390 protein-coding genes, 18 tRNA genes and 7 pseudogenes (2 of these 415 running past the window's edge) are annotated in these 461,373 nt (G+C 60.9%); 169 read left to right on the top strand and 246 right to left on the bottom strand.

The genetic code is table 11. From position 1 onward, the window contains the following. On the top strand, positions 1-297 hold the 3' portion of the coding sequence (locus ACNQP3_RS08675; protein WP_060515332.1) for a PilZ domain-containing protein. 3 nt of this gene lie to the left of the window's left edge; 297 of the gene's 300 nt are visible here — the last part of the coding sequence; its start codon lies beyond the left edge, outside the window; the stop codon is at positions 295-297. 34 nt (positions 298-331) lie between these two features. Here ACNQP3_RS08675 and ACNQP3_RS08670 read toward each other — a convergent pair whose 3' ends face one another. Then, the gene (locus tag ACNQP3_RS08670) at positions 332-1,039 is read right to left on the bottom strand and encodes a VacJ family lipoprotein (RefSeq protein WP_012271369.1); all 708 of its coding nucleotides are present in this window, start codon (positions 1,037-1,039) and stop codon (positions 332-334) included. A gap of 200 nt (positions 1,040-1,239) precedes the next feature. On the opposite strand from ACNQP3_RS08670, the gene ACNQP3_RS08665 reads away from it, so the two are divergent. Together ACNQP3_RS08665 and ACNQP3_RS08660 are read left to right on the top strand one after the other, a co-directional pair. Then, positions 1,240-1,803, top strand: coding sequence for a hypothetical protein (locus ACNQP3_RS08665; protein WP_012271368.1), 564 nt, complete (start codon positions 1,240-1,242; stop codon positions 1,801-1,803). Between the two features lie 122 nt (positions 1,804-1,925). Continuing rightward, positions 1,926-2,189, top strand: coding sequence for a DUF4404 family protein (locus tag ACNQP3_RS08660; protein WP_019471256.1), 264 nt, complete (start codon positions 1,926-1,928; stop codon positions 2,187-2,189). A gap of 39 nt (positions 2,190-2,228) precedes the next feature. Here ACNQP3_RS08660 and queF read toward each other — a convergent pair whose 3' ends face one another. Both queF and ACNQP3_RS08650 read right to left on the bottom strand, forming a co-directional pair. Next, positions 2,229-3,059: an NADPH-dependent 7-cyano-7-deazaguanine reductase QueF gene (gene queF / locus ACNQP3_RS08655; RefSeq protein WP_060515333.1), complete on the bottom strand. Its 831-nt coding sequence runs from the start codon at positions 3,057-3,059 to the stop codon at positions 2,229-2,231. 68 nt (positions 3,060-3,127) lie between these two features. Then, positions 3,128-3,655, bottom strand: coding sequence for a cupredoxin domain-containing protein (locus ACNQP3_RS08650; RefSeq protein ID WP_264316934.1), 528 nt, complete (start codon positions 3,653-3,655; stop codon positions 3,128-3,130). Positions 3,656-3,836: 181 nt separating this feature from the next. Between ACNQP3_RS08650 and cinR the strand changes: the two genes are divergently transcribed. Next, complete coding sequence (gene cinR / locus ACNQP3_RS08645) at positions 3,837-4,517, top strand: two-component system response regulator CinR (protein ID WP_012271364.1); 681 nt, start codon at positions 3,837-3,839, stop codon at positions 4,515-4,517. Next, the gene (locus tag ACNQP3_RS08640) at positions 4,514-5,866 is read left to right on the top strand and encodes a heavy metal sensor histidine kinase (RefSeq protein WP_264316933.1); all 1,353 of its coding nucleotides are present in this window, start codon (positions 4,514-4,516) and stop codon (positions 5,864-5,866) included. Before cinR ends, ACNQP3_RS08640 begins: the two co-directional genes overlap by 4 nt. Positions 5,867-5,906: 40 nt before the next feature. On the opposite strand, the gene ACNQP3_RS08635 is transcribed toward ACNQP3_RS08640, so the two are convergent. From ACNQP3_RS08635 to ACNQP3_RS08625, 3 genes are all read right to left on the bottom strand, one after another. Then, positions 5,907-7,148, bottom strand: a complete 1,242-nt coding sequence (locus ACNQP3_RS08635) for a lipoprotein-releasing ABC transporter permease subunit (protein ID WP_060515335.1) — start codon at positions 7,146-7,148, stop codon at positions 5,907-5,909. 61 nt (positions 7,149-7,209) lie between these two features. After that, entirely contained in the window at positions 7,210-7,893 is a 684-nt protein-coding gene (gene lolD, locus ACNQP3_RS08630) for a lipoprotein-releasing ABC transporter ATP-binding protein LolD (RefSeq protein WP_171577286.1), read from the bottom strand. Positions 7,894-7,900: 7 nt separating this feature from the next. Beyond that, positions 7,901-9,151, bottom strand: coding sequence for a lipoprotein-releasing ABC transporter permease subunit (locus tag ACNQP3_RS08625; protein ID WP_012271360.1), 1,251 nt, complete (start codon positions 9,149-9,151; stop codon positions 7,901-7,903). Positions 9,152-9,244: 93 nt separating this feature from the next. On the opposite strand from ACNQP3_RS08625, the gene ACNQP3_RS08620 reads away from it, so the two are divergent. Both ACNQP3_RS08620 and ACNQP3_RS08615 read left to right on the top strand, forming a co-directional pair. Next, on the top strand, positions 9,245-9,829 hold the full coding sequence (locus tag ACNQP3_RS08620; protein ID WP_012271359.1) for a PilZ domain-containing protein: 585 nt from the start codon (positions 9,245-9,247) through the stop codon (positions 9,827-9,829). A gap of 31 nt (positions 9,830-9,860) precedes the next feature. Then, entirely contained in the window at positions 9,861-10,577 is a 717-nt protein-coding gene (locus ACNQP3_RS08615; protein ID WP_012271358.1) for a glycerophosphodiester phosphodiesterase, read from the top strand. A gap of 48 nt (positions 10,578-10,625) precedes the next feature. Here the strand turns inward: ACNQP3_RS08615 and sthA are convergent, their stop codons facing one another. The 3 genes from sthA to ACNQP3_RS08600 all read right to left on the bottom strand — a co-directional run bounded on the left by sthA (position 10,626) and on the right by ACNQP3_RS08600 (position 14,844). Then, a complete protein-coding gene (gene sthA / locus ACNQP3_RS08610) occupies positions 10,626-12,020 on the bottom strand; it encodes a Si-specific NAD(P)(+) transhydrogenase (RefSeq protein WP_012271357.1) in 1,395 nt (464 codons plus the stop codon). A gap of 186 nt (positions 12,021-12,206) precedes the next feature. Further along, positions 12,207-13,223 carry an FAD:protein FMN transferase gene (locus tag ACNQP3_RS08605; protein ID WP_264316932.1) on the bottom strand — a complete coding sequence of 339 codons (1,017 nt, stop codon included), beginning with the start codon at positions 13,221-13,223 and terminating at the stop codon, positions 12,207-12,209. A 157-nt stretch (positions 13,224-13,380) separates the two neighbouring features. After that, a complete protein-coding gene (locus tag ACNQP3_RS08600) occupies positions 13,381-14,844 on the bottom strand; it encodes a glyceraldehyde-3-phosphate dehydrogenase (protein ID WP_012271355.1) in 1,464 nt (487 codons plus the stop codon). 167 nt (positions 14,845-15,011) lie between these two features. Between ACNQP3_RS08600 and mfd the strand changes: the two genes are divergently transcribed. From mfd to ACNQP3_RS08585, 3 genes are read left to right on the top strand one after another with little or no spacing between them, the layout of a single operon-like run. Continuing rightward, positions 15,012-18,461, top strand: a complete 3,450-nt coding sequence (mfd, locus tag ACNQP3_RS08595; RefSeq protein ID WP_060494072.1) for a transcription-repair coupling factor — start codon at positions 15,012-15,014, stop codon at positions 18,459-18,461. Between the two features lie 9 nt (positions 18,462-18,470). Continuing rightward, entirely contained in the window at positions 18,471-19,043 is a 573-nt protein-coding gene (locus ACNQP3_RS08590; RefSeq protein ID WP_012271353.1) for a CsiV family protein, read from the top strand. Between the two features lies 1 nt (position 19,044). Next, positions 19,045-22,362 (top strand): DEAD/DEAH box helicase, encoded by a 3,318-nt coding sequence (locus tag ACNQP3_RS08585; RefSeq protein WP_264316931.1) that lies wholly within the window; start codon positions 19,045-19,047, stop codon positions 22,360-22,362. 64 nt (positions 22,363-22,426) lie between these two features. Here the strand turns inward: ACNQP3_RS08585 and nagZ are convergent, their stop codons facing one another. Genes nagZ through ACNQP3_RS08570 form a run of 3 tightly spaced genes read right to left on the bottom strand, consistent with a single transcriptional unit; the run spans position 22,427 to position 24,721 of the window. Beyond that, positions 22,427-23,425: a beta-N-acetylhexosaminidase gene (gene nagZ / locus ACNQP3_RS08580; RefSeq protein WP_179028070.1), complete on the bottom strand. Its 999-nt coding sequence runs from the start codon at positions 23,423-23,425 to the stop codon at positions 22,427-22,429. Positions 23,426-23,433: 8 nt separating this feature from the next. Then, a complete protein-coding gene (locus ACNQP3_RS08575; RefSeq protein ID WP_012271350.1) occupies positions 23,434-23,973 on the bottom strand; it encodes a L,D-transpeptidase in 540 nt (179 codons plus the stop codon). A gap of 40 nt (positions 23,974-24,013) precedes the next feature. Beyond that, a complete protein-coding gene (locus ACNQP3_RS08570) occupies positions 24,014-24,721 on the bottom strand; it encodes a TetR/AcrR family transcriptional regulator (protein WP_012271349.1) in 708 nt (235 codons plus the stop codon). Positions 24,722-24,936: 215 nt separating this feature from the next. On the opposite strand from ACNQP3_RS08570, the gene lexA reads away from it, so the two are divergent. Together lexA and sulA are read left to right on the top strand one after the other, a co-directional pair. Next, positions 24,937-25,545 carry a transcriptional repressor LexA gene (gene lexA / locus ACNQP3_RS08565; RefSeq protein WP_012271348.1) on the top strand — a complete coding sequence of 203 codons (609 nt, stop codon included), beginning with the start codon at positions 24,937-24,939 and terminating at the stop codon, positions 25,543-25,545. A 13-nt stretch (positions 25,546-25,558) separates the two neighbouring features. Then, positions 25,559-26,035: an SOS-induced cell division inhibitor SulA gene (gene sulA, locus ACNQP3_RS08560; protein WP_012271347.1), complete on the top strand. Its 477-nt coding sequence runs from the start codon at positions 25,559-25,561 to the stop codon at positions 26,033-26,035. 50 nt (positions 26,036-26,085) lie between these two features. Here the strand turns inward: sulA and ACNQP3_RS08555 are convergent, their stop codons facing one another. The 7 genes from ACNQP3_RS08555 to ACNQP3_RS08525 form a co-directional block, all read right to left on the bottom strand. Next, positions 26,086-26,319, bottom strand: a complete 234-nt coding sequence (locus tag ACNQP3_RS08555; RefSeq protein WP_003248777.1) for a hypothetical protein — start codon at positions 26,317-26,319, stop codon at positions 26,086-26,088. Between the two features lie 50 nt (positions 26,320-26,369). Continuing rightward, positions 26,370-26,885: a DUF6586 family protein gene (locus ACNQP3_RS08550; protein WP_012271346.1), complete on the bottom strand. Its 516-nt coding sequence runs from the start codon at positions 26,883-26,885 to the stop codon at positions 26,370-26,372. A 91-nt stretch (positions 26,886-26,976) separates the two neighbouring features. Beyond that, entirely contained in the window at positions 26,977-29,586 is a 2,610-nt protein-coding gene (gene topA, locus ACNQP3_RS08545) for a type I DNA topoisomerase (RefSeq protein ID WP_012271345.1), read from the bottom strand. A gap of 100 nt (positions 29,587-29,686) precedes the next feature. Then, positions 29,687-29,938, bottom strand: a complete 252-nt coding sequence (locus ACNQP3_RS08540; RefSeq protein ID WP_012271344.1) for a DUF1653 domain-containing protein — start codon at positions 29,936-29,938, stop codon at positions 29,687-29,689. 77 nt (positions 29,939-30,015) lie between these two features. Further along, entirely contained in the window at positions 30,016-31,191 is a 1,176-nt protein-coding gene (fadA, locus tag ACNQP3_RS08535) for an acetyl-CoA C-acyltransferase FadA (protein WP_012271343.1), read from the bottom strand. A 31-nt stretch (positions 31,192-31,222) separates the two neighbouring features. Then, positions 31,223-33,370, bottom strand: a complete 2,148-nt coding sequence (fadB, locus tag ACNQP3_RS08530) for a fatty acid oxidation complex subunit alpha FadB (RefSeq protein WP_060515337.1) — start codon at positions 33,368-33,370, stop codon at positions 31,223-31,225. Positions 33,371-33,901: 531 nt separating this feature from the next. Then, positions 33,902-34,339: a hypothetical protein gene (locus ACNQP3_RS08525; RefSeq protein ID WP_012271341.1), complete on the bottom strand. Its 438-nt coding sequence runs from the start codon at positions 34,337-34,339 to the stop codon at positions 33,902-33,904. A 110-nt stretch (positions 34,340-34,449) separates the two neighbouring features. Here ACNQP3_RS08525 and ACNQP3_RS08520 point away from each other — a divergent pair, with 110 nt between their 5' ends. Then, positions 34,450-34,890: a universal stress protein gene (locus ACNQP3_RS08520; RefSeq protein WP_012271340.1), complete on the top strand. Its 441-nt coding sequence runs from the start codon at positions 34,450-34,452 to the stop codon at positions 34,888-34,890. A gap of 63 nt (positions 34,891-34,953) precedes the next feature. Here the strand turns inward: ACNQP3_RS08520 and ACNQP3_RS08515 are convergent, their stop codons facing one another. Then, positions 34,954-36,882 carry an ATP-binding cassette domain-containing protein gene (locus tag ACNQP3_RS08515; protein WP_012271339.1) on the bottom strand — a complete coding sequence of 643 codons (1,929 nt, stop codon included), beginning with the start codon at positions 36,880-36,882 and terminating at the stop codon, positions 34,954-34,956. A 221-nt stretch (positions 36,883-37,103) separates the two neighbouring features. Here ACNQP3_RS08515 and ACNQP3_RS08510 point away from each other — a divergent pair, with 221 nt between their 5' ends. Further along, positions 37,104-39,029 carry a transglycosylase SLT domain-containing protein gene (locus tag ACNQP3_RS08510; RefSeq protein ID WP_012271338.1) on the top strand — a complete coding sequence of 642 codons (1,926 nt, stop codon included), beginning with the start codon at positions 37,104-37,106 and terminating at the stop codon, positions 39,027-39,029. Positions 39,030-39,110: 81 nt separating this feature from the next. Here the strand turns inward: ACNQP3_RS08510 and ACNQP3_RS08505 are convergent, their stop codons facing one another. Both ACNQP3_RS08505 and ACNQP3_RS08500 read right to left on the bottom strand, forming a co-directional pair. Further along, positions 39,111-39,914, bottom strand: a complete 804-nt coding sequence (locus tag ACNQP3_RS08505; RefSeq protein ID WP_012271337.1) for an MOSC domain-containing protein — start codon at positions 39,912-39,914, stop codon at positions 39,111-39,113. Positions 39,915-39,969: 55 nt separating this feature from the next. Beyond that, on the bottom strand, positions 39,970-40,905 hold the full coding sequence (locus tag ACNQP3_RS08500) for a chemotaxis protein CheV (protein WP_012271336.1): 936 nt from the start codon (positions 40,903-40,905) through the stop codon (positions 39,970-39,972). 350 nt (positions 40,906-41,255) lie between these two features. Here ACNQP3_RS08500 and ACNQP3_RS08495 point away from each other — a divergent pair, with 350 nt between their 5' ends. The 3 genes from ACNQP3_RS08495 to ACNQP3_RS08485 all read left to right on the top strand — a co-directional run bounded on the left by ACNQP3_RS08495 (position 41,256) and on the right by ACNQP3_RS08485 (position 43,676). Beyond that, positions 41,256-41,765, top strand: coding sequence for a hypothetical protein (locus ACNQP3_RS08495; RefSeq protein ID WP_041166667.1), 510 nt, complete (start codon positions 41,256-41,258; stop codon positions 41,763-41,765). Between the two features lie 365 nt (positions 41,766-42,130). Continuing rightward, entirely contained in the window at positions 42,131-43,027 is an 897-nt protein-coding gene (locus ACNQP3_RS08490) for a sensor histidine kinase (RefSeq protein WP_012271334.1), read from the top strand. Next, positions 43,017-43,676 (top strand): response regulator, encoded by a 660-nt coding sequence (locus ACNQP3_RS08485; protein ID WP_012271333.1) that lies wholly within the window; start codon positions 43,017-43,019, stop codon positions 43,674-43,676. Before ACNQP3_RS08490 ends, ACNQP3_RS08485 begins: the two co-directional genes overlap by 11 nt. On the opposite strand, the gene yegS is transcribed toward ACNQP3_RS08485, so the two are convergent. Further along, positions 43,660-44,547, bottom strand: coding sequence for a lipid kinase YegS (gene yegS / locus ACNQP3_RS08480; protein WP_060494077.1), 888 nt, complete (start codon positions 44,545-44,547; stop codon positions 43,660-43,662). The two genes, ACNQP3_RS08485 and yegS, sit on opposite strands and share 17 nt — an antisense overlap. A 230-nt stretch (positions 44,548-44,777) precedes the next feature. On the opposite strand from yegS, the gene ACNQP3_RS08475 reads away from it, so the two are divergent. After that, positions 44,778-46,025, top strand: a complete 1,248-nt coding sequence (locus tag ACNQP3_RS08475) for a glycosyltransferase family 4 protein (RefSeq protein WP_012271331.1) — start codon at positions 44,778-44,780, stop codon at positions 46,023-46,025. On the opposite strand, the gene glp is transcribed toward ACNQP3_RS08475, so the two are convergent. Together glp and moaB are read right to left on the bottom strand one after the other, a co-directional pair. Continuing rightward, the gene (glp, locus tag ACNQP3_RS08470; protein ID WP_060494078.1) at positions 46,014-47,240 is read right to left on the bottom strand and encodes a gephyrin-like molybdotransferase Glp; all 1,227 of its coding nucleotides are present in this window, start codon (positions 47,238-47,240) and stop codon (positions 46,014-46,016) included. The genes ACNQP3_RS08475 and glp overlap by 12 nt on opposite strands. Further along, a complete protein-coding gene (moaB, locus tag ACNQP3_RS08465; protein ID WP_060515774.1) occupies positions 47,224-47,763 on the bottom strand; it encodes a molybdenum cofactor biosynthesis protein B in 540 nt (179 codons plus the stop codon). Before moaB ends, glp begins: the two co-directional genes overlap by 17 nt. Positions 47,764-47,950: 187 nt before the next feature. Between moaB and ACNQP3_RS08460 the strand changes: the two genes are divergently transcribed. Together ACNQP3_RS08460 and ACNQP3_RS08455 are read left to right on the top strand one after the other, a co-directional pair. Beyond that, entirely contained in the window at positions 47,951-48,172 is a 222-nt protein-coding gene (locus ACNQP3_RS08460) for a YgdI/YgdR family lipoprotein (RefSeq protein ID WP_012271328.1), read from the top strand. A gap of 80 nt (positions 48,173-48,252) precedes the next feature. After that, positions 48,253-48,329 (top strand) — tRNA-Pro (locus ACNQP3_RS08455). Positions 48,330-48,385: 56 nt separating this feature from the next. On the opposite strand, the gene mqo is transcribed toward ACNQP3_RS08455, so the two are convergent. From mqo to ACNQP3_RS08435, 4 genes and pseudogenes are all read right to left on the bottom strand, one after another. Beyond that, positions 48,386-49,966, bottom strand: coding sequence for a malate dehydrogenase (quinone) (gene mqo, locus ACNQP3_RS08450; RefSeq protein ID WP_069943105.1), 1,581 nt, complete (start codon positions 49,964-49,966; stop codon positions 48,386-48,388). A gap of 184 nt (positions 49,967-50,150) precedes the next feature. Next, positions 50,151-50,855 carry a methyl-accepting chemotaxis protein gene (locus ACNQP3_RS08445; protein WP_375774421.1) on the bottom strand — a complete coding sequence of 235 codons (705 nt, stop codon included), beginning with the start codon at positions 50,853-50,855 and terminating at the stop codon, positions 50,151-50,153. Between the two features lie 228 nt (positions 50,856-51,083). Continuing rightward, positions 51,084-51,194, bottom strand: a pseudogene (locus tag ACNQP3_RS08440) (hypothetical protein); the annotation flags it as partial. Positions 51,195-51,937: 743 nt separating this feature from the next. After that, on the bottom strand, positions 51,938-53,701 hold the full coding sequence (locus ACNQP3_RS08435; RefSeq protein ID WP_264316929.1) for an ABC transporter transmembrane domain-containing protein: 1,764 nt from the start codon (positions 53,699-53,701) through the stop codon (positions 51,938-51,940). A 209-nt stretch (positions 53,702-53,910) separates the two neighbouring features. On the opposite strand from ACNQP3_RS08435, the gene ACNQP3_RS08430 reads away from it, so the two are divergent. After that, complete coding sequence (locus tag ACNQP3_RS08430) at positions 53,911-54,084, top strand: PA1571 family protein (protein ID WP_176729473.1); 174 nt, start codon at positions 53,911-53,913, stop codon at positions 54,082-54,084. 59 nt (positions 54,085-54,143) lie between these two features. Here the strand turns inward: ACNQP3_RS08430 and pdxB are convergent, their stop codons facing one another. The 3 genes from pdxB to rlmM form a co-directional block, all read right to left on the bottom strand. After that, positions 54,144-55,286: a 4-phosphoerythronate dehydrogenase PdxB gene (gene pdxB / locus ACNQP3_RS08425; protein WP_012271323.1), complete on the bottom strand. Its 1,143-nt coding sequence runs from the start codon at positions 55,284-55,286 to the stop codon at positions 54,144-54,146. Positions 55,287-55,346: 60 nt separating this feature from the next. After that, positions 55,347-55,589: a sulfurtransferase TusA gene (gene tusA / locus ACNQP3_RS08420; RefSeq protein ID WP_012271322.1), complete on the bottom strand. Its 243-nt coding sequence runs from the start codon at positions 55,587-55,589 to the stop codon at positions 55,347-55,349. 830 nt (positions 55,590-56,419) lie between these two features. Further along, the gene (gene rlmM / locus ACNQP3_RS08415; RefSeq protein WP_012271321.1) at positions 56,420-57,484 is read right to left on the bottom strand and encodes a 23S rRNA (cytidine(2498)-2'-O)-methyltransferase RlmM; all 1,065 of its coding nucleotides are present in this window, start codon (positions 57,482-57,484) and stop codon (positions 56,420-56,422) included. Positions 57,485-57,708: 224 nt separating this feature from the next. On the opposite strand from rlmM, the gene acnA reads away from it, so the two are divergent. Both acnA and ACNQP3_RS08405 read left to right on the top strand, forming a co-directional pair. Further along, positions 57,709-60,450, top strand: coding sequence for an aconitate hydratase AcnA (gene acnA / locus ACNQP3_RS08410; RefSeq protein ID WP_264316928.1), 2,742 nt, complete (start codon positions 57,709-57,711; stop codon positions 60,448-60,450). A 161-nt stretch (positions 60,451-60,611) separates the two neighbouring features. Further along, positions 60,612-62,177 (top strand): methyl-accepting chemotaxis protein, encoded by a 1,566-nt coding sequence (locus ACNQP3_RS08405; RefSeq protein ID WP_012271319.1) that lies wholly within the window; start codon positions 60,612-60,614, stop codon positions 62,175-62,177. Between the two features lie 87 nt (positions 62,178-62,264). Here the strand turns inward: ACNQP3_RS08405 and ACNQP3_RS08400 are convergent, their stop codons facing one another. The 5 genes from ACNQP3_RS08400 to ACNQP3_RS08380 form a co-directional block, all read right to left on the bottom strand. After that, a complete protein-coding gene (locus ACNQP3_RS08400) occupies positions 62,265-63,149 on the bottom strand; it encodes a pseudouridine synthase (protein WP_060515649.1) in 885 nt (294 codons plus the stop codon). A gap of 51 nt (positions 63,150-63,200) precedes the next feature. Then, the gene (locus ACNQP3_RS08395; RefSeq protein WP_012271317.1) at positions 63,201-63,509 is read right to left on the bottom strand and encodes a hypothetical protein; all 309 of its coding nucleotides are present in this window, start codon (positions 63,507-63,509) and stop codon (positions 63,201-63,203) included. Between the two features lie 65 nt (positions 63,510-63,574). Then, positions 63,575-64,006: a D-Ala-D-Ala carboxypeptidase family metallohydrolase gene (locus tag ACNQP3_RS08390; protein ID WP_264316927.1), complete on the bottom strand. Its 432-nt coding sequence runs from the start codon at positions 64,004-64,006 to the stop codon at positions 63,575-63,577. 107 nt (positions 64,007-64,113) lie between these two features. Then, positions 64,114-64,353, bottom strand: a complete 240-nt coding sequence (locus tag ACNQP3_RS08385; protein ID WP_012271315.1) for a glutaredoxin family protein — start codon at positions 64,351-64,353, stop codon at positions 64,114-64,116. Between the two features lie 73 nt (positions 64,354-64,426). Beyond that, on the bottom strand, positions 64,427-65,635 hold the full coding sequence (locus tag ACNQP3_RS08380; RefSeq protein WP_012271314.1) for an ammonium transporter: 1,209 nt from the start codon (positions 65,633-65,635) through the stop codon (positions 64,427-64,429). Positions 65,636-65,948: 313 nt separating this feature from the next. On the opposite strand from ACNQP3_RS08380, the gene ACNQP3_RS08375 reads away from it, so the two are divergent. From ACNQP3_RS08375 to dacB, 8 genes are all read left to right on the top strand, one after another. Continuing rightward, positions 65,949-66,263 (top strand): DUF883 family protein, encoded by a 315-nt coding sequence (locus ACNQP3_RS08375; protein ID WP_012271313.1) that lies wholly within the window; start codon positions 65,949-65,951, stop codon positions 66,261-66,263. A gap of 9 nt (positions 66,264-66,272) precedes the next feature. Next, positions 66,273-66,647: a phage holin family protein gene (locus ACNQP3_RS08370; RefSeq protein ID WP_012271312.1), complete on the top strand. Its 375-nt coding sequence runs from the start codon at positions 66,273-66,275 to the stop codon at positions 66,645-66,647. After that, positions 66,644-66,973 carry a hypothetical protein gene (locus ACNQP3_RS08365; protein WP_012271311.1) on the top strand — a complete coding sequence of 110 codons (330 nt, stop codon included), beginning with the start codon at positions 66,644-66,646 and terminating at the stop codon, positions 66,971-66,973. The genes ACNQP3_RS08370 and ACNQP3_RS08365 overlap by 4 nt, the downstream gene beginning before the upstream one ends. 81 nt (positions 66,974-67,054) lie before the next feature. Continuing rightward, entirely contained in the window at positions 67,055-68,386 is a 1,332-nt protein-coding gene (locus ACNQP3_RS08360) for a deoxyguanosinetriphosphate triphosphohydrolase (protein ID WP_041166433.1), read from the top strand. 283 nt (positions 68,387-68,669) lie between these two features. Next, positions 68,670-69,287 carry a response regulator transcription factor gene (locus ACNQP3_RS08355; protein WP_012271309.1) on the top strand — a complete coding sequence of 206 codons (618 nt, stop codon included), beginning with the start codon at positions 68,670-68,672 and terminating at the stop codon, positions 69,285-69,287. Between the two features lie 8 nt (positions 69,288-69,295). Further along, on the top strand, positions 69,296-72,928 hold the full coding sequence (locus ACNQP3_RS08350) for a transporter substrate-binding domain-containing protein (protein WP_069943376.1): 3,633 nt from the start codon (positions 69,296-69,298) through the stop codon (positions 72,926-72,928). A 41-nt stretch (positions 72,929-72,969) separates the two neighbouring features. Further along, a complete protein-coding gene (locus ACNQP3_RS08345; RefSeq protein ID WP_003248695.1) occupies positions 72,970-73,314 on the top strand; it encodes a YggL family protein in 345 nt (114 codons plus the stop codon). Positions 73,315-73,513: 199 nt separating this feature from the next. After that, a complete protein-coding gene (gene dacB, locus ACNQP3_RS08340; RefSeq protein WP_012271279.1) occupies positions 73,514-74,971 on the top strand; it encodes a D-alanyl-D-alanine carboxypeptidase/D-alanyl-D-alanine-endopeptidase in 1,458 nt (485 codons plus the stop codon). A 69-nt stretch (positions 74,972-75,040) separates the two neighbouring features. On the opposite strand, the gene ACNQP3_RS08335 is transcribed toward dacB, so the two are convergent. Together ACNQP3_RS08335 and rlmKL are read right to left on the bottom strand one after the other, a co-directional pair. Next, on the bottom strand, positions 75,041-77,431 hold the full coding sequence (locus ACNQP3_RS08335; RefSeq protein ID WP_069943374.1) for a diguanylate cyclase: 2,391 nt from the start codon (positions 77,429-77,431) through the stop codon (positions 75,041-75,043). Positions 77,432-77,525: 94 nt separating this feature from the next. Then, positions 77,526-79,718 (bottom strand): bifunctional 23S rRNA (guanine(2069)-N(7))-methyltransferase RlmK/23S rRNA (guanine(2445)-N(2))-methyltransferase RlmL, encoded by a 2,193-nt coding sequence (rlmKL, locus tag ACNQP3_RS08330; RefSeq protein ID WP_012271277.1) that lies wholly within the window; start codon positions 79,716-79,718, stop codon positions 77,526-77,528. A 561-nt stretch (positions 79,719-80,279) separates the two neighbouring features. On the opposite strand from rlmKL, the gene rmf reads away from it, so the two are divergent. Further along, complete coding sequence (rmf, locus tag ACNQP3_RS08325) at positions 80,280-80,495, top strand: ribosome modulation factor (protein ID WP_003248687.1); 216 nt, start codon at positions 80,280-80,282, stop codon at positions 80,493-80,495. Between the two features lie 96 nt (positions 80,496-80,591). On the opposite strand, the gene ACNQP3_RS08320 is transcribed toward rmf, so the two are convergent. Next, positions 80,592-81,617 (bottom strand): quinone-dependent dihydroorotate dehydrogenase, encoded by a 1,026-nt coding sequence (locus ACNQP3_RS08320; RefSeq protein ID WP_012271276.1) that lies wholly within the window; start codon positions 81,615-81,617, stop codon positions 80,592-80,594. A gap of 137 nt (positions 81,618-81,754) precedes the next feature. Here ACNQP3_RS08320 and ACNQP3_RS08315 point away from each other — a divergent pair, with 137 nt between their 5' ends. The 5 genes from ACNQP3_RS08315 (at position 81,755) to cobA (ending at position 87,410) form a co-directional block, all read left to right on the top strand. Next, positions 81,755-82,969 carry a CmpA/NrtA family ABC transporter substrate-binding protein gene (locus tag ACNQP3_RS08315; RefSeq protein ID WP_264316926.1) on the top strand — a complete coding sequence of 405 codons (1,215 nt, stop codon included), beginning with the start codon at positions 81,755-81,757 and terminating at the stop codon, positions 82,967-82,969. An 11-nt stretch (positions 82,970-82,980) separates the two neighbouring features. After that, complete coding sequence (locus ACNQP3_RS08310) at positions 82,981-83,556, top strand: ANTAR domain-containing response regulator (RefSeq protein ID WP_012271274.1); 576 nt, start codon at positions 82,981-82,983, stop codon at positions 83,554-83,556. A 203-nt stretch (positions 83,557-83,759) separates the two neighbouring features. Beyond that, positions 83,760-84,971: a nitrate/nitrite transporter gene (locus ACNQP3_RS08305; RefSeq protein WP_179027251.1), complete on the top strand. Its 1,212-nt coding sequence runs from the start codon at positions 83,760-83,762 to the stop codon at positions 84,969-84,971. A 1-nt stretch (position 84,972) separates the two neighbouring features. Then, the gene (locus ACNQP3_RS08300; RefSeq protein WP_069943371.1) at positions 84,973-86,643 is read left to right on the top strand and encodes a bifunctional protein-serine/threonine kinase/phosphatase; all 1,671 of its coding nucleotides are present in this window, start codon (positions 84,973-84,975) and stop codon (positions 86,641-86,643) included. A 26-nt stretch (positions 86,644-86,669) separates the two neighbouring features. After that, positions 86,670-87,410 carry a uroporphyrinogen-III C-methyltransferase gene (cobA, locus tag ACNQP3_RS08295; protein ID WP_060493285.1) on the top strand — a complete coding sequence of 247 codons (741 nt, stop codon included), beginning with the start codon at positions 86,670-86,672 and terminating at the stop codon, positions 87,408-87,410. Between the two features lie 96 nt (positions 87,411-87,506). Here the strand turns inward: cobA and ACNQP3_RS08290 are convergent, their stop codons facing one another. From ACNQP3_RS08290 to ppsA, 8 genes are all read right to left on the bottom strand, one after another. Then, the gene (locus ACNQP3_RS08290; protein WP_012271270.1) at positions 87,507-88,541 is read right to left on the bottom strand and encodes an OmpA family protein; all 1,035 of its coding nucleotides are present in this window, start codon (positions 88,539-88,541) and stop codon (positions 87,507-87,509) included. A gap of 111 nt (positions 88,542-88,652) precedes the next feature. Next, positions 88,653-89,219 (bottom strand): RNA polymerase sigma factor SigX, encoded by a 567-nt coding sequence (gene sigX / locus ACNQP3_RS08285; RefSeq protein ID WP_003248665.1) that lies wholly within the window; start codon positions 89,217-89,219, stop codon positions 88,653-88,655. Between the two features lie 114 nt (positions 89,220-89,333). After that, positions 89,334-90,158 carry a mechanosensitive ion channel family protein gene (locus ACNQP3_RS08280; RefSeq protein WP_004376138.1) on the bottom strand — a complete coding sequence of 275 codons (825 nt, stop codon included), beginning with the start codon at positions 90,156-90,158 and terminating at the stop codon, positions 89,334-89,336. Between the two features lie 2 nt (positions 90,159-90,160). Next, positions 90,161-90,433 (bottom strand): hypothetical protein, encoded by a 273-nt coding sequence (locus ACNQP3_RS08275; RefSeq protein ID WP_012271268.1) that lies wholly within the window; start codon positions 90,431-90,433, stop codon positions 90,161-90,163. 87 nt (positions 90,434-90,520) lie between these two features. Continuing rightward, positions 90,521-91,516: a zinc transporter ZntB gene (locus tag ACNQP3_RS08270; protein WP_012271267.1), complete on the bottom strand. Its 996-nt coding sequence runs from the start codon at positions 91,514-91,516 to the stop codon at positions 90,521-90,523. Positions 91,517-91,543: 27 nt separating this feature from the next. Further along, entirely contained in the window at positions 91,544-92,035 is a 492-nt protein-coding gene (rraA, locus tag ACNQP3_RS08265; protein WP_060515644.1) for a ribonuclease E activity regulator RraA, read from the bottom strand. A gap of 157 nt (positions 92,036-92,192) precedes the next feature. Next, complete coding sequence (locus ACNQP3_RS08260) at positions 92,193-93,185, bottom strand: alpha/beta fold hydrolase (RefSeq protein WP_223296400.1); 993 nt, start codon at positions 93,183-93,185, stop codon at positions 92,193-92,195. A 102-nt stretch (positions 93,186-93,287) separates the two neighbouring features. After that, entirely contained in the window at positions 93,288-95,663 is a 2,376-nt protein-coding gene (gene ppsA, locus ACNQP3_RS08255; protein WP_012271264.1) for a phosphoenolpyruvate synthase, read from the bottom strand. 191 nt (positions 95,664-95,854) lie between these two features. Here ppsA and ACNQP3_RS08250 point away from each other — a divergent pair, with 191 nt between their 5' ends. Beyond that, positions 95,855-96,673: a pyruvate, water dikinase regulatory protein gene (locus ACNQP3_RS08250; protein ID WP_012271263.1), complete on the top strand. Its 819-nt coding sequence runs from the start codon at positions 95,855-95,857 to the stop codon at positions 96,671-96,673. A 165-nt stretch (positions 96,674-96,838) separates the two neighbouring features. Here the strand turns inward: ACNQP3_RS08250 and ACNQP3_RS08245 are convergent, their stop codons facing one another. Beyond that, positions 96,839-101,704, bottom strand: a complete 4,866-nt coding sequence (locus ACNQP3_RS08245; RefSeq protein WP_264316925.1) for an NAD-glutamate dehydrogenase — start codon at positions 101,702-101,704, stop codon at positions 96,839-96,841. A 273-nt stretch (positions 101,705-101,977) separates the two neighbouring features. Between ACNQP3_RS08245 and ACNQP3_RS08240 the strand changes: the two genes are divergently transcribed. Beyond that, complete coding sequence (locus ACNQP3_RS08240; RefSeq protein WP_060493287.1) at positions 101,978-102,331, top strand: hypothetical protein; 354 nt, start codon at positions 101,978-101,980, stop codon at positions 102,329-102,331. Between the two features lie 8 nt (positions 102,332-102,339). Here ACNQP3_RS08240 and ACNQP3_RS08235 read toward each other — a convergent pair whose 3' ends face one another. Next, a complete protein-coding gene (locus tag ACNQP3_RS08235) occupies positions 102,340-103,245 on the bottom strand; it encodes a LysR family transcriptional regulator (RefSeq protein ID WP_264316924.1) in 906 nt (301 codons plus the stop codon). A 123-nt stretch (positions 103,246-103,368) separates the two neighbouring features. Here ACNQP3_RS08235 and lysA point away from each other — a divergent pair, with 123 nt between their 5' ends. From lysA to ACNQP3_RS08215, 4 genes are all read left to right on the top strand, one after another. Beyond that, positions 103,369-104,601 carry a diaminopimelate decarboxylase gene (gene lysA, locus ACNQP3_RS08230; protein WP_060515655.1) on the top strand — a complete coding sequence of 411 codons (1,233 nt, stop codon included), beginning with the start codon at positions 103,369-103,371 and terminating at the stop codon, positions 104,599-104,601. Positions 104,602-104,709: 108 nt separating this feature from the next. After that, positions 104,710-105,210 (top strand): sigma-70 family RNA polymerase sigma factor, encoded by a 501-nt coding sequence (locus tag ACNQP3_RS08225; protein WP_264316923.1) that lies wholly within the window; start codon positions 104,710-104,712, stop codon positions 105,208-105,210. A 4-nt stretch (positions 105,211-105,214) separates the two neighbouring features. Next, entirely contained in the window at positions 105,215-106,150 is a 936-nt protein-coding gene (locus tag ACNQP3_RS08220; protein ID WP_012271257.1) for a FecR domain-containing protein, read from the top strand. 110 nt (positions 106,151-106,260) lie between these two features. Further along, positions 106,261-108,747, top strand: a complete 2,487-nt coding sequence (locus ACNQP3_RS08215; RefSeq protein WP_264316922.1) for a TonB-dependent siderophore receptor — start codon at positions 106,261-106,263, stop codon at positions 108,745-108,747. Here ACNQP3_RS08215 and ACNQP3_RS08210 read toward each other — a convergent pair. Then, entirely contained in the window at positions 108,744-109,673 is a 930-nt protein-coding gene (locus tag ACNQP3_RS08210; RefSeq protein ID WP_171577270.1) for a LysR substrate-binding domain-containing protein, read from the bottom strand. The genes ACNQP3_RS08215 and ACNQP3_RS08210 overlap by 4 nt on opposite strands. A 258-nt stretch (positions 109,674-109,931) precedes the next feature. Between ACNQP3_RS08210 and ACNQP3_RS08205 the strand changes: the two genes are divergently transcribed. Continuing rightward, a complete protein-coding gene (locus tag ACNQP3_RS08205; protein ID WP_264316921.1) occupies positions 109,932-110,375 on the top strand; it encodes an acetyltransferase in 444 nt (147 codons plus the stop codon). Between the two features lie 100 nt (positions 110,376-110,475). Continuing rightward, positions 110,476-111,213 (top strand): GntR family transcriptional regulator, encoded by a 738-nt coding sequence (locus ACNQP3_RS08200; RefSeq protein ID WP_012271253.1) that lies wholly within the window; start codon positions 110,476-110,478, stop codon positions 111,211-111,213. A 24-nt stretch (positions 111,214-111,237) separates the two neighbouring features. Here ACNQP3_RS08200 and ACNQP3_RS08195 read toward each other — a convergent pair whose 3' ends face one another. Both ACNQP3_RS08195 and ACNQP3_RS08190 read right to left on the bottom strand, forming a co-directional pair. Continuing rightward, positions 111,238-114,318: a MexW/MexI family multidrug efflux RND transporter permease subunit gene (locus ACNQP3_RS08195; protein WP_264316920.1), complete on the bottom strand. Its 3,081-nt coding sequence runs from the start codon at positions 114,316-114,318 to the stop codon at positions 111,238-111,240. Continuing rightward, positions 114,315-115,412 carry an efflux RND transporter periplasmic adaptor subunit gene (locus tag ACNQP3_RS08190; RefSeq protein ID WP_264316919.1) on the bottom strand — a complete coding sequence of 366 codons (1,098 nt, stop codon included), beginning with the start codon at positions 115,410-115,412 and terminating at the stop codon, positions 114,315-114,317. The genes ACNQP3_RS08195 and ACNQP3_RS08190 overlap by 4 nt, the downstream gene beginning before the upstream one ends. Positions 115,413-115,496: 84 nt before the next feature. On the opposite strand from ACNQP3_RS08190, the gene soxR reads away from it, so the two are divergent. Both soxR and ACNQP3_RS08180 read left to right on the top strand, forming a co-directional pair. Next, the gene (gene soxR, locus ACNQP3_RS08185; RefSeq protein WP_012271250.1) at positions 115,497-115,952 is read left to right on the top strand and encodes a redox-sensitive transcriptional activator SoxR; all 456 of its coding nucleotides are present in this window, start codon (positions 115,497-115,499) and stop codon (positions 115,950-115,952) included. A gap of 259 nt (positions 115,953-116,211) precedes the next feature. After that, on the top strand, positions 116,212-116,460 hold the full coding sequence (locus ACNQP3_RS08180; RefSeq protein WP_012271249.1) for a CsbD family protein: 249 nt from the start codon (positions 116,212-116,214) through the stop codon (positions 116,458-116,460). 52 nt (positions 116,461-116,512) lie between these two features. Here the strand turns inward: ACNQP3_RS08180 and ACNQP3_RS08175 are convergent, their stop codons facing one another. The 4 genes from ACNQP3_RS08175 to ACNQP3_RS08160 all read right to left on the bottom strand — a co-directional run bounded on the left by ACNQP3_RS08175 (position 116,513) and on the right by ACNQP3_RS08160 (position 121,731). Beyond that, on the bottom strand, positions 116,513-117,766 hold the full coding sequence (locus ACNQP3_RS08175) for an OprD family porin (RefSeq protein ID WP_069943366.1): 1,254 nt from the start codon (positions 117,764-117,766) through the stop codon (positions 116,513-116,515). Positions 117,767-117,833: 67 nt separating this feature from the next. Then, on the bottom strand, positions 117,834-119,138 hold the full coding sequence (locus ACNQP3_RS08170) for a CitMHS family transporter (RefSeq protein ID WP_264316918.1): 1,305 nt from the start codon (positions 119,136-119,138) through the stop codon (positions 117,834-117,836). Positions 119,139-119,261: 123 nt separating this feature from the next. Then, positions 119,262-120,578, bottom strand: a complete 1,317-nt coding sequence (locus ACNQP3_RS08165; RefSeq protein ID WP_012271246.1) for a dicarboxylate/amino acid:cation symporter — start codon at positions 120,576-120,578, stop codon at positions 119,262-119,264. A gap of 73 nt (positions 120,579-120,651) precedes the next feature. Beyond that, complete coding sequence (locus ACNQP3_RS08160) at positions 120,652-121,731, bottom strand: 4-oxalomesaconate tautomerase (protein WP_081337058.1); 1,080 nt, start codon at positions 121,729-121,731, stop codon at positions 120,652-120,654. 147 nt (positions 121,732-121,878) lie between these two features. Here ACNQP3_RS08160 and ACNQP3_RS08155 point away from each other — a divergent pair, with 147 nt between their 5' ends. After that, positions 121,879-122,772 (top strand): LysR family transcriptional regulator, encoded by an 894-nt coding sequence (locus tag ACNQP3_RS08155; protein WP_012271244.1) that lies wholly within the window; start codon positions 121,879-121,881, stop codon positions 122,770-122,772. A gap of 103 nt (positions 122,773-122,875) precedes the next feature. On the opposite strand, the gene ACNQP3_RS08150 is transcribed toward ACNQP3_RS08155, so the two are convergent. Continuing rightward, positions 122,876-123,172, bottom strand: coding sequence for a DUF3144 domain-containing protein (locus ACNQP3_RS08150; RefSeq protein WP_012271243.1), 297 nt, complete (start codon positions 123,170-123,172; stop codon positions 122,876-122,878). Positions 123,173-123,568: 396 nt separating this feature from the next. On the opposite strand from ACNQP3_RS08150, the gene mtlD reads away from it, so the two are divergent. Then, entirely contained in the window at positions 123,569-125,713 is a 2,145-nt protein-coding gene (mtlD, locus tag ACNQP3_RS08145; protein WP_012271242.1) for a bifunctional mannitol-1-phosphate dehydrogenase/phosphatase, read from the top strand. A gap of 102 nt (positions 125,714-125,815) precedes the next feature. Here mtlD and ACNQP3_RS08140 read toward each other — a convergent pair whose 3' ends face one another. Further along, on the bottom strand, positions 125,816-126,289 hold the full coding sequence (locus ACNQP3_RS08140) for a GNAT family N-acetyltransferase (protein ID WP_264316917.1): 474 nt from the start codon (positions 126,287-126,289) through the stop codon (positions 125,816-125,818). A gap of 183 nt (positions 126,290-126,472) precedes the next feature. Between ACNQP3_RS08140 and ACNQP3_RS08135 the strand changes: the two genes are divergently transcribed. From ACNQP3_RS08135 to ACNQP3_RS08120, 4 genes are all read left to right on the top strand, one after another. Next, positions 126,473-127,255 carry an aldolase gene (locus ACNQP3_RS08135; protein WP_012271240.1) on the top strand — a complete coding sequence of 261 codons (783 nt, stop codon included), beginning with the start codon at positions 126,473-126,475 and terminating at the stop codon, positions 127,253-127,255. Positions 127,256-127,299: 44 nt separating this feature from the next. Then, positions 127,300-128,187: a dihydrodipicolinate synthase family protein gene (locus tag ACNQP3_RS08130; protein ID WP_012271239.1), complete on the top strand. Its 888-nt coding sequence runs from the start codon at positions 127,300-127,302 to the stop codon at positions 128,185-128,187. A 76-nt stretch (positions 128,188-128,263) separates the two neighbouring features. After that, positions 128,264-129,478 carry a benzoate/H(+) symporter BenE family transporter gene (locus ACNQP3_RS08125; RefSeq protein WP_069943364.1) on the top strand — a complete coding sequence of 405 codons (1,215 nt, stop codon included), beginning with the start codon at positions 128,264-128,266 and terminating at the stop codon, positions 129,476-129,478. Positions 129,479-129,536: 58 nt separating this feature from the next. After that, positions 129,537-130,754 carry an MFS transporter gene (locus ACNQP3_RS08120; RefSeq protein ID WP_012271237.1) on the top strand — a complete coding sequence of 406 codons (1,218 nt, stop codon included), beginning with the start codon at positions 129,537-129,539 and terminating at the stop codon, positions 130,752-130,754. 29 nt (positions 130,755-130,783) lie between these two features. Here the strand turns inward: ACNQP3_RS08120 and ACNQP3_RS08115 are convergent, their stop codons facing one another. Next, complete coding sequence (locus ACNQP3_RS08115) at positions 130,784-132,094, bottom strand: T6SS phospholipase effector Tle1-like catalytic domain-containing protein (protein WP_264316916.1); 1,311 nt, start codon at positions 132,092-132,094, stop codon at positions 130,784-130,786. Positions 132,095-132,321: 227 nt separating this feature from the next. On the opposite strand from ACNQP3_RS08115, the gene ACNQP3_RS08110 reads away from it, so the two are divergent. The 9 genes from ACNQP3_RS08110 (at position 132,322) to ACNQP3_RS08070 (ending at position 144,731) form a co-directional block, all read left to right on the top strand. Next, complete coding sequence (locus ACNQP3_RS08110; RefSeq protein ID WP_012271235.1) at positions 132,322-133,281, top strand: AAA family ATPase; 960 nt, start codon at positions 132,322-132,324, stop codon at positions 133,279-133,281. Positions 133,282-133,285: 4 nt separating this feature from the next. Beyond that, positions 133,286-134,230, top strand: a complete 945-nt coding sequence (locus ACNQP3_RS08105; protein ID WP_012271234.1) for a DUF58 domain-containing protein — start codon at positions 133,286-133,288, stop codon at positions 134,228-134,230. After that, on the top strand, positions 134,227-134,721 hold the full coding sequence (locus ACNQP3_RS08100) for a DUF4381 domain-containing protein (protein WP_060493345.1): 495 nt from the start codon (positions 134,227-134,229) through the stop codon (positions 134,719-134,721). Before ACNQP3_RS08105 ends, ACNQP3_RS08100 begins: the two co-directional genes overlap by 4 nt. Further along, the gene (locus tag ACNQP3_RS08095; protein WP_060493346.1) at positions 134,714-135,790 is read left to right on the top strand and encodes a vWA domain-containing protein; all 1,077 of its coding nucleotides are present in this window, start codon (positions 134,714-134,716) and stop codon (positions 135,788-135,790) included. The genes ACNQP3_RS08100 and ACNQP3_RS08095 overlap by 8 nt, the downstream gene beginning before the upstream one ends. Further along, on the top strand, positions 135,787-137,505 hold the full coding sequence (locus tag ACNQP3_RS08090) for a vWA domain-containing protein (protein WP_060493347.1): 1,719 nt from the start codon (positions 135,787-135,789) through the stop codon (positions 137,503-137,505). Before ACNQP3_RS08095 ends, ACNQP3_RS08090 begins: the two co-directional genes overlap by 4 nt. Further along, positions 137,502-139,136: a BatD family protein gene (locus ACNQP3_RS08085; RefSeq protein ID WP_264316915.1), complete on the top strand. Its 1,635-nt coding sequence runs from the start codon at positions 137,502-137,504 to the stop codon at positions 139,134-139,136. The genes ACNQP3_RS08090 and ACNQP3_RS08085 overlap by 4 nt, the downstream gene beginning before the upstream one ends. Positions 139,137-139,261: 125 nt before the next feature. Beyond that, positions 139,262-140,500 (top strand): exonuclease SbcCD subunit D C-terminal domain-containing protein, encoded by a 1,239-nt coding sequence (locus ACNQP3_RS08080; RefSeq protein WP_012271228.1) that lies wholly within the window; start codon positions 139,262-139,264, stop codon positions 140,498-140,500. Continuing rightward, positions 140,497-144,141: an SbcC/MukB-like Walker B domain-containing protein gene (locus tag ACNQP3_RS08075; RefSeq protein ID WP_264316914.1), complete on the top strand. Its 3,645-nt coding sequence runs from the start codon at positions 140,497-140,499 to the stop codon at positions 144,139-144,141. The genes ACNQP3_RS08080 and ACNQP3_RS08075 overlap by 4 nt, the downstream gene beginning before the upstream one ends. Beyond that, complete coding sequence (locus tag ACNQP3_RS08070; protein ID WP_264316913.1) at positions 144,138-144,731, top strand: glutathione S-transferase; 594 nt, start codon at positions 144,138-144,140, stop codon at positions 144,729-144,731. The genes ACNQP3_RS08075 and ACNQP3_RS08070 overlap by 4 nt, the downstream gene beginning before the upstream one ends. A 132-nt stretch (positions 144,732-144,863) precedes the next feature. Here ACNQP3_RS08070 and ACNQP3_RS08065 read toward each other — a convergent pair whose 3' ends face one another. The 13 genes and pseudogenes from ACNQP3_RS08065 to ACNQP3_RS08005 all read right to left on the bottom strand — a co-directional run bounded on the left by ACNQP3_RS08065 (position 144,864) and on the right by ACNQP3_RS08005 (position 157,462). Further along, entirely contained in the window at positions 144,864-145,043 is a 180-nt protein-coding gene (locus ACNQP3_RS08065; protein ID WP_012271225.1) for a hypothetical protein, read from the bottom strand. A 122-nt stretch (positions 145,044-145,165) separates the two neighbouring features. Next, the gene (locus ACNQP3_RS08060; protein ID WP_226343015.1) at positions 145,166-146,296 is read right to left on the bottom strand and encodes a lactonase family protein; all 1,131 of its coding nucleotides are present in this window, start codon (positions 146,294-146,296) and stop codon (positions 145,166-145,168) included. After that, positions 146,262-146,552 carry a DUF5629 family protein gene (locus ACNQP3_RS08055; RefSeq protein WP_060493366.1) on the bottom strand — a complete coding sequence of 97 codons (291 nt, stop codon included), beginning with the start codon at positions 146,550-146,552 and terminating at the stop codon, positions 146,262-146,264. Before ACNQP3_RS08055 ends, ACNQP3_RS08060 begins: the two co-directional genes overlap by 35 nt. Before the next feature lie 63 nt (positions 146,553-146,615). Next, positions 146,616-147,542, bottom strand: a pseudogene (locus ACNQP3_RS08050) (efflux RND transporter permease subunit); the annotation flags it as partial. Beyond that, the gene (locus ACNQP3_RS08045) at positions 147,543-148,262 is read right to left on the bottom strand and encodes an autoinducer binding domain-containing protein (protein ID WP_243567400.1); all 720 of its coding nucleotides are present in this window, start codon (positions 148,260-148,262) and stop codon (positions 147,543-147,545) included. Continuing rightward, positions 148,260-149,711, bottom strand: a pseudogene (locus ACNQP3_RS08040) (efflux RND transporter permease subunit); the annotation flags it as partial. The gene ACNQP3_RS08045 and the pseudogene ACNQP3_RS08040, both read right to left, overlap by 3 nt. Positions 149,712-149,731: 20 nt before the next feature. Further along, the gene (locus ACNQP3_RS08035; protein WP_179027237.1) at positions 149,732-150,760 is read right to left on the bottom strand and encodes a WD40/YVTN/BNR-like repeat-containing protein; all 1,029 of its coding nucleotides are present in this window, start codon (positions 150,758-150,760) and stop codon (positions 149,732-149,734) included. A gap of 184 nt (positions 150,761-150,944) precedes the next feature. Further along, positions 150,945-153,602, bottom strand: coding sequence for an aminopeptidase N (gene pepN / locus ACNQP3_RS08030; protein WP_060493353.1), 2,658 nt, complete (start codon positions 153,600-153,602; stop codon positions 150,945-150,947). A 13-nt stretch (positions 153,603-153,615) separates the two neighbouring features. Continuing rightward, positions 153,616-154,446 (bottom strand): DUF2797 domain-containing protein, encoded by an 831-nt coding sequence (locus tag ACNQP3_RS08025; protein ID WP_264316912.1) that lies wholly within the window; start codon positions 154,444-154,446, stop codon positions 153,616-153,618. Further along, on the bottom strand, positions 154,443-154,703 hold the full coding sequence (locus ACNQP3_RS08020; RefSeq protein ID WP_003260154.1) for a YeaC family protein: 261 nt from the start codon (positions 154,701-154,703) through the stop codon (positions 154,443-154,445). Before ACNQP3_RS08020 ends, ACNQP3_RS08025 begins: the two co-directional genes overlap by 4 nt. Positions 154,704-154,716: 13 nt before the next feature. Beyond that, on the bottom strand, positions 154,717-155,604 hold the full coding sequence (locus ACNQP3_RS08015) for a rhomboid family intramembrane serine protease (protein ID WP_060515090.1): 888 nt from the start codon (positions 155,602-155,604) through the stop codon (positions 154,717-154,719). Next, the gene (locus ACNQP3_RS08010) at positions 155,601-156,572 is read right to left on the bottom strand and encodes a metallophosphoesterase (RefSeq protein ID WP_012271217.1); all 972 of its coding nucleotides are present in this window, start codon (positions 156,570-156,572) and stop codon (positions 155,601-155,603) included. The genes ACNQP3_RS08015 and ACNQP3_RS08010 overlap by 4 nt, the downstream gene beginning before the upstream one ends. Next, on the bottom strand, positions 156,572-157,462 hold the full coding sequence (locus tag ACNQP3_RS08005) for an NAD(+) kinase (RefSeq protein ID WP_012271216.1): 891 nt from the start codon (positions 157,460-157,462) through the stop codon (positions 156,572-156,574). The genes ACNQP3_RS08010 and ACNQP3_RS08005 overlap by 1 nt, the downstream gene beginning before the upstream one ends. Between ACNQP3_RS08005 and ACNQP3_RS08000 the strand changes: the two genes are divergently transcribed. Both ACNQP3_RS08000 and ACNQP3_RS07995 read left to right on the top strand, forming a co-directional pair. Beyond that, positions 157,461-158,483, top strand: coding sequence for a DUF1853 family protein (locus tag ACNQP3_RS08000; protein WP_060493356.1), 1,023 nt, complete (start codon positions 157,461-157,463; stop codon positions 158,481-158,483). The two genes, ACNQP3_RS08005 and ACNQP3_RS08000, sit on opposite strands and share 2 nt — an antisense overlap. A gap of 136 nt (positions 158,484-158,619) precedes the next feature. After that, positions 158,620-159,165 carry a cytochrome b gene (locus ACNQP3_RS07995; RefSeq protein ID WP_012271214.1) on the top strand — a complete coding sequence of 182 codons (546 nt, stop codon included), beginning with the start codon at positions 158,620-158,622 and terminating at the stop codon, positions 159,163-159,165. On the opposite strand, the gene ACNQP3_RS07990 is transcribed toward ACNQP3_RS07995, so the two are convergent. Next, positions 159,156-160,049, bottom strand: coding sequence for a 1-aminocyclopropane-1-carboxylate deaminase/D-cysteine desulfhydrase (locus tag ACNQP3_RS07990; protein ID WP_264316911.1), 894 nt, complete (start codon positions 160,047-160,049; stop codon positions 159,156-159,158). The two genes, ACNQP3_RS07995 and ACNQP3_RS07990, sit on opposite strands and share 10 nt — an antisense overlap. A gap of 96 nt (positions 160,050-160,145) precedes the next feature. Further along, the gene (locus tag ACNQP3_RS07985) at positions 160,146-162,182 is read right to left on the bottom strand and encodes an NADPH-dependent 2,4-dienoyl-CoA reductase (protein ID WP_012271212.1); all 2,037 of its coding nucleotides are present in this window, start codon (positions 162,180-162,182) and stop codon (positions 160,146-160,148) included. A gap of 192 nt (positions 162,183-162,374) precedes the next feature. Here ACNQP3_RS07985 and ACNQP3_RS07980 point away from each other — a divergent pair, with 192 nt between their 5' ends. The 9 genes from ACNQP3_RS07980 (at position 162,375) to ACNQP3_RS07940 (ending at position 173,413) form a co-directional block, all read left to right on the top strand. Then, positions 162,375-163,493, top strand: coding sequence for a nitrilase-related carbon-nitrogen hydrolase (locus tag ACNQP3_RS07980; protein ID WP_012271211.1), 1,119 nt, complete (start codon positions 162,375-162,377; stop codon positions 163,491-163,493). 4 nt (positions 163,494-163,497) lie between these two features. Next, entirely contained in the window at positions 163,498-164,538 is a 1,041-nt protein-coding gene (locus ACNQP3_RS07975) for an AraC family transcriptional regulator (protein ID WP_012271210.1), read from the top strand. A gap of 279 nt (positions 164,539-164,817) precedes the next feature. Continuing rightward, positions 164,818-165,963 carry a tyrosine-type recombinase/integrase gene (locus ACNQP3_RS07970; RefSeq protein ID WP_173880894.1) on the top strand — a complete coding sequence of 382 codons (1,146 nt, stop codon included), beginning with the start codon at positions 164,818-164,820 and terminating at the stop codon, positions 165,961-165,963. Beyond that, positions 165,963-167,642 carry a hypothetical protein gene (locus ACNQP3_RS07965; RefSeq protein ID WP_173880896.1) on the top strand — a complete coding sequence of 560 codons (1,680 nt, stop codon included), beginning with the start codon at positions 165,963-165,965 and terminating at the stop codon, positions 167,640-167,642. Before ACNQP3_RS07970 ends, ACNQP3_RS07965 begins: the two co-directional genes overlap by 1 nt. Continuing rightward, on the top strand, positions 167,639-169,483 hold the full coding sequence (locus ACNQP3_RS07960; protein ID WP_173880898.1) for an integrase: 1,845 nt from the start codon (positions 167,639-167,641) through the stop codon (positions 169,481-169,483). The genes ACNQP3_RS07965 and ACNQP3_RS07960 overlap by 4 nt, the downstream gene beginning before the upstream one ends. After that, positions 169,480-169,896: a TetR family transcriptional regulator gene (locus ACNQP3_RS07955; protein WP_173880900.1), complete on the top strand. Its 417-nt coding sequence runs from the start codon at positions 169,480-169,482 to the stop codon at positions 169,894-169,896. The genes ACNQP3_RS07960 and ACNQP3_RS07955 overlap by 4 nt, the downstream gene beginning before the upstream one ends. An 876-nt stretch (positions 169,897-170,772) precedes the next feature. Further along, positions 170,773-171,888, top strand: a complete 1,116-nt coding sequence (locus ACNQP3_RS07950; RefSeq protein WP_173880902.1) for an alcohol dehydrogenase catalytic domain-containing protein — start codon at positions 170,773-170,775, stop codon at positions 171,886-171,888. Between the two features lie 45 nt (positions 171,889-171,933). Continuing rightward, on the top strand, positions 171,934-172,473 hold the full coding sequence (locus tag ACNQP3_RS07945; protein ID WP_173880903.1) for a cupin domain-containing protein: 540 nt from the start codon (positions 171,934-171,936) through the stop codon (positions 172,471-172,473). 22 nt (positions 172,474-172,495) lie between these two features. Then, on the top strand, positions 172,496-173,413 hold the full coding sequence (locus tag ACNQP3_RS07940) for a SphA family protein (protein WP_232891669.1): 918 nt from the start codon (positions 172,496-172,498) through the stop codon (positions 173,411-173,413). On the opposite strand, the gene ACNQP3_RS07935 is transcribed toward ACNQP3_RS07940, so the two are convergent. Continuing rightward, positions 173,408-174,073 carry a GntR family transcriptional regulator gene (locus tag ACNQP3_RS07935; RefSeq protein WP_039591843.1) on the bottom strand — a complete coding sequence of 222 codons (666 nt, stop codon included), beginning with the start codon at positions 174,071-174,073 and terminating at the stop codon, positions 173,408-173,410. The genes ACNQP3_RS07940 and ACNQP3_RS07935 overlap by 6 nt on opposite strands. 325 nt (positions 174,074-174,398) lie before the next feature. On the opposite strand from ACNQP3_RS07935, the gene mhpB reads away from it, so the two are divergent. From mhpB to tnpC, 8 genes are all read left to right on the top strand, one after another. After that, positions 174,399-175,343, top strand: a complete 945-nt coding sequence (gene mhpB / locus ACNQP3_RS07930) for a 3-carboxyethylcatechol 2,3-dioxygenase (protein ID WP_135198400.1) — start codon at positions 174,399-174,401, stop codon at positions 175,341-175,343. Between the two features lie 22 nt (positions 175,344-175,365). Next, positions 175,366-176,223, top strand: coding sequence for an alpha/beta fold hydrolase (locus tag ACNQP3_RS07925; protein WP_173880905.1), 858 nt, complete (start codon positions 175,366-175,368; stop codon positions 176,221-176,223). 11 nt (positions 176,224-176,234) lie between these two features. Continuing rightward, the gene (gene mhpD / locus ACNQP3_RS07920; RefSeq protein WP_173880907.1) at positions 176,235-177,029 is read left to right on the top strand and encodes a 2-keto-4-pentenoate hydratase; all 795 of its coding nucleotides are present in this window, start codon (positions 176,235-176,237) and stop codon (positions 177,027-177,029) included. Positions 177,030-177,042: 13 nt separating this feature from the next. Further along, complete coding sequence (locus tag ACNQP3_RS07915) at positions 177,043-177,981, top strand: acetaldehyde dehydrogenase (acetylating) (RefSeq protein ID WP_135198484.1); 939 nt, start codon at positions 177,043-177,045, stop codon at positions 177,979-177,981. 11 nt (positions 177,982-177,992) lie between these two features. Then, positions 177,993-179,003, top strand: coding sequence for a 4-hydroxy-2-oxovalerate aldolase (gene mhpE, locus ACNQP3_RS07910; RefSeq protein WP_173880909.1), 1,011 nt, complete (start codon positions 177,993-177,995; stop codon positions 179,001-179,003). 403 nt (positions 179,004-179,406) lie between these two features. Further along, positions 179,407-179,739: an IS66-like element accessory protein TnpA gene (gene tnpA, locus ACNQP3_RS07905; RefSeq protein WP_009684096.1), complete on the top strand. Its 333-nt coding sequence runs from the start codon at positions 179,407-179,409 to the stop codon at positions 179,737-179,739. Next, positions 179,736-180,071, top strand: a complete 336-nt coding sequence (gene tnpB, locus ACNQP3_RS07900; protein ID WP_009684097.1) for an IS66 family insertion sequence element accessory protein TnpB — start codon at positions 179,736-179,738, stop codon at positions 180,069-180,071. The genes tnpA and tnpB overlap by 4 nt, the downstream gene beginning before the upstream one ends. A 61-nt stretch (positions 180,072-180,132) precedes the next feature. Further along, complete coding sequence (tnpC, locus tag ACNQP3_RS07895) at positions 180,133-181,668, top strand: IS66 family transposase (protein ID WP_009684098.1); 1,536 nt, start codon at positions 180,133-180,135, stop codon at positions 181,666-181,668. 33 nt (positions 181,669-181,701) lie between these two features. Here tnpC and ACNQP3_RS07890 read toward each other — a convergent pair whose 3' ends face one another. The 3 genes from ACNQP3_RS07890 to ACNQP3_RS07880 form a co-directional block, all read right to left on the bottom strand. Further along, complete coding sequence (locus tag ACNQP3_RS07890; RefSeq protein ID WP_009684099.1) at positions 181,702-182,235, bottom strand: NUDIX hydrolase; 534 nt, start codon at positions 182,233-182,235, stop codon at positions 181,702-181,704. Between the two features lie 92 nt (positions 182,236-182,327). Continuing rightward, complete coding sequence (locus tag ACNQP3_RS07885; protein ID WP_264316680.1) at positions 182,328-183,179, bottom strand: universal stress protein; 852 nt, start codon at positions 183,177-183,179, stop codon at positions 182,328-182,330. 11 nt (positions 183,180-183,190) lie between these two features. Further along, entirely contained in the window at positions 183,191-184,678 is a 1,488-nt protein-coding gene (locus ACNQP3_RS07880) for a SulP family inorganic anion transporter (RefSeq protein WP_009684101.1), read from the bottom strand. Positions 184,679-185,142: 464 nt separating this feature from the next. Between ACNQP3_RS07880 and mhpT the strand changes: the two genes are divergently transcribed. From mhpT to ACNQP3_RS07855, 5 genes are all read left to right on the top strand, one after another. Next, positions 185,143-186,294 (top strand): 3-(3-hydroxy-phenyl)propionate transporter MhpT, encoded by a 1,152-nt coding sequence (gene mhpT / locus ACNQP3_RS07875; RefSeq protein WP_413470056.1) that lies wholly within the window; start codon positions 185,143-185,145, stop codon positions 186,292-186,294. A gap of 41 nt (positions 186,295-186,335) precedes the next feature. Further along, positions 186,336-187,604 (top strand): OprD family porin, encoded by a 1,269-nt coding sequence (locus ACNQP3_RS07870; RefSeq protein ID WP_135198396.1) that lies wholly within the window; start codon positions 186,336-186,338, stop codon positions 187,602-187,604. A gap of 62 nt (positions 187,605-187,666) precedes the next feature. Continuing rightward, positions 187,667-188,908 carry an MFS transporter gene (locus ACNQP3_RS07865; RefSeq protein WP_135198395.1) on the top strand — a complete coding sequence of 414 codons (1,242 nt, stop codon included), beginning with the start codon at positions 187,667-187,669 and terminating at the stop codon, positions 188,906-188,908. A gap of 373 nt (positions 188,909-189,281) precedes the next feature. After that, the gene (locus ACNQP3_RS07860; protein WP_173880911.1) at positions 189,282-191,030 is read left to right on the top strand and encodes an FAD-dependent oxidoreductase; all 1,749 of its coding nucleotides are present in this window, start codon (positions 189,282-189,284) and stop codon (positions 191,028-191,030) included. A 194-nt stretch (positions 191,031-191,224) separates the two neighbouring features. Continuing rightward, positions 191,225-192,868 carry an acetolactate synthase large subunit gene (locus ACNQP3_RS07855; protein ID WP_173880913.1) on the top strand — a complete coding sequence of 548 codons (1,644 nt, stop codon included), beginning with the start codon at positions 191,225-191,227 and terminating at the stop codon, positions 192,866-192,868. Positions 192,869-192,886: 18 nt separating this feature from the next. On the opposite strand, the gene ACNQP3_RS07850 is transcribed toward ACNQP3_RS07855, so the two are convergent. Both ACNQP3_RS07850 and ACNQP3_RS07845 read right to left on the bottom strand, forming a co-directional pair. Continuing rightward, the gene (locus ACNQP3_RS07850) at positions 192,887-193,384 is read right to left on the bottom strand and encodes a TetR family transcriptional regulator (protein ID WP_416469514.1); all 498 of its coding nucleotides are present in this window, start codon (positions 193,382-193,384) and stop codon (positions 192,887-192,889) included. A gap of 118 nt (positions 193,385-193,502) precedes the next feature. Beyond that, a complete protein-coding gene (locus tag ACNQP3_RS07845) occupies positions 193,503-194,222 on the bottom strand; it encodes an autoinducer binding domain-containing protein (RefSeq protein WP_011659109.1) in 720 nt (239 codons plus the stop codon). 73 nt (positions 194,223-194,295) lie between these two features. Between ACNQP3_RS07845 and ACNQP3_RS07840 the strand changes: the two genes are divergently transcribed. Both ACNQP3_RS07840 and ACNQP3_RS07835 read left to right on the top strand, forming a co-directional pair. Next, positions 194,296-194,739, top strand: coding sequence for a DUF4902 domain-containing protein (locus tag ACNQP3_RS07840; protein WP_006762267.1), 444 nt, complete (start codon positions 194,296-194,298; stop codon positions 194,737-194,739). A 207-nt stretch (positions 194,740-194,946) separates the two neighbouring features. Next, on the top strand, positions 194,947-195,555 hold the full coding sequence (locus tag ACNQP3_RS07835) for an acyl-homoserine-lactone synthase (protein WP_126225651.1): 609 nt from the start codon (positions 194,947-194,949) through the stop codon (positions 195,553-195,555). A 26-nt stretch (positions 195,556-195,581) separates the two neighbouring features. Here ACNQP3_RS07835 and ACNQP3_RS07830 read toward each other — a convergent pair. Beyond that, positions 195,582-195,728 (bottom strand): annotated as a pseudogene (locus ACNQP3_RS07830) (TetR family transcriptional regulator); the annotation flags it as partial. 5 nt (positions 195,729-195,733) lie between these two features. Continuing rightward, positions 195,734-196,513 (bottom strand): solvent efflux transporter transcriptional repressor SrpS, encoded by a 780-nt coding sequence (gene srpS, locus ACNQP3_RS07825; protein ID WP_173880917.1) that lies wholly within the window; start codon positions 196,511-196,513, stop codon positions 195,734-195,736. Positions 196,514-196,740: 227 nt separating this feature from the next. Here srpS and srpA point away from each other — a divergent pair, with 227 nt between their 5' ends. Genes srpA through ACNQP3_RS07800 form a run of 5 tightly spaced genes read left to right on the top strand, consistent with a single transcriptional unit; the run spans position 196,741 to position 203,170 of the window. Further along, positions 196,741-197,889, top strand: a complete 1,149-nt coding sequence (srpA, locus tag ACNQP3_RS07820) for a solvent efflux RND transporter periplasmic adaptor subunit SrpA (protein WP_148299951.1) — start codon at positions 196,741-196,743, stop codon at positions 197,887-197,889. Between the two features lie 13 nt (positions 197,890-197,902). After that, the gene (srpB, locus tag ACNQP3_RS07815; protein ID WP_173880919.1) at positions 197,903-201,052 is read left to right on the top strand and encodes a solvent efflux RND transporter permease subunit SrpB; all 3,150 of its coding nucleotides are present in this window, start codon (positions 197,903-197,905) and stop codon (positions 201,050-201,052) included. Next, on the top strand, positions 201,042-202,454 hold the full coding sequence (gene srpC, locus ACNQP3_RS07810; RefSeq protein WP_173880921.1) for a solvent efflux RND transporter outer membrane subunit SrpC: 1,413 nt from the start codon (positions 201,042-201,044) through the stop codon (positions 202,452-202,454). Before srpB ends, srpC begins: the two co-directional genes overlap by 11 nt. A gap of 52 nt (positions 202,455-202,506) precedes the next feature. Next, on the top strand, positions 202,507-202,890 hold the full coding sequence (locus ACNQP3_RS07805) for an antibiotic biosynthesis monooxygenase (RefSeq protein WP_173880923.1): 384 nt from the start codon (positions 202,507-202,509) through the stop codon (positions 202,888-202,890). Continuing rightward, the gene (locus ACNQP3_RS07800) at positions 202,877-203,170 is read left to right on the top strand and encodes a LysR family transcriptional regulator (protein ID WP_135198386.1); all 294 of its coding nucleotides are present in this window, start codon (positions 202,877-202,879) and stop codon (positions 203,168-203,170) included. The genes ACNQP3_RS07805 and ACNQP3_RS07800 overlap by 14 nt, the downstream gene beginning before the upstream one ends. Before the next feature lie 419 nt (positions 203,171-203,589). Here the strand turns inward: ACNQP3_RS07800 and ACNQP3_RS07795 are convergent, their stop codons facing one another. The 3 genes from ACNQP3_RS07795 to ACNQP3_RS07785 form a co-directional block, all read right to left on the bottom strand. After that, complete coding sequence (locus ACNQP3_RS07795; protein WP_135198385.1) at positions 203,590-204,594, bottom strand: AraC family transcriptional regulator; 1,005 nt, start codon at positions 204,592-204,594, stop codon at positions 203,590-203,592. Between the two features lie 104 nt (positions 204,595-204,698). Beyond that, a complete protein-coding gene (locus ACNQP3_RS07790; RefSeq protein WP_173880925.1) occupies positions 204,699-205,808 on the bottom strand; it encodes an alcohol dehydrogenase catalytic domain-containing protein in 1,110 nt (369 codons plus the stop codon). A 151-nt stretch (positions 205,809-205,959) separates the two neighbouring features. Next, positions 205,960-206,895: a LysR family transcriptional regulator gene (locus tag ACNQP3_RS07785; protein WP_173880928.1), complete on the bottom strand. Its 936-nt coding sequence runs from the start codon at positions 206,893-206,895 to the stop codon at positions 205,960-205,962. 101 nt (positions 206,896-206,996) lie between these two features. On the opposite strand from ACNQP3_RS07785, the gene ACNQP3_RS07780 reads away from it, so the two are divergent. The 3 genes and pseudogenes from ACNQP3_RS07780 to ACNQP3_RS07770 form a co-directional block, all read left to right on the top strand. Continuing rightward, positions 206,997-207,761 carry an SDR family oxidoreductase gene (locus ACNQP3_RS07780; RefSeq protein ID WP_135198382.1) on the top strand — a complete coding sequence of 255 codons (765 nt, stop codon included), beginning with the start codon at positions 206,997-206,999 and terminating at the stop codon, positions 207,759-207,761. A gap of 15 nt (positions 207,762-207,776) precedes the next feature. Next, complete coding sequence (locus ACNQP3_RS07775; protein ID WP_238546575.1) at positions 207,777-208,226, top strand: lipocalin-like domain-containing protein; 450 nt, start codon at positions 207,777-207,779, stop codon at positions 208,224-208,226. A gap of 406 nt (positions 208,227-208,632) precedes the next feature. Then, positions 208,633-209,138, top strand: a pseudogene (locus tag ACNQP3_RS07770) (transposase); the annotation flags it as partial. Between the two features lie 204 nt (positions 209,139-209,342). On the opposite strand, the gene ACNQP3_RS07765 reads toward ACNQP3_RS07770, so the two are convergent. The 3 genes from ACNQP3_RS07765 to ACNQP3_RS07755 all read right to left on the bottom strand — a co-directional run bounded on the left by ACNQP3_RS07765 (position 209,343) and on the right by ACNQP3_RS07755 (position 214,640). Next, a complete protein-coding gene (locus tag ACNQP3_RS07765) occupies positions 209,343-211,676 on the bottom strand; it encodes a KAP family P-loop NTPase fold protein (RefSeq protein ID WP_173880930.1) in 2,334 nt (777 codons plus the stop codon). Between the two features lie 410 nt (positions 211,677-212,086). After that, positions 212,087-213,799 carry a hypothetical protein gene (locus ACNQP3_RS07760; RefSeq protein ID WP_173880932.1) on the bottom strand — a complete coding sequence of 571 codons (1,713 nt, stop codon included), beginning with the start codon at positions 213,797-213,799 and terminating at the stop codon, positions 212,087-212,089. Between the two features lie 28 nt (positions 213,800-213,827). Next, positions 213,828-214,640, bottom strand: a complete 813-nt coding sequence (locus tag ACNQP3_RS07755; protein ID WP_232891689.1) for an abortive infection family protein — start codon at positions 214,638-214,640, stop codon at positions 213,828-213,830. Positions 214,641-214,874: 234 nt separating this feature from the next. Here ACNQP3_RS07755 and ACNQP3_RS07750 point away from each other — a divergent pair, with 234 nt between their 5' ends. Next, a complete protein-coding gene (locus ACNQP3_RS07750; protein WP_173880936.1) occupies positions 214,875-215,780 on the top strand; it encodes a hypothetical protein in 906 nt (301 codons plus the stop codon). 154 nt (positions 215,781-215,934) lie between these two features. Here ACNQP3_RS07750 and ACNQP3_RS07745 read toward each other — a convergent pair whose 3' ends face one another. Beyond that, a complete protein-coding gene (locus ACNQP3_RS07745; RefSeq protein ID WP_173880938.1) occupies positions 215,935-216,339 on the bottom strand; it encodes a hypothetical protein in 405 nt (134 codons plus the stop codon). Positions 216,340-216,531: 192 nt separating this feature from the next. Here ACNQP3_RS07745 and ACNQP3_RS07740 point away from each other — a divergent pair, with 192 nt between their 5' ends. After that, positions 216,532-217,089 (top strand): hypothetical protein, encoded by a 558-nt coding sequence (locus ACNQP3_RS07740; protein ID WP_173880940.1) that lies wholly within the window; start codon positions 216,532-216,534, stop codon positions 217,087-217,089. Between the two features lie 445 nt (positions 217,090-217,534). Here ACNQP3_RS07740 and ACNQP3_RS07735 read toward each other — a convergent pair whose 3' ends face one another. Then, positions 217,535-217,885: a hypothetical protein gene (locus ACNQP3_RS07735; protein ID WP_173880942.1), complete on the bottom strand. Its 351-nt coding sequence runs from the start codon at positions 217,883-217,885 to the stop codon at positions 217,535-217,537. 161 nt (positions 217,886-218,046) lie between these two features. Here ACNQP3_RS07735 and ACNQP3_RS07730 point away from each other — a divergent pair, with 161 nt between their 5' ends. Further along, complete coding sequence (locus ACNQP3_RS07730; RefSeq protein WP_173880943.1) at positions 218,047-218,343, top strand: helix-turn-helix domain-containing protein; 297 nt, start codon at positions 218,047-218,049, stop codon at positions 218,341-218,343. A 294-nt stretch (positions 218,344-218,637) separates the two neighbouring features. On the opposite strand, the gene ACNQP3_RS07725 is transcribed toward ACNQP3_RS07730, so the two are convergent. From ACNQP3_RS07725 to leuC, 26 genes are all read right to left on the bottom strand, one after another. Next, positions 218,638-219,450: a DUF2242 domain-containing protein gene (locus tag ACNQP3_RS07725; protein WP_012271209.1), complete on the bottom strand. Its 813-nt coding sequence runs from the start codon at positions 219,448-219,450 to the stop codon at positions 218,638-218,640. 201 nt (positions 219,451-219,651) lie between these two features. Continuing rightward, a tRNA-Asp gene (locus ACNQP3_RS07720) sits at positions 219,652-219,728 on the bottom strand. A gap of 141 nt (positions 219,729-219,869) precedes the next feature. Beyond that, a tRNA-Asp gene (locus tag ACNQP3_RS07715) sits at positions 219,870-219,946 on the bottom strand. 99 nt (positions 219,947-220,045) lie between these two features. Next, a tRNA-Asp gene (locus ACNQP3_RS07710) sits at positions 220,046-220,122 on the bottom strand. A 65-nt stretch (positions 220,123-220,187) separates the two neighbouring features. Further along, a tRNA-Val gene (locus tag ACNQP3_RS07705) sits at positions 220,188-220,263 on the bottom strand. 128 nt (positions 220,264-220,391) lie between these two features. Then, a complete protein-coding gene (locus tag ACNQP3_RS07700) occupies positions 220,392-221,165 on the bottom strand; it encodes an SDR family oxidoreductase (protein ID WP_012271208.1) in 774 nt (257 codons plus the stop codon). Then, positions 221,162-222,373, bottom strand: a complete 1,212-nt coding sequence (locus ACNQP3_RS07695; protein WP_012271207.1) for an O-succinylhomoserine sulfhydrylase — start codon at positions 222,371-222,373, stop codon at positions 221,162-221,164. Before ACNQP3_RS07695 ends, ACNQP3_RS07700 begins: the two co-directional genes overlap by 4 nt. A 16-nt stretch (positions 222,374-222,389) precedes the next feature. Beyond that, entirely contained in the window at positions 222,390-223,895 is a 1,506-nt protein-coding gene (gene purF, locus ACNQP3_RS07690) for an amidophosphoribosyltransferase (protein ID WP_012271206.1), read from the bottom strand. 42 nt (positions 223,896-223,937) lie between these two features. Then, positions 223,938-224,495, bottom strand: coding sequence for a CvpA family protein (locus ACNQP3_RS07685; RefSeq protein ID WP_012271205.1), 558 nt, complete (start codon positions 224,493-224,495; stop codon positions 223,938-223,940). Between the two features lie 191 nt (positions 224,496-224,686). Continuing rightward, complete coding sequence (locus ACNQP3_RS07680) at positions 224,687-225,337, bottom strand: SPOR domain-containing protein (protein ID WP_060515085.1); 651 nt, start codon at positions 225,335-225,337, stop codon at positions 224,687-224,689. Further along, entirely contained in the window at positions 225,321-226,628 is a 1,308-nt protein-coding gene (gene folC / locus ACNQP3_RS07675) for a bifunctional tetrahydrofolate synthase/dihydrofolate synthase (RefSeq protein ID WP_060515084.1), read from the bottom strand. Before folC ends, ACNQP3_RS07680 begins: the two co-directional genes overlap by 17 nt. Beyond that, positions 226,628-227,521 carry an acetyl-CoA carboxylase, carboxyltransferase subunit beta gene (gene accD, locus ACNQP3_RS07670; protein ID WP_012271202.1) on the bottom strand — a complete coding sequence of 298 codons (894 nt, stop codon included), beginning with the start codon at positions 227,519-227,521 and terminating at the stop codon, positions 226,628-226,630. Before accD ends, folC begins: the two co-directional genes overlap by 1 nt. 222 nt (positions 227,522-227,743) lie before the next feature. Beyond that, positions 227,744-228,364: a phosphoribosylanthranilate isomerase gene (locus ACNQP3_RS07665; RefSeq protein ID WP_069943353.1), complete on the bottom strand. Its 621-nt coding sequence runs from the start codon at positions 228,362-228,364 to the stop codon at positions 227,744-227,746. A 61-nt stretch (positions 228,365-228,425) separates the two neighbouring features. Then, positions 228,426-229,286, bottom strand: a complete 861-nt coding sequence (gene truA, locus ACNQP3_RS07660) for a tRNA pseudouridine(38-40) synthase TruA (RefSeq protein WP_264316909.1) — start codon at positions 229,284-229,286, stop codon at positions 228,426-228,428. 130 nt (positions 229,287-229,416) lie between these two features. After that, a complete protein-coding gene (locus ACNQP3_RS07655) occupies positions 229,417-232,155 on the bottom strand; it encodes a FimV/HubP family polar landmark protein (RefSeq protein WP_264316908.1) in 2,739 nt (912 codons plus the stop codon). A 71-nt stretch (positions 232,156-232,226) separates the two neighbouring features. Further along, on the bottom strand, positions 232,227-233,231 hold the full coding sequence (locus ACNQP3_RS07650; RefSeq protein ID WP_060493361.1) for an aspartate-semialdehyde dehydrogenase: 1,005 nt from the start codon (positions 233,229-233,231) through the stop codon (positions 232,227-232,229). A gap of 83 nt (positions 233,232-233,314) precedes the next feature. Continuing rightward, on the bottom strand, positions 233,315-234,787 hold the full coding sequence (locus ACNQP3_RS07645; protein WP_264316907.1) for a surface lipoprotein assembly modifier: 1,473 nt from the start codon (positions 234,785-234,787) through the stop codon (positions 233,315-233,317). A gap of 91 nt (positions 234,788-234,878) precedes the next feature. Beyond that, positions 234,879-235,637 (bottom strand): Slam-dependent surface lipoprotein, encoded by a 759-nt coding sequence (locus tag ACNQP3_RS07640; protein WP_041166420.1) that lies wholly within the window; start codon positions 235,635-235,637, stop codon positions 234,879-234,881. A gap of 87 nt (positions 235,638-235,724) precedes the next feature. Continuing rightward, entirely contained in the window at positions 235,725-238,862 is a 3,138-nt protein-coding gene (locus ACNQP3_RS07635) for a TonB-dependent receptor domain-containing protein (protein WP_264316906.1), read from the bottom strand. 109 nt (positions 238,863-238,971) lie between these two features. Beyond that, positions 238,972-239,970, bottom strand: coding sequence for a FecR family protein (locus tag ACNQP3_RS07630; RefSeq protein WP_264316905.1), 999 nt, complete (start codon positions 239,968-239,970; stop codon positions 238,972-238,974). 60 nt (positions 239,971-240,030) lie between these two features. Continuing rightward, the gene (locus ACNQP3_RS07625) at positions 240,031-240,522 is read right to left on the bottom strand and encodes an RNA polymerase sigma factor (protein WP_012271193.1); all 492 of its coding nucleotides are present in this window, start codon (positions 240,520-240,522) and stop codon (positions 240,031-240,033) included. A 210-nt stretch (positions 240,523-240,732) separates the two neighbouring features. After that, the gene (asd, locus tag ACNQP3_RS07620) at positions 240,733-241,845 is read right to left on the bottom strand and encodes an aspartate-semialdehyde dehydrogenase (protein ID WP_012271192.1); all 1,113 of its coding nucleotides are present in this window, start codon (positions 241,843-241,845) and stop codon (positions 240,733-240,735) included. 63 nt (positions 241,846-241,908) lie between these two features. Beyond that, a complete protein-coding gene (gene leuB, locus ACNQP3_RS07615) occupies positions 241,909-242,991 on the bottom strand; it encodes a 3-isopropylmalate dehydrogenase (protein WP_012271191.1) in 1,083 nt (360 codons plus the stop codon). A 54-nt stretch (positions 242,992-243,045) separates the two neighbouring features. Then, entirely contained in the window at positions 243,046-243,810 is a 765-nt protein-coding gene (locus ACNQP3_RS07610) for a class I SAM-dependent methyltransferase (protein WP_060493364.1), read from the bottom strand. A 90-nt stretch (positions 243,811-243,900) separates the two neighbouring features. Continuing rightward, positions 243,901-244,545: a 3-isopropylmalate dehydratase small subunit gene (gene leuD, locus ACNQP3_RS07605; protein WP_012271189.1), complete on the bottom strand. Its 645-nt coding sequence runs from the start codon at positions 244,543-244,545 to the stop codon at positions 243,901-243,903. Further along, complete coding sequence (gene leuC / locus ACNQP3_RS07600) at positions 244,542-245,975, bottom strand: 3-isopropylmalate dehydratase large subunit (RefSeq protein WP_264316904.1); 1,434 nt, start codon at positions 245,973-245,975, stop codon at positions 244,542-244,544. Before leuC ends, leuD begins: the two co-directional genes overlap by 4 nt. Positions 245,976-246,106: 131 nt before the next feature. Between leuC and ACNQP3_RS07595 the strand changes: the two genes are divergently transcribed. Continuing rightward, the gene (locus ACNQP3_RS07595; protein WP_012271187.1) at positions 246,107-246,985 is read left to right on the top strand and encodes a LysR family transcriptional regulator; all 879 of its coding nucleotides are present in this window, start codon (positions 246,107-246,109) and stop codon (positions 246,983-246,985) included. Positions 246,986-247,047: 62 nt separating this feature from the next. Beyond that, complete coding sequence (locus ACNQP3_RS07590; protein ID WP_012271186.1) at positions 247,048-250,344, top strand: PAS domain S-box protein; 3,297 nt, start codon at positions 247,048-247,050, stop codon at positions 250,342-250,344. A gap of 57 nt (positions 250,345-250,401) precedes the next feature. Here the strand turns inward: ACNQP3_RS07590 and ACNQP3_RS07585 are convergent, their stop codons facing one another. The 5 genes from ACNQP3_RS07585 to ACNQP3_RS07565 form a co-directional block, all read right to left on the bottom strand. Then, on the bottom strand, positions 250,402-250,845 hold the full coding sequence (locus ACNQP3_RS07585; RefSeq protein ID WP_012271185.1) for an Hsp20 family protein: 444 nt from the start codon (positions 250,843-250,845) through the stop codon (positions 250,402-250,404). A gap of 172 nt (positions 250,846-251,017) precedes the next feature. Next, entirely contained in the window at positions 251,018-251,989 is a 972-nt protein-coding gene (locus ACNQP3_RS07580; protein ID WP_060494531.1) for a tRNA dihydrouridine synthase, read from the bottom strand. 51 nt (positions 251,990-252,040) lie between these two features. Further along, entirely contained in the window at positions 252,041-252,475 is a 435-nt protein-coding gene (locus tag ACNQP3_RS07575; protein ID WP_012271183.1) for an acyl-CoA thioesterase, read from the bottom strand. A 108-nt stretch (positions 252,476-252,583) separates the two neighbouring features. Next, a complete protein-coding gene (locus ACNQP3_RS07570) occupies positions 252,584-253,417 on the bottom strand; it encodes an alpha/beta fold hydrolase (RefSeq protein ID WP_012271182.1) in 834 nt (277 codons plus the stop codon). Positions 253,418-253,432: 15 nt separating this feature from the next. Next, positions 253,433-253,972: a TetR/AcrR family transcriptional regulator gene (locus ACNQP3_RS07565; RefSeq protein ID WP_060515096.1), complete on the bottom strand. Its 540-nt coding sequence runs from the start codon at positions 253,970-253,972 to the stop codon at positions 253,433-253,435. A 219-nt stretch (positions 253,973-254,191) separates the two neighbouring features. Between ACNQP3_RS07565 and ACNQP3_RS07560 the strand changes: the two genes are divergently transcribed. After that, positions 254,192-255,738 (top strand): IS3 family transposase gene (locus tag ACNQP3_RS07560; RefSeq protein WP_264316681.1). Its coding sequence is split into 2 segments (ribosomal slippage): positions 254,192-254,678 and positions 254,678-255,738, totalling 1,548 coding nucleotides; the frame shifts between segments, so codons are not numbered across the junction. A 65-nt stretch (positions 255,739-255,803) separates the two neighbouring features. Here the strand turns inward: ACNQP3_RS07560 and ACNQP3_RS07555 are convergent. The 7 genes from ACNQP3_RS07555 to gltX all read right to left on the bottom strand — a co-directional run bounded on the left by ACNQP3_RS07555 (position 255,804) and on the right by gltX (position 258,293). Continuing rightward, positions 255,804-255,879 (bottom strand) — tRNA-Glu (locus ACNQP3_RS07555). 42 nt (positions 255,880-255,921) lie between these two features. Then, positions 255,922-255,997, bottom strand: a tRNA-Ala gene (locus tag ACNQP3_RS07550). Positions 255,998-256,059: 62 nt separating this feature from the next. Next, positions 256,060-256,135, bottom strand: a tRNA-Glu gene (locus ACNQP3_RS07545). A gap of 42 nt (positions 256,136-256,177) precedes the next feature. Further along, positions 256,178-256,253: transfer RNA gene (locus ACNQP3_RS07540), tRNA-Ala, on the bottom strand. A 53-nt stretch (positions 256,254-256,306) separates the two neighbouring features. After that, positions 256,307-256,382, bottom strand: a tRNA-Glu gene (locus ACNQP3_RS07535). Positions 256,383-256,454: 72 nt separating this feature from the next. Next, a tRNA-Ala gene (locus tag ACNQP3_RS07530) sits at positions 256,455-256,530 on the bottom strand. Positions 256,531-256,811: 281 nt separating this feature from the next. Continuing rightward, on the bottom strand, positions 256,812-258,293 hold the full coding sequence (gene gltX, locus ACNQP3_RS07525; RefSeq protein ID WP_012271180.1) for a glutamate--tRNA ligase: 1,482 nt from the start codon (positions 258,291-258,293) through the stop codon (positions 256,812-256,814). 143 nt (positions 258,294-258,436) lie between these two features. Here gltX and ACNQP3_RS07520 point away from each other — a divergent pair, with 143 nt between their 5' ends. Then, a complete protein-coding gene (locus ACNQP3_RS07520; RefSeq protein WP_012271179.1) occupies positions 258,437-259,492 on the top strand; it encodes an HlyD family secretion protein in 1,056 nt (351 codons plus the stop codon). A gap of 49 nt (positions 259,493-259,541) precedes the next feature. After that, on the top strand, positions 259,542-261,032 hold the full coding sequence (locus tag ACNQP3_RS07515; protein WP_264317284.1) for an MDR family MFS transporter: 1,491 nt from the start codon (positions 259,542-259,544) through the stop codon (positions 261,030-261,032). Positions 261,033-261,103: 71 nt separating this feature from the next. Here ACNQP3_RS07515 and uvrB read toward each other — a convergent pair whose 3' ends face one another. Further along, entirely contained in the window at positions 261,104-263,119 is a 2,016-nt protein-coding gene (gene uvrB / locus ACNQP3_RS07510) for an excinuclease ABC subunit UvrB (RefSeq protein WP_264316903.1), read from the bottom strand. 287 nt (positions 263,120-263,406) lie between these two features. On the opposite strand from uvrB, the gene ACNQP3_RS07505 reads away from it, so the two are divergent. Then, complete coding sequence (locus ACNQP3_RS07505; RefSeq protein ID WP_012271176.1) at positions 263,407-264,603, top strand: amino acid aminotransferase; 1,197 nt, start codon at positions 263,407-263,409, stop codon at positions 264,601-264,603. Positions 264,604-264,665: 62 nt separating this feature from the next. Then, positions 264,666-264,741: transfer RNA gene (locus ACNQP3_RS07500), tRNA-Asn, on the top strand. A gap of 58 nt (positions 264,742-264,799) precedes the next feature. Here the strand turns inward: ACNQP3_RS07500 and ACNQP3_RS07495 are convergent. From ACNQP3_RS07495 to ACNQP3_RS07415, 17 genes are all read right to left on the bottom strand, one after another. Then, positions 264,800-265,201, bottom strand: coding sequence for a cupin domain-containing protein (locus ACNQP3_RS07495; protein WP_264316902.1), 402 nt, complete (start codon positions 265,199-265,201; stop codon positions 264,800-264,802). Positions 265,202-265,336: 135 nt separating this feature from the next. After that, on the bottom strand, positions 265,337-265,897 hold the full coding sequence (locus ACNQP3_RS07490) for a DUF1285 domain-containing protein (protein ID WP_012271174.1): 561 nt from the start codon (positions 265,895-265,897) through the stop codon (positions 265,337-265,339). A gap of 10 nt (positions 265,898-265,907) precedes the next feature. Further along, positions 265,908-266,513: a DUF4823 domain-containing protein gene (locus tag ACNQP3_RS07485; protein ID WP_012271173.1), complete on the bottom strand. Its 606-nt coding sequence runs from the start codon at positions 266,511-266,513 to the stop codon at positions 265,908-265,910. 66 nt (positions 266,514-266,579) lie between these two features. After that, positions 266,580-267,548, bottom strand: a complete 969-nt coding sequence (locus ACNQP3_RS07480) for a GTP 3',8-cyclase MoaA (RefSeq protein WP_012271172.1) — start codon at positions 267,546-267,548, stop codon at positions 266,580-266,582. A 110-nt stretch (positions 267,549-267,658) separates the two neighbouring features. Next, positions 267,659-268,294, bottom strand: coding sequence for a TetR/AcrR family transcriptional regulator (locus ACNQP3_RS07475; protein ID WP_012271171.1), 636 nt, complete (start codon positions 268,292-268,294; stop codon positions 267,659-267,661). 1,120 nt (positions 268,295-269,414) lie between these two features. Beyond that, entirely contained in the window at positions 269,415-270,197 is a 783-nt protein-coding gene (locus tag ACNQP3_RS07470) for a TatD family hydrolase (RefSeq protein WP_012271169.1), read from the bottom strand. A gap of 30 nt (positions 270,198-270,227) precedes the next feature. Continuing rightward, positions 270,228-271,214 carry a DNA polymerase III subunit delta' gene (locus ACNQP3_RS07465; protein ID WP_012271168.1) on the bottom strand — a complete coding sequence of 329 codons (987 nt, stop codon included), beginning with the start codon at positions 271,212-271,214 and terminating at the stop codon, positions 270,228-270,230. Further along, positions 271,207-271,839, bottom strand: a complete 633-nt coding sequence (gene tmk / locus ACNQP3_RS07460; protein WP_012271167.1) for a dTMP kinase — start codon at positions 271,837-271,839, stop codon at positions 271,207-271,209. The genes ACNQP3_RS07465 and tmk overlap by 8 nt, the downstream gene beginning before the upstream one ends. A gap of 9 nt (positions 271,840-271,848) precedes the next feature. After that, positions 271,849-273,051, bottom strand: a complete 1,203-nt coding sequence (gene mltG, locus ACNQP3_RS07455; protein WP_012271166.1) for an endolytic transglycosylase MltG — start codon at positions 273,049-273,051, stop codon at positions 271,849-271,851. Between the two features lie 4 nt (positions 273,052-273,055). Continuing rightward, positions 273,056-273,871, bottom strand: coding sequence for an aminodeoxychorismate lyase (gene pabC, locus ACNQP3_RS07450; RefSeq protein WP_012271165.1), 816 nt, complete (start codon positions 273,869-273,871; stop codon positions 273,056-273,058). Then, the gene (gene fabF / locus ACNQP3_RS07445; protein WP_012271164.1) at positions 273,871-275,115 is read right to left on the bottom strand and encodes a beta-ketoacyl-ACP synthase II; all 1,245 of its coding nucleotides are present in this window, start codon (positions 275,113-275,115) and stop codon (positions 273,871-273,873) included. The genes pabC and fabF overlap by 1 nt, the downstream gene beginning before the upstream one ends. Before the next feature lie 189 nt (positions 275,116-275,304). Then, complete coding sequence (gene acpP, locus ACNQP3_RS07440) at positions 275,305-275,541, bottom strand: acyl carrier protein (RefSeq protein WP_012271163.1); 237 nt, start codon at positions 275,539-275,541, stop codon at positions 275,305-275,307. Between the two features lie 203 nt (positions 275,542-275,744). After that, the gene (fabG, locus tag ACNQP3_RS07435) at positions 275,745-276,485 is read right to left on the bottom strand and encodes a 3-oxoacyl-ACP reductase FabG (protein ID WP_012271162.1); all 741 of its coding nucleotides are present in this window, start codon (positions 276,483-276,485) and stop codon (positions 275,745-275,747) included. Between the two features lie 15 nt (positions 276,486-276,500). After that, positions 276,501-277,439: an ACP S-malonyltransferase gene (fabD, locus tag ACNQP3_RS07430; RefSeq protein WP_012271161.1), complete on the bottom strand. Its 939-nt coding sequence runs from the start codon at positions 277,437-277,439 to the stop codon at positions 276,501-276,503. A 127-nt stretch (positions 277,440-277,566) separates the two neighbouring features. Next, a complete protein-coding gene (gene plsX / locus ACNQP3_RS07425) occupies positions 277,567-278,577 on the bottom strand; it encodes a phosphate acyltransferase PlsX (protein ID WP_012271160.1) in 1,011 nt (336 codons plus the stop codon). Between the two features lie 3 nt (positions 278,578-278,580). Beyond that, positions 278,581-278,763 (bottom strand): 50S ribosomal protein L32, encoded by a 183-nt coding sequence (rpmF, locus tag ACNQP3_RS07420; RefSeq protein ID WP_003247154.1) that lies wholly within the window; start codon positions 278,761-278,763, stop codon positions 278,581-278,583. Between the two features lie 13 nt (positions 278,764-278,776). Beyond that, the gene (locus tag ACNQP3_RS07415) at positions 278,777-279,304 is read right to left on the bottom strand and encodes a YceD family protein (protein ID WP_012271159.1); all 528 of its coding nucleotides are present in this window, start codon (positions 279,302-279,304) and stop codon (positions 278,777-278,779) included. Positions 279,305-279,400: 96 nt separating this feature from the next. Here ACNQP3_RS07415 and ACNQP3_RS07410 point away from each other — a divergent pair, with 96 nt between their 5' ends. Then, on the top strand, positions 279,401-279,979 hold the full coding sequence (locus ACNQP3_RS07410; protein WP_060493581.1) for a Maf family protein: 579 nt from the start codon (positions 279,401-279,403) through the stop codon (positions 279,977-279,979). A 42-nt stretch (positions 279,980-280,021) separates the two neighbouring features. On the opposite strand, the gene ACNQP3_RS07405 is transcribed toward ACNQP3_RS07410, so the two are convergent. The 3 genes from ACNQP3_RS07405 to rluC are packed head-to-tail and all read right to left on the bottom strand — an operon-like array spanning position 280,022 to position 282,652. Beyond that, positions 280,022-281,011, bottom strand: a complete 990-nt coding sequence (locus tag ACNQP3_RS07405) for a S49 family peptidase (RefSeq protein ID WP_012271157.1) — start codon at positions 281,009-281,011, stop codon at positions 280,022-280,024. Between the two features lie 6 nt (positions 281,012-281,017). After that, entirely contained in the window at positions 281,018-281,692 is a 675-nt protein-coding gene (locus ACNQP3_RS07400; protein WP_179027429.1) for an HAD family hydrolase, read from the bottom strand. A gap of 3 nt (positions 281,693-281,695) precedes the next feature. Beyond that, on the bottom strand, positions 281,696-282,652 hold the full coding sequence (rluC, locus tag ACNQP3_RS07395) for a 23S rRNA pseudouridine(955/2504/2580) synthase RluC (RefSeq protein ID WP_060493582.1): 957 nt from the start codon (positions 282,650-282,652) through the stop codon (positions 281,696-281,698). 796 nt (positions 282,653-283,448) lie between these two features. On the opposite strand from rluC, the gene rne reads away from it, so the two are divergent. Then, a complete protein-coding gene (rne, locus tag ACNQP3_RS07390; RefSeq protein ID WP_264316901.1) occupies positions 283,449-286,709 on the top strand; it encodes a ribonuclease E in 3,261 nt (1,086 codons plus the stop codon). Positions 286,710-286,814: 105 nt separating this feature from the next. Here the strand turns inward: rne and murB are convergent, their stop codons facing one another. The 8 genes from murB to ACNQP3_RS07350 all read right to left on the bottom strand — a co-directional run bounded on the left by murB (position 286,815) and on the right by ACNQP3_RS07350 (position 293,637). Next, the gene (murB, locus tag ACNQP3_RS07385; RefSeq protein ID WP_012271153.1) at positions 286,815-287,834 is read right to left on the bottom strand and encodes a UDP-N-acetylmuramate dehydrogenase; all 1,020 of its coding nucleotides are present in this window, start codon (positions 287,832-287,834) and stop codon (positions 286,815-286,817) included. Then, positions 287,831-288,295 carry a low molecular weight protein-tyrosine-phosphatase gene (locus ACNQP3_RS07380; RefSeq protein ID WP_060493584.1) on the bottom strand — a complete coding sequence of 155 codons (465 nt, stop codon included), beginning with the start codon at positions 288,293-288,295 and terminating at the stop codon, positions 287,831-287,833. Before ACNQP3_RS07380 ends, murB begins: the two co-directional genes overlap by 4 nt. Next, the gene (kdsB, locus tag ACNQP3_RS07375; protein WP_060515140.1) at positions 288,295-289,059 is read right to left on the bottom strand and encodes a 3-deoxy-manno-octulosonate cytidylyltransferase; all 765 of its coding nucleotides are present in this window, start codon (positions 289,057-289,059) and stop codon (positions 288,295-288,297) included. Before kdsB ends, ACNQP3_RS07380 begins: the two co-directional genes overlap by 1 nt. Beyond that, complete coding sequence (locus tag ACNQP3_RS07370) at positions 289,056-289,241, bottom strand: Trm112 family protein (protein ID WP_003247142.1); 186 nt, start codon at positions 289,239-289,241, stop codon at positions 289,056-289,058. The genes kdsB and ACNQP3_RS07370 overlap by 4 nt, the downstream gene beginning before the upstream one ends. A 44-nt stretch (positions 289,242-289,285) precedes the next feature. Then, positions 289,286-290,287 (bottom strand): tetraacyldisaccharide 4'-kinase, encoded by a 1,002-nt coding sequence (gene lpxK / locus ACNQP3_RS07365; protein WP_264316900.1) that lies wholly within the window; start codon positions 290,285-290,287, stop codon positions 289,286-289,288. Continuing rightward, positions 290,287-290,721, bottom strand: a complete 435-nt coding sequence (locus ACNQP3_RS07360; protein ID WP_012271149.1) for an ExbD/TolR family protein — start codon at positions 290,719-290,721, stop codon at positions 290,287-290,289. Before ACNQP3_RS07360 ends, lpxK begins: the two co-directional genes overlap by 1 nt. Beyond that, positions 290,718-291,353: a MotA/TolQ/ExbB proton channel family protein gene (locus ACNQP3_RS07355; RefSeq protein WP_016391244.1), complete on the bottom strand. Its 636-nt coding sequence runs from the start codon at positions 291,351-291,353 to the stop codon at positions 290,718-290,720. Before ACNQP3_RS07355 ends, ACNQP3_RS07360 begins: the two co-directional genes overlap by 4 nt. Before the next feature lie 67 nt (positions 291,354-291,420). Continuing rightward, entirely contained in the window at positions 291,421-293,637 is a 2,217-nt protein-coding gene (locus tag ACNQP3_RS07350) for a DNA internalization-related competence protein ComEC/Rec2 (RefSeq protein WP_264316899.1), read from the bottom strand. A gap of 142 nt (positions 293,638-293,779) precedes the next feature. Between ACNQP3_RS07350 and ACNQP3_RS07345 the strand changes: the two genes are divergently transcribed. Then, positions 293,780-294,418 carry a DUF2062 domain-containing protein gene (locus ACNQP3_RS07345; RefSeq protein WP_141729025.1) on the top strand — a complete coding sequence of 213 codons (639 nt, stop codon included), beginning with the start codon at positions 293,780-293,782 and terminating at the stop codon, positions 294,416-294,418. Here ACNQP3_RS07345 and ACNQP3_RS07340 read toward each other — a convergent pair. The 3 genes from ACNQP3_RS07340 to ACNQP3_RS07330 all read right to left on the bottom strand — a co-directional run bounded on the left by ACNQP3_RS07340 (position 294,302) and on the right by ACNQP3_RS07330 (position 296,767). Then, on the bottom strand, positions 294,302-295,081 hold the full coding sequence (locus tag ACNQP3_RS07340; protein WP_012271145.1) for an ABC transporter permease: 780 nt from the start codon (positions 295,079-295,081) through the stop codon (positions 294,302-294,304). The genes ACNQP3_RS07345 and ACNQP3_RS07340 overlap by 117 nt on opposite strands. Further along, a complete protein-coding gene (locus ACNQP3_RS07335; RefSeq protein ID WP_012271144.1) occupies positions 295,078-296,010 on the bottom strand; it encodes an ABC transporter ATP-binding protein in 933 nt (310 codons plus the stop codon). The genes ACNQP3_RS07340 and ACNQP3_RS07335 overlap by 4 nt, the downstream gene beginning before the upstream one ends. A gap of 133 nt (positions 296,011-296,143) precedes the next feature. Further along, the gene (locus tag ACNQP3_RS07330) at positions 296,144-296,767 is read right to left on the bottom strand and encodes a glutathione S-transferase (RefSeq protein ID WP_012271143.1); all 624 of its coding nucleotides are present in this window, start codon (positions 296,765-296,767) and stop codon (positions 296,144-296,146) included. A 202-nt stretch (positions 296,768-296,969) separates the two neighbouring features. On the opposite strand from ACNQP3_RS07330, the gene ACNQP3_RS07325 reads away from it, so the two are divergent. From ACNQP3_RS07325 to ACNQP3_RS07310, 4 genes are all read left to right on the top strand, one after another. Beyond that, complete coding sequence (locus ACNQP3_RS07325) at positions 296,970-299,417, top strand: acyl-CoA dehydrogenase (RefSeq protein ID WP_264316898.1); 2,448 nt, start codon at positions 296,970-296,972, stop codon at positions 299,415-299,417. A 79-nt stretch (positions 299,418-299,496) separates the two neighbouring features. After that, a complete protein-coding gene (locus tag ACNQP3_RS07320) occupies positions 299,497-299,907 on the top strand; it encodes a PA2817 family protein (RefSeq protein ID WP_012271141.1) in 411 nt (136 codons plus the stop codon). Between the two features lie 218 nt (positions 299,908-300,125). Beyond that, positions 300,126-300,602, top strand: a complete 477-nt coding sequence (locus ACNQP3_RS07315; RefSeq protein ID WP_012271140.1) for a fimbrial protein — start codon at positions 300,126-300,128, stop codon at positions 300,600-300,602. A 59-nt stretch (positions 300,603-300,661) separates the two neighbouring features. Continuing rightward, positions 300,662-301,396, top strand: a complete 735-nt coding sequence (locus tag ACNQP3_RS07310) for a molecular chaperone (RefSeq protein ID WP_012271139.1) — start codon at positions 300,662-300,664, stop codon at positions 301,394-301,396. A 9-nt stretch (positions 301,397-301,405) separates the two neighbouring features. Here ACNQP3_RS07310 and ACNQP3_RS07305 read toward each other — a convergent pair whose 3' ends face one another. From ACNQP3_RS07305 to ACNQP3_RS07290, 4 genes are all read right to left on the bottom strand, one after another. Next, on the bottom strand, positions 301,406-302,869 hold the full coding sequence (locus ACNQP3_RS07305; RefSeq protein WP_012271138.1) for a hypothetical protein: 1,464 nt from the start codon (positions 302,867-302,869) through the stop codon (positions 301,406-301,408). 49 nt (positions 302,870-302,918) lie between these two features. Beyond that, entirely contained in the window at positions 302,919-305,120 is a 2,202-nt protein-coding gene (locus tag ACNQP3_RS07300; RefSeq protein ID WP_264316897.1) for an autotransporter outer membrane beta-barrel domain-containing protein, read from the bottom strand. Positions 305,121-305,267: 147 nt separating this feature from the next. Then, positions 305,268-307,295, bottom strand: a complete 2,028-nt coding sequence (locus tag ACNQP3_RS07295; RefSeq protein ID WP_264316896.1) for a hypothetical protein — start codon at positions 307,293-307,295, stop codon at positions 305,268-305,270. Between the two features lie 188 nt (positions 307,296-307,483). Continuing rightward, positions 307,484-310,990, bottom strand: a complete 3,507-nt coding sequence (locus ACNQP3_RS07290; protein WP_416469513.1) for a sugar-binding protein — start codon at positions 310,988-310,990, stop codon at positions 307,484-307,486. Between the two features lie 329 nt (positions 310,991-311,319). Here ACNQP3_RS07290 and ACNQP3_RS07285 point away from each other — a divergent pair, with 329 nt between their 5' ends. Continuing rightward, positions 311,320-312,045: an autoinducer binding domain-containing protein gene (locus ACNQP3_RS07285; protein ID WP_038635113.1), complete on the top strand. Its 726-nt coding sequence runs from the start codon at positions 311,320-311,322 to the stop codon at positions 312,043-312,045. A 31-nt stretch (positions 312,046-312,076) separates the two neighbouring features. On the opposite strand, the gene ACNQP3_RS07280 is transcribed toward ACNQP3_RS07285, so the two are convergent. The 4 genes from ACNQP3_RS07280 to ACNQP3_RS07265 all read right to left on the bottom strand — a co-directional run bounded on the left by ACNQP3_RS07280 (position 312,077) and on the right by ACNQP3_RS07265 (position 318,167). Further along, positions 312,077-312,667 carry an acyl-homoserine-lactone synthase gene (locus ACNQP3_RS07280; RefSeq protein ID WP_038635110.1) on the bottom strand — a complete coding sequence of 197 codons (591 nt, stop codon included), beginning with the start codon at positions 312,665-312,667 and terminating at the stop codon, positions 312,077-312,079. Positions 312,668-312,679: 12 nt separating this feature from the next. Next, a complete protein-coding gene (locus ACNQP3_RS07275) occupies positions 312,680-313,213 on the bottom strand; it encodes a hypothetical protein (protein ID WP_416469512.1) in 534 nt (177 codons plus the stop codon). 27 nt (positions 313,214-313,240) lie between these two features. Beyond that, positions 313,241-316,228: a hypothetical protein gene (locus tag ACNQP3_RS07270; RefSeq protein WP_141729026.1), complete on the bottom strand. Its 2,988-nt coding sequence runs from the start codon at positions 316,226-316,228 to the stop codon at positions 313,241-313,243. A gap of 127 nt (positions 316,229-316,355) precedes the next feature. Further along, complete coding sequence (locus ACNQP3_RS07265; protein ID WP_264316894.1) at positions 316,356-318,167, bottom strand: hypothetical protein; 1,812 nt, start codon at positions 318,165-318,167, stop codon at positions 316,356-316,358. Between the two features lie 252 nt (positions 318,168-318,419). On the opposite strand from ACNQP3_RS07265, the gene ACNQP3_RS07260 reads away from it, so the two are divergent. From ACNQP3_RS07260 to ACNQP3_RS07245, 4 genes are all read left to right on the top strand, one after another. Continuing rightward, a complete protein-coding gene (locus ACNQP3_RS07260) occupies positions 318,420-319,655 on the top strand; it encodes a hypothetical protein (RefSeq protein ID WP_264316893.1) in 1,236 nt (411 codons plus the stop codon). Beyond that, positions 319,652-324,721, top strand: a complete 5,070-nt coding sequence (locus ACNQP3_RS07255; RefSeq protein ID WP_264316892.1) for an RHS repeat-associated core domain-containing protein — start codon at positions 319,652-319,654, stop codon at positions 324,719-324,721. The genes ACNQP3_RS07260 and ACNQP3_RS07255 overlap by 4 nt, the downstream gene beginning before the upstream one ends. 259 nt (positions 324,722-324,980) lie before the next feature. Next, positions 324,981-327,506: a fimbria/pilus outer membrane usher protein gene (locus ACNQP3_RS07250; protein WP_264316891.1), complete on the top strand. Its 2,526-nt coding sequence runs from the start codon at positions 324,981-324,983 to the stop codon at positions 327,504-327,506. Further along, entirely contained in the window at positions 327,503-328,585 is a 1,083-nt protein-coding gene (locus tag ACNQP3_RS07245; RefSeq protein WP_012271130.1) for a fimbrial protein, read from the top strand. Before ACNQP3_RS07250 ends, ACNQP3_RS07245 begins: the two co-directional genes overlap by 4 nt. A gap of 108 nt (positions 328,586-328,693) precedes the next feature. Here the strand turns inward: ACNQP3_RS07245 and ACNQP3_RS07240 are convergent. From ACNQP3_RS07240 to ACNQP3_RS07220, 5 genes are all read right to left on the bottom strand, one after another. Further along, positions 328,694-328,769: transfer RNA gene (locus ACNQP3_RS07240), tRNA-Gly, on the bottom strand. A gap of 84 nt (positions 328,770-328,853) precedes the next feature. Continuing rightward, positions 328,854-328,929: transfer RNA gene (locus ACNQP3_RS07235), tRNA-Gly, on the bottom strand. 3 nt (positions 328,930-328,932) lie between these two features. Next, positions 328,933-329,008, bottom strand: a tRNA-Glu gene (locus ACNQP3_RS07230). 91 nt (positions 329,009-329,099) lie between these two features. Further along, positions 329,100-329,175, bottom strand: a tRNA-Gly gene (locus ACNQP3_RS07225). 2 nt (positions 329,176-329,177) lie between these two features. After that, positions 329,178-329,253: transfer RNA gene (locus tag ACNQP3_RS07220), tRNA-Glu, on the bottom strand. Positions 329,254-329,586: 333 nt separating this feature from the next. Between ACNQP3_RS07220 and ACNQP3_RS07215 the strand changes: the two genes are divergently transcribed. After that, entirely contained in the window at positions 329,587-330,354 is a 768-nt protein-coding gene (locus tag ACNQP3_RS07215) for a hypothetical protein (RefSeq protein WP_060494484.1), read from the top strand. Between the two features lie 158 nt (positions 330,355-330,512). On the opposite strand, the gene ACNQP3_RS07210 is transcribed toward ACNQP3_RS07215, so the two are convergent. Then, positions 330,513-330,995 carry a GAF domain-containing protein gene (locus tag ACNQP3_RS07210; protein ID WP_060494485.1) on the bottom strand — a complete coding sequence of 161 codons (483 nt, stop codon included), beginning with the start codon at positions 330,993-330,995 and terminating at the stop codon, positions 330,513-330,515. Next, positions 330,996-331,883 (bottom strand): ATP-binding protein, encoded by an 888-nt coding sequence (locus ACNQP3_RS07205; protein WP_060494486.1) that lies wholly within the window; start codon positions 331,881-331,883, stop codon positions 330,996-330,998. A 76-nt stretch (positions 331,884-331,959) separates the two neighbouring features. On the opposite strand from ACNQP3_RS07205, the gene ACNQP3_RS07200 reads away from it, so the two are divergent. Beyond that, the gene (locus tag ACNQP3_RS07200; protein ID WP_012271126.1) at positions 331,960-334,317 is read left to right on the top strand and encodes a hybrid sensor histidine kinase/response regulator; all 2,358 of its coding nucleotides are present in this window, start codon (positions 331,960-331,962) and stop codon (positions 334,315-334,317) included. Here ACNQP3_RS07200 and ACNQP3_RS07195 read toward each other — a convergent pair. Next, positions 334,307-334,795: a glutathione peroxidase gene (locus ACNQP3_RS07195; RefSeq protein WP_060494487.1), complete on the bottom strand. Its 489-nt coding sequence runs from the start codon at positions 334,793-334,795 to the stop codon at positions 334,307-334,309. The two genes, ACNQP3_RS07200 and ACNQP3_RS07195, sit on opposite strands and share 11 nt — an antisense overlap. A gap of 13 nt (positions 334,796-334,808) precedes the next feature. Next, complete coding sequence (msrB, locus tag ACNQP3_RS07190; RefSeq protein ID WP_060494488.1) at positions 334,809-335,204, bottom strand: peptide-methionine (R)-S-oxide reductase MsrB; 396 nt, start codon at positions 335,202-335,204, stop codon at positions 334,809-334,811. Between the two features lie 167 nt (positions 335,205-335,371). On the opposite strand from msrB, the gene ACNQP3_RS07185 reads away from it, so the two are divergent. After that, positions 335,372-336,583, top strand: coding sequence for a pyridoxal phosphate-dependent aminotransferase (locus ACNQP3_RS07185; RefSeq protein WP_012313392.1), 1,212 nt, complete (start codon positions 335,372-335,374; stop codon positions 336,581-336,583). 228 nt (positions 336,584-336,811) lie between these two features. Next, positions 336,812-337,699, top strand: a complete 888-nt coding sequence (htpX, locus tag ACNQP3_RS07180) for a protease HtpX (protein ID WP_012271122.1) — start codon at positions 336,812-336,814, stop codon at positions 337,697-337,699. Between the two features lie 54 nt (positions 337,700-337,753). Here the strand turns inward: htpX and ACNQP3_RS07175 are convergent, their stop codons facing one another. Further along, the gene (locus tag ACNQP3_RS07175; RefSeq protein WP_060494489.1) at positions 337,754-338,404 is read right to left on the bottom strand and encodes a thiopurine S-methyltransferase; all 651 of its coding nucleotides are present in this window, start codon (positions 338,402-338,404) and stop codon (positions 337,754-337,756) included. Between the two features lie 101 nt (positions 338,405-338,505). On the opposite strand from ACNQP3_RS07175, the gene ACNQP3_RS07170 reads away from it, so the two are divergent. Next, positions 338,506-339,273 carry a DODA-type extradiol aromatic ring-opening family dioxygenase gene (locus ACNQP3_RS07170; protein WP_179028103.1) on the top strand — a complete coding sequence of 256 codons (768 nt, stop codon included), beginning with the start codon at positions 338,506-338,508 and terminating at the stop codon, positions 339,271-339,273. Between the two features lie 85 nt (positions 339,274-339,358). On the opposite strand, the gene ACNQP3_RS07165 is transcribed toward ACNQP3_RS07170, so the two are convergent. Next, positions 339,359-341,032, bottom strand: a complete 1,674-nt coding sequence (locus ACNQP3_RS07165) for a DEAD/DEAH box helicase (protein WP_264316890.1) — start codon at positions 341,030-341,032, stop codon at positions 339,359-339,361. Between the two features lie 465 nt (positions 341,033-341,497). Continuing rightward, entirely contained in the window at positions 341,498-342,253 is a 756-nt protein-coding gene (locus ACNQP3_RS07160) for a spermidine synthase (protein WP_264316889.1), read from the bottom strand. Between the two features lie 116 nt (positions 342,254-342,369). On the opposite strand from ACNQP3_RS07160, the gene ACNQP3_RS07155 reads away from it, so the two are divergent. Next, positions 342,370-343,716: a class II 3-deoxy-7-phosphoheptulonate synthase gene (locus tag ACNQP3_RS07155; protein ID WP_012271117.1), complete on the top strand. Its 1,347-nt coding sequence runs from the start codon at positions 342,370-342,372 to the stop codon at positions 343,714-343,716. On the opposite strand, the gene ACNQP3_RS07150 is transcribed toward ACNQP3_RS07155, so the two are convergent. Then, complete coding sequence (locus ACNQP3_RS07150; RefSeq protein WP_060514365.1) at positions 343,697-344,914, bottom strand: winged helix-turn-helix domain-containing protein; 1,218 nt, start codon at positions 344,912-344,914, stop codon at positions 343,697-343,699. The two genes, ACNQP3_RS07155 and ACNQP3_RS07150, sit on opposite strands and share 20 nt — an antisense overlap. An 83-nt stretch (positions 344,915-344,997) precedes the next feature. Next, complete coding sequence (locus ACNQP3_RS07145; RefSeq protein WP_264316888.1) at positions 344,998-345,216, bottom strand: DUF1127 domain-containing protein; 219 nt, start codon at positions 345,214-345,216, stop codon at positions 344,998-345,000. 97 nt (positions 345,217-345,313) lie between these two features. On the opposite strand from ACNQP3_RS07145, the gene ACNQP3_RS07140 reads away from it, so the two are divergent. After that, positions 345,314-346,165, top strand: coding sequence for a LysR substrate-binding domain-containing protein (locus ACNQP3_RS07140; RefSeq protein ID WP_012271114.1), 852 nt, complete (start codon positions 345,314-345,316; stop codon positions 346,163-346,165). Between the two features lie 31 nt (positions 346,166-346,196). On the opposite strand, the gene ACNQP3_RS07135 is transcribed toward ACNQP3_RS07140, so the two are convergent. Beyond that, positions 346,197-346,946: a sulfite exporter TauE/SafE family protein gene (locus tag ACNQP3_RS07135; protein WP_041166652.1), complete on the bottom strand. Its 750-nt coding sequence runs from the start codon at positions 346,944-346,946 to the stop codon at positions 346,197-346,199. A gap of 113 nt (positions 346,947-347,059) precedes the next feature. On the opposite strand from ACNQP3_RS07135, the gene ACNQP3_RS07130 reads away from it, so the two are divergent. The 3 genes from ACNQP3_RS07130 (at position 347,060) to ACNQP3_RS07120 (ending at position 349,096) form a co-directional block, all read left to right on the top strand. After that, positions 347,060-348,013: a LysR family transcriptional regulator gene (locus ACNQP3_RS07130; protein ID WP_012271112.1), complete on the top strand. Its 954-nt coding sequence runs from the start codon at positions 347,060-347,062 to the stop codon at positions 348,011-348,013. 58 nt (positions 348,014-348,071) lie between these two features. Beyond that, positions 348,072-348,527, top strand: a complete 456-nt coding sequence (locus ACNQP3_RS07125; RefSeq protein WP_060494340.1) for a MarR family winged helix-turn-helix transcriptional regulator — start codon at positions 348,072-348,074, stop codon at positions 348,525-348,527. Positions 348,528-348,667: 140 nt separating this feature from the next. Further along, complete coding sequence (locus tag ACNQP3_RS07120; RefSeq protein ID WP_060494341.1) at positions 348,668-349,096, top strand: organic hydroperoxide resistance protein; 429 nt, start codon at positions 348,668-348,670, stop codon at positions 349,094-349,096. A 57-nt stretch (positions 349,097-349,153) separates the two neighbouring features. Here ACNQP3_RS07120 and efp read toward each other — a convergent pair whose 3' ends face one another. Both efp and earP read right to left on the bottom strand, forming a co-directional pair. Then, positions 349,154-349,723, bottom strand: coding sequence for an elongation factor P (gene efp / locus ACNQP3_RS07115; RefSeq protein WP_012271109.1), 570 nt, complete (start codon positions 349,721-349,723; stop codon positions 349,154-349,156). A 48-nt stretch (positions 349,724-349,771) separates the two neighbouring features. Next, positions 349,772-350,905 carry an elongation factor P maturation arginine rhamnosyltransferase EarP gene (gene earP, locus ACNQP3_RS07110; RefSeq protein WP_060494342.1) on the bottom strand — a complete coding sequence of 378 codons (1,134 nt, stop codon included), beginning with the start codon at positions 350,903-350,905 and terminating at the stop codon, positions 349,772-349,774. A 129-nt stretch (positions 350,906-351,034) separates the two neighbouring features. Here earP and ACNQP3_RS07105 point away from each other — a divergent pair, with 129 nt between their 5' ends. Then, a complete protein-coding gene (locus ACNQP3_RS07105) occupies positions 351,035-351,433 on the top strand; it encodes a hypothetical protein (protein WP_060494343.1) in 399 nt (132 codons plus the stop codon). 2 nt (positions 351,434-351,435) lie between these two features. After that, a complete protein-coding gene (locus ACNQP3_RS07100; RefSeq protein ID WP_012271106.1) occupies positions 351,436-351,906 on the top strand; it encodes a GreA/GreB family elongation factor in 471 nt (156 codons plus the stop codon). Between the two features lie 71 nt (positions 351,907-351,977). On the opposite strand, the gene ACNQP3_RS07095 is transcribed toward ACNQP3_RS07100, so the two are convergent. Further along, on the bottom strand, positions 351,978-352,916 hold the full coding sequence (locus tag ACNQP3_RS07095; RefSeq protein ID WP_264316887.1) for a LysR family transcriptional regulator: 939 nt from the start codon (positions 352,914-352,916) through the stop codon (positions 351,978-351,980). Positions 352,917-353,034: 118 nt separating this feature from the next. Between ACNQP3_RS07095 and ACNQP3_RS07090 the strand changes: the two genes are divergently transcribed. After that, on the top strand, positions 353,035-353,784 hold the full coding sequence (locus tag ACNQP3_RS07090) for a 3-oxoacyl-ACP reductase family protein (RefSeq protein WP_012271104.1): 750 nt from the start codon (positions 353,035-353,037) through the stop codon (positions 353,782-353,784). Between the two features lie 40 nt (positions 353,785-353,824). On the opposite strand, the gene ACNQP3_RS07085 is transcribed toward ACNQP3_RS07090, so the two are convergent. Continuing rightward, positions 353,825-354,709, bottom strand: a complete 885-nt coding sequence (locus ACNQP3_RS07085; protein WP_060494346.1) for a LysR family transcriptional regulator — start codon at positions 354,707-354,709, stop codon at positions 353,825-353,827. A gap of 105 nt (positions 354,710-354,814) precedes the next feature. Here ACNQP3_RS07085 and ACNQP3_RS07080 point away from each other — a divergent pair, with 105 nt between their 5' ends. The 3 genes from ACNQP3_RS07080 to ACNQP3_RS07070 all read left to right on the top strand — a co-directional run bounded on the left by ACNQP3_RS07080 (position 354,815) and on the right by ACNQP3_RS07070 (position 358,716). Beyond that, complete coding sequence (locus ACNQP3_RS07080; protein ID WP_012271102.1) at positions 354,815-356,002, top strand: MFS transporter; 1,188 nt, start codon at positions 354,815-354,817, stop codon at positions 356,000-356,002. Between the two features lie 124 nt (positions 356,003-356,126). After that, on the top strand, positions 356,127-356,507 hold the full coding sequence (locus tag ACNQP3_RS07075) for a hypothetical protein (RefSeq protein ID WP_012271101.1): 381 nt from the start codon (positions 356,127-356,129) through the stop codon (positions 356,505-356,507). Positions 356,508-356,583: 76 nt separating this feature from the next. Next, a complete protein-coding gene (locus ACNQP3_RS07070; protein WP_264316886.1) occupies positions 356,584-358,716 on the top strand; it encodes a TonB-dependent siderophore receptor in 2,133 nt (710 codons plus the stop codon). A gap of 148 nt (positions 358,717-358,864) precedes the next feature. Here the strand turns inward: ACNQP3_RS07070 and ACNQP3_RS07065 are convergent. Further along, positions 358,865-358,954, bottom strand: a tRNA-Ser gene (locus ACNQP3_RS07065). Between the two features lie 198 nt (positions 358,955-359,152). Here ACNQP3_RS07065 and ACNQP3_RS07060 point away from each other — a divergent pair. The 3 genes from ACNQP3_RS07060 (at position 359,153) to ACNQP3_RS07050 (ending at position 361,707) form a co-directional block, all read left to right on the top strand. Further along, a complete protein-coding gene (locus ACNQP3_RS07060) occupies positions 359,153-359,842 on the top strand; it encodes a crotonase/enoyl-CoA hydratase family protein (RefSeq protein ID WP_012271099.1) in 690 nt (229 codons plus the stop codon). A 111-nt stretch (positions 359,843-359,953) separates the two neighbouring features. Further along, positions 359,954-360,667 (top strand): lysophospholipid acyltransferase family protein, encoded by a 714-nt coding sequence (locus ACNQP3_RS07055; protein ID WP_012271098.1) that lies wholly within the window; start codon positions 359,954-359,956, stop codon positions 360,665-360,667. A gap of 68 nt (positions 360,668-360,735) precedes the next feature. After that, complete coding sequence (locus ACNQP3_RS07050; RefSeq protein WP_012271097.1) at positions 360,736-361,707, top strand: magnesium and cobalt transport protein CorA; 972 nt, start codon at positions 360,736-360,738, stop codon at positions 361,705-361,707. A gap of 33 nt (positions 361,708-361,740) precedes the next feature. Here the strand turns inward: ACNQP3_RS07050 and ACNQP3_RS07045 are convergent, their stop codons facing one another. Next, on the bottom strand, positions 361,741-362,472 hold the full coding sequence (locus ACNQP3_RS07045) for an amidotransferase (RefSeq protein ID WP_060494348.1): 732 nt from the start codon (positions 362,470-362,472) through the stop codon (positions 361,741-361,743). Between the two features lie 528 nt (positions 362,473-363,000). Here ACNQP3_RS07045 and ACNQP3_RS07040 point away from each other — a divergent pair. Further along, a complete protein-coding gene (locus tag ACNQP3_RS07040; RefSeq protein WP_060514319.1) occupies positions 363,001-363,801 on the top strand; it encodes a cytochrome c in 801 nt (266 codons plus the stop codon). A 54-nt stretch (positions 363,802-363,855) separates the two neighbouring features. Here the strand turns inward: ACNQP3_RS07040 and ACNQP3_RS07035 are convergent, their stop codons facing one another. The 4 genes from ACNQP3_RS07035 to ACNQP3_RS07020 form a co-directional block, all read right to left on the bottom strand. After that, on the bottom strand, positions 363,856-364,188 hold the full coding sequence (locus tag ACNQP3_RS07035; protein WP_012271094.1) for a ribonuclease E inhibitor RraB: 333 nt from the start codon (positions 364,186-364,188) through the stop codon (positions 363,856-363,858). A 176-nt stretch (positions 364,189-364,364) separates the two neighbouring features. Beyond that, entirely contained in the window at positions 364,365-364,601 is a 237-nt protein-coding gene (locus tag ACNQP3_RS07030) for a hypothetical protein (RefSeq protein WP_060494576.1), read from the bottom strand. 124 nt (positions 364,602-364,725) lie between these two features. Next, positions 364,726-366,783, bottom strand: a complete 2,058-nt coding sequence (locus tag ACNQP3_RS07025) for an LTA synthase family protein (RefSeq protein WP_060494577.1) — start codon at positions 366,781-366,783, stop codon at positions 364,726-364,728. Between the two features lie 165 nt (positions 366,784-366,948). After that, positions 366,949-367,140 (bottom strand): PLDc N-terminal domain-containing protein, encoded by a 192-nt coding sequence (locus ACNQP3_RS07020; protein WP_264316885.1) that lies wholly within the window; start codon positions 367,138-367,140, stop codon positions 366,949-366,951. 126 nt (positions 367,141-367,266) lie between these two features. Between ACNQP3_RS07020 and ACNQP3_RS07015 the strand changes: the two genes are divergently transcribed. After that, a complete protein-coding gene (locus ACNQP3_RS07015; protein WP_012271090.1) occupies positions 367,267-368,205 on the top strand; it encodes a ZIP family metal transporter in 939 nt (312 codons plus the stop codon). 149 nt (positions 368,206-368,354) lie between these two features. Here ACNQP3_RS07015 and ACNQP3_RS07010 read toward each other — a convergent pair whose 3' ends face one another. Both ACNQP3_RS07010 and ACNQP3_RS07005 read right to left on the bottom strand, forming a co-directional pair. Continuing rightward, entirely contained in the window at positions 368,355-368,885 is a 531-nt protein-coding gene (locus ACNQP3_RS07010) for a hypothetical protein (RefSeq protein WP_264316884.1), read from the bottom strand. Between the two features lie 60 nt (positions 368,886-368,945). Then, positions 368,946-369,470 carry an ankyrin repeat domain-containing protein gene (locus ACNQP3_RS07005; protein ID WP_012271088.1) on the bottom strand — a complete coding sequence of 175 codons (525 nt, stop codon included), beginning with the start codon at positions 369,468-369,470 and terminating at the stop codon, positions 368,946-368,948. Between the two features lie 266 nt (positions 369,471-369,736). Between ACNQP3_RS07005 and ACNQP3_RS07000 the strand changes: the two genes are divergently transcribed. Then, positions 369,737-370,009: a DUF3509 domain-containing protein gene (locus ACNQP3_RS07000; protein ID WP_012271087.1), complete on the top strand. Its 273-nt coding sequence runs from the start codon at positions 369,737-369,739 to the stop codon at positions 370,007-370,009. A 61-nt stretch (positions 370,010-370,070) separates the two neighbouring features. On the opposite strand, the gene ACNQP3_RS06995 is transcribed toward ACNQP3_RS07000, so the two are convergent. From ACNQP3_RS06995 to aroC, 3 genes are all read right to left on the bottom strand, one after another. Further along, a complete protein-coding gene (locus tag ACNQP3_RS06995) occupies positions 370,071-370,607 on the bottom strand; it encodes an oxidase (RefSeq protein ID WP_012271086.1) in 537 nt (178 codons plus the stop codon). Then, positions 370,607-371,761: an MFS transporter gene (locus ACNQP3_RS06990; protein WP_012271085.1), complete on the bottom strand. Its 1,155-nt coding sequence runs from the start codon at positions 371,759-371,761 to the stop codon at positions 370,607-370,609. Before ACNQP3_RS06990 ends, ACNQP3_RS06995 begins: the two co-directional genes overlap by 1 nt. Before the next feature lie 74 nt (positions 371,762-371,835). Next, positions 371,836-372,927 (bottom strand): chorismate synthase, encoded by a 1,092-nt coding sequence (gene aroC / locus ACNQP3_RS06985; protein WP_012271084.1) that lies wholly within the window; start codon positions 372,925-372,927, stop codon positions 371,836-371,838. A 130-nt stretch (positions 372,928-373,057) separates the two neighbouring features. Here aroC and ACNQP3_RS06980 point away from each other — a divergent pair, with 130 nt between their 5' ends. Both ACNQP3_RS06980 and ACNQP3_RS06975 read left to right on the top strand, forming a co-directional pair. After that, a complete protein-coding gene (locus ACNQP3_RS06980; protein WP_060494580.1) occupies positions 373,058-374,020 on the top strand; it encodes an alpha/beta hydrolase in 963 nt (320 codons plus the stop codon). Positions 374,021-374,085: 65 nt separating this feature from the next. Beyond that, positions 374,086-374,868, top strand: coding sequence for a hypothetical protein (locus ACNQP3_RS06975; protein WP_012271082.1), 783 nt, complete (start codon positions 374,086-374,088; stop codon positions 374,866-374,868). Between the two features lie 150 nt (positions 374,869-375,018). Here the strand turns inward: ACNQP3_RS06975 and prmB are convergent, their stop codons facing one another. Further along, positions 375,019-375,927, bottom strand: a complete 909-nt coding sequence (gene prmB, locus ACNQP3_RS06970) for a 50S ribosomal protein L3 N(5)-glutamine methyltransferase (protein ID WP_012271081.1) — start codon at positions 375,925-375,927, stop codon at positions 375,019-375,021. A gap of 179 nt (positions 375,928-376,106) precedes the next feature. On the opposite strand from prmB, the gene ACNQP3_RS06965 reads away from it, so the two are divergent. The 5 genes from ACNQP3_RS06965 (at position 376,107) to ACNQP3_RS06945 (ending at position 378,816) form a co-directional block, all read left to right on the top strand. Continuing rightward, positions 376,107-376,697, top strand: a complete 591-nt coding sequence (locus ACNQP3_RS06965; protein ID WP_012271080.1) for a cysteine hydrolase family protein — start codon at positions 376,107-376,109, stop codon at positions 376,695-376,697. An 85-nt stretch (positions 376,698-376,782) separates the two neighbouring features. Next, positions 376,783-377,103: a hypothetical protein gene (locus ACNQP3_RS06960; protein WP_012271079.1), complete on the top strand. Its 321-nt coding sequence runs from the start codon at positions 376,783-376,785 to the stop codon at positions 377,101-377,103. Between the two features lie 105 nt (positions 377,104-377,208). After that, positions 377,209-377,769 carry a Smr/MutS family protein gene (locus ACNQP3_RS06955; protein WP_012271078.1) on the top strand — a complete coding sequence of 187 codons (561 nt, stop codon included), beginning with the start codon at positions 377,209-377,211 and terminating at the stop codon, positions 377,767-377,769. Positions 377,770-377,839: 70 nt separating this feature from the next. Then, the gene (gene folE, locus ACNQP3_RS06950) at positions 377,840-378,385 is read left to right on the top strand and encodes a GTP cyclohydrolase I FolE (protein WP_012271077.1); all 546 of its coding nucleotides are present in this window, start codon (positions 377,840-377,842) and stop codon (positions 378,383-378,385) included. 59 nt (positions 378,386-378,444) lie between these two features. After that, positions 378,445-378,816, top strand: a complete 372-nt coding sequence (locus tag ACNQP3_RS06945; RefSeq protein ID WP_264316883.1) for a glutaredoxin family protein — start codon at positions 378,445-378,447, stop codon at positions 378,814-378,816. A 69-nt stretch (positions 378,817-378,885) separates the two neighbouring features. On the opposite strand, the gene ACNQP3_RS06940 is transcribed toward ACNQP3_RS06945, so the two are convergent. After that, positions 378,886-379,488 carry a glutathione S-transferase family protein gene (locus ACNQP3_RS06940; protein ID WP_012271075.1) on the bottom strand — a complete coding sequence of 201 codons (603 nt, stop codon included), beginning with the start codon at positions 379,486-379,488 and terminating at the stop codon, positions 378,886-378,888. Positions 379,489-379,633: 145 nt separating this feature from the next. On the opposite strand from ACNQP3_RS06940, the gene ACNQP3_RS06935 reads away from it, so the two are divergent. Beyond that, positions 379,634-380,824: a benzoate/H(+) symporter BenE family transporter gene (locus tag ACNQP3_RS06935; RefSeq protein WP_012271074.1), complete on the top strand. Its 1,191-nt coding sequence runs from the start codon at positions 379,634-379,636 to the stop codon at positions 380,822-380,824. 113 nt (positions 380,825-380,937) lie between these two features. Here the strand turns inward: ACNQP3_RS06935 and ACNQP3_RS06930 are convergent, their stop codons facing one another. The 3 genes and pseudogenes from ACNQP3_RS06930 to ACNQP3_RS06920 all read right to left on the bottom strand — a co-directional run bounded on the left by ACNQP3_RS06930 (position 380,938) and on the right by ACNQP3_RS06920 (position 383,891). Further along, a complete protein-coding gene (locus ACNQP3_RS06930; RefSeq protein ID WP_413470055.1) occupies positions 380,938-381,642 on the bottom strand; it encodes a methyl-accepting chemotaxis protein in 705 nt (234 codons plus the stop codon). 204 nt (positions 381,643-381,846) lie between these two features. Continuing rightward, positions 381,847-381,939, bottom strand: a pseudogene (locus tag ACNQP3_RS06925) (hypothetical protein); the annotation flags it as partial. A 1,190-nt stretch (positions 381,940-383,129) separates the two neighbouring features. Then, the gene (locus tag ACNQP3_RS06920; RefSeq protein WP_264316881.1) at positions 383,130-383,891 is read right to left on the bottom strand and encodes an SDR family oxidoreductase; all 762 of its coding nucleotides are present in this window, start codon (positions 383,889-383,891) and stop codon (positions 383,130-383,132) included. 177 nt (positions 383,892-384,068) lie between these two features. Between ACNQP3_RS06920 and ACNQP3_RS06915 the strand changes: the two genes are divergently transcribed. Then, a complete protein-coding gene (locus ACNQP3_RS06915; RefSeq protein ID WP_060492563.1) occupies positions 384,069-385,070 on the top strand; it encodes an NADP-dependent oxidoreductase in 1,002 nt (333 codons plus the stop codon). A gap of 164 nt (positions 385,071-385,234) precedes the next feature. Continuing rightward, positions 385,235-386,260 carry an acyltransferase gene (locus ACNQP3_RS06910; protein ID WP_060514313.1) on the top strand — a complete coding sequence of 342 codons (1,026 nt, stop codon included), beginning with the start codon at positions 385,235-385,237 and terminating at the stop codon, positions 386,258-386,260. A gap of 101 nt (positions 386,261-386,361) precedes the next feature. On the opposite strand, the gene pyrF is transcribed toward ACNQP3_RS06910, so the two are convergent. Then, positions 386,362-387,063, bottom strand: coding sequence for an orotidine-5'-phosphate decarboxylase (gene pyrF / locus ACNQP3_RS06905; RefSeq protein ID WP_060492565.1), 702 nt, complete (start codon positions 387,061-387,063; stop codon positions 386,362-386,364). A gap of 181 nt (positions 387,064-387,244) precedes the next feature. Here pyrF and ACNQP3_RS06900 point away from each other — a divergent pair, with 181 nt between their 5' ends. Continuing rightward, complete coding sequence (locus ACNQP3_RS06900) at positions 387,245-387,412, top strand: DUF2897 family protein (RefSeq protein ID WP_012271069.1); 168 nt, start codon at positions 387,245-387,247, stop codon at positions 387,410-387,412. 131 nt (positions 387,413-387,543) lie between these two features. Next, on the top strand, positions 387,544-388,524 hold the full coding sequence (locus tag ACNQP3_RS06895; protein WP_014003920.1) for an IS5-like element ISPa41 family transposase: 981 nt from the start codon (positions 387,544-387,546) through the stop codon (positions 388,522-388,524). 309 nt (positions 388,525-388,833) lie between these two features. On the opposite strand, the gene ACNQP3_RS06890 is transcribed toward ACNQP3_RS06895, so the two are convergent. Then, entirely contained in the window at positions 388,834-389,169 is a 336-nt protein-coding gene (locus ACNQP3_RS06890; protein ID WP_012271068.1) for a ComEA family DNA-binding protein, read from the bottom strand. Between the two features lie 685 nt (positions 389,170-389,854). Between ACNQP3_RS06890 and wecB the strand changes: the two genes are divergently transcribed. The 9 genes from wecB to ACNQP3_RS06845 all read left to right on the top strand — a co-directional run bounded on the left by wecB (position 389,855) and on the right by ACNQP3_RS06845 (position 403,218). Further along, entirely contained in the window at positions 389,855-390,997 is a 1,143-nt protein-coding gene (gene wecB / locus ACNQP3_RS06885; protein WP_069942122.1) for a non-hydrolyzing UDP-N-acetylglucosamine 2-epimerase, read from the top strand. Then, positions 390,994-392,256: a UDP-N-acetyl-D-mannosamine dehydrogenase gene (gene wecC / locus ACNQP3_RS06880; protein ID WP_069942123.1), complete on the top strand. Its 1,263-nt coding sequence runs from the start codon at positions 390,994-390,996 to the stop codon at positions 392,254-392,256. Before wecB ends, wecC begins: the two co-directional genes overlap by 4 nt. A 168-nt stretch (positions 392,257-392,424) precedes the next feature. After that, the gene (locus tag ACNQP3_RS06875) at positions 392,425-393,660 is read left to right on the top strand and encodes a glycosyltransferase family 4 protein (protein ID WP_071984770.1); all 1,236 of its coding nucleotides are present in this window, start codon (positions 392,425-392,427) and stop codon (positions 393,658-393,660) included. Further along, a complete protein-coding gene (locus ACNQP3_RS06870) occupies positions 393,657-394,904 on the top strand; it encodes a glycosyltransferase family 4 protein (protein ID WP_071892069.1) in 1,248 nt (415 codons plus the stop codon). The genes ACNQP3_RS06875 and ACNQP3_RS06870 overlap by 4 nt, the downstream gene beginning before the upstream one ends. A 132-nt stretch (positions 394,905-395,036) precedes the next feature. Further along, complete coding sequence (locus ACNQP3_RS06865; protein ID WP_081336895.1) at positions 395,037-397,130, top strand: CgeB family protein; 2,094 nt, start codon at positions 395,037-395,039, stop codon at positions 397,128-397,130. Further along, positions 397,127-399,289 carry a glycosyltransferase family protein gene (locus tag ACNQP3_RS06860; protein ID WP_231118575.1) on the top strand — a complete coding sequence of 721 codons (2,163 nt, stop codon included), beginning with the start codon at positions 397,127-397,129 and terminating at the stop codon, positions 399,287-399,289. Before ACNQP3_RS06865 ends, ACNQP3_RS06860 begins: the two co-directional genes overlap by 4 nt. 17 nt (positions 399,290-399,306) lie before the next feature. After that, positions 399,307-400,899: a heparinase II/III family protein gene (locus tag ACNQP3_RS06855; protein ID WP_264316880.1), complete on the top strand. Its 1,593-nt coding sequence runs from the start codon at positions 399,307-399,309 to the stop codon at positions 400,897-400,899. Between the two features lie 49 nt (positions 400,900-400,948). Continuing rightward, on the top strand, positions 400,949-401,386 hold the full coding sequence (locus ACNQP3_RS06850; protein ID WP_141729031.1) for a hypothetical protein: 438 nt from the start codon (positions 400,949-400,951) through the stop codon (positions 401,384-401,386). A 74-nt stretch (positions 401,387-401,460) separates the two neighbouring features. After that, positions 401,461-403,218, top strand: coding sequence for a hypothetical protein (locus ACNQP3_RS06845; protein WP_141729032.1), 1,758 nt, complete (start codon positions 401,461-401,463; stop codon positions 403,216-403,218). Between the two features lie 47 nt (positions 403,219-403,265). On the opposite strand, the gene ACNQP3_RS06840 is transcribed toward ACNQP3_RS06845, so the two are convergent. After that, positions 403,266-404,765 carry a heparinase II/III domain-containing protein gene (locus tag ACNQP3_RS06840; RefSeq protein ID WP_081336897.1) on the bottom strand — a complete coding sequence of 500 codons (1,500 nt, stop codon included), beginning with the start codon at positions 404,763-404,765 and terminating at the stop codon, positions 403,266-403,268. Positions 404,766-404,916: 151 nt separating this feature from the next. Continuing rightward, positions 404,917-406,005 carry an acyltransferase family protein gene (locus ACNQP3_RS06835; RefSeq protein WP_069942128.1) on the bottom strand — a complete coding sequence of 363 codons (1,089 nt, stop codon included), beginning with the start codon at positions 406,003-406,005 and terminating at the stop codon, positions 404,917-404,919. Positions 406,006-406,391: 386 nt separating this feature from the next. Here ACNQP3_RS06835 and ACNQP3_RS06830 point away from each other — a divergent pair. After that, positions 406,392-407,208, top strand: a pseudogene (locus ACNQP3_RS06830) (IS5 family transposase). A 127-nt stretch (positions 407,209-407,335) separates the two neighbouring features. Here the strand turns inward: ACNQP3_RS06830 and rfbA are convergent. The 28 genes from rfbA to mtnA form a co-directional block, all read right to left on the bottom strand. Beyond that, positions 407,336-408,217, bottom strand: coding sequence for a glucose-1-phosphate thymidylyltransferase RfbA (gene rfbA / locus ACNQP3_RS06825; protein WP_060514368.1), 882 nt, complete (start codon positions 408,215-408,217; stop codon positions 407,336-407,338). A gap of 5 nt (positions 408,218-408,222) precedes the next feature. Further along, positions 408,223-409,119, bottom strand: a complete 897-nt coding sequence (gene rfbD, locus ACNQP3_RS06820) for a dTDP-4-dehydrorhamnose reductase (RefSeq protein ID WP_069942129.1) — start codon at positions 409,117-409,119, stop codon at positions 408,223-408,225. Beyond that, positions 409,116-410,186: a dTDP-glucose 4,6-dehydratase gene (gene rfbB, locus ACNQP3_RS06815; protein ID WP_060514303.1), complete on the bottom strand. Its 1,071-nt coding sequence runs from the start codon at positions 410,184-410,186 to the stop codon at positions 409,116-409,118. The genes rfbD and rfbB overlap by 4 nt, the downstream gene beginning before the upstream one ends. A 102-nt stretch (positions 410,187-410,288) precedes the next feature. Continuing rightward, positions 410,289-412,286, bottom strand: a complete 1,998-nt coding sequence (locus ACNQP3_RS06810; RefSeq protein ID WP_071892061.1) for a polysaccharide biosynthesis protein — start codon at positions 412,284-412,286, stop codon at positions 410,289-410,291. Positions 412,287-412,344: 58 nt separating this feature from the next. After that, a complete protein-coding gene (locus ACNQP3_RS06805; protein ID WP_071892058.1) occupies positions 412,345-413,358 on the bottom strand; it encodes an MraY family glycosyltransferase in 1,014 nt (337 codons plus the stop codon). After that, a complete protein-coding gene (locus ACNQP3_RS06800; protein ID WP_071892054.1) occupies positions 413,355-414,326 on the bottom strand; it encodes a UDP-glucose 4-epimerase family protein in 972 nt (323 codons plus the stop codon). The genes ACNQP3_RS06805 and ACNQP3_RS06800 overlap by 4 nt, the downstream gene beginning before the upstream one ends. Next, complete coding sequence (locus tag ACNQP3_RS06795; protein WP_071892051.1) at positions 414,326-415,426, bottom strand: DUF1972 domain-containing protein; 1,101 nt, start codon at positions 415,424-415,426, stop codon at positions 414,326-414,328. The genes ACNQP3_RS06800 and ACNQP3_RS06795 overlap by 1 nt, the downstream gene beginning before the upstream one ends. Further along, on the bottom strand, positions 415,416-416,507 hold the full coding sequence (locus ACNQP3_RS06790; protein ID WP_060514298.1) for a glycosyltransferase family 4 protein: 1,092 nt from the start codon (positions 416,505-416,507) through the stop codon (positions 415,416-415,418). The genes ACNQP3_RS06795 and ACNQP3_RS06790 overlap by 11 nt, the downstream gene beginning before the upstream one ends. After that, the gene (locus tag ACNQP3_RS06785) at positions 416,504-417,211 is read right to left on the bottom strand and encodes an acyltransferase (protein ID WP_060514297.1); all 708 of its coding nucleotides are present in this window, start codon (positions 417,209-417,211) and stop codon (positions 416,504-416,506) included. Before ACNQP3_RS06785 ends, ACNQP3_RS06790 begins: the two co-directional genes overlap by 4 nt. Beyond that, a complete protein-coding gene (locus tag ACNQP3_RS06780) occupies positions 417,208-418,056 on the bottom strand; it encodes a hypothetical protein (RefSeq protein ID WP_060514296.1) in 849 nt (282 codons plus the stop codon). The genes ACNQP3_RS06785 and ACNQP3_RS06780 overlap by 4 nt, the downstream gene beginning before the upstream one ends. Further along, positions 418,016-419,281 carry a hypothetical protein gene (locus ACNQP3_RS06775; RefSeq protein WP_183593937.1) on the bottom strand — a complete coding sequence of 422 codons (1,266 nt, stop codon included), beginning with the start codon at positions 419,279-419,281 and terminating at the stop codon, positions 418,016-418,018. Before ACNQP3_RS06775 ends, ACNQP3_RS06780 begins: the two co-directional genes overlap by 41 nt. Positions 419,282-419,283: 2 nt before the next feature. Further along, entirely contained in the window at positions 419,284-420,720 is a 1,437-nt protein-coding gene (locus ACNQP3_RS06770; protein WP_177335347.1) for a group 1 glycosyl transferase, read from the bottom strand. Positions 420,721-420,723: 3 nt separating this feature from the next. Continuing rightward, positions 420,724-421,995 (bottom strand): O-antigen translocase, encoded by a 1,272-nt coding sequence (locus ACNQP3_RS06765; RefSeq protein ID WP_060514294.1) that lies wholly within the window; start codon positions 421,993-421,995, stop codon positions 420,724-420,726. A 3-nt stretch (positions 421,996-421,998) separates the two neighbouring features. Next, positions 421,999-423,111, bottom strand: coding sequence for a DegT/DnrJ/EryC1/StrS family aminotransferase (locus tag ACNQP3_RS06760; protein WP_071892044.1), 1,113 nt, complete (start codon positions 423,109-423,111; stop codon positions 421,999-422,001). Continuing rightward, complete coding sequence (locus tag ACNQP3_RS06755; protein ID WP_071892041.1) at positions 423,104-423,571, bottom strand: acyltransferase; 468 nt, start codon at positions 423,569-423,571, stop codon at positions 423,104-423,106. Before ACNQP3_RS06755 ends, ACNQP3_RS06760 begins: the two co-directional genes overlap by 8 nt. Next, complete coding sequence (gene rfbC, locus ACNQP3_RS06750; RefSeq protein ID WP_060514542.1) at positions 423,564-424,538, bottom strand: dTDP-4-dehydrorhamnose 3,5-epimerase; 975 nt, start codon at positions 424,536-424,538, stop codon at positions 423,564-423,566. Before rfbC ends, ACNQP3_RS06755 begins: the two co-directional genes overlap by 8 nt. Before the next feature lie 75 nt (positions 424,539-424,613). Next, on the bottom strand, positions 424,614-425,675 hold the full coding sequence (locus ACNQP3_RS06745; RefSeq protein ID WP_060514541.1) for an LPS O-antigen chain length determinant protein WzzB: 1,062 nt from the start codon (positions 425,673-425,675) through the stop codon (positions 424,614-424,616). 242 nt (positions 425,676-425,917) lie between these two features. After that, on the bottom strand, positions 425,918-427,351 hold the full coding sequence (locus ACNQP3_RS06740) for an MBL fold metallo-hydrolase RNA specificity domain-containing protein (RefSeq protein WP_071892038.1): 1,434 nt from the start codon (positions 427,349-427,351) through the stop codon (positions 425,918-425,920). Positions 427,352-427,453: 102 nt separating this feature from the next. After that, entirely contained in the window at positions 427,454-427,717 is a 264-nt protein-coding gene (locus ACNQP3_RS06735) for a lipopolysaccharide assembly protein LapA domain-containing protein (RefSeq protein ID WP_012271042.1), read from the bottom strand. A 19-nt stretch (positions 427,718-427,736) separates the two neighbouring features. Continuing rightward, a complete protein-coding gene (gene ihfB / locus ACNQP3_RS06730; RefSeq protein ID WP_003252675.1) occupies positions 427,737-428,033 on the bottom strand; it encodes an integration host factor subunit beta in 297 nt (98 codons plus the stop codon). A 192-nt stretch (positions 428,034-428,225) separates the two neighbouring features. Then, on the bottom strand, positions 428,226-429,284 hold the full coding sequence (locus ACNQP3_RS06725) for an acyltransferase family protein (protein WP_177335356.1): 1,059 nt from the start codon (positions 429,282-429,284) through the stop codon (positions 428,226-428,228). 92 nt (positions 429,285-429,376) lie between these two features. Continuing rightward, positions 429,377-431,053, bottom strand: coding sequence for a 30S ribosomal protein S1 (gene rpsA / locus ACNQP3_RS06720; RefSeq protein ID WP_003252673.1), 1,677 nt, complete (start codon positions 431,051-431,053; stop codon positions 429,377-429,379). Between the two features lie 124 nt (positions 431,054-431,177). Next, entirely contained in the window at positions 431,178-431,864 is a 687-nt protein-coding gene (gene cmk / locus ACNQP3_RS06715) for a (d)CMP kinase (RefSeq protein WP_071892034.1), read from the bottom strand. Then, entirely contained in the window at positions 431,861-434,068 is a 2,208-nt protein-coding gene (locus ACNQP3_RS06710) for a bifunctional prephenate dehydrogenase/3-phosphoshikimate 1-carboxyvinyltransferase (RefSeq protein ID WP_231118580.1), read from the bottom strand. Before ACNQP3_RS06710 ends, cmk begins: the two co-directional genes overlap by 4 nt. Before the next feature lie 193 nt (positions 434,069-434,261). After that, positions 434,262-435,356: a prephenate dehydratase gene (gene pheA, locus ACNQP3_RS06705; RefSeq protein WP_012271038.1), complete on the bottom strand. Its 1,095-nt coding sequence runs from the start codon at positions 435,354-435,356 to the stop codon at positions 434,262-434,264. Then, the gene (serC, locus tag ACNQP3_RS06700; RefSeq protein WP_069942250.1) at positions 435,356-436,441 is read right to left on the bottom strand and encodes a 3-phosphoserine/phosphohydroxythreonine transaminase; all 1,086 of its coding nucleotides are present in this window, start codon (positions 436,439-436,441) and stop codon (positions 435,356-435,358) included. Before serC ends, pheA begins: the two co-directional genes overlap by 1 nt. A 98-nt stretch (positions 436,442-436,539) precedes the next feature. Beyond that, the gene (gyrA, locus tag ACNQP3_RS06695; RefSeq protein ID WP_012271036.1) at positions 436,540-439,305 is read right to left on the bottom strand and encodes a DNA gyrase subunit A; all 2,766 of its coding nucleotides are present in this window, start codon (positions 439,303-439,305) and stop codon (positions 436,540-436,542) included. 286 nt (positions 439,306-439,591) lie between these two features. After that, on the bottom strand, positions 439,592-440,668 hold the full coding sequence (gene mtnA, locus ACNQP3_RS06690) for an S-methyl-5-thioribose-1-phosphate isomerase (protein WP_012271035.1): 1,077 nt from the start codon (positions 440,666-440,668) through the stop codon (positions 439,592-439,594). Positions 440,669-440,778: 110 nt separating this feature from the next. On the opposite strand from mtnA, the gene ubiG reads away from it, so the two are divergent. The 3 genes from ubiG to ACNQP3_RS06675 are packed head-to-tail and all read left to right on the top strand — an operon-like array spanning position 440,779 to position 442,913. Then, positions 440,779-441,477, top strand: a complete 699-nt coding sequence (gene ubiG, locus ACNQP3_RS06685) for a bifunctional 2-polyprenyl-6-hydroxyphenol methylase/3-demethylubiquinol 3-O-methyltransferase UbiG (RefSeq protein ID WP_012271034.1) — start codon at positions 440,779-440,781, stop codon at positions 441,475-441,477. A gap of 2 nt (positions 441,478-441,479) precedes the next feature. Continuing rightward, entirely contained in the window at positions 441,480-442,151 is a 672-nt protein-coding gene (gene mupP, locus ACNQP3_RS06680) for an N-acetylmuramic acid 6-phosphate phosphatase MupP (protein ID WP_012271033.1), read from the top strand. Positions 442,152-442,172: 21 nt separating this feature from the next. Next, entirely contained in the window at positions 442,173-442,913 is a 741-nt protein-coding gene (locus ACNQP3_RS06675; protein ID WP_012271032.1) for a YciK family oxidoreductase, read from the top strand. Positions 442,914-443,035: 122 nt separating this feature from the next. Here the strand turns inward: ACNQP3_RS06675 and ACNQP3_RS06670 are convergent, their stop codons facing one another. The 7 genes from ACNQP3_RS06670 to ACNQP3_RS06640 all read right to left on the bottom strand — a co-directional run bounded on the left by ACNQP3_RS06670 (position 443,036) and on the right by ACNQP3_RS06640 (position 450,767). Further along, complete coding sequence (locus ACNQP3_RS06670) at positions 443,036-443,821, bottom strand: TenA family transcriptional regulator (RefSeq protein ID WP_012271031.1); 786 nt, start codon at positions 443,819-443,821, stop codon at positions 443,036-443,038. A gap of 30 nt (positions 443,822-443,851) precedes the next feature. Beyond that, positions 443,852-446,308, bottom strand: coding sequence for an EAL domain-containing protein (locus ACNQP3_RS06665; protein WP_264316879.1), 2,457 nt, complete (start codon positions 446,306-446,308; stop codon positions 443,852-443,854). A 124-nt stretch (positions 446,309-446,432) separates the two neighbouring features. Then, positions 446,433-448,265 (bottom strand): ABC transporter ATP-binding protein, encoded by a 1,833-nt coding sequence (locus ACNQP3_RS06660; protein WP_012271029.1) that lies wholly within the window; start codon positions 448,263-448,265, stop codon positions 446,433-446,435. Further along, a complete protein-coding gene (locus ACNQP3_RS06655; protein ID WP_012271028.1) occupies positions 448,258-448,890 on the bottom strand; it encodes a DsbA family protein in 633 nt (210 codons plus the stop codon). The genes ACNQP3_RS06660 and ACNQP3_RS06655 overlap by 8 nt, the downstream gene beginning before the upstream one ends. Before the next feature lie 3 nt (positions 448,891-448,893). Then, positions 448,894-449,826: a rhodanese-related sulfurtransferase gene (locus ACNQP3_RS06650; RefSeq protein WP_012271027.1), complete on the bottom strand. Its 933-nt coding sequence runs from the start codon at positions 449,824-449,826 to the stop codon at positions 448,894-448,896. A 109-nt stretch (positions 449,827-449,935) separates the two neighbouring features. Continuing rightward, positions 449,936-450,232: a BolA family protein gene (locus tag ACNQP3_RS06645; RefSeq protein WP_012271026.1), complete on the bottom strand. Its 297-nt coding sequence runs from the start codon at positions 450,230-450,232 to the stop codon at positions 449,936-449,938. Positions 450,233-450,242: 10 nt separating this feature from the next. Continuing rightward, complete coding sequence (locus ACNQP3_RS06640) at positions 450,243-450,767, bottom strand: DUF2059 domain-containing protein (RefSeq protein WP_003252642.1); 525 nt, start codon at positions 450,765-450,767, stop codon at positions 450,243-450,245. A gap of 154 nt (positions 450,768-450,921) precedes the next feature. Here ACNQP3_RS06640 and ACNQP3_RS06635 point away from each other — a divergent pair, with 154 nt between their 5' ends. Further along, positions 450,922-452,316, top strand: a complete 1,395-nt coding sequence (locus tag ACNQP3_RS06635) for a class II fumarate hydratase (protein ID WP_012271025.1) — start codon at positions 450,922-450,924, stop codon at positions 452,314-452,316. A gap of 45 nt (positions 452,317-452,361) precedes the next feature. Here the strand turns inward: ACNQP3_RS06635 and ACNQP3_RS06630 are convergent, their stop codons facing one another. Together ACNQP3_RS06630 and pap are read right to left on the bottom strand one after the other, a co-directional pair. Then, positions 452,362-453,324, bottom strand: a complete 963-nt coding sequence (locus ACNQP3_RS06630; protein WP_012271024.1) for a DMT family transporter — start codon at positions 453,322-453,324, stop codon at positions 452,362-452,364. 193 nt (positions 453,325-453,517) lie between these two features. Then, positions 453,518-455,011: a polyphosphate:AMP phosphotransferase gene (gene pap / locus ACNQP3_RS06625; RefSeq protein WP_012271023.1), complete on the bottom strand. Its 1,494-nt coding sequence runs from the start codon at positions 455,009-455,011 to the stop codon at positions 453,518-453,520. Positions 455,012-455,147: 136 nt separating this feature from the next. On the opposite strand from pap, the gene mnmC reads away from it, so the two are divergent. After that, complete coding sequence (gene mnmC / locus ACNQP3_RS06620; protein WP_012271022.1) at positions 455,148-457,112, top strand: bifunctional tRNA (5-methylaminomethyl-2-thiouridine)(34)-methyltransferase MnmD/FAD-dependent 5-carboxymethylaminomethyl-2-thiouridine(34) oxidoreductase MnmC; 1,965 nt, start codon at positions 455,148-455,150, stop codon at positions 457,110-457,112. A gap of 143 nt (positions 457,113-457,255) precedes the next feature. Further along, a complete protein-coding gene (locus tag ACNQP3_RS06615; RefSeq protein ID WP_012271021.1) occupies positions 457,256-459,043 on the top strand; it encodes an N-acetylglutaminylglutamine amidotransferase in 1,788 nt (595 codons plus the stop codon). 18 nt (positions 459,044-459,061) lie between these two features. Here the strand turns inward: ACNQP3_RS06615 and ACNQP3_RS06610 are convergent, their stop codons facing one another. Continuing rightward, positions 459,062-459,811 carry a helix-turn-helix transcriptional regulator gene (locus ACNQP3_RS06610; RefSeq protein ID WP_006119203.1) on the bottom strand — a complete coding sequence of 250 codons (750 nt, stop codon included), beginning with the start codon at positions 459,809-459,811 and terminating at the stop codon, positions 459,062-459,064. A gap of 281 nt (positions 459,812-460,092) precedes the next feature. Between ACNQP3_RS06610 and ngg the strand changes: the two genes are divergently transcribed. Next, on the top strand, positions 460,093-461,373 hold the 5' portion of the coding sequence (ngg, locus tag ACNQP3_RS06605) for an N-acetylglutaminylglutamine synthetase (protein ID WP_416470122.1). 459 nt of this gene lie beyond the right edge of the window; the window shows 1,281 of its 1,740 coding nt (coding positions 1-1,281); the start codon lies at positions 460,093-460,095; the stop codon falls past the right edge of the window.

Below are 461,373 nucleotides of genomic sequence, written 5' to 3'. Positions count from 1 at the left end.
CCCCACACGCCCTCCAGCCACAGCGAGAAACGCGACTTCATTCGCATGCGTATCGATACCGAAGTCAGCCTTTTGCACGAAGGCCTGGTAATTGCGGCGGTGTGCCTGGACCTGTCCAGCGGCGGCATGCAGGTACAGGCGCCGCAGCGCTTTGCGGTGGGGGATCGGATCGAGGTACGGATCGACTCCGACCACCCGGCGCTCAAGGGGCTGCATGCCAGCACCGAAGTGGTATGGATTGCCGACCAGCCGGGCGGGCAACAAAAGTTCGGGTTGCGGATTCTGGCCATGCATTGAACCTGGAGCCGCACAGCGGCCCCAAGCTCACCGATTAGAAGTCGTCTTCGACCTCGCCATCCTTGACCTTGAACTCGCGGTTCTGCAGGTAAGCATTGCGAATGAAGATGTACTTGTCACCCTGAATCAGCTTCTCGGCCGAGAGCAGGCTGGCGCGGGTGTCGATCACGTCCAGGGCGAAGATCGAGTTGCGCGTCGGCACGTGGTCGATGTAGCGGTAGGGTTCGGTGTAGGTGTCCGGGTACTTGGCCACACCGTCACGCACGGTGCTTGGGCCCAGCAGCGGAATGACCACGTACGGGCCGCTTGGCACGCCCCAGTAGCCCAGTGTCTGGCCGAAGTCTTCGTCGCTGCGCTGCAGGCCCATCTTGGTACCCACATCGAAGAAGCCACCCAGGCCAAAGGTGGTGTTGACGATCAACCGCGCAGTATCCACGCCCGCCGCGTGGGGCTTGAGCTGCAGCAGGTTGTTGGCCAGGTTGGTCACGTCGCCCAGGTTGCGGAAGATGTTGTGAATGCCATCTTCAAGAAACTGCGGGGTGACAGCCTGGTAGCCCTTGGCCAATGGCTTGAGGGCATAAGTGTCGACCGTATCGTTGAAGCGAAAGATCGGGCGGTTGACCGCTTCCCAGGGATCTTCCTCGGTGGCGGCCTGGGTAGCTGCCACGGGCGCCAGCAGCATGCTGGCGCAGACACAGGCCTGGGTGACTCGTTCGATCACACTGGCACCGATCCTACGCATAGATGTTTCTCCATCGAATTTCTCGGCCGCAAGCGCGACAGGCGCGCTGCTATCAAGGCGGCAGTATAGAGGCTTGCGGGCTGATAAACAGCTTTACACATTTTTGCTCAATATTTTGTGAACAACTGTTGCGCAATGACCGATGTCACAGTGCGGTAACAATCAGCGCATAGCCTGCGGACTATTTGGGGGAAGTTGCCATGGACGCTGCACCCGCCTTCACTGCTGTGCTGTTCGGCTTGCGCGGCTGCCTGGTGCAGGCCACCAATGGCGCACCCTCGCCCGCCCCCGGCGCTCTGGCCACCCTCGCCAGCCTGCGCCAGCGCCAGGTGCCCTGCATCTGGCTGGATGACCTCAATAGCACGCAAAGCAAGCGCCTGGCCCATGTGTTGCCCGCCTGGCTGCCAGGGCATTCGGTCAACGGCGTGCGCTGGCCGGCGCCAAACGCCTGCTGGCAGGCGCTGATGACCCTGGACAGCGAACGCCTGGACGGCTGCGTGCTGGTGAGTGGTGACCCGCGCTTGCTGCAGTCAGGCTTGAACGCGGGGCTATGGACGGTTGGCCTGGCAGCCTGCAGCCCGTTCTGTGACCGAGGCTCCGAGCAATGGCAAGGCATGACCCCAAAGGAACAGGACCAGGCCCGCGGCAAGGCCACGCTGGAGCTGTTCAGCCTGGGCGTGCATTCGGTGATCGACCACCTGGAAGCGCTGGACACCTGCCTGCAGGACATCGCCCAGCGCCGGCGCAAGGGTGAAAAACCCTGATACAGCACCTTTGACGCGGATCATGCAAATTGGCGACAGGTGGATTACGCTGAAGACAGGCCAGAACCTTTGCCGCTTCGCTGAGGTCCATGGCTTGCCAAGCCCTTGATGGAGAAATGCCAATGCCTGCCCGCGAATTGCAAGAGCGCCTGAACAGCTTGCGCGAGCAACTGGACCGCAACGTACCGCTTTCGGAAGACGAACTGGCCGCGTTGCACGAAGAAGCGCGCCAGATCGAGGCGCAACTGAAACTCGAAGAAGCCACGCCCGACAATAACCTGGTGGACGGGGTGAACCTGGCGATCGAGCGCTTCGAGGCCGACCACCCTGACCTCACCGCTACCTTGCGCAGCATCGCCAACTCGCTGCACAGCATGGGTATCTGAAGTAGCGGGGCCGCAAAGCGGCCCCCGCATTCCTTGAACTTACTGCCGAACCAAACGCTTGTTATCCGGTTTGATTACCCCGGTACTGCGGTACGGGTTGATGTCCAGCCCACCGCGGCGCACATAGCGCGCATACACCGTCAAATGCTCTGGCTGCAGCAGGTTCTTCAAGTCCAGGTAAATTCGCTCCACGCATTGTTCGTGGAAGTCGGCATGCTGGCGGAAGCTGACCAGGTAAGTCAGTAGGCTGGCGTGGTCCAGCGCCCTGCCCTTGTACTCGACCACCACGCTGCCCCAGTCCGGCTGGCCAGTGACCGGGCAATTGGACTTGAGCAGGTGGCTGTGCAGGGTTTCTTCCACCACCTGCGCCGGGTTGCAGCGCAGCAGCTCTGGCTGCGGCTGCTCGTAGTTGCTGATGGCCACGTCCAATGCATCGATGCACTGCCCCGGCAACGCTACCACCCCCTGGGCTTCAACTTCGGCCAAGGTGCGCACCTTCACGCCCACAGGCTTGCCGGCAGCGGCGGACAGGTCTTTCTCCAGGCATGCCTGCAACTCGCCCAGCGAGGCGAACACTGTCTGGTTCAGTGAGTTGAGGTACAGCTTGAACGACTTGGACTCGATGATGTTCGGCGAATCGGCCGGGATGGCGAACTCGCCGATCGCCACCACAGGCTTGCCCGAAGGCAGCAGCCAGCTCAGCTCGAAACAGTTCCAGTAATCCACGCCTTGCCAGGGCAAGGTCTGTGCAGTGACGCCCAGCTCGGCCCACTTGGCAGTACGCGGGATCGGGAACAGCTGCTCCGGGGAGTAGGTGGCGATGTATTCGCTGGATTTGCCCAGCGGGGAGTGTTCGGCAGCGGGATGCATGGAAACTGACCTACAGGTTCGAAATTGCCCTTAGTCTACCGGTTTTGCACCCCGCCTTGCAGGGCCAGTCACTCGATGGTCAATGCCCCGACCATGCCGGCCTGGTAATGCCCCGGCACGTTGCAGGCAAACTCGATGGGTGCCGACTTACGGAAGGTCCAGGTCAGCTCGGCGCGCTGGCCGGGCATTACCAGCACGGTGTTGCCACCACCGTGGCCATGGCCACCGCCGTGACCCATCATTTGCCCGTGGTTCGCCATCTGACCGTGGTCCATGCCTTCGTGGTTCATGGCCTCGGTGAACATCTTGCCTTGCATGGCGACCATTTCCTTCTGGTGTTCGGCATGCATGGCCTTGTCGCCCAGGTTGAACTCGTGTGGCAGCTTGCCCTCGTTGACCAGCACGAAACGCACGGTCTCGCCGGCTTTTACCTGCAGGCTCTTAGGCTCGAAAGCAACGTCCTTGAGCACCACGTTGACCGTGCGGGTGGCCTTGGCCGCTGCAGCCGGCTCGCCAAAGGCGAAGGTTTGCGCCTCGTCGGCAAAGGTCGGCAGGCTGGCCAGGGCAAGGGTGGCGGCAATGAACAGGCGCTTCATGATGACTCCGGGAATACACAACGAGAGAGTGCCACCTTAGTCAGGGGCGACTGGCAGCTACCTGACGGGAAGATTACAACTTTGTCAGCTTGGGCGAGCCGGCGCATCGTCACGTATCATTTCAGCCACCGCATCGCCCGCTCCCACAGGGTAGGCACAACCTTCAGATTATGGACAGTGCATGAAACTGCTGATCGTCGAAGACCAGGCCCGCACCGGCCAGTACCTGAGCCAGGGCCTGAGCGAGGCCGGCTTTGCCACCGAGTTGGCCACCGATGGCGAGACCGGGCAGTTCCTCGCCCTGACCGGCGACCACGACCTGCTGATCCTCGACGTGATGCTGCCCGGGCGCGACGGCTGGCAAATCCTTCAGGCCGTGCGCCAGGCTGGCCTGGATACACCCGTGCTGTTCCTGACCGCCCGCGACGCCGTCGAGGACCGCGTGCATGGCTTGGAGCTGGGCGCCGATGATTACCTGGTCAAGCCGTTCGCCTTTTCCGAACTGCTGGCCCGGGTACGCAGCCTGCTGCGCCGGGGCGCCAGCCCAAGCCAGGACACCACCCTGAGCCTGGCCGACCTGCGCCTGGACCTGATCCGCCGCCGCGCCGAACGCGCAGGCACCCGTATCGACCTGACCGCCAAGGAGTTCTGCCTGCTCGAACTGCTGCTGCGCCGCCAGGGTGAGGTGTTGCCAAAATCGCTGATCGCCTCGCAGGTGTGGGACATGAACTTCGACAGCGATACCAATGTGATCGAAGTGGCAATCCGCCGCCTGCGCCTGAAAATCGACGACCCGCACCCCAACAAGCTGATCCACACAGTGCGCGGCATGGGCTACGTACTCGAAGAACGCACTGAATGATGCGCCGGGTATCCCTGGGCAGCCGGCTGGCGCTGCTGTTCGCCGCCTGCACCGCCACCGTATCGCTGGGCGCCGGCCTGCTCTTCAGCCGGGCCAGCGAGCAGCACTTCGTCGAACTCGACCAACAACTGCTGGACTCGCGCCTGTCGCTGTTCCGTACACAACTGGCCGGCGTCAGCACGCCGGATGAGCTGCAGGCGCGCCTGCCCGCGCTGCGCGACGAATTGAGCCACCAGGCCGACCTGGCCCTGCGCATCAGCGGCAGCGACGGCGCCACGTGGTTCGAAAGCCGCAGCGGGCTACCGCAGGCACCGCTGCCCGCCGGGCTGGCCACCTTGCACGCGCAAGGCACCGACTACCGCAGCCTGGCTGTACACCTGGCGCAGGGCGCCGCGCAGTCGCCGCAACTGACCCTGTACCTCGACATCACCCACCACCAGCATTTTCTGCAGGGCATGCAGCGGCTGATCTGGCTGACTGTCGGCCTATCGGCGCTGGCCACTGCGCTGCTCGGCGCCTGGGCCGCCCGCAGCGGCCTGCGCCCACTGCGGCAGATGGGCCAAGTGGCCGCCAGCGTGTCAGCCCGTTCGCTCACCACCCGCCTGCCGCTGGCGCAGATGCCCGAAGAGCTGGCCGAGTTGGCCGGCAGGATGAACGCGATGCTGCAGCGCCTGGACGATGCCTTCCAACGCCTGTCAGCGTTTTCAGCCGACATCGCCCACGAACTGCGTACACCGCTTTCCAACCTGCTGACCCACACCCAGGTCACCCTCACCCGCCCACGTAGCCTCGAGGAATACCGCGAAGCGCTGCATGGCAACCTGGAAGAGCTGCAATGGATGGCGCAGATGATCAACGACATGCTGTTCCTGGCCAAGGCCGACCACGGCCTGCTGGTACCGGGGCAAGCGCCTTTGGCGCTGCATGACGAAGTGGATGCACTGCTGGAGTACTACGCGCCACTGGCCGAGGACAGCGGCGTACGGATGCTGCGCGAAGGCGAGGCGATGCTGCAGGGCGACCGGCATATGCTGCGCCGGGCGCTGTCCAACCTGCTGGACAATGCCTTGCGCTTTACCCCGGCGGGAGGGCAGATAAAGGTGACGCTGGAACCGGGAGCGAAAATCAGTGTGGCCAATACCGGGCAGGCTATCGAGCCGACTGCGTTACCGCGACTGTTCGACCGCTTCTACCGAGTGGACCAGGCGCGGCGGGAAGGCAGCAGTGAGCATGCGGGGTTGGGCTTGGCGATTACCCGGTCGATCGTGCAGGCCCATGGCGGGTGCATTCGGGCAGAGTGCGGGGATGGGTGGACGCGGTTTGTGATCGAGTTCACTGAAGGCCGGTGAAATTGGGGCTGCTTTGCAGCCCCATAATTTCAGGCAAGCATCAAACCGCCAGACCGATCGCCGGCTGCACCTGCGACGCCCGGTAAGCCGGGTAAATGGTCGCCAGGAAGCTCATCACCAGGCCAGCCGTGCAAATCATGGCCACATCACCCCATTGCAATTGCGACGGCAAGCTGCTGACGAAGTACACATCCGAGGTAAAGATGTGCTGCCCGCTCACCCGCTCCAGCCAACCAACGATTTGACTGACATTGAACGCCGCAATCACGCCCAGCACGCCGCCGATCAGCGTCCCGACAACACCAATCAGGCTGCCCTGAACCATGAACGTGCCCATGATCTGCGCTGGCGTGGCGCCCAAGGTACGCAGGATGGCAATGTCCGGCCCCTTGTCGTTCACCACCATCACCAGGGTGGCGATGATATTGAACGCCGCCACCGCGATGATCATCATCAGCAGCAGGCCGATCATGGTCTTCTCCATTTTCATGGCGCTGAACAGGCTGCCCTGGGTGTGCGACCAGTCATCGGCGCGGTAGGCGTCGCCGAGCCCTGCAGCAATTGCCTTGGACACCTGCGGCGCGGCATACAGGTCATGCAGCTTCAGGCGCACGCCCTGCACCTGGCCAGGCGCCCAGCGTTGCATCTCGGCAGCATCAGCCACATGGATATAGGCCTGCGAACCATCCAGCTCGGCACCGACCTTGAAGATCCCGACCACCGTCAGGCGCTGCATGCGCGGGGTAATGCCACCCGGCTCCTTGCTGATTTCCGGCACGATCAAGGTCAGTTTGTCGCCAGTGTTCAGACGAAAACGCCGCGCCGTCAGCTCACCGATGACCACACCGAACTCACCTGGCTGCAGGTCTTGCAAGCGGCCCTGCACGATGTGCTGGCCAACGATCGAGACCTTGCCCTCCTCGGCCGGGTCGATACCACCCACCTGAATCGGCTGCATCGCACCTTTATACGACAGCATGCCTTCCATCTCGGTAATCGGCGCCACCGCCATCACCGCCGGGTTCTGCATGGCAGCGTCGGCCACCTTGTGCCAATCGTCCAATGGCTGCACGCCAAGGATGGCGGCATGCGGCACCAACCCGAGAATGCGCGAGCTCATTTCGCGCTGAAAGCCGTTCATCACCGACAGCACCACGATCATCGCCAGCACGCCCAGCGACAGGCCGATCATCGACGTCATCGAGATGAACGAGATGAAGTGGTTGCGACGCTTGGCTCGGGTGTAGCGCGCGCCGATAAAAATGGGCAAGGGTCTGAACATGTACGAAATCACCCAATGAAAACAGGAAAACGGGGCGGCACCAGCCACCCCGAGCAGTCGATCAGATCGCCACCAGATGGCCGTCGTCGAGCTTCAATACACGGTCCATCTGCCGCGCCAGGTTGAGGTCATGGGTAACCACCAGGAATGCCGTGCGCGAGGCGCTGGACAGCTCCTGCATCAGTTCCTGAATGCCCTGAGCGGTATGGTGGTCGAGGTTGCCGGTCGGCTCGTCGAGCATCACCAGGCCAGGGCGGTTGACCAGCGCTCGGGCAATCGCCACGCGCTGGCGCTCGCCACCGGACAGCTCGGCCGGTTTGTGGTTCAAACGGTGGCCCAGGCCTACGCGCTTGAGCAGCGCCTCGGCACGCTCACGGGCCTCGGGGATGGGCGTGCGGCCGATCAGCAGCGGCATGCACACGTTCTCGATGGCGGTGAACTCTGGCAGCAGGTGGTGAAACTGATAGACAAAGCCCAACTCACGGTTGCGCAGCAGGCCACGGGCACGCTCGCCTAGCGCGGACAGCTCTTCGCCCGCCAGCCACACGCTGCCTTGGGTCGGCCGATCGAGGCCACCCAGCAGGTTGAGCAAGGTGCTCTTGCCAGAGCCCGAGCTGCCGACGATGGCGATACGCTCACCGGCGTGCAGCTCCAGGTTGAGGCCGGACAGCACCTGCACCGACTCCGGGCCCTCGTCGTAGGACTTGCCCAGGTTGCGGCAACTCAGAACGGCTTTATCACTCATGCGCGACTCACTCATAACGTAGCGCCTCTGCAGGCTGGGTGCGGGCCGCACGCCAGGCCGGGTACAGGGTGGCGAAGAAACTCAGGACCAGCGCCGCACCGCAGACCATGTACACGTCCTGGGCCTGGATCTGCGACGGCAGGTAATCGATGAAGTACACGTCGGCGTTGAGGAACTTGTGCCCGATCAGTTTCTCGATGCCGGCGATCGCCGCGCTCACGTTCAGCGCGGCGACGATCCCGACCACGGCGCCGATCAGGGTACCGATCACCCCGATCACCGTGCCCTGGACCATGAAGATGAGCATGATCTGCCCAGGCGTGGCGCCCAGGGTGCGCAGGATGGCGATGTCGCCGCGCTTGTCGTTGACCACCATCACCAGGGTGGAAATGATGTTGAACGCCGCCACCGCCACGATCAGCAGCAACAATAGGCCGATCATGGCCTTTTCCATGCGGATCGCCTGGTACAGGTTGCCGTGGGTACGGGTCCAGTCACGGCTGTAGAACTCCTGGTCGCCCAGCTGCTGGGCAATGCTCCAGGCGACGCGCGGCGCCTGGAACAGGTCGTCGAACTTCAGGCGCAGGCCCTGTACCTGGTCGGGCTTCCAGCGGTGCAGACGGGACAGGTCGCTGATGTTGGTCAAGCCCAGGTAGCCGTCGATTTCGCCCGCGCCAACATGGAAGGTACCCACCACGGTGAAGCGCTTCATGCGCGGGAACATGCCGGCGGGAGTCACGCTGACTTCCGGGGCGACGAAGGTGAGCTTGTCGCCGATGGCCACGCCCAGCTTGGCCGCGGCCTTGTCGCCGATCATGATGCCCCACTCGCCCGGCGCCAGCTGGTCCAGGCGGCCTTGCAAGACGAAGTTGTCGATGATCGACACCTCGCGCTCGCGAGCCGGGTCGATGCCGTTGAGCAGCACCTTCTGCACCTTGCCATCATGGGTCAGCAAGCCCTGCATCTGGGTGAACGGCGCAACCGCCACCACCTGCGGATTCTGCTTTACTTGTTGGGCAAGGGCCGGCCAGTCGGCAATGGGCTGGCCGCTCTCCAGCGTGGCATGGGGGATCATGCCCAACACGCGGGTGCGCATCTCGTGGTCGAAACCGTTCATCACCGACAGCACCACGATCATCACCACCACGCCCAGGGCGAGGCCGATCATCGAGGTCAGGGAAATGAACGAGACGAAGTGATTACGGCGTTTGGCACGGGTATAACGCGTACCGATGAATGCGAAAAGAGGTCTGAACATGTCGGGGCTTGTTCGGATGAAAGGGAACGTCCTTGTGGCGAGGCGCCTACGGCGGCTTTACACTCGGACCACCGCCGCTACCTTGGGTTCGCCATGACGACATTAGACGAAGAAGATCGCCGCGAATACTACCGCATCGAAGATCGGATCGCACTTCAAATAAGCCCCCTCAGCGCGGCCGAAGCCCTTGACCCAGATGTGTTGCAAGATGATTCCCCGCTGTTCAACCTGCTCAGCGAGCTGCACCTGTCCGACTTCGAGTCGCAGCACCTGTTGCGCCAGCTGAGCGACAAGGACCGCACCCTTGCCGCCTTCCTGCGGGCGCAGAACAAGCGCCTCGACCTGCTCAGCGCGGTGGTTGCGCAAACCCTGCTGGGTGAAGTCGGCCAGCCGTTGCCGGTGGTCATTTCCGAAGGCGGCATCGAGTTCACCCAGGCCACGCAGATTGCCCCCGGCACTCGGGTCAAAGTGAAAATGGTGCTGATGCCACGCGCCCATGGCCTGCTGCTGCGCGGCAAGGTCACCCATTGCGACCCGCGCCCGGAGGGCGGCTTCGAGGTCGGCACCGAATTCATCGACATGACCGACGCCCAACGGCAATTGCTGGCCCGTTATATCCTGCAGCGCCAGCAACAGCAGCGGCGCCAGCAACTGGGGCAGAACGACCCTGCCTCCTGAGCCCATTTCTCTCTGATTTGAAGGAACGAACGTGACCCTGATCTACGGCCATCGCGGCGCCAAGGGCGAAGCGCCCGAGAATACCCTGAAGAGCTTTCAGCAATGCCTGGCCCATGGCGTGACCCGCTGCGAGCTGGACCTGCACCTGTCAGCCGACAACGAGCTAATGGTCATCCACGACGCCACCCTCAAGCGCACCACTGGGCGGCGCGGCAAAGTGGTCGAACACCCGGCCGCCGACCTGATCAAGATCGATGCCCGCAAAGGCGGCCCGGGCCATGTGCAACCCTGCCCGATTCCGAAACTGGAAGAACTGTTCGAAAAATGCCCGTTCGATCACTGGCAGCTGGAAGTAAAAAGTGCCTCGCGTACCCGTGCCGCCACCACCGTGCTGGCGATTCGCGAACTGGCCCAGGCGTATGGCCTGCTGGACAAGGTCACCATCACCTCCAGCTCACGTGAAGTACTGGGCGCTGCCCTGGAACTGGTGCCGGACGTGAAGCGCGGGCTGGTGGCCGAATACGCCTGGCTCGACCCCCTGAAGGTGGCACAGAACTATGGCTGCGAGCTGCTGGCATTGAACTGGACACTGTGCACCCCCGAGCGCCTGCTCAAAGCACAGGGCCAGGGTTTGCACGTGTCGGTATGGACAGTCAACGAGCCGGCACTGATGCGCCGGCTTGCTGACTTTGGTGTGGACAGCCTGATTACAGACTTTCCCGGTTTGGCCAAGACCACCCTCGGGTAGGGTTGAAATCGGTCTCTCCGACCGGCTCAGGCCACCGGTCGGAGCCGCTCAAAAAAGCCGGTTCAGGCCGTCGTAGGCTGCTACCCGATAGGCTTCGGCCATGGTCGGGTAGTTGAAGGTGGTGTTGACGAAGTACTTCAGGTTGTTGTGCTCACCCGGCTGGTTCATGATCGCCTGGCCGATGTGGACAATTTCCGAGGCCTGGTAGCCGAAGCAGTGCACGCCGAGGATTTCCAGGGTTTCGCGGTGGAACAGGATCTTCAGCATGCCCTGCGGTTCGCCGGCAATCTGCGCACGCGCCATGCCTTTGAAGAACGCCTTGCCCACTTCGTATGGCACCTTGGCCTGGGTCAGCTCTTGCTCGTTCTTGCCGATCGAGCTGATTTCCGGAATGGTATAGATACCGGTCGGCACGTCGTTGACGAAGCGCCAGCTGCCATTGTCGACGATGCTGCCAGCGGCCGAGCGGCCCTGGTCATGGGCGGCACTGGCCAGGCTTGGCCAGCCAATCACGTCACCGGCACCGTAGATGTTCGGCACGGTGGTTCGGTAGGCCTCGTCGACCTCGATCTGGCCGCGGCTGTTGACCTTGATGCCGATGTTTTCCAAGCCCAGCTTGTCGGTGTTGCCGGTACGACCGTTGCACCACAGCAAGGCGTCGGCCTTGATCTTCTTGCCCGACTTCAGGTGCAGGATCACCCCGTTGTCCAGGCCTTCGACGCGCTCGTACTCTTCGTTGTGGCGCACGGTGATGTTGTTGTTGCTGAAGTGGTAGCTCAGCGCCTGGGAAATTTCCGAATCGAGGAAGCTCAGCAGCTGGCCACGGTTGTCGACCAATTCCACCAATACACCCAGGCCACTGAAGATCGACGCGTATTCACAACCGATCACACCGGCACCGTAAACGATCAACTTGCGTGGGGTGTGGCTGAGGCTGAGGATGGTGTCGCTGTCGTAAACGCGCGGGTGGTGGAAGTCGATGTCGGCCGGGCGGTAGGGGCGCGAGCCGGTGGCAATGATGATGTGCTTGGCGTTGAGTTTCTCGACCACACCGTTCGGGCACACCACTTCCACGGTTTGCTCGTCGGCGAAGCTGCCGGTGCCGAAGAACACGTCGACGCGGTTACGGGCGTAGTAGCCGGTGCGCGATGCAACTTGCTTGGAAATCACCTTTTCGGCGCTTTTCAGCACGTCCGGGAACGAGAACCAGCGCGGCTCGCCGATAGCACGGAACATCGGGTTGGTGTTGAACTGCATGATCTGCCGCACCGAGTGACGCAGTGCCTTGGACGGGATGGTACCCAGGTGCGTGCAGTTGCCACCGACCTGGCGACGGTCATCGACCATTGCCACCTTGCGCCCTGCTTTGGCGGCGTTCATTGCCGCGCCTTCACCGGCCGGGCCGGAACCCAGCACCACTACGTCGTAGTTGTAGACAGCCATGCGTACTCCTTCAGAACTGGCCCGCAAGCCACGGTCGCTCGCGGGGCGCGATCATGCCGCCGGGGCGTCATGAGAAAATTCGGGTGCAGTCTAATCAAGCGTGAACGCCGCGCACATTAACCCTTGGTCGCGTCGTAGGCCAATTTCGCCCGCACTACATATGGTTCACCCATTCCCTGGCGGCAATCATCCCTGCTTGTGCTTTCGCTCGCCTTTCACCGCCCGTTCGAACGCGGGCGTAGCTCGGGAGACGAAGCCACCCTCGGCTCGAGTCACCAATACCGCGGCCAAGCCATGCGCCACGGCAAAATCCCAGCCACGCTCAGGGCCAAGGATCAACAGCAGCGTCGAATAGCCGTCGGCCTGCAGCGCCGAGGCGCTCAGCACTGTAACGGCCGCCAGGTCATGCTCGACCGGGCGCCCCAGGCGGGCATCGAAGGTGTGCGAATAGCGCCGGCCATTCTGCTCGAAATAGTGCCGATAGTCACCCGAGGTCGATACTGAAAGGCCATTGACCGGGATGATCTGGCGGGCGATCTGGCGGTCTTCGCGGGGCAGCTCCAGGGCAATGCGCCAGGGGCTGCCATCGGGCTTGCGGCCGACCGCCTTCAATTCGCCGGTAGCCTCGGCGACGAAGCTGGCCACGCCCATGGCCTGAAGGCGTGCGGCGATCAGGTCGACAGCGTGGCCGGCGGCGATGCTGTTGAAGTCGAGCTGTACCGGGGCATCCTTGCACAGAGACTGGCCTTTGACGTGCAGGTGCTGGTAACCCACGCGCAGGCGTACCTGGGCCAGGGTTTGCGGGTCGGGCACCTGCTCGTGGCGGGCCTGGGGGCCAAAGCCCCACAGGTCGAGTAGCGGCTCGACGGTGAGGTCGAAGGCGCCTTCGCTCTGCTCGGCCAGCTGCTGGCCAAGGGCTACCAGTTCGAGCATGTCGGGCGGCAGGGCCAGGCACTGATTGGCCGGTAACTGGTTGAAAAGGCTGACGACGGAGTCACCGCGATAGGTCGAATAGTGCTGGTCGATGTCGCTCAGGATGGCTTCGACCGCTGCCTGCACCTGGGCCGGCGCCGGGCCGCCGGGCTCGCGGACGTATTGGATGCTGTAGCTGCTGCCCATGGTCGGGCCGCCCAGGCGCTCCAGGGTGGGGCCTTGGTTGCAGGCGGTGACCAGCAGGAAGATGAACAGTAAGGCTGTGCGCAAAAATTCGGTTCCTGGGTGCTTGGCTTGAGTTTTGTGGTGTGGCACATATCGAGCGCCGCGCGGGCGGCGCCCGATCTCACAGGCGCCACACAACTTACTCCAGGCAAAAAAAACGGGAACCCGAAGGTTCCCGTTTTTTCATTGCCTTACAAGCGAATCAGCGTGGAAACGCTGGCGGGTTCACACCGGCCATGTCTTCCATCACACGAACCACCTGGCAGCTGTAACCGAATTCGTTGTCGTACCAAACGTACAGGACAACGCGGTTGTCGTTGGCGATGGTCGCCTCTGCGTCAACCACACCGGCGTGGCGCGAGCCCACGAAGTCGGTCGAAACCACTTCCTGCGAGGCCACGTAGTCGATCTGCTTGTGCAGTTCCGAGTGCATGGCGGTCTGGCGCAGGTACTCGTTGATCTCGTCGCGAGTCGTGGCCTTTTCCAGGTTCAGGTTCAGGATGGCCATCGAAACGTTCGGCGTCGGTACGCGAATGGCATTGCCGGTCAGCTTGCCCTTCAGCACTGGCAGAGCCTTGGCAGCAGCGGTGGCGGCGCCGGTTTCGGTGATGACCATGTTCAGCGGCGCGGCACGGCCACGGCGGCTGCCCTTGTGGAAGTTGTCGATCAGGTTCTGGTCGTTGGTGAACGAGTGAACGGTTTCGACGTGGCCGTTGACGATGCCGTACTGGTCGTTGATGGCCTTGAGCACCGGCACGATGGCGTTGGTGGTGCACGAAGCAGCCGAGATGATCTTGTCATCGGCAGCGATGTCACCGTGGTTGATGCCATGCACGATGTTCTTCAGCGCGCCCTTGCCAGGTGCGGTGAGGATCACGCGGGCAGCGCCCGGGCAGGCCAGGTGCTGGCCCAGGCCGTCGGCATCACGCCATACGCCGGTGTTGTCGACGATCAGCGCGTTGTCGATGCCGTACTGGGTGTAGTCGACTTCGCTCGGGCTCTTGGCGTAGATAACCTGGATCAGGTTGCCGTTGGCGGTGATGGTGTTGTTGGCTTCATCGATGGTGATGGTGCCATCGAACGGGCCGTGCACCGAGTCACGGCGCAGCAGGCTGGCACGCTTGACCAGGTCGTTCTCGGCGCCTTTGCGCACGACGATGGCACGCAGGCGCAGGCCGTCGCCGCCACCGGTCTTCTCGATCAGGATGCGCGCCAGCAGGCGGCCGATGCGGCCGAAGCCGTACAGCACGACGTCGGTGCCTTTGCGCGCCGAAGCGTTCTGCTGGCCAACCACGTCGGCCAGCTCTTCACGGACGAACTGCTCGGCAGTGCGGCCATTGCCTTCCTGCTTGAACTTGTTGGCCAGCTTGCCCAGGTCGACCGAAGCGGCGCCCAGTTTCAGCTCGCTCATGGCTTTGAGCAGGGGGAATGTCTCGTGGACGGACAGTTCGGTTTCGTCGGTTTGACGATGACGCGCAAAGCGGTGCGCCTTGAGGATCGAGATAACCGAACGGTTGATCAGGCTACGGCCATAAATCGAGCTCACCACGTTGTTGTTGCGGTAGAGCTGACCGATAAGCGGGATCATCGCTTCAGCCAGAGCTTCACGATCAATCCACTCACCAAGACACTGGTCGGGCTTCTGAGTCACGGGAACCTTCCACATGTAGGGACAGAAAAAAGGGGCTACATTATGACGCCCCAACGCAGAACCGGCAATGAGCGCCTGTCGCAGTGACGCAAGCCAGCGTTCACGCCCTTTCGAGCCTGACAGCCGGCACCGTCACCGGTACAATCGGTCTCTTTGCCGCAACGCTTGGAGTGCAATCTCCCGTGTCAGTTCTGCGCCTTCCGCACATGTCGGCCACGGCCGGCAAACAAACCTGGGGCAACCTGCCCGGTGCCGCCCTCAGCCTTGCCATCGCCGAGGCCGCCACCAGCGCTGGCCGCTTCACCCTGCTGCTGACAGCCGACAGCCAGGCCGCCGACCGTCTGGAGCAGGAGCTGCGCTTCTTCGCCCCGGACCTGCCGGTGCTGCCGTTCCCCGATTGGGAAACCCTGCCCTACGACCTGTTCTCGCCGCACCAGGACATCATTTCCCAGCGCATCGCCAGCCTGTACCGCCTGCCGGAACTGAGCCACGGCATCCTCGTGGTGCCGATCACCACCGCCCTGCACCGCCTGGCACCCACGCGCTTCCTGCTGGGCAGCAGCCTGGTGCTGGATGTGGGCCAGACCATCGATGTGGAACAGATGCGCACGCGCCTGGAGGCCAGCGGCTATCGCTGCGTCGACACCGTCTACGAGCATGGCGAGTTCGCCGTGCGCGGCGCGCTGATCGACCTGTTCCCGATGGGCAGCAAGCTGCCCTACCGCATCGACCTGTTCGATGACGAGATCGAGACGCTGCGCACCTTCGACCCCGAGACCCAACGCTCGATCGACAAGGTGGATTCGGTACGCCTGCTGCCGGCGCGTGAATTCCCGATGCAGAAAGAGGAAGTGACCCGCTTCAAGGCACGCTTTCGCGAGCGCTTCGATGTCGATTTCCGCCGCAGCGCGATCTTCCAGGACCTGGCCAGCGGCATTATTCCCGCTGGCATCGAGTACTACCTGCCGCTGTTCTTCGAAGAAACTTCGACCCTGTTCGACTACCTGCCGGCCGACACCCAGGTGTTCTCGCTGCCTGGCGTGGAACAGGCCGCCGAACACTTCTGGAACGACGTGCGTGGGCGCTATGAAGACCGCCGTGGCGACCTCAGCCGGCCGCTGCTGCCACCGGCCGAACTGTTCCTGCCGGTGGAGGACTGCTTCGCCCAGCTCAAACAATGGCCTCGGGTGGTGGTCAGCAGCGAAGACCTCGACCCAGGTGTGGGTCGCGAACGCTTTCCGGCACGCGCGCTACCCAACCTGGCCATCGAAGCCAAGGCCAACCAGCCGCTGGCCGAGCTGGCCAACTTCCTCGACCAGTTCCCCGGCCGCGTGCTGTTCACCGCCGAATCGGCGGGGCGCCGTGAAGTGCTGCTGGAGCTGCTCGAGCGGCTGAAGCTGCGCCCGCATACCGTCGACGGCTGGGACGACTTCGTTACCGGCAGCGAGCGCCTGGCAATCACCATCGCGCCGCTGGACGACGGCCTGCTGCTGGACGACCCAGGCCTGGCCCTGGTCGCCGAAAGCCCGCTGTTCGGCCAGCGGGTGATGCAACGCCGGCGCCGTGACAAACGTGGCGAAACCGCCAACGATGCAGTCATCAAGAACCTCACCGAGCTGCGCGAAGGCGCACCGGTGGTGCACATCGACCATGGCGTTGGTCGCTACCTGGGCCTGGCCACGCTGGAAATCGACGGCCAGGCCGCCGAATTTCTCACCTTGGAATACGCCGAGAACGCCAAGCTGTACGTGCCAGTGGCCAACCTGCACCTGATCGCCCGCTACACCGGCAGCGACGATGCGTTGGCACCGCTGCACCGGCTGGGCTCGGAGGCCTGGCAGAAAGCCAAGCGAAAAGCCGCCGAACAGGTGCGCGACGTGGCCGCCGAGCTGCTCGACATCTATGCCCGTCGCGCCGCACGCAAGGGCTATGCATTTGCCGACCCGTCAGCCGACTACGCCACCTTCAGCGCTGGCTTCCCGTTCGAGGAAACCCCGGACCAACAGGCCGCCATCGAAGCCGTGCGTGCCGACATGCTGGCGCCCAAGCCGATGGACCGCCTGGTCTGCGGCGATGTGGGCTTCGGCAAGACCGAAGTGGCCATGCGCGCGGCATTCATCGCCGTGCACAGCGGCCGCCAGGTGGCCGTACTGGTGCCCACCACCCTTTTGGCCCAGCAGCACTACAACAGCTTCCGCGACCGCTTCGCCGACTGGCCGGTGACGGTGGAGGTGATGAGCCGCTTCAAGTCGGCCAAGGAAGTGGCCGCCGCTGCCGCCGACCTTGCCGAAGGCAAGATCGACATTCTCATCGGCACCCACAAGCTGCTGCAGGACGATGTGCGCTTCAAGGACCTGGGCCTGGCCATCATCGACGAAGAACACCGCTTTGGCGTGCGCCAGAAGGAACAGCTCAAGGCCCTGCGCAGCGAGGTCGACATTCTCACCCTGACCGCCACGCCGATTCCGCGCACGCTGAACATGGCTGTGGCGGGCATGCGCGACCTGTCCATCATCGCCACGCCGCCGGCGCGCCGCCTGTCCGTGCGCACCTTCGTCATGGAGCAGAACAAGAGCACGGTGAAGGAAGCGCTGCTGCGTGAGTTGCTGCGCGGCGGCCAGGTTTACTACCTGCACAACGATGTGAAAACCATCGAAAAATGCGCCGCCGACCTCGCCGAGCTGGTGCCCGAGGCACGCATCGGCATTGGCCATGGGCAAATGCGCGAACGCGAGCTGGAACAGGTGATGAGCGACTTCTACCACAAGCGCTTCAACGTGCTGGTAGCCTCGACCATCATCGAAACCGGCATCGACGTGCCAAGCGCCAACACCATCGTCATCGAACGTGCCGACAAGTTCGGCCTGGCCCAGTTGCACCAGCTGCGCGGCCGAGTTGGCCGTAGCCACCACCAGGCCTACGCCTACCTGCTCACGCCGACCCGGCAGAAGGTCAGTGCCGACGCCGAAAAGCGCCTGGAAGCCATCGCCAACACCCAGGACCTGGGCGCGGGCTTTGTGCTGGCCACCAACGACCTGGAAATCCGCGGTGCCGGCGAGCTGCTGGGCGAAGGCCAGAGCGGGCAGATCCAGGCCGTGGGCTTCACCCTGTACATGGAAATGCTCGAGCGCGCGGTCAAGGCAATCCGTAAAGGCACCCAGCCAAACCTTGAACAACCACTGGGCGGCGGCCCGGAGATCAACCTGCGCTTGCCGGCGCTGATCCCCGAGGACTACCTGCCCGACGTGCATGCGCGGCTGATCCTGTACAAACGCATCGCCTCGGCGGCCGACGAGGAAGGCCTCAAGGACCTGCAGGTCGAGATGATCGACCGCTTCGGCTTGCTGCCCGAGCCAACCAAGAACCTGATGCGCCTGACCTCGCTCAAGCTGCACGCGGAAAAGCTCGGCATCAAGAAAGTCGATGCCGGCCCCAACGGCGGCAAGCTCGAGTTCGAAGCCGAAACCCCGGTCGACCCGCTGACCCTGATCAAGCTGATCCAGGGCCAGCCCAAACGATACAAGTTCGAAGGTGCTACCCAGTTCCGTTTCCTGGTGCCGATGGAACGCCCCGACGAACGCTTCAATACCCTGGAGGCGCTGTTCGAGCGCCTGACCCCACAGCCTGCCTAAGGAAGACCCATGCGTGCCATCCGTTGCCTGACCTTGCTGCTGGCGCTGTTCGCCCCAGCTGCCTTCGCCGAAGGCCTGTATCAGGTAGAAATGATTCTGGTGCGGCAGAACAGCGTGCCCGCCTTCACCAGCCCGTTCGCCCCCGAAGACTGGAGCGCCGGCGCCCCGCGCCTGGCAAAAGACGCCGAACGCCGCCTGGCGCTGGAAGACGAAGCCACCCGCCTGGAAGCCACCGCCGACTACACCGTGCTGCTGCACAAGGCCTGGCAACAGCAAGTAGGCAGCGAGCCCAGCCGCATCGCGCTGGGCGAAGGCGCCGAGCGGTTCGGCCACTTCCCTATCGAGGGCAACCTCAGCGTCGCTGAAGGCCGCTTCATCGCGGTCGAGGCCAACTTCTGGGTCAACCAGCTGGACAGCAACGGCAACGTACTGCAAAGCGAGCAGTTCAAGCAGAGCAACAGCAACGTCAAGGGCGGCCAGCTGACCTTCCTCGACGGTGGGCACCTGGCGGTGCTGCTGAAGGTGACACCGCCGGGCACGCCGAAAATGCCGGTGATGGACCCGGAGATGATGGAGCAGTGATGTGAGCGATGGCGATGCGCAGCAACTGCTGAGGGCCTATCCGGGGTGGGTCGACTTCATCGAAGCCGGCACGATGGCACGAGGCCGCAGCTATGCTGCGCAAGAGCGAGCACGCATCCTGTCGCTGCACGGCGCAACGATCGAAGCCATCTGCAAGGGCTCCACAGGCGAGACCTACCAGCAGAACATCCGGCTGGTCGTTAACTACGGGGACCTGCGGGTATTTGGGCGCTGCAGCTGCCCAGTTGGGCTCAACTGCAAACACTGCGTCGCGGCGCTGCTGCAATTGCAGGACGGCCTCGACGCCGCAGGCCCCCATGAACAATCCGCCCTGTCGCTGCCACCGGACCTCAACCTGTGGGTGCAAACCCTTGAGTCCCCCTCCCAACCTGCATCGCCTCAAGGGCCAGCACGCAAAGGCCCGGCAATCTATTACCGCATTCACGTGGATCACGGCGTCTGGCGACTCGAGCCGATCAAGGGCACCCGACAGGCAGACGACACCTTGAAGATCGGTCGCATCACATCGATGCCCGAAATGCTCTACTACACACCTCGCTACGTCACAGAAGACGATGCGCGGCTTTTGCGCCTGATTGATTCGCGCAGCGAAACCACTACGCCCATGGCGCAACTGGAAGGCAAGCAGGGCGGGGAGCTCTACAGCTATGCCCTGGCCACCGGTCGCCTGCTATTTGAGGACGACTTGGCGCCACTGTCCCCTGGGCCGGAGCTGCATGCCGAGTTTCGCTGGGTCAGGCTGGACAATGGCAGCTACCGTGGCGCCTGGTACCACGATGATCACCAGCAGTTGCGGGCAGTGCCCATCGAGCCCATGCACTATGTCGACCGACAGCGGCATTTGACCGGCAAACTGCGCCACGACCTCGACCCCTTCATTGCCAGCCAGCTTGCGCGCGCGCCCATCGTGCCGGAGCATCTGGTCATCCCCTTGAGTCACCGATTGAACGCCTTGAACCGTCACGTCCCCACGCCCACTGCCGTGAGCACCGAACATATCGAAGACATCACGCCAAACGGGCGACTGACGCTGGGCAGCCTCGAATTCAGCGCCTACATGCCCAAGACCGGCCGTATGCAGCGACAACTGCAACACCGTGCCGCGCTGGCATTCGACTACGACGACCTGCGTACCAGCGGTAACGACGAAAAGCCGCTGACCCGCCTGGTCGGCAACACCAGCCAGCGCATCCGCCGCCAGCCGCAAGCCGAACAGGCCCTGCGCAAGGTGTTACGCGACCTGGGCTTCAAGGCCGCCACCCGGCAGAGCAAGGCGCTGCCCGACAGCGCCGGCGAAATGTTCCAGCTACCCGACGACGAGGCCTGGCTGCGTTTCGCCCGCGAAGGCCTGCCGCGCTTGCGCCAAGCCGGTTGGAACATAGACGTCCAGCGCGACTTCGCCTTCAACCTGCAGGAGGTGGACGACTGGTATGCGAGCATCGACGAGGCGCCCGGCCATGAATGGTTCGACCTGGAGCTTGGCATTGTGGTCGATGGCCAGCGTCACAGCCTGCTGCCGATCGTGTTGCAACTGCTACGCAGCAGCCCAGAGCTGCTGCGCCCCAGCGAACTGGCCCGGCGCAGTGACGACGAGCACCTGCTGATCGACCTCAACCGTGGTCGCCTGGACAGCCCGGCCCTGCGCGTCGCCCTCCCGTATGGCCGCGTCAAAGCGGTCATGGCCACCCTGGGCGAGCTCTACCTGCACGAACACACAACCGGCCCGTCCCTGCGCATGGAACGTGCCGACGCCGCGCGCCTGAACGAAATCGAAGGCCTGCCCCTGCAATGGGAAGGCGGCGAGCACGTTCGCGACCTGGGCCGGCGCCTGCGCGATGCCCGTGATTTGCAGGTTGAACCACCGACAGGGCTGCAGGCCAGCATGCGCCCCTACCAGCAACAAGGCCTGAACTGGTTGCAGGCCCTTCGCGAGATGGGCACCGGTGGCATCCTGGGCGACGACATGGGCCTGGGCAAGACCCTGCAGGCCTTGGCCCACTTGCTGCTGGAGAAAGAATCCGGGCGCTTGAGTACACCGGCACTGGCGGTCATGCCCACCAGCCTGATACCCAACTGGCTCGACGAAGCCCAGCGCTTCGCCCCCGATCTGCGCGTACTGGCACTGCATGGGCCGGGGCGCAGCAAGCATTTTGCCACGCTGCATGAGTACGATCTGGTCCTGACCACCTACGCCCTGATGCCACGCGACCTCGAACACCTGCGCACGCAGGCCTGGCACGTCCTGGTACTGGACGAGGCGCAGAACATCAAGAGCAGCACCAGCAAGGCCGCCCTCGCCGTCTGCGAGCTACAGGCCGGCCAGCGCCTGTGCCTGACCGGTACGCCGATGGAAAACAACCTGGGCGAGCTGTGGTCGATCTTCCACTTCTTGATGCCCGGCTGGCTGGGCGACCTCAAACGCTTCAACCAGGACTACCGCACGCCGATCGAGCGCCACGGCGACAGCGAGCGCATGGCCCACCTGGCCAGCCGCATCCGCCCGTTCCTGCTGCGCCGCACCAAGGAACAGGTGGCCACCGAACTGCCGGCCAAGACCGAGATGGTGCACTGGGTCGAACTCAGCGACGCCCAGCGCGATACCTACGAGGCCGTGCGCGTGGCCATGGACCAGAAGGTCCGCGACGAAATTGCCCGCAATGGCGCCGCACGCAGCCAGATCGTCATCCTCGACGCGCTGCTCAAGCTGCGCCAGGTATGCTGCGACCTGCGCCTGGTCAAGGGCGTGGAAAGCAAAGGCAACCAGGCCGACAAGGGCAAGCTGGGTGCACTGCTGGAAATGCTCGAAGAGCTGCTCAGCGAAGGCCGCCGCGTGCTGTTGTTCTCGCAGTTCACCTCGATGCTGGCGCTGATCGAACAGGAGCTGGAAAAGCGCAAGATCCGCTACAGCTTGCTGACCGGCGACACGCGCGACCGTCGCACACCCGTGCGGCAGTTTCAGCAGGGTGACAGCGAAGTGTTCCTGATCAGCCTCAAGGCGGGGGGCGTGGGCTTGAACCTGACAGCTGCGGACACCGTGATCCACTTCGACCCCTGGTGGAACCCGGCCAGCGAAAACCAGGCCACCGACCGCGCCTACCGCATTGGCCAGGACAAGCCGGTGTTCGTGTTCAAGCTGATTACCCGGGGGACGGTGGAAGAGAAGATTCAGCTGTTGCAGCAGGAAAAGGCGGCGCTGGCGGCCAGCTTGCTGGACGGCGGCCAAGCCGGGCAGTGGCGGCTTGGCGACGAAGAAATCGAGGCACTGTTTGCGCCGCTGCCTGGAAAGCGCGGGCGTTGAGGCCGCACCTTCTGCTGCCTGTACCGGCCTCTTCGCGAGCGTGCCCGCGAAGAGGCCAGCGCGATCAATCGACCAGCTGAGCGTCCTTCAGCGCACCCAATGCCTCCAGCCAGCGCGGCTGCTGACGGTAATCGGTCCGCGCAAACCCTTGCCCGCGCATGCGCGCAATCCGCGGCGACGGCTTGACCTTCATGCGCTGTGCCGCACTCAGCGCCAGCTCTGCCGCCGCCCGGTCATTGCATACCAGGCCCATGTCACAGCCGGCGCTTAACGCCGCCTCGATACGACTGGCCGCGTCCCCCACCACATGCGCACCGGCCATCGACAGATCATCGCTGAAAATCACCCCGTCAAAGCCCAGCTCACCACGCAGGATGTCCTGCAGCCAACGCCGCGAGAAGCCAGCTGGCTGGTTATCGACCTGCGGGTAGATGACATGCGCCGGCATCACTGCCGCCAACTGCCCGCTCAGGCGGGTGAACGGCACCAGGTCGGCCTGGCGCAGTTGCTCCAGGCTGCGCTCATCGGTAGGGATCGCCACATGCGAGTCCGCCTCGGCCCAGCCGTGCCCAGGGAAGTGCTTGCCACAGGCCGCCATGCCGGCCGCATTCATACCACGAATGAACGCCCCGGCCAGTTGCGTGGCACGCAGCGGGTCACCCTCGAAAGCTCGGCTGCCAACCACGGCACTACGCTGGTGATCCAGGTCGAGCACAGGGGCAAAACTGAGGTCCAGGCCAACCGCCAATACCTCGGTCGCCATTAGCCAGCCACACTGCTCTGCCAGGTAATCGGCATTGTCATTGTCGGCCAGCGCGCGCATGGCTGGCAGCCGCACAAAGCCCTGGCGCAGGCGCTGTACGCGGCCACCTTCCTGGTCCACCGCCAGGATCAGCTCGGGGCGAATAGCGCGGATCGACGCGCACAACTCGCGCACCTGACGCGGGCTGTCGATGTTGCGGGCAAAGATGATCAGGCCAGCCACTTCGGGCTGACGCAACAGGTGACGGTCTTCGGCGGTCAGCCATTTACCGGCGATATCCACCATCAGGGAGCCTTGCAGGCTGACGGTCATGGGTAATCCTTCATTGAAAACTTCAGAGACGCCCACTGGGGGCAGGCGGCTTGCTCGATACGTACCGGGCAATGGGCCGGCACCCGCTCGAACAGGCTTAGCAAGTCGGTGTTGCGCAGGCGTATGCAGCCATGGGACAACGCTATGCCCATGGGTTCCGTGTCAGGGGTGCCGTGCAGGTAGATATAGCGGCGAAACGTATCGACCGCGCCCAGGCGGTTGACACCGGGTTCACAGCCGCTGAGCCAGAGGATGCGAGTGAGGATCCAGTCGCGATCTGGATTTTTCGCATGCAACTCCGGCGACCACACCTCTCCAGCCCAGCGCCGCCCGACCAATACCGCATTCAGCGGCAGCCCCGCGCCAATCTTCGCCCGCACCTGATGCATGCCACGCGGCGTGCAGCCTGAACCATTGCGCTCACCGGCACCGTTGCGCGCCGTGGAAACCGGCACACGCACGCGCAGCTGGCCACGGGCAAAACCGTACAGGCATTGATCAGCAAGGGAGATGTGCAGCAGATCGAGATCGGGCATGAGCGCTAGCTTAGCCGAAGCGCCCTGCCTCGCCCAGCCTTCAGGCCTTGGCTGTGGCGCTACTGATCTTGGTGCGCGGGCGCAACTGCGCAGTGGCCATGGCATCGTCGGTGACACCGCTGTCGGCGCGCATGCCTGCAGCCAGGAACGGCACCATCAGGCGCATCACCTGCTCGATCGAGGTGTTGATACCAAAGTCGGTCTCGGCAATCGCCCGCAGGGCCTTGATACCGGACATGCTGAAGGCCGCAGCACCAAGCATGAAGTGGACGCGCCAGAACAGCTCCAGTGGCGGAATGCGTGGCGCAGCCTCGTTGACCAGCAGCATGTAGCGGCGAAACACCTTGCCGTACATGTCTTCCAGATAACGCCGCAGGTGGCCCTGGCTCTGGCTGAACGCCAGGCCCAGCAGGCGCATGAAGATCGACAGGTCGTTGTTGCTGCGCGGCTGCACGGCCAACGCCTGCTCTACCAGCATTTCCAGCAGTTCTTCGAGGGTCGGCTTGTGCTCCGGCTTGGCCTGGCGCCGCTCCAGCTCACGCTCGAGGCTGGTGCAGAACGGGCCGAGGAAGCGCGAGAACACCGCCTGAATCAGTGCCTTCTTGGAGCCGAAGTGATAGTTGACGGCCGCCAGGTTGACCCCGGCCTTGCTGGTAATCAGCCGCAACGAGGTTTCGGCGAACCCCCTTTCCGCGAACAGCTGCTCGGCAGCATCGAGAATGCGTTCAACGGTTTCCGATTGGGCCATGACTACTCCGACTACTCCGCCAGACAAACAAGTGTTTGAAACATACGTTTCAGCCCTGCTTCTGTCAAGGCTCGGTGACCGGGCGGTCGCCATTTAAAAGTGCCAGACGCCCGGCTGCAAGCGCCACCTGTACTGTTTATTGCGCCTTTTGGCTTGCAGCGCATCCAGTACTGTATATAATCCCAGTCACTGTACAAAAAGACAGAGCGCTCACCATGTTGAAACTGACGCCACGCCAAGCCGAAATTCTCGCGTTCATCAAGCGCTGCCTGGAAGACAACGGCTTCCCGCCGACCCGCGCCGAAATCGCTCAGGAGCTGGGTTTCAAATCGCCCAACGCCGCCGAGGAGCACCTCAAGGCCCTCGCCCGCAAGGGCGCGATCGAAATGACGCCAGGCGCCTCGCGCGGCATCCGCATTCCTGGCCTGGAAACCAAAGCCGAAGAAAGCGGCCTGCCGATCATCGGCCGGGTTGCTGCTGGCGCGCCGATTCTTGCCGAACAGCACATCGAGCAATCCTGCAACATCAACCCTGCCTTCTTCCACCCCCAGGCCGACTATTTGCTGCGCGTACACGGCATGAGCATGAAGGACGTCGGCATCTTCGATGGCGACCTGCTGGCGGTACACACCTGCCGCGAAGCGCGTAACGGCCAAATCGTGGTAGCGCGCATCGGCGACGAAGTCACCGTCAAGCGCTTCAAGCGCGAAGGCAGCAAGGTCTGGCTGCTTGCCGAAAACCCCGAATTCGCCCCCATCGAAGTCGACCTGAAAGAACAGGAGCTGGTGATCGAGGGCTTGAGCGTCGGCGTCATTCGCCGCTGATCCAGGAGGCGTCATGCAGCAGTTCATTCACGCACCCGAGCAAGCCCAGTTGCCCCTGTTCGAAGCATTCCTCGCCCAACCCGTGCTACCTGGCCTGAAAGCCAGTGAACTGGCACGCAAGAGCAGCCAGCCGGACCTCTTCAGCGAATTGTCGCTACGCGGTGCCCCAGAGCACTGCCAAAGCCTGCTGGCACCCGTCCTGCGCGAGCTGAGCGAAGAAGATGAGGCCCGCTGGCTGACCCTGATCGCTCCGCCATCGAGCCTGACACAGGCCTGGTTACGCGATGCCGGGCTCAACCGTGAACGTATTCTGCTGCTGCAACCCCGCAGCAATCAAAGCCCACTGCAACTGGCCTGCGAAGCTTTGCGCCTTGGCCTCAGTCACACCGTGGTCAGCTGGCTGGGCAACGTCAACGCCACCTCACGCCAGCAACTTCTGCGCGCAGCCAGCACCGGAAACGCACAAAGCCTGAACATCCGCCTCGGCTGATGTCCAGGCTTTGCCTGGTAATTCAAAAAGCTTGATACGCCGCTGCACCCTCAGTGCAGCACGCGCGGCCCTTCATCACGCTCGAGCTCGCCATCCATCAGGCGACCGGCCATCTGCACGCCCACACTGAGCATGGCCTTGGCCACTTCCACATGCTGCCCCTGCAGGAACACCTTGGCGTCTTCCGAGAAATCCAGGGTTACCAGAGAGCCCTCATCCTCGGCGCGACGCAGTTCGATGCGGCCATCAGGCAACTCGACAATTTCCAGAAAAGACGTAGACATAGATGGCAGTTCTCCGCGAAAGGCCGTTATTGTACCAGCCGCTGCGGCTATCAGCACTCACTCAACGCGTCGCGGAAACGTCTCACCAAGCCCTTGAGGTTGTTGCGCCAGCTTTCCAACTCGGCACGCGACAGCGCTGCAGGCTCAGGTTCATCGAGATTGACCGCTTGAATCAGGGGTTGGGTAACGTCGGTTTTCGGCGCTTTCCTGGCGACCGGTGGTCGGAACAAATCGGCATAAGCACCGAGCATTTGCGCCAGCCACGTTTCACGCTGGCGAGCCAATTCCAGCAACTCTGCCACTTCCGGAATGGCGATGCCGCTCAGGGCGTCGTCAGCCAAGGCTTGCTCGACCCCTGCAACCACCGGCAAGCGGTAGAAGCCACCAATTTCATGGCACAGCCCCAGCAGCGCACCATACAGATGGAACAGCGCCGACTCGCGCTCGGCCTGGACCAGGCCCTGGGCATTCATGGCCTGGCTTTGTTCGGCCTTGGCCATGGATTCCAGGGCGAGACCGGCAAAAAACAGTTTCTGATTGGTGCGGGTATAGAGTTCCTGGGCCATTTCAGTGTGCTCCCATGAGGCTGCAAGGCGGATAGCTGCATCATAAATGATTGGGGCCGCGAAGAGCGGCCCCAATTACAACGCCAAACGATCAGCGCTTGTCTTCAACCTTCCACGCATTACCGTCGTAGAACGCCTTCCAGCCGGTCGGCTTGCCATCGACCTCGGACTGCACGTACTGCTCCTTGGTCTTGCGGCTGTAGCGAATTACCGCCGGGCGGCCATCTGGGTCTTTCTGCGGCGCATCGCACAGGAAGTGGTACTTCGGGTCGATCTCATGCTTGTGCGGCACGATCTCGAGCACCAGCGGCGCGCGGGTTTCGCGGTTTTTAGGGAACTGGCTGGCAGCCAGGAACAACCCCGAAGCACCGTCGCGCAGCACATAGGTGTCGTCGACCTTCTCGCACTTGAGCTCCGGCATGTCCACCTTGTCCATCTTCGGTGGTGCCGCCTCGCCACTCTTGAGCAGCTTACGGGTGTTCTTGCATGCCGGGTTGGTGCAGCCGAAGAACTTGCCGAAACGACCGGTCTTCAATTGCATCTCGCTGCCGCACTTGTCGCACTCCAGGCTAGGCCCTTCGTAACCCTTGATGCGGTAGCTGCCCTCTTCGATCTCATAGCCAACGCAATCGGGGTTGTTACCGCAGATGTGCAGCTTGTGCTTCTCATCCAGCAGGTAAGCGTCCATCGCCGTGGCGCAGATCGGGCAACGGTGCTTGCCCAGCAGCACGCGCGACTCCGATTCGCCCTCGTCATCAGCGGCAATTTCGTCGCCCGGCACCAGGTTGACGGTGGCCTTGCAGCGCTCTTTTGGCGGCAAGGTGTAACCCGAGCAACCCAGGAACACACCGGTGGACGCGGTGCGGATCATCATTGGCCGGCCACATTCCTTGCACGGAATGTTGGTCATGGTCGGCTGGTTGGCGCGCATGCCGTCTTCGCTGGACTCGGCAGTCTGCAGCTTCTTGCTGAAGTCGCCGTAGAACTCGTCGAGCACGTTCTTCCAGTCACGCTCGCCCTGGGCCACGTCGTCGAGGTTCTCTTCCATGTCGGCGGTAAAGCCATAGTCCATCAGGTTGGAGAAGCTCTCCGACAGGCGCTCGGTGACGATATCGCCCATCTTCTCGGAGTAGAAGCGGCGGTTGTGCAGGGTCACATAGCCACGGTCCTGAATGGTGGAAATGATCGCCGCGTAGGTCGATGGGCGGCCGATGCCGCGCTTTTCCATTTCCTTGACCAGGCTGGCTTCGGTGAAGCGCGCCGGTGGCTTGGTGAAGTGCTGGCTCGGGTCGATCTGGATCAGCTTTAGCGCTTCACCCTGAACCATTTCTGGCAGCACGTCGTCTTCGCCCGGCTTGCTCTGCTGTGGCAGCACACGGGTGTAACCGTCGAACTTGAGGATACGACCCTTGGCACGCAGCTCGAAATCACCGGCAGCCACGGTAACGCTGGTGGACAGGTACTGCGCAGGCGGCATCTGGCATGCCAGGAACTGGCGCCAGATCAGCTCGTACAGGCGCTCGGCGTCACGCTCCATGCCACTGAGCTTGGTCGGGTGGGTATTCACGTCAGAAGGACGAATCGCTTCGTGCGCCTCCTGGGCGCCTTCCTTGCTGCCGTATACCAGCGGCGCTTCCGGCAGGTACTGCTTGCCGAATTCACGCTCGATGTAGCTGCGCGCCATGTCCAGGGCATCAGCCGACAGGTTGGTCGAGTCGGTACGCATGTAAGTGATGTAGCCGGCTTCGTACAAGCGCTGGGCCATCATCATGGTTTTCTTTACCCCAAAGCCCAGGCGGTTACTGGCTGCCTGCTGCAGGGTCGAAGTAATGAACGGCGCCGACGGTTTGCTGCTGGTCGGGCGATCTTCACGCTTGACCACGCTGTAGCTGGAAGCCTTCAGCTTCTCTAGCGCAGCCATGGCCTGGGCTTCGTTCAGCGGCTTGAAGGCCTCGCCCTTCTCGCGCGCCACCTCAAAACGCACCTTGGCGTTCTTCGCGGTGCCGAGGTCGGCGTGGATCTCCCAGTACTCTTCCGGGATGAACGCGCGGATTTCACGCTCGCGCTCCACCACCAGCTTGACCGCTACCGACTGCACACGGCCAGCGGACAGGCCACGGGCAATCTTGGCCCACAGCAGTGGCGAGACCATGTAACCGACCACGCGGTCAAGGAAGCGCCGCGCCTGCTGGGCGTTGACCCGGTCGATGTCCAGCTCGCCCGGCTGCGAGAAGGCCTCCTGAATGGCCTTCTTGGTAATTTCGTTGAACACCACGCGCTTGTAGCGGGTGTCGTCGCCGCCGATGGCCTCGCGCAGGTGCCAGGCAATGGCTTCCCCCTCGCGATCCAAGTCGGTTGCGAGATAGATGGTGTCGGCATCCTTGGCCAGGCGGCGCAGTTCTTCGATCACCTTTTCCTTGCCAGGCAGGATTTCGTACTTCGCCTTCCAGCCATGGTCGGGGTCGACACCCATGCGCGCTACCAGCTGGCGACGAGCTTTTTCTTTCGGCGAAAGGGCCGGAGCCTCACCCGCGGCCTTGCCACGCTTGGCGGCCGGCTCTTTGCTCGCGCTGGCCGAACCGCTGGTGGGGAGGTCTCGGATATGGCCGATACTCGACTTCACCACGTACTGGTTGCCCAGGTACTTGTTGATGGTCTTGGCCTTGGCCGGGGATTCCACAATGACCAGCGATTTGCCCATGGATCGGAGTATTCCTGAATCTGAAGATGAAAAACGCGTCAGGTGCCAGACGCGGCACCGCTATATATAGTGGCAAAAGTGTGAGGTCAAGCTCGGACGATCACTCGTGCGACTTGCCCAGCAACCCAGGCAGCCCTTCTTCGGCCTTGACCAAAGCAAAGCGTGGCACCTGCTCGCCGTCAACCTCGACGCACTCCTGGAACATCGAAAGGGGGCGCACCCAGAAGCTGTAATCACCATACAGGCATTGGTAGAACACCATCCACTCTTCGCTTTCGGAGTGCCGCGCAACACTGAAGACACGGTACTCAGGCCCTTTGTAATGCCGGTATACGCCTGGTTGTATCTGCATGTTGCACACCCTCTTGAATAAAACCTGAAAAAAACAAAACCGGGGCACATGGCCCCGGCTGCTGTCCTGCTACGCGATCAGACGCGTTCGAAGACAGTGGTGATACCTTGCCCCAGGCCGACGCACATGGTCGCCACCCCCAGCGTACCGCCATTTTGCTTCATGACGTTGAGCAGGGTGCCGGAAATCCGCGCCCCGGAGCAACCGAACGGGTGGCCCAAGGCAATCGCGCCGCCGTGCAGGTTAACCTTCTCATCCATCTTGTCGAGCACTTTCAAGTCTTTCAGCACTGGCAGGGCCTGTGCAGCGAAGGCTTCGTTGAGCTCGATGAAGTCGATGTCGGCCATGGTCAGGCCGGCACGCTTGAGGGCTTTCTGGGTCGAAGGCACCGGGCCGTAGCCCATGATCGCCGGATCGACACCGGCCACCGCCATCGAACGGATCACTGCCAATGGCTGGATCCCCAGGTCCATGGCACGCTGGCCGGACATGACGATCATGCACGATGCGCCATCAGTGATCTGCGACGAGGTACCGGCCGTGACAGTCCCCCCTTTCGGGTTGAACGCCGGCTTGAGCGACGCCAGGCCTTCGAGGGTGGTTTCCGGGCGAATGGTTTCGTCGAAATCGAACACCTTCAGGAAGCCGTTCTCGTCATAGCCCTGCATCGGGATGATCTCGTCCTTGAACTTGCCTTCGACCGTGGCCTTGTGGGCCAACTGGTGCGAACGCACGCCGAACAGGTCCTGCTGCTCACGGGTGATGCCATGCATCTTGCCGAGCATTTCTGCAGTCAGGCCCATCATCCCGGAAGCCTTGGCGGCATGCAAGGACAGGTGCGGGTTGGGATCGACGCCGTGCATCATGCTGACGTGCCCCATGTGCTCCACGCCACCGACCACGAACACATCACCGTTACCGGTCATGATCGCCTGGGCGGCAGTGTGCAGCGCGCTCATCGACGAACCGCAAAGACGGCTGACGGTCTGGGCCGCAGAGGTGTGCGGGATCTGGGTCATCAGCGACGCCATGCGGGCGATGTTCCAGCCCTGTTCCAGGGTCTGGTTGACGCAGCCCCAGATCACGTCCTCGACTTCTTTCGGGTCAACCTTGCCGTTGCGTTCCAGCAACTTGCTGATCAGGTGCGCCGACATGTCTTCGGCGCGGGTATTACGGTGCATGCCACCCTTGGAGCGGCCCATTGGCGTGCGACCGAAGTCGACAATCACCACGTCTCTTGGATTCAGGCTCATATCAAATCTCTCGCTCTAGCTCGTTGACCGCTCAGTTGAAGAAGCGCTGGCCGTTCTTGGCCATTTCACGCAGCTTGGCGGTCGGGTGGTACAGCGGCCCCAGATCGGCATACTGATCGGCCAGGGCGACGAATTCGGCAACACCGATCGAGTCGATGTAACGCAGCGCACCACCGCGGAAGGGAGGGAAACCAATGCCGTAGACCAGGCCCATATCGGCTTCGGCAGCGGTTTCGACGATGCCGTCCTCCAGGCAGCGCACGGTCTCCAGGCACAGCGGGACCATCATCCAGTTGATGATGTCTTCGTCGGTGACTTCACGCTGCTCGAACACGATCGGCTTGAGCACATCGAGCACGGTGGCGTCGAAGACCTTCTTCGGCTTGCCGCGCTTGTCGGTTTCGTAGGCGTAGAAGCCTTTACCATTCTTCTGGCCCAGGCGGTTGGCCTCGTACAGCGCATCGACGGCCGAGCGGCGCTCGTCCTTCATGCGGTCCGGGAAACCTTCGGCCATTACGTCGCGACCATGGTGGCCGGTGTCGATACCGACCACGTCCATCAGGTAGGCCGGGCCCATCGGCCAGCCGAACTTTTCCATTACCTTGTCGATGCGCACGAAGTCGACACCGGCACTGACCAGCTTGGCGAAGCCGCCGAAGTAAGGGAACAGCACGCGGTTGACCAAAAAGCCCGGGCAGTCGTTGACCACGATCGGGTTCTTGCCCATTTTCTTGGCGTAGGCCACGGTGGTGGCAACCGCCACTTCACTGGACTTCTCGCCACGAATCACTTCCACCAGCGGCATCATGTGCACCGGGTTGAAGAAGTGCATGCCGACGAAGTTTTCCGGGCGCTTGAGCGCCTTGGCCAGCAGGTTGATGGAAATGGTCGAAGTGTTGGAGGCGAGGATCGCATCGTCCTTCACCTGGCCTTCCACTTCCGCCAGTACCGCTTGCTTGACCTTCGGGTTCTCGACCACGGCCTCGACGACGATGTCGACATTGGCGAAATCGCCATAGGACAGGGTCGGGCGAATGGCGTTGAGTGCCTCGGCCATCTTGGCCGGGGTCAGGCGGCCCTTCTCGACGCGGTTGCCGAGCAGCTTGGAGGCCTCGTTCAGGCCCAGCTGGATGGCTTCCTCGCGGATGTCCTTCATCAGGATCGGGGTGCCCTTGACCGCCGACTGGTAGGCAATGCCGCCACCCATGATGCCGGCGCCGAGCACGGCGGCCTGCTTCACGTCATGGGCGATTTCGTCATGCGCCTTGGCCTTGCGCTTGAGCTCCTGGTCGTTGAGGAACAGGCCGATCAGGCTCTCGGCGACCGAAGTCTTGGCCAGCTTGGCAAAGCCTGCGGCTTCGACTTCCAGCGCTTTGTCGCGACCGAAGTTGGCGGCTTTCTGAATGGACTTGATGGCTTCGACCGGGGCTGGGTAGTTCGGCCCGGCCTGGCCGGCGACAAAGCCCTTGGCGGTCTCGAAGGCCATCATCTGCTCGATGGCGTTGAGCTTGAGTTTCTCCAGCTTTGGCTGGCGCTTGGCCTTGTAATCCAGCTCGCCACTGATGGCGCGCTTGATCAGGTCGAGAGCACCGGCCAGCAGCAGCTCAGGGGCGACCACGGCGTCAACGGCCCCCACTTTCAGGGCGTCCTCGGCACGGTTTTCCTTGCCGGCGGCGATCCACTCGATGGCGTTGTCCGAGCCGATCAGGCGTGGCAGACGCACGGTGCCGCCGAAGCCAGGGTAGATACCCAGCTTGACTTCTGGCAGGCCGATCTTGGCGCTGCTGGACATGACCCGGTAGTCGGCTGCCAGGCACATTTCCAGGCCGCCGCCCAGGGCGATGCCGTTGATGGCGGCAACGGTGGGCACTTCGAGGTCTTCGAAGGCGTTGAAGATGCGGTTGGCTTCCAGGTTGCCGGCGACCAGTTCGGCCTCGGGCAGCTTGAAGTTGTCGACGAACTCGGTGATGTCGGCGCCGACGATGAACACGTCCTTGCCACTGCTGACGATCACGCCCTTGACCGAGGCGTCGGCCTGGATGGCTTCGACGGCCTGGCGCAGCTCGTTCAGGGTCAGGCGGTTGAACTTGTTGACGGACTCACCCTTGAGGTCGAACTTGAGCTCGACGATGCCACTTTCAAGAGCCTTAACCGTGATGGCTTTACCTTCGTAAATCATCAACTGATCTCCACGATATGGAAGCTGAACTGTACACGCCGATCGCTGCAGCAAAAGCAGGCCTAGCTGCCCTGCCCCAGGCACACCCGTCAGCGCGCTAGTCGGAAGTATGGCTTGGCGTCATGACATACAAACGCTCAATTCATACGCCCGTTTGATTTGGGTGTGCACACATTCTCCGAAAAGATCGGCGTTGTCAAATGCTCACGAGCACGGGGAAAACGCGACTTTCCAGTCATTTTGTATCGGATGGGTACAAAACATGATGACAGTGATCGCCGAGCATTCATGTCAGCGATTGACCACACGCGCTGGCAGTGTGCTGCAACTTTCGGCTTGCGTGGCAAGCGCGGGCGGCTACACTGGCACTTGCTTGAATGAATACCCGGCCTGCCTGGCCTTTTCTGCGCAGCAGAACGCAAAGCGGCGACTTGGCACCCCACCCCTTCAGGGTTCTGCCAAGCCGCCGCTTTGTCGTTTGAGAACAGGTTTATCGCGCGTGACGCCTACCCTGCGGGAGCAAGGCAGGACTCAGGCCAGGGTTTCGAGGGCGTAGGCAACATCCTGCAATACAGCCGTATCGCCCCGTTCGGTCCAGTACAAGGCAATCATCCGCGCATCGGCCTCGACCTTGTAGACGCTCGCCGGCAGGCGCGCCAACGCCTCCATGAAGCGCGGGTCTTCGCAGGGTTCGCGCCACTGGTTCCACCACACCCCCGGGCTGACCTGCCAGAAGCTAAAGCTGTCCTCATGCCCACGGCGCCTGGCCCGGTGGTACTGCGGGCAAGGGCTTGGCGGCTCCTTTTCCAGCCAGTGCGGCCACTGCTGCGGCGCCAGTTGCATGGCCAGGCCCATGCGCCGCGCCTCCAGGCGCAGCTTCATCTGCTCGCTCTGCTTGCGCGAGCTGCGCAGCCAGGAAAGCGGGCTGAGAATCAGCGCAAGGATTGACACCACCAGCAATACCGTCATATCAGTACATCCCATAAAGCGTTGCAAATGAGCTGGTTAGCCATTTTTCACGGTAGACCCGCCCGAAAGCGACCATACTTCTTCTATCGCGATTGTCAGGAGTACCGCTCATGTCCTACGAACATCTTCTGGTTGCCGTCGACCTGACCGAAGAATGCGACCCGGTGATCAAGCGCGCCATGGCGCTGGCCGCGCCTTCGAACGCCAAGGTTTCGCTGGTGCACATCGTCGAGCCGATGGCCATGGCATTTGGCGGTGACGTGCCGATGGACCTGTCGCAACTGCAACAGCAGCAGTTCGACCAGGCCAAAGAGCGCATGGACCGCCTGTTCAATAAATACCCGGACATCAAGCGCGGCGACTCCCACTTGACCTACGGCCAACCGCGCCAGGAAATCCACCAGCTGGCCAAGGACCAGAACTGCGACCTGATCGTGGTCGGCAGCCATGGCCGTCATGGTCTGGCGCTGCTGCTGGGCTCCACGGCCAATGACGTGCTGCATGGCGCGCCGTGTGATGTGCTGGCGGTACGCCTGCTGAAGAAAGAATGACTTAACCAGATCTGGCCTCTTCGCGGGCTTGCCCGCAAGGAGGCCAGATCTGGCTGACGCCGATCAGCCTTCCAGCTCAGCCCAGCGCTCTACCAACGCATCCAGCTCACCTTGCAGCTTCTCGATGTTGGCCAGCACTGCCGAGGTTTCCGCGATCGGCCGCTGGTAGAAGCCCGCCGCATTCACTTCTTCCTGAGCCTCAGCCATGCGCTGTTCAACTTCGTCGATCTGCCCTGGCAGCATCTCCAGCTCACGCTGCAGCTTGTAGCTGAGTTTCTTTTTCGAAGCCTCTTCCACCACTGGTGCCGCAACGGGCGCGGGCTTGGCCTCGACCTTCTCCACAACCGCGCTGTTGAGTGCGGACTTGCCACCTTTGCTCTCGGTCACGCCCAGCAGTTTCGGCGAGCCGCCCTGACGAATCCAGTCCTCGTAACCACCCACATACTCACGCACCTTGCCCTCGCCTTCGAACACCAGGGTGCTGGTGACGACGTTGTCGAGGAAGGCCCGGTCGTGGCTGACCATCAGCACGGTGCCCTTGTAGTTGGACAGCACCTCTTCGAGCAGCTCGAGGGTTTCCACATCCAGATCGTTGGTCGGTTCGTCGAGTACCAGCAGGTTGGCCGGCTTGCTGAACAGCTTGGCCAGCAGCAGCCGCGCACGCTCACCACCCGACAGCGCCTTGACCGGCGTGCGCGCACGCTGGGGGCTGAACAGGAAATCGCCAAGGTAGCTCAGCACGTGGCGGTTCTGACCATCGATCTCGATGAAATCGCGGCCTTCGGCCAGGTTGTCGATCACGGTCTTTTCCAGGTCGAGCTGGTGGCGCATCTGGTCGAAATAGGCCACCTCAAGCTTGGTACCGCGCTCCACTTTGCCCGCGGTGGGCTCAAGGTCGCCCAGCATCATCTTGAGCAACGTGGTCTTGCCGGTACCATTCGCGCCCAGTAGACCGATACGATCCTGGCGTTGCAGGACCATGGAGAAATCCTTGACCAGCAGGGGACCGTCCTTGTGATGGAAGCTGACATTTTCCAGCACCATCACCTGCTTGCCGGATTTGTCCGCTGCTTCGATCTGGATGTTGGCCTTGCCCTGGCGCTCACGGCGCTCGCCACGCTCCACACGCAACGCCTTCAGTGCACGCACGCGGCCTTCGTTACGGGTACGCCGGGCCTTGATACCCTGGCGAATCCACACTTCTTCCTGGGCCAGGCGCTTGTCGAACAGCGCGTTGGCGGTTTCTTCGGCGGCCAATGCGGCCTCCTTGTGCACCAGGAAGCTGGCGTAGTCGCCGTTCCAGTCGATCAGGCCGCCGCGATCCAGCTCAAGGATACGGGTGGCCAGGTTCTGCAGGAAGGAACGGTCGTGGGTAATGAACAGCACCGCGCCGTTGAAGCCGCGCAGGGCCTCTTCAAGCCAGGCGATGGCGCCGATATCCAGGTGGTTGGTTGGCTCATCGAGCAGCAGCAGGTCGGGCTCGGACACCAGAGCCTGAGCCAGCAGCACACGGCGGCGCCAGCCACCGGACAACTCGGCCAGGGTCTTGTCGGCCGGCAGCTGCAAGCGGCTCAGGGTGCTTTCCACCACCTGCTGCAGGCGCCAGCCGTCACGGGCTTCCAGCTCGTGCTGAACGTGCATGAGTTTTTCCAGGTCTTCGTCGCCCTGGATGTTCATGCTCAGGTGATGGAACTGCGCCAGCAACTCGCCCACACCGTCCAGGCCAGCGGCAACCACGTCGAACACCGTGCGCTCGTCGGCCACCGGCAGCTCCTGAGGCAGCTCGCCGATCTTCAGGCCAGGGGCACGCCAGATTTCACCGTCATCGCCCTTCTGCTCGCCCTTGACCAGGCGCAGCATGCTCGACTTGCCGGTGCCGTTGCGGCCGATGATGCACACCCGCTCGCCACGAGCGATCTGCCAGGACACTTTGTCCAGCAGCGGCATGGCGCCGAATGCGAGGGACACATCGCTGAATTTGAGCAGGGTCATGTTGGTCTCCATAAATCGGGCGCGCATTCTACCTGACTTGGGCCTCGACGGCACCCGCCAGCCCCACCGGCGAGCGACAGGTGACATCTGGTCGTACTTAATATCCCGATACAAGCACAGTGCTTTCACCCGCCGCCGGCAAACGGCTAAGCTAAGGCAATAGCTTTCAACAGTGCTGGCTCCGCCGTCACTTCCCCATGGTTCAACTGCCCGGACGTATCATGCGCAGCCGCCTGTTACATATTGCATCCTGCCTGCTGCTTACCGCCGCCACCTGCGCGGCGCAGGCCACCGACCTGACCCTGCAACGCCAGTATTATGACGAGGCCAAGCGTGCGCTGGCCAAAGGCGACAAAGGCCCATACCTGCGCTATGCCCAGGCCCTGAGCGACTACCCGCTGACGCCCTACCTGGCCTACGACGAGCTCACCGCCCGCCTGAAAAGCGCCAGCAACCAGGAGATCGAAGGTTTTCTCGCCAAGCATGGCGACCTGCCCCAGGCCAACTGGATGAAGCTGCGTTGGTTGCGCTGGCTGGCCGAGCGCGGCGAGTGGGACACCTTCGTCAAGTACTACGACCCCAAGCTCAACTTCACCGAACTGGACTGCCTCAACGGCCAGTACCAGCTCAGCCACGGCCTGCGCGCCGAAGGCTACGCCACCGCCGATAAGCTGTGGAACGTCGGCAAGTCGCAACCCGCTGCCTGCGACACACTGTTCGGCATGTGGGCAGCCGAAGGCCAGCTGACCGAGGCCAAGCGCTGGGAACGCACCAAACTGGCGGCCCAAGCACGCAACTATGGCCTGGCTAACAACCTGGTCAAAACCCTGACTACCCTCGGCCCGCAGGGGAGCCTGCTGGTCGACGTGGCGCAGAAGCCCGAGCTGCTCAACCAGCCGTCACGCTTCACCCCGGTCAACGAAGCGATGTCCGACGTGGTCAGCCTCGGCCTTCGTCGCCTGGCCCGGCAGGACCCGGAGCGAGCCATGGCGCTACTCGACGACTACGCCCAGCGCATGCACTTCTCCCGCGACGAAAAGGTGGCCATCGCCCGCGAAATCGGCCTGACCCTGGCGCGTCGTTACGACCCGCGCGCGCTCGACCTCATGACCCGCTACGACCCCGAGCTGCGCGACAACACCGTCAGCGAATGGCGCCTGCGCCTGCTGCTGCGCCTGGGCCGCTGGGAAGACGCCTACGAGTTGACCAAACGCCTGCCCCAGGACCTGGCCAGCAGCAGCCGCTGGAAGTACTGGCAGGCTCGCAGCCTGGAGCTGGCACAGCCAAACAACCCGCAGATTCCACTGCTGTACAAGACCGTGGCGCGTGAACGCGACTTCTATGGTTTCCTGGCCGCCGACCGGGCACAGACGCCTTACCAACTGAACAACAAGCCACTGCCGCTGAGCCCGCAACTGGTCAAAAAGGTGCGCAATACGCCCGGCATTCAACGCGCACTGGAATTCCACGCCCGTGGCCAGATCGTCGAAGGCCGCCGCGAGTGGTACCACGTCAGCCGTCACTTCACCCGCGACGAAATGGTTGCCCAGGCACGCCTGGGCTATGAGCTGCGCTGGTATTTCCCGGCTATCCGTACCATCAGTCAGGCGCAGTACTGGGACGACCTGGACATCCGCTTCCCGATGGCCCACCGCGACACCCTGGTACGCGAGGCCAAAGTTCGCGGCCTGCATTCGAGCTGGGTATTCGCCATCACCCGCCAGGAAAGCGCCTTCATGGAAGACGCACGCTCACCGGTGGGCGCCAGCGGCCTGATGCAACTGATGCCGGCCACCGCCAAAGAGACCGCGCGCAAGTTCAGCATCCCGCTGGCATCACCCGCGCAAGTGCTGAACCCAGACAAGAACATCCAGCTGGGTGCGGCCTACCTGAGCCAGGTACACAGCCAATTCAACGGCAATCGAGTGCTGGCTTCGGCGGCCTACAACGCCGGCCCCGGGCGCGTGCGTCAGTGGCTCAAAGGCGCCAAGCACCTGAGTTTCGATGTATGGGTGGAGTCGATCCCGTTCGACGAAACACGCCAGTATGTGCAGAACGTGCTGTCGTATTCGGTGATCTACGGGCAGAAGCTGAATTCGCCACAGCCGCTGGTGGATTGGCATGAGCGGTATTTCGACGACATGTAAGGGTTGCAGAGCCTGTACAGCCCTTGCAGGAGCGGCCTGGTGTCGCGCCTACTAGGGCCAGTGCTGGCGCTGGCAACACGGCTATTCCAGAACCTCTACCTGCATCCCTACCTCTAACCGCCCACTGCCATCCACCGCCAGGTTTTGCCCGAACAGCACATCCCCCTCCTTCTCGCGAAAGGTTTTGAGCGTCGCCATCGGCTCACGGTCGGCACTGCGCTCCCCGGTAGCCGGATCGATGGTGGTGAAAATGCACCGCACACTGGGCTTGAGCACGCGAAATTCCAGGCTGCCTATACGAATTCGCTTCCAACCATCCTCGGCAAACGGCGCTGCCCCCTGCACCACCAGGTTGGGGCGAAAGCGCAGCATCTCCATGGGCCGGCCGATGCGCCGGTTGAGCTCGTCCAGCGAGCCCTGACCAATCAACAGCAACGGGAAGCCATCCGGAAACGCCGCCCGATCACTGTTGAAGCCATAACCATTGGGCAGGTAACGCGCACGCGGCTCCGGGCAATGCACCAGGCGTACGGCTTTACCCAGCAACTCGCTCAGCCAGGCCGCCGCGGCATCGCCGGCGTCCGGCACACGCAGGGTATCGCGCCAGATGGTCACGCCGCGCAGGGCGTCATCCGCAGGCGGCACAGGCACCTGCAACAGATCCTGCCCAGGGGCCTGTAGCAGCAACTGACCGCTGTCGTCTTCGCGCGCGTCGATCTGGCCAAGTTGTGGCCAGGCACGCTGGGTCAGGAAGCGTCCGTTTTCCTCCTCGACCACCATCCAGCGGCGGTCGCCTTGCACGCCCAGCAACCCCACGGCTGCGGTCTGCAGGCTTTGCGCCCGCCCCGACTTCACCGGGTATCGATACAACTCACTTAGAAACATCCCTGCTGCCTCGCGTCATGCCAAAAGCCAAGCTTATACTTGGCCGGCTCAACGTTCACGCAGTGGCGCTATCCAGCAACAGGCGTTGCTTGACCACGTCGACCAAGCGATCAGGCTGGAACTTGGAAAGGAAGTTGTCGCAGCCCACCTTCTTCACCATGGATTCGTTGAAGCTGCCCGACAGCGAGGTATGCAGCACCACATAAAGGGGCCGCAGGCGCGCATCGCTGCGGATCTCGGTGGTTAGCCGGTAGCCATCCATTTCCGGCATTTCGGCATCGGTAAACACCATCAGCAGCTTCTCGCACACGTCCTCGCCAGCATCCGCCCAGCCCTTGAGCATGCGCAGCGCCTTCAGACCATCACTGGCCACGTGCAGCTTCATGCCCAACTGGGACAAGGTATCGCGCAACTGCGCCAGGGCCACACTGGAGTCATCCACCAGCAACACCTCGCGGCCACGGGCCCGGGCCAGCACCGGGTCGGCGAGTTTATCGCCAGAGACCCGAGCGTTGTATGGCACGATTTCAGCCAGCACCTTCTCCACGTCGATCACTTCGACCAGTTTTTCGTCGACCTTGGTGATGGCGGTCAGATAATGCTGGCGGCCGGCGCTAGTCGGCGGCGGCATGATCGACTCCCAGTTCATGTTGACGATGCGGTCGACACCGCCCACCAGGAAAGCCTGCACCGAGCGGTTGTATTCGGTGACGATGATCGTGCTGTCCGGCCCCGGTTGCAGCGGGCGCATGCCAATCGCCTGGGACAGGTCGATCACCGGCAGGGTTTGCCCGCGCAGGTTCACCACACCGCAGACGAAGGCATGGCGCTGGGGCATCAGTGTGAGCTTGGGCAGTTGCAGCACTTCCTGCACCTTGAACACGTTGATCGCGAACAACTGGCGACCGGCCAGGCGAAACATCAGAATTTCCAGGCGGTTCTCACCCACCAATTGCGTGCGTTGGTCTACCGTGTCGAGAATGCCAGCCATTGGAAAGCCCCCAGGCTCAAGTCGAAAAAAGTGAAATCATCTACCCTGTATCGGCGGCTCCACACACACCTTGACCCCTGCGGGAAAATGCTGCGAAGGCAATTGATATCACCATGCCATCATGCTTTACTGCGGGCATCCAGCGCAAATCAAGGCTTCGGCAAAAGTTCCCCACCCTAGCCTCGCATCAGGGAAACCCTTAGCAGCAATCGGGTGCAACCTGATGTTCGCGATATCCTTTAGCCATTAATGTGACGCCATTCTCATTGCATGAATGGAGTCAGGCTTTTGCTAGCTATCGTTTTGGCGTGCCCGCCCCCCGCGCCTCATCCACGCGCGGGGACCTGATGATGGACACTGCCTTATCGTTCGATGACGCCCTGCAGGGCTTCCTGCTGGATGCCCAAGTGCTGCTGACCCAGGCCCAGGAGTGCCTGCAGCATCTGGAGCTGATCGACAATGACCTGGACGCCTGTCGCTGCCTGGAAAACGCCCTCGACAGCCTCGCCCGACAGGCCACACGCCTGGGCCTGCGTGAAGTCGCCCACTACACCACTGCCCTGCAACAGTTGCTCGCCCCGGCCTGCCACGGTGCTTGCCTGCAACGTGCCGCCCTACCTGCGATAGGGGCCTGCCTGACCCTGCTGGCCTGGCAGCTGGAGCTGGTAGATACCCGGACCGGGCGGTTGAACCTGGACATCGGCGAGCAGCTGGTGCTACTGGGCGAGTTGGCCAAGGTCGTGCAACAGCCCTTTGCGCCAGCCTGCGCATTTTGCAATGAGCAAGGCAGCGAGTGCATTCACCCGCACAGCCACATGGCAGCCGGCACGCACCCCAGCCGCTCTACCTCCACGTATTGACTTTGCATGAAGTGCAACTAAGGCTGCTTGTTCAAGTACCACCATGGTCGAACTTGAAAAGTGCTTCAAGTTTTTCAGTGTCACGTTGAAACTTGACCGCGCTAGTTGCAGCACAAGTGCACAGTGAGTGACTAAAGGGTGGCACTTTGCTACCCGAAACTGCCCGACCAGCAGGCGTTTCAAAGCGTTACCCAGCCGCGACCGATGCAATGCGAAGTGGTAATATGCGCCCCCACAAACGCTTGCTACCGGAAGCAAGGTTGCAAGATCACGTGTTTAAAAAAATATCGAAAGTACTGCGCCAAAGCCTCTGACCAGCATTGTGCAAGGCCTCCATCAGCAAGACTTCAGTGGCTTCCCTATCTATGTTCCCACGCTTGAAGACTTCTCTGCGTTGCTGCCCCCGCGCTGCCCTGCTGCGTTGGACGACGGTCGGGCTGTGCGTGGCCTCGCTGCTTGCCAACCTGGCGCTGTACCTGACCCATCAGGCAATCCCGCCCAGCCTGCTGATGCTGCAGCTGGTCGCCACGCTGGGCGCCGCTGTGCAACTGGGCCTGGGCGCCAGGTCGATCAGCCTGCGTCCGGCCGAGCTGGCCGAGCGCATGCTCAAGGTGCAGGAAGATGAGCGTCAGCACCTGGGCCGGGAACTGCACGACGACATCGGCCAACTGCTCACCGCCGCCAAGCTGCAATTGCAGTGGTTGCAGCGGCGCATGCCCGACGAGTTGCAGAACCACTGCGACGCCCTGCGCAGCACGCTGGATGACACCTTGGGCAACGTCCGGGATGTATCTGCCCTGCTCAACCCGCGGCAGTTGGCCAGCCTGGGCCTGGAAGCCAGCCTGCGTGCGCACCTGGTACGTACCTTGGCCAGCAGCGGGGTGCACTGGAGCCTGGCGTGCAACCAGCGACTGGGCGGCATCGACGAGACGGTAGCCATGGCAGTGTTCCGTATCACCCAGGAGGCGGTGACCAACATGCTGCGTCACGCCCAGGCGCACAACCTGGTCATTCGCCTGCAGCGCACTCCAGAGGGGCTTACTTTGTCGATCCACGACGATGGCTGTGGTTTCGTACCCGCCCGCCACCCGGCCGAGGCCGGCCAGCGCGGCCTGGCCGGCATGCAGGAGCGGGTAACCGCGCTGCAGGGTAGGCTCGACATTACCAGCCAACTTGGCCTGGGCACGCAGATCGAGGCGATGTTCCCGTGGCCTCCGCGCACCCAGCAGCGCGCCAGGAGTACGCCCGCCCATGACCTGTAGGCTGCTGCTGGTAGACGACCACTCATTGATCCGCGCCGGGGTACGTGCGTTGGTCTGCGATATCCCCGGCTATGATGTGATCGGCGAAGCCGATGATGGCAGCCAGTTGCTCGAACAGGTTCGCACACTGGCCCCAGACATCGTCCTGCTGGACATCTCGATGCGTTCGACCAGCGGCCTGGACGCTCTCACCCAGCTGCGGGCCAGCGGCAGCACGTGCAAGGTGCTGATCCTGTCGATGCACACCGACCCGGACCTGATCATGCGGGCCCTGGAAAGCGGCGCCCACGGCTATCTGCTCAAGGACACCAGCGCCACCGAGCTGGAACAGGCCCTGAGCGCCGTGCGCAACGGCGAGCGTTACCTCAGCCCGGCCATTGCCCACACCGTCATCAACCAGGCGCTGCGCCACACCAAGCAAGGCAAGCAAAGCGCTGGCGAGCGGCACAACCTGACGGCACGGCAACTGGAGATTCTGCGCCTGATCGTGCGCGGCAAGTCCACCCGGGAAATTGCTACAGGCCTGGGCCTGTCGATCAAGACCATTGAAACCCACCGTTCGCAAATCATGAAGCGCCTGCAAATTCACGACGTAGCGGGCCTGGTGCTGTTCGCCGTGCGCGAGAAAATCATCAGCCTGGACGACTGAGCAATGGCGACCCGGCCGGCAGGTGCAGGCGCAACGCCGCAGGCCTGGCCTGAAAGCGCAGGTTGGCAGCCTGCAAGGGCTCGCCATCGAGGTTGATGTCCAGCCCTTGCGCGCTCTTGATCTCGACCCACGGCAACCTGGCCCGAATGAACAGGCCGTCACCGGCCAACAAGTCACGTAGCGCCCCTACCACTTCCTGTGGCGCAGGCAGGATGGCGATATCAAGCAGACCGTCGTTGATGATGGCCTCAGGGCATAGCACCTGCCCGCCCCCCGCCTGACGGCCATTGCCGATACCCAGCGCCAATAAGTCCCCTTGCCAGTGGAAGTCCGGGCCCTGCAACTCCACCGAAGCCGCCTGCAGCTCACTGAAGCGCGACAACCCGGTGAACAGGTAGGCGGCAGCGCCCAACACCTTCTTGAGGTCTTCCGAGGTATTGGCGGTGACCTGGCTGCCAAAGCCGCCAGTGGCCATGTTGAGGAACAGCTGGTCACCAGCCTGCCCCAGGTCTATGGGTTGTGGCGCGACATTCAACAAAGCCAGCGCCGAGGCTGGCACCTGGGGGATGCCAGCGGCCTTGGCAAAATCGTTGGCCGTACCCAATGGCAACAAGGCCAGGCTGGCGCTGGTGGCGGCCAACCCCATGGCCTCGGCCACATCGCGTAATGTGCCATCACCGCCACCGGCGACGATATGGCTGTAACCCGCAGCCAGTGCTTCAGCGACCAACCGCTGGGCGTCGCCCGCTTCCCAAGTGACTCGTACATCCAGCACCCAGCCACTATCGCGCAGCTCGCGCACGGCGCTGCGGACCTCTTCGTTCATCGCCTGCTTGCCGTGCAGCACCAGCATTGCCTTGCGCCCTTGCATGTGCGCGTCTCCGTAAAATGGGCCAACCCAGATCTCGACCACTGGCACGCCCGGATCGTTGCATACCCTGGCAAAGAATCGTGCAGGCCGGTCATTTTTCCCACGCCTGGGAATGCCCGGCTATGCTCAGCAGATACACCTTTTGCCATGGACGCGCCCGGCAGTGGCTCCCCCACTGCTGCCAATGGGCGCGTTTTGCTATCTGCAACCTTTCACGAGGATTCCGGGTAATGCGCATTCTCTGGACACTGCCTTACTTGCCCTGGCCGACCACCAGCGGCTGCAAGACCCGGCAATACCACTTGCTGCGCGCACTGGCTCAACGCGGCCACCGGATCACCCTGCTGGTGCAGTCGAAAATCCCCCTCAGCGATGGCGCTCGTGATGCCCTGGAACCACTGCTCGAACGCCTGATCGTTTTGCCCCGCCGCCCGCTGCACAGCCCGCTGAACCTGCTGGCTTCACCCATCATCGACTACCCCATGCGAGCCATCATCAATGGCCTTTCCTCTTGCCTGCGGCACCGCTTCGAGCAGTTGCTGGACGAGCCCTGGGACGTCATCCAGATCGAGCACAGCTACAGCTTCCAGCCGTTCGAAAAAGCCCTGCAGGCCCGAGGGCTGCCCTACATGCTCAGCGAGCACACCTTGGAGTCGGTTATGGGCGGCGCTTGCCACGACCGCCTGCCGCTGTGGCTACGCCCGCTCAACGCCTTCGACCGCTGGCGCTATCGGCGCTGGGAACATCGCGTACTGCGCCAGCCCACCGAGCTGGTGGCGGTCAGCACCCACGATGCCGAACTGATTGGCCAGATCAGCGGGCGCCCAGTGAACGTGGTGGTCAATGGTGTGGATTGTGATTTTTACCAGCAGGTACAACCTGCGCTGCACAGCCAACGCCTGTTGTTCGTCGGCAACTTCGAATATGGCGCCAACCTGGAGGCCATCGAATGGGCGCTGGAAGACATCATGCCGCAGGTATGGATGAGCAACCCAGCGGTGCGCCTGGCAATTGCCGGGCATGCAATGCCCGCCAACTGGAAATTGCACTGGAACGACCCGCGCATCGAGTGGTTGGGCTACCGACCCGACCTGCGTGAACTGCAGCGGCGCTCCGCGCTGTTTTTCGCGCCACTGCGCTATGCCGGTGGCTCGAAGGTGAAAATCCTCGAAGCGATGGCCGCCGGCCTGCCAGTAATCACCACCGGCAAGGGCGTTTCAGGCCTGAGCGCGAACAATGGCGAGCATTACCTGGGCAGCGACGACGGTGACCAACTGGCGCTGCTGATCACCCAGCTGCTCAACCAGCCCTGGCGCATGAGCCAGTTGAGCGCGGCCGGGCGCCAGTTCGCCCGCCAGCGCCACGACTGGAGCGTGGCCGCCCAGCAACTGGAGAATGTGCACATGCGCCTGACCCAGGTGGCCCCGGCCGAGGCCGCGCCGCTGGCCAATGCCTGGCTGGGTCGCTCAGCCAAGTAACTCGCTGAAGGGGATGAACGGCACGCTGTCACCGCGCTTTGGCGTGCTGCCCTCACGCACCTCTACCAAGCCCTCGGCCCAGGCCGCGCTACGCAGCACACCCGAGCTCTGGTTCTTGTAGATGCGCACCTGGCCCTGCTCGATGCGCGCACGCAGGTATTCGCGGCGCGTCCCAGGCTTGGGCCAGTCAAAGCCCGCTGGCATATCGAAGCGCAATGGCGTGACGTCGGCCACACCCTGGCGGCGCAGCAGGTAGGGCCGGGTCAGCAGGCCAAAGGTGACCAGCGTCGAGGCCGGGTTACCTGGCAGGCCGATCACCGGCACGCCCTGGAAGTGGCCAAACGTCAGCGGCTTGCCCGGCTTGATCGCCAGCTTCCACAGCGCCAGCTCGCCAGCTTCGCGCAGGGCAGCACCAAGGTAGTCGGCCTCGCCCACCGAGACACCGCCGGTGGACAGGATCAGGTCTACGCCCCCCAGCTCGGCCAGGCAGGTGCGGGTACGGGCCAGGTCATCTGGCAGGATGCCGGCGTCGACCACTTCGCAGCCCAGTCGCTGCAGCCAGCTGACCAGCAACCTGCGGTTGCTGTTGTAGATTTGCCCAGGCCCCAGCGGTAGGCCGGGCTCGACCAGTTCGTCGCCGGTAGACAGCACCGCCACTTTCACCTTGCGCACTAGATCCAGGCGGCCATACCCCAGGGTCGCCGCCAGGCCCAGCTCGATCGGCCCGAGGCGGGTACCGGCGCTCATTACCTGTTCGCCCTTGCGGGTTTCCTGGCCCTGAGGGCGTATGTTCTGTTCGGTTTGCAACGCTTCGAGAAAACGCACCCGGCCATCTTCGAGCACTTCGGTGTTTTCCTGCATCTCGACGCAGTCGGCCCCTTCCGGCACCGGTGCACCGGTGAAGATCCGCGCGCAGGTGCCCGGTTGCAGCGGCTGTGGCGCATGGCCGGCGAAAATACGCTGGCTGACCGGCAGCGGCTGGCCCTGCCAGTCGGCTTTACGCAAGGCATAACCGTCCATGGCGCTGTTCGGCCAGGGCGGCAGGTCGAGCGACGCCACCAGGTCGGTGGCCAACACACGGCCTTCGGCTTCGGCCAGCGGCAAGTTCTCGGTGTCGCGGATCGGTGCCGCCTCGGCCAATGCCAGCAGCTGCTCCAGGGCCTGTTCCACCGGCATCAGCGGCCGGGCCTGGCTGAGCTCAGCCACGGCTGTCACAGGCCGCTGCCTGCTTCAGATGCGCCACGAAGTTGCACGGGCGATGACGGGCATCGAGCTGCTCGGCAAGGATGCCATCCCAGCCGGTGCGCACCGCATTGGTCGAGCCCGGCAGACAGCACACCAGGGTGCCGTTGGCCAGCCCGGCCAACGCACGCGACTGCACGGTGGAGGTGCCAATGTCGGCCACGGAGATCTGCCGGAACAGCTCGCCAAAGCCGTCCACCTGCTTGTCCAACAGGCAGGCCACCGCCTCGGGGGTGCTGTCGCGGCCGGTAAAACCGGTCCCCCCGGTAATCAACACCACTTGCACGCTGTCGTCGGCGATCCAGGTGGCGACCTGGGCGCGGATCTTGTACAGGTCGTCCTTGAGCAGCACGCGCTCGGCCAGGCGATGGCCGGCGGCGCTCAGGCGGTCGACGAACATTTGCCCAGAGCTGTCGGTTTCGAAGGTACGGGTGTCGCTGACCGTGAGCACGGCGATGTTCAACGCCACGAAGGGGGTATCTGCCTTGGCTTTCATGGGGGTCCGTCACAACAAGATGAGATGGCCGCAGTTATATCACAGCGCACCTTTTCCGGCGTTGCGCCCATCGCCCTTGCCCTGGGTCAAGGGGACGAAATCGTCGCTATGCTGCACTGGGAGTGAACTTGCACTAACGTCCTGCGTCATAAATGTCATCTAGCACCATCGCACTTGGAGAAACACGATGATCAAACGGACCCTCCCCGCCTTCCTGCTCGCCCTGGGCCTGGGCGCCCTCGCCGGCTGTGCATCGCCGACTGTCATTACCCTTAACGATGGTCGCGAAATCCAGGCCACCGACACGCCGAAGTTCGACGAAGACTCCGGTTTCTACGAATTCGAGCAGCTGGACGGCAAGCGCACGCGCCTGAACAAGGACCAGATCCGCACCGTCAAAGAGCTCTGATCAAGCCCCCGTTTTGGCAATGGCCCTTTAAACAACAAGGGCTTGCTGGCGAAAACGGGATACAGTAGGATTTTGTTCATCGGAGTGTAGCGCAGCCAGGTAGCGCGTCTCGTTCGGGACGAGAAGGCCGCAGGTTCGAATCCTGTCTCTCCGACCAGGTTCTGCTAAAAAAGCCCGCCTTGCGCGGGCTTTTTGTTGTGCGCGAGAACGACGTCAGTGCGCGGCTTGGGCTTCAGCTTCTACGGGCATATGCAACAACTGCAAGCGCTCGCTGCTCCACGCGCGGGTCTGGTTGGTCAGCGCCAGGTCGTTGTTCAGCTTCTGGCCGTAGCTCGGCACGATTTCCTTGAGCCTGGCCTGCCAGGCAGGCGACTGGATGCGGTCCTTGAAGGTCTTTTCCAGCACGGTCAGCATGATCGGCGCGGCGGTCGAGGCGCCAGGCGAAGCGCCCAACAGCGCGGCGATACTGCCGTCCTGCGCCGCCACCACTTCGGTACCGAACTGCAGCACACCACCCAGTACCGGGTCCTTCTTGATCACCTGCACCCGCTGGCCAGCCTGCAGCAGCTTCCAGTCTTCGTTCTTGGCGTTGGGGAAGTACTCGCGCAGCGCGTTCATGCGGTCATCGAAGCTGAGCATCAATTGCCCCATCAGGTAGGTGCTGAGGTCGATGTTGTCGATACCGGCATTGAGCATGGGCAACACGTTGTGGCTGTTCAGCGAGGCGAACATGTCCAGCAGCGAACCGTGCTTGAGGTACTTGGTGGAGAACGTGGCGAACGGGCCGAACAACAGCACCTGTTTGCCATCGATCATCCGCGTGTCCAGGTGCGGCACCGACATGGGTGGAGCGCCAACCGAAGCCTTGCCGTACAGTTTGGCCTGGTGACGCGCGACCAGGTCAGGGTTATCGGTCATCAGGAACTGGCCCCCCACCGGGAAGCCCGCATAGCCTTCGGCCTCGGGGATGCCCGACTTCTGCAACAACTTCAGTGCGCCGCCACCGGCACCAATGAAGACGAAGCGGGCATTGACAGCCTTCTCCTTGCCGCCGTTGGCCAGGTCGGCCACGACTACATGCCAGGTGCCATCGTCGTTACGTACGATGTCACGCACTTCATGACGCACATTCAGCGACACGTTGGGGTTGCGAGTCATTGCAGCGAACAGCTGGCGGGTGATTTCGCCGAAGTTCACGTCGGTGCCGATGGCCATGCGCGTGGCGGCGATCTTCTGCCCCGGGTCACGGCCTTCCATGACCAGCGGCGCCCATTGGCGAATCTGCTCGTGGTCCTCGGAGATTTCCATGCCGCGGAATAGCGAGCTGTGTTGCAGGGCATCGACGCGCTTGTGCAAGAAGGCAATGTTCTCGTCTCCCCAGACGAAACTCATGTGCGGCACATTGTTGATGAACGATCTTGGGTTGTTCAGCACGCCCTGCTCGACCTGGTAGGCCCAGAACTGCTTGGACACCTCGAACTGCTCGTTCACCCCCACGGCCTTGCTGATGTCGATGCTGCCATCCTTGCCGACGCTGGTGTAGTTCAGCTCGCAGAATGCAGAGTGACCGGTGCCGGCGTTGTTCCAGGCGTTGGAGCTTTCTTCGGCGACCTGGTCCATGCGCTCGTAGACGTCGACCTTCCAGGACGGTTCCAGCTCGGTGAGGTAAGTGCCCAGGCTGGCACTCATGATGCCGCCACCGATCAACAGCACGTCGACGGTTTTCTCAGGTTCGGCAGGTTTGGAGCAGCCGATGACGCCCAGGCAGAGGAACGTCAGCAGAAATTTCTTCATTGATGTTATCCAGTTGTTGTGTGCACGCGCGCCGCTTGGAGCAGGGAATGTGCCAACTGGGGTTGGGCTAACAAATATGGGGTAAAACGAAGGGTCGCATGGCGGCAACCCGCCACAGGGCAATGGTTTTAGCGGTCTGGTGGCGGATTTCCCCCAGGGGCCGAGTGACGGCCCCTTTTCAAGGTCAGGCGCTCAGGCGCGAGGTGACTTCGCCCAGTTGCCCCGACAAACCATGCAGGCGATGCCCCGCCTGCTCGGTATGGTGCACCGCTTCCTGGTTGGCCGTGGCAATGCGGGTAATCTCGATCAGGTTGCGCGAGATATCGTCGGCTACGCTGGTCTGCTCTTCAGCTGCCGTGGCGATCTGCCGGTTCATGTCGCGTATCGCCTCCACAGCCTGGGTGATACGTTGCAGCATCTGCCCGGCCTGCTCGACCTGTTCAGCCCCTTCCTGGCTTCGCTGCTGGCCGCTTTCGATGGCCTTCACCGCCTCCACCGCCCCAGACTGTACCGCTTCGATGATCTGGTTGATTTCGGCAATCGACGCCGCCGTGCGCTGGGCCAGGCTGCGCACCTCATCGGCGACCACCGCAAAGCCGCGCCCGGCTTCACCAGCACGGGCCGCCTCGATGGCCGCGTTGAGCGCCAGCAGGTTGGTTTGCTCGGCAATGCCACGAATCACTTCCAGCACTTTGCCAATGCGCGTGCTGTCATGCTCCAGATCGCGGATCACCGACGCCGTGCCAGCGATTTCACGGTTGACCACACCGATGATGTCGATGGTCTGCTGCATCACCTGCTCGCCCGCCTGGGCGCTGTGGTCGGCGTCATCCGCTGCACGGGCTGCCTCGGCGGCGTGGCGAGCCACCTCCTGTGCGGTGGCGGACATCTCGTGCATGGCCGTCGCCACCTGGTCGGTACGCTGGAACTGGTCATGAGTACCGCGAGCCATGTCGCCGGCAATACTGCGCAACTGGCCACTGGCGCCTTCCAGCTCCTGCGCGTTGTCCTGCAACCGGCCAACCGTGTCGGCCAGGAAATCGCGCAGGGTGTTGGCCGCCCGCGCCAGCCGCCCCAGTTCGTCCTCACGGCGGCTGTCGACCCGGGCGGCAAAGCGGCCTTGGCTGAGTTGCGCAACATACTCGATCAACTGGCGGATCGGCTCGATCAGGCTGCGATTGACCAACCACAGGCTAAGCAGCCCCACCAGCACCGCAGAAGCCAGCATCACCAGCAGGCCCAGCCATACCGTGCGCTCGGCGCTGGCGCTGATGCTCATCGCACGCTGGCGGGCATCGGCACGCAGTTGCTCGACCAGTTGGCTCATCTGCTCACTGGCGGCGCGATCCACGCCCTTCACCGCCTGGTCGCCTGCTACCGGGTCGCCACCTGCGGCAAGGAAGGCCTGCCGCCCCTGCGCATAGGCCTGGCCCAGCTGGCGGTGGCTGTCGCGCAATTGCTGTAGTGGCTCCTTGAGCCTGGCGTCGCTGCTGTCGATTAGTTGCCCGAGCAATTGTTGCACCTGCTGCTCGCGGGCCTGGAACTGCTGCCAGTACTTGTCCATCTCTGCCGGTTGGCGCCCGCGCAGCAGCACGTTCTTCCATTCCTGCACCTGGATCTTGAACTGCAGGTTGGCTTCGTCAATCAATTGCGAGGCCCGCAGCGGCCCGTCCACCAGCTCGGCGTAGCCACGCACGCTGGACGACAGAAACTGGAAACACACCAGGGCGATCAGCAGCATCGCCACCACGCTGCCGCCGAGCAGCGAGAGAATTTGCACTCTGAGGGATTTACGCAACATCGAGGGTCTCGGAACCAGAGGGGTAGGCTGAGGCCGCTGTACAGCCCCATTACTGGCAGGCCAAAAAAAGGCTGCCATCAAGCAATGGCAGCCAGGTCAAGCACTTACGCAACAGTTGAGGCAGATACTCTCAGGCAATTACTACAAAAATATTACAAAGCCGCGACAAGCTAACCGGTGGTGAACTGCAGCGCTGCCAGCCGCGCATACAGCGGGCTTTCCTCGATCAACTGACGGTGAGTGCCCACCGCCACTACCCGACCCTTGTCGATGACCGCGATGCGCTCGGCATGCTGCACCGTGGCCAGACGATGGGCGATCACCAGCGTGGTGCGCCCAGCCATCAGGCTGGGCAGCGCTTGCTGGATCAAGTGTTCGCTTTGCGCGTCAAGGGCACTGGTGGCTTCGTCCAGCAACAGGATCGGCGCATCGACCAGCAATGCCCGGGCAATCGCCAGGCGCTGACGCTGCCCGCCGGAAAGCCCTATGCCGCCTTCCCCTAGCGGTGTCTGGTAGCCCTGCGGCAGTTGTTGGATAAACGCGTCGGCGTGGGCACCGCGAGCTGCGGCTTCGACTTCAGCCAAGGTTGCCTCGGGCCGGCCATAACGGATGTTGGCCTCCACCGTGCCACGGAACAGCGACGGGTTTTGCGCCACCAGGGCGAACTGCCGGCGCAGTTGGTCAGGATCGAATTCGGTAAGCGCCTGGCCATCGAGCAGAATGCGCCCTTGCTGGGGGTCGTAGAAGCGCAGCAACAAATCGAACAGGGTCGACTTGCCTGCCCCCGAGGGGCCGACCAGCGCTACGGTCTGCCCGGGCTCGATGGCCAGGCTCAGGCCGTCCACTGCCGCCACCGTGGGCCGTGACGGGTAGGCGAACACCACCTGCTGCAGCTCGATACGCCCGCTGGCCCGCTGCTGTGGTTGCGCCTGTACCACGGCGGGCGGCAGGATCGCACTGTGCGCCGCCAACAGTTCGGCAATGCGCTCGGCCGCACCTGCGGCGCGCTGCAGCTCGCCAATCACTTCGCTGAGCGTACCGAAAGCGCTGCCGACGATCAGGCTGTAGAACACGAATGCAGCCAGTTCGCCTGCGGAAATACGCCCGGCGATCACATCCATGCCCCCGACCCACAGCATCACACCCACCGCCCCCAGCACCAGCACGATCACCAAGGTGATCAGCCAGGCACGCTGAGCAATTCGCTTGCGGGCCACAGTAAACGCCGCTTCGACTGTGCCGGCGAACAGTTCGCGGTCGTGCGCCTGGTGGTTGTAGGCCTGCACAGTCTTGATCTGCCCAAGCGTCTCGGCCACGTAGCTGCCTACATCGGCGACCCGGTCCTGGCTTTGCCGTGACAGGCTGCGCACCCGACGGCCGAACAGCAGAATCGGTGCCAGCACCAGCGGCAGGGCCACCACCACGATGCTGGTGAGCTTGGGGTTGGTGATGAACAGCAACACCACGCCGCCAATGACCATCAGCGCGTTGCGCAGGAACATCGACAGCGATGAACCGATGACCGATTGCAGCAGGGTGGTGTCCGCTGTCAGCCGTGACTGGATCTCGGAGCTGCGGTTGTCTTCGAAAAAACCTGGGTGCAGACCGATCAGGTGGTCGAACACGGCACGACGGATATCGGCCACGCAGCGCTCACCAATCCACGACACCAGGTAGAAACGGCTGAAGGTGCCCACTGCCAGGGCCAGCACCAGCACCAGGAATAGCCCGATGGTCTGGTTGAGCTGGTGCACGGAGCGCGTCATGAAGCCCTGGTCCACCAGCAAGCGGATACCCTGGCCCATGGACAACGTAATGGCGGCGGTAACCACCAAGGCCAGCAAGGCCAGCAGCACTTGCCGACGATAGGGGCGTACGAACTGCCAGGCCAGGCGCAAGGCACGGCGTTGACGTGGGGAAACCGATTCGGGCATGGCGACGACCACAATGCTGGGGAAACCGCAGACTACCATTCATCCCGAGCGGGGGAATGGCTTCAGGGTGCTATAACGCATTGGTCTAAGCAGATGATGGAGCTTTCACAGGGTTTCTGTTGGACTGTTGCTGCCGTGACACAGAAGCTGTCACAGGCCAGTCACGGCACAAGGCTACCCTGAGCTCGAACCTGAAGAGGAGACAGTGCATGAGCTTGCAGCATGGCAGTGACAACCAGAAGCCCCAGACCACTCAGCAATCACAGGTATGCGGTTCGATCATCGACGCCAAGGGACGTGAAGTGCCCATCACCGAGCAGATGATCCAGCAGGCCTGCAAGGCCCTGGAAGAAAGCCGGGTCGAGCGCGTACGCAAAGGTTGATCGGCGAATTTTTTGCAACCCGGCGCTTGCGCCGGGTTTTTATTGCTCGGCAAGGTCGCTTAGACCAACGCCCCACCCAAGGCACTGACCAGCTGCGCCAACTGCGGCGACTCCCCGCGCAAGCGCACTGCCAGCCCCTCGATTTCGCGCCGTGGCGGATAGTGCTTGCGCAACTGGTCGAACGCCGCTCGCTGTAACTGCGGGTCATCGCTCAGGCTACGACGGAAATCGGCATCGTCGCGGCGCGGGTCGTACACGGCGCGGCACAGGGTGGCCAGCGCCCAGGCCGGGTCGGTACTGGCATCCAGTTCGACCTGCGCCAGTGCTGGCCGGGGCAACAGGTCGGCCAGTTGCACCTGCTCGTCTACTCCCAGGAAGCGGCAAAGCGCCTGGTAGATCTGTGCCGTGCCACGTTGGCGACCATCGAGGCTGTAGCCGGCAATGTGTGGCGAAGCCAGGGTGCACAGGTCGGCCAGCTGCAAGTCGACCTGCGGTTCACCTTCCCACACATCCAGCACCGCATGCACGTCTTCGCGGTCCAGCAGCAGCTCGCGCAGGGCGATGTTGTCCACCACCGGGCCACGGCTGGCATTGACCAACCAGGCCCCAGGGCGCAACTGTGCCAGCTGCGCCGGCCCCAGCAGGTGCCAGGTGGGGTGTTCGCCGCCGCGCTGCAATGGGGTGTGCAGGCTGATCACATCACACTGCTGCACAATGGTTTCGAGGCTGACGTAGTCTCCACCCTCGGCGGCTTGGCGCAACGGGTCGCAGACCAGCACCTTCCAGCCCAGCCCGTGCAGTACCCGCACCAGGCGCCCCCCCACCTCTCCCGCGCCCACAACGCCGTAGACGCGTTCGGCCAGCGCTACGCCATCCAGCTCGGCCAGGGTCAGCAAACTGCCCAGCACGTAATCGACCACGCCCCGGGCATTGCAGCCCGGCGCGCTGCTCCAGGAGATACTGGCTTGGGCAAAGTAGTCCAGGTCCAGGTGATCGGTGCCGATAGTGCACGTGCCGACAAAGCGTACACGGCTGCCTTCGAGCAGTTGGCGGTCGACTTTGGTCACCGAGCGCACCAGCAGGATATCGGCGTCCTTGACGCTGGCGGCATCGAGGCTTCGGCCGGGGTAGCGGCGAATTTCACCGAAACCCTGGAAGAAGGCATCGAGCAGCGGGATGTTCTCGTCGGCAACTATCAGCATGGCGCTCTCCTGTCTGGGGAACGCAGTGTAGGCGGTACGCCGGGCTTGATCCAGAGCGATTCAGTCGGCTTTTTTGCGGATCCAGTACAGGAACGTGCCGGCGTCTTCTTGCTGCTGTAGCAGCTCATGGCCGAGGAAGTTGCAGAACTTGGGAATGTCGCGGCGTGTCGACGGGTCGGTGGCGATGACCTTGAGCAGGCCGCCGGCGGCCAGGTTACGCACGTGCTGGTGCAGCATCATCACAGGTTCCGGGCAGTTCAGGCCGGTGGCATCGAGGACGGCGTCGGGGGTGAAATCGGTCATGGGGGGCTCCGAAAATGATCGTTATTGTCGCGCATAGCGCGACGCGGTCCAAGCACCGCTTACGAATCGCGCTACGCGCCCGCTCTCCCTCGCCTCGCTCTTGATCTTGATCTTGATCTTGATCTTGATCTTGATCTTCGCGACTTCAGGAGGCCGAACGCAGGCCTTGCGGAGGGAGGTGACGGGCATGGATGCCCGTCAAGCGCTGGGCCCCAGGATGGGGCCTGCAGCGCGGTCCTCCCGGGAGCAAGGCCGGAGTGAGGGAACCCCGGAGCGCAGCGTAGGGGCCGGATGATGGGAGCGCAGCGTTTTTTGGTTACTTTTTGTCGCGTTTGACAAAAAGTGACTCGCCGTAAGGGCGAAAGGGTGAGTCAGTGTCGCCATCGCAAACGGACTGTTCGCTGAGTCAAAACAGTCAAAACTGCCTTGCTTCTTGCTTCTTGGATGTGGGCCTTCACACCGAGTAAACATTCATTCACTCAGGTGGCGCAAAGTCACCTTTCCGCCCTTACGGCGGGTCCCTTTTTGTCGTGGCAAAAAGGAACCAAAAACCGTCCGCTCCCATCATCCGGCCCCTGCGCTGCGCTCCGGGGTCCCCTCGCTCCGGGCTTGCTCCCGGGAGGACCGCGCTGCAGGCCCCATCCTGGGGCCCAGCGCTTGACGGGCATCCATGCCCGTCACCTCCCTCCGCAAGCCCTGCGCTCGGCCTCCTGAAGTCGCAACCTGCGTCGCCTGGACTATCGCGCGCTTAGAAGCAAAAGCCGAAGCAAGAGCAAAGAGCAAAGAGCAAAGAGCAAAGAGCAAAGAGCAAAGAGCTAGGCGCGCTGTGCTTAGCGCGGTTTCAAATCAAGCCGACGCAGGTGACAAGTCACTTCCTCCCGGTCGTGATACAGCTGCTTGCAAGCAATCGACACCCGAATTTTGCGTGCCTTGAACGTCGCCTCCATGCGGTCGAGCAGCCGCCGTACTTCGGCATAGCGCTGCTTCATCGGCAATTTCAAGTTGACCACCGCCTCGCGACACAGTCCCTCCCCCAGCCAGGTCTCGATCAGTGAGGTAGTACGCGCCGGCTTCTCGACGATGTCGCACACCATCCAGTCCACCGGCTGCTTCGGCTGCCAGGTGAACCCATCAGCCATCAGGTGCTGAACCAGCCCAGTATCCATCAGGCTTTCGGCCATCGGCCCGTTGTCGATCGCCGTCACCAACATGCCACGGCGCACCAGCTGATAGGTCCATCCCCCCGGCGAGGCCCCCAGGTCGACGCCGGTCATGTCATCACCCAGGCGCTGTTCCCACTGCTCACGCGGGATGAACTGATGCCAGGCTTCTTCCAGCTTGAGGGTCGAACGGCTAGGCGCCTCGCGGGGGAACTTCAGGCGCGGAATCCCCATGGGCCACAACGCGCTGTTGTTGGCTGGGGCAACACCGACAAAGACCCGCCGGCCACTGATGAAGCTGAGCAGCAAGCGCGGCCGACTGGCATCGTCGACCAGCCGGCCGGCCTTCTCCAGCGCCTTGCGCAACGGCACTTCGAACTTGCGGCAGAAGGTGGACAATTCCTTGCCTTCATTGCTGTCCAGCACCTCCAGCCACAGGCTGCCGAACACCGGGAAATCGGCCAGCTGCGACAGCAGCACACTGATGCGGTCAGTTTCCGGCAACTCGACAAAACCACCACGGGCCCACTGCCGCGGGAAAATCAGCTGGTTGAAGCGCAGCTCCCCCATCAACCGCTCGGCACCGCCCTCCTCGCTGCAGACAAACTCGGCGCTGGCACTTTGCGGCTTGCTTTTGGCATAGCCGGAAACACCCAGGCGGGCGGCATGTTCGCTGATTTCGGCGCAAACCTCACCCTCGAAACCGGGCCGGCAATGCATGAACAGGGTATTCATTTCTCACTCCACTACGGCTGGCGCACCACAGGCGCCGGCAGGGCGGCGATGATAAAGGAAGTTCGGAACCTGCGACATGCCCCGCCGGTCCAGAAAAGGGTCAGTTAGGCGAAACCGGTCTAACCTGACCATTCAGCCAGGTCCGTGCCGTGCGGACCGATATAGAGCGGTGCTACCGGCAAACCGTGAGTAGTTGCCGGGCACCGGTGCAGAAGGAGTTGGCAATGCCCTCGCTCGATAGCCTGAACACGCTCAAGCCCCTCAAGGTCGGTGACCAGACCTACCACTACTTTAGCCTCACCGAGGCCGCCCGCCAGCTGGGTGACCTGCAGCGCCTGCCCATGTCGCTGAAGGTGCTGCTGGAAAACCTGCTGCGCTGGGAGGACGGCCATACCGTCACCGGCGACGACCTGCGCGCCCTCGCCCAGTGGCTGGGCGAGCGGCGTTCCGACCGCGAAATCCAGTACCGCCCGGCGCGGGTGCTGATGCAGGACTTCACTGGTGTACCGGCCGTGGTCGACTTGGCCGCCATGCGCGCCGCCATGGCCAAGGCCGGTGGTGACCCACAACGGATCAACCCGCTGTCTCCGGTAGACCTGGTGATCGACCACTCGGTGATGGTCGACCGCTACGGCACGCCGCAAGCCTTCAGCGAAAACGTCGACATCGAAATGCAGCGCAATGGTGAGCGCTACGCCTTCCTGCGCTGGGGCCAGAGCGCCTTCGACAATTTCCGCGTGGTGCCACCGGGCACCGGCATCTGCCACCAGGTCAACCTGGAGTACCTGGGCCGCACAGTGTGGACCCGTGAGGCCGACGGCCGCACCTATGCCTTCCCCGACACCCTGGTCGGCACCGACTCGCACACCACCATGATCAACGGCTTGGGCGTGCTCGGCTGGGGGGTCGGTGGCATCGAGGCGGAGGCCGCCATGCTCGGCCAGCCGGTGTCGATGCTGATCCCCGAAGTCATCGGCTTCAAGCTGACCGGCAAGCTGCGCGAAGGCATCACTGCCACCGACCTGGTGCTGACGGTGACGCAGATGCTGCGCAAGAAGGGCGTGGTGGGCAAATTTGTCGAGTTCTACGGCGACGGCCTGGCTGAATTGCCCCTGGCCGACCGCGCGACCATTGCCAACATGGCCCCGGAATACGGCGCTACCTGTGGTTTCTTCCCGGTCGACCAGGTCACCCTGGACTACCTGCGCCTGTCGGGCCGCCCCGAAGCGACCGTACAGTTGGTCGAGCAGTACTGCAAGGCTCAAGGCATGTGGCGCTTGCCCGGCCAGGAGCCGTTGTTCAGCGACACGCTGGCACTGGACATGCACGAGGTCGAAGCCAGCCTGGCCGGGCCGAAACGGCCACAGGACCGCGTGGCACTGGGCCAGGTCAGCCAGGCCTTCGACCATTTCATCGAGCTGCAACCCAAACCACTGGCCAAAGAAGTTGGCCGCCTGGAAAGCGAAGGCGGCGGCGGTGTGGCAGTGGGCAACGCCGACCAGGCCGGTGAGATCGACTACAGCCATCAGGGCCAGACTCACACCCTGCGCGATGGCGCCGTGGTGATTGCCGCAATCACCTCGTGCACCAACACGTCGAACCCCAGCGTGATGATGGCTGCCGGGTTGGTGGCGAAAAAAGCGCTGGAAAAAGGCCTGCAACGCAAGCCCTGGGTCAAGAGCTCGCTGGCGCCGGGCTCCAAGGTTGTCACCGACTACTTCAAGGCAGCCGGGCTCACGCCTTACCTCGACCAGCTTGGTTTCGACCTGGTCGGTTATGGCTGCACCACCTGCATCGGCAACTCCGGCCCGCTGGACGAAGCGATCGAGAAGGCCATCGGCAGCGCCGACCTCACCGTGGCCTCGGTGCTATCGGGCAACCGCAATTTCGAGGGCCGCGTGCACCCCCTGGTCAAGACCAACTGGCTGGCTTCGCCGCCGCTGGTCGTGGCCTATGCGCTGGCCGGTAGCGTACGCATGGACCTCACCCGTGATCCGCTGGGCACCGGCAAAGACGGCCAACCTGTGTACCTGCGCGATATCTGGCCCAGCCAGCAGGAAATTGCCGAAGCAGTGGCCAAGGTCGACACGGCAATGTTCCACAAGGAATACGCCGAAGTGTTCGCAGGTGATGCGCAGTGGCAGGCCATCGAGGTGCCACAGGCCGCCACCTACGTGTGGCAGGCTGACTCCACCTACATCCAGCACCCGCCGTTCTTCGACGGCATCGGCGGGCCGCCACCAGCCATCGCCGACATCCACGGCGCGCGGGTGCTGGCACTGCTGGGCGACTCGATGACCACCGACCACATCTCCCCCGCTGGCAACATCAAGGCCGACAGCCCGGCCGGGCGCTACCTGCGCGAACAAGGCGTAGAACCACGCGACTTCAACTCCTACGGCTCGCGGCGTGGCAACCACGAGGTGATGATGCGTGGCACCTTCGCCAACATCCGTATCCGCAACGAAATGCTGGGGGGGGAAGAAGGCGGCAACACCTTGCACGTGCCCACTGGCGAGAAGTTGTCGATCTATGATGCGGCCATGCGTTACCAGCAGGAAGGCACCCCGCTGGTGGTGATCGCCGGCCAGGAATACGGCACCGGCTCGAGCCGCGACTGGGCAGCCAAGGGTACCAACCTGCTGGGTGTCAAAGCCGTGCTCGCAGAAAGCTTCGAGCGTATTCATCGCTCCAACCTGGTCGGCATGGGCGTGCTGCCTCTGCAATTCAAGGCCGGGAACGACCGCAAGCAGCTGGGGCTCACCGGCAAGGAGCAAATCGATGTGCTGGGTTTGAACGGCGCGCAGATTCGCCCGGGCATGAGCTTGCCCTTGCGCATCACCCGCGAGGATGGCCAGCAGGAACAGATCGACGTGTTGTGCCGGATCGATACCCTGAATGAAGTGGAGTATTTCAGGGCCGGGGGCATTCTGCATTATGTGTTGCGTCAGCTGATTGCTGGCTGAGGTGCCTGGCTGAAGATATGCAGCGCCTGTGAAATCGAGCGCCGCCCGCGCGGCGCTCGATTTCACAGGCGCCATAGCTCCAACGACGCTCCATTAAATAATCATTCAATAAAACCAGCCGCTTGCCGATAACCGTCCAAAGCCCTGCGGACTATCAACCCATGCGTAACAACCAGCCGATTACCCAGAGAGAACGGACTTTCCCTGCCCAGCAGCGGTTGATCTCCACCACCAACGCCAAGGGCGTGATCACCTACTGCAACGATGCCTTCATCGAAATCAGCGGTTTCACCCGCGAAGAGCTGACGGGCGCGCCGCACAACCTGGTACGCCACCCCGACGTGCCGGCTGCAGTGTTTGCCCACATGTGGCAAACCCTCAAGCAGGGCCAGCCATGGATGGGTATCGTCAAGAACCGCTGCAAGTCTGGCGACCATTACTGGGTCAACGCCTACGTCACACCCATCTTCGATAACAACCAAGTTGTCGGCTTCGAGTCGGTGCGAGTCAAACCCACCGCCGAGCAGATCCGTCGCGCCGAAGGCCTGTACCAGCGCATCAACCAGGGCAAGCCGGCCGTACCTCGCAGGGACAAGTGGCTGCCAGTGCTGCAGGACTGGCTGCCGTTCATCCTCATCAGCCAGGTAGGCTTCCTGATCGGCAACTGGCTGGGCCATTCCTGGGGCTTTGCCCTGGCTGCCGGGCTATCCGTGCCCTTGGGCCTGCTCGGCCTGAGCTGGCAGCAACGCGGCCTCAAGCGCCTGTTGCGTCTGGCCGAACAGACCACTTCCGACCCGCTGATCGCACAGATGTACACCGACAGCCGTGGCGTGCAGGCGCGCCTGGAAATGGCCATGCTCAGCCAGGATGCCCGCATGAAAACCTGCCTGACCCGCCTGCAGGACAGTGCCGAGCACCTCAGCGACCAGGCGCGTCAGTCCGATGCCCTGGCGCACAAGAGCTCCTCGGGGCTGGAACGCCAGCGAGTGGAGACCGAGCAGGTTGCCGCTGCGGTAAACCAGATGGCCGCCACCACTCAGGAAGTAGCCAACCACGTGCAGCGTACTGCCGACGCCACCCAGGAAGCCAACCGCCTGACCAGCCAGGGCCGGCAGATTGCCGGGGAAACCCGCGAGGCCATTGAACGCCTGTCGGCGGCGGTGGGCGAAACCGGCCAGACGGTGACGCAACTGGCCAAGGACAGCGATGAAATTGGTGGCGTGGTCGACGTGATCAAGGGTATCGCCGACCAGACCAACCTGCTGGCGCTGAATGCGGCCATCGAAGCGGCGCGTGCCGGTGAAATGGGCCGCGGCTTTGCCGTGGTAGCCGATGAAGTGCGCCAGCTGGCCCAGCGCACCGCCGAATCCACCGGGCAGATCCACGGCCTGATCGCCAAGTTGCAACAAACCGCCAGCAATGCCGTGCTGACCATGGAAACCGGCCACCGCCAGGCGCAGGAAGGTGTCGACCGGGTGATGCAGGCTGACGAAGCATTGGTGGGGATCAGCGAAGCGGTGGCCAACATCACCGACATGGCCACCCAGATTGCCGCAGCGACCGAGGAGCAGACCGCAGTGGCTGACGAAATCAGCCGCAACATCAGCACCATTGCCGAACTGGCCGACCAGACCGCCGAGCAGGCGCAGCACTCGGCACTGCTTAGCGAGGAACTGACCAGCACGGCAGGGAGCCAGTATTCGTTGGTGGAGCGGTTCAACCGCTGATTGCAGCAGGCTTGCGCCGTCCCTGTAGGAACGCCCTTTCGCGACACAAGGCTGCCTGCAGGGACCGCGTAAGCCCGGCTTGCTGCATTACCAGTCCAACTGCAAGCGGCTTTCGAAAAAGCGCTCTTCGCCGCTTAGCGGGTCGTCGAAACGCAAGCTGTGCGCCAACAGTTTCAGCGGTCGCTGATAGTCATCTTCTTCGTTGCGCAACTGCGGATAGAAAGGGTCGTTGCTGATCCCCGCCCCCAACGCTGCCATGTGCACGCGTAGCTGATGGGTCTTGCCTGTCACTGGCGACAAGCCATAGCGCCACAGCTCACCGTTCTTTTCCAGCACTTGGGCCAGGGTTTCACTGTTGGCCTCGCCCTCAACTTCGTGCATGCGAAAAAACGGCTCGCCATGCACCAGGCGGCTTTTGTGCACAAGTGGAAATGCATGCTGCGGCAGGGCAGCGGCAATGGCCTGGTAGCGCTTGTCGATACGCCGCTCGGGGAACAGTCGCTGGTAGGCGCTGCGGCTTTGCGGGTTGGCGGAAAACAGCACAAGCCCTGCGGTGTGCCGGTCAATGCGGTGCAACGGCACCAAATGTGGGTTGCCCAGACGACGGATCAGTCGGCGCAGCAAGGTCTGCTCGACGTACTCACCCGTCGGCGTCACCGGTAGGAAATGCGGTTTGTCGGCCACCACCAAGTGCTCGTCCACATGCAGCACCACCTCCTGCACCGGGATTGGCCGTTCGTTCGGCACTTCGCGGAAGTAGTGCAAACGCATGCCACGCTTGTAAGGCAGCTCGGCGGAAACCGCCTGCCCCTCGGCATTCAACACCCGGCCACGGGCAAAGCGGTCAAGCCACTGGGCGCGGTCGATGGCCTTGAAATGGTCACACAAGCAATCGAGCACTGTCGCCCAATTACCGGGTGGCAGGCACACCGTGCTGGCTTGCTGGCGGGCGGGGTCGAAAGGCGTGGTCATGGCAAGGCTCGTAACGTTCACGGCCGCGCATTATCGCCCAAGCCCGCGCCCTCAACCAGCCTCGGCCACTGCCTCGCTGCGTTCCTTCAGCCAGCGCAGCACCTGCACAGGTTCCCAGCGGCCAGGGTCATAGAGGGCATAGAGCAACCCCTGGTAGCCCACCACATCCAGCCCACGGTGGTAACCGGCACGCTGGAACAAGGCCTCGATCTCGGCGAAGCAGGTATTGAAGTGGACCTTGCCGAACGGCGTGCGGTCGTCGGTCACCAGGCCTTCGAGGCGCAGTTCCAGAACGGCGTCGGCCACCCGCTCCACGGGCATGCGGTTGACGCTGTACTTGAGTTGCTCGACGTTGAGCATGGCTTCACCTCAATACTGTATTTATATACAGCATACGAACATACCCTTGCTGCCGTCAATGCGCTTCATTGCAGCCCCGCCAGGTAGCCGCTCCCTTTGCGTATGGTCAGCACCTGTCTACGCGGCGTGTCTCGCGTCACTGACAGATGCACCCACTTGTCGAATTCCAGAATGAGTTGATCGAAGGGCACGCCACTTTCGCTGATCCGCCGCACGGTCTCACGCGGGCTGACCTCGACCACCGTGAAGTCCGCCGCCAGCCCTTGCACATGCTGGCTGCTCACGGCACCGCCGATCAGCCGGTTGACCTTTTCACTGCGATAGCCGCTGCTGACAATGATGGGCGCGTCGAACAGTGCACGTACCTGTTCCAGCGCACAGCACAGCAACAGCAGGTTGGCCCTGGCTTCAGGGGGTGGGGTGTTATCGAATCCGTCCCTGGCGGCGAGCTGGGAAACGGTCATTTCATCGAAGGTGAAATGGGGAGTGATCAACATGGCGAGCGATTCCGATGATGGAGAAGGTCTGGGCGCCAGTGCGCCGGAACCTGATCATCAGCTCGCTTCACAGACCATGGAGCAGGGTTGCAACTCCTCTGCGGCCTTCATTGCCCAAGAAAGGCCACCACCTGTTCGGCATCGAACGGCCAGTGCAACTCGGCGCTGTTGTCGCAGCGCCGCAGCACCGGAATGATCAAGCCATAGCGCTCGAACAAGGACTCGCTCTCGGCGATGTCGACCAGTTCCACCAGCAGGCCGTGATCGACGAAAGGCATCAGCACAGCCTCGGCCACTTCGCACAGGTGGCAGCCGAGGGTGCCGAACAGTTGGCATTCAGGCAGCATGGAGCAGATCCCGGTTTGGCATGCAGAGAAACCTATTCTAGGTCTGTCGCGCCCGTCATGCACCTGACCTGGCTCAATCCTGGCTGGTGGCGCCAATACGGTGCAACGACAAGTCCGCGCCCTGGAACTCCTGCTCATGGCTCAAGCGCAGGCCGTGCAGCGCACGAATTGCCCCGTACACGGCAAAGCCACCGACCAAGGCCACCAGCACGCCCATCAGGCTGCCCAGCAGTTGGCTGACCAGGCTGACACCCCCCATGCCGCCCAACGCCACCTGGCCGAAGATGCCGCAGGCAATGCCACCCCACACACCGCACAAGCCGTGCAATGGCCACACGCCGAGTACGTCGTCGATCTTCCAGCGGTTCTGCGCTGCGGTGAAGGTCCAGACGAACAGCGCACCCGCCACCAGGCCCGTGGCCAGTGCGCCAATCGGGTGCATCAGGTCGGAGCCGGCGCAAATTGCCACCAGCCCGGCCAGCGGCCCGTTGTGCAGGAAGCCCGGGTCGTTGCGCCCGGCCAGCAGGGCCGACAGTGTGCCGCCGACCATGGCCATCAGCGAGTTGATCGCCACCAGGCCGCTGACACCCTGCAAGGTCTGGGCGCTCATGACGTTGAAGCCGAACCAGCCGATGATCAGGATCCACGAGCCCAGTGCCAGGAAAGGAATGCTCGACGGCGCAAACGCCACCAGCCGCCCATCGCGGTAGCGCCCACGGCGCGCACCCAGCAACAGCACCGCCGCCAGCGCCAGCCAGCCGCCCATGGCATGCACCACCACAGAGCCGGCAAAGTCATGGAACGGCGCGCCGAAGCGTGCTTGCAGCCAGGCCTGCACGCCCAGGTTACCGTTCCATACCACACCCTCGAAGAACGGGTAGACGAACGCCACGATCAACGCCGTGGCACACAGCTGCGGAACGAAGCGCGCCCGCTCGGCGATACCACCCGAGATGATCGCCGGGATCGCCGCCGCGAAGGTGAGCAGGAAGAAGCACTTGACCAGCGCATAGCCATGGTCGGCAGCCAGGGTCGCCGCTGGCTGGAGGAAGTTGACCCCATAAGCGATCCAGTAGCCTATAAAGAAGTACACCAGCGCTGAAATGGCAAAGTCGCTGAGGATCTTCGACAAGGCGTTGACCTGGTTCTTGTGGCGCACCGTGCCCACTTCGAGGAACGCGAAGCCGGCATGCATGGCCAGCACCAGAATGGCGCCCATGAGTATGAACAGGGTGTTGGAACCGTGGACCAGGGAGTCCATCGCGCTGTGCATGTTTTCCATGAAATAGGCAGACCTGCTGAAAAGGCACCAGGACAGTTCAAGAACCTGCATCCCTGCACCGAATCGGTGCCAGCCCCCTGCCCTGCTTCGGTGAGCCGGGCGAAGCCTGCGTGGTTTTTTCTTGGGTTTGTCGTGGATTGGGTTAAGGTTTATCGGTATTCGCTGCGTATGGCGCCCTGAAACGGCGCAAAACCCGCCAGAGGCGCCCCGCAACGTGGCAAAGGCTTAGCAAGGCCCATACCAGCACCGGCACTTGAACCTTCCACGCGTGCTGTTACTCGAACTACCAACACTCATCGACAGGGAGAGACCCATGGCCAGCAAATCGGCAAAGACTGCACAAGAGATATTGATGGCTGACTTCCAGGCCTTGGTGCGCGACACCGAGAAGCTGCTGGCGGACACCGCCAACCTGGCCGGAGACCAGGCCGACGAATTGCGCGAACAGATTCACGACCGTCTGGCCCAGGCCCGCGAAACCCTGCAACTGACCCAGGACTCGGTGCGTGATCGCGGCCAGGCGGCGCTGGGCAGCGCCGAGCAGTACGTACAGGAAAACCCGTGGCAGGCGATCGGCATCGCGGCCGGCGTCGGCCTGTTGATCGGCCTGCTGGCCAACCGGCGCTAAGGGGTTCCCATGGAGAATGAAGCCAACGCTTCCGGCGCCTCGGGCAGGCGCCTGGGCGCGGCCGCGCTGGGACTGCTGCACAGCCACATCGAGCTGTTCGGCATCGAGCTGCAGGAGCAGAAAGGCCGGACCTTGCGCCTGCTGCTGTTCGCCGGGCTGGGCCTGGTGTTCGCCCTGCTGCTGCTGACCGCACTGTCCGGGCTGCTGCTGGTGCTGCTGTGGGACAGCTATCGACTGGCCGGGATCATCGGCCTGTGCGTGTTCTATGGCATTGCTGCGCTGTACTGCGGTGTACGCCTTAAGGCGGCGGTGTTCGACGAGTCATCGCCCTTCGGCGCCACCCTCGAAGAACTTGCCAAGGACCGGGAGCGCCTGTTGCCATGAGCCTGCCAGAACTGCCGAACACGCGTAACCCGCGAGAACTGCGCAAGGCGCTGTTGCGCCTGCGCATGGAGATGCACCGCCAGGAAATTCGCCACGAGTCCGGGCAGTTGCTTGAGCCGCTGCGCCGCGTACGCGGCATGGGCAGCTCGCTGCAAGATGGCCTGGGAATCAAGCATGCGCCCCTGTGGGGCATCGGCGCCGTGGTAGCGCTGGGCTTCCTCACGGGTAAAGGCGTGCGCAGCGGCAACCTGACGCGCCTGGTACGGTTGGGCACCAGCCTGCTGCCGCTGGTACGCCTGTACCTGCAAGGCAACCGCCGCCCCTGAACACGCGCGCAGCCTGCAGGAGCTGCCTTGTGCTGCCCCTACAGGCTATGCTGCTGGCTTCGAACGACCGGAGACCGCGCCTTGGACTGGCACACCCTGCTTACCCGCGAACGCCTGGGCAAAGCCCTGTACAGCGCCGATGAACTCGGGCGCAGCCCCTTCCACAAAGACCACGACCGCATCATCTTCTCTGGTGCCTTTCGCCGCCTCGGGCGCAAGACCCAGGTGCACCCGGTTTCCAGCAACGACCATATCCACACGCGCCTGACCCATTCGCTGGAAGTCAGCTGCGTGGGTCGCTCGCTGGGCATGCGCGTCGGCGAAACCCTGCGCGACAGCCTGCCGGACTGGTGCGCCCCCAGTGACCTGGGGATGATCGTGCAGTCGGCCTGCCTGGCCCACGACATCGGCAACCCGCCCTTCGGCCACTCCGGCGAAGACGCCATTCGCCACTGGTTCCAGCAGGCCGCCGGGCGTGGCTGGCTGGACGACATGAGCGACGACGAGCGAGCCGACTTCCTCAACTTCGAAGGCAACGCCCAAGGCTTTCGCGTGCTCACCCAACTGGAGTATCACCAGTTCGACGGGGGCACCCGGCTGACCTATGCCACCCTCGGCACCTACCTCAAGTACCCCTGGAGCGCCCGCCATGCCGACGCCCTGGGCTACAAGAAGCACAAGTTCGGCAGCTACCAGAGCGAACTACCCCTGCTCGAGCAGATAGCCCGCAAGCTCGGCCTGCCCCAACTGGAGCACCAGCGCTGGGCGCGCCACCCACTGGTTTACCTGATGGAAGCTGCCGATGACATCTGTTACGCGCTGATCGACCTGGAAGACGGCCTGGAAATGGAGCTGCTGCAATACGCCGAAGTCGAAGCGCTGTTGCTCGACCTGGTCGGCGAAGACCTGCCGGAAACCTACCGCCAGCTCGGCCCGCGCGACTCCCGCAGACGCAAGCTGGCAATCCTGCGCGGCAAGGCCATCGAACACCTGACCAACGCCGCCGCCCACGCCTTCGTCGAACAGCAGCAGGCGTTGCTGGCCGGGCGACTGCCGGGTGACCTGGTCGAGCATATGCACGGCCCGGCCAAGCGCTGCGTGCTGCAGGCCAAGGACATGGCACGCAACAAAATCTTCCAGGACAAGCGTAAGACCCTGCACGAAATCGGCGCCTACACCACCCTGGAAATACTGCTGAACACCTTCTGCGGTGCGGCACTCGAACAGCACGGAGGGCGCACGCCATCGTTCAAGAGCCGCCGGGTGCTGGACCTGATCGGCAACAACGCACCAGACCCGCACGCCTCGTTGCACAGCGCCTTCCTGCGCATGATCGACTTTATCGCCGGCATGACCGACAGCTACGCCAGTGAAATGGCGCGGGAAATGACCGGGCGCTCCAGCCCGACCTGAACCACGTCGGTGCAGCCTGGGCTCGGCCCAGCGCTGCTCCGCGTGTTGCAGGAAACTTCCTACGCATGCTGGCTGAAAACTAAACACCACGTATAAATATCAATGAAAAGTTACTAAGTGCGCTTTGACATTGCGTTAAGCATGCCTATTTCGTAGCCCGTTTTGTTTTATCTTGTAAGCCATTTCCCATATGGCGCTAACAGCCCTTCCTCCCATGCCAGACGACTTCCAACTGCGATAAGGTGCCACCTGTCACCGTCAATCGACCGCAGGGAAGTTGAACATGCACTCCATATTTATTGTTGACGACCACCCGGTCATCCGCCTGGCCGTCCGTATGCTGCTGGAAAACCAGAACTACAAAATTGTCGGCGAGTCGGACAATGGCGTAGACGCCATGCAGATGATCCGCGAGAGCAACCCCGATCTGGTCATCCTCGACATCAGCATTCCCAAGCTAGACGGCCTGGAGGTGCTTTCCCGGTTTCAGTCCATGGCCCTGCCCTTGAAGGTGCTGGTATTGACTGCACAATCCCCGGCATTGTTTGCCGTACGCTGCATGCACTCGGGTGCCGCAGGTTACGTGTGCAAGCAGGAAGACCTGAGTGAACTGCTCAGTGCTATCAAAGCCGTACTGGCCGGTTATAACTATTTCCCCAGCCAGGCCATTAAGCACAACCAGGTGATCGATACCGACTTGCAACTTTTTCGCCAGGTAAATGACCGTGAATTGATGGTACTGCAACTTTTCGCTCAAGGCCGCAGCAACAAGGAAATTGCCAAGGGCATGTTTCTCAGCAGCAAGACCGTCAGCACCTACAAGAAGCGCCTCATGCACAAGCTACAGGTCAACACGCTGGTCGACTTGATCGAAATGGCCAAGCGCAATGCGCTGGTCTGAGAGTGGTCATGACCTGCGCGCTCGCCCGCCTGTTGCTCGCGCTGCTGCTGTTCAGCGGTGGGACACAGGCTGCCCATCTTGAAGCCTCGTCCTTTACGTTGCTGGCACGCACATCGTCCGCCCCGGCTCAGCCCCGGCTCACGACCGAACAACGGCAATGGCTGGAAGGTCGTCAGGAACTGGTGCTGGGTACCTCGGCCCCCGACTATCCGCCGTTTGACATCACCAGTGGCGGCCATGATTACCAGGGCCTGACCGCCGACTACGCCAGCCTGATCGGCAAAGCCCTGCAGTTGCCGGTACGGGTGCTGCGCTTCTCCAGCCGACAGGCTGCGGTAGAGGCGCTCAGAAACGGCGATATCGACCTGCTGGGCAGTGCCAATGGGTACGAGGCGGACAATGACGCCCTGGCGCTGTCACACCCCTATGCCATCGATCAACCGGTACTGGTAACGCGTGAAGACGAAAACTGGGCGCTGGACCTGGACCTGACCGGCATGCGCCTGGGCATGCTCTACCACTACCTGCCCAGACAGGAAGTGCTCAGCGCCTACCCCAAGGCAGAGCTGCTGGCCTTTGGTTCTTCCAGCCAGGCATTGAACGCCGTGGCGTTCGGCCAGGCCGACGTGTTCATCGGTGACACCATCTCCACGCACTACCTGCTCAACCGCGGCCACCTGCCACGTCTGCGCATGGCCAACTTCAGCAAGCATGAGGCCATCGGCTTCGGCTTTGCCCTGCGCCAGCAGGATACCCTGCTGTTGGAACTGGTGAACGCCGTCCTCGACAACCAGCCCCCAGCCCTGCGCGCCAGCATCTTCAAACGCTGGAGCGCCGGCAGCGACCTGCTGTTGACCGACCGCAACCTGCAGTTGAGCGAAAGCGAGGAACAATGGTTGCAGGATCACCCGGTGATGCGTGTGGTCATCGACGACACAGCTGCCCCGCTATCCTATTTCGACGACGCGGGGCATTTTCGCGGCATCACCGCCGACCTGCTGGAGCTCATTCGCCTGCGCACTGGTTTGCGTTTCGAAGTACAGCGCGCCAGCGGCATCGCCGACATGATCGCTCGCCTGAAGGATGGCCGGGCGGATGTGATTGCTGCATTGGCTACCACGGAGGTGGGCGAGGACAACCTCCAACTAAGCCGTCCCTACCTGGAAAGCACCTATGTGCTGGTCAGTTGCAAGGACAATCCGGCCTTCAATTCGCTGGATCAACTGCAAGGTCATCGCATCGCCATCGCCCGCTACAGCGCCATGGACGCCATGCTGTCGCGGCACTATCCGCAGGTCGGCTGGGTCGAGACCGAAAGCGCGTTCTACTCGATGGCGTTACTCAACAGCGGTGCCGTAGATGCGGTGATCACCACCCTGATAGATGCTAACCACGCCTTGGCCAGCAACCCCGAACTGGTGATCCGCACCTCGATCGGTAGCGAACCGGCCAATTTCGCGATGGCCACCACTGCCCAGTCACCTGCGTTGGTGTCGATCCTCGACAAGGCCCTGCTGAGCATCTCACCGGAGGAGCTGGGGGTAATCAACAACCGCTGGAGCGGCTTTGGCCGACATGAAGATAACAACGTCAGGGACTATAGCCAGCTTGCCCTGCAGGTGGTGCTGGGCACGGCCCTGCTTCTGCTGCTGGCCTTGCTCTGGAACGCTCGCCTGCGCCTGCAGATTCGCCAGCGTCAGCATGCCGAGCGTGCGCTGAACGACCAGCTGGCATTCATGCGTGCCCTGCTTAACGGCACCCCCCACCCGATGTATGTGCGTGACCGCGAGGGGTGCCTGAAAAGTTGTAACTACAGCTACCTCGAAGCCGTGCAGGCCAGCTCTGATCAGGTTATCGGCAAACAGCTGGACTGCAGCCTGTTCGCCGATAGCGAGCAGACTCGGCAGATCCAGGCTGATCACCTGGAAGTCATGGCCGCGGGCTCACCGCTGATCAAGGACCGTCCACTACGGATCAAGGGTCGGGAACTGACCATCTACCACTGGATCTTGCCGTACCGCGACTCCCTGGGTGAAGTGCAGGGCATCATCGGCGGCTGGATAGACATCAGCGATCGCCGCCAACTGGTCATGGATCTGCGCCAGGCCAAGCAGCAGGCGGACGATGCCAACCGCGCCAAAAGCACGTTTCTGGCCACCATCAGCCACGAAATTCGCACCCCGATGAACGCCGTCATCGGCATGCTCGAGCTGGCAGTCAAGCGTGCCGACCAGGGCCGGGTGGACCGCAGCGCGCTGGAACTGGCACACCATTCGGCCAAGGACCTGCTGGGCCTGATCGGCGATATTCTGGATATCGTACGGATCGAGTCCGGGCACTTGTCCCTGGCCCCGGAGGCGGTCGACCTGGCGGCCTTGATCGAATCGGTGGGGCGCATTTTCGATGGCCAGGCGCGGCAAAAAGGCCTGGTCCTGGAAGTGATGATCGCGCCGGCCGCACGTTGCCACGTTCTGCTTGACCCCCTGCGCTTCAAGCAGGTGCTGTCCAACCTGGTGAGCAACGCCATCAAGTTCACCGAGCACGGCCAGGTGCGTATTTGCGTCGACCTGCTGAACGAGGGCGCTGACACGCCAGCAACGCTGGAGCTTGAAGTGCGCGACAGTGGCATCGGCATCCACGCCGACGACCTGCAGCGCCTGTTCAACCCGTTCATTCAGGCCAACCCGCACAGCCAGGGCGCCCGTGCAGGTACCGGGCTGGGCCTGGCCATCTGCCGCAACCTGTGCGACATGATGGGCGCCAACCTGTCCATCAAGAGCCTGGAAGATGTCGGCACCCAGGTGCGGCTGAAGATGCCATTGCTACGGGTCGATGGCGCCGTGCTGCCGGCACCGTTGCCCGAGCACCTCGATGTCCCCGACCCACGGCTGAACGTGCTGGTGATCGATGATCACCCGGCCAACCTGCAGCTGATGGCGCAACAGCTTGCCTACCTGGGCCTGGAACACAGCAGCGCCCGCGATGGCCGCGAGGGCCTGGCCACCTGGCGAGCGGGCGAATTCGATGTCGTGGTACTCGACTGCAACATGCCGCACATGAACGGTTACCAACTGGCGACGGCCGTGCGCACCGAAGAACGCCATGGCAAGCGGCCACGCTGCACCATCCTTGGCTACACCGCCAACGCACAGCCGGAAGTACGCCGCAAGTGCCTGAGCGCAGGCATGGACGACTGCCTGCTCAAGCCCATCAGCCTGAGCACCCTCAGCCAGCGACTGGCGGGTATTCGCCCTCGCCGCCAACACCGCCCCCGACGCAAGCTGTACCAGCTGGACGGCCTGGCCGCCGTGGTAGGGCCTGACCCACTCGAGCGCCAGCGCTTCCTGCTGGCCTTGCAGCAGAGCCTGCAGGCCGACCTCGCCAGCTTGATGATGCTGCATCCGCAACATGACAGCGGCGCGATCACCGAGCACGCCCACAAGGTGCTGAGCGCCGCGCGCATGCTGAAAGCCCCTTACCTGATGGCGGCCTGCGAAGCGCTTGAAGCCGCTGGTTTGCCCACTGCCCAGGTGCGCTTGCGGCGCCAGGCACTGGCACGGCATATGTGCCGCGTGGAACGTGCGCTGACCAAGGAGTTGGCCACAAGCACAGATACTCAGGCAGGCAGCCAAGCGTGTTAACTGGTAGACTGCGCGGCGTTATTACCTAAGAGGATTGTTTCATGGCCACAAACCGCTCCCGTCGTCTGCGCAAGAAGCTGTGTGTCGACGAGTTTCAGGAATTGGGCTTCGAGCTGAACCTGGAATTCAAGGAAGATCTGGATGACCAGGCAATCGATGCTTTCCTCGACGCGTTCCTGGAAGAAGCCATGGACGCCAACGGCCTGGATTATGTAGGCGGTGACGATTTCGGCCTGGTTTGCTCGGTCAAACGTGGCTCGGTCAGCGAAGAACAGCGTGCTGCCGTTGAAGCCTGGCTCAAAGGCCGTAGCGAACTGACCAAGATCGAAGTCAGCCCGCTGCTGGACGCCTGGTACCCGGAAAAGCCGATCAACAAGGCTGAGTGAGACTTGTCAGCTTCGTGCTGAAAGGTTGATTGCTGAAAAGGCCACCCCCCGAGGTGGCCTTTTTATTGGCGATGCTTTTCCGTCGAACGTGGCGCATCGACGCTGCGCTTGGGGCATAATGCGTATTCTTTACGTCGTGGGGCCATCATCTCTTACAGCCCCAAAGCCCTTTTCCCTCGCCGCAGGGTATTTACTCACTATGATCAAAACGCTTCGTCCCCTCTTTCTCGCCGGCTTGCTGTTGCCAATTGCCTTGCCCAGCCACGCCGCCGCCGTCAATACCACCCTGCCTGCCAAAGTGCAGCAGGCACTCAAGGCCAACAAGCTGCAGGACACTGCGCTGTCGCTGGTGATGCTGCCGCTGGACGGCCCCGGAACCCCGACCGTGTTCAATGCCGATGTTTCGGTGAACCCGGCCTCGACCATGAAACTGGTCACCACTTACGCCGCCCTCGAGCTGCTGGGCCCGACCTTTCAGTGGAAAACCGAGTTCTATACGGACGGCACCCTGAGCAACGGGGTGCTCAACGGTAACCTGTACCTCAAAGGTGGCGGGGACCCCAAACTGAACATGGAAAAGCTGTGGTTGCTGATGCGTGACCTGCGCGCCAATGGCGTGCGCACCGTCACCGGTGACCTGGTGCTGGACCGCAGCCACTTCGTGCAGCCCAACCTGCCGCAGTTCAACGACGACGGCGGCGATGAAAACAAGCCGTTCCTGGTCAAGCCCGACTCGCTGCTGGTCAACCTCAAGGCCCTGCGCTTCGTCGCCCGTAACGACGGCGGCAAAGTTACCATCGCAGTGGAACCACCGATTGCCAGCATCCGTATCGACAACCAGGTCAAGGCCGTGGCATCGAAACAGTGCACCGGTGATGTGCGCTACAACCCGGTGCCCCAGGCCGACGGCATCAGCGTGACGGTCAGCGGCCAGTTGGGTGACGGCTGCAACTCGCAGACTTACCTTTCGCTGCTCGACCACCCGACTTACGCCGCCGGTGCCGTGCGCGCGATCTGGAACGAACTGGGTGGCAGCATTCAGGGTGGCGACCGCATCGAGAATGTCCCCAAAAGCGCTCGCTTGCTGGCCCGCGCCTTCTCGCCAGACCTGGTGGAGGTGATCCGCGACATCAACAAATACAGCAACAACACCATGGCCCAGCAGCTGTTCCTGAGCCTTGGCGCGCAGTTCCGCACCGATGCCGATGGCGACGACGCCCGCGCCGCCCAGCGCGTGGTGCGCCAATGGCTGGCCAAAAAGGGTATTACCGCGCCGCACCTGGTAATGGAAAACGGCTCTGGCCTGTCGCGTGCCGAACGGGTCAGTACCCGGGAAATGGCTGCCATGCTGCAGGCTGCCTGGAAGAGCCCTTACGCTGCCGAGTTCATGAGCTCGATGCCGCTGGTGGGCATGGACGGCACCATGCGCAAGCGCTTGAAGCGCACCGCCATGACCGGTGAAGGGCACATCAAGACCGGTACGCTGAACACCGTACGGGCGATTGCCGGTTTCAGCCGCGACAGCAACGGCCATACCTGGGCGGTGGCGGCGATCCTCAACGACCCAAAACCGTGGGGCGCCTCGCAGGTGCTGGACCAGGTGTTGCTGGACCTGTATCGCCAGCCGAAGCTGGCTGGCAGCACAGCAGCCAACTGATGGGTTGGTCGGTACCGGCCCTTTCGCGGCTATAGCCGCGAAAGGGCCGGCATTGACACCTAACAGCTATCAGGCCGACTCCCCTTCCACCCGGTCCCGCCCGGCCTGCTTGGCCGCATACACCCCTGCATCGGCACGCAACAGCAAGGCATCGGCACCCTCCTCTGGTCGCCATCCCGCCACCCCAAAACTCGCGGTTACCCTGCCCACGCCCTCCACCGGCATATTGCGTACGCCTTGCCACAGCTCGAGCGCCAGCAGCCGCGCCTGCTCGGCATCGCTGCCCGGGCACAGCACCATGAATTCCTCCCCGCCCAAGCGGCAGAACACATCGGTACGCCGCAAACGTTGGCCGATGCGCTGGCACAGGCTACGCAACACCCGATCGCCGACCGCATGGCCGAAACGGTCGTTGATGCGCTTGAAGTGATCGATGTCGAGCATGATCACCGCCAGCGCCAGGCCATCGCGCTGGGCCCGCTCCAGTTCGACCTTGAGCCGCTCCTGAAAGTAACGGCGGTTGTGGATGCCGGTCAGCGAATCGGTAACCGACAGCGCCCGCAGCTCTTCTTCCACACCCTTGAGGTCGGAAATGTCCGTCAGGTAGCCATGCCACAAGGTACAGCCCTGCTCACCCACTTCCGGCGTCGCCTCACCACGCACCCAGCGCAATCCGGCCCGAGGCAGGCAGACCCGATACTCCTCGCGCCAGGGTGACAGGTGTTCGGCCGAGTAGCGCACCGAACGGCGCACACGCTCCAGGTCATCGGGGTGGATGCGCTCGAACACCACCGTGGCATCCTCGCGCAACTGCTGCAGATCAACCTCGTAGATGTCATACAGGCCCATGCTGGCATACGGGAAGCACGAATGGCCGTTGGCATCCAGGCGGTATTGGTAGATGCCGCCTGGCACCTCGGCGCTGAGCTTTTCCAGCAACCGGTCACGCGCCGCCAGCGCCTCATGCACCCGACGCCGCTCGGTGACATCAATACAGATGGCCAGGTAGCCAACCCACAAACCCTGCTCGTCGAGCATGGCGGTAACCAGCATGTTGGCCAACAGCTGGCTGCCATCGGCACGTAGCAAGGTCCACTCACCGGGCTCTGCGCCGTGCTCCTGCACCGTTTCGGCGAACATTGCCTGGCCGCCAGCAATCGGGCGACCAAAGCGCAAGCTCAACGCATGGGCACGCAGGTTCAGCTCCTCGGGCAGCACCAAATCCTCAAGGCGCAACTGCCCGATCGCTTCGCTGGCCGGGTAACCGAGCATGCGTTCAGCACCGGCATTGAAGGTGCTGATAATCCCCTTGAGGTTGGTGGCGATGATCGCCACCTGGGTTGCGGCATCCAGCACACTGCGCAGCTGATTGTGGGTGCCGCGCAACGACTGCTCGCTGACCTGCAACTCGGCAGTTCGCTGCTCGACCAAGGCCAGGGCGCGCTGACGCTGGCTGAACAGGCTATAGAGCAGCACGCTGAGCAGCAGGCTCAACAACCCGCCCAACAAACTCACCGCCAGCACCGCCGAGGAACGGTTGGCCTGCACGAACGCCTGGCTCGGCAAAATGCTCAGCTGGAAATGGTGATCGGCCAGGTGCAGCACCTGGTTGCTGGCCAGCGCCAGGGAGGCGACCGGGTTCTGCGAATCGAACATCACTTCGGGGCCTTGCAACCCAGACGGGTCGGTGATGCGCACGACCAGGTTGTCATCGGCCGCTACCGGTCGAGCGTCGCTGACCAGCTCGCGCATGCTCAGCAAGGCCATCACATAACCTGCTGCCGCGCCGTGGGGGTTGGCATCGGAAAACACCGGCGCCACCATCAGCAGGCCGCGCGCGTACGAAGGGATATCGTACATGGCCAAGGGTTCGGACACAGCCATGCTGCCAGGCCCGAGCGCCCGCGCCAGGGCTGCCTGGGGTGCCCCCTGTCCGGCAAGGTCCAGCCCATAGGGCAGCCCCGGCATTTCACCGGATTGGGTATACAGCACCGGAAAGTAATGGTCGCGCGGCGGCGCGGGGCGCCACTGGCCTTGTGCGTCCTGGTCTCGGATCACATAGCCTGGGCCCGAGTGCTCACTGGCGTGGCGCTCGAACTCGGCGCGCTGCGCGGCTTCGACGCGTGGTGCCCAAGCGTAGGCCAGGGTGCGCTGCAGCAACGGCCGGGCGTAACCGTCAAATTCGTGCGGGGTAACTTCGTTGGAAAAACTGAAGAAACGCCGCAGGCCGTCCAGGCGTTGCTCTTGTTCATCGAAGCGCTCGGCAATGCGGCTGGAGCGTTCGCTGGCCAGCAACTCGAAACGCTGGCGCAACTGCTGCTTGTAGAACGTCTGCGCGGCAAGCGCCAGGGCGGCCGTCAACAGGCCGCCCGCCACCAAGGCCACCAGTGCCACCGCCCAGGCGGACACCGCCTCTGTGCACAGGCCAAGCAACCGCGCACGCACGCCATACTTTGACATACACCCATCTCGTCACGTCAGCGTCCTGCGGATTATCTTGCCCTGCCCTCAGTTATAGCTATTGGCCATTAGCCGCGCAATGTACCTCGTCGGCTCAACGCAATTGCAGGCGCCAGGCGCGGTGGATCCGGTTGTTACGGGCAAAGTCCGGGTCCAGCGTCTGGGCGGTGATTTCCTCCACGGCATAACGTGCCATCAGATGCTCGTCCAACTGGAACTTGCGGAAGTTGTTGGAGAAATACAGCACGCCGCCCGGTGCCAGGCGGGCCATGGCCAGGTCCAGCAGTTGCACATGGTCACGCTGCACGTCGAACACGCCTTCCATGCGTTTGGAGTTGGAGAAGGTTGGCGGGTCGATGAAGATCAGGTCGTAGCTGTCGCGGTTACCTTCCAGCCAGGCCATCACATCGCTCTGCTCAAGGCGGTTGCGCTCGGAGTAGCCATTGAGCGCCAGGTTGCGCCGTGCCCAGTCCAGGTAGGTTTTCGACAAGTCGACACTGGTGGTGCTGCGCGCACCGCCCTTGGCCGCATGCACGGTGGCCGTGGCGGTGTAGCAGAACAAGTTGAGGAAGCGCTTGCCGGCCGCTTCGCGCTGAATGCGCATGCGCATCGGGCGGTGGTCGAGGAACAGCCCTGTATCGAGGTAGTCGGTAAGGTTGACCAGCAACTTGACGCCACCTTCGTTGACCTCCTGGAAACGGCCCTCGGTCGCCTGGCGCTCATACTGGCGCGTGCCGCTCTGGCGCTCGCGTCGTTTGAGCACCACACGTTGCGGCGAAATGCCCAGCGCCTGCGGGATAGCCGCCAGTGCATCGAGCAGGCGCGCCTGGGCCTTGTCCGGGTCGATCGAACGTGGCGCAGCGTACTCCTGCACATGGACCCAGTCCTGGTACAGGTCGACCGCCAGGGCATATTCGGGCATGTCGGCATCGTACAGGCGGTAGCAGTCGATCTGCTCGCGACGGGCCCACTTGCCCAGTTGCTTGAGGTTTTTCTGCAGGCGATTGGCAAACATCTGCGCCCCTTCCGACAGCCGCGCCGGCTCGCTGGCCTGCGGGGCCTGCTGGCGGACTTCGGTGCCTTCAGGCTGCGCCTCACGGCGTTCGCCAGTGACGAACTGGTCAGGCTGCACCTTGAATAGCAACAGCTTGCACGGCAAGGCGCCGTTCCAGAACGCGTATTGCTTGTGGCTGCGAATACCCATGCGCTTGCCCAGCTGCGGTGCGCCGGTGAACACCGCCGCCTCCCAGCCCATGCAAGCCTGGCGCAGGCGCTCGCCGAGGTTCTGGTAGAGGTACAGCAGGCTGGCCTCGTCACCCAGACGCTCGCCGTAGGGCGGGTTACTGATGACCAGGCCTTTCTGGTTCTGGTCCGGGCGTGGCTCGAACGTGCTGACTTCGCCCTGGTAGATCTTCACCCAGTCACCCAGGCCGGCACGCTCGACGTTGTTGCGGCCCGGCTGGATCAGCCGCGGGTCGGCCTCGTAGCCACGGATCCACAGAGGTGGCTTGGCGAGGCCAGCCTGCGCGCGGGCCTGCGCTTCGTCATGCACCTTGCGCCACAACGCCGGCACGTGGCCGAGCCAGGCACTGAAGCCCCAGCGTTCACGTTTGAGGTTGGGGGCGATGTCGGCAGCGATCATCGCCGCCTCGACCAGGAAGGTACCCACGCCGCACATTGGGTCGGCCAGTGCGCCGCCTTCGGCGGCAATGCGCGGCCAGCCGGAACGGATCAACACCGCTGCCGCCAGGTTTTCTTTCAGTGGCGCGGCGCCCTGCTGCAGGCGGTAGCCACGCTGGTGCAGGCTGTGGCCGGACAGGTCGAGGGAGAGGATGGCCTCGCCGCGGTCCAGGCGCAGGTGCACGCGCACGTCCGGGTCGATCTTTTCCACCGACGGGCGCAGGCCCTCGCGATTGCGCAGCTTGTCGACGATCGCATCCTTGACCTTCAGCGCACCGAAGTGGGTGTTGTCGATGCCCGAGCCATGGCCGCTGAATTCAACCGCCAGCGTGCCGTCAGCCGCCAGGTGGTCGGCCCAGTCGACGGCATTGACGCCATCGTAAAGGTCATCGGCGTTCTTCATGCTGAAGCGCTTGAGTACCAACAGTACCCGGTTGGCCAGGCGAGACCATACGCACAGGCGGTAGGCGGTTTCCATGTCGGCGGCGCCGCGAATGGCCGAGGTGTGCTCGCGCACCTCTTCAAGGCCAAGGCCCTTGGCCTCTTCGGCAAGCAGGCCTTCAAGGCCTTTAGGGCAGGTGAGATAAAGTTCGAAACGGTCCGACATGAGTATTCCAGAGCCTTGGGCTATTTGACTGACGAGGCAACGCATCGCCCCGCGATGTTTGCCCGCACGCCTTTCCAGCAGACGTGCGGGTGACCCTTTTTGGCACGAAAGCGTGCCGCGAAAGGCCGGGCCGCCTGACCGAGCCACGCTTGGCCAAGTGGCAAAGACAGCTTAGATCATCAGGCAGTACGAGAAATTCTGGCGATTGCCGGGCAGATGTGACCCTTCGTCGCATTTCAAATTATTTCTGTCATCCGCGAGCACCGCTGGCCAAATGACGTCATTGATCGGCAAACCCCGATCATAGCGGGCTCAACGCCAAATAAGGTTGAGTCGCATTTATTTACTTATCCTTTCACCCTCAGAAAGGTTACGTGCTTATGACAAATTGATCATTCACACCGTGACTCGCATTCGTTAGAACTGGTCTTAGGCCGCATCGCAACGAGGCGGCACCTTCAGCTCGCCACGCCGGCAGCGAGCGCAAACCGGCAGAAAGACTCTGCCCGGCCTCGGAGAGGCCGACGGGACATTACAGTCAACAAGTGAGGGCAACACCCTATGAGAAGACTTAAGCGTGATCCGTTGGAAAGAGCATATTCACGTGGCTACCAATACGGGGTCACCGGCAAATCCCGCGAACTTTGCCCGTTCAATCTTCCTTCTGTTCGCCAAGCCTGGATCAACGGCTGGCGCGAAGGTCGCGGTGATAACTGGGACGGAATGACTGGCACCGCTGGCATCCATAGACTCAACGAAAATCACGCCGTTGGCTGATCGAGGACACTGAATTCGATTTACCATGCACGCCCCATCCGGGCGGCGGGCGAAGGCCCAGGGGCCCCTTGATGGGGCCCTTTTTTTGCCTGCCGATTATACCCGTGGCATGGCGGCGATAGCGTCCACCGCCTCGCGGATCAGCGCAGGCCCCTTGTAAATGAAGCCCGAGTAGATCTGCACCAGGCTCGCCCCCGCAGCGATTTTTTCGGCGGCATGGCGGCCTTCGGTAATGCCACCGGCGGCAATGATCGGCAACTTGCCACCCAACTCGCCTGCCAGCACCTTGACGATGTGGGTACTCTTCGCCAGCACCGGCGCGCCCGACAGCCCCCCCGCTTCGCCACCATGCGGCAGCGCTTCGACACCTTCACGGCCCAGCGTGGTGTTGGTGGCGATCACCGCATCCATGCCCGACGCCATCAGCGCAGCGGCCACCAGCGCGGTTTCTTCATCACTCATGTCCGGGGCAATCTTGATTGCCAGTGGTACACGCTTGCCATGGGTGACGGCCAGTTGCTCGCGGCGCTCGGCCAAGGCATCGAGCAACTGCTTGAGCGAATCGCCAAACTGCAGGCTGCGCAGGCCCGGAGTGTTTGGCGAACTGACATTGACCGTAATGTAGCTGGCAGCCGTGTACACCTTGTCGAGGCAGATCAGGTAGTCATCGACGGCACGCTCGACTGGCGTGTCGAAGTTCTTGCCGATGTTGATGCCCAGCACCCCGTTGTAGCGCGCGGCACGTACCCGCTCTAGCAGGTGATCAACGCCCAGGTTGTTGAAGCCCATGCGGTTGATGATGGCCGTGGCTTCCGGCAAACGGAACAGCCGCGGCTTAGGGTTGCCCGGCTGCGGACGCGGGGTGACAGTGCCAATTTCGACAAACCCGAAACCCAGTTGGGCGAAACCGTCGATGGCCGCACCGTTCTTGTCCAGGCCAGCCGCCAGGCCAACCGGGTTGGCGAAGTTCAAGCCCATGACCGAAACCGGCAATGCCGCCGGTTGCTTGCACAGCATGCCGTTGAGGCCGAGACGGCCACCGGCGCCGATCAGGTCCAGGGACAAGTCGTGGGAAGTTTCCGGGGAAAGCTTGAACAGCAGCTGGCGGGCCAGGGTATACATGGGCGGGCAAGGCTCAGGGTGAGTGAGGGTGCGATTATAGCCAGCACGGGCCTGGCAGGACAGCAAATCGTGGGAGCGCTTGGCACATGGGTTGCACCAATCCACCCACAGCCTTATCAGTACTGGCGAGGACCCTTGTGAACACCGCACCCCGAGCAACGCCCCTGGCCTGGGTCAACGGCAGCGACGCGCCAGAAAAGCCCAGCCTGAACATCGGTTACATGGCCCTGACCGACTGCGCGTCGGTAGTGGTCGCCGCCACCCAGGGCTTCGCCCAGCAGCACGGCCTTACTCTCAATCTCAAGCGCCAGGGCTCGTGGGCCGGGTTACGCGACAAGCTGGTCAGCGGCGAACTGGACGCCGCGCATTGCCTGTATGGCCTGGTCTACGCCGTACACCTGGGCATCGGTGGCGTGCCCGCCTACGATATGGCCGTACTCATGGGGCTGAACCAGAACGCCCAGGCCATCAACCTGTCGCCGGCCCTGCAGCGCAAGGGTGTGACCAACCCTGAAGCGCTGGCGCGCCTGGTGCACCAGCATGGCGCACGCCTGACATTCGCCCAGACCTTCCCCACCGGCACCCATGCCATGTGGCTGTATTACTGGCTGGCCAGCCAAGGTATCCACCCACTGCGCGACGTCGACAGCGTAGTGGTGCCACCGGCGCAGATGGCTGCACACATCCAGGCCGGGCGCATTGACGGTTTCTGCGCGGGTGAACCGTGGGCCGCCGACGCTGTGGCCAAGGGCCAAGGCTTCACCTTGGCCACCAGCCAGTCGATCTGGCCGGATCACCCGGAAAAGGTCCTGGCCTGCGCGCGCGCCTTTGCCGAGCAGTACCCCAACAGTGCCCGCGCGCTGATCAAGGCGATCCTCGCGGCCAGCCGGTTCATCGAGCAAAGCCCGGAAAACCGCCGCAGCACCGCGCAACTGCTCAGTGGCAGCGCCTATCTGGATACCCCACTGGACACCATAGAACCGCGGCTGCTCGGCCACTATCAGGACGGCCTGGGCAACCATTGGCAAGACCCGCACGCCCTGCGCCTGTTCGACCAGGGTCGGGCCAACTGGCCCTACCTGTCCGACGGCATGTGGTTCATGACCCAGTTCCGCCGCTGGGGGCTGCTGCGCGAAGACCCCGACTACTTGGGCGTGGCCCGTCAGGTCCAGCAGCTGCGGCTGTACAGTGAGGCCGCGCAAAGCCTGGGCATCGCCTGCCTGGAGCTACCGATGCGCAGCAGCCTGCTGATCGACGGCACCCGCTGGGACGGCAGCGACCCCTACGGCTATGCCCGCAGTTTCAGCCTGCACGCCTTGGGCGACCAGCCCAATGCCCGTGTCGGCCTGTGAGGGAGACCAGCATGTTGCGCATCCTGCTGATCGACGACACCCAGAACAAACTCGGCCGCCTCAAGGCAGCATTGAGCGAGGCAGGCTTCGAAGTCATCGAAGCCCCAGACCTGACCATCGACCTGCCCGCCTGCGTCGAAACAGTGCGCCCGGACGTGGTGCTGATCGACACCGACTCACCCGACCGCGATGTGATGGAGCAGGTAGTACTGGTCAGCCGTGACCAGCCACGCCCCATCGTGCTGTTTACTGACGAGCACGACCCCGGAGTGATGCGTCAGGCGATACAGGCAGGGGTGAGCGCCTATATCGTAGAGGGCATCCATGCGGCGCGGCTGCAGCCGATCCTGGATGTGGCCATGGCCCGCTTCGAAAGCGACCAGGCACTGAAAGCGCAGCTGCTGGCGCGCGATCAGCAACTGGCCGAGCGCAAGCGTATCGAGCAGGCCAAGGGCTTGCTGATGAAGATGAAGGATTGCAACGAAGAGCAGGCGTACACCTTGATGCGCCGACAGGCCATGAGCCGGCAGCAGAAGCTGATCCAGGTGGCCGAACAGATCATTGCCATGCACGAGATGCTGGGGTAATGCGCCTGGCCTGAGACCTCACAGGCACTGAAAACCCATAGGCACGCCAACACTTGGCCCATCTCTTGCTGAACAAACATCACCGGTAGCCAACGGCGGTTGCCCCACTTAATTCCCGACAAAGACGTCGCTCTCCCCTCCACCCCCGTGGAGCGGGTGGCGGCGTCTTTTTCGTTCCGTTGCATTGCCGAGTGAGGTGTTCGATGAGTACCAGCTTCTGGAAATCCGGGCATGTGCCCACGCTGTTCGCCGCGTTCCTGTACTTCGACCTCAGCTTCATGGTGTGGTACCTGCTGGGCCCACTGGCGGTGCAGATTGCTGCCGACCTGCAACTGAGCGCACAACAACGGGGCCTGATGGTGGCCATGCCGATCCTGGCCGGGGCTATCCTGCGCTTTGCCATGGGCGTGCTGGTGGACCGCCTGTCACCCAAGACCGCCGGCCTGATCGGCCAGGTGGTGGTTATCGTCGCACTGGCCGCAGCCTGGCACCTGGGCGTGCACAGCTATGAACAAGCGCTGCTGCTGGGGGTGTTTCTGGGGTTCGCGGGTGCTTCGTTCGCTGTGTCGCTGCCACTGGCTTCGCAGTGGTACCCGCCACAGCACCAGGGCAAGGCCATGGGCATCGCCGGCGCCGGCAACTCTGGCACCGTGTTCGCCGCCCTGCTGGCGCCGGCGCTGGCTGCAGGCTTTGGCTGGAACAATGTGTTCGGCTTTGCGCTGATCCCGTTGACACTGGCGCTGGCGGTGTTCGCCCTGCTGGCGCGTAACGCCCCACAACGGCCCAAACCGAAAGCCATGGCCGACTACCTCAAGGCCCTGGGTGACCGAGACAGCTGGTGGTTCATGTTCTTCTACAGCGTCACCTTCGGTGGCTTCATCGGCCTGGCCAGCGCCCTGCCCGGCTATTTCAGCGACCAGTACGGCCTGAGCCCGATCACCGCCGGCTATTACACCGCAGCTTGCGTGTTCGCCGGCAGCCTGATGCGCCCGCTCGGCGGCGCGCTGGCTGACCGTTTTGGCGGCATCCGTACCCTGTTGGGTATGTACAGCGTGGCAGCTATCTGCATCGCCGCAGTTGGTTTCAACCTGCCCTCTGCCGCAGCCGCACTGATGCTGTTCGTCAGCGCCATGCTTGGCCTGGGCGCCGGCAACGGCGCGGTGTTCCAGCTGGTGCCGCAACGCTTTCGCCAGGAAATCGGTGTAATGACCGGGCTGATCGGCATGGCCGGCGGCATTGGCGGTTTCCTGCTGGCGGCCGGGCTTGGCACTATCAAGCAGCACACCGGCGACTACCAACTTGGCTTGTGGCTGTTCGCCAGCCTGGGCCTGCTGGCGTGGTTTGGCCTTCATGGCGTGAAACAGCGCTGGCGCACCACCTGGGGCTCGGCTGCAGTCACGGCAGCACGGGTCTGAGATGAGCCTGCAATTGAGCTTTGCCCAAGCCAGCGCCACTGGGCCTCGCGCGGAAAACCAGGACGCCCTGCGCCTGGTTACCCCGGCGCCAGAGCTGGCCGCCAGCAAAGGCTACCTGTTCGCCCTGGCCGATGGCGTCAGCCAATGCGCCGACGGCGGCCTGGCAGCGCGAGCCAGCCTGCAGGCGCTGGCCCTGGATTACTACGCCACTCCGGCCACCTGGAGCGTCGCCCAGGCCCTCGACCGCCTGTTGCTGGCGCAAAACCGCTGGTTGCGTGCCCAGGGCAGCGGCCAGCCATTGCTGACCACCCTTAGCGCGCTGGTGTTGCGCGGCCGGCGCTTTACCCTGGCCCACGTTGGCGACTGCCGGGTGTACCGCTGGCACGATGAGAACCTGCAGTGCCTTAGCGAAGACCATGTATGGGACCAGCCGGGCATGCAGCACGTACTCAAACGCGCGCTGGGCCTGGACCAGCACCTGCTGGTGGATTACCTGGAAGGCGAGCTGCAGCCGGGCGAGTGCTTTCTGCTGCTCAGCGACGGGGTCTGGGCCAGCCTGGGCGAGCAACACATCCAGGCCGTGCTGCGCGAGCAGCCTGATCTGCAACTGGCCGCCGACACCCTGGTTGCCAGCGCGCACCTCAATGGCAGCCAGGACAACGCCAGCGCCTTGCTGGTGCACGTCGAGCAACTGGGCCCAGCCAACCTGGGCGATACCCTGGCACAGCTGCAAGAATGGCCAGTGCCCGGCCCGCTGCGTGAAGGCCAGGTGATAGACGGCTGGAAGGTTGAAAAACTGCATGCACACAGCCGCCAGTCCCTGCTGTACCAAGTGCGCGATAGCCAGAACCAACCGTGGCTGCTCAAAACCCTGCCCGCTGCGCGCGAACAGGAAGCGGGGGCAGCGCAAGGCCTGTTGCTGGAGGAGTGGTTCCTGCGCCGCATCGCTGGCCGGCACTTCCCCGAGCTGCACGCCGCCAGCCAGCGCCAGCACCTGTACTACGTGATGCGCGAATACCCCGGCCAAAGCCTGGCGGCACTGCTGGCCGCACACGGCCCGCTGCCTTTGGCGCAATGGCTGGAGGTCGCTCGGCAACTGCTACAGGCAGTTGGCGTGCTGCACCGGCGCAACTTGCTGCACCGCGACATCAAGCCCGACAACCTGCACCTGGGCCGCGATGGCCAACTGCGCCTGCTGGACTTCGGCCTGGCCTATTGCCCGGGCCTGTCCGAAGACCCGCTGCACGAGCTGCCCGGCACGCCCTCGTACATCGCCCCGGAAGCGTTCGATGGCCTGCCACCCAGCCCGCGCCAGGACTTGTATGCAGTGGGCGTGACGCTGTACCACCTGCTGACCGGCCACTACCCGTACGGCGAGATAGAAGCCTTTCAACGCCCGCGCTTCGGCCAGCCGGTCAACGCCTCGCGCTATCGCCCCGACCTGCCGGAATGGTTGCAGCACAACCTGCAACAGGCCCTGGCGGTCGACCCTGCCCAGCGCTTCGAAACCGCCGAGCACTGGTTGCTGCTGCTCGAACGCGGCGACCGTCAGGAACTGCCCAGCCGACCACGCCCACTGCTTGAGCGCGAGCCGGTGAAAGTGTGGCGCACGCTGGCCCTGCTGTCGTTGCTGATCAATCTGATACTGCTGCTTACCCTGCTCAAGGGCTGACGCAACTTGCCGATGAGGACACCTCGATGAATGCAAAAATATGGTTGGTGGGTGCCGGCCCTGGTGACCCTGAACTGCTCACCCTCAAGGCTGTGCGAGCTTTGCAGCAAGCCGCCGTGGTCCTGATCGACGACCTGGTCAACCCAGCGGTGCTGGCGCACTGCCCGCAAGCACGGGTGATTGCCGTGGGCAAGCGCGGCGGCTGCCGCTCTACACCGCAGGCGTTCATCCAGCGCCTGATGCTGCGCCATGCGCGACAGGGCCGCTGCGTGGTGAGGCTCAAGGGCGGCGACCCCTGCATCTTTGGCCGTGGCGGTGAAGAGGCGCTGTGGTTACGCGGGCATGGCATCGAGGTAGAGCTGGTCAACGGCATTACCGCCGGCCTGGCCGGCGCAACGCAGTGCGGGATCTCCCTGACTTCGCGCGGTGTCAGCCGGGGCGTCACGCTGGTGACGGCGCATACCCAGGATGACAGCGCACTGAACTGGGCGGCATTGGCCCAGGGCGGCACGACGCTGGTGGTGTACATGGGGGTAGCGCGGCTGGAGCAGGTGCGCCAGGGCTTGCTGGATGGTGGCATGGCGCCAGGGATGCCGGTGGCGATGATCGAGAATGCTTCATTGCCGCAACAGCGAGCGCACAGGAGTGACGTGCGGAGAATGGTCGAGGATGCGCACGGGTTTGGCTTGCGCAGCCCGGCAGTGCTGGTGATTGGAGAGGTGGTTGGGGAGCAGCAGATTCTGCGACTGGACGCAATCGCGGGCTGAATGCCTGTCCCTACAGGAGCAGCCTTTGAGCCCGGATAAAACCCAGGCAAAGAAAAACCCGGCCGAGGCCGGGTTTTTCATGAAACATCAGGCCAATTACTTGGACTGAGCTTCTACCTGAGCTTCAACGCGACGGTTGATAGCACGGCCTTCTTCGGTGGCGTTGTCAGCAACCGGACGGGTTTCGCCGTAGCCAACCGAGTCAACACGGCTGGATTCTACGCCGTACTGCTGGGTCAGGACTTGCTTGACAGCGTTGGCACGACGCTCGGACAGCTTCTGGTTGTAAGCGTCTGGACCCACGGAGTCAGTGTGACCTTCAACCACGGTGGTGGTTTGTGGGTACTGCTTCATGAAGTCAGCCAGGTTTTTGATGTCGCCGTAGCTGTTTGGCTTGACGACCGACTTGTCGAAGTCGAACTTGACGTCCAGCTCAACACGAACGACTTCGGCAACAGCCGGGCAGCCGTCGGCGTCAACGGTAACGTTGGCCGGGGTGTCTGGGCACTTGTCGACGTTGTCGCAAACGCCGTCGTTGTCGGAGTCGGAGCAAACTTCAGCAACTGGAGCTGGAGCGGCTTCGGCTTGCTTCGGGCTACCGCCGAAGTTCAGGCCAACACCAACGCTTGGGGCCCACTCGGTGTCGCCCTGGTCGATGTTGTACTGAGCTTCTACGCCGGCACGGGCGTAGAACATGTCGGTGATGTACCACTTGGCGCCAGCGCCAACGTTGGCGAAGGTGGAGTGGTCACGACCGCCACGGCCGGTCTGGCCCAGCGACTGGTGCGAGAAACCAGCGGAAACGTACGGACGGATAGCGTCGTACGGGTTGTTGAAGTGGTAAACGGCGTCCAGGGCGGTGTTCGAGCCCTTGATGTTCTTGCCGTCTTCGCCACGAGCGTTGTGCACTTCGTCGTAGCCCAGACGCAGTTCAACGTCGTCGGTCAGGAAGTAACCGATCGAGCCGCCGAACAGGTTGCCGTCGTTCTTGAAGTCGCGCTGGCTGTCGAAGAATTCTTTCTTGTAGAAAACTTCGGTCTCGACGGCGCCTTGACCTTGTGCCATAGCGCCAATCGAGGTGGCGGCTACGAGCGAACCAATGGCCAAGCCCAAGGTGTTTTTCAATTTCATCCGTTAAATCCCCATCTGGTGATAGTTAAGCAGTCCCACCACAAACAAGGGGGACAACTCGACGGCAAGTCTAGCAGAACTCGCCGATCCGTTAGAGATATTTGCACGCCACTAAGTTTCATCGAGGCCAGCAAATTTCTCACGAAGCTTGTCTAGCGCGCGCTTGTAACGCATTTTCGTCGCGCTAAGACCCATGTGCATGATGTCGGCAATTTCCTGAAATTCCAATTCTGCGACAAAACGTAGCACCAGAATTTCCCGGTCAATCGGGTTCACATGCACCAACCACTTGTCCAGCCCGCCTTTTTCTTCCGGCTTCGGGGCCTTGTCTTCAGACGCCTCTTCAACAGGGTCCAGGCTCAAGGCATCCATTAACCGACGTTTACGGCGCTCCTTGCGGTACTGGGTAATGCACTCGTTGTAGGTGATGCTGTAGAGCCAGGTCTTGAACTTGGATTTACCCTCGAAGTTCTTCAGCCCATACAGCACTTTGAGCATCACCTCCTGACAGACATCGTCCGCGTCCCGGTCGTTCCCCAGATAACGCGCACAGACGTTGAACAGGGTCCGCTGGTAGCGCCGCATGAGCTCCTCATAGGCGCGGGTAACGTGGTACAGCTCCTCATGCGAACGCGCCACCAACTCTTCGTCGGTGAGCTCGCGGGGGTCATAACGCATGGGCGGCGAATGAACTTTATTCAAAACGAATCTGGCCGACAGTCAGGTCAATGTCGCCGCGCCGACCCCGTGGGTCGAATTTCGCGGCGGCATACATTAACAGCTTTTGTGCGGTTAGCGGCTATTGACACGCTGTTCAAGCAGCTCGCGGTTAGACAGTGACACCAGTTCGCCATCATCGGTCAGCAGCGTCGTCTTCACCGTACCGATCTCCTCGATATGCCCTTCGACCTCTCCAATCCGCACTTGCTGGCCTACCTGGTACAGCTCGCGCACATAAATACCGGCCAGGATCTGCCCGGCGATTTCGCGGCTGCCGAGGCCCATGGCCAGCGCAACGGCCAGACCAACGGTAATCAGCCCAATAACGATGACGTGGTTCAGCAGGTCGGTTTTCACCTCCAGCTGGCTGATGGCTACCGAGATGCTGATGATGATCACCAGGCCCTGGGTAATACGCCCAAGCCCCGCCGAGTACTCTAGGCCGATACCTTCGGCGGCGCCACGAACCAGACCGTTGGCAACCTGTGCCAGCAGCACGCCAGCCAGCAGCACCAGGGCGGCGCCGAATACCTTGGGCAGGTACAGGGCGAGCATGTCGAGGGTGGCCGAAACCCGTTCCAGGCCCAGCGACTCAGCGGCCGAGACAAGGAAGATGAGCAGCACGAACCAGTAGACGATCTTGCCGATCAAGGTCGAGATCGGCACTTGGATGCCAACCCGACCAAGCATCTTGGTGAGGCCAGTGCCGGCCATCAGGCGGTCCAGGCCAAACTTGGCCAGCAGCTTGGACAGCAGCGTGTCGAGCAGCTTGGCCACCACGAAACCGAGCAGCACCACGACCAGCGCGCCGAACAGGTTAGGGATGAAGTTCGCCACCTTGGTCCAAAGGGCGGTCATCGCGGTGACCAGGCTCTGGGTCCAGAGATCGAGTTCCATATTCAATCGGCCTTATCTGCTTTGCTGCCAGTGGCAGCGTTGCGGGAAGAGTGTCGACGCACCGGCGCGACATGCGCCGAGCCATTGTTCACGGCAATCAGCAGCGCCTGGCACCAGCGGCCAAGCAGGCTGAACAGATCGCCCGCGCCAACTTGGCGGTTGGCGGTTTTCAGCACGCGACCCAGGCAAGCGGCATCGTCCCGGTCATCCCGGTCATTGCCGGAGGGTGACGCTTTGAGCAGGTCGCGCAGGGATTCTTCAAACGGATCGTGCATAGGCACCTCGCGCAGTATCAGCAAGAGACGAGGTAGCCCGGCAATGGGTCACACATCCGATTGGGACGAATGTTTCAAAATGCACGCCTAGACCCATCGCAACCGCCGGAACAGCCACCACTGCCCCACCGCCAGCCCTAGCACAACGATGCAGGCGAACAAAAAACCCAAAGGATTATCCGCCCCGGGTATGCCGCCGACATTGATGCCCAGCAGCCCGGTGATGAAGCTCATGGGCAGGAAGATGCAGGTGATGATGCCGAAGCGGTACATGGTGCGGTTCATCCGCTCGCTACGCCGGCGGTCTTCGCTTTCCAGCACCAGCGCGGCACGCTCGCGGGTCAGTTCCAGCTCTTCGAGGTAGCGGATCAGGCTGTTGTTCAGCTCGTTCCAGTAATCGGCATCGGCATCGGCAAACCAGCTCCATTTGCTGCGCGACAACTGGGCGTAGATCTCCCTTTGTGGGGCGAGGAAGCGGCGCAAGCCGGCGGCACGGCGGCGAATTTGCTGCAGGCTGCCTTGCTCTGGAGTATACCGTTCGTCGGATTCGACCTTTTCTTCCTCCAGGTCGACCAGCTCGGACAGGTCACTGACCAGGCCCTGGACCTTTTCGGTCAGCAGTTCACCCATCAACAGCAACAGCTCAGAGGCGGATTTCGGCCCCCTGCCCTGCTCCAGCAGCTGCAGAATTTCGTCGCTGGCACGCAACGGCCGCAGGCGCAGCGAGATGACCCGCTGAGCCTCGGCGAAGATACGTACCGAAACCATGTCTTCGGGCTCTGCGCCGGGGTTCAGGTTGACCCCGCGCAGGAACAGCAACAGCTGTTCGTCCGCCATGGGCAGCAGGCGTGGCCGGGTGTTTTCTTCCAACAGCAGGTCGCAGGCAAACTCGCTCAGGCCGCTGTCATGCAACAGCCAGGTGCGGGTTTGCGGATGGCTGCGGTCCCAGTGCAGCCACAGGCTCTGCTCCGGCTGCAGCTGCAGGTCGTCCAGTTCGGTACGGGCAATCGAGCGCGCGCCGCCTCTGCCATCGAGCACCAGGGCATGCACCAGCCCCCACTGCGCGTTGTCTTCCTCGAACATCAAAGCTCCATCAGCGCGTGCGGCGCATCACTCCGGCATTTCCAGCGGGCTTGGCGATACCAGAACACCATTGTTGTCGGCATATACGTATTCGCCCGGGCGGAATGTTACCCCGGCGAAGGTCACCACCACGTTGAGGTCGCCGATACCGCGCTTGTCGGTTTTCATTGGGTGGCTGGCCAGGGCCTGCACGCCGACATCGGTCTGGATCAACACGTCGACGTCACGCACGCAACCGTAGATCACCAGGCCTTCCCAACCATTCTTGGCGGCCTTTTCGGCCAGCATGTCGCCGAGCAGTGCACGGCGCAGCGAACCACCGCCATCGACCACCAGCACCTTGCCCTTGCCGTCAAGTTCGACCTGTTCCTTGACCAGCGAGTTGTCCTCGAAGCACTTGATGGTGACGATCTGACCACCGAACGAATCGCGGCCGCCGAAATTGCTGAACATCGGCTCCAGCACTTGCACCAGGTCCGGGTAGGCGTCACACAAGTCGGGCGTTACGTAATGCTGCATGGGAAGCTCCTGTCAGTCACAACGAAAGCGGGTATCGGCCAAGGCTACACCGTGGAGGCTGTCGCAGTCATCCGGGACCGGGCAGTCATTTGTATTCATCCTGTACCGGCCTCTTCGCGGGCGCGTCCGCGAAAAGGCCGGTACAGGCAGAGCAGAGTCAGCTGGCGGGCACCGGCTCCACTGCCAAGGTGGACTCATGCACCGGCAACAGCGGGTCGCGCAACCAGCGTTCCACCAGCGGCCATACCTGCACCTGCGCGGCCTTGCTTACCAGCATGTCGACATGCCCGAAGGCATCGAAGCCTTCCTCACGCCCCAGCCGCAGGAACTGCTTGCGCTCACCACCCAACTGCTCGAACAGCTTGCGACAGGCCCATACCGGGTCCTGGAAGTCGCCCGCACCGGCCACCGCCAGCAACGGCACATCCACCTCTGCGAGCCCCGCCCACCAATCGTGCTTCTTGTCGCCAAAACGCCCGAACAGACCGTGCCAGCGCATGCTCTCCAGAGCCAGGCCTATGGGCTCGTCTTCCGGCCCACGCTTGAAGCGCGGCCCCGATATCTGCCCCCAGCGCTTGAGCAGCAGTTTCGCGCCCCAGGCCAGCGGTGGCACTTTCAGCGGCCAATAGACGCGGCTGATCTGTGTACCGAACAGTGCCACGCTGGCCACCTGCTCGGCAGCCAGGAAACCACCGCCCAAGGCGGCCGCCAGCGTGGTGCCGCCAAGAGAATGGCCCACCCAATGCGGTGCCTGGCCCGACTGTTCGCGCACGAATGCGTTGATCAGTGGCAGGTCTTCACGGGCATACGCAGCAACACTGTTGTGCTTCCAGGCCTGGTTACGCGGCGACAGGCCGTGGCCACGCATTTCCGGGATCCACACATCGAAACCGGCGCGCGCAAGGTAGGCGCCCAGACCAACCCCTTTGGGCGAATACCAGAAACGCCGATTGGAAAAACTGCCATGCAGGAGAATGACCGGCACGCCCTGAGCCTGACCTTGGTCGGCTAGCCCCAGCCGGGTGACGGCCAGTTCGACGCTGGGGTCCGGGCCGTTGCCGGCCTTGATCCGGTACACGTCTTCGCTGAGGTCGCCGCGGCGCTCGGCACTGAGCAGGGCCACGGGGAAAAGAATGCTGCTGCTTTGCATAAGGTTGCTTGGTGCACAAAAAAGGGCGGGGTCCATTGCTGGAGCTCGCCCTGGAAAAAACCAGGCGGGAGGACGCCAGACGCCCCCCCGCGTTTTACCGCATCAGGCCGCGCCCTGGCCTTCGGCCAGGAAGAACCAGGTTTCGAGTACCGAGTCCGGGTTCAGCGACACGCTTTCAATGCCCTGCTCCATCAGCCACTTGGCCAGGTCCGGGTGGTCCGATGGGCCCTGACCGCAGATGCCGATGTACTTGCCGGCCTTGTTGCACGCGGCAATGGCGTTGGCCAGCAGCTTCTTGACCGCAGGGTTACGCTCGTCGAACAGGTGGGCAATGATGCCCGAGTCGCGGTCCAGGCCCAGGGTCAGCTGGGTCAGGTCGTTGGAGCCGATCGAGAAGCCGTCGAAGTATTCCAGGAACTCTTCGGCGAGGATGGCGTTGGACGGCAGCTCGCACATCATGATCACGCGCAGGCCGTTGTCGCCGCGGGCCAGGCCGTTCTCGGCGAGCAGGTCGACAACCTGGCTGGCTTCGCCCAAGGTGCGCACGAACGGCACCATGATTTCGACGTTGGTCAGGCCCATTTCGTTGCGCACACGCTTCAGCGCACGGCACTCGAGTTCGAAGCAGTCACGGAACGATTCGCTGATGTAGCGCGAAGCACCGCGGAAGCCCAGCATCGGGTTTTCTTCTTCCGGCTCGTACAGCTTGCCGCCGATCAGGTTGGCGTACTCGTTGGACTTGAAGTCCGACAGGCGCACGATGACCTTTTTCGGGTAGAAGGCCGCCGCCAGGGTGCTGATGCCCTCGACCAGCTTCTCGACGTAGAAGCCAACCGGGTCGTTGTAGCCGGCGATGCGCTTGTCGACGCTGTCTTTCAGGTCGGCAGGCAGGCCCGCATAGTTCAGCAGCGCCTTGGGGTGCACACCGATCATGCGGTTGATGATGAATTCCAGGCGCGCCAGGCCGACACCGGCGTTGGGCAGCTGGGCGAAGTCGAATGCGCGGTCCGGGTTGCCGACGTTCATCATGATCTTGAACGGCAGCTCGGGCATGGCATCGACCGAGTTCTGCTTGATGTCGAAGCCCAGCTCACCTTCGAAGATGAAGCCGGTGTCACCTTCGGCGCAGGATACCGTCACGCCCTGGCCGTCTTTGAGTACCTGGGTGGCGTTGCCGCAACCGACTACCGCCGGAATACCCAGCTCACGGGCGATGATCGCCGCGTGGCAGGTACGGCCACCGCGGTTGGTGACGATGGCGCTGGCGCGCTTCATCACCGGCTCCCAGTCCGGGTCGGTCATGTCGGAGACCAGCACGTCGCCCGGCTGGACCTTGTCCATTTCCGATACGTCGTTGATCACACGAACCTTGCCGGCGCCGATGCGCTGACCAATGGCACGGCCTTCGACCAGCACGGTGCCTTTTTCTTTCAGCAGGTAGCGTTCCATGACGTTGGCGCTGGAGCGGCTCTTCACCGTTTCAGGGCGGGCCTGGACGATGTACAGCTTACCGTCGTCACCGTCCTTGGCCCACTCGATGTCCATCGGGCGCTGGTAGTGCTGCTCGATGATCATGGCCTGCTTGGCCAGCTCGCTGACCTCGTCATCGCTCAGGCAGAAACGTGCGCGTTCGGCACGGTCGACTTCGACGGTCTTGACCGAACGGCCGGCCTTGGCTTCTTCGCCATAGACCATCTTGATCGCCTTGCTGCCCAGGTTGCGGCGCAGGATGGCCGGGCGGCCGGCCTGCAGGGTGTTCTTGTGTACGTAGAATTCGTCAGGGTTGACTGCACCCTGCACCACGGTTTCGCCCAGGCCATAGGCGCCGGTGATGAACACCACGTCGCGGAAGCCCGATTCGGTGTCGAGGGTGAACATGACGCCAGCGGTGCCGGTTTCGGAGCGGACCATGCGCTGCACGCCGGCAGACAGGGCGACCAGTTTGTGGTCGAAGCCCTGATGCACGCGGTAGGCGATGGCGCGGTCATTGAACAGCGAAGCGAACACTTCCTTGGCCGCGCGGATCACGTTATCGACGCCGCGGATGTTCAGGAAAGTTTCCTGCTGGCCGGCAAACGAGGCGTCCGGCAGGTCTTCGGCAGTGGCCGAGGAGCGCACGGCAACGGCCATGTTGTCGTTGCCGGCGGCCATTTCGGCGAAGGCCGTACGGATTTCCGAATCCAGACGTGCCGGGAATTCGGCTTCCATGACCCACTGGCGAATCTGCGCGCCGGTTTTGGTCAGGGCGTTGATGTCATCCACGTCCAGTGCGTCGAGCGCGGCGTGAATCCTGTCGTTCAGACCACTCTGTTCGAGAAAATCGCGGTACGCCTGCGCCGTAGTGGCAAAGCCGCCCGGCACCGATACACCAGCACCGGCAAGGTTGCTGATCATCTCGCCCAGGGATGCGTTCTTGCCCCCCACATGCTCCACATCATGGACGCCGAGCTTATCGAGGGAAACTACGTACTCTACCAAGGTGATCTCTCCACTAACTGTGTTGGAAAAGCTCAAAAGGCGCCCGCCTGTCTTCTGTGACTTGGCCGGGCGTTTGTGGCCTGTACCTGGAAAATAGGCTCTGCAAATGTGGCAGAATGTCGACAGCCGCATTCGGCAAACCGAATTTATCATATCCAAGAATCTTCATCAGCTTAAGGCCCAGATCGCAAATGAAACGAACCGCGTTCTTCATCTCCGACGGCACCGGTATCACTGCCGAAACCCTGGGCCAGAGTCTGCTCGCGCAATTCGAGAGCATTCCGTTCAACAAATTCACCCGTCCCTACATCGATTCGCCAGACAAAGCGCGGACCATGGTCCAGCAAATCAACGCTGCGGCCGAGCGTGACGGGGTACGCCCGATCATCTTCGACACCATCGTCAACCAGGACATTCGCGAGATTCTGGCAACGTCGAATGGCTTCATGATCGACATCTTTTCTTCGTTTTTATCCCCACTTGAGCAAGAATTGACCGCCCATTCGTCGTATTCCGTGGGCAAATCGCACTCGATCGGCGGCAACTCAAACTACATGGAACGCATCGAGGCGGTGAATTTCGCCTTGGATAACGACGACGGTGCGCGCACCCACTACTACGACAAGGCCGACCTTATCCTGGTTGGCGTGTCTCGCTGCGGCAAAACCCCTACCTGCCTGTACATGGCCATGCAGTTCGGCATCCGCGCCGCCAATTACCCGCTGACCGAGGACGACATGGAACGCCTGCAGTTGCCGGCGGTGCTGAAAAAGCACCACAACAAGCTGTTCGGCCTGACCATCGACCCCGACCGCCTCACCGCCATCCGCCACGAGCGCAAGCCCAACAGCCGCTATTCCAGCTTTGCCCAGTGCGAATTCGAAGTGCGCGAGGTGGAGAGCCTGTTCCGCAGGGAGAACATTCCCAACATCAATTCCACGCATTTTTCGGTGGAAGAGATTTCGGCGAAGATCCTGGTCGAGAAAGGGGTGGAGCGCAGGTTCAAGTAAGCCTGCACCGGCCTCTTCGCGGGTAAACCCGCCCCCACAGGGACCTCACTGCCCTCAAGCCCTGTGATATCCCTGTGGGAGCGGGTTTACCTGCGAAAGGGCCAGCCCAGGAATACAAAAAAGCCCCGGCATCACTGCCGGGGCTTTTTCATTTCAGCCTGGTGTTCAGGACGGCACCACCGCCGCCTGCCCGCTCATGGCCAGGTCGACCAGCTCGCGGTTGGCCACCGCGTACATCGCATAGTCGGTGCCAGTGGCATTGCGCAGGTCGTCGAGCATGGCGCGCCAGCGCTCCACCATCACCCGATGCTGCTCGGCCCACAGTGCCACACGGGCGTCCATGTCTTGCGGGGCATCGGCCATCTGCAGTACCGAGATGGTGATCGCCCGCTGCTGAAGGTCGATGTCGTCGCGGAACGCCTCGCGGGCCAGCGCCTGCCAGTTGTTTTCCACCGGCAGGTTGCTGATTTCCTGCAGGTACCAGGTCAGGTCCAGCGAGCTGCCCACGGCGAAGAACGCCTTGGCCACCTGCGCCGGATCATGGCCGGTGACGTCGGCCGCTTCGATGATCGGCAGCAGGGTGTACAGGTGGCTGGTACCGGCCACCATGCGCGCCAGCAACTCCGGCACACCGGCCTCGACGAAGCCCTGATAGCGCACCATCCAGCGCTCGCGGGTCGGGCCTTCGAGCAGCTCGTCCAGCTTGAGCCCCAGTTGCGCGATCTTCGGCCCGAAGTGCGCGGTGTCGCGCCCGGCGTCCTGTTCGTTGCGGCGACTACGCAAGAACCAGCGCGTGGCACGACGCCCCAGGCGCATCAGCTCGTCCATCAGGGTGAGCTGGATTTCTGCCGGCACCTGGTAGTCCAGTGCCTCGATCTGGCGGAACCAGTGCGGCAGGTGGAAGATATCGCGCACGATCACATAGGCCCCTGCAACGTTGGCCGGGCTCATCCCGGTCGACTCCTTCAGGCGCTGGACGAAGGTGATGCCCATGTTGTTGACCAGGTCGTTGGCGATCTGGGTGCTGACGATTTCGCGCTTCAGGCGATGGCGGCGCATGGCCTCGGCGAACTTGCTGACCAACGACGGTGGGAAGGCGGTTTCCATGTCGCGGGTCAGGTAGTCGTCGTCCGGCACCAGCGACTTGAGCAGTTGCTCCTTGAGGTCGATCTTGCTGTACGAGATCAGCACCGACAGCTCGGCGCGGGTCAGGCCCTGGCCGGCGGCCAGGCGCTCGGCCAGCTGTTCTTCGGACGGCAGGAACTCGATGGCGCGGTCCAGCTTGCCACGCGATTCCAGGTCGGCCATCAGGCGCTTGTATTCGGCAATCCGCTCGCGGGCACGGCGGGCCGCCAGCGACAGCGCCTGGGTCTGCTTGTAGTTGTTGCCCAGCACCAGGCCGGCCACTTCATCGGTCATGCTACCCAGCAGCTGGTTGCGCTGCTTCTCGGTCATGTCGCCACCCTGCACCACTTCGTTGAGCAGGATCTTGATGTTGACCTCGTGGTCGGAGCAGTCCACGCCGCCGGCGTTGTCGATGAAGTCGGTATTGGTGGCGCCGCCGTTCAGGCCGAATTCGACCCGGCCAAGCTGGGTCATGCCCAAGTTGCCGCCCTCGCCCACCACCTTGCAGCGCAGTTCGTTGCCATTGACCCGCAGTGCATCGTTGGCCTTGTCGCCAACATCGGCGTGGCTTTCGCTGCTGGCCTTCACATAGGTACCGATACCGCCATTCCACAGCAGGTCCACCGGCGCCTTCAGCAGCGCGTTCAGCAGCTCGGTCGGGGTCAGGCGATCGGCTTCGATGGCGAAGCGCTCTTTCATCTGCGGGCTGATGGCGATGCTCTTGGCACTGCGCGGGAAGATCCCGCCGCCTTCGGACATGATGCTGGCGTCGTAATCGCTCCAGGCCGAACGCGGCAGGTCGAACAGGCGCTTGCGCTCAGCGAAGCTCGATGCCGGCTCAGGATTCGGGTCGATGAAGATATGCAGGTGGTTGAACGCCGCCACCAGCTGCAACTTGTCGGACATCAGCAGGCCGTTGCCGAACACATCGCCGGCCATGTCGCCCACGCCGATGACGGTGATTGGGTCTTCCTGCACGTTGATGCCGCGCTCGCGGAAGTGGCGCTGCACGCCCACCCAGGCGCCACGTGCGGTGATGCCCATCTTCTTGTGGTCGTAACCGGCCGAGCCGCCCGAGGCAAAGGCATCACCCAGCCAGAAGCCGTAGTCGATGGCGATGCCGTTGGCGATGTCGGAGAAGGTCGCGGTGCCCTTGTCGGCCGCCACCACCAGGTACGGGTCGTCATCGTCGTGACGCACCACGTTGGCCGGCGGCACCACGCCACCGTCCTTGAGGTTGTCGGTGATGTCGAGCAGGCCGGAAATGAAGATGCGGTAGCACGCCACGCCTTCGGCGGCGATCTCGTCACGGCCGCCGCCCAGCGGCAGGCGACGCGGCAGGAAGCCGCCCTTGGCGCCAACCGGCACGATCACCGAGTTCTTCACCTGCTGGGCTTTGACCAGGCCCAGCACTTCGGTGCGGAAGTCCTCTTCGCGGTCGGACCAGCGCAGGCCGCCGCGGGCGACGTTGCCAAAGCGCAGGTGCACGCCCTCTACGCGCGGTGAATAGACGAAGATCTCGAACTTGGGCACCGGTTTGGGCAGTTCGGGGATCAGTTTGGGGTTGAACTTGAAGCTGAAGTACGACTTGTTCTGGCCGTTGGCGTCCGGCTGGTAGAAGTTGGTGCGCAGGGTGGCCTTGATAAGGTCCAGGTAGCGCCGCAGGATGCGGTCTTCGTTGAGCACCTGGACATCGTCCAGCGCGGTCAGGATGGCCTGTTCCAGGCGCTGCTGCTTGTCGTCCAGGTCGTCCTGGGTGAGCTTGCGCGCCAGGTAGAAGCGGGTCTTGAACAACCGGGTCAGCTCGCGGGCGATGTCGGTGTGGTTGTTCAGGGTGCTGGCGATGTAACCCAGGTCGAAGCCCAGGCGGATCTGCTTCAGGTAACGGGCGTACGCGCGCAGCAGCGCCACGTCGCGCCACGGCAGGCCGGCAGTCAGCACCAGGCGGTTGAAGGCGTCGTTTTCGGCGTCACCGCGCACGATATGGATGAAGGCATCCTGCAGGGTGTCGTTGAGCTGCTGGATATCCAGGCTCAGGCCTTCGCTGTAGGTGAAGGCGAAGTCGTGGATCCAGTACTCGCGGCCATTGGCATGGCGCAGGCGGTAGGGGAACTCGCCAAGCACGCGCAGGCCAAGGTTTTCCAGGATCGGCAGCACATCGGACAGCGCCAGCGGGGTGTCGGCGTGGTACAGCTTGCAGTGCAGGATGCGCTCACCCACTTGGGTCAGCGGCTGGTAGAAGCTCATCGCCAGTGGCTTGCTTTCAGACAGGTTCAGCACATGCTGCAGGTCGACCACGGCCGAGTGCGCGGCGAAGCGCTCGCGGTAACCGGCCGGGAAGCCTTTGGGGAAGTCGGCGAGGATGTTGGTGCCCTGGGCTTCGCCGAAGTTCTCCACCACCAGCGCCGAGTAGTCGTCATGCCACGAGCGGCACGCCTGGACCACTTCACGCTCGAGCTGCTGCGGGTCGATGTCGATGCGGTTCTTTGGGTCGACCCGTAGAATCAGTTGCACACGGGCCAGTACCGATTCGGAGAAGAAGGTCCAGAACTCACAGTCGCTGGCCTTCAGGCGCTCCATCAGCACCTGCTGGATCTTCTGCCGCACTTCGGTGGAATAGATTTCCCTTGGTACGTAAGCCAGGCAGTAGCAGAAGCGGCCGTACGGGTCCTTGCGCAGGAACACGCGGATCTTGTTGCGCTCCTGGATCTGCACGATCGCCATGACCGTGCTGAACAGCTCATCGATTGGTGTCTGGAACAGGTCGTCGCGCGGCAGCACTTCCAGCACCTGCGCCAGTTCCTTGCCCAGGTGGGCCTTGGGATCGAAGCCCGAGCGGCGCTCGACTTCGGCCACCTTCACGCGGATGTACGGAATGGCATGCACGCTTTCGCCATACACCGAGGAGGTGTACAGGCCCATGAAGCGGTGTTCCTTGACCACCTTGCCATCGGCATCCAGCTGGCGGATCGACACGTAGTCAGGGTAGGCCGGGCGGTGTACGCGGCTGGGCAGTGCAGCCTTGGCGAACGACAGCAGCAGCGGCTCGTTGAGGTAGGCCACGGCGTAGTCTTCGATGCGCAGCTCTTCTGTCGTCAGGCCCACACGCAGGCGGCGCGGCAGGCCAAGGAACGACTGCTCGTCGTACACCATCTGGCCGCCATCGGCGTCGCCCTTGACGGTGAACTCTTCATAGCCCAGGAAGGTGAAGTGGTTATCCAGCAGCCATTCGAGGAAGGCTTTGACTTCGCCCTTTTCGTGTTGCGCTGGGCCAAAGGCGGTCTGCTCCACCTGCGCCACCACTTCACGCAGCTTGGCCTTCATCGGTTCGAAGTCGGCCACTGCCACCCGTACTTCGGCCAGCACCTGCTCGATTTCTCGGGTCAGCACCGTCAGCTCGGCGGCGTTGGCGCAGCGGTCGATCTCCAGGTACATCAGCGACTCGTGGCGCACGCCCTCGCCCTGGGTGCCCTTGGGCAGCAGTTCAAGCAGCTCGCCCTTGGCACCACGGCGCACGCTGAGCACGGTGGTCTGCAGGGTGTGGATACTGTAGCCGCGGCGGTTGAGCTCGGTGCGCACCGAGTCGACCAGGAACGGCAGGTCGTGGTGCAGCACCTCGACCACGGTATGGGTCGATTGCCAGCCGTTGCGTTCGTAATCAGGGTTGTACACGCGCACTTGCGGGTACTCGGGGTCGAAACGCTCGATGATGCGCCAGGCTGACAGGGTGCAGCCGGCCAGGTCGGAAAGCCTGCGCTGGGTGAGTTCGTCCAGAGAGATGATGCCGAAGAACTGCTCGGCGAACAGCGTCACTTGTGGCAGGGACTGTTCGCTGATGTGCTGCGCCAGGGCCGCTTGCAGTTGATGCTGGAAGTCGGCTTTGCTGGCTGCGGTGAAGAACGCCATCTGTGGTACTCCGCTTGGGCTTTGTAATAGTTGAAGCGTCGCTGCGTGCGCCGTGTACGGATCAACGATAGCCAACCCGTGGCAAGGCGGACGGTAAAACCAGGCGTTGAACGTGCGCAGGCACGCCCAGGGCTCGCCGAAGCTTAACGACTGATCGGTCATCAACGCTTGCAGCGCTGCGACAATTTCGGTCAAGGGGCGGTAACTTTACGTTTATGCCTGTACGCAAGACTGTCAGAATTCCCTTCCGTTTCCTTTGATCCGAGCCTGCTCATGCAAATCAACACCGCACTGCTGTTCGCCACCCCTTGCGATGACGAGGAAGACAACATGGCGACCCTGTGCTGCCACAGCGACAAGGGTCAGATGTTTCTGCTTACCCGCTACCCGGACGAAGACACCGTCGACCTGACCCTGGATGACGAGCCGTCGACGCTGGATGGGCTGAAAGTCACCCTGAGCGCCAAGCGCCTGCTGATCGAAGTGGCGGCCGGCGACCGGGATGCATTGAAGGGGGACGAGGTGCTGGAAATCAACCTGACCAGCGCACTGAGCGACATGGATGAAGTGAAGCAAACCCTGGAGAACATCCTGGCCGGGACCGGGACCTTCGTCTGCGAGCTCTGAGCCCGAACCTACCGCAACGCCGCCTGCATCGCCTGCGCCTGCTCCCGCAACGCCTCGCAAAACGGCTCCACCGCCGCCGAGGCCGGCCGGTGGTCCGGGCGTATCAGCATCACCTGGTACGGCACCGACACCCGTAACCTGCGGATCGGCAGCCCGCCCTGGGCCGCCTCCAGCCCGCTCAGCGGATTGATGATCGCCACCCCCAGGCCTTGCCTGACCATGGCGCACACCGACGCGGCGCTGGTGGTCTCGATGATGGTGCGGCGGTTAACCCCCGCTGCACGAAAGTGCTGGTCCAGGCGCTGGCGGTAGGTGTCCAGGCTGGCCAGGTTGATGAAATCGACCTCGTGAAAATCGCTCAGTTCCAGCTCGGTCTTGGCCTGTAACGGGTGATGCTCGGGTAACACGCACACCATGTTGGCGCTGAACAGCAATTCACCATAAGCGCCGCGCGGTATCTGCTCGACCTCGGTCAGGCCAAGGTCGTGCTGCTGGGCAACCAGCGACTCCTCCAGCAAGGGCGACTCCTGCGCCAGGATGCTCACGCTCACGCCCCGGTGCTGCTGGTGAAAGCGCTGACAGGCCTTGGGCAACAAGGTCTGTGAAAACAGCGGCAGGCAGGTGATGGCCAGCCGCCCCTGCTCGAAATTGCGGATGGCCTGGGCAAAGCGATCGATGCGTTCCAGCCCGACATAGGCACGCTCGACCTCTTCGATCAACAGCAATGCCTGGGCCGTTGCCACCAAACGCCCACCTTCGCGCTCGAACAGATTCAGCCCGGTCACCTGCTCCAGGCGCGCCAGCTCGCGACTGACAGTGGGCTGCGAGGTGAACAGCAGCCGCGCCGCGCCGGTGACACTGCCTGCGGCCATGATGGCGCGGAACACTTCGATATGGCGGACGGACAGTTTCACGGCAGCACTCGGTGGGTCGACAATGGGCATATCAAATATGAATGGCCATCAGAAAAATAGCTATTTTTCTGAATTCCTGCTTTGCCTCATGCTCGTGGCCTTTCTTATAGGAGTAGCGCCACCATGACCGCACCCTTCACCCTCCTGGCCGAAGCCGTCCGCCAGCACGGCTCGCCGCTGTGGGCGTACGACACCGGTACCATCGCCGAACGTGTCGAGCAGTTGAAGGTGTTCGACACCGTGCGCTTCGCCCAGAAAGCCAATCCCAACCTGCATGTGCTGCGCCTGATGCGCGCCCATGGCCTGGTGCTGGACGCCGTGTCGCTGGGCGAAATGGAACGGGCCTTCGCCGCAGGTGCCAGCGTGGGCGGTGACCCTGCCGGCGTGGTGCTGACCTGTGACGCACTGGACCGCCCCACCCTGGAACGCGTGGTGGCCTCGAAAATCGAAGTCAACGCCGGCTCCATCGACATGCTGCGCCAACTCGGGGAGCGCTCGCCCGGCCACCGCGTCTGGATCCGTATCAACCCAGGCTTCGGCCATGGCCACAGCCGCAAGACCAACACCGGCGGTGAAAACAGCAAGCATGGCATCTGGCACGAAGAGCTGGACGAGGCGCTGGCGTGCATCAAGGCGCACGGCCTGCACCTGGTGGGCGTGCACATGCACATTGGCTCGGGAGTGGACTACCAGCACCTGGAGCAGGTGGCTCGCTCGATGATCGAGCTGATCGGCCGCCTGGGCGTGGACATCGAAGCCTTCTCCATTGGTGGCGGGCTGTCCACCCCGTACCGCAAAACCGACAAGCCAGTCGACCTGCAACGCTATGCCCAGACCTGGGCAGTGGCGCGCAAGGAAATCGAAGCGATGCTCGGCCACCCGGTGCGCATGGAAATCGAGCCGGGGCGCTTCCTGGTGGCCGAGTCGGGCTACCTCGTGGCCGAAGTGCGTGCCGTCAAGCAAGTGGGCCGCAATACCTTCGTCATGATCGACGCCGGCTTCAACGACCTGATGCGCCCGGCGATGTACGGCGCCTACCACGGCATGACCCTGCTCGATGCCAACGGCCAGCCGGTGGACCGTCCACGGCAACCGACCGTGGTGGCCGGGCCGCTGTGCGAGTCGGGTGACGTGTTCACCCAGGATGACCAGGAACTGACCCCGCAGGAGCTGCCCCAGGCACAGGTGGGCGACCTGCTGGTGATCCACGACGCCGGTGCCTATGGCGCGTCGATGTCGTCGAACTACAACAGCCGGCCGCTGCTGCCGGAGTTTCTGATCGAGGACGGGGCACTGCGCATGATCCGTCGGCGCCAGACTGTGCAGGACCTCCTGGACTTGGAAGCGGGCTTTTAACCGCCGCATCATTGGGGGCCGCCCTGCGGCCCCAAATGCCCCCTTGCAATCGCCCTGGCTCATCGCGACAATGCGATCAATTCCTATTCATATTGCGAATTTGACGCCATGTCGACGCTCGATCATCAGGCCCTGCATCAGCTCTACAGCGAAAACAACGGCTGGCTGAAGGGCTGGCTACGCGCCCGCCTGGGCAACGCCGCCGATGCCTCCGACCTGGCGCACGATACCTTTTTGCGGGTGATGACCGCGCGCAATCAATTGCCGATCCGCGAGCCGCGCAGCTACCTCAGCGCCATCGCCCGTGCGCTGCTGATCGACAAGGTCCGCCGCCGCACCATCGAACAAGCCTATCTGCAGGCCCTGGCCTTGCGCCCGGAACCGGTGGAGGTTTCGCCAGAGGTGCGCTTGTCCATCATCGAAATGCTGGTAACCGTGGACAGCCTGCTCGACGAACTCGGCGCCAAGACCCGCGCCATCTTCCTGGCGGTGCAACTGGAAGGCCTGACCTACGGTGCTGCGGCCGAGCGCTTCGGCGTGTCGGTGACCACCGTGAAGAATCACCTGATCAAGGCCATGACCTGCTGCCTGCTGGCAGTCGAAGGCTGAGCCGATGGATCTCAAGACACTCGAAGCCGCTGCCACCTGGTATGTACAGCTCAACGACGGCGCCAACAGCGAGGCCCGCACCCAGGCCTGGCGGCAGTGGTTGCAGGCCAGCCCACAACACGCTGCCGCCTGGGCGCGAGTAGAAAAGCTGCAGCAACAGTGGGCCATGCTGCCACCACAGGCGGCGCTGTCCAGCCTCGGCGCGGCACAGGCGCAGCGGCGCGAAGTGCTGAAGGTGCTGAGCCTGTTGCTGGCGATGGGCGCAGGTGGCTGGCTGGCCGCCGAGCAGGTGCCCTATCGCTCCCTGCTGGCCCAACAACGTACCGGCAGCCGCGAACGAAGCACCCTGCAATTGGTGGATGGCTCGCAGTTGGAGCTGAACGTGGGCACCGCGCTGGACGTGCGCTATGACGCGAAAGTGCGGGCGATTCAGCTGTATCAAGGGGAAATTCTGGTCCGCCCGGTCAGCGACCTTCAGCAACGCCCATTCATCGTGCACACCGATGACGGCAGCGTGCTTGCCCGCAGTACCGAGTTCAGCATCCGCAAACTTGCGCGCCAGACCCGCGTGGGCGTGCTTCAGGGCAGCGTCGAGGTACGTCCACAGCGCCACCTTGATCGGCTGCTGCAACTGCAAGCGGGCCAACAAGTGAGTTTTGACCAGGATGACTTCGCCACCGCCCAGGCTCTACCCGCCGATTCCACGGCCTGGCTGCAGGGCATGCTGAGCGTTAACGACTGGCGGCTGGGCGACTTCATCGAAGAACTGGGGCGCTATCGGCCAGGCGTGCTGCGCTGCGCCTCCGCAATCCGGGCCATGAGTATCTCCGGAGCATTTCGCATCGATGATACCGATATCGCTTTGGCCAACCTGCCGAAAACCCTCCCTGTGAGGGTGCACTACCTCAGCCGCTATTGGGTGAGCGTGGAGCCTGCCTGAGCAGGCGCTGAAAAACCTACGCGCGAACCTTGCTGATTTCGATTCTCGTCCGTCCCTGACACAAGCCGCGACGACAGCGACTTTCTGCCATGACTCGGAAGGATCACGCAATGCCTCATCTGTACCCCACCCCTGCAACCAAACTGACCCAGGCCGTGCGCCTGGTGCTGTTCGGCATGTCCCTTGCCAGCGCGCCGTGCCTGCTGCTGATGCCTGCCCAGGCCATGGCTCAAAGCCAGACCGCCTACCATGTCCCCGCTGGCCCTTTGGGCAATGCCATAACCCAGTTTGGCGTGCAGGCGGGTGTGACCATTTCGTTCGACACCGAGCAGACCCGCAACCTGAGCAGCGCAGGCCTGGAAGGCAGCTACAGCGTCGAGGAAGGGCTGGTGCGGTTACTGAGCAATAGCGGCTTGCAGGCGCAGCGCCAGGGCAATGGCGGTTATGTGCTGGTGCCGGCAGACTACGGCACGGCCATGGAGCTGGGGCCGCTGAACATCGACTCCAATCGGCTGGATGCGACCAGCGAGGGCACCCAGTCATACACCGCCCGCGCAGTGACCATCGGCAAGGGCGTCCATACGCTGAAAGAAACCCCGCAGGCGGTCACCGTGATGACCCGCAAGATGCTTGACGACCAGAACCTGAACACCCTCGAACAGGTACTGGACAAGACCCCTGGCATCACCGTGTATGACTCGCCCATGGGCGGCAAATACTTCTACTCCCGTGGTTTCAACCTGGACGGCCAGTACCAGTACGACGGCGTGCCGCTGGACGTGGGTGGCAACTACGTGCAGGCCAACAGCTTTTCCAGCGACATGGCGTTCTACGACCGCGTCGAAATCCTCAAAGGCGCGGCCGGGATGATGAAGGGCTCCGGCTCCTCCGCTGGTGGTGTCAACTTCGTGCGCAAGCGCGGCCAGGACAAGGCCGCGACCACTGTCACCCTGTCCGCCGGCAGCTGGGACAACTATCGCGGCCAAGTCGACGTAGGCGGCCCGCTGAACGAGTCGGGCAGCGTGCGGGGCCGCGCGGTGGCAGCCCTGCAGGACCGCCAGTATTTCTATGACACGGCCAAGCGCCAGGACCAGATACTGTATGGCGCCATCGACTGGGACGTCAGCGCCGACACCACCCTGGGCTTCGGCCTGGCCTACGAGGACGTCGATGCCACACCGTGCTATGCCGGCGTGCCACGCTACGCCGATGGCAGTGACCTGAAGCTGTCGCGTTCCACCTGCCTGGGGGCCAGTTGGAACGACCTGCAAAGCCAGCGTATTACCGGCTTTGCCGACTTCAAGCACCGCTTCAACGATGACTGGACACTGAACTTCGCCTCGGTCTACACCCACAACGACCAGGACATCGAATACGCCTACTCCGAAGGCACGGTGCCGGTCGGCGCCAACACTGCCAGCATGGCCGTCCGCGCCGGTCGTTTCGACTACGACCAGGACGACTACGGCTTCGATAGCTATATCGATGGCAAGTTCGAGGCGTTCGGCCTGCAGCACGAGCTGATCATCGGCGCCAACGCCAGCCGGCAGAAAACCCATGATTACTTCGCGCTGATTCTACTGGACGGCAAGCAGAACCCGTTCAACCCCTCCCCGAACTTCCCTCGCCCGTCCAAGGACGATTACCTGGTCAACCCGACCCGTGGTGGCAGCGTACCAACCGATTCCACCACCACCCAATACGGCACCTACGCCAACCTGCGCTTGAAGCTGGCAGAGCCGCTTACCCTGGTACTGGGCGCGCGGGTCAGCTGGTACCGCAACAAGAGCGACTCCTACACCGAGTTCTACGATTACTGGGTGAACAACCGCAGTGAGGAAAACGGCCAGGTCACGCCGTTCGCCGCCGTGCTTTACGACCTGAACGACCAGTGGACCGCCTACGCCAGCTACGCCGACATCTTCCAGCCGCAGAGCGACAAGGTGAACGCCGAGCGGCAGCCACTTCAGCCCAAGACCGGTGCCAACTACGAGATTGGCATCAAGGGCGAGCTGCTTGACGGCGCGCTGAATACCTCGTTCAACCTGTTCCGCACCGTCGAGAACCACCGCGCGGAAAGCGACTACATCGAGACCTGCCCGTCAGGCGACGGGTATTGCTACACCGACAGCGGCAAGGTGCGCGCGCAGGGTTTCGAAGCCGAGATCAGCGGCTCGCCGATCGAGCGCCTGCAACTGTTGGCGGGCTACACCTACACCCAGACCAAATACCTGAAGACCATCGAAGACAGCGACCCCACCGAGCTGACGTTCACCTCCAGCTTCATTCCACGGCACATGTTCAAAGTGTGGGGTGACTACCAGCTGGGCGGTGCCCTGGAACGCTGGACCCTCGGTGCCGGTCTGAACAGCCAGAGCGAGAACTTCCGCACCACCCGCAACACCCGCGTCGAGCAGGCGGGCTACACCGTGTGGAACGGCCGCGTGCAGTATCGCCTGGACCAGAACTGGACCGTCGCCCTCAACGGCAACAACCTGTTCGACAAGAAGTACTACGCCACCATCGGTGCGCCGGGCTGGGGTAACTTCTATGGTGAGCCGCGTAACTTCATGGTGACCTTGCAGGGGGCGTTCTAAACCTGGCCACCGTCCAACGAGCGCACGCCGCCCATGTAGTGCTCCAGGCGGCTGCGCAGCCAGCGCTCGGCGGGGTCGCTGTCGGTAGTGCTCAACCAGACCATCGCCAGCTCCAGCGCCGTGGTTTCGAACGGCAACTGCTCAGCCTGCAGGTTGCCCCAACGCTCCATGCCCTGTGCGGCATAGTCCGGGCAACAGGCCAGCAGGTCGGTGCCAGCCAGAATCGCCGGCAGCGAACTGAACTGCGGCACCGACAACACCACCTTGCGTTCGCGGCCAATCTCTTTAAGCCAATCGTCTACCACACCCTGGGTGTTGGCGGTGGGCGAAACCTGAACGTGCGGGCGGGCGCAGAACTCATCCAGTGTCAGTGGCGTGGCCGACTTGTCGGCGCGCACTACCCTGCCCTGCATCGTGCGCAGTACCTTGCGCTTGGCATTGGCAGGCAGCCCCTTGGTCTGGCTGATGCCGACCGTTACATCGCCCGCTGCCAGCAAGTCGGGGATGCGCCAGTAATCCACATGCTGCACGACCACCACCACATTCGGCGCCTCGACCCGCAACGCCCGCAACAGCGGCGGCAACAGCCCGGACTCGACGTCATCGGACAAACCGATGCGGAAGGTCATCTTGCTGGTCAAGGGGTCGAAATCGTGGGTCAGGCTGAGGGCGACGGACATCGCATCCAGGGCCGGGGTGAGGTACTTGATCACCTCTTCGGCCCTGGCCGAGGGCTCCATGCGGTTACCCACACGGACCAGCAACGGGTCGTTGAACATCGCACGCAACCTGGCCAGCGCGGCGCTGACCGTGGGTTGGGCGACGAACAGCTTTTCCGCGGCACGGGTGAGGTTGCGCTCCTGCATCAGGGCTTCGAACACCACCATCAGGTTGATATCGGCTTTGCGCAGTTCGTTGCGGTTCATTGGCGCCCCCGGCCCGTTCGTGTTGTGCGGGTTCAATTCCAGCATCGACAAGCAGCCTAGTCGAGTCAAAACCTGCAGCGCACCGCCATTGCCCCACACTGCGCAATCCGGGTAATCTTCCGCACTCTTCCCTTCCGGCCTCCCCTGCCGTGCACCGCCCAGGCGTTAACTCGCGAAGCGGTCATTCATGATGCCGACCCCGCATGGCCGCCACCTGTTGGCGCGCCCATCCGCCATCAATTCACTCAGGATGACCGCATGATCATTCGCCAAGGCATCGCTGCAGACTACCCGCAGTTGCTCGACATCTGGCTGCGCGCCGTACGCGCGACGCACCACTTTCTACAACCCTGCGACATCGACGCGCTGTTGCCACAGCTGCGTGACCTGTATTTTCCGGCCGTCGAGCTGTGGGTTGCAGTAGACACCGATGACCAGCCACTGGGCTTCATCGGCTTCAATGATAACCACGTGGAAATGCTCTTCGTCGACCCCGCGCGCCACGGCCAGGGCATTGGCCGCGCACTGCTGGATTTCGGCCGCCAGTCGCGCAGCACGATGAGTGTCGATGTCAACGAGCAGAACCCGCAGGCAACAGGGTTTTACCAGCACTATGGCTTTGTCCAGACCGGCCGCTCGCCGCTGGACGGTGAAGGCCGCCCGTTCCCTTTGCTGCACATGAGCTTGCCCGCCGATCCATGACCGACACTGGGCGACCAACCTGCAGAGGGCCGGTGAAGCGTTCGAAATTCTGTCGCTGATACACTATCAAGCGATGAAGTTTGCGAGACCGAGCAAAGGTATGAACCCGACGCGCTATTCCACCGTGGCAAAGGACTTGATGGAAGGCATTGCCAGTGGCCGCTACCCGGTAGGCAGCCTGCTGCCGACCGAGTTCGAGCTGTGCGACCTTTACGAGGTGAGCCGCCATACGGTGCGCGCAGCGATCGACCAGTTGCTCAACCAGGGGCTGGTGTCGCGGCGCAAGCGCGTGGGCACTCGGGTCGAGGCCAGCAGCCCGCGCGGCGGCTATTCGCAATCGCTGGCCAGCGTGGCCGACCTTGCACACCTGGCCGAAACCCAGCAGCGGGAAATCCAGAACGTGCGCCACTTCGTCGCCGACCTGAGCGAGGCCACGCGGCTGGGGTTGGTGCCGGGGGAGCATTACTTCTGCGTGTCGAGCATTCGCGTCGACCGCCTGCACAATGCCGCACCGCTGTGCTGGACCGATGTGTATGCACAGCGCGACCATGCCGAGGTTATCGAGCTGGCGCGCGAACACCCCGACCAGCTGATTGCCGGGCTGATCGAGCAGCACTATGGCCGGTCGATCGCCGTGGTCGACCAGCAGGTGCGGGCGGTGTTGCTGACCGCTGAAATGGCCCGGGTGCTAAGGGCCGAGGCGGGTTCGCCTGGGCTGAAGATCACCCGTCATTACCGCGAGGAAAACGGTGACCTGATGGCGGTTTCCGAGACCGTGCACCCGGATGACCGCTTTACCCTGGTCACCCAGATGCGTCGCGACCGTTCGCCATCCTGATCGCGCAATCGGGGCTGCTGCGCTTCACATACCCAGAACGCGTTCAGCCTCCAGCAACTGCTGCGCCCGCCCCGTGGTCACCCGATGATCTCGCGCCAACCACCGATAGATCGTCGGCAACACGAACAAGGTAAATAACGTCCCCACCAGCATCCCGCACACAATCACCACCCCCAGCCCGAAGCGGCTATTGGCCCCGGCACCACTGGCGAACAGCAGTGGCAGCACGCCAAAGGTCATCGCCGCCGTGGTCATCAACACCGGCCGCAAGCGTATCTGCGCAGCTCGGACAATGGCGGCAGCACGATCAAGGTTGTCGCGCACCTGGATCTCGTTGGCGAACTCCACCATCAGGATGCCGTGCTTGCTGATCAGGCCGATCAGCGTCACCAGGCCAATCTGCGTGTAGATGTTCAACGTGGCCCAGCCCAGCGCCAGCGGCAGCAGTGCGCCGCAGATCGACAGTGGCACGGTCACCAGAATGATCAACGGGTCGACCAGGCTTTCGTACTGCGCTGCCAGCACCAGGTAGATCACCACCAAGGCAGCGAGAAACGCCCACATCAAGGCAAAACCCTCCTGCACATACTGGCGCGACTCCGATTGCCAATCGTGGCTGAAGCCCGGCGGCAGTTCGGTGGTGAGCTGTTCGAGAAATGCCACGGCGTTGCCCATCGACACTCCTGGCGCCGGGATCGCCTGCAGGGTACTGGCGTTCTGCTGATCGAACTGCAATAGGCGGTTGGGCGCCACCTCGATATCCAGGTGCACCACCGTAGCCAACGGCACCAGGCTGCCGTTTTCGGCGCGCACGTATTGACGATTGAGCGCCGCAGGCGTCAGGCGCTGGTCCTGAATACTCTGCGGGATCACGTCATAGGACCGCCCGAACAGGGCGAAACGGTTGAGGTACTGCTCGCCCACCAGCACCCCCAGCGACTCGCCAATGGCCTGCATGCTGATGCCCAGGCTAGCCGCCTTGGCGCGGTCGACGCGCACCTTGACCACTGGGTTGTTGTAGTCGAGGTCGCTGTCCACCACGGCAAACAGCCCGCTGTCGCGGGCGCGCTGCTTGAGCACCTCCATGGTCTGGTACAGCTCGGGGTAATCCTGGGCACTGCGCAGCACCATCTGCACCGGCAGGCCGCCACTGGAACCCGGCAGCGAAGCGACCTGGAAGGCGAAGATGCTGCTGCCTTCGATATCCGCCACTGCCTGCTGCAACTGTGCCTGCACCTGCGCGGCAGAACGCTCGCGCACCTGCCAGGCGCTGAGGTTGATGCCACCAAAACTGGCGGCCGGGCCGTCGGTGCCGTTGATGATCCAGGTGTCGGTGGTTTCGCCGATGGACTTCATCACCTCGTCCAGTTTCAGCGCAAAGTGCTCCACATATTCCAAGCTGGCATGCTGCGGCGACTTGATGGCGGTCAGCACCGCCGCCTGGTCCTCGGCCGGGGCCAGCTCACGCTGGGGCAGCAGGTACAGCCAGGGCAGGCTCAGGCACACCAGCAGCGCCACGCCGCCACTGATCCAGCGATGTGTCAGGGTGTAGGCCAGCACCCGTCCATAGGCGCCAGTCAACCCAGCGAACAACCGATCGGCCATGTTGGCCATCGCGCCATGCTGCTGTCCGGGTTGCAATAGCAACGAGCTCATTACCGGCGACAACGTCAGCGCCACGATGCCCGAAACGATCACCGCTCCCGCCAAGGTCAGGGCAAATTCGCGGAACAGCGTGCCGGTCAGCCCGCCCATCAGCCCGATCGGCGCATACACCGCCGCCAGGGTCAGGGTCATGGCGATCACCGGCCCGGCGATTTCCCGTGCCCCGATCAATGCCGCAGCGACCGGTGACCTGCCCTCTTCGATATGCCGGTGCACGTTCTCCACCACCACGATGGCATCGTCCACCACCAAGCCGATGGCCAACACCATCGCCAGCAACGTCAGCAGGTTGAGGCTGAAGCCGAACAGCAACATCAGGCCCGCGGCACCGAGCATCGACAGCGGGATGGCAACCACCGCAATCAGCACGCTGCGCAGCGAACCCAGGCACAGCCAGATCACCAGCACCACGATCAGCATCGCCTCCACCAAGGTGCGCAGTACTTCATGGATCGAAGCGTCGATGAAACGTGCGGTCTCGTAGGCCAGCGCCACATGCACACCGGGTGGCAGGGTCTGCTGAATCTGCGGCAACAGTTGGCGAATACCCTCGACGATCACCAGTGGGTTGCCGGTCGGCGTGGGGAACAGCCCCAGGTGCACGGCAGGCCTGCCATCCATGGTGGCGCTGGTCTGGGTGGCCGCCGCATTCAGCTCGACGGTGCCGACATCGCGCAGGCGTACCAAATCGGTGCCATCGTTGCGAATGATCAGCTCACGGAAGTCCTCGACCCGGGTCAGGTCGGTGTCCACCTGGATGTCGGCCAGCACGTATTGTCCGCGCACCTGGCCCGGCGTCGCCTGGTAGTTGTTGGCACGCACCGCCTGCGCCACGTCCGCTGCTGTCACCCCGCGCCCAGCCATCTGTTCACTGTCCAGCCACAGGCGCATGGCCAGGCGCTGCCCGCCAAACGACTGCACCTTGGCCACGCCGTCGATGCCAGAAAACTGCGGTTCCACCACCCGCGACAGGTAATCGCTCAGCTCCGGTATCGACAGGCTGTCGCTGGCAAAGCCCACGTAGGCTACCGCCGTGGAGTCGCCAGCCGAAAGCTCTACCACCGGGTCGTAGGCCTTTTCCGGCAGGCGATAGCGCACCTGGTTGACCTTGGCCATGGTCTCGGCCAGCGCCTGGGTCGAGTCGCGGTTGAGCACCATGCGCAACGTGATCAGACTGCGCCCCTGCTGCGAGGACGACGACAGGTAGTCGATGCCCTCGACCGACGACACCGCCTGGGTAATCGGCTGGGTCACAAAACCCTGCATCAGCTCGGCGGAGGCGCCGGGGTACTCGGTACTGATGGTAATGGTCGAGCTTTCCAGCAAGGGGTACTGGCGGATCGGCAATTTGCCCATGGCAAACAGCCCCATCAGGATGATCAGGCTGCTGACCACCAGCGCCAGCACCGGCCGGCGCACGAAGACATCGGTAAACTTCACGACTGCCGCCCTCCCTGGTTGGCCTGCAGGCTGTCCTGCGCCACGGGCTCGACCGGCATGCCGTCACTGAGCTTCAACTGGCCGGAAACCACCACCCGGTCACCGGGCGCCAGGCCGGACGTGACCTCCACCCGCCCTTGCCAGCGCTCACCGGTGGTTACCCGCACCCGGCTGACCCGAGTGCCATGCGCCGGGTCCTGGGTCGCAACGAATACCGTCTGGCCATAAGCGGTGTAGGTGATCGCGGTTTCCGGCACGGCCAGCACGGTCGACGGCTGCGCGGCATCCAGGCGCACGCCAGCGTACATGCCCGGCTGCAACTGCCCATCCGGGTTCGGCAAGGCTGCCTGCACCTGCACCAGGCGCGCCTTGCTGACCACCGGATCGACCGCCACCACCCGGGCCTGGAAGCCTTGCCCGCGCACTGCGTCCACCGTCAGTGCCAGCACTTGCCCGACGTGCACTTCGGGGGCAGCCTGCTCGCCCAAGGCAAAATTCACATGCAACTGGCTGATGTCAGCCAGGCTGACAATCGCCTCGCCGGCGCCCAGGTATTGGCCCTGATGCACCCGACGGATGCCGAGCTTGCCGGCAAACGGTGCGCGAATGGCCTTCTGCGCGATCAACGCCTCGACATGCTGCAGCTCACCACTGGCCACGTCCACGGCAGTGGCGGCGTTGTCCAGCAGCTCTTGCGACACGGCATTCATCGCCCGCAGCTTGCGGCTGCGCTGCAGCACCACTTCAGCGTTACGCAATTTTGCCCGCAACTGCACCCGCTGGGCCTGCTCCGGCGCGTCGTTGAGCTGCACCAGCAACTGCCCGGCCGTTACCGTCTGCCCCGACTCGAAGGCGATGCGGGTAATACGCCCCGCCGTCTCAGCCGCCACCTGCACCTGGTTGACCGCCTCCAGCTCCCCCGAAGCAAAGTTCTGCCGCGCCAGCTGCACCTGCTCGGCCGTGGCCAAGGCCACCTTGGTCGCCGGCCACGCCGCCGCAGCGGGTGGCGCCGAGCCGCTACCCACCAACGCATAGGCAGCGGCCAGCACACCGGCTACAGCGCCGGCCCAGGCCAATAACGTCCGTTTGTTCATGCAGAGCTCCGATCATGAGGAAAGCGGTTGCGGGGAAGATCGGGCAGGACTATAAGAGCTCAACTTAACTTGAGGTCAACACGCATGGCGGTGGACAACACGCGAATGCTCACAGTGGGTGAAGTGGCCAAACGCAGTGGCGTGGCGGTGTCTGCGCTGCATTTCTACGAAACCAAGGGGCTGATCGCCAGCGTCCGTACGGCGGGCAACCAGCGCCGCTACCCCTCACTGGTGCTGCGTACACTGGCGATTATCAAAGTGGCACAGCGCACCGGTATTCCGCTGGAGGACATCAAGCAGGCATTCAGCCGTTATGCGCCCAACAGCAAGCTTACGGCGGCGCAGTGGGGCGAGATGTCCACGGCCTGGCGCGAAGACCTTAACGCCCGGATTCGCACGCTGGAGGCGTTGCGCGACAGCCTGGACAACTGCATTGGTTGCGGTTGCCTGTCACTGGAGGACTGCCCGCTGCGTAACCCCGAGGATGTGCTGGCCAAGGAAGGTAGCGGGGCGCGAATTCTTGAGAAGAAGGCCCGCTAGCCTCGCCCTCTCAAGCCAGGTGCGATCCCTTGTAGGAGCGGCCTTGTGTCGCGATCGGGCTGCAGGGCAGCCCCGGCAATGTGTGCGTCGTTGCTGAGATCCTGGGGCCGCTTTGCGGCCCGATCGCGACACAAGGCCGCTCCTACAGGGACCGCGTGGCCTGACGGTAATAAGCAATCGTTTGGAACCATTGCGGCCTGCCAACGCCCTAAGCCTGTGCTGTTAACCCTAGCCGTTCACAGGAAGGAACTAAGCCATCATGAAACGCGAACAGATCGAAGGTGTTGCAGAGAACCTTGCAGGCAAGGCGCAGAGCGCTGTCGGCCGGCTGGTCGAAGACCCCTCGCTGGAGGCCGAAGGCGATGCGCGTCAGGCTGCAGGCCAGGTGACCAAGACCTATGGGGATGCCCTGGACACGGTGTCTTCGTTCGTCAAGGAAAAACCTATCGCCGCGCTGGCAATCACCGCCGCTGTCACACTGGTGATTTCTCGCCTACTGCGCCGTTGACCCAGGGCGCAGCAGCCGGTTCAGGGCCGGACATGTGGTCCGGCCTGCACCCTCACCAGATGGCGATATCGTAGGTAAGGTACAAGCGATTGCTGTCGCGCCCGCGGGCAAAATCCGAACGATAGATATAGTTGCGCAGCTTCACACCCAAACCTTTCAGCGGCCCGCCCTGCACCACGTAGGCAAGCTCGGCGTCACGTTCCCACTCCTTGATGCCCTCGGCACCCGAGCGGCCATTATCGCCACTCAGGTATCGCGCCATGAAGGTCAGGCCCGGCACGCCTGCTGCCGCAAAGTTGTAGGCGTAGCTTGCCATCCAGGTCTTTTCTTCTTCCTCGATGAACTTGCCGATGCCGACGTTGCTGAACGAATACACCGTCGCACCGCTGATGTAAGGCAACCCTGCCTCACCGTCGAGCACCTGGTAGCCGGCACCGAGGGTATGGCCCGAATGGGCATAGGCCATCTGCCCGCTGAACATGTCGTTGTCGATTGCGCCGCCCTGGGCGGCACCGCTGTCGCGGCTCTTGAAATAGCGCAGGTCAGTGCTCAACACACCACCCGCCAGCGGCAGTTCGTGTACCAGGCCGGCGAAGTCCTGCCGGTAGAAGTGCTCGAGCTGGCCATGGAAGTAGCTCAGGCGCAGTTGTTTGCTGACGGCATAATCGGCGCCGGCGAAGTTGAAGTCACCGGACCTGCCGCCCGCGTACCCATCCAGGTACAGGCCGGTGCTGTCCGATGAATCACGCTGTTTGAAGCGGTCCAGGTGGCCCGCTGTCAGTGTCAGCCCGTCGATATCCGTACTGGTCAGCTGGGTACCCTCGTACGTCTGCGGCAACAGCCGCGCGTCGTTGTAGACCAGCACCGGCGTTTTCGGCAGCAAGGTACCGTGCTTGACCACAGTCTGCCCGACGCGGGCCTTGGCCGTTACCCCGGCGCTGGCAAATTCGTCCGCCGCACGACCGTCGTCATGAACCGGCAGCAGCCCGGTGCCGCTGCGCCCACGGCCAGAGTCCAGCCTGACACCCACCAGCCCGAGGGCGTCCAGCCCCACGCCCAATGCGCCGGGCGTGAATCCGGATTGGTAGTCCAGCAGAAAACCCTGTGCCCACTCCACCCGCTCGCTTTTGGCGCTAGCGGCAGCACGTGCACTCATGCCGTGTTCGTCGCGGAAATTCTCGTTGAAGTAGACGTTGCGTAGTTGAAGCTTGAGCTTGCTGTCATCGACGAAACCGGCAGCGCCGGCAACAGGCAGCCAGCCGCAGAGCAGGCCACACGTGGCCCCACGGAACACAGCACGGGACATGATCGGTACTCTTGTTGTTGTTTTCAGGATGCACAAGGTGCCGGGCGCCGGGCAGCGCCCGTAACGCTCAGACGAAGAAGGACAAGGCCCCTGTGAGCAAAGCCAGTGCAGTGATCACCAGCGAGGTGAGCACGGCCCACTTGAAGGTCGCCTTCTGGAAGTCACCGATGTCGCGGTCGACCATGCCGACCAGCAGCAACGTCGACGCCACCAGCGGGCTCATCAGGTGCACCGGCTGGCCGAGCACCGAGGCGCGGGCAATTTCCAGCGGGTCGATGCCGTAAGCCGCTGCGGCGTTGGCCAGGATCGGCACCACGCCAAAGTAATAGGCGTCGTTGGACAGCACGAAGGTCAGTGGCATGCTGGTCAGCGCCACCACCAACGGGAACCAGTGGCTCCATTCTTCGGGAATCCAGTCCACCAGGGTTTGCGCCAGGGCGTCGACCATCTTGGTACCCGAGAAGATCCCGGCAAAGATACCCGCGGCGAACACCAGCAGCACCACCGTCATGGCGTTACCCGAGTGCGCCAGAATGCGCGCCTTCTGCAGTTCCAGCTGTGGGTAGTTGATCATCAGCGCGGCGACGAAGCCGATCATGAACAGGATGGCGGCATGCATCAGCCCCATTACCAGCGCAGTCATGACGGCGATGACCAGCAACAGGTTCACATAGGCCAGGCGCGGGCGCTTGTACGGGTTGTCGCCGAGGATTTCCTTGATGTAGCAGTTGCCGCCACCGGACTCCAGGGCGATGTTGCCGATGCGGCGGCGTTCGGTGCGCCCCAGCAGGAAGGCCGTGAACACCACCCAGGCCGCACCGCCAATCATGGTCGGCAGCATCGGGATGAAGTACTCGCTGGCGTCCAGCCCAAGCGCGGCAATGGCCCGCGTGGCCGGCCCGCCCCACGGGCTCAGGCCGCTCATGATGCTTAGCGACAGCATCGACACCGTGGCCAGAATCATCGGGTTCATGCCGATACGCTTGTAGAGCGGCAGCATGGCGGCACAGGTGATCATGTAGGTGGTCGTGCCATCGCCGTCCAGTGCCACCAGAAGTGACAGCAGTGCAGTGCCGATGGCGATCTTGACCGGGTCGCCATTTACCCGCTTGAGGATCTTGCGGATCAGCGGGTCGAACAGGCCGGCATCGATCATCAGGCCAAAGAACAGGATGGCAAACAGCAGCAGCGCTGCCGATGGCGCAACCATTTTCAGGCCGTCGAGCATCATCTTGCCCAGTTCGGGGGCAAAGCCGCCGATGACGGCGAACACGATCGGGACAACGGTCAGCGCAACGATAGGCGACAGGCGCTTGCTCATGATCAGGTAGGTGAAGGTCACCACCATGATCAGGCCCAGGAGTGCGAGCATGGTCTTTCTCTCTTGTTTTTATTGTGCGTGGCCGCCCGCCGGGCAGGCAGCCTCCAACCCCACTCGGCATCGCTGCGACGCTGAGTGGAATTTTGAGTCAATGTTCAGTAGTACGAAGGGCGTTCAGCCCTGGCGGTGCGGCTCGGCGGGCCAAGTGGCCTGGCCAGGCGTAGCGCAATCCGGCTGTACCGGTTGTTCACCGTTGAGTGTGCGCAGCAGCGTATCCCGCTCACAGGCATTCTCGGACAGCGAGATCACCACGGTGGCCACTGCATTGCTGGCAAGGCTGGTCAGGGCGCGGGCTTCAGACATGAAGCGGTCGACGCCGATCAGCAGCGCCAGGCCGGCCAGAGGGATGTCGTGAATCACAGTCAGGGTCGAGGCCAGGGCGACGAAACCACTGCCTGTCACCCCGGCGGCGCCTTTGGACGACAGCAACATGATCGCCAGCATGGTCAGCGTCTGCCCCAGGGTGATGTCGATGTTGCAGGCCTGGGCGATGAAGATGGCCGCCAGCGACAGGTAGATGGCTGTGCCGTCGAGGTTGAACGAGTAACCGGTTGGCAACACCAGGCCTACCACACCTTTCTTGCAGCCCAGCTTTTCGAGCTTTTCCAGCATGCGCGGCAGCACCGGCTCGGTGGACGAAGTACCCAGCACCACCAGGAATTCCTCGCGAAAATAGCGCAGCAGTTTCCACAGGCTGAAACCATGGGCACGGCAGATGCCACCCAGTACGACCAGTACGAAGAACGCACAGGCGATGTACAGCGTACCCACCAGCTTGGCCAGGGCACCGAGCGAGGTGATGCCGTACTGCCCGACGGTAAAAGCCAGCGCACCAAAGGCACCCACCGGCGCAAAGCGCATCAGGTAGCCAAAAATGCGGAACACCATGGTCGAGGCAGACTCCAGCACATCCAGCACTGGCTTGCCCTTGTCCCCCATCGACGACAGGGCGAAGCCGCTGAGCACGGCAATGAACAGCACCGGCAACACTTCACCCTTGTTGAAGGCACCGATGAAGGTATCGGGAATGATGTGCATGAAGAAGTCGACCACGCCCAGCTTGGCTGCCGACGCGGTGTACTGGCTGAGGCCTTCGGTGCTGAGGGTGGCGGGGTCGATGTTCATGCCCACACCCGGTTTGAACAGGTAAACCGCCGCCAGGCCAATCACCAGGCTCACCACCGTCAGGCCCAGGAACAACAGCAACGTCTTGCTCATCAGGCGCCCCAGCGAGCGCTTGTCGGTCATCCCGGCGATGCCGGTGACAATGGTGCAGAACACCACCGGGGCGATCATCATCTTGATCAGCTTGATGAAGGCGTCGCCCAAGGGCTTGAGCGCAACGGCCTGTTGCGCCCAGAAGTGGCCGACCAATACGCCCAGCAGGACGGCGCAAAGGATCTGGAAATACAGCGATTTGGCGAGTTTCATGGGGCATCACCATTGTTGAAATTGTGCGGATGCGCTTGGTGCATGTATGAAGCAGGCGGCATGCCGCCTTTGACTACCCTGCCAGCCTGCGCAAGGTAGGGGCGTAGACAAAGCCTGAGAAGAGCCGCCGAGCGGTTCGTACCACCGAAACCTGGGTTGTCTTGCCGTCGGCAGCACTGCGCGACAGCGCCACATCGATACCGCCGCTCGGGTGCTCCAGGCGCACGTCGGTCAACTGCCGGGCGCCCTCGCCAAGCAGGTCGCCAATTACCGTACCGGGGCTGACGCAGGCTGTCGCCAGCCCTACCGCCCCGGTGATGGCCAACGCACGGTGACAGTTGTGCGGCATGAAGTAACGCACCTGCAATGTGCCGTCGTAGCGTGGCGCAGACACCAGCACCGGCTTGGGGATTACCATGCCACTGACGTCGCCAAGGCCCATGGCCTTGCCAGCTTTCAGGCGCAGTGCTTCAAGGCGCTTGAGCAGTTTTTCATTGGCGTCGAGTTCTGCAGGGGTTTCCGATCCGGTCACCCCCAGTTGACTGGCCTGCACGACCATCATGGGCATGGCCATGTCGATGCAGGTTACCGGTACGCCATCGATCACATCCGTGGCCTTGCCGGTGGGGAACAGCTTGCCGGTCTTGCTGCCCACGGCATCGAGAAAGGTCAGGTGCACCGGGGCGGCAGTGCCCGGTACGCCATCGATTGCCGTGCGGCCTTCGTAGCGCACGATACCGCCGGGGGTTTCCACCAGCGAATTGACCAAGGTACCGGTGTTCAGGTTACGGATGCGGACCAAGGTCTTGCCATCCTGCCCTTTGACCAGGCCTTGCTCGATGGCGAACGGGCCCACGGCGCACAGCATGTTGCCGCAATTGGGCGCGGTGTCGACACGGCGCTGGGCAACCATCACCTGAACGAACAGGTAATCGACATCAGCCTCGGGGTGCAACGAAGGGCTGACGATCGCCACCTTGCTGGTTTGCGGGCTGCCGCCACCGATGCCATCGATTTCCAGCTCATGGCCAGAGCCCATCAGGTTGATCAGCAACTCGTCACGTTCGACCACATTGGCAGGCAGGTCCCAGGCGTGGAAGAACGGCCCTTTCGAGGTACCACCGCGCATGAGTACGCAAGGAATACGTTGCATGATTTTGCACTCTTGTTGATCAATGGACATCATTGATGCTGTGAGCAAAAGAGTGACAGGCCTGGATAAATCAATCCAATGCAAATATCGTAGCCATTATTGCGATTCAAACATCAATCAAACACGGCGACAGTAGCGGGTTTTCTTATGGAATATGAGCTGCAAGACATCAGATCTTTCGTGAAAATCGCCGAACTCGGCAGTTTCCACGAAGCCGCCGAAGCACTTCACCTTTCCCAGCCGGCCTTGAGCCGGCGGATCAAGAAGCTGGAGGAAGGCCTGGGCACCTCGCTACTGGAGCGCACCACCCGCCGGGTCAGCCTGACCAGCGTGGGCCGCGACTTCCTGCCCAAGGCCAGGCGCCTGCTGGATGATTTTGAAGACTCGATCCTCAGCATTCGCGAGCTGGCCGAACGCCAGACCGGCCAGGTTACCCTTGCTTGCATCCCCACCGCAGCGTTCTACTTCCTGCCGTCGGTGATCCGCGATTACAACGAGCAATACCCGAAAATCCGCATTCGCCTGCTGGACCTTAGCGCCAACGACGGGCTCGAAGCCGTGCTGCGCGGCGAGGCCGATTTCGGCATCAACATGATGAGCGGCCAGCACCCGGACATCGAGTTTGTCACACTGGTGCAAGAGCACTTTGTGCTGGCCTGCAGGCGCGACCACCCACTGGCGAACCGGGCCTCCGTTACCTGGACGGAACTGGCTGACTACCGCCTGATCGGCGTCGGCCGCCTGAGCGGCAACCGCATGCTACTGGACCACGCGTTGTCCGGGCTCAACCTGCGACCCAAATGGTTCTACGAAGTGCAACACCTGTCCACGTCGCTGGGCATGGTCGAGGCCGGGCTGGGTGTGTCCGCCATGCCCAGCCTGGCCATGCCCGACGCCGACCACCCGACGCTGGTCAGCGTGCCGCTGATCGAGCCGCAGGTTAGCCGCACGCTGGGGTTGGTATACCGGCGCGGCGCATCGTTGTCGCCTGCGGCGGAGAAGTTCGTTTCGATCTTGCTGGAGAAATGGACCAATCGCTGAGGCTTGGCCCACCCTGCCGCTGCCTCATCTGTGACCACCCACAGGTTCCCCGTTGAGTGCAGGGATACGCTATCCCTGTGGGAGCAGGCATGCCCACGCAGCCTCAGTCGTTCTTGCCCAGCATGTACTGGTCAAAATGCTCGATATGCTCGTCAAGGTTGTCCTCGAGCATCATCCGGTACTGCTCACAGAAGTACTTCAGAATCTCTTCCCGCGCGGCGCCAAGCTCGGCGCCGCTCTTGAAGCTGCGGGCGCTCATCCAGGCGCTGAAGCGGGCGGCACCGAAGGTCAGCGAGGCGCTTACCTTGCCCAGGTCTTCGAACTTTTCGATCTGCTGGTTCGCCAGTTCGATGTGCGCATCGGCACGGTCATAAAAAGCCTGGTCGGTAGCTTGGGTCATTGCGGTTCACCTTGTTGCGGGATTGGAGCGGGAGGCCAAGCCTTGCATGTCGCGGCGCATACGTGCAAGGCTGAAAAAGGATCACCCATGACGAAAAAGGACGCAAACCACCTTATGCTTGGAATCACACGTATCCATCGCTATTTGCGCCCACTGCCTGCAAAACCGACTGCAGCCAGTGGGCGTGACCTCAAGGCCAAACGCGCCGCCCGCCTCGCTTCAAAGGTTGCAAACCTCCTCTGCACTCCCCGCTCTGCCCCGCCTTATCTCTGTGTCACGCCTGAGCGTGCACCTGACAAACGCGTGCCCCCGACCTGACTGCCGACGCTGCAGTTCACACGCCGTACTCGCTTGCTACAGGCGAGATGTCCGACGCACCCACGGGGGCAACACTCGATGCTTTTCTTCCAAGGTAAACAGCTTCTCAGCGCCATCTTCGATATGGATGGCACCCTCTTCGACACCGAACGCTTGCGCTTCAAGACACTCAAGCAAGCCTCTCTTGAAATCTTCGGCAAAGCGCTGAGCGAGGACACTTTGATCGGCTCGCTGGGTTTGAGCGCGAAAAAAGCCGAGGCCCTGGCCAAGGCGCATAACGGTGAAGACTTCCCATACACCGAGATCCGCAAACGCGCGGATGAACTTGAGCTGGCGTACGTGCGCAATCACGGCGTACCGATCAAGGCCGGCCTGCTGGAGGTACTGGAACGCCTGCGCAAATCGGGCTTGACCATGGCGGTGGCCACGTCCAGTCGCCGTGCCATTGCCGAGGAATACCTGATCAACGCCAACGTGCTGAAGTACTTCGACATCACCGTCTGTGGCGATGAAGTCAGCCAGGGCAAACCCCACCCCGAGATTTTCCTGAAAGCTGCCCGCGCGCTCAATTGCGAGCCTGGCCAATGCTTCATGGTCGAAGATTCGGAGAACGGCATGCTGTCGGCCATCCGTGCTGAAGGCCAGGCGATACTGATCGAGGACATCAAACCGCCTGCCCCAGAAATCAAGGCGGCCGCGCTCAAGGCCTACCGCAGCATGACCGAGTTCCTGGCCGACTTGAGCGAGTGCGTTCCCGACCTGGGCATGCCCGAACTGAACGAAAGCTTCCCGGCCTCCATGAACCAGTTCCGCGTGGGCATTCATGGTTTCGGCGCCATCGGGGGTGGCTACCTGACGCAGGTCTTTTCCCATTGGGATGGCTACACCCGGCCTTGTGAAATCATCGCCGCGACGCGCTCGCGCATGCTGCGCGAAAGCGTCAATGCCTTCGGCCGCTACAGCGTGCGCTATGGGGCTACATCGTTCGACCAGACCATCGACAACGTGCGCATGATCGACCTGGACGATGACGACGCGGTAATCGGCATGTACACCACGGCCGAAATCATCGGCCTGAGCCTGCCCGAGCAGGCCATCCGCAACCAGGCGAAGGTGATTGCCAAAGGGCTGCTGCAACGTTTCGAACGACGTGGCCGTGAGCTTACGTTGCTGATCGTGCTTAACAAGGTGGGCGGCGCCGCGTTCGTGCGCCGCCATGTGCAAGCGGAGTTGGCCTTGCTGTGCCCGCCAGCCATCGGCAAGCAAGTGCTGGAAAAGACCCATTTCGCCGAAACGGTGGTCAGCCGCATCGTCTCCAAGCTCAGCAACGACGCACTGGTGCGGCAACTGCGCATCAAGTCGCAGATGTTCCAGAACAGCCTGGAAGACGAGCCGGCAGTTGCCACAAAGGCATCGACGCCAGTGCCTGAATACGAACGCCTGATCGGGCGCTTCAGGCCCTTTGCCCAGCCCAGCAGCGCAATGAGCCAGCTGCACCTGATCCTGTTCAACAGCGAGCCCGACATGCCGCTGTATGTAGAGCACGGCAGCGACCTGCTCGAACGCCTGCGCCAGGTGAAGACGGTGCCTGACATTGCCCAGATCCAGGTCATCAAGAACCGCCTGTGGAACGGCCCGCACGCCATCGTTGCCTGGTACGCCAGCCTGCTGGGCCATGACTCGGTAGGCCAAGGCATGGGCGACGCGCGCGTATGCGAGCTGGCCGAGCGCCTGATTCGCCAGGAAGTCGGCCCCGCACTGGTGGCGGAGTACCCGCAAATGGCAGAGGTGGTCAGCCGTTTTGCCGATACCTTCCTGGAGCGCTGTAAAACCTCGTTCAAAGACCCTTGCGCCCGGGTGGGACGCGACCCGTTGCGCAAGCTACAACGCAACGAACGCATCCTCAGCAGCATCGACCTTGCCCGCAAGCAGGGTATTGAAACCCCGGCGCTGGCCTTTGGCGCCGCCCTGGCCATTCACCATGCCCTGCGCTGCAAGGACGACAAAGCGCTGGAGGCCCAGGCCATCAGGCAGGTTTACAGGGACAACGGCGCCAGTGTCGAGGCTGTGCTTACCCATGACGTTGACTGTAATGGCAAGCGTTTTCCTGGGCTGGACCCGATCACGGACGCGCAGCTGATCAGCGCCATTTCAGACGCTTTCCGGCAGTACCCGCAAAGGGATGTAGCAAACCGACTGGACGACCTTTGCATAGGCGCTTGAACCATTGACGCCGCAGCAACGGGCTATGCCCTGTAGGTGCGGGTTCACCTGCGAAGTATCCAACGTGGCAGATGACACCGGCTTTGCCGGTGTTTTCGCGCATCAGGGCCTTATCTTTACAAAAACAAGCTCTGGGTCACCTTCGTCCAAGTTTTCAACCTGACCACTGCCGATAAAACCGCACTTTGCAAGCAGCGCCTGCATCGGCAGGTTCGACGCGTTGGTCGAGGTGAACAACTTGGTCCCAAAGGACCGGGATTCCAGCCCACGCAGAATGGCTGCGCCTACGCCACGGCGACGCGCCGAATCCCCTACCACCACCAGCGCAATGAAGTCCTGCCCGAAAAACGACTTGTCCAGTACGCCATAACCCAAGAGCACCGCAGTGTTGGCAGCGTCCGTTGCCGCCCAGCAATGGCCGCAGGCTACCGAGTAGGCAATGAATGCCCGCCGGCTTTCTTCGCGCTGCGCAATAACATCCAACGCAAAGAGTGCATCGAGGTCGGCTTCGCAAGCGAGCCGCACGTGTAAATCCAGAAACATGCTTAGACCGTATCGAGGGTTGGATCTGCTCATGGTACTCGCCTGCCACGACCGGTTCATGGTTATGAGGGCAGCAAGCTTGCGAGCATGAGGTTGCAAAGCTGTCACGCGGAGGTGTCACGCAAAGCTTGAAAATGACACAAGGTGTCATTAAGATCGCCAAGTGTCCTGAAAACACCCCTGGTCACTCAGCCTTTCATCAAGCAGGTACCGCCCATGACGACCACCATGCACACCCCCAAGGACCAGTTGGTCAAACTCGCCCAGCAGCAGATGCTGACGGCGCTGGCCGACAATACCTACACCGCCCGGCAAAAACTTGCCCTCACCTGCCGCATCCTCTTCGACGGCGGCCACGACTCTGGCCTGGCCGGGCAGATCACCGCGCGCGCCCAGGAACCTGGCACTTATTACACCCAACAACTGGGCCTGGGCTTCGACGAAATTGCCGCCTCCAACCTGCTGGTGGTGGACGAAGACCTCACCGTGCTGCAAGGCCGTGGCATGGCCAACCCGGCCAACCGCTTCCACAGTTGGCTGTACCGCGCCCGCCCCGACGTCAACTGCATCATCCACACCCACCCGCTGCACAGCGCGGCCCTGTCGATGCTGGAAGTGCCGCTGGCCATCTCGCACATGGACCTGTGCCCGTTGTTCGACGACTGCGCATTCCTCAAGGAGTGGCCCGGCGTGCCGGTGGGCAACGAGGAAGGCGAAATCATCGCGAAGGCGATTGGCGATAAGCGCGCGATCCTGCTTTCTCACCACGGTTTGCTGATTGCCGGTGGTTCGATCGAAGAAGCCTGCGTGCTCGCCCTGCTGTTCGAGCGCGCGGCAAAGATGCAACTGCTGGCCATGGGCGCCGGTGACATCCGCCCCATCCCCGAAGCACTGGGCAAAGAAGCCCACGACTGGATCTCCACCCCCAAACGTCATGGTGCCGCGTTCAGCTACTACGCGCGCCGTGCCTTGCGTGCCCATGGCGACTGCCTGGGCTGATCGAAGCTGTACTCTTTCCTCAACAACGGCAAAGGTGCCTGGTCATGTCTACTTCTGTAATTCGCGGCGTCATCGGCTACACCATCACTCCCTTCACTGCAGACGGCACACTCGACCTGGATGCCCTGGGCATGTCCATCGATAGCCTGATCGCAGGCGGTGTGCATGCCATCGCACCGCTGGGCAGCACCGGCGAAGGGGCCTACTTGTCCGACAGCGAATGGGAAACCGTGGTGCGCTTCAGCCAGGCACGCATTGCCGGGCGCGTGCCCAGCGTGGTCAGCGTGTCCGACCTGACCACCGCGCGCACCGTGCAGCGCGCCCGCCTGGCACAGGCCTGCGGCGCTACCGCTGTGATGGTGCTGCCCATCTCGTACTGGAAACTCACCGAAGCGGAAGTGATTGCCCACTACAAAGCAGTCGGCGCGGCCATCGACATCCCGATCATGCTCTACAACAACCCGGGCACCAGCGGCACCGACCTGTCGGTGGAACTGATCCTGCGCATCCTTGGCGAAGTACCCAATGTGACCATGGTCAAGGAAAGCACCGGCGACATTCAGCGCATGCACCGCCTGTTCAAAGCCACCGATGGGCAGGTGGCGTTCTACAACGGTTGCAACCCGCTCACCCTGGAAGCCCTGGTGGCCGGCGCAACGGGTTGGTGTACCGCCGCGCCCAACCTGATCCCGGCACTGAACCTGGCGCTGTGGGACGCCGTACAGCACGGTGAGCTGGCCGAAGCCCGCACGCTGTTCTACCGCCAGTACGAGCTGCTGGAGTACATCACCCGCCGTGGCCTGCCCACCACCATCAAGGCCGGCCTGAAAATGCTCGGCCAGGATGTCGGCGCGCCGCGCCTGCCCCTGCAACCGCTGGATGGACAGGGCAGCACTTACCTGAAAAGCCTGCTGGTAGCGCTGGCCAACTGACCCTCAAACCTGCCCGGCAGCCAGTCGCTGACGGGCAGCGTACTTCTGCAGCACCTGACCATTACCAGAGGCCATCATGGACGCGCCTGCACAAAGCTCTGCAACCCCGTTAAAGCTGACAGACATCCTTCACCCGGTGATAGCCGGGTTCGTTTCGGTCATCGTCAACTACGGCGGTACATTCATCCTGGTGTTCCAGGCGGCCAAAGTGGCCGGGCTGAGCCCGGAACTGACGTCATCGTGGGTCTGGGCAGTGTCGATCGGCGTCGGCCTCAGCGGCCTGGCGCTATCCTGGTACAGCCGCGAACCGATCATCACGGCCTGGTCCACGCCAGCCGCCGCGTTCCTGGTCACCGCCCTGGCCAATGTGCCTTATAGCGAGGCCGTAGGTGCGTACCTGCTGTCAGCCGCAGGCTTCGTGGTGCTGGGGCTGAGCGGGTGGTTCGAGCGCCTGGTCCGGCTCGTTCCGGGCGGCATTGCCGCCGGCCTGCTGGCGGGCATCCTGTTGCAGTTCGGCATTGGCGCCTTCGCCAGCCTGTCGGTCGACCCCGCCCTGGCCGGGCTGCTGATTGCAGCCTATGTGGCATTCAAGCGCTTCACCGCCCGTTACGCCGTGGTCGCCATTCTGTTACTGGGCCTGGGCTACCTGTTGCTACAGGGGCACGTGGGCCTGACAACCTTACGGCTGGAGTTCGCCTCACCGGTGTTCACCGCACCCACGTTCTCCGTCAATGCCGCCCTCAGCGTGGCCCTGCCACTGTTCCTGATCACCCTCACGGGGCAGTACATGCCTGGCATGCTGGTGCTGCGCAATGACGGCTTCAAGACCAGCGCCAGCCCGATCGTCGCGGTCACTGGCCTGGGTTCGTTGCTGATGGCCCCTTTCGGCTCACACGCCTTCAACATCGCCGCTATCACGGCGGCCATCTGCACCGGCAAGGAAGCCCATGAAGACCCGAGCAAGCGCTGGGTGGCGGGGATCGCTGCCGGTGTCTGCTACATCCTCGTGGGGGTGTTCGGCGTCACCCTGGCGAGTGTGTTCATGGCCCTGCCCGCCACCTTCATCACCACCCTGGCAGGCCTTGCACTACTGGGCACCATCGGCGCCAGCCTGGCCAGCGCAATGGCCGATGCCCGCTCACGCGAGGCCGCACTGATCACCTTCCTGGCAGCGGCTGCGAATATCAGCCTGCTCGGCATTGGCGGGGCCTTTTGGGGCTTGGTGATTGGCCTGCTGGCCCATGCTGCGCTGAACGGTCGCCTGCCCGGCTTCGGCGGCGCCTCCCGCTAACCGGGCTTCCACCTCCTTGCTGTGCGCCAAAGGCGCACGCCGTTCGACAGGTATCGACATGCCCCAAGCTGGCCCCAAGCTACTCACTCAAATTGCTGCCGTGCACTTCGTCAGCCATGTACACATCATGCTGATCCCGGCGCTACTGCCCGTGCTGCCTGGCCTGCTGGGGGTGGGCTTCGTCGAGCTCGGCGTAGCCCTGGCGGTGTTCAACATCGTTTCGGCCCTGGTACAGGCCCCGCTGGGTTATGCCGTCGACCACTATGGAGCGCGTAAAGTGCTCAAGGCCGGGCTGTTGCTGGGCAGCCTCAGCTTCCTGCTGCTGGCGGCCAGCCCCAGTCACGCGGTATTGCTGGTGGCAATGGCCATGGCCGGCCTGGCCAATGGCGTGTATCACCCGGCAGACTATGCACTGCTGGCCAATGGCATCGAGCCGGCACGCCTGGGGCGGTCGTTCTCTGTTCATACCTTCGCCGGCTTCCTCGGCTCGGCAGTTACGCCGGCACTTTTCCTCGGCATCGCCACCGTGTTCGGCACACCGGCAGCCCTGGCGGTGGGCGCGGTGTTCGGGGTAGCTGCGCTGCTGCTGATATCGATACCGGGCAGTGGCGTGTACCAGGCCGCCAGGCCTTGCAACAAAGAAGGCGCAGGCCTGGCGCCAACAACAGGCCGCCTGCGCGTGTTCACACCGATGATCGGCGTGCTGACGGTGTTGTTCATCCTGCTCAACCTGAGCACCAGTGCCATCGAGAAGTTTTCCGTAGCCGCCCTGATTCAGGGCCAAGGCCTGACACTGGCCTGGGCCAACACCGCACTCACCGCTTTCCTGCTGTGCAGCGCTGCCGGTGTACTGTGCGGTGGCGCCTTGGCCGACCGTACCCGGCGCCACGGTCTGGTGGCGGCGCTGGCCTTCGCACTGGCAGCGGCACTGACCGCGCTGGTGGCCCTGGGGCTGCTGCAGGGCTGGGCACTGGTGGTTGTATTGGGCGCCATTGGCCTGCTGACCGGGGTCATCGCCCCATCGCGGGACATGCTGGTCAAGGCGGCGGCGCCGCCAGGTGCCGAGGGCAAAACCTTCGGGCTGGTGTCGACCGGGTTCAACATCGGCGGCGCCCTCGGGCCGGTGGCGTTCGGCTGGATGCTCGACCAGCACCTGCCCAACGGGGTTTTCATCGCATCGGTCATGTTCATGCTGCTGACGGTGCTGCTGACGCTGGCGCAGGAGGCGTACCTGGCCAGGGCCCGCAACGCTGAACGACTGGCGCGCACCCTGTAGAAGCAGCCTTGCCCAGTCATTTCGATGGCTCAGTGTGCCGGGTTCGCATGCACCACTCGCCCGCCTGCCCCCGGCCGATTGACGAACAGCACATCCAGCACACTGTTGCGCAAGCCCTTCAGTGCATTCCAGTTCGCCGACGCATGCACGTACTTCTCGCGCAACAGCTGCTGCTCTTGCTCACTCAACCCCAGCTGGGTAACTTCTCCAAGGGCAAACGCATGCAACTTGCGGCTAATCGCCAGCAATTCATCCGGCACCCCATGTTCAGCCTGCCCGCCCAACGGCGCAAACGGCACGCCAGCCCGTACCGCCAACGCCCGCATCACGCTCAAGTACACCCGGGACAACTGCCCCGCCACCTGCCGCTCGCGGTACACCGCTGCGTACACCTGCTTTTGCGCCTCATCCGGTCGGCCGCCGGCAATCGGCTCCTCCCAGGTCGTTACTTGCGGCCTGGGTTCGCCCATATTGGCAAACGCCGAAGCCAGCAAGGCACTTGCCGTGGCATGCACGCGGCTCTGCTCGGCACGCATACCCACCGGCACACGCTGTGACTGCGGCTTGCACAGCAGTACCTGTTCCAACGTGGTTTCCGGGTACCCACCCCCTATATTCGAGTGCACGCCCGGCAGCACGATGTCGTGACCACTGCACACCAGCGGGAAGTTGTGCCGCAGCTCGTCCCCCGCCACCAGTTGCACCACCTGTCGGGCTATACCCGCAGCCAGCCCCAGGCGCAGGTTGCCATGGCGGCCGTTGGCGGGATCGAAGTCACCCTGCAACGGCGCGATGATCGCCGCTACGGTGTCGAACAGGCCGATAAAGTTGATCGAGGTTTCACACACCACCGGCAACACCCCGCCCGCGCCATCGTTCAGCAGGTTGGCCAGGTGCCGCACCGCCGCCGCTCCGCGGCTGAACCCGAACAGATCGAACTCGACCCGCTCCAGCAGTGCCTGCGGATGCGCCCGCTGCCACACCTGCAGTTGCTCGGCCATGCCCTGCAAAGCCTCGGCAACCCGCGCCTCGGCCCCCGTACGCCCACGCCCGGTGGCAGAGGCGTAGACATGGTCGGCTTCACCGGCCAGGGTGCCCACGCCCTCCACATATTGTTTCAAAAACGCCTGCGGGCCATTGGCATTGGCTGCATCTGCCGGATACAACGCATGCAAAAGGGCCACATTGCTCAAGGCATTGCCATAACTGCAGCCCTTGCTGCCCTGCTCATCCATCGCCGTGGCATTGTGCTGGTTGTTACCAGTGCCATCGAAGAACACGCCAAAACGCAGGGTGACCGGCGTTGGGGTTGGCGTGCTGCCGCTGCTCATTTTCATCATCGTGCCTTCTGCTTGCCCAAAAAGCACAAGCAGGCGCCAGCACACCGGCGCGGAACATCAGGCAATGGCCAGCCATACGTAAGACATTTCTGTAGCAGCACACCCCAGCGCGAAGATAAATTTACCCGCCGCCATTAGTCGCCGCCCCCCGGATGGATTAAAGTATCAGCCCTTGCCAGGGCAGCTGCCTTCAGCCGCCTCAGGCCCTCTACCAGGAACCGTCGCCGATGGAACACCGTGAAGCGCTGATCGCGCTGCGCACCTTTCTTTCTTCCCAGATCCTAGGCCAGGAGAAACTGGTCGAGCGGCTGTTGATCGTGCTGCTGGCCGACGGCCACATGCTGGTCGAAGGTGCCCCGGGCCTGGCCAAGACCAAAGCCATCAAAGAACTCGCCGAAGGCATCGAGGCACAGTTCCATCGCATCCAGTTCACCCCCGACCTGCTTCCGGCCGACATCACCGGCACAGAAATCTACCGCCCGGAAACCGGCAGTTTCGTGTTCCAGCAAGGGCCGATCTTCCATAACCTGGTGCTGGCCGACGAAATCAACCGTGCCCCGGCCAAGGTGCAGTCCGCGCTGCTCGAAGCCATGGCCGAGCGCCAGGTCAGCGTGGGCCGCAGCACTTACGACCTGTCGCCACTGTTCCTGGTCATGGCCACGCAGAACCCGATCGAGCAGGAAGGCACCTACCCGCTGCCCGAAGCCCAGCTCGACCGCTTCCTGATGCACGTAAAAATCGGCTTCCCCGACGCAGCGGTAGAACGGCGCATCCTGGCGCAGGCCCGTGGCGAAGCCCTGGGCGGCGAGACCAAGCCCGAGCGCCGGGTCAGCCAACAGGCCATCTTTGCCGCGCGCAAGGAAATCCTTGGCCTGTACATGGCCGATGCGGTGGAGGAATACCTGGTGCAGTTGGTCATGGCCACCCGCACCCCGGCCAAGTTCGACACGGAACTTGCCGACTGGATCGCCTACGGCGCCAGCCCGCGCGGTTCCATTTCGCTGGACCGTTGCGCGCGTGCCCACGCCTGGCTGGCCGGGCGCGACTTCGTCAGCCCCGAAGACATCCAGGCCGTGCTGTTCGACGTGCTGCGCCACCGCATCATCCTCTCGTTCGAGGCCGAGGCGGCAGGGATCGACCAGGACCGCGTGGTCCAGCGCATCCTCGACGTCGTCGCCGTTGCCTGAGCCCATGCCCACTGCGCAGCTGACCGAACCTGGCATCCGCATCGGCCTTGCCGAGCTGATCGACATGCGCCACCGCGTGCGCGAAATCCAGCTGTTTTCCAAGCCCGGCCAGCGCAGCCCGCTGGTGGGCCTGCACCATTCCAAGCTGCGTGGGCGCGGCGTGGACTTCGACCAGGTGCGCGTGTACCAGGCCGGCGATGATGTGCGCAACATCGACTGGCGGGTCACTGCACGTACCCAGGAACCGCACACCAAGCTGTTCCACGAAGAGCGCGAGCGGCCAATCTTCATCCTCGTCGAACAAAGCCAGCGGCTGTTCTTCGGTTCGGGGCTGATGTTCAAATCGGTGCTGGCGGCCCAGGCCGCCGCACTGTTCGGCTGGGCCGCGCTGGGCCACAACGACCGCATCGGCGGCCTGGTGTTCGGCGACAACGAACACCACGAAATCAAACCCCGGCGCAGCAAACAAAGCCTGCTGCAATTGCTCAATCGCCTGGCCAAGGTCAACCAGTCGCTGCACACCGAGGCCACGCCCGGGGCCGACAGCCTCGGCCTGGCCTTGCGCCGTGCCCGCGAAGTGCTGCGCCCCGGCAGCCTGGCCATCGTGATCTGCGACGAACGCTCGCTCAGCGCCCAGGTGGAACAGCACCTGGCCATGCTCTCGCGGCATTGCGACCTGCTGTTGTTGCCGGTGTCCGACCCGCTCGACCATGCCCTGCCCGCCGCCGGCCTGCTGCGCTTCGCCCAGCGCAGCGCCCAGCTGGAGCTGGACACCCTCGACGCCAACCTTCGCCAGGCCTACCGCCAACAGGCCGAAGCACGCATCGAGCGCTGGGAGGTGCTGGCGCAAAAGCTGCGGGTGATACTGATGCCACTGAGCACGCAAAGCGAAATGATCGAGCAACTGCGCGAGTACCTGAACGCCCAGCGCCCACGGAGCGCGTCATGAACCCGCTCGATCAATTGCACCCGCTGATCGCTCCGGCACCGATCAGCCTGTGGCCACCGGCACCGGGCTGGTGGCTGCTACTGGCCGTGTTACCGCTGCTGGGCTGGGGCCTGTGGCGGCTGCGTCGCTGGCGCCCGGGCAAGCGCCGCATCGTGCGCGCCGAGCAACCTCTGGACCCGGTGCGCGTGGAAGCCCTGGCCGAGCTGGCCCGCCTGCCACGCCCGTACGACGGCGCCCCGGCGGGCGCCTGGCTGCAACAGATCAACGCCCTGCTCAAGCGCCTGTGCCGCAACCACTACCCAGGCGCCAATAGCCACACGCTCAACGGCCGCCAGTGGCTGGCATTTCTCGACAACCGTTGCCCGGCCGCCGGCCTGACCCGCTGGATGGTACTGGTCGAAGGCGCCTACAAACCCGAGTGCAAACTCGACGACAAGGCCATTGCCGGGCTCAGCCAAGCCGTCGAAACCTGGATCCGCAAGCATGTTTGAACTGGCCTGGCCGTGGGTCTTCGCCCTGTTGCCGCTGCCTTGGCTGGCGCGCCTGCTGCTGCCGGCCGCCGACAGTGGCGAGCCGGTACTCAAGGTAGGCTTCCTCAGTGAACTGGAAGGCCTGGCCGGGCGCCGTGCGCGGCTTAACCTGCCAACCTGGCGCCAGCAGGCGCCGTTCGTCGTCATCTGGCTGCTGCTGCTGTGCGCTGCTGCTCGCCCGCAATGGCTGGGCGAACCGGTGCCAGTGGCCGCCAGCGGCCGCGACCTGCTGGTAGCGGTGGACGTGTCCGGGTCGATGGACTTCCCCGACATGCAGTGGAAAAACGAAGACATCAGCCGCCTCGACCTGGTCAAAGCGCTGATGGGCGATTTTCTGCAAGACCGTGAAGGCGACCGCGTGGGGCTGATCCTGTTCGGCAGCCAGGCGTACTTGCAGGCGCCGCTCACCTTCGACCGACGCACCGTGCGCACCTTCCTCGACGAAGCGCAAATCGGTATCGCCGGCAAGAACACCGCCATCGGCGACGCCATTGGCCTGGCGGTCAAACGCCTGCGCCAACGCCCGGCTCAAAGCCGAGTGCTGGTACTGATCACCGACGGTGCCAACAACGGCGGGCAGATCCACCCACTGACCGCCGCCCGCCTGGCGGCCCAGGAAGGGGTACGCATCTACACCATCGGTATCGGCGCCAACCCCGAAGCCAGTGGCACCCCCGGCCTGCTCGGTCTCAACCCGAGCCTGGACCTGGACGAAGCCGCCCTCAAGGAAATTGCCGACATCACCCACGGTGCCTACTTCCGCGCCCATGACGGCGCCGAGCTGGACGCCATCGGCGACACCCTCGACCAGCTGGAGCCGGTGGCCCAGCAACCGACCCAAGCCCGCACTGCTCAGGCCCTGTACGCCTGGCCATTGGCCCTGGCGCTGCTGCTCAGCGTGCTACTGGTAGTGGCCGTGCAGTGGCCCGACAACCTGCTGCAACGCCTGCTGCGCAAGCCGCGTTTCCTGCAGCCGCACCCCGAATGGCGCCAGCGTTTGAAGCGCCTGCGCTTGAGGAGGCGGCGATGATCGACCTATGGCCGCAATGGCTGCGTCCGCTCTGGTTGCTGGCGGTGCCCCTGCTCGGCTGGCTGCTGTACAAGCTGTGGCACCGGCGCAAACGCGCCGGGCGCTGGCAGATGATTTTGCCGCCCGCCTTCCATGGCGTATTGCTGGGCGGTGGCAGCGGCAGCACCAGCAAATTGCCGTGGATAGCCCTGGGCCTGGCCTGGGCGCTGGTGATCCTGGCCTTGCTCGGGCCCAGCTGGCAGCGCGTGGAAGAAAGCCGCCAACGGCCGGCCGACCCACTGGTGATCCTGCTCGAACTGACCCCGCAGATGCTCGCCGAAGACAGCCCGCCCAACCGCCTGGAACAGGCCCGGCGCAAAATCCTCGACCTGCTTGAACACCGCCGCGACAGCCAGACGGCGCTGGTGGTGTATGCCGGGTCCGCGCACACCCTGGTGCCGCTGTCCGACGACCTGGCCACCACCCGCAACTTGCTCGAGGCCATCGACCCATCGATCATGCCCAAACCCGGCCAACGCGCCGACCTGGCCGTGCAAAAAGGCCTGGCGCTGCTGGCCCAGAGCGGGCTCGGACAAGGCCGCCTGCTGCTGATCGCCTCGGCCCTCAGCGCGCCAGAGCGCCAGGGCATTGCCCAGGCCCTCGGCCGCCAAGGCCCAAGCCTGCTGATGCTGGGCATCGGCAGTCGAGAAGGCGCCCCCGTGCGCCAGGCCAACGGCGAATACCTCAAGGACGACCAGGGCGGCATCCTCCTGCCACGTCTGGACAGCGCCAGCCTCAAAAGCTTTATCAGCGGCACCGGCGGGCGCTACAGGCATGCCCGTATAGACGACCTCGACCTGCGCGGACTGGGCCTGTTCGACAACCCACGGGTCGGGCGCAATGACGGCCAGACCCTGCAGCTGGACAGCTGGGCCGACCAGGGTTACTGGCTGCTGATCCCATTGCTGCTGCTAGCCGCCTGTGCCGGCCGGCGCGGCTGGCTGTTCTGCCTGCCTCTGCTGCTGGCCTTGCCGCAGCCCAGCCAGGCTTTCGAATTCAACGACCTGTGGCTGCGCCCCGACCAGCAAGGCCAGCGGCTGCTGGAGCAAAATCGCCCGGCCAGCGCTGCGCGCCACTTCCAGGACTCGCAATGGCGCGGCATGGCCTTGTACCAGGCCGGCGACTATGCCGGAGCCGCCGAAGCATTTTCCCAAGGCGACACCGCAGCCGCCCACTACAATCGAGGCAATGCCCTGGCCCACAGCGGCGAACTGGAAGCCGCCCTGGACGCCTACGAGCAAGCCTTGGAGCGTCAGCCCGACCTGCAAGCCGCGCTGGACAACCAGGCACTGGTGCAACAACTGCTGCAGCAGCGTGAAGCCAAGGCCGAGGAACAACCGCCCAGCAGTGATGCCCAAGGCACACCTGGCAGCGAAACCGAAGGCAACAGCAGCTCGGCTGGCAGCCCGGCCCAAGGCACACCCGGCAACGACCAGGAAGCCAACGCCGAACAAGCTGGCGAAAGCAGCAGCAACAACCAAGCCGCACCCGGCAACCAGGCCGGGGGGGACGACAGCGTCATCCAGCCGCCACAGCGCCCGGTGTCCACCAACCTCGATACCGAACAGCGCCAGGCCCTGGAACAATGGCTGCGGGAAATCCCCGACAACCCGGCGGAGCTGCTGCGGCGCAAGTTCTGGTATGAACAGCAATTGCATCAGGAAAACCCACGATGAGTCGCTTCGGCGTCTTTCTCCTCACCCTGCTATGGGCCGTTCTGGCTCAGGCCGAACCGCTGCTGCAAGCCAGCGTCGACCGCACTCGCCTGGAGGCCGGCGAAAGCCTGGAACTGACCCTGGAAAGCCAGGACGTTACCCAGTTCGGCAAGCCCGACCTACGCGCCCTGGAAGGTGACTTCGAAGTGCGCGGCACGCGCCAGCTGAACAGCTTGCATACCCTCGACGGCGAAACCCGCGCCAGTACCCGCTGGATCATCACCCTGCTGCCACGGCGCAGCGGCAGCCTGCGCATTCCCGAGCTGCAACTGGGCCAGTCGCACAGCCAGGCCATCGAACTGCAAGTGCTGCAAGCCGATGCCAGCCGCCCGGACAGCGCCTCACAGGTGTTCATCGAGGCCACCCTCGACAGCAACGACGTCTATGTCCAGGCACAGGCCGTGCTCACCCTGCGCATCTACCACTCGGTAGCCCTGTACGACGACAGCAGCCTGACCCCGCTGCAACTGGAGAACGCCAAGGTCGAGCCACTGGGCGAATCACGCACCTATGAAAAGGAAATCAACGGCGTGCGTCACGGCGTGATCGAAACCCGCTATGCAGTGTACGCCCAGCAAAGCGGCAGCCTCGACATCCCGCCACTGACGTTCACCGCCACGGCCGCCGCCAGCAACGACGAGGCGCCACAGGCCAACGGCACCGCCCGCGCCGGCCGCCAGGTGCAGGTCAGCTCGCTGCCGTTGCGCCTCACTGTTCGGCCTATTCCGGCCGCCTGGCCCGCCGGCGTGCCGTGGCTGCCAGCGCGCAACCTGACCCTGGAAGAGCACTGGAACCCCGACCCCGGCAGCCAGAAGGTGCAAATTGGCGACTCACTGACGCGCAACATCACCTTGCGTGCCGAAGGCTTGTCCAGCACCCAACTGCCGCCGCTGCCGGCCACGGAGATCATCGGCCTGCGCCGCTACCCCGACCAGCCGCTGTTGCGCAACGAAATCAACGAACGCGGCATGACCGCCAACCGCGAAGAGCGCGAAGCCCTGGTGCCCACCCACGCCGGCACGTTGGCCTTACCGGCGCTGGAAGTGGCCTGGTGGAACACCCGCGAAGACCACTTGGAACACAGCAGTTTGCCAGCGCGCACCTTGAACGTGCAGGACAACCCGGCGCTGAGCGCCGACACCCCGGCGGGCGAAAACAGCAACGCCAGTACCCTGCTGTGGCCTTGGCAGCTAGCCACACTGCTGTTCGCCCTGACCACCGTGCTGGGCTTTGCCCTGTGGTGGCGCGCCCGCTCGCGGCCTGCGGTGCTGCGTGCCGCGCAGAACGGGCCAAGCCCGCGTACCCTGCTGGATGACCTCAAGCGCGCGTGCCAGGCCAACGACCCACAGGCCACGCGCCAGGCGCTGGATGCCTGGGCCCGGCAACAGCCGGAAACCCTGGCCGAGATGGCGGCGCGCTTCGTGCCGTTGTCGGATGCGCTGGATGGGTTGAACGGGGCGTTGTACAGCGAGAGTGGCCAATATTGGCAGGGGGAGGATTTGTGGCGGGCGATCGGGACGATTCCGCCGGCCGAGCAGGTGCTGTTGCCGGCGGGTGAGACCGGCACCTTGCCGCCGCTTTATCCCAAGTAACGCGCTGCCTGCACGATCCCTGTAGGCGCGGCCTTGTGTCGCGATTGGGCCGCACAGCGGCCCCACGCTTGGGTTACCATACCGCCCTTCCCCCGCTTGCCCGATTCGACACCAACAGGTCATCCATGCGTCTGTTTCATACCTCCGACTGGCACCTGGGCCAAAGCCTGCACGGCCAGGAACGCGACTTCGAACACGCCTGCTTCCTCGACTGGCTGCTCGGCCAGCTGCACCTGCGTCAACCCGATGCGCTGCTGATCGCCGGCGATATCTTCGACACGGTCAACCCGCCGGTCAAAGCCCAGGAACGCCTCTACGACTTCATCGTCCAGGCCCACGAGCAACAGCCCAAGCTGGACATCGTGATGATCGCCGGCAACCACGACTCGGGCTCGCGCATCGAACTGCCCGCCGCGCTCATGCGGCGCCTGCGCACCCATGCCCTGGGCCGTGTGCACTGGCTGGACGAAGGCCAGCTGGATGCCGAGCGGCTGCTGATTCCGCTGACCAACGGCCGTGGCAAGGTCGCTGCCTGGTGCCTGGCCCTGCCTTTCCTGCGCCCGGCTGAAGTGACCGGCCCGCACCTGGGTGACGACTACCTGCAAGGCATCACCCAGGTGCACCAGCAACTGATCGCCGCCGCGCAAAAAAAGCGCAAGAAAGACCAGGCGCTGATCGCCATCAGCCATGCACACATGGCCGGTGGATCCGTGTCGGAAGACTCCGAGCGCAGCCTGATCATCGGCAATGCCGAGGCGCTGCCGGCCAAGCTGTTCGACAAGGCCATCAGCTACGTTGCCCTGGGCCACCTGCACAAACCGCAGAAGGTCAACCGCGAAGAGCGTATTCGCTACAGCGGCTCGCCGATTCCGCTGTCGTTCGCCGAAATCAACTACCCACACCAGGTGCTGGAAGTGGAGCTGGACGGCGCTGGCCTGGTCAGCGTCGAACCGCGCCCGGTACCGCGCGCGGTAGCCCTGCAACGGGTGGGCCCGGCACCGTTGGGCGAGCTGCTGCAGCAACTGGCCGACCTGCCGGTGATCGACCTGCTCGAAGACCCCAACCGCCAACCCTGGCTGGAAGTGCGGGTTGTTCTGGACGAGCCGCAACCCGACCTGCGCCAGCAAATCGAAACCGCGCTGGAGGGTAAGGCGGTACGGCTGATCCGCATCAGCGCCGAATACGCTGGCCGCACCAACGCCGAAGATGACGACTTGGCCTTTGTCGAACTGGCCCAGATGACCCCGCAAGATCTGTTCAGCCGTGCCTGGGAGCAAGCCTACGGCAACCCCGCCGACGAGCAGGCGCTGGCCGACTTCGCCCTGCTGTTGCAGGACGTGCAGCAGGAAGAGGAACAGCCATGAAGATTCTCGCCATCCGCCTGAAGAACCTGGCATCGCTGGCCGGCCCGGTCGAAATTGACTTCACCGCAGAACCCTTGGCCAGCGCGGGCCTGTTCGCCATCACCGGGCCGACCGGTGCCGGCAAGAGCACCCTGCTCGACGCCTTGTGCCTGGCGTTGTTTGGCACCGTGCCACGGCTCAATGACATCGGCCGAGAGGCCAAGGTGCCGGATGCCGACGGCGAAATCCCCACGTCAGACCCCCGCAACCTGCTGCGCCGTGGCACCGGCAGCGGTTTTGCCGAGGTCGATTTCGTCGGCATCGATGGCCGCCGCTACCGTGCCCGCTGGGAAGCCAACCGCGCCCGCGACAAAGCCAACGGCAAACTGCAACTTAGCCGCCAGAGCCTCTACGATCTCGACAGCGAGCAAGTACTGGCCAGCGCCAAGAACGAGTTCAAGCCACTGGTCGAGGCCAGTCTGGGCCTGAACTTCGAGCAGTTCACCCGTGCAGTGATGCTGGCCCAGAGCGAGTTCGGCGCGTTCCTCAAGGCCGACGACAAAGAGCGCAGCGAACTGCTGGAAAAGCTCACCAACACCGCCATCTACACCCGCCTGGGCCAGCGCGCCTTCAGCAAGGCGCGTGAAGCCGGCGAGGCGCACAAAGCCCTGAATGACCGCGCCAGCCACTTGTTGCCGATGGCCGTCGAAGCCCGTACCGAGCTCGACCAACGCCTGGAGCAGGCGCAGCAACAGTTCAAGGCCGACCAAACCGGCGAGCGCCAACTTGAGCAGCAACGCAGCTGGCTGAATGAGCAACGCCAGCTGCAAGCCCAGCACGTCGAAGCCGGCACCGCACTGCAGGCCGCTGAACAGGGCTGGCAGTTGCTGGCCGAACCCCGCCTGGACTTGGTACGCCTGGAGCGCCTGGCGCCACAACGTCACCAATTTCATCGCCAACAGGCACTCAGCGCACAACTGGCGCCAGTGGCCGCGAAAATTGCCGAGCAGCAACAGCAGCAAGACGCACTGCAGGTGCGTACCCACGAGCTGGAGCAGGCGCTGAACGCTGCCCGCCAAGCGCTGGCCGATCGCCAGGCCCAGCATGGCGAAAACACCCCACGCCTGCGCCAGGCCTTTGCCGCCCAGGACAACCTGGCCCGCCTGGACCAGGAGCTGGCCACCCAGCGCAGCAGCAACCAACAGGCTGAACAGCAAGTCGCTGACGGCCAGCAGCAGCTGCAGCAGTTGGAAGACAATCAGCAGCGCAGCCTGCAGCAACTGGCACAGATCGACACCGCGCTTGCCGACAGTCAGCACCTGGCGGGCCTGACCGATGCCTGGCACGCCTACTTGCCGCAACTTAAACAGGTGATGCTGATAGGCGGCCGCCTGAGCAAAGGCCGCGACGAGCTGCCCGGCCTGCAGGCCCTGGCCAGCCAGGCCAATGCACACTTGCAGGCCGAGCGTGACGCCTACGACCTGCTGTTCCGCGAGGCCAAGGCCGAACCACAGGCCCTTGCCGAGCAGATCGACCTGCTGGGCGGCATGCTGCAGGACAACCGCAAGCAGCAGCGCGCCGTCGAGGAACTGTCGCGCCTGCACGCCCGTGAACGGGAGCTGCGCCAGCAGTTGGACGCCGCGCGCGAACGGCAGCAGCAGGCCATGCAGCAGCGCCAGCAGCTGATTACCGAGGGCACCGCCGCCAAGGCCGAGCTGGAGGCCGCCGAACAGGCGCTCACCCTCACCCGCCAGTTGCTGGAGCGCCAGCGCCTGGCACGCAACACCAGCGTCGAAGAACTGCGTGGCCAATTGCGCGACGGCGAACCCTGCCCGGTATGCGGCAGCGCCGAACACCCGTTCCATCAGCCCGAAGCGCTGCTGCAGAGCCTGGGCCGCCATGACCAGGCCGAAGAAGACGCCGCCCAGAAACAGGTCGAAAGCCTCAACAGCAAACTGGTGGAGCTTCGTACCCAGCTGGGTGTGGTCAATGCTCAACTCAAGGACTACCAGCAGCAACAGCAACACCTGAGCGAACAGCTGCAGCCAATAGTGGCCCAGGTACAGGCGCACAGCCTGTGGCCTGCCCTCGCCCCGCAGGACGACATCGCCCGTAGCACCTGGCTCGACAGCCAACTGCGGCGCCTGGACGAACACATCGGCCAGGACGAGAAGCGCCAAAAAGTCCTGCTAGCCCTACAAAAAGACGCCGCCCGCCTCAACCAGCAACTGCAGGCCGCCCACGACGCCCAGCAGCAGGCCCAGCGCCACCTGGAGCAACAGCACCAGGCCCTGGCCAACGATGAGCAGCAGTTGCAGCAAGGCCTGAGCGACCTGGCCGGGGTTCTGCCCGAGGAAGCCCTCAAGGCCCTGAACGAAGACCCGGCCAATGCCTTCCTGGCCCTTGACCAGCAAATTGCCCTGCGCCGGCAACACCTGGAACAGCGCAAGGACGAACAGGAAGAACAGCAAGCCCGCCAAACCCAGCTGGACAAACTGCGCGACCAACAACAGGCGCGCGTGCAAGGCCAGCAGCAGTTGCAACAAAAGCTGGCTACCCTCGACGAGCAACGCCAGCAAGCCCAGGCCTCGCTCGGCGAGCTGCTCGGCGAACATGCCAGCGCCGAAGCCTGGCAACAGCACATGGACACCGTGCTGGAGCAAGCCCGTGCCCTTGACGCCGACACCGCCCAGCACCTGCAGGAACTGCGCACCCAGGGCGTACAACTGGCCAGCGAGCTCAAGGCCAATGCCCAGCAGCAACAGGCGCTGACCAGCGAATGCCAGCAGTTGCAGGGCCAGATCGCCCAATGGCGCAGCGAGCACCCGGAACTGGATGACGCCGGGCTGGACCGCCTGCTGGGCATGGATGATGCCCAGGTGAATGAACTGCGCCAGCGCCTGCAAAACGCTGAAAAGGCCATCGAACAAGGCCGGGTGCTGCTGCAAGAACGTGAGCAGCGCCTGCAGCAGCACGCCGCGCAAATGACCGTGGACACCTCGGTCGAAGCCCTGGAGCAAGCCCTGACCGAGCTACGCGAGCGCCTGACCCTGCACGAGCAACAGTGCGCAGAATTGCGCGCGCTGCAGGCCGACGACCAGCGCCGGCAGCAGGCCCACCAAGCACTGGCGGCAGAAATCGATGAGGCTCGCCAGCAATGGCAACGCTGGGGTCGCCTGAATGACCTGATCGGTTCGGCTTCGGGCGACGTGTTCCGCAAGATTGCCCAAGGCTACAACCTCGACCTGCTGCTGCACCACGCCAACGCCCAGCTACGCCAGCTGGCCCGCCGCTACCGCCTCAAGCGCGGCGGCAGTGCCCTGGGCCTGCTGGTACTGGATACCGAGATGGGCGACGAACTGCGTTCGGTGCACTCGTTGTCGGGCGGGGAAACCTTCCTGGTATCGCTGGCCCTGGCCCTGGGCCTGGCGTCAATGGCCTCCAGCACCCTGCGCATCGAATCGCTGTTCATCGACGAAGGCTTCGGCAGCCTCGACCCCGAGTCGTTGCAACTTGCCATGGACGCCCTCGACGGCTTGCAGGCCCAAGGCCGCAAGGTGGCGGTGATTTCCCACGTGCAGGAAATGCACGAGCGCATCCCGGTGCAGATCCAGGTGCGGCGCCAGGGTAATGGCCTGAGTGACGTGGAGGTGTGTGGGTGATCCTCTACTCGTTCCGCCGCTGCCCCTGGGCCATGCGCGCGCGCCTGGCCCTGCGCTACGCCGGCTGCGCGGTGGAAGTACGCGAGGTGGCGATGAAGAACAAGCCGGCAGAATTGCTGGCCTTGTCGCCCAAAGGCACGGTGCCGGTGCTGGATACCGGTGCCGGAGTGCTGGAAGAGAGCCTGGACATCATGCGCTGGGCGCTGGCGCAAAATGACCCGCAGGATTGGCAACTGCAGGCAGACCCTGCGGCGGCGCAGCACGCTGAAGCCCTGATTGCGCGCAACGACACTACGTTCAAGGCGCAGGTGAACCTGTACAAGTATGCCGAGCGTTACCCGGCGTATCCCCGCGAGCATTACCGCCAACAGGCCGAAGCCTGGTTGGCGGAGCTGGAAGGCCTGCTCGAAGGCCGGCCTTACCTGCTGGCCGATCATCCGAGCCTTGCCGATGCCGCGTTGCTACCCCTGATGCGCCAGTTTGCCGGGGTCGAACCGCAGTGGTTCGCCGAGGCGGCTTATCCGCAAGTGCGGAGCTGGCTGGAGGGGTGGCTGGCTTCGGAGCTTTTTAAGTGGGTAATGGCCAAGTAATCAGCTTTCGACTTTACGCGAAGCCCTGTGGGAGCGGATTTACCCGCGAAGCAGGTCGCGCGGTGCATGGCAAGGGCTTCGCCCTTGTTCGCGGGTAAACCCGCTCCCACAGGGTACGCGTGAGGCTTGGCATCAGTGGTTGTGCTTGCCACTGAGGGCCGCATGGAAATTGGCACTCTGGCGCAGGTACTGCTCGGTGTAACTGTGGGTAGCAGAAGCCTTGCCGCTGCTGTCGGCATGGGCGTGCGCTGGCAGTACGACCGATGCGGAAATGGCGGATGCGGCAATGACCGGGAAGAGATTGAAGTTCATCTGGGCTGACCTCGACGGCGGTGGTTTGACAGTGGCCCGTTTGGGCCTTGGGTCAAACTTACGCCGCCGACGCCGAACGCAAAAATTCATTGCAGCAGTATCGATTATCACGCCGATCGATATCACTCGATGAACTTCAGGTCCGAAGGTGCTTCCTGCTTCAGTGTCTGCACCGTCTCCAGCAGCTTGCCACTGCGCGGATCGCGGCGCATCACCACGATCTGGTTGCTCTTCTGGTTGGCCACCAGCAGGAAGTTGTCACTGGGGTCCAGGGCAAACTCACGGGGATGATCACCTTCCACCGAGCGACGTTGCAGAAACGCCAACTGGCCATCGTCCTTGCCCACACTGAACACAACGATTTCGTTGGCCGTTCCGCGATTGCTCACGTACAGGAAGCGCCCATCTGCCGACAGGTGCAAGCCTCCCGCCGCCTTGGCCGCAGGGTCCTGCTGTTCGGCCAGCGGCAAGCGCTGGCGCTCGAGCAAGGCATCGTCCTTGACATCGAACATCACCACTTCGCCACTCATTTCCAGCGTCAGGTAGGCATGCCGGCCCTTGGCGTCAAACAGCAGGTGACGCGGCCCGCTACCTGGCGGCAAGTCCACCGAGGCCGGGATTGCCGGGCTCAACGGCTTGTCCACACTGGCACCGTCGTAGCGGTAGATGAACACCTTGTCTGCACCCAGGTCGCAGGCATACACATGCTGGCCATCGGGCGACAGCACCAGTGAATGCACGTGGGCACCGGCCTGACGCTCGGGGTTGACCCCACTTGCCTTGTGCCGGGCCTGTTGCACCACGGCCTTGAGCTTGCCGTCCTTGGCCACCGGGATCACCACCAGGCTGCCGCCGGGGTCGGGCTTGACCGCGTAGTTGGCCACAAACAGGTAACGCTGGTCACGGCTGAGGCTGGCGTGAGTCGGTTCGTCACCTTGGGTGGCCACCTGGTTGAGCGGCTTGATCTCACCCTTGGCACTGACGCTGAAACTACTGGCATGCCCACCCTGGGTTTCATTGACCGCGAACAGCAGGCGCTGGTCGGCCGACAGCACCAGCCATGAAGGGCTGACGCTCTTCACCACTTGTTGCGGTGTGGGGTCGATGTGGCCGGCCTTTTCATCGAACTGGTAGCGGTAGATACCCTGGCTGGCGCCATCGGTGTAGCTGCCCACCAGCAAGGTGGCGGCGTGGGCATTGATTGTCAGGCTCATCAGGCTAGCGGTCAGCAGGCTCGTCCAGGTCCGGTTCATCTTGGTCTTCATCCGGGGCGCGAAAGGCACTCATACAGACTAGCCGATGCGCGCCGTTGGCATCGTTGAGTTGCCACTCATCGCCGGTGGCAACGGCGCCGGCGACTTGCTCGGGGGTGAATGACCAGCGGCGCAGTTGGCGGCCGTCCATGCATTCGATGGTAAGGCCGGACTCATCGGCGGTGAAGTCGAAGGCGTGCAGGCCGTCGATGAGGAGCATGTCGCAGGACTGCAGGGCGTTGGCGAGGGGGGACATGGGGGTACCTGTGGAAGAAGTGGCGGCATTATAACCTGGGGCCGCAAAGCGGCCCCCTGCCATTTAATGGGCGAAAATCGACCCACCCTCCTTGCCCACCATTTTTTCAGGCTTGATGAGGAACCGCGCCAGGGCCGGCAGCAGCCAAAGCGCGCCAAACATGTTCCACAGCAGCATGAAGGTCAGCATCAAGCCCATGTCCGCCTGGAATTTGATCGCCGAGAAAATCCAGGTGCACACGCCGATGGCCAGGCACAAACCGGTGAACAACACCGCTTTACCGGTCGAACGCAGGGTCTGGTAGTACGCTTCCTGCAACGGCAAGCCGGCGCGCAGGAAGCTTTCCAGGCGGCTGTAGATGTAGATACCGTAGTCCACGCCAATTCCCACACCCAGCGCCACCACCGGCAAGGTCGCCACCTTCACCCCGATGCCCATGTAGGCCATCAGTGCGTTGCCCAACACCGACGTCAGCACCAGCGGCAGCACGATGCACAGCGTGGCAGCGAACGAGCGGAAGGTGATCAGACACATCACTGCCACGCAGATGTACACCAGGATCAGGATGGTCAACTCGGCTGACTTGATCACTTCGTTGGTCGCAGCCTCGATCCCGGCGTTGCCCGCTGCCAGCAAGAATTGCAGGCCCTCCTTGTTGTGGCTGTCGGCAAACGCCTTGGCCACGGCGGTAACCCGCTCCAGGGTTTCAGCCTTGTGGTCGTTGAGGAACACCAGCACGGGTGCCAGTGAGCAGTCGCCGTTGTACAGGCCGTCGGCACGAGCAATGGAGTTGTTGAGGATGTCCGGGTTACGCGACAGGGTTTCCCATTTCAGGCTGCCCTCGTTCATGCCCTTGATCACCTGCTTGGACACGGTCACCAGGGAAATAGCCGACTGCACGCCCGGCGTGTTCTGCATGGTCCACATCAGCTCGTCGATCGGTGCCATGGTCGAGTGGACAGAGCACTTCTCCGACGGGGTCTTGACCATTCAGAACATATCGATGAGCCCCGCCGAGACCGCCTTGACGACCGCCTGCACCTTGTTGGTCGCGCCAAGCTTCACGAGGACGTTGTTGACGTGAAAAGTCACCGTCCGCTCCGCGATGCCGAGGATCTGACCGATCTCGCATGCCGTCTTGCCTTCGGCGGTCCAGCACAGCACTTCGCGTTCCCGCGCCGTCAGCACGACGCTTGCCGCTGGCGCGAGCTTCGGCACCATGAAGCCGCTCATCAGCGAATGTGACAGGTTCGCGAGCCAGTGGGTCTGCAGCGTGAGCATGTCGATTTCGGCAGGCGTGAGGCGATCCGCATGGCGCGCGATGCTCAGCAGGCCGAACGCGCCGCGCGCGGCCCAGCTCGACTGCGCGATGCCGACCGACAACCCGGCCTCGCGCGCATCTTCCCACAACGGGCATGGCGCGACCTCGTCGACGTCCGGCCAGACGATCATGTTGGTGGTGAGCGCACCGTCGCGGACCGTCGAATCGATCTTGATGTAGTCCTGCGCCTGATAGTGCGCCATCCAGCCGTCCGGATAGGTGTCGAAGATCGCGACGGCCGATTTCGACACGGGCAGCGGCACCCGGATTCCGTAACAGCAGTATTCGAAGCCCAGGCGCTTCGAATACGCGGCGATCCGCTGGAAGAGCTGCTGCTCGTTCTCCGCGGCGCTGAATTGATGGTAGGCGTCCTGCCAGCGCAGCTCCATGATCACCAGCACGTCGGAGCTGGTCGAGTAGTTGCTGATGATGAAGTTGTTGTCCTGGTTGTAGCGTGAGTCAGGGCGCAACTCCGGCGCGCCCTGGTCGAGGTCGCCGATCTTCAGGTTCTGGCTGTACCACAGGCCACCGGCGAAGGCGACCAGTGCCAACAGCACCGAAACCGGCGCCACCTTGGCACTGGCAAAGTTCGACAACAGCCGCCAGAACGGGTGCTCGCGCGTCGCGTCCTTCTTGCTGCGCTCGATGGCCTTCTTGCTGATGCCAACGTAGGAAATGGCCACCGGCAACAGGATCAGGTTGGTGAACACGATCACCGCCACGCCAATGGAGGCGCCGATGGCCAGCTCGCGAATCACCCCGATGTCGATGATCAGCAAGGTGATGAAGCCCACCGCGTCGGCAAGGATAGCGATCATCCCCGGCAGGAACAGCTGGCGGAAGGTACGCCGTGCCGCGGTCAGGGCGTTGTCGGCGTCACTCGACTGCAAGGCAATACCGTTGATCTTCTGCACCCCATGGGAAATACCAATGGCGAAGATCAGGAACGGCACCAGCATCGAGTACGGGTCCAGGCCAAAGCCCACCGCATGCATCAGCCCCAACTGCCAGACCACCGCCACCAGGGTGGTGATGAGCACGGCGATGGTGCTGCGGATACACCAGGTGAACCAGTACAGCAGTACCCAGGTGATGGCCAGCGCGACGCCGAAGAACATCGCCACCATCACCAGGCCATCGATCAGGTCACCGACCTTCTTGGCGAAGCCGACGATGTGAATTTTCACATTGGGGTTTTGTGCCTGGAACTTGTCGCGGACCTTCTCTTCAAGCAGGTGCGAGAACTGTTGGTAGTCCAGTTTCACCTGTTTGCCTGGGTCTTGCGGGTCGGGATAGCTTTCCAGCAGCGGTACATCGACGATGCTGGACTTGAAGTTGTTGCCCACCAGGCGCCCCACCTGGCCGGACTTGAGCACGTTGTCACGCAGGGTGTCGAGGCTGTCCTGCGAGCCGTTGTAGGTGTTGGGGATTACCTCGCCACCGGAGAAGCCCTCTTCGGTGACCTCGCTCCAGCGCACACTGGGGCTCCACAGCGACTTCAGCCCGGCACGGTCGACACCGGGGATGTAGAACACTTCGTCATGGACCTGGCGCAGGGTCTCCATGTAGTCCTTGTCGAAGATATCGCCGTTCACCGCCTCCACCGAGATGCGCACGGTGTTGCCCAGGTTGGCCAGGTCGTTGCGGTGCTCCATCATCTGCTCGATGAACGGGTGCTGCAGCGGGATCATCTTCTCGAAGCTGGTGGACGGGCGAATCTGCGTGGCCTGCCAGAACAGGAAAATGCTGACCAGCACGCACAGGGCGATGACCACGGGGCGATTGTTGAAGATCAGGCGTTCAAGCAGCGTGGCCTTGTCCTGGTGATGCGGGTGCATGGTAATGCTCTCCCTGCTGGTCATCGGCTCACCCCCTCGGCGCCCTGGGCATCAGCCAGGTGTACGCCACCCTGCCCCACCAACAGCAGGCCGCCGTTGGCCAAGCCACTGACGCCGGCCAGGGCGATGCGGTCGGCACGGTTGTACACGCTGAAGGTTTGCCCATCATCGGTGCTGCGCAACACACTGCCGCCATTGCCGACCAGCACCAGGCTGCCATCATCGACAAGCGTAGCGCCTGCCAGGCCGAATTCGAGGTTACCGCGTGCGGCCTTGAGTTCGATCGGCTGCCAGCTGTCACCGAAGTCGCTGGAGCGGAACAGGTTGCCGCGCAGGCCGTAGGCCAGCAGTGTTTGCGGTTTGGCGGTACCGATCACGCCGAACAGCGAGCCCTCGTAGGGGCCCTGTACCTTGGCCCACGTCTGGCCGTTGTCGGCGGAGCGGAACATGCCGCCCTGCTCGCCGACGATGAACAGGCCGGCTTCGCGCACCCGAGCGATGCCGTTCAGGTGCAACTGGTCGGGGTTGTCCAGCCGCTCGGCCACGTCTTGCCAGTGCTGGCCACCGTCGGTGGTTTCCAGCAAGGCGCCGTAGGCCCCCACGGCAAAGCCGTGCTGGGCGTCGAGGAAGGTGACATCGAGCAAGGGGGCTTCACGGGCGAGGTCTTCGTATTGCTTGCTCCAGGTCGCGCCGCCGTCGCTGCTGGCGAGGATCTGCGCGTCATGGCCGACTGCCCAACCACGCTTGTCGTCGAGGAAGTACACCGCCGTGAGCAGTTGCCGGGTCGGTACACGGGCTTGGGTCCAGGTGCTGCCCTGGTCATCGGAGAACAGGATATGGCCACGATCACCCACCACCACCAGGCGCTTGCCAGCATGGGTGGCGCCGATCAACAGGCTTTGGCTGGCCTTGGCCGATTCGGTGGAATATTCGTCGGCCCCGGCGGCCTGGGCACTGTCGGCCCACACCCCCAATGCCAGTGCCAGCACTGCGCTGGCCGCCCATGGCCAGGCACCACGCCTGGCTGGCGCCTGTAGCTGTTCCCTCATGACTGCCCCCTGTTGTGTTCTTGTTGGTGGGTCAATGCATTGCAGGTACTGCGAAAAGCCTGATCTAGAGGCCTGCAATAGCTTGAGGGGATCGTAGCGGGGATGTTTGCGGGAATACAACGGGCGGGGTGTTATGTTTTGTTATCCGGGAATGCAGGGGGCTGCTGCGCAGCCCCCTTGGCCCTTAAGCCAGGCTCTTGCTCACAACCTCATACACATCACTGGACAGCTCACCAGAAGCGAGAATCCGCTCCAGCTCACCTTTCATCAGGGCCTGGCGCGCCTCGTCATACTTGCGCCAGCGGGTCAGCGGCGCCAGTTGGCGCGAAGCAATCTGCGGGTTCAGTGCATTCAGCTCGATCACCAGGTCCGCCAGGAAGCGATACCCCGAGCCATCGGCCGCATGGAAGTTGACCAGGTTCTGACCGGCAAAAGCACCGATCAGTGCACGCACCTTGTTCGGGTTCTTCAAGGTGAACGCCGGGTGCTGCATCAGCGCCTTGACCCGCGCCAGCCCGCCCGGCAAGGCGCTTGCCGCCTGCACGCTGAACCACTGGTCCATGACCAGCGGGTTGTCCTTGAAGTGCTCGGCAAAGGCTTCCAGCGCCTTGGCACGCTCGGCTTCGAACGGCGAGTTGACCAATACTGCCAGCGCGGTCAGGCGCTCGGTCATGTTGTCGCAGTGCTCGAACTGCTCCAGGGTCGCTTCCAGCACCTGCGGCTTGCCGCTCTGCATCAAGTACGACAGGGCGATGTTCTGCAAGCTGCGGCGGGCAAAGTGCTCGGCAGACGCCACATACTCGGTGCTGCGCGACACTTCTCGGTTGGCCTGATAGCGCGCCCACAGGGCGTCGAACAGTTGCTCGGCGATCTGCTGGCGGGCGAATTCGCGGGCGGCGTGGATGGCGTCCACATCGGCCACCTGGCTGATCTCGGTGAGGTAGGCCTCACCCGGCAGCGAGAGCATTTCGGCAACCATGGCCGGGTCCAGCGACTCGTTGCCGAGCACGGTGCCCAGGGCGGTGATCAGGCGCTGGTCGAGCTTCAGCGCTTCGCCGCGCTGATGCTGGCCGATCAGCTCCTGCAACACCTGCACCGACAACTGCTGGCCCGCTTCCCAGCGGTTGAAGCCGTCGCTGTCGTGCTGCATCAGGAACATCAGCTGGTCGCGGTCGTAGGGGAAGCTCAGCTTCACCGGGGCGCTGAAGCCACGCAGCAGCGATGGCAGCGGTTTGGCCTGGATGCGCTGGAAGGTGAAAGTCTGCTCGGCTTCGGTCACCGACAGCACGCGGCTGGTGCCCTGCGCCGTCGCTTCACCGGCCAGTTGCAGCGGCAGGTCGTTGCCTGCGGCGTCCAGCAGGCCCAGCTCCACCGGGATCACGAACGGCAGTTTTTCAGCCTTGTCCGGGGTTTGCGGGCAACTCTGGCGGAACGTCAGGCTGTAGGTCTGCGCAGCGGCGTCATAAGCTTCGCTGACCTCCAGGCGCGGGGTGCCGGCCTGGCTGTACCAGCGTTTGAACTGGGTGAAATCGACGCCGTTGGCATCCTCCATGGCCTTGATGAAGTCGTCGGTGGTCACCGCCTGGCCATCATGGCGTTCGAAGTACAGGTCGCTGCCCTTGCGGAAGCCTTCGGCACCCAGCAAGGTTCGCACCATGCGCACCACTTCGGCGCCCTTCTCGTACACGGTCAGGGTGTAGAAGTTGGAAATTTCGATGAAGCTGTCCGGGCGCACCGGGTGGGCCATGGGGCCGGCGTCTTCGGCGAACTGGTGGGTGCGCAGGTAGGCGACGTCTTCGATGCGCTTGACCGTGCGCGAGTTCATGTCGGCGCTGAACTCGGCATCGCGGAATACCGTGAAGCCTTCTTTGAGCGACAGCTGGAACCAGTCACGGCAAGTGACACGGTTGCCCGACCAGTTGTGGAAGTACTCGTGGGCGACCACGCCTTCGACGCGCTGGTGCGCGGCATCGGTGGCGGTCTCGGCACGGGCCAGCACACAGCTGGAGTTGAAGATGTTCAGGCCCTTGTTTTCCATGGCGCCCATATTGAAGTCGTTTACCGCGACGATCATGAAGATGTCCAGGTCGTATTCACGGCCATAGACTTCTTCGTCCCAACGCATGGACTTCTTCAGGCTGACCATGGCGTGGTCGCACTTGTCGATGTTCTCGGGTTCAACATAGATGCGCAGGATCACGTCACGGCCGGACTGGCGGGTGAAGGTGTCCTCTACGCACCACAGGTCGCCGGCCACCAGGGCGAACAGGTACGCCGGCTTCATGAACGGGTCTTCCCAGGTCGCCCAGTGGCGGCCGTCTTCGGCCGGCCCGCTGCCGATCGGGTTGCCGTTCGACAGCAATACCGGGTAGCGATGCTGCTCGGCGATCACCGTGGTGGTGAACGTGCTCATCACGTCCGGGCGGTCGAGGTAGTAGGTGATCTTGCGGAAGCCCTCGGCCTCGCACTGGGTGCAGAACATCTTGCCCGACTTGTACAGGCCTTCCAGCGCGGTGTTGCTCTCGGGGTGGATCTTCACGCTGGTGTCGAGGGTGAACCGCTCGGCCTTGGGGTGCAGCGTCAGGCTGTCGGCTTCAAGCTGGTAGTCGCCCGCCTGCAGTTCCAGGTCGTCCAGCGAGGCCCGCAGCAATTCCAGCTGCTGACCGTCGAGCACCAGTGGCGGCAGGCCGGCACCGCGTGCCGGGTTGCGGCGCATGACCAGTTGCGCGTGAACCAGGGTGTGGTCCTCGAACAGCTCGAAGGTCAGGTGCGTCTCGTCGATCAGGTACTCGGGCGCCTGGTAATCCTTGAGGTAGATCACTTGCGGTTGTTCGGTACGCATGTGCAGGTCCTTTTTACTGGAGCACGGCCAACTGGTAGGCCGTGTACTTGCGAATGTTGATCACACCGGTGTCGAAGATCAGGTACTGGCCCTTGATGCCCAGCAGCGTGCCTTCGGCCACCGGGTCCTTGTCGAGGTTGAAGCTGACGATCTTTTTCGGGTAGGCCTCGACCGGGTACTTCATCTGCACCACTTCGGCATCGGGCAGCGGCTGGATCGCTTGCAGGCCAAAGCGCCCCTGCAGCTCGCGCAGGCCGTCGGCGCAGGCATCGAAGATCTGCTCGCGGATGGCCGGCAGGTCGAGCACCTCGGCGTCGCCCTTGAGCAGCGCACGCCAGTTGGTGCGGTCCGGCACCTGACTGCGCAGCACGTCTTCGACCAGGCCCGACTGCTGACGAGTAGCCACGCGCATGATCGGCAGGGCCTGGCTGGCACCCTGGTCGAGCCAACGGGTGGGCAACTGGGTGGCGCGGGTGATGCCGACCTTGATCCCCGAAGAGTTGGCCAGGTAGACCACGTGGTCGGTCATGCAGAACTGTTCACCCCACGACGGTTCGCGGCAGGTGCCGGCGTCGTAGTGGCATTTTTCCGGGGCCATGATGCACACGTCGCACTGGGCCAGCTTGGTCATGCAGGGGTAGCAGTAACCCTGGCTGAAGCTGGTCTTGGTGCGCTTGCCGCAATGGCTGCAGTGAATGGCGCCGAGGTATTCCAGGCGCAGACGCTGGCCGATCAGCGGGTTGACCGGCACCTGTGTGTCATCCAGGCAGAAGCTGTACTGCACCACCGGCGCCTGCAGGCTTACCGCCATTTTGCTCAACGAGCCACGAGCGAGTTCGATCAATGTACCGAGTCCGACTTGAACAGAATGTTGGCGATCGGCGCGGACTTCGATGCGCATTCCTGCGGGCCCATGTAGCCGGTACGCTGGTCTTCAGGCAAGTTTTTCATTTCCCAGGCGATGACCGCCTGCAGCGACAGCTCTTTCTGCTCGGCAGTGAGCTTGCGGCCATCCGACCATTTGCCGATTTCCACGGCCAGTTTCAGGCTCTCGTAGATTTCCGGGGTGATGTTTTCAATCATTTGCGCGAAAGTGGACATACAGTCTCCTGATTCAAGCCGACAGTTTACGCCGGGCCAGCGCCCCACCCAAGAGCCCGGTCAGGCATCCGATGAGCAGCCCGCCGACGTGGGCGGCATTGGCGATCTGGCCAAGGCCGAGGGTGCCGACCACACCGGTCAGGCACACCACCAGCCAGATCAGCATCATCACCAGCACACCCTTGGGCAGGTTGAAGTAACGGTTGGGCGCCAGCCACTGGAACAGCCACACATGCCCGAGCAGGCCGTACAGCACGCCGGACAGGCCGCCAAACAGGCTTGGCCCGCTGGTGTAGTGCTGGGCCAGGTTGGAAACCAGGCTGAACAACAGGGTCAGGCCCAGCAGCATCCAGGGCCCTTGGCGCAGCTCGATGCGCTTGCCCAGCTCCCAGTACCACAGGCTGTTCATGGCCAGGTGCAGCACGCCGAAATGCAGCAGCATGGGCGATACCAGGCGCCACCACTGGCCTTCGTCCAGGCTTTGCGCCAGCGAGCTGAAGTACAGGTAGTCGCCCTGGACGCGGAAGTCGAGGAAAGTGAACCAGCTGATGGTGGTGAAGTTGTCACCCAGGCTGGTGAGGCCGGCGACAATGAAGCACAGCAGCAGAGTGAGGGTGGTGACCTTGCAGGCTTTGGCTTGTTCTACCAGGGAGGGTTGTGCGGGGCTATTCGCGGGCAGGCCCGCTCCCACAGGGGCCTGTGCAAGTTCGAGGTCGGCGTTGCCGTCGGGGTAGCGCTGGTACAGCTGCAGCACGTCTTGGGCCAGGGTATCGGGGGCCCAGAGGACCTGGGCATCGCCCTCCTCGCTGACCCGGTGTGGCACCTGCAGGCGCTGCAGCAGGTGAACGAAGCCGCTGAGGTCGACCGACAGCGGCAGGCGCATCACTTCGATAATGTTCATTGGTTGGCCTGTGGGCGGTCGACGTCGACCCAGACGAACTTGTGCGGGTCGATGCGGGTTTCATCATCCAGCCGGTAGGCGGCCAGCTTGCCGTAGAGCACGGCGCTGTAGTCCAGGCAGGCCAGGTTGGCGCGGATCGGCGCCGGGCGGCCGCTGCGCCAGTAATGGCCAACGAACAGCAGCGGCTCGTCTTCGTCATAGCGCAGCAAGGCGTTCTTCTGGCTGTGGCTGAGCGGGGTACTGGCCACCTCCGCGGGCAGGGCATCGGGCTGGAACACGATGTCGCCATAGGTTTGCGGGTCTTCTTCCCAGAACTTGGTGCGGAAGAACGCCCGGGTCAGGCCATCACCGCCAGTCAGGGTCAAGCCGTCCGGCAGGCGCATGTCGGTACCGCGCAACAGGCGGTTGCACACGGTGTCGGCAAAACTGCCGCTGACCGCCGAAGCCTGGATGAAGTGTTCATCGATGCGCCCGTCGGGGTATTGCTGGCGCAGCGGCTCGATCAGGCGCGGGTCCCAGCAGGCGTGCACCAGGCGGAAACGCCCAGCGTCAACGAACAGTGGCAGTTGGTAGAACCAGTTGACGAAGTCGTGCCAGTCGCCGGGGTGGTGGGCGAATTGGGTCAGGGTTTCATCGATCAGCCGGGCATGGCGTGGCGTGTGTTCACGTACATAGGCCTTGCCGCTGCCGGGCAGCGCCGGGGTCACCCAGCCCAGGGCGTTGTACTCGTGGTTGCCCATGATGCAGAACGCCTGGCCGGCTTCGACCATGTCGTGGACGATGTGCAGCGCCTCGCGGATACGCGGCCCACGGTCGACGATATCACCGAGGAACAACGCCTGGCGTCGCGGGTGGCGCCACACGCCGGCCACGCGCTTGTATCCGAGAGTGTCGAGCAGGCGTTCAAGGGTCAGCGCACAGCCGTGCACGTCACCGATGATGTCGAAACTTCGCGCCGGATCGAACATCAGTCGTCCCTGCTCCCCAGGCGGCTGCCCCACCCCAGCTTGGTGCGGCAGACCTCGTAGTAATTGTGGTCCAACGGGTGGATCAGGCGCAGTTTCTGCGGTTTCTTGCTCACCGTGATGGTGTCGCCGGGGGCGCAGGTGAAGTGGTTCTGGCCGTCACAGGACACCTGCGGGTAGATCTGCAGGTCCTTGGAGACCACGATCTTCAGCTCGCTGTTGCCATCGACCACGATCGGCCGCCCCGACAGGGTGTGCGGGTACATCGGCACGATCACGATAGCGTCGAGCTTGGGGTGCATGATCGGCCCACCGGCCGACAGCGCATAGGCGGTGGAGCCGGTGGGGGTGGCGACGATCAGGCCGTCGGCCTTTTGGCTGCAGACGAACTGGCCGTCGATGTAGATCTCGAACTCGATCATGCGCGTGGACTTGCCGGGGTGCAGCACCACGTCGTTCAGCGCATCACCCTGGCCGATGGCTTCGTGGTGGCGGCGCACCTCGGCCTGCAGCAGGAAGCGGTTTTCTACCAGGTAGTGGCCATCGAGCACCTGGGCGACCTTCTCTTCCAGCTCGTCGGGGCGGATGTCGGTGAGGAAGCCCAGGTTGCCACGGTTGATGCCCAGCACCGGAATGTTGTGCCGGGCCAGGGCACGGGCAGCGCCCAGCAGGCTGCCGTCGCCGCCGACCACGATGACCAGGTCGCAGACCTCGCCCAGCAGCTTGCGGGTGGAGGTTTGCAGGCCATGGCCAGGCAGCACTTCGGCGATGGTGTCCTCGAGGATCACGTGCAGGTGGCGATCGAGGAGGAATTTTTTCAGTCGGCGAATGGTGTCGAGCACCTGCGAGCTGCCAAGGCGACCGATGATACCGATATTGCGAAATTGCTCCATGGGGCTCCTGCGAGGCTCTGCGGCGGGTGACGATGCGCCGATTATGGGCGAAAGCACCGGGCAGCGGCAAACCGGCTATGCTCGCAGGATGACGCCATTCACCTTGCTCCAAGACCTGCCCCGACAATTGCAGCGCCCCGCCGTGCGCGATTTGGCCTGGGCCCTGCTGTCGCCGCCACTGCTCAGCGCCCCGCCCTGCCCCCAGCGCCACCCGCTGGCAGGCAGCCTGTGGGCGCAGCAGCCACAACGCCTTGAACAGTGGTTGCGCGGGCTGGATGACGACGACCGCCCGTTGCGCGAATGGCTGGCGAAACTGGGCAGCCGGCGCCTGGGGCATTACTACGAACGCCTGTGGCAATTCGCCCTGGGCCAGGCGCCGGGCATCGAACTACTGGCGGCCAACCTGGCGATTCGCGACGGCGGGCGCACCTTGGGCGAGCTGGACGTGGTACTGCGCGACGGCGACGGCGTACACCACCTGGAACTGGCGATCAAGCTGTACCTGGGCCCTGAAGGCGGCGGGCTCAACCCGCACACCTGGCTGGGCCCAGGCTGCCATGACCGGTTGGGGACCAAGCTTGCGCATCTGGCCGGGCACCAGTTGCCCATGTCCAAGGGCGCGCACAGCCGCGAGCTGTTGGCCACGCTGGGGGTTGAGCAGGTGCAGGCCCATGTATGGCTGGGCGGCTATCTGTTCTATCCGTTGCCTGGGCATGCCGAGCCACCCGCCGGGGCCAACCCGCAGCACTTGCGCGGGCGCTGGGTGCGACGGCGGGACTGGGAGATGGCAGAGGGTGAGCATTGGCAGCCGCTGCAGCGGCATGCCTGGCTGGCACCGGCGCGGGTCGAAGCAGGCGAATGCTGGACGGTGGAGCAATTTGCGGCATGGTTGCATGTGCTGGAGCGGCAAGCGCCGGCACAGTTGCTGGTGAGGTTGGAGCAGGCGGGTGATGGTGTATGGCAGGAGGTGGAGCGGGTGTTTCTGGTGGCTGACAATTGGCCATTTTTACCCGAGGCATGATGTCGCCCGTTAAAAAGGCCGGTGCAGGCAACACAATTTTCACAGACCCAGCGCAAAGATTTGTTCCCGGTAACCTTTACAGTGGTACCTGAGCGCCAGCAAGAGCGCCATTCCGACCTGATGACGAGGACCGATCATGGTTTCATCCACCCCCGCGACCCATTACGCACGCCTGTCCATCGCCCTGCATTGGCTGATGCTGGTACTGCTGGCCGCTGTCTACGCCCTTATCGAACTGCGTGGCCTGTTCCCCAAGGACAGCGCCGAACGCAACCTGATGAAGGACCTGCACTTCATGCTCGGGCTCAGCGTGTTCGTACTGGTCTGGCTGCGCCTGGCCATGCGCCTGAGCCGCCCGACCCCGCCCATCGTGCCCAAGCCGCCAGCCTGGCAAACCGGCCTTGCACACCTGATGCATTTGGCGCTTTACCTGCTGATGATCGGCCTGCCGCTGGCCGGCTGGCTGATCCTCAGCGCCGCCGACAAACCGGTGCCGTTCTTCGGCCTGGAACTGCCACACCTGATCGGCCCGAACCCGGACCAGGCCAAGTTCATCAAGGGCTGGCATGAACGTATCGGCAGCTGGGGCTACTGGCTGATCGGCCTGCACGCACTGGCCGGGCTGTACCACCACTATGTTCAGCGCGACAATACACTGTTGCGCATGCTGCCCTACAAGTAACCGCGCCGGCCCTGCAGGCCACCTGTGTGGACGAATATCAGGCGGCTGCCGGGCGTGAACAGCCCGGCAGCGACCTGATTACGCAGGGCCAGCAGGGCCTTGCCGGTGTAGAGCGCTTCGAACGGCACCCCCGTGTGTTGCTCGCACTCGGCAATGAAGGCCAGCAGTTCATCGTCGAACTTGCCGAAACCACCACGGCAGGCGTCGTGTAGCTGGTAACCAAGCGTGCCGGCCAATGCAGCTACCGTCTCCGGCACACCATGAGCCCTGGGCACGGCAAGTGCGCCATGTACCGCATGTGCCCCCGCCTCGGCCAGCACCAGGCCGGCCAAGGTAGTACCCGTTCCAGCAGCCAGCCACCAGGCGTCGTAGCCCGACCACCCCAGCGTCGCAATTTGCGCCTGCGCCTGCTGCATGATCAGCGCGCAGCCCTGCGCGCCAGCTTGCCCGCCACCGCCTTCGGGGATGCAGTGCCAGCCTGGGTAACGTGCCTGCCAGGGGCCCCAGAAACCGGGCTCGTTGCGTGCGCGGTAGCCGCCATAGCCCAACCAGTGCAGCGCCATGCCCAGCGCCTGCAGGTCACGCACGGTTGGCGTGTCCTGGGCGTGACCGCGCAGCAGGCCGACAGTGGCGAAGCCGAAGCGTTTGCCAGCGGCGGCCAGGGCGTGCAGGTGGTTGGAATGGTTACCGCCGAGGCTGATCAGCCCGGGGGCGTTATCGGCACTGGCCTGATCCAGGTGATGGCGTAGCTTGAACCACTTGTTGCCGCTGATCAGCGGGTCGATCAGGTCCAGACGCAGGATGGCGGCTTCGACCTGTGCGGTTGCCAGCCAAGGCAGATCCAGGCGTTGCAGGGGGGCTTGAGGAAGGTCGAATACAGGCATGGCCGCAGTTTACAGGGATGGACGAAGCGAAAGGTTACGCGATCCTTGTGCGAGCGGCCTTGGTCGCGAAAGGGCCGCGAAGCGGCCCCTGCCCATTCAAAGCTCAGCCGCTAATCGCGACCCCTGGTTGATCGCCCGCTTGGCGTCCAGCTCGGCCGCCACATCCGCGCCACCAATCAGGTGCACCGACTGCCCCGCCGCCACCAGCCCGTCCTGCAACTCGCGCAGCGGTTCCTGCCCGGCGCAGATCACCACGTTGTCCACCGGCAACACCTGCGGCTCGCCGTCCGCCACGCGAATGTGCAAACCGGCATCGTCGATACCCAGGTACTCGACGCTGTTGAGCATCTGCACCCGCTTGTTCTTCAACCCGGTGCGGTGAATCCAGCCGGTCGTCTTGCCCAGGCCATCACCCACCTTGGACTTCTTGCGCTGCAACAGGTAAACCTGCCGTGCCGGGGCATGCGGCTCGGCCTTGATCCCGGCCACCCCACCGCGTGCCTCAAGATGGGTATCGATGCCCCACTCTTTCCAGAATGCGTCACGGTCCTGGCTGGAGGCCACGCCCTGGTGCACCAGGTACTCGGACACATCAAAGCCAATGCCTCCCGCGCCAATCACCGCGACAGCCTTGCCCACCGGCTTGCGCTCGAGCAACACATCCAGGTAGCTGAGCACCTTGGCATGCTCCACACCCGGAATGGCTGGGGTACGCGGGGCGATACCGGTGGCCAGGATAATTTCATCAAAGCCACCCTCCACCAGTGCCTGCACATCGACGCGAGTATTCAGGCGCAGCTCCACGCCCGTGCTTTTGACCTTGTTGCGGAAGTAACGCAGCGTTTCAAAGAATTCTTCTTTGCCCGGCACCCGCTTGGCCACGTTGAACTGGCCACCGATTTCGCTGGCGGCGTCAAACAGGGTCACGGCATGGCCCCGCTCGGCCGCCACGGTGGCCGCCGCCAGGCCTGCCGGCCCGGCGCCGACCACGGCGATACGCTTCACCGCGCGCACAGGCAAGTAGTTGAGTTCGGTTTCGTGGCAGGCACGCGGGTTGACCAGGCAACTGGTCAGCTTGCCGCCAAAGGTGTGGTCCAGGCAGGCCTGGTTGCAGCCAATGCAGGTGTTGATTTCGTCGGCTCGGCCAGCGGCGGCCTTGTTGACGAAATCCGGGTCGGCGAGGAACGGTCGAGCCATCGAGACCATGTCGGCATCCCCCTCGGCCAGCACCGCCTCGGCCACTTCCGGGGTATTGATGCGGTTGGTGGTGATCAGCGGAATGTTCACCACACCGCGCAGTTTGGCGGTGACTTTGCTGAACGCCGCACGCGGCACCTTGGTGGCGATGGTCGGGATACGCGCTTCGTGCCAGCCGATGCCGGTGTTGATCAGGGTCGCACCGGCCTGCTCGATAGCCTTGGCCAGCAGCTCGATTTCGTCCCAGGTGCTGCCACCCTCGACCAGATCGAGCATCGACAGGCGGAAGATGATGATGAAGTTCGGCCCTACCGCACCACGCACCCGGCTGACGATTTCCACGGCCAGGCGCATGCGGTTTTCATAGCTGCCGCCCCAGCGATCGGTGCGGTGGTTGGTGTGGGCGGCGAGGAACTGGTTGATGAAGTAGCCTTCCGACCCCATGATCTCGACACCGTCGTAACCGGCGCGCTGGGCCAACGCCGCACAATTGACGAAGTCGGCAATCTGTTTCTCGATGCCCGCCTCGTCCAGCTCCTTGGGCTTGAACGGGTTGATCGGCGCCTGGATCGCGCTAGGCGCCACTTGCCGTGGGCTGTAGGCATAGCGCCCGGCATGCAGGATCTGCAGGCAGACCTTGCCACCGGCGGCGTGCACCGCCTCGGTGACGATGCGGTGCTTGTCAGCCTCTTCCTCGGTGCTGAGCTTGGCCGCGCCGGAATACACCCCGCCTTCATCATTGGGCGCGATGCCGCCAGTGACCATCAAGCCAACGCCACCCCGGGCGCGCTCGGCAAAGTACGCGGCCATGCGCTCGAAACCACCGGGGCGTTCTTCGAGGCCGGTGTGCATCGACCCCATCAGGGTACGGTTGCGCAAGGTGGTAAAGCCTAGGTCCAGCGGAGCAAGCAGGTGCGGGTAGCGGTCGGCGGCCATGGAAAGGTCCCCTGGTGGCGTGATCACGGTATGCGGGCACCTCACTGGTCGGCGGGGCCCGTCGTTTGTCTGTCAGCGACATTAAACAGCCGTTTGAATTGGCTCAATGATCGAAACTGACAAGTTATTGATCCTGGCATACAGCGCGACTAACCTAGGGGACCCTCACTGTCCAAGGTGCCGTACTGCTTCATGCGAAAACTCCTGGCAAGCGCCCTGGCGCTGGTGATGATCGCCGCGCTTTGCGGCTACGGTTTCTGGACTCAACAGCGCCCGGAAGGCCACTACCTGTCCGACCTGCGCATCGAGTTGGCACTCAACCATGGCGTGCCGGGCGAGCATGGCAACCTGCTCGGTGTGGAGCCGCTGCTTTACCCAGGCGACTACCAGAACCTGCAACGCCTGCACCGCAAGCTCGCCGCTTACCTGGAGCAAGCCCGAGCCCAAGGGCTGGTGGGCCCACGCACGGTGGTGGTGCTGCCAGAGCACATCGGTACCTGGTTGTGGGCGCGCGGTGAGAAAAACGAGCTGTACCAGGTCACTCAGAGCCGCGAGGCTCAACAATGGCTGGAGCTAAGCAACCCGCTGCGCTACGGCCTGGCCATGCTTGGCGCCGACGGCGACGACTGGCGTGCCGATGCGCACCTGCGCATGAAGGCCGAGCAGATGGCCGCAGACTACCAGCAACTGTTCGGCGGCCTTGCCAAGGAGTTTGGCGTCACCTTGGTGGCCGGCTCGATCGTGCTGCCCGAACCCTACGTGAAACAAGGCGTGCTGCATGCCGGCCGTGGTCCGCTGTTCAACAGCAGCGTGGTGTTTGCCGGCGACGGCTCGCTACTGGGCCAGCCCCAACGCCAGCAATACCCTGACAGTGAAATGCGTCGCTATGTCCACGACGGCCGCCAGCACCCGCTGCAAGTCGTGCAGACTCCCGCCGGGCGCCTGGGGGTACTGGTGGGCAGTGACAGCTGGTACCCGGAAAACCACCAACAACTGGCACAGCAAGCAGTACAGCTGATCGCCAACCCGGTGTTCCTGAGCGGCAAAGGCAGCTGGGAAGCGCCATGGCGTGGCAATCGCCACCAGGAGGCCACCGCTGGGCTGGCCCTGCAACGTGGCGAAGTCAGCGAGCAGAACGCCTGGCAGCGCCTGACCGAGGCAGCCGGGGCCGGCGTCAGCAGCATGAGCGTGTTCATGCGCGGGCAGTTCTGGGAACAGGCCAGCGACGGCCAGGGCTTTGCCCGCCAGTCGGGTGAACTGCTGGCGGGTACTCCTAGCCATGGCGCCCGCCTGCTGAACCTGTGGCTGTAGGCCCATGGCCCGCCCCCGCGTACGCCTCGGCGACCTTTCAGTAGGCTTTGTCCAGCCGCTGACCGAAGCCCTGCGCGAGCGGGGTCATGACCCCGAGCCCCTGTTGCTGCGCTATGGCCTGGATGCCCCACGCCTTGCCGAAGCCGGCGCGCGCTTGTCGATCCCCCGCTACATGCACCTGGGCCACGCAGCCATCGAGCTGAGCGGCGAAGCCGCACTCGGCCTGCACATGGGGCGCTTGAGCCGCCTGGCACATGCCGGCCTGGCCGGAGTAACCGCCGCCCAGGCCCCCACCCTGGGCGAGGCGGCGCGCACGCTGCTGCGCTTCGAGCCCCTGTACGCGGCCAACTACCGTGGCCGTTCCAGCTTCGTGGAAGATGCCCAGGGCGCTTGGTTGCGCTTCTATTCCATCAGCCCCTACAACGCCTACAACCGCTTCGTGGTCGATTCACTGCTTGCCGGCTGGCTGGCGCAACTTGCCGACCTGGCCGGCATGGCGATACAGGCAGAACGCCTTAGCATCGAATTTTCCGCCCCCGCCTATGCTGCGCGCTATCAGGCGCTGTGCAGCACGCCAGTGCAATTCACGGCCGAAGCCAATCAACTGCGGCTAAGCCGCGCAACACTGCAACTAGCCAACCCCAGGCACTGCCCGAGCACCTGGCAGCACCTGCTGCAACTGTGCGAAGCAGAGTTGCTACAGCGCACACGGGTACGCAGCCTGGGCGAGCGCATCACCCATCTGCTGGGCCCGCTGCTCAATGGTGGCCGTGAACCGGACCTGGAAGAAGTGGCGCTGCACCTGCAGCTGCCAACCTGGACCTTGCGTCGCAAACTCGCCGAGGAAGGCACGCGGTTTCGCGACCTGCTCAACGAAACACGGCGCGACCTGGCAGAGACCTACATCCGTGACACGGAGCTGGCCTTTGGCGAGATTGCCTATCTGTTGGGGTTTGCTTCAGCCGAGGCCTTCCAGCGCGCGTTCAAGCGCTGGACGGGCCTCACGCCGGGGGAGTTCCGCCGCAGCCAGCGCCGGGCGGGTTAAAGCTCGGTGGCATCGTCGGCCGGTTCCGGGGTGTCCAGTTCATAAGCCTGGGTTTCGAGTAGTTCTTCCTGATATTCATCCATAGCCCTGCGTCCTCTTTGCTCATTTTGTCTTCGTGGGTATCGCCTTCAGCCTAAGCAGGTGGGATGAAGCGATGATGACAAGCGTATGATCCGGTACGTAGCAACCGTTACATCGTTGTGCTATTTGCATATTAGACCTTTTTGAGGAGGTGGGGAGCAGCGCCCCATCACAAGGCTAATGCACGGAGGGATGCAGATGGAGCTTGTATGGAGTACTGAGGATTTCTTGATCGCAGGGCGTCCTTACCCCGGGTTTCCCATTCTGCTTTGGGACTCAATGGCCAGTTGCACCGAGGCTAATCAGTTCCTTCGTCACTACCTGCTTCGCGGGAGCATAGGTTCCCGAAACTCTTGGCCCAATACCGGACGAGCAATATTCGACTTTTTCAGTTTTTTGCAGGTGCATGAACTTGATTGGCGAGAAGTAGATCGTGGTGACGCTAAGAGCCTTGTAGCTGCTTATCGAGATTATTGCTTGCACACATGCGGATTAGCAAAGACAACTACACGGCAACGCCTGACGTATATTTGCAGTTTCTACGAGTTCGCGCTTAAAAATGGCTGGATAGAGCGCCTGCCTTTTAGTTATGAGGAGCGGTTTGTACAGCGCACTACGAGCTTCCTTCAGCATATTTCCGTCAAGGGTGGCAAGTCGCTAGCAAAAGATGTAATGCCCCGCCACCACAAGAATCCTCCGAAATTTTTAGGCATGACCGAAATCAGGTCTCTTCTTTCTGCATCGGAAAATCAGCATCACCGAGTCATGATTAGGTTAGCACTACACACCGGCCTCCGCCGCAACGAACTTGCAACTTTCCCACTGACTTATATTTTCGATCCTGACAAGGCTAACCGAACCGAGCGAAATCTTCGTATTCGACTCGATCCTTACGACGGCAGCGGTATGGAAACCAAGGGTAACAAGGCGAGGCATATACATTTCAGTCGGAAATTCATGAAAGAGCTTCACCACTATGCCTCCAAAATTCGCGGAGAGCGAGCATCACTGAAAAACAACCAAAAGACATTACTTCTCAACCAGTTGGGGGAACCTTTTGGAAGCGACGGAAAAAGCTTAAATCGGATCATTGCCGACATTGGAAAGAAGGCCGGAATCAAAGTCAATACACATATGCTACGACATACTTACGCAACTCACACCCTCGTTAATCTTCGGCGCAACCCTCAAAATGGAATTGATCCGCTAGTATTCCTTCAACGTCAACTTGGCCACAGCTCAGTTCATACCACAATGGTTTACCTGCACCTTGTCAATGAAATGGTAGATGAGGCGATATTGGCATATGATGATGAGTTAAGCGAAATGACGGAAGACGACTAATGGGTAGGCGAAAAACATTCATTAGGACTGAGCTGAGCACTCCAGAAGATGAGCGCGCTCTCGCCACAGAAAGAAAAACAATAATACCATCGGAATCTATCCCACCGAAAAATACCATAGTCAATTTCAAGCGTAACGCAATCGGCAGTCGAAGCTTTGATTTCACACCATGGTATGGCGTCAAAATAGATACCATCACTTATGCGTGTCAACGCCAAATTGAGCGCTTTCTGGCGGGTCAAGACAACATCATATCGACCTCAACCATCAGTGCATACTGCCACACTGGACTACGCAGCTTCCTAGAATACTGCTCCCTCAGGGCAAAAGCCATTAGACGAAAGCTTACACCCTCAGATATAGATAGAAATCTTATCGATGGTTACCTGCACTATCTAAAAAAATTAGCTATTACAACCACATCCCAAAAAGAATATTACGCCAAAGCGAAGGCAGTACTCAGAGCGCTTGGACTGCGTAGGGTATTCCCCCTCATCAGCACCGGCGACAATGCTACTTTTCCGAAAAATCCATTCCCGAACAACTCCCGAAAATACAAGAGCGCAACTGCACTATCAAAGCGAGAACGAAAGGATTTCACAAAAGCGCTACAAGAAGCCATTGGACCAATTTGGATGGTGGATACTAGCATTACAGCGAACCTTTTATCATTCGCACTACTAGCAATAGCACTCCATACCGGACGCAATACTACCCCCTTGCTGGAAATGGACCGCAACTGCTTGCACCCACATCCGAAAGAGAACACCGCATTCTTAGTTTTATGGAAGCGACGCGGCCACACCCACAGCAGAGTGGCTCTTAGGGTGAAAGCGAACACAAAACTTCGGCTTGAATCCATGTTCAGCGTGAAAAATAGCGTAGAAAATCTTATCCGTCGAGTCATGGCCCTGACAGAGCCACTAGATTCAGAGGCTCCGGATGAGTATAAGGGGCGTGTGTGGTTATATCGCAGTCGCGCCAACGCTTCAACCGGACAAGTCACAGCACTAACAAGCATGGCATTACACAAATCGATAGACCTGCTTGTTAAAAACTACTCTCTTAAGGATAGTAACGGAAAACCACTGCGTATCAACATTTCGCGACTGCGGAAAACTTTCGCAAACCGCATCTTCGAACTATCAAATGGGGATCTCTTAATCACGGCAGCTGCCCTCGGCAACACCCCACGCGTAACCGATCAAAACTATCTGGCGCCTGGAGAAGATAGTCGCCGAAACTGGCAATTCATGGGAGGCATATTAGTAAATGAATTACTGACCGCTACCATTGGTGCGACTTATAAGGAAACCCCTACCGGCCGCTGCGCTGACCCAGTCAATGGCCAATATGCACCAAAGCGAGAAGGTGCGACTTGCATGAACTTCATGAGTTGCTTGCGGTGCAAACATTACGCAGTGACTTCTCAGGACCTATATAAATTATTCAGCTTCTACTTTCGGGTTCTAGCAGAACGCTCACGAATGGACAAACGCCGCTGGGCCCGAGATTACAGTCATATCCCTCGCTTGATTGACGACTATATCGTTGCTGAAGGATTGCGTCGTAAAATCTTTAAAGCATCGATGATTGATGCTACACGTGAGCACGCTAGGTCTCAACCGCACCCGTTCTGGTCAGTAGACCTTGTTGGAAGCCTGGAGATTTTCTCATGAGCCACTCTACCCTGGATGTGATCAAACTTAAATCCTTCCCCGGCCAGCCTATCGATACACTTGGACTACTTGAATCGGAACGCGATAGTCTAATCATAGCCGCAACCAAAATAAATGGACAGTGGACCACAATTAGCCGGTACGGAGATAACATCTGGCATCTACGTGACCAGCCAAGTAATGTCCCTGACAGCAGGAGGAAAATAAACTTTGACAATGTGCCATTAGCTTTCCGCACAGTGATGAAAGCGATGATGTACCGGCACATAATGCGGGGTCGTATCGGTTCAGCGCGACCCAAGGGCGGCACAACACGGGTCGCCTTTGAGCACTCACTCCCATTCTTTCGGTACTTGGAAAAACTTAAGATCTCCAAGCTATCCGAAATATCACCTATAATCACCCAAAACTATGCCACCACTTACAAAGATCGCAATGCAAATTCGGGATTTTTTACATCGGTTGAAGTCATCTACGAACTAAGCCAGTTTACTGACCAACCAATGCCACAGCATCCATGGCCCGACACCTCCGCATTTATACTATCAGGCAGCGCAGGAAAATCTCGCGGAGGCGCAACTCCGCTCATCCCAGATGATGTATTTTGCACACTCTTCTCGCATGCGTATCAGCAATTAGAAAACAGCAAAATAATACTTGATCTCCGTGACGAACTTGATGTCTTGGCAGTAGAGTGGAAGGGTCGTACTCACGGAGGTCTCAATCTTGCTAAGACACGGTACCTGAAGGCTAAAGGTTGGAGCGGCGGAATAATGAGGCTGTCAAAATCGCTAAATAGTCTACGCACCGCCTGTTACATTGTGCTTGCAAGCACTTCAGGCTGTCGAAATCATGAGCTATGTAATTTGCAGATAGGTTCGCATCACTGCACCGAGGACGATGAAGGTACGATATATCATTGGATGCGCTCCAAATCCGAAAAAACTGATGCAGGGATAATTAAATGGATGATCCCAGAAGTAGGCGTACTTGCCCTGCGCGCCATGGAACGCTGGTCCACGCCTTACCGCGCATTGATCGCTGAGGAAATTGTTCGGCTATATCGTATCAACCCACACCACGCGCAAATCGCTGAGGCAGAGAAGCACCGAAACTCGCTATTTCTGAGCATCGACAGGACTGGAAAATTGAGAGTCCGCACACTTACCCTCGCAGGTTGGCAAAAAAACCTACAAGCATTCGCCAAAAATTGCGGACTTAGCTGGAACCTTACCAGCCATCAATTTCGTCGCAAGTTCGCAAACTACGTCGCGCATAGCAAATTTGGCGACTTACGCTATCTCAAGGAACATTTTGCTCATTGGACTTTAGATATGTCCTTGGGTTATGCGATGGATGATACCTGGGGACAGCATCTGGATCTTGACCTTTATGACGAAATTCAAGACGAACTGGTAGATATAAAAATCACCACTGTAAGTGGCTGGATAGAGGGTGAGAGCCTGGCAGGAGGATACGGATTGGCTATTAAAAAATGGCAGAGGGAACCACATAATCTACTGATATTTAAAGACCATGCTGCGATGATCAAATCCATCGCTGAAAGCACTTGCATCCGCAGCAATGGACATGCATGGTGCACTGCAGATAGTGATGCCTGCATCGGCAACACCATTGAGCGCACTCGCTGTAGTGGTTGTGATCATTCGGTCATCGGACCGTCTCATGCGCCGATGTACCAGCGTCTTTATAACGATCTCAAAGATTTGAGAAACTGCACTGACATCGGCGAGTCTGGTCGCCGACGTGTAGAGCGCGACCTCAGCCGCAGCCAAGAAGTATTAACCCAACTCGGAATGCCACAGGATCTGATTTCGTGAAGCCTAAGACGAAGGCTGTGAACAACTACAAGCCGGCTGCGGATCGTGAAAAGGATCTGAAGCTAGCCCTCAGTCGTATCAAAAAGGGCCGCGCCCACACTGGCGAGACCAAGCTCAGTATCGCGGCAGTAGCTCGCGAGGCGGGCGTCTCAACAGCGTTAATTCACAACCAGTACCCCAGAATTGCGGAGGCGATCCGCGATGCTCAAGGGCGCTCAAGCCGTGCTACGCGTGATTCAAAACATCAAGAGTTGACTGCCGAACGTAATAAAGGCGCTGGATATCGCTCAGAAATAGCGGAGCTTCGGGCGAAAATAGCACGACTAGCATCACTCAATGAGGTGTTGCTGGAAGAGAACCTTGTGCTCAAAGCTAAGCTAAAGGACATGAAGGTCATCGAAATTGTGAGATGAGCTCAACCCAAATTTTTGAGCACTGTCAATTCAAGGTGGCGGCAGACGCCCACCTTACCAACCGCTGCCGGACCTCAGAAGGCCCATCTGGTGAGCAGCCCTACACGGAGAATCGTGTGTCCCGCGTCGCTGAACCCCGTCTACTCGAACCACAGCTTGCTGAACGAGTACAGCTTTGCGCTGCGCCAGGACATCGAGATACTCGATCCAAAACCACTCGCGATGGTTGTCAGCGCGACGACCAGCTCATAATTCCATCAGGACGATCCTGCTTTAAGAGGCACCCACGAGGTCCCTTTAGGGCAGCGGTGTAAACCTGTTTTTTTCACTGTAAACCACTGTGGTTTACAGTGAAAAAAACTAGTTTACAAGGCCCTACTGGCGGGGCTTTCCGGCGATTCGACTCCTACCAGAGCACTCAAATTCACACCACTTTCTCCTCCCCTAGCCGATTGGTGCTGAGACAGAGCCGGTCATCGCTGTTACGCCGCGTCTTCTCCAACCCCAGCTCAGCGCCTAGCTAGGAATTACTCAGGCACCTGACTACGTGATCAGCAGGTCTAGGCGTTGTAAAGTTCCCGCCCAGGTGATCTTCCATCTGTCGAAATGCCTCTTGCATGCTAGCATTCCAGTGAGGCATGATAAATCCATAACTACAAACAAGCGGTGCCCATCATGGTCAGCATTGCGTGCAAAGACTCATCGCCCCTCTTGTCACGCCGGCATGTGACGAGATCCTCCAATGGCTGCCATCGAGGCAACCTTCTCCGACTCGTTTTCCCAGACAGATAAACCCTTTCGCTATCGCGAGCTGGAGGGGTTCCCTTCTGTTCAGTGCCCACGGCCTCTGGCCCAATGAAAATAAGGAAAATAGAAATGAGCATGATGAAAGCTGCCCGCCTTCATAAGGTTGGTCCGACCTTCCAACTCGACTCGATCGAGGTCCCTAGACCCCGTGCACATGACGTGGTGGTAGAGGTGAAGGCTTGCAACTTGGTACCTAACCTTCGCAATGTCATCGAGAGCTACTCCACTTGGTTCCCCTACCTCCCGCTTCCGAAGCTGCCGGCGGTTTACGGTTTGGATGCTGCCGGCATCGTCAAAGAAGTGGGAGAAGGCGTGCACGGCATCAAAGTCGGAGACCGCGTGTACGTGAATCCCGGCCGTAGCTGCGGCTCCTGTCATGCCTGTCTGCGCGGTCAGCACATAAACTGCACTGCGTTCACCTTCCAGGGCTACTTCGGGTTTGGCCCAGGCTCCCAAGAAATCTTCGAAGACTACCCCTACGGCGGATTGTGCCAATACATGACCGCGCCGGCATCGGGCTTGGTCAAGCTCCCTGAAGCGATATCCTTCGAGCAAGGATGCCGGTTTGGCTATCTCGGCACCGCCTATTCGGCCCTTCGGAAAGCAGGTGTGTGTTCTGGTCAGTCTGTGCTGATCAGTGGCGCCACCGGAACGCTAGGACTCGGGGCCGTCCTGCTTGCCTTGGCCATGGGGGCTACAAAAATCTTCGCGATGGCTCGTAACCGCCAACTCTTGGAGCGAGTTCGCGCTCTCGCCCCAGATCGTATTTTGACGATTTCCGTCGGCGATGAGCCACTGGGTGATTGGGTACGTAAGCACACTGATGAGCTCGGTGCTGACGTCTTCATTGATGCGGTTGGCCCTGGCGCTCCTCACGAACTTACCGTTGACGCAATTGGTGCCCTTCGCCGCGGCGGCCGCATGGTGGATATCGGGGGTATGTCTGAGGACCTGCCAGTACCGATGTTCAAACTCATGTGCTTCCAGATCAGCGTGATCGGCTCCCTCTGGTTCACTGTGGCAGAAGGTCAGGACATGGCTGAAATGGCTGCCGCTGGCACCTTGGACCTATCGGTATTCGACCAGGAAGTATTCGCCATCGAACAGGTGAACGAGGCGATGGATGCGATAGCAGACCGCAAAGGCGGTTTCACCAACGTTGTAATCAATCCCAGCCTGACCTGAAACGCAGCGCCGCTCGATCGGGCGGCGCTCAGTCGGAGATCCAACATGAAAGTGAGACGAGTAGTTGCAGGCACGCAGAATGGTAAAGCTGTATTCCTAGCCGACGGTTTCGCGCCTCAGACCCATGAGTACAAAAATATTCCAGGATTCGCTACTTCTTTAATATGGCAAACGGTGGCATCTCCGTCCCTTCCTGAAGCATTTGACGATCCAGTTCAAGCCAGCTCTTCACTGCTGCCTCAGCCTGGAGAAACCAAGTGTCTGGCGGTGAGCTTCCCGCCTGACTCAATCTTCCAGTCCTCGGATTTCAATCCCGAGGAGGCCCATGCTGAGCAGCAACGCCACCTGCTTGGACTGTATGAATGCTTCGACCTTGAGCGACCAGGCATGCACGCATCTCCGACAGTCGACTACGGCATTGTGGTCAAAGGCCCTCTCATTCTCGAACTGGACGACGGCCAGATCAGGGAGCTCGCGAGCGGAGACATCGTGGTGCAGCAAGGCAATATACATGCTTGGCGAAACCCCGGGACCGAACCTGCGTTGGTTACATTCGTCCTGATTGGCGCCCACGTCCTGCGGTAAAAAATTACATAGGATAATAATAATGAAAAGTTATGTAACACGCGCCGGCGTTGCTAGCGCGTTCGGATGCTCTTTGCTCGTTTCTTCGCTATGTTACGGTACTGAAAGTGGAGATACCGTTTGGCCGCTAGGCGTACAGACCGTTCTTCCGGCAATCCTGCCCCCACCAGGTGAAACCTCTTTGTACAGTTATACCGCCTACTACAAGGCGGATAGCTTTAAAGACAACAGTGGCAAATCCTCTGTCCCAGGGTTCAGCTTGGAGAATTTTGTTCAAGCTATTCGTGTGGTGCACACGTGGGACGTGAAATTCGATAGCGGCGTTACTCTCAGCAGCGGAATCATCGGGTCAGCGAACAAGATCAAGGTTGAGGCATTCGGAAACAGTGATACAGACTCCGGCTTCAGGCAGCTGTACCTTACCCCTCTATATGTCGGCTACTCGCCTTCCGAAAACTTGCACTTGCTAACGGGATTCAGTGCCTTTGTCCCATTGGGAAACTATGACGGTAATAAGTTAGCGAATAGCCCGCCAGGCTATGCGAGCTATACTCAGGAATTTGACCTAACCTGGTTCCCCCACCCTAACTGGGAGGTCTCGATTGCACCGACCTTCACCATCAATGCGAAGAACGACGACACCGACTATCGCTCGGGCAACGTGTTCAACGTCGACTACCTGCTTGGCTACAGGCTGCAGTCCAATCCCAAGGTTCAGCTGGGTTTGGTGGGATATTACACCAAGCAGGTCACCGATGATCGCTACGACCATGGTGACCTCGATGATGGGAACCGGCTGAGTAAATTCGCCGTTGGCCCCCAAATCTTCTATGCGTTTGATCAGAAGTCAGGGGTCGTGCTCAAGTGGATGCGTGAGACCGCGGTCAAGAACGGTCCCAAAGGCGACTCTCTATGGCTTGAGTTCGCTTTCCCGCTATGAGGCTAGCTTCTCAGCCTCAGGCATTTTAGATACGACATCCTTCGCCACACTGTGAATATGGCTCGCAGCCGCATTGGCTGCAGCCTTTTTGTTCCTGGTTTTAAGCGCTGCAAGAATCTCATCATGCTCATCAGTAGCAGCCCCCAAGTGCACTTGGAAGCCGCAGGTTTGCACGATGAAAAAGTCGGATAGCTCGAAATTTGCTACTTGGCGTGACGAGAGTATTGGCGATTTCGCCATTGAGTGCAGCACGCGATGGAATTCTACGTTCAAATTCCGATAACTGTCGGCAGCATCGCTGTGAGCTGGATTGATGCTTCTAATTTTGTCGTTGATCTCGGACATACGCAGCACATCATCAGGGGAGCCACGCTCAGCAGCAAGCCCTGCGATAAGCGCTTCGTTGTTCGCAAACATTTGGTAGAAGTCATCAACTTCCAAACGTGTAGGGTGCACAACCTCACATCCAACCTGGGCAGTGATCACGACAAAGCCCCTCTCCTGCAGGCTGTTCAGTGCGGTCATGATTGGCTGACGACTGACACCCGTTTCCTCGCTGATTTCCTTTACCAGGATTTTTTCACCGAACGCATATCTACGATTCAGTAGGCGTTCCAAAATGTGCTGATAGATAGCGGTCTTCTTGTTTGCCACTTGCATCGGTGTGATCTTCCTAGGACTGAGTGCGCGATTCAACATTTCGCTAACTGGCTTGCATACTAGCATTTCGGATAGTAAACCAGATTTTCGCACCAATCGCTTCGTCATCCGTCGCGACCCATTCCCAACGCGTGAATCCATACGACGATGAGCGGGCATCTCTAAGCTTGCATGCTAGCATTCTAGCGTGCATGATGATCAGGCAGACAAAAACAAATCTACCTGCATGGCGCTGCCCCTCTGCCGTAAGGCATTGAGGAAAGCGCTCATGCCGTCCCAGTGCGAGGCGGCCTGCACTGGGGCACGACGTAAAGGTTTCGTATCGATGAACGCTTACCTGCATTGCCTATCGCACACGCCCCTCATTGGGCATTTCGATCCGCCCAAGAACGTGCTCGATGAAGTAGATGAGGTGATCCGCGCCGCCCGTGCACGCATCGCCGCTTTCGATCCTGAGCTCGTGGTGCTTTTCGCTCCAGACCATTACAACGGCTTCTTCTACGATGTCATGCCCCCTTTCTGCCTGGGCATGGCGGCAGAAGCCATCGGCGATTTCGGCTCGCTCGCCGGCACCCTGTCTGTCCCCAAATCCATCGCTGAAGCTTGTGCTGAGTCTCTGCTGAGCAATGGCATCGACATGCCTGTTTCGTATCGCATGCAGGTCGACCACGGCTTCGCTCAACCGCTCGAATTCCTTCTCGGCGGCCTGGACAAGTATCCGGTCTTGCCGATCTTCGTGAACTGTGTGGCCCCGCCTCTGCCTACCTTCGAGCGAGTCAGGTTGATGGGTGATGCGGTCGGTCGATTTACGCGCACCCTGAACAAGCGGGTGCTGTTCCTGGGATCGGGGGGCCTTTCACACCAACCTCCAGTTCCGGAGTTAGCCAAAGTCGATGCCCGGATGGCTGATCGGCTCATGGGCAGTGGCCGCAACCTGCCAGAAGACGAGCGCACCGCTCGCACCCAACGCGTGGTCATCGCAGCTGAGCGATTTGTCGAAGATCAGAACACCCTCCACCCGCTGAATCCCGAGTGGGATCAATACTTCCTCGACGTTGTTGAGCAGGACCTGTTGAGCGATCTGGATCAGCTCCCCAACGCACATCTTTCCGAATTGGCCGGCAAATCCACGCATGAGGTCAAGGCCTGGGTCGCTGCGTTCTCAGCGCTCGCTGCCCACGGCGCATACACCGCAACTGATCGCTACTACCGAGAGATCCCGGAGTGGATCGCAGGCTTCGGCTCTATCAGTGCGCACTCTCAGCGCTAACAACCTTCACGGAGAATCAATCGTGACTGCAATTACTGAAAAAGACACCAGCAAATTCGTTCGCGTCCAAGACGGCGAGCTGGATCTGAATATTCATTACAACGACTGCGGTGAAGGCAAAGAAACGGTTGTCATGCTGCACGGTTCTGGCCCTGGTGCTAGCGGCTGGGCCAACTTCAATCGCAACATCGAGCCACTGGTAGAGGCTGGCTTCCGGGTCATCCTCATGGACTGCCCTGGCTGGAGTAAAAGTGATTCGATCGTCAGCACAGGCTCTCGCTCCGATCTTAATGCCCGTGTTCTGAAAGGTTTGGTCGATAAGCTGGACCTGGACAAGGTGCACTTGCTCGGCAACTCCATGGGTGGCCATACAGCCGTAGCCTTCACGCTGACTTGGCCTGAGCGCGTAGGCAAACTCGTGCTTATGGGCGGAGGCACCGGCGGGGTCAGCCCATTCGTATCAATGCCGACTGAAGGCATCAAATTACTCAACGGCCTGTACCGCGAGCCAACGATCGAAAACCTCAAGAAGATGATGAACATCTTCGTCTACGACACCAGCGACCTCACCGAGGAACTGTTCCAAGCGCGCCTGGACAACATGCTGGCTCGAAAAGACCACCTCGAAAATTTCACCGCGAGCCTCGCTGCGAACCTCAAGCAGTTCCCTGACTTCAGCCATCGCCTCGGCGAGATTCAGGCCGAGACCCTCGTAGTTTGGGGTCGCAATGACCGCTTTGTCCCGATGGACACCGGCCTACGCCTGGTTGCCGGCATCCCCAACTCTCAACTGCATGTCTTCAACAAATGCGGCCACTGGGCCCAATGGGAACACGCGGACACGTTCAACCGCATGGTTCTCGACTTCCTCACCCACTGATCGAGGTCACGATGAACATTACACAAGAGACCCTTGAGCGCTTGGCGGCTGATCTGCGCAGAGCTGAAGGAAAGGGCGAGCCTGTTGGACCACTGCGTGACGTGATCGGCGCCACAAACGTGGAAAGTGCCTATGCGATTCAACGCTTGAACCAAGCCCATGCCATCGCAAATGGACAGCGTCTGGTTGGCCGCAAGATTGGATTGACCAACCCCAAGGTCCAGGCCCAGCTGGGCGTAGACCAGCCGGACTTCGGCTGCCTGTTTGCAGACATGGCGTACGGCGACAACGAAGTGGTTCCGTTCGAACGTGTTCTGCAGCCCAAAATCGAGGCAGAAATTGCACTGGTTCTGGAACGCGACCTGCCTAGCGCTTCCACAACTTTCGCAGACGTCATCGCCGCAACTGGCTGGGTTCTCCCGGCGCTTGAAATTGTCGGCAGCCGCATTGAGGGCTGGAACATCAAATTCGCCGACACCGTGGCTGATAACGCATCAAGCGGGTGTTTTGTCCTTGGCGGCCCTGCACAGCGCATTGATGGCCTAGACCTGCGCGGCGCAACGATGCGGCTCTCTAAAAACGGTGAGGTCGTCAGCTCTGGCAGTGGTGCCGAATGCCTGGGTAATCCGCTGAATGCAGCTGTTTGGCTCGCTCGCACAATGGCTGAGTTTGGTGAACCTCTCAAAGCAGGCGACATCATCCTCACAGGTGCCCTGGGACCGATGGTCGGCGTAAGCGCAGGTGATCATTTTGAAGCCGAAATCGAAGGCCTTGGCCGCGTCGGCGTGTCGTTCAGTGTCGAGTGATGGAGATCTAGAAATGACTACAAAACGCAAAGTCGCCATTGTCGGCTCCGGAAACATCGGCACCGATTTGATGATCAAGATCCTGCGCAATGCCAAGCACCTGGAAATGGCCGTGATGGTTGGTATCGACGCTGCTTCTGATGGTCTGGCCCGCGCAGGCCGAATGGGCGTGGCTACCACTCACGAAGGTGTCGCTGGCCTGGTCAAAATGCCAGAGTTTGCTGACATCGATTTCATCTTCGATGCTACCAGTGCCGGTGCTCACGTCAAAAACGACGCCATGCTGCGTGAGTGCAAGCCAGGCATCCGGGTGATCGACCTTACTCCGGCAGCTATCGGCCCTTACTGCGTACCAGTGGTTAACCTCGAAGAACACGTCAACGCGCAGAACCTGAACATGGTCACGTGCGGCGGCCAGGCAACTATTCCAATGGTCGCTGCAGTATCGCGTGTTGCCAAAGTGCATTACGCAGAGATCGTCGCATCAATTGCCTCCAAATCGGCGGGCCCAGGCACCCGAGCGAACATCGACGAATTCACTGAAACCACCTCGAAAGCCATCGAAGTCATTGGCGGCGCAGCCAAAGGTAAAGCCATCATCATCATGAATCCGGCTGAGCCTCCTCTGATGATGCGCGACACCGTCTACGTGTTGTCTGAAGCAGCGGACCAGGATCAGGTTGAGGCCTCCATTGAAGAAATGGTTGCCGCAGTGAATGCGTATGTCCCCGGCTACCGCCTCAAGCAGAAAGTGCAGTTTGAAGTCATCCCTGAATCTGCCCCACTGAACATTCCCGGCCAAGGCAAATTCAGTGGCCTGAAGACCTCTGTTTTCCTTGAGGTCGAGGGTGCTGCCCATTACTTGCCATCGTACGCAGGCAATCTCGACATCATGACTTCTGCTGCGTTGGCTACCGCCGAGCGCATGGCACAGTCGATGAGCCAAGCCTGAGGAGCGCAGATATGAACGGTAAAAAGCTCTACATTTCGGACGTGACCCTGCGTGATGGTATGCACGCTATTCGTCACCAGTACTCACTGGATCAGGTCCAGGCAATCGCTCGAGCACTGGATGTCGCCAAGGTCGATTCGATCGAAGTAGCCCATGGTGACGGCCTTCAAGGCTCCAGCTTCAACTACGGCTTCGGCGCACACACCGATATCGAGTGGATCGAAGCTGCCGCCGACGCGGTGAAGCACGCCAAGATTGCAACACTGCTGCTCCCAGGGATTGGTACTCTACACGACCTCAAAGCGGCCTATACCGCAGGCGCTCGCGTCGTCCGTGTCGCCACCCATTGCACCGAGGCAGACGTCTCCAAGCAGCACATCGAATACGCCCGTAAGCTCGGCATGGACACGGTTGGCTTCCTGATGATGAGCCACATGCAGACCCCCGAAGGCCTCGCGCAGCAGGCAAAACTGATGGAAAGCTACGGTGCCACCTGCATTTACGTCGTCGACTCCGGCGGCGCGATGAATATGGATGACATTCGTGAGCGCTTCCGCGCAGTGAAAGGGGTGCTTGATCCGGCCACTCATACCGGTATCCACGCACACCACAACCTGAGCCTCGGCGTAGCCAACTCGATCGTCGCCGTGGAGGAAGGCTGTGACCGCATCGACGCGAGCCTGTCAGGCATGGGCGCCGGTGCTGGTAATGCCCCACTGGAAGTGTTCATTGCGGCAGCAGACAAGCTGGGCTGGAATCACGGCACTGACCTGTACGCCCTGATGGACGCAGCAGATGACCTGGTTCGCCCACTCCAGGATCGCCCGGTACGTGTTGATCGGGAGACTCTCGCGCTCGGCTACGCCGGTGTGTATTCGAGCTTCCTTCGCCATGCAGAAGTTGCAGCTGCGCGCTATGACATCAAAGCAGTAGACATCCTGGTCGAGCTGGGCAAACGCCGCATGGTCGGTGGCCAGGAAGACATGATCATCGATGTCGCACTGGATTTGCTGAAGCGCTGAGGTTCGCAGACAGCTCCACGCAAGCTGTCTGCAGCAATCCCCTCCCGTCAGGGAGGGGGTCTATGAGACAACAATAAGAGAGACCACCCGACATGAATGCCTCGCAAAATCCCTACTGGCAGCACCTCCGAACACGCAGTGATCAGCCCACCTACTCACTCTTTTCTGAGTGATTACTGAGCTGATGTAGCTCCACATTACTGGCGTTACTAAAACCACAATCACGTGTTTTCTGAAGACCTTTCAAGGGCTTCGGAGGGGGTCGCTATGACTGACAAAACTGACAAGACCAAACTTTTCGTAACCGTCCGGCCAACTCACCTTCCTGACCCCGACGCCAAAGGCGATGGTGTCCACCTAATTTAAGTGGACACCATTTCTAGCCTTTTAAGCGGGTCTTTCCATGCAGTCACAACGCCGTTCCTATTCAAAATCCTTCAAGGCCCAAGTTGTCCAAGAGTGCGCCCAGCCCGGCGCATCGATTGCCAGCGTCGCGCAGAAGCACAGCCTTAACGCGAACCTCGTACATAAATGGATTAGGGTACTCACGAACAAAACTATGGCGCTGCAACCTGCTTTCATTCCAGTGCCCTTGCCGCTAGCCGGAGGACATTCGCAGGCAGCTTCATCAAGTATCTGCATTGAAATCCAGCACCCGCGTGGCACCGTCAAAGTGAACTGGCCGACCGAAAGCGCTGTCGCCTGTGCCACCTTTCTGCGAGACCTGTTGGAATGATTCGGATCGATGCCATCTGGCTTGCCACCGAGCCTATGGACATGCGCGCCGGTACCGAGACCGCGCTGGCCAGGGTGATCGCGGTGTTCGGTGTGGCGAAGCCGCACTGCGCATACCTCTTCGCTAATCGCCGTGCCAACCGAATGAAAGTCTTGGTGCATGACGGTGTGGGCATTTGGCTGGCAGCGCGACGATTGAACCAAGGCAAGTTTCATTGGCCCGGCATCCGTCACGGATCGGAAGTCGAACTCGATAACGAGCAACTTCAAGCCTTGGTACTGGGTTTGCCGTGGCAGCGGGTCGGCGCAGGCAGCGCGATCACAGTGCTTTAGCCCCTGCCATTAGCCCATCGGTTTATCGCTGTTGACGACCTGCTCTGACACAATCAGCGGCATGACTTCCTCGCCCAATCTCGACCAGATGACACCGGAACAGCTGCGCGGCTTGGCCGAACAGGCTATGCAGTTGCTGTCCCAGGTCGACTCCATGAGCCAGAAAATCCAACGCCTCGAAACGGTCAACGAGCAACTGGCTCATGAAATCGCCATCCTCAAGCGACACAAGTTCGCCAAGCGCAGCGAGCAACTGAGCCCCGACCAAGGCAGTCTGCTTGATGATCTGCTCGATACCGATATCGCAGCTATCGAAGCCGAGCTGAAGGCAGCCAATCCGCCGGCCGCACCGGCCGAGCCACGTCATAAGCCCAAGCGTGCACCACTGCCGCCGCAGTTTCCGCGAACCGTGATCCGTCACGAACCAGAGAATACTCAGTGCGTGTGCGGCTGCCAGCTTCAGCGAATCGGCGAAGACGTCAGCGAGAAGCTCGATTACACTCCGGGCGTGTTCACAGTTGAGCGGCATGTGCGTGGAAAATGGACGTGCCGTCAGTGTGAAACACTGATCCAGGCGCCTGTACCGGCCCAAGTGATCGACAAGGGCATCCCGACCGCAGGCCTTTTGGCCCACGTGATGGTGGCGAAGTTCGCCGACCATTTACCGCTGTACCGGCAGGAGAAGATTTTTGGTCGGGCCGGACTGCCCATCGCCCGTTCGACACTGGCGCAATGGATCGGACAGACCGGTGTGCAGCTCCAGCCTCTGGTCGATGCGCTGCGTGAGCATGTGTTGGCCCAGGGCGTGATCCACGCCGATGAGACCCCGGTTCAGATGCTCGCACCAGGCGAAAAGAAAACCCACCGCGCTTACGTGTGGGCCTATAGCACCACGCCTTTCTCGGCCCTAAAGGCCGTGGTCTACGACTTCAGCCCCAGCCGTGCCGGCGAACATGCGCGTAACTTCCTGGGCACGTGGAACGGTAAGCTGGTCTGCGATGACTTCGCCGGCTACAAGGCCAGCTTCGAGCTGGGCATCACCGAAATCGGCTGCATGGCCCATGCACGCCGCAAATTCTTCGACCTGCATGCAGCCAATAAAAGCCAGTTGGCGGAGCAGGCGCTTCACTCGATTGGCGGGTTGTATGAAGTCGAGCGACACGCCAAGGAAATGAGCGACGAAGCCCGCTGGCGATTACGTCAGGAAACAGCGGTGCCCATCGCTGAAAAACTGCATGAGTGGATGTTGGCCCAACGCGAACTTGTGCCCGAGGGTTCGGCCACGGCCAAGGCCCTGGATTACAGCCTTAAACGCTGGGTAGCGCTGACGCGCTACCTGGAAGATGGTGCTGTGCCCATCGACAATAACCAGATCGAGAATTTGATCCGGCCGTGGGCGCTTGGGCGCTCGAACTGGTTATTTGCCGGGTCGCTGCGCAGTGGAAAAAGGGCGGCGGCAATCATGAGCCTGATCCAGTCGGCGCGTATGAATGGGCACGATCCGTATGCCTATCTCAAGGATGTACTGATGCGGCTTCCGACACAGCGGGCGAGCGAAATCACGCAATTACTCCCGCAGCATTGGATGCTTGCCTGAGGCAGGCTAAGTGGACTTCGCCAAATAGTCAGCTCAAAGGCTGATTGGCATCAACAATTCGGAAGCGACTTTTCTCAGCATGTAGGTTTCGCGCAGAATTGACTGCCCCATCGAAGACTCGTGACGCTGCATGACGGCTTCATTGTGTGCGATGGCTTCATGCAGGTTGATCCAGACAGGCCGCATACCATTAGCGATTTCGTGGCTTTCCATTCTCACCGGCTCTAGCTGGGGCGCTACTTCGCATTGATAAAAATGCGAGGTCATGTGCATCAGATCGTACTGTGGCTTTTGGTAGGGCCGGTACTCCTCGATGTAACCGTAGTGCTGGAGCACCTGTATTTCACGAGCACCAGTCTCTTCCTCAAGCTCACGCTTCAGGCCTGCGACAATGTCCTCGTCACCATCAAGGCCGCCTCCAGGAAAGCTGAAATCGTTATAGCGCTCGGTGAACAGCAACAGGATCTGTTCACCCCGCATCACGATGCCGCGAGCTGCATGTCGACGGAATACTCTGCCCTGCTTGGATTTCAGCTCGGGGTGAACAATTTCAGTTATGAGTTGCATGTGGTCTCGTAGCGGCAAGATCAGTTAGTCATCGTCCAGGGTGGCCACGGTATTTCCTCAGTTCTGGAAATACTGTGGCCAGTGGAACTGGCTCAGCGAAGCAGCAATAAGGGTACAGTGGATGTACGCAGCATCGTCGTGGTCGTGCTGCCTATCAGAAAGTGCCTGATGCGTGAGTGCCCGTACGCCCCCATGACCAAGAGGTCAATGCCGTGCTCTGCCTGATACGCATGCAGTGTGGACTCTACTTCGCCTGGGCGGATCTCGGAATGCACCAGCGAGCCGGAAGACGCAAGCGTGGTTCGTGCCTTCTCCAGCGCGTTCTGGTTGTCTTCAGAATCCGTTCCAACCATGACGATATGAATTGGCAGGCCTTCGCACAGCGGGCTTGAAGCAAGCATCTGTAAGGTCTTGTGGCCTGTTGCGCTGCCGTCAAATGCCACCATGACCGTTTCAGGTTTCCTGAAATGGCTGGTTGTAATCAGGGTGGGGCGGTGGATAGTTCGGACTATCGCTTCAATCTGGCTGCCAAGACTTTGGGCACTGCGCGTGCTGTCCTCACCGACTCTTCCAATCACCAGTAACCGAATATCGTCTTGGAGATCGCTCAGGCTCTCGACGAGATGGCCATGGCGCTGCTTCATATCAGGTGACATGGCGCCAGAGTGAACTGTTCGCTCGCGAGCTTTTTCAAGCATGTGCTGCCCATGCTCCAACGCCAGTTTTGCCCGCTGCGCATCCAGCATGGCCAACTCTTCCAGCAGATGTTCTCTGCTACCGAGACCGATATTGCCGCTGAGGTCAGCGGATGCAGGATATTTCTCCTTATCCAGCACATGAAGCAAGGTCAGGGGAGCGCTGAGTCGTTGCGAGGCCCATGCTGCGTAATCGCAGACCGCCAATGAGGATTGTGAGTTATCAATGCATGCCATTACGCGGGTCATTGTCGTTCTCCTTAGTGGCTCATGAGCTTGTCGATGGCACCGGGTTTGTCATGCACGCCGAAGCGGTCAACGATTGTCGCGCTGGCTTCATTGAGACCGAGCACTTCAACCTCAGCGCCTTCGCGTCGGAACTTGATCACGACCTTATCCAGCGCTGCGACGGCGGTGATATCCCAGAAATGCGCCTGTGTGAGATCGATGGTGACCTTGTTGAGCGCCTCCTTGAAGTCAAAAACCTCAGTGAACTTGTCCGCAGAGCTAAAGAACACCTGGCCCACGACGCGGTAAGTCCGATGCGATTTCGTCTCTTCAAGAGTGCTCTTGATATCCAGGTAGTGCCCGACCTTGTTTGCGAAGAACAGGGAGGCCAGCAGCACACCTACCAGTACGCCGTAAGCCAGATTGTGAGTGGCCACGACGACCACGACGGTCGCCACCATGACGAGGTTGGTCGACAGCGGATGCTCTTTCAGATTACGCAAGGAATCCCAGCTAAAGGTGCCGATGGACACCATGATCATCACAGCCACGAGTGCCGCCATAGGGATTTTGGAGAGCCACTCGCCAAGAAATACCACCATCAGCAGCAGGAAAACGCCGGCACACAATGTCGAGAGACGGGTGCGGCCACCAGATTTCACGTTGATGATCGACTGGCCGATCATGGCGCAACCTGCCATGCCGCCAAGCATGCCGGCAGCGATGTTGGCCACACCCTGGCCTTTGCACTCGCGGTTTTTGTTGCTGGTGGTGTCGGTAAGGTCGTCGACGATGGTCGCGGTCATCATTGATTCGAGTAGACCCACTACTGCCAACGCAGCCGAGTACGGGAAAATGATGCGCAGGGTTTCAAAATTCAGCGGAACTTCAGGCCAGAGGAAGATCGGGAGCGTATCAGGCAGTTGGCCCATGTCACCGACGGTGCGGATATCCAAACCGAGGTAAATGGCGATGGCAGTCAGCGTCAGAATGCACACCAATGGAGAGGGAATCACCTTGCCGATTTTCGGTACATACGGGAACAGGTAGATGATTCCCAGGCCCGCAGCGGTCATGGCATAGACATGCCAGGTGACATTGGTCAGCTCAGGCAATTGCGCCATAAAAATCAGAATCGCTAATGCGTTTACGAAGCCGGTGACTACCGAGCGTGAAACAAAGCGCATCAACGAGCCGAGCTTCAGGTAGCCGGCAAGGATTTGAAGTACGCCACATAGTAGCGTCGCGGCCAGCAGGTACTGGAGTCCATGCTCTTTTACCAGCGTAACCATCAGCAGTGCCATGGCGCCTGTCGCCGCCGAGATCATTCCGGGGCGCCCGCCGACAAAGGCGATGACAGCACAGATACAGAAGGAGGCGTAGAGACCGACTTTGGGATCTACCCCGGCGATGATGGAAAAGGCGATGGCTTCCGGGATCAGCGCGAGTGCGACCACCAGCCCCGCGAGCACGTCGGCACGGACGTTGGAAAACCACGTTTGTCTAAGTTTTTGCAGCATATAAATATCCAAGGCAAAGCATCGCGCACGCCAAGGGAGTGGCGAGCGAATCGATACAAATTCAAATTTTGAGGATTTTTTGCTGTGTGCTTAAGGTGTAAAACCAGGCGTACAGCAGTGAGCACCCGCGAGCGAGGCTAGCGGAAGCAGGTTGTTGCGAGGGGGCGTAGCGCTAAGGCGGCGTAGGCTGCCAGTAGATCGTTTGGAGTACAGTCATGCTGATGTTCCTGTAGCTCAAGGGGTATGCGGAGCCGAAGTATACAATGAAGCCATCGTCGATTGCGACCCGCTGGCAGGCTCTGCATGACCTACGTCAGATACAGGCTTATTCAATGGGTATACCTGCGGGCAAGGCTTTGTTTTCCACCCGTTCTTGTCCGAGCTGGTCTGTGTGCTGAGGGGTGGAGTTGGCCAGACGGTTACAACTTTTCATCACCATCGCGCTTTGCTTCCTCGTAGCATTGATGGAAGGCTTGGATCTCCAAGCCCCAGGGATCGCGGCTCACGGCATGTCTGCCGACTACAGCTTGGATAAGCTGGAAATGGGCTGGGTCTTCAGTGTTGGCGTACTTGGTATGCTCCCAGGCGCTTTCATTGGCGGCCGCCTTGCTGATCGCTATGGCCGGAAGAAAGTACTCATCGTCTCGGTTGCACTATTCGGCATCTTCTCCCTCGTCACTACGGTTGCCTGGAGCTTCAGCGCGTTGCTGTTCGCCCGGCTCCTGACAGGCGTGGGGTTGGGAGCATCGCTGCCCAACCTGATCGCACTCGCCTCTGAAGCCGCTGGTGAGCGCATGCGAGGCACGGCAGTAAGCTTGATGTACTGCGGTGTACCGCTGGGGGCCGCGTTGGCAGCCGCCATTGGGCTGCTGGATTTCGGGGCTGGCTGGAAGCTCGTCTTCTACGTCGGCGGCGTGGTCCCTTTGGTCATCGTTCCCTTGCTGGTTCTCTTCCTGCCCGACGTGTACAAGCAATCAATTGCAGCCACCACCACGATCGAAGTTCCCTCCACCAAAGCCATCCTGGTTGAAGGCGGTGCACTGAAGAAAACCCTGCTCCTGTGGGTTAGCTTCTTCTTCACACTGATGGTCACCTACATCCTGATCAACTGGCTGCCAAGCATCCTGATTGGACAGGGATTCAAACCGAGCGAGGCAAGCGTCGTCGTATTGGCCATGCAGCTTGGAGCGGCCGTGGGTACGTTGATGCTCGGCGTTGCCATGGATCGCCTACCTATCTGGGCCATGTCGGCACTGGTTTATGGGGGCATTCTGATTTCCTTGGCCTGCCTGACCGTGGCGGCTTCACTCCCTACCATGATCGGTGCAGGATTCTTGGCCGGCATCTTCACAACGGGTGGCCAGTGCGTGCTCTACGCCCTTGCTCCTCAGTTCTATCCCGCCAATGGCCGGGCGACCGGGACCGGCGCAGCACTCGCTGTCGGTCGTATTGGTGCCATGACGGGACCACTCGTCGTAGGAAAAATGATGGTCCTGGGGGCCGGTGCGGGCGGCGTAATGTTGGCCTCGGCGCCGGGCATCGTTCTAGCGGCTATCTCGCTGCTTTATCTCTCGTCTCTGAAGAAGCGCCCTGAGCTGAGTGCTTCAGCGGTTTGACCGAAATTGCGTCATCACAAAAACAAAAAAGAAGACACGACATGAGCAAATCAACAACTATTGCATTCGCCGGGCTGCTGGCTATGCATGCTGCTTCACTCCAGGCAGCCGGGTTCGTGGAAGATTCGAAAGCTAAGGTAACGCTGCGCAACTATTACTTCGATCGCAATTACATCAACCAGACGCCGCAAGCTGCGGCGCGAGAGTGGGCCCAAGGCTTCATCGTCAATTTCAACTCGGGCTTCACCGAGGGCGTGGTCGGCTTTGGATTGGATGCTCAAGCCATGATGGGTTTGCGCCTGGACTCCTCACCAGACCGGGTAGGCACTGGCCTCTTGCCGTTCTCTGCCGCCACCAGGGAGCCCGCTAAGGATTACTCCGAGCTAGGGCTCACAGCGAAGATCAAAGTTTCCAAAACCGAGCTGCAGTACGGCACTGTGAGTACGTTCTTGCCGATCGCATTCGCAAGTCCAACACGGCTGCTGCCACAGACTTTCCGCGGGACCTACCTGCGCTCGCAAGACATCAGCAATTTGTCACTGCACGCGGGGTGGTTGGACCGAATCAACCTACGAGATTCAACTGATTACCAAAAGATGCGAGTTTCAGCGCCGAACGGACGTTTCAACGGAGCTGCGGAGTCTGATGCCTTCTATTTCTTGGGCGGCGATTACGCCTGGTCCAAAAACCTAACCCTCAAGTACTACTACGCAGAGCTGGAAGACATCTACGACAAGAACTACCTCGGTTTCGTCGACACCCGTGAGCTGGGTTCAGGACGGCTCACTTCCGACTTCCGCTTCTATGACTCCAAAGACAATGGATCCGCAAAAGCTGGGCAGGTAGACAACCGCAATACTGCATTGATGATGACCTACCAGCTCGGCGTGCATCGTCTCGGCGTTGGCTTCATGCAGCTGACCGGCGATACCGCTATGCCCTATCTCTTTGGTACTGAGCCTCTGGTGATAACCGAAGGCACCCTAAGCTCGGAGTTCCTAAACCCTAAAGAGAGAAGCTGGCAGGTCAAGTACGACTATGACTTCGCTGGGGTTGGCGTCCCAGGACTGAAGGGCATGTTGCGTTACGTCAGCGGGGACAACATTGATCTTCCGAACCTTGGCGGCGGCAATCTCAAAGAGTCGGAAAAAGACGTCGAGCTTTCCTATGTCATCCAGAGCGGTACCTTCAAAGATGTGGCACTCCGAGTAAGGCACGCTTGGTATCGAAATGATTTCGGTCCTGGCGCTACTCACCGTGATGACAATGAGCTGCGAGTGAACGTCGACTACACATTTGCTTTGTGGTGAAACGACGCGCTAGTGCCGTTTCAATCCGGGGAAGAAAAAGAGTGACGACATAGGAGTTGAGCATGACAGGTCGCAGCACACTAGGGATCTGGTTTACTTTTCTGTTTGGTGCGATCTGCGCGCTTGGCCCAATGTCAATTGACATGTCCTTGCCTGGGATTCCTAACTTGGAGCATGAACTGGGTGTGCAAGGGGGAAAAGGCTCGTTGACCTTGGCGATATTCCTCGCTGGGTTCTGCTCAACACCTCTTGTCAGCGGGCTGATCGCTGATCGCTTCGGTCGTCGCATCACGCTACTAGTCAGCCTATTATGCTACAGCCTCGCAGCTTTAGCCTGTTCACACTCCAGTGACTTCACGGCTCTGCTTGTGGCTAGAGCTTTCCAGGGTGCCGCTGCCGGTGCATGTGTTGCCCTTCCGTTCTCGATTGTCAGAGAGAGTCTTCCAGAACAGACAGCACGCACCCATATAGCCAGCTTGACGGCGGTTGTGGGTCTCGGACCATTGATCGCGCCATTGCTTGGCGGCGTGATCACTGATTTCTGGTCCTGGCGTACGGTTCACCTGGTACAGGCGCTGGCGGGGGCCGCCATTTGGCTTGGGCTCTGTTTAACCTATAAAGAAACACTTATACCGACCCTGCGTAAGCAAATCTCGTTCACCTCAGCAGTCATTCGATGCGCGGCATTTTTGAAGAACCTGGTTTTTTCCTGCTCATCAATCATCTATGCCGCTTGCTTTACCATCATGTTCGTATTCATCACGGCTTCGCCAAAAATTTTTTACGGTGATTACTCTGTAACGGGGCTTCAATTTTCATTGCTTATTTCTCTCATCTCAGGTGCCGCGTTTTTTGGCTCCTTGACCACCGCTGCCTTGAACCGTCGAGGCTGGACCGACAGAAGGGTCATGGTGATCGGCTGTTCAGGCTTACTGATTAGCATCGCAGCACTCGTACTGCAGAGAACGCTCGGCGAAATTTCGTTAACCATGCTTGTCGTATTTACCAGCCTAACGATCTATTTTTTTGGATTGGTATCCCCAGCAGCAACCCACAGTGCACTTTCAACGGCAACGGAGGATAGAGGCACCGCCTCAGGACTCCTCCGGACTGTTCAAATGCTTTTCTCCGCAGGGATTAGTGTGACTCTTCCTTGGTTCTACGAGCTGATGCCGGCCTTGAGTGCAGCGTTGCTGTTGATGAGTTTCTGCCTAGCTGCGGCCCTCATTGCTCTGGTAGGTATGATAGCTACTTGTCGCCCCATATCAGAAAGAGAAGAAATTGAAGCGGTTGAAAAAACTTAACTGCTTGCGCGCTGAGTGCCCCCAGGGGATGGGCAAAAGCAGGCACTAGAGAGGCTGACGAAATGCAGCTTCGGCCTCGTTGTCTACGCCATGCTTGCATGCTAGCATGCAAGCATGGGTTGGCGGCAGGCTACTCCTCGCACTTTGCGTTGACCTGATTGCCCTGAACCTAAAGAACAATAAATATCCGGAGGTCCCATGCAGCAGCCCCTCATCACATACGCGCACTCTAAGTCGCAGCGTTCTGACGTTCGTCCTTAAAAGCTGGCACTACCTGACGCCTAGTTCGTCGGCGTTCCGGTTTCCAGCACCAAAACTGATCCGAGCCTTTGCGAGCTCGAAACGACCTTTGTAACGCCTGGAGAATAAGAAAATGACTACCTCCAATAGCTTTGACACCGATGTTTTGGTGATCGGCACTGGCCCTGCTGGTGCGACCACTGCCCTAGCACTCGCCACCTACGGTGTGCGGGTAAAAATGGTCACCATGTTCAACTGGCTGGCAAACTCGCCGCGCGCTCACATCACGAACCAGCGTGCCATGGAGGTCGTGCGTGACCTTGGGTTGGAAGAGGAGGTGGTGAGAGCGGCCACGCCCTGGGATCAGATGGGCGATACGCTGTTCACCACCAGTTTGGCAGGTGAAGAAATCGCACGTATGCGCACCTGGGGCACTGGCGACAAACGCAAGGGCGACTACGTCCAGGGCAGTCCATGCACCATGCTGGATCTCATCCAGCCTGAAATGGAGTCTATCCTGCTCAAGCATGCTGCAGCACGCGGTGCTCAAGTGAGCTTCAACACCGAATACTTGAGCCATAAGCAGGATGCCGAAGGTGTAACTGCTCGCATGAAGGACGTTCTGACCGGTATCGAATACGAGGTCCGAGCGAAGTATCTGGTGGGCGCCGATGGAGCCAACTCCAAAGTAGCCAAAGAAATCGACCTACCGATCGTAGGCGAGATGGCAAGGGCTGGAACCGCTTACGTCATTTTCAACGCAGACCTGAGCAAGTACGTAGAACACCGTCCAAGTATCCTGCAGTGGATCGCTACTCCAGAAGCTGGTTTCGGTGAGATCGGCATGGGTTTGTTGCGCGCCATCCGTCCGTGGGATCAGTGGATTGCGGGTTGGGGCTTCGACATAACCAAAGGCGCTCCGGATCTATCCCCAGAAGTGGTACTAGACAAGATTCGTCTTTTGGTCGGTGATCCCAAGCTGGAAGTTCAGATCGAACGCATGTCGACCTGGTATGTAAACCAAGCACATGCCACCGAGTACTCCCGTGGCCGAGTGTTCTGTGCTGGCGACGCTGTTCACCGTCACCCACCATCAAGCGGCCTGGGCTCCAACACCTGTATGCAGGATGGCTTCAACCTTGCCTGGAAGCTGGCTTACGTTCTTAAAGGCTTTGCCGATCCGAATCTGCTGGAAAGCTACACCGCAGAGCGTGCTCCCGTGGGCAAGCAGATCGTGGCACGTGCCAACCAGTCGCGTAAGGACTATGCCCTGCTGAAAGAGTGCTTCAACTTTGGCAATGGCGTGGACACCATCGCCAAGCTGCTTGATCGCATGCGTGACCCCAGCCCGGCTGGTGTGGAAGTTCGCATGAACCTGCAGAAGGCGCTGGAAATCAAGAGTCGCGAATTCAACGCTCAAGGTGTCGAGCTGAACCAGCGCTACGTGTCCTCTGCCGTTAAAGCTGATCCTAGGGATGGTGTTGAACTCTGGGCTCGTGACAAAGAACTGTACCTGCAGGCTACCACTCGCCCTGGTGCCAAGCTTCCTCACGCTTGGCTAGTTAACGAAAGCGGCCACCGGATTTCTACACTCGATGTCGTGGGTAAAGGGCAAATGACGCTTATCACGGGCCTTGCCGGCCAGGCATGGGTGGCTGCTGCAGAAAGCTTAAACCAGCCATTCCTGAAAACCGTTGTAACAGGCGCAAAAGGGACCGCGGACCTCTACTGCGATTGGCAATCGGTTCGTGAGATTCACGAGGCAGGCGCGCTTCTGGTTCGACCTGATGGCTATGTCGCTTGGCGGCACAGCAACGCTGTTTGGTCGGCCGACGAAGCAGTTTCAGAACTGCAGCAGGCTCTCCAAAGCGTCCTCGGTTAAGCATTACCTCGGAGGCCCGGCTCGATGCCGGGCCTTCTTTTTATTTGCTCCAACTGCGCTGGAGGCCACTCGGCCGCTGCGCTGCAAACACTAGATGTAAAAACCAACCGATAAGAGCCCGTGGGAGAGTGGCGCACCTGCTGCTGCGCCTCCCTCTCAGGTCCAAACTGCCTCGAGTGCGATGAGGGTGAACTATGGCTAAGGCCGCTGATGTCGTTGTGCAATGCCTGGAAAACGAAGGTGTCGAGTATGTATTCGGCATTCCCGGTGAGGAGAACCTCGACCTACTGGAATCCCTGCGCAAGTCGAAGATTAAGCTGGTATTGACCCGTCACGAGCAGTCCGCGGGCTTCATGGCCGCCACCTATGGTCGCCTGACCGGCAAGACCGGCGTCAGCCTGTCGACCCTCGGCCCTGGCGCGACCAACTTGGTGACCGCCAGCGCCTACGCCTATCTCGGCGGCATGCCGATGATGATGATTACCGGCCAGAAGCCGATCAAGAAGTCCAAGCAGGGCCGCTTCCAGATCATCGATGTGTGCGGCATGATGGACCCCATCACCAAGTACACCCACCAGTTCGCCTCGGCCGACAACATCCCGGCACGCATGCGCGAAGCCTTCCGTCTGGCTGAAGAAGAGAAACCGGGCGCCGTGCACCTGGAACTGCCGGAAGACATCGCCGCCGAGCAGACCGACAGCTTGCCAATTCCACCGAGCCTGCACCGCCGTCCGCTGGCCGAGCACGTGGCCATCGAAGCTGCCATCGAGAAACTGCGCACCGCACGCAGCCCTATCCTGGTAATCGGTGCCGGCGCCAACCGCAAGATGACCGCCAAGGTCCTCAAGCAACTGGTCGATAAGACCGGTATCCCGTTCGTCACCACCCAGCTGGGCAAGGGTGTGGTTGACGAGCGCAGCCCGCGCTTCCTGGGTAATGCTGCGCTGTCGTCCGGTGATTTCGTGCACCGTGCAATCGAAGCGGCCGACCTGATCGTCAACATCGGCCACGATGTGATCGAGAAGCCGCCGTTCTTCATGCTCCGTGGCGGCACTGAAGTCATCCATATCAACTTCCGTTCTGCCGAAGTCGACGCCGTGTACTTCCCGCAGATCGAAGTGATCGGTGACATCGCCAACGCCGTCTGGCAGATCGCTGAAGGTCTGGGCGACACCTCGCACTGGGACTTCACCCGTCTCATGGCGATTCGTGAAGCCAACGAAGCCCAGATCGCCGAAGGCGCCGACGATGACCGCTTCCCGGTCTATCCTCAGCGCCTGGTGGCCGACATCCGTCGCGTGCTGCCGTCCGAAGGCATCGTCGCTCTAGACAACGGCATCTACAAGATCTGGTTCGCCCGTAACTACAAGGCGCACAAGCCCAACACCGTGCTGCTCGACAACGCCCTGGCGACCATGGGCGCCGGCCTGCCGTCAGCCATGGCCGCCCATTTGGTGTACGCGGATCGCCCGGTGATTTCGGTGTGTGGCGACGGTGGCTTCATGATGAACAGCCAGGAATTGGAAACCGCGGTTCGCCTGAACATGCACATTACCGTGGTAATCCTGCGTGACGACGGCTACGGCATGATCCGCTGGAAGCAGGCGAACATGGGCTTCACCGATTTCGGTCTGGACTACGGTAATCCGGACTTCGTCAGATACGCCGAAGCCTATGGTGCCCATGGACACAGGGTGGAAAGCGCGGATGCATTGCTGCCACTGTTGGATCATTGTATTGCCAACCCCGGCGTTCACGTCATTGACTGCCCGGTCGACTACAGCGAGAACGACCGCATCCTGAACAGTGAACTGCGCGAGCGAGCGCTGGCGGTGTAATCAGTGGCAGAAACGGCGCTACTGCTGACAGTACTCTGTTGAGGCTTGCGGAACTTGAACCTCCTCACACAGAAAGTGGCGAGGAGGCTCCTTGAGCAACGCCAAGAATGATCTCAGCGCGGCTTTGATGACTTGAGACGGTTGATGCTGGCTGCGTAGGCCCTCATAAAGCAACCCGGTGACCAACCCTTTGAAGACGGCTATCGAAGTGTGAAGGTCCAGAGTCTGCGGCAATTCACCTTGAATAATCGCATGCCTAAGCACCTGATGAATGTACTGCAGGAATCGATTACTCGCTTGCTCCATGCGGCTATGGATCAGACCCGATTCGTCCACCCCCTGATAAATCAAGATTTCCGAGAACTGCTTTGACTGGGGGCTGTTAACAGCATCAAGCATGGCGGTCACCACTGCTTCCCAGGAGAGTTCGATCCCGTCGTCGGCGGAGAACTCCAATTCAAGTGGATGCTGCCGCGATGTCAGCACCGCCTGAAGTACTTCTTGCTTCCCATGCATGGAGAAAAGCATTTCCAGCGTGAGCTGGACCGCGAAGGAAGCGGAGCCGCTGATGGAGTGAGCGGCAGCGGCCGTTCATGCGATCCGGCGGCGGGACTGCCCCGCCGCCGGTGCCGCGTCAGGGCGTGTCGATGAGTCCGGCCCCGATCGCCTTGACGACCGCCTGGACCTTGTTCGTCGCGCCGAGCTTCTCGAGGATGTTGTTCACGTGGAAGTTGACCGTGCGCTCCGAGATGCTGAGGATCTGGCCGATCTCGCACGCGGTCTTGCCTTCGGCCGTCCAGCGCAGCACCTCGCGCTCGCGTGCGGTCAGCGTGACGCTCGACTCCGGCGACAGCTTCGGCAGCATGAAGCGGCTCATCAGCGAATGCGACAGGTTCGCGAGCCAGTTCGTCTGCAGCGTCAGCATGTTGATCTCGGCCGGCGTGAGCCGGTCCGCATGACGGGCGATGCTCAGCAGCCCGAACGCGCCGCGCGCCGCCCAGCTCGACTGCGCAACGCCCACCGACAGCCCGTAGTCGCGCGCGTCCTGCCACAACGGGCACGGGTCGATCCGGTCGACGTCCGGCCACACGATCATGTTGGTGCTCATCGCGCCGTCGCGAACCGTCGAATCGATCTCGATGTAGTTCTGCGCCTGGTAGCGCGCCATCCAGCCGTCCGGATAGGTATTGAAGATCGCGACGGCCGGCTTCGATACGGGCAGCGGCACGCGAATGCCGTAACAGCAATATTCGAAGCCGAGGCGTTTAGAATAGGCAGCGATCCGCTGGAAGAGCTGCTGCTCGTCTTCCGCGGCACTGAATTGTTGGTAGGCATCCTGCCAGCGTAATTCCATTATTTCTCCGACAACGTCACGCTGTCATACCTGTCAGGTGCCAGCGCCGGTTCGGGGCTGATACATTCCGCGCATGACTTCACCTTTGTTGCACCCGGTCCGCGGCCCGTCTCCGGACGGCTACGTACGGCTGTCCGAAAACGCACTGGCCGCGCTCGCGCTCGACCATGTCGCCAGCGACCTCGATGCATCGCTGCTCGCGGAACTGCGCGACAGCGCCATCGACGCGCGCCTGGCCGGCTATACCGAATGGCACCGCCCGGCCAGTGCCGGCGTCGCATACCTGACGGTCGGCTGGGACTGGTATCTCGAACGTGCAACGGGCACGTTCGTGATCGCGGGCGGCGACGTCCGCAGCAACATCATGGCCGTGGACGCCAACGGCGCCGACCTCGGCATGTTCCGCACCGCCGCCGCGCTCGTCGCGCGGCTCGCTGGCATCGACTGGCCCGCCGCCGTCGCATCGGCGCTGCTCGGCCGCAATGACACCTATCATGCCGGTCCCACGCTCCAGTGACAATCTGCCACGCTTTCCTCTGACATTTCCTCAAGACTGGCGCTCTTTATAAGCAAAAGCCGCCCGTATTTCAATCCCGCCGATCAAGAAACCGTTACCACCGGTCGAATCGCGTCGGCGCACGTCTACCTGTAAGAGTTACCAGTTACCGCCTCCTCGGGACGCGCGCTGTAATGCGTGCATACAAAGATCAATCCGAGGACACCCATGCGAACCTTCGTTCACGAGGAAGGGCGGTTGCCGCACGAACTTGCAGCGGATTTAGGGCGCTATCGGCGTCGTGTATTCGTCGAACAGCTCGGTTGGGCGCTTCCGTCGGCGAACGAGAGTTTCGAGCGCGATCAGTTCGATCGCGACGATACCGTCTACGTGTTCGCGAGAAACGCCGGCGGCGACGTGTGCGGATGTGCGCGCCTGTTGCCGACCACCCGCCCGTATCTGCTGAAGTCGCTGTTCGCCGACCTGGTCGCCGAAGGCGTCCCGCTGCCGCAATCGGCTGCCGTCTGGGAGCTGTCGCGGTTCGCGGCGACCGGCGACGAAGGCGGTCCGGGCAATGCCGAGTGGGCCGTCCGCCCGATGCTCGCCGCGGTCGTCGAATGCGCGGCGCAGCTGGGCGCGCGGCAGCTGATCGGCGTGACGTTCGCGAGCATGGAGCGGCTGTTCCGCCGGATCGGCGTGCACGCGCACCGGGCAGGGCCGCCGAAGCAGGTGGACGGTCGTCTGGTTGTCGCGTGCTGGATCGACATCGATCCGCAAACGTTTGCTGCACTTGGAATCGAGCCGGGACGGGCCGCCCGGCAAGCCATCGCCGCCTGAGCCGGAACGCCCGTTTTGAAATGCCAATAAACGGCGCCACGAGTGACGCCTGCCTTTCGGGCTATTTGGTCCAGCGTAGCGTCTGGAACTCCTTGGGCAGCGAACACCTCGACAGCCGCGTCGATGATGCGCTGTCGTGTCTCCTCAGCCTCGGCTACCGTCTTCCTGGCCATTTTAACTAGGGCGCTTTCTTTGACGCGCGACCGATGGCGCGCTCTATATTCTGCTTGCTCAATAGCAGAGCTTTTTTGATGGTGTCGGACTGCTTGCTCGCTCTGGAACTCGGCATTACGACTGCGAGGGAGTAATAGCCAAGGTAGGTATCCAAAAGCGTTGCGAATGAGCAAACGCCATCGATATGTTCATCCAGATCGCTTGCCACCCCACTCGCCCTGACTTCACTCAGCTGTTTGATCAGCGCCTGTCGTTCGAGCGTGTTTGGGGTGAACACTGGAAGTTGATCACTGAGTGCTGCTGGGAGTGACTCCTCAGGCAGCGCTGCCAAAAGGACCTTACCTGCGGCGGTCGCAGCGGCGGGCACATTGATGCCAATCGGGAACACCACACGCAGCTCTCGTTCTGACACGATGCGATCCAGCACGTAGATTTTATCGCCGGCTAGAGAAGCCAGGCAGACCGACTCTTCAAGCTCCTCCGCCAATGAGCGTAAGTACGGCTTTACCAACGAAAGAATGTCTGATTGTGCCTGGTTGATGAGCTGGCCAAGCGCCGGCCCAAGGCGGAAGCCTCCGCTAGGGCCCAATGCCTCAACCAAAAACTCTTCTTCCAGGGCGTTGATGATTCTCTGGACGGTAGAGCGCGGCAGCCCGACCAACTGCGCGATAGCCGCCAAACTCAAGCCATTCGGATGACTGCCAAGGGCTCGCATTATCGAAGCAGCTCTGGCGATGACTTGAATACCCCCCGCCTTTCCACCGATTTCGTCTGATTGGTTCATATCTCTCCTCAGCGTGCACCGCTGCAGCATCTGTTATGGCCGCCACTTTAGAGCTCCGTGCCTCGCCTAGCCAGTCACACGTTCCAAACACCCATCTCACCAAAGTTCGACCGATGGTCGTTACTGCTTGCTTGCGCTCATCGTACCGCATAATGATACACTTGCCCACATTGTGATTCAGCAATTACAAGTCCCCGCCATAGGGGGCGCAGAGATGGAGCAAATCGGTGAGACAGATACGATCCTCGCGTGCATTACATGCAATTCCTCTAACGGCGCTGATGCTGGTGACCGCCTGTGGTGAAAAAGACCACGTCGCCTCAGCTCCGCCCCCCCCTGACGTGGGCGTATACACCGTCCGCTCACAATCTCTGACCCTAACAACCGACCTGCCCGGCCGGACCTCGGCCTACCGGGTAGCGGAAGTGCGCCCACAAGTATCGGGGATCCTTCAAAAGCGGTCCTTTGTTGAGGGGACTGAGGTCAAGCTGGGTCAGCAGCTCTATCAAATTGACCCGCGTACCTATGAGGCGCAATTGCGTCGGGCCGAAGCTAATCGAACTACTGCGCAGAACCTGGCGCGACGATATGAAACGTTGTTGAAAACCAAGGCTGTGAGCAAGCAGCAGTACGACGATGCCCTTGCCGCATGGAAACAGGCGGAGGCCGACTATCAGGTCGCTCGTATCGACGTTCAGTACACCCGTGTGCTTTCGCCGATCTCAGGCCGCATCGGACGGTCGACAGTTACCGAGGGTGCACTCGTTACTAACGGTCAAGCACAGTCGCTCGCCACTGTTACTCAGCTGGACCCGATCTATGTTGACGTCACTCAGCCGATCACGAAGCTGCTGGGCCTGCAACAGGCATTGGAGTCAGGGCGACTTCAGAAGACAGGTGAGAACCAGGCCGAAGTCAGCCTGACCCTGGATGACGGTAGTGCTTACCCAATCCCGGGCACCCTTAAGTTTTCTGAGGTCAGCGTTGATCCGACCACAGGTTCAGTAACCCTTCGCGCCGAATTCCCGAATCCTAATCGCAAGTTGCTTCCAGGCATGTTTGTTCACGCCCTCCTGAAGGAAGGTGTGCAGCAGGCGGCGATCCTGGTTCCACAACAAGCCATCAGCCGCGATACGCGTGGCGTGCCAAGTGTCTGGGTGGTGAAGGCCGACAACACTGTTGAGGCCCGCGAGGTCCAGACCCTACGAACTGTGGGCAACGCCTGGCTGATCAGCAAAGGCGTATCCGAGGGAGAGCGAATCGTGACCGAAGGTGTTCAACGTGTCCGCAGCGGCATCGCCGTCAATGCGGTAGAAGCCAAAAATGTGGATTTGGTAGCTGACTTCGCCGCTACCACTGAAGCCTCGGCTAACTGAGGGGGCGCCGTAAATGTCTCGCTTCTTTATCGACCGGCCGATCTTCGCTTGGGTTCTCGCTATCGTGGCAATGCTCGCCGGCGCGCTCTCGCTGGCCAAGATGCCGATTAGCCAATATCCAAACATCGCGGCCCCTGCCGTTTCGATCCAGGTCAGCTACCCAGGTGCTTCTGCACAAACCGTCCAGGACACGGTGGTCCAGGTCATTGAGCAACAGCTCAGTGGTCTTGATGGGTTCCGATATATGTCGGCTGAGAGCGCCTCTGACGGCAGCATGACCATCATCGTGACCTTTGAACAGGGGACCGATCCGGACATCGCTCAAGTTCAGGTGCAGAACAAGCTGCAACTGGCGACACCTCGTTTGCCGGAGGAAGTTCAGCGTCAGGGGCTTCGCGTAGTGAAGTACCAGATGAATTTCTTCTTGGTCATGAGCTTGGTGGATCGCTCGGGGAAGCTCGATAACTTCGACCTGGGCAACCTGATCGCTTCACAGCTTCAGGATCCCATTTCGCGCATTCCAGGCGTCGGTGATTTCCAGCTGTTTGGCTCGCCTTACGCAATGCGTATCTGGCTAGATCCAGGCAAGCTCAACAGCTATCAGCTGACACCTACTGATGTAGCCAATGCTATCCGGGAACAGAACGTCCAAGTGTCCTCTGGCCAGTTGGGTGGACTACCAACTCGCTCAGGCGTCCAGCTGAATGCCACCGTTCTCGGCAAGACGCGCATGACAACGCCTAGCCAGTTCGATGAGATCTTGGTCAAGGTGAACGCGGACGGCTCACAGGTACGAGTGAAGGATGTCGGACGTGCCGAACTGGGGGCTGACAGCTTCGCCATTTCCGCGAAATACAAGGACTCCCCAACCGCAAGCCTGGCGCTGCGTTTGTCCACCGGTGGCAACCTGCTGGAGACCGTAGAAGCTGTCAAGAAGCTGATGGAGGAGCAGAAGGCCTATCTGCCAGATGGCGTGGAGGTCGTTTATCCCTACGATACAACACCTGTCGTTGATGCCTCGATTGAGTCGGTAGTACACACTATTTTTGAGGCGGTGGTACTGGTCTTCCTGGTTATGTATCTGTTCCTACAGAGCTTCAGGGCCACACTGATCCCCACCCTGGCAGTTCCCGTGGTGCTGCTCGCCACATTCGCACTTCTGCCCTATTTCGGCCTCAGTATCAACGTACTCACCATGTACGCCATGGTGCTCGCCATCGGCTTGCTGGTCGATGATGCGATCGTCGTGGTCGAGAACGTTGAGCGGCTCATGCACGACGAAGGGTTGACGCCACTTGAGGCTACCCGTAAGTCAATGGACCAGATTTCCGGGGCCTTGGTGGGTATCGGCATGGTGCTGTCGGCTGTGTTCGTACCGATGGCTTTCTTTGGTGGATCCGCTGGCATCATCTATCAACAGTTCGCGATCACCATCGTGGTCTGCATGGGACTGTCGATCTTTGTCGCGCTTGTGTTCACTCCAGCACTTTGCGTGACCATCCTCAAAGCTCCGGAAGGCGTTTCCCACCACGAGAAAAAGGGCTTCTTCGGCTGGTTCAACCGCATCTTCGACCGCGGCACTCTGCGATTCGAGCGAGGCGTCGGTGCAATGCTGAAGGGGCGCGGTAGATACCTGCTTGCGTTCTTGCTGATCACTGGAGGAACCGGCTATCTGTTCACCCAGATCCCGAAGGCATTCCTGCCCAACGAAGATCAGGGCTTGATGATGATCGAAGTGCGTACGCCGGCAAATGCTTCAGCGGAGCGCACCGAGGGTGTGCTTCAAGAGGTGCGAGACTACTTGAGCAATGATGAAGGTGCGTTGGTTGAGCACTTCCTGACGGTGAATGGTTTCAACTTTGCTGGTCGTGGTCAGAACTCGGGGCTGGTACTGATTACCCTTAAGGATTGGAAGGAGCGTCACGGCGCTGGGCAAGACGTATTCAGCATCGCGCAACGGGCTAATCAGCATTTTGCCAAGATCAAAGATGCCAGCGTCATGGCGTTCGTGCCCCCTGCCATTCTGGAAATGGGGAACGCGATGGGCTTCAACTTGTACCTACAGGACAACCTAGGTCTTGGTCATGAAGCATTGATGGCAGCTCGAAACCAGTTCCTGCAACTGGCAAGCGAAAACCCCAAACTCCAAGCAGTGCGTCCAAACGGTAAGGACGACGAGCCGCAATTCCAGGTGAACATTGATGACGAAAAGGCCCGTGCGCTGCAGGTAAGCATCGCGTCTATCAACGAAACGATGTCGGCAGCCTGGGGCTCGATGTATGTCAACGACTTCATCGACCGCGGTCGGGTCAAACGGGTGTACGTACAGGGCGAAGACATCTCGCGAATCTCTCCAGAAGACTTCGATAAATGGTACGTGCGCAATAGCCTTGGCCAGATGGTTCCGTTCTCGGCGTTTGCAACCGGTGAGTGGGCGAACGGCTCACCGAAGCTGGAGCGCTACGGTGGCATTTCTTCCCTGAACATCCTCGGCGAGCCAGCCCCTGGATACAGCACTGGTGACGCGATGATTGCCATCGCTGAAATCATGCAAAAGCTGCCTGCTGGCATCGGCCTGAGCTACACCGGTCTCTCTTATGAAGAAATACAGACTGGCGACCAGGCACCGTTGCTCTACGCATTGACTGTGCTGATCGTATTCCTGTGCCTGGCCGCACTGTATGAAAGCTGGTCGGTACCGGTCTCGGTGATCATGGTTGTTCCTCTGGGTATTTTGGGCGCCGTGCTGGCAACGCTTTGGCGCGACCTGACGGCGGATGTGTACTTCCAGGTGGGCTTGATGACGACAGTTGGCCTGTCCGCCAAGAACGCCATCCTAATCGTGGAGTTCGCAAAAGAGCTGTATGAAAAGGAAGGTTATCCGATCGTCAAAGCTGCGATAGAGGCCGCCAAGCTGCGTTTGCGTCCGATTTTGATGACCTCGCTGGCATTCACATTCGGTGTGCTGCCGATGGCCATTGCATCGGGCGCAGGCGCTGGGAGCCAGCACTCCATTGCTACGGGCGTCGTCGGAGGCATGATCACAGCAACCGTGCTGGCCGTCTTCTTTGTTCCGCTGTTCTACGTGGTAGTTGTCAAGCTTTTCGAGGGGCTCATGAAACGAAAGCCAAAAGCGGTCAAGGAGGTGACTCATGAAGTTTAAGTCGCTCCCCGTCTTTGCATTGCTGATGCTCAGCGGATGCAGCTTGATGCCCGACTACCAGCAGCCAGCCGCCCCCGTGCAGGCGCAATGGCCAACGGGCGAGGCCTACGGCGGGCAGGGAGACCAGCGTAGTATCGCGGCGGCTCTCCCCGAGGCAAAAAATTTCTTCAAAGATCCAGCGCTGGTCCGCCTCCTCAATGCGGCGTTGGAGAACAACAGAGATCTTCGAATCGCTGCCAAAAATGTTGAATCCTACAGAGCGCTTTACCGTATCCAACGAGCGGAGCGGTTTCCCACACTTGATGGCGAAGCATCTGGAAATCGAACCCGCTTGCCTGATGATTTGTCCCCCACCGGCGATTCTCGGATCGATAGCCAGTACCAAGTCGGCCTGGTGACTGCCTACGAGTTGGACTTATTTGGCCGAATCCGAAGCTTGTCCAGCCAAGCGCTTGAAAAGTATCTGGCTACTGAGGAGGCGCAACGCAGCGTTCAGATCGCACTGATAGGCGATGTGGCAACCACTTATTTTCTGTGGCGAACCGACCAAGCACTTTTGGAGCTGACCGAAGCGACGCTGACCAGCTATGTCGAAAGCCTGGCAATGATCGAGTCCAGTGCAGCGGCGGGTACTTCGTCGGAGCTGGATGTTCGACAGGCGAGGACGCTGGTTAACCAAGCCCAAGCACAGCAGGCTTTGTACACCCGGCGTATCGCGCAGGATGTAAACGCACTGCAATTGTTGCTGGGCTGCAAGATTCCAACTGATTTGCCACAAAACTTGCCACTGGCCATGAGTGCCATAGGGAAGGTTCCAGCAGGGCTACCAGCAGATCTGCTACTAAACAGACCGGACATCCGTTCTGCCGAGCATCAGCTTATCGCCGCTAATGCAAACATCGGGGCGGCTCGTGCGGCATTTTTTCCACGCATAAGCCTGACAGCGTCAGCGGGCTCAGCCAGCAGCGATCTGGACGGACTATTCAACGGCGGATCTGAAAGCTGGAGCTTCGCTCCACAAATCAGTGTGCCGATCTTCAATGCAGGAAAGCTGCGAGCCAATCTCGATTACGCTGAAATTCAGAAGGATGTGGGCGTTGCGACTTATGAAAAGAGTATCCAAACGGCTTTCCGGGAGGTAGCCGACGGCCTCGCTGCGAGGGGAACTTATGGCAAGCAGCTTCGTGCTCAGAACGAATTGGTTGATAACTACAAATCGTATTTTGGCTTAGCGCAGCAGCGATACGACCAGGGCATTGATAGCTACTTGACAGTACTGGATGCCCAACGCGAACTGTTCGCCTCACAACAGAAGCTATTGAATGATCAGCTCGATCAAATCAACAGTGAAGTCCAGCTTTACAAAGCCCTTGGGGGCGGCTGGAGCGTAAGCCAGAACTGAGAATCTGGGGCAGCGCCTTACAGAAGTGCTGCCCTACTTTTCAAGAGAATGCTTGAATAAATTCTTCGACCTAAAGTGGCGAGCCAACGCCAATTTTAAATCGGGAGCAATAGCAATGTCGTTGACATCAGCAAGCGCGATAGAGGTTCGCTTTGATAAGCGTCCTGACGATGATGTTCTTTTAGCCATAGACGAGCTGGTCAACGTGCTCCGCACCGAGCCGGGGTGCATGAGCTACTCGATAATCGCGCTAAACAAATACTTCAGCTCGATGATTATTAGCGGCTTCTGGACCAACGAAAAGGATATGATTGATCATTTTTCAAATTCGAGTTTCGCAGCGTTGATAGCGTGCTTGACATCCAGCTGCCGAAGCATCTGCTTCAGATCATTATTTATGGATAGTGAAATACGGAGCCAACATGCAGAGCCCTGAAAAAATCTTGCTGAATGCAGACTTACATAGTTTAATCACTTTCTTGGTGGTGTACCAAGAGAAAGGAGTGACACGAGCATCCCAACGCTTGGGGGTAAAACAGCCAGCCATCAGCAATACCATAGCCAAGCTTCGCAAACGATTTGGCGATGAGCTCTTTTTGGGTAAGCGGCCTTGGATACCAACAGAGCGCGCTGACCAGCTCGCTACTGCTCTAGGACCTGCATTCCACACTTTGCAGGAGGCACTCGCCAGCGTGGATAAAGAGAGCGCTCAGTAAGTTAAGTGCAATATTTAAACCGCCTTCCCCCAGGCGGCTTCACCCTATTCCAAATCGAAGACGTAAAAAAACTATGGCCTAACGGCCATAGTAAAGGGAGGTTATTTATACCATCCAAGGAGCCAAAATTAAGGCCACTACGCGCTCATCTGAGAAGCAACGACTTAAAGAATTTTGGTAAAAAAGCCGCTTGCGGGCAAGCGGCAACACCAAAGGGCAATGAAGGACACTCGCTTGGTACAAGGAAGGGTACCGCGCCTCACTTCATCGAGATGTACAGTAATGGAAAACCTCCAACCGGTGAAATCAAACATAATAATAGTCACTATCGATAGACTTCTTCGCTCAACACCACCCTGCTTGTTCAACTACAATTTATCATAGGACTACACTATTAGCAGACGCTGAACAAAGCTCATTTATCCCCCTCTCCGCTTGATCGTCATGGAAGGTGATTCTCCGAATCGCTGCTTGTAATCAGAGGAAAATCGACCGAGATGGGTAAAGCCCCATTTCAATGCGGTGGACGAAACTTGAACGTGAGCATGCTGCGGGGTCTCGAGCTCTACACGAACGCGCCGCAGGCGAATCTCCTTCAAGAATTGCATCGGTGACAGTCCGCGGAAGCGTTGAAAACTCAGCTGAACTGTTCGAGCAGTCACGCCAGCGTGCCTTGCAATCTGCGAGATCGTGAGGGGCTCTTGAGCATGCTCTTCCATGAACTCCTCAATCATCCGTACAACCGCGGGGACTACTTTCTTTTCGGCCGAATCCCGCAGCGCCTGGCTGTGATTACTTTCATGGAACTCGAGCAAAGAAGAGGCCAGCACCTCACCAATTAGGCTTTGTAGATGCGATGAATGTAATGACTTGGACGACAGCTGGCTGTAAGCCCACCCCAGTGTCTGCAGCCAATTCTGGCCAGCGAAGGTATCCATTGGCAACTGAGGCTGAAAGGAAATGTCCTGCTTGATACTCCTCCCCAGCTGACGTTGAAGCATGGTTTCCAGCAGCGTTCGATCAATACGGACGAGCAGCTTGTCAGTGCCAGGGAAATGATTGAAGAAGGAGTGCCGGTGGTAGTTGAAAACGGTGGCATGCCCCGGGTTGCAGTTGAGGCGTAACTGATCACTGATCACGTGTTCATGGCCAGTGAGGACCGACTGGACCAGCACGATATTATCCAGCTTCCCTGGATGGATAGCGACCTCTCCCCCAAAGGACATTCTGGCAACCCCAGCCTCGCCAGCCGACCGATGAAAAAATTGAGCCTTGAACTCGGTTCCCTTTTTTTCAAGCCGGTTCTTGCAAAACATCCGCTCACCGCACAGCACTGCCTCCTCAAGATTCGACGACTCGCAGACGCTGAAATCCGCGAGAACCTGATCAGATGGTACGAATGGGGCGACGTTGGGCCAGGCCATAGAGAGCCCTCAAAAAGGCAATGAGTTATACGAGCAACCTAGCAACAAAAGGGAACTGAGAACAACGTCATGGCGACGATCTGTATCGTCGCCCTGCTCCGCCATTAGCTGTGCACGATGTAGTAGTTCAGGAAGCCGCTGGCATCGGTTTTGATGTCTTCAAGGGCTTCGTTGAGCTGGTCCAGTGTGTAGGGTCGAGGTGCCCACTGATTGGTGTCGAGCAATCCCGTTCTGATCAACGCCATCAGCTCCTGGGCTTCTGCGGTGGTGAACCACAGGGAGCCGATGTACTGAAGCTGTGTACACATGAACGGGTGAGGATCGATAGGAATAGGTCCGCTGACACCGCCGATCTGTACGATCTTTCCTCCCGACGTAACGGCGTTCATGGCCGAAACAGAAAGCTCCGCCGGAGCCTTCGCGCCAAGCGTATCAACGACTGCATCAACTCCGCACGTAGCCATTTCACGAATGCTTGAATGCAAGTCGGTACTCGTGATTTGCAGCGTGCGAATGCGCTTTGGGGCCAGTTGGCGGAGCCGTTCGAGTGCAGTCCCATCTCGTGCTGCCACGATGATATCCGTCACGCCCATCGCTACTGCGGCCAGTGTCGCACCGATACCCAAGGTTCCAGAAGCCCCCAGTACCAGCAAGCTCTGACCTGGCGTGAGTTCGAGCTTTTTCAACGCAGAGTAAGCAGTGCCTAGGTATCCAAGGCGTGTGGCTAGCTCGAATGACAAGTCGTCAGGCAAAGTGATCAGGTTACGCGCAGGTGCTCGGAGAAATTGGGCGTACCCGGCATGGCGATACTCGCGGAATACCTCTTTCGAAGACGGGCTGAATCCGAAATAGCCCATGAAGGTATAGCTAGCGCACCGCGTCGGAAGTCCGACCAGGCACTGTTTGCATGTACCGCAACTCAGTCCAGGATTGACGTAGACCCGGTCGCCTTCCTTGAAATCTTTCACAGAGCGACCAACCGATACCACGGTGCCAGCGGCGTCCAAACCGAACACAGCAGGCAGCTCAGGCAGCGGTAGAAACGGGTACCACTCCGGGAAATTTGTGACGACGTTGCGCAGATTGGGGATAACAGCGCAGGCGGCAGTTTTGATCAGGACGTCATGCTCTCCAACATCAGGAAGAGGAATTTCGTCCACGGTAAATTTGCCACCAACTTCGTGGAGGCGAGCGGCCAACATCGTACCTGGCATGAAGCAAACCCTCTTTTTTTCGTTGTCAGGGCTGTGGGGCTCTTGGGAGCCGTTAAGGTGTGACCGGCGCATCCGAGGCCACAGCTCTAATTATCCGCTCGACTTCAAACGTAGCTATCCAGGCCCAGTAGCCGCTATACAGATAACGAAATTAATTGGCATCACTCGGTGCGGGTTGAGGTGATGCAGCCAGATTTTGGGCCAACTGACGCAGCCAGCGATTAGCCGGGTCAGCATCATCCCTCGGATGCCAAGCCATCACGAGTTGGAAAGGCTCGCTTTTAAACGGCAACTCAAACGTCTCGATGGCTTCGTGCTGGGACTGAATAAGCATGCGAGGCATCGTACAGACCAAGTCCGTCGACATCAGGACCCCTGGGACCATCCCAGCGGTCGGCACGGTAAGGTTGATCCTTCGGCTCATGCCGGCGGAGCGCAAATACTCATCCATGTAACCCCTGAAGCTCTCCCGTTCTGGCGATACGACAAGATGATTGAGTTCACAGTACCCATCCAGGGTAAGAGGCTCGCGTCCACGAGGGTGATCTTTGCGCTGCGCCATGACGAACTCATCGTTCCCCAGTGCTGTGAGTTTTACCCCCTGCGGAACGCCGCGGCTTGAGTCGATCAGCAGATCGAAAAAACCCTCCTCCATTTGCCGTCCTATGAGTCCAGGATCAACGGCATTGAGAGACACCTGAATCTGCGTGCCTGCGTGCTTGGTGATTGAGGCGATCAACGGCTCGCAGATGGTGCTCAAGGCTGTATCACAGGCGGCTATCCGGAAGACCCTCTTGTCGTTCAAAGGATCGAATCCCAACTCACATTGAATGACTGAACCGAGAGTCTTCAATGCCGAGCGAAGAGGTCCCCGCAACGCCAAGGCCCGGGCAGTAGGGGTCATGCTCCGGCCTTTTTGTATAGGGACCAACAGCGGATCGTCCATGAGCTCGCGCAAGCGTGACAGCTGTGCAGACATTGCTGGCTGGCTGATATGAAGCCGTGTAGCTGCCCTGGTCACGTTCAGCTCAGCCAGTAACGTGTCAAGCGAAACCAAGAGATTGAGGTCGATACGCGATAGGTCCATGACCAATCCATCCTGATGATAGGTCGCATAACGATAAACAATTTCATGGATAGCTTCACGGGAATCTATTGTTCTCCCAGAGCATTTATTGGGAATCAATCATGACCAAGCAGAAAGTACTGATAACAGCGGGAGCATCTGGTATCGGGCATGCGATCGCGCTGGCATTCAACAGCCGCGGCGCCGACGTCACGGTAGTCGACATCGACACTGAGGGCTTAAGCCGCCTCAAATTAGAGCATCCTTCTATCCGCATCGCAGTGTGCGATATAGCTGATCGCAGCAGCCTTGAACTCAGCATTCCAGGCATCATCGATGCCATGGGTGGTTTAGATGTTCTCGTCAACAACGCTGGGGTATCCGGCCCCACCGCTCCGGTTGAGCAGCTTGACCCTGATGTGTGGGACAAGGTCATGCAGATAAACCTGAATGGTACCTTCAACGTTACGCGCCTGGCCGTTCCTGCGCTCAAGCGTTCATCCCGCCCCTCAATCATCAACATGTCTTCTGTTGCGGGACGACTGGGCTACCCCGATCGTTCCCCCTACTCGACCAGTAAATGGGGACTGATTGGTTTCACTAAGAGCCTTTCACGCGAGCTCGGCGCGTATGGGATCCGTGTAAACGCCATTCTGCCCGGAGCTGTCGAAGGGGAACGCTTTGAGAACGTGCTCAAAGGTAGAGCCAGTCTCAGCGGCAACTCCGTGGAGGAAGAACGTAGGAAGGCGCTTTCGGTTCAATCCCTCCAACGCCTCGTGGACCCGAAAGACATTGCAGAACTAGCAGTCTTCCTGGCATCGGACGCAGGCAAGTCAATCTCTGGGCAGCTTTTGCCAATCGATAATGACATGCAGCAGACGATGTGAGGTACGACTATGAGCATGCGAGAAAAACTGATTGGAACCTGGGTGCTCGAAACCTACACAGAATACCCAGTGGACGGATCTGCCCCTGTATACCCCTTCGGTGAACATCCTGAAGGATTCATAATCTACTCGGCAGATGGCTATATGTCGGCTCAGTTGAGCATGCCGAATCGAGCATCGTTTTCATCAGGTGACTGGTTCGAGGGTACTGATGCGGAGTACCGCTCTCAAGGCCTGTCGTACATCTCCTACAGCGGCCCCTTTGATGTAGACGAACACTCGGGTGAGCTCACCCACACCATCGCAGTCTCGATGTTCCCGAATTGGATAGGCCAAGTGCAGCCGCGAACCGTGAAGCTTGTAGGAGATACGTTGGAACTGGGTAATACCAGTCAATATCGGTCGTTAGGACGTGCGGTGAATGCACGGATCCTCTGGAGTCGAGCAAGTCGCATTCTTGGCTGAAGCGCTGAAATACGATTTGGAGTGCACCCTTCCTTTGTCAGGTACGGCTTGGCTTGCACTTCCGGCCTGACGAGGAATTGACTCTGGTGGTTCAGGGATAGGTCGCGTTGTATGGTGCGTTAAGGCGCGGCCTTCGAATTTGACTGACACGCCTGTCAGCTCGTGTATCCTTACAGCTGAGGGCTGCAACTGCGCATCTGTCGGGACTGGGTACCAGCAAAAGCCCCCCCGCAACTTTGGCAGCAGAGGAAGCTGGTTTCTCTGAGGTAGTGACGACGGGCATAGCCGGTCGGATTCTGAACCCAAGGTCGCAAGGCTGGGAGCTAAAGGATCGCTGCGACTACCCCTCAAAATTTTCTCGACCCTCGGGACACCAGCGGCGTTCCATTCGCGTCTAGTTTTTTAGGACGATTACATCACCGAAGAAAACCCAGTTCGGGTGGTCGACGTTTTCGTCGATGAACTCGACCTGGGAGCACTCGGCTTCGAGGGTGTCGATCCGGCTGCAACGGGTCGTCCGGCCTACCATCCAGCAATCCTGCTGAAAATCTACATCTATGGCTACCTCAACCGGATTCAGTCCAGCTGCCGGCTTGAGCGCGAGGCAGAGCGCAATGTCGAGCTGATGTGGCTAACGGGCCGGTTGGCTCCCGACTTCAACGAATGCCGACTATCGCCGGGACAACGGCAAAGCCATTCGCAGCGTGTGCCGGCAATTCGTGGTGCTGTGCCCAATCGATCATTGCCATCGACGGCAGCAAATTCAAAGCCGTAAATAACCGCGACCGCAACTTTACCCAGGGCAAGATCAAGGCGCGAATGCAGCACATCGAGCAGAGCATTGACCGCTATCTTGCGGCGATGGATTCGGCGGATCGGGCAGCGCCCGAGGTCGCCGAGGCAAGCAAGCAGCCGCAGGTGGCATTGCGCTCATCAACCGCTGTCGGCTGGCTCAAGGATGTTACTGAGTCGTTTACCGCCGGGTTGATCGGCATGGCGTCTATGCTCTGCTTGGCCACCGTGCTGACCGTTGTTCTCAGTCTGATGGTCAAGCAAAAAGCCTAGGCAGTGAGTTGGGTGTAAGGGAGCAGGCCCATCAAGTGAGCCTGCCACTTTTCACATGTAGAGAAGATCACCCTCATTCTCCCGCCAAGCGTCCAGGTGTCTTTTCAGAGTGCATAAGGAATCCTCATGCTCTGGGAACCGGGCCGGATTGATCGCATCGCAGCGTACCTGGGCTTCGTCAAGACCAATGAAATCTTCAACCGCCTCCCGACTGAACATTTTATGTACCTTGGAAACTCGATCCCTTACCGAATGGCTTTTGCCAGTGCTCATCATGGCCGAGACGATCTTTGCAAAGTCCTCGTCGTCCTTGATGGCTTCTGCCATCCAACGTCGAGGCTCTTCATTGCTCTTCGCGTAATCCCTCCAGCGATACAACAGCGATACAAGGTCGTCCTCTGCGATCAGCGCGACGTCGGCTGCAGCGTGGGCTCTGATGATTTTCACCCAGAGCGCCTTCATCGCCTCCACGGTTCCTTCATCTAGTGCGGGATCAAATTTATCCCTATCACCAGGCTTGTTATCTGCGGGGTCGCTTAAGTGGATAAGCATTGCAGCCACTGATAGCGCTTTGGTCGTGCGGAGCGCCTCCAAAACCAGCCCGCCACGTTCCGCAGGAGGAATCGCTTTGAGATACCAAGATGTTGCTCTCCACGCAGATACGTATGGAGAGCTGAAAGGGTCGCCACGAAACCGTACCAGCTTCTGAGCAATACTGAACATTCCTGGTAGAAGCACCGCAGCATTGTCTGGAGGGAGACGGTCAACGGACTCGTCGAGCCTACTGACCAACGAGGGGAGCAACCCATCAGTTTCGATATAAGCGACGGCAGCGGCTAACTCCTTCTCTGATGCTGTCGCCTCTAAAAACTCCACGAAGCGACGCTCTGATACCTCTCCAAGTGCCGTCTGCAGCTCAAAGTATCTTGGGAAGTAGCGAGACGAACAAACCCGCTTTGCCACCAGCCATTGACTTCGGAACCCACCGTCGTAGTGGGTACCGCCTAGCGCCCATTCGAGCGGTGGGAAGAGTTCCTTGAGCGTGTCACGGGCCACTGACCGGCGCTCCTCCGGCACCTTGTTCAGCAGTTGCTCAACACCTTGCTTTACCACCTCTTGGCGGCGCTCGTTCACAGCATTGCGCTCTTGCAGAACCAGATCCCGTTCTCGGAACAATGCTTCGTGTAGATCTGGCTCGAAGACGCGCAGTGTCTCCAGGACAAGGAAATCCACGATATTCACTTCGAAGACGCTGCCCGAAGCGTGCAGTGGCATATGCACGGTGATAGATGAAAGCAGGCGCTGCGCATCTCGCATGTTACGCAGTCTGGGTTGGATGCAGCCGACCAGAGCGTTGCCCCATCGAACTTGATCAAACCCATTGGCCTCGGTCGCGAGCCATCCGGCTACTTGGGTAAGCTGCTCACCAAAGATCCGATAAACCATGTGCGCTGGCACTGCAGGCAGGTCGAAGCTCGCCTGGACGATTTTTTCAAGGAAGGCACGACCATTGTTGTCCGCCACCGGATCAAGCGCTCGCTCAACAATGCTGGGCTGGAACAGCAACACGAAGACGATGTTCGGCAGGTTAGCGTTGGCCTTGACCTGCCTTACCAGCAGCCGGATCTGATCAGGTTCTAACCGGTCGATGTCATCGACGAAAACAATCAGCGGCTTGGTGAGCTTGCCAAGACGCTTCTCCAGCGCTTCGCGGACCTTGTCCAAGGGTTCGTTGCTCTTATCACGCCCCCAAAATCGCAACACACGGCCAATCCCAGAAGTGACAATCGAAAGGCCAGCCAGTGCCGCAGCAACCACGGCAACGGTTGGGAGATCGAATCCGATAGCTGATGCGGCAACAATTACGGAAGCATTTGTCAATACAGCGGAGATCTGCACATTGGATTCACCCGCTTTTTTAAGTGGAGCACTCGCTCCTTCCAGGATTGCTCCGTAGCGTCTCAGGGCTTCCGCCCGGGCAATTGCAGCTTTGGAATTCTCGCCACCCAATCGATCGGCGATCTGGCCAAAGAGGGCTCTGGAAATAGCGTTGCCATCGCCCCATTGCCAAGGATTGAAATCAAGCCAGTCCGCAGCCTTGTCCTGGGATTCAAGCCTCTCAATCACGAGGTATTTCAGGGAAGACTTACCAAACCCCCACCCACCGCGGATGGCGAAAACACGACCCTCACGTGGACTGAGTTCGGATAGCACATCTGCTATGTGGCTTGCAAAGTCGGCTCGCCTAAGGAGGTCCTCGGATTTCGTCCGGATGGGAGCTTCAGAGCCAACCTCAACGGATTGATGCACTGTAGGTTGCTCAGGGGAGCCTGCATTGTTGCGGGCGGACCACCACGCTCTCAGCCGAGCGATCTTGCCAGTCATTGCCCGGCCTGCCGGTTAGTTGCGCAGGTACGCTCATACCAACGCGACATCTGGGAAACGGTAGGACTGCGCCCCACACAATGACTTGCTCCTTCAACTCCAGTGCTCCGACACATAGCATCCATCCATTCAGCCTCCGAAATGATCCGGCCATCCTAGCCGATCAGCAGCATGGCCAGTGACCTGTTTCGGATTGCCTCATCAGGCTGACCGGTGGTCGAGCCAGCTACTTGCAAGATGGAACCGTTTGATCAAGCAAGGTATGGGTGGATGGTGGCTTACGGCCGTTGAGCTATTACCCCAAGCTAGTTTTTACGACAGTCCAAATCGGCTAGCCTGGCCGCGCAGTGGATTCTAGATATCGCCTACCAGCTCACAGGCGCGAGCTGGTTATGACTACTTCAGCGTCTTCACTCCTCTAGTTCAAAATCCAAGGCTCTCAACACAGCGACAAGGGCTTGATCACAACCTTCGGCAAGGTGAAAGAAATGGGCTCGAAAATTGCCATGGGTAGTTCGGGCTTCTCGAATGGCGACAGCTTTTTTCTCGTGAGTAGCATGACCTCGAATCTCATTGCGTAGCTCATGAAGCCTTCTCATAGGCGCCAGAATTTCCCTGGCATCATCGGCGCTGATCGAGCTTGCCACTAAGATTTCGTACAACAGCTTAAGCGAGCGCCATGTAGACTCGAGAACGCACCCTTTTCCTTCGGCTACTTTGCGCAATGGCTTGTCGAGAAAGCCTTCCACCAAGCATTGATCAAGAGCCATGATTTCATCACCCCATTCCTTGGGTGAATCTGTGGCAGGTGCTAGCACGCTGTCGAGCAACGCCTCTCCGCGAGGGTTCCACCATGCTGGCTTTCGTTTGTCTAGTTCACGCACCTTACGCTTGAGGGAATCCAGCGGCTGATATTCAGTGTACCAATCACCTTCAATATCCGTTCTATATGCTCGCTGAGAGATTGGAGCCTTTGGCCATTCGTTGAAGGCCTTCCAGTACAGCTGCTCATCGTATGGAAGTTTCGAGAGATCCCAGATCCATACATGAACCTGCCCGGCCTCATTGATATCGTAAGACTTCAGAAACCAAGCCCCTCTGCAAGAAATGCTCCGGTCTTCCAGCGTGTATTTTTCCGGATCCCCTTTGAAGCGATTAAGCACCTCTGCCCTGAAAAAAGCCGGCGAAATCTGCCAGGGAAGATCGCTTTCCTCGAAATAACTGACGATGTGCTCGGGGCTGCAAGAGGTCTCGACCTGGCGGTCATTTTTGCGGTCATAGATTTTAAAGACCGCATAATCACGATCTGGATCATCGTCAAAATCCTTGCGCCACACTTCTTCTTGCTCTTCAACCGTGGTCCTTGACCTAACCACCATAGCCCCATTCGCGAAGCTAGCTCGCCTTATCGATCCACCGTGGAAAAACAGATCCGACTCGTCTCGGTGATATCGAGTGGCGCCATGCCAGCTGTCGAAGCTACCCGGCACGTATCTGGTGAAATCAAATTTTAGGACCAACGCCAAGTCCGCAAGGGCCATGTAGTTGTCCAAATCTTTACGAAGAATCGTGACAACCTCGCGACCCTCTATCTGGTCGGGAACTGCCAACGTCAAGATTCTGATGACATCTTCGATGTCGCCATTGTCGTTGAGCCGACAGTACGCTTTCCGCTCTTCGACATAATGGACGTCGAGGCAATGCACGAGCTTTTGGTTAATCTCGATCGGCGTTGGTCCGGTATGAACTCCCTCAAGACGTCGACGGATGACAAGTGGCTCCCCCCCAGCTAAGGCAGATCCGCTGTCATCAGGGAAAGCGGGTTCAATGTAGACGCGGTGTCCTTCACTTGAACTCCAGGACCTTTGAATGCACCAGGTTGCATTGGTAGTTAGCGTAAGATTATGTAGCGCACTCCCATCTGGCGGAGTGACATTGTCAATTGGGGCGAGCGCCCCCACGATGAGCAGGAAGGGTGCACTCACGTAAATCACAATCTCGTCTGATTCCGCGTTTGCTGTTATGTACTGCACAGCCTGCTCAGCATTTACATACCAAGGATCATCCTGGTCTTTCGGAGCCGTCGCCAAAGCAATCAAAGGTTTGGTATCGAAACGACGCATGTCCACTCCCGCAAGCTGGTTGATGATTTCAGGTGTTGGTCCGGTAAGCCTGATCGTGCAAAAAGATGATCGCAGAAGCAGTCATATTCATCGTGTACTTCGCCACGTGCTCCGGCACTACCTTCTGCACCTCCCCGGCCCCATGCGACGTGCTCACTTTGTTACGAAGCGTACCGACGGTCATCAGTGGCTGCTCCCAGAAAGAGTCCATCGCCGTCTTCTCCATAATGGTACGAATAAGCTTGGCTGTTGTGTCTCCCTGGGAATACCCGAAACCCTTCTGGCCGCAGATCACCTTCATGACGCTCTCATAGCTGCTGTTGCACTTGGTGACGCAGTCACCGAATTTTCCGTGCCGAAAATCCTCCAGAGCTGCCATGAACTCGGAATTGGCATTAAGGAAAGCTGGCTGACGTAAAAGCTTCAGAGCGGGCTCAATCGCCGTCTCGTGGATAGCTTGGCTTTCCCTTGGGATAACCTTCGCGTGCACACGAATTCCGGTGAACTTAGTGAGCTCTCCCCTGTACATTTTCTCAGTGGTTTGCCATACCGGTTTCGTAACGAAATAGGGAAGATCGTCAATGTTCAAAAACTCGTTTAAACGATCAATCACAGGCTCATGGTAACCGCCGATGTAATGCCATCCGTCCTGATGGACAAGATACTCAATGGCATCAAGGAAATGAGGGTCACTGCAAGTGTGCAGAAAGCTGAAGGCGTCATCAGCGTAGGAGACGTTCTTGTTTCCAGATAGGTTTTGGCGCCCGGTGAGATAGGAGAGCTTATCGTGTAGAAACTCAAGGGTCTCGACCATTCCGGGGCCCACGTCGCGGATGAGCATGAACGTCCTTTGCCGAAATTGCTCTGTAAGCTGCTTTTTCGGCTGGCTCTGACTATCCTTGCGGCGCGAAAAAACATTGAAAATATTCCCAATCACCGCAGTACCCTGCCTCCGTTTAAAGGAACATCATAGACAGGAAAGATATCCCATTGCCATCACAGTGCTTGTGACCGCTGCTACCGCGAGCCAGCACGGTATGCATGGCTTTAATCACAGAACCCCAAGGAGTCATCAGTGCTAGATCGGATCGCAGAATGGAAGCGGGTTTTTGAGACCGAGGAGAACGCCATCACTAAGGCGTTGAATCAAATGGCGTGGGACATCGCAGCGTATTCATGTGTCGTAGAGATGGTGCGGCAAGCTCCCACGGTCAGCGGTGAAAAACAGCTAAACATTTTGATCATGGACATGCTGGCGAGCGGATTCTGGGCAGGGACGATGCAGGGAATCCGCAGACTCGTGGAAGTCGAACCTATCCGCGGCCCGAGAAGTGTGTGCTCATTAGGTAGCTTGATCGCTGACATCCGCGCCTCGCGTGGAAAGCTCACGCGCCTAGTATACGTCAGGGATATCGCGGAGCTGAACTACAACTACCACAGTACACACGCCGCTTATGACACCTTTGCTACTGAGCAACTCCAACAGGGAAAGCGTTCGTATTGGGTGCCCTCGAAATACCACTATGAGCTCGCGGTTAAGCGGCACGAGGAGTTCGACTGGCTAAGCGGGGTAAGCGCAGGTGCATCCACACCAGATGATCTAATACGAATCGAGGTATTCGACATGCTGGAGTCCCGCCTAGGCCGGCTTTCGTCCGTCATTGAACATGTGAACGTGGATATCGCCCACGCTGCCACTGAGGCCAGTCGTCAAGGGCGCATGCTGGAGCGGTGGGGTCTGGCAGATGCCAAGCAAGCTTTGCGTGAAATTGCAGAAATCGCCCAGGTAGTGGGCTCCTGGTTCTGCTACAGCGGCGCTGGCACTGTTTTGCCATCCGCCAATTTCGATCAGTTCGCTCATTTGGATAGCCCCTTATTCCAAGGTGACCGTGCCAAGCTGCAGGAGGTTTGGACGGACTTTGATCGCGAAGCACAATCATGGCACCTGGTCGATCCCGCAGAGTGGATGCCGAGCCAATAGCGAATATTGAAAGGATCAGAAAGGCGCTTGACCAACCTCGCTAGGAATCCGCTCACTGGAGTACCTCGCACAGGCTGTCGACCTCAGCGCCCGTTAGCTCATTGCGCGCAGCTTTGCCAAATCAATGGATGAATGACTGACCGGACCAAGTCCCTCATGCGTCCTTTGCGCCATACCCGGCATGGCACTTGGGGCATTCCCACTGACCGACAAATCGGAATTCACTAGCCAAGTCGGTCAAGCGCATCTTGCGTTCATCGCTGTCCCAGCAGGCCGTGCAAAAGCGACCGACCTCGCCTTCAAAGGTATACACCCCCTCTGAGTTATAGGTGGGTTTGCCTTTATCTCGCTGCTCGATCAGCTGCTTCAGCCTGACAATCTCCTCTTGCGCCAATGCCAATTTCATCTTCAACTCCCCAGACTCAAGTTTCGCATCAGCCAAGGCACTGTGAAGATCTGCCAGTATCATTTTGAAATCCGCATCTTCAACCTTTTTCGAAAGGTCTCGCAGCTTCCCTGACGCTTCAAGCGCCTGCTGAATCAGAGCCATCAAATCCATAGAAATACACCACCTTGCTTAGTGATATCGGTTGAACGTAGTCAATTGGATGATTGTAGGTGCGAAAGCGAAAAAGGTTGGCCCCTTAGCCGCTCAGCCAGCCTTTATCAGAAGGCCGTGCCTGAAGGCGATCTTGACCATCTTCATCGTGCCGGCGGAAAATCATCGGCGACCTTAATCCTCGAGCTGAGTATGGATGAGCATCGCGATCCACCTGTACGACTCGACTATTTCCGCTTAGTCAAACGCCTCAACGAGCATCTGGCCAGCCTTGGTCAGGAGCGCATAGATGAGGACATACAGGAAGCTTGGGCCGGGTACTTTCAGGAAATGGCCCTCACTCAGGACGAAATCGACACTATCGGCCCTTGGTACAGCAAGCATTACTCCATTAGTCTCTCAATCCCTTCGCTGCGTCAGTGCGTGGAGCATCTTCGCCGACACTCCACCTTGCCAGACCGGCGTATCACTGGCGGAACCGAAAGCGATGCGGTCGCCATCCTAGAAGCATGCGCAGCACTGGAGCTCGATAGATATAGGCTTTCCGACGCGCTTTTCCAGGCTGCCGCATTGGTTCATCACGCGGCCTATCGTGTGGATCTTCCAAACATTGATCCAGAATACATCCGGCAGGAGATAGAGGGCCGCGCACGGCTCGCAGATTACTTCTCTCGTGACATTCTCAATGAGGCCCAGAAAGGTGTTGGAGCCGCAGCCAAACTAGGAAGAACGCTTTTTCCACGACATTGAGCATCATGATGCCCCGACCAAGGCGACTGGTACGCTTGGGCGAAAGACTCATTTTTTCTGTCACGGCGTGCGATACGAGACGACTTAGCGAGCAGCCACCGCCGGTCACTTAAGCCTGCGTCGCGATGCCCGTTATAGATTGGTGTGGGCCGGTGAAGATGGGCCGGACCTAAGTGATCCGGCTCAAGCTTGAGCACTAGAAATACAAGAGTGGTGTGATCAGAAACGATAATCGACCCTGAGGCTAGCGCTGCTGGGAGCACCAGGGTAGCTGGAGTTGTCGCATCATGAACGACGGATGGTGAGTGGAGAGCTAGACGCGTACGCGAGCAACAATGACCTTTCGAAATCGCAAGTTCGAACGGGGCGACATTGAAAACTGGGCGTCAGCGTAAGCGGAGCCTCAAGGCTCGTCGGAAAACTGCTAGATTCCTCACTCGGGCACTTAATGCTCCGAATGCAAACGATAAAGTACCTCTTCAAAGCCGTGCGTGCTTCGAGCAGCGGGATCAGGATAGTAATAAACCCTTCCATCCTGGAGAGTGAACCTTACAGCTCCTTCCAGTTGGTTTTGCGCAATCTCTGTAAGAGCATTCATTTCCCATCCCTTGCCTCCTCTTAACCAGCCAGGAGAAACGAGCTGAAGGGATTCCAACGACATCCCCTCCTGACCCGATTCAATCCATGTGATGAGGGATGGTAGAGAATCGATAAACACCGTAGTGCGGGTATCAAAGCCCTCATCACATGTCACCACAGTGGCATGGAACCACGGTGACATTTGAGGCTTCAGCATGACGTGCCACCCACGCTGCCCTGGCTCAAGAAGTGCTGCCAGACCTTTGACCTCCGCCCTGCTGTCGGAAACGAACATAACAATGCCTCAAAATGAACAGTATACTGTGTAGCGATATACTGTTCAAAACGGCTTCATCGTTCCTTTTGCGGATTGAGCAAATGGAACTGAAAAAAGCTTTCGGAAAGGTGTTTCGCTGGTTCCGGAAAGAGCGCGCGATCAGCCAGGATGATTTATCCGAGGTTTCCGGCCGAACCTATATCAGCTCACTCGAACGTGGCATGTATTCTCCGACGATTGAAAAGCTCGACGCCTTGGCGCCGATGCTGCACATTCATCCAGTCACCCTGCTGGTATGCACTTATGCCGAAAGAGAGGGGGTCTCGACCGAGCTTTTGCTAAAACGGGTGCAGGAAGAGATCAATCTGTCGGAAGCGCCTTGGAAATCATCCAACTGACGATGAGTGCCGCATGCCGCTGGGCTTGCAGCGCACAAGTGTAGAGTGCGACACGCTTACCCCCACCAAACAGCAATTCACTCCGAGCATTTCGGTATCTGGCCAACCGCCTGTCGCATTCACAATTCAACATCAAAAAACGTTAGGTCCCATAAGGCACTGAGCCTCATGGCATTTTCTTGAAGTAACGGTTAACGACGCTCCGGAAGAAAGGAGTGATAAACGTAGCAGGTGTTCAGGAAGTTATCGCGGGGTGTCTGTAACAGGGGATGTGTACAGCCTGTACCGGCTTTATCAAAGGGAAGGCGGCACAGCCTCGGCAGGCTGTGCATCCTGCTGCACCTGAATCGGCGCAGCCTCCACGGGCGGTGCGACCGGCTGCGAACCCTGACTGTCATCCACCACCGGTGCCGCGACTGCCTCACTTGCCGGGGAAACAGCCGCAGGCGCGGGTGCAGCTTCCTGGGCAGGGGCAGGCGCCACTGGGTTCGCCGCAGCCTGCTCGGGCAACCCCAGGTCAACCGCCGGCTTTTCAACCTTCGGCACTGGTGCGTCGACCTTGGCCTTTTCGACCTTCTTCGGTTTGGGCAAATAGCTCTCCACCAAGGCGAAATAGCGGTCATAGAACTGCGCCGCAGTCACGGTCTCGCTGGCTACCTTGACCATCGAGTCGTCACTGGAGCCGATCGGCATCGACACCGACCCCAGCACGCCCACACCCAGGCTGGCGGAGGTATTGGACTTTTTCAGTGCATAACGGTCCTGCAGGGCGTTGGCGAACATGGTCGAGCGCTGTTCGTCGCTCACATCCGGCGCGCAGGTGACGTTGAAGCTGATCTGCAGGTGGTTCTCGCTGTTCTGCTGGAAGCTCTTGTTGCCCACCACCTGGTTGGCACCGCTGCTGGTAATGATGTACCCCTGGCTGAGCAAGGCACGCCTGGCCGCCTCGCAAGAGCCAGCATCGCTCACCGGAAAGCTGCGCGAGAACGTACCTGAGTCATCGAAGTTTTCGTGCTCATAGACGGCCGCTTTTTTCGAGGAACAACCGGTCACGCCCGCCAGCACCAGGGCCAGCCCGAGCGCACCAAAGACGGAAGATCTGGTCATTGCGAATTCCGGGTATGTCGAGAAGGTGCCTATTGTGCAACACAGCAGGCAGGCACAGGAACCGCTGGTCGGTGAAGAACCTGTCAGGTTGGTGTAAATCTGGGTAAAGGCAGGCAATTTACCAGGCGCCAGAACGAAAAAAGCGACCCGAAGGTCGCTTTGACGTTGCTTCAAGGCGTTCATGGGGCCTTGAGGCGAAGATGGCGCAGCGGACGGGACTCGAACCCGCGACCCCCGGCGTGACAGGCCGGTATTCTAACCGACTGAACTACCGCTGCGTATCATTCAGGCTTGCGCCCGATTGAAACCTGGGTCTACCCTTGCGCCGCAATGGCATCGGGGCAGGCACAAAAAAAGCGATAACGTGATCGCTTCTCTTGTGTTTGCTTCAAGGTGTTCTAGGGACCTTGAAACGAAGATGGCGCAGCGGACGGGACTCGAACCCGCGACCCCCGGCGTGACAGGCCGGTATTCTAACCGACTGAACTACCGCTGCGTATCGTTCAGGCTCGCGCCTGATTGAAACTGGGATCAGCCCAAGGCATTTGCCTTGTGGCTTCAGACCGGTGCCAGGCACCCATCTGTTACTGAAAAATGGCGCAGCGGACGGGACTCGAACCCGCGACCCCCGGCGTGACAGGCCGGTATTCTAACCGACTGAACTACCGCTGCGCAGTGCGTTCCTCTCTGGCTATCGACTTCTTGCGAACCCGATGCTTTAGGAACATCTCAGGAAGTGGTGGGTGATGACGGGATCGAACCGCCGACCCTCTGCTTGTAAGGCAGATGCTCTCCCGGCTGAGCTAATCACCCTCGCGATGTTGCTTGTTGCGTTTGCTTCGCTGAGGCCGCGAAATTTACGCAGATGGCGGAGCTAAGTCAATAGCCCCATTGAATTTTTTTCAAAAAAGACAAAAGCGGCATAGGTTGGACGGGAAGCCTCAGGTGTAGATCATCTTGCGGGTCATGCCGCCATCGACCACGAACTCCTGGCCGGTGACGAACGCCGCCTGGCGCGACAACAGCCAGGCAACCATGGCCGCCACATCTTCCACCGTCCCTACCCTCCCCGTCGGGTGTTGGGCATGATCGGCCTCGGTCAACGGCTCGGCACGGCGCTGCGACGGGTCACGGGCATCGATCCAGCCCGGGCTCACCGCATTGACGCGAATCTCCGGGCCCAAGCTCATGGCCAGAGCATGGGTCAAAGCCACCAGGCCGCCCTTGCTTGCCGCGTAAGCTTCGGTGTCGGGCTCGGACTGCCGCGCCCGAGTAGACGTCAGGTTGACGATCGCCCCATTGTGCGCACGCAGGTACGGCGCACAATGCTTGGCCAGCAGCATCGGGCCGTTGAGGTTGACCGCCAACACCCGGTTCCATTGCGCCAGGCTCAGGCTTTCGAGGGTCTGGTTGTGCGGGTTGGCAATGGCCGCATTGCACACCAGCGCGTCCAGCCGACCGAACTGCCCGAGCACTTCGGACACCCCGGCACTGACCTGGGCCTCGTCGGCAACGTCCATGGTGATGAACCAGGCGTTGTCACCCAACGCCTTGGCCACCTTGGCGCCGCGCTTGCGGTCCAGGTCACTAAGCACCACCTGCCAACCTTCGCAGATCAACCAAGCGGCAATGCCCAGGCCGATGCCGCGCGCGGCACCGGTGACCAAGGCTACCCGGCCATTGTGGCCTGGGGTACTGCCGCTGATTTCGATCACAGTGCAGCCAGCCCGCGCGCCAGGTCGGCTTGCAGGTCGGCCACGTCTTCCAGGCCTACGGCAACACGGATCAGGCTGTCGCGGATACCCGCAGCTTCACGCTCCTGCGGCGACAGGCGACCATGGGAGGTGGTGGCCGGGTGCGCGATGGTAGTTTTGCTGTCACCCAGGTTGGTGGTGATGGAAATCACCCGGGTGGCATCGATGAAGCGCCAGGCACCCTCTTTACCGCCTTTGACTTCAAAGCTGACCACCGCACCAAAACCGCTCATCTGGCGCTTGGCCAGTTCGTGCTGCGGGTGGCTCGGCAGGCCTGCGTAATGCACCTTTTCCACGCCTTCCTGCTGCTCCAGCCATTCGGCCAGGGCCTGGGCGCTTTCGCAGTGCGCACGCATGCGCAGGCGCAACGTTTCCAGGCCCTTGGTGAAGATCCAGGCGTTGAACGGGCTGAGCGTCGGGCCTGCGGTACGCAGGAAACCGACCACTTCTTTCATCTGCTCGGCACGGCCGGCGACCACACCGCCCATGCAGCGGCCCTGGCCGTCGATGAACTTGGTGGCCGAGTGGAACACGATATCGGCACCCAGTTTCAGCGGCTGCTGCAGCGCCGGGGTGCTGAAGCAGTTGTCCACTACCAGCATGGCGCCATGGGCATGAGCGATTTCACTGAGCGCGGTGATATCGACCAGCTCGGCCAGCGGGTTGGACGGCGATTCGACGATCAGCAGCTTGGTGTTGGCCTTGATGGCCTTCTCCCAGCCATTGAGGTCGACCAGTGGCACGTAGTCCACTTGTACGCCAAAGCGCTTGAAGTACTTCTCGAACAGGCTGATGGTGGAGCCAAACACGCTCTGCGACACCAGTACATGGTCACCGGCGCTGCACAGCGACATGACCACGGCCAGGATTGCCGCCATACCGGTGGACGTACCCACGGCCTGCTCCGCGCCTTCCATTGCAGCCAGGCGCTCCTCGAAGGCACGCACTGAGGGGTTGGTGTAGCGCGAGTAGACGTTGCCCGGCGTTTCGCCGGCAAAGCGCGCAGCAGCATCAGCCGCTGTGCGGAACACATAGCTGGAGGTCAGGAACAGCGCTTCGCTGTGTTCGCCTTCCGGTGTACGGTTTTGACCGGCGCGCACCGCCAGGGTGTCGAAACCGACACCCTCGAGGTCACTGTCCAGTCGCCCGGCATCCCATTGATCCGTCATGCCGTCGCTCCCAAAATCAGTTGTTGTAGAGGTCGATGATCGCGCTGACGGCCTGGTTCTTGACCTTGGCCAGGTCATTACGGGCCTGCTCGATACGCTCGAGGTAGGCTTCGTCGATATCGCCGGTGACGTACTCACCGTTGAACACCGCGCAATCGAAATGATCGATCTTGATCTTGCCGCCACCGACCGAGTCGATCAGGTCTGGCAGATCCTGATAGATCAGCCAATCGGCGCCGATCAACTCGGCCACCTGTTCGGTGGTACGGTTGTGGGCGATCAGTTCGTGAACACTCGGCATGTCGATGCCGTAGACGTTGGGGTAGCGTACTGCAGGGGCTGCGGAGCAGAAGTAGACATTTTTGGCGCCGGCTTCGCGGGCCATCTGGATGATCTGCTTGCAGGTGGTGCCGCGCACGATCGAGTCGTCCACCAGCATCACGTTCTTGCCACGGAATTCCAGCTCGATGGCGTTGAGCTTCTGGCGCACTGACTTTTTGCGCGCGGCCTGGCCGGGCATGATGAAGGTACGGCCGATGTAACGGTTCTTGACGAAACCTTCGCGGAACTTGACGCCCAGGCGGTTGGCCAGTTCCAGCGCAGCAGTGCGGCTGGTATCCGGGATCGGGATGACCACGTCGATATCATGCTCAGGGCGCTCGCGCATGATCTTGTCAGCCAGTTTTTCACCCATGCGCAGACGGGCCTTGTACACCGAGATACCGTCAATGATCGAGTCCGGGCGGGCCAGGTAGACGTGCTCGAAGATGCACGGCTGCAACTTCGGCGCTTCGGCGCATTGCTTGGTGAACAGCTGGCCTTCTTCGGTGATGTACACCGCTTCGCCCGGCGCCAGGTCGCGGATCAGGGTAAAGCCGAGCACGTCCAGGGCCACGCTTTCCGAGGCGATCATGTATTCCACGCCTTCATCGGTATGACGCTGGCCGAACACCACCGGGCGGATGCCGTGGGGGTCGCGGAAGCCGACGATGCCGTAGCCGGTGATCATCGCCACCACGGCGTAACCGCCGACGCAGCGGCTGTGTACATGGGAAACCGCCGCGAACACGTCTTCTTCGGTTGGCTGCAGCTTGCCACGCACCGCCAACTCATGGGCGAACACGTTCAGCAGCACTTCCGAGTCGGAGTTGGTGTTGACGTGGCGCAGGTCGGACTCGTAGATCTCCTTGGCCAACTGCTCGACATTGGTCAGGTTGCCGTTGTGGGCCAGGGTGATGCCGTACGGCGAGTTGACGTAGAACGGCTGGGCCTCGGCCGAGGTCGAGCTGCCCGCCGTCGGGTAGCGCACGTGGCCGATACCGATGCTGCCCACCAGGCGCTGCATGTGGCGCTGCTGGAACACGTCGCGCACCAGGCCATTATCCTTGCGCAGGAACAACCGGCCGTCATGGCTGGTCACGATACCGGCAGCGTCCTGGCCGCGGTGCTGGAGGACCGTAAGCGCGTCATACAGCGCCTGATTGACGTTCGACTTACCGACGATACCGACGATGCCACACATGCGACGCAACCCCTACTTTGACGAAACTTGAGTGAATAGCGCTCAGGGCTTGGACGGCCCGAGCAACTGTTCCTTGAACGGAAGATCAGCGGGAGCGCTGATCAACCCACTGGGCGACCACTGACCGGTGAAACCCAGAATCAGGTTTTTCGACCAATCGGCGACCAAGAGAAATTGTGGTATCAGGCGTGATTCCTGCCACCAGGTGTCCTGTTGAACCGGCCCCAGGCTGATCAGGCCTATGGCCACCACTACCAGCAAGGCCCCGCGCGCGGCACCGAAGGCCATGCCCAGGAAACGATCGGTGCCGGACAGCCCGGTCACGCGGATCAGTTCGCCGACGAGGAAGTTGACCATGGCCCCCACCAGCAAGGTGGCGACGAAAAGAATGGCGCAGCCAGCGATGACGCGCATCGATGGCGTCTGGATATAGCTCTCAAGATACACCGAGAGCGAACCGCCGAACATCCAGGCAACCGCACCGGCAATGATCCAGATGAGCAAGGACAAGGCCTCTTTGACGAAGCCGCGCTTGAGACTGATCAGTGTGGAGACGGCGATGATCGCAATGATCGCCCAATCAACCAAGGTAAATGCCACGGTGCTGCCTGCAGACGTTTGAGGCGGCGCATTTTACCAGAGCAGAGGGCTGGGAGTAAGCGGAATGTCGGGGATTAGCGCCACCTGGGTGTGGGAGCGGCCTTGTGTCGCGAAAGGGCCGCAAAGCGGCCCCAGCAGTTCTGGCTGTACTGCAGAGATCTTAGGGGCCGCGCAGAAGCCTACGGCCTGAATTAGCTGCGTTCTGGCTGGAACCTCACCACAAAGCCCTTGAGGCTGTTCTGGCGATTGATCGCATCACGCACGCGCTCGGCTTCGGCCCGCTCGATCAACGGCCCGACATACACCCGGTTCATGCCACCCGCCGAGCGGATATAAGCGTTGTAACCCTGGCTACGCAGCGTTTGTTGAAGTTTTTCGGCACCGGCACGGTTTGACAGGCTGGCCAGCTGGATCGACCAGCTGACTGGCAGACCATTGACGTCGATCTTCGAAGGCGCTGCCGGCGCTGGGGCTGCAGCGGCCTTGGCCTCGACCTTTGGCGCTGGCGCGGGTGCTTGCGGCTTGGGCGGTTGAACCTGTGCCTGAGTCTGTGGTGACGGGGTAATGGGCTGGCTGGGCGTGCTCGCCGGCGCAGTGGCTTCATCGATCACCACCGGCGCCTGCTGAGGCGCCTCCGGGATCACCTGCGGTTGCGGCACGGCAACCGGCTCCACCTTCACTTCCGGCAGGCTGGGCATGGCCGGTGCCTGCGGGGTTTCGACGTGCACCTGGCGCATCTCGTCCTCGCGGCTGAACAGCATCGGCAGGAAGATCACCGCCAGCGCCACCAGCACCAGCGCACCGACCATGCGCTGCTTCATCCCTTTATCCAGCACTGCCATCTACTCCACCCTCCTGGGCATGCCGCTCCAGCCATTCCAGCGCCTGGGCGACACAGAAAAACGAACCGAACAGCAGGATCTGGTCATCCGCCGTCGCCTGCGCGCATTGCCCTTCAAGGGCGGCGTCGACGCTGGCATAAGACTTCACTGCGGCGCCATGGTTCGTCAAGGCCGTGGCCAGTTCCGCAGCCGGGCGGCTGCGCGGGGTGTCCAGCGGCGCCACTGCCCATTCGTCGACCAGGCCCTGCAGCGGCGCGATAACGCCGCCCAGGTCCTTGTCGGCGAGCAAGCCGAACACCGCGAAACGGCGCCCATTCAGCGGACGGGCCGCCAGGCGGCGGGCCAGGTACTGCGCCGCATGCGGGTTATGCCCGACATCCAGCAACAGCTCAACTGGCTTGCCCTGCCAGTTCAGCTGGCGGCGGTCGAGACGCCCGGTGATACGGGTATCCAGCAATGCCTGGCGAACCTGCGCCGCATCCCACGGCAGCCCCATCAACAGGTAAGCCTGCAACGCCAACGCGGCGTTTTCCATGGGCAGGTCGAGTAAAGGCAGGTCACTCAGCGCTACCTGCGCACCATTGGCCGCGGTACCACGCCAGCTCCAGCTGCCATCGGCGCTGGCCAGGTCGAAATCACGACCGCGCAGGAACAGTGGCGCGGCCAGTTCGCCAGCCTTGTCCAGCAACGGCCGTGGCGGGTCCAGGTCGCCGCACAGGGCCGGCTTGCCGGGGCGGAAGATGCCGGCCTTCTCGAAGGCCACAAGCTCGCGGGTATCGCCCAGGTAATCGACATGGTCGACGCCGATGCTGGTCACCAGGGCCAGGTCGGCGTCCACCACGTTCACGGTGTCCAGCCGGCCACCAAGGCCCACTTCCAGCACCACGGCATCCAGCTGCGACTGGTAGAACAACCAGAACGCGGCCAGCGTACCCATCTCGAAGTAGGTGAGGGAAATATCGCCCCGCGCCGCCTCAACGGCGGCGAAGGCTTCGCACAAGCGCTCATCGCTGGCTTCTTGGCCCTCGATCAGCACCCGCTCGTTGTAACGCAACAGGTGCGGCGAGCTGTACACGCCGACCTTGAGGCCCTGGGCACGCAGCAACGAAGCCACGAAGGCGCAGGTCGAACCTTTGCCGTTTGTGCCTGTTACCGTCACCACGCGTGGCGCCAGCTTGCCCAGCGCCAGCCGGGCAAGCACCTTCTGCGACCGCTCCAGGCCCATGTCGATGGCCGAGGGGTGCAACTGCTCGAGGTAGGCGAGCCATTCGCCCAGGGATCGTTGTTTCATCACGCGACGGCAGCCGCCTCACGCGCTTGCTCCGGGGTGTCCTGGCCGGTCATCTGCGCCAGCAGGCGGGCCAGACGCGGGCGCAACTCGCCACGGGAGATGATCAGGTCGATGGCACCGTGCTCCAGCAGGAACTCGCTGCGCTGGAAGCCTTCTGGCAGCTTCTCGCGGACGGTCTGTTCGATCACGCGCGGGCCGGCGAAGCCGATCAGCGCCTTTGGCTCACCGACGATGACATCGCCGAGCATTGCCAGGCTGGCAGAGACACCACCGTACACCGGGTCGGTCAGCACCGAGATGAACGGGATGCCTTCTTCGCGCAGGCGTGCCAGCACGGCCGAGGTCTTGGCCATCTGCATCAGCGAGATCAACGCCTCCTGCATGCGCGCACCGCCCGAAGCGGAGAAGCAGACCATCGGGCAGCGATGCTCCAGGGCGTAGTTGGCCGCGCGCACGAAACGTTCGCCGACGATGGCGCCCATGGACCCGCCCATGAACGAGAACTCGAAGGCGCTGACCACGATCGGCATGCCCATCAAGGTGCCACTCATGGAGATCAGCGCGTCTTTTTCGCCGGTCTGTTTCTGGGCGCCGGTCAGGCGGTCCTTGTACTTCTTGCCGTCACGGAACTTCAAGCGGTCGACCGGCTCCAGGTCGGCACCCAGTTCGGCACGGCCTTCGGCGTCGAGGAAGATGTCGATGCGCGCACGTGCGCCGATGCGCATGTGGTGGTTGCACTTGGGGCAGACATCCAGGGTCTTTTCCAGCTCCGGACGATACAGCACGGCCTCGCAGGACGGGCACTTGTGCCACAGCCCCTCAGGCACCGAGCTCTTCTTCACCTCGGAACGCATGATCGAAGGGATCAGTTTGTCGACTAACCAGTTGCTCATGCTTTCTTTCTCCAGTATTGGCAGGCGGGGGGCGGTGTCGCCGGCCCTGCCCTGCCCTTGAGCTCAAAATCTTTTACAAAACGATGGTGGACCGGCCGCCGGGGCTTCCAGCGCGCCACTCCACCGCTAATGTGTTTTCTTGCCGCCATAAGCGCTGGCGGCGGCCCCGCAGGGCTGCGAAAGCTATGGACGATGGCGCGCAGCCAGCCGTCACATCTGCCATCACGCCTGCTTCACCGCTCGCATGAACGCCTCGATCTTCGCCGCGTCCTTGATGCCCTTGGCCTGTTCGACGCCGCCACTGACATCCACCGCATAAGGCCGTACCTGGGCAATGGCCTGGCCAACGTTATCGGCTGACAGCCCGCCCGCCAGAATGATCGGCTTGCTCAGGTGCGCCGGTACCAGTGACCAGTCGAACGCTTCACCGGTTCCCCCAGGCACGCCCGCCACGTAGGTATCCAGCAGAATACCGCGGGCACCTGCGTACTGCTTACAGGCCGCCTCCAGGTCGTCGCCAGGGCGCACACGCAGGGCCTTGATCCAGGGGCGGTGGTAGCCTTCGCAGTCCTGCGGGGTTTCGTCGCCGTGGAACTGTAGCAGGTCCAGCGGAACCACTTCGAGGATCTCGTTCAGCTCGCAGCGCGAGGCATTGACGAACAACCCGACCGTGGTCACGAACGGCGGCAGCTCGGCGATGATCGCCCGCGCCTGGCGCACGTCCACCGCCCTCGGGCTTTTGGCATAGAAGACGAAGCCGATGGCATCGGCACCCGCTTCGGCGGCGGCCAGCGCATCTTCGATGCGGGTAATCCCGCAGATCTTGCTGCGAACATAGCTCATGGAACGCGAACCCTGGTTATTGCGGCGAAAGGCCGGATGTTAGCAAATGGCTTTTCGCCCGTCAGTCTGCCAACGCCTCGTAACCGCTCAAAAAGTGTGGGCCGATGTAACGCTTGGGCAGCGCAAATTCCTCGGGGTACTCCACCTGCACCAGATAAAGCCCGTACGGGTGGGCGGTTACCCCACCTTCGCGGCGGTTACGCCCTTCGAGCACCTCGCGCGCCCAGGTGACTGGGCGCTCACCGGCGCCAATGGCCATCAGCACACCGGCAATGTTGCGCACCATGTGATGCAGAAAAGCAGTGGCACGCACGTCCAGCACGATCATCTGGCCATGACGGGTAACGCGCAGGTGGTAGATGTGCTTGATCGGTGACTTGGCCTGGCACTGGCTGGCGCGGAAGGCGCTGAAGTCGTGGGTGCCGAGCAGAAACTGCGCGGCCTCGGCCATGCGCTCGACGTCCAGCGGACGGTGGTTCCAGGTCACTTCCTCGGCCAGGTGCGCCGGGCGGATCGGGTCGTTGTAGATGACATAGCGGTAGCGCCGGGCGCAGGCCTTGAAGCGGGCATGGAAGTCGGCCGGCATTGGCTGCGACCAGACAACGCTGATGTCGTGCGGCAGGTTGAAGTTGGTGCCCATGGTCCAGGCGCGCTCGTCACGCACGGCACGGGTGTCGAAGTGCACGATCTGCCCGCTGCCATGGACCCCGGCGTCGGTACGCCCGGCGCAAATCACCGAAATCGGCTCGTTGGCAACCTTGGACAGGGCTTGTTCCAGGGCCTGCTGGACACTCGGTACACCGCTGGCCTGGCGCTGCCAGCCGCGGTAGCGCGCGCCCTTGTATTCCACGCCCAGGGCGATACGGGAGAAGCCTTCGGCCGCGGATTCGGCGGTAGCGGTGTCGATGATGTCCAAGCGCATGAAACCTGTGGGTGTACGGAATGGCGGGGATTATAACGACAACGGCAGCCGTGTAGGGCTGCCGTTGGATATGCACTGCGTTTGAGGGCCTCTTCGCGGGCTTGCCGCGAAGAGGCCGGCGCAGTCAACCTCAGACCAGGCGAGAGAGCATGTCCTCGGCTTCCTGGCGCTGGCTGTCGTCGCCGTCCTTGACCACTTCGTCGAGGATGTCGCGCGCACCCTGGCTGTCGCCCATGTCGATATAGGCACGGGCCAGATCGAGTTTGGTAGCCACTTCGTCACTGCCGGAGAAGAAGTCGAAGTCCAGGTCGTCCAAAGGCTCGGGCTCGGGCTGCGCAACCGCGTCCTCGCGGGTGAAGTGCGGCTCCAGCGATGGCGATTCGAGGCTCTGCGACAGCTTGTCCAGCTCGGCGTTGACGTCGTCCAGCTCCGAGGCAAAGCGCTTGGCTGCGGGCGAGTCGTCTTCCAGCGACAGGGACAAGTCGAAGTCCGACGGCATATCGAACTCGGACACTGGGTCAAATGCCGGCTCGCTGTCGAAGGCGGCCAGTTCGGCGGCGACATCAACCGGTTCTTGCGCCAGCGCGTCAGGAGCAGCTGGGGCAACCGGCTCGCTGATATCGAGGTCGAAATCAGACAGGTCCACGGCAGATTGTGGCTCAGCCTGAGCCAGCATGGCCTCGAAATCAGCGTCGGCGCTGTCTTGCAGCTCGGCATCCACGGCGAACGGCTGTTCTTCTGGCTGAGCGTCTTCCAGCTCTGGCTCATCCAGCACAGGCTCGGCGATGACCAACTCGTCGGGCACAGGCTCCTGGGCCATCGGCTCATCCAGCAACGGCGCTGCCAGCGGGTCTTCCTCGGGCAGGTCTTCACCCAGGCTCAGGTCGAATGCGCTGTCCAGATCCTGCTCATCCAGGCCCGAAGCATCGAGTGTCGGCACGTCATCGAAGGCCTCCAGCTCTGCTTCAGGCTCTGCTTGCGCGACAACCTCGGGTTCGGCCTCTACTTGTGGCTCGAACTCAGGCACCTCGTCAGGCACCACATCCGCAACCACCGGGGCCTCGGGCTCGTCGTGCAGCAGCTCCTGCACGTACTGTTCATCCATCTCGGCAGCCAGCGCCGCCGCACCCAGGCCGGCAGCAGCCAGGCCGAGCATGGCAGGATAACGCTCTTTCAGCCCGGCGACTTCGGCAACGTTCTGCTCGCCGGCCGACAGCTGGCGCTCCTGCTCGGCGAACGCGCTCTGGTCACCCTGGCGAGCGTACACATCCATCAGCTTCAGACGCAGGTCGTCACGCTCCGGCGCTGCGGCCACAGCGGGCTCCAGCAGGTCGGCGGCGCGATTCAGACGGCCTTCGGCCAGGCACTGATCGACTTCTGCAAGCAGTGCGGCGTGCGGGTCTGCTTGTGGTTCAAGCTCGGGCTCTGCCTCGGCAACGGGTGCCGACACTTTTTCCGCAGCGACAGCGGCGGCGGCGGAAGCTGCGACCACAGCCGGCGACAGGGTCACGCTCGGTTCCGAGACTTCGACGCCATCGAGGCTCTCGGTATCGCTGTCGAAGCCTGTGCCCTGCTCTTCTTCCAGCGCACGCGCCATGCGCAGGTGCTTTTCAGCTTCTTGCTGGGCCTTGCGCTTGCGAGCCAGCAGCAATAGCAGAAGCAGCAGCACCAGGAACGCGCTACCGGCGATCAGCCACAGCAACAGCGGGTTGCCCATGATTTCGTCGACAACTCCTTGCGACTGGGCGGCAGGCGCCGGCTTGGGCGCGGTGGCGGCGGCAGGTGCCGGCTTGGCCGCTGGCGGCACGCTCGCCGCCGCAGGGGCCGAGGCCGGTGCAGCAGCCGCTGGGGCCGGCGTGGCTGCGCCTTGGGCTTCAAGGCGGGCCAACTGGTTGTTCTTCAGCTCGATAAGACGCTGCAGCTTGTCCAGCTGGCTCTGCAGGTCGCTCATGCGGCTCTTGAGTTCTTCATTGTCGCGGCGGCTGGTGTCAAGGCTTTCCTGGGCCACCGCCAGCTTGTCATTCAACGCCTTGGCCTGGCCGGCACCGGCCTGGTTGCCCGGGCTGACCAGGCGCAGGTTGTCGCCTTGGGCGATACGCGACGGCGCGGCCTCGGCAGCGCCACGGCGGGTGGCATCCAACTGGCGCGCACGCGGCCCCAGGCGGCGGCCTTCTCGCCAGGCGGCATATTGTTCGGCCACCTCGCTGTTCGCCTCGGCCTGCGCAATGTTCTGGATCTGCTGCTGGTCGGGCAGGCGCAGCACCTGGCCAACCTTCAACTGGTTGATGTTGTTGCCAATGAAGGCGTCCGGGTTCAACGCCTGGATCGCGATCATGGCCTGCTGGATAGAGCCACCCTGGGTGTTGCGCGCGGCAATTTGCCACAAGGTGTCGCGGCGCTGGGTGGTGTAACTGCTGGCACCGGTTGTAGCCGGCGTGACATTGCCCGCCGCCGGTTTGTCGCCCTGGGCCTTGGCCTGGTCGAGCAACACGCTGTAGTCACGCAGCAGGCGGCCCTGCGGCCACATCACCTGGACCAGAAACTTGACCACTGGCCCTGGCAGCGGCTGGCTGGAAGTCACCCGCAGCACGCTCTTGCCGTTGGGGTTGATCACCGGTGTGAAGGTCAGGTCTTCGAGGTAGGTCGGAAATGCCACCCCGGCCTTGCTGAACTCTTCCGGTGGCGCCAGGCTCGGCGCCACTTCGGCGGCTTTGAGGTCGCGCACGTCGAGCAATTCGATCTCGGCGTCCAACGGCTGATTCTGTGCCGACTTCAGGGTCAGCTCCCCCAGGCCCAGCGCATTCGCCATGCCAGACGACAGCGCGGATGCTGCAGCCATGGCCAGAACCAGTTTGCGAATTCGAAGCATGACCTCTTCCTTTGTATGAATCGTCCCGAAACCTGCATGCGGAGCAGGACAAAAGTGCTCGACAGTATCTTTTACGGCATGTGTTTAATCAACAATTGCGCCACTTGCACGGCATTGAGTGCGGCGCCTTTGCGCACGTTGTCGGTGGTCAGCCAGAGGTTGAGCTGCTGGTCTTCATCAACACCGTGACGTACACGACCAACATAGACCACGTCTTGGCCCACTGCGTCACCTACCGGGGTCGGATAATCATCACGCTCCACCAGCTCAACACTTTCGGCGCTCTCCAGGGCCTGATTGACCGCTTCCAGGTCAACCGGGCGACGGCTCTGCACGGCCACACTGAAGCTATCGCCGAAAAACACCGGGACTTGAACACAGCTCACGGAAATCTTCAGTTCAGGCAGCCCCAGCAGCACGCGCAGCTCGCTGACCAGCCGGCGCTCCAGTGCCGTATGGCCCTGTTCATCGGCAGCACCGACCTGGGCCAGCAGGTTGAACGCTACCTGGCGGTCGAAGAAGCGCGGCTCCAGCGGCCGGGCGTTGAGCAGTTCGGCGGTTTGCCGGGCCAGTTCGCTGACCGCTTCACGGCCTTGCGCAGACACCGCCAGCGCGGCCATCACCTGTACCCGCTCGATGTCCAGCAGGCCCTTGAGCGGCGCCAGCGCGACCGCCAGGGCAACCGCCGCCGAGCACGGGCTGACAATACGCGCCGGCAGGGCCAGGCCCGTCAGGCGTTGCGCGTTGGCTTCAGGCACCAGGGCCAGGCCACCGTCCAGCTCACCGGACAGGTCGATGACCGTGCAGCCCGCCTGCAGCGCCTTGCCGGCAAAGCTGCGGCTGACGGCGGCGCCAGTGGCGAAGAAAGCCAGTTTTACCTGGGCGAAATCGAAGCTGTCGACCTCGCGCACCTTCAGCTTCTTGCCGGCGAACATCACGCTGCTGCCTGCCGACTCCATACTGGCCAGCAGGTGCAGGGTGGCGACCGGGAACGCCAGTTCTTCGAGCACCTGTACCAGGGTTTCACCGACGCTGCCGGTGGCGCCGACGACGGCGATATCGAATGTAGGGTTCATGATGCGGTCTGCCTCTGGCGAAACGGGAGCGGCACTTTACTCGCATTGCCCGATCGAGGCCAACGCCGTCGCTAGGCTGGCAGTCAGAACTGCTTCTCCAGCTTGAGGCTGACGCTGTTGCGCTCCCAGCTGTACAGCCAGTCGACGTTGCTGTTCACCTTGTTGTACTTGAAGGTCAGGCTGGGTACCAGGTCGTGGAAGGCCAGGCCCGGTGCGCGCACGATAAAGGTATAGCCCTGCTCCTCTTCATGACGCCGGTCATCGAGCAAGGCACTGTAGGCGTCGTACTGGCGGGTGCGCCAGGAGGCGAACAGCACAGTGCTCAGGCCGATGTCGAAGTCCTTGGCAACGCCCAGGCGCAGGCCCCTCTGGAAGTAGGCTTCGGTAGCATCGCGGGTGTTGCGGTCGGTGAGGTCGAAGCCGCCGAACAGCACCCACTGCTGTGGCAGGGCTTGCCACAAAGTGGCGTACACGGAGGCTGCGCTGCCGTCATAGGTGTCCGCGGCCTGGCGGCGGTAGGCCATGTCCTTGTATTCGCCTTCCAGCTTGAGCATGCGCGTGACCGAAAGGTTGTGCATCCATTCACCGCGCAGGCCCCAGGCTGAGTACATCGGGTCACTGCCAATGCGGTTGTATTCGAACTGTGGGCCCAGGCTGTACTGGTTGCGCCCGTCCTGATAGCTGTAGCCGGTGTTACCGATGAAGGTGTCTTCGTTGTACTTGCTCTCTTTGTCGTAAGCCTGCCCGTAGGCGAGCGCCCGGCCGAATACGCCATGGTGGCCGGACAGCGCTACGCGCTTGTTCAGTGTGGCTTCGTAGTCGATGCCTTGTGCCGACACTGCCTTGGGCATCTTGCGCTCGACCAGGTACACCCCGTCACTGGTTTCCAGGCGGTAGTGGGTGGTGCTCTCCGAGGACTGGTTGAGGTTGTCGTTCCAGGTCGGGCCGATGGCAAGCGAGCCTTGCCAGCTTTCGCGGTGGTCCAGCGCCTCGATGAAACTGTCGACGGTATTGCCCAGGCCCTGGTTGCGCGCATCGGCTGGGCCCAGGCTTTGGCTGATCTGACGGAAAGCCTCAGCTGACTCGCGGTCCTTGCGGTTTTCGAACAGCACCCGGGCCAGTTCGAGCTGGCCGGGGAGAAAGTCGCCCTGCAACGTCAACAACTGGCGGTAGTGCGCCTCGGCTTGCTCCAAGTCGCCACGCGAGCGAGCCAATGCGCCATCGGCGTAGGCCAGCAGCATCCGGTCGTGGCCTGGCAGCGCGACGTAGCGGGCGCGGAATGCAGTCACAGCCGCCCATTGCTGGCGCTGCACCGAAACATAAAGGGCACGGCCCAGGTCATCAAGGTTGTTCTCTACCCGGTACGTCTGGCCATCGATGACCAGCGTCGTGCCAGCGATTTCGTCCTTGAGCAGCTCTCGCTCCTGACGGTTGGCGCGGTATTCAATGCTCTGGTTCAGGCGCAGGTTGGTGTCCTGGTCGGCCAAAGCAGTGAGGGGGAAAGAAAGCGGGAGGGACAGCAACAAGACGTAATGCAGGCGTGAAGGCTGGGGCATTGCTTGGCTCTCGGGGGGCCTTGAAATAGCTGCAATCAGGGCCGCAAGGCGGCCCTGATGCACTTAACTGACCAGCATCAAGCGGGTCGGCTTACTTCTTCACACCACCGAACGCGGTGTCGTAGTTACGGTTTTCGAACTTGGCGATACCGGCCAGGGAAGCGGCAGCGCCCGCGCCGAAGAAACTGCCCTGAGTGGTGCCCTTGGACAACTGCGCGTTGTTGGTCGGGTTGAGTGCCAGGGCCGCGCCAGAGAAGGCAGCGGTCGATTTGTCGATGTTGGCCGCCAACTGGACTTTCAGTGCACCGTTAGCCAGGTTACCGGTCAGGGTCGGGGCAGCAGCGCCGAAGCTCGCAGTCAGGTCACCCGACAACAGGTTGCCACCGGAGTAGTTGCTGATGCCCTGGACGGCATAGGAAACGTTGGTGGTCGGCAGCACGCGCCCCGTGGTATCACCGGAGTAGTAGACGACGCGGGTCGGGTCATTGTTGGTACCGTTCTGCGACCATTCGCCGAAGTAGACTTGCTGGGTGGAAACCTGCTTGAAGTCAAAGTTACCCAGGGTAGCGTGCGATGGCGGCATCATGGCTGTAGTGATAGTGGTCACACCATGGGTATCAGCCGCGACCATGCCCTTGAGGCCGCTGAACGCAACTTTCGTACCGTTGTAGAAAGCCGACACACCCACGGCAGGCGCGCCCGCTTCACCGGGATGATTGGTAGAGTTGCCTTGGGCGCCACCCACTACGATGGCGCCTGTGTAGCTCTGCCCCGAGGCGGTGTCAGCCTGCGCAACACCAGCCAGACCCAGGAGTGCAACTGCAAGTACGGAAACATTGAACGCTTTCATTTCATAATCCATTGATAAGTTAATAGTATCCAACACACAAGCACGTCCGACGTTCGGCGCCGTTCACCCGTCCATAATCAATTCACCTCAGAAGTTTGCTGTTAAACCGATTTTCAGTGTTCGGCCTGGTGCGGGCATGGCCGACCGGGTCAAAGGGTCCAAATAATAGAGATTGGTCAGGTTGGTGCCGACCAACTCGACACTCACGTCGTCGGTGAGCTTGTAGTTGACATACGCGTCATAGGTCACAATGTCATCCCAGGACAATGGCGTATTCAGGTAGTAACTAACCATGGGATTACCGCTGTAGTTACTGTGAAACTTGCTGTCATGTCCCTTGTAGTAAATGACACGCCCACCCACTTCCAGGCGACGGTCAAGGAAACGTGCGCCCAACCCAAGGTTGGCGGACCATTCAGGCATTGCCATACCCACCAGGTAACCACCGATAAAGCCGTCATCCACGCAGTTCGGGGTAGCGCCGGTGGCGTCCAGTTGCATCGCCGAGTTTTCATCGCACACTTCATTCTTGAGCACATGCGCCACGCTCAAGTCAGTGAAAAAACCGCCATTATCGTATCGGCCTTGTAACTCAACGCCTGCGGTAGTTTGTTTCTCTATATTGGAGAACACCAACTGCGGGCTACGCTCGATGACGTCATTGGTCGTGTTGTGATAATACGTTAGCTTTACATCCGCCTGCTCACTGCCCCACCAACCACTCAGGTTATGGATATAGGCGACTTCATAGTTATGCGCATGTTCAGGCTTCAAGTCCCATGGCGTCAGCGAAGCCGAGAAACCAACGGTACTTTCGAACATGCTTGGGTAACGGATCGCTTCGCTGTAACGAAGGTAAAATCGGCCGTTCTCCGACGTGTAGAATGTGGCGGACAGGTTGGGCACCCACCCCTGATCCTTGCGGTGCCGCGCAGAGGTATCGACTGCCTGATTGACCAGATTACCCTCACTGTCGACAGCATCTGCAGCACCGCTGTACAGGGCAGCGCTGCATGTCACTATTTCCTCGCCAGCGGCTGCAGCCGCGATGCACGGGTTGTTACTACGCTGATACTTTCCCTTGCCGTCATGCGCCCAGTGTTTTTTCTGGTCCACATCGAGAACGTACGGCGTACTCGCTTCAATAGATGCCTTATCAGCCTGCCGTTCGGCTTCGCTATAGCCGAACATGTCCCAGAACATTTGTGCGAATTGAAGTTTTTCATCCACAACTGCGCGCCACTCCTCCTGCGACAGCTGTTTACGCGTGGTATACCAGAGCTCTTTACCGCTTGGGACAACCTGAGTACTCACGCCCGTGTCACGCTGCTGACGCTTGAGAAAATCATCGAACGACCAGTACGAGGAGTAGCGCCCACCCGCTGTGAAGCGTGCAAAGGAAACGGGCTGCCAATCGAAGTTGAAGTTGTATTCCTGCTCTTCGCGACGCCCGGCCCTGGGAAACAGACGCGTTGCCGAGAACGTGGTCGGGTCATAGATGCTGTCGCCCGAACTTAGCTTTTCATGCTGGTAGCTCCCGCCCAACGTCAAATCCAGGCTGTCGAGCAACTTCAACTTGTTGCTGACCGTGAGCCCGGCCCGGTCATGCTTGGCATTGGCCACAGCGGTATTACGAAACTCGCGATTCTGCGCCGTGGTTTCGTTGGGAACGCCACCCGAACTGTAGGTATCGCTGACGGTCCGGGTCATCCACAAGTTCGAGTAGAAGTCGACCCAGCGGTTGTCTTCTGGGTTGAGCTTGTACTCCACGTTATAGGCCTTGCTGTCTACATGGCTCAGCGGCCACTGCGGCACGCCGTAGGTCGCGGCATCATAGGTACTCCCCGGTGTGAAAAATGAAATACGCGAGGGCAGGATCTCGCCATACAACGAGTCAGTGGCACGGTAGCCAAATTCCAGGCGCTGGCCCTCGTCGATCTTCCAGGTAGCCTTGGCCAGCCACGACTCCATCTTGCTGGAACTGTTCGGTACTTCATCGCCAGGCTTGTAGATGCGCGCCAGATTGGGCACGTAGTCCCACTTGCCATCCACCAACTCGCCACTGGCGTAGTAACTGCTCTTTTTCTTGCCCGCGTAGTGGTTGCCCTTTTCCCGGTAGGCGTAGGCGCCCATCAGGTCGAAATGCTCCTGGCGCGTACCCAGTGCCAACCGGTAGGCCTTGTCGTCGCTCGACAGCAGGTCGTTGCTGCTACTGGTGCGCGGGTGCTTGTACAGCGACGGGTCGTAGTACGAATTGATCGGAATGTACTGGTAATCCGCACCGGGCATCTGCCCGGTCATCAGTGTGGGCAGCTTCGGGGATACCGAATTGTTGCTGCCCTCGATCTTGAACTCGCCGCCGAATGCTTCGCCCTCCTTGAGGATGTCATCGACGCTCAGGGTATTGGCCACCACCGCGCCGCCGACACCGCTGTAGACATTGCGCTCCAGGTTCGGCCCCTTGATTACCTTGATCGAACCGATCAGGTTGGGGTCGATGTAGTTGCGGTTGTTGGCCCCCATGTAGCCGCGGTACACGGTCAGCGCCTGCTCGGTGCCGTCGATGGTCAGCGGCACCCGCCCAGGGCCCTGGATGCCACGTACGTTCGGGTCCAGCGCACCGCTGTTGCGGGCGTCGCCGCTGTAGACGTTGAGCATGCCCTTGAACACGTCGGCGGGGGCGGCGCCCTTGTAGCGCTCGATCTGCTCCTTGCCGGCGTAGACGGTGGAAATGTCCTGGTCGTAGATGTCGCTGTAGCCCTTCTCGTCCCGCGAGCGGCCGTCACGCTGGCCGTACACGTAGGTCGGGTGAAGGTCATCGGTGCCAGCGCTGGTGGCCGATTGCAGGTGGATCACCGGGCGGTCGGGCCCGCCACTCAGGCTGAAGCTGATCGGCAAACCACTCAGCAATTGCTTGAGCGCACCTTCCAGAGAGAAACGGCCCTGTACCGGGTTGGCGTACAGGCCATTGAAGGCCTCGCCGGTCAGGTAAAGCTCGGCGCCCGCCTGGCGTGCCAGCTGCAACATGGCATCTTCAAGTGCCCCGCCCTTCACATCGAATTGATGGTACTGGCCGGCCTGGCTGCGTGCGTCGCCAGCCGGGTCGGTGGCGGCCATGGCAGGCAGTACCGGCGTGGCGCCGCAGCAGGCCAACAGTGCCAGCTGAATCCCCAGGCTCAGCGTTCCACGTTGGGGGGCAAGACGCCCTGAAGCTCCCTTTGACATCGTTTCCAAGCACCCTAGCTAAAGACAAATAAGAGTTATTTGCATTCATTAACGTGCGAAGCTGGAAAACACAGTAGAGCGATATGATCTATTAAATGGTTTTTTTAGATCAGTAAATCAGCATTAGACCTGGAAGCTCCAGCACCCGGGCATGTGCCTGCCTGGCCAACTGCCTCAGGGAGTCATCGACGTGGTCGACCCGTGCCACGGCATTCACCGGCAGGCGCCGCAGCGCATCGCCGCGCACCAGCGTCAACCCTGCGCGATAACGGCCTAACTGCTCGACTGCCTGGGCCAGGGTCTGCTGGCGCAGCACCACCCTGCCCTCCTGCCAGCTGGCCAGTTCCTCCGGGGATTGCTCCAGTGGCTTGAGCCCGGCATGTGGGCCGAAATACAGACTGTCGCCTTGCTGCAGCACGGCAGATGCCGAAACATCGTCCAGGCCATGGGAAACCAGGTTGATTTCAACGCTGTGCTGCAGCACGCCCACCCAGCCAGAGCGGTCATCCCTGTCGACCGCGACCAGATAACGAGTGCCACGAGCGGTGATGGTTGCCCCTGGCGTGCTGACAGTGAAGGGTCGTGGCTCCGCTTCGCCAACGGGTGAAGGGCTGAAGACTGCCTCGCCGTGCTTGAGGCGCACCATACGTCGCTGGCCGTCATACGCGATGCTGAGAATACTGCGGCTGCCCAGCACAAGCTGGCTACCATCGCCCAATGTGACATGGCGCACTTCGCCATAGCCGGTCTGGTAGTCGGCGCCCAGGCCCTGCACCCAGAATGGCGGTGCCAGCCACAACCAACAGGCCATCGCGAATCCGCTGAGTACGCCACCACTGGCCCATGGCCGTTGCCATATAGCCTGTAGCCAGCCCTGCGGCCCGGCGGCGCGAGCTGGACGCGGTGGCCGCACATACCCCTGACGCAGCGCCGCACTGGCTTGCCAGGCGCGGTCGAAGCGCTGGGCGACGGCAGCATGCCGGGGGTCGGCTTCCAGCCAACGCCGATAGGCCGCTTGCTCGGCGGGACCGAGGCGACCTTGGCGGTGTTTCATGACCCAATCGGCGGCCTTGCGCTCGATCGGGTCAACAGGTTCTGAGGGGTTCACGGTGCGATGTTTGCTGCCTGTTGGTGTTTTTCTGGTAGCCCGGCCAGGTCAGCGCCTGGTCTAGTGATCAGGCTCAAGCCCTCGGCCGATCCTGGCCAGGGCACTGGCCAGGTGTTTTTGTACGGAACTTGTGGAAATTCGTAAATACTCGGCAGCCTCTTTGTGCGTCATGCCCTCCACCCGGCACAGCAGGAACACGTTGCGGGTGCGCTCGGGCAGCAACTCCAGGGTTGCGTGCAGGCGCTCAAGCTCTAATGCGCCCAGGGCCTGGTCCTCTGGCGAACTGGCTTCATCGATCAGGCCGTCGAAGATACTGGCCGGCTCGGCCTCGTAGCGCTTGCTGCCATAGCGCCGATGATGGTCGATCATCAGGTTGTGGGCAACGCGGAACAGGTAGGCCGGGGTCGCGAGCAGCCGCTCTACTCCATCCATCTGTGCCAGGCGCAGGAACGTTTCCTGGACGATGTCCGCTGCCAGGCTGGGCGTGCAGTTCTTGCGCAGCAGGTAGCGGTGCAAGGCGGTGGCATGTTCGTTGAAGAGTTGTTCCAGCACGTCAGCACTTTCCTATGCTCAGGCAAACTGGGGAGGCCGATTATAATGAGAATATTTCTCGTTAAGCCAGGCATTTTGCCACTCCAGGACGCCGCTGTTACAAAACAAAAAAAGCCTGGCAGAAGGCGATTTTTGTAGGAGCCGCGCCGCATGCTGGTAATAAAAAACCCGCGCTGTCACCAGCGCGGGTTTTTAGTCAAAGCAGAGCGATCAACGCTCCAGCAGAATCCGCAGCATGCGGCGCAGCGGTTCGGCGGCGCCCCACAGCAGCTGGTCACCCACGGTGAACGCGCCCAGGTACTGCGAACCCATGTTCAGCTTGCGCAGGCGGCCAACCGGGATGTTCAGGGTGCCGGTGACCTTGGTTGGGGTCAGTTCCTGCATGCTGATTTCACGCTGGTTAGGCACCAGCTTCACCCATGGGTTGTGCTGGCTGATCATGCCTTCGATGTCGGCGATCGGCACGTCTTTGTTCAATTTGATGGTCAGCGCCTGGCTGTGGCAACGCATGGCGCCGATTCGCACGCAGATGCCATCGACCGGGATCGGGCTCTTGAAACGGCCGAGGATTTTGTTGGTCTCGGCCTGTGCCTTCCACTCTTCGCGGCTCTGGCCGTTCGGTAGTTCCTTGTCGATCCACGGGATCAGGCTGCCAGCCAGCGGCACGCCGAAGTTTTCGGTCGGGAACGCTTCGCTGCGCATGGCCTCGGCAACCTTGCGGTCGATGTCGAGGATGGCGCTGGCCGGGTTGGCCAGGTCTTCGGCAACGGCGGCATGGGTGGCGCCCATCTGCTTGATCAGCTCGCGCATGTTCTGCGCGCCGGCACCCGAGGCCGCCTGGTAGGTCATGGCGCTCATCCACTCGACCAGCCCGGCTTCGAACAGGCCGCCCAGGCCCATCAGCATCAGGCTGACGGTGCAGTTGCCGCCGATGTAGTTCTTGGTACCGGCGTCCAGCTGCTGGTCGATGACCTTGCGGTTGACCGGGTCGAGAACGATCACGGCGTCATCCTGCATACGCAGGGACGAAGCGGCGTCGATCCAGTACCCCTGCCAGCCGGCTTCACGCAGCTTGGGGAAGACCTCGTTGGTGTAGTCGCCGCCCTGGCAGGTCAGGATCACGTCGAGGGTCTTGAGTTCTTCAATCGAATAAGCGTCCTTCAGTGGCGCTGTATCCTTGCCCACGTTCGGGCCCTGGCCGCCAACATTGGAGGTAGTGAAGAACACCGGCTCGATAAGGTCGAAGTCCTGCTCCTCCAGCATCCGCTGCATGAGCACGGAACCGACCATACCGCGCCAACCGATCAGACCTACACGTTTCATCGCAACTACACCTTTGCTAAAAGTGGGCCGCCACCGGGAATTTTGGGTGGCGGGCCAGAGAGATTACAGATTCCGCAGCGCTGCGACTACTGCGTCGCCCATTTCCTGCGTACCAACTTTGCGGCAGCCTTCGGAGAAGATGTCGCCGGTGCGCAGGCCCTGGTCCAGAACCAGGCTCACGGCCTTCTCGATCGCCTCGGCGGCAGCCGACTGATTGAAGCTGTAACGCAGCATCATCGACACCGACAGGATGGTCGCCAGCGGGTTGGCGATGCCAAGGCCTGCGATGTCCGGCGCCGAGCCGTGGCACGGCTCGTACATGCCCTTGTTGTCGGCATCCAACGACGCCGAAGGCAGCATGCCGATGGAACCGGTCAGCATGGAAGCTTCATCCGACAGAATGTCACCGAACATGTTGTCGGTCACCATCACGTCGAACTGTTTGGGGGCACGAACGAGCTGCATGGCCGCGTTGTCGACGTACATGTGGCTCAGTTCCACATCCGGGTAGTCCTTGGCCACGTCTTCGACCACTTCACGCCACAGCTGGCTGGAGGCCAGGACGTTGGCCTTGTCCACCGAGCACAGCTTCTTGCCGCGCACGCGGGCCATGTCGAAGCCGACACGGGCAATGCGGCGCACTTCGCTCTCGCTGTAAGGCAGGGTGTCGTAGGCCTGGCGCTCGCCGCCTTCCAGCTCGCGCTGGCCACGCGGGGCACCGAAGTAGATACCACCGGTCAGCTCACGAACGATGAGGATGTCCAGGCCCGAAACGATTTCCGGCTTCAGCGACGAGGCATCGGCCAGTTGCGGGTAGAGGATGGCCGGGCGCAGGTTGGCGAACAGGCCCAGTTGCGAACGGATTTTCAGCAGGCCGCGCTCCGGGCGAATGTCTCGCTCGATCTTGTCCCACTTCGGGCCACCCACGGCGCCCAGCAGCACGGCATCGGCCTGGCGCGCACGCTCCAGGGTTTCGTCGGCCAGTGGCACGCCGTGCTTGTCGATGGCGGCACCGCCGATCACGTCGTGCGCCAGGCTGAAACCGAGCTGGAACTTGTCGTTGGCCAGCTCCAGCACCTTGACCGCTTCGGCCATGATTTCCGGGCCGATACCGTCACCTGGGAGAATCAGAATCTGCTTGCTCATGCTTTCCTCTATCCATTCACGCGGTGCGGCCAAACGGGCCCCACCGAAAAGTGCTTAACGCTCGGCCCACAGCACCAGCACATCGGTGCTGAACGAGCCATCGGCCTCGATTTGGTAATACTGCCGTACTTCTTCGCCCATGGCTTGCTGCAATTGGCGGATGGCCACTCGCATCGGTTCTGGGGTGCGCATGCGCTCTACCCAGGTGTTCCACTCCAGGCGCAGCGGCTGACGGGTGTGGCTGCGCACATGCAGGCCGGCTTCGCTGACCTGGCGCTGCCATTCGGCGGCGGAGTAGTCGCGCACATGGCTGGTGTCGCGCAACACTTCGACCGTTTGCAGGTAGGTGTCGAGCAACGGGCTGCCCGGCGACATCACGTCGATGAACGCCGCCACGCCACCCGGCTTGAGCACCCGGCGCACTTCGCGCAGGGCCAGGCCCAGGTCGCTCCAGTGATGGGCCGAGTAGCGGCTGAAGACGAAGTCGAACGAGGCATCGGCGAACGGCAGGCGTTCGGCGGCGCCGCGCTCGGTGGCGATATTGGCCAGGCCGCGCTCGGCAGCGGCGCTGGCGACCACGTCGAGCATGGATTGCGAGAGGTCGTAGGCGACCACCTCGGCGACCAGCGGGGCGACGTGGAAGCTGACATGACCGGCACCGCAGCCCAGGTCCAGCACGCGAGCATGGGCCTGCCCTGCCAGCTCGGCTTGCAGCAGGGCAAACTCACTGCCCTGGGCGTGCACGGCGCTGCTGAGGTAGGCGTTGGCCTGTTCGCCGAACTGGCGTTGGACCACGTCGGTGTGGGTGGTGCTGGTCATGGGAGCATTCCTTTCGATTGTCATCACCAGTGCCGGCCTCATCGCGGGACAACCCCGCTCCCGCAAGGCCAGCACTCACTGCTATATCACTCAGGCATCACGGAACAGCCAAGGCTGCCCGGCGCGGTGCTTGCCTTCGAAGGCCTTGATCGCATCGCTGTCCTGCAAGGTCAGGCCGATATCGTCCAGGCCGTTGAGCAGGCAGTGCTTGCGGAACGCGTCGATCTCGAAGTGCAGTACCTTGCCATCCGGGCGAGTCACTGCCTGGGCCTGCAAGTCGATGGTCAGTTGGTAGCCGGGGTTGGCTTCGACCTGCTTGAACAGCTCGTCCACTTCCTCATCGCTGAGGATGATTGGCAGCAAGCCGTTCTTGAAGCTGTTGTTGAAGAAGATATCGGCAAAGCTCGGCGCGATGATGCTACGGAAGCCATACTCGTCCAGCGCCCACGGGGCGTGCTCGCGGCTGGAGCCGCAACCGAAGTTCTCCCGCGCCAGCAACACGCTGGCACCCTGGTAGCGCGCGTGGTTGAGCACAAACTCCTGGTTGACCGGGCGCTTGCTGTTGTCCTGGTAGGGCTGGCCCACGTCCAGGTAACGCCACTCGTCGAACAGGTTCGGGCCAAAGCCGGTGCGCTTGATCGACTTCAAGAACTGCTTGGGGATGATCTGGTCGGTGTCGACGTTGGCACGGTCCAACGGCGCGACGAGGCCAGTGTGCTGGGTAAAGGCTTTCATGCTGCGCTCCCTTGGATCAACTCGCGGACATCGATGAAATGGCCGGCTACCGCAGCAGCGGCGGCCATGGCCGGGCTGACCAGGTGGGTACGACCACCGGCGCCCTGGCGGCCTTCGAAGTTGCGGTTGGAGGTGGACGCGCAATGCTCGCCGCTCTCCAGGCGGTCCGGGTTCATCGCCAGGCACATCGAGCAGCCCGGTTCACGCCATTCGAAACCGGCTTCGAGGAAGATCTTGTCCAGGCCTTCACGCTCGGCCTGGGCTTTGACCAGGCCCGAGCCCGGTACGACGATGGCTTGCTTGACGCTGGCGGCCACCTTGCGGCCCTTGGCGATTTCCGCCGCGGCGCGCAGGTCTTCGATACGCGAATTGGTGCACGAGCCGATGAACACGCGGTCCAGTTTGATATCGGTGATCGCCTGGTTGGCGATCAAGCCCATGTACTTCAACGCACGCTCGATCGAACCACGCTTGACCAGGTCGGCTTCGGCAGCCGGGTCCGGTACGCGCTGGTCGACGGCCAGGACCATCTCGGGCGAAGTGCCCCAGCTGACCTGTGGCTTGATCTGGCTGGCATCCAGCTCGACCACGGTGTCGAACACGGCGTCTTCATCCGACACCAGGTCTTTCCACGATTCGACCGCTTGCTTCCATTGCTCGCCTTTCGGCGCGTACGGGCGGCCTTCGACGTAGGCAACGGTAGTGGCGTCGGTCGCCACCAGGCCCACACGGGCACCGGCTTCGATGGACATGTTGCAGATGGTCATGCGGCCTTCCATCGACAGTTCGCGGATGGCGCTGCCAGCGAACTCCATGGCGTGGCCGTTGCCACCGGCCGTGCCGATCTTGCCGATCACGGCCAGCACGATGTCCTTGGCGGTAACGCCGGCTGGCAATTGGCCTTCCACGCGCACCAGCATGTTCTTCATCTTCTTGGCGACCAGGCACTGGGTGGCGAGCACGTGCTCGACCTCGGAGGTGCCGATGCCATGGGCCAAGGCACCGAAGGCGCCGTGGGTGGAAGTGTGCGAGTCACCGCAGACCACGGTCATGCCCGGCAAGGTGGCACCCTGCTCCGGGCTGATGACATGGACAATACCTTGGCGCTCGTCATTCATCTTGAATTCGACGATGCCGTATTCGTCACAGTTCTCGTCGAGGGTCTGCACCTGCAGGCGCGACACCTGGTCGACGATGGCCTCGATACCGCCCTTGCGCTCTGGCGTGGTCGGCACGTTATGGTCGGGCGTGGCGATGTTGGTGTCGATGCGCCACGGTTTGCGGTTGGCCAGGCGCAGGCCTTCGAAGGCCTGGGGCGACGTCACTTCGTGGATGATGTGGCGGTCGATGTAGATCAAGGACGAGCCGTCATCACGGCGCTTGACCTCATGGGCTTCCCAGAGTTTGTCGTAGAGCGTTTTGCCAGCCATCAGACTGTTCCTCATCAGCGTCTTTCTATGCCAAAGACCCCTTGGCTTGTACGGACGATGCTAGGGGGTTAGATTGAATAACTCAAATTCATAATTTTTATGCTTTGGATAACCCAAAGGAATACAAAACCATGGACCTGGCCAACCTCAGTGCCTTTATCGCCATAGCCGAAACCGGCAGCTTTTCCGGCGCGGCTGAACGCCTGTTCCTGACCCAGCCGGCCATCAGCAAACGCATCGCCGGCCTGGAACAGCAGTTGGACGTGCGCCTGTTCGACCGCCTGGGCCGCGAAGTCACCCTGACCGAAGCCGGGCGCGCCCTGCTGCCACGGGCCTACCAGATCCTCAACGTCCTTGATGATACCCGACGGGCGCTGACCAATCTGACCGGGGCCGTGAGCGGTCGCCTGACCCTGGCCACCAGCCATCACATCGGCCTGCACCGCCTGCCCCCGCTGCTACGGGCGTTCACCCGTCAATACCCGGCGGTGGCGCTGGATATTCAGTTCATGGATTCGGAACAGGCCTACGACGAGATTCTGCATGGCCGCGCCGAAATTGCCGTGATCACCCTCGCGCCCGAACCGCATCACCTGGTCAAGGCCGTGCCGGTGTGGGACGACGCCCTGGACTTCGTCGCCGCCCCCGAGCACCCACTGGCCAGCAACCAGGCGGTCAGCCTGGCTGACGTCGCCCGCCACCCAGCGGTATTCCCCGGCGGCAATACCTTTACCCACCATATTGTCCAGCGCCTGTTCGAAAGCCAGGGCCTGACGCCAAACATCGCCATGAGTACCAATTACCTGGAAACCATCAAGATGATGGTGTCGATCGGCCTGGCCTGGAGCGTGCTGCCACGCACCATGCTCGACGAACAGGTTGCACCCATCGCTTTGCCCGGCATACAGCTGTCGCGCCAGCTAGGCTACATCTTGCACACGGAGCGTACGCTATCGAACGCGGCCAGGGCATTCATGGCCCTGCTCGACAGCCACGCAGGGCCCGCCTGACCGGCCGTCAGCCAGGTATTTCCGATTCCAAGGACGCGTCATACGCCAAAGGTCTGGTACCGATGCCCAAATCAGCAAACCGCTTTTTGCGCCTGCCGCGAATACCTGCGGCTGATCCCCAGGAGTCCGAGCAGGCCTGGCAGAACGCGCCACAACTGCTGGCCGCGCTCAACGGCGCGCGCCTGGGCGCCTGGCTGTGGGACATCGAAAGCGGCAGGGTCAGCTGGTCGCGGGGCACCCAAGCCCTGTTCGGCTTCGATCCGCAGCGGCCACTGCCCGCCGATATCGATTACCTGGACCTGCTGCCCGAGGAGGATCGCGCCCGCACCCGCCAGGTGTTCCAGGCGGTGTTCAACGGCGAGCCCGTGGAGCAGGCCATGCGCCACCGTATCCGCTGGCCGGACGGTAGCCTGCACTGGCTTGAGATCAACGGCAGCCTGACCCACGACCCGCAGGGCCGGCCGCAGATGATCGGGGTGATCCGCGAAATCACCCGCCAGCGCGAACGGGAAACGGCGCTGATCAATTCGGAAAAGCGCTTCGCCACGCTGTTCCACCTCAGCCCCAACGCTATTTTGCTGACCCGTCGGCACGACGGCATGATTTTCGAAGTGAACCAGCATTTCGAGGACATGTTCGGCTGGCCCGGCAGCCAGGTGATCGGCAAGACCAGCCTGGAGTTGGGCCTGTGGGTCAACCCCGAACAGCGCCACCAGGTCATGGAATCCACCCGCGCCAACGGCGGCCCGCTGATCATGGAGGTGCAGTTCCGCGCCACCAGCGGCAAAGTGCATGACGGCATCCTCTGCACCCAGGGTATCGAGCTGGAGGGCGTGACCTTCCTGATCAGTACCTTCGTCGACACCACCGAACGCAAGCGCGCCGAGCAGGCCCTGAAAGACAGCCAGGAGCGCCTGGACCTGGCCCTGGACTCGGCGCAGCTGGGCACCTGGGACTGGCACATCCCCAGCGGCATGCTCTACGGCTCGGCCCGCGCCGCGCAGCTGCACGGCCTACCGCCGATCCCCTTTCATGAATCGTTCGATGCGTTTTTCGAAGGGGTACCGGAGCAGGAACGCAATTCGATGCGCCAGGCCTACCGCAGCCTGCGCGAAGGGCCTGCGGGCAATTACCAGATTACCTACCGGGTGCAGCTGGAAAGCGGCATTTCACGCTACATCGAAAGCCGCGCGCGGCTGTACCGCGACGAGCAGGGCAACCCGCTGCGCATGGCAGGCACCCTGCTCGACATTACCGACCAGGTGGAACGCGAGCAGCGCCTTAGCGCCTCGGAGGAGAAGTTTGCCAGCCTGTTCCAGGTCAGCCCCGACCCGATCTGCGTCACCCGCCAGGACACGGGCCAGTTCATCGAGATCAACCCGGCATTCACCCAGACCTTCGGCTGGAACGGCGAACAGGTACTTGGCCGCACTGCAGAAGAGATCGGCCTGTGGGCCGAGTCCATCGAGCGCGCGCAACGTATCGAGCGAGTGATCCGCGAGCAGGCCCTGAGCAACGTTGCCGTGGTGGTCAATCACCGCAATGGCGCGCCCCTGACCTGCGTGATTTCCAGCCGCCTGATCACCGTCGACGACCAGCCCTGCAGCGTTACCACCCTGCGCGACATTACCCAGCAGCAACGTGCCGAGGCCGCGCTCAAGTCCAGCGAAGAAAAGTTCGCCAAGGCCTTCCACTCCAGCCCCGACGCCATCACCATCACCGAACGCCACAGCGGCCGCTACCTGGAAATCAATGACGGCTTCTGCCGCCTGACCGGTTACAGCGCAGCCGAAGTGGTGGGCCACACGGTGTACGAGATCGGCATCTGGGCCGACGACAAGCAGCGCAGCGCACTGCTGGCCGAACTGCGCGAGCGTGGCCGGGTGCACCACCGCGAGATGCTCGGGCGCAACAAACGAGGCGATATCCTCACCGTTGAGGTTTCGGTGGAACCGATAACCCTCAATGAAGTGGACTGCCTGCTGCTGAACGCCCGCGACGTCAGCCAGCTGAAGAACGCCCAGGCACAGATACGCCACCTGGCCTACCACGACCCGCTGACCAACCTGCCAAACCGTGCCCTGCTGATGGACCGCCTGAGCCAGCAGATCGCCCTGCTCAAGCGCCATAACCTGCGCGGCGCCCTGCTGTTCCTCGACCTCGACCACTTCAAGCACATCAACGATTCGCTGGGCCACCCGGTGGGCGACACCGTGCTGAAGATCATCACCGCCCGACTGGAGGCCAGCGTGCGCCTGGAAGACACCGTGGCGCGGCTGGGTGGCGACGAATTCGTGGTGCTGCTCAGCGGCCTGGAAGGCAGCCGCGAACTGGTGGAAGAGAAGGTGCGCGAGCTGGCCGACACCCTGCGCGAACTGCTGGCCGAGCCGATGTCGCTGGATGGCCAGCGCCTGCAGGTGACACCCAGCATCGGCGTGGCACTGATCCCCGACCACGGCGCCACGCCGGCCGACCTGCTCAAGCGTGCCGATATCGCCCTGTACCGGGCCAAGGACTCGGGACGCAACACCACCCAACTGTTCCACACCACCATGCAGAAGGCCGCCAGCGAGCGCTTGCGCATGGAAAACGACCTGCGCCTGGCATTGGCCCGTGGCGAACTGGCGCTGCACTTCCAGCCGCAGGTGGATGCCCGCGACAACCGCATTGTCGGCGCCGAAGTGCTGCTGCGCTGGCACCACCCTCAACTGGGCCAGCAACCGCCCGCACAGTTCATTCAGGTGCTGGAAGAAAGCGGCCTGATCCTTGAAGTTGGCAGCTGGATTCTCGACGAAGCCTGCGACGCCTGCGCCCGCATGCTGACCGACGGGCTGATCGACGCCGATGACTTCAGCCTGTGCGTGAACATCAGCCCCAGGCAGTTCCGCCAGAACGACTTTGTCGGCCGGGTGCTGCGCAGCCTGGACGACTATCGCCTGCCGCGGCATATGCTGAAACTGGAAATCACCGAAGGCATTGTCATCCAGAATCTGGAAGACACCATCAGCAAGATGCGCGAACTGAAGCGCTACGGGGTGAGTTTTGCCATGGATGACTTTGGCACCGGCTATTCCTCGCTGACCTACCTCAAGCGCTTGCCGGTGGATGCGTTGAAGATCGACCAGACCTTCGTGCGCGATGCACCGATCGACCCCAACGACGCCGAAATCGTCCGCGCCATCGTCGCCATGGCCCGCAGCCTGGACCTGGCGGTGATTGCCGAAGGGGTGGAGCTGACCGAACAGCTGGAGTTTCTCGAACGGCTGGGCTGCCACCTGTACCAGGGCTACCTGCACAGCCGGCCGCTGCCGTTGCCGGAGTTTCGGCAGATGCTACTGGAGGCGCCCGCAGATTATTGAGCCGGCGTGTAAACGCAAGAAGGGCACCCGAGGGTGCCCTTCTTCACATCTGCGCCTTCAGTTCAGCGCTGGCTTGTCGCCATTGATCGGGATGCGCTTGGCCTTGGCTTCTTCAGGCACGATGCGCAGCAGGTCGATGCTGAGCAGGCCATTGGCCAGGCCGGCGGCCTTGACTTCGATATGGTCGGCCAGGCGGAACGACAGCTTGAAGGCGCGTTGCGCGATACCTTGGTGCAGGTAGGTCACCTCAGTGGCGCCATTTTCGCGCTTGCCACCGGTTACGGTCAGGACACCTTTTTCAACCTGCAGGTCGAGGTCCTGCTCCTGGAATCCGGCTGCGGCAACCACGATGCGGTAGTGGTCATCACCATGCTTTTCCACGTTGTAGGGCGGGTAGCTGCTACCGGCCTCATTACGCGCCGCGGACTCGAACAGGTCGTTGAAACGGTCGAAACCAACGGAATGGCGGAACAGTGGAGCGAGAGAGAAAGCGGTGGTCATGGTCATAAACTCCTGAGAATCAGCAAGTAAGTCATTACGCGACCCGACTTCGGCATCGCGTACTCAAGAGATATGGCCGAGGGAAATGCTTTCAAGGGGCAAGCAGAAAAAATCTGATTTCTTGCACGGGATCTGGTGGCTGCTTCGTCGGCAACCCCGCGAAGCAGCCGACTCAGGCAACACATGCTTCCAGAGCTTGAGGCTCAACCCCAAGCAAACGGCTGATCCGCGCGCAATCATCCTCCCGACGCAACTCGGCAAACAACACCACCGCTTCGGGGTAACTGCGGGTCAACATCGCCAGCCACTGCTTCATCCGCCCTGGCGCATAGCGCGGCGACAACTTGTTCTGGGCCTGGCGCCAGAACTCGCGCAACAACGGCAGCAGGTCATCCCAGCTCATCGGCTGATAGTCGCGCCCCTCACGCGCGGCGGCTATCTGCAGGCCCAGGTCTGGGCGCGACACCAGCCCACGGCCCAGCATGATATCTTCGGCCCCACTGACTTCACGGCAACGCCGCCAGTCGTCGACGGTCCAGATCTCGCCATTGGCGAACACCGGCACCTTGACCACATCCTGTACCCGCGCCACCCACTCCCAATGCGCGGGTGGCTTGTAGCCCTCGACCTTGGTCCGTGCGTGCACCACCAGGTGCGCAGAACCGCCTTCGGCCAGCGCCGTGGCGCACTCCAGCGCCCCATCAGGGCTGTCGAAGCCCAGCCGCATCTTCGACGTGACCGGGATATTTGCCGGAACCGCACGGCGTACTTCACGCACGATGGCATGCAGCAACTCCGGCTCCTTGAGCAGCACGGCACCACCGCGTGACTTGTTCACGGTCTTGGCCGGGCAACCGAAGTTCAGGTCGATCACCGGCGCCCCCAATTCACAAGCCAGCGCGGCGTTCTCCGCCAGGCACACCGGGTCCGAACCCAGCAACTGCACGCGCATGGGCACCCCGGCAGCCGTGCGCGCGCCCTGGCGTAATTCGGGCGCCAGCTTGTCGAACGAAGAAGGCGGCAGCAGGCGGTCGCACACGCGAATGAACTCGGTGACGCACCAGTCGATACCGCCCACGCGCGTCAGCACGTCGCGCAGGATGTTGTCGACCAGCCCCTCCATGGGGGCCAGGGCAATTTGCATGTTGGGGTCTCGGGGTAAAAAGCCGGCAGTCTAACAAAAATTGCCGGCGATTCAGGCGCCGATCAGCGCCGGACCGTAACCCTCGATGAATTCCGCCGGCATACGCTTGGGTTTACCGCTGGACAACTCGATGCAGGCAAAGGTGGTTTGCGCGCGCAGCAGGGTTACACCGTCACGTGGGCGCTTGAGCTGGAAGCGCCGGGTCATGCGCAGCCGCTGGTCCCAATCGATGATCCAGGTGGCCAGTTGCAGCTCGTCGTCCTCGTAGGCGGCAGCCAGATAATCAATTTCGTGACGCACCACGGCCATCGCCCGGTCCAGGCGCCGATACTCGGCCAGGTCCAGGCCCAGGCGCTGGGAGTGGCGCCACGCGCAGCGCTCCAGCCAGGTGACATAGACTGCATTGTTGGCGTGGCCGAGGCCGTCGATATCCTCGCTGCCGACGCGCAGGTCGATGACGAAGGGTGTTGCCAGGTCCCAGCTCATGTTCGCTTCCTTGGCGCAAAAAGTGAATTTAGCAGCGACCTGCAGAAGAATGTCCAGCCCTACCGCCCTGACACGGCCACTCCTGCAACGACAGGGGCAGCCTGCCAATCAGGCGCTTTGCCGCGCCGGTGCGGCTGCGCGGGCCAGCAATTCGAGCACGGCTTCACCCAGACGCGGGTCAGCCAGCACCCGCTGGTGGCCGCCCTCTTCCAGCAGCATCAGGCGGCTATCGAACCAGGCCTTATGGATTACATGGGCTTCATCGGGAGCCACCAAGGCATCATCGGCGGCATGCACCACCAACCCCGGCAATTCCAGCTGGTAACCGGTCACATCCAGCCGCGCGATCTGCATGCCCACATCCCGCTCAATCTGGCGAATGAACGCCGCCCGTGCCCGCGCCGGCAACCCCAGATGATGGGCAAAACCTCGCAACACGCCTAGCAGCCGCGCCGGGGCCGCAATGCTTACCGCCGATTCTGTGCGCAACCCCATCTGCAGGGCCAGCAACACACTGGCCCCCCCCATGGAATGGCCAATGACCGCACGCAGTGGCGGTAACTCGGCGGCAGCCTCAAGCAGCGCTCGGGCAAACAGCACCACATTGGCCTGCTCGCCAGGCGAACGCCCATGCCCCGGCCCCTCCAGCGACACTACCGTGTGCCCGGCCTGGACCAGGGTTTCGATCAAGGCGGCAAACTGGGTCGGGCGCCCTTCCCAGCCATGCATCAGCAGCACGGTCGGCCCCTGGCCCCAACGCAAGGCCGACAGGCCGAAGCGCAGGGTAATGCGCTCGGCGCTGGCCAGCATGGGCAGCTCCCAGTCCCGCGGCGGCAGGTTGCGCGGGGTCATGAAGGCACGACGCATCTTGCCCGCGACATGCTCAGGGGCCAGGCGGCCCAGGGTGCCATTGACACCACGAATCCAGCTCAGGGTGGTCATCGCCATGCTCCAGGGTTAAAGCACCGCCGATTTGGCGGCGCGCAGAATACGGTCAGACAGGTCACTGGTACCCAAGGCCCGCGCCAGCGCCAGGCCACCGACCATCAGCGCCAGGTCGGCCAGCGCCTTGTCGGCATCCTCAGGGCGGTCAACCATTGCGGCGGTCATCAATTCGATGTGCTCGGCCAGCACCTCACGGAAAACCTCCGGCAGGCGCTGCATTTCGCCCAGTGAGTTAGGCAACGGGCACGCGTGCACTTCGGCGTCCCGGTGCTTGCGCGACAGGTAGAAGGCCCCGGCCAGCGCACGCCGCCCGGCACCATCGAGATTGGGGTCGATCTGGGCGAGCAAGGCGCGGCGCTCGCCCAACAGCTGGCGGAATGCTTCGAGCATCAGCTCGTCTTTGCTGTCGAAGTGGGCATAGAAGCCGCCGACGGTCAGGCCTGCCGCGCCCATCACCTGACTGACGCTGGGCTCCGCCGGGCCATGCTGGATCAGCGCACTGCGCGCAGCTTCCAGAATGCGTTCACGGGTTCTGCTCTTCTTGTCGCTCATCAGGGCACTCACCATGCAAAATATGATGATCGAAATATTATTCTCATCATATTTTTTTGCAAGCAAAATATTCAACCGTCGGTCGGTAGTGGTTTTTGGGAGAGGGGAGAAAAACAAAAGGCCCATTCAATAAGCGAATGAGCCTTCCCGCCGCGTCAGGATAGTTGTCGTGTGAGTTGATTCGATGAGTCTTGGTCGGTGGGCGGAAGTGAGAGCCGTGTGGCGCGTTATTCGATAGAGCATCGGGAGTGGGTGGTGCGGCAGATGATGCCGCCCTTGAACCGGACGGTGCCGGAGCTGGTGGAAGCGACAGGCATTACTGATGCCACCCTGTATGCTTGGCGCAAACAGGCCAGAGCAGCGGGAGCAGTGGTGCCGGCAGATGGACAGCAGGCCGACCAGTGGTCGAGCCAGGACAAGTTTCGGGTGGTGCTGGAAAGCGCCAGCCTCAATGCGGCTGAGCTGGCGGAGTACTGCCGGCGCAAAGGCCTGTATGTCGAGCAGATCAACGCCTGGCGCGAAGCCTGCGAGCAGGCCAACAGCCTGGCTCAGCCGAGCAAGACCCGGCGCGAACGCGAAGAGGAAAAGGCCGCGAAGAAGCGCATCAAGCAGCTGGAGCGTGAACTGCGGCGCAAGGATGCGGCGCTGGCAGAAACCGCAGCTCTGCTGGTGTTGCGAAAAAAAGCCGAGGCGCTCTGGGGGAAGGACGAGGACGAATGATCAGCGCCCCGGATCGCCGTGAAACGCTGCAGTTGATCGAGGGCGCCGTGGCGGCGGGAGCGCGGCGGGCGCAGGCCTGCGCCGAACTGGGCCTGTCGCTGCGCAGCCTGCAGCGCTGGCAGCACTGCCCGGAGGATCGGCGTCCTTCGGCACAGCGAGCTGAGCCGGCCAACAAGCTGACCCCGCAAGAGCGCTGCCGCGTGCTGGAGGTCGCCAACCAGCCCGAGTTTGCCAGCCTGCCGCCGCAGCAGATCGTGGCGCGGCTGGCCGATCAGGGCACCTGGCTGGCCTCGGAGTCGACCTTTTACCGGTTGCTGAAGGACGCCGAACAGCAGCATCCGCGCGGCCGTAGCCGCCCACCGGTGAAACGAGCGCTGACGACCCATGTGGCCGACGGCCCGAACCAGCTGTGGTGCTGGGACATCACCTGGCTGCCGACCACGGTCAAGGGCCGTTACTTCTACTGGTACATGATCAAGGACGTCTACAGCCGGAAGCTGGTGGCCAACGAGGTGCATGAAAGTGAAAGCGCCGAGCAGGCCGCCCAGCTGCTACGCCAGGCCTGCCTACGTGAACAGCGGGCAGGCCAGCCGCTGGTACTGCACTCGGACAACGGCAGCGCGATGAAGGGCTCGACCATGCTGGCGGCCATGCAGAACCTGGGTGTGATGCCCTCGTTCAGCCGCCCGCGGGTGAGCAATGACAACGCCTATGCCGAGGCCTTGTTCCGCACGGCGAAGTACTGCCCGCTGTGGCCGGAGCGGCCCTTCGACACGCTGGAGCAGGCCAGGAACTGGGTGAACAGCTTCGTGGCCTGGTACAACCATGAACATCGCCACAGCGCCCTGAAGTTCGTGACCCCGGCGCAGCGACATACTGGCCAGGCAGAAGAGTTGCTGCGCAAGCGTATCGAGCTGTACGAGGCGGCGCGTGCACGGCACCCGGAGCGCTGGAGCGGCAACATCAGGAACTGGGTGCTGGCACCAATCGTGTGCCTGAACCCGGAGCGGGAAGCGGTACTGCAGCAAACATCAAAGGCAGCGTGACACGCTCACGCGACAACTACCTTGAAAATCGCCGCCTTTAAAGTCCCGCAAAACGCGGGTAAATGTGGCGTCCCCTAGGGGACTCGAACCCCTGTTACCGCCGTGAAAGGGCGGTGTCCTAGGCCACTAGACGAAGGGGACGTAACCTTCGCGAAGGTCCACTTGCGTGAACCCTGGCAGAAATGGTGGAGCTAAGCGGGATCGAACCGCTGACCTCCTGCATGCCATGCAGGCGCTCTCCCAGCTGAGCTATAGCCCCGAAACAAAAGGCTCATCAATAATCGACGAGCCTTTTTAAGCCCTGCAAAACGCAGGAAAAAGTGGCGTCCCCTAGGGGACTCGAACCCCTGTTACCGCCGTGAAAGGGCGGTGTCCTAGGCCACTAGACGAAGGGGACGTAACCTTCGTGCCGGCCCGCCAAAGCGAACCGCGGCAAAATTGGTGGAGCTAAGCGGGATCGAACCGCTGACCTCCTGCATGCCATGCAGGCGCTCTCCCAGCTGAGCTATAGCCCCAGATTTATAGCCTCGCGGCCCAGCGACATCGTGAAACATCGCTTGTGTAAAACTGGCGTCCCCTAGGGGACTCGAACCCCTGTTACCGCCGTGAAAGGGCGGTGTCCTAGGCCACTAGACGAAGGGGACGAACCTTCTTACCTTCAAGACCCGGTTGCTGGACCCGGTCTTGCTTATCAGCCTTGGCTGCTAAGCGGAATTTGGTGGAGCTAAGCGGGATCGAACCGCTGACCTCCTGCATGCCATGCAGGCGCTCTCCCAGCTGAGCTATAGCCCCACAATGTCGCGTTGAACCGAAGCGCTGGCTGGGTGCCTGGCGTTTCGTTTTCGTTCATCGCTGTGGACGGGGCGCATATTAAGATCGGATTGCAAAGCTGTCAAACTAATTTTTCAAAATATTCAAAAAAATTTTCACAGATAACAATCACTTACCGCCCTGCCCCAGTTCTTGGAGGTTTAGTTGAACCTGCAGGAGCGGGCTTGCCCGCGAATGCGGTGTTGAATTTACCATCGCATTCGCGGGCAAGCCCGCTCCTACAGGTTAGGGGTAAAGCTGAATCAGGCGATGGAAGCCAGCAGCTTTTCCCACTCTTTGTTTTCTTTCTTAGACACACCGCCCAGCAGGTCCAGGGCCTGGCGCAGGCGGTAGCGGGTCAGGTCGGGGCCGAGGATTTCCATGGCGTCCAATACCGAAACCGAGCTGGCCTGGCCGGTGATGGCGGCGAACATCAGCGGCATGGCATCACGCAGCTTCAACTCCAACGCCTCGACCACGGCCTGGATGCAACCGGTGATGCGCTCTTTTTCCCACTGGCGCAGGCTTTCGAGCTTCCACAGGATCAGCTGGATCACCTGGCGCACCTGGTCGGCCGACAGTTTCTTGCTTTCGAACAGCTTGGCATCCAGCTTCAGCGCACCTTCGAAGAAGAACCCGCCCAGCGGGGCAACCTGGCTGAAAGTCTCGACCCGGCCCTGCACATGCGGGGCGATCTTCATCATGTAGTCGCTGTTGAACGCCCACTTCTGCAGACGAGTGGCAAACTCTTCGACCGGCAACTCGCGCAGCCACTGACCATTGAGCCAGGACAGCTTCTCGATGTCGAAGATCGGGCCGCCCAGCGAGATACGCGACAGGTCGAAATGTTCGACCATCTCGGCCAGCGAGAATTTCTCGCGCTCGTCAGGCATCGACCAGCCCATGCGGCCCAGGTAGTTGAGCATCGCTTCCGGCATGAAGCCCATGCGCTCGTAGAAGGTGACCGAGGTCGGGTTCTTGCGCTTGGACAGCTTGGACTTGTCCGGGTTGCGCAGCAGCGGCATGTAGCACAGCTTGGGCTGCTCCCAGCCGAAGTACTCGTACAATTTGATCAGCTTGGGTGCCGACGGCAGCCACTCTTCCCCACGCAGCACGTGGGTGATGCCCATCAGGTGGTCGTCGACCACGTTGGCCAGGAAGTACGTCGGCAGGCCATCGTTCTTCATCAGCACCTGCATGTCCATGCGGTCCCACGGGATTTCGACATCGCCGCGCAGCATGTCCGGCACCACGCAGATACCTTCGCTCGGGACCTTCATACGGATCACGTGCGGCTCGCCAGCATCCAGGCGGCGCTGCACTTCTTCGGCGCTCAACAGCAGCGCGCGGCCGTCATAGCGTGGGGTTTCGCCGCGAGCTTGCTGCTCGGCGCGCATCTGCTCCAGCTCTTCGGCGGTGCAGAAGCAGTAGAAGGCGTGGCCGGCGTCAACCAGTTCCTTGGCGTATTTGGCGTAGATATCGCCACGCTCGCTCTGCCGGTATGGGCCATGCGGGCCGCCCACGTCCGGACCTTCGTTCCATTCGATGCCGAGCCAACGCAAGGCGTCGAAGATTTGCTGCTCCGACTCGCGCGTGGAGCGCAGCTGGTCGGTGTCTTCGATGCGCAGGATGAACTCACCGCCGTGCTGCTTGGCAAAGCAGTAGTTGAACAAGGCGATGTAGGCGGTGCCGACATGGGGGTCGCCGGTAGGCGATGGCGCGATACGCGTGCGTACGGTGGTCATGGAGAGTCTCGAACGAAAGATGAAACAAAGGCGGGATGTTAGCAGGAGGCAGGCACCGGGCTCCAGCAATGGCGCGAACGTCACTTGTCGACAGGCCCTGCGGCGCTGTTAAATTTGTTTACATTTTTGGAACGATAGTCCCCATGCCTGCTCAACTCAAACGCCGCCTGGCGATCTTCTTTACTCTGGTGGCCATCATCGCCCTCGCCTTCCTGGCCCACTGGTACTTCAAGGGCCGCTTCTACGAGAGCACCGACAATGCCTATGTGCAGGGCGAGATCACCCGTATCTCCAGCCAGCTTGGCGCACGTATCGACACTGTGCCGGTCGAGGACAACCAGCACGTCAACAAGGGCGACCTGCTGGTGCGCCTGGAAGCCGCCGACTTCGAACTGGCTGTCGAGCGCGCACACGCCGCCTTGGCCACCCGCGAAGCCGAGTACGCGCAGGCACAGAGCCGCCTGACCCAACAAGGTAGCCTGATTGCCGCTGGCCAGGCTCAGGTGGCGGCCAACCAGGCCACGTTCGACCGCTCACGCCTGGACCTGAGCCGCGCCGAGAAGTTGCGCAAGCCGGGTTATGTCTCCGAAGAGCGGGTCACCACCCTGTCGGCGGACAGCCATGTTGCCGGCTCCCAGGTCGACAAGGCCCGGGCCGACTTGCAGAGCCAGCGCCAGCAGGTCAACGCCCTGAACGCCGACCTGAAACGCCTGGATGCGCAAATTGCCAACGCCCGCGCCGACCTGGCCCAGGCCGAGCTGAACCTGACCCGCTGCGAAATCCGCGCGCCCATCAGCGGTACCATCGGCCAGCGCAATGCGCGCAATGGCCAGGTGGTACAGGCCGGCGCTTACCTGCTGTCGATCGTGCCGGACGAAGATATCTGGGTGCAGGCCAACTTCAAGGAAACCCAGATTGGCCACATGCAGCCTGGCCAGCGTGCCGAGCTGTTGTTCGACAGCTACCCCGACACCCCCATCGAAGGGCGGGTGGACAGCCTGTTCGCCGCCTCGGGCGCGCAGTTCAGCCTGCTGCCGCCAGACAACGCCACCGGCAACTTCACCAAGGTGGTGCAGCGTATCCCGGTAAAACTCACCTTCAGCGCCGACAACCCGTTGCACGGGCGTATCCGCCCTGGCATGTCGGTCACCGCCACCGTCGACTTGCGCCGCGAAGACGAAGGCCAACATGGCCGGTGATACGTTGCTCCGCCCCACTGCGGAGCCGACTCGGCGCGACTGGATCGCAGTGATGAGCGTGATGCTCGGTGCCTTCATGGCGGTGCTGGACATCCAGATCACCAACTCCTCGTTGAAGGACATTCAGGGCGCATTGTCAGCGACGCTGGAAGAAGGCTCATGGATTTCCACTTCGTACCTGGTGGCGGAAATCATCATGATCCCGCTGACGGCCTGGCTGGTACAGCTGCTGTCGGCGCGGCGCCTGGCCGTGTGGGTATCGGGCGGCTTCCTGCTGTCGTCGCTGCTGTGCTCGATGGCCTGGAACCTGGAGAGCATGATCCTGTTTCGCGCCTTGCAGGGTTTCACCGGCGGCGCGCTGATTCCGCTGGCATTTACCCTGACACTGATCAAGCTGCCCGAGCACCACCGCGCCAAGGGCATGGCGATGTTCGCCATGACCGCCACTTTCGCGCCCTCCATCGGCCCCACCCTGGGCGGCTGGCTGACCGAGAAATGGGGCTGGGAGTACATCTTCTACATCAACATCCCACCAGGCCTGGTGATGATTGCCGGCCTGATGTATGGCCTGGAGAAGAAAGAAGCGCACTGGGAACTGCTGAAAAGCACCGATTACGCCGGCATCGTCACCCTGGGCCTGGGGTTAGGCTGCCTGCAGGTGTTTCTGGAAGAAGGCCACCGCAAGGACTGGCTGGAGTCGAACCTCATCGTCGGCCTGGGGAGTGTGGCCCTGGTCAGCCTGATCACCTTCGTCATCTTGCAGTTTTCCAAACCGCACCCGCTGATCAACCTGCGCATCCTGGGTAACCGCAACTTCGGCCTGTCGAGCATCGCCAGCCTGGGCATGGGTGTGGGCCTGTACGGGTCGATCTACCTGTTGCCGCTGTACCTGGCGCAGGTGCAGGGCTACAACGCCTTGCAGATTGGCGAGGTGATCATGTGGATGGGTATTCCGCAGCTGTTCCTGATCCCCTTGGTGCCGCAACTGATGAAGGTGGTGTCACCCAAGGTGTTGTGCGCGTTGGGGTTCTGCCTGTTCGGGGCTGCCAGTTTCGGCTCTGGGGTGCTCAACCCGGACTTTGCCGGGCCGCAGTTCAACCACATCCAGATCATCCGCGCCCTGGGTCAACCGATGATCATGGTGACCATTTCGCTGATCGCCACAGCGTATATCCAGCCGCAGGATGCAGGGTCGGCGTCGAGCTTGTTCAATATCCTGCGTAACCTGGGCGGGGCCATCGGCATTGCCCTGCTGGCCACCCTGCTGGATGCGCGGACCAAGGTGTATTTCGACTACCTTCGCGAATCGGTGGTGCCGAGCAACCCCCAGGTAGCGGAAAGGCTGGCGCAACTGGCGGAGCGCTTGGGCAATGACAACGCGGCGCTGGGCAAGCTGAGCGAGATTACCCACCAGCAGGCCATGATCATGGCTTACAACGATGCGTTCCATTTTGTCGGGATAGGCTTGGCGGTAAGCATGGTGGCGGTGTTGCTGACCCGGAAGTTGCCGGAAGGGTTGAAAGCCGGGGAAGCACATTAAACACTCAAGGTGCTACGCGGCCACCGTGGGGGCGGCTCTTTCGCGACACAAGGCCGCCCCCACGTCATACTTCAGCTGGTAATCAACCGCTCGCGCAACTGGCTGATCTCGTCGCGCAACTGCGCCGCAGCCTCGAACTCTAGGTCGCGAGCGAACTGCATCATTTTCTCCTCCAACTGCTTGATACGCTTGGTGATCTCGCCCGGCGTACGCAGTTCGGCCTCGTAACGGGCGCTCTCCTCCGCCGCCTTGGCCATGCCCTTGCGCTTCTTGCTGCGCGCTCCAGGTACCGTGGCACCTTCCAGGATGTCGGTGATGTCCTTGACCACGCCCTTGGGCACGATACCGTTGGCCTCGTTGAACGCGATCTGCTTCTCGCGGCGGCGCTCGGTTTCATCGATCGCTCGCTGCATCGAGCCCGTCACATTGTCGGCGTAGAGGATGGCCCGGCCATTGAGGTTACGCGCAGCACGGCCAATGGTCTGAATCAGTGAGCGCTCGGAACGCAGGAAGCCTTCCTTGTCCGCATCGAGGATCGCCACCAGTGACACCTCGGGCATGTCCAAGCCTTCGCGCAGCAGGTTGATACCTACCAGCACATCGAAGGTGCCCAGGCGCAGGTCACGGATAATCTCCACTCGCTCTACAGTGTCAATGTCCGAGTGCAGATAGCGCACCCGCACGTCGTGATCGGCCAGGTAGTCGCTAAGGTCTTCGGCCATGCGCTTGGTCAGGGTTGTCGCCAGCACACGCTCGCCTGCCGCGACACGCTTGCGGATCTCGGACAACAAGTCATCGACCTGAGTCAGCGCCGGGCGTATTTCGACCTGCGGGTCGACCAGGCCGGTCGGGCGCACCACCTGCTCCACCACGCGCCCGGCATGCTCTGCTTCGTAGGGGCCAGGGGTCGCTGAAACGAAAATGGTCTGCGGGCTGACATCCTCCCACTCGTCGAAACGCATCGGCCGGTTGTCCAGTGCCGAAGGCATGCGAAAGCCATACTCGACCAGGGTTTCCTTGCGTGAGCGGTCGCCCTTGTACATGGCGCCGACCTGCGGAACGCTGACGTGGGATTCGTCGATCACCAGCAGCGCATCGGGCGGCAGGTAGTCGTACAGGGTAGGCGGCGGCGCCCCGGCCGGGCGCCCGGACAGATAGCGCGAGTAGTTTTCGATGCCATTGCAGTAGCCAAGCTCGAGGATCATCTCCAGGTCGAAGCGGGTGCGTTGCTCCAGGCGCTGCGCCTCGACCAGCTTGTTGGCCTTGTGCAGGTATTCCAGGCGCTCCTTCAGTTCTTCCTTGATGCCCTCCACTGCTTCCAGCAGCGTTTCACGCGGGGTGACATAGTGGCTCTTGGGATAGAAGGTGAAACGCGGCAGCTTGCGGAAAACCTCGCCGGTCAGCGGGTCGAAGGCGGCGATGTTCTCCACCTCATCATCGAGCAGCTCGATGCGGATGGCCTCCAGGTCCGATTCCGCCGGGAAAATGTCGATCACATCGCCCCGCACGCGGAAGGTGGCACGGGCAAAGTCCATTTCATTGCGGGTGTACTGCAAGTCCGCCAAGCGGCGCAGCAGCGCGCGCTGGTCGAGCTTGTCGCCACGGTCCACGTGCAGGACCATTTTCAGGTAGGTCTCGGGGCTGCCCAGGCCATAGATGCACGAGACGGTGGTGACGATGATGGCGTCGCGCCGCTCCAGCAGCGCTTTGGTCGCCGACAGGCGCATCTGCTCGATGTGGTCGTTGATGGAGGCGTCCTTCTCGATGAAGGTGTCCGACGACGGCACGTAGGCTTCCGGCTGGTAGTAGTCGTAATAGGAGACGAAGTACTCCACCGCATTGTTGGGGAAGAACGCCTTGAACTCGCCGTACAGCTGTGCGGCCAGGGTCTTGTTCGGCGCCAGCACCAACGTCGGGCGCTGCACGTGCTGGATGACGTTGGCAATGCTGAAGGTCTTGCCCGAGCCCGTCACGCCGAGCAGCGTCTGGTGCGACAGCCCCGCCTCGATGCCTTCGACCAACTGGCGGATGGCCTCGGGCTGGTCGCCTGCCGGCTGGAAACGGGTGACGAGCTGGAACTCGGACATGACGGACCTCGCGGCGCTGCGGTAACTGTAAATTTAGCCAGTAGTCTATACCCAAATGCGCCCGCTCGGGGGCGCTTTCAAGGCATAGCTGTGAACGCGTGTAACGGTGGACCCGGCAATTAGACCAATGGTCGAAAAATATTTGCGCAAATAACCGGAAAAGCTGCGCCAGAGTGTCGCGGTGACCGGTCGGTATCACTATACTGACTCCCCGTTTGTGCACCGCTTCAGTGCATTCGGCTGGAGCGTGTACGTCCTATCACTCTCCAATCAGAGCCGAAGTAACAATGAGCCTGTTTTCCGCTGTCGAGCTGGCACCCCGCGACCCTATCCTGGGCCTCAACGAAGCATTCAACGCCGACCCACGTACCGACAAGGTCAACCTGGGCGTGGGCGTGTACTGCAATGAGGAAGGCCGCATCCCGCTGCTGCGCGCCGTGATCGAAGCCGAGACCCAGCGTGCCGCACAGCACGCCTCGCGCGGCTACCTGCCGATCGACGGCATCGCCACTTATGACCAGGCCGTGCAAAAGCTGATCTTCGGCGCCGAGTCGCCACTGCTGGCCGCTGGCCGTGTGGTCACCGTACAGGCCGTCGGTGGTACCGGCGCACTGAAAATCGGTGCCGACTTCCTCAAGCGCATCTCGCCTGACGCCGTGGTCGCCATCAGCGACCCAAGCTGGGAAAACCATCGCGCGCTGTTCGAGTCGGCCGGTTTCCCGGTGCAGACCTATCGCTACTACGATGCGCCGACCAACGATGTGAACCGCGGCGGCATGCTGGAAGACCTCAACGCCCTGCCATCGGGCTCGATCGTCGTGCTGCACGCCTGCTGCCACAACCCGACCGGCGTCGACCTGAACCTGGACGACTGGAAAAATGTCCTGGAGGTGGTCAAGGCCAAGGGCCACGTGCCGTTCCTCGACATGGCCTACCAGGGCTTTGGTGATGGCATCGCCGAAGACGCCTTCGCCGTTCGCCTGTTCGCCGAGTCGGGCCTGGAGTTCTTTGTTTCCAGCTCGTTCTCCAAATCGTTCTCGCTGTACGGCGAGCGCGTCGGCGCACTGTCGGTCGTCACCGCCTCCAAGGACGAGAGCACTCGCGTGCTGTCGCAGGTCAAGCGCGTGATCCGCACCACTTACTCCAACCCACCAACCCACGGTGCAACCATCGTAGCCACCGTGCTGAACAGCGCCGAACTGCGCCAGATGTGGGAAACCGAACTGGGCGAAATGCGCCAGCGCATCCACGGCATGCGCAAGCAGATGGTTTCGCTGCTGGCCGAATATGGCGCCAATCGCGACTTCAGCTTCGTTGGCCGCCAGGTCGGCATGTTCTCCTACTCGGGCCTGACCGTTGATCAGGTGGCCCGCCTGAAGAACGATTTCGGCATCTACGCCCTGGACACCGGCCGTATCGCCGTGGCCGCGCTGAACCAGAGCAACATCCATGTGGTCACCAAGGCTATCGTGGAAGTGCTGTAACTCATTGTTTTGCCTAGGGGTGGCTTGACTTCCCCTGGGCAATCAGTAAGATACGCGCAGATTCCGCGATAGCTCAGTCGGTAGAGCAAATGACTGTTAATCATTGGGTCCCTGGTTCGAGTCCAGGTCGCGGAGCCAAACACTGAAAAAGCCCCCAGATGCGCAAGCAACTGGGGGCTTTTTCGTTGCATCGGGTTTATTGGCCCGGCGCTTCGGTCACCGGCTTGCCCTCATCCACCAGGCTCCAGACCAGCAGCTTGGCAGGCTGGGTCTTGCTGGCATTACGTGACACGCTATGCACGGTGCCGGGCGCCTCGTACCAGTACTGGCCGGCCTTGTAGGTCTTTTCCTGCTCGTTGTTGAGCTTCGATACCACCGCACCTTCCAGCACGTAGGCCATCACTGCACCTGGGTGCTGATGCGCAGGGGACGCTTCGCCGGGTGCGTAGCTGACGGTAAGCATGACGGCGGTTTTGCCGGGGGCATTCGAGGGTTGTTGCTGCTGCAGGACTGTGACCTGGTCGGCAACGTCGCCGTGGGCCCAGGCGGGGGTTTGGGCGGCGAGCAGAGCGAAAAGGATGAGCGTTGAGGGTTTCATGCTGGGCTTCTCCTGGATGGCAATTGCCAGCAGGTTAGGCCCTGACAGGCTGAAGACAAATGGCCAATCCTGGGGAAAATCAGGAGGCCGATTGTTGCCAGTGCCGGCCTTTCGCGGGCACTGGCAACAGAGCATTCAGCTGCTGCGCCCAATCGGATAAAACTCGCCCTGGCTCCATACTCCAAGCCATTCCTCACCCTCGATCTCACGCGGCACCGCCAGCTCCACCAGTTGGTAGAACACATTGCGGTGTATCAACGCCTCAAGGTTGCTGCGCATCAGCACATACGGCGACGGCTCCTGCGTCACCGGATCGATGACCACCCGCAGAGGATTGTCCGGCCCGGCCTCGACCTGGTCCTCGACATTGCTGGTAAAGCGCAGCACTTGCTGCTTGCCCTCGCCCTGCACGTCCAGCGCTACAGCCACGAACGGGGCATCGTCAACGCGAATGCCAACCTTCTCGACCGGAGTAATCAGGAAATAGTCATCGCCATCGCGGCGAATGATGGTAGAAAACAGCCGCACCATCGGTTTGCGCCCGATCGGCGTGCCCAGGTAGTACCAGGTGCCATCGCGGGCAATGCGCATGTCGATGTCGCCGCAGAAGTCCGGGTTCCACAGATGCACCGGCGGCAGGCCCTTGGCCTTGGGGATCTGCGCCAGAAGGTCATTGGCCTTGCCGGAATCGCTCATCACGCTTGCCTCATTCACTCATGCCCAGAAGGCTACGAGCGTACTCGCGCATCGGCGCACCAAGCAAATCCTCCGGGGTATTGTCGTGGAACGTCAACAAACCGCCACGACTCTTGATGCGGGCGGTGTCGATCAGGTAGCGGGTATTGGTTTCGATCAGCATCATCTGCACCACGCCACTGTCCCAACCCACGCGGTCGACGGCCTGTTCGTCGTACCACTCGTCACCATTGCCGATGCGGTCGTCGGTGCGCGCGAAACGCGTATACAACACGTAATCGGCGCCTACCGAGCGCGCCTGGGCAATGGCCTCCTCCAGGCCCAACGGGCCCTGGGCGCGGCGTACCAGCGGGAAATACTCGACGAAGCTCTTGAAGGCTTGCTCTGCCACTGCGTTCTGCCGTGGCACTGGCCCCTTGCCCGGCGGCACGAATGCACCCTGGCCGATGAAAATGAACGAGTCCGGTTGCAGGCGGATCGACAAGGTGCGGCGGGTTTCACTGTGATCCAGCAGACCGGCATCGCTCATGTGATAGCGAACGCCCTCGCCCATATCACTGACATTCATGCAGCCGCCCAGCGCCATCAGCGCCAGCAGCAAGACCAGGCTACGCATCTTTCCTCCAGTGGCCGGCGACGAAAAACCGGCGAATAGCCGGCGGATGCAGCTTTTGCGCCAGCTTCAGCCACCGATCACCTTCATCACCGTAACGCCCCCGGAAAACGCCAGCTCCTGCTTGTCTGCCAACGCCTTGACCAACAACCGTTGCAGGGCTGGCAGCGCCTGATGGCGTGGCTTTTCCAGCAGGTCACCGACGAAGTGGCGGTTGCCTGACGACAGACAGCCATGCAACCAGCCCGTTGAAGACAGGCGCAACCGTGAGCAGGTACGGCAAAACGGCACAGTCTCGTTGGCGATAACACCGAAGTAGCCCTTGCCGGGGATTTGATAACGCAAGGCAGTGGCATCCAAGGGCGCGTCGACCTGGGCATAGGTATGCTTGCCGCCAATCAGCGTGAGCAGCTGGTCGAGGCCGACGAACTGCTGCAGGAAAGCATTGTGATCACGGGCCAGATGGCCCATGCGCATCAGTTCGATGAAGCGCAACTCGAAGCCGCGCTCAAGACAGTATTCCAGCAGCGGCAGCACCTGGTCGAGGTTCTGCCCACGCATCGGCACCATGTTCACTTTCACCTGCATGCCCAGGGTACTGGCTTGCTGCATACCCGCCAGCACGCAGGCCAAGTCGCCGCCTCGGGCGATACGGCGGAAGGCTTGCGGGTCGAGGGTGTCGAGGGAAACATTCAGGCGACGAATACCGGCCGCCTGCAACTGCGGCAATTTGCGCTCCAGCAGCTGGCCATTGGTAGTCAGCGAGATATCGTCGAGATCAAGTTTGGCCACGCCAGCCAGAAAGGCGTCCAGGCGCGGGCTGATCAGCGGTTCACCGCCGGTGATGCGCAGGCGCTCGACGCCGGCAGCTTCGATCAGGTAGGCCACGCCACGGGCCAGGGAGTCTGCTGAGAGTTCGTCCTGCGCCGCCACCAGGCGCTTACCGTCGGGTACGCAGTAAGTGCAGGCGTAATTGCAGGCAGCCGTCAGGCTGACACGCAGGTTGCGAAAGCGCCTGCCTTGACGATCGACAATCATGAATGACTCCGGCATGGATGATGAGGGGCAGGCGAAACCTAACTCATAAATCAGGTTTTTGCAAGCCCCCACCGCACCCTACCGACTTCAGCGGGAAGTGACGAAGCGCTTCAGTTGGTTGGTTCCGGGTCGCGCTTACGCTTGTTGCCCATACGCACGCCAATGTCCATCAGAAACTGGAAGAAGCCTTCCTGGTCTTCCAATACATTGCTCCAGAACGGCGAGTGGTACAGCGCCACGGCGCCATGCACCAGCGCCCAGGCGGCGCAGTAATGGAAGTACGGCGGCACGTCTTCGAGTTTACCTTCGCTGATACGACCCTTGATCAGTTGGGTCAGGCGATCGAAGTTGGAAGCGCGGATGCTGTGCAACTGCTCGACCATTTCTGGCACCTGGTTGCCCTTGACCACCTTTTCTTCAAGGCGATCGAACAGCCGGTATCGTTGCGGATCGCGCATGCGGAACTCGAAGTAGGCGCGCGACAGGGCTTCCTTGTCACGGTCGACGTCGGCCGAGTGCAACAGCGCGTTCAGGTCGCGCTCGTAGTCGAGCATCAGGCGCAGGTAGATTTCCGCCTTGGACTTGAAGTGCTTGTAGATCGTGCCTTTGCCGATGCCCACGGCGTCGGCGATCATCTCGACGGTGACGCTGTCTTCGCCCTGTTCGAGAAACAGCTTGAGCGCGGTGTCGAGGATTTCCTGTTCGCGACGGCGAAACTCACGGACCTTACGAGGTTCTTTCTGCATGGGAAGGACTGGATGACAATCGAAGCGGTTTATTATGCCTAACTTGCGGGAAATTGCACGGATCATCCAAGCATGGCAGTGTTTCACGATGCATACGGCCATGCGATGCGGGAGGAACGGAACGGCGGCGTATTCCAAATCTGTTTAAAAAACGACCAATATGCACTGGCACTGCGCCAAACCTGACCAATACTTGAAGTGTTGGCGCGGCGCATCCCCCCCAAGTGGCGCGCCGATAAAGGTGCTCAGGGACCGCGTACCTTTGTTTTACTCCTAATGGTCTTAACCCGGATTCCTCCCCCAGAACCCGGGTTTTTTTTGCTTACGCGACGGGCCGCAAAGCGGCCCGCACTCCCGCTCGACATTTGTACTGTGCTTTTGATCTTGATCTTGATCTTGATCTTCGCGACTTCAGGAGGCCGAGCGCAGGCCTTGCGGAGGGAGGTGACGGGCATGGATGCCCGTCAAGCGCTGGGCCCCAGGATGGGGCCTGCAGCGCGGTCCTCCCGGGAGCAAGGCCGGAGTGAGGGAACCCCGGAGCGCAGCGCAGGGGCCGGATGATGGGAGCGCAGCGTTTTTTGGTTACTTTTTGTCGCGTTTGACAAAAAGTGACTCGCCGTAAGGGCGAAAAGGTGAGTCAGCGTCGCCATCGCAAACGGACTGTTCGCTGAGTCAAAACAGACAAATTCTGCTTTTTGCTTTTTGCTTTTTGCTTTTTGCTTTTTGCTTTTTGCTTTTTGCTTTTTGGATATGGGCCTTCACACCGAGTAAACATTCATTCGCGCGGGTGGCGCACAGTCACCTTTCCGCCCTTACGGTGGGTCCCTTTTTGTCGTGGCAAAAAGGAACCAAAAACCGTCCGCTCCCATCATCCGGCCCCTACGCTACGCTTCGGGGTCCCCTCGCTCCGGGCTTGCTCCCGGGAGGACCGCGCTGCAGGCCCCATCCTGGGGCCCAGCGCTTGACGGGCATCCATGCCCGTCACCTCCCTCCGCAAGCCCTGCGCTCGGCCTCCTGAAGTCGCAATCTGCGTCGCCTGAACTACCGCGCGCTTAGAAGCAAAAGCCGAAGCAAGAGCAAGAGCAAGAGCAAGAGCAAGAGCAATCAGGCTCGTGCTCTATCAGGCCACCCGCGCCAACGGGAACAACCGCTTGAAGTTGGCGGTGGTCTGCTCGGCCAGTTGCTCATAACTGGCCCCGCGCAACGAAGCCACATACTCCGCCACTTCCCGCACATACTGCGGCAAGTTCGGCTTGCCGCGATACGGAATCGGAGCCAGATAAGGCGAATCGGTCTCCACCAGCAACCGATCAACCGGCACCTGCCGCGCCACCTCACGCAGGGCATCAGCATTGCGGAAGGTCACAATGCCAGACAGCGAAATGTAATACCCCAGGTCCAGTGCGGCCTTGGCCATGTCCCAGTCCTCGGTAAAGCAGTGCAGCACGCCAGCCTGCGGCAAGCTGGCCTCGCGCAACAGCGCCAAGGTATCGGCACGGGCCGCCCGCGTATGCACGATCACCGGTTTGCCGGTCTGCCGCGAGGCCTCCAGGTGCAAGCGGAACGAGGCCTGCTGCAGCTCGGCAGCCTCCGGCTCGTAGTGGTAATCCAGCCCGGTTTCGCCAATCGCCACTGCATGCGGGTGGGCCAGTTCGCGCAACAGCCATTCCAGCGCCGGGGTTTCGCCTGGAGCCAAGTCCAGCGGGTGCACACCCACCGAGCAGTCGACGTCAGCGTACTGCTCGCTAAGCGCCTTCACCGCGCCAGCATTCTCGGCACTCACGCCAATGCACAGGAAATGCCCGACCCCGCGCTCACGCGCCGCCTGCAGGGCAGCATCGAGCGAGCCCTGGTGGGCGCTGAGGTCAAGACGGTCGAGGTGGCAATGGGAATCTACAAGCATGGGATAACAGCACACATGAAAAATGGGATATCAGCGGGCGCCGGGCAGTTGCAGCCAGTGGGCCAGCAGCGATTCAAGCAGCAGGGCACGGTTGAGGTTGGCCTTGCCCAGCACCTTCTGGCGCTGCTCAAGGATCCACGCCTGCACCTCCAGCACCTTGGCCTGACGGCTCTTCTGCGCAAGGTATTGCACCACCTTGCGCATATCCGCCAAGCCTAACCCCTCCTCGTCCTGGGTCAACTGGTAGCGCAGGATCAGGTGCGCCCAATCGCAGAACCAGTCGAACAGCCGCAACAACGGTACAGCGTTCCAGGCGTCGGCCAACTGGCTGGGCGATTGCTGCTGCTTGAGCAGCTTCTTCACCCCGTCGGTAACCAGCGCGCGTTGCTCGCGCACACCCTGAGCCTGCAGGCTAACCGCCATCAATGGCGAACCGGCGGCCAGGGTCAGCAGCTCATCGCGCTCAGCCTCATCACTGTCGGGCAACGCGCCAGCCAGCCAAGCCTGGCTCTGGGCCAGGCTGGGCTGCGGGCAGGCAACCTGCTGGCAACGACTCTTGATCGTTGGCAACAGGCGACTTGGCTGATGCGTGACCAACAGCAGCACGGTATCGCCGGAAGGCTCTTCAAGGCTTTTCAGCAGCGCGTTGGAGGCGTTGACGTTCATCGCTTCCACCGGCTCGATCAACACCACCTTGCGCCCACCCAGTTGCGCCGTCTGCACCACGAAGGCCACCAGCTCACGGACCTGGTCGACCTTGATCGGTTTGTCGGCTTCCTCGGGTTCGAGGACAAAGTTGTCCGGGTGGCTGCCAGCCTTGAGCAACAGGCACGACTTGCACTCGCCACAGGCCTCCAAGCCCAGCGGTCGCTGGCACATGAGGCGGGCCATCAGGCGCTCGGCCAACGCTCGCTTGCCGATGCCTTGGGGCCCGTGCAGCAAGTACGCATGGGCGTGCTGGCTGCGCCCAGCCAGTTGCTGCCACAGCGCTTCCTGCCAAGGGTAGGCCTCAGCCACGGCAACGCTCCACAATGCCTGGCAGCAGAGCGTCGATGTCACGCTGCACGGCCTCCAGGGATTGTGCGGCATCAAGCAAGCTGTAGCGCTGCGGCGCACGCTGGGCGCGCTGCAGGTACGCCTGGCGCACGGCTTCGAAGAAGGCCTGGCCCTCCTGCTCGAAACGGTCCAGGCGGCCACGGGCTGCGGCGCGGGCCAGGCCCACTTCCACCGGCAGGTCGAAGACCAAGGTCAGGTCCGGGCGCAGGCCGCCCTGGACGAACTGCTCCAGGGTTGCGATACGCTCGACCGACAAACCACGGCCACCGCCCTGATAGGCATAGGTGGCATCGGTGAAACGATCACACAGCACCACGGCCCCACGGGCCAATGCCGGACGGATCACCTGCGCCAGGTGCTGGGCGCGCGCGGCGAACACCAGCAGCAGTTCAGTGTCGGCCGCCATGCTTTCATCACTGGGCGCCAGCAGCAGTTCGCGCACCCTTTCCGCCAACGGTGTACCACCAGGCTCACGGGTCAGCACCACGTCCAGGCCGTGCTCGCGCAGGCGCGCGGCCAGGTAGTCGCGATTGGTGCTCTTGCCCGCGCCTTCGGGGCCTTCCAAAGTAATAAACAAGCCGCTCACAGGCAGTCCTCAATGTTGTTCGTCAGGCGTTGGCCGTTCGGCCGCTTGCGCACCGCCGGCAGGGGCATCCTGCACGGGCGGTTCATCGGGCGCTGGCTGCGCGGCCGGCTCGTCCGCCGCTGGCGGCTCAGGCTGCTGCGCGTCGTCGGCGTCATCCACGCCTGGCTTGGTGTCTTGCTGCGGCGCGGGGCTGGAACGGTAGTCCGCCCGGCGCTTGAGCTGGAACTCGCGCACCGCCGAGTTATGATCATCGAGGTCATCGGAGAACACATGGCTGCCATCGCCACGAGCGACGAAGTACAGGCTGGTGCCATCGGACGGGTTCAGTGCCGCGTGAATAGCCTCGCGGCCAACCATGGCGATCGGGGTCGGCGGCAGGCCTGTCATGGTGTAGGTGTTGTAGGGCGTAGGCTCGCGCAGGTCGGCGCGGGTGATCTTGCCGTTGTAGCGTTCACCCATGCCGTAGATCACTGTCGGGTCGGTCTGCAGCATCATGCCCAGGCGCATGCGCCTCACGAACACGCCGGCAATCTGCCCGCGCTCCTGCGGAATTCCGGTTTCCTTTTCCACAAGGGAGGCCATGATCAACGCCTGGTACGGGTCGCGATACGGCAGGTCGGTCGTGCGTTCGGCCCACTCCTTGGCCAACACTTCATCCAGGCGCATGTAGGCCTGCTGCAGCAACTCGACGTCACTCATGCCCCGTACGAAGCGGTAGGTGTCCGGGAAGAAGCGGCCTTCGGGGAACACACCGGTATGGCCGAGCTTGTCCATGACCTCGGCGTCCGACAAGCCCTCCAGGGTATGTTTGATCTTTTCATGCTTGGCCACGGCCGAGCGCACCTGGCGGAAGGTCCAGCCTTCGACCAAGGTCAGGTTGTACTGCACCACGTCGCCCCGGCGCCAGGCATCGAACAGCTGCTCGACGGTCATGCCGGGGGTAAGGCGATACTCTCCGGTATGCAGCGGGGTACCCGCCATGTTGAAGCGCCAGTACAAGCGCAACCAGACGGCGTCGTCGAGCAACCCTTCCGTTTGCATGCGATAGAACATGCGGTTGGGGGTAGTACCATTGGGCACGTCGAGCAGGCGCTCCTGCGTCACGTGCAAGGGCTGCTCCAGGACCGAGTTGACCTTCCAGGCCGACCAGCCTAGCGCCAGGCCGGCGAGGATCAGACCCATTTCCAGCAACAGCAGGAATTTACGTCTCACGAATTCAGGTTTCCAGTAACGTACGGGCAACGGCCTGCAGTGTTCGGGTGAGCGGGCCCGGCGACCAGTTTAGCGCGGCTACGCCACGTACGGGCCAGACACCGTAGACGCTGTTGCAAACAAATACTTCATCAGCCTGCTCCAGCGCATCGTAGGGCAGGTCGCAGACCTGCACCACAATACCCAGCAGTTGGGCCTGCTCCAGCAACGCGCCACGCATCACCCCAGCCACACCACAACGGCCAAGGTCGGCGGTGAGCAGCACGCCATCACGTACAAGGAACAGATTGCTGTACACCCCTTCGATCACCCTGCCCTGCCCGTCACGCATCAACCCTTCGGCATGTTCACTGTCCTGCCACTCGGCACGGGCCAGTACCTGCTCAAGGCGATTGAGGTGTTTGAGGCCGGCCAGCAAGGGTTGTTCCCCAAGGCGTGTCTGGCAAGGGAACAAACGCACGCCGTGTTCGGCATGCTCGACAGGATAGCTGGGTAATGGGCTGCCTTGCAGGATGCGCCGCGGCGCGGCACCCGCAACCGGCGCATAGCCACGCTGGCTGTCGCCACGCGTAAGAATGAGTTTGGCGACGCCTTCACCGAGCTGGCTGGCGTAACGCAGCAGTTCGTCGCGCACCAGCGCCAGGTCGGCGCCGATCGCCAGGCGCTGACACCCCAGCGCCAGGCGTGCGAGATGACCGTCCAGCAAGCTGGGCCGACCGCCACGCACGGCGATGGTTTCGAACAACCCATCGCCGTAGGCCAGGCCGCGATTCTGCAGGTTGACTGCAGTCGCCGGCTGGCCATCGATCCAGCTGTGCATCAACCGGCGAACCGGCGGAACACCAGCGAGCCGTTGGTGCCGCCAAAGCCGAACGAGTTGGACAACACCACGTCGATCGGCATGCTGCGCGCCTGGTGTGGCACGAAGTCGAGGTCGCAACCTTCGTCCGGCTCGTCCAGGTTGATGGTGGGCGGGGCCATCTGGCTGTTGATGGCCAGCACGCTGAAGATCGCTTCCACCGCACCCGCGGCACCCAGCAAGTGGCCGGTCATCGACTTGGTCGAGCTGACCGCCAGCTTGTAGGCATGCTCGCCGAATACGCGCTTGATCGCAGCCACTTCGGCCACATCGCCCGCTGGGGTCGAGGTGCCGTGGGCGTTGATGTAGCTGACTTCTTCCGGCTGGATGCCAGCATCGCGCAGCGCGTTGGCCATGCAGCGGGCAGCGCCTTCACCGGTGTCGGGTGGCGAAGTCATGTGGTAGGCGTCGCCGCTCATGCCAAAGCCAACCAGCTCGGCGTAGATGGTCGCACCACGGGCCTTGGCATGCTCCAGCTCTTCGAGTACCAGGGCACCGGCACCGTCGGACAGCACAAAGCCGTCACGGCCCTTGTCCCACGGGCGGCTGGCACGGCTTGGCTCGTCGTTGCGGGTGGACAGTGCACGCGAAGCACCGAAACCGCCCATGCCCAGGCCGCAGGCTGCCATTTCGGCACCACCGGCGATCATCACGTCAGCTTCACCGTAGGCGATATTGCGCGCGGCCATGCCGATGCAATGGGTGCCGGTGGTGCAAGCGGTGGCGATGGCGTAATTCGGCCCTTGCAGACCCAGGTGGATCGACAGGAACCCGGAGATCATGTTGATGATCGAACCTGGCACAAAAAACGGCGAAATGCGGCGCGGCCCCGAATCGTGCAGGGTGCGGCTGGTTTCTTCGATGTTGGTCAGACCACCGATACCCGAGCCCATCGCCACGCCAATACGCTCGCGGTTGGCGTCGGTGACCTCAAGGCCAGCATTACGCACCGCCTGGAAACCGGCCGCCAGGCCGTACTGGATGAACAGGTCAAGCTTGCGGGCCTCTTTGGCCGACAGGTACTGCTCAACCTCGAAGCCTTTCACCGAGCCGCCAAAACGGGTGGAGTAGGCAGACAGGTCCGTGTGTTCGATCGGACCGATGCCACTGCGGCCAGCCAGAATGCCCTGCCAGGTGCTCGGTACATCGGTACCCAGTGGCGACAGCATACCCATACCGGTGACCACGACGCGTCTACGCGACACAGTACTCTCCTTTTCTAATAACAGAGTCTCTTGCGATTACATTCAAGCGCTGGAATGGAATGGCAACAGGCTCTTGGTGCGCGGTGAGCGAAGCCGGCTCGCCAAGATGCAGCGCGTTCGCAAAGAAAAAACCGCACGCCGGCAAAGGCAGTGCGGTTTTTCTCGTCAAGAAGCGACGACTACAGCGTCTTAGGCCTTGTGGCTGTTGACGTAGTCGATAGCGGCTTGAACGGTAGTGATTTTCTCGGCTTCTTCGTCAGGGATTTCGGTCTCGAATTCCTCTTCCAGAGCCATCACCAGCTCAACGGTGTCAAGCGAATCGGCACCCAGGTCATCGACGAAGGACTTCTCGTTGGTCACTTCATCTTCCTTCACGCCCAGTTGCTCGGCGACGATTTTCTTGACGCGTTCTTCGATGGTGCTCATACCTAGTTTTCACTCCTAATGGACATATGTCAGGCAGCTGGCCGGTGGCTAATTTTATAGAAAGACGTTCGCTTTTCAAGCGAAACGCACCTTCAGGCTAGTCACCGCACCCGCTGCCTGGAATCTGGTTGCAGCTTTATAACGGATTTTAGGCTCGCAGTATGACTCTTTTTTTACGAAATCCGTCACATTGAGTTGCAGTGTTACATGTACATCCCGCCGTTGACCGGCACGGTAGCGCCAGTCACGTAGGCTGCACCGTCGGACGCCAGGAACGAAACCACCTTGGCGATTTCGTCGGCCTGGCCCAGGCGGCCCAGCGGAATCTGGGTCTGCAGGGCTTCGCGCTGCGCTTCTGGCAGTTCGCGGGTCATGTCGGTGTCGATGAAGCCCGGGGTCACCGAATTGACGGTGATGCCGCGCGAACCCACTTCACGCGCCAGGGCACGGCTGAAGCCTTCCAGGCCAGCCTTGGCGGCCGCGTAGTTGGCCTGGCCAGCGTTGCCCATGGCACCGACGACCGAGCCGATGCTGATGATACGGCCCCAGCGTGCCTTGGTCATGCCGCGCAGCACGCCCTTGGACAGACGGTAGAGGCTGTTCAGGTTGGTGTCGATCACGTCGAACCACTCATCGTCCTTCATGCGCAGCATGAGGTTGTCGCGAGTGATGCCGGCGTTGTTGACCAGGATTGCCGGTGCGCCGAACTGCTCGGCGATGGCGCCCAGCACAGCTTCGACGGACTCGGCGCTGGTCACGTTCAGTTCCATGCCGGTACCGGCGATACCGTGCTCTTTCAGGGTGGCAGCGATGCGCTCGGCGCCGGACGCCGAAGTGGCGGTGCCGATCACGGTCGCGCCCTGGCGGCCCAGCTCGAGGGCGATGGCCTGGCCAATGCCACGGCTGGCGCCGGTGACCAGTGCAACTTTACCTTGCAGGCTCATGCAAGCTTCTCCAAATCAGGCCAGCGCCGCACGGGTGGCGGCGACGGCGTCAGGGGTATTGAGGTTGTAGGTGGTCACGCCGTCGGCGCAACGCTTGTTCAGGCCAGCCAGAACCTTGCCCGGGCCACACTCGACCAGGTTGACCGCACCATTGGCGGCCAAGGCCTGTACGCACTCGACCCAGCGTACCGGCTGATACAGCTGTGCCAGCAGGTCGTGCTTGAGGGCATCGAGGTCGGCGGCGACTGCGGCGGTGACGTTCTGCACGACCGGGATCTGCGGGGCCTTCCATTCGATGGCGTTGACCGATTCGGCAAAGCGCTCGGCAGCCGGCTTCATCAGGGCACAGTGCGACGGTACGCTGACCGCCAGCGGCAGGGCGCGCTTGGCACCCTTGGCCTTGCACAGCTCCATGGCGCGGTCTACCGCAGCCTTGTTGCCGGCGATGACCACCTGGCCTGGCGAGTTGAAGTTCACGGCGCTGACCACTTGGTCTTCAGCCGCTTCGGCGCACAGCTCAACGACCACAGCATCGTCCAGGCCGAGGATGGCGGCCATGGCACCATGGCCGGCCGGCACGGCTTCCTGCATCAGCTGGCCACGGCGCTCGACCAGGCGAACGGCGTCTGCCAGGGTGATGCTGCCAGCAGCTACGAGGGCGCTGTATTCGCCCAGGCTATGACCAGAAACGAAGGCTGGCTGTGCGCCGCCCTCTTCCAGCCACAGGCGCCACAACGCGATGGACGCGGTGAGGATGGCCGGCTGGGTCTTGTCGGTCTGGTTGAGTTGCTCCTCCGGGCCTTCCTGGACCAGCTTCCACAGGTCGTAACCGAGTGCCTTGGAGGCCTCCTTGAAGGTTTCGACGATCACTGGCTTCTCGGCGCCGAGTTCGGCGAGCATGCCCAGCGACTGGGAACCTTGACCGGGAAAGACGAATGCGAGAGATGCAGACATAGAACAAGCCCTTATGATCTTGTCGTCGGATAGGGTGCGCCAGGCCCTGGGCCAGGCGCGGAATCTGAAAACTTGGATGGATGCACAGACCAAGCGGTCACATTTAAGCACTTCATGGGCAAAACGCCTAAAGCAACAGGTCTTCGAGGCGCCCATGCAAGCGCTGCGGCAGGTTTTCCTGAATCTCGATCAACGCCCGCTGAATGGCACTCTGAAAGCCCTGCACGCCCGCCGAGCCATGGCTCTTGATGACAATGCCCTGCAACCCCAGGAAGCTCGCACCATTGTGCCGCGCCGGCGCCAGGTCAGCCTGCAGGCGTTTGAGCAGCGGCATCGCTACCGCCCCGGCGGCCCGCGATAACACGCCACCCTTGAACAACTGCTCGATGCGCGCGCCGATCATGGTTGCCAGCCCCTCGCTGGACTTGAGCAGGATATTGCCGACAAAACCGTCGCACACCACTACATCAGCCTCGCCACGGTACAGCCCGTCACCCTCGACAAAGCCTACGTAGTTGAGCCCACGGGCGTTCTGCAACAGGCTGGCCGCCAGCTTGACCTGCTGGTTGCCCTTGATGTCCTCGGTGCCGATATTCAGCAGCGCCACACGCGGCCGATGCACGCCCAGCGCCTGGGCGGCCACCGAGCCCATCACAGCGAACTGGTAGAGGTTCTCGGCGCTGCAATCGACGTTGGCCCCCAGGTCGAGCAATTGGCAGTAACCCGCCTGGGTCGGAATCGCCGCCACCATGGCTGGCCGATCGATACCCGGCAAGGTCTTGAGCACGAAGCGTGATAGCGCCATCAGCGCACCGGTATTGCCAGCACTGACGCAGGCCTGAGCCTTGCCGTCGCGAACCAGCTCAAGGGCGATGCGCATCGACGAGTCCGGCTTGCCGCGCAACGCCTGAGATGGCCGCTCGTCCATGCCGATCACCTCACTGGCGGCGACAATCTGCAGGCGCGCGCGATCCGCAGCCGCAAGGCCGCTGACAAGATCTTCTAGGAGGGAGGGTTGACCGACGAGGGTCAGGTGCAGCGAGGGGGTAGCCGAAAGGCAGGCAATGCTAGCCTGGACAATGCTGCGGGGACCGAAGTCCCCGCCCATTGCGTCGATCGCGATGATCTGAGCGGACAAGGATTACTCGTCAGCGCCCTTATCGACCACTTTGCGACCACGGTATACGCCTTCTGGCGAAACGTGGTGGCGCAGGTGAACTTCACCGGTGGTTTTCTCTACCGACAGCGCGTTTTCCGACAGGGCGTCGTGCGAACGGCGCATGTCACGGGCAGAGCGGGATTTTTTGTTCTGCTGAACAGCCATAATTGATTAACTCCTAAACGTTTGGGTCACGCTTTAACTGCGCCAAAACACTGAACGGGTTGGACCGCGATACCTCGTCCTTGCTCGAATCGGGCTCGTCTGCGCCCGCCGGCTGCTGGCATTCTTCCGGATGATGAGCAGGCACGATTGGCAAGGCGAGCAGAAGCTCCTCCTCGACCAGCGCCTGCAGATCCAAAGGATCTTCGCCCAGTTCCAGCACGTCATAGCCTTTCGGCAACGACTGGGTATTCGCACCCTCCTTCACCACGGCGTAAGTACATTCGCTGTGGATCGGTAGGGTGACCAGCTCAAGACAACGCTGGCAAACCATCTTGACCTCGACGTCCAGCTCGCTGTGGATAACCACCACGTGCTGTTCATCTCGTTCAAAATCGAACTTCGCCTGCACCGTACCGACATTGTCGGAAAGCGGGTCGCAGAGTCTTTCCAAATCAGCGAGTTGCAGCGAACCGTTAAGGGTTACGCCACGATCGGCTAATTTGCGCGGGTCAACGTGAGGTGGAATCGGGTCATTCAACATAGGCGCAGCATTCTAGGGATGCCCCCCGCCCCTGTCAAAGGAAATTAGGCGGCATCGTGCGTGATAGAATTGGTTCAACCGAACCCGGAGTCTACCATGCTTCCTTTGTTACTGGCTTCCAGCTCTGCCTATCGCCGCGAACTGCTTGCACGCCTGCGCCTGCCCTTCACCTGGGCAAGCCCCGACATAGACGAGCAGCGCCTGGCCGACGAGCCTGCCGTAGAGCTGGTACGCCGGCTTGCCAGACAAAAGGCCGAAGCCCTGGCAGACAGCAACCCAGGGCATTTGATCATCGGTTCGGACCAGGTGGCCGTGTTGGGCGAGCAGGTGCTGGGCAAACCCCACACCTTCGAGCGGGCTTGCGAGCAGCTGCTGGAGTGCAGCGGGCAGCAGGTGAGCTTTCTGACCGGACTGGCATTGCTCAACAGCGCGACCGGGCACTGCCAGGTGGACTGCGTGCCATTTACGGTGACGCTGCGCGAATTGAGCAGGGAACGGGTGGAGCGCTATGTGACGGCGGAACAGCCGCTGGATTGCGCCGGGAGCTTCAAGGCGGAGGGTTTAGGGGTAAGCTTGTTCCAGAGCACGCACGGGTGCGATGCGACCAGCTTGATCGGCCTACCATTGATTCGATTGGTGGATATGCTGACCAAGGAAGGCGTTGTCATCCCTTGAGACTTGGGGGCGCTTGCGCCCCCCCAGCGACCTCAGCGCGAATCAGCGCAACTGCGGCCCTTGAAAGCCCATCCACATCGCCAGGTGCTCAGCCACGCTGGCCCCCACGCGCTTGGAGAAGCGATCGAACGGCGATTCCTGCACGGTGAAGTCGACCAACTCCTTCTCACCAACGATCTCGCGCGCTACATAGCTGGCACTGCCCAGCCCATCCACCAGCCCTAGCGCCTTGGCCTGCTCACCCGACCACACCAGACCACTGAACAGCTCCGGGTGCTCCTTGTCCTTCAGCCGCTCGCCGCGCCCCTGCTTGACCATGGCAATGAACTGGTTGTGCGTGGTGTCCAGCACGCCCTGCCAGAATCGGGTCTCTTCGGGCTTTTCCGGCGAGAACGGGTCAAGGAAGGCCTTGTGCTCGCCTGACGTGTAGGCGCGCCGCTCCACCCCCAGCTTCTCCATGGTGCCGACAAACCCATAACCGGCCGCCGTCACACCGATCGAGCCCACCAGGCTGGCCTTGTCGGCGTAGATCTCGTCCGCCGCACTGGCAATGTAATAGGCCCCGGAAGCACCAAGGTCCGAAATCACCGCATACAACTTGATGGCCGGGTATTCGGCACGCAGACGACGGATTTCGTCATACACGTAGCCTGCCTGCACCGGGCTGCCACCCGGGCTATTGATACGCATCACCACAGCCTTGGTCTTGCTGTCCTTGAACGCATCGCGCAGGCTCTTGACGATGTTGTCGGCGCTGGCAGCCTCCTGATCGGCAATCACCCCACGCACCTCGACCAGCGCGGTATGGCTGGCGCTGCGCGAGGCGGCCTTGTCCATGTCCATCAGCGGGGTGAACAACACCAGGATGCCGAACAGATAGACGAAGGTCAGCAGCTTGAAGAAGATCCCCCAGCGCCGCGAGCGGCGCTGCTCCTGCACGCTGGCCAGCAAGGTCTTTTCCAGCAGCTTCCAGCTTTTGCGCTCTTCGCGCTCCTCGGGCTCGGCCTCGGGGGCCTTCCATTCGTCTGCCATGCTTACCTACCTTGGAAGTGGAATTGCAGTACCACCCAGCCACTCGCGCAGCTGGGAAAAGTGATCGATGCAAACCTGCGGCCCAAACTCGGCCAGCGCCTGTAGCGACATGGCACCATAGCCCACCGCCACCGAATGCATGCCGGCATTGCTGGCCATCTGCAGATCGAATGCAGAATCTCCGACCATCAGCGCACGCCCCGGTTCGACGCCGCAATGCGCGAGGATCTCCTCAAGCATCAGCGGGTGCGGTTTACCACGGGTTTCGTCGGCAGCGCGGGTGATGTCGAAGAACTGCTCCCAACCATTGGCCTTGAGCACCCGATTCAACCCGCGACGAGCTTTGCCGGTGGCCACCGCCAGGCGGTAACCCTCGGCGCGGAAGGCATCCAGCGACTCGACCACGCCCTCGAACAACGGCGAGGGCTGCTGATCCAGCGCCATGTAGATATCGGCATAGTGCTGACGAAAGCGCTCCACCTGCGCAGGCGCCAGGTGCGGGTACAGCGTATGAATGGCCTCGCCCAGGGCCAGGCCGATGATGCCCTTGACTGCATCGTCGCCACTGGGCGCCTCGCCAGCACGCTCGGCGGCGGCATTCATCGCCTCGACGATACGCCCGATGGAATCAGCCAGCGTGCCGTCCCAGTCGAAAATCAGTAGCTCATAGCCCTTTTTCATAGATCAGGATGCACTCAAACGCTCAATGGTTTTCGCCCACACCTCATCCACCGGCGCCTCGAGTTTAAGCTCGCCTCCGTCCGGCAGCGGCACGGTCAGCGCATAGGCATGCAGGAACAGGCGCTTGCCGCCCAGCTCGCGAATCTCGCGACTGAAGTCTTCGTCACCGTATTTGCTGTCGCCGGCAATCATGTGCCCGGCGTGCAGGGTGTGCACACGGATCTGGTGGGTACGACCGGTGATCGGACGCGCCTCGACAATGGTGGCGAATTCGCCAAAACGGCGCAGCACGCGGAACAGGGTCAGTGCCTCCTTGCCCTCGTCGTTCACCTCGACCATGCGCTCACCGGAACGCAGGTTGCTCTTGAGCAATGGCGCATTGACCTGTTTTTTCGAGGTCGGCCAATGGCCACGCACCAGCGCCATGTAGCGCTTGTCGACACCATCGCCGCGCAGGGCGGCATGCAGGTGGCGCAGCATGCTGCGCTTCTTGGCGATCATCAGCAGGCCGGAGGTGTCGCGATCCAGGCGGTGCACCAGCTCCAGCTCCTTGGCATCCGGGCGCAGTTGGCGCAGCGCCTCGATCACCCCAAAGCTCAGGCCGCTGCCGCCGTGCACGGCAATGCCGGCGGGCTTGTTCATCACGATCAGCGCCTTGTCTTCGTAGACAATCGCGGCCTCCAGGCGCTGCAACAGGCCCTGGGCCACCGGTGCCGGTTCGTCACGTTCCGGCAGGCGGACGGGCGGCACCCGCACGATGTCGCCGGCCTGGATTTTGTACTCCGGCTTGACGCGGCCCTTGTTGACCCTCACCTCACCCTTGCGCAGGATGCGGTAGACCAGCGTCTTGGGCACGCCCTTGAGGGCCGTGATGAGGAAATTGTCGATGCGTTGGCCGGCAAGCTCCGGCGCGACTTCGATCAGCTGAACGCCGGAAGTCGGAGGGGTATTGGTCGTCATGGCGGGATCATAACAATTTTTTATGGAATTGAAGCACTTAATCATTGCTGCTATAGTCGCGAACGCCGCCAAAAGCGGCAGGCCAGCGGCACCAGGCTCTTCGCCGGTCCCTGACCTTCGCAATTCTCCAGGACGCGAGGCCGTCCTACGGGGTTTTCGCCAGTTTACCGAATTGCCTGGAATCGCCACCAGCGCTGTGTAGAGAAGACCGAAAAAAAACGACAAGTGCGGTGTTTCACCTGCTTACCCGATTCTTTTCGCTGCACCTCTGCCCGCGAGTCGCTTCCACGCAACGCCCGGCGAATGCTTCGGAAATACCTGCCTTGGACATGAATGGCGCCAGCGCAGAACCAGCGCTGGCGAAAAATGCAACCCGTTGCGGATTCAGCGCGCGGCAGCACCCGAATTATCAGGGATACGTGCAGGGTGGAGATGCACAGCCCTCGGACCGTGTAGCACCGCGTCCGGCCACCAGCCCACTCACGGCTGGCGAGCGGATAAGGTCCTGAACAGATGCCTCCGGGCGTCCACGGCTGACGGTTGATTCCTCCTCCTGACTGAGTGCACAAGGCCCGCTTGGTTGATTCGGATACCTATTCGAAGCCACCGGGGCCTTGTTGGCACCGCAGCAAACAGGACGCGTCGTCGCGACAACGGCAGGCTGGGCAACCGGCTGGTGCCGAACGTCGCTCGACACGGGGGTGGCCCGGCCACCCTTTGCGCACCTTGGCACCGACCATGAGACGTCGTGTGTGCCGAACGCCGTTTCCGGCAGCCCGGAAACCGACGGTACAACATGAAAAGAATGCTGATTAACGCGACTCAACCCGAAGAGTTGCGTGTAGCCCTGGTGGACGGCCAACGTCTCTACGACCTGGACATCGAGTCCGGTGCGCGCGAGCAGAAAAAGGCCAACATCTATAAAGGCAAGATCACCCGCATCGAACCCAGCCTCGAAGCCGCCTTCGTCGACTTCGGCTCCGAACGTCACGGCTTCCTGCCGCTGAAAGAAATCTCCCGCGAATACTTCAAGAAGGCCCCTGAAGGCCGGGTCAACATCAAGGAAGTACTCAGCGAAGGCCAGGAAGTCATCGTCCAGGTCGAGAAGGAAGAGCGCGGCAACAAAGGCGCCGCCCTCACCACCTTCATCAGCCTGGCTGGCCGCTACCTGGTTCTGATGCCCAACAACCCGCGTGCCGGCGGCATCTCCCGCCGCATCGAAGGCGAAGAGCGCAACGAACTGCGTGAAGCCCTGAACGGCCTGACCGTGCCGGGCGACATGGGCCTGATCGTGCGCACTGCAGGCCTGGGCCGCAGCAGCGAAGAAATGCAGTGGGACCTCGACTACCTGCTGCAGCTGTGGACCGCCATCAAGGAAGCGTCCCTGGACCGCGCCGCGCCATTCCTGATCTACCAGGAAAGCAACGTCATCATCCGCGCCATCCGCGACTACCTGCGCCAGGACATCGGCGAAGTGCTGATCGACAGCATCGACGCCCAGGAAGAAGCCCTCACCTTCATCCGCCAGGTGATGCCGCAGTACGCCAGCAAGGTCAAGCTGTACGAAGACAGCGTGCCGCTGTTCAACCGTTTCCAGATCGAAAGCCAGATCGAGACCGCCTTCCAGCGCGTGGTCGACCTGCCTTCCGGCGGCTCGATCGTGATCGACCCGACCGAAGCCCTGGTGTCCATCGACATCAACTCGGCGCGCGCCACCAAAGGCAGCGACATCGAAGAAACCGCCTTGCAGACCAACCTGGAAGCGGCCGAGGAAATCGCCCGCCAGCTACGCCTGCGTGACATTGGTGGCCTGATCGTCATCGACTTCATCGACATGACCCCGGCGAAAAACCAACGCGCCGTGGAAGAACGCGTCCGCGAATGCCTGGAAGCCGACCGCGCCCGCGTGCAGGTTGGCCGCATCTCCCGCTTCGGCCTGCTGGAAATGTCCCGTCAGCGCCTGCGCCCGTCGCTGGGCGAAAGCAGCGGCATCGTCTGCCCACGCTGCTCCGGCACCGGCATCATCCGCGATGTCGAGTCGCTGTCGCTGGCCATCCTGCGCCTGATCGAAGAAGAAGCCCTGAAGGACCGCACCGCCGAAGTGCGTGCCCAGGTGCCGATCCCGGTGGCCGCGTTCCTGCTCAACGAGAAGCGCAACTCGATCACCAAGATCGAACTGCGCACCCGTGCGCGCATCATCATCTTGCCAAACGACCACCTGGAAACCCCGCACTTCGAAGTCCAGCGCCTGCGCGACGACAACCCGGAAGTGCTGAACAACCAGTCCAGCTACGAGATCGCCGCCGCCGAAACCGAAGAAGCGCCGCAGCCGACCGCCACCCGCACCCTGGTACGTCAGGAAGCTGCTGTGAAAACGGCCCCGGCACGCGCCAATGCGCCGGTACCGGCCGCCGCTGAAGAGCCGCAGGCTGCCGCACCGGTCGCCCCTGCCCCGAGCGCTCCGGAGCCAAGCCTGTTCAAGGGCCTGGTGAAGTCGCTGGTCAGCCTGTTCGCCGGCAAGGACGAGCCTGCCGCCGCACCGGTGGTTGCCGCCGAAAAACCGGCCGCTGAGCGCAGCCCACGCAACGAAGAACGCCGCAACGGCCGCCAGCAAAGCCGCAACCGCAACGGCCGCCGCGACGAAGAGCGCAAGCCGCGTGAAGAACGTGCCGAGCGCGCACCGCGCGAAGAGCGCCAGCCACGCGAGGAACGCGCACCGCGCGAAGAGCGTGCACCACGTGAAGAGCGCGCCCCACGCGAAGAACGTGCGCCGCGCGAAGAGCGTGCACCACGTCAGCCACGCGAAGACCGCCGCAGCAACCGTGGCGAAGAGCGCGTACGCGAGCTGCGTGAGCCGCTGGATGCTACCCCGCCAGCCGAACGCGAAGAGCGCCAGCCGCGCGAAGAACGTGCAACCCGCGAAGAACGTGCTCCACGCGAAGAGCGTGCACCGCGTGAAGAGCGTGCTCCACGTGAAGAGCGCGCACCTCGCGAAGAGCGTGCCCCTCGTGAAGAACGTGCTCCACGCGAAGAGCGCGCCCCTCGCGAAGAACGTGCCCCACGTGAAGAACGTGCCCCGCGCCCACCACGCGAAGAGCGTCAGCCACGTGCCGCAGAAGAAGCGGCCGAACAGGCTGCCGAGCTGGCCGAAGAGCAACTGCCAAACGATGAGCTGCTGCAGGACGAGCAGGAAGCCACCGATGGCGAGCGCCCGCGCCGCCGCTCGCGTGGTCAGCGCCGTCGCAGCAACCGTCGTGAGCGCCAGCGCAACGCCAATGGCGAGCTGATCGACGGCGAAGAAGAAGGCAGCGAAGAGCAACCACAACAGCACCAGGCCACTGAGCTGGGTGCCGAACTGGCCGCCGGCCTGGCAGTGACTGCCGCTGTTGCCACCAGCAACATCAGCACCGACGCCGAAGCCCAGGCCAACCAGCAGGCCGAGCGCGCCACCGCTGAAGTCGCCACCGCAGCAGAAACTGACAACAGCGAAGCCGCCCAACCCGTCGAGCAGGTTGAAAAGGTAGAGCAGGTCGAAGCTGTCGCCAAGGCTGAGGAAGTGGCCGTAGCACCTGCGGTCGAGCAACCGGTTAGCGAGCCAGTGGCCGTGGTCGAGGCAACCGCCGAGCCTGTGGTCGAAATCGCTCCGCAGGCCGCCGTCGAAGCGACACCCGTTGTCGAGCCGGCCGTGGTTGCCGAAACCGTGGCTGCTGAAGCGCCAGTGGAAGCCCCAGCCGTGGAAGCCGGTGAAATCGAACAGGCCCCGGCCGTTGTCGAAGCGGCTTCGGTTGCCGAGCAACCCGCACCGGTAATCGAAGCTCAGCCAGAAGCAGTGGCCGAGCCTGCACCCGTGGTCGTCGAACCTGCAGCGATCGAAGCCCCAGCCGCAGTAGAGCCGGCCACCGTCATGCTGGCGAACGGCCGCGCGCCGAACGACCCGCGTGAAGTGCGCCGTCGCAAGCGTGAAGCCGAGGCTGCCGCCAAAGCCGCACAGGAAGCTGCCGCCACCGAGGAGCCAGCCCTGGAAGCCGCCGATGAGCACAAGCCTCATCACGGTTGATAGCCAAGGCTGAATAAAAAGCCCCGCCAGTGCGAACTGGCGGGGCTTTTTCTTGGCCAAGTGAACGTGGTCGCTGGGTTGGGGCCGCTACGCTGCCCCCTTCGATCAGTAGAGGTTAGGCTCCATTTCCAGCTCAACCCCGAAACGCTCCAGGATATCCGCCTGGATCCGCAGCGCCAGCGCCTGCATCTGCGCCCCGCTCGCCTGGCCATAGTTGACCAACACCAGCGACTGCAGGCGATGCACGCCCGCATCACCATCGCGATGCCCTTTCCAGCCCGCCTGTTCGATCAACCAACCCGCCGCCAACTTCACCCGGCCATCAGCCTGCGGATACGCCACAACGGCCGGATACTGCGCACGAATATGCTCGACCAGACCAGCCGGCACCACCGGGTTCTTGAAGAAGCTCCCAGCATTGCCAAGTTCAGCCGGGTCCGGCAGCTTCTCGCGGCGAATGCTGCAAATTGCATCACTGATCGCCTGCGCAGTCGGCTCGGTTACGCCCTGTTCCGCCAGGCGCTGACGCACTGGGCCGTAATCCAGATGGGCCTGCAGGGTGCGTGTCAGGGCAAAGCGCACACGCAGGATCAACCAGCGCCCGGGGTTGCGCTTGAAAAGACTGTCGCGGTAGCCAAAGGCACACTCCGCCAAACCGAAGTCACGCAGCTCGCCGGTCTCGCGGTCCAGGGCTGTCAGGCCGGCGAATACGTCCTTGATCTCTACCCCATAAGCACCCACGTTCTGCATGGGTGCCGCGCCCACGGTACCAGGGATGAGGCTGAGGTTCTCCAGCCCGCAATACCCCTGCGTCAATGCCCATTGTACGAATGCATGCCAAGGCTCACCGGCCTCGGCCTCGACCACGACGCGCTCGCCATCGTCACTGAGCACGCGCCGGCCACGGCTGGCCATGTGCAGCACCAACGCATCGATATCACGGGTCAGCAGCAGGTTGCTGCCGCCACCGATCACCAACACCGGGAGGCCTTGCTGCTGCGCCTGGCTCAGCGCCTGGCGTACCTGCAGGTCATCCTGCGCCTGGCTGAAATAGCGCGCCTTCACGTCGATACCGAAGGTGTTGTAAGGCTTGAGCGATACCTGCTCCTGCCACTGCACTGTCATAGCCGCCCCTTGATTTCCAGCACCAGCGCCTGGCAAGCCGCTTCGACCAGGTCGAGCACCTGCTCGAACCCGTCGGCGCCGCCGTAGTAAGGATCTGGCACTTCATCCAGCGCCCCCTGGTAGCGGCGCAGGAACAAGTCGAGCTCACCCACTGCAGTGGACGGGCGCAGGGCGCGCAAATCGCGCAGGTTACTCTCGTCCATGGCCAGAACCAGATCGTATTCGGCAAAGTGCGAAGCCCTGACCTGCTGGGCGCGCTGTTGCGACAAGTCGTAACCGCGCGCCAGCGCCGCCTTGCAGGTACGGCTGTCTGGCGCCTTGCCGACATGCCAGTCGCCGGTACCGGCCGACGCCACCTGCACCTTGTCGGCCAGCCCGGCGACCTGCAATTGATGGCGCAGCACGCCTTCGGCAGTGGGCGAGCGGCAGATGTTGCCCAGGCACACGAACAGAACGCGCATCAGGCCTCCAGCAAGCGCCGTACGCGCTCCAGGTCTTCGGGGGTATCCACACCCACGGCAGGCGCCTCGATAGCGTCCTCGACGTGAATGCGCACGCCGTGCCACAGCGCACGCAGTTGCTCCAGCGCTTCAGTCTGCTCGAGCCAGCATGGGCCCCAGCCGACGAAGTCTTGCAGGAAGCCGACGCGGTAGGCGTACATGCCGATGTGACGGCGATACGGCACGCCCTCCGGCAGCACGTTGCGGTCCTTGGCAAAGGCATCGCGAGCCCAGGGCAGCGGCGCACGACTGAAAGTCAGGGCCAGGCCGTTCTTGTCGCTCACCACCTTGACCGCATTGGGATTGAACACGGCTTCCGGCTCATGGATGGGCTCTGCCAGGGTGGCAATACCAGCCTCCGGGTGGGCTGCCAGGTTGGCGGCCACCTGATCGATGATCACCGGTGGGATCAGCGGCTCGTCGCCCTGCACGTTGACCACGATGGCATCAGCCGGCAAGCCGAGGTGCGCGACCACTTCAGCCAGGCGGTCGGTGCCGGATTCATGGTCGGCACGGGTCATCAGCACTTCGGCGCCAAAGGCCTGGCAGGCCTCGAGGATGCTGGCGTCGTCGGTGGCGATGACCACGCGGCTGGCACCGCTCCTGCGTGCCTGCTCCCACACATGCTGCACCATCGGCTTGCCGGCGATCGGCAACAACGGCTTGCCCGGCAAACGCGTGGAGCGCAGCCGGGCGGGGATCACCACGGTGAAGTTCAGGCTCATTTGTCCAGACGCTCGTCGTCGGTCAGGGTACGCGCCTCGCTTTCGAGCATGACCGGGATACCGTCGCGAATCGGGTAGGCCAGGCCCGCGCCCTTGCTGATCAGCTCGGTCTTGTCGGCGCTGAGCTTGAGCGGGCCTTTGGTGATCGGGCAGGCCAGGATATCGAGCAGTTTGGTGTCCATTGAAAGCTTCCTTTAGGCCAGGTGGCCGGAAATTGAAAACGGGCTCAGGGCTTGCGCAGCAAACGCTGTAGCTGGTTGTCTAACCAGGCGCTGAAAGCCGGCGTGGGCTGTGCCTCGACGGCCAGGTACCACCAGTCGTCAGCGGCAAAGGCCCGGCATTTCACCGCGTCCTTCTCGGTCATCACCAGCGGTAACTGCGGGCTGAAGGCCAGGCTCTGGGCGCTGAATTGCGCATGGTCGGCGAAGGGGTGCGGCACCGGCTGCCAGTTTAGCCCCAGCAGGGTATTGAAGAAACGTTGCGGGTTACCGATACCGGCCACCGCATGCAGGCGCTGGCCTGCGGGGAAATGGTCGAGCGCACGGCGCTCGCCGCTGCGCAGGTTAACCAGCGCGGACGGCTGCAGGCAAAAGCCAAAGCCATCGGCGCGGTCAGCATTGGCACCATTGAACAGCACGGCATCTGCATCCAGCAGGCGTTCGGCGGGCTCGCGCAAAGGGCCGGCCGGCAGGCAGCGGCCATTGCCCAGGCCACGGGCGGCATCGATCAGCACCAGTTCCAGGTCACGGGCCAGGCGGTAATGCTGCATGCCGTCGTCGCACAGGATCAGGTCGAGCGGTTCGCTGGCCAGCAACGCCTGCACGGCGCGGGAACGGTCGGGGTCGATCATCAGCGGCACGCCGGTGCGCTGCACGATCAGCAGCGGCTCGTCGCCCGCCTGGTCGGCGCAGTAATTGGCCTGCACGCGCCAAGGTAACTGCGGCGGCTTGGCCCCATAGCCACGGCTGACCACGCCCACCTTCAGCCCCTGTTGGCGGCAGTGTTCGATCAGCCAGAGGATCATCGGCGTCTTGCCGGTGCCGCCCACGGTGATGTTGCCCACCACGATCACCGGCACTGGCGCCCGATAGCTGGCGCTTTCGCCACTGAGAAAACGTGCCCGTTTGCGCGTGACCACACGGCGATACAAAGCCTCCAGCGGTCGCAGCAGCGCCAAAGCCGGGTGCCCGGCGTACCAGGCGGCGAGCAAACGGTCGGCGAAAGCCATCAAGGCGTGCCCTGGGCCGCCTCGACGGTGGTCATGCGCAACTGGCTGAAACCGAGCTTGCCGGCGGCATCCATTGCGGTGACCACAGCCTGGTGCGGGGTCTTGCCGTCGGCGCTGATGGCCAGCGGCAGCTTGTTGTCGCCGCCCGACTCACGCTCGATGGCCTCGCTCAAGGTGGCCAGGTCGCTCTTGGGCAGCAGGTGGTTGTTCACCGAATACACGCCTTCGGCGCTGATGGTGATTTCCACCAGTTTGCCCTGATCGGCCGGCGCCTGCTCGGCACTGGCAGCTTCAGGCAGCTCGACGCGCAGCTGGGTCTCGCGAGTGAAGGTGGTGGTGACCACGAAGAACAGCAGCAGGACGAACACCACGTCGATCAGCGACGCCAGGTTGATGTCGACGTTTTCCCGCTGGCGATTGCGCCGGAACTTCACGCCTTGCCTCCGGCCACTTCCACTTCACGGTCGCCCTGGATCACTTCCACCAGCTTGATCGCTTCTTGTTCCATGCCCACCACCAGCTCATCGATGCGGCGCAGCAGGAAACGGTGGAAGAATACCGCCGGGATACCGACCATCAGGCCGGCCGCCGTGGTAACCAGGGCCTTGGAGATACCACCGGCCAGCACGGCGGCGTTGGCGGTCATCTGCGAGCCCATGAAGGCGCTGAAGATGTCGATCATGCCCAGTACGGTGCCCAGCAGGCCCAGCAACGGAGCCATGGCAGCGATGGTGCCGAGGGTGCTGATGTAGCGCTCCAGTTCGTGGATGACACGCGAAGCGGCTTCCTCGATGCACTCTTTCATGATTTCACGACCATGGCGCGAGTTGGCCAGGCCCGCAGCAAGGATTTCGCCCAGTGGCGAATCGGCGCGCAAGGCTTTGAGCTTGTCACTGGTCAGTTGCTTGTCCTTGATCCACATCCACACCTGGCCCAGCAGGTGCGGCGGGGTGACGCGGCTGGCGCGCAGGGTCCACAGGCGCTCGACGACGATAGCCATGGCAGCGATGGAACTCAGAATGATCGGCAGCATCATCCAACCACCGGACTTGACCAATTCCCACACAGTAAACGCCCCTTCGGAAAAGGCCGCCACTCTACCATAGGACCGCTGGGGGCTCATCTGCCGGAGGTCAGGGAATTGCGACCTCACGCCAGAATCGCCGCTGCACCCGCACACCTTCCGCTTCCCCGTGCCGCCCCAGCACCACCCGCAACGCCCCCTCCACCGCCGTGTCATGCATCACCGCCCCGTGCCGCCGATACCGCTCCACGACCTGCGCATGCGGGTGCCCGAAGCTGTTGTTGCGCCCACGCGAAACCAAAACCCCACGCGGTGCGGTAGCACGGATGAACGCCTCGGTGGACGAACTGCGGCTGCCATGGTGTGGAGCCTGCAGCCAGTCGATTCCGGGCACTTCAGTGGCTGCCAGCCAGGCCCGTTCGGCGCCAGCCTCCATATCACCAGCCAACAACAATCGCTCGCCCTGGGCCTCGACCAGCAGCACGCAGGAGCGGTCGTTGCTGCTCTGCCCATCAGCCCAGTGCCACAGCGAAAAGCGCACGCCGTCCCATTCCCACTGTTCACCACTCACACAAGGCTGCAGCTCAAAGTGTTCCAGCGCTTCACCACCGATAACCCGCTTGACCGGCAAACCCCGCTGAATGGCCCCCGCCCCACCCGCATGGTCGGCATGCGCATGGCTGATCACCATCAGGTCTAGGCTGGCCACCCCCAGCTTATGCAAAGTCGGCAGCACCACTCGCTCCCCCAGGTCACTTTCGCCCTTGGCCGGCCCGGCGTCATACAACAGGTTGTGGTGCTGGGTACGCAACAGCACCGCCAGCCCCTGGCCAACGTCCAGCTGCCAGACCTCGACTTGCCCGAGCGGCACCGGCTCCCTGGGCACCCACAGCGCCAGCAGCATCACCGCTCCCAACCCGCGCAGCGGCACACCGCGGGGTAGCAAAACCAACAACGCACCCAGACAGACCAACAGCCAGGCCCACAGTGGCAAGGCCGGCGGCACCCATGCCGGGCGCTGCTGCGCCACCAGTGCCAGCAGCCGGAACAGCCAATCCAGCAAGCCGCCCGCCAGCCACAACAGCGCCTCCCCTACTCCGCCCAGCGGCAGCAACAACGTACCCAGCAACGCCAACGGCAAAACCGCCAGGCTGATCCACGGCACTGCCACAAGGTTGGCCAGCGGTGCACTCAGGCTTACCGGCAAGCCTGTAGCCAGCAGTACCGGTAGCAAGCCGATGGCAATAACCCATTGCGCACGCGTCCAAGCCTGCCAAGGCCGCCAAGCGCCCAAGCGAGCACTGAAGCAATAGATGAGCGTGGCCACGGCAGCAAACGACAGCCAGAACCCAGGAAGCAGCGCCGCCAGCGGCTCAACCAGCAGCACAGCAACGAGCGCCAGCAACAAGGGTAAAAAAGCCCCAAGGTGGCGAAAGCGCAGGCGCCAGAGCAACACCACAGCCAGCATCAGGCAGGCGCGCTGCACGGGCACACCGCCGCCGGCCAACCAGCCGTAGCCCAGCGCCGCGGTCATGGCCAGACCGCAGGCCCAGGGTAGCCATGGCAGCCGTGCCGGCCACAGCCCCCAACGCGCCAGCACGGCAACCAGGCCGTAGAGCAAACCGGCGACCAGGCCGATATGCTGGCCAGAAATTACCAACAGGTGCACCGTGCCGGTGGCCTGCAATGTCTGCCAGTCCTCCCTGGCCAGGCCCGCTCCATCGCCCAGCACCAACGCCACCAACGCTTGCTCACGACCATTGGCCTCGACCGCAAGCAAGCGCTGACGCAGCGCATCGCGCCAGCCACCGGTCACGGGAGCCAGCAGCTGCCCCGCCTTGACCGTGCCCGTGGCGCCCACTCGCCGCGCCAGCAAATAGGCCTCCCGGTCCGGCCCATGCGGATTGAGCAGCCCAGCCGGACGCTGCAAGGTCACGGCCAGCCGCCACTGCTCGCCCGCCCTCAGTGTCGGCCCTTCGAACCAGCTCAATTGCAGGCGCTGCGGTAGTTCGGCCCGCCGCGAGCGTGCCGCCTCCAACTCGAAACGCACGCCTTGTGCTGTTCGGGTCGGCAAACCAACCACCCGCCCTTCCAGCCACAGGGTGCGGCCATCCAGACCGCTAGCCAGGCGATCATCGAGCGCCTGCTGCGCAGACCAGCAAGCCCAACAGAAGCCCAGGAGAAAACAGCCCAACGGCCAACCCCGGGTAAACAGGCTGACGACAGCGCAGCCGGCCAGCACCAGCAGCCATCCGACCGATGGCAACGCGGGGAGAAAGCCCAGGCACAAAAGCCCGAGCGCGAGCGCAAACATCCCTGTGCGCATGAGGTAGAGCTCCAGAAGGCAAATTACCTTCTGAGGCATAGCCCATTTGCCGGCAACGCTTGCTCAACAATTGTCACAAACTCTAAACGAGCCTGAGCAGGATTAAGGGCATACTTCCCGGATCAACGCTCCGGGAGCCTACATGCCGCGCCGACTTTTCAAACGCTACATGCCGGACCCGACCAGCATTCGGGAACACAAGTCCTTACGCTTTTTCGGCAAGTTGCTGCACGACCCGAACCTCTGGCACCTGAACCGCCATTCGGTGGCACGGGCCATGGGCGTTGGCCTGTTCGCCGCGCTGATCCCGATGCCCGCGCAGATGCTACTGGCTGCCGCGCTGGCCATTCCGGTGCGCGGCAACCTGCCTATCGCCGTCAGCCTGGTGTGGCTGACCAACCCACTTACCATGCCACCTGTGTTCTTCGTCACCTACATGACAGGCGCCTGGCTGATGCAGGTGCCGCCACGCAGCTTGCCCGATGCGTTGACCTTCGAGTGGATCACCGACCAGTTGGCCACGGTGTGGCAACCGTTTCTGCTGGGTTCGGTGGTGTGCGGGGTGGTGCTGGGCATCGTCGCCTACTTCACCACACTGTTGTACTGGCGCTGGTGGATTGGCCGGCAGTGGCGCCGGCGCAAGCTCAGGTGTTCGCAGCAGGGGTCATGCACGCATGCCGCGACCGCTGACCAGCAGGCGCACGCACAGCAGGTAGAGCACCGCAGTGGCCACCAGCATGAAGGTGATCGCCGTGCCAATGCTGATATCCGACACCCCTAGGATGCCGTAGCGGAATGAGTTGACCATGTGCAGCACCGGGTTGGCCAACGACACGGTCTGCCAGAACGGCGGCAGCAGGTTGATCGAGTAGAACACGCCGCCCAGGTAGGTCAGCGGCGTCAGCACGAAGGTCGGGATGATCGAGATATCGTCGAAATTACGGGCGAACACCGCGTTGACGAAGCCCAGCAGCGAGAAGATGGTGGCAGTGAGCAGCACCACGATCACGGTCACGCCCAGGTGATGCACCTGCAGGTCGGTGAAGAACATCGACAAAATGGTCACGATCACCCCAACCGCCAGACCGCGCAGCACGCCCCCCAGTACATAGCCGACCAAGATGGTGTGCGGCGACACCGGCGACACCATCAGCTCTTCGATCGAGCGCTGGAACTTGCTGCCGAAGAAGCTCGACACCACGTTGCCATAGGAGTTGGTGATCACCGACATCATGATCAGCCCCGGCACGATGTACTGCATGTAGGTGAAACCACCCATATCGCCGATCTGCCGACCGATCAGGTTACCGAAGATGACGAAGTACAGCACCATGGTGATCGCTGGTGGCAGCAACGTTTGCGGCCAAATGCGCAAGAAGCGCCGCACCTCGCGGTAGACGATGGTGTTCAGGGCGACCCAGTTGGTGCGCAGTTCCACACTCATACGGCCACCTTCGACAAGTTTTTTTCCACCAGGGACACGAACAGCTCCTCAAGTCGGTTGGTCTTGTTGCGCAGGCTCTGCACCTCGATGTTCTGCAGCGCCAGCTGGCCGAACAGCGCGGTGATGCCGATGTCCTTGTCCACCTGCACCTCCAGGGTATGCGGGGTCAGCAGCCGGCTCGGGTAGCCTTGCAGCACAGGTGCACTGGCCAGGTCCTGCTTGAGGTCGAGCACGAAGGTTTCCACATGCAACTTGCCCAGCAACTGGCGCATGCTGGTGTTCTCGACGATGGTGCCGTGGTCGATGATGCCGATGTTACGGCACAGCTGCTCAGCCTCTTCCAGGTAATGGGTGGTGAGGATGATGGTGATGCCCTTCTGGTTCAGCTCGGTGAGGAAGCTCCACATCGAGCGACGCAACTCGATGTCCACACCCGCGGTGGGCTCGTCAAGGATCAGCAGGCGCGGCTCGTGGATCAGCGCGCGGGCAATCATCAGGCGGCGCTTCATGCCGCCGGACAGCGAACGCGACTGCACATCACGCTTGTCCCACAGGCCCAATTGGGTCAGGTACTGTTCGGCGCGTTCCTTGGCCAGCTTGGGCGGGATGCCGTAGTAGCCGGCCTGGGTCACGACAATGTCGAAGGTTTTTTCGAACTGGTTGAAGTTGAACTCTTGCGGCACCACGCCCAGGCAACGCTTGAGCGCCGAGGGCTCGCGGTCCAGGTCGTGGCCAAACACGTTCACCGTGCCACTGGTCTTGTTCACCAGGGTGGAGAGAATGCCGATGGTGGTGGACTTGCCGGCGCCGTTGGGGCCGAGCAAGGCGAAGAAGTCGCCTTCGGCAACATCGAGGTCGATGCCTTTGAGGGCCTGAAAGCCATTGCCGTAGGTCTTGGTCAGCTGTCGGATGGACAGGGCGGAACTCATAGCGGGTCACTTACCGAGGAAAAAGGTGCAGGACACGCCAGGTAAAGTCACTGGCGCAGTGAGTACGGCCATGGTGCAAGGCAAGGCCGCACAAGTACAGTCACATCTATTGATAATGACTATCGAAGCAGGGTCAGGTGAGCGCCGTCATCACCGCGGCCTGGTAGGCCGGGCGCTGTTTCAGGCGCTCATACCAGGCTTCGAGATGGTGCATGGCCGGGCGTTCGATGGGCATTTCGAACCAGGCGTAGATGAAGCTACCCAGTGGGATGTCGCCCATGCCGATCTGGTCACCGGACAGATACGGCTGCTTGGCCAAGGTTTCGTCGGCAATGGCCAGCAATTGCGCGCACTGCTTGTGCGCGGCGTTGATCGCCACCCAATCGCGCTGGTCTTCCGGGGTGCGCAAAAGGCCCCAGAACAGCGGGCGGAAGGGTGCGGCGAAGGACGAGGTGGTCCAGTCCATCCACTTGTCGGCCAGGGCGCGCTGGCGTGGGTCTTCGAGGTACCAGCCCTGCTCGGCGCCGTACTCGGCGCACAGGTAGCGGACGATGGTGTTGGATTCCCACAGGGTCAGGTCGCCGTCTTCGAGCATCGGCACCAGGCCGTTGGGATTGCGGGCGCGGTAGTGCGGCTCGTTGACCACACCGAAAGCGCCGCCGGCGTCGATGGAGTCGAAGTCCAGGCCCAGCTCGTGGGCGATCCACAGCGCCTTGCGCACATTGCTCGAATTCTTGCGACCCCAGATCTTCAGCATGGCAACGTCCTTATGAATGCACAGGTGTTGCAGTCTACTCCAGACCCTCGCCGCCTGTACCCATGAAGAAACCAGCACAGGCAAGCACATGAACTGAAACTCCCGCTGCCACACCCTGTCACTGTTCAGAACATGCCGTTCACAGCGTTGCGTCTAAGCTGTCTGGGACGGCTCAAGCCCTTGGTTCCAAGGAGGACCGATTATGTTGCTGTTGTGGTTGGTAGTGCTGGTGATCGGCGCGGCATACCTCACGCATCGGCGCCTGGCGCCCTTGCAGATTCTGGGCATCATGGCGGCCTACGTGCTGCTGATGGGCATTTTCAGCAGTGCACCCGGCTGGTTGCTGACCCTGATCTGGGGGGTACTGGCCTTGAAAATCGCCCTGGTTGCGCTCCCGGACTGGCGCCGCAAGGTGTTCACCGGGCCGGTTTTCAACTGGTTCCAGCGTACCTTGCCGCCCATGTCGCAAACCGAGCGCGAAGCGATCGATGCCGGCACGGTGTGGTGGGACGGCGAACTGTTCAGCGGCCGCCCCGACTGGCGTACCTTGCTGGCCTACCCGGCACCGAAACTGACCGACGAAGAACAGGCCTTCATCGACGGCCCCACTGAAGCGCTGTGCGCCATGGTCAGCGACTGGCAGATCGGTCAGGACCTGGACCTGCCACCCGAAGCCTGGGGTCACATCAAGCAGCATGGCTTCTTCGCCCTGATCATCCCCAAGAAATACGGCGGCAAAGGCTTTTCGGCCTACGCTCATTCCCAGGTGGCGATGAAACTGGCCACCCGCAGCGGCGATCTCGCCTCCACGGTGATGGTGCCCAACTCGCTCGGCCCGGCCGAATTGCTGCTGCATTACGGCACCGACGAACAACGCAACCATTACCTGCCACGCCTTGCCCGCGGCGACGAGATCCCCTGCTTTGCCCTGACCGGCCCGTTGGCCGGCTCCGATGCCGGCGCCATGCCCGACACCGGCATCATCTGCAAAGGCCAGTGGAACGGCGCAGAAGTGCTGGGCCTGCGCCTGAACTGGGAAAAGCGCTATATCACCCTGGGCCCGGTCGCGACCTTGCTGGGCCTGGCCTTCAAAGCCTACGACCCGGACCACCTGTTGGGCGACGAGCAGGAGCTGGGCATCAGCCTGGCCTTGATCCCCACCGACACGCCTGGTGTCGAAATCGGCAAGCGCCACCTGCCGCTGGGCGCCGCCTTCATGAACGGCCCCAACAGCGGCAAGGACGTGTTCGTGCCGCTGGACTTCCTGATCGGTGGGCAGGCCATGCTCGGCAAGGGCTGGATGATGCTGATGAACTGCCTGTCGGTAGGCCGTTCGATTTCCCTGCCTGCGGTCGGCACCGGCGCGGCCAAGTACACCAGCCTGGTCACCGGCCAGTACGCCAATATCCGCGAACAGTTCAACGTGCCACTGGCCGCTTTCGAAGGCATCCAGGAATCGCTGGCACGCATTGGCGGCAACGCCTGGCTGATGGACAGCGCCCGCCTGCTGACCGCCAAGGCCGTGGACCTCGGTGAAAAGCCTTCGGTGCTGTCGGCGATTCTGAAGTACCACCTCACCGAGCGCGGCCGCGAATGCATCCAGCACGCCATGGACGTGCACGGCGGCAAGGCCATCATCATGGGGCCGAACAACTACCTGGGGCGCAACTGGCAAGGGGCACCGATCTTCATCACGGTCGAAGGCGCCAACATCCTTTCGCGCAACCTGATGATCTTCGGCCAGGGCGCCATCCGCTGCCATCCGTTCGTGCTCAAGGAAATGGCTTTGGTCGGCCGTGAGGACCGTGACCAGGCGCTGCGGGAGTTCGACGAGCTACTGATGAAGCACATCATGTTCGCCGCCGGCAACGCGGCCAGCACGTTGGTGTTCAACCTGGGGCTAGGGCGCTTCGAGTCGGTACCGGGTGATGCATTGAGCCAAGGGTATTTCCGCGCCCTCAACCGCCAGGCTGCCGCTTTCGCCCTGCTGGCCGACCTGTCGATGATGCTGCTGGGTGGCGCGCTCAAGCGCCGCGAACGCCTGAGTGCGCGCCTGGGCGATGTGCTCAGCTACCTGTACCTGTCCAGCGCCGCGCTCAAGCGCTACCACGACCTGGGCTCACCCGAGCACATGCAGCCACTGCTGCGCTGGGCCATGGAAGAAAGCCTGGGCCAGGCGGAAAAGGCGCTGGACCGGCTGCTCGACAACTTCCCCAACCGATTTGTCGGTTGTGTTCTGCGCGTGCTGGTGTTCCCCTTCGGCCGCCGCCATACCGGGCCGAGCGATGAGCTGGATGCCGAAGTGGCGGCGCTGATCGGCCGCAGCAAGGGCGACCCGGCGCTGGAGGAATTGCTCGCCGGCTGCTTCCGACCCCAGGCCGAGGGTGACCCGGTGGCAGCATTGCAACGGGCCTGCAACCTACTAGACGAGACTGCGCCACTGCACAAAGTGCTGCATCAGGCGCTTAAGGAGGGCAAGGTACAGCCGGCACCTGGGCAGTCGGCCATCGATGCGGCAGTCCAGAGTGGTGCATTACAGGCTGACGAGGGTCAACGCTTACAGGCGGCGGAGCAGGCACGCCGGGCAGTGATCGATGTGGATGCCTTCGACAAGGCGCAACTGCTTCCGGAGCAGGGCAAGGTGCGATGAAACAGGGGGCCGTTTTGCGGCCCCTTCCCCAACCGGCGTATACTCCGGCCCCGTTTCAACCACCCCGAGGACCGCCCCCATGGCCACCCCCCATCAGGCATACCACCTACAACTTCTGAACCACCTGCGCACCATTCTGGCTGCCCTGGGGGAAGCCGAGCAGGTACCGGAGGAAAGCCACGTCCTGTTCCTCGAGCGCTTTGACGAGTTGTTGACCCTGCTACCGCAGGACCCACTGGAAAGCCAGTACCTGGGCCAGGACCTGATCTGCCAGGTCATCCAACGTTACCCGCAAATCGCTCACCTGGTGCCGCGCGACCTGCTGTGGTTCTTTGCCGGCGATTGCCTGCACTTCATGCCGGATGAAGAACTGGCCTTGTACCAGGCACTGGAAGAACGCCGCTACGAATGCGAACAGCGCGGCGAGGCATTCGACTGGTTCGAACAGAAGCAGCTACTGGCGTCGGCAACAGCTGATACCCGCCACTAAGCTCGCGAAGTACCGCTATGGCGAAGGCGTGTTGAACTACACAAGCGCTTCCCTTTTTTCCCGGGAAGCTCAGCCTTCGCCTACAGACCCCCTGAGGTGCCCTGCGTACTCTGCCGACGCGCTGAGACACATGAGTTTCCAGCGATCAACCAGACAGGGTTCATCCAATGAAAAAAACACTATCCGTGCTTGCACTTAGCCTCTGCAGCAGCGCGGCAATGGCCTCGATCATCAACTTCGAAGGTACTGTCAGCGGGCCTGGCACCTGCCCGATCGAAGTCGTTACCCCTGGCGGCCCAAGCCTGCCGCTGATCCACCTGGGCAACTATAATACGTTCAACTTCACCAAGGTCGGGGAAGAAACCTCTCCGAAACACTTCGCATTGCGCGTCCCGGCAAGCTGCGTGACCGGTACTCAACAGGCCTACGCGACCTACCAGGCAGGCTACGGCGCCGACCAGACCAATCCCAACCTCTATGCCCTCAAAGACGGCCTGGGCTACAGCACCGGCCTGGGCCTGGCCATCAACGACCTTGCAACCCGCCTTGCGCCGGGTACTGAGTCGATGAGCTACGAGGTTAACGACACTACCGACACCGACATGGTGTTCTCGGCGCGCCTTGTCACCACTTCGGCAACAGTGACCGAGGGGCAGATCGACACCAACGTCTCGTTCTCTGTCGATATTCGCTAATTCAAGCCCCCTGGCACTGCCAGGGGGTATTTCGTTTCGCCAATGAAACCGGCCCGACCATGTCTACTACTCTGCTGCGCAAGTACGCGCTCAGCTTCGCCTGTCTGGCGACGCTTTCTTCAACCACCGAAGCGGCCTTGACGATCAGTGCCACGCGCGTTGTCCACCCTGGCGACCAACACAGCAGCTCGATCGTTGTCGCCAACCCAAGCAACATTACCTACGCCACGCAAGCCTGGGTCAACACCGCAGCCGACGACACCAGTACCGCTGTCCCCTTTGCCGTATCCCCGACCTTGTTCAGGCTCGACCCTAAGCGTGAACAACTGGTCAAGATAAACGCACTGCCAAACAACCTGCCCACCGATCGAGAATCGCTGTTCTACTTCAATGTTCAGGAGATCCCCCAGATAGACAGCGGGCAGGACAACGTACTGAAAATCGCCCTGCGCACCCGCATCAAGCTGTTCTATCGGCCCAGCCAGGTGAAGGGTGTGCCCGAGCAGCACCTGGACAGCCTGCAGTGGTCATTGGCAAGCAACAACGGCAAGACCTTCCTGCAGGTCCTTAACCCCACGCCCTATCACTTCACCTTTGGGCGCTTGGAAGTGGGCGCACCGGGCAAAATCGAAAAAATCGATACCGCCTTGATGGCCATGCCTATGCAGACGCAGTCCTTTGAACTGAAGACAACCCAGGCCAGCAAGGGCCTTCAAGTACAGTTCACCACGATCAACGATTATGGCGGCACCACACGCCTGGTAGAAAAACCGCTATCCGTAACGGCCATTTAGCACGACCGCTCAATCGCGCAGGCCCAGGTCAAGCAGCGGGAAGTTTGCTTCTTCTGGCCAGGTCTCGCCCTGATCAAAACTGACAAAAACCCTGACGCTTAACTTGTCGCGCTTAAGCGACATCAAAAAAGGCTTGGTCGCCTTGACCGTATCGTCGAACCCCAAGCCGTTTTGCACCTCCGCCGGGGTCAAGGCATGTTCTTTGAGCACTTCTTGCGTCGATGGCTGCCCCTGGGTGTCCACGCCGCCGACGACCAAGGTGACCCTGTGATCCGCATGAATGTATTTCCAGGCAGCAAGGGTAATGGTCAAGCCATCAGCCGGGACCTGGGACAGGTAGACCGTATCATTCGAGGATGGGTGAACGTCCGGCCTGGGAAGCCCTTGATTCAAGGGCAAGCACAACACTAACCGGGATAATGACGTATGAACGTTACCACCCGTTGTTTCTGTCACCTCAAAATACACAGTCAACACCTTGCCACTGTGTGGCGCGATCCTGTCCAGCGGGATCTCGTACTCATGGGGGAAGCCCGACGCTTCTGCACTTGTCTGATAGCTGCCCACACGCCCAGGCTCGCCCCAGAAAACCTCGATCGTTTCACCGGGTAACGCCGCCCCTGTTGGCACCTTGACCCGCATGTAAGTCATGCGTGAATTCAGGTCCAAAACAACCTGCTGCTCCTCTCCCACAGCATGGGAAACCTCTGGCCAGCTCAAATCTCTGGGCACCGGCGCCGCATCGACCTGCAACTGGACGACTTTCGGCTCCACTGGCGTGCTTGGGTTACCGGCATAGTCACATAGCAGGTAGTGTGCAAAACGCGCCCCATCCCCTCGATCCAGGATGACATCGCCAGGAATCTCCACTGTGACGGGGAGATCCCCCTGCTCGAGGACTTTTTCGGCGACAAGATTGTTTTCATACAATTGCGTGTCCCAGAACCAGCGAATATGGTCTCCAGGCACAAAGGTCTGATAATCCGGAAGCAGAGCGATAACAGGATCGTGACGATTTAGGTAATCCTCCGTTATGCCATCTCTCATCACCTCATCATCGAACAACAGGGCCCCGCGGTCCGCCCCCAGGCTGGGCCCCGTCAAGTCCAGGGTTATCGTTAGCGGGGCCGAATCCTGTTCAGCCCCGTTGTACGCTTTGACCCTGTAGGTCAAATCGGGCGTAGCGTCATTCTTGAGATCTTGAACGGGAATCTCGACGAAGTAATCATCTGCGGCAATGGGTGCCGTCCATTGCTTGAGCGCACCTACCTGTACGCCGTCCCACATCAGCATAAGTGTCTCTGGCCTCCCAGGGGTTGGGGGCGAACCACTGTCCCAGGGCGTGACATCCACACGTAGGGGGGCTTTGAGCAAATCGAGAGGGATGACGTTCAGCGCGCCACCCACCAGGTTTGCAAGCGAGCCTTCCACCCACGGTGGAGGAAAAAGCGCGTCCGACTTGTTGCTTGGCATCACTCAACCTCCAACGTGAATGGTTTGCTGCTATAAAGGTGCCTGCTGCTTACCAGCTGTAACGCACGCCCAGGTTGGCACCCCAAGGTTGTTCCAGCGCCTTGCCATTGCTGTAGTCGAAATCGGCATGCAGTTGCAGGCGCTCCGTCAGCGATACCGCTACCCCCATGCCTAGCTCCGCGCGCGAGCCTGACAGGTCGTTGTCGAAACGGTGATCGTTGACCTTGACCAGGTTGTTGTTGGCGAATTCGTGCACATAAGCCAGGCGCACATAAGGTTGCAGCCACTGCCCACCCTCAAGCTTCAAGGTACGCCCCGCCGTGGCGCCGGCCTTGCCCAGCACCGAGTGCGTCGTATCACCGTCGGCCTTCAAGCCATTGTCCAGGTGGTAGTCCTTGCCCTGGATACCAACGACCGACAGTTGCCCGAAAGGCTCGACGAAATAGCCATCATTCAGCGCCAGGTGGCGACCGAACTCTACCGACGCCCCCACGCCAACGTTGTCATAATCGCCCTCGGTACGCTGGCCATCACTGAGACTTACCTTGGCCTGGTTGTCGAAGCGGTTCAGCTTGACCACGCTGTCGAGGTAATAGCCGGTCTGGGCATCCAGCCAAGTGGCATACAGCCCCAGGTAATAGCTTTTCACCTCGCCCGAAGCGCCTCGGGTCAGGTTCAGGTCTGAGCTGCTGTAGCCCGCCATAACCCCGGCCAGCCATTGACCATCGCCCCACGGCAACGGCGTATCGGCCCCCAGCGAGAAGCCCTGCTGAACTTGGCTGTAGGGCGTACCGGTCGAGGCCGAAACGTTATATTTGTTGCCATAGCTGCGGGCCCACAGGCCCGCATTGCGCTCGTCAAGCCGCAACTCACCCATGCGGCTGCGCAGGGAAGACAACTCGCCGTACCACACCGTGGGCGCAGTATTGAACAAGGCCATGGCCGCCTCGGTACCTGGGCTTATCGTTTTGGTCGCGCCATCCAGGAACCAGTCATTGCCGCGCTGCACAAGGCTATAGGAGAACGCCCCGAGGTCCACCGGGCCGTTAAGCAGCGAGAACTGCGCATCCCCCGCCGCCGCATGAACCAGGTGCAGGCTGTTTTCCTGCGTGGGTTCATTGCCGCTGCTGCCGACCAGCAGACTATGGTTGCCGGTTGCCGTGCCGGTGATGTCCAGGAAGTCGGTTTCGCCTGTACTGAAATCGGCATCCATGATGAACGTGCCACTGCCCGACAAGTTGCCAAGGGTCAGGCGCTGGTACTGCGTGGCTTCACCGAAACGTACCGCCCCCCCCGCCATGGCCAGTTGTGCGACCTCACTGTCCTCGACCATGTTCCAGCGCCCGCCGTCATTCAGTGCCAAGCTCTCGACATTGGTCAGGCGCCCGGTCAGGCTGGCCTGGTTGCCCAAGGTCAGCTTGGCGCTGGAACCGTCCTCCACCAGGACATCACCTACCAGGTTGCTACCCTCCACCAGCATCGTAGCGTTGGAGCCGTTCGCCACTTCCAGCAGGTTGCCATTGCTGCCAACCAGCGTAGTACCGCCGCTGATGGTGATCGCCGCATCGCCGGGCGCCTGGTTTGCGCTACCCACCCGGATGGCAGCGCCATTCTGGCCCTCCACCCGCGAGCCCTGCAGATTGAGCGATGCAGCTTCAGTCGAAAGCGCATCGCCCACCACCCGGATGCCATCCGTGGCACCGGTCAGCTGGCTGTTGGTCGCATCCAGCCGAGCATCGCCAAATAGCAAAGCAGCACCGGCTGCCCCGGTACTCACCAGGGTGCTGTCGGTCAGGGAAAGATGAGAACTCCCGGCCACCCTGGCACCGCCGACCCCGCCTTCGATATGGCTGCCCGTTACCGACACCGTTGAACCCGCCGTCGCACTGCGCAGTACATCGAGGCCAAACAGGTTGCTGGTCAGGCGCGAGCCATTGGCGATGGTTGCCGAAGCACCGCCATTGACCATGACTGCAGCGACACCCGTGGCGGATACCGTGGAGCCCTCAAGCTGTAGACCTCCGCCTGTGCGCACGTCGATCTGCTGAGTGGTAGCCCCCTCGGCTACCAAGCGCCCGCCGTCATTGACCCTGTAGCTGTCAACCGGGGTACTGGCACCGATTTGTTGCTCATCGTCCACCAGCGCCAGGGCACCTGCAGGCCCAGTGAAGAGCACAGCAGAGGCGCCTAGCAAGAGTTGCCCAATGGCTGACGCCAAGGGGGACAGGGTGAAGTTGCGCCTTTTGATCATTGCACTTTAGCCTCATCGATTAACCCGCAAACGGGCAGCAAAAACGTGAGAAAGGCTATTAAGAAATCACCCAATCGCGAGTAGGAAAAGTCCTGTAATTGATGCGACTTTTCAGCAAACCCAGCCCGCATGCCGGATCGCCAACACTCAAGGACGAACAAGTAGGCATTCGGCGGTAAACGAGTGCATGGATACCACTGCCACGGCAGGCTCGGATGTGATCGTTTTACCATTACGTTCAAATGCATAAATGAAAGTCGCCAGCCCATCATAAGTAACTGCCTGATTGAACTCGTAAATCGGCTTCAGGCCATCGGCATAAGGGATTCGCCAAACGAACCCGGTGGGTGGGTTAGTCGCATTCAACTGAATAGTTTTTTCAAACTTAGCATTTGGTATATCGAGCCCACCAGGAGCAGTTCCCTGGGTCGCCGTCCAGGTCAGTGTCAAGTCTTCACCGTTGGCCAACCATTTGCTCAGGTCAGGGATATTGATACGCACATCAGGGTTAACATCAGTTGGATCCGCAGGGTCAAACAACGAAGTGCAGTTCAGCCACAGGCGCCCTCCGCTTACAAAACCACCCAGGATCTCCGCAGCTTCCGGGTGTATGACAATAGCCTCCACCACAATTGGCTGAGGTCCAGAAGCAGCCTTGTTCGGCACACCTGCACGGCTGACTTCATAGTGAGCAAAGCGGTTGCCGTTGTCGTGTCGAAGAATGTATGCCCACGGGATGGTCACTTTGATTTCGTTGCCAGGGTCGGCCTGCTCAAGTTTATAATCCGCTTCGATGACATGTTCATCGGTGTAGTAAAACTCAACCAGATCATCTTCCGCGAATGCAGCGTCGATCGTTACTCTCAACTCGGCATCGGCGCCATCATCGTTCTCGGTCAGGTGATTTTTCTGGTTATCATTGCCTCCATATACATCCGGCAGGGCCATTTGCGGATTTACAGGCCCCGGCCACTCCGGATCAGGGTCGGGCACGATCGGGCCAATGCGCTCAAGGTTGACATCGAATGTGTCACTCTCACCGCCCAATGGGTGATCGCCACGCCGCACTTCATACGTTACATCGACCGGTTTGACGCCTGTAGAGCCTTTGCCGTAAATATCCAGAATAACACTGGCAGGAATAGCCTGCTTGACCGGGAACGTACCCACTGCCCGCTCAGCGAAATCATGTGTGCCCCAATGGAGGGTAATCAGATCCGACGATTTGAAATGCTGGAAGGCATCAATCTGCACTTCTATACCTTTAAGCACGGCGTCCTGATCCACCACACCGTTGTTCATGTCTAACACCAGAGGCTTCTGGAAATCCGCCGGGACAGGCAAATTCCCTAGCGCCACCGTAACGCGCGTGGCCCTAGACACGGCACTGCGATTACCGGCCTTGTCCTGAAGAATGTAGGCGATAAGGATGCCACCGTCCCCCTCATCCTCAATAACATTCTGAGGCACCGGTATCGTCAGAGGCACTGTAGTGACAAGCGCGGTGCCGTCTGGTACCAGGTCACCCGGATCAACAGGCACTTGCTTGCGCCAGACCCACCCTACGGTATCTTTAGCATCCCAACCGGGATAAGTGGTGTCACTCGGAAGTGGATAGCCAGGCAATGTGAGCTCAACCGAACCAATATTGGTGTCTAACACGGCAGCAATAGCCGGGAATGGATTGGGCATTTGATTGGGGTAGGGAGCGACACGATCAAAGATCAAGTGTAACGGGGGAAAATCTACAGGCAGGGGGTTGTTATAAGGGACGACCCTGATAAAAAAAGTATGACCGCCTTCACCCCATCTTTTTACCTGATCCTTATCCAGAGTAACGTCAAAGGGGAAAACACTGTTTCTATCATACTGACCATTGTGCAGCTCCTCCTCGGCCCCACCGTCTGGCAGATGCAACAGCCACATCTGGTCAAACTCCCCTACATTGGGATCACCTGCTGCCCCCCAATCAGTGATGGTCAAATCAATATCGACTGCATCATCTGTCAAGGCCGAGCTCAGCATCGTATTATCGGTGGGGTCTGCTATCAGGGCCGGATCGATCTGAGGTGAGACAGGCGCAAAAACACGCTTACGGCCTGAGGGCTTGCTTTTTTTACCGCTCACCTTTTCTTTAATTTTTACTTTAATTTTCCCTTTCAATTCTACTTTCATATTAGACACTCAACATAAGGGGCTGCGCGGACAGCTACGTGATCATTGAAATCCACATCCTCCCCCCGCACAACTGGCAAATTTGTCAGTTGCCAACATGGCCGTTATATTATCTGCGTACCGGCCAAAACAAAAAAAACCCGCGCTAGCGCGGGCTCTCAAGGGGTAGCAAGGCTACAAGCACAGGATCAACTCTGCCCACTCAAACGATCAACACCATCATAGTAATAGTTCGAGGTCCCCCCCGCCTTGACGACTGACCTCAGCCTACCCGTGGCGTCATATTCCATTTCCATGCCCTCACCATCGTCTTCAAGGTTGCCGTCATCGTCATACGTCAACCTCTGCTCGGCTGTATACCCTTCATAGCTATTGGTTATTTTGCTGAGCTGCGCAGGGTCTTCATATTCGAAGAAGTACTCGGCCACATTTTCACCCGGCGCGTCCGTGTCTTTATCTGTCAGTTCGGTGATAACCAGCACAATATTGTCCAGGGCATCAAACTCAAATGCCTGGCCACGGATCACATGCCCTTGCGGGTCGACTGGGGCCAATTCGCCACTGCATTTATAGTCATACAAGCGACCGCGACTCTCGTACGCATAGACCTCGTTCCTGAGCCAGTTTTCTCCGTTCAGCACACCGCCAGCTCCCGAATTAAAGGGCTTGTGCTTTGCGTAGATGTTTTTCAACCGCTCATTGACATCTGCAGACGCGGCGGGTTGAAACACCTTGCCCCGAACACGATCAGCGTACACCTCGGCTTGTCGCCGCTGGTCTTCTCCCGGCTCCCCTGGCCACAAGGTTTTCACCACGATGCGGTCACATTCATCGTACCGCTGGGTCAACGTCTGTATCTCACCCTTCATATCGAAACGGCGAAGCGTCTCACGATCGAAATCGTCATATTCCAACTGAGTAATGAGGAAGTTGTCGCCATCACGCGTTGCGATTTCCGACGTTCTGCCCAGCGTGTCGTACGCGAACATTGCTACCGTCGAGCCCAGCGTGGTCTGCAGCAAACGCCCGGCCGCGTCATACTCATAGTCTTGCACCTGGCCCAGCACATCGGTGTAGCTCAGCATGCGTTCGCGGTAGCTGAATGCATACTGCATTTCAAAGACTTCGTCGCCCTCCTTGCGCCTCTCCAACTTCATCTGCCCGGTACTGAAATACTCCCTTTCCAGGGTTTGCCCATCTTCGGTACAGCTCAACAGCCGGGCGTTTTCCGAATCGTACTGGTAATCAGCCGTGAACCGGCTGGATACTCGCTTTAGCGGCTCTTCACCCAACACGGGGTTATATTCGTAATCGACCCATTGCTTGGAGGGCGTAAACACCCTCTCCGGCCGGTTTTGCCCAGGTTTATAGTACAGAGTGCGCTTACGCCCACCCGTATCAGACTTGTATAGCCGCTTGAGGCCATCGAAGGTTTGTGTGCCCAGCTCGATGCCATTGACACCGATGTATGCCGGAAGGTCGCCACTGTCGAAGTCCGCATAGCGGCGGGTTACCACCGACCTGTCGGGGAGGGTCTGCTCCAGCAACCGGCCGAAGGGATCGTAAGTACTCAGCGTGACGGACTGATCGGCCGCCACTTCCCGGGCCACACGCCCCAGGCCATCGTAATGATAGGTATGTTGGCTGTATGCAACGGTATCGTCCCTGGACTTGAAGCGCCTGACCTGGGTGGGTTCATCGAACCGGTTGAACCAAGTTTCGGTCACGCCACTTGCGTCAGCGCGATCTTCTGACTCCCGCCAACTGCGCTTGATAGGCATAAACGCCGAGTTCTGGTTACCCACCGGGTTCGTCTCTTCAACGTGGCGGATAGCATCAGGCCCAATTTGCCACGCCTGCTGGCCCCAGTCATCGTAGCCATAGCGCACCGTCAACGGCAGGTCGACTGGACGGTGAACCCCCTGCTCGGAAACCTCATCCGCCATCCAGTCGTATTCGGTTTCTTCCTCAAGTTGGCCGTAAGCGTTGTAAACAGCCGAATAGCTCTTGCGATACGCCTGGCGTCGCCATACTTCGGCACTATCGGCGTCCATACGCTCCTCTTCGAATACACGGCCCAAACCATCGAGTTTCGATCGGGTCGTTACGCGCTTGACATCGCTCGACGTCTGCACAGCCGGTTCGTCAAGAACCGCCAGCACATAGCTGTAAGTGCGATAGGCCCTGTAAATGGGATCGTTGGGTGCAACGGTCTCACTGATCACACGGGCCAGTCGATCATAGGCATAGGCAATTTCCACATCGTTGTCATCCCGGTTGAACAATGGCTCACCGATCAATGCCGAGTGCTTCAGGACGATAGTTTTCTGAACATCGCGAAGGGTGCCGTCTTCCAGCGCTTGGCCATGATCGAAGCCCGTCACCACTTGAGTGGCCACCAAGGCTGGATGGTGTTCCACGACCTCTGTCGTGTAGGTGTACGACGTGGTCGTATCCTGGTCGCCCATGGTGAAAGTCGTGATGCTTGGCCGCCCATAACTCAACAAGTCCGCTGTGGATTCATGGTAATCGGTAAGCGAATGGCTCAGCGGTACCGGCACCTTGGCGTCACCTTGCAGCTCAAAAAAATGCTGTTCTTTTTCCACGAGCCACTGTTTGGCAATATAGTCGGGCGTGCCGTCGGGCAGCGGAACCGGGTCGAGCGCTTTATAGACGAACTGCGTGCGCGTGGTTGCGGCCTCGCCTACGGATGATGGGTTAATGGTCTGGCTCTTGCGCCAGCGCACAAAGTTCTGCGGGTCTGCCGGGCAACTGCCCAGCTCGCCTGCAGCGGGGTAATATTCGTACAACGTCTCGACGCCCGTGGCGGGCACTTCGCTTATCAGGTTGCCAAACACGTCATAGGTGGTAGCGTGTTCGGCCTTGCCAATCGCCGCATTTCCCTCCACTTGCCAGGTCTGGGTCGAAAGGCTCGCCAGCTGGAAGTTCGCAGGTTGCTTTATGAAGGGCTCCGCCGGATTGCCAGGGTATTGGCTGACCGTGGTATTCACACATTGGCCCTGAACCTGTTTTACCTCGACACTGCGGTGGAAGCGGTCGTAGGTTGACAAGACGGTGCGATCCGCCTGTCCTGGGCAGCGCTCGGTGGTTTTACTCCAATAGGAATAGTTGGCATCCGTCACCTCGTAGAGGTTATCGCGGCCATTGTTGTTCCAGACGATTGAGCTGCCATTGCCCACGAAGTTGGTCGTGGAATAGTCATACTCGGTCACTGTATCGGGTTGGCCAAAACCCGGAACAATGCGGTGGCGCTTGACCCGCGGCAAATATTGCTCAACCCCTGGGAGCTTGTGGCCAGGGTCACCGTCAACACCGTACTCGATATGCTCGACCGCGCCCGTCGGCGTTCGCACCCGGCTCACACAGGTTTGCCCATGCACCTGCTGGTAGGAAAACTCCCAGTACGCCAATTCATCGGTGGGCAACACCACACGTTCCAGCCGCCGCCCGTTGAACTTGAGGGTGTAACTGGCCCTCGCCTCCGGTTGATCCGGGTACAAGGTGATGACCATATCGCCCGAGTACTCAATCAACAACAGGCGAGCTGGCCGCCCCCCACCCACACCTGAATCAAACACTTCACTCAGGCAGGGGGTACCTGGCAATTGCGGATTGTCACGATAGACGAACTCCAAGCAACGCCTTGAATCGGCATAGATTTTTTTCGGCAGCATTGGCGGTGCTGAGCGGGTGTTGTTTATACACCTGCGTTTCTTGGGGGTGGACTACCAGATCTTGTAGTGATTAGCGTATGAACGGGTTGGCTGCAGCCCACCGAATGAACTGTTGCATTATTGTGAAGAGGCAGGTTCATTCGTCGGCTGAGAGGCGGTAATGGCTTACTAACATCGCCGGGATGCAATGTTCTAAGTAGTTGGTTGGATTAGGCGCAATGAATCTAGTGCTAGCGCAAAGCCTTCTATGACGATGTGATTTTGCTTGTTGACAGAGATTCAGGTTGGTCTAGTCTAACGGCCTGTTTTCAACTTTAGTGGTGCTCAAAATGGAATTAGGGCAGCAGTTGGGATGGGATGCGTACTTTTATAGTATCTTTGCGCGAACCATGGATATGCAGGAGTTTACGGCTGTCGCGTTGAGGGCCTTGCGCGAACTACGGTTTGATTTTTTTGCCTACGGCATGTGCAGCGTGACCCCGTTCATGCGGCCCAGGACTTATATGTACGGCAATTACCCCGAGGACTGGGTGCAGCGATATCAGGCGGCTAACTACGCGGTGATCGATCCCACGGTGAAGCACAGCAAAGTCTCGTCGGCCCCCATTCTATGGAGCAATGAGTTGTTCCGGGGATGCGCGGACCTGTGGTCTGAAGCCAAGGATTCACATTTATGCCACGGCCTGGCACAACCCTCGTTCAACGCCCAGGGGAGGGTCGGGGTGTTAAGCCTGGCGCGCAAGAACAACCCCATCAGCCTTCAGGAATTTGAAGCCTTGAAGCCGGTGACCAGAGCCTTTGCCGCCGCGGCCCACGAGAAAATTTCCGAGCTGGAGAGCGACGTGCGTGTCTTCAATACGGGCGTGGCGTTCAGTGGGAGGGAATGTGATGTGCTGCGCTGGACGGCCGACGGCAAGACCTCGGAGGAAATCGGCGTGATCATGGGGGTGTGCACCGATACCGTGAATTACCATCACCGCAACATCCAGCGCAAAATCGGCGCCAGTAACCGCGTGCAGGCAGTGTCTTACGCAGTCGCGATGGGCTATATCTGAGGGGCATTCAAAAAGGACGACTCGGCCCGTATCAAGCTGTCTCTTTCAATAATGTGCCGGACATGAAGGCTGACGGTGCGACCGCGCTGCGATGGTGCTCGCGGTGGGCCGAGAGTTTGATGGCGAGGATTTTCTCATTCTGGTGCACCGTGACCGGGCCCAGCCGTTCGTAGTGGACTCCGTTGATTTTGTAATAGCGCTCCATGGTGCTGTTGACGATCCCGACGATGGCCTCTGCGCCCGCCAGGGCGGCCGTCTTGAGGCTTCTCCAGAACAACGGCATCGCCAATTGCGGTTCGCAGGTGGTGAAGCGAGTCATTTCCCAGACGGCTGGATGCTTGGGCGGCGCCCCGGCGCAGGCATGGCTGAACACCCCTTCAAGCAGGTTGGGGAGCGTGGTGGGAATCAGCCGGGCGCAGCCAACGATGGCGCGGTCTGCATTGAACGCCAGGAGGTAGCGGGCGTGTTCGGTGTCGTATTGATCCCATTCACAACCTGCCTGGCTCGGATGGGCGGGCAGCCGCCATCCGAGTTTCTCGACGAATTGTTCGTGCCGAAAGCGGCCGAGCATGAGTTTCAGCTCATCGTCCATTTCGCTCAGTGTGTGCTCTTCCATGTGCATTGCTGGGGTTCCTTAGGGATGGAGTGCAGTTTTATAGAGGACTTGCACAGGCTTGGCACCTGCAAGATCTGGTAGGGGCTTCGGTGGAATCGAGGTCAAGCCATTCGTTGGGGGCAACTTCCTTGTACCGATATTAACGGGCTGCAGCACTTCCGTCAGTGGTGTGTCCTTGTGCTCGACCCGGTACAGCCCATCGCCATCCTTGTGAAAATGGAAAAAGTCCAGCTTTTTCTCGCTAATACTCTCCACGCCGTCCACTGTAAATCGCTCACCGGTATACAGCGAAAGTGCCCCTCCCCCGGCAGGGTAGGCATCCTCGATGAAACTACTTAGATTGATATCCCAACCTTGCCCATATCCAAAGTCCCCCGCCCCCATCGAGCTATAGCTGAGCCTCAATGGAAACTCCACCCCCCCAAGATAGTCACCACGCAACACAGGCAACGCGATACTCAGGCCATACTGGCCTGTACGCGGATCAACACCATTACTGATGAAACTCAAGAAATTGAACGCACCGGAATGCAACGCCGTTTTACCAGACATACCAAGCCTCCTAAATAATCCATTTGATTAGTTGATCGCGTAAGTCAGCTTGTCGCGACTACCCTGCAGACCATTCGCCAAATGGAATGAAACCCTGAGCTTATGCCAATTACCGTTCTGATCCATCAGGCGGAACGACAAGGGCTTTTCCAGTTCGGCTCGCCACTGCCTTTCAATGGGGTTTTCTTTGTCGTAAATAATAGGCAGGTCCGATACCCGGTGCAGAGCAAAACAAACGTCGCCCGCCGCAGCTTTATAGTCATCAAGCAGCTCTGTATCCAAATAGGTATCGAGCTGGGTTTGGTATTGCACCAACGCCTGCAACAAGCCGTCATGTACAAGGTATTTTTCAGGGTCCTCTGGGTTGTCTGTTTCGTTACCGAGCTGGCTGTTCTCACGAACAAATGGGGTGAACGCATAACCGGTAAAACTGCAGTACTTTTCCCTTCGCTGATCAGACTCCCAGCGCATCGTCGACACGGGGCTGTCGTCTTCGAACTTCAGCCTGAGAAACTTCAGTGTCTGGAAGGCATCATCTTTTGCTCCCGCCAGTATCCAATAGTCGGTGGTATCGTCTACCTTGTGAAAGTCTTCATCACCCACGCCTTCCCAGCCTTTCACCGGGACACGCGTGAACGTGTAGGCATCCCTGGAAAAAACAGGCACGGACTCAGCAACCACCGTTACTTTCTGGGTACCGTCGACGTAATCGGTAGAGCGATAGACTGCATTATCGTCACCTTTGAACTGGGCAGCCACTTCCAGCGTGCCAACGGCGGTACTCTGCAGGAAAAACCGCTTGTATCGGGTACTGTCTTCCCCTCGCGCGCTGCCCTGCATAACCTGAGTACGTGATCCCACCCGATTGGCACTATTATTCACGACCCAATTTTTAGGGCCGTCGCCTGGTTCAAGGCCTTCTTCACCGTCAGGTAGGAATTCAAGCACCTTGCCGCCCTCAACGTTGTACAGTTTGAGGCTGGCGAGTTCTTTATCGCTGATCGGTGGCGAAATAACCCCCGGCCTATCAACTTTTGTCTCGATGGTTATTCTTACTTCAATCTGCTGCATACCGTTGGCAAAACATTTGCCAACGCTGAGCAGTTCGACGGCAAACCTGAGAAGGCCATCCCAGCTACTGGCCACGGGTGCGGCGGTTGCGACCGGTCGGTGTTCGATGATTGCGTACCCGTTCCGCGAGTCATTGTAATCGGCCATTACTACGGTAACCGGCAATTGGGCGTTCTCGGGGGGGGTATAGACACCGTTCTGGTCTACATCACCTTCTCCAAACACATGCCACGTCAGGTCGCTGGGCGCATCCGTGACTTTGAATGGCACGGTGGCGTTGGGCTTGTAGCCCGCCACATAGAATGGCTCGACAAAATAGCGCTGGGGCCAGTTCACGATTACCACTGTCGCCTCGGCATAGGCGTTCGTTCGAGTATCCGTGACGCGAATGACCTGGAACAGGATTTCGGGTTTACCTGGTTCGATCATTGCCGGCGTGAAACGGGCCTTGCCATTACCCAGGTCTTCCAACCTGCCCAGGTCCAACTCGTATGCGCTGCTGTGGTCGCGCTTGTCGAGGTTACCGGCCCGTCCCGGTCCTCGTGAAGCGCGTAATGCTTGCGGTGTATCGATCTTATCCCACTTAAGGGTACCGCCATTCACGCTTGAGGCAGACAGTTCGATCGGCACTCCATTGGCGCCGGTGACCATGATTCGAGGGGATATCTGCACCGGCTTGACGTGCTCGACCACCACCGCACTACGTGACTGCTCACTGCCACTGCCATCCAGGTACTGCCCCGTCACCACCGAAACCTGGCTATCGGCGATGAACCGATCTGCATCGCCCGACGAATAAATGCCGGCGGCGCTAATTGTGCCACTGGCAGAAACACTCCTCAGGTTAGCGGTTGCCCACGCCGTGACGGGCGTAACCCCATTGAGCGCGAAGGGCACGCTTCCCTGCGCCACGGTACTTGCCGTGGCTGGGTCTACCCGGTAGGTGTTTTCTGTGGGCGAAATCTGACCAAAGCCGACCACATCGGCTGGCTCGTACTTGTCAGCGTCTTCGTACGTGTAGCGATACGCGTTGGGTATCCGTACCGGCCTGAGTACCTGAGCCAATGGCTCGCCACGCTTGCGATCGTTGATTGGGTCAAGCAACAGCGAGCATGAATGCTCGGCCCCTGTGGCGGCTGTGCCGGGACTTAGATAGGGGAAGTTGTTGCCGGGTTGCGGAAGCGTGCCCTGCAGCAGATGCGAGCGTAACTGCATCATCAACACCACCGCGCCATCGCCTTCGCTAGCGGCCTTGTCCTTGAACAGTTTGTCTGTCTTGGCCCCCCAAGGTGCCCTCTGGGTCAAAACCTTGATGCTCTTGGGCGACATCGACGCGTAATCTTCGCCATCGAACTCGACCAAGGTATAGACCTGGCGAGCGCTAGGTTGGTTGAGCCAATGGTCGTAAACCGCTTTGCCTATCTGTTTCGATGCATAGTCGGTGGTACCCAGGTCACATTGCAGCGTATCGGTCCGGGCATCTGAAAGCGCCAGCACCAATTGGGTATACTGCCCGCTCACGCTTTGCTGCAGTTTCAGCTCTATGTGCGCGCTGACCGCATAGCGCATGGCCTCATTCACACTGTGAGCCCGCAACAGTACAGGCGGGCTGCCCGGCAAATAAGCATGCTGAATGTAATCGCCCGAGAGCAGGGTCATTCGCACGGTCGTGACGGCCGACAGCAAGTTGGCCTCTTCGAAATACAGCTGTGGCGGGCCAAATACCAGGTTGCGAAACTCGCCACGCAACTGGCCGCCCTCGTCCAGGTCAAACGCCATGCTCATGGGTTCGATGAACGTTTGATTGGTATAGCTTTGTAGCCACTGGTCCGACAATAACTGGTTGATCTGATCTCGCCCCACTTGGGCAATAGCAGACCAACCCGCCATGACCGTGCCGCCAGCCAGCTGCTGGAGTATCTGTTCTTTAGTAAGGTTTGTCACGACCAATCCCTCGCTTCATCGAGCCTGTTCAGCCCTGCAAATAAATTCAAGCGGCCCGCTTTAAGTGGCCGTTCCTTCACTGTTTCAACACGGCAAATAACCGAGCGCATCCCGACAACGCTCACCTTCATACCTTGAGCGTCAGGTCTAGTTTCGGAAAGTCCGTCCATTGGACGCCATCGAAACTGACACTGGCCCAAACCAAAAATTTTTGGTCCGGCTGTAGCTTGCTCAACAGCTCATGAGTCAGTAAATCGTCTACACCCTCTTTCACCTGCAACTCGGTAACCGGCACCTGATCGCGCAACACTTCCGTTACCGGTACCGACCCAGCCCCTATACCACTAAGGTGAATGCTCAGTAGCTGGTCTTTCTTGATAAATAACCAGGGTTCCAACTTCAGCCTGCCACCCGCGGGCACCAACACCAGCTCTTCATCGGCGTTTGCATCCGGGCAATCAATAGGTTCATACCGTGTTTCATCCACCGGCAACACCAGCAACTTCACCGCTTTACTATCCCAATGAAGCCCTGTATTCGTTTCCACTATCCGATAAAAAACTTCGAACCGCTTGGGCGGCGTGACACCCATATTGGCCGGGACAAACTCGGCAGGCACGTTGAATACCAACGGGCCTTCCGCATCTGGGTATTGAATGATTGTTCGGCCACCGTTCGGGTCGCCTTGCCAGTGCACTTCAACGTGTTCATCCGGGCGCAGATCGGCTTCGCTGGGGATGAGGACGTAGGCCCCATTTCTCCTGATATCCCAGGCATTAATATTATATTCATCTGCCGCACCGGCATTTGTGCTGCCCCTGACAGTAGGCATGGGAGGCACTGCGCGAGGCGCCGTCACGTCTAGTGGCACTGCGTCTGACGTCAACGAGGCGCCTTCACGCGCGTACTGGTAAAAAACCTGTACCGCCCCCAGGCTGGCAAGTAACAGTGCCGGTTCGATCAGCAGGGAAAATCGCCCGGCGACCAGGCTGCTTTCATCCAGACGAATAACTTGCACGCTGGCTTCGCCCGACGGCAACACCCAGGCCAGCAGCAAATAGTCACCTACGGCAGGCTGCGGATAACCGTCGATGATAATCGGTAAACCGTCTGGGTAGTTGCCAGGATCAATTTCGCTACCACCACCATTGCCCACCTTAGGTGCAGGCAACAGTGTACCCGTGTCCTCTGCGTCGCTGATCAAGAACGTTTGCGTACGCGAGGGGGCAAGTTCGCGACCGTCCTTGAGTTTAACGGTATAACTCATTTCAAGACGCCCACCCACATCGACTGTATTCAGGTCCGATTTGGGTATCAACCATTCCAACGGCTCACCGTTGAACTTCTGTTCCGGGCGCAACGGCTTTTCCAGCTTTGACAACTCTTGCCCCGCACTTCTGAAGCGTCGAACTGTCAATGTAACCTGATCACCGTCCTGAATGGCCTGGTAAGCAGCCGCCACCACGTGGGCATGCTGCTGCAACTTATCTTTATTGATCTTCAAACCGTGCGATTGCAGTACGTGCACCACCGGTAGTCTACTGGGACCACGCAAACCCACATAACAGAACTGCCGCATAGACTCTGGCGCTGTCACATCATTAACCTGGTACGACAGGAACGCATAACCGCCACTGGCATTCGTCACGGTCCGATTATCTATGTTTAAAACTACATTATCCGGGTCTTGTACCAGGGTGACCTCCCTGACCAAGTCAAATGGGACACCCTCCCGATCCACCCCTAACCAATTGGAATAAACACGGTCTCCGAGACTCAGCCCTGCCCCTCGAATAACGGCGCTGAGGCTGTCGCTACCCAAGCGGTCCAGGTCCACTTCAAGGCTCTGCGTCAACCCTTCAATGACCGGCTTGGGATGGATGAAAGTTGCGCCCTCCCCCACGCTGCCGATCGCGCAGTTTTCCGTTTTTGAAATCATTGCTCTTACTCCATATCAGGCTTGCCGGAACCAAGTTTTACGCCTGCAACCGGTGCTCGACCACTGGCAAAAATACTAGGCCCAAGCCCGTGCCCGGCGGCACTGCACGTCTTGGCTGGGCCTGCGCCCTACCTGTTATTTATGCCAGGTGCCAACCGAATCCAGCTGTTTTAGCCTGAGCGTTACCGGGCCATCCCTGCGAGGAGTGGCCTGCTAATCAGCAGCTTGATCAATAAACAACGGAGTTCGACCATGATAAATACAACACGGGGAAGCCGTACCCACCGCGCCCCATCCCCGCCTCTTCTCTTGACGTTAACGTTCATTTTTTGTGGCTTAATTACCCCCTATGCCAGCGCAGGTACAATTACCCTGATTTCAGCGCCAACCGGAGACTTTGGAGAACGCCGTTGCACCATTGATATCCCCCCAGCCGGTGCAGGAAAAACATTAAAACTCTCCGTGGCGGAGCGCGGGGGGATAGGCGTGGGTAATTGCTATGACATCAAGCCCAGCGATATCGTGATGCACGATATTCCCTCCTCCGCAGAAATCCTGCTGACCGATGATTGGTTGTGCGACACGAAATTAGACGATACGTTTTACACAGAGGACGACCCCGAAGATAACAAAAGCTTCGTTATCCGACTGGAGACGACGCGCAATCCCTCGCAACTCCCTGAAATTGGCATTGACCGCCTGACAGAGTTCGAGGTAGGCAAATACATTGACTACACCAACGATGCCGGCGAAAAACCTGTCGGTTTCAAACTGGCCGCCAAAACCCACAATGACGCAGGAAGAATCACTAGGAAACTGAGTTGCCTGCAAATAAACATTTCCGAAGACTCCAACACACCAACACTCACGCCTGTGCCCTTGGGCGAAAAGACGACCACCACGATAGAAAAAGAACACGACCACGAGTTTGATTGCGCAAGCGACGAAGTCATGGTCGGCCGTGCGCACAGTGGCGATGAACACGGTGATCATAAAGATGACTGGACGAAATACACCTGCCAGACCGTGAAAGGCGATGGGAAGGTGAAGATTGTGATTAAACAGGATTATACCGCCGCCAGGATCTCTGAATGTGGCAGGCGCAAACCTGAAAGCACGAGCGAAAAACAGCCCGACAAAAGCTGTACAGAAGCCGTTACTTACAACAAAGATAAGGTCGACCCCATTTACTTCACGTGCCCGACGGACAGCGTGATGGTCGGGCGCGGCCATAAAGGCGATGAAACTGGGTACACCACCTACCGCTGCGCCACGCTTTACAAAGACACGGAAGCTGTCGAAAACAAAATGATCGTCGTACCCGGTGATTGGGAGAAGGAAGTCAAGGAGTCAAATTCCGATTTCACCTGTGGCCTTGGCAAAGTCATGATCGGCCGCGCGCACAAGTCCGACGAAAATGGCCCTACCAAATACCGCTGCGGCCAGCTGTTCTACCCAACCAACCCGACAACGCAGGTGACCCCATGAGCAGCATGGCCGCGCACTCCAATGCCAATAACTTCGCCGTCGAAAAGCGTGTCGACCCACGTACCGGCCAATATGGGCTGAGCATCGCGATTCCTGAATTGGTTGCCGACAGCGGCGCCGGTGCCAGTTTCTCGCTAAACCTGGCCTACAACTCAATGGCCGCGGGCGATGTCGGGTATGGCGAAGGATGGGATTTGAACCTTTCCCGCTTTGTCGAGCATGCCTACCCTGAAGGCGGTGGCGCCCTGTCGCTGTTTACCGGCGAACAGTTCACCGTGGACGGCATCGAGAGCATCAGCGAGAAAAAACTCGATACCTTCCACTTCCACAAGGATGGCGAAGGGCGCTTCCGCGTCGTGCACCGTAGCGGCGTGGTCGAAATACTCGAAGAGATGGGCGCGGGCGCACAGCGTGCAGCCTTGCCGACGCGCATCTACGCACCCTCCGGGCACTGGCTCGAACTCACCTACGCAAGTAACTCGGTTACCCCGGGTTGGTTTTGCTTGACGCACGTACACAGCGGGCATCCCGATGGCGCAGGTAAAGGCCGCCTGTTGCTGCAGGTAACCTACGGCGGCACGACTGAGTTCACCCTGTACCCTGGCGCCGATGATGTGCAAGCCAGCCAGGTACTGAAGTTCAAGGGGCGACAACTGCAGAATGTGGTACTGCCCGACCAGACTCAGTGGCAATTCGACTACCAGACCGTGCATGGGCAGACCTGCGTGACCAAAGTGGTCTCGCCCACAGGCGCTGTAGAGCACATCGAATACGGCATCGACGGGGATCCTGGCCATGCATTGCCGGGCGTCGACAAGAAGCTGCCACGGGTCAAACGCCATCGCGTTCAGCCAGGGCAAGGCCAGCCGGAAATGCGCACGGACTATGACTACTCCACTGAAAACTTCATGGGTAATGGCAGCACCATTACCTGGCGCAACAACGGGCGCGACAATTTGTACGACGTTGTCGACCCAGGCTACAGCTATTGGTGCAAGACCACCCAGCGTTGCCCGGGCCAGGCTGACCGCACCGTCACCACCCACTACGACCGCTTCCACCGCAGCACCCAGGAAACCCGCGCTCAGGGCAAACAGGTCACCCGAACCCAAATCGTCTATCACGGCGAGTTGGGCGACCCCTTCAGCAAACAGCCGCCCATTTACCTGATGGCGAATACGGTAACGACCTCTTGGGAAATGGAGGACGATGCCAACAAAAAGCGCTTTGAAACCATCACCACCGAATACGATCGAGAGGGTAACCTCACCAAGGAAATTCAGCAGGATGGCGGGTACACCGTGCTGGAGTACTACGACGCCAACGGCGAACCTGGCAAATGCCCCGCTGATCCGAACGGCTTCAAGAAGCATGTAAAAAGCCAGACGGTCTACCCGAGCACGCTTGCCAACGTGGTAGAAGGCGCCACCGTGCTACGCACCGATTTTACCTATGGTGCGCTGGGGACCCTGCAGGGTCGCATCGACCTGCCCGAACACGGCGAAATCGCCTCGACATGGCTGGCCATCGAACAGGAAGTGCTGACGGACGCCGCCAACCCGCAGGCCCTGCGCGCCCTTAGCACGGTCAAACGGACCTACCTCAGCAGCCCCAGCAATGCTCACTACCACGGCCGCATGAGCAAACGTGAAACTACACTGCATGCCGAGCATGATGGGACGAAGCTGGGTAAAGTGCTGGCCGACACCACCACAACGCTTGAGTGGAAGTACAGCCTCTCCTCGCACAAGGCGCTGGGCGATGTCCTGCAGACCACCCAGACGACCATCGGGCATAACCTGAGCCAGAAGGTTTCTAAACAGAGCCAGCATCCGCTGACAGGCCAGGTGCTGGAAAACCTCGACATTCACGACACGGTCACGCGCTTCAGCTATGACACAAGCAATCGGCTGACCAGCGAAACCTCCGCACCGGACGATGACGAAAAGCGCGCCACTGTCCGCTATCGCTATGCCGTGTCGGCTGAGCAGAACCTTCAGGAAACCGAAGACAACCTGGGCGTAATCAGCCGCGTGTTGTTCGACGGCCTCAACCGCATCATCAAGGAAGAGCGGGTATGCGAGGCGGTGGCCTCGAAGGCCAGGCAACAACAGACGTATCAGGTTTATTCCGCCGCTTACAACGCCTTCGGCCAGCTGGAAAACGAAACCACCTACGACCAACTGCCCGACCGCGAACTGGCCTTGACCAGCCAGCATCGATACGACAACTGGGGTAACCGTTGCGCTACCGTGCGCCCGGACGGGGTGACCGTGTTCACCGACCGCTCCCCGTTCGGCGCCGAGGGGGATATCGTCACCACCTGGGAGGAGTACCCGGACCAACCCGGTGTGCGAAATAGCCAGAGCACCACCTCCTTCAATCGCTTCGACAAACCAGAACAGGTGCAAACGCTGGATGAGCACGGTGCCTCGGCATCGACACGCGCCTACAGCTATGACGGCTTTGGCCGCAGCGTCGCAGAAACCTATACCTTCGGCGTGCCGGCAAGCGGCAAGCACACCGCACGTGCCGAACACAAACGCACCACCGGTTACAGGTACGACATCTGGGGGCGCATGCAGCGCACCGATCGCGCGGACGGCTCGGCGTTGAGCCGGGAGTTTGCCCACCACAGCACCGATGAACTGGCGACCACCCTGCTGCTGCACCCGCAACGCAACGATGAAGGGCGTTCGGTGTGTGGACGCGAGTTCGACGATATCGACCGCCTGGTCAAAGTGACCGTTGGCCCCCACCAGGAAACGCGCGAGTACAGCGGCTCACAGTTGCTGCCAGAGAAGCGAATCATGGGCTCTGGCCGCACGTTCAACTACGAGTACGACCTGGCGGTCGGCACCGCGCCAACACGTATCACAGCGGGGAAAAACCAGAAGCCTTCCAGCTTCAAGTACAGCATGGCCTCCGCAGCCATTACCGAAGCGCAGAACGAGCAAGGTACACGCAGCTACAGCTACACCGACCAGGGTTACCTGCTGAGTGAAAGCTGGGCAGACAAACAATCGGGCGATGTCTACACGCGCGACTTCGTCTATTCGTTGCAAGGGCGCATGCTGACGTGCAGCGACAGCGACAACAGCCGAAAAGCATACGAATACGATGAACTTGGCAGGCTGCACTCGATCACCCAAGGCACGCTGCAAGCGGTATTCACTTACAACAGTGCAGGCCTGTTGCATACCACGCTGACCACCAACAACGCCGAGGCCGCCAACCCGCAGAAACTGCTGTGCACCCAGGCCTATGACCACCGCGGCCGGGAAACGTCGCGCACCCTCAAGCTGAGCCGGCTTGACACCACCCTCGATGAGCGCGCGCTCGAACAAGTGTGGCGCGACGACAACATGCTGCACAGCCGCACGCTGATCAAAGCCGGTACGGCGGTGCTGACGGAGCGCTTTGATTACGATGACCGTGACCGCTTGTACAACCACAGGTGTGAAGGCAGCGCGCTGCCTACCAACAGCAAGGGCCGTGCAATCACCAACCAGGCGTTTGAGTTCGACGCGTACGACAATATCTACTTTTGCCTCAGCGAGTTCGCGGATGGCGAAGTCGACGAAGCGTTCTACGAATACTTCGAAGATTCACCGTTCCAGCTGAAAAGCGTAAGCCATACGCTGACAGCCGATTACCCCGCTTTGGTGAAGTTCAGCGAGGACGATTACGACGCCGATGGCAACATGCTCAAGGACGAGCAGGGCAACCGCCTGGTGTACGACGAGGATACCGGCCAACTGGCCAGCGCTGCGGCACCGGGCGGCACGGCCCTGGCCAACTTCCGCTATGACGGCCACGGGCAACTGCTGGGCGTGCGCCACGGTGCGCAGGCCGAGGAGCAACGGCGTTACGAGGGCTATCGGGTCAGCAGCACCTTGCGCGATGGCTTGCTCACCGAGTACCTGTTTGCAGGCGACTCCCCGCTGGGGCTGCAACAGTCGGGCAAAAGCAACGAGACACGCCTGTACATGGCCAGCAACAACAACAGCGTCATCGGCGAATGCGCGGCCAATGATGAGGTGCATGAAGCCAACTACAGCGCCTATGGGGAGGTGCAGGAAGGCAAGCTGCTGGGCCTGCTGGGCTTCAATGCCGAAGCGCGCGAGCAGGCACTGGGCTGGTACCTGCTGGGGCGCGGCTACCGTGCCTACAACCCCAGCCTGATGCGCTTCCATAGCCCGGATAACCTGGACCCTGAACTGGCGGGCATCAACCCGTACGTGTACTGCCTGGGCAACCCGGTCATGTGGCAGGACCCTACCGGGCATTACAGCCGCGGCTGGGGCTCGAACGATGACCCGGTGAAAGAGAAGCAGAAGCGCGGGGCTGAGTTCTGGCTGAACATTGGCGTTTTGGTAATGAACATAGGCTTGACCATTGGCTTTGCCGTGATGACCGCAGGTGCCGCCACCCCGCTCGTCATTGGCGTACTGGCGGTAGGTATCACCGCAACGCTTGCATCGGCGGCTACACAGGTTGCCGCGGAGTTTGTGAAAGACCCGGAAAAGAAAAAGAAATTGGGCATCGCGTCTATGTCACTGTCCATCATCGGCACGATGACGTTGACGGCAGGGATGGTCAAGGCAGGGTTCGACAAACGTGCTGCGGCCAGGAGGCAAAGCGTTGCCGAAGTGGGGGATGCTGGGGGTGCCGGTGACGGGGGCCTACGGCGTAACAGCACAAGGAGCAACGGGGCCCAAACAGATGACATTTCACCAGTAGAGGACAATTTGCCAGCGGACATAAATCAGCCGTCTGCGCGCTCATCGAGCGCGGATCGTAATCCACCTCCAGCTCCAGCTTTGCCACAACGTGCCGTACCTGAACCAACCCCTGACTACGACACATCACCACGTGGCTCATTGATCACGGTTGAGCTAGAGCAAACGGACATCATGGGTGTTCCCTTGGCTCCAATTAGTAGCTCCAGACTTCTCAGGGTCACCGGGACTAGGGTGAAATCAGCCATTCCAGGAGGGGCACGTACTAACTCCTTCGCTACTCCAGAAGCTGCCCAGGCGTTTGCTAACACGCTTCAAAAATAACTAGCGCCAACAGGTTCGGCGCTGCAGATATCATCTGCAGCGCCGTTCTTCTTACGGGTTTTTGTGTTTCACCATCCTGACCCAAAAACACATCGACTTATCCCCTCCCCCCCCAGACTAGCCCTACAGTCCTCCCCCAACTTTCTCCTTATCTTTCCGCCCCACCAAGCGACCGCCTCATTCCAACCCCAAACGCCTCGCTTGTCACCGCCAGCACCGCCTAACCGCCGCGCTCCAATGTCCAAACCAGGCATCTGTCATGCTCAAGCCCTTCAAACACCAGCAGGCGCTGTCACGCCTGCGCTTTTCCACCCTTCCCGCTCTCAGCGCAAGCCTGCTGAGCATGCCGGCCCTGGCCGCCCCCGCCGACCTGCAGTTCGAGCCCGGCTTCATTCGCCAAAGCCCAGGCCAACCCGCCGATGCCGGCGCCCTCGCGCTGCGTGCCCTGGCCGAGCAGCGCCCACTCGCCGCCGGCCGCTACAGCCTGGAGCTGTACCTGAACCTCAGCCCCTTGGGCAAACGGGACATCACCCTCGACGACAGCCGCGATGGGCAAACCCTGGCGCCATGCCTGAGTGCCGATCTGCTGGATGAAATCGGTGTGCGCGAACAACACCTGGGCGCCAGGCAACCCGGCGATGAAGGCCACTGTATCGACCTGCCCACGCAACTGGCCGGCGCCAGTGCCGAACTGGATGCGGGCAAGTTGCGCCTGAACCTGTCGATACCACAGTCCTACCTGCGCCGCGATACCAGCGGCGCCATTGCCGAGCACCACTGGGACGAAGGCATAAACGCCGCCTTCGTCAATTACCAGGCCTCGGCCCAGCACAGCAACCGCCGCGGTAACGGCACCCACAACAGCCATGACCTGTACCTGAACAGCGGCGTCAACCTGTACGGCTGGCGTCTGCGCAGCCAGCAGGCGCTGCGCGAAAACCGGCAGGGCGAGCTGCGCTGGACGCGCACCAATACCTATGCCCAACGCGACCTGCCGGCACGCTGGGGTACCCTCACCCTCGGCGAAACCTTTACTCAAGGCGAGGTGTTCCGCAGCTTGCCGTTCAAAGGCGTGAAACTGGCCTCCGACACCGAGATGCTGCCAGACGCCATGCAAAATTACGCCCCCGTGTTGCGCGGCGTGGCGCAAACCTACGCCAAGCTTGAGGTGCTGCAGAACGGTTACCCACTCTATTCCACCTTCGTCGCCCCTGGCCCATACGAAATCGACGACCTGGCCGTGGGCGCCAGCAGCGGTGAGCTGGAAGTGGTTCTGACCGAAGCCGATGGCCAGGTGCGCAACTTCATCCAACCCTACTCCACCCTGGGCAACCTGATGCGCGCAGGCGTGTGGCGCTACGACCTGGCCCTGGGCCGCTACCACGGCGCATACGAGGCCGACACCCCCGCGTTGTGGCAAGGCACGCTGGCCCGCGGCATGGGGTGGGAAAGCACGCTGTACGCTGGCGTGCTCGGGGGTGACTACTACCGCGCCGCCACCCTCGGCCTTGCGCGCGACTTCGGGGCGTTTGGCGCGCTATCGCTGGACGCCACCCAGGCCACCAGCGACCTTGGCCCAGCACTGGGCCAAGTGCAAGGCAACAGTTTTTCGGCCCGCTACGGCAAGGCCTTCGACAGCGGAACCAACCTGCGCTTCGCCGGCTATCGCTATTCCACTGTCGGCTACCGCGACTATGACGAGGTGGTGCAGCAACGCAACGCCTCCGATCACTACCTGGGCAACCGCCGCAGCCGGCTGGAAGCCTCGGTGTACCAGCACTTCGGCAGCGCCGGCAGCCTCAGCCTGACCCTGTCGCAGGACGACTACTGGCACAACAGCCTGCAACGGCGCCAGTACCAGGCGCAATACAACACGCAGCTACCGCACAATATCAGCCTCAACCTGTTCGCCTCGCAGTCGCTCAATTCGTCGCGCCACAACGACCGCATCATCGGCCTGAGCCTAAGCCTGCCCCTGGACTTCAAGCACGCCTCCAGCGCGACCTTCGACATGCAGCACAGCGCTGGCAAGCACAGCGAACGCGCCAGCCTCAGTGGCCACTTCGATGACCGGCGCCTGAACTACCGCGCCACGCTGGCCAACGACACCCAGCAAAGTGGCAGCCTGTCGTTGGCCTACCAGGGCAGCCATGCCAACTACGGCATGGGTTACAGCGAGTCCGCCGATTACCGCAACCTATCGCTGAGCAGCAGCGGTGCCCTGCTGGCGCACGGCGGCGGCATGCTGCTGGCGCCGTTCATGGGTGAAACCAATGCCGTGGTGCATGTGCCGGGCATCGAAGGGGTTGGCGTGGGCCAGGCACAACAGGGCAAGACCAACCCTGCGGGCTATGCACTGGCACCGTACATGCGCCCCTATCGGGCCAACCAGCTGGTACTGCAACTGGACCAGCTCGACCCGGAAATCGAAATCGACAACGGCACCACGCAGGTGGTGCCACGCCGCGGCGCCGTGGTGCTCGCCAAGTTCCCGGCGCGCCGGGTCAACCGCCTGGTACTGACCCTGTTGCAAGCAGACGACCGCCCCCTGCCCTTCGGCGCACAGGTCAGCGATGCCCAGGGCCAGGTATTGGCCGTGGTCGGCCAAGGCGGCCAGGCACTGGTCGCCACCCACCTCGAGCAGCAGCAACTGCTGGCCAGGTGGACGGCGGGCAGCGAGCAGCAATGCCGCTTCGATATCACCCCCGCCACCTTGCCGCTTGAACAAGGCTATCGCCTGCAAACCTTGCGCTGCGAAGCTTCTTCCGACTGGAACCGCCAATGAACGCCACCCATCGCCTCACCCTGCTATCCACCTTGCTGCTGGTCAGCCTGCCCTTCATTCACCTGCCGGCTGCCCACGCTGCGTCAGGCTGCGTCATCAACAATGGCCCAGGCCCTGCCACCTTCACGGCAGATTTCCAGAATGTGTGGGTGCCCAGGGACTTGCCGATCGGCGACCAAATCACTCGACTGCGGGTTCCCGTGACCTCCGACCCGGCAAACAGGGCTGTCTCTTGTCACAACAGCTCCGATCGCCTTCTGGAAGCGCAAGCCGACTACACCGCGCCGTTTGCCTACGATGTGCCAGTGCGACTTGGCAGCGGGCGCTTCGCCAATAGCATCATCAGAACCCGGACCCCGGGGGTTGGTGCCGTCATCGAACTGGGCCACCCGTTCAGCGGCGGGGCACCCAATACGTTCAGCTCAAGCACGGGCGACACCTTCCTGCCTTACCGCGGCACCAACATGGCCAGCATGGCCATCCCGATCCTGATCGGTCCGATCAGCATGACCGTCACACTGGTCAAGATCGGGGCCATGGCGCCCGGGCCAGTCTTGCTGGATGAAGAAGTAGCCCGTGGCAGCACCTCAGATCAGCCTGACGCCTTCCGCCTGCGAATCAGCGGCAACCTGAACCAGGCACAGTGCACATTGAAAAGCGATGCGGTCAGTGCCGACCCGGTCGATCTGGGCAGCCATACCGTGGCGGACTTCCCGGGCAGGGGCAGCACCACGACCAGCATGCCGTTCCATATCACCCTGAGTGACTGCGAGGACGACCCCAACTCAAGTACCGCTACGGCCTATATCTACCTGACAGGCACCGATGGCTCGGCCGCCATCGACCCTAAACTGGGCCTGTTCAGCTTGGGCAACGGTTCGACGGCGACCGGTATTGGCATCCAGATAACCGATGACAGTGGTGTTCCCGTGCCATTGGCAGAGCACGTATCGACCAACCAGAGGCTTCAGCTGCCTGTAACCCGCCTGCCTTATCGTGCGCACTTCTACCAGACGAACGATCGGGTGACCCCTGGCGTGGCAAAGGGCGCGCTCGATTTCACCATCAGTTATCGCTGAGTGCAGCCCTGCCCTGCGCGAACGCGATGTTCGCACAGGCGGGGCGCAAAAATCAGGCACGCAAAAACGCAAAAAGGAACCCGAAGGTTCCTTTTTGCGTTACATGTTTGGAGCGGGAAACGAGACTCGAACTCGCGACCCCGACCTTGGCAAGGTCGTGCTCTACCAACTGAGCTATTCCCGCATTGTGAAACTTTACCGCTACGGCGTGAAGCGCCATCAAGACCTTCACCACCACTGCACCGCATAGACGCCACAGTATTTAAACTGGAGCGGGAAACGAGACTCGAACTCGCGACCCCGACCTTGGCAAGGTCGTGCTCTACCAACTGAGCTATTCCCGCAAATGGCGTCCCCTAGGGGACTCGAACCCCTGTTACCGCCGTGAAAGGGCGGTGTCCTAGGCCACTAGACGAAGGGGACACACAACACTTTTCAGTGCACCAGGTTTGAACCTCACGATTCAGCCTGGGTTTTCTTTTCCTGCCCCGCCGTTAAGCGTTGCCGGAGAAACTGGAGCGGGAAACGAGACTCGAACTCGCGACCCCGACCTTGGCAAGGTCGTGCTCTACCAACTGAGCTATTCCCGCATTGGCGTCCCCTAGGGGACTCGAACCCCTGTTACCGCCGTGAAAGGGCGGTGTCCTAGGCCACTAGACGAAGGGGACACGCTACAAGCATTACTGCTTGCTTTCACTCCCTGCCGCGTTTCGCTGTGTGCTTTACGCTGCAAGTGGCGCGCATTCTATGGATGGTTGGTACAGGCGTCAACCCCTTTGTAGAAATTTATTTAAATCAATGACTTCCGGGTATACCCAGCGCTGTTTCAGGCAGCCCACAGGCGTTTGCCGTTGATTTTCTGGCGTCAAGTCAGCATTAATGTGCCAGCATCCAGTCATGGCGCAGTTTGCCGATAGAAAAAGAGAATGGCTGCCTGGGCCTCTCGCGAGCACGCTCGCTCCTACACTCAATAATGCAAACCTATTCATGAGGCATTAACGGTGACACCACTTCTGATCACCCTGCTCATCGTGGCGGGCATCGCGCTGCTGATCGTGATCGGCTACCTCAACAATGTGGTCGAGAACGGCAAGCTGGAACGCGCCCGGACGAAGATCGAACTGGCCGACCGCCTGCGCCGCTGTGGCGAAATCACCGAGACCTTCCCCGGCCAGTTCATGACCCCAGCCCTCAAGCTGCTGCTGACACGCCTGGAGCTGAACCTCAACCAGCGCCTGCTGGCGGTGGACAAGCACAATGCCGAACTCAAGGCGCGCATCGCCGAACTGGAAGGGTTGATTGCCCTGGGCGACAGGATACCGGTGAACAACCCGCCGAACCCGATCCACACTGAGGTCAAGGCAAAGGACGTGCGCTTCTTATTGGAGGCCATGCACAACCAGGTGACCCGTGCGGCCCAGGAAGGCTTCCTGGCCACGCCCGAGGCCAAGCACTGGATCAAGGAAATTCGCCATATCCTGGTGCTGCTACATATCGAGTTCTTCAACAACCTCGGCCAGCAGGCCCTGCAGAAAGGCCAGCCCGGCCAGGCGCGGCTGGCGTTCGAGCGCGGCGTGCAATACCTGCGCAAACAGCCGGAGCCGAAGGTGTATGAAGAGCAACTGACCTATCTTGAGAAACTGCTGGCCCGCGCCAACGCCCAGGTGCTGGACCGCATGACCCCGGCCGAGGACGAGCACAACGAATTGACCGACGGGCTCAAGACCGATGAAGAGGAAACCTGGAAGAAGAAGGTGATGTACGACTAAGCCCTGCGCCGTTCCCCTGTAGGAGCGGCCTTGTGTCGCGATGGGCCGCAAAGCGGCCCCGGCGACTTCAGCGTTAATGCATAGATCCGGGGCCGCTTTGCGGCCCATCGCGACACAAGGCCGCTCCTACAGGGATAGCGCCGGCCATTGGACAGTGGTCAGCAGTCAGTCAGCTCAAGGAAGATCGCCGCCAACCGCTCCAACCCCACCTGATCTGCTTCACTGAACCGCCCAACCTTCGGGCTATCCAGGTCCAGCACCCCAATCAACTTGCCTTCCTTGACCAACGGAATCACCAGCTCGCTGTTGGATGCGCTGTCACAGGCAATGTGCCCTGGGAACGCATGCACATCTTCCACCCGCTGGGTTTGCCGCGTAGCCGCCGCTGCCCCGCACACGCCCTTGCCGAATGGAATGCGCACGCACGCCACCTGGCCCTGGAACGGCCCCAGAACCAGTTCTTCGTTTCGGTTCAGGTAGAACCCCGCCCAGTTCAGGTCGTCCACCTGGTTAAACAGAAACGCCGAAAACTGCGCGGCATTGGCGATGAAATCACGCTCGTCGGCAAACAGTGCCTGCACTTGCGCTGCCAGCAGGTTGTAGCCGTCGAGGCCTGCGCCACTGGCATTGATGTCGATCATTTACTTTTGCTCCAGCAATTGCAGCCCAACCCAATAGCGGGCGAACTGATAGGCACAACGGCCATTACGGTTACCGCGCCCGGTGGCCCAGCGCACGGCGAGGATGTCGAGCTGCTCGTCACGCTGCCAGGCCAGGCCCGCAGGGCGTGCCAACTGGCCGATCCAGTGCTCGACAACATTCAGGAAGTGGTCCTGGGTGAACGGGTAGAACGACAGCCACAGGCCAAACCGGTCAGACAGGGCAATCTTGTCTTCCACCGCTTCGCTGGGGTGCAACTCGCCGTCCACACGCTTCCAGTTCTCGTTGTCGCTCTCTTTCTCCGGCACCAGGTGGCGGCGGTTGGACGTGGCATACAGCAGCACGTTGTCTGGTGCCTGCTCCAGCGAGCCGTCGAGCACGCTCTTGAGCACGCGGTAGTCGCCCTCCCCGGCTTCGAACGACAGGTCGTCGCAGAACAAGATGAAGCGTTGCGGCAACTTCTGCAGTTGCTCCACCACCCGTGGCAGGTCGGCCAGGTGGTCGCGTTCGATTTCGATCAAGCGCAGGCCGGCGCTGGCGTGCTCGGCCAGCAAGGCGCGTACCAGCGACGACTTGCCGGTACCGCGCGAGCCCCACAGCAGCGCGTGGTTGGCCGGCAGGCCGTTGATGAACTGGTGGGTGTTACGCCCTAGCTGGTCACGTTGTTTGTCGACGCCGATCAGGTCGGTCAGGCGGATGTCCAGGCTGACTTCCAGCGGTAGCAGGTAGCCGCTGCGGCCATCGCGCTGCCAGCGGGCGGCCAGGGTGGTGCCCCAGTCGATGTTCGGGCGCGGTGCCGGCAACAGGGGTTCGAGGCGCGCCAGTACCGATTCGGCGCGGTCCAGGAAAGCAATCAAGCGAGCGTCCATGACGACTCCTAACAAGACAGGTGAGATTTCCAGCTGAATGTGTGACAGGCCCGCCAGCTGCCGGGGCTATTCGGCTATGCTTGCGCAGCGCAAGGAACGTGAAACCGGCTCGGGACTCATGGATATCAAGTTCACCAATCGCCTGTCATACAAGCAAGCCCGGTTGACAGTCCTGGTCGGCTTCATCCTGGGAACATTGCTCAGTCTCATCCAGATCGGCATCGATTATGCCAGCGAAGACGCGTCCATCAACCGTGAAGTGCGCGCCTTGCTGCAAATCAGCCACAACCCGGCCTCGCGCATTGCCTACAACATCGATTCCGAGCTGGCGTTGGAGCTCACCCGGGGCCTGCTGCAGTCGCCGGCCATCATCCGCGCCCGGCTGATCGACAACAACGAAACGGTGCTGGCCGATGTCGAGCGGCCAAGGCTGCAGGACCGCTACCGGCTCCTCAGCGACTTCCTGTTTGGTGAGCAGCGCCAGTTCAAAGAGCGCCTGTTCCTGACCCATATGCCAGAGGAATACCTTGGCACCCTGTATCTGGACGTCGACACCTACGCCTTCGGCAGCCGCTTTCTCGACCGTGCCGGCATCACCCTGCTCAACGGCTTCGCCCGCAGCCTGGTGCTGACCGGCATCCTGCTGGCGCTGTTCTACATGATGCTGACCAAGCCGCTGGTGACGGTGATCGGTGCGCTCAGCGGCAGCGACCCGCGAAAACCCCGGCAAACGCGCCTGGAATGCCCGCATGGTCATGAGCACGACGAAATCGGCGTGCTGGTGAAGGTCGCCAACCAGCAGTTCGTCAGCATGGCCACCGAAATTGAACAGCGGCGCACGGCAGAAAACCGCCTGACCCAGTACCTGAACGAACTGGAAGACATCGTGTCGGCGCGCACCGACGAGCTGAAAGCCAGCAACAGCAGCCTCAGCCTGTCCAACCAGGAGCTGGAGCAAGCCCGCCGCCGCGCGCTGGACATGGCCCAGGCACGCGCCGCCTTCCTGGCCAACATGAGCCACGAAATCCGCACCCCGCTCAACGGCATGCTTGGCATGATCGCCCTGGCGCTGGACAACCCGCTGCCCAGTGAACAACGCCAGCAACTGGCAATTGCCCACGATTCGGGCAAGGTGCTGGTGGAGCTGCTGAACGATATTCTCGACCTGTCCAAGTTCGATGCTGGCCAGCTGGAGCTGGAGCGTATCCCCTTCGACATGGGGTCGATGGTGGAAGACACCGCCAACCTGCTGTCGCAGAACACCGCGCAAAGCGTGGAACTCACGTGCCTTATCGCCAGCGACTTCCCTAGCAGCGTGCTCGGCGACCCCACGCGGGTGCGGCAGATCGTCAGCAATCTACTGTCCAACGCGCTCAAGTTCACCCGCTTCGGTCGCGTCGATGTGCGCCTGGTGACGATCGTCGGCGGTGTGCGCCTGGAGGTACGTGACACAGGCATCGGCATCCCCGAAGAGGCCCAGGCGCGCATCTTCCAGCCCTTCACCCAGGCCGGTGCCGGCATTACCCGCCAGTACGGCGGCACCGGCCTGGGCCTGGCGCTGACGCGCAACCTGTGCAAGGCCATGCAGGGCCACCTGCACATTCGCTCCGAGCCGGGCTTTGGTAGCTGCTTTACCGCCGAATTACCGCTGGCCGTGCACACCGAAGCCATCCCGCCGGTGCCCCTGCATGGCCACGTGGCCGCCCTGAGCGCAGGCGGTAGCGGGCTTGATGAACTGCTGCAGAACTTGCTGCCCGCCTGGGGCCTGACCTACCAGCGCCATGACAGCAGCGCCACGCTGGACGGCGCCGCGATCGACCTGTTGATCAGCGACGATGTGGACCACCTGTTCGAACTGCGCCAGGCACTGAAAACCCCGATACTGCTGGTGACCGCCTACGGCAACTTCCTGCCCAACGAGCAGTCGCTGGCCTTGGCCCCGTTGCATCAGCTGGCCCGGCCACTGGCGCGCAACGCCCTTTACCAGACGTTGCGCCGCACCTTGCAAGGCCATGAGCCCGAACACCCGCTGGCCACCCCGGCCATTACCCTGGAGCAAGGCCGCGCGCGGATTCTGCTGGTAGAGGACAACCCGGTAAACCAGTTGGTAGCCAAGGGCATGCTTGCCAAGCTTGGCTGCCAGGTGCAATTGGCCACCCAGGGCGCCGAGGCGCTGGAACTGTTGCAGCATGACGACTTCGACCTGGTGCTGATGGACTGCAACATGCCGGTGATGGATGGCTACGAGGCCAGCCGGCGCATCCGACAGAGCGGCCGCTGGCCCGAACTGCCAATCGTTGCCCTCACCGCCAACGCCATGCCCGAGGAGCGCGAACGCTGCCGGGCGGCAGGCATGAACGACTACCTGGCCAAGCCGTTTCGCCGCGAAGAGCTACTGGCCCTGATCGACCACTGGGTGCCGCTCAACGGCTGAGCAAGCGCTCGATGTCCGCTTCCAGGGCCTGTGGCTTGGTGGTGGGGGCATAGCGCGTGACCTGACCGCTGGCAGGGTCGATCAGGAACTTGGTGAAGTTCCACTTGATCTTCTGCGAGCCGAGCAAGCCCGGTGCACGCTGCTTGAGTTCGACGTACAGCGGGTGGGTGCCGGGGCCGTTGACCTCGATCTTGCGAAACAGCGGAAAGCTCACACCGAAATTGCGCTCGCAAAACTGCGCGATTTCACGCGCATCGCCCGGTTCCTGCTTGCCAAACTGATTGCATGGAAAGCCCAGCACCACCAGGCCGCGCTCGCGGTAGGTTTGCCAGAGTTGCTCCAGGCCCTTGTACTGTGGGGTAAAGCCGCACTGGCTGGCGGTGTTGACCACCAGCAGCACCTTGCCTGGGTAGTCGCCGAGCGTTTTGTGCTCGCCGCCGAGGGTCACGCAGGGGATGTCCAGCATCGATGCAGCCATGATCGGGCTCCGGTCAGTCGCGTGGGCGCAGGTCGATGCACACCGAGTTGATGCAGTAGCGCAGGCCGGTCGGTGGCGGGCCATCGGGGAACACGTGCCCCAGGTGCGCGTCACAACGGGCGCAGGTGACTTCGGTACGGATCATGCCGTGGGAAGTGTCACGGATCTCGATCATGGCGCTGTCTTCGATCGGTGCGTAGAAGCTCGGCCAACCGCAGCCCGAGTCGAACTTGGTTTGCGCGTCGAACAGTGGCAGGTTGCAGCAGATGCAGTGGTAGATGCCGTCGCGGCGTTCACTGTTGTACTTGCCGCTGAATGGCCGCTCGGTGCCCTTGAGGCGGCATACCTGGTATTGCTCGGGGTCGAGCATCGACCGCCATTCATCCAGGGTTTTTTCGATCTTTTTCATGTAGGGACCTCGGCAGGCTGAATTTCACCCCGCGCCGTCTTTTCCGGGGCGCGGGTGGCACGTATATTAGTTGGCTTCGTGTGCCAGGCGTTCAGTCTGGCACCCGCTTCCTGCCGTTTCAAACCTTTCGGCATGGGTTGCGCGTTTTCTCATATCGGGATCCCATCATGCAGTTCAGCAAATCGAACAAGCTCGCCAATGTCTGCTACGACATTCGCGGCCCAGTGCTCAAGCACGCCAAACGTCTGGAAGAGGAAGGCCACCGCATCCTCAAGCTGAACATCGGCAACCCGGCGCCGTTTGGCTTCGAGGCGCCCGATGAAATCCTCCAGGATGTGATCCGCAACCTGCCCACCGCCCAGGGCTACAGTGACTCCAAGGGCCTGTTCAGCGCGCGCAAGGCGGTGATGCAGTACTGCCAGCAAAAGGAAATCGAAGGCGTCACCATCGAGGACATCTACCTCGGCAACGGTGTGTCCGAGCTGATCGTCATGTCGATGCAGGCGCTGCTGAACAACGGCGACGAAGTGCTGATCCCGGCCCCCGACTACCCGCTGTGGACCGCCGCCGTGAGCCTGGCGGGCGGCAAGCCGGTGCATTACCTGTGCGACGAGCAAGCCGACTGGTTCCCCGACCTTGAAGACATCAAGGCCAAGATCACCCCGAACACCAAGGCCCTGGTGATCATCAACCCGAACAACCCGACCGGCGCCGTCTACTCCAAAGAGCTGTTGCTGGGCATGCTGGAGCTGGCCCGCCAGCACAACCTGGTGGTGTTCTCCGACGAGATCTACGACAAGATCCTGTACGACGAAGCGGTGCACATCAGCACCGCCTCGCTGGCACCCGACCTGCTGTGCCTGACTTTCAACGGCCTGTCCAAGTCGTACCGAGTGGCGGGTTTCCGTTCTGGCTGGCTGATCATCTCCGGGCCCAAGCACCACGCCCAGAGCTACATCGAAGGCATCGACATGCTGGCCAACATGCGCCTGTGCGCCAACGTGCCGGCCCAGCATGCCATCCAGACCGCGCTGGGCGGCTACCAGAGCATCAACGACCTGGTATTGCCGCCAGGCCGCCTGCTGGAACAGCGCAACCGCACCTACGAGCTGCTCAACGACATCCCCGGCGTAAGCTGCGTGAAGCCGATGGGTGCACTGTATGCGTTCCCGCGCATCGACCCAAAGGTGTGCCCTATTCTCAACGATGAAAAGTTCGCCCTTGACCTGCTGCTGTCGGAGAAGCTGCTGATCGTGCAAGGTACGGCGTTCAATTGGCCGTGGCCGGACCACTTCCGCGTAGTGACCCTGCCGCGCGTGGACGACCTGGAAGCGGCGATTGGCCGGATTGGCAATTTCCTGCGGACTTATTCGCAGTAGGGTTCGACGGCATTATTGTGGTGGCGCTCGATCTCACAGGCGCCACTAACCTCAAGGCATACCTCGCTTCTTACATCCTGCAACGCTCTATCCCACAGCCCCCGCGCCATCCTCTGCCATACTCCGCCGTACACAGTTTGAAATAGTCGCCCGATTGAATCGGCACGGCAGGCCCCTTATATACCCCGCAGTAAGCGACAACTCATCCGTCAGGAGAACGTAACAACCATGATGCGCATTCTGTTGTTTGTAGCCACCAACCTTGCGGTGGTGCTGGTTGCAAGCATTACCCTGAGCCTGTTCGGTTTCAACGGGTTCATGGCCGCCAACGGGGTCGACCTGAACCTCAGCAGCCTGCTGGTGTTCTGCGCCGTGTTCGGCTTTGCCGGCTCCCTCGTCTCGCTGTTCATCTCCAAGTGGATGGCGAAGATGAGCACCGGCACCCAGATCATCAGCCAACCGCGCACCCGTCACGAACAGTGGCTGCTGCAAACGGTCGAAGAGCTGTCCCGTGAGGCGGGCATCAAAATGCCCGAAGTGGGTATTTTCCCGGCCTACGAGGCCAACGCCTTCGCCACCGGCTGGAACCGCAACGACGCGCTGGTAGCCGTGTCCCAAGGCCTGCTGGAGCGCTTCTCGCCCGATGAAGTGCGTGCGGTACTGGCCCACGAAATCGGCCACGTTGCCAACGGCGACATGGTCACCCTGGCGCTGGTGCAGGGTGTGGTGAACACCTTCGTGATGTTCTTTGCACGCATCATCGGCAACTTCGTCGACAAGGTCATCTTCAAGAACGAAGAGGGCCAGGGCATTGCCTACTACGTGGCCACCATCGTTGCCGAGCTGATCCTGGGCATCCTGGCCAGCATGATCGTGATGTGGTTCTCGCGCCGCCGCGAATACCGCGCCGACGAAGCCGGTGCGCAGCTGGCTGGCACCTCGGCCATGATCGGCGCCTTGCAGCGCCTGCGTGTGGAACAAGGCCTGCCCGTGCACATGCCCGACACCATGAAGGCCTTTGGCATCAATGGCGGCCTCAAGCACGGCCTGGCCGGGCTGCTGATGAGCCACCCGCCGCTGGAAGACCGTATCGAGGCCCTGCGCCGTCGCGGTTGATCCACCTGGTAATGTTGAAAGGGCGACTTCGGTCGCCCTTTTTGCATGCGCCGGTCAGCGCTTGACCCGGTACACCCGCTCCAACAGGCTGCAAGCCCCGGCCTGCAAAAACTTCGGGCTCTCCTGAATAAGCTCCACCACCTCCAGCTCATCCATCTGCCACCCCGCAAACCCCTGCAGCACTTCTTTATCCCCTACTGAAAACGGCGGGCCGCCCAGCAGCGACTGGTCATAATCCAGGGTCACCAGCAACCCCCTGCAGCCCGCAGGCAGCCACGCCGACAGCAACCGCATGTACGCCGCGCGCATCTGCGGCGGCAATGCGATTAGCGCCGCCCGATCATAAAGGCCCACGCAGTCGGCGATATCCTCCGCCTGCAGCGTAAAGAAATCGCCACACCACAGCTCGATTTCGCCACTGCGCCAAACCTCGAAAGCTCCATGCTGCAAAACGTCGGCATCAAGCCCATGTTCACGGAAGAAGCCCTCCACCGCCTGCCGAGACAGCTCCACACCAAGCACGCGGTACCCCTGCCCAGCCAACCAGGCCAGGTCCAGGCTCTTGCCGCACAGCGGCACCAGCACACGACTGGCCGGCGCCAGCTGCAACTGTGGCCAATACTTCTGCAGGTAGGGGTTCACCTGCGCCTGATGAAAGCCAATCTGGTTATCGGCCCACCGCTTTTGCCAGAACGCTGGCTCCATGATCACTCCCGATTTTTAGATGGTTTTCCGGTAAAACTTGGTTTGGATTTCGATGTTTATTTGATCGAAGATGATTGCATCTTAACCTTCAGGACCTTGCCATGCTGCCCAGCCTGTTCATTTCCCATGGTTCCCCCATGCTCGCGCTGCAACCCGGCGCCAGCGGGCCGGCGCTAGCCGGGTTGGCCAATGTGCTGCCACGGCCAAAAGCGGTCGTGGTGGTGTCGGCGCACTGGGAAAGCCGCGAGCTGCTGGTTACCGGCAGCGCACAACCAGAAACCTGGCATGACTTCTACGGCTTCCCACCGGCCTTGTATGCGGTGCAATACCCGGCGCCGGGCGAACCTGCCCTTGCCGGCCAGGTCAGTGAGTTGTTGAAAGCGGCGGGTCTACCCGCGCGGCTGGACGCGCAGCGGCCGTTCGACCACGGCGCCTGGGTACCGTTGTCACTGATGTACCCTGATGCGAGCATTCCAGTGGTGCAGGTTTCACTGCCCAGCCAGATGGGCCCGGCGTTGCAGGTCAAGGTGGGGCAGGCGTTGGCGGGTTTGCGCGACGAGGGCATTTTGCTGATGGGGTCGGGCAGTATCACCCATAACCTTGGGGAACTGGACTGGCATGCCGGGCCGGACGTGATCGAGCCCTGGGCGCTGGCATTCAGGGATTGGGTGGTGGACAGACTGCTGGAAGATGACCAGACATCTTTGCTGGATTACCGCAAGCAGGCGCCCTATGCGGTGCGCAACCATCCCAGTGATGAGCATTTCCTGCCGCTGTTCTTTGCCCTCGGGGCTGGGGGCAAGTTTGGGGTGGTACACCAAGGGTTTACCCTGGGGGCGCTGGGGATGGACATTTATCGGTTCGACTGAAGAGCGCAGGGCGCGCTTTGCGCCGTAAAATCCCACAGGCAAAAAAATCCCCAGCCTAGGCCGGGGATTTTTCATTGCGCAAGGATCAATCCTCGCGGTAGCGACGCAGCTTCAGCTGCTTGCCAGCCACGCGGGTGTCCTTGAGCTTGGACAGCAGCTTCTCCAGGCCGTCTTCCGGCAGCTCGACCAGGCTGAAGCTGTCGCGTACCTGGATACGGCCAATGGCGTCACGCGCCAGGCCACCCTCGTTGAGGATCGCGCCCAACAGGTTCTTGGCAGCGATACCGTCACGGGCACCCAGGGCGGTACGGCAACGTACACGGCCTTCGGCCAGCGGCAGCGGCGCGCGGCGCTCGCGGTCACCACGGTCAGGGCGCTCGCCACGGTCAGGACGCTCGCTACGCGGGGCACCAACGCCCGGCACCAGCGGCTGCTCACGCTCTACCGCAGCCAGGTCCAGCGCCTGGCCATTGGTGGCTTTGCGCAGCAAGGCCGAAGCCAGGGCACGCGCACTGCAACCCAGGTCGCTGGTCAGGCGGTCGAACAGCTCGCCGTGGGTGGCTTCAGCTTCAGCTACCAGTGGCGCCAGGCTCGACGTCAGCTTCTTGATGCGAGCATCCAGCACGGCCTGAGCATTCGGCAGGCGCGCTTCGGCAACTTTCTGCCCGGTAACACGCTCGATCACCTGCAGCATGCGGCGCTCACGCGGGGTGACCAGCAGCAATGCGCGGCCATCGCGACCGGCACGGCCGGTACGGCCGATACGGTGTACGTAGGACTCCGGGTCGTACGGCATATCAACGTTGAACACGTGAGTGATGCGCGGTACGTCCAGGCCACGGGCAGCGACGTCGGTAGCAACGACGATATCCAGGCGGCCATCCTTGAGCGAGTCGATCACACGCTCACGCTGGTTCTGGGCGATGTCGCCGTTAAGCGCGGCAGCCTTGTAGCCCTTGGCTTCCAACGCGGCGGCCAGGTCCAGGGTGGCTTGCTTGGTGCGCACGAAGGCGATCAGTGCGTCGAACTCTTCCACTTCCAGCAGACGCAGCACAGCCGGGATCTTCTGGTCGGCGTGGACCATCAGGTGGGCCTGCTCGATCGCGGTAACGGTCTGGGTCTTGGTCTGGATCTTGACGTGCTTGGGTTCGCGCAGGTGACGCTCGGCGATCGAACGGATCGACGACGGCAGGGTAGCGGAGAACAGGACGGTCTGACGGGTAGCCGGGATTGCGTCGAAGATCACTTCGAGGTCATCCATGAAGCCCAGCTTCAGCATCTCGTCGGCTTCGTCCAGTACCAGGTACTGTACGGTCGACAGGACTTTTTCGTCACGACGCAGGTGGTCGCACAGACGGCCCGGGGTGGCCACGACGATTTGCGCGCCATTACGGATTGCGCGCAGCTGTGGGCCCATCGGGGCACCACCGTAGACGGCGACAACGTTAACGCCCGGCATCTGCTTGGCGTAGGTTTCGAAAGCGGTAGCAACTTGCAGCGCCAACTCACGGGTTGGCGCCAGGATCAGGGCTTGCGGTTCGCGCTTGCTCACATCGATCTTGTTGAGGATCGGCAGGGCGAAGGCAGCGGTTTTGCCGGTGCCAGTCTGCGCCTGGCCGATCATGTCGTGACCGGCGAGGATGATCGGGATCGATTGTTGCTGAATGGCGGACGGCTCTTCGTAGCCGGTAGCCACAACGGCAGCAACAATGTTCGGATTAAGATCGAGAGCGGCGAAGCCGCCGGTTTCCTGGGTCATGGGTCTGCCTCTAGGTGCATCCGCAAAGACCCATGCTCCAAAGCTGCACATGCCTTGAAAGACCGTCAGGTCACCCAGGCAGCTTTGGCGGCGGGGATTTGCGAAAACGATTGAAAAAGAAAACTTGGGAAGGTCCGCCTAGCGGACGTGCAGCCGAAGCTGGACTCGGAGGATTTGCACCACCTGATTTTGAGGTCCGCTAAAAGACCGGCGCGTACTATACCCGAAATAGTGGGGGACGTGAGGAATTTTTTCAGGGTGCAGGGCCACTGTCGGGCCATCAATTACTCCTCGCTGAATCGATAATGCCCTGCCCCCCTGACGCGCTCAGTGTAGGAGCGGCCTTGCGTCGCGATAGGGCCGCAAAGCGGCCCCTGCAATGTACGCGGCGAAGCTGAGATCCTGGGGGCGCTTCGCACCCCTTTCGCGACGCAAGGCCGCTCCTACACTGACCGCGTCAGGCATTCAAGTAGCTGGCCGAATCTCGCAAATCAACCCCTCCAGGCTATAACCCAGTCGCGGCGCCAGCGCCTCGGCCCGGGCCCGCAAGCCATCCAGGTCCAACGCCTGCTCCAGGTCCGCCGGCACCAGCAAGATCACATTGCCCTCCTTCACCGGCAACTCCCAGTAATGCCGGTGGTACAAGCCGCGCAGCAACGCCGCGCCCAGCGGCTTGCCGTCGTCGGTGGCCCACTGGTTGATCACCAGCCAGCCGCCTGGGTTCAACTGCTGCTGGCAGTTCTCCAGGAAGTTCCATGCCAAGTGCCCCACACCCGGCCCATGGTCGGTGTACAGGTCGACGAACAACAGGTCGGCCTTCTCCGCCGTGGGCAGCAACTCGATGGCGTCACCGATGCGCACGTACAACCGAGGGTCGTCATCCAGGCCCATGTACTCCATGGCCAGGCGCGGCACATCAGCGCGCAACTCGATGGCCTCGATGTCATCAAGCGGCAGAAACTTCATGCACGCCTGGGTCAGCGTGCCGGCCCCCAGGCCAAGAAACAGCGCGCTCTCCGGCTGTTCATGGCACAGCGCGCCCACCAGCATGGCACGGGTGTAGTCGTACTCCAGCCAGCTGGGGTCAGCCGTGAACACGCAGCTTTGCTCGATGGCATCGCCGAATTCCAGAAAGCGGTAGTCGTCCACTTCGTACACGCTGATGACGCCAAAGGCATCCTCCACCCGTGCCAGCAGCCGCTCTTGCCGTTCCGCCGTCATGCTCACCACCCACCCGCGCAAAAACGCGCATTGTCCGCCAACACCCTTGATGCAACAAGCGCAGCGCCAACTGTTACCATGGCCTGAAGCCTACAACCGACAAGACCGAGCCCGAGATGAACCAACCGTGGAGCCCTGACAGCTGGCGCGCCCTGCCGATCCAGCAGCAACCGACCTACCCCGATGCCGCGCACCTGCTGAAGGTTGAACAGACCCTGGCCAGCTACCCGCCGCTGGTGTTCGCGGGCGAGGCACGCGAGCTGCGCAGGCAGTTTGCCGAGGTGACCGAAGGCCGTGCGTTCCTGCTGCAGGGTGGCGATTGCGCCGAGAGCTTCGCCGAGTTCTCGGCGGCGAAAATCCGCGACACCTTCAAGGTGCTGCTGCAAATGGCCATTGTCATGACCTTTGCCGCTGGCTGCCCGGTGGTCAAGGTGGGGCGTATGGCCGGGCAGTTTGCCAAACCGCGCTCATCGGGCGATGAAACCATCGGCGACATCACCCTGCCCGCCTACCGAGGCGATATCGTCAATGGCATCGGCTTTGACGCCAAAAGCCGCATCCCCGACCCGGAGCGCCTGCTGCAGGCTTATCACCAGGCCACCGCCAGCCTTAACCTGCTGCGCGCTTTCGCCCAGGGCGGGTTTGCAGACCTGCACCAGGTGCACAAGTGGAACCTGGACTTCATCGCCAACTCGGCGCTGGCCGACAAGTACCACCAGCTGGCCAACCGCATCGATGAAACCCTGGCTTTCATGCGCGCCTGTGGCCTGGACAGTGCGCCGCAGCTGCGCGAAACCAGCTTCTTCACGGCCCACGAAGCATTGTTGCTGAACTATGAAGAAGCCTTCGTGCGTCAGGACAGCCTGACGGGTGACTACTACGACTGCTCGGCGCACATGTTGTGGATCGGCGACCGCACTCGCCAGCTCGACGGCGCCCATGTGGAGTTTCTGCGCGGCGTGCACAACCCGATCGGGGTCAAGGTTGGCCCAAGCATGAACCCAGAAGAGCTGATCCGCCTGATCGACACGCTCAACCCGGCCAACGACCCTGGGCGCCTGAACCTGATCGTGCGCATGGGCGCGAACAAGGTCGGCGACCACCTGCCGGGGCTGATCCGCACTGTCGAGCGCGAGGGGCGCAAGGTGTTGTGGAGCTCGGACCCGATGCACGGCAACACCATCAAGGCCAGCAGCGGCTACAAGACCCGCGATTTTGCGCAAATTCTGGATGAGGTGAAGCAGTTCTTCCAGGTGCATCAGGCCGAGGGCAGCCATGCCGGCGGCATCCATATCGAGATGACCGGGCAGAACGTCACTGAATGCATCGGCGGTGCACGGCCGATCACCGAGGACGCGTTGTCTGATCGGTACCACACCCATTGCGACCCGCGAATGAATGCCGATCAGTCGCTGGAGTTGGCGTTTTTGATTGCCGAAACGCTCAAACAGGTGCGGCGCTAAGTGCCCGGCGCAGCTGGCTGCCCTCTATGCGCGGGCAGTTCAGTTGCACCCTCTCCAGACCCAACCAGTTGGCCAGTCGCAACAAATGGCCCGCCAGCGCGTCATACCCCTCCTCGTCTAGCCCAGGTGTTTCTGCATGCACGGCGTGCACTGCCAGTTGCCCTTGGGTGCGTTCGGCACGCAGGTCTACCCGCGCGACGATCCGTTCGCGGTATAGAAACGGCAGCACGTAGTAGCCATACACCCGTTTGTGCGCCGGGGTGTAGATTTCCAGGCGGTAGCGGAAGTCGAACAAGCGCTCGGTACGGTTGCGCTCCCAGACCAGCGAATCGAACGGCGACAGTAGCGCGCTGGCTTCGATGCGCCGGGGAATGCGCGGCATACCAGCGCAATAGCCGGGTTGCTTCCACCCCTGCACCGCGACCGCTTGCAAGCGACCGTCGGCCAGCAGCTCGGCCAGCGCCGCCTTGCCCTGCGCCGGCTCCAGGCGAAAGTAGTCGCGCAGGTCACGTTCGGTGCCAACACCCAGGGCAGCGGCGGCGTGAAGCATCAAGCCCTGATGCGCCTCGGCCTCGCGGGGTAGTGTCTGGTCGAGGATCGCCTTGGGCAAAACCTTTTCCGGTACATCGTAAAGCCGCTCAAAACCACGGCGGCCCGCCACAGTCACTTCGCCTGCGGCGAACAGCCACTCCAACGCGTGCTTTTCCTCGCTCCAGTCCCACCAGGGTCCGGCGCGTTCCTCGCGGGTGGACAGGCTGCCCGCGCCCAGTGCGCCCTGTTCACGAACAGCAGCCAGTACCCGGGCGATCACGTCCTGGCGCTCGCGGCCAAACTGCGCGAGCTGGCGGTAGATACCGCGACCATCGGCAGCATGGGCCATGCGCCAGCGCAGCAGCGGGTACAGGCTCAATGGCAGCAGCGAGGCTTCGTGCCCCCAGTATTCGAACAACTGGCGCTGGCGGCCCCGGCCCCAGGCAAGCTGGTCGAGGGTGGCAGGCGAATAGTCGCCCAGCCGGGAGAAAAGCGGCAGGTAGTGGGAGCGAACCAGAGCGTTGACCGAGTCGATCTGCAGCACGCCCAGGCGTTGCAGCATGCGCTTCACTGCGGGCAGGGTTGGCGGTGCTTCCGGGTGTTTGCCGAAGCCTTGGGCAGACAGTGCCAGGCGGCGGGCCTGGTTGATGGACAGCTTGAGGGACAAGCCTGGTCTCCTTGTATTGCCTGCTCTGGCCTCTTCGCGGGTAAACCCGCGAAGAGGCCGGTAAGCCCAACGACAAACTTAGCCTATTTACGCAGCGGATCATCCCAGAAATGCCGCTCGGCCTCTTGTTGGATATCCGCCCGGCTCAACCCCAGGTCATGCAAGGTTGCATCACTGAGGCGGGCCAGTTCCTGCCGCTGGCGGTACAGCTGCAGCCAGCGCACCGGGCGCTGCAGGGCCGCATGCCACAGGTGGTTCAGGGAAAAGGCAGGTTGCTGGATGCTGCTGACATGACCTTTCATCGTGAAGCCCTCCGTGTTGGATGGCCTCAGTTTCACGCCGGGCTTAAGATCAATCCAACGAATGTTTCTGATGCGATGCATCTCGGAGATTGATGCAATGTCCCAGTACCAGAGCCTCGATGCGGACGTGCTGCGCACCTTCGTCGCCATCGCCGAGCAAGGCGGCTTCACCCGCGCCGGTGAGGTGGTCAACCGCACCCAGTCGGCGGTAAGCATGCAGATGAAACGCCTGGAAGAAGACATCCTGCAGCGCCAACTGTTCGAGCGCGATGGCCGCCAGGTAAGGCTGACCGCCGAAGGCCAGGTGCTACTGGGCTATGCCCGGCGCATCCTCAAGCTGCACGGCGAAGTGTTCAACACCCTGCGCATGCCGCACATGGTCGGGCTGGTGCGCATCGGCACACCAGACGACTACGCCATGCGTTTCCTGCCGACCATACTTTCGAGCTTTGCCCAGGCCTACCCGCTGGTGCAGGTGGAGGTGCACTGCGACTCCTCCAAGCAGCTGATGCTGCGCCAGGACCTGGACCTGACCATCGTCACCCGCGAGCCGGGCAACGAGGTTGGCCAACTGCTGCGTCAGGAACGCCTGGTGTGGGCTGCCGCCGAAGGCTTTTGCCCACAGGAACAGCGGCCGATGCCGGTGGCGCTGTTCAACACTGATTGTTTCTGCCGGGCCTGGACCTGCAATGCCCTGGAAGCCCAGGGCATTGATTACCGCATTGCCTACACAAGCCCCAGCTTGGCGGCGATCTTTGCCATAGTCACGGCCGGCTTGGCCGTGACGGCGCAGTTGCAAAGCCTGATTGGCGGAAACATTCGCATACTGGGTGAACAGGATGGGCTACCGCAGCTGCCAGTGGCCAATGTGATGCTGGTGCGCGGTACTCAGCACCCTTCGCCTATTACCGATTGCATGGCGGACTATATCGTCGAAGGGTTCAAGTAATTTGGGGCTGCTGCGAATGGGCCGCAAAATCTCAAAGCTCAAACCCCAGCATCACCGCACACACAACCAGAAACACACAGAACATCGCCCGCAATACCTTCTCCGGCAGCGCATGGGCCAACTTCACCCCCCAACTGATACTGAGCAAGCCACCCACCGCCAACGGGATCCCCACTCCCCAGTCAACGCTGTGGTGCACGCCATAGGTCACCAAAGTCACCAAGGTACTCGGCGCGGCAAGTGCTAGCGACAGCCCTTGCGCCACCACCTGGGTGGTACCGAACACACTGGTCAGGATCGGCGTGGCCACTACCGCCCCGCCCACGCCGAACAAGCCGCCCATGGTGCCGGCAAAGCTGCCCAGCACGCCCAGCCATGGCCAGGCATAACGCAGTTCGGCACTGGGCGGCGACACCTTCATGAACATCCGCGCCACGTTCCACACCGCCAGCGCCACCAGAAAGCCGACAAAGCCCAGGCGCATGGAATGCGCATCCAGCCCAACCGCCCAGATCGACCCCAGCCACGCGAACAAGAAGCTGCACGCCGACAGCGGCACGGCATGGCGCAACTCGATGCGGTTGCGCTGGTGATAACGCCACAGCGCCAGCAGCACGTTCGGCACCACCATCACCAGCGCCGTCCCCTGTGCCAGCTGCTGGTCCAGGCCAAACAGCACGCCAAGTGCCGGAATCGCAATCAACCCGCCACCAATGCCGAACAAGCCACCCATGGTGCCCAGGGCTGCACCCAGTACGATATACAACAACCACTCGATCATCAGGGCCTCGCCCGCCAGTGCCAATAATGCCAGCATGCTAACGACTGTGCGCTGGCGGGGAAACGCACAGCAGCGCACAATGGCTGTGCGCTTTTCGCAAAAGCAAGGCAGCCATGAGCCCCGATACCCTGACCGACCAACTGAGCCTGTTCCTCGATGTGCTGGAAACCGGCAGCTTTTCTGCCGCCGCTCGTCGCCACCCGCTGACGCCTTCTGCGGTAGCCCGGCGCATCGACAACCTTGAAAGTGCCGTCGGCAGCCGCCTGTTCACTCGTAGCACCCACGCCGTGAGGGCCACTCCTGCCGGCAATGCATTTGCCGAGCGGGCCAGGCGCATCATCGAGGAACTGCGCCTGGCCCGAGCCGAAGCGGTGTCGCTGAGCAACGCCCCCGAAGGGCTGATCCGCATTGACGCCCCCGCCGCGTTCGGCCGCCGCCACCTGGCCCCGGCGATTGCCGACTTCCTGGTGGCCTACCCAGGCCTGGACGTGCAACTGCGCCTGATCGACAGCTTCGTCGATCTGCATGGCAGCCACCTGGGCGAGGTCGACCTGGTACTGCGCGCCGGCCCCTTGGCCGACACCCGCCTGGTCGCCACGCCGCTGGCCTACATGGTGCGTATCGCCTGTGCCAGCCCCGCCTACCTGGCAAGCCGCGGCATACCCACCTGCCCCAGCGAACTGCCAGGGCATGACGGGCTGGACTGGGACGGCCTAGCGCCGCCGTTTGCCTGGCGCTTCAGCGTAGCCGGGCAAACCCGCCTGTACCGCCCCGCACGCATGCGCATGGCCGCCAACAACGCCGAAACCCTGTTGTTCGGCGCCCTCGCCGGCTTAGGCATAGCCCACCTGCCCACCTGGCTCATCAGCGAATACCTGCTGCGCGGCGAGTTGATCCCGTTGTTTTGCGAGGGCGGCCTGCCGGAAGCCGAGAGCAGTGGTATTTACGCGCTACGCCTGGAACACGAAACGAACTCTCGCAGCCGTTTGCTGCTCGAATTCCTCAAGAGCCGCTTCAGCCCGATTCCACCCTGGGACCTGGCTTTACGCAGTGAACTGCGCGAGTAATGCGCGCACTAATGATCAGCGTGCCAGAATTTCCCATTGATTACCTTGAAGGACCTGCATGAACGCCGACACCCACGCATCCTGTGACGAGCTGCTGCTGGACAACCAGGTCTGCTTCGCCCTGCACTCCACCTCGTTGCTGATGACCAAGGTCTACAAACCGCTGCTGCAGGCGCTGGGCCTGACCTACCCGCAATACCTGGCCATGCTCGTGTTGTGGGAGCGTGACGGCCTGACCGTGGGCGAAATCAGCCAGCATCTGCTGACCGACCCAGGGTCGCTGACCCCGCTGCTCAAGCGCCTGGAAAGCGAAGGCCTGTTGCAGCGCAATCGCAGCCGCGAGGATGAACGGGTGGTGATGGTGCATCTGACCGACAAGGGCCGCGCCCTGCAACAGCAGGCCAAACAGGTCCCGCAGTGCATCCTCAAGGCCAGCGGGCGCACCCTGGAGCAATTGCAGCAACTGCAGGCGGACCTGCTGGACCTGCGTGAGAGCCTGCAGAAAAACCTCTGAGGACTATGCTGTGCTGTGGCCGTTCGGATGAGCGGTGACGATTTATCTTGCGCACTAACTAATTGCGCGCTAACTTAAATCCCACACCAACCCGCGCCCTCCTGCAAACGGGAGCGCACAGCACATTAGCGAGGCTCAAGATGCAAAAGGTCACTCCGCTGTACATCGCAGAAGCTACCTCCACCGGTGGGCGCGACGGCAAATCCAAGTCCAGCGACGGCAAGCTGGTCGTCAGCCTGAGCACCCCCAAGGAACTGGGCGGCGCTGGCGGTGACGGCACCAACCCTGAACAGATGTTCGCCGCCGGATATTCGGCATGCTTCATCGGCGCCCTGAAATTCGTGGCCGGGCAAGAGAAGAAAGCCCTGCCGGCAGATGCCTCGATCACCGCCAAGGTGGGTATCGGGCAGATCCCGGGCGGTTTCGGCCTGGACATCGACCTGCACATCAACCTGCCGGGCCTGGCCCAGGCGGATGCCGAAGGGCTGGTGGAGAAAGCGCACCAGGTCTGCCCGTACTCCAATGCCACCCGCGGTAATGTGGATGTACGCCTGCATGTGACGGTGTAAGGCCCAGGCATAAAAAAACCCGGCCAAGGCCGGGTTTTTTGCGTCTCGCAAGAAGAATTACTTCTTGGAACGGCCTTTGAAGCTGTTGTCGCGAGTGTCGATGTCGATCCACTCGTCGATCTGGATGAAGTCGGCAACCTGGATCTCGGTGCCGTTCTTCAGTTTGGCAGGCTTCATGACCTTGCCCGAGGTGTCGCCGCGAGCAGCGTTCTCGGTGTAGACAACCTGACGGCTGATGGTGGTCGGCAGTTCAACCGATACCAGGCGGCCTTCGAAGAACACGGCTTCGCAGATGTCTTCCATGCCTTCTTCGATGTACGGCAGAACGGCGTCGATGTCTTCGGCGTTCAGTTCGTACATGGTGTAGTCGGTGGTGTCCATGAAGGTGTACGAGTCACCGCTGATGAACGACAGGGTCGCTTCTTTGCGATCCAGGATCACGTCGTCCAGCTTGTCGTCCGCACCGTATACGGTTTCGGTCTTGTAGCCGGTCAGCAGGTTCTTCAGCTTGGTCTTCATGATCGCGCTGTTACGGCCCGACTTGGTGAACTCAGCTTTTTGAACCAGCCACGGGTCGTTGTCGATCCGCAGGACGGTACCGGGTTTCAGTTCTTTACCAGTTTTCATTACGAAGTATCCGAATCTGGATGGATTTATAAAAATCGAGGCCGCGTATCATAGCGAATTTCGGTAAAAGTGTACTAGCGCTGTGGCAAGGTCCGGCTGAGCGGCCTGTCTCACCACCCAACGCCGGGCATGTTGCTGCAGTTCTGGCCAATGCTGGCGGGCCGCCTGCCAGGCCTGGCCCATGTCGAAATCCATGTTCCAGGCGCGCCACAGGCCAAGCAAGGCGGCATCGGCATCGCCTGACAAGCCACGGCGATAATGCGCCAGAAACGCTTCGAGCTTTTCCCAATGGGCATTCTCGTCCTGCACATAGATGTGCCACAGCATCGGCTGCCCCGCCCACTGCGCACGCACGAACGAGTCCTCACCGCGCACGGCGTTGAAGTCGCAACTCCACAACAGCCTGTCGAAGTCGTCCTGGCTGACGAAAGGCAGCACCTGTACGGTCAGCGCCCCACGCGTGCGCACATCGCCCACCTGCAGTTGCGCCTCGCCAAGCCACTGGCTGAGCCCTGCGACGATGCGCCCTTGCGGCACCAGCAGGTGACACGGTTGCGCACCTGTAGCCAGGGCATCGAGCCAGCTGGCCAACTGTGGGTTTTCGTAGGCGAACAGCGAGACCAGCAACGCCCCCGGCACAGGGTTTACGCCAAGCCCTTGCAGGAAGGTTTGGCGCGCATCGGCGGACTGCTGGAACGCGTCACGCCGCGCCAGCAGCGAGCCCTCGCGCAGCAAGCCACCGGTTCTTTCGGTAAACCCCGGGAAGAAAAACACCTTGCGCAGGCCGTTGGCCTGCGGTGAAGGCAAGCCATGGCAACCCTCCACCCAATCCTCGGCGCTAAGGTACTCAAGGTTCAGCCACAGCGGCGGCAGCGGGCGGGCACGCATGGCTTCGACATAAGCCGCCGGTAGCTGGCAGGCGAACGCGCCGATCACCACATCGGCCGGCACCACCGGCAACCACTGCGCCGGCCAGTGGCGTACATCCACACCGTGCTGCCACTGCTGCGCAGCGGTGGCATCGGCACCGGGGCACATGGGCACGAAGGCGTTGAGGTCATCCACCCACAGGCGCACGGCCATGCCATGCTCGGCCACCAACTGCCGGGCCAGGCGCCAGGTCACGCCGATGTCGCCGTAGTTGTCGACGACGCTGCAGAAGATGTCCCAGGTGGCGTTCATGCGCCCCTCCCGTGCTGATGCAAAAACCGCGAATTCTGCGCATAAATTGTCGCCGACAAAAGCACCTGCGCGGAAAAATGCCCATGCGCATGCGACAATGCACCCCGACCACCTTGCCAGGAGGCTGCCATGCCCCGCCACCGTGAACTGAAAATCACCCTCAAGCCGTTGCAGTTGATCCTGTGCGTTGCCTTGGGCCTGTGGCTGGGCGCCGTGGCCATTGCCGTGAGCCTGTGGCTGGCCCAGCAATGGTGGCCACAGCAGGTACAACCTCTGGCCCAGGCTGCAGCACCCAACGCGTACCGCCCCGCCGCACCACCTGCGCCGGCTGCGGCCCAGGATACCCAGGCCGAAATGTTCGAGCGCTACAAGGACATCCTGCACAAGCAGGAACTGCAACAGGCCGCCGACGCCGCCCAGGGCAACCCGCGCAACCTGAACAGCCCCAAGTGCCAGTTCTGGCTGCAGCAGAACCGTACCGCGCCCACCGACAAAAGCCAGGCCAACGTGCTGGAGTTCTGTTACTGACCATGAACAAGCCCCACCTGCTGGCGCTGATCGTCGCCACCCTCGAGCACGACCTGGATGTGCTGACCCGCGCAGCGCAAACCGCCTACGAGGCCGCCACCGCCGAAGAGAACATTGCCGAGAACAAGTACGACACCCTGGGCCTGGAGGCCTCGTACCTGGCCACCGGCCAGGCCCGCCGCAGCGGGGAAATCCGCCAGGCGCTGTTGATTTACCAGCAACTGCTACTGCGTGACTACGACCCGGCGCGCGGGGTGCAGGTGAGCAACCTGGTGACGCTGGAGGATGAGCTTGGTGGGCAACGCCGGCTATTGCTCGGGCCAGAAGCCGCTGGGTTGAAAATTGGCGAGGGGGATGGGCTGGTGACAGTCATTACCCCACGCTCGCCGTTGGGGCAGCAGTTGATGGGCAAGAAGATCGATGACGAGGTGAATCTGGGCCAGCAGTTATTGTTCATTGTTGATGTTGCCTGACCCGGCCTCTTCGCGCCTGGCCTAACGCGGTCATTGCAGGAGCGCATCAACCCAGGAAAAGTGCTGCAACGTCAAAGGGCCTGCAAAGCATCGAACCGCCCCGCCAACCCCTGCTCGGCAAACTGCTCCACGACAAAATCGATGAACGCCCGGGTCTTGCCCGGCATCAGCTTGTGCTCGGCGAAATACAGGCTGATATGCCCATCATCCACGTACCAGTCCGGCAACACCCGCCGCAGCCGGCCTGCCTGAAGGTACGGCACGGCAAACGGCAAGCTCACCAGGGCAATACCCAGCCCTTGCTCGGCCACCGCGCAAGCCGCGTCCGAATCGCTCATGGTCATCGCCTGGCGCAATTGCAGTGGCTGCTGCGCCTGCCAGCGACTGGTCAGCGGCCATGAGCGCACCCGCCCGGTCTGCGGTGAACGAATCAGAATACCCTCATGGCGGTGCAGCACCTGCGGGTCGTCGATTGGCGCGTGCTGCTGCAGATAGGCCCGTGCCGCCACCAGCACCCGGTGCGCCGGGGTCAGCTTGCGCGCCACCACGCCTGGCGGCAGTTCGAAACCACCGCCAATCGCGGCATCGAAGCCTTGGCCAATCAGGTCGACCTGGCGGTTGTCGAAATGCCAATCCGGGGTAATCGCCGGGTAGCGGCGCAAGAATTCGCTCAGCAACGGCAGCACGTACAAACGCCCGAACACCGTGCCCATGCTCACCCGCAGCAACCCGGCCGGCTGGCCTTCGGCGCTGGCCAGGTTGGCCACGGCGTACTGGATAGTGCGGAAGCTGTCGCTGACCTCGCCAAGAAAACGCCGCCCTGCTTCAGTCAAGGTCAGCTTGCGGGTACTACGCTGGAACAACCGCACACCCAGACGCGCTTCCAATTGGGCAACATGCTTGCCCACAGCAGCCGGGGTAATGCTCAGGCGCCTGGCCGCCTCGGCAAAACTGCCGACTTCGGCACTGCGGATGAAGCATTCCAACGCGTTGAACGATTCCACGGCCATGATTAGCAACCCAAGGTTTACTCTGCTGATAGTGATTGCCATCTTATCAGCAGGTAATCAAGCGCCGATACTTTGCCCATCCAAGGCATTTCGGCCTGGCTTCCAGCAGGAGATCAGCATGTCCAAGCAACTTTCACTCGAAGGCAAAGTGGCCCTGGTTCAGGGCGGTTCCCGCGGTATTGGTGCGGCCATCGTACGGCGCCTGGCCCGCGAAGGCGCGCACGTGGCCTTCACCTATGTCAGCTCTGCCGGCCCGGCAGAAGAACTGGCCCGCGAAATCAGCGAAAACGGTGGCAAAGCCCTGGCCCTGCGGGCCGACAGCGCCGATGCAGCGGCCGTGCAACTGGCAGTGGATGACGCCGTGAAGGCCTTCGGCAGGCTGGATATCCTGGTCAACAACGCCGGCGTGCTGGCGGTGGCCCCGCTGGCCGAATTCGACCTGGCCGACTTCGACCGCATGCTGGCGGTGAACGTACGCAGTGTGTTCGTCGCCAGCCAGGCCGCCGCACGCTACATGGGCCAGGGTGGGCGCATCATCAACATTGGCAGCACCAATGCCGAGCGCATGCCGTTTGCCGGCGGTGCGCCGTACGCCATGAGCAAGTCTGCGCTGGTTGGCCTGACCCGCGGCATGGCGCGTGACCTCGGGCCGCAGGGCATTACCGTGAACAACGTACAACCGGGGCCAGTGGACACCGACATGAACCCGGCCAGCGGCGAGTTTGCCGAGAGCCTGATCCCGTTGATGGCGATCGGCCGGTATGGCGAGCCAGAGGAAATTGCCAGCTTCGTGGCTTACCTGGCGGGGCCTGAAGCCGGGTACATCACCGGGGCCAGCCTGACGGTGGACGGTGGGTTCGCAGCCTGATTGAAGGTTTGCCTGTTCCGGCGAGAAAACCGGAACAGGTTCAACCATTCCCAGCACCCAGACGCTGTTCCATCACCTCCAGAAAAGCCCGAGCAGCAGGCGTCGGGCTGCAGGACCACACGGCATACAGGTGCCGCACCGGCGCATCCACCACCCGCGCCAGCGCCACACCTTCAAAGCCCTGGGCCACCCGCTCCGGCACCAAACCCACCGCCATGCCCCGCTGCACGAACTTCTCCACCAGGCGCACATGACCGATCTCGAACTGCACCCGACGCTGCAACCCCGCCGCCTGAAACGCCTCATCGGTCTGCCGTCGCGCTCCGGTGCCTTCAGGGAAGTCCACCAGCACTTCGCCCGCCAGGTCAGCCAGCGCCAGCTGCCCCCTGCCCGCCAGCCGATGCCGCAACGGCAACAACGCCACCAGTTCCTCCCTGGCCAGCAAACGGTGCTGCACGCCCTGCACCACCTCGCCCTGCCACAGGCCTATGAAGCCCACGTCCAGGCGCCGCTCGAGCACATCGGCGATCAGCAATTCACTCTTGGCCGTCAGCCAGCGTACATCCACGTCCGGGTAACGGTCGTGGAACACCGCCAACAGGTCGACCAGGTCCAGCGCGGTGAGCGAGCTGATTTCGCCAATCGCCAACCGCCCGCGTACCTGGCCGCAGGCCGCCGCCACGTCATCGGCAATGCGCCCAGCCGCTTCCACCGCCGGTCGGGCACTGAGCACAAAGGCCTCACCTGCCGGCGTCAGGCGTACCCGCCGCGAACTACGCTCGAACAGGCTCACGCCCAGCTGTGCCTCCAGCCGCGCCACCTGATGGCTGAGGGCCGACTGCACCACATGGCAACGCTCGGCCGCGCGGGTAAAACTGCCTGTGTCGGCCACGGCAAGGGCGTATTCGAGCTGCTTGAGGTTCATCGATCTATCTGCTTTCAAGATTGATAAGTTGAAAACTATACATTGGTGTCATGACACACACTTCCTGATAATCATCCCAACACTACCGCCCGCCACGAGAACCGCATGCACACCCCCACTCTCAGCCGCGCCCTGATCCTGCTGATGGCTACTGCCACCGGCCTGGCCGTGGCCAGCAACTACTACGCCCAACCGCTGCTGCACAGCATCGCCCAGCAGTTTGGCTTGAGCACCGCCAGCGCCGGCAGCATCGTGATTGCCGCGCAGCTCAGCTATGGCGCCGGCCTGTTGCTGCTGGCACCGCTGGGCGACCTGTTCGAGCAGCGCCGGCTGATCACCGTGATGACCGTTATTTCCACCCTGGGCCTGGTCATCAGCGCCTGTGCGCCAAGCCTGCCCTGGCTGATCCTTGGCACAGCGCTGACCGGGCTGTTCTCGGTGGTGGCGCAGATCCTCGTGCCGATGGCCGCGACCCTGAGCGAGCCGCATCAGCGAGGGCGCGCGGTCGGCACGCTGATGAGCGGCCTGCTGCTGGGCATTCTGCTGGCGCGTACCGCTGCCGGCTTCATGGCCGAGTTGGGCGGCTGGCGCAGCATCTACGTGCTGGCCGCCGTGCTGATGGCGATCACCGCCGTGGCGCTGTACCGCAGCCTGCCGCAACACCACAGCCATGCCGGGCTGAAGTACCCGGCGCTGATCGGCTCGGTGTTCCGCCTGTTTCTTGAAGAGCCGGTACTGCGCCTGCGCTCGTTGCTCGGCCTGCTGTCGTTCAGCCTGTTCGCGCTGTTCTGGACACCGCTGGCATTTTTGCTGGCTAAAGGCCCCTACCATTATTCGGATGCGGTTATCGGCCTGTTCGGCCTGGCCGGCGCAGCGGGTGCGTTGTCGGCCAATTGGGCCGGGCGCCTGGCCGACCGTGGCAAGGGCTCGCTGGGCACCACCGTCGGCCTGGTGGTGTTGCTGCTGGCGTGGCTGCCGCTGGGCTTCGCCGAGCAGTCGTTGCTGGCCTTGCTGCTGGGCGTGCTGATGCTCGACCTGGCGGTGCAACTGGTGCACGTGAGCAACCAGAATGCGGTGATCGCCCTGCGGCCCGAAGCGCGCACGCGGCTCAATGCCGGGTACATCACCTGCTACTTCATTGGCGGGGCACTGGGGTCGTTGCTGGGTACACAGTTGTTCCAGCGCCAAGGCTGGATGGGCATTGTGGTCGCAGGGTTGGTCATTGGCGGGCTGGCGTTGTTGGCGTGGGGGCTGGCCGAGCGCAAGCGCAAGAAAACCCTGCCACTGGCATGAAACGTTTCAATCAACCATGGCGACAAAGCACCGCACGACCCTCCGTCGCATGGCCGTTGACTTGCCTGCCTGGGCAGCGCTCAGTAGGCGCTGGAAAATGCCCTTTCCCTGACAGGACGACTTTATGACAAGACTCACGGTGCAATCCGGCGATTTCTTGCAAGGTGAAGGCGAGTATCGCAACGGATCGCTCACACTCAAGACTCCGCGCAGCCCCTCCCCCGGCGAGCGGATTTCCCTGGCCCGCATCAGCGACTTGCGGCTGGCCAGCCTGGAACCGAGCCGCAGCCTGGGCAGCGCCTTGGGCTGGGGCGTGGCCGGCGCCCTGGTGGCAGGGCCAGTGGGGCTGCTGGCCGGGCTGTGGCTGGGTGGCAAGGAAGAGGAAGCGACCTTCCTGGCCACCTTCAAGGATGGGCGAAAGCTCTTGGCCATCACCGATGGCAAGACCTGGTCGAAAATCGATGACAACTGGCGGCAGCACAAGCGGCCGACCGGTACAGGTTGAATTTCGCGGGGCCCCGATCGTTCTCTGTTGAAGGCGGCTGTTAAGATGCCGCCTTTTTCATGGTCGGAGCCCCCGCATGCCCTCGCGTCACCCCCGCCTGCCCCTGAGCCTGCTCAGCCTGGGCCTGGCCCTGCAGTGCCAAAATGTGCTTGCCGAAGACAGCGTGGTGCTGGCCCCACTGCAGGTCTCCGACACCTACGCCAATGACGGCTACCAGGCACGCCAGGCCGCTGTGAGCGGCTTCCAGCCTGCGCCGTTGCTCGATACACCGGCCTCTGTCAGCGTGTTCAGCCAGCCACTGCTGGAAGACCGCCAGGTGCGCATGCTCAGCGAGGTGCTGCAAAGCGACGCCTCGGTCGGCGAAAGCTATGCGCCCATCGGCTACTACGAGAACTTCAATGTACGCGGCTTCGAACTGAATGCCGCCAGCAGCTATCGCATCAATGGCCAGACCATCGCTGGCGAGCAGAACGTGGCCCTGGAGAACAAGCAACAGGTGGAGCTGCTCAAGGGCCTGTCCGGGCTGCAGAGCGGCGTTTCAGAACCGGGCGGCCTGATCAACTATGTGACCAAGCGCGCCGAAGAGGTACGCAGCCTTACGGTGTCGACCAACGAACAAGGCGAACGCTACCTGGCCACCGACCTGGGCGGTTGGTTCGGCAGCGAAAAGCAGTTCGGCCTGCGCGCCAACCTGGCCCACGAAGATATCCGCTCCTACGTCGACCACGCCGACGGCAAGCGCGACTTCGCTTCGTTGGCATTCGACTGGCAGATCAACCCAGATGCCACCCTGCAGCTGGATGCCGAGTACCAGCACCGCGAACAACGCTCGGTGCCGGGTTACCAACTGCTCGGCGGCACTGAAGTGCCCCATGGCATCGACCCGGATGATCGCTTGGCCTACCAGCACTGGGCAAAGCCTGTGCAAAGCGACTCGCTGAACCTTGCCGGGCGCTTCGAGTACCGTTTCGACGAGGCCTGGACCGGCACCTTGAGCGCCTCGCGCAGCAAGGTGGTGATCGACGACTACAGCGCGTTTGCCTGGGGCTCGAGCGAAGGCGCGTTTTTCGGCAGTAATGGTGACTATGACATCTACGACTTCCGCAGCCCCGACGACACCCGCCGCACCGACGAGGCGCAGGCCATGCTCAACGGGCGGTTCGATGCGCTAGGTGTGGGGCATGAGTTGACCATGGGTGCCAGCGCGCAGCGGCGCACACTGGATCAGCGGCCCAGCTATATGGAATGGGTAGGCACAGGCAACATCCATACCGGTGCGCCCGCCTTTGACCCCTCCGACAATCCCATCAAGTCTAGCGAGCGCCGCCTCGATAGCCGCCAGTACGGCCTGTTCATCAGCGACCGGATCAGCTTCAACGAACAATGGCAGACCGTGCTGGGCGCCCGAGAAGTGCGCCTGGATGAAAAGACCTGGGACGAAAACGGCCTTGCCGGGCGCCACACCCGTCAATACGAGCTGCTGCCCAGCGCCGCGATCATCTTCAAACCGCAGCCCAATACCACGGTATATGCCAGCTACGCCAAAGGCCTGTCAGCGGGCGGTACTGCCCCCTGGTTCGCCGAGAACACGTTCGAGATCCTTGCGCCGACAACCTCCCACCAGCTGGAACTGGGCCTCAAGCACGACTGGCAGGGCCTGAGTTTCAGTGCCGCGCTGTTCCAGATCCGCCAGGCTTACCAGTACGCGCGCCCTGACGGTGCCGGCCACTTCACTTACGTGCAGCAAGGCCAGCAAAAAAACACCGGCCTGGAACTGGGCGCCAGCGGCTGGGTGACCTCGAACTTGCAGTTGCAGGCCAGCGCAGCCGCCATTCGCGCACGGGTGCAGAACAGCGGTACCGAGGCTTATGAAGGGCACCAGGCGATCAACGTGCCAAAATTCCGAGCAGCGATGCACGCGGAATATTCGCTGCCGGTTCCGGGGCTGGCGCTGTTGGGCGGGGCGCGGTACAGCGCCAGCAAGTACGCGAGCCAGGCGGGGAATGTGGAGGTTGGCGGGTATACCGTGTTCGATCTCGGCAGCCGCTACCGTACCCGTATTGGTGGGTATGACACGGTGCTGCGGTTGACCGTGGATAACCTGTTCGACAAGCGCTATTGGCACGATGTGGGGGATTATCTGGGGGATAACTACCTGTTCCAGGGCGCGCCACGTACCGCCCGGCTTTCGGCTTCGGTCAGTTTCTAAGCTTTTGGGGCTGCTTTGCGGCCCACTCTGAAATTGACGCGATCCCTGTGGGAGCGGCCTTGTGTCGCGATGGGCTGCGCAGCAGCCCTAATGGCCCTGAAAACAAAAAGCCCCCGAGCTTTTCAGCGCGGGGGCTCTTCGTAGAATGTGGCGGTGAAGAAGGGATTTGAACCCTTGATACGATTTCTCGTATACACACTTTCCAGGCGTGCTCCTTCGACCACTCGGACACTTCACCGTTTCTCTTCAAGCCGTGCGGCCCGTCGAGGTGCGCTAATTTAGTGAAAGACATTCCCTTTGGCAAGCACTTTTTTCAAATTTTTCATGTATTTGCATTTGAGGCGCGGTGAACGCTGACCGACCAGTCAGCCTTGCTGCTTTACCTGGCCTCTGGCGCTGGGTAACGTCGTCGCCACGCCAACAAAAGGACTCTGCCATGAGCGAGCTGATTACCTACCACGCCGAAGACGGCATCGCCACCCTGACCCTCAACAACGGCAAGGTCAACGCCATCTCGCCGGACGTCATCACTGCCTTCAACGCAGCGCTGGACCGCGCCACCGAAGAGCGTGCGGTGGTGATCATCACCGGGCAGCCGGGCATTCTGTCAGGCGGTTACGACCTCAAGGTGATGACCAGCGGGCCGAAAGAGGCCATCGGCCTGGTCACTGCCGGCTCCACCCTGGCCCGCCGCTTGCTGTCGCACCCGTTCCCAGTCGTGGTCGCCTGCCCAGGCAATGCCGTGGCCAAAGGTGCCTTCCTGCTGCTGTCAGCCGACTACCGCATTGGCGTGGAAGGCCCGTACAAGGTGTGCCTGAACGAAGTGCAGATCGGCATGACCATGCACCATGCTGGCATTGAACTGGCTCGCGACCGCCTGCGCCGCTCGGCCTTCCACCGCTCGGTGATCAATGCCGAAGTGTTTGACCCACAGGGTGCGGTGGATGCCGGCTTCCTCGACAAGGTCGTGCCGGCCGAGCAGTTGCAGGACGCGGCGTTGGCCGCCGCGCGGGAACTGAAGAAGCTGAACATGCTGGCGCACAAGAACACCAAGCTGAAAGTGCGCAAAGGGCTGCTGGAGGCGCTGGACAAGGCAATCGAGCTGGACCAGCACCATATGGGCTGACCGCACCGGCCCCTTTCGCGGGTAAACCCGCGAAAGGGGCATACGCCAAGGTTTGCCCCAGCCAGTGCACATCCGTACACTCCCCGGCGACTGTCTGGTGTGAGCCGTACCATGCTTTATTCATTGCGCATGCTTTTGCTGGCGCTGCATTTTCTTGCCGTTGGCGCCGTGGGCCTGCTCATTGGCCTGTGCCGCCCGTTCAACCCCGACAACAGCCGCCTGTTCGCCCACCTCTACAGCTTGCCGGCCACCTGGCTGATGCGCATCAAGGTCAAGGCTGAGGTCGGCCCGCTGTGGGACCAACCGCCCGGCTGTGTGATCGTTGCCAACCACCAGTCCAACTTCGACCTGTTCGTACTGGGCCAGGTGGTGCCGCAACGCACCGTGGCCATCGGCAAGAAAAGCCTGGGCTGGATCCCGCTGTTCGGCCAGCTGTTCTGGCTGGGCGGCAACGTGCTGATAGACCGCAAGAATGCCTACCAGGCACGCAAGGCCATGCAGAAAACCACCCGTGTTCTGCAGAACGACACCTCGATCTGGATTTTCCCCGAAGGCACCCGCAATGCCGGTGAGCGTTTGCTGGCGTTCAAGAAAGGCGCGTTTCACATGGCCATCGAGGCCGGTGTGCCGATCGTGCCGGTATGCGTCAGCCGCTATGCCGGGCGCCTGAGCCTGAACAGCTGGCACCCACGCACGGTGATCGTGCGCTCGCTGCCACCGATTGCCACGGCGGGCATGACCCTGCAGGACCTGCCGCAACTGATCGAGCAGTGTCGGGGGCAGATGCAGCAGTGCATTGACCGCATGGAAAACGAGCTGGCCTGATCCGGGTTGCTCTTGAGCCGGGTACAGACCAAGCTGTACCCGTGTTCAACCGGAATAAGCGGACAACCATGGGGCGAGTCGTGGCATCGGCGGTGTACAGCGCCGGCAGAAAGGTCACCAACATCAGCATCGACGAAGGCAGCGAGTGGGCCCGCAAGCCGGGGCATTTCGTGTGGATCGGCCTGGAAGAGCCCAACGCCGAGGAACTGGCCAACTTGCAGTGCCAGTTCAACCTGCACGAACTGGCCATCGAAGATGCCCTGGAAAAGCACAGCCGGCCCAAGCTTGAAACCTTCGGCGACGCGCTGTTCATCGTCACCTATTCGCCAGTGCGCCACGAGGGCAAGCTGGAGTTCATCGAAACCCATATCTTCGCTGGCAACGGCTATATCATCACCTGCCGCAACGGCCACTCCAAATCCTACGCCATGGTTCGCCAGCGCTGCGAGGCGCGGCCATTGCTGCTGGAGCATGGCGAAGACTTCGTGCTGTATGCCCTGCTCGACTTCGTGACCGAGAACTACCAGCCGGTCAGCGAGGCCATTCATGGCGAGATCGAAGAGCTGGAGCAAAGCGTGCTGGGTGGTTCGCTGCAAGAGGATGACATCCGTCGCCTGCACAGCCTGCGCCGCGATATCCTGCGCCTGCGCCGCTACGTGGCACCGATGGTGGAAGTGAGCGAAGAACTGCAGCGGCTGAACTTCCCATTCATCGACAAGAACATGCGCCCGTACTTCCGTGATGTGCAGATCCATGTGACGCGGCAGATGGAGGACCTGGCCGGCATCCGCGACATCGCCAGCCAGACCATCGAGATCGGCATGCTGCTGGAGTCGTCACGGCAGAGCATCGTGCAGCGCAAGTTCGCAGCCTGGGCGGCGATCCTGGCGTTCCCCACGGCCATTGCCGGGGTTTACGGAATGAACTTCCAGAATATGCCGGAGCTGAGCTGGCACTATGGGTACTTTGCGGTGCTAGGGGTGATAGCGGCGGGGTGCACAGGGTTGTATGCCAGTTTCAAGAAGTCGGGCTGGCTTTGAAATTGTCGGGGCCGCGTCGCGGCCCCTTTGCCATCATGCAGCGGTATCTTTGCTCGCCGGCTGCTGGATAAAGCGCAGCATCCACTCCCCCACCAGGTCGCCCTGGTGCTCGGTGGCCAGGCTGGCCACAGCCTTGTGGTACACCTCGTCACCCAGGTAGTCCTGGCGCGCATCGAGCAGCGCGCGGGAGTAGTCATGCACGAACTCCGGGTGGCCCTGGAAGCACAGCACCTGGTCGCGAATGTGGTACGCCGCGTTCGGGCAGAAATCGCTGGAGGCAATCACCGTCGCGCCTTCCGGCAGCTCGGTCACCTGGTCCTGGTGGCTGATCAGCAAGGTCAGCTCCGACACCTCCGGGTCCATCCACGGCGCATGCGCCGCCAGCGAGTAGCGATGGATGCCCACGCCCCAGCCTTTCTCGGCCCGCTCGGCCTTGCCACCCAGGGTCAAGGCCAGCAATTGATGGCCAAAACACACACCCAGCAGCTTCTCACCGCGCTCGTACAACTTGAGCAGGTAGGCCTTGAGGGTTTGGATCCACGGGTCGGTTCCGAACGAATCGGCTTTGCTGCCCGTCACAAGGTAGGCATCGAACACTTCGTTGTCGGCGGGGTAGTCGCCGTTCATCACGTTATACACACGGAATTCGGCGGCGATCGGCTGACGCGAGAAGAGCTGCTCGAACATCCTGCCGTAGCCCTGATACTGCGCGGTCAACTCCGGTCGCAGGACATCGGTTTCAAGGATGCAGACGCGTAACGACATAGGGGTAGTCCTGAACGACATGGGTGGGAATCTGCTGTAGAGACTGACGCGAAAGGCACGTACAAGCAAGTAGGCTGCACTGACGAACGGTCACATTTCGTCGGTGCGCCGCTGGCACTTGCGCCACCGTCTAGCCAGAGCATGCCAGCCAGCTGGCACATGGCCTCATAGCAAAACGAAATCATTGAATCTGGCCATTAGAACAAAGGGTTCTCAAACATGGATGACGCACACCCTACTGTTGGTTGTATATCCACGTTCAAGAGGCAAGCAGTTCAGGCGCCACACAACGCTACTGCGATCGACCCGAAACGCGACAAGGAAGCCAACGGGTATTCAGGAATAACAACAAGAAGGCGGTCCGCCATGTTCAGACAATCGAAACTTCGCCAAGCTGGGCTTATTCTCTTCGCCACGACTTTGCTGCTGATCCTGCCGAACCTCACACGTTTGTTCGGCTGAGTGCAGCGGTGGCGGCAATGGCCAGCGCACAGGTAACCTGCTGACCTCGATGGTCGGAGATTGCCCATGCGCCACTGCCTTGCCCTGTTAGCGTTGCTCCTGAGCCTGCCACTGTCGGCGGCGCAACTGCACCTTGAACTGGGCGTCACTACGCGCCAGTGGAGCAGCGCCGAACTGCTTGACCACCCGCAAGCCCGGGATATCAGTATCGAGCAGGACGTTTCCTACAAACGCCCCATGCGCTACCGGGCAGTGCCGCTGGCCACACTGTTGGAGGGCGTGAACGCCAGCGATCACCTGCAGGCCGTGGCGCTGGATGGGTTTGCCGCCGAGATGCCCGCCGCACCACTGCTGCAGCAAGGGCCGGCACAGGCCTGGCTGGCCGTGGAAGACCCCGGCAAGCCGTGGCCGCCACTGGGCCAGGGCAAGCCAAGCGCGGGGCCGTTCTACCTGGTGTGGACTGCACCGGAGGCCAGCGGCATCCGGCCGGAACAGTGGCCGTTTCAGGTGTCCACTCTGCGCAAACTGGCCCCGGTGGAACAGCGTTTTCCCGCATTGCTGCCCGACCCGAAGCTGCCAGCCGACAACCCTGTGCGTCAGGGCTTTGCGTTGTTTCAGCAGAACTGCCTGGCATGCCACCGGCTGAACGGCGCGGGGGACGCGCAGGTGGGGCCGGATTTGAATGTGCCGCACAACCCGACCGAGTATTTTCAACCCGCCTATCTACGCAAGTTGATACGTGACCCGCAGAGCCTGCGACGGTGGCCGCAGGCGAAAATGCCTGGGTTTGCCGAGAGTGTTTTGAGCGAGCAGGAGTTGGATGCGCTGTTGGCCTATTTGGGGCATATGGCTGGGCGCAGGCCCTGAAGGCGGTGCGTGCTTCTTCGCAGGCAAGCCCGCGAAGAAGGCAACACAATACGTTCAGGCAATGGGCCGCTCTTGCTTGACGCCCCAACCTTCCACCTCTCCCCCATAAGGTGTCACCAGCTGCTCGAATGCCTCTTCGAAGTCACCGATCCCACCATGGGTGGCGTACATGACCTTGCTCAGTTCCAGGTGCCAGGCACCGTCACCCAGTTCCTTCACCTGGGCATTGAGCGATTCCCCGCGAAACTGCCCAGCCGCACGGCGGGCCCCTGTTTCATCCGGGAAAACGGCGTAGAACTCGATGGGGTGGACCTGGGTGAAGTCGAAACCGCCTGCTTTCATCTGGCGCAGGACGTTGCTGCTGATATCGTCGTTCTGGCTGCTCATGAATCGTCCTCCTGAATAAAGCAATGGATAGACTTTCCGTGCACTACGCACCTGCCGGCAGCGGCCGGGCAGTTCGAGCTGATGCAAGACGCGAATTGATGCAGTGCCCACCCACAGATCAGGCAAGCACCTTCCACCAGCGTAGTGCCTGCAAGAGCACCACGCAAACGTGTGGCTCAGAGCGCTTCGTGGATGCTGGTGATGGTCACGCCGCTATGCTCCTTGAGCCAGCGGGCGGTCGGGGAAATGGTGCGGTCCTGGAAGTCGTTGAGGTCCAGCTCGTCCATCACCGGAAACAGGTGCGAACGAATGGCCCGCGCGGCGTCCTCTTCGCTGGGACAGTGCTCGGCCCGCAGCGTCATGGTGGACGGTTCGCCTTTCTGATCGGCAAAGATGACTTCCCACTCTTTCATTGAACGCGCCCTCTCAATTCAAGAACACCAGTTGGGTGATGCCTGAATAAGTGACCTTGGGGCTGAAGGAATGTTCAGTCCGCTTTAACCGCGAATGGGCCGCATAGCGGCCCGGTTTACGGCCTTACTTAGGTGTGCCGTGCACGACACCGGCGGTGTTATCCAGCAGGCTCTTGGTCGCGGTCTGGATATACGCTTCCAGCTTCTTGAGCATTTCCGGCTGGTCTGGGCTTTCGATCAACTCGGCCTTGAACTCGCTGCCCAGCTGGTAGCGGTACATGCGCGGGGACATGTCCTTGGACTCGATCAGGATGCGGTCGCCCTGCACCAGGCCGACGATCTGTTCGCTGCCAGACGGTTTGATCATGCCAACGCCCTGGTCGCCCTCAGGCAGGTTGAGCAGGTCACGGCCCCAGCACTGATGACGGGTCTGGCCGCCCAGGCGGCCCATGATGGTCGGCACAATGTCGACCTGGGTACCCACCGTGTGGTTGACCGCACCAAACTTCTCCTGAATGCCCGGGGCAATCAGCAGCAGCGGTACGTTGAACCGGCCAAGGTCCAGCTCGGTGACCTGCTGGTGGTTGCCAAAGCCATGGTCGCCGACGATGACGAACAGGGTGTCCTTGAAGTAAGGCTCTTTACGCGCCTTCTCGAAGAACTGGCCCAGCGCCCAGTCCGAATAGCGCATGGCGGTCAAGTGCTCGTCCAGGCGGCCCTGGCCAGTCACCTTCTCTACCGGCAGGTCTTTGGGCAGCGCATAGGGCGTGTGGTTGGACAGCGTCTGCAGCAGCGCGTAGATCGGCTTCTTGCCGTCGTGCTTGGCCAGCTCCTCGTTGCCGCGGTCGAACATGTCCTGGTCAGACACACCCCAGGTCGGGTCGGAGAACACCGGGTTCACGAAGTCGTTACGGCCGATGAAGGTGGTCATGCCCTGGTTACCGAAGAAACCGGACTGGTTGTCCCAGGCAAAGTCGCCGTTGTAGACGTACACGTCGTCGTAATCACGGGCGCTGAGCAAGGCCGGCAGGCCAGACAGCTTGTGGCCGCCTTCCGGGGTCTGCATCAGGTATTCGAAACCTGGCAGGTTGGGGAAGCAGGCCATGGTGGCGAACATGCCCTGGTGGGTATGGGTGCCATTGGAGAAGAAACGGTCGAACAGCAGGCCCTCTTTGGCCAGCTTGTCGAAGTACGGGGTAATGTTGTTGGGGCTGCCCAGCGCGCCTACCGAGTGGCCGGCGAAGCTTTCCATCAGGATCACCACCACATTCTTGATCGGCAGGGTGCGCTCAGCCGGCGGCACGAAGTCGCGGCGGATGGCTGCCTCGTCGGCATCGACCAAGGTGTCGTTGGCGGTCAGCAGCTGCTCGCGCACGCTTTGCGTGGCCAGGTTCTGCTCCAGCACCGGCTTCCAGATATTGGCGCGGTCCTCGCCGAAGCGGCTCTTGGCAGCGTCGATCAGGGTCAGGGTGCCGTTCAGGCCCAGCTGGTTGACGAAGTTGGAGTCGGTGGTGAAGGCATCCCCCCAGCGCATCGGTGGGCCCTGGCGCAGGGTGCCACGGGCAGCGACCACGGCCACCAGCAAAATCACCATGAACACCGCCACACGCTTGTACCACGGCGCCACGCGCTGCAGGCCATCGCCACGGGTCGCGCGGTCGATACCTTTGAACAGCAGGCTCAGCAGCCAAGTGCCGAAGGCCCAGGCCAGCAGGTAGCGCACCACCGGGAAACCGTACCAGAGCATGCTCATGACGGTTTTCGGGTCTTCCTTGATGTACTGGAACACCAGGCCGTTCAGGCGCTGGTGGAACTCGCGGTAGAAGTCCATTTCCATCAGGCCGAGGAACATCACCACGCTCGAGGCGAGGGTCAGCCAGAAACGGAACACGCCGCGCCGCGCCATGGCCCAAGGGCTGAGGATGGCCAGCAGCAGCGGAATGCTGATGTACACCACCACCCGCAGGTCGAAGCGCAAGCCGTTGACGAAGCCTTCGGCGACGGTCGAATAAGGGGTCTCGCCGATCATGTCGCTGTTGTAGACCAGCAGCGCCAGGCGCACGAGGCTGAGCATCAGCATGATCACCAGGCCGCTGAGCAGCGTGTAGGCCAGGTGGGATTTCAGGGTCGGCGAAAGCGACGTTCGCGCGCCCTGTTGCTTCAAGGCGTCCGTGTTAGCCATGAATGGGAAGGTCCTAGGATTGCGGTTTGCGAAGAGGCGGTGGCGCTAGACCAACGCAGCATTGTGCGGGTGCGGATTCTGTTTAAACCAATGTGAAAATTTTGTCACGGCCCCATTACCGCTTATGTCTGTTTCACCGCACCCGCAGCGAGCAACTCACATGGCTCAGATCCGCACATTCCCCCGCGGCCCGGCAATCGCCCAGATCACCAGCCCTACCACCGGCAGCAGGGCAATGAGCAGTATCCACAACACCTTGATGCCCACCTCGCTGCCACTCTTGATCACATTGAGGATGGCCCAGATGTCCAGCGCCAGAATGATCAGCCCGATCAGGCTGTTGAATGTAGACCCCATGCCTAAACTCCTGTCCAGAGGCTTTGCTGCACAGCATAGTCAGCTATCGCGCCAATAGAAGGGAATCCTTGGCGATTGGCGCAGGTCCCTGAGTAGACTGCCAGTATTCATTGATTCGAGGTTCGCATGCCCCCCGCCCATAGCCAAAGCGCCGCTCCATCCTCACTGCTGCACGCCTGGCGCCAGCAGGTTACCAGTACCCCTTGGCTCAGCGCCGGCCTGGGGCTGAGCCTGCTGGCCGTGTGCGTGCTGCTGGCCGCCAGCTTCTGGAACGCAGTGAACGGCGACCATGCCGACAACCTGCACCTGGCCGTACTGGGCGGGCTGTCCGGTTTTGGCGCCACCGCGCTGGGCGCGGTGCTGGCGGTGGTGCTGCGCGATGTCAGCGCGCGTACCCAGGACGTGATGCTGGGCTTTGCCGCCGGCATGATGCTGGCCGCCAGCTCGTTTTCGTTGATTCTGCCGGGCCTGGACGCTGCCCGCGAGATCACCGGCAACGGCCCGGCTGCGGCGTTTACCGTCGTGTTGGGCATGGGCCTGGGGGTGCTGCTGATGCTGGGCCTGGACCGTTTCACCCCACATGAACACGAAAGCACCGGCCCGTGCGGCCCCGAAGCCGAGCGCATCAGCCGAGTCTGGTTGTTCGTGCTGGCGATTACCCTGCATAACCTGCCTGAAGGCATGGCGATTGGCGTGAGCTTTGCCAACGGCGATATGAACATCGGCCTGCCGCTGACCAGCGCCATTGCCATCCAGGACATCCCCGAGGGGCTGGCCGTGGCGTTGGCCTTGCGTGCCACGGGCCTGTCGAACCTGAAGGCCGCGCTGGTGGCGATAGGGTCGGGGCTGATGGAGCCGCTGGGGGCGGTGATCGGGCTGGGGATCTCGACCGGCTTTGCCCTCGCCTACCCCATCAGCATGGGGCTGGCGGCGGGGGCCATGATCTTTGTGGTAAGCCACGAGGTGATTCCCGAAACCCACCGCAACGGGCACCAGACAGCAGCGACCCTGGGGTTGATGGGTGGGTTTGCGGTGATGATGTTCCTGGATACCGCATTAGGCTGAGGCTAAACACCGGCCTGTAGGAGCGGCCTTGCGTCGCGATGGGGCGCGAAGCGGCCCCAGCATTTTCAGCTTCGCCGCATAAAATGCCGGGGCCGCTTCGCGGCCCTTTCGCGACACAAGGCCGCTCCTACAAGGAACCGCGCCAGGCTTTAGATGTGTACGGCGACTTTCAGGGCTTCCAAGGCCGGCTCGACCTTGATGCCCAGCTCTGCTCCCAGCTTCAGCACCCGCGCCAGGTCGTTCTGCCCCACCATCACCATCTGCAGTTCGTCGTCCAGCAGTTGGCTGAAGTTCAGCAGCACATAACCACCGGCCTCCTTGTTCAGCGCGCCCATCTGCACCTGGATGCGATTGAGCGCGGTCAGTGGCTCGGTACGGGCCAGCTGCTTGGGCTTGAGGGTAAACGGCACGCTGTTGTCGAACGAATCGCTGATCTGCTGGAACAGGTCCTGATAGCTGTCGGCCTGGAACACCACGGTGTCCGGCAGGCTGCCCAGCACCACCCATTCGCCCAGCGGGATCGGGAAGCTGTCGTCGTAATTGATATCAGGGTTGGCGGCCAGGAAGGCGACAGGGTCGGCGTAGGCCTCGGCGGCCTCGGCGGCGATGCGCTCGATGTCTGCCTCGCGCATGCAGCCGGCGCCAATGAGGCTGATGAATTCGAGCAACTGAGTTTTCATGAAAGGGGGCCTGCGACGGGTGAAAAGTCGCCAAGGATAGCCGCAAATGCCCCCAGGCGGTTAGCCGGCCAGCGCTTGCAGGCGTGCGGCGGCGTCCACCGCGCCCATGGTCTGGGCCGCCATCAGCGCCGTGGCGCCGCGTGCATCCTGGCGCGCCGGGTCGGCGCCCTGGGCCAACAAGTAGTCGATGATTTCGCTGCGGTTGAACATGGCTGCCAACATCAGCGCAGTACGCCCATCCTGCGCGGCGGCATCCACTGGCACACCGTGCTCAAGCAACAGGCGAATCATCGCCAGATCCCCCTTGAACGCTGCACCGGCAATAGGCAGTTGGCCGTTGTCGTTGGCAATCAATGGGTCGGCACCTTGCGCCAGCAACACGCGCACCGCGTCATGCTGGCCATGGTAACTGGCCAGCATCAGCAGGGTGTCGCCCTTGTGGTTGCGCAGGTTGGGCGGCAGGCCACTGGCAAGCAGGCGCCCGAGCATGTCGGCGTCGCCCTGACGGGCACGTTCGAACACCTGCTCGGCGAATGCAGCGGCTTCGTCATCGTTCATGGTGGCGGGTGCGGTTTGGCTGGACATCGGGAACCTCCTGGCATATTTGATTGCCCAAGTTTTCGTCAGGCATGCCATTGCGGTCAAAGGTTCAGATTCTATAGGGCCGATAGGCAAATCCCGACCCGTGCAAAATGCACTGTGCAAAATGCACGACCATGCAGCCTGCACGATGCCGCTTCCGTAAATAACCCGTAAGAGCCTGTATTTACTGGGCTTTTCGCTAATCAGCGTTCTGGCACGGTCACTGCAACCATCAACTCACGTCTGCCCTACAACAGCCAGGAGTTGATATGGACCTCATCCAGCAAAAGTTCGTTTCGGTATTTTCGGCCTATCAGGTGAATACCCAAGCCCGCCCCGATGGCGGTGTGCTGCTTACCCTGCGTGCGGCGGATGGCAAGGTTACCCGCCGGGTGCTGACCTATGGGCAACTGCACAGTGCCGAACAGCTGTCCTGGGCGATCAGTGCCATCCGTCGCGACTTGGCCGAGCAGGCCAGTGAGTTGCCGGTGATTACCATGCTGCAGAGCCAACAGCGGTTTGCCTTGCCGACCTACCGTTGAATTTGAAACTGCCTGACATGGCCTCTTCGCGGGCTTGCCCGCAAAGAGGTCGGTAGGGCCACTACAGTTCGTCAATCCCCAAAAACGCCCGTGCAGCCACATCCCCGGTGAACCGCGCCTGCACGCCCTGCTCGCTGCCGTACAAGCGCAACGCCAGGCAAAACGGCGTGTCGCCCAGCTCAACCCAGCGGCGCGTCCCCGCCGGTATCACAAGCTGGTCACCTTTCTCGCACAGCACCGAATACACCCAGCCGCCCAACCGCAGGCCCACCTGCGCACGCCCTCCGACCACGGCAAACACCTCGTCGGCGTCATGCACATGCTCATCGCGCACATCGACCTGTACCGGGTCCTCACCGTCACGGTTCAACAGCACGAACGCCTTGCTGCCATGCCCCGTCATCAACTGGTCCAGGTATACACGGCAAGCGCCCAGCACCTCATCCTGGGCCGTACCGGGGCGCACCCGCAGGCCATGCTCGGCATGGGCAAAGCGCACTCCGTGCTCGGCCAATGTGGCAGCGATGTCATCGTGGTGAGTCAGCACCTTGTTCGGCAGTGCCGGGCTGTCGGGGTGGAAAACGCTGAGAATACTCATCAGGGGCGGGTCCTGGTCGATTGCGAACGAAGGGCAATGATAACGGCTGCGGCCAAGGCTGCGGCACTGGCCATACCAAAGGTGAAGGTGGGGCCCAACAGCTTCCAGCTGTAGCCTGAGTACAACGCCCCCAACGCACCGCCGGTACCCGACAGCGCCGCGTACAGCGCCTGGCCCTGACCCTGCTGACGGGCGCCGAAGCTGGCCTGCACAAAGGCAATGCTGGCGGCATGGAAGCAGCCGAAAGTGGCCGCATGCAGCAACTGGGCGAATATCAGCACGGCCGGCTCACCTGCCAGATTGCCCAGCAACAACCAGCGTATGGCCGCCAGCAGGAAGCTGGCCAGCAACACCCGCTGCACGCTGAAACGGGCGAACAGGCGGCTCATGACCATGAACATCAGCACCTCGGCCACTACCCCCAGCGCCCACAACAGGCCAATGGCACCGCGCGTGTAGCCCAGGTGCTCCAGGTGCAGGGTAAGGAACGTGTAATACGGCCCGTGGCTGAGCTGCATCAACGCCACGCAGGCGTAGAACGCCATCACCCCCGGGGCGCGCAACTGCTGCAGGAAGCCACCCGCGCCGCTGCGCTCGCCCTGCTCCAGCGGCTGGGCATTGGGTACCCACAGGCTGGCGGCGACGATGCCAGCCATGATCGTGACCAGCGCCACCGGGTAGATATCCAGGCTCAGCCATTCGAACAAGCGGCCCAGGCCAACTACCGTGAGAATGAAGCCAATCGAGCCCCACAGGCGCACCTGGCTGTAGCGCGACGTTTGCCCGTGCAGGTGGGCCAGGGTGATGACTTCGAACTGCGGCAGCACCGCATGCCAGAAGAACGCGTGCAGGGCCATCACCAGTGCCAGCCAGGCGTAGCTTTTGCCGAAGAAGATCAGGGCGAAGGTGGCCAGTGTCGACAACGCGCCCAACCGCACGATCAACAACCGCTGGCCGGTACGGTCGCCCAGCCAGCCCCACAGGTTGGGGGCGATGCAGCGCATCAGCATGGGGATGGCCACCAGCTCGCCGATGCGTGCCGGGGAAAAACCCAGGTGGTCGAAGTACAGCGCCAGGAAGGGGGCGGTGGAGCCTAGCAGGGCGAAGTAGAACAGGTAGAAGCTGGACAAGCGCCAGTAGGGGATGGGCTGCATGAGATAGCCTTGTGGCGACCTGCATCGGCCTCTTCGCGGCGGTTAGACGCCGCGAGGAGGCCGGCACGGGTGGATCAGAGCTGGCCCAGCACCGGGGTATTCACCTTCACATCGGCATTTTGCGCGCGGTGACGCAGCAGGTGGTCCATCAGCGCGATGGCCATCATCGCCTCGGCGATCGGCGTGGCACGGATGCCCACGCACGGGTCGTGGCGGCCTTTGGTGATGACGTCCACCGGGTTGCCGTCGATATCGATCGAGCGGCCTGGGGTGGTGATGCTGGAAGTGGGTTTCAACGCCAGGTGGGCAACGATCGGCTGGCCCGAGGAGATGCCACCCAGGATGCCGCCAGCGTTGTTGCTGAGGAAGCCTTGCGGGGTCAGCTCGTCACGGTGTTCGGTGCCGCGCTGGGCAACGCTGGCGAAACCGGCGCCGATTTCCACACCTTTGACCGCGTTGATGCTCATCAGTGCATGGGCCAGTTCCGCGTCCAGGCGGTCGAAGATCGGCTCACCCAGGCCAGGCATGACACCTTCGGCGACCACGGTGATCTTGGCGCCCACCGAGTCCTGGTCACGGCGCAACTGGTCCATGTAGGCCTCAAGCTCTGGCACTTTGTCCGGGTCGGGGCTGAAGAAGGCGTTCTGCTCCACCGATTCCCAGGTTTTGAACGGGATTTCGATCGGGCCCAGCTGGCTCATGTAGCCGCGCACGGTGATGCCCTGGCTGGCCAGGTACTTCTTGGCGATAGCACCGGCCGCCACGCGCATGGCGGTTTCACGGGCCGAGCTGCGGCCACCGCCACGGTAGTCGCGAACGCCGTACTTGTGATGGTAGGTGTAGTCGGCGTGGGCCGGGCGGAACAGGTCCTTGATGGCCGAGTAGTCCTTGGACTTCTGGTCGGTGTTGCGGATCAGCAGGCCGATCGAGCAGCCGGTGGTGCGGCCTTCGAACACGCCGGAGAGGATTTCCACCTCGTCGGCTTCCTGGCGCTGGGTGGTGTGACGGCTGGTGCCGGGCTTGCGCCGGTCGAGGTCGTGCTGCAGGTCGGCGAGGGAAATTTCCAGGCCTGGTGGGCATCCATCGACAATGGCGACCAACGCCGGACCATGGCTCTCGCCAGCGGTGGTGACAGTGAACAGCTTGCCGTAGGTATTGCCGGACATGGACGCTCCGCGAGATCTGCCTGAAATGGACGAAAAGCAGGCAGTATACAGATGGATGGGTTGTCTGTGCTGGCCTTCGAACCTTCCCGCAAACATTGGGTCAAAGCACCATCTCCCCATGTAGTACCGCATGATGCCGCGCCTCGTCGCTTTCCTCTTCCTGCTGTGCACCGGCCTGGCCCAGGCCGCCGCACCCACCGTACTGCAACGCCCGATCGACCTGGACACCGGCCAAGGCGTGTTGCACGGCAGCCTGCTGCTGCCACAACAGGCCACGCCGCCGCCGGTGGTACTGATCATTGCCGGCTCCGGCCCCACCGACCGTGACGGCAACAACCCGGCCTCGGGCAGGGTCGACAACCTCAAGCGCCTGGCCCTGCTGTTGGCCAACGAGCACATCGCCAGCGTGCGCTACGACAAGCGCGGCGTGGCCGCCAGCCAGCCGGCCACACCTGACGAGCGTGACCTCAGCGTGGAGCGCTATGTAGCCGATGTGGTCGCCTGGAGCCACAAGCTCAAAGCCGACCCGCGCTTCGGCCCGCTGATCCTCATCGGCCACAGCGAAGGGGCACTGATCGCCAGCCTGGCCGCCGAACAGGCCGGTGCCAGCGCGGTGATCACCCTGGCCGGCAGCGGCCGGCCTATGGCCGACGTATTGCGCGAGCAACTGGCCCTGCGCCTGCCCCCGGCGCAACTGGCCGGTGGCAGCGCCCTGCTCGACCGCTTGCAGGCCGGGCAAACCAGCCTCGAAGTGCCGGCACCCTTGCGCCAGGTGTTTCGCCCCAGCGTGCAGCCGTACCTGATCTCGCTGTTCCAGCAAAACCCGGCAGCCGCCTTTGCCCGCCTGCCCATGCCCGCGCTGATCGTGCAGGGGCGCAACGATGTGCAGGTGGACGTGGCAGACGCCCAACGGCTGAAGGCGGCCAAGCCGGACGCGCAGCTGGTGCTGATCGACGGCATGAACCACATGCTGCGCATCAGCCCCAAAAGCATGAGCCAGCAGCGCGACAGCTACCTCAACCCCGAACTGCCGCTGGCGCGCGAGCTGGGTGAGCGAATTGTGACGTTCATCCAGCATTTGCCTTCGGCGTGAGGCAATGGGGCTCAGGTCTCGGGCAAGCCTGCCGATACAGCAGGCATAGCCGAGGACAAGCCCTGATGACCATCGCCCCCGCCGCCGTAGAGCCGGCCGAAGCCCCCCAGGAAAGCCCCGCCCTGCCCTGGGCCGAGCTTGCCGCCGAACACTTCCAGCTGCTGCGCCTGGCCGCACTGCCCACCGACCGCAGCACCGGCGCCCGGCCGCTGCGCTTTGTGCAGTTCGGCTATGCCGAGCGCCATGACAAGGCGCACAGCCTGCTGCGCATGGAAATCCAACTGCCCGGCCAGAAGGTGCACAAAGAGCAGAACCGCCTGGACATCCGTGTCGACCATGCCGAGCGCCTGGTGCGCATTGGCAATGAGCATGGCCTGCAACTGGAGCCCGTGAACCGTGGCATCGGCCGCTTCATGCTGGCCCAGGCGGCGCAGTGGCTGCAGCGCAAATGGTCGCACTACCAGGTAGTGGGCATGGCGTTGCCAAGCAAGGATGCGCTGAACGAAGACTCCCGCCTGCGCCGTGACAACTGCCTGCGCGGGGTAGGTATCGAGGTGGAATACGAGGACAGCCAGCACCTGAAGGGCCGTACCGTGGACATGACCGTCGGCCAGCTGAAGGCCGCCTGGAGCAACGAGCGCCTGCAGCGGGTTGACATTCTGGATGCTGCCAACCTGTTGCAGCAGGCGGACCAGCAGTTGCAGGAAAAAGAAGCGCAACTGCGCGAGCGCGATGAGCGGGTGGCCAAGTACCACCGCGAAGACAGCGGTTTGCGCTTCACCATTACCTGCCTGGTGGCGTTTGCGGTGTTTCAGGCAGGGTTGTTGATCTGGATTGCCACCCGCTGAGGCCGCTTCAGCCGGTGGGGATTGGGGCCGCTTTGCGGCCCATCGCGACACAAGGCCGCTCCTACAGGGGCAGCGTAACCTTGGGGGAAACGCGTCTGCCTGTAGGAGCGGCCTTGTGTCGCGATGGGCTGCAAAGCAGCCCCAAATGGGTCAGACCCGGGCCTTGAACAATTCCTGATGCTGGCGGCACTGCTCAGCCGTCAGCATGAACACCCCATGCCCGCCGCGCTCGAACTCCAGCCAGGCAAAGTCCACTTCAGGGTACAACGCCTCGACATGCACCTGGCTGTTGCCCACTTCGACAATCAGCAAACCTTTGTCGGTCAGGTGGTCGGCCGCTTCGGCCAGCATCCGCCGTACCAGGTCCAGGCCGTCGTTGCCGCAGGCCAGGCCCAGCTCGGGCTCGTGGTGGTACTCGGCCGGCATGTCGTCGAAGTCTTCGGCATCGACATACGGCGGGTTGGACAGGATCAGGTCGAAACGCTGCCCCGGCAAACCGCCAAAGCCATCGCCCTGCACGGTATACACGCGGGTGTCCAGGCCATGGCGCTCGATATTCTGGTTGGCCACTTCAAGGGCCTGGAACGACAAGTCGGCCAGCACCACCTCGGCCTCGGGGAACACCTCCGCGGCGACGATGCCGATGCAGCCCGAGCCCGTGCACAGGTCGAGAATGCGTGCCGGCTCGCTGGCCAGCCACGGCTCGAAACGTTTTTCGATCAGCTCGCCAATCGGCGAACGCGGCACCAGCACCCGCTCGTCGACGATGAACGACATGCCGCAGAACCAGGCCTCGCCCAGCAGGTAGGCGGCCGGCACGCGTTCTTCGATACGGCGTTTGAGCAGGTGCTGCAGGCGTACCCGCTCGTCGTCCTCGAGCATGCAATCCAGGTAGCTGTCGGCCACCTCCCATGGCAGGTGCACCGCACCGAGCACCAGCAGGCGGGCCTCGTCCCAGGCGTTGTCGGCACCGTGGCCGAAGAACAGGTCGTGCTCGTGGAAGCGGCTCACCGCCCAGCGGATGTAGTCGCGCAACGTGCGCAGACGGGATGTGATCACGGGGTACTCCTATTTCAGACCGGACAAAAGTCTAACAGTCCCACCCGCACATTTGTTCGTTTGCCTTGCCCAAAGGCTAGCCACAGGCCAGTAACCATGCCGCTTGCGTTGTCAACCATTCCCATTGGCGTCAAGGCAGGGGACAATAGGTATACAAAAGCCCTTCCAAGGAGCCCTTGATGTCCGTTCCAACCACGATGTTCCGCCTCACTGGCCGCGACTACCCGCCGGCCAAGCTGAGCCACGCCAGCCTGATCATCATCGATGCGCAAAAGGAGTACCTCAGCGGTCCCCTGCAGCTGTCGGGCATGGACGAGGCCGTGGCCAACATCGCCAGGTTGCTCGACGCCGCGCGTAAAAGCGGCCGTCCGATCATCCATGTTCGCCACCTGGGCACTGTCGGTGGCCGCTTCGATCCACAGGGGCCGGCCGGCCAGTTCATTCCGGGGCTCGAGCCACTGGAAGGCGAAATCGTCATCGAAAAACGCATGCCCAACGCATTCAAGAACACCCAACTGCACGAAACGCTGCAGGCGCTGGGCCACCTGGACCTGATCGTCTGTGGTTTCATGAGCCACTCCAGCGTCAGCACTACCGTTCGCCGCGCCAAGGACTATGGTTACCGGTGCACCCTGGTGGAAGACGCCTCGGCCACCCGCGACCTGGCCTTCAAGGACGGGGTGATCCCGGCCGCACAGATTCACCAGTGCGAAATGGCCGTGATGGCCGACAACTTCGCTTGCGTGGCACCCACCGCCAGCCTGATCTGAACCACTGGCAAGACCGCCCGGCAGCCGGGCGGAACCCGATGGGCGGCAGCAGGTCGAATTCCGGATATCCACAGAGGAGAGCGGAATGAAGCTTAAAGGCAGTTTCGACGCCAAGCGCCTGCGCACGCGCGAGCCGCGTAACTGGGGCGCCCGCCTGGCGGCCGGCCTGTCGGCGCTGCTGGCGACCCTGGGCGTGCTGCTGGCCATGGCCGGCTTTGCCGGCCTGCTGGGCAACTACCCCGCCCTGCAGGAACTCAATGCCAACAAACCGCTGTCCAGCATCCTTACCGGGGCTGGGTTGCTGCTGCTATGGCTGGGCGTGCGCTTCTGGCGGCGCAGCCGTATCCGTTTGCGCCGCGGGCGGGAATTGAACCTGTCGCCGCACCTGATGAAAAAACACGACTGACAGCTATGCTGCGGTCGCGCCCCTTGTGGGAGCGGCCAATCAGACCCGACATGGCTGCACAGGGCCCCACAGTCGCGTAAACTACGCCGCCTACGTGGAGGCATCATGCAAGACGACGATTTTTCCCTGTTCAAGGCCGAAGTGCGTGGCGTAAAGCAAATCCGCCACGACCGCGCCGAAGTCGGCAAGCCCAAGGCCGACCGCCAGAAACTGGCTGGCCTGCGCCAGGCGGCGACCGTGCGCAGTGACAAGGCCCTGGTCATCGACGGCATGTCCGACCTGTTCGTCATCGACGTAGGCGCCGAAGACGAACTGATGTGGCGCCGCGACGGCGTGCAGGAAGGCCAGCTGCGCAAGCTCAAGCTGGGGCAGATCCCGTTCGAGGGCAGCCTCGACCTGCACGGCATGACCGTGGAAAAGGCCCGCGAAACCCTGTGGGACTTCATCGCCGAAGCCACCAAACTGGAAGTGCGCTGCGTGCGGGTGACCCACGGCAAGGCCGCACGCCTGGATGGCAAGCGCCCGATGATCAAAAGCCACGTCAACACCTGGCTGCGCCAGCACCCGCAGGTGCTCGGTTTTGCCTCCTGCAGCGCCCGCCATGGCGGCACTGGCGCGGTGTATGTGATGCTCAAGCGAACCATGCTCGAAGGCCGCGACGAGTAACGCCGCGCTTGCAGCGCCGCCCTCACCGCCGTACCCTTCGTTTTTGCGATTTTTTCCCACAGGTAGATCCATGTCCCTGGAACAGAACTACACCGAGATCCTCAGCCAGATTGGCGAGGACGTCTCCCGTGAGGGCCTGCTCGACACGCCCAAGCGGGCTGCAAAGGCGATGAAGTACCTTTGCCGCGGTTATGAGCAAACACTGGAAGAGGTCACCAACAACGCGCTGTTCAGCTCTGATAACAGCGAAATGGTGCTGGTCCGGGACATCGAGCTGTATTCGATGTGCGAACACCACATGCTGCCGTTCATCGGCAAGGCACACGTGGCCTACCTGCCCAAGGGCAAGGTCCTTGGCCTGTCGAAGGTGGCGCGCATCGTCGACATGTACGCCCGCCGCCTGCAGATCCAGGAAAACCTCAGCCGCCAGATCGCCGAAGCCGTGCAGCAGGTTACCGGTGCCGCCGGTGTGGCCGTCGTGGTCGAAGCCAAGCACATGTGCATGATGATGCGCGGTGTCGAGAAGCAGAATTCGACCATGATCACCTCGGTGATGCTGGGTGAATTCCGCGAAAACGCCGCCACCCGCAGCGAGTTCCTCAGCCTGATCAAGTGATTGGCTGCTGACCCCGAGCCGACCCCTGCGGGTCGGCTTTTGCATTTCAGGAGTTGCCCATGATCGTCAAAGCCCTGCGGGTTGGCCTCGGCCAGCTTATCGTCTTCGGTGACTGGATCAGCCGCCCGGCCAAGCGCAAGCGTGACGCCGCCGCCCAGGCCCGCGTCGAGCAAGCGGCCAAGGGCCTGGCGCTGTACCAGTTCCATGCCTGCCCGTTCTGCGTCAAGACCCGCCGCACCCTGCATCGCCTGAACGTACCGGTAGCGCTGTGCGACGCCAAGAACGACCCGGTGCACCGCCAGGCCCTGCAGGAAGGTGGCGGCCGGGTGAAAGTGCCTTGCCTGCGCATTGAAGAAGCCGGCAAGGTGACCTGGATGTACGAGTCCAAGGCCATCATTGCCTACCTGGATGAGCGGTTTGCTTCGGTCTGACAGGTCGTAGCTTTCGTGTATCGGCCTCTTCGCGGGCAAACCCGCGAAGAGGCCGATACAAGCTGAAGATCATCCCACCATCGGCACATGCCGTGGGTGGCTGCTGACCCGCTCCAGCCAGGCCCTTACCGCCGGGTAATCGGCCAGGTCGAAACCGCCCTGCTGCGCCACATGGGTGTAGGCATACAACGCCACATCGGCAATCGAGTATTGCTCACCCACCAGGTACGGCGTCATCTGCAGCTGCCGCTCCATCACCTTCAGCGCCTTGTAGCCGCCCTTGTGCAGCTTGCGGTACTCCTCCAGGCGCTCGTCCGGCAGCCCCAGGTAAAACTGGATGAACCGCGCCACGGCGATGTACGGCTCATGGCTGTACTGCTCGAAGAACTGCCACTGCAACACCTGCGTGCGCAGGCGCGGCTCGCTGGGCAGGAACTCGCTGCCATCGGCCAGGAAGTTGAGAATGGCGTTGGACTCCCACAGGTAGCTGCCGTCCTCCAGCTCCAGTACCGGCACCTTGCCGTTGGGGTTCATCGCCAAAAACTCGGGCGTTTCGGTCTCGCCCTTGAGGATGTCCACCGGGTGCCATTCATACGGCCGACCCAGCAAGCTCAACATCAGCTTGACCTTGTAGCAGTTGCCCGACTGGTAGTCGCCATAGACCTTGTACATCGCCCCTCCACTGCCAAGCAGTTTTGCAATTGCGCCCAATAGTTGGTGACTGTACGGCTAAATGCAATGGCCGCTGTATGGCAAGGATCAACCTTGCGCGCTGTAGTCTGAAAAAACTGCTTACACCTTTACAAGGATTTTGTTCATGACCGATGCCACCTCCGCACGCCTGCGGCCCCTGGCAGACACCTCTCCGTCGGCTGTGGTTGCAGGCTTCATTGCCATGCTCACCGGCTACACCAGTTCGCTGGTACTGATGTTCCAGGCCGGCCAGGCGGCCGGGCTGACCACTGCGCAGATTTCGTCATGGATCTGGGCGCTGTCCATTGGCATGGCGGTGTGCAGCATCGGCCTATCGCTGCGCTATCGCACCCCCGTCACCGTGGCCTGGTCCACCCCAGGCGCTGCCTTGCTGATCACCAGCCTGGGCGGGGTCAGCTATGGCGAAGCCATTGGCGCCTATATCACCTGTGCCGTACTGGTCCTCATCTGTGGCCTGACCGGCAGCTTCGAGCGCCTGGTCAAACGCATTCCGGCCTCGCTGGCCTCGGCACTGCTGGCGGGCATCCTGTTCAAGATCGGCAGCGAAATCTTCGTCGCCGCCCAGCACCGCACGTTGCTGGTGCTGGGCATGTTCTTCAGCTACCTGCTGGTCAAGCGCCTGTCGCCACGCTACTGCGTACTGGCCGCGCTGTTGGTGGGCACGGCATTGTCCGGCGCGCTGGGCCTGCTGGACTTCAGCGGCTTCCACCTGGAAGTGGCCAAACCAGTATGGACCACACCCAGCTTCTCGTTGGCGGCAACCATCAGTATCGGCATTCCACTGTTCGTAGTGGCCATGACCTCGCAGAACATGCCCGGCGTGGCCGTGCTGCGTGCCGACGGCTACCAGGTGCCCGCCTCGCCGCTGATTTCGGCCACCGGCTTTGCCTCGCTGCTGCTGGCGCCATTCGGCTCGCATGGGGTCAACCTGGCGGCGATCAGCGCAGCGATCTGCACCGGGCCGCATGCCCATGAAGACCCGAGTAAACGCTACACCGCGGCGGTGTGGTGCGGGATTTTCTACGGCATTGCCGGGGTGTTCGGGGCGACCTTGGCGGCATTGTTTGCGGCATTGCCTAAGGAGCTGGTGCTGTCGATTGCCGCACTGGCGCTGTTTGGTTCGATCATGAACGGGCTGACCGTGGCCATGAGCGAGGCGCGCGAGCGTGAGGCGGCGGTGATTACCTTCATGGTCACGGCTTCGGGGTTGACCCTGTTCTCGATAGGCTCGGCATTCTGGGGGATTGTGGCGGGGGTGCTGACCTTGATGATCCTGAATCCGCGCAGGGGATGACGGTAGAGAGGCGCTGGGGTTGAGATTGAGCGCCGCCCGCGCGGCGCTCGATCTCAAAACCCACAAAGCACTTTGAACCTGGCACCTGGCACCTGGCACCTGGCACCTGGCACCTAAAGCCTGAAATGCTCCACCATCCCTTTCAAATCAGCCCCCAACTGCGCCAGCTCCACACTCGACCGGGCATTGTCCCGCATCGCCAACGCCGCCTGATCCGCACTACCGCGAATCTGCGTGACGCTACGGCTTATCTCCTCCGCCACCGAGCTCTGCTGCTCGGCCGCCGCGGCGATCTGCTGGTTCATCTGCTGAATCAATGACACCGCCGCGGCAATGCTGCCCAGCGCACTTTCCGTCTGCAGCGCATCGGCCACCGCCAGGCGCACCAGCTCGGCACTGCCACGGATCTGCGCCACCGATTGCTGGGCATTACCGCGCAGGCTGGCGACCAGTGTCTCGATCTGCTCGGTGGATTGCCGGGTACGCCGCGCCAACGCGCGCACCTCATCGGCCACCACGGCAAAACCACGCCCTTGCTCACCGGCGCGAGCTGCCTCGATGGCGGCATTGAGCGCCAACAGGTTGGTTTGCTCGGCCACGCTCTTGATCACTTCCAGCACGTCGCCGATGGTGTGAATTTCGGCACTGAGGCTGTCGATGCCAGCGCTGGCGGTTTCCGCCGCCGCCGCCAACTGCTCGATGCGCTGCATGCTCTGGCGCACCACCTGCTGGCCGGTGTCGACTTTCTCGTCCGCTGCCTGGGCCGCTTGCGCCGCCTCTTCGGCATTGCGTGCCACATCGTGCACGGTGGCGGTCATCTGCTGCATGGCGGTGGCGACCTGCTCGGTTTCTTCCTTCTGGCTGCCCACCTCGCGATTGGTCTGCTCGGTCACCGCCGACAACGCCTGGGCGTTGCCAGCCAATTGTTCGATGCCCTGCTGCAGGCCGCTGACAATACCCGAAAGCCCCGCCGCCATCTGCTGCATGGCCTGCATCAGTTGCCCCACCTCGTCCCGGCGCGGCGCCTGGGCGTCCAAGCCCAGCTCACCCGCAGCGATACGCTGGGCGCGGGCGATGACATGCTGGAGAGGGCCGACGACCGCACGGGTAATCATCCAGGCCGCCAATACACCGACGATCAAGGCCAGCACCGTGGCCAGGCCGATGGCAACGGCATTACGCTGCAGCTCGCCCTGCAGAGCCTGCTCCTGCCCCAGATAGGCCTGGTCGACTTGCCCGGTCACTTGCTCGGCACTGGTTTGCAACTGCGCCTTTAGCCCCTGCTCGCGGGCCAACTGGTCGGTGTATTCGTTGAGTTTTTCCGAGAAGCTGCCAATGTGCCCGGCCACTTCGCCAAGCACACTCTGGTAACCGGCATCGCCAACCGCACCCTGTAGTTGGCTGACCAGGCTGGCGGCCTCCACCGTCTGGGCAATTCGCTCCTGGCTCACGCCCTCTTCGCCCTTACGGCTTTTTTCCAGGCGCACCCGCGCTTCGTCCATGGCCTGCAGCATCAGCCGCGACACCTGTGCCACTTGCCCAGCTTGCTCAAGGAACTCGCCACCCTGCTGGCCCTGGGACTGCTTGAGCGTGTACACACCGTCATCGGCCAGGCCGGCCTGCAGCACATCGAGGTTGTTGGCCACGCTGGACACCGACCAACTGGCCATGTCCAGCGCCAGCTCCTTGGCCTGCACGGCCTCGACAAAGGCCTCGAATGCCTGGCCATAGGCAGCAAGATCGGTTTGCGCCGCCGCCAGCGCCGGCAGGCCGCGGGCACGTTCGACCAGGCCCTGCAGGCCGCTGCGCAAGGCCTCGGCCTGCTGCAGGTCGGAGCGCAGGGCAAACGCCTGCTCGTGCTGGCGCAAGCGCAACAGGTCGGTATTGAACTGGGCCAGCTGACGCAAGCTGTCGAAGCGCTGGCCGACGCCATGCAACGCGGCGATGCCGATGGCCGCCACCGCCAGCGTCAACAGCAGCACCAGGGCAAAGCCCAGGCCGAGTTTGCGGGCCATGCCCAAGTTGGCCAGCACACCGTGCTTGCTCGCGCCCATCGCCGACTCCCCTTCTGCTTGCGAGGTTATCCGAAGGCCAAGGGTGGCAACGTTGCCAGCCGATGAACAAGGGCCTGGCGTCAGAATAGTGTCAAATAGCTATGAGCGTGTCGTTATCAGCTTGCCAGAGGTCGCCCTGGGTGCTGGTATTCGCGGGCTTGCCCGCTGTCACACGAAGCGCATCCGACCTCAGGGCAGCCCTGTACCTGTGGGAGCGGGCGCGCCCGCGAAGAAGGCCACGCGCTATCCGCTCAGATCGCCGTAGCCCCACCATCGACCGTCAGGCAATGCCCGGTGGTAAACGCCGCACCGTCGCTACACAGGTACAGCACCGCACTGGCGATTTCCTCGACCTTGCCAATGCGCCCCACCGGGTGCATGGCGGCGGCGAACTCGGCCTTGCGCGGGTCGGCCTCGTAGGCACGGCGGAACATGTCAGTGTCGATCACCGCCGGGCACACGGCGTTCACGCGGATGCCCTTCTTGGCGTACTCGATGGCCGCCGACTTGGTCAGGCCAATCACCGCATGCTTGCTGGCGCTGTAGATGCTCATCTTCGGCGCCGCCCCCAGCCCCGCCACCGAGGCCGTGTTGACGATGACCCCACCGCCCTGGGCCAGCAGCAAAGGCAGCTGGTACTTCATGCACAACCACACGCCCTTCACGTTCACACCCATGATGGCATCGAACTCTGCCTCGCTGCCTTCCGCCAGACGGTGTTGCTCGATCTCGACCCCAGCGTTGTTGTAGGCATAGTCCAGCCGACCGCAGGTGGCGATCAGGCGCTCGTGCAGCTGGCGCACCTCGGTGTCGCGGGTAACGTCGCAGGCAATGAACAGCGCTTCGCCACCCGCCGCGTGGATCAGCGCCACAGTGGCTTCGCCGCCGACCGGGTCAAGGTCGGCCACCACCACCTTCAGGCCCTCGCGGGCGAAAGCCAGGGCGGTTGCCCGGCCAATACCGGCGGCAGCGCCAGTCACCAGGGCTACCTGGCCAGAAAAGGTCATGCTCATCGCGTGCTCCTGTGGGGGGTTAGGTGGGGTTCAGAGCATAGCCAGCCACCGCTCGGCCGGGCAGCATCATCACACCAACGGTTGGGCTACCATGCCTGTCAGTGATGTTAACGACCTGCCTAAATCAACAAGGTAGATTGAACACCTCACTCCCTCCACTGCCCACAAGGACCCGCCATGACCCAGACCAACCGCCGCTTCCTGCTTGCCAAACGCCCGGTCGGCGCCGTGCGCCGTGACGACTTCAGCTTCGAGACCGTGCCCGTCGAACAACCCGGCGAAGGCCAGGTGCTGGTGCGTAACCTGTACCTGTCGCTGGACCCCGCCATGCGCGGCTGGATGAACGAAGGCAAGTCCTACATCCCGCCCGTGGCCCTGGGCCAGGTAATGCGTGCGCTGGGTGTGGGCGAAGTGGTCGCCTCCAACCACTCGGCATTCAAACCAGGCGACCACGTCAGCGGCGCGCTTGGGGTGCAGGACTATTTCACCGGCGAGCCCCAGGGCCTGCACAAGATCGACCCCAACCTGGCCCCCCTGCCCCGCTACCTGTCGGCGCTGGGCATGACCGGCATGACGGCCTACTTCGCCCTGCTGGATGTTGGCCAGCCCAAGGCCGGCGATACCGTGGTCATCTCCGGCGCGGCCGGTGCGGTGGGCAGCATTGTCGGGCAAATTGCCAAGGTCAAAGGGTGCCGCGTGGTCGGCATTGCCGGCGGCGCCGAGAAGTGCCGGTACCTGCTGGACGAGCTGGGCTTTGACGGGGTGATCGACTACAAAGCCGAAGACGTACTGGCTGGCCTGAAGCGCGAATGCCCCAAAGGCGTGGACGTGTACTTCGACAACGTCGGCGGCGAGATCCTCGATGCCGTGCTGACGCGCATCAACTTCAAGGCCCGCATCGTGATTTGCGGCGCGATCAGCCAGTACAACAACAAGGAAGCGGTGAAGGGGCCAGCCAACTACCTGGCGCTACTGGTGAACCGTGCGCGTATGGAAGGGTTTGTGGTGATGGACTACAGCAAGGACTACGGCAAGGCCGCGCTGGAGATTGCCGGGTGGCTGGCCAGTGGGCAGGTGAAGAGCAAGGAAGATGTGGTGGAGGGGTTGGAGACCTTCCCCGAGACGTTGCTGAAGCTGTTCAGTGGGGAGAACTTTGGCAAGTTGGTGCTGAAAGTCTAACCCTCAAAAGCCTGCGCCGCCCCTCCTTTAGGAGCGGCGCCCCATTGAAGTCGGGCCTCAGCCCGTGTTGTGGCACTTTCACCGCTTGCAGTTTCCCCCTTCCACCGTACATTCAGGCATCTACAAGAACCCATTGCGCAAGGTAGCGACAAGGTGGGCAACCAATGCAGCAACGCTTGAATGCCGGACTCGACCTTTGCAGGATCGCCGCCTGCTTCATGGTGATAATCCTTCACATCGCATCAGCCGGGGCACTGCAACTGGATGACAACTGGATGTCCTCCAACATCTACAACTCCTTGGTCAGGTCTTGCGTCCCCCTGTTCCTGATGCTGTCTGGCGCCCTGCTGTTGAACCGAACAGAGGGTGCAATCACGTTCTACCAGAAGCGCTTTGTGCGCATACTGCCGCCGCTGCTGTTCTGGTCGGTGTTCTATGCGCTGTGGCGCACGACCCTGGGCACCGGGCACGGCAGCTTGTGGCAAGCGGCAGTGGCCATGCTCCACGGCCCTGTCTACTACCACCTCTGGTACCTGTACGCGATCATCGGCATTTATTTGTTCATGCCCTACATGGCCAAGGTCTACCAGCATTGCGGGGCACAGGAGAAGCGAGTGTTCCTGGGCCTGTGGCTAGTGATCAGTTGCCTGCTGCCCACCGCCGCACAGTTCAACCCTACATTGGCCAACGTGGTCCATACCTATGAGCTGTTTACGTTCATGGGGTTTGCCGGCTATGCATTCCTGGGCGCCTATGTTTACGAACAAATTCGGCTGCACGGCCCGGGCAACGCCTGGGTAAACCTTGCCGGCTTCGCCACCAGCGGCGCCCTGACCGCCGCCGCCACGCATGCCGTGTCCATGCAGCACGGCGAGCCCAACCAGGTTTTCTATTCCTACGTATCTCCGTTGGTGGTGCTGGCCGCCATCTGCGCCTTTCGCCTGCTGCTTGCGCTGGGCGGGCACCTTGTACAGCACAGTAAGCTGCTGGCCGAGCTGTCGGGTTGTACGTTGGGGCTGTACTGCTTGCACGTGTTCATCATGAACAGGGCCAGCATCTTCTATGGCCCGCTGATCGAGGGGCATTCGCTGGCGTGGTTGATACCGTTGCTGGCAGTGGCTGTTTTCGTGCTGACTTTGGTACCGATCTACTTGCTCAGGCTGTTCAAGCCGGTGCGCGCAGTGATCTGATTCCAGCTACCGAAGATGGGTGAAAAACCTGCACACACAGCCTGCAGAAACAAAAAAGGCCAGCACGCTCGTGCTGGCCTTCTTCCACAATCGCAGGCTACTTACGCGCGAATCTCCGCCACCACTGCCGCCAGCGCTTGCGCTGGGTCGGCTGCCTGGCTGATCGGCCGGCCGATCACCAGGTAATCCGAACCCGCATCCAGTGCCTGGCGCGGAGTGAGGATACGGCGCTGGTCATCCTGCGCGCTACCCGCCGGGCGAATGCCCGGGGTCACCAGTTGCAGCGACGGGTGCGCCGCCTTCAGCGCGGGGGCCTCAAGCGCCGAGCACACCAAACCGTCCATGCCGGCCTTTTGTGCCAGTGCCGCCAGGCGCAGCACCTGCTCCTGCGGGTCGACGTCCAGGCCAATGCCAGCCAGGTCTTCGCGTTCCATGCTGGTCAGCACGGTCACGCCAATCAGCAACGGCTGCGGGCCGCTGCGCTTGGCCAGCTCTTCGCGGCAGGCAGCCATCATGCGCAGGCCACCGGAGCAATGCACGTTGACCATCCACACACCCATCTCGGCGGCGGCCTTTACCGCCATGGCGGTGGTGTTGGGGATGTCGTGGAACTTCAGGTCGAGGAACACTTCGAAGCCCTTGTCGCACAGGGTTTCGACAATGCCCGAAGCGCTGCTGGTAAACAGCTCCTTGCCAACCTTTACCCGGCACAGCGCAGGGTCAAGCTGGTCAGCCAGCTTCAGGGCGGCCTCACGGGTAGGGAAATCCAGGGCGACGATCAGGGGCGTCTGGCAGGCGGACATGGCAGGGTCTCTTGGCAAGTCGAAAACGGCGCGCATTGTAAACGAAGTGACGCAAGCTTTGGGGCCCGCGGGTCACGGAATTGGCCCGGCAGTGGCTGGCTTCTATAATTGAACCAATGGAACGGGCAAATGCTCAAAATTCGTACAAGCGCTGCCCACTAGCCGCTATAGGAGAACGACAATGCCCTGGTATGCCTGGCTGATCCTCATCATAGCCCTCGGCTCCATCGTCGGTGGGTTGATGATGCTGCGCGACACGGCAAAAAAATTGCCACTGACCGAAGACCAACTGCGCAAGGTGCATGAGCGCAATGCCGAGGCAGATGCCAAGGACGCGCAGGACCGTTAAAAGGGTTAAACAATGGGTTTGAGACGCCGTGGCTTCAGGCAACTTTTTGACGCTCGGCAAAACACTTAAGGAATCTCCGAACAAGCCTTCAGTTATGCGAGAATCCCCGCAACACCTGATCCGAGCCGCCCATGAGCCAGATGAGCTTTTCCGACTTTGAGTACGCCGGCAAGCGCAAGCAAACCCGCCGAGAGCGCTTCCTCGCCGAAATGGATCAGGTGGTGCCCTGGGCAGGCCTGCTGGAGCTGATCGAACCGTTCTACCCCAAGGCCGGCGGCGGTAGAAAACCCTATCCTCTGGAAACCATGCTGCGCATCCATCTGTTGCAGAACTGGTTCTCCCTGAGCGACCCGGCCATGGAAGAAGCGCTCTACGAAATCACGCCCATGCGCCAGTTCGCACGCCTGACGCTGAGCGCGCCAATCCCCGAAGACACCACGATCATGAACTTCCGGCACTTGCTGGAGAAGCATCAGCTCGCACCGGCAATCCTTGCGGTCATCAATGGTTATCTGCAGGAAAAAGGCCTGTCGCTGCGCCAAGGCACCATCGTCGATGCCACCATTATTCATGCCCCCAGCTCGACCAAAAATAAAGAAGGCAAGCGTGATCCCGAGATGCACCAGACCAAGAAAGGCGGTCAGTATTTCTTCGGGATGAAGGCGCACATCGGTGCCGATGTCGAGTCCGGCCTGGTGCATCACGTCCATGGCACCGCTGCCAATGTGGCCGATGTCACGCAGGTGGCTGAACTGCTGCATGGCGAAGAAAACGCCGTGTATGCAGATGCCGGTTACACCGGTGTCGAAAGGCGCGAAGAGCATGAAAATCGGGGGGTGATCTGGCAGATTGCAGCGCGTCGCAGCACCTATTCCAAGCTGAACCAGCGCAGCGTACTGTACAAAGCCAAGCGCAAGATCGAGTTCTGCAAGGCTCAGACACGGGCCAAGGTCGAGCATCCGTTTCGCGTGATCAAGCGGCAGTTTGGTTACGTGAAAGTACGTTTTCGTGGGCTGATGAAAAACACGGCTCAGTTGACCACGCTGTTCGCCCTGGCAAACCTGTGGAGGGTTCGAAAACAGCTCATGGGTATGGGTGAGGTTCGCGTTTAACACGGAGAACCGGTCGAAAAAGCTCTCCGTACATGATTTTTCGGTCACTTTTCGTCCAATGACGCTGTAGGTGCCTGGAAAATTGCAACTTGCCGCGGCTGCACGACAAGTTGATCGGAGCATCCTTAATTAACCTATTGTATTGTCTCGTTTTTTATTTTTATAAACGCCCCCCCCTTTTCCAAACAAAGCCGCACCCACAAGCGATTGCATCTCTCTTGTGGGCGCGGCCTCGCGCCGCGATGGGCTGCAAACCAGCCCCAAAAAAGCAATTAGCAGCCCCAAGCCAGCTGGCTGCCTGCCCGTCCCTTACTCCACCATCACCTTGTCACGATTCCGCTCCAGCAGGGCATTGCCTATCCCCTTGATCTCCAGCAGTTCATCCACCGAAGCAAACGGCCCATGGGCCTCGCGGTAGGCCACGATGGCTTCGGCCTTGGCCTTTCCTATCCCGTTCAACTCCTTCTGCAAAGTCAGCGCATCGGCCTTGTTCAGGTCCAGCCGAGGCGCTTGCTGGGCCTGCGCCTGAGCCACCACGGGTACCGCTTCGGGCGCCGACGGGGCGCTGGCCGGTGCTGCGCTAAGGGAGAACGACAGGCTGGCGAACAGTGGCAGCAGCAGGTACGACAGAACGTTGTTACGCATGGAAGAACACTCCTTGGGTTGGTCGATTTTCAGCAGCCGCTTTCCTTCGGCTGCGCAACTAACCCTAGCGGCCCTGCCATTTTGCGAACAACAACTAGGCCCGTTTAATCGTTACGGGATCAGACATTGAAAAAACCAACTTCGGCCATCCAAAAATGATGGCGTTACGCCATGTTTCAAGTTAACTTCATGAAAAAGAGGCAATGGCAAAACGCCGCCAGGTAAATTCCCGTTTAACCTCGGCTTCATTCAGACCAAACGCCGTTGCTTTTCCTACAAGCCTTGCCGGACAAGGCCCCCGCCCGTTCGTCGTATACGTTAGTGATATTGACTTTGTTGGCATGATGTCTGAATAACATCAAACAATCGTTTTTATTGATGACTTATACGCAAATAGGATCCAATCCATCGATAATCCATAGGAAAATTCCTCGGATCACGGAAAAATACGTGCCAGATGGGATGTCATAATGATGACGAAATGATAAATTTGCGGACTTAGGACAACCGCTTCGCTTGAAGGATCCGAGCAGAATGAATTTTTTTTCACCTCCCCCACTGACCTTGCCCGATTTCCATCGTGCGGCGTCAGCAGGCCACCCCCGGCCGACCTGAGCAACACCCCAGATCCTTGCCCGTAGCACCTGTTCCATCCGCCTTTACTCACACACAGAAGACCGTCGCCGTGTCCCTCAAGACCCTCATCGTATTTGGCACCCGCCCAGAAGCCATCAAAATGGCACCGCTGGCCCTCAACCTTGCCCAGGACGACCGTTTCGAGTCGCGCGTCTGCGTCACCGGCCAACACCGCCAGATGCTTGACCAGGTACTGGAGCTGTTCGAGATCAAGCCCGACTACGACTTGAACATCATGAAGCCCGGCCAGGACCTGACCGACGTGACCACTGCCATCCTGCAGGGTCTGAAACCTGTGCTGGCCGAGTTCAAGCCCGATGTGGTGCTGGTGCACGGCGACACCGCTACAACCCTGGCCACCAGCCTGGCCGCTTACTATCAGCAGATTCCGATCGCCCACGTGGAAGCGGGCCTGCGCACCGGCAACCTGTATTCGCCATGGCCGGAAGAAGGCAATCGCCGCCTGACCGGTGCCTTGGCCGCGCTGCATTTCGCGCCCACCTCCACCTCGCAGGACAACCTGCTGCGTGAAGGCACCGATGCCGCGACCATCTACACCACCGGCAACACAGTGATCGATGCACTGCTGGAAGTCGTTCGCAAGCTGGAAAGCCCAGCACTGAAAAACCAGTTCGAAGCCCAGTTCAGCTTCCTGAACCCAGAACGCCGCATGGTGCTGGTCACCGGCCACCGCCGCGAGAACTTCGGTGATGGCTTCGAACGCATCTGCCAGGCGCTGGTGCAAACCGCGCGTCAATTCCCTGACGTGGACATCGTCTACCCCGTGCACCTCAACCCGAACGTGCGCGAACCGGTGAACCGCCTGCTGGCCGACGTCAACAACATCCACCTGATCGAGCCGCTGGACTATCTGCCGTTCGTTTATCTGATGACCCGCTCGTACCTGATCCTCACCGACTCCGGCGGTATCCAGGAAGAAGCCCCAGCGCTGGGCAAGCCGGTACTGGTCATGCGTGACACCACCGAGCGCCCAGAAGCCGTGGCCGCCGGCACCGTCAAGCTGGTGGGGACCGACGTGGAATCGATTACCGAAAATCTGGCGAAACTGCTCACCGACGACGCGACCTACCGCGAGATGAGCATCGCCCACAACCCTTACGGCGATGGAAAAGCGTGCGCGCGAATCCTCGACGCACTCTCCGCATTCTCTAACTCCAAGGACGCAGCATGAGCTTCAACAAGATTTCCGTCGTAGGCCTGGGCTATATCGGCCTGCCAACCGCCGCCGTTTTCGCAGCCCGCAAGAAGCACGTTATCGGTATCGATGTTAACCAGCACGCAGTCGACACCATCAACCGTGGCGAAATCCACATCGTCGAGCCCGAGCTGGACATGGTGGTACACGCTGCCGTGACCGAAGGTTACCTGCGCGCCTCCACTGTTCCAGAAGCCGCCGACGCCTTCCTGATCGCCGTACCGACCCCGTTCATGGACGATCACCAGCCGGACCTGAGCTACATCGAGTCCGCCAGCAAGGCCATCGCGCCTGTGCTGAAAAAGGGTGACCTGGTGATCCTGGAGTCCACCTCCCCGGTCGGCGCCACCGAACAGATGGCCTTCTGGCTGGCCCAGGCCCGCCCAGACTTGAGCTTCCCGCAAACCCACGGTGAAGACTCCGACGTGCGCATCGCCCACTGCCCCGAGCGCGTACTGCCAGGCCACGTGCTGCGCGAGTTGGTAGAAAACGACCGCATCATCGGCGGTATGACCAAGAAATGCTCCGAAGCGGCTGTACGCCTGTACCGCACCTTCGTCGAAGGCGAATGCATCGTCACCAACGCCCGCACTGCCGAAATGTGCAAGCTGACCGAAAACAGCTTCCGTGACGTGAACATTGCCTTCGCCAACGAACTGTCGATCATCTGCGACAAGCTGAACATCGACGTGTGGGAGCTGATTCGCCTGGCCAACCACCACCCACGCGTAAACATTCTGCAGCCTGGCCCAGGTGTTGGCGGCCACTGCATCGCCGTGGACCCATGGTTCATCGTCAGCCAGACCCCTGAGCAGGCTCGCCTGATCCGCACCGCCCGCGTGGTCAACGACAGCAAGCCTGAGTGGGTGATCGACAAGGTCAAGATGGCCCTGGCCAACTTCCTGATCAAGAACCCGGGCAAGTCGGCCCATCAAGTGAAAATCGCCTGCTACGGCCTGGCCTTCAAGGCCGACATCGATGACCTGCGCGAAAGCCCGGCCCTGAGCATTGCCGAGCGCCTGGGCAACGAGCTGGAAGCCACACTGCAACTGGTCGAGCCGAACATCGAAGCCCTGCCGCAGCGCCTGTCGCGCCACGAGCACGTTGATTTCGTTTACGCCCAGGACAGTGCAGATATTCACGTTCTGCTGGTCAAGCATCGTGAGTTCAAAGAAACCTTCAACGTTCGTGACGCTGCATTCGTAATCGATGCTGCCGGCGTTACTCAAAACTGAAGTCTTTGCTCCGATGGAACATTTTGATCCCGCCCTCACGCTTTACCGGTTAACCCGGCGAGCCGTGGTGGCTGGTCAAAATGTTCAAGCATCTGTGTTTACGCAATGTGGCAGATCCCGTTCCTCATTGCGGATTGTTTCTGCCACATCGATGCAGGTGTCGCGATCATGAAAAAAATAGCCATGATCGTATGGAATGAGTTTCTGAATGATGCCCGTGTGCTCAAAGAGGCTCAGACCCTTCAAAAAGCAGGTTACCAGGTTCGGGTGTTCGCACTGCACAAACCTGGTGTTACCCAGCCATATGAAACCTTGGTTGACGGTATTCAAGTACTGCGCGTAAGACCTGACCTGCTCTCGATCTGGCCGGCAAGAAAGCAGCGCCCGCTGGAGACAGCTGCCAAGGCGGGCCCGCAACGAGAATCTCGCACTTCTGCACTCATGTTGTTGCTCCGCGCTTGCGCACGAGGCTGGGCGCATCTGAAGTTCTTCGCCTATGTCGTTAAGTATCGGCCTGACGCGGTACATGCTCACGATGTGAATACGCTGCCCACGGGTTGGCTAGCAGCCATTGCAAGCCGTGCAGCGCTGGTTTATGACGCCCATGAAATAAGCACCAGCCGAGAAGGCTACAAAGGCATCCGGCGGGTAGTTGGCGTTATCGAGAAGCATCTGATGCCCCGTGCAGCGGGAGTCATCACAACCACTGAAGCTCGCTCCAAGTTCTTCGCCAGAGCGTATGGTGTTCCACGCCCTACGATTCTTCAGAACCGACCACGTTACCTGTCGAGTTCCCGCACTAACCGAATTCGTGATGAATTGGGCCTGGAAAAGCAATGGCCCATCGTCCTCTATCAAGGTGGCCTACAGCAAGGCCGCGGCTTACACAAGCTTGTGCATGCTGCAGCCCTTGTTCCTAACGCCTACTTCGTCTTCGTCGGCGGCGGCCGCTTGACACAATCGCTGATCAACCTAAGCCAGTCGCTGGGTGTGAGTGATCGTGTGCATTTCATTCCAACTGTCAAATTGGCTGAGCTGCCTGAATACACTGCTTCCGCAGACATTGGTGTTCAGCCCATTGAAAACACTTGCTTCAACCACTTCACTACAGACTCAAACAAGCTGTTTGAGTATTTGATAGCCGGCCTTCCCATTGTCGCGACCAACTTGCCTGAGATTAGAAAGGTTGTTGAGAAACATGAGGTCGGTTTGCTTCTGAACGGAAAGGATATCCAAGCACTCGCAACCGCAGTGAAAACCTTGGTTGATAACCCAGACATGCGAAAAGTCATGGCGGGCAACTCGGATCGTGCGGCATTGGAACTTAACTGGGAAGAACAGGAAAATAAATTGGTTGAACTGTACAACCAGTTACTTCGTAGAAGCGTTGGGGTCCGCTCATGAGCCCTAGAATCCTGATTCTCAGTTTCTATTACACGCCTGACCTCTCCGCAGGAGCATTTCGTGCAGAAGCACTGGTGAAGTCGCTTCAGCATGAGCTTGGGGACAATGCTCAGATCGACGTGATTACGACACGCCCGAATCGCTATCATAATTATATAAAAGATGCACCAAAACTTGAGCAAAGTGGATCTCTCAGCATCCGAAGAATCGACCTTCCCAGCCATCAAAGCGGGATAATTGATCAAGCGATTGCATTCGCTGCGTATGCCAAAGCGGTCCTCTCATCGTTGAAGCATCAAAAATATGATTTAGTTGTAGCTACCTCTTCCAGACTAATGACTGCCTCACTTGGAGCCTTAGTAGCGAAACGAGTTCGAGCAAGCCTATACCTCGATATTCGCGATATTTTTGTTGACACTTTACCCGAGCTGTTCCCGTATCGACTTGGCAAGTTAGCCGCGACTATTTTTTCGCCAATCGAACGTTGGACAATTCGCCAAGCAAGTCGTGTAAACCTGATTTCACCAGGATTTCTACCGTACTTTTCACGGCGATATCCGGAGCTTGAGTTTGCACAGTACACCAATGGTGTTGACGAATTATTTTTGCGAATGAGGCCCTCGGAACCTCGTTCGATGAGTACTGATGAGAAGGCGAAGCTACGTATAGTCTATGCCGGAAATCTCGGTATCGGTCAAGGCTTGCATATCATCATACCTAAATTGGCTAAGCGATTAGAAGATCGCGTTGAGTTTCATTTGATTGGCGCGGGCGGGGCTTCAGATCGACTGTTTCGGGAACTACAGTTGCATGGTGTTTCCAACGTTTTGATTAGCCCGCCAATGAAGCGCGACAAATTACTTAAGGCTTACGAATCGGCAGATGTACTGTTTCTACACCTGAACGACTTGAAGGCGTTTCGAAAAGTACTGCCATCTAAGCTCTTCGAATACGCAGCAACAGGTAAGCCTATCTGGGCCGGGCTGACTGGCTATGCGCGTCGATTCGCCAACCACCGTATAAACAATATTGCTGTTTTCTCACCCGGCAATATAGAAAGTGCTATCGAGGCTCTTGAGAAACTAATTTTGGAGCCCGTTTGTCGAAAAGACTTTGTCGCCGAATACTCCAGGTCGTTCATCAAGCAAAAAATGGCTCAAGACATATACCAGACCCTCCCTGCAAAACGCAAAAATGATTCTGCACCGGAGAGCACGAACACGCTTGCGAATACTGAAACATGACTCAAATTATCATGGAAGATTATATAGAGCACATAAAAATTTAATAACCTGATTAGCGCCAAGCAATCAGGTACATTTCAAAACAGTTAACACTTATCAATATTTCAGTTCTAAGTTTTACGGGGAAGGCACATGAAAAAATGGGGGCGTCGATGGCTAAAGAAAATGGCGCAAAGTCTAGGTATCTACGAGTCTTTGGTGAAAAACCGAAAGGTAGCCATTCGCATTGGAGTGGAGAAGAATGAGCCACTTCCAACTGTCGAAGTAGTTGAAAGCAATCGCATCACCTTGACTGCCTCCCCTCAGTGGAACAGTGCCGCTGTCAAACCAGGTGATACCGTTTCCGTTCGTGTTGCAGTGACATATGAAAATACTGCCGATCTCAACCGTAAAGCGCTGCTGCTGGTTAAGCTGCTGGATCTTGATGGCGAAGAGATTATCGAGCTAGGCGGCAAGCTTGCACGCTCGACAAAGCTGAACTCGTATTATAAATACCTGCCTTGCACCCTTGGTAAAGTAGTAACGCTTCACGAATTTAAAGTACCTGATGGTGGCGTCAACCTTGAAATTGGATTCTGCACGTTCAACGCAGCTCCTAACGATGCCATTCATATTGATCAGATTGAAATAATCTCGCGGCAACTCAAGGAGGAGCTGATTCAACTGATCCCTCCTTCTGCTGAGGTTCAGGCGATCAGCATCTTGGGCTGGCCAGAATACCCAGAGAACGGCAAACCATATGTAATCGGTGTCATGGATGAATTCACAACCGGCTGCTTCGAGCAAGAAGTCAATCTGATTCAACCACGGCCAGATAACTGGTATGCCCTGGCTGAAAAGTACAAGCCGGCCGCGTTCTTTATCGAGAGCGCTTGGAAAGGTAACCAGGGTAGCTGGCAGTTCCGAGTTGCAGAATACTCCAACAAGCCTGGCCCAGAAATCGCGTTAATGTCCCAATACGCTAGAGAACGTGGAATCCCCATGGTCTTTTGGAATAAAGAAGACCCCGTTCACCATGACAAGTTCATGTGCAGCGCGAAATTAGCCGATCATATCTTCAGTACGGATGCTAATACCCGCCCTTCGTATCGCAAGAAAACGGGCAATTCGAATGTTCATGCCCTTCCCTTCGCTGCGCAGCCAAAACTGCACAAGCCTGCTCCTCTGGAAGGACGTCTTCAGCGTGCCTGTTTTGCAGGTAGCTGGTATGGCAATCGACATGCGAAACGTGGCCGTGCAATGCGCTGGTTGCTCCAAGCCGGCAACAAACACGGCCTGGACATCTACGATCGTAACTTTGGAACCGGACTTTTTTCATTCCCCGAAGAATATCAGGCCGGCATCAAAGGCAGCCTTCCGTACAAAGAGCTTTGTGCCGAGTACAGCAGGTATCGGCTGTTCCTCAATGTAAACTCCGTAACTGATTCGCCTACGATGTTTTCACGTAGGGTATTCGAGCTCATGGCGTGCGGTACTCCTGTAGTCAGCACCTACGCTAAAGGTATTGAGGAACTCTTCGAGTCGGACGCTGTATGGATGGTGAGCAGTGAGCAGGAAGCTGAAGAAGCTATCCATACACTGCTGACAGATGACAAAGAATGGCGCAGACGTAGCTTGCTTGGTATCAGAGAAGTATTCAGCAATCATACCTATGCACACCGAATCAACCAAGTATTCACGAGCGTTGGCATGCCGCCCGTGAGCAACGTCAACCCCAATATTTTGTTGGTTGCGAAAGCTTACGATGAGATTGATGTACACAGCTTGGTAAAACTGTGTGACCAGCAAATTTATCGTGAATTCTCGATGATTATTGAGTGTCATGGCGGACCGGACCTCCTCGGATTACCAAGACCAAACGGAGTAGAACTGGTTCCACCAGGATATTTCGCTAGCGCTTCGTTCGAGAAAAAAGCACTGGAATACAGCGCTCTTGGCTGGTTGAACCCGCTGGCTGGCTATGGACGTTATTACCTGCGCGACCTGGCAAATGCGATGAGCTATCAGCCAGATGCTAAAGGCTGGGCCAAGTCGCTCAATCGGGACACATTTGATTTCAATCATGAAGCCCAATTGGACGGTGCACTTTGGGACCCTAAGGCTTTCTTGGAAAGCTGGCGTTTTGCCGAAGCAGGCACGCTAATCACTGCACCACAGCTATATTGTGCCGACAGCAGAGAGTTTTACAGAGCCATGAGTAATCAGAAGGTATCGGGGTTTAAATGATGACCATTAACAAGCGTGTACTTGTCTGCGCCGCCCCCGACTTGAACTTCATTGACGGCTCTTCAATCTGGGCTCAAACCATTACTCTGGCGCTAGCGAGCACCCAATGCGCCGTCGTAGACTTTGTAGCAAAGAGCAAACCAGAGCGACACGAGCTTTTTCAACCCTTAATTGATCACCCAAACGTTAACATTATCGATGGCACGCACTCGCGTTATTGGAAGGGTTCGTCTAAGCGGCGCCTTGACCTCACTCAAATGGCGGAGCTTGCTGTAAAGCTCTCACTTGAGGAAAAATATGACGTTTGCTTGGTACGCGGCCTTGAAATCGCAACTAACCTTCTGAAGCACCCCGAGATTTTCAGTCGAACATGGGTTTATTTGACCGATATCCCGCAGGATGTTGAGCATTACTCGTCCGAGCAGCGTGACCTCATGCGCAAAATTGCGGCGGGCTGCGCTAAGGTACTTTGTCAAACTCAGGGTTTTGCGGCCTTATGGAAAGCGCTTGCCCCTGGTCTTGATGACAGCAAGATTGATATCTACACGCCTGTCATCAATGACTTTAAAGTGCCATCGAAGCCGCTTTCCGAGCGAAATCGTATTGCGATATACGCGGGAAAATTCAAAAGCCAGTGGAAAACACTGGAAATGGCTGAAAGCTGGCCAAAAGTTCACAACCTCGTCAACGGCAGCCAATTTATTGTTATTGGAGATAAAATCCATAACGACGCCAAGGCGAAGGAATATAGTGCACGAATGAAACATGCACTGGAAAACACTGCGGCCCTTAACTGGCTTGGCGCCAAAAGTCGCGAAGGTGTATTTGATGAGTTAAAGCTAGCGAAGGTCGGGCTTTCATGGCGCGATGAAAGCATGAACGACACCGTAGAGTACTCTACGAAGATTCTTGAATATGGCGCCGCTGGTTGTGCCGCCATTCTGAACCGAAATTCTTTGCACGAGCAACTGCTCGGTAAAGACTATCCTCTATTTGCCAACAGCATCGAAGAGTTCGAATCGGCGCTGGAGGTCGCGTTGCTGGATGACGAGAAATCGCAGCTGGCTGCTGAACGTCTTCAATCACTAGCAAGCCGGCATACATTCTCGGCCCGGGTGAAAATGATTCATGAGTGGCTAATGACCAGCCAAGCGATTATCGCCGACAAGCCACCCAGCACAAAGAAGCTCAAAGTTTTGGTAGCCGGACACGACCTGAAATTTTTTGGCACCTTGCAGCAAAAGCTCCAAGAGTCTGGATCTTTTGAATTTACCGTGGACCAGTGGAAGGGTCACGATCTTCATGACAAACAGGCCAGTCTGAAATTACTTAAAGACGTAGATATCATATTCTGTGAGTGGTGTCTTGGGAATTTGAAGTGGTTCTCAAACAACAAACTTCCACATCAAAAGCTAGTAGCGCGATTCCATGCTCAAGAATCGAAGCTTCCATATGTAGCAGAAGCTAACTGGAAAAACATTGACCATATTGCTTTCGTAAGCGAGAGCATTCGCACTATTGGACTAAGTGCCCTCAAAGGATTTCCAATTGAGAAAACCAGTGTTATCCCAAATATTTTGGATGACTCTAAGTTTACCGCCAAGAAAAAAACAGGTGATGCAGCATTTACGCTTGGCATGATCGGTGTAGCGCCAAAGAGCAAAAGATTGGACCGAGCAATCGACCTTCTGGAAGTCCTTCTAGAGCAGGATTCACGCTATTGCCTCCGCATCAAAGGAAAGCATCCTCTTGATTATGGGTGGCTTTTGAAGCGCAACGAAGAGCGTAACTATTACTCTGCCCTATTCCAAAAAATTAACAGCAACGCAAAACTCAGACATAAAGTCATTTTTGATCCTCCTGGAGATAATGTGAATGACTGGCTGACGATGGTTGGATATGTACTTTCCCCGTCTGATGCGGAATCCTTCCATATGGCAGTAGGCGAGGGAATGCTTAGCGGCGCAGTTCCAGTTATTTGGAACTGGAACGGTGCTTCTCAAATATGGCCTAAAGAGAACATCATCAACTCATTAGATGACGCAATAAAATTGATTGTATCCGAACGAAACAACATCGGCACAATCAAGCACGAGATGTTATTGAGGAACTATTCGCCAGAATTGGTATCCAATCAATGGAAAAATATTCTTCAATAATTCAATGAGCTGAGTTAATGCTTATCAAACGTCCATCCGATCTGACTTGTCTAGCTAAAAAAAGCGCGATCGATTTTATTAAAAAAAATCTTACGACCAATAATCGTAACGATCTAAAAACACTAGAGTCCTGCGCAAAAAATAACGTAGTGGAGCTGCGCGGGTTCGCGCGCGAGACTATTAATCTGCGTAATTTTGACTGGAATGAGTTCGGAAAAGATCGTAGTTGGTGGTGGCAAATTCAAGCGTTGCCATTCTTAACTTGGTTCATTTCAAGCTATGATCTTCAGACACCCGAAGAACGAGAAACTTACTATAGTTACTGCCTTGATTGCCTGAACAACTGGCAAACGAATAGCATGTCCAATAAAGCTTCTCCACTCGCTTGGCACGATCATGCCGCTGCGTTTCGGGTGCGTAATATCGTGAATTGGGCGATATTCACTTCGCATGCAGGTCTCATCCCCTCAGACGAAAGTGCTAGAAAAAATATTCTGAATCTGATTGAGAAGCATCTGAAGTGGCTGGCAGAGAGCAGTAACTACTCCAAGCATACAAATCATGGATTTGATCAGTCCCTGATAATGTATACGATCGCAATGTATTTCGGAGAAAATTATCCAAAATATATAGAACTTGGTCAACGACGCTTGATTGATGAGCTTGACTTCGCCTTCACCGAGCAAGGTGTGCATAAAGAAAATAGTCCAGGCTATCAAAAATTTATGCTGTCTCGACTTAATAATCTTTTATCGCTCAGCGACCTAGGCGACAAAAAAATCTCAACGCGCGCGGAAGAATTTACCGACAAAGCAACGGCATTTCTAAAAGCGATTACTATGCCCAACGATTTACTTCCAATGATTGGAGATACTCGTTGGGATGATAGAAGCAAAAGCGAGGTCCTTTCTGAGCATCTAATCATTCACGATTATTCGGCCTCTGGATACCTGATTGCCAAAGGCAAAGACTCCACGTCTAAAGACTTCTATCTCGTCTTCAAAAACTGCCATGATTCAAACTATCATCGCCATGATGATGATCTCTCGATTATATTCTACTATGATGGAAAACTTGTATTTGGAGACGGCGGGCTTTTGAGCCACAACGAAAAGGATGAGAAGAGGATCTTTGTAAGATCCCCACTCGCGCACTGCCTACCAATATTGCCATTTAAAGCTGAACGTGATCGCTCAAAATTAGTGTCCACCCCAACACTAAGAATCGATGAATCGGGACGATTCTATGGCACCAGCCATATGTTCGGGAAAAAAGTCGAGCGCTCAATTGATATTTCGAACATTCGATCTGGACAGATAGTAATTACAGACTCGAGCTCTACGGGTGTACCAATCAACTCAAACTTTCTAATTCCAGAAAAATCCAGCATGCGATTCAAAAACAGCTCGGTTACATTGAGCTTCGATAGCTTTGAAGTCCGCTTGGACACAGGTGAAAAGCACCTAGAGGCATCCACGTGTCTTGGATGGAATGCACACGCCCCTGAGTTCAGCGCCATTATCTCTAAACATCTCGGCATAACGGAAGATGTTAGTCGCCTATGGATTTCTACAGGGGAAGAAAATATTATAACTGTAAATTTTAGATAATTAAAAACAGCCTTTAAAGCCAACCTCACTACTAAACAGCGTAAACATCATGAAAAAACATATTGTACCAGCCCTTCTCGTTGCTCTCTTTGTTGCCGGCTGCGGAGAAACCAAAGCTCCCGAATCTACCCAGCATCAGGACACTAAAACAAAGCAGTCTTTGGTAAGTGGACCCGACAGCAAACAAACCCTGACGCTTGCAGACGGTACCGTATTGAACTTCAATGGCAAGCTCATTCGTGAGACTGTTTCGAAAAAGGAAGAAGGTGATTTTCAACGGTATATTTTCGAGCTGCCGCAAGAGTCTATGGCTGTTGAAGGTGAAATCTTCGCCGCTCTCGCCAAGTCCGGTTACGCTCGGATCGTAAAAAATAGCGATAAAGACGTGTACTCCGTGCATTACAAGAAAAAAGGACAAGCCCCTATTGGCGCGACCTACACAAATGTTGAAAAAAGCACTCAGTTGATGCTGCTGTGGAAAATCTAAGGTAAATCTGGTTCTAGCAAGGTCGTGCATCAAGCTCGGCCTTGCCATCAAACTTACACGCGTCCAGGAGCTGAGTGTCTGATATGTTTTCATTTTATGCAGACGCAAAAAATTTTATTTTCTGGCTTAAATCTGTAGGCCTGAAACTTACACGGATCGTTCCACTTCAGACCCTGATTGTGGTTACTGCGACACTTGTATCCCAAGCATCTTTGCTTATTTCATATTTTCTACCACTAAAAGTAATAATAATAATAGGCTCAGGTAGAACGCCGAACTACTTCCCATCTTACTTGCAAAGTATCGATCACAAAAATTTGGTCATAGCGCTAAGTATTGCGACTGTACTTTTTTACGGCCTCTATGCATTGGCGGAAAATGTTATCGTAAAATTTTCCGAGCGTGGCGCACTACAGTTAATTCAAAAAAGCCAAAAGATTGTTTTATTTAACAACCAAGATGAACTTGCCGCCCAAGCGTATCAACGTTACTCTCGCAGCCTAGCAGCAGGAATATTTATTTCCGCTGCAAGCACAGGCCTTTTAATTATCAATCCGTATCTCTTTGCCACTTTAGCGATCTATGGCATAATTTTCACAACTATAATATCTATCATTTATAAAAAAATTGAAATTTTCAATTCCATCAGCAATACAAGCAAGCTGTCAAATCTTGCCGCTTCGCTCGGCTTTCTGCTAACTTTCTTCTATATCGTTGGAGAGTACCTTACCTTAGGAAACTCCAGTGCCTTGATCGCAATTGTTTCAATTCTAATAGTTAGACAAACGCTACAGCGCCTTAGCAATTTAATAGTAGACCTTAACTATCTGCACCTAAATCGCATACAGGTGAATGCACTGTTCTTCCATGGGCACGCACTAACTTCTCCTGACCAAGTTAAAGACCAAGATTTTTGGAAAGCCTTGGAGCTATCGGAAAGAAATACTTGGATTCAAAGCGCACTAAATGAAGTCACTGACGACTCTATTAATGTACTATCATCCAAATGGTTTCAGGTAGCCACTACTGACACAGCGGCCTTCGAGGTCACTGTCCGTTCAGAGAAAAATAGCGATGATAGAGTATATCTTGTTAAACTATTTAATAAATCAAGACGCGATTTGGCACTACAAGAGGCTACCATCTTAGCCGCATGCAGGGATCTTAAACTCCCAACCTTGGAATTTTCTGGCACTACGATGGTACAGGGCTTTCATTGCGTAATTTTTCTTATGGATGGCGAGACCCAAATTACGTTCCGGGAAGTTAAAGCAAAAAAACTAGAGTTGTTTGGAAGTCTGCTTGCTATTGAGCCCCCTGCGTCACTTGCTTCTCGCTTCTTACGTTCGAAGCCTTTGCTCTGGGGCCGTTTGAATGATGCAATGATTGACAGGATCGCTGTAGCGGCCAGTGATGATTCCACACGCGAGAATATCAAGGCATTCAAGTCTGAGCTGCCTGCGATCAAGGCCACCTTACAAAAACTGCCTTTACAGTTTGTGAATACAGATATTACGCCCGACACAGTAAGAATTGACCGCAGTGGCCATGCAAAGCTAAGCCAATGGGGAAGGTGGACGCTAGAACCTATTGGTGCATGCTGGCCCGTAACGGAAAGTGAACTTAAATGTATTTCGCCCTGGATAAAGAAATCCAGGGCAGTTCGAAAGTCACTAGCCAATGTCGATAACAAAGAGATTTTACTGGCTGCCTTTGTACACTCATTTGAACGTTGCGTAGCACGTCAACAGTTTTTGGCAGCGAACGAATTGGTACCGGAAATATTAAGAATTAATTGCGAAATCCAAGCCCTGACGCCTTCACTGGCTTGAGCTAGCAAATTTGGCAGAAAGAGACTTCCTCTTTCTGCCAATGCTGCTCAGAAATTAATACCTGAAAAATTGAATGAAAACTTACGCTCAGATTTGATTGGCGCTTTGTATGCCACACGCAATGTCTGCGCTAGATTATGTCTATCGCTGCCAATGTAATGAATCGTGGTAACAACCCATTCGCCATCAAACTCTTCCGGCTTTATTACTCCCAGAACGGAATAGTCTCTGTACAACCATACCCCGCCGCCTTCAAACCGAATATGAATATCTGGTGCAAGCACAAAACCATGCTCACTTTCTGACTTCTCAGTTGCAGAAATGTAATCAGAAACCCGTAGAGAATTATTAGTTAACTCGAACCGTCGACTAACCTTTAAACCCGGCATGCGCTGCTGTTGTCCGGCGAGGACAAAGCCTTCATCTGTTTCATGCCACTCAGTAAACTTAGATTCACCGTTAGTTTTGCCGCGATTTGAATACTGAACATTATCTACAGATACTGTACTATGGTGATCAGCATTTCTCAGCGCGTTAGTCGTCTCTTTATCTACTTGATCCGAATAGCCTGGATCATCGAAAATCATTTGCCCATCGAGTTCAAGACAGAACGATAAATCATCATCCTGTTTGTGGTTCGCTGAATGCCAGGCGCAAACGGAAACAAAATGGATACGGCGCCTTGAGTCGGACTGTTTCACATAGGAAAAAAATCCATTCTCACAGAACAGTCTATTATTTGGAAGCCCAAGAGAAACAACATTTTCTTCAGAGGGGACTATTTCAGGGCACAACTTCCGAATACTCGCATTCGGACGCCTGAAGGAGTCGCCAACTGGAATATACTCTCCGTTAGTCCGAGTGAAGAAATTTAGCAACTTCTTTGTCGCACCTAACAAATCTATGTTGCCAAAGTCAGTTTCAAGGTTGTCAAATTTCGATGCTGCCTTTAGAAATTTATTGGCAACAGGATAATTATACTCTTGATACGATATAGAGTGCTCCTGAGTCAAGCCACTGGAATCAAATATACTCTGGAGTGACTTAAGCCCCCTACTGACAACGTACTGCACTACACCCTTATCGGGATGGCCAACAGTCGAAATTGCATTAAGAAGCGAGATATCGGCCATGACCCCATGATTATGTCCGCTTCTATATACCTTCTCCGACAAGAGCGTTGCCATGTCTATACGCAATATTTCTTCACAGCATTCTGATACTACACGATCCTCTACCGCTAAGAATTCATTTCTAAGTCGCAATATTTCATCAATACGTATGGATGTTGTATGATCACCAATGCGAGTACCAACCATATCGTTGGCTTTCTTTTTCTTACAGTGGAAATCATGAAAACTTACGATGACAGCTCGCTTAGTTTCCAAGGGTACGGTTTTAATCAGCCATCGTAGACTCAGGAAATTGTGCCGCCAGTTAAGCACTTTGAATGGGTCCATAGCCCAATCTATGGGCTCGATCAATTGGACATTATCAAACTTTCCATATTTAAGTAAATACACAGATCCATCCACACTGTTGCCCACTAATTTTTCCTCGACGAATTCGCAAGCTGAAAACAAACCATGCAAATTAGAATTTTAACTTATGCGGAGCTCAGATGAAACTCCGCACGCAGCAATTTAGCGAGACTCGAATCTTGCATCCGCCCAGCTACTTGATTTAAACCAATCCAACTTAAGTCACCTGCAGTCGTGTCGTGACCATATTGCGCTGGAAATACTTATTATGCAAATTTTTGCCAATTCGGATGAATGGCTTTTCCACAAAATTATAGATTATTGTAGCCACAAAGATAGTGATTACAGTTGCCAAAAGCATCCTTGAGAACCCTAATGTATCGCTCCAAATAGGCGGATTGTACTTCAATAGAATCTTAATAATCAGGAAGTGCGATATGTACATGGAATAGGAAATGTCACCCAGGAAACTCAGTATACTGCTCTTAAAGATTTCGACATTAGCTTTTTCTAGAACAACAACACCCGAGACGAGAACTATGGCTCTAATCCCATATCCCTGCGGACCAAATCCGGGCTTATAATTCGCGGCAAACATAACCACAAATAGTCCGAGACAGGCCCAAAAATAAGCTAATGCGGGCGCCCGAGGTATAACAATGCTCTTATTCATATAGAAACTGGCAAACATCATACCAACCACAAACTCAAGCAAGTAGGTTGAAGACAGCATCTTGAGAATCCCAGCCCACTGAGATGTCGTTGGTAAATCTAAAGTCTTGGCAGCACTGAGTTCCACAGAGCCATTAAAAATCAGGTTGAGCGAGACAATGCTTGTAACCAGTATCGCAGAAGCCAGTAGCGCCCGATGTTTATGACTGATTGAAATAGCCAAGCAAAAAACGGCGTAAAACAAAATTTCATACGTCAGCGTCCAAGGTGGCCCCATGAGATTGAAGCCAAATGTGGGTGCGGGCATATTATAATCTTTATTAAGGGGTACAACTGACTTCAGTAGCTCTACGGCAGGTTGATTACTATAGATTGTGAGGCAGCCGACCACCCAGCATATAATTAAGGCCGGGTAAACTCTAAACACCCTTCTTGTCAAGAACGAGCCAGGTCTATTCGCCTCTTTGCTAGCAGATGCAACCATGATAATAAAACCGCTTATCATGAAGAATATATCAACACCTGACGCGCCCGACTGCAATAGGTTTCTACCCAAGTTTGCATCAGCATAGACATTGTTCAACAATCCACGAAAGTGAAAAAGTACAACAATGAGCGCGGCGATGCCTCGCATGTAATGAATTCCAAGAAGCACTCATTTCTCCCCAAGTTTAAATCGCACCGAATTTTCCAGCGCCAAATTTCTATTGCCCATAAGGACGACAGCATCCATGCCTTGCAGATAAGAACCAAAGCTTTATGCGGCACATGAACGAATTGTATATCTAAAGCTTTCGGGAACCAAGCACATGTAAAAATGTCGCATGATGTCGACTCAATAAGAATGGCTGCGCTCTTCAATTTAACAGACCCATCCGGAAACCCTGCATACCGAGCTTCACGCGGTCCTCATTGGTTTTCGGCTCATTTCAGTCTGTACCTCCCCGCAGAAGTCCATTTGGCGCCCTTCGAGGTCTGAGATTTTGTAGAGTCTCCGTCATCAGCGGAAGGAATTCTTTGATGGCAACGCGTTACGAATTCTCGGATGAGGACAGGACTGTGGTTCCCAATCTATTCAGCGAAACCAACGGGCGGGGGGGGGCGCAGCCCGAAAGATCGCCTTATGCTCGATGGCGTGCTCCGGGTGCTCTGTACTTTGCTCAGTTGCCGCGTGGCGAGATATGCCAGAACGCTTTGGCCCGTCGTCAACGGTCTATCACCGGTTCCGAGGCAGGCAAAAAACACAGGATATTCAATCAGATACTTAGACGCTTGTACCAGCGATGGGATGAGCAAGGCGTGATCGGTTGACAAATGTGGATATTCGACTCAATCGCCGTACCTGCTACCAAAGCCTCATCTGGCACTGGGAATAAAAGGGGCCTGACGGTCATGCTTTAGACCCCAGTCACGGTTGTATAACAATCAGAATCCACATGCTTTACCACAACAACGCGACACCGTTGCGCTTCCTTTTTTCTGGCGGTCAAGCCAGAGACATCAGCTACGCTCATCCACTGTTGGACGAAGTCAGTACTCCATTGAGCCAATGGTGGCCGCTCGCACAAACACAGTAAATGGCTTTTTCCCAGCAACGGCTACGCAGCTATTGCGACCTATTTCGAATGCAACACGTCAGGCCGCTGCCTTCAATGAAGCGCAAAACCAAGTATGCCTACCACGACCGTTTATTTGACCCACGTGCAGACAGCACAACATCCTCGAATACATGTACGGCTGGCAGAACGAGACCCGCCCGATAGTTATCCGCTGGAACAAGCTCACGAGAAGCTATTCCGCTATGATCTCGCTGGCTTGTTCCATGCGGTGTTGGTGACATCTCTTTAGCTTTCAGCAATCAAGCATCTAGAACAAAACAGGGGCACCGTCAGCGGATCGCTGTGTGCTCTCAGCATGGACTTCTCAGGAGAATAGTTGGGCCAATCCATAAGCAACCCGACTTATCAATAAACCCTATCCCCCACCAACCGCTTCAAATACTGCCCATACCCATTCTTGGCCAACGGCTCAGCCAGCTTCAACAGCTGCTCCGCCCCAATCCACCCCTGCCGGTACGAAACCTCCTCCGGACAAGCCACCTTCAACCCCTGCCGCCGCTCAATCGTGGCGATGTACCCGCTAGCCTCCAGCAGCGAGTCATGCGTCCCGGTATCCAGCCAGGCATACCCGCGCCCCATGATCTCCACGGACAGCCGGTTCTGCTCCAGGTACACCCGGTTCAGGTCGGTAATCTCCAGCTCGCCTCGAGGAGAAGGCTTGATGCCCTTGGCGATTTCGACCACGTCCTTGTCGTAGAAGTACAAGCCGGTTACGGCATAGCTGGACTTCGGCTTGGCGGGCTTTTCTTCCAGGCTGATTGCCTTGCCCTTGTCATCGAACTCGACCACACCGTAACGCTCGGGGTCGTGCACGTGGTAGGCGAACACGCTGGCGCCTTCGCCGCGGTCCATGGCGTTGCGCAGCAACTGCTGGAAGTCATGGCCGTAATAGATGTTGTCGCCCAGCACCAGCGCCGACAAATCGTTGCCAATGAAGTCTTCACCAATCAGAAACGCTTGCGCCAGGCCGTCTGGCGAGGCTTGCACGGCGTAGCTGATGTTGATACCCCACTGGTGGCCGTCGCCCAGCAGTTGCTCGAAGCGAGGTGTGTCTTGTGGGGTGGAGATGATCAGGATGTCCTGAATGCCCGCCAGCATCAACGTGGTCAGCGGGTAGTAGATCATCGGTTTGTCGTACACCGGCAGCAGTTGCTTGGAAATTGCCAGGGTCGCGGGGTGCAGGCGGGTACCCGACCCGCCCGCCAGAATGATGCCTTTACGCTTCATAGTGGTCATTTCTCGTGTATTTCCGTGAGCATGCGGGCCACTCCCTGGCGCCAGTCTGGCAGGTTCAGGGCAAAAGCCTTCTGCAGTTTGTGGGTATCAAGACGTGAATTGGCCGGTCGCTTGGCCGGGGTCGGGTAGGCGTCGGTCGTCAAAGGGTTGACCTGTTCGGCGTGGGTTTTCAACGCCACGCCTTGTGCCGCCGCCTGCTCGAGCACGAAGCGGGCATAACCGCACCAGGTGGTTTCGCCGCCAGCCGCCAGGTGGTACAGGCCGGCCAGGGCCGGGTTGCGACGGGTGGCGGTGATGGCGTGGGCGGTGATGTCGGCGATCAGTTCGGCGCCAGTCGGGGCGCCGTGCTGGTCGTCGATCACGCCCAGGCTGTCACGTTCGCCGGCCAGGCGCAGCATGGTTTTGGCGAAGTTGTTGCCGCGGGCGGCATACACCCAGCAGGTGCGGAAGATCAGGTGCTGGCAACCGGCAGCCTGGATGGCTCGTTCGCCTGCCAGCTTGCTTTCGCCATAGGTATTCAGCGGGCCAACTGCGTCGTCTTCGCGCCAGGGCTGGGTGCCCTGCCCAGGGAACACGTAGTCGGTGGAATAGTGCACCAGCAGTGCGCCGCAGTCGGCGGCAGCACGGGCCAGCACGCCGACGGCTTCGGCGTTTACCTTGAAAGCTTGCTCGCGGTCGCTTTCGGCCTTGTCGACGGCGGTATAGGCGGCGGCGTTGACGATGACATCTGGGGCGTAGGCGCGCACGGTTTCGGCCAGGCCTGGCAGGTTGGCCAGGTCGCCGCAGTGCGCCTGGCTGCGGCTGTTCAGCGCCAGCACCTGGCCCAGCGGGGCCAGGCTGCGTTGCAGCTCCCAACCTACCTGGCCGTCCTTGCCCAGTAGCAGAAGTTTCATGCCGAGCGCCCTGCGTAGTTCTTCTCTACCCAGTCGCGGTAGCTGCCGGACTGTACGTTCTGCACCCACTCCTGGTTGTCGAGGTACCAGGCCACGGTCTTGCGAATGCCGGTTTCGAAGGTTTCAGCGGGTTTCCAGCCCAGCTCGCGCTCCAGCTTGCGGGCATCGATGGCGTAGCGGCGGTCATGGCCGGGGCGGTCGGTCACGTAGGTAATCTGTTCGGCGTAGGGCTTACCGTCGCCGCGTGGGCGCAGTTCGTCCAGCAGTGCGCATACGCGGTTGACGATTTCCAGGTTGGGCTTTTCGTTCCAGCCGCCAACGTTGTACACCTCACCGGTGGTACCGGCTTCCAGTACGCGGCGAATGGCGCTGCAGTGGTCTTTGACGTACAGCCAGTCGCGAATCTGCTGACCGTCGCCATACACCGGCAGTGGCTTGCCGGCCAGGGCGTTGACGATCATCAGCGGAATGAGTTTTTCCGGGAAGTGGTACGGGCCGTAGTTGTTCGAGCAGTTGGTGGTCAGTACCGGCAGGCCGTAGGTGTGGTGATACGAGCGCACCAGGTGGTCGCTGGCGGCCTTGCTGGCGGAATACGGGCTGTTTGGCTGGTACTGGTGGGTCTCGGTGAAGGCCGGTTCGTCGGCGGCCAGCGAGCCGTACACTTCGTCGGTGGATACATGCAGGAAGCGGAACGCCTGGCGTGCCTGGTCATTCAAGCCACCCCAATGGGCGCGGACGGCTTCCAGCAGGCGGAAGGTACCAACGATGTTGGTTTCGATGAAGTCTTCGGGGCCGTGGATAGAGCGGTCGACGTGGGACTCGGCAGCAAAGTTGACGATCGCGCGCGGCTGGTGCTCCTGCAGCAGGCGGGCTACCAGCTCAGAGTCGCCGATGTCGCCGTGCACGAAGATATGGCGCTTGTCACCCTGCAGGCTGCTCAGGGTTTGCAGGTTGCCTGCGTAGGTGAGTTTGTCGAGGTTGACCACAGGCTCATCGCTACCCGCCAGCCAGTCGAGCACGAAGTTCGCGCCAATGAAACCCGCACCACCAGTTACCAGAATAGTCATCGTTCAGTTTTTCCCATTTCCCGCTGTCAAACTTCACTGCGTTTGAAGTTCATATGGGCGTTGCTTTGCAGGCAACACCTGTTCTGTTTGTTTGTGCCGCGCTCAGGGCTCCAGACGCCGACGCTGGTACAGCCAATCGACAATTTCCCCGCCGGGCACATAGCCGCTCACGGTGTCGCGCAACAGCTGGCGCACGGTGGCGAAGTCATCGACCGAAGAGGCGGCCCGCAGCGCCTCCAGGCGCTGCTTCAGCACATCCCAGGGCAGGTAGTCTTCGTTGGCGCTCATGATCATGGGGTGGCGCGTGGCAATCACGTTGTCGCCGATCAGCAACTCTTCGTAAAGCTTCTCACCCGGGCGCAAGCCCGTGAAGTTGATGGCGATATCGCCCAGCGGGTTGCGCTCGGAGCGAATGCTGAAGCCGGACAGGTGAATCATTTTTTCCGCCAGCTCCACAATCTTTACCGGCTCGCCCATGTCCAGCACGAACACATCCCCACCCTGCCCCATGGAGCCGGCCTGAATCACCAGTTGCGCGGCCTCGGGAATAGTCATGAAGTAGCGGGTGATTTTTGGGTGGGTCACGGTCAGCGGCCCGCCAGCCTTGATCTGCTTGTGGAAGAGCGGGATGACCGAGCCCGACGAGCCCAGTACGTTGCCGAAACGCACCATGGTGAAGCGGGTTTTGTTCACCTGCGACACGTTGCCGGTGTCGCCCATCAACACGGGTGCCAGCTCGCGGCTAAGGGCCTGCAAAACCATTTCGGCCAGGCGCTTGGTGCTGCCCATCACATTGGTGGGGCGCACGGCCTTGTCGGTGGAAATCAACACGAAGTTGGCAACACCGGCCTGCAGCGCGGCCTGGGCGGTGTACAGGGTGCCGAACACGTTGTTCGACAGGCCTTCGGCAATGTTGTGCTCGACAATGGGCACATGCTTGTAGGCGGCGGCGTGGTACACCGTATCCACTTGCCAGGCACGCATCACGTCCAGCATCTTGGCCTGGTCACGTACCGAGCCGAGGATCGGGATCAACTGCACGGCCAGCCCTTCGCGAACGATGCGCTGTTCCAGCTCGCCGGCAATGGTGTACAGGTTGAATTCACTGTGCTCGAACAACAGCAAGGTACGCGGGGTTTGCCCGAGAATCTGGCGGCACAGTTCGGAGCCGATCGAGCCACCGGCGCCGGTCACCATCACCGTCTGGTCGATGATGCAGTGCTGCAACAGGTCGCCTTGCGCAGGCACCGCGTCGCGGCCCAACAGGTCGGCGATGTCCACTTCCTGGATGTCGTCCACCTTCACCCGGCCGCTGGCCAGGTCCATGAAGCCGGGCACACTGCGCACGTGCAGCGGGTAGCCTTCCAGCAGGTTGAGGATTTCACGGCGACGGCTGCGGCTGACCGAGGGCAACGCCAGCAGGATTTCTTCGGCAGCAGTGTCGTCGATCATGCGTTGCAGCTGTTCTGGCTGATACACCTGCAGGCCGGCGATCACCCGGTCGGTGATGCTGGCGTCGTCGTCGATGAACGCCACCGGGCGCATGGCCTTGCCCATGCGCAGGGCCGCCACCAACTGGTTGCCTGCAGAGCCCGCACCGTATACAGCTACCCGTGGCAGGCCGTCATCACGGTTGGCGAAGGGCACGTGCTGCACGGCGGTGGCGAACCAGTCACCGAGGAAGTACTGGCGCATGGCCAGGCGCAGGCCGCCGACCATGATCAGGCTCAGCCACCAGTAGTTGAAGGTGATCGAGCGTGGCACCACGTTCTGGTGGTTGCTGGCCCAATAGATGATGAAGCCCAGGATCAGCGCCGACAGGGTCACGGCCTTGATGATGGCGATCAGTGCATCATTGCCGAAATAGCGCATCACCGCCCGGTACAGGCCAAAGCGGATGAACAACGGAATCGAGATGATCGGCGCGGTGATGAACAACCAGGTGTGATCACGAACAGGGTTGGCCAGGTCGTCGATACCCAGGCGCACGACAAACGCCATCCACAGCGCGAACCAGACCAGAACCACATCCGTCGCTACCTGAATCAGCCGTTTGTGACGTCGAGGTAGTCCAAGCAGTCTTGAGCGCAGCTTATCCATAAAACCTCTTAGGGCTTTCCAAAGTGACATGTCTACTGTCTTCGTCCTATCACTTTAGCTAGTGTTCGAGTTCACCGGCGCGCCAGCGCACGGCCAGATATGCCAATGGCAGGTAGGCGATGATCACGCCCCACACGCCGTCCAGGCCCAGTAACAGCACACACAGGGCTACCGGCAGTAGCCAGAACAGGTTGATCACTGCCACCGCCAGGGTGACCGGTAGGTGTTTGCCATAGTGCCGCGAGGCAAACTGGTAAGCGTGGCTGCGGTGTGCTTCGTACACCTTGTCACCGCGCAACAGGCGGCGGATCAGGGTGAAAGTGGCATCCACGACGAACACCCCCAGCAGGATCAACCAGCACCAGAACAACTGCGGCGAAGCCCATGCGGCCTGCAGCGACAGGCCCGCCAGCACGATGCCGAGGAAGCCGCTGCCGGCGTCGCCCATGAAGATCTTGGCTGGCGGGAAATTCCAGAAAAGGAAGCCCAGCGTGGCCGCAGCCAGCAACAGCGGCAGCGCCATCAACTGCGGCACACCGGCCAAGGCCGACAGCAGCACCATGCCCAGGCAGGCGGTGACCGCTTCGACGCTGGCAATACCATCAATGCCGTCCATGAAGTTATACAGGTTAAGCATCCACACGGTGTAGAACGCCGCCAGAATGAAGCCGAACCACTGCAGGTCGAGGGTAAAGCCGAACACCTGCAATGGCGCCAGGCCACCCAACCAATACAGCATCCACGCGGCTGCAGCGAAGTGGCCGAGCAAGCGCCAGCGGGCCGCGATGTGCCCGTGGTCGTCCATGAAGCCGATGACCGCGATCAACGCCCCTGCCCCACCAATGGCAACCAGCGCCGCCAGCGGCACGGCACCGACCAGGCCCAGCACCGGCAAGCAAGCCAGAAAGCTCAGCACAATGGCCACACCGCCTCCCCTTGGCGTAGGCACGGTGTGCGAACTGCGCGCGTTGGGCACGTCGATGATCTGCTTGTTCAGGGCGTAGCGCCGCAGTGCTGCGGTCAACAGCAGGGATGCACCTGCGACCAGGGGGATAAGCCACCATGCCGTCATTTGTCTTGCTCTTTCAAAAAGTTGAGTGCCGTGGCCCGCAATGCCTGGTCCACGTCCAGCGGGGGCTGCCAGCCCAGCAATTCACGGGTTTTGCCACTGTCTACCTGCAACGAACCGCACAAACGCTGGGCCAGGGCGCCCTTGCCGGCCAAGGTCGCCGCCCCCTTCAACCAGGCAGCGGGAACGGGCAGCAACCTGGCGGGCTTGCCCAGTGCCTGGCCAAGCCGTTGCAGCAACTCGGTGGTGGACAGGTCGTGGCCATCGCTGGCCATGAACGTCTGGTTGGCCGCTGCCGGGTGATCGATACAGGTAAGCAGCAGGTCCACCAGGTTATCCAACGCCACCAGGCTGCGCTTGTTGTGAATGGCGCCGAATGGCAGCGGCACGCCTTTGCTCAGCCAGTTCATCATGCTGCGGAAATTGGCTTTTACGCCTGGGCCATACACCAGAACCGGGCGCACGATTACCACTTCCAGCCCGGTTTGCGCTGCCAGTTGGCGCAGGCCATCTTCGGCTTCACGCTTGGAAATACCGTAGGGGTCTGATGGCGCAGGGGCTTCGTCGGCCGAAAAAGGCTGGCGGCCGTCGGTGGTTTCACCGTTCACCTTCACCGAGCTGACAAAAATGAAGCGCCGCACGCCGGCCTGGGCAGCTGCCCGGGCCAGGCTCAAGGTGCCTTCAACGTTTACCCGACGGAACTCGGCCAATGGGTCGGTTGCGGTTTCCCGCATCACATGCACGCGCGAGGCCAGGTGAATCACGGTGTCCACTTGCTCGAAATGGCCGGATGCCACATCCACCGCCGCGAGTTCCCTGAAGGGCTGGTAGTCGACACCGGCCAGCCGCTGGCCGGGCAGCTTGCGCACCAACGCCCGCGGCGCCCAGCGGGCGTCGCGGGCTAGCCGCTGCAGCAGCACCGTGCCGACGAAACCACTGCCGCCTGTGACCAGAATGCCTTGCTCGACCATCAACGATTACCCAGCAGGCGGATGAACACACTGCGGTACTGCTCCGCCACCACCGACCAGCGATAACGGCGGTTGGCAATTTCATGCAGGCGCGTCGACAGGTTTGCACGCGCCTCGGCATCGCCCAGCAGCGCCTGCACATGGTTGCGCAGCGAGGCGCTGTCGGCAAAGTACAGGGCCTGGTCTTCGGTGGTGGCGCGGTTGAACGACACATCAAAGGCCACCACCGGAAGGCCCAACCACATGGCTTCCACCAGCGAAGGGTTGGTACCGCCGGCGCTGTGGCCATGCAGGTACACCGTGGCATTGCTGCGCAGCGGGCTCAATTGCTCCACATCGTAGATCGGGTCCAGCAGGTGAATGTTGCTCACCCCTTCATACTGCTTGCGCAGTTGCACCCCGTATTCGCTGTGGTTCCAGTTGCCGATAATCGCCAACGGCATGCCAGACCCGGCAAAGGCCTCGAGAATGACATGGATGTTGTTCTCCGGCTCGATGCGGCACACCGTGAAGGCGTAAGGTGCAGCAAGGAACGGGTACGCTTGACGGGCTTGCACGCTCGGCTCGCCGGCTCGGGCCTGGTCACCACCGTAGGCAATCAATTCGCTGGGCTTGTTGTATTCGGCGGTCACGTATTCCTGCAACACCTTGTTGTCGGTGATGACAGCGTGAGCAAAGCGCACCGCCACTGCTTCGGAAAGTTTCAGGAACCAGCGGGCGAAGTTGGACCACTTGGCGCGCTTCCATTCATAGCCGTCGATGTTCACCACGATCGGCTTGCGCGTCAGTAGACGCATGAATGGCAAGGCGATGCAGCCGGAAACCCCCAGGATCAGCATCAGGTCATGCTTGCGGTACGCGTGCAGCATGCTCAGCACGTCGTACGGAATGCTTTGCACGCCATTGGCCTTGAGGTTCAGGTAAACCAGACGGGCACGTTCAAAAAACTTCGGGCGCTGGGGGTAATGCGGTGCGCTGCAATACACGGTGAGTTCACAGTCACTGGGCAGGTTGCGCACCAATTGTTCGGTCAATGTTTCCCAACCACCGTATTGAGCGGGCAAACCTACCGTACCAATCACTGCAATCTTATAGGTCATCAAACACCATCACGATATTTTTCTGGAAGTTGGCGGTGGAAAACTCACTCGCTTTCATGCGTGCGTGCTCGGACAATGCCTGGCACGCCTGTGGGTCCTGCGACAGGCGCGCAACCGTGCGCAGCAACTGTTGGTGGTGCTTCGAATCGATCTGGTAACCCTCTACCCCATCGCTGACCAGTTCGACCGGGCCGCCTACCGGGGGCACGATGGTGGGAATGCCGAATGCCATGGCCTCGAGAATGGTCAGGCCAAAGGTTTCCACCCAGCCATCCACATGGGACAGGTTCAGCACCAGGCTGGCCTCGCGGTAAAACTTCGCAACATCTGCGCTGGCCGGGCTGAGCACCAGGTTTGCCGGCAGCGCCTTGCCTGCGAAGTAGCTATCCACTTCCTGCGGGCTGGCGTTGAGTACCAGGGTAAATTTCAGCAGCGGGTCGCCAGCCAGCGCTGTGGCCAGGGCGACAAACTCGTCCACCCCTTTGTAACCCTTCAACGACGCCAGCATCAGCACATTGAAACGGCCGGCATGCAAGTGTTGGTACGGCGTGGCCATCGCCTGCTGTTGAAAGCCCTCGGCCAGGCCGTTATACACAGTCACTGCTGGCACCCCGGCCACACCCTCTTGCACCTGCAGGTACTTCGACACGTAGACCACCTTGCTGGCACAGCCGGCTATCACCCGGCGCAAGAACGCCTTCAACAGCGCTGGCCGAATGGAGGTTTCGTGCACGTGGTACACCACCTTGGCACCGCGCAAGCGTGCAGCCAGGGCGGCGCCAAAGGGCAGCATGGTGTTGATCAACACCACGTGCCCTGGTTGCACGCGGCGCAGCATGCTGAAGAACAACGCCACCTGAGAGCCGGCATAGGCCAGCAAGGTCAGCCAGCGGTTGTCGAAACGCTTGTATGCAAACTTGCAGGTGCGAACCTGCAATTCGTCGAGCACGCCGTGGCCACTGCTGCCTACATGCAGCGTGCAATCGGCGCCACTTTGCTGAAGTGCGGTAATAGTCTGGTTCAGAACCCGGGGGCTACCACTGTAGTCATTCAGTAGATGGACAAAGTGCAACGTTTTCATGCCGCCCCTTCTTCAGCAACCCGCGCCTTGATGAACTTGGCCGGCACACCGCCATAAATCGAGTTCTTGCGGTAAACACCCGCAGCTACCACCGCCCCTGCAGCAAACACGCAACCGTCTTCGATCACCGCGCCATCAAGCACGGTTACCTTGGCACCGAGCCAGCAGTTGCGGCCAATCCTGATGCCCTGGCGGGTTACGCCTTGCAGGCGGATGGGTTGCAGCGGGTCTTCGAAGTTGTGGTTTTCCGAGTGAAAGCTGACAAAGTTGCCGATGATGGTATCGCTGCCAATCTCGATGCCGCCGGCGCAACCCAGGAAGCAACCGGCACCCAGGCCGACGTTGTCGCCAATCACCAGGCCCTTGCCGATGTTGGCCAGGCTGCCGGTGCATTCGATGATGATGTGCTTGTTCAGTGACACGGCGGTGCCGAAGCGTATGCCGTCATTGGACAACGCATCCACAAAGCAGCCTTGATCGATCACCAGCCCGGGGCCGTAGTCGATCTTGCTTACTTCCTTCAGGGTTACCCCCGAGCCGATGAACGCCAACCGCCGCCGGCGCAGGCGAATCACCCCGCGACAGGCCATCAGCAGCTTGCTCACGATCAGCCCAAGCAGGTAGCCCGACGAGATCCGCCGGTCGATTACCATTGGGCGCTTCTTGACCAGCAACACCAGTTTTTCGAGCAAGGCATGCATCATTTCACGGCCCTCACCTGGGTAAACAAGGCTTTGACGAAGGCCGGGCTGCGGTAGGCAACCGCCTTGCGGATAGCGGCGTAGACCAGATACAGGTCAAGCAGGCCGCGCTGCAGCAGGCTGTGGGAATGAAAGCTGATGCGCAAACCGTGAATCATTTCTTCAAAGCGGAACAACGCGCGCTCAGGGGTATCGGCGCTGTGCTCGGACAGGTCGTGGGCAATTTCCACATCCAGTACGCAGGCCTTGGAGTAATAGCCTTCGTAGCGGATGAAAAAGTCGGTGTCGGTGGCATAGAAGCGCAGCCGCTCGTCGTAGAACGGTTTCATGCGCTGGAAGCACTGGCGAGTGAAAATCAGCCCGCTGTTGATGCCAAGCAGGTTTTTCGAGGCCACCAGGCCGGGGGCCACATCGGGGGTAAGGCGGCCCATGAACAGCCAGCGCTGGCCGGGGCTCACCAGTTGCCCATGGCTGACCAAGCGGGGCATGAACACGCCTACCTGATCGCCGTCTGGCGCACTGCGCACCTGGCCGATCTGCGCCAGGCAGCTGGACAGGCGAACGTCCGAATAGTTGGTATCGTCGTCCGAGATCATGAAAAGCTCGACGCCAGCAGCGAACGCCTCTGCGGCGACCTGGTTGTAGATCACCGACAAGCGTTGATTGTGCGCCTCGTACCAACGCACACCCGGGCACGGCTGCGCCACGCCAGGCGAGTTGTTCCAGACGTACAGTTGCAGGTCGATACCCTCTTCATGCAGCAATGCCTGCTGTGCAAGCAGCGACTGCAGGGCAATCGAGTCCTGGCTAGTTTTCCGATACAGAACGATCAGTACTGCCAAGCTCAACTTTTGTTCTTCTGTTTTCACCAATGATCACCATCACCACGATCGCGAATATGTAAAGGACCACGCTGTTCGTATAGGACTGGAAAAAGAACGAGCTCAGGAAGAACGGGTAGCTGGCAATCACGAAGTTGCCCAAGCCGTTTTTCCACGCGCTGGCATGCGGCCTGTCCCGAACGATGATCGTCACCAGCTTGTGATACCAAAGAATCAACCCCGCCATGATCAGCGCCCCGACCCATCCGCAGGTGGCCAGCAGGTTGAGCCAGAACGAGTCGAACCAGTACGGCTGGCCTGGCCCTACCGAGCCGAAGCCATAGCCCATCGGGTGCGCATTCAGCACCTGGTACATATGCAACCACTGGCGCTCACGGTCCAGTGCGGACAAATCCTGGGTGTAGCCCATCGACAGGTAGGCGAAGATCGCCATGGTCAAGCCAAAGAACTGCAGGTAACCCAGCAGCGAAATCAGCCAGGCCGTACGCAGCACCCTGGTCACCACCAGCATCGCGCAGATACACACCAGGCCGATCATGGCCGTACGCACCGAACCAATTGCGATCAACACACACAGCAGCAAAAACGCAGCGCTCAATAGCAGACGCCGGGTAAGCGACCAATCGCGCCCGCTGAGCAACACAGCCAGCGTCATGGCGGCGGTGTTCAGGATGACAGCGGAAAACTCCAGCGTGCCGGTGAAAAAACCGGAAATCCGCGGCAGCCCGTCACGCATCGAGTTATAGGGCTGTAGCTCGTAGCCTTTGGCGCTTAGCAACGGCCAGTACCAGAACTGCTCGACCGAGGCGATGGTCAGGTACTGGTACAGTGCATACAGGCCGGTGAGTACGCTCATGGCCAACACCGACCAGTACACATGGCGCAGCTTTTTCTCGGTCGACACCGCCTGCGCCCAGATGGCCACAGCCATGCCGACAAACACCGGCACGGCCAGTGCACGGAACATACGCACCGATCCCGCACTTAAGTCGCCAAACAGCAGGTACAGGAAGGCGAAGAACAGCACAATCAGCAACGACCGGCCGACTTCGAGGTTAACCATGCCACGCGCAGTGATGCTGGCCAGGGCACGCAGTAAGAGCCACATGACCAGCAACAGGCTGATCATTTCACGCCAGCCGGCAAAGGCGCTGCCCAGCCCCAATGTCAGGACGATGTAATCGCTCAAGAAAAGCAGGCAGAACAGCACGCCGATAAAGATCTTGATCACACTCACCCTCGCGCTCTAGCAAACCTGGCCAGCCGCAACAGCGTGACCTTGATCAGGATCTTGATGCGCGGCACCCAGGCGTAGGAAAGCAGCGTTCGCAACGCCAGGTTTGTGTCCATACGGCACAGGGCGTCGAAAACATCCGCAGGGATCATGCTAGTGACCTTACCTGTCGGTTTCATGAAATCGAGATTGCCCGACCACGGCAGCATGGCCGTCAGCTGGTTTTCGCTGTATTCACCCCGTTCGATGCAGGCCAGGTAGCGCGCTTTCACCGCTTCCACCGAGTTCACCTGTTGCACGGCTTCGACCACCGCTGCGCTGGGCTGCGGTTGCTCGATGCTGGCCAGCAACTGGTCGACGCTGGCCACCTTCAGGCTGTCTGCAGGGGAATAGCCCTGAATCGGCGCAACCAGCCCAACACAACGCCGGCCCTTGAGCAATTGCTCGGCGAACGCCGTACCGCCAGGTATCGGGTAGCTGTCCAGGTAGAAGTCGGCTTTTTCCGCAAAGGCCAGGTAGTCCTTGTACGGCAGGTGGCGGCGAATGAAAAAACGTCTGGGGTAACGCAGTTTCACTGTCCACCACCAAGTGTTGGTCAGTGGGTTGGCACCAATGATCCAGCACTCGGCGCTCGGGAACCTGTCAAGAATGGCCTTAATCGATGGGCGCATGTCCAGCCCGCCATGGGGCTTGTACTTGGCGGCAGAGGCTGCGCTGAACACCTTGATCCGCTCATGCGCAGGCACAGCGTCCGGCACCTTTGCTCCGCTGGTTTCAATCGGGATCGCCAGGAAGCTCTTTTGGCAGGTGAGGTGCTTATTCTTGTCCAGGTGATGCCCGTAGGCGCTGATCTCGAAGTACACATCGGCCACCGAAGCACCAAAGCTGAACACATGGTCCGCGTGGTTGACAAAATACACCGTCACCGCAGCGCCACGCTGCTGTTTCAGCAGGCCACAAGCAACGGTGGTGATTATGTCGTCCGGATGGATATGCAGCACCACCTTGTCGTATTGGGCTAGGGTGTCGACAATGGATTGCAGCCGGGCGCACGGGTCATCGCCATGCGCCACTTCGATATGGGCAAAATAGCCGGCCAGCCGTTCGAGCACCTGGGGTTTAGCGCTGCGTGCAACCAGCAGGTCCACAGGCTCTTGGTGCATGTGCGCCAGGCGCTCCATCAGTCGGGTGTGCCCGCCTTGCAGGTAGGGCTCGCTGACCACATGCAGGCAACCCCGCGATTTGCCGCTGGCAGCCGGTACCGTGACCTGGCTGGCGCACTGGGCGACCAGGTGGCGCTCCAGTGTTGCAGCATCATAGATACCCAGATCCACCGCCCACAGCAGTGCGCCATAAACCTGCGCCTGTATCAGGGCTTGGTCAGGTTCGCCGTCAAGAATGCGTCCGTGTAACTGTTCGATGACGTCCTTCATCATTACTCAGCTCCGCGCCGTATTCCCAACAATGGTGTGCAAACGGCGGAACACCGCAAGATACATGACTATTCCGTACAGCAGGTAGTTAACAGCGTAGGCAAGGGTAACCTTTTCATATCCCCACAACTGGGTTAAATAAACCGTCAATGCGTACAGCGAGAGCGTCGAAAGAATCTCTGTCACCAGATACAACCGAGTAAGCGCCTTGCCTAGCATCAGGTAGGCCATCAACCAACTCACTACCTTCAAGCTGTCTCCGACCATCTGCCATGCGAACAGTTCACGCATGGGCAGAAAGGACTCAGAGAACAGCACGTGAATGATGAAATCCCTGAGCAGATATATGACCAGGCCAGCGGAGACAGTCAAAGGCAGGATCAGCTTATACCCCTGTATGATTTCCCTACGCAGCTCACCTGCATCAGAAAGCTCGGAAAGCCTTGGCAGGTAATAGACGGCCAGTGTTGTGGTGATCAGCATGAGGTAGGCCGTGCTCAGACGCCACATGGCCTCCCAATAACCTGCATGATCCCACCCGAATTCCGTGCCCAGATAGTCACGGATGAACACATGGCACACGGGTATCGAGCACGCTGTCACCACAGCCATCAAGGCAAACTTGCCAAGCCTGGACAGCGACTGCTTGTCCAGCTCCCCGATGAAGTCGGTGATGCGGAACCATTGCGTTCGCATGCAAATGACAAGTGTGGCCATAAAGCTCAATGACTGGTAGACCGCCAGCGAAACCAACGCTCCGTACAGCCCCAGCTTTACTGTCAACGCACAGGTCACTGCCAGCGATATCAGGCTGCCAAGAATGTTGGCGAGTACATAGCGCTGCACATCCTTCTTGCCGTTCAGGATGCCGAGCAGCAGTGAGTTGAACGCAAAGAACACCAAGGTGCAGGCAAACCACACCAGTACAGGTGCAAGCGTTTCGTCATTGAAAAACCAGCCTGCCAAAGGTGCCTGCAAAACCACAATCAGCACGGCCAGCACCGCCGAGATCAGCAGTGACAGCGTGCCGGCGGTACGCCAGATCTTGCGTTGCTCAACCGGTTCATCCGCAAACTCCGCCGTGTACTTGGTAACGCCGGTGCTGACAGCACCACTGGCCAGAGTGGTGAACATAGTCACGGCATTTTGCAGCTGCCCGATAGCAGCGTATCCCGCTGGCCCTACATAAAGGGCCAGCACTTTGTTAAGCCCCAGCAATGTCGCCATCTTTACAAAAACAGCAATAGCATTCAGCAAACTGGTCTTGATCAACGTCATTAATTAATGCCCGGATACAGTAAAGCTGTTGCAGGCATCAATGACCGTCTGGATATCCGCTTCGCTCATGGTAGGGTCTACAGGCAGGCTGATTACCTTGTCATGAATCCTTTCCGTAAGCGGCAGATTCAAACCATGGTACTGGCTGTAGGCCTGCTGCTTGTGAGGAGGGATCGGATAGTGGACCAGTGTCTGCACGCCCTGCTCTCGCAGGTGCTGCTGCAGCTCGCTCCTGTATGCCGTACGGGCAACATACAGATGCCAGACATGCCCTTCGGCAGATGCAACCTGCGGCTGGGCAATATGCGGATTGTGAATACCAGCACGATAACGCGCAGCGATATGCCGACGCCTGGCGATCTCGTCGTCAAGATGCTTGAGCTTCACGTCCAGCATTGCAGCCTGGATTTCATCCAGCCGACTGTTCACACCTACGTACAAGTTCTTGTATTTTTCGTGGGAGCCGTAGTTTCTGAGAGCCCTCAGCACTTCCGCCAATTCGGGGTCCGAGGTCGTGATAGCCCCTGCATCGCCCAGCGCTCCCAGATTCTTACCTGGATAGAAGCTGAAACCCGAGGCATCTCCCCAACTCCCCGCACGCTTGCCATCAATGGAGGCACCGTGTGCCTGGGCCGAGTCTTCGAGCACGAGCAATCCGTACTCGGTGGAAATTTCGTTGATTGCTTTCATATCAGCAATCTGCCCATACAAGTGAACAGGCAAGATGACACGCGTTCTGTCGGTGATCGCCCGGCGAATGAGGGATTCGTCGATATTGAACGTTGCAGCATCTGGTTCGACAAACACAGGCTCCAACCCACTGGCAGTAATTGCCAGAATGCTGGCAATGTAGGTGTTGGCCGGGACGATAACCTCATCCCCCTGCTTGATTCGCCCAAGTTGTTTCCAGGCAGTCAGGGTCAGCGTCAGTGCATCAAGGCCGTTTGCTACGCCAATACAATAGGCAGTACCGCAATAAGCGGAAAAGTTGCTTTCAAAGCGCGCCAGTGCGTTACCGCCGATGTACCAGCCAGAATCGATGACATCGGCACATGCCTGCAGCAACTCTTCACGATATTGTTTATTAACGGCCTTGAGATTCAGAAAATCAACCATGCTCTAGCTCCCTTATTATTTTTGCAGGATTACCCACTACCACGCAGTAGTCGGGTACATCCTTGGTCACGACGGCACCAGCACCTACCATGGCATGACGCCCAATTGTGACGCCCGGGAGCAATGTCGCATTGGCCCCGATGCTGCACCCCTCTTTCAGCACCGTAACTTCATAAGCTTCGGGGTAGCACTTGGAGCGCGGTACCCTGTCATTGGTGAATGTAGCATTAGGGCCTATAAAGACATTGTCCTCTATCACCAGCCCTTCCCAGAGAAACACACCACTTTTTACAGTGACATTATCCCCCAACACCACGTCGCCCTCGATCAGGGTATGGGCGCAAATATTGCAGTTGCTGCCAATCTTTGCCCCCTTGAGGATGACCGCGTATTGCCAGATTCTGGTTTTTTCCCCGATGGCATCGGTTTGCACATCGGCCAACGCATGAATACTAGTCATGTGCGACCAACCTCTTGAAGTCGTCATAACCGCGAATATAATCGCGCTCGTCGTAAGTCTCACTGGCAATGACCATCAGCACGCAATCCTCGCTGAAGTCATGCATTTCCCGCCAGACCATGTTCTTGATGAGCAAGGCTTTGTGTGGCGCATCAAGCAAATGATCAACTCGACCGCTCCCGTCATCCAATGTCATACGGCAACTGCCGGCTAAGCAGATGATCAGTTGCTGGAGATCTCGATGAGCGTGAAACCCCCGGCTGACACCTGGTCTTGTACCAAAAATGTAATAAACGCGGCGGATCGCAAATGGAATGTTCAGCGCTTTCTCTATGCTGATCAGGCTGCCGCGGTCGTCACCGATAATTGGAAGCTCCAGGTCCTCTGTCTGCCCCCTAAGAATCAGGGGCGGCAGATCTGCCTCGCCAAGCGTAGGTGCTACTGCATCCTTGTCACTGATCAACAACCCTTCCACTTGCGGCCATTCGATCGCCAGATCTGGGTCATTCCAGGCAATACTGCGCTCATGCTCTTTGGAGTACACATTGGTAGTCCGGTACTGGAAAACAGTGTCATCCTCCAACGCAATAAAACCGTGGGCAAATCCTTCTGGCACCCACATCATCTTGCGGTTGGCTGCGGACAGCTCCATTCCTACCCACTGGCCGAAGGTAGCTGAACCTTCGCGAATATCCACAGCTACATCGAATACTGCCCCCTGAACCACACTCACCAACTTACCCTGGGCAAACGGATAAAGCTGATAGTGCAGCCCGCGCATAACTCCCTTTTTGGACAGCGAGCAATTTTCCTGAACAAAAGAGGGTGGAAGGGTTATGCCTTGCACACTAAGCAACGCATGGAATTTTGGCTCACTGTAAGACTCATAGAACCAACCCCTGTCGTCCTCGTAAACAGTGGGCTCAAACACTACAACGTCCGAAATATTTGTTTCTATGAGCTTCACGCAACCAGCCTCTTTTTAAAATTCACTAATACAGTTCAACATATCCTGCCTCGGGCAGGCCTGATATCTGGAAACTCAGGCACGCTTGAGGCGGCGCATCCTTTCAGCAGAAACCAGATGAGTAAACGAAGCCAGCAGGACGCCAAGCACCAGCCCCGCGAACGCGCCCCCCATAACAATCAGAAGCTTGCGTAGCCGGACTGGGCTATCTGGGACTTCAATGGCTCCATCCTGTTGAAACACCTCAATAACAGCAGCATTCAGCGTCAGGTTGCGATAAAAATCGAGCTTCTCCTGAACCTCACGTAAATCGGCGACGAAAGGGTCATCGGACTCCCTTGCACGAAGGTTCGCAAGCTCGGCCTCCAGCGCCTGACTGCCCCGCATATAAGTCAATGCACCCTGCATGCTGCCAGACACTTCAGCGTTTAACCCATTGGCAATGATGGGTGGCTTGCTCAGGCTAACTGCCCTGGCAACTTTCAGTGCCTCTTCCAAACGAACAATCTGGTCTTCACGTTGCCTGTGTGCCGCGTCCCTCGCACTCCGAACCTGTTGCTCCAGGTTTTTTACCAGCACTTTCACTTCCGTATCAGCATCTTCCACCAGCGTTTTTTTTGCGCGGTCGCTGGCCATTTCCGAAAACCGCGTTACCCACTTCACGCTCATGTCAGGGTCGTCGCTCAACGCCCTGACTAGAATGCGCCCGGCACTGTCTCCTGCCACAGGGTCTACAGTCAATACCTTGCCAAACTGATCATAAAGTGCATCCTGAGAACCTTGGCGAGCAGCCTCAGGAAGATTAGGCAAATAGACGGTACGGAAAAACTGGCGCCGCAGTGATTCGGACTGCAGGGAACGGAGGTAGATCTCGTAAACGTCCTTAGGCGTGAATATCTCGAGACCGCTGGCCTCGGTACGCCCGTAATTAAGCTGTGCAATGTCATTTTTTGTGGGAGGAAGGATAAAAGACTTTGCTTCGTACAAAGGCGTCTTGAGCGAAACATATACAAACGCAGCTACGGTAACTAAAGCGATACTCGACAAGATAAGCAGCTTGCGGTTCCACAGCACATCCCAGAGCTCGAGGACATCAAGGTCATCATTTCCGACTTCACGGCTACGTTCATTTCGCATTTATTCTGTTTTTCCTCAGATCCGATCACTTGCATGATTCCTGTGCTAGCAAGGCTAAGCCTTGGCTCCGACAGATCCGTCATCAGGATCTGCCGAACCTCAGCGTAGCGGCAATTTGCTACTCCACCGCAAACCGCACGAAACGGCTTACAGCTTTAGCACTAATCCGACCTAAGAGGAAGACACCGCCTACAAAGTTCCACCGCAGCTCCGCGAACCGACGGCCTGCGACCCGCGACCTGCTAAGAGGCAACCATGACGTCGACCTCTATTCCGTCCTGAACACTGCGCCTGACGAGCGCCTGGGCCAAGACCATCTTCGCCCGCGCCTCTCCATGAACCAGGACAATTTTCCGGGACGCATGAGTACCGTCAAACGCGAAACTCACCAAACCCTCCTGATCCGCATGGCCACTGTACCCCGGTAAAGTTACTATTTTTGCGCGCACCTCATACATCCGCCCATCCAGATCAACCTGCACAAACCCTTCCGCCCCTTCGCTAGCCTGTATCACCGCCCCCGGCGTACCCTTGGCCTGATAGCCCACAAACATCACCTCATGCCGCGGATCTGCCAGCATGGCCTTGAGGTAATTGACGATACGCCCACCCGAGCACATGCCATTGCCGGCAATCACAATCGCCGGGCGACCGGTACTCTTGAGGTAGTTGACCACCTGCTGGTGGCGAGCATGGGTATCCACGCTGATCAGCTGACTGAAGCCGAGCGGATCACGCCCTTCAGCAACACGCGCCCTGGCCTCGTCATTCCAGTATTCGTGCAGCTCCCGGTAAACGCTGGTGATGCGCTGAGCCAGAGGCGAGTCGAGGATGATGGGCAACTGGGACCAGTCGATCGGCTCACCCTCAGGGGCTGGACCGGCTGCGCCCAGTAGTGCCTTGCGGTGCAGGATATCTTCCAGCTCAAACAGCACTTCTTGAGTGCGACCAAGACTGAATGCAGGGATCAGAATAGTGCCCTTGTCGGCGAGGGCGCGATCAATGGCATCTTCCAGCCGCCGCCTACGGTCGTCGACATGCGAATGCAGGCGGTCGCCATAGGTACTTTCCAGTACGAGCACATCAGCACGCTCTGGTGGCTGAACCGGACGCAGCAAGGGGTTGCCACACGCACCCAGGTCGCCGGAGAACACATAACGGCTGTTGGATTGCCCATGCTGCATGTCGCACTCGACATAAGCCGAGCCCAACAGATGGCCTGCGCGCTGCAAGCGAATGCGGCAGCCAAGGCCGGGATGCTCAACCAACGTGTGCCACTGCTCGAACGGCAGCGGCACAATAAGGTCACGAATAAAATCGATATACCGCGCCACCTGCGCAGGCTCACTGCTGATGGTCAGTTTGTAGGCATCTTCCAGCACCAACGGCAGCAGCCGGGCTGAGGGCTCGCTACACAGGATGGGGCCGCGATAGCCGGCGGCAAGCAGCGCCGGGATTCGACCAACGTGGTCGAGATGTACGTGGGTGATAACCAGAGCCCGGATACCCTGAATGTCGAAGCCGAGCGCCGCGCTTTCCGCACCCGGCGCCGCTTCGCTTCCCTGCTCCAGGCCGCAGTCGATCAACAGGCTGGTTGACGGATCGACGTGCAACTGGTGGCAAGACCCGGTGACGCCGCGGGTACCACCGTGATGGGAAAGGCTGGGATATTCCATGCTGCGCACACTCGCCTGGGCCGAAAATGAAGTGCGCTATTACTCCATGTCAACCGATGTATGCATAGGTGAAAGTTTCCTAAGCAGGTGTAGGAAATTTCCTTAATTTCCGCTTAGTGCCGCCTGTCGCGCAGAGGCCCTGATTTTGCGCTTGCTGCGCTGCACACCATAAGCCCCCAGCAATGGCCCTACCGCCAGACCAATGACCAAAGCTGCCAGTACCAGTACGGCTACCGGCATGGCCGGCGCGGCCCAACCGAACAGAACCAACGACACGGCCTGCTGGTTCTCCAGCACGAAGAACAGCACCACAGCCGCCAACAGCAGCACGAATACCGCCGCCAGGGCGCGCTTGAGGTTACGCATCAGATTCCTCCTTGGTTGATCAGGCTTCAGCCTCGTCTTCTTCATTGACCCGATCACGCAGCTCTTTGCCGGGCTTGAAGTGCGGCACGAATTTACCTTCGAGGCTGACCGACTGGCCGGTTTTTGGGTTGCGACCCACACGAGGTGCGCGATAGTGCAGCGAGAAGCTGCCAAAACCGCGAATTTCGATGCGATCGCCAGTGGCCAGGCATTGTGACATCTGCTCAAGCATGGTCTTGATGGCCAGCTCCACGTCCTTGGACGAGAGCAGCCCCTGATGGGTGACAATACGTTCGATCAGCTCCGACTTCGTCATATTTTTCCCTTCGTTATCAAGCAGCTAGATCATTGCTTAACCAGTTTGTAGCACGCCGGGAAGGTTTTGAACAGGGTGGTTCTTGACTTAATAAAAAAATTCAAGATTGAAGTTTTACAAGAATGGTCTAGCAGAAGGGGCTCACCATGACCCAACTCAGCGCGGGCATGCCAGCCACCCCCGCGCGCACCCTCACGCCAATTGCCGTCGAGGCCATTCATTCGAAAAGCGCCTTCTCATCAGCAATGCTGGCTTTTCCACCAGCTGCCACGACACATACCCTGCCAACCAAGAAGCCGGCACTGCGGCCAACATTAGCCAATACGGCCCGGCCCACGGCATCGCTCCCGCCAAAATCTGCTGGATCGGAAATGCATACAGATAGATCCCGTAGGAATAGTCCTGCACCAAAGAAGGCAGCCTCAATTGCGGGCAATACGCAAAATACAATGTCGCGTAAATAGTCAGGGTGGCGAAGGTAAATACCTCAAAGCGCCCACCCTTGCTCAATAAGAACAATCCAGCGCATAAGAGCAAAAGCCAGCCGGCATGCGGAATCATCGCCCTGCACGAATAGAACGCCGAGCCCGCCAGGAAACACACCACCAGCTTGAACGGGTAGTCTGCATAGGCAGGATGCAGGGTGTGCAACCCCAGCGAGACCAGCAGCGCCATCAGCGTCAGCCCCGATGCCGGCCAACGGAAAAACCTGGCCACAAGCACCAACGCCCCGAGAACCAAGTACATGCGCATTTCAAGCGGTATGGTCCACAAACTGCCATTGACCGAAACCCCTTGGAAGCGCGGGGTAAACGTCACTCCAGGCAGCACGAACTGGGCATCCTTGAAAATCAGCAGTGGGCTATAGAAGTACTTGTATACCTGGCCTTGCGAGAAATACTCGGCAAGCGGCAGCGAGGTAATCACAGGCCCCAGTACGAAAGCCATGAGGAACAAACACACCAACAGACCGGGCAGAATCCTGAGTGCACGCGCCAGGTAGAAATCCTTGACGCTGTTCCTCTCACCACTGGCAGCGATCAAAAATCCGCTGACCATGAAGAACACTTCTACACCTAGGCTGTGCACCGGCACCGGCATCCCCAACTGCATCCCCGGATCAGTGCAGCTCAGGCACTCCAGGTAAGAGAGCGCGAAGGAATGCCCAACCACCACCGCAGTTGCCGCCAGCAACCTGATGATCAGGAAATTGTTATCACGCCCACGACCTTTCATAACGTCGCCAAACATCAACATAACCGACCTGCCCCTCCGATTAGAGCCATTTTCGGCACAAAAAAAGGGCGACCCGAGGGTCGCCCTTTTTACCGATCAAACAGAACTCAGTTCTGCTTGGCCATTGCTTCGCGCAGCAGCGCAGCCATGGTGGTGTCGGCAGCCGCTTCCGGAGCGTTTTTCAGGCTCTGGATGGCTTCGCGCTCTTCAGCGTCGTCTTTCGATTTGATCGACAGGCTGATAACGCGGGACTTGCGGTCAACGCTGATGATCTTGGCTTCGATCTCTTCGCCTTCCTTCAGAACGTTACGCGCGTCTTCAACGCGGTCACGGCTGATTTCGGAAGCTTTCAGAGTAGCTTCGATGTCGTCGGCCAGGGTGACGATGGCGCCTTTGGCGTCAACTTCTTTCACGATGCCCTTGACGATAGCGCCCTTGTCATTGACAGCAACGAAGTTGGAGAACGGATCGTCTTCCAACTGCTTGATGCCCAGGGAGATGCGCTCGCGCTCTGGGTCGACCGACAGGATGACGGTTTCCAGCTCGTCGCCCTTCTTGAAACGACGTACGGCTTCTTCGCCGGTTTCGTTCCAGGAGATGTCGGACAGGTGAACCAGACCGTCGATGCCGCCGTCCAGACCGATGAAGATACCGAAGTCGGTGATCGACTTGATGGTACCGGTGATCTTGTCACCCTTGTTGAACTGGCCGGAGAAGTCTTCCCATGGGTTGGACTTGCACTGCTTGATGCCCAGGGAGATACGACGACGCTCTTCGTCGATGTCCAGAACCATGACTTCCACTTCGTCGCCAACCTGAACGACTTTCGACGGGTGGATGTTCTTGTTGGTCCAGTCCATTTCGGAAACGTGTACCAGACCTTCAACGCCTTCTTCCAGCTCAGCGAAGCAGCCGTAGTCGGTCAGGTTGGTAACGCGAGCTTGTACGCGAGTACCTTCTGGGTAACGGGCAGTGATAGCTACCCACGGATCTTCGCCCATCTGCTTCAGACCCAGCGATACGCGGTTGCGCTCGCGGTCGAACTTCAGAACGCGTACGTCGACTTCGTCGCCAACGTTAACGATTTCCGATGGGTGCTTGATGCGCTTCCAAGCCATGTCGGTGATGTGCAGCAGGCCGTCGATACCGCCCAGGTCCACGAATGCGCCGTAGTCGGTGAGGTTCTTGACGATACCCTTGACTTGCTGGCCTTCCTGCAGGGTTTCCAGCAGGGCTTCGCGCTCGGCGCTGTTCTCGGCTTCCAGCACGCTGCGACGCGAAACAACAACGTTGTTGCGCTTCTGGTCCAGCTTGATGACCTTGAATTCCAGCTCTTTGCCTTCCAGGTGGGTGGTGTCGCGCACTGGGCGGACATCAACCAGGGAGCCCGGCAGGAACGCACGGATGCCGTTAACGTCGACAGTGAAGCCGCCTTTAACCTTACCGTTGATAACGCCCTTGACCACTTCTTCGGCGGCGAAAGCTGCTTCCAGAACAATCCAGCACTCGGCGCGCTTGGCTTTTTCACGGGACAGTTTGGTTTCGCCAAAGCCGTCTTCGACCGCGTCCAGCGCAACGTGCACTTCGTCACCGACCTTGATGGTCAGCTCGCCAGCTTCGTTGTAGAACTGCTCGAGCGGGATGACGCCCTCGGACTTCAGGCCAGCGTGTACGGTAACCCAGTCGCCGTCGATGTCGACAACGATACCGGTGATGATCGCACCCGGCTGAAGATTGAGGGTTTTCAGGCTTTCTTCAAAGAGTTCTGCAAAGCTTTCGCTCATTTTAATTCCTGTAGATTCGGGCGAAACAAACGCCCATAACCACATTCCAGACAATGTGGGTTCGTTTTAAGTAAAGGAAAGCCGGCAGGACGTTGACTGGTGCCCCTGCCTGCTTTCCTGGCTATCAGGCGAGATCGCGCTGGGCGATTTCACTTCTGATACGTTGCAACACCTGCTCGATGGACAACTCGGTAGAGTCCAACTGAATGGCATCGGCCGCTGGCTTCAGCGGGGCCACTGCACGTTGGGTGTCGCGCTCATCACGCGCACGAATCTCATCCAGCAGACTCGACAGACTAACATCTTCACCCTTGCCCTTCAACTGCAGGTAACGGCGACGTGCGCGCTCCTCCGCACTGGCGGTGAGGAAGACCTTCAATGGCGCGTCCGGAAACACCACGGTACCCATGTCGCGGCCGTCGGCGATAAGCCCCGGCACGTCGCGGAATTCACGCTGGCGCACCAACAGTGCATCACGCACGGCCGGCAGCGAGGCCACCATCGACGCACCCGCGCCGACGGTTTCGGTACGGATGACGTTGCTGACGTCCTCACCCTCGAGGATGATTTGTTGCAGCTTACCGGGCTCGGCGGCGATGAACTGCACATCCAGATGGGCGGCAAGCTTGGTCAGCAACTCTTCGTTGGTCAGGTCGACGCCGTGGTTGCTGGCATTGAATGCCAGCAACCGGTAAAGCGCGCCAGAATCCAGCAGCTTCCAGCCCAGCTCTCGGGCCAGCAGGCCGGCGACCGTGCCCTTGCCCGAGCCGCTCGGCCCGTCGATGGTGATGACCGGTGCCAGCAAATTCACGACTTGCCCTCTTCCGCCACGCGGATGCCCACTTCGGCGCACAGTGCCAGGAAGTTGGGGAACGAGGTGGCGACGTTGGCGCAGTCGTGGATGCGGATCGGCGCACTGGCGCGCAGCGAGGCCACGCTGAAGGCCATGGCGATGCGGTGGTCACCATGCCCGTGTACTTCGCCGCCGCCCAACTGGCCGCCGTCGATGATGATGCCGTCCGGGGTCGGCTCGCACTTGATTCCCAGCGTGATCAGGCCGTCAGCCATGACCTGGATGCGGTCGGACTCCTTCACCCGCAGCTCTTCGGCGCCACGTAGCACTGTGCGCCCTTCAGCGCATGCAGCCGCGACGAACAGCACCGGGAATTCGTCGATGGCCAGCGGCACCAACGCTTCTGGAATATCGATACCTTTGAGCTGGGCACCGCGCACACGCAGGTCGGCCACTGGCTCGCCGCCGACTTCACGCTGGTTTTCCAGGGTGATGTCGCCACCCATCAGGCGCAGAATGTCGATTACGCCGGTACGGGTCGGGTTGATGCCAACGTGCTCCAGCACCAACTCGGAGCCTTCGGCGATAGAAGCTGCCACCAGGAAGAACGCCGCCGAGGAAATGTCGGCCGGCACTTCGATGCGGGTAGCGGTCAGTTTGCCGCCGGACTGCAGCGAAGCGACTGGGCCGTTGCTTTCGACCGAATAGCCGAAACCACGCAGCATGCGCTCGGTGTGGTCACGGGTAGGCGCAGGCTCGGTGACAGTGGTCTTGCCTTCGGCGTACAGGCCAGCCAGCAGCAGGCAGGATTTTACCTGGGCGCTGGCCATCGGCAGCGTGTAGGTCAGCCCCTTGAGCTTGTGGCCACCACGGATGGTCAGCGGCGGGCGGCCTTCCGGACCGGTCTCGACCACGGCACCCATTTCGCGCAGCGGGTTGGCCACACGGTTCATCGGGCGCTTGGACAGCGAGGCGTCGCCCGTCATGGTCACGTCGAACGACTGACCGGCCAACAGGCCCGACAGCAGGCGCATCGAAGTACCGGAGTTACCCACATACAGCGGGCCAGGCGGCGGCTTGAGGCCATGCAGGCCGACACCATGAATGGTCACTCGACCATGGTTGGGGCCTTCGATGACCACACCCATGTCACGGAATGCCTGCAGGGTCGCCAGCGCGTCTTCACCCTCGAGGAAGCCTTCGACCTCGGTAGTGCCTTCGGCCAGCGAGCCGAGCATGATCGAGCGGTGGGAAATCGACTTGTCGCCCGGTACGCGAATCCGCCCGTTCAGGCGGCCACCCGGTTGGGCCAGGAAAATCAGATCGTTGGCGTTCATAGCGTCCACATAGGCCCGGCGGGCCAGGATTTTACTGAAATGCTCGCGGGCAACCCGAGCGCGGGTGAATACACCCAGCAGTTGGTGCCCGTCCCCTTCAGCGATCGCGTCGCGCAAGGCGTCGAGATCGCTGCGATATGTATCAAGCGTGCGCAGGACAGCGTCGCGGTTGGCGAGGAAGATGTCGTGCCACATGGTCGGGTCGCTGCCGGCGATTCTTGTGAAATCGCGGAAGCCTCCCGCAGCGTACCGGAAGATCTCGAGGTTTTCATTGCGCTTGGCCAGCGAATCGACCAAGCCAAAGGCCAGCAGGTGCGGCAGATGACTGGTGGCGGCCAGCACTTCATCATGGCGCTCGACCGACATGTGCTCCACGTCGGCATCCAGCGCACGCCACAGGCGGTCGACCAAGGCCAGCGCCGCCGGGTCGGTTTCGACCAGCGGCGTGAGAATCACCTTGTGCCGACGGAACAGGGTGGCGTTTGAGGCCTCTACCCCGCTTTGCTCGGAGCCGGCGATGGGATGGCCTGGAACGAAGCGTGGCAGGCGCTGCCCGAAAACGGCGCGCGCCTCACGAACGACGTTGCCCTTGGCACTGCCGACGTCGGTGATGATCGCATCACCCAGGTCGAGCCGGGCCAAGCGGGCCAGGACTTTCTCCATGGCCAGGATTGGCACGGCCAGCTGGATGACATCGGCACCGACACAGGCAGCAGCCAGGTCTTCTTCGCAGCGGTCGACCACGCCCAGGGCCACGGCCTGCTTGCGCGAAGGGGCATCCAGGTCGACCCCGACCACTTCCCGGCACAGGCCGCTTTCACGCAGGCCCTTGGCGAACGAGCCTCCGATCAGGCCGAGGCCGACCACGACCAAGCGGTTGATGATTGGCGCGGGTTTGGTTTTTGCTGCATTTACCACTGATGCGAACCCTGTTCTGAAATCTGGACAGCCTGTGAGACCGCAGGGGGCTGCTTTGCAGCCCATCGCGACACAAGGCCGCTCCTACAAGGGACTGCGTACTCCTGTAGGAGCGGCCTTGTGTCGCGATGGGCCGCGCAGCGGCCCCGGCAACCTTGAATCAAAGCACCGCCTTTGGATAAGAGCCCAGCACCTTCAGCGCCACAGCCTCCTGGCTGATCTGCTCGAGCACCGCCTTGATCAGCGGGTCGCGGTGGTGGCCAACGAAGTCGATGAAGAACACGTAGGTCCACTTGCCGCTGCGCGACGGGCGGGTCTCGATACGGGTCAGGTCGATGCCGTTCTGGTGGAACGGCACCAGCAACTCGTGCAGGGCACCTGGCTTGTTGCTCATCGACACGATGATCGAGGTCTTGTCGTCACCGGTCGGTGGCACTTCCTGGCTACCAATCATCAGGAAGCGCGTGGAGTTGTCCGGGCGGTCTTCGATTTTCTCGGCCAGGCGGGTCAAACCGTACAGGTTGGCCGCCATGTCGCCGGCGATCGCCGCCGAGTTCCACTCGCCCTTGACCCGTTTGGCCGCTTCGGCGTTGCTCGACACGGCCACGCGCTCAACGTTCGGGTAATGCGCGTCCAGCCACTTGCGGCACTGGGCCAGCGACTGGGCGTGGGAATAGATGCGGGTGATGCTGTCGGTCTTGGTGTTCTCGCCCACCAGCAGGTGGTGGTGGATACGCAGCTCGACTTCGCCGCAAATCACCATGTCATGCTCGAGGAAGCTGTCCAGGGTGTGGCTGACCGCACCTTCGGTGGAGTTTTCCACCGGCACCACGCCGAAGTTGACGGCACCGGCCGCCACTTCACGGAATACTTCGTCGATGGCCGCCATTGGCCGGCTGACCACCGCGTGGCCGAAGTGTTTCATGGCCGCGGCTTGGGTGAACGTACCCTCGGGGCCGAGGTAGGCGACTTTCAGCGGCTCTTCCAGGGCCAGGCACGACGACATGATTTCGCGGAACAGCCGCGCCATCTCTTCGTTGCCCAGCGGGCCCTTGTTGCGCTCCATCACGCGCTTGAGCACCGCAGCCTCACGCTCGGGACGGTAGAACACCGGCTTCTCGCCTTCTTTCAGCGAGGCGGTCTTGACCCGGGCCACTTCTTCGGCGCAACGGGCGCGGTCGCTGATCAGCTCGAGGATTTTCTCGTCGAGGCTGTCGATGCGTACGCGCAGCGCCTTGAGCTCCTGTTCGGACATCAGCCGTGCTCCTTCTCGAATTCAGCCATGTAGCCCACCAGCGCGTCCACCGCCTCCAGGCCCAGGGCGTTGTAGATGGAGGCGCGCATGCCGCCAACCGAACGGTGGCCCTTGAGATTGAGCAGGCCACGGGCGTCGGCGCCGGCGAGGAAGGCCTTGTCCAGGCGCTCATCAGCCAGGCGGAACGGCACGTTCATCCACGAACGAGCATTGACGCTGATCGGGTTGGTGTAGAAATCGCTGTTGTCGATGAAGCCATACAGACGCTCTTTCTTGGCGCGGTTGCGCTGCTCCATGGCGTCGACGCCACCCTGCTCTTTCAACCACTCGAAGACCAGGCCCGAGAGGTACCAGGAGTAGGTGGCCGGGGTGTTGTACATCGAACCGTTGTCGGCCGACACCTTGTAGTCGAGCATGGTCGGGCAGCTGCTGCGGGCGCGGCCCAGCAGGTCTTCACGGACGATCACCACCACCAGGCCGCTTGGGCCGATGTTCTTCTGCGCGCCGGCGTAGATCAGGCCGTACTGCGACACATCGATCGGACGCGAGAGGATGTCGGACGACATGTCGACGACCAGCGGCACGTCACCGGTTTCCGGCACCCAGTCAAACTGCAGGCCGCCAATGGTCTCGTTGGACGCATAGTGCACGTAGGCCGCGCTCTTGGTCAGGCTCCACTCGTTCTGACCTGGGATGGCCAGGTAATCGTATGGCTTGGCGCTGGCGGCGACATTGACGTTGCCAAAGCGGCGCGCTTCCTCGATGGCCTTCTTCGACCAGATACCGGTTTCGATGTAGTCGGCGGTACCGTTTTCCGGCAGCAGGTTCAGCGGGATTTCAGCGAACTGCTGGCTGGCACCACCCTGCAGGAACAACACCTTGTAGTTGGAGGGGACGGACAGCAGGTCACGCAGGTCCTGCTCGGCCTTTTCGGCGATGGCCACGTAATCGTCGCTGCGATGGCTCATTTCCATCACCGACAAGCCCTTGCCACGCCAGTCCAGCATCTCGGCCTGGGCGCGCTGCAGGACAGCGTCAGGAAGCGCGGCAGGGCCTGCGCAGAAGTTAAAGGCTCGTTTGCTCACATCCACTCTCGCTCTGCCAAATAGAACAAATTCGTTGTTGCCTGCTGCAATCAGTCAAACGGGGCGACCTTGGTCGCCCCGCTCGGGTTTACGCTTGCTTACTCTTGCGGGGCCTCTTCGGCGCCAGCAGCTTCTTCGTTGTCTGGCGCTTCAGCCTCGACACCCTCCTCGTCCGCCTCGACCACATCATCGAGTTCGTCCTCGGACGGCTCCTGGATACGCTCCAGGCCCACCAGCGTCTCATCAGCCGCCAGCTTGATCAGCGTAACGCCCTGGGTGTTACGGCTCAGGCTGGATACCTCGCCAACCCGGGTGCGCACCAGCGTACCCTGGTCGGAGATCAACATGATCTCCTCGCCTTCCTGCACCTGGATAGCACCGATCAGCAGACCGTTGCGCCCCTTGGTACCCATGGCGATCACACCCTGGCCACCACGGCCGCGACGCGGGAACTTGGACAGCGGGGTGCGCTTGCCGAAGCCACGCTCGGACGCGGTGAGGATCTGCGAGCCCGACTCGGGGATCAGCATGGAAATGATGCGCTGACCTTTACCCAGTTTCATGCCGCGCACACCACGCGCGTTACGGCCCATTTCACGCACTACGCTCTCGGCGAAGCGGATGACCTTGCCGGCGTCGGAGAACATCATGACTTCTTTGGCGCCGTCGGTGATGGCCGCTGCAATCAAGGTATCGCCTTCCTTGAGCTTCAAGGCGATCAGGCCGTTGGAGCGCGGACGGGCGAACTGCACCAGCGGGGTCTTCTTGACGGTGCCGGAGGCGGTAGCCATGAAGATGTACGCGCCGGTCGGCTCCGCCACCCACTCCGGAGTGTCGCCGTCTTCTTCGTCGACTTCCTCGGCCTCTACCAGCTCACCTTCGAGCACGGTGTCATCCGCTTCTTCCAGCTCTTCGTCGAGGTCGGCGTTCTGCTGCAGCGCTTCGAGGTCGATCTGCAGCATGGCGGTGATGCGCTCACCCTCCTCCAGCGGCAGCAGGTTGACCAGCGGGCGACCACGGGCAGCACGGGACGCTTCGGGGATTTCGTAGGTCTTCTTCCAGTACACCTTGCCCTTGCTGGAGAACAGCAACAGGGTGGCGTGGCTGTTGGCGACCAGCAGGTGCTCGATGTAGTCCTCGTCCTTCACGCCAGTCGCCGACTTGCCTTTGCCGCCACGGCGCTGGGCCTGGTAAGCGGACAATGGCTGGGTCTTGGCATAACCACCGTGAGAGATGGTGACCACGCGCTCTTCTTCCGGGATCATGTCGCCGTAGTTGAGGTCGTGGCTGGCATTGAGGATTTCGGTACGACGGGCATCGCCGTATTCGGCGCGAATGGCCTCCAGCTCTTCGCGGATCACTTCCATCAGGCGCTCGGCGCTGCTGAGGATGCGGATCAGTTCGCCGATCTGCTCGAGGATTTCCTGGTACTCGGCCAGCAGCTTCTCGTGCTCCAGGCCGGTCAGGCGGTGCAGGCGCAGGTCGAGAATGGCCTGAGCCTGCTCAGGCGACAGGAAGTACTTGCCATCATGCAGCCCGTACTGTTCCGGCAGGTCCTCTGGGCGGCAGGAGTCGGCGCCAGCGCGCTCAACCATGACCTGCACGGCGCTGGATTCCCACGGCGTGGAAACCAGGGCTTCCTTGGCTTCGGACGGGGTCGGCGAGGCCTTGATCAGGGCAATGACCGGGTCGATGTTGGACAGCGCGACCGCCTGGCCTTCAAGGATGTGGCCACGTTCACGGGCCTTGCGCAGCTCGAACACGGTACGGCGGGTCACCACTTCACGGCGGTGACGGACGAACGCTTCGAGCAGGTCCTTGAGGTTGAGCAGGCGCGGACGGCCATCGACCAATGCCACCACGTTGATGCCGAACACGCTCTGCAGCTGGGTTTGCTGATAGAGGTTGTTGAGCACCACCTCCGGCACCTCGCCGCGACGCAGCTCGATGACGATGCGCATGCCGTCCTTGTCGGACTCGTCGCGCAGCTCGGTAATGCCTTCGATCTTCTTCTCTTTGACCAGCTCGGCGATCTTTTCGATCAGGCGTGCCTTGTTCAGCTGGTACGGCAGCTCGGTGATGACGATCTGCTGGCGGCCGCCTACCTTGTCGATGTCTTCGATCTCGGAGCGGGCACGCATGTAGATGCGGCCCCGGCCGGTGCGATAGGCCTCGATGATGCCCTGGCGACCGTTGATGATGCCGGCAGTCGGGAAGTCTGGCCCAGGAATGAACTGCATCAGTTCATCAATGGTGACGTCCGGGTTGTCGATCAGCGCCAGGCAGCCGTCGATGACCTCGCCAAGGTTGTGCGGCGGAATGTTGGTCGCCATGCCCACGGCGATACCGCTGGAGCCGTTGACCAGCAGGTTGGGAATACGGGTCGGCATGACCGCCGGAATCTGCTCGGTGCCGTCGTAGTTGGGCACCCAGTCGACGGTTTCCTTGTGCAGGTCGGCCAGCAGCTCGTGGGCCAGCTTGGTCATGCGCACTTCGGTGTATCGCATAGCCGCGGCGTTGTCGCCGTCCACCGAACCGAAGTTGCCCTGACCGTCGACCAGCAGGTAGCGCAGCGAGAACGGCTGGGCCATACGCACGATGGTGTCGTAGACCGCGGTGTCGCCGTGCGGGTGGTACTTACCGATCACGTCACCGACCACACGGGCGGATTTCTTGTACGGCTTGTTCCAGTCGTTGCCCAGTTCGCTCATCGCATAGAGAACGCGACGATGCACGGGCTTCAAGCCGTCACGCGCATCGGGCAGCGCTCGCCCGACAATCACGCTCATCGCGTAGTCGAGGTAAGACTGTCTCAGTTCGTCTTCGATATTGACCGGGAGGATTTCTTTGGCCAGTTCGCCCATGAGAAGCCTGATTCCTTTTTCTGGTGAAACTTCGCAGCTCCATCAAGGGCCGAACGAAGCTCGCCGCCGCAGCGCATATGGGTGCGACGACTTACGACAAATCAATGAGTTGTGCCATGGATCTGCGCAATGAAGGCCGCCGTGATGGGCGGTCCTGGAAACTGCCGGATGTTATCACAAAGGCGGGGGCGGTGGGGAGATGTGGCAGGTGGTCTCAGGTGGGTTTGAATCTTGAATTTTCATTGCCTGTACCGGCCTCTTCGCGGCGGTACAGGCAATACAGGCATCAGTGCAACCGCTTACGGCAAATCAGCTGGGCCAGCTTGGCAGTATCCGGGCGCTCGACGATGCCGCGCTCGGTCACGATCACATCGATCAGGTCGGCCGGGGTCACGTCGAATACCGGGTTGAACACCTCGACATCCGGCACCGCCGGGGCACCGCCAAAGTCCAGCCACTCGTCGGCGTCACGCTCCTCCAACGGGATATCCTCGCCCGTGGCCAGGTTCAGGTCGATGCTGGTGCTCGGCGCTACCACCATGAACCGCACACCATGATGCATGGCGCTGACCGCCAGCTGATAGGTGCCGATCTTGCTGGCCACGTCGCCGTTGGCGGCAATGCAGTCCGCCCCCACCACCACCCAGGTGATGCCTTTGGTCTTCATCAGGTGGGCCAGCGCCGAATCGGCGCACAGGGTCACCGGGATGCCTTCGTTGGCCAGCTCCCAGGCGGTCAGGCGCGAGCCTTGCAACCAGGGACGGGTCTCGCCGGCATAGACCCGCTCGACCATGCCCTCCAGGTAACCGGCGCGAATAACCCCCAGTGCGGTACCAAAGCCGCCGCTGGCCAGGGCGCCGGCGTTGCCGTAGGTGAGCAAGGCCTGGGCATTGCCCTGATGGCGACGGATCAGCTCGATACCTTGCTGGGACATGGTCAGGTTGGCTTCACGGTCGCTTTCATGGATAGCCACGGCTTCGGCTTCCAGCGCGGCGAGCACGTCTTCGTCCGCTCGCAGGCGCAGCAGGCGCTCGCGCATGCGGTTCAGCGCCCAGAACAGGTTGGCAGCAGTGGGGCGCGCTTCGGCCAGGGTGAGAAAGTCTTCTTCCAGGTCCATCTCCCAATCGCCACCCTGGGCCAGCCGCTCTTCAAGGGCCAGCACCAGGCCGTAGGCGGCGGCAATGCCGATGGCCGAAGCCCCGCGCACCACCATGTCGCGGATCGCCGCAGCCACCTGCGCAACATTGTCGCAGGCCAGCCAGCGCTCTTGCGACGGCAGCAGACGCTGGTCGAGCAGGTGCAAGGCGCCGCCCTGCCAGCGGATCGCGGTCACCTTCTCCGCCGCCAAAAGTCGCTCGCGCATCACCTCTCCCTGTCGTTCGGATATCAAAAGCCGGCGATTATAGCGACCCTTGGGGCTGAGCGCTCGGGTATACTCCGGCGCAATTTTGCGAAGTTTCAGAGGACTGTTCAATGAGCAACGTCGACCGCGCCGAAATCGCCAAGTTCGAAGCGCTGGCCCACCGCTGGTGGGACCGCGAAAGCGAGTTCAAGCCGCTGCACGAAATCAACCCGCTGCGCGTCAACTGGATCGACGAGCGGGCCAGCCTGGCCGGCAAGAAAGTGCTGGACGTAGGCTGTGGCGGCGGCATCCTCAGCGAAGCCATGGCCCTGCGCGGCGCCACGGTCACCGGTATCGACATGGGCGAGGCACCGCTGGCAGTGGCCCAACTGCATCAGCTGGAGTCGGGCGTGCAGGTGGAATACCGGCAGATCACCGCCGAAGCGCTGGCCGAGGAAATGCCTGAACAGTTCGACGTGGTCACCTGCCTTGAAATGCTCGAGCACGTGCCCGACCCGTCTTCGGTGATTCGCGCCTGCTACCGCATGGTCAAGCCTGGCGGCCAGGTGTTCTTCTCCACCATCAACCGCAACCCCAAGGCCTACCTGCTGGCCATCGTCGGCGCCGAATACATTCTGAAAATGCTGCCGCGCGGCACCCATGACTTCAAGAAGTTCATCCGCCCGTCCGAGCTGGGTGCCTGGAGCCGCGATGCCGGCCTGCAGGTAAAGGACATCATCGGCCTCACCTACAACCCGCTGACCAAGCACTACAAGCTCAACAGCGACGTCGACGTCAACTACATGATCCAGACCCTGCGCGAGGAATAAGCATGCGTTTGCGAGCAGTACTCTTCGACATGGACGGCACCTTGCTCGACACGGCGCCGGACTTCATCGCCATTTGCCAGGCCATGCTCGCCGAGCGCGGCCTGCCGGCCGTTGACGACAACCTGATCCGCGGCGTGATCTCTGGCGGCGCGCGCGCCATGGTTGCCGCCACGTTTGCCATGGACCCGGAAACCGAAGGCTTCGAGGCCCTGCGCCTGGAGTTCCTCGAGCGCTACCAACGCGACTGCGCGGTACACAGCAAACTGTTCGATGGCATGGCCGAGCTGCTGGCCGACATCGAAAAAGGCAACCTGCTGTGGGGCGTGGTCACCAACAAGCCGGTACGCTTCGCCGAGCCGATCATGCAGCAACTGGGCCTGGCCGAACGCTCGGCACTGCTGATCTGCCCGGACCACGTGAAAAACAGCAAACCCGACCCCGAACCGCTGATCCTGGCCTGCAAAACCTTGAACCTGGACCCGGCCAGCGTGCTGTTCGTCGGCGACGACCTGCGCGACATCGAGTCTGGCCGCGACGCTGGCACCCGCACGGCGGCGGTGCGCTACGGCTATATTCATCCAGAGGACAACCCGAACAACTGGGGCGCCGACGTGGTGGTGGACCACCCGCTGGAGCTGCGCAAAGTGATCGACAGCGCGCTGTGCGGCTGCTGAACTAGAGACAGGGAATACACAATGTTCGACTACACCGCCCGCCCCGACCTGCTGCAAGGCCGGGTCATTCTGGTGACCGGCGCCGGCCGTGGCATTGGTGCTGCTGCTGCCAAGGCCTATGCCGCACTGGGTGCCACCGTGCTGCTGCTGGGCAAGACCGAGGCCAACCTGAACGAGGTCTACGACCAGATCGAAGCCGCCGGGCACCCACAGCCGGTGGTCATCCCGTTCAACCTGGAAACCGCCCTGCCCCACCAGTACGACGAGCTGGCGGTCATGATCGAAGACCAGTTCGGCCGCCTCGACGGCCTGCTGAACAATGCCTCGATCATCGGCCCGCGCACGCCGCTGGAGCAGCTGTCGGGCGACAACTTCATGCGTGTGATGCACATCAACGTCGATGCCACCTTCATGCTCACCAGCACCTTGCTGCCACTGCTGAAGCTGTCGGAAGACGCCTCGGTGGTGTTCACCAGCAGCAGCGTCGGGCGCAAGGGCCGGGCTTACTGGGGCGCCTACGGCGTGTCGAAGTTCGCCACCGAGGGCCTGATGCAGACCCTGGCCGACGAACTGGAAGGCGTGGCGCCGGTGCGCTCCAACAGCATCAACCCGGGCGCCACGCGTACGGCGATGCGGGCTCAGGCTTACCCCAGCGAGAACCCGCAGAACAACCCGCTGCCGGAAGAGATCATGCCGGTGTATCTGTACCTGATGGGGCCGGACAGCAAAGCAGTCAACGGGCAAGCGCTCAACGCCCAGTAAGGCTTGAGACTGCCGGGGCTGCTGTGCAGCCCATCGCGACGCAAGGCCGCTCCTACAAGGGTACGCGATCTCTTGTAGGAGCGGCCTTGCGTCGCGATGGGCCGCGCAGCGGCCCCAAGGCCCTAACCCGCCGCCAACGCCGGGCGCATACGCCCCTGCTGGCGCCCTTCCAGCTGCATGCACCGTTCCAGGAACAGGTACATGCAGTCGTAACTCTTGCAAATCGCCCTGCGCAACTCGGTACGCAGCCCCAGCGTCGGGTTCTCACCGGCCAAGGTACAGATGATCTCCAGCGCCTCCCACGGGTGCGCATCGTCATACTGGGCGTGCATCTTCAGCCACTTCATCGCCCGCTTGCGCTGGTCTTCCGGGAAGCCTTGCGCGTAAGTATCGGTCGAGCACACCACCGCCGACCACTCGCCGGTCGCGCCTTCGATGGCATAGTTGGTCGCCGCCATGGAAATGGCCAGGTTCTCGGTGGCACACACCCGCCAGCACCAGTCGTTCAGGCCGTTCAGCTCGGGCGGCACTTCCTGCGCCTGCAATTCGTGCAGGTGCACGCCGTGCGCCTGGCACCAGTTCACCCAGTAGTCGGCATGGTTCAACTCGACGCGAATGTTGCGCATCAGCCAACGCCGGGCCATGTCCTCGCCCTGGTGCCGGCCGTAGCGGGTCTTGGTCAGGTTATGCGCCATGTACAGCGAAAACTGCTCCACCACCGGCCAGCCACCGATCAAGTACTGGCGGATGGTCGATTGTTTCAGCTGGCCATCGCGCAGACGCGCATAGAACTCATGCTCCACCACCCGACGCTTGCTCTCGCGGCAGTCTTCAATCAGTTGCTGGGCCCATTGGGGGTAACTGGCGGGGTCCATCAAAGGCCCGATACGTACGAATGCATCAATCACTTTCAGCTCCTTGATCCTTGTGATTTCTAGCTAGCGAAACGTGCCAGGTGCCCGCTGCAACAGAGGCCGGGCGGCGATCCGTTGGCGCTGCAGACTGTCACAGGTGAACACCTGGGGGCGTTCGATCAGGTAGCCCTGGGCGTAATCCACGCCAATTTCCTGCAAGGCCTGCTCGATCAAGGGTGTTTCGACGAACTCGGCAATGGTGCGCTTACCCATCACATGGCCGATATGGTTGATGACCTCGACCATGGCCCGGTTGACCGGGTCGTCGAGCATGTCCTTGACGAAACTGCCGTCAATCTTCAGGTAATCCACGGGCAAATGCTTGAGATAGGCGAACGAGGACATGCCAGCGCAGAAATCATCGAGCGAAAAGCGGCAACCCAGCCCCTTCAACTCGTTGATGAAACGGATGGCGCTGCCCAGGTTGGCGATGGCACTGGTTTCGGTAATTTCAAAGCAGATCATTCGCGGCGGGATGGCGTACTCGACGAACAACCGCTGCAGGTATTCGAGAAACTTGTCGTCGCCGATGCTCGACCCCGACAGGTTGATCGCACAGATCGACAACGGCCCTTCGCGCCCTTCGTCCAGGCACTGGCGTATGACCAGAAACACATTGCGCACCACCCAACGGTCAAGCGCGGTCATCAGGCCGTAGCGTTCGGCCGCCGGGATAAAGCTGCTGGGCAGGATGGTACGGCCGCTTTCGTCGTGCAGGCGCAGCAGAATCTCGATGTGCCCCGGGCCTTCGAAGCTTTTCAGCGGGGCGATTTCCTGGGCATACAGGCAGAAGCGGTTTTCTTCCAAAGCCACATGCAAGCGCTGGATCCAGGCCATTTCGCCGAAGCGCATGGACAGTTCGCTGTCATCGGCATGGTACACCTGCACACGGTTGCGCCCCTTCTCCTTGGCCATGTAGCACGCCATGTCGGCAGCGCGCAGCGAAGCCTCCAGCGTGCCCGGGGCCTGGGCCATGTGCACCAGCCCGATGCTGACCGTGGTGACGAACGGCCGCCCTTTCCACACGAAGTGCAGGCTCTGCACCATCTGGCGCAATTGCTCGGCGATGCGCTCGGCCTGATCGGGCGGGCAGTTTTCCAGCAACACGCCAAATTCGTCGCCACCCAGCCGCGCCAAGGTATCGCCTTCGCGCAGGCCGGACTGCAGTACGGCGCAAATGTGCCGCAACAGCTCATCGCCAGCCGCATGGCCGCAAGTGTCGTTGACCAGCTTGAACTGGTCGAGGTCGAGGAACATCAGCGAGTGCCGCCCGGCCTGGCGCGCCAGGCCGTTGAGCGCCTGCTCCAGGCGGTATTCGAACTCGCGGCGGTTGGCCAGCCCAGTCAGCGCATCGTGGGTGGCCTGCCAGGACAGGTTGGCGATGTACTGCCGCTCCTGGGTCATGTCGTGCAGCACCAGTACGATACCGCTGACCTGGCCGTCACTGACGATAGGCGAACCGACCAGGTTGATTGACACGGTGCTGCCGTCCAGCCGCTGAATCAACCTGGCGTGTTCCGCGCCGCCCTTGAGACTGCCACTGAGCACCTGCTCGACCAGGCTGCGACCCTCCTCCTCGGCCTGTTCGTCAACCAGGCTGAACATTGCCGACAGCGGCAGGCCCAGCGCCTGGCTGGCTTGCCAGTGAGTCAATTGCTCGGCGGCCGGGTTCATGTAGCCGATACTGCCCTCCACATCGGTGGTGATCACCGCATCACCGATGGCTTGCAACGTGATCTGCGCCCGCTCTTTTTCTTCCTGCAGGGCGCTGGCAAATGCCTGGCGCTGAGCCAGCAGCTTGCTGGATCGGCGCCAGGCAATGGTAATCAGCACCATTGCCGTCAGCAGGTTAGTGATCAGCAGCACCCGCAGCAACATGCGCGAGCCTTCGCCCAAGGCATCTCTGAACGCTTTGGCCGCAGGCGTGACCCCTTCGTTGATGGTGACGATACGCGCCTTCCAGTCGCTGACCGTGCCGGCATCAACCGGGCCACTGCTCAAGCGCTGGCGCATCTCGCCAGCCAGCACATCCAGCTTGGCCAGGTAATCGTCGCCGACATCCCAGTAGTCGATGGCCGTCTGCATGTAGCTGACGTTGCGGAAATTGCGGTAGAACCAGATGATCCGCTCGACATCGTCAGGGTGGTTGCCCCCTTGCAGCACTGCCTGGCGCGCGGCCTCCAGATCAGGGTTGGGACGGTCGAGCACCTCGCGCAACTGATGGTCGCCCTGAGGTACGGTAATGGCCTGGCGATAACGCTGGTAGGTGCTGTCGTCGCGTGTTTCAGCGTACAGGTTGAGGTAGTAGATGGCGTCTTTCTGCGCCTTGGACCACAGGCTTTCGCCCGCGACATACGCGCGCACGGCCGAGAGCGTATAAAGGCTGAGGCTGCCCAACGCCACCTGGAGGACCACAACGGCGATGAAGGGCCAGGTGATACCGAGCAACTTTGGCGCTTCTAGAGTGCGATGTCCCTTCATGGAGTCCCTGTCACAGAGCAGATAAGGCGCAAATCAACCCAGACAAGCACAGCGTAGGCCATTTGCCATCGTTGTGGAGGGGATTTTTATGACAGGGAATCGGGGGATTTGTACATCCTGAAATTCAGCTCTGCTGCAGGTGCCCATACAGCTTGGCATACAACCCGCCTTCGGCAATCAGCTGCTGGTGGTCGCCATCTTCAGCCACATGCCCACTATCGAACACCAGTACTCGATCAGCCTGCTTCACCGCCGAAAGCCGGTGGGCGATGATCAGCGTGGTGCGGCCGCTGAGGAAGCGCGCCAGGGCCTGATGCAGGTTGTACTCGGTGGCGGCATCCAGGGCCGATGTGGCCTCGTCGAGGATAACCACCTTGGGCTCGGCCAGCACCATGCGGGCAATCGCCAGGCGCTGCCGCTGGCCGCCAGACAAGCGCACCCCAGAACGCCCCAGCACACTGTCCAGGCCCTGGGGCAAGGCAGCGATGGTGGCATCCAGTTGAGCAATGTGCAGCGCCTGCCAGCAGGCATCGTCACTGCAATCACGGCCCATGGTCAGGTTGGCACGCACGCTGTCGTTGAACAGTGACGGGTGCTGCAACACCACCGCGACGTTCTCGCGCAGGGTTTCAAGGCCGATTTCCTGCAAGCTGGCCCCGCCGAAGCGGATGGTTCCGGCCTGGGCGCTGTAAAGGCCCAACAGCAGTTGCACCAGGGTGCTCTTGCCGCCGCCGCTGGCACCGACAATCGCCACCTTCTCGCCTGGGGCAATCGACAGGTCGAGATGCTCCAGCACCGGCTCGTCGGCATAGGCAAAGCGCAGGTCGCGCACTTCGATACCCACGGTCTGGCGACCGGCGAACGGGTCGCTGGCGGCGGGGTACTGCGGCTCGTCGTCACGCGCCAGTAGCTCGTTGAGGCGGCTCAGCGCACCACCGGCGGCGTAATAGGCATATTGCAGGTTGAGCAGTTGCTCCACCGGGCCGATCATGAACCACAGGTAGCTGAACACCGCCAGCATCTGGCCGATCGACAAGTCTGAAAACAACACGGTAAGCATCGCCGCGGCGCGGAAGATGTCGATGCCGAACTGGAACAGCAGGCCACTGGCACGGCCACTGGCGTCGCTTTTCCATTGAGAGTCCACGGCGTAGTCGCGCACCTCACGGGCACGCAAGCCCAACCGGCCAAGGAAATAGCCCTGGCGGTTGCCCGCGCGGATTTCCTGGATGGCATCGAGGGTTTCCGCCAGTGCCTGGGTAAAGCGCGCGGTGCTGTCGTTTTCGAGCTTTTTCAGGTGTTTTACCCGCTTGCCCAACTGCACGGTGAAGTAGATCACCAGCGGGTTGAACAGCAAGATCAGCAAGGCCAGTTGCCAGTGCATCCAGATCAGGATGGCTGCCGTGCCGGTCAGGGTCAGCATGGCCACCAGGAAGCGGCTGAGGGTTTCGCCGACGAACTTGTCGAGGGTGTCCAGGTCGGTGACCAGGTGGGTGGTCACCGTGCCGCTGCCCAGGCTTTCGTATTCCTTCAGCGAAATACGCTTGAGCCGCTCGATCAGGCGAATGCGCAGGCGGTAGACGATATCCTTGGCCAAGCCGGCGAACAGCTTGGCCTGAATCACGTTGAACGCCAGCGCAGCCAGGCGCAGGCACAGGGTGAGTGCCAGCATCAGGCCAATGTAGCCGGCGGCCACCTGCCAGCTGGACGGCAGCAGGTGGTTCATCCACTTCAACGCGGCATCACCATGGCCGAGCAGCACCTCATCCACCAGCAACGGCAGCAGCAGCGGAATGGGCACACTGCAGCATGCCGCCAGCACAGCGATGAGGTTGGCAGACCAGAGGTTTTTCTTGTGATGCAGGGCCAGGCGGCGGATTTCCGCCCAGCTCAGTCGATCGGCCGCACTGTATGGCTTGCCCGGCACCGGGTCGGGTGACCCAGGCACATCAAGCACAGGCAGCCTGCTGCAGCCAACGGCCGAGCAAGGGTTGCAGGCGCTCCAGCGGCTGATAGCCGTTGGTCAGCAAGGCCAGTTGGCCGTTGCGCTCGGCCAACAGGGTCGGGAAGCCGGCGATACCCAGGTCCTGCGCCCAGGCGAAGTCGGCCGCTGTGGCAGCACGGGTGTCGGCACGGGCGAAGGTTTCGGCGAACACGGCACGGTCGAAGCCGGCCTGTTCAGCCAGCTCGACCAGCTGTGGCGCGGTGGTCACATCCATGCCTTGCTCGTAGAACGCACGCTGGATCAGCGCCAGCAGCGGCCAGACGCGCTCGGCGTCCAGCTCACGGGCTGTGACCAGAGCACGGCAGGCCGGCTCGGTGTCGTAGACGAAGCCGTCGGGCATGGCACCCTCGAAGCGGAACGGCTGGCCGGTAGCCTCAGCCACCGCCTGCCAGTGTTCGAGGATGTACTTGCGGGTGGAGCTGTCCAAGGCGCTGCCGCCGGTACGCAGCCCACCCGGCACCAGACGGGTGGCAACGCCTGCCTCACGCGCCTGGGCGATCAGGGCCGCGGCCACTGGCGCGAAACCCCAGCACCAGGAGCACATCGGGTCCATCACATAGATCAGGCGTGCAGACATGCATCAGGCCTCGGCTTTGTAGTTGTAACCGATCGGGTGCGGCAGGTTGCGGGCCTTGGCCAGCTCGATCTGCTTCTGCCGGTCGATGGCACTGCGCCGGGTCTTTTCGCTCAGGGTGTCCCAGCAATGCGGGCAGCTGACACCTGGCGAATAGTGCTCGGACGCACGCTCCTGTGCATTGATCGGGTGGCGGCAGGCGTGGCACTGGTCGTACTCGCCTTCGCTCAGGTCATGGCGCACCGTGACGCGGTTGTCGAAGACGAAGCAGTCGCCGTCCCACAGGCTTTCTTCCTGAGGCACTTCCTCGAAGTATTTCAGGATGCCGCCCTTAAGATGATAGACCGCATCAAAGCCTTCACCGAGCATGTAGCTGGAGGCTTTTTCACAGCGGATGCCACCGGTGCAGAACATGGCCACTTTCTTGTGCTTGCTCGGGTCGAAGTTGGCCTTGATGTACTCCGGGAATTCACGGAAGGTTTCGGTCTTCGGGTCGATGGCGCCCTTGAAAGTACCGATGGCCACTTCGTAGTCGTTACGGGTGTCGATCAGCAGCACTTCCGGGTCGCTGATCAAGGCGTTCCAGTCCTTGGGCTCGACATAGGTGCCGACTGCCTGGTTGGGGTCTACGCCCGGCACGCCGAGGGTGACGATTTCTTTCTTGAGCTTGACCTTGGTGCGGTAGAAGGGCTGTTCGTCGCAGTACGACTCTTTATGGTCGACATCGACCAGGCGCGGATCGTTGCGCAGCCAGGCCAGCAGGCCGTCGATGCCTTCGCGGGTGGCCGACACGGTGCCGTTGATGCCCTCGTGGGCCAGCAGCAGGGTGCCTTTGACGTTGTTGTCGAGCATGGCTTGCAGCAGCGGCTCGCGCAGCTCGATGTAGTCTTCCAGGGTGACGAACTTGTACAGCGCCGCGACGACGATGGCTTGGGACATGAAGCAGATTCTCCAGGTGGTTGCCCTCGTAAGGGGCGGACCGGATTGACAAATAAAAACGCGCCGACAAGCGGCGCGTTGCGAATTCTACCAGAACGACAAAAAGGTTTCAGTGCCCGCCGCCCGCACACACCGGCGAGGCCGGTGCAACGCCGACCTTGGCCCACTCTTCGGCGGTGTAGGTGTGGATAGCCAGGGCGTGGATCTCACCCATCAGCTCACCCATGGTGGCATAGACCTTCTGGTGGCGCTTGACGCTGTTCAACCCGGCAAACTGCTCGCTGACGATCACTGCTTTGTAGTGGGTCTCCTGACCACGACTGTGCATGTGGCTTTCGTTGAGCACTTGCAGGTGTTGCGGCGCCAGCGTGGCCAGCTGCTGTTCGATACGCTGTTGCATGGTCATTGCGGCGTACTCACTTCTTCGCAGGGGCGGCGGCCTTGCCTGCGTTCGGGTCCAGTTCCTTGGTCATGTCTTCCAGCAGCTTGTTCACCACCGGCACTGCTGGTTCCAGGCTCTGTTGGGTCAGCTGCGCCGACTGCTGGGTAACCTTGGGCATTTCACGCAGCACTTTCTTGCCCAGTGGCGATTCATAGAACTTGACCAGGTCCTTGAGCTCCTGCTCGGTGAAGGTCTGGGTGTACAGGTCGACCATCTTCGGCTTCAGCTTGTTCCAGCCGATGGCGTTGTCCAGTGCCGCGTTGGCCTTGGCCTGGTAGCTTTCCAGTACCGGCTGTTTGGCGGCCGGGGCCTTGGTCTGGGCGAAACGCTGGGCGAACATTTGCTGTACTTGCATGTACACCGGGGTGCCCAGCTTGTCGGCGTTGGCCAGGGTCAGGAATTTCTCGGCAGCAGCGTTGTGGCTGGCGGTGGCAGCGAGTACCTGGCCGCTGGCGCAAACCAGGGCAACGGCGGCACAAAGGACACGGAGACGGGTCATTGCATTTCCTTCAAAGAGACGGAGGCGGGTACCTCAGAGTAGAGCATTCTGCGCCGTGGTGGCGATGTGCTCAAGTGGCACGACGAGCGACGGAACCGCTCGGTCGAATCAGGGCCTAAACTGCGATTTCGAACTACACAGGAGTGAGTACAGAATGAGCCGTATCGAGACAGACAGCCTGGGCCCGGTCGAAGTTCCGGAGGACGCCTACTGGGGTGCGCAGACCCAGCGTTCGCTGATCAACTTCGCCATTGGCAAGGAACGCATGCCCCTCGCGGTGCTGCACGCCCTGGCACTGATCAAGAAGGCCGCGGCGCGCGTCAACGACCGCAATGGCGACTTGCCGGCCGACATCGCCCGGTTGATCGAACAGGCCGCCGATGAAGTGCTGGATGGCAAGCACGATGACCAGTTCCCGCTCGTCGTCTGGCAAACGGGCAGCGGCACCCAGAGCAACATGAACGTCAACGAGGTTATTGCCGGGCGCGCCAACGAGCTGGCCGGCAAAGGCCGTGGCGGCAAGGCGCCAGTACACCCCAACGACCACGTCAACCGCTCGCAAAGCTCCAACGACTGCTTCCCCACGGCCATGCACATTGCTGCTGCGCAGGCAGTGCATGAACAGCTGCTGCCAGCGATCGCCGAGCTGTCGTCAGGGCTGGCCGAGTTGTCGGCGCGCCACAACAAGCTGGTGAAAACCGGCCGCACGCACATGATGGACGCCACACCGATCACCTTCGGCCAGGAGGTTTCGGCCTTCGTCGCGCAACTCGACTACGCCCAGCGCGCCATCCGCGCCACCCTGCCGGCGGTGTGTGAACTGGCCCAGGGCGGTACCGCCGTGGGTACCGGGCTCAACGCCCCGCATGGTTTTGCCGAAGCCATCGCTGCCGAGTTGGCGGCGGAGTCCGGGCTGCCATTCGTCACCGCGCCCAACAAGTTTGCCGCCCTCGCTGGCCACGAACCGCTGACCAGCCTGGCCGGGGCCCTGAAGACCCTGGCTGTAGCCCTGATGAAAATCGCCAACGACCTGCGCCTGCTGGGCTCTGGCCCGCGCGCGGGACTGGCCGAGGTGCGCCTGCCGGCCAACGAGCCGGGCAGTTCGATCATGCCGGGCAAGGTCAACCCGACCCAGTGCGAGGCACTGTCGATGCTGGCCTGCCAGGTGCTGGGCAATGACGCGGCGATTGGTTTTGCCGCCAGCCAGGGGCATTTGCAGTTGAACGTATTCAAGCCGGTAATCATTCATAACCTGCTGCAATCGGTCGAATTGCTGGCCGATGGTTGCCGCAATTTCCAGCTGCATTGCGTGGCGGGTATCGAACCGGATGCCCAGCAGATGGCTGCGCACCTGGAACGCGGGTTGATGCTGGTGACCGCGCTCAACCCGCACATTGGCTATGACAAGGCAGCGGAAATTGCCAAGAAGGCTTACAGCGAAGGCAAGACCTTGAGGGAGGCGGCATTGGAGTTGAAGTATCTGACCAATGAGCAGTTCGACCAGTGGGTGCGGCCAGAGAACATGCTGGCCCCAGGGGGGCATGGCTAACTCGGCCAGCCGCTCATTACCCGGGCATTGTGGGAGCGCGTAGGCTTAATGAACCTGGGCCAATCGCGCTTTGCGGGCCCGCCACCCGGCCACCAGCGATGGCCCCAGCGCCACCACCGCCGAGCCGAACACCACGGTTACCGCTCCCACATAGCCCAGGGCATTGATGTCCTCGGCATGTACGTACGCTGGCCAAATCACCGCCGCCAGCGCCACCGCGACAAAGGTCACCAGCGGCGTCAGCGCCAGGGTGGCACTCACTCGCGACGCCTCCCAGTGCGCCAGCGCTTCGGCAAACGCGCCATAGGCCACCAGGGTATTCAGGCAACAGGCCAGCAGCAGCCAACCTTGCACTGGGGTCAGTTGCAGCGCTTCCAGCGGGTGCACCCAAGGCGTGAGCAGCGCGGCGCAACTGAGGTAGATCACCATCATTACCTGTTGCGAATGCCATACGGTCAGCAATTGCTTCTGGCTCAGGGCGTAGAACACCCAGATGCTGGTGGCCAGCAGGATAGTCAGCACCCCGGTGGTGTAGGTGCCCAGCGACGTCAGCAGTTCTTCCAGGCGCTGGTTGAAAAACAGCCCAAAACCCGCCAGCAGAATCAGCAGGCCCACGCCCTGCCCCAGGCTGAAGCGCTCGCGGAACACGAATACGCTGGCCACCAGTAACAGCACCGGGCCGATTTGCACCACCAGTTGCGCGGTGCCGGGGCTGAGCAGCTTGAGACCGATCAGGTACAGCACGTAGTTACCCATCAAGCCAAGCACGGCCAGCACCACCAGGCCTTTGCCCTTGGGCGTAAGTTTGCGCACGGACGGCAAGCGCCGCTGAGCCGCCAGCCAGGCGAACAGCAGGCCGCCGGAGACCGACAAGCGATACCAGGTGACGGTGATCGGGTCGACCACTTGCAGCACCTGCTTGAGCTTGATCGGCAAGATACCCCAGAGCAGCGCCGTCAGAAGCGCCAGGAACAGCCCATAGCCCCAGCGGCCGGAAGTGGTGTGCATAAAATCCTCGATCAAACCCGTGGTGGGGGTGATTGGATTCTACGGACTTGGAGGGCCGTGGCGGGAAAGCGTGCCGAGAAAAGAATTCATCAGGTCATTCTTCGGCGGCATGGCTTGGTAAATGTGATGCCTGTTCTGGCCTCTTCGCGGGTAAACACGCGAAGAGGCCAGAACAGGCAACCAGGAACTTCGATTATTTCTTGTCCTTGGCAAACGCCGCTTCCAGCGCCTGGTTGATGGTGCGCAACACCTTCACCCGCGCCCAGCGCTTGTCATTGGCCTCCACCAGCGTCCACGGTGCAATCTCGCTGCTGGTGCGGTCGACCATGTCGCCCACTGCCTGGGTGTACTCGCCCCACTTGTCACGGTTGCGCCAGTCCTCCTCGGTGATCTTGTAGCGTTTGAATGGGATCTGCTCGCGCTCTTCGAAGCGCTCCAGCTGGGTTTGCTGGTCAATCGCCAGCCAGAACTTGACCACCACCACGCCGGCGTTCACCAACTGCTCTTCAAAGTCGTTGATCTCGCTGTACGCGCGCATCCAGTCGGCCGGGCTGCAAAAGCCTTCCACCCGCTCCACCAGCACCCGGCCATACCAGGAACGGTCGAAGATGGTGAACTTGCCACGCGCCGGTATATGCCGCCAGAACCGCCAAAGGTACGGCTGGGCGCGCTCTTCTTCGGTGGGTGCGGCAATCGGCACGATGCGGTACTGGCGCGGGTCCAGCGCAGCCGCCACGCGGCGGATGGCACCGCCCTTGCCGGCGGCGTCGTTGCCTTCGAACACCGCCACCAGCGCATGCCGGCGCATATGCTTGTCACGCAGCAGGCCTGCCAGGCGGGCCTGTTCGGTGACCAGCTGTTCCTGGTAGTCGGCCTTGTCCAGGCGCAAGGTCATGTCCAGGGCGCCAAGCAGGCTGCGGTCGTCGATGCTGCGGCCAAGCGGGGCCACGTTGCCCTGGTGCTTGCCCTTGGGGTTGTTGGCCAGGGCGGCTTGCAGGCTTTCCAGCAGGATGCGCCCCACCGCCAGGCTGCGATAATTCGGGTCGACCCCTTCGACGATATGCCACGGGGCATAGTCGCGGCTGGTGCGGCGCAGCACGCGCTCGCCAAAGCGCACGAACCGGTCGTAGGTTTCTGACTGCTGCCAGTCCAGCGGGCTGATCTTCCAGCTGTGCAGCGGGTCGTCCTTGAGCGATTTCAGCCGTGCCTTCATCTGCTTCTTGGACAGGTGGAACCAGAACTTGATGATCAGCGCACCTTCGTCACACAGCATCTGCTCCAGGCGCTCGGCGCCCATGATGGCCTGATCGAGCACGGCGTCCTTGAACACCCCATGCACCCGCCCCTGCAGCATCTGGCTGTACCAGTTGCCGAAGAACACGCCCATCCGCCCCTTCGGTGGCAAGGCCCGCCAGTAACGCCAGGCGGGTGGCCGGGCCAGTTCCTCGTCGGTCTGCTGGTCGAACGTGAGCACATCGATCATGCGCGGGTCCATCCACTCGTTGAGCAGTTTTACCGTCTCACCCTTGCCGGCGCCTTCGATGCCGTTGATCAGCACGATCACCGGGAAACGCGCCTGCTGCTTGAGTTCGTACTGGGCTTCGAGCAGGGCCTCGCGCAAAGCGGGCACCTCGGCGTCGTAAGCCTCCTTGTCGATGCTGTGGCCGATTTCGGCAGATTCGAACATGCACTGGCTCCTTCAATGGATAACCAAGACTAGCGGATTTCATTTCTGCCTGTACTGGCCTGTTCGAGAATGAACGCGCTCCCACAGCTGACCCGGATGACATAAAATCTCGCCATCCGCTGCAACCGAGCCAACCATGTCCACCCTCCTCCAGCACGCCCAGATCGACTGGGACGACCAGGGCCGCCCCCACTCGCGGCAATACGACGACGTCTATTTCGCGGTCAACGAAGGCATTGAAGAAACCAAGCACGTGTTCCTCGGCCAGACCCGCCTGGCCGAGCGCTTTGCCAACCTGGCGCCGCATACCTGCGGGGTGATCGGCGAAACCGGTTTTGGCACCGGGATGAATTTTTTCTGCGCCTGGCAGCTGTTCGACCAGCACGCTCACCGCGACGCGCGCCTGCACTTCGTCAGCGTCGAAAAGTACCCCCTTGGCCACGCTGACATGGCCCGCGCCGTAAGCCTGTGGCCTGAGCTAGCTGCCTATACCGAGCCGCTGCTGGAGCAATACGTGGCGGTACACCCAGGTTTTCAGCAGTTCACCTTCGCCAATGGCCGGGTCACCCTCACGCTGTTGATCGGCGATGTGCTGGAACAGCTGCCGCAACTCGATGCACAGATCGATGTGTGGTTCCTCGATGGCTTCGCCCCTGCCAAGAACCCCGACATGTGGACCCCAGAGCTGTTCGCGCAGCTGGCGCGGCTATCGCACCCGGGCACAGTGCTGGGCACGTTCACCACCACCGGCTGGGTACGCCGCAGCCTGGTCGAAGCTGGCTTCGCCATGAAGAAGGTGCCAGGCATCGGCAAGAAGTGGGAGGTGATGAGCGGCGCCTACGTCGGCCCCGTCCCCGGCCCCAAAGCCCCCTGGTACGCACGCCCAGCGGTTGCACAAGGGCCGCGCGAAGCGCTGGTGATCGGTGCCGGGCTCGCCGGCAGCACAACCGCTGCCAGCCTGGCCCGGCGTGGCTGGCAGGTCACTGTGCTGGAGCGCCACGAAGCCCCGGCCCAGGAAGCTTCGGGCAACCCGCAAGGGGTGTTGTACCTCAAGCTGTCTGCCCATGGCACCGCGCTGTCGCAGATGATTCTGTCCGGGTTCGGCTACACGCGGCGCCAGCTCCAGCGCTTGCAACGTGGCCAGGACTGGGATGCCTGCGGCGTGCTGCAGTTGGCCTTCGACGCCAAGGAGGCCGAACGCCAGGGCAAACTGGCCGCCGCCTTCGACCACGACTTGCTGCACGCGCTGGAGCGCGCCGAGGCCGAAGCCATCGCCGGGGTGGCCTTGCCAGCCGGTGGGTTGTTCTACCCCGAAGGGGGTTGGGTGCACCCGCCGGCGCTGTGCCAGCAGCAGTTGCAGCACCCAGGTATTCGCCTGCTGACCCACCAGGACGTCATCGAGCTGCGCAACATTGGTCAACACTGGCAAGCCTGGGCTGGCGATCGCCTGCTGGCCAGCGCACCGGTGGTGGTCCTGGCCGGCGCTGCCGATGTGCGCCGTTTCGAGCCTTGCGCGCAGTTGCCGCTCAAGCGCATCCGTGGGCAGATCACCCGCTTGCCGGCCACCGCCAGCAGCCGGGCGCTGCGTACCGTGGTGTGCGCGGAAGGCTATGTGGCACCACCGCGCGGGGATGAACATACCCTGGGCGCGAGTTTTGATTTCCACAGCGAAGACCTTGCGCCGACGGTGGCCGAACACCAGGGCAACCTGGCGCTGCTGGACGAGATTTCCGTCGACCTGGCGCAGCGGCTGGGCGTGGCTGAACTGGACGCTGAACAGTTGCAGGGGCGTGCAGCGTTCCGTTGCACCAGCCCGGATTACCTGCCAATCGTCGGGCCGCTGGCCGACAGCCAGGCGTTTGCCGAGGCCTATGCGGTGCTGGGCCGGGATGCGCGGCAGGTGCCGGATGTGGCCTGCCCATGGCTGGGCGGGTTGTACGTGAACAGTGGGCATGGCTCGCGCGGGTTGATCACAGCGCCGTTGAGTGGCGAGCTGGTGGCGGCCTGGGTGTGCGGGGAACCGTTGCCGTTGCCCCGCGCGGTGGCAGAAGCTTGTCATCCGAACCGGTTCGCCTTGCGTAGGTTGATTCGGGGCAAGTGATAGCTCTCGGGGCGTAGTGCGCCCCCAGGACTCAACGTCATATAACAGATTGTTCTAAAACTCTCGCAAAGTACACAGGTCAGTTCCTGAAGGTGCCCTAATCCGGGGCACCACCTCCCCAACGGAAAAACCGGTAAGGACTTATGTGCGGATTAGCAGGAGAGTTGCGTTTCACCCCTATCGACCAAGCCCCTCGCCCAGCCGACCTGGCTGCGGTAGAGCGCATCACCCATCACCTGGCGCCACGCGGCCCGGATGCGTGGGGCTTCCATAGCCAAGGCCCGATTGCCCTTGGCCACCGGCGCCTGAAAATCATGGACTTGTCCGATGGCTCGGCGCAGCCGATGGTCGACAACACCCTGGGCTTGTCACTGGCTTTCAACGGTGCCATCTACAACTTCCCCGAACTGCGCCAGGAACTGCAAGACCTGGGCTACAGCTTCTGGTCCGACGGCGATACCGAGGTGCTGCTCAAGGGCTACCACGCCTGGGGCGCGGCACTGCTGCCCAAGCTCAACGGCATGTTTGCCCTGGCCATCTGGGAGCGCGATAACCAGCGCCTGTTCCTGGCCCGCGACCGCCTCGGCGTGAAGCCCTTGTACCTGTCGCGCAACGGCGAGCGCCTGCGCTTTGCCTCTACCCTGCCGGCGCTGCTCAAGGGCGGCGACATCGACCCGATGCTCGACCCGGTGGCGCTCAACCACTACCTGAACTTCCACGCCGTGGTGCCAGCACCGCGCACCCTGCTGGCCAACGTGCAAAAGCTGGAACCCGGCACCTGGATGCGCATTGACCGGCATGGCGAAGTAGAGCGCCAGACCTGGTGGCAACTGCAATACGGCGCCAACCCGGACGAGCGCGATCTCGACCTGGAAGGCTGGACCACCCGCGTGCTCGACGCCACCCGTGACGCCGTGGCCATTCGCCAACGGGCTGCCGTCGACGTGGGTGTGTTGCTGTCCGGCGGGGTCGATTCCAGCCTGCTGGTGGGCCTGTTGCGCGAAGTGGGCGTGGACGACCTGTCGACCTTCTCCATCGGCTTCGAGGACGCCGGCGGCGAGCGCGGCGACGAGTTCCAGTATTCCGACCTGATCGCCAAGCACTACGGCACCCGCCATCACCAACTGCGCATTGCCGAACACGAAATCATCGACCAGTTGCCGGCCGCGTTCCGCGCCATGAGCGAGCCGATGGTCAGCCACGACTGCATCGCCTTCTACCTGCTGTCGCGGGAAGTGGCCAAGCACTGCAAAGGCGTGCAGAGCGGCCAGGGCGCGGACGAACTGTTCGCCGGTTACCACTGGTACCCGCAGGTGGCCGGCGCCGAGGATGCCTTTGCCGCCTACCGCGACGCCTTCTTCGACCGCAGCCATGCCGAGTACCGCGATACCGTACAGGCCCCTTGGCTGTTGGAAACCGACGCCGCCGGTGACTTCGTGCGCGAGCACTTCGCCCGCCCCGGCGCACGGGACGCGGTGGACAAGGCCTTGCGCCTGGACAGCACGGTGATGCTGGTCGACGACCCGGTCAAACGGGTGGACAACATGACCATGGCCTGGGGCCTCGAAGCACGCACGCCATTCCTCGACTACCGCCTGGTGGAACTGTCGGCACGCATCCCGGCGCGCTTCAAGCTGCCCGACGGCGGCAAGCAGGTGCTCAAGCAGGCAGCACGGCGGGTGATCCCGCACGAGGTAATCGACCGCAAAAAGGGCTACTTCCCGGTGCCGGGCCTGAAACACCTGGAAGGTGCCACCCTGGGCTGGGTGCGTGAGCTGCTGACCGACCCCAGCCAGGACCGTGGGCTGTTCAACCCGGCCATGCTCGACCGCCTGCTGAGCAACCCCCATGGCCAGCTGACACCGCTGCGCGGCTCCAAGCTGTGGCAGCTGGCGGCGCTGAACCTGTGGCTGAGCGAACAAGGAATCTGACCGATGAAAGCCCATTCACTACCTGGCCGCTGACGCTGCCGGTCTGATAAGATCCAGTTCTACACCCAGTCTGATAGCCTGTCGGGCGTTACTGACGCCCAGTTTCACGACCACATTCTTGATGTGAAACTTCACGGTACTCACAGAAATGCCCGTAATAGCGGCAATCTCAGCATAGGTTTTGCCCATACTCGCCCAGTACAACACCTCATTTTCACGCGAGGAAAATATCGTTTTGTCCGCGCTCTGATTTAACGCCGGGGCTCGCTCGCCTTCGGTACCGGCCAGGCGGTACATCTGCTCGTTAAAATCAATCAGCAGCATCTGCATCGTGCCCTGTTCGGCAGCAAGGCGTTGCTCCAGCGCAGTCTGATCGTTGCCTTTAATGATCACGGACAACAGAGCAAGGTTGTTCATGTGGTCATGCAGGACATAGGTAAAGCCGTTAACGATGTTGTATTGCTTGGATAAAGAGAAAATTTTGGTGAACCGCAGGTCGGACATCAGCGTAATATTCTCATCCCAGGCAAACGGCGAGGTGCGTTTAAAGGCCGTGAGAATAACCGGATCGGTCAGCTGAAAGTTGTTAGCGCGGTATAACCTAATCCATTCGTCAGGATAACTGGAAATAATCAGAACATTTGAAGGATTTTTTTTGCTCACAACAGTGTAAGCGTAATCCGGACTACCCAGCGGAGATAACTTTCTCTGTATGTAAGTCTGAAGCGTATCCGTTATTGTTTGATTTTCAAGGAAAAAAGAAAACATTCAGGCTCCATGCTGCTTCTTTTACTTAACGTGGACTTAACCTGCACTATAGTACAGGCAAGATGATACTTAAGAGTAACTTACAATGAATCATTCAGAGGTTACAATGGCTTCAGTTGTTTAGCGGTAAAAAAAAACCTGACCTGTACGGCCAGGTCGCTAAAACAGCCAACACTAGGGAAAACGTCCGGCCAGACGTCACAAAATATAAAGTGATGCTGGCCGGGACACTCATAGTAACATCTTTGAAACATTTGTACAAACATTCACGGTTACTCAATCTGCAGGAAATCGCTTACGGGCAGCGCCTGCTGCGCGGCCAGGCGCCGTCCTATGAGCGCCTGCAGGCGCGCCTGGCCGGCGACGGCAGCCAGCCCCACGACCAGCCGCGAGCCGTGCACTGCGGCTGGGGCCGGCTGCTGATCGGCCACACCTACCCCGACCCGGTTTCGCTGGCCGAGGACTTGCTCGACGAATGCCCCGGCGAGCGCGATATCGCCCTGTACGTGGCCGCGCCCCAGCAATTGCTGGCCCAGGCCCCACAGCAGTTGTTCCTGGACCCGTCCGACACCTTGCGCCTGTGGTTCACCGACTACCGCCCGGCGCAGCGGGTGTTCCGCGGCTTCCGCGTGCGCCGGGCGCAGAACCCCGCCGACTGGCAGGCGATCAACACCCTGTACCAGGCACGCAGCATGCTGCCGGTGGACGCCGAACTACTGACCCCTCGGCACCTGGGCGGCCCGGTGTACTGGCTGGCCGAAGACGAAGACAGCGGCGCTGTGATCGGCAGCGTCATGGGCCTGAACCACGCCAAGGCGTTCGATGACCCTGAGCATGGCAGCAGCCTGTGGTGCCTGGCCGTGGACCCGCACTGCACCCGCCCAGGCGTGGGTGAGGTGCTGGTGCGCCACCTGATCGAGCACTTCATGAGCCGGGGCCTGGCCTACCTCGACCTGTCGGTGCTGCACGACAACCGCCAGGCCAAGCGCCTGTACCAGAAGCTGGGCTTTCGCAACCTGCCCACCTTTGCGGTCAAGCGCAAAAATGGCATCAACGAGCAGTTGTTCCTCGGGCCCGGGCCGCAAGCCGACCTTAACCCCTATGCCCGCATCATCGTCGACGAGGCGTTGCGCCGGGGCATCGAAGTACAGGTGGATGACGCCGCTGGCGGCCTGTTCACGCTGAGCCTGGGTGGGCGGCGCATTCGCTGCCGTGAATCGCTCAGCGACCTGACCAGTGCCGTGACCATGACCCTGTGCCAAGACAAGCGCCTGACCCAGCACGCCCTGCACAACGCTGGGCTGCAGGTGCCGGCGCAGCAACTGGCGGGCAATGCCGACGACAACCTGGCGTTTCTCGACGAGCATGGCGCAGTCGTGGTCAAGCCGGTCGACGGTGAGCAAGGCCAGGGCGTGGCGGTGAACCTGACCTGCATCGACGACATCACCCGCGCCGTGGCGCACGCCCGCCAGTTCGACAGCCGCGTGTTGCTGGAAAGCTTCCATGCCGGCTTCGACCTGCGCATCGTGGTGATCGGCTACGAAGTGGTGGCCGCCGCCATC

This window comes from Pseudomonas sp. LFS074 (genome assembly GCF_047978165.1).
GTDB classification, from domain to species: domain Bacteria; phylum Pseudomonadota; class Gammaproteobacteria; order Pseudomonadales; family Pseudomonadaceae; genus Aquipseudomonas; species Aquipseudomonas putida_P.
This window is presented reverse-complemented; position numbering and strand designations above follow the sequence as displayed.

Coding starts and splice junctions, on each gene's coding strand:
- ACNQP3_RS08670 (WP_012271369.1), bottom strand. CDS start 1,039: ATGCGTAGGATCGGTGCCAGTGTGATCGAACGAGTCACCCAGGCCTGT.
- ACNQP3_RS08665 (WP_012271368.1), top strand. CDS start 1,240: ATGGACGCTGCACCCGCCTTCACTGCTGTGCTGTTCGGCTTGCGCGGC.
- ACNQP3_RS08660 (WP_019471256.1), top strand. CDS start 1,926: ATGCCTGCCCGCGAATTGCAAGAGCGCCTGAACAGCTTGCGCGAGCAA.
- queF (WP_060515333.1), bottom strand. CDS start 3,059: ATGCATCCCGCTGCCGAACACTCCCCGCTGGGCAAATCCAGCGAATAC.
- ACNQP3_RS08650 (WP_264316934.1), bottom strand. CDS start 3,655: ATGAAGCGCCTGTTCATTGCCGCCACCCTTGCCCTGGCCAGCCTGCCG.
- cinR (WP_012271364.1), top strand. CDS start 3,837: ATGAAACTGCTGATCGTCGAAGACCAGGCCCGCACCGGCCAGTACCTG.
- ACNQP3_RS08640 (WP_264316933.1), top strand. CDS start 4,514: ATGATGCGCCGGGTATCCCTGGGCAGCCGGCTGGCGCTGCTGTTCGCC.
- ACNQP3_RS08635 (WP_060515335.1), bottom strand. CDS start 7,148: ATGTTCAGACCCTTGCCCATTTTTATCGGCGCGCGCTACACCCGAGCC.
- lolD (WP_171577286.1), bottom strand. CDS start 7,893: ATGAGTGATAAAGCCGTTCTGAGTTGCCGCAACCTGGGCAAGTCCTAC.
- ACNQP3_RS08625 (WP_012271360.1), bottom strand. CDS start 9,151: ATGTTCAGACCTCTTTTCGCATTCATCGGTACGCGTTATACCCGTGCC.
- ACNQP3_RS08620 (WP_012271359.1), top strand. CDS start 9,245: ATGACGACATTAGACGAAGAAGATCGCCGCGAATACTACCGCATCGAA.
- sthA (WP_012271357.1), bottom strand. CDS start 12,020: ATGGCTGTCTACAACTACGACGTAGTGGTGCTGGGTTCCGGCCCGGCC.
- ACNQP3_RS08600 (WP_012271355.1), bottom strand. CDS start 14,844: ATGTGGAAGGTTCCCGTGACTCAGAAGCCCGACCAGTGTCTTGGTGAG.
- ACNQP3_RS08590 (WP_012271353.1), top strand. CDS start 18,471: ATGCGTGCCATCCGTTGCCTGACCTTGCTGCTGGCGCTGTTCGCCCCA.
- ACNQP3_RS08575 (WP_012271350.1), bottom strand. CDS start 23,973: ATGCCCGATCTCGATCTGCTGCACATCTCCCTTGCTGATCAATGCCTG.
- ACNQP3_RS08570 (WP_012271349.1), bottom strand. CDS start 24,721: ATGGCCCAATCGGAAACCGTTGAACGCATTCTCGATGCTGCCGAGCAG.
- lexA (WP_012271348.1), top strand. CDS start 24,937: ATGTTGAAACTGACGCCACGCCAAGCCGAAATTCTCGCGTTCATCAAG.
- sulA (WP_012271347.1), top strand. CDS start 25,559: ATGCAGCAGTTCATTCACGCACCCGAGCAAGCCCAGTTGCCCCTGTTC.
- ACNQP3_RS08555 (WP_003248777.1), bottom strand. CDS start 26,319: ATGTCTACGTCTTTTCTGGAAATTGTCGAGTTGCCTGATGGCCGCATC.
- ACNQP3_RS08550 (WP_012271346.1), bottom strand. CDS start 26,885: ATGGCCCAGGAACTCTATACCCGCACCAATCAGAAACTGTTTTTTGCC.
- topA (WP_012271345.1), bottom strand. CDS start 29,586: ATGGGCAAATCGCTGGTCATTGTGGAATCCCCGGCCAAGGCCAAGACC.
- ACNQP3_RS08540 (WP_012271344.1), bottom strand. CDS start 29,938: ATGCAGATACAACCAGGCGTATACCGGCATTACAAAGGGCCTGAGTAC.
- fadA (WP_012271343.1), bottom strand. CDS start 31,191: ATGAGCCTGAATCCAAGAGACGTGGTGATTGTCGACTTCGGTCGCACG.
- fadB (WP_060515337.1), bottom strand. CDS start 33,370: ATGATTTACGAAGGTAAAGCCATCACGGTTAAGGCTCTTGAAAGTGGC.
- ACNQP3_RS08525 (WP_012271341.1), bottom strand. CDS start 34,339: ATGACGGTATTGCTGGTGGTGTCAATCCTTGCGCTGATTCTCAGCCCG.
- ACNQP3_RS08520 (WP_012271340.1), top strand. CDS start 34,450: ATGTCCTACGAACATCTTCTGGTTGCCGTCGACCTGACCGAAGAATGC.
- ACNQP3_RS08515 (WP_012271339.1), bottom strand. CDS start 36,882: ATGACCCTGCTCAAATTCAGCGATGTGTCCCTCGCATTCGGCGCCATG.
- ACNQP3_RS08510 (WP_012271338.1), top strand. CDS start 37,104: ATGCGCAGCCGCCTGTTACATATTGCATCCTGCCTGCTGCTTACCGCC.
- ACNQP3_RS08505 (WP_012271337.1), bottom strand. CDS start 39,914: ATGTTTCTAAGTGAGTTGTATCGATACCCGGTGAAGTCGGGGCGGGCG.
- ACNQP3_RS08500 (WP_012271336.1), bottom strand. CDS start 40,905: ATGGCTGGCATTCTCGACACGGTAGACCAACGCACGCAATTGGTGGGT.
- ACNQP3_RS08495 (WP_041166667.1), top strand. CDS start 41,256: ATGGACACTGCCTTATCGTTCGATGACGCCCTGCAGGGCTTCCTGCTG.
- ACNQP3_RS08490 (WP_012271334.1), top strand. CDS start 42,131: ATGTTCCCACGCTTGAAGACTTCTCTGCGTTGCTGCCCCCGCGCTGCC.
- ACNQP3_RS08485 (WP_012271333.1), top strand. CDS start 43,017: ATGACCTGTAGGCTGCTGCTGGTAGACGACCACTCATTGATCCGCGCC.
- yegS (WP_060494077.1), bottom strand. CDS start 44,547: ATGCAAGGGCGCAAGGCAATGCTGGTGCTGCACGGCAAGCAGGCGATG.
- ACNQP3_RS08475 (WP_012271331.1), top strand. CDS start 44,778: ATGCGCATTCTCTGGACACTGCCTTACTTGCCCTGGCCGACCACCAGC.
- moaB (WP_060515774.1), bottom strand. CDS start 47,763: ATGAAAGCCAAGGCAGATACCCCCTTCGTGGCGTTGAACATCGCCGTG.
- ACNQP3_RS08460 (WP_012271328.1), top strand. CDS start 47,951: ATGATCAAACGGACCCTCCCCGCCTTCCTGCTCGCCCTGGGCCTGGGC.
- mqo (WP_069943105.1), bottom strand. CDS start 49,966: ATGAAGAAATTTCTGCTGACGTTCCTCTGCCTGGGCGTCATCGGCTGC.
- ACNQP3_RS08445 (WP_375774421.1), bottom strand. CDS start 50,855: ATGTCCGCCACCGCACAGGAGGTGGCTCGCCACGCCGCCGAGGCAGCC.
- ACNQP3_RS08435 (WP_264316929.1), bottom strand. CDS start 53,701: ATGCCCGAATCGGTTTCCCCACGTCAACGCCGTGCCTTGCGCCTGGCC.
- ACNQP3_RS08430 (WP_176729473.1), top strand. CDS start 53,911: ATGAGCTTGCAGCATGGCAGTGACAACCAGAAGCCCCAGACCACTCAG.
- pdxB (WP_012271323.1), bottom strand. CDS start 55,286: ATGCTGATAGTTGCCGACGAGAACATCCCGCTGCTCGATGCCTTCTTC.
- tusA (WP_012271322.1), bottom strand. CDS start 55,589: ATGACCGATTTCACCCCCGACGCCGTCCTCGATGCCACCGGCCTGAAC.
- rlmM (WP_012271321.1), bottom strand. CDS start 57,484: ATGAATACCCTGTTCATGCATTGCCGGCCCGGTTTCGAGGGTGAGGTT.
- acnA (WP_264316928.1), top strand. CDS start 57,709: ATGCCCTCGCTCGATAGCCTGAACACGCTCAAGCCCCTCAAGGTCGGT.
- ACNQP3_RS08405 (WP_012271319.1), top strand. CDS start 60,612: ATGCGTAACAACCAGCCGATTACCCAGAGAGAACGGACTTTCCCTGCC.
- ACNQP3_RS08400 (WP_060515649.1), bottom strand. CDS start 63,149: ATGACCACGCCTTTCGACCCCGCCCGCCAGCAAGCCAGCACGGTGTGC.
- ACNQP3_RS08395 (WP_012271317.1), bottom strand. CDS start 63,509: ATGCTCAACGTCGAGCAACTCAAGTACAGCGTCAACCGCATGCCCGTG.
- ACNQP3_RS08390 (WP_264316927.1), bottom strand. CDS start 64,006: ATGTTGATCACTCCCCATTTCACCTTCGATGAAATGACCGTTTCCCAG.
- ACNQP3_RS08385 (WP_012271315.1), bottom strand. CDS start 64,353: ATGCTGCCTGAATGCCAACTGTTCGGCACCCTCGGCTGCCACCTGTGC.
- ACNQP3_RS08380 (WP_012271314.1), bottom strand. CDS start 65,635: ATGGAAAACATGCACAGCGCGATGGACTCCCTGGTCCACGGTTCCAAC.
- ACNQP3_RS08375 (WP_012271313.1), top strand. CDS start 65,949: ATGGCCAGCAAATCGGCAAAGACTGCACAAGAGATATTGATGGCTGAC.
- ACNQP3_RS08370 (WP_012271312.1), top strand. CDS start 66,273: ATGGAGAATGAAGCCAACGCTTCCGGCGCCTCGGGCAGGCGCCTGGGC.
- ACNQP3_RS08365 (WP_012271311.1), top strand. CDS start 66,644: ATGAGCCTGCCAGAACTGCCGAACACGCGTAACCCGCGAGAACTGCGC.
- ACNQP3_RS08355 (WP_012271309.1), top strand. CDS start 68,670: ATGCACTCCATATTTATTGTTGACGACCACCCGGTCATCCGCCTGGCC.
- ACNQP3_RS08350 (WP_069943376.1), top strand. CDS start 69,296: ATGACCTGCGCGCTCGCCCGCCTGTTGCTCGCGCTGCTGCTGTTCAGC.
- ACNQP3_RS08345 (WP_003248695.1), top strand. CDS start 72,970: ATGGCCACAAACCGCTCCCGTCGTCTGCGCAAGAAGCTGTGTGTCGAC.
- dacB (WP_012271279.1), top strand. CDS start 73,514: ATGATCAAAACGCTTCGTCCCCTCTTTCTCGCCGGCTTGCTGTTGCCA.
- ACNQP3_RS08335 (WP_069943374.1), bottom strand. CDS start 77,431: ATGTCAAAGTATGGCGTGCGTGCGCGGTTGCTTGGCCTGTGCACAGAG.
- rlmKL (WP_012271277.1), bottom strand. CDS start 79,718: ATGTCGGACCGTTTCGAACTTTATCTCACCTGCCCTAAAGGCCTTGAA.
- rmf (WP_003248687.1), top strand. CDS start 80,280: ATGAGAAGACTTAAGCGTGATCCGTTGGAAAGAGCATATTCACGTGGC.
- ACNQP3_RS08320 (WP_012271276.1), bottom strand. CDS start 81,617: ATGTATACCCTGGCCCGCCAGCTGCTGTTCAAGCTTTCCCCGGAAACT.
- ACNQP3_RS08310 (WP_012271274.1), top strand. CDS start 82,981: ATGTTGCGCATCCTGCTGATCGACGACACCCAGAACAAACTCGGCCGC.
- ACNQP3_RS08305 (WP_179027251.1), top strand. CDS start 83,760: ATGAGTACCAGCTTCTGGAAATCCGGGCATGTGCCCACGCTGTTCGCC.
- ACNQP3_RS08300 (WP_069943371.1), top strand. CDS start 84,973: ATGAGCCTGCAATTGAGCTTTGCCCAAGCCAGCGCCACTGGGCCTCGC.
- cobA (WP_060493285.1), top strand. CDS start 86,670: ATGAATGCAAAAATATGGTTGGTGGGTGCCGGCCCTGGTGACCCTGAA.
- ACNQP3_RS08290 (WP_012271270.1), bottom strand. CDS start 88,541: ATGAAATTGAAAAACACCTTGGGCTTGGCCATTGGTTCGCTCGTAGCC.
- sigX (WP_003248665.1), bottom strand. CDS start 89,219: ATGCGTTATGACCCCCGCGAGCTCACCGACGAAGAGTTGGTGGCGCGT.
- ACNQP3_RS08280 (WP_004376138.1), bottom strand. CDS start 90,158: ATGGAACTCGATCTCTGGACCCAGAGCCTGGTCACCGCGATGACCGCC.
- ACNQP3_RS08275 (WP_012271268.1), bottom strand. CDS start 90,433: ATGCACGATCCGTTTGAAGAATCCCTGCGCGACCTGCTCAAAGCGTCA.
- ACNQP3_RS08270 (WP_012271267.1), bottom strand. CDS start 91,516: ATGTTCGAGGAAGACAACGCGCAGTGGGGGCTGGTGCATGCCCTGGTG.
- rraA (WP_060515644.1), bottom strand. CDS start 92,035: ATGCAGCATTACGTAACGCCCGACTTGTGTGACGCCTACCCGGACCTG.
- ACNQP3_RS08260 (WP_223296400.1), bottom strand. CDS start 93,185: ATGCAAAGCAGCAGCATTCTTTTCCCCGTGGCCCTGCTCAGTGCCGAG.
- ACNQP3_RS08250 (WP_012271263.1), top strand. CDS start 95,855: ATGAAACGAACCGCGTTCTTCATCTCCGACGGCACCGGTATCACTGCC.
- ACNQP3_RS08245 (WP_264316925.1), bottom strand. CDS start 101,704: ATGGCGTTCTTCACCGCAGCCAGCAAAGCCGACTTCCAGCATCAACTG.
- ACNQP3_RS08240 (WP_060493287.1), top strand. CDS start 101,978: ATGCAAATCAACACCGCACTGCTGTTCGCCACCCCTTGCGATGACGAG.
- lysA (WP_060515655.1), top strand. CDS start 103,369: ATGACCGCACCCTTCACCCTCCTGGCCGAAGCCGTCCGCCAGCACGGC.
- ACNQP3_RS08225 (WP_264316923.1), top strand. CDS start 104,710: ATGTCGACGCTCGATCATCAGGCCCTGCATCAGCTCTACAGCGAAAAC.
- ACNQP3_RS08220 (WP_012271257.1), top strand. CDS start 105,215: ATGGATCTCAAGACACTCGAAGCCGCTGCCACCTGGTATGTACAGCTC.
- ACNQP3_RS08215 (WP_264316922.1), top strand. CDS start 106,261: ATGCCTCATCTGTACCCCACCCCTGCAACCAAACTGACCCAGGCCGTG.
- ACNQP3_RS08210 (WP_171577270.1), bottom strand. CDS start 109,673: ATGAACCGCAACGAACTGCGCAAAGCCGATATCAACCTGATGGTGGTG.
- ACNQP3_RS08205 (WP_264316921.1), top strand. CDS start 109,932: ATGATCATTCGCCAAGGCATCGCTGCAGACTACCCGCAGTTGCTCGAC.
- ACNQP3_RS08200 (WP_012271253.1), top strand. CDS start 110,476: ATGAACCCGACGCGCTATTCCACCGTGGCAAAGGACTTGATGGAAGGC.
- ACNQP3_RS08190 (WP_264316919.1), bottom strand. CDS start 115,412: ATGAACAAACGGACGTTATTGGCCTGGGCCGGCGCTGTAGCCGGTGTG.
- soxR (WP_012271250.1), top strand. CDS start 115,497: ATGGCGGTGGACAACACGCGAATGCTCACAGTGGGTGAAGTGGCCAAA.
- ACNQP3_RS08180 (WP_012271249.1), top strand. CDS start 116,212: ATGAAACGCGAACAGATCGAAGGTGTTGCAGAGAACCTTGCAGGCAAG.
- ACNQP3_RS08175 (WP_069943366.1), bottom strand. CDS start 117,766: ATGTCCCGTGCTGTGTTCCGTGGGGCCACGTGTGGCCTGCTCTGCGGC.
- ACNQP3_RS08170 (WP_264316918.1), bottom strand. CDS start 119,138: ATGCTCGCACTCCTGGGCCTGATCATGGTGGTGACCTTCACCTACCTG.
- ACNQP3_RS08165 (WP_012271246.1), bottom strand. CDS start 120,578: ATGAAACTCGCCAAATCGCTGTATTTCCAGATCCTTTGCGCCGTCCTG.
- ACNQP3_RS08160 (WP_081337058.1), bottom strand. CDS start 121,731: ATGCAACGTATTCCTTGCGTACTCATGCGCGGTGGTACCTCGAAAGGG.
- ACNQP3_RS08155 (WP_012271244.1), top strand. CDS start 121,879: ATGGAATATGAGCTGCAAGACATCAGATCTTTCGTGAAAATCGCCGAA.
- ACNQP3_RS08150 (WP_012271243.1), bottom strand. CDS start 123,172: ATGACCCAAGCTACCGACCAGGCTTTTTATGACCGTGCCGATGCGCAC.
- mtlD (WP_012271242.1), top strand. CDS start 123,569: ATGCTTTTCTTCCAAGGTAAACAGCTTCTCAGCGCCATCTTCGATATG.
- ACNQP3_RS08140 (WP_264316917.1), bottom strand. CDS start 126,289: ATGAGCAGATCCAACCCTCGATACGGTCTAAGCATGTTTCTGGATTTA.
- ACNQP3_RS08135 (WP_012271240.1), top strand. CDS start 126,473: ATGACGACCACCATGCACACCCCCAAGGACCAGTTGGTCAAACTCGCC.
- ACNQP3_RS08130 (WP_012271239.1), top strand. CDS start 127,300: ATGTCTACTTCTGTAATTCGCGGCGTCATCGGCTACACCATCACTCCC.
- ACNQP3_RS08125 (WP_069943364.1), top strand. CDS start 128,264: ATGGACGCGCCTGCACAAAGCTCTGCAACCCCGTTAAAGCTGACAGAC.
- ACNQP3_RS08120 (WP_012271237.1), top strand. CDS start 129,537: ATGCCCCAAGCTGGCCCCAAGCTACTCACTCAAATTGCTGCCGTGCAC.
- ACNQP3_RS08115 (WP_264316916.1), bottom strand. CDS start 132,094: ATGATGAAAATGAGCAGCGGCAGCACGCCAACCCCAACGCCGGTCACC.
- ACNQP3_RS08110 (WP_012271235.1), top strand. CDS start 132,322: ATGGAACACCGTGAAGCGCTGATCGCGCTGCGCACCTTTCTTTCTTCC.
- ACNQP3_RS08105 (WP_012271234.1), top strand. CDS start 133,286: ATGCCCACTGCGCAGCTGACCGAACCTGGCATCCGCATCGGCCTTGCC.
- ACNQP3_RS08100 (WP_060493345.1), top strand. CDS start 134,227: ATGAACCCGCTCGATCAATTGCACCCGCTGATCGCTCCGGCACCGATC.
- ACNQP3_RS08095 (WP_060493346.1), top strand. CDS start 134,714: ATGTTTGAACTGGCCTGGCCGTGGGTCTTCGCCCTGTTGCCGCTGCCT.
- ACNQP3_RS08090 (WP_060493347.1), top strand. CDS start 135,787: ATGATCGACCTATGGCCGCAATGGCTGCGTCCGCTCTGGTTGCTGGCG.
- ACNQP3_RS08085 (WP_264316915.1), top strand. CDS start 137,502: ATGAGTCGCTTCGGCGTCTTTCTCCTCACCCTGCTATGGGCCGTTCTG.
- ACNQP3_RS08080 (WP_012271228.1), top strand. CDS start 139,262: ATGCGTCTGTTTCATACCTCCGACTGGCACCTGGGCCAAAGCCTGCAC.
- ACNQP3_RS08075 (WP_264316914.1), top strand. CDS start 140,497: ATGAAGATTCTCGCCATCCGCCTGAAGAACCTGGCATCGCTGGCCGGC.
- ACNQP3_RS08065 (WP_012271225.1), bottom strand. CDS start 145,043: ATGAACTTCAATCTCTTCCCGGTCATTGCCGCATCCGCCATTTCCGCA.
- ACNQP3_RS08060 (WP_226343015.1), bottom strand. CDS start 146,296: ATGAACCGGACCTGGACGAGCCTGCTGACCGCTAGCCTGATGAGCCTG.
- ACNQP3_RS08055 (WP_060493366.1), bottom strand. CDS start 146,552: ATGTCCCCCCTCGCCAACGCCCTGCAGTCCTGCGACATGCTCCTCATC.
- ACNQP3_RS08045 (WP_243567400.1), bottom strand. CDS start 148,262: ATGGAGCTGCGCTGGCAGGACGCCTACCATCAATTCAGCGCCGCGGAG.
- ACNQP3_RS08035 (WP_179027237.1), bottom strand. CDS start 150,760: ATGAGGGAACAGCTACAGGCGCCAGCCAGGCGTGGTGCCTGGCCATGG.
- pepN (WP_060493353.1), bottom strand. CDS start 153,602: ATGCGTACCGAACAACCGCAAGTGATCTACCTCAAGGATTACCAGGCG.
- ACNQP3_RS08020 (WP_003260154.1), bottom strand. CDS start 154,703: ATGTCCACTTTCGCGCAAATGATTGAAAACATCACCCCGGAAATCTAC.
- ACNQP3_RS08015 (WP_060515090.1), bottom strand. CDS start 155,604: ATGAACATTATCGAAGTGATGCGCCTGCCGCTGTCGGTCGACCTCAGC.
- ACNQP3_RS08010 (WP_012271217.1), bottom strand. CDS start 156,572: ATGTTCGATCCGGCGCGAAGTTTCGACATCATCGGTGACGTGCACGGC.
- ACNQP3_RS08000 (WP_060493356.1), top strand. CDS start 157,461: ATGGGGCTCCTGCGAGGCTCTGCGGCGGGTGACGATGCGCCGATTATG.
- ACNQP3_RS08005 (WP_012271216.1), bottom strand. CDS start 157,462: ATGGAGCAATTTCGCAATATCGGTATCATCGGTCGCCTTGGCAGCTCG.
- ACNQP3_RS07995 (WP_012271214.1), top strand. CDS start 158,620: ATGGTTTCATCCACCCCCGCGACCCATTACGCACGCCTGTCCATCGCC.
- ACNQP3_RS07990 (WP_264316911.1), bottom strand. CDS start 160,049: ATGCCTGTATTCGACCTTCCTCAAGCCCCCCTGCAACGCCTGGATCTG.
- ACNQP3_RS07985 (WP_012271212.1), bottom strand. CDS start 162,182: ATGGCCGCCGACCGCTACCCGCACCTGCTTGCTCCGCTGGACCTAGGC.
- ACNQP3_RS07980 (WP_012271211.1), top strand. CDS start 162,375: ATGCGAAAACTCCTGGCAAGCGCCCTGGCGCTGGTGATGATCGCCGCG.
- ACNQP3_RS07975 (WP_012271210.1), top strand. CDS start 163,498: ATGGCCCGCCCCCGCGTACGCCTCGGCGACCTTTCAGTAGGCTTTGTC.
- ACNQP3_RS07970 (WP_173880894.1), top strand. CDS start 164,818: ATGGAGCTTGTATGGAGTACTGAGGATTTCTTGATCGCAGGGCGTCCT.
- ACNQP3_RS07965 (WP_173880896.1), top strand. CDS start 165,963: ATGGGTAGGCGAAAAACATTCATTAGGACTGAGCTGAGCACTCCAGAA.
- ACNQP3_RS07960 (WP_173880898.1), top strand. CDS start 167,639: ATGAGCCACTCTACCCTGGATGTGATCAAACTTAAATCCTTCCCCGGC.
- ACNQP3_RS07950 (WP_173880902.1), top strand. CDS start 170,773: ATGAGCATGATGAAAGCTGCCCGCCTTCATAAGGTTGGTCCGACCTTC.
- ACNQP3_RS07945 (WP_173880903.1), top strand. CDS start 171,934: ATGAAAGTGAGACGAGTAGTTGCAGGCACGCAGAATGGTAAAGCTGTA.
- ACNQP3_RS07940 (WP_232891669.1), top strand. CDS start 172,496: ATGAAAAGTTATGTAACACGCGCCGGCGTTGCTAGCGCGTTCGGATGC.
- ACNQP3_RS07935 (WP_039591843.1), bottom strand. CDS start 174,073: ATGCAAGTGGCAAACAAGAAGACCGCTATCTATCAGCACATTTTGGAA.
- mhpB (WP_135198400.1), top strand. CDS start 174,399: ATGAACGCTTACCTGCATTGCCTATCGCACACGCCCCTCATTGGGCAT.
- mhpD (WP_173880907.1), top strand. CDS start 176,235: ATGAACATTACACAAGAGACCCTTGAGCGCTTGGCGGCTGATCTGCGC.
- ACNQP3_RS07915 (WP_135198484.1), top strand. CDS start 177,043: ATGACTACAAAACGCAAAGTCGCCATTGTCGGCTCCGGAAACATCGGC.
- mhpE (WP_173880909.1), top strand. CDS start 177,993: ATGAACGGTAAAAAGCTCTACATTTCGGACGTGACCCTGCGTGATGGT.
- tnpA (WP_009684096.1), top strand. CDS start 179,407: ATGCAGTCACAACGCCGTTCCTATTCAAAATCCTTCAAGGCCCAAGTT.
- tnpB (WP_009684097.1), top strand. CDS start 179,736: ATGATTCGGATCGATGCCATCTGGCTTGCCACCGAGCCTATGGACATG.
- tnpC (WP_009684098.1), top strand. CDS start 180,133: ATGACTTCCTCGCCCAATCTCGACCAGATGACACCGGAACAGCTGCGC.
- ACNQP3_RS07890 (WP_009684099.1), bottom strand. CDS start 182,235: ATGCAACTCATAACTGAAATTGTTCACCCCGAGCTGAAATCCAAGCAG.
- ACNQP3_RS07885 (WP_264316680.1), bottom strand. CDS start 183,179: ATGACCCGCGTAATGGCATGCATTGATAACTCACAATCCTCATTGGCG.
- ACNQP3_RS07880 (WP_009684101.1), bottom strand. CDS start 184,678: ATGCTGCAAAAACTTAGACAAACGTGGTTTTCCAACGTCCGTGCCGAC.
- mhpT (WP_413470056.1), top strand. CDS start 185,143: ATGGAAGGCTTGGATCTCCAAGCCCCAGGGATCGCGGCTCACGGCATG.
- ACNQP3_RS07870 (WP_135198396.1), top strand. CDS start 186,336: ATGAGCAAATCAACAACTATTGCATTCGCCGGGCTGCTGGCTATGCAT.
- ACNQP3_RS07865 (WP_135198395.1), top strand. CDS start 187,667: ATGACAGGTCGCAGCACACTAGGGATCTGGTTTACTTTTCTGTTTGGT.
- ACNQP3_RS07860 (WP_173880911.1), top strand. CDS start 189,282: ATGACTACCTCCAATAGCTTTGACACCGATGTTTTGGTGATCGGCACT.
- ACNQP3_RS07855 (WP_173880913.1), top strand. CDS start 191,225: ATGGCTAAGGCCGCTGATGTCGTTGTGCAATGCCTGGAAAACGAAGGT.
- ACNQP3_RS07850 (WP_416469514.1), bottom strand. CDS start 193,384: ATGCATGGGAAGCAAGAAGTACTTCAGGCGGTGCTGACATCGCGGCAG.
- ACNQP3_RS07845 (WP_011659109.1), bottom strand. CDS start 194,222: ATGGAATTACGCTGGCAGGATGCCTACCAACAATTCAGTGCCGCGGAA.
- ACNQP3_RS07840 (WP_006762267.1), top strand. CDS start 194,296: ATGACTTCACCTTTGTTGCACCCGGTCCGCGGCCCGTCTCCGGACGGC.
- ACNQP3_RS07835 (WP_126225651.1), top strand. CDS start 194,947: ATGCGAACCTTCGTTCACGAGGAAGGGCGGTTGCCGCACGAACTTGCA.
- srpS (WP_173880917.1), bottom strand. CDS start 196,513: ATGAACCAATCAGACGAAATCGGTGGAAAGGCGGGGGGTATTCAAGTC.
- srpB (WP_173880919.1), top strand. CDS start 197,903: ATGTCTCGCTTCTTTATCGACCGGCCGATCTTCGCTTGGGTTCTCGCT.
- srpC (WP_173880921.1), top strand. CDS start 201,042: ATGAAGTTTAAGTCGCTCCCCGTCTTTGCATTGCTGATGCTCAGCGGA.
- ACNQP3_RS07800 (WP_135198386.1), top strand. CDS start 202,877: ATGCAGAGCCCTGAAAAAATCTTGCTGAATGCAGACTTACATAGTTTA.
- ACNQP3_RS07795 (WP_135198385.1), bottom strand. CDS start 204,594: ATGGCCTGGCCCAACGTCGCCCCATTCGTACCATCTGATCAGGTTCTC.
- ACNQP3_RS07790 (WP_173880925.1), bottom strand. CDS start 205,808: ATGCCAGGTACGATGTTGGCCGCTCGCCTCCACGAAGTTGGTGGCAAA.
- ACNQP3_RS07785 (WP_173880928.1), bottom strand. CDS start 206,895: ATGGACCTATCGCGTATCGACCTCAATCTCTTGGTTTCGCTTGACACG.
- ACNQP3_RS07780 (WP_135198382.1), top strand. CDS start 206,997: ATGACCAAGCAGAAAGTACTGATAACAGCGGGAGCATCTGGTATCGGG.
- ACNQP3_RS07775 (WP_238546575.1), top strand. CDS start 207,777: ATGCGAGAAAAACTGATTGGAACCTGGGTGCTCGAAACCTACACAGAA.
- ACNQP3_RS07765 (WP_173880930.1), bottom strand. CDS start 211,676: ATGACTGGCAAGATCGCTCGGCTGAGAGCGTGGTGGTCCGCCCGCAAC.
- ACNQP3_RS07760 (WP_173880932.1), bottom strand. CDS start 213,799: ATGCGTCGTTTCGATACCAAACCTTTGATTGCTTTGGCGACGGCTCCG.
- ACNQP3_RS07755 (WP_232891689.1), bottom strand. CDS start 214,640: ATGCTCATCCGCGACGTGGGCCCCGGAATGGTCGAGACCCTTGAGTTT.
- ACNQP3_RS07745 (WP_173880938.1), bottom strand. CDS start 216,339: ATGGATTTGATGGCTCTGATTCAGCAGGCGCTTGAAGCGTCAGGGAAG.
- ACNQP3_RS07740 (WP_173880940.1), top strand. CDS start 216,532: ATGGATGAGCATCGCGATCCACCTGTACGACTCGACTATTTCCGCTTA.
- ACNQP3_RS07735 (WP_173880942.1), bottom strand. CDS start 217,885: ATGCTGAAGCCTCAAATGTCACCGTGGTTCCATGCCACTGTGGTGACA.
- ACNQP3_RS07730 (WP_173880943.1), top strand. CDS start 218,047: ATGGAACTGAAAAAAGCTTTCGGAAAGGTGTTTCGCTGGTTCCGGAAA.
- ACNQP3_RS07725 (WP_012271209.1), bottom strand. CDS start 219,450: ATGACCAGATCTTCCGTCTTTGGTGCGCTCGGGCTGGCCCTGGTGCTG.
- ACNQP3_RS07695 (WP_012271207.1), bottom strand. CDS start 222,373: ATGACGGATCAATGGGATGCCGGGCGACTGGACAGTGACCTCGAGGGT.
- purF (WP_012271206.1), bottom strand. CDS start 223,895: ATGTGTGGCATCGTCGGTATCGTCGGTAAGTCGAACGTCAATCAGGCG.
- ACNQP3_RS07680 (WP_060515085.1), bottom strand. CDS start 225,337: ATGGCAGTGCTGGATAAAGGGATGAAGCAGCGCATGGTCGGTGCGCTG.
- folC (WP_060515084.1), bottom strand. CDS start 226,628: ATGAAACAACGATCCCTGGGCGAATGGCTCGCCTACCTCGAGCAGTTG.
- accD (WP_012271202.1), bottom strand. CDS start 227,521: ATGAGCAACTGGTTAGTCGACAAACTGATCCCTTCGATCATGCGTTCC.
- ACNQP3_RS07665 (WP_069943353.1), bottom strand. CDS start 228,364: ATGAGCTATGTTCGCAGCAAGATCTGCGGGATTACCCGCATCGAAGAT.
- truA (WP_264316909.1), bottom strand. CDS start 229,286: ATGCGCTTGGACATCATCGACACCGCTACCGCCGAATCCGCGGCCGAA.
- ACNQP3_RS07655 (WP_264316908.1), bottom strand. CDS start 232,155: ATGCTTCGAATTCGCAAACTGGTTCTGGCCATGGCTGCAGCATCCGCG.
- ACNQP3_RS07650 (WP_060493361.1), bottom strand. CDS start 233,231: ATGAACCCTACATTCGATATCGCCGTCGTCGGCGCCACCGGCAGCGTC.
- ACNQP3_RS07645 (WP_264316907.1), bottom strand. CDS start 234,787: ATGCCCCAGCCTTCACGCCTGCATTACGTCTTGTTGCTGTCCCTCCCG.
- ACNQP3_RS07640 (WP_041166420.1), bottom strand. CDS start 235,637: ATGAAAGCGTTCAATGTTTCCGTACTTGCAGTTGCACTCCTGGGTCTG.
- ACNQP3_RS07635 (WP_264316906.1), bottom strand. CDS start 238,862: ATGTCAAAGGGAGCTTCAGGGCGTCTTGCCCCCCAACGTGGAACGCTG.
- asd (WP_012271192.1), bottom strand. CDS start 241,845: ATGAAACGTGTAGGTCTGATCGGTTGGCGCGGTATGGTCGGTTCCGTG.
- leuB (WP_012271191.1), bottom strand. CDS start 242,991: ATGAGCAAGCAGATTCTGATTCTCCCAGGTGACGGTATCGGCCCGGAA.
- ACNQP3_RS07610 (WP_060493364.1), bottom strand. CDS start 243,810: ATGACCAGCACCACCCACACCGACGTGGTCCAACGCCAGTTCGGCGAA.
- leuD (WP_012271189.1), bottom strand. CDS start 244,545: ATGAAAGCCTTTACCCAGCACACTGGCCTCGTCGCGCCGTTGGACCGT.
- leuC (WP_264316904.1), bottom strand. CDS start 245,975: ATGGCTGGCAAAACGCTCTACGACAAACTCTGGGAAGCCCATGAGGTC.
- ACNQP3_RS07595 (WP_012271187.1), top strand. CDS start 246,107: ATGGACCTGGCCAACCTCAGTGCCTTTATCGCCATAGCCGAAACCGGC.
- ACNQP3_RS07590 (WP_012271186.1), top strand. CDS start 247,048: ATGCCCAAATCAGCAAACCGCTTTTTGCGCCTGCCGCGAATACCTGCG.
- ACNQP3_RS07585 (WP_012271185.1), bottom strand. CDS start 250,845: ATGACCACCGCTTTCTCTCTCGCTCCACTGTTCCGCCATTCCGTTGGT.
- ACNQP3_RS07580 (WP_060494531.1), bottom strand. CDS start 251,989: ATGCAAATTGCCCTGGCCCCCATGGAGGGGCTGGTCGACAACATCCTG.
- ACNQP3_RS07575 (WP_012271183.1), bottom strand. CDS start 252,475: ATGAGCTGGGACCTGGCAACACCCTTCGTCATCGACCTGCGCGTCGGC.
- ACNQP3_RS07570 (WP_012271182.1), bottom strand. CDS start 253,417: ATGACCACCCTGAGCTGGATTCGTGGTGTCAATGGCACCCTGGGCCGC.
- ACNQP3_RS07565 (WP_060515096.1), bottom strand. CDS start 253,972: ATGAGCGACAAGAAGAGCAGAACCCGTGAACGCATTCTGGAAGCTGCG.
- gltX (WP_012271180.1), bottom strand. CDS start 258,293: ATGACCACCGTACGCACGCGTATCGCGCCATCGCCTACCGGCGACCCC.
- ACNQP3_RS07520 (WP_012271179.1), top strand. CDS start 258,437: ATGCCTGCTCAACTCAAACGCCGCCTGGCGATCTTCTTTACTCTGGTG.
- uvrB (WP_264316903.1), bottom strand. CDS start 263,119: ATGTCCGAGTTCCAGCTCGTCACCCGTTTCCAGCCGGCAGGCGACCAG.
- ACNQP3_RS07505 (WP_012271176.1), top strand. CDS start 263,407: ATGAGCCTGTTTTCCGCTGTCGAGCTGGCACCCCGCGACCCTATCCTG.
- ACNQP3_RS07495 (WP_264316902.1), bottom strand. CDS start 265,201: ATGAAACCCTCAACGCTCATCCTTTTCGCTCTGCTCGCCGCCCAAACC.
- ACNQP3_RS07490 (WP_012271174.1), bottom strand. CDS start 265,897: ATGAGCGATTCCGGCAAGGCCAATGACCTTCTGGCGCAGATCCCCAAG.
- ACNQP3_RS07485 (WP_012271173.1), bottom strand. CDS start 266,513: ATGCGTAGCCTGGTCTTGCTGCTGGCGCTGATGGCGCTGGGCGGCTGC.
- ACNQP3_RS07480 (WP_012271172.1), bottom strand. CDS start 267,548: ATGATTGTCGATCGTCAAGGCAGGCGCTTTCGCAACCTGCGTGTCAGC.
- ACNQP3_RS07475 (WP_012271171.1), bottom strand. CDS start 268,294: ATGCAGAAAGAACCTCGTAAGGTCCGTGAGTTTCGCCGTCGCGAACAG.
- ACNQP3_RS07470 (WP_012271169.1), bottom strand. CDS start 270,197: ATGCTTGTAGATTCCCATTGCCACCTCGACCGTCTTGACCTCAGCGCC.
- pabC (WP_012271165.1), bottom strand. CDS start 273,871: ATGCACAGCTGGATCGATGGCCAGCCGGCGACTGCAGTCAACCTGCAG.
- acpP (WP_012271163.1), bottom strand. CDS start 275,541: ATGAGCACCATCGAAGAACGCGTCAAGAAAATCGTCGCCGAGCAACTG.
- fabG (WP_012271162.1), bottom strand. CDS start 276,485: ATGAGCCTGCAAGGTAAAGTTGCACTGGTCACCGGCGCCAGCCGTGGC.
- fabD (WP_012271161.1), bottom strand. CDS start 277,439: ATGTCTGCATCTCTCGCATTCGTCTTTCCCGGTCAAGGTTCCCAGTCG.
- rpmF (WP_003247154.1), bottom strand. CDS start 278,763: ATGGCTGTTCAGCAGAACAAAAAATCCCGCTCTGCCCGTGACATGCGC.
- ACNQP3_RS07415 (WP_012271159.1), bottom strand. CDS start 279,304: ATGTTGAATGACCCGATTCCACCTCACGTTGACCCGCGCAAATTAGCC.
- ACNQP3_RS07410 (WP_060493581.1), top strand. CDS start 279,401: ATGCTTCCTTTGTTACTGGCTTCCAGCTCTGCCTATCGCCGCGAACTG.
- ACNQP3_RS07405 (WP_012271157.1), bottom strand. CDS start 281,011: ATGGCAGACGAATGGAAGGCCCCCGAGGCCGAGCCCGAGGAGCGCGAA.
- ACNQP3_RS07400 (WP_179027429.1), bottom strand. CDS start 281,692: ATGAAAAAGGGCTATGAGCTACTGATTTTCGACTGGGACGGCACGCTG.
- rluC (WP_060493582.1), bottom strand. CDS start 282,652: ATGACGACCAATACCCCTCCGACTTCCGGCGTTCAGCTGATCGAAGTC.
- rne (WP_264316901.1), top strand. CDS start 283,449: ATGAAAAGAATGCTGATTAACGCGACTCAACCCGAAGAGTTGCGTGTA.
- murB (WP_012271153.1), bottom strand. CDS start 287,834: ATGACAGTGCAGTGGCAGGAGCAGGTATCGCTCAAGCCTTACAACACC.
- ACNQP3_RS07380 (WP_060493584.1), bottom strand. CDS start 288,295: ATGCGCGTTCTGTTCGTGTGCCTGGGCAACATCTGCCGCTCGCCCACT.
- kdsB (WP_060515140.1), bottom strand. CDS start 289,059: ATGAGCCTGAACTTCACCGTGGTGATCCCCGCCCGGCTGCGCTCCACG.
- ACNQP3_RS07370 (WP_003247142.1), bottom strand. CDS start 289,241: ATGGACACCAAACTGCTCGATATCCTGGCCTGCCCGATCACCAAAGGC.
- lpxK (WP_264316900.1), bottom strand. CDS start 290,287: ATGGCTTTCGCCGACCGTTTGCTCGCCGCCTGGTACGCCGGGCACCCG.
- ACNQP3_RS07350 (WP_264316899.1), bottom strand. CDS start 293,637: ATGCGCACAGGGATGTTTGCGCTCGCGCTCGGGCTTTTGTGCCTGGGC.
- ACNQP3_RS07345 (WP_141729025.1), top strand. CDS start 293,780: ATGCCGCGCCGACTTTTCAAACGCTACATGCCGGACCCGACCAGCATT.
- ACNQP3_RS07340 (WP_012271145.1), bottom strand. CDS start 295,081: ATGAGTGTGGAACTGCGCACCAACTGGGTCGCCCTGAACACCATCGTC.
- ACNQP3_RS07335 (WP_012271144.1), bottom strand. CDS start 296,010: ATGAGTTCCGCCCTGTCCATCCGACAGCTGACCAAGACCTACGGCAAT.
- ACNQP3_RS07330 (WP_012271143.1), bottom strand. CDS start 296,767: ATGCTGAAGATCTGGGGTCGCAAGAATTCGAGCAATGTGCGCAAGGCG.
- ACNQP3_RS07325 (WP_264316898.1), top strand. CDS start 296,970: ATGTTGCTGTTGTGGTTGGTAGTGCTGGTGATCGGCGCGGCATACCTC.
- ACNQP3_RS07320 (WP_012271141.1), top strand. CDS start 299,497: ATGGCCACCCCCCATCAGGCATACCACCTACAACTTCTGAACCACCTG.
- ACNQP3_RS07315 (WP_012271140.1), top strand. CDS start 300,126: ATGGCCTCGATCATCAACTTCGAAGGTACTGTCAGCGGGCCTGGCACC.
- ACNQP3_RS07310 (WP_012271139.1), top strand. CDS start 300,662: ATGTCTACTACTCTGCTGCGCAAGTACGCGCTCAGCTTCGCCTGTCTG.
- ACNQP3_RS07305 (WP_012271138.1), bottom strand. CDS start 302,869: ATGCCAAGCAACAAGTCGGACGCGCTTTTTCCTCCACCGTGGGTGGAA.
- ACNQP3_RS07300 (WP_264316897.1), bottom strand. CDS start 305,120: ATGATCAAAAGGCGCAACTTCACCCTGTCCCCCTTGGCGTCAGCCATT.
- ACNQP3_RS07295 (WP_264316896.1), bottom strand. CDS start 307,295: ATGAAAGTAGAATTGAAAGGGAAAATTAAAGTAAAAATTAAAGAAAAG.
- ACNQP3_RS07290 (WP_416469513.1), bottom strand. CDS start 310,990: ATGCTGCCGAAAAAAATCTATGCCGATTCAAGGCGTTGCTTGGAGTTC.
- ACNQP3_RS07285 (WP_038635113.1), top strand. CDS start 311,320: ATGGAATTAGGGCAGCAGTTGGGATGGGATGCGTACTTTTATAGTATC.
- ACNQP3_RS07280 (WP_038635110.1), bottom strand. CDS start 312,667: ATGCACATGGAAGAGCACACACTGAGCGAAATGGACGATGAGCTGAAA.
- ACNQP3_RS07275 (WP_416469512.1), bottom strand. CDS start 313,213: ATGTCTGGTAAAACGGCGTTGCATTCCGGTGCGTTCAATTTCTTGAGT.
- ACNQP3_RS07265 (WP_264316894.1), bottom strand. CDS start 318,167: ATGATTTCAAAAACGGAAAACTGCGCGATCGGCAGCGTGGGGGAGGGC.
- ACNQP3_RS07260 (WP_264316893.1), top strand. CDS start 318,420: ATGATAAATACAACACGGGGAAGCCGTACCCACCGCGCCCCATCCCCG.
- ACNQP3_RS07255 (WP_264316892.1), top strand. CDS start 319,652: ATGAGCAGCATGGCCGCGCACTCCAATGCCAATAACTTCGCCGTCGAA.
- ACNQP3_RS07250 (WP_264316891.1), top strand. CDS start 324,981: ATGCTCAAGCCCTTCAAACACCAGCAGGCGCTGTCACGCCTGCGCTTT.
- ACNQP3_RS07245 (WP_012271130.1), top strand. CDS start 327,503: ATGAACGCCACCCATCGCCTCACCCTGCTATCCACCTTGCTGCTGGTC.
- ACNQP3_RS07210 (WP_060494485.1), bottom strand. CDS start 330,995: ATGATCGACATCAATGCCAGTGGCGCAGGCCTCGACGGCTACAACCTG.
- ACNQP3_RS07205 (WP_060494486.1), bottom strand. CDS start 331,883: ATGGACGCTCGCTTGATTGCTTTCCTGGACCGCGCCGAATCGGTACTG.
- ACNQP3_RS07200 (WP_012271126.1), top strand. CDS start 331,960: ATGCTTGCGCAGCGCAAGGAACGTGAAACCGGCTCGGGACTCATGGAT.
- ACNQP3_RS07195 (WP_060494487.1), bottom strand. CDS start 334,795: ATGGCTGCATCGATGCTGGACATCCCCTGCGTGACCCTCGGCGGCGAG.
- msrB (WP_060494488.1), bottom strand. CDS start 335,204: ATGAAAAAGATCGAAAAAACCCTGGATGAATGGCGGTCGATGCTCGAC.
- ACNQP3_RS07185 (WP_012313392.1), top strand. CDS start 335,372: ATGCAGTTCAGCAAATCGAACAAGCTCGCCAATGTCTGCTACGACATT.
- htpX (WP_012271122.1), top strand. CDS start 336,812: ATGATGCGCATTCTGTTGTTTGTAGCCACCAACCTTGCGGTGGTGCTG.
- ACNQP3_RS07175 (WP_060494489.1), bottom strand. CDS start 338,404: ATGGAGCCAGCGTTCTGGCAAAAGCGGTGGGCCGATAACCAGATTGGC.
- ACNQP3_RS07170 (WP_179028103.1), top strand. CDS start 338,506: ATGCTGCCCAGCCTGTTCATTTCCCATGGTTCCCCCATGCTCGCGCTG.
- ACNQP3_RS07165 (WP_264316890.1), bottom strand. CDS start 341,032: ATGACCCAGGAAACCGGCGGCTTCGCCGCTCTCGATCTTAATCCGAAC.
- ACNQP3_RS07160 (WP_264316889.1), bottom strand. CDS start 342,253: ATGACGGCGGAACGGCAAGAGCGGCTGCTGGCACGGGTGGAGGATGCC.
- ACNQP3_RS07155 (WP_012271117.1), top strand. CDS start 342,370: ATGAACCAACCGTGGAGCCCTGACAGCTGGCGCGCCCTGCCGATCCAG.
- ACNQP3_RS07145 (WP_264316888.1), bottom strand. CDS start 345,216: ATGAAAGGTCATGTCAGCAGCATCCAGCAACCTGCCTTTTCCCTGAAC.
- ACNQP3_RS07140 (WP_012271114.1), top strand. CDS start 345,314: ATGTCCCAGTACCAGAGCCTCGATGCGGACGTGCTGCGCACCTTCGTC.
- ACNQP3_RS07135 (WP_041166652.1), bottom strand. CDS start 346,946: ATGATCGAGTGGTTGTTGTATATCGTACTGGGTGCAGCCCTGGGCACC.
- ACNQP3_RS07130 (WP_012271112.1), top strand. CDS start 347,060: ATGAGCCCCGATACCCTGACCGACCAACTGAGCCTGTTCCTCGATGTG.
- ACNQP3_RS07125 (WP_060494340.1), top strand. CDS start 348,072: ATGAACGCCGACACCCACGCATCCTGTGACGAGCTGCTGCTGGACAAC.
- ACNQP3_RS07120 (WP_060494341.1), top strand. CDS start 348,668: ATGCAAAAGGTCACTCCGCTGTACATCGCAGAAGCTACCTCCACCGGT.
- efp (WP_012271109.1), bottom strand. CDS start 349,723: ATGAAAACTGGTAAAGAACTGAAACCCGGTACCGTCCTGCGGATCGAC.
- earP (WP_060494342.1), bottom strand. CDS start 350,905: ATGAACGCCACCTGGGACATCTTCTGCAGCGTCGTCGACAACTACGGC.
- ACNQP3_RS07105 (WP_060494343.1), top strand. CDS start 351,035: ATGCCCCGCCACCGTGAACTGAAAATCACCCTCAAGCCGTTGCAGTTG.
- ACNQP3_RS07100 (WP_012271106.1), top strand. CDS start 351,436: ATGAACAAGCCCCACCTGCTGGCGCTGATCGTCGCCACCCTCGAGCAC.
- ACNQP3_RS07095 (WP_264316887.1), bottom strand. CDS start 352,916: ATGGCCGTGGAATCGTTCAACGCGTTGGAATGCTTCATCCGCAGTGCC.
- ACNQP3_RS07090 (WP_012271104.1), top strand. CDS start 353,035: ATGTCCAAGCAACTTTCACTCGAAGGCAAAGTGGCCCTGGTTCAGGGC.
- ACNQP3_RS07085 (WP_060494346.1), bottom strand. CDS start 354,709: ATGAACCTCAAGCAGCTCGAATACGCCCTTGCCGTGGCCGACACAGGC.
- ACNQP3_RS07080 (WP_012271102.1), top strand. CDS start 354,815: ATGCACACCCCCACTCTCAGCCGCGCCCTGATCCTGCTGATGGCTACT.
- ACNQP3_RS07075 (WP_012271101.1), top strand. CDS start 356,127: ATGACAAGACTCACGGTGCAATCCGGCGATTTCTTGCAAGGTGAAGGC.
- ACNQP3_RS07070 (WP_264316886.1), top strand. CDS start 356,584: ATGCCCTCGCGTCACCCCCGCCTGCCCCTGAGCCTGCTCAGCCTGGGC.
- ACNQP3_RS07060 (WP_012271099.1), top strand. CDS start 359,153: ATGAGCGAGCTGATTACCTACCACGCCGAAGACGGCATCGCCACCCTG.
- ACNQP3_RS07055 (WP_012271098.1), top strand. CDS start 359,954: ATGCTTTATTCATTGCGCATGCTTTTGCTGGCGCTGCATTTTCTTGCC.
- ACNQP3_RS07050 (WP_012271097.1), top strand. CDS start 360,736: ATGGGGCGAGTCGTGGCATCGGCGGTGTACAGCGCCGGCAGAAAGGTC.
- ACNQP3_RS07045 (WP_060494348.1), bottom strand. CDS start 362,472: ATGTCGTTACGCGTCTGCATCCTTGAAACCGATGTCCTGCGACCGGAG.
- ACNQP3_RS07040 (WP_060514319.1), top strand. CDS start 363,001: ATGCGCCACTGCCTTGCCCTGTTAGCGTTGCTCCTGAGCCTGCCACTG.
- ACNQP3_RS07035 (WP_012271094.1), bottom strand. CDS start 364,188: ATGAGCAGCCAGAACGACGATATCAGCAGCAACGTCCTGCGCCAGATG.
- ACNQP3_RS07030 (WP_060494576.1), bottom strand. CDS start 364,601: ATGAAAGAGTGGGAAGTCATCTTTGCCGATCAGAAAGGCGAACCGTCC.
- ACNQP3_RS07025 (WP_060494577.1), bottom strand. CDS start 366,783: ATGGCTAACACGGACGCCTTGAAGCAACAGGGCGCGCGAACGTCGCTT.
- ACNQP3_RS07020 (WP_264316885.1), bottom strand. CDS start 367,140: ATGGGGTCTACATTCAACAGCCTGATCGGGCTGATCATTCTGGCGCTG.
- ACNQP3_RS07015 (WP_012271090.1), top strand. CDS start 367,267: ATGCCCCCCGCCCATAGCCAAAGCGCCGCTCCATCCTCACTGCTGCAC.
- ACNQP3_RS07010 (WP_264316884.1), bottom strand. CDS start 368,885: ATGAAAACTCAGTTGCTCGAATTCATCAGCCTCATTGGCGCCGGCTGC.
- ACNQP3_RS07005 (WP_012271088.1), bottom strand. CDS start 369,470: ATGTCCAGCCAAACCGCACCCGCCACCATGAACGATGACGAAGCCGCT.
- ACNQP3_RS07000 (WP_012271087.1), top strand. CDS start 369,737: ATGGACCTCATCCAGCAAAAGTTCGTTTCGGTATTTTCGGCCTATCAG.
- ACNQP3_RS06995 (WP_012271086.1), bottom strand. CDS start 370,607: ATGAGTATTCTCAGCGTTTTCCACCCCGACAGCCCGGCACTGCCGAAC.
- ACNQP3_RS06990 (WP_012271085.1), bottom strand. CDS start 371,761: ATGCAGCCCATCCCCTACTGGCGCTTGTCCAGCTTCTACCTGTTCTAC.
- aroC (WP_012271084.1), bottom strand. CDS start 372,927: ATGTCCGGCAATACCTACGGCAAGCTGTTCACTGTCACCACCGCTGGC.
- ACNQP3_RS06980 (WP_060494580.1), top strand. CDS start 373,058: ATGATGCCGCGCCTCGTCGCTTTCCTCTTCCTGCTGTGCACCGGCCTG.
- ACNQP3_RS06975 (WP_012271082.1), top strand. CDS start 374,086: ATGACCATCGCCCCCGCCGCCGTAGAGCCGGCCGAAGCCCCCCAGGAA.
- ACNQP3_RS06965 (WP_012271080.1), top strand. CDS start 376,107: ATGTCCGTTCCAACCACGATGTTCCGCCTCACTGGCCGCGACTACCCG.
- ACNQP3_RS06960 (WP_012271079.1), top strand. CDS start 376,783: ATGAAGCTTAAAGGCAGTTTCGACGCCAAGCGCCTGCGCACGCGCGAG.
- ACNQP3_RS06955 (WP_012271078.1), top strand. CDS start 377,209: ATGCAAGACGACGATTTTTCCCTGTTCAAGGCCGAAGTGCGTGGCGTA.
- folE (WP_012271077.1), top strand. CDS start 377,840: ATGTCCCTGGAACAGAACTACACCGAGATCCTCAGCCAGATTGGCGAG.
- ACNQP3_RS06945 (WP_264316883.1), top strand. CDS start 378,445: ATGATCGTCAAAGCCCTGCGGGTTGGCCTCGGCCAGCTTATCGTCTTC.
- ACNQP3_RS06940 (WP_012271075.1), bottom strand. CDS start 379,488: ATGTACAAGGTCTATGGCGACTACCAGTCGGGCAACTGCTACAAGGTC.
- ACNQP3_RS06935 (WP_012271074.1), top strand. CDS start 379,634: ATGACCGATGCCACCTCCGCACGCCTGCGGCCCCTGGCAGACACCTCT.
- ACNQP3_RS06930 (WP_413470055.1), bottom strand. CDS start 381,642: ATGACCGCCACCGTGCACGATGTGGCACGCAATGCCGAAGAGGCGGCG.
- ACNQP3_RS06920 (WP_264316881.1), bottom strand. CDS start 383,891: ATGAGCATGACCTTTTCTGGCCAGGTAGCCCTGGTGACTGGCGCTGCC.
- ACNQP3_RS06915 (WP_060492563.1), top strand. CDS start 384,069: ATGACCCAGACCAACCGCCGCTTCCTGCTTGCCAAACGCCCGGTCGGC.
- ACNQP3_RS06910 (WP_060514313.1), top strand. CDS start 385,235: ATGCAGCAACGCTTGAATGCCGGACTCGACCTTTGCAGGATCGCCGCC.
- pyrF (WP_060492565.1), bottom strand. CDS start 387,063: ATGTCCGCCTGCCAGACGCCCCTGATCGTCGCCCTGGATTTCCCTACC.
- ACNQP3_RS06900 (WP_012271069.1), top strand. CDS start 387,245: ATGCCCTGGTATGCCTGGCTGATCCTCATCATAGCCCTCGGCTCCATC.
- ACNQP3_RS06895 (WP_014003920.1), top strand. CDS start 387,544: ATGAGCCAGATGAGCTTTTCCGACTTTGAGTACGCCGGCAAGCGCAAG.
- ACNQP3_RS06890 (WP_012271068.1), bottom strand. CDS start 389,169: ATGCGTAACAACGTTCTGTCGTACCTGCTGCTGCCACTGTTCGCCAGC.
- wecC (WP_069942123.1), top strand. CDS start 390,994: ATGAGCTTCAACAAGATTTCCGTCGTAGGCCTGGGCTATATCGGCCTG.
- ACNQP3_RS06875 (WP_071984770.1), top strand. CDS start 392,425: ATGAAAAAAATAGCCATGATCGTATGGAATGAGTTTCTGAATGATGCC.
- ACNQP3_RS06870 (WP_071892069.1), top strand. CDS start 393,657: ATGAGCCCTAGAATCCTGATTCTCAGTTTCTATTACACGCCTGACCTC.
- ACNQP3_RS06865 (WP_081336895.1), top strand. CDS start 395,037: ATGAAAAAATGGGGGCGTCGATGGCTAAAGAAAATGGCGCAAAGTCTA.
- ACNQP3_RS06860 (WP_231118575.1), top strand. CDS start 397,127: ATGATGACCATTAACAAGCGTGTACTTGTCTGCGCCGCCCCCGACTTG.
- ACNQP3_RS06855 (WP_264316880.1), top strand. CDS start 399,307: ATGCTTATCAAACGTCCATCCGATCTGACTTGTCTAGCTAAAAAAAGC.
- ACNQP3_RS06850 (WP_141729031.1), top strand. CDS start 400,949: ATGAAAAAACATATTGTACCAGCCCTTCTCGTTGCTCTCTTTGTTGCC.
- ACNQP3_RS06835 (WP_069942128.1), bottom strand. CDS start 406,005: ATGCGAGGCATCGCCGCGCTCATTGTTGTACTTTTTCACTTTCGTGGA.
- rfbA (WP_060514368.1), bottom strand. CDS start 408,217: ATGAAGCGTAAAGGCATCATTCTGGCGGGCGGGTCGGGTACCCGCCTG.
- rfbD (WP_069942129.1), bottom strand. CDS start 409,119: ATGAAACTTCTGCTACTGGGCAAGGACGGCCAGGTAGGTTGGGAGCTG.
- rfbB (WP_060514303.1), bottom strand. CDS start 410,186: ATGACTATTCTGGTAACTGGTGGTGCGGGTTTCATTGGCGCGAACTTC.
- ACNQP3_RS06810 (WP_071892061.1), bottom strand. CDS start 412,286: ATGGATAAGCTGCGCTCAAGACTGCTTGGACTACCTCGACGTCACAAA.
- ACNQP3_RS06805 (WP_071892058.1), bottom strand. CDS start 413,358: ATGACGGCATGGTGGCTTATCCCCCTGGTCGCAGGTGCATCCCTGCTG.
- ACNQP3_RS06800 (WP_071892054.1), bottom strand. CDS start 414,326: ATGGTCGAGCAAGGCATTCTGGTCACAGGCGGCAGTGGTTTCGTCGGC.
- ACNQP3_RS06795 (WP_071892051.1), bottom strand. CDS start 415,426: ATGACCTATAAGATTGCAGTGATTGGTACGGTAGGTTTGCCCGCTCAA.
- ACNQP3_RS06790 (WP_060514298.1), bottom strand. CDS start 416,507: ATGAAAACGTTGCACTTTGTCCATCTACTGAATGACTACAGTGGTAGC.
- ACNQP3_RS06785 (WP_060514297.1), bottom strand. CDS start 417,211: ATGATGCATGCCTTGCTCGAAAAACTGGTGTTGCTGGTCAAGAAGCGC.
- ACNQP3_RS06770 (WP_177335347.1), bottom strand. CDS start 420,720: ATGATGAAGGACGTCATCGAACAGTTACACGGACGCATTCTTGACGGC.
- ACNQP3_RS06765 (WP_060514294.1), bottom strand. CDS start 421,995: ATGACGTTGATCAAGACCAGTTTGCTGAATGCTATTGCTGTTTTTGTA.
- ACNQP3_RS06760 (WP_071892044.1), bottom strand. CDS start 423,111: ATGGTTGATTTTCTGAATCTCAAGGCCGTTAATAAACAATATCGTGAA.
- ACNQP3_RS06755 (WP_071892041.1), bottom strand. CDS start 423,571: ATGACTAGTATTCATGCGTTGGCCGATGTGCAAACCGATGCCATCGGG.
- ACNQP3_RS06745 (WP_060514541.1), bottom strand. CDS start 425,675: ATGCGAAATGAACGTAGCCGTGAAGTCGGAAATGATGACCTTGATGTC.
- ACNQP3_RS06740 (WP_071892038.1), bottom strand. CDS start 427,351: ATGGAATATCCCAGCCTTTCCCATCACGGTGGTACCCGCGGCGTCACC.
- ACNQP3_RS06735 (WP_012271042.1), bottom strand. CDS start 427,717: ATGCGTAACCTCAAGCGCGCCCTGGCGGCGGTATTCGTGCTGCTGTTG.
- ihfB (WP_003252675.1), bottom strand. CDS start 428,033: ATGACGAAGTCGGAGCTGATCGAACGTATTGTCACCCATCAGGGGCTG.
- ACNQP3_RS06725 (WP_177335356.1), bottom strand. CDS start 429,284: ATGTTTGGCGACGTTATGAAAGGTCGTGGGCGTGATAACAATTTCCTG.
- rpsA (WP_003252673.1), bottom strand. CDS start 431,053: ATGAGCGAAAGCTTTGCAGAACTCTTTGAAGAAAGCCTGAAAACCCTC.
- pheA (WP_012271038.1), bottom strand. CDS start 435,356: ATGTCCGAACAGGAGCTCAAGGCGCTGCGCGTACGCATCGACAGCCTC.
- gyrA (WP_012271036.1), bottom strand. CDS start 439,305: ATGGGCGAACTGGCCAAAGAAATCCTCCCGGTCAATATCGAAGACGAA.
- mtnA (WP_012271035.1), bottom strand. CDS start 440,668: ATGCGCGAGCGACTTTTGGCGGCGGAGAAGGTGACCGCGATCCGCTGG.
- ubiG (WP_012271034.1), top strand. CDS start 440,779: ATGAGCAACGTCGACCGCGCCGAAATCGCCAAGTTCGAAGCGCTGGCC.
- mupP (WP_012271033.1), top strand. CDS start 441,480: ATGCGTTTGCGAGCAGTACTCTTCGACATGGACGGCACCTTGCTCGAC.
- ACNQP3_RS06675 (WP_012271032.1), top strand. CDS start 442,173: ATGTTCGACTACACCGCCCGCCCCGACCTGCTGCAAGGCCGGGTCATT.
- ACNQP3_RS06665 (WP_264316879.1), bottom strand. CDS start 446,308: ATGAAGGGACATCGCACTCTAGAAGCGCCAAAGTTGCTCGGTATCACC.
- ACNQP3_RS06655 (WP_012271028.1), bottom strand. CDS start 448,890: ATGTCTGCACGCCTGATCTATGTGATGGACCCGATGTGCTCCTGGTGC.
- ACNQP3_RS06650 (WP_012271027.1), bottom strand. CDS start 449,826: ATGTCCCAAGCCATCGTCGTCGCGGCGCTGTACAAGTTCGTCACCCTG.
- ACNQP3_RS06645 (WP_012271026.1), bottom strand. CDS start 450,232: ATGACCATGCAACAGCGTATCGAACAGCAGCTGGCCACGCTGGCGCCG.
- ACNQP3_RS06640 (WP_003252642.1), bottom strand. CDS start 450,767: ATGACCCGTCTCCGTGTCCTTTGTGCCGCCGTTGCCCTGGTTTGCGCC.
- ACNQP3_RS06635 (WP_012271025.1), top strand. CDS start 450,922: ATGAGCCGTATCGAGACAGACAGCCTGGGCCCGGTCGAAGTTCCGGAG.
- ACNQP3_RS06630 (WP_012271024.1), bottom strand. CDS start 453,324: ATGCACACCACTTCCGGCCGCTGGGGCTATGGGCTGTTCCTGGCGCTT.
- pap (WP_012271023.1), bottom strand. CDS start 455,011: ATGTTCGAATCTGCCGAAATCGGCCACAGCATCGACAAGGAGGCTTAC.
- mnmC (WP_012271022.1), top strand. CDS start 455,148: ATGTCCACCCTCCTCCAGCACGCCCAGATCGACTGGGACGACCAGGGC.
- ACNQP3_RS06615 (WP_012271021.1), top strand. CDS start 457,256: ATGTGCGGATTAGCAGGAGAGTTGCGTTTCACCCCTATCGACCAAGCC.
- ACNQP3_RS06610 (WP_006119203.1), bottom strand. CDS start 459,811: ATGTTTTCTTTTTTCCTTGAAAATCAAACAATAACGGATACGCTTCAG.